Here is a 333,925-nt window from a genome sequence, read left to right as displayed (position 1 = left end):
CTTGTAGCTCGGCGGGATTGGTCTGCTCATGCAGGCCAGCTACCACGCTGGATTCACAAGATGAATCCCTCACCTCGCCTTTGCGCAACAAAGCCCTCTTGAGCCGGAAACGAAGGCCACTGACCCGATCGACATTTTCGGCGACCTCGGCCTGACTGGCCAAGGCGACCTCGAGCGCGGAATGGTCCCTGACGTCATGTTCGACTTCGCGCAAGACGCGTCCGGGCGGATCGGCCTCAACCCCGGATCCATCGCCATCCCCATGATCTCGACCGCGGCGGTGTCCATTCGCCACGGGTGGAAGGTCCAGCCGAAGCTGAAGGACTACACCTGGAAAGAGAAGCCCGCTGTTTGGCTCGGTATCACTGGCCCCTCGGGGGTCAACAAGTCCGCCGCGCTCGATGTCGGCCTCGAGCCGCTTCAGGCAGAGGAGGACAGATGGGCGAAGGCGAACGCAGAACTCATGGAAGAGCATATTCTCCAGAAGGAAGAGCATAAGATCATCATGAAGGCGTGGCGAGACGCCCTCAAGGATGGCGGCCGAGACAATGCCGGGCCGATGCCCCGCGCACCGAAGATCCCGAAACGCAAACGGTCGATCGTCGAGAACTCAACCATGGAGCAGCTCATCCAGATCGCGGCCGAGAACCCCGACGGTCTCCTGCAATACAAGGACGAGCTGGTTGGTTGGATCGCTTCGTTTGATGCTTACAGCGGGGGCGGTAAGGGGGGCGCATCACAAGACCGCGCCGCGGCCCTAAGCGGATACAACTCCTCTCCCGCATCCAAGGATCGCGTCGGCGCCCAAGGCTCCGGCGGCACGCACGTCCGGGCCGAGTGCTTCTCGCTCAACCTCGTCGGGGGCAAGGCCCTCAAGGGCGACCACGTCGCGATCAGGCGCGCCATGGAGAGCCTGGAGCTTCTCGCGTGGAGGCAGCGCCGGCCCGGTTTCCTGGTCAGGCTTGCGATGTGGCGATTGCGCAGGATCGTCCCGCGGAATCCTGCTCTGCGATCTGCATCAGTTACAGCCCAAGACTATCGTTTTTTGCATCAGTTAACTTACTGATGCAATGTCCAGTTCAGGGAATGTTCTGTCCAGTTCACCCTGCGTTCCAGAGCAAAGGCCGGTGCAATTTCTCGCACCGACCTCGCATTCCCCCAACAAAATATGGCTCTATCCAACCCGGTAGTTCGGCGACTCCCGCGTGATGACCACGTCGTGGACGTGGCTTTCCTTCAGCCCGGCATTGGTGATCTTCACGAAGCGGCACCCGCTGCGCATCTCGTCCACGGTGGCGCAGCCGGTATAGCCCATTGCCGCGCGCAGGCCGCCGACCAGTTGGTGCAGCACCGCGGTGGCCGATCCCTTGTAGGGCACCTGCCCCTCGATCCCCTCGGGGACCAGCTTGTCGCTGGCGGCATCCTTCTGGAAATACCGGTCTGCCGAGCCCTGCGCCATGGCGGCCATGCTGCCCATGCCGCGATACGCCTTGAAGCTGCGGCCCTGGTACAGGATGACCTCGCCGGGGGATTCGTCCGTGCCGGCGATCATGCTGCCCACCATGGCGCAGGATGCGCCCGCCGCGATGGCCTTGGCGAAATCGCCCGAGAACTTGATGCCCCCGTCCGCGATCACCGGCACGTCGCCGGCGGCCTGCGCGCAATCCATGATCGCGGTCAACTGCGGCACGCCCACGCCGGCGACCATGCGGGTGGTGCAGATGCTGCCCGGGCCGATGCCCACCTTGATCGCGTCGGCGCCCGCGTCGATGAGCGCGCGCGTGGCCTCGGCCGTGGCCACGTTGCCGGCGATCACCTGCACCTCGTTCGACAGCGCCTTGAGCCGGCGGACGGCCTCGCCCACGCCCTTGGAATGGCCGTGCGCGGTGTCGATCACCACCAGGTCGACGCCCGCGTCGACCAGCGCCTCGGACCGGGCAAAGCCCGCGTCGCCCACGGTCGAGGCGGCGGCGACCCGCAGCCGGCCCAGATCGTCCTTGCACGCGGTCGGGTTGACCACGGCCTTCTCGGTGTCCTTCAGCGTCAGCAGGCCGGTCAGCTTGCCCTCGGCGTCGGTTACCAGCAGCTTCTCGATCCGGCGCGAGCGCATCAGGTCGATCGCCTCGTCCCGGTCGGCGGGTTCGCGCAGCAGGGCGAGGTTGTCGGAGGTCATCATCACGTGGACCGGCGTGTCGTCGCGCTGGGCGAAGCGCATGTCGCGGTTGGTGACGATGCCGACCACGCGGCGCTTTTCGTCGACCACGGGAAAACCGGTGAAACCGTAGCGTTCGGTGAGCGCCTTGGCGTCGGCCAGCGTCTGGTTCGGGGTCAGCGTGACCGGGTTGTAGACGATGCCGGATTCGAACCTCTTCACGCGGCGCACCTCGCGTGCCTGGGTCTCGATGTCGAGGTTGCGGTGGATCACGCCGATGCCGCCGGCCTGCGCCATGGTGATCGCCATGCGGGATTCGGTGACCGTGTCCATGGCCGAGCTCAGCAGCGGGATGTTGAGCGCGATGGATCGCGTCACCCGGGTGCGCGTGTCGGCGGTGCCCGGCAGCACGTCGGATGCCGCGGGAACCAGAAGGACGTCGTCGAAGGTGAGCGCCTCGCGAATCTCCATGGGGGTCTCCTTGGGAGGGTTCGGTTGGCGCGTCCCTATCGCACGGGTCGGACGCGGGGGAAAGCCCGGAAAACGCCGCCGCGGCGCGCGGTCGCGTGTCCCACGATGGGACACGGGGGCGGCTTAATGAAATCAATGGCTTCCAGAGACGAATTTACCTTTCGTTGACGAACGGGCGCATTCGGGGGGGCGTGCCCAAGGCGCTCTGCCCACATCGGGCTGGCGCGTGACCCCCGGGGAATTCCGGGCCCGAAGAAGCGCCGGACGCGGGCTTGTCGTCACTGCGCGGTCGCCGGGGCGAGAGAGGCGCGTGCGCGCAGCACGGGTTGGTCCGGGGCGGCCTTCCGGGTAAGCCGCGGGGGGCGCGGCTGGAAAGACGCATTTTCGGGAACTTAAGGGTTAAGTTTCGCGCGCCTGTCCGGCAGGCCTTGCCCATCTCCTCGCGGTTACGTTGTAATGGAGGCGATCTTTTCTATCGGGAATTCCATATGACCGCTCCGCTTGCCGGATACGTGATCCTGGATCTCAGCCATGTGCTGGCGGGACCCTACTGTACCATGACGCTGGCCGACCTCGGCGCGAAGGTGATCAAGGTCGAACGCCCGGGACTGGGCGACGACACTCGCGCCTTCCCGCCCTTCAAGGACGGCAAGTCGGCCTATTTCGCCGCGCTGAACCACGGCAAGAGCTCGATCGCGCTGGACCTGAAGGAGGATGCCGACAGGACGATCTTCGACGAGTTGCTGTCGCGCGCCGACGTGCTGGTCGAGAACTTCCGCCCCGGCGTGCTCGAGCGGCTGGGCTATGGGTGGGAGGCGCTGCACGCGGCCTTCCCCGAGCTGATCCTTGCCGCGGTGTCAGGCTTCGGCCAGACCGGACCGGACGCGAAGCGACCGGCCTACGACATGGTCGTTCAGGCGCGCGGCGGCGTGATGTCGATCACCGGCGAGACGGGGCGCGAGCCGGTGCGCGTGGGGGCCTCGATCGGGGACATCGTGGCGGGGATGTTCCTGTCGCAGGGGATCCTCGCGGCGCTGGTGGACCGGGCGCGGGGCGGCGGCGGGCGGCGCGTCGACGTTTCGATGCTGGACAGCCAGCTGGCGATCCTGGAACACGCCATCGCGCTGACCACCGTGACCGGCAAGGCGCCCGGCCCCTCGGGCGCGCGCCACCCGCTGATCGCGCCGTTCGAGACGTTCCATGCCAGCGACGGGCTGTTCGTGATCGCCGCCGGCAACGACACGCTGTTCGAAAAGCTGTGCATCGCGCTGGCCCTGCCGCTGGACGGCGACGACCGGTTCGCAAGCAATCCCGCGCGGGTGCAGAACGCGCGGCTGCTGAAGCGGCTGATCGAGGCGGTGACGATCGAGCATACCCGCGCCCACTGGATCGCCAAGCTGACCGCCGCCGGCGTGCCCACCGGCGCGATCCAGACCATCGACCAGGTGCTGAAGGACCCGCAGATCCAGGCGCGCAACATGGTGGTCGACGTGCTGGACCGCAACGGGCGCCCGGCCTTCAAGGCCGCCGGGAACCCGATCAAGATGAGCGACGTGACCGACCCCACCACGCGCCCGCCCGCCCCGGAACTGGACGGCAACCGCGGCGAGATCCTGCGCTGGCTGCGCGGCGGCTGAAGGCGGGCACGGCGGGCGGGTCAGGCGCCCGGAAACCGCGACGGTTTCCGGGGCCCGGCCTCGGGCGTCGCGAATAGGGCCGCGGCGGCGGCCCCTGCCGTTCCTCAGGCCGCATTCGCGGCCTCTGTCCGGATGCGCTCGATCATCGCGCGCAGCCCGTTCGAGCGCTGCGCCGACAGCGCCTCGGTCAGGCCCAGGCGGGCAAGTTCGGCGCGGGCGTCGACCCTCGGCACCTCGGAGACCGGCAGGCCGTCGTAGAGGCGCAGCAGAACCGCTATCAGCCCCCGCACGATCAGCGCGTCGCTGTCGCCTTCGAAGTGAAAGGTGCCGTCCGCGATCCTGGGATGCAGCCAGACCTGGCTGGCGCAGCCCTCGACCTTCGTGGCGGGCACCTTGAGCGCGTCGGGCAGCGGCTCCATCGCCTTGCCCATCTCGATCACCATGCGGTAGCGGTCTTCCCAATCGTCGAGGAACTCGAAATCCTCGACCACGTCCTCGAACGCTTGCTGAGCCATGACCCGTCCCCTTTGTTTTGCGCGCAGGCGCGCGCGGGTCGCACCGCGCCGCGCGCCACGCGGCGCCTGGGCGCTTTTCAAGCGACGGGATATGCGCTAGGCGAGTGACAGTCAAAGGGGCGTTGGACATGGGCAGAACGGTTGCGGGGCTGGTGGTTGCGGCGATGGTGCTGGGCGGCTGCGCCAGCCTGCGCGAAAGCCGCGTCAACCCGTTCAACTGGTTCGGCCGCGCCGAGCCCGTCGCGGTCACGACCGACGCGACCGGAGCGGCGAACCCGCTGATCCCGCGCCGTCGCGCGTCTTTCTTCCGACGCGACGAGCCGGTGGCATTCGCGGGCCAGCCGGTGATGCGGATCAGCGACCTCGCGGTGGAACGGCGCCCCGGCGGCGCCATCATCCGCGCCACCGGCGTGGCCGAGCGGCTGGGACCGTGGGACGTGCGGCTCGTCCCGCTCGACCAGCCCGTTCCCGCGGGAGAGTTGGCCTTCGTGCTGCGCGCGCAGTTGCAGCCCAATCCGGTGGGCACCGAACTTGCCCGCACGCTGACGGCGGCGGTCACGCTGTCCGACCAGCAGCTGTCCGGCGTCTCGCAGATCCGCGTCGTGGGCGCCACAAACGCGCTGGCGGTGCGCCGCTAGCCGACAGCGCTTGCACCCGGCGGGGCGCGACCCTACTTTTCACCCGTAGCCAAGCGGAGACGTTGGATGCCGATGCATGCCCATGAAATCGAGGACCTGCTGCGCGAAAGCTTTCCCGACGCGACGATCGTCGTGGAAGGGAATGACGGCGTGCACATGTCCGCGATGGTGATCGACGAATCCTTTCGCGGCAAGAACCGCGTCCAGCAGCAGCGGGCGGTCTATGCCGCGCTGAAGGGCCGGATGGACGGTCCCGACGGGGCGCTGCACGCGCTGGCGCTGACGACAAAGGCGCCGGAGTGACCTTCGCGGGCGCGATCATCGCCGTGCTTTGCGCGCTGATCGTGCTGGTGGCGGCTATGCGCGCGCGGCAGGCCGTGCGACACGATCCGCATGCACGCCGCGGAAGCGCCCCCGGACGGGGCTACCACGTGATCGACGCCTCCTATCACTCGGGCGGGGGCGGCGGGGGGCAATCCGGCCAGTTCCGGGTGCCGCGCGACCCGCAGGAATACGCCCGCCTGTTCATTCCGAAGGACAAGAAGACATGACCGAAGCGACCTCCGACGCCAAGACCCGCATCGACGAGACGGTGAAGAACAACGACGTGGTGCTGTTCATGAAGGGCACCAAGACCATGCCGCAATGTGGCTTTTCCAGCCGCGTGGCCGGCGTGCTGAACTACATGGGCGTCGAATACGCGGACGTGAACGTGCTGACCGACGACGCGATCCGGCAGGGGGTCAAGGATTACTCCGACTGGCCGACGATCCCGCAGCTCTACGTCAAGGGCGAGTTCGTGGGCGGCTGCGACATCATCACCGAGATGACGCTGTCGGGCGAGCTGGACCAGCTGTTCGAGCAGAACGGCGTGACGTACGACAAGGACGCTGCCGAGAAGATCCGCGAAGCCAACGGCTGATTGCGCGGCCGGAGCGCCCCTGCGCCACGGGCGAAGGGGCGATTCCCCCGCGCCTGCGGAGCGGCTCCGGGATACACGAAAGCGATGTTGCCCGGGAACGGGCGGGAAAGGCCGGGGCGACCCGGCCTTTTACGTTGCGGATCGGAGCCGGATTCGAATGGGCGGAGCGATGGCTGCGCCTGCGTTCCGCGGCGTCCGCGCGGCCCGCGTTCAGGAGGACGCGCGGGCCTTTTCCTCGAGCGCGTCGGCCAGCGCCTCGGCCCGGGCGGTGAGTTCGGCGAAAGCCTCGGTCACGGAGTCCGGGATCACCGGGACCTCGACGCGCTCGGGCTCGGGCGGCGGGGCGTCGCGCAGCTCGGTCAATTCTGTGCTCAACGTCTCGATGCGGTCCTCGGCCTCGCGCAGGCGTTCCTCGAGGCCGACGGTGCGGTCGGCCAGCATCAGGCCCGCCATCAGCAGCATGCGGCTTTCGGGGATGCGGCCGATCTGGTCGATCAGCACGCTGGCCTCGTTGTCGAGCATGCGCGCGGCGGCGTGGAGATACTGCTCCTCGCCTTCCTGGCAGGCGACCTCGAAGCTGCGGCCGCCGATGGTGATCTCGATCTCGGTCTGTGCCATCAGCCCTGCCCTCCGGCGCTGTCCAGGAGCGGCGCCAGCGTCGCCATGACGGCCCGCGTCTCGGCCGCGTCGGCGGCGCGGGCGGCGCGCAGCGCGTCGAGTTCGGCCGCCATCGCCTGGTTGATCGCCTCCGGGTCGCCAAGACCCTTGGCGTTGGCCTCGCGCAGCGCCTCGGAGGTGCGCGAGAGCATGTCGTTCGTGCGCCGCATGCGCTGTAGCTCGGCGTCGATCTGGGCCATCCCCTCTCGCTGGGCGGCAAGCTGTTCGCGCAGCGTGGCGTCGCCGGGCCCGGCCTGCGCCGCCTTGTCGCGCAGTTCGGCCACGCGTTCCTCTAGTTGCGCGTTCGTCGCGCGCGCCTGCTCGAGCGCGGTGCGCAGCTCGGCCAGTTCGGCGGGATCGGCCTGCACGGGCTCGGGCGTTTCGGGGATGGCGGCACGCGCCTCGTCCAGCGCGGCCTGCGCGGCGTGCAGCGCGCCGGGGTCCCAGGCGTCGGCCGCGCCGGCGATGCGTTCCAGCGCATTGCCCAGACGCCCCTGCAAATCTTCCATTCGGCTCATCATGGTCCTCGTCGAAGCGCCCCGGCTTGTGGACATGCGCACAGAATCACACAGGCGGGTTCGGGGTCAAGTTCATCGCGGTTTTCAGCCGACGGGCCGGGATTTGCGCCGCCAGTGCCGACAAGGCCTTAGCCGACGAGATTGACGTGGTGCAAGTGCATGCGCGGCCCGCCGCGCTTGCACTTGGGGCCGGTGCTGCTATTGAGCCGCAAACCCTGTCTGCAAAGGACCGCGCCCCGTGGATATCGACCAGCTCCGCCAAGCCCACCCCGATCACTGGATGCGCGCCACCGCGCTGCGCGCGCTTGCGCTCGATGCCGTGGCCAACGCCAATTCCGGGCATTCCGGCATGCCGATCGGCATGGCGGACGTGGCGACGGTGCTGTTCTCGCGCCACATGAAGTTCGACGCCAAGGCGCCCGACTGGGCCGACCGCGACCGGTTCATCCTGTCGGCGGGGCACGGCTCGATGCTGCTGTATGGCCTGCTGGCGCTGTGCGGCGACGACGAGATCACGCTGGACGAGGTGAAGAAGTTCCGCCAGCTGCACGCGCGCACCGCCGGCCACCCGGAAAACTTCATGGCCCGCGCCATCGAGGTGACGACCGGCCCGCTGGGCCAGGGCATCGCCAACTCGGTGGGCTTCGCCATCGCTGAAGAGGCGCTGCGCGCGCGGTTCGGCAACAAGCTGGTGGATCACCACACGTACGTGATCGCCGGCGACGGCTGCCTGATGGAGGGCGTCAGCCACGAAGCGATCGGTCTGGCCGGGCGGCAGGGGCTGGGCCGGCTGGTGGTGTTCTGGGACGACAACGGCATCACCATCGACGGCAAGGTCTCGATCGCGGACAAGACCGATCAGCTCAAGCGCTTCGAGGCGGCGGGCTGGCACGTGCAGGCCATCGACGGTCACGACCCCGAGGCGATCGACAAGGCCATCGCGGCGGCCAAGGCCGAAACCGCCCGCCCGTCGATGATCGCGTGCAAGACGCATATCGCACTGGGTCACGCGGCGCAGGACACCGCGAAGGGCCACGGCGCGCTGACCGACGGCGACCAGAACAAGGCCGCGAAGGCGGCCTGGGGCTGGGAGGCGGCACCGTTCGAGATCCCCTCCGACATCCTGTCGTGGTGGCGCGACGTGGGCAGCCGTGGTGCTGCCGAGCGTGAGGCATGGGAAGGCCGGCTGGCCGAGGCCAGCGGCGCGCGTCAGGCAGAATTCGCGCGCACGATGGGGGGCGAGGCCCCGAAGAAGCTGTCGGCGACGATCAAGGCGCTGAAGAAGCAAGCCTCGGAAGAGGCGCCCAAGCACGCGACGCGCAAGTCGTCCGAGATCGTGTTGTCGGCGATCAACCCGATCATGCCGGAAACCATCGGCGGCTCGGCCGACCTGACGGGCAGCAACAACACGCTGACCAAGGATCTGGGCACGTTCGACACGGACAACCGCAAGGGCCGGCACATCTTCTACGGCATCCGCGAGCACGGCATGGCCGCGGCGATGAACGGCATGGCGCTGCATGGCGGCGTGCGCCCCTATGGCGGCACGTTCATGGCCTTCACCGACTACGCGCGCCCGTCGATGCGGCTGGCGGCGCTGTCGCGCATCCCCACCGTGTTCGTCATGACCCATGACAGCATCGGCCTGGGCGAGGACGGTCCGACGCACCAGCCGGTCGAGCACCTGGCGATTTCGCGCGCCACGCCCAACACGCTGGTCTTCCGCCCCGCCGACACGGTCGAGACCGCCGAGGCGTGGGAGATCGCGCTGCGCCAGACCAGCCGCCCGTCGGTGCTGTCGCTGACCCGGCAAGGCCTGCCCACCGTGCGGACCGAGCACAAGACCGCGAACCTGACCGAGAAGGGCGCCTATGTCCTCGCCGATGCCGAGGGTAAGCGGCAGGCGATCCTGATGGCAACCGGCTCCGAGGTGTCGGTCGCGATGGCCGCGCGCGACATCCTGCAGGCCGAGGCGATCGGCACGCGGGTCGTGTCGATGCCGTCCTGGGAGCTGTTCGAGGAGCAGGACGAGAAGTACCGCCGCCGCGTGCTGCCGGGCGGACCGGTGCGCGTCGCGGTCGAGGCCGCGGTGCGCATGGGCTGGGACCGCTGGCTGTTCGGCGAGCGCGGCAAGCGCGAGAAGTCGGGCTTCGTCGGCATGCACGGCTTCGGCGCCTCGGCGCCGGCCGAGCGGCTGTTCGAGCATTTCGGCATCACGCCCGAGGCGGTGGCGCAGAAGGTGCGCGACCTGCTCGAGGGTCGCTGGGCGCCCGATCCGCGCACCTGACCACGGCCGCACGGCGGCCCGCAGTACCTGACACGAGACGAGGGCGCGGTTGCTTATGGCCGCGCCCTCTTTCGTTGGCGCGGGTCGCCGCCGATCTATCTGTAGCGCACGCGTGTCACGCTTCGTTGAACGTCCGGAACGAGGCCCCGGCACATCCGTTCCCCAGTCCAAGCGAACAAAGGAGACCGATCCATGATCCGCAAGACATTGATGATCACCGCAAGCGCCCTTCTGGCGGCGCCCGTGGCCGCACAGGAATTCGAGCGCGGCGAGCGCAACACCAGCTTCGAGCCCGCCTTCGACGCGCAGTTCCGCGCGCCGCTCGAGCCGTCGGGCTTCGACCTGACACAGACCAAGATCGCCGGCGGCCTGGTTCACCCCTGGGGTCTGGCCGTGCTTCCCGGCGACCAAGGCTACCTGGTGACCGAGCGCCCCGGCCGGCTGCGCCACATCGCCTCCGACGGCACCGTCTCCGATCCGATCGAAGGCCTGCCCGAGATCTTCGCTGAGGAACAGGGCGGCTTGCTGGACGTGAAGCTGGGGCCGAACTTCGCCGACAGCCGCCGCGTCTACTTCACCTATTCCAAGCCCGTCGAGGGCGGCTCGGTCACCGCGGCGGCGTACGGCGTGCTGAACGAGGACATGACCGCGCTGTCGAACGTGACCGACATCTTCGTGCAAGAGCCGGCGGTGACCGACCCGATGCACTACGGCTCGCGCATCGTGTTCGACGGCGAAGGCCATGCCTTCGTCACAACGGGCGAACGCTTCACGATGGAGAACCGCGACCTGGCGCAGGAGCTGGATACCACATTCGGCAAGGTCGTGCGCGTGACGCTGGACGGAGAGACGCCGCAGGACAACCCGTTCGTCGGCCAGGAGGGCGCGATCGATACGATCTGGTCCTACGGCCACCGCAACGTGCAGGGCGCGCTGTACAACGACGGCCAGCTGTGGACGATCGAGCACGGCCCGCAGGGTGGTGACGAGTTGAACCTGACCGAGGCCGGCAAGAACTACGGCTGGCCGGTCGTCTCCTACGGCGAGCAGTACGGCGGCGGCGAAATCGGCAGCGGCCAGGCCAGCATGGAGGGCATGGAGCAGCCCGACTACTTCTGGGATCCGGTCATCGCGCCGGGTGACATGATCGTCTATGACGGCGAGATGTTCCCGGACTGGCAGGGCGATGTCTTCATCGCAGCGCTGGTGCGTCACGGCCTCGTCCGGCTGGAGCTCGAAGACGGCACCGTGCAGGCCGAGGAAAGCCTGGCCCGCGACTTGGGACGCGTGCGTGACGTGGACGTGGCAGACGACGGGTCGCTTCTGGTGCTGACGGATCTCGACGACGGGGCGCTGGTGCGCCTGTCGGCCTCCGGCAGTTGATGAAAACGGCCGCCTAGGCCGCCTTGCTCGACTTGAAGATCGCGCCCCAGGCGGGCGCGATCACCTTCGCCCCGAGGGGCACCAGAAGCAGCCCCAGCGCAAGACCGAACACGCCGTCGATGGCGGCGGTGAGCGTCCAGCGCACGGCGCCGATCTCGGACGCGCCGTAGGCGATGTCGTGAACCCAGTCCTCGGGTCCGTGCCAGCCCATCTGCCCGACCGAGTGCAGGATGATCGATCCGCCGACCCACAGCATCGCAACCGTGCCCACGAAAGCCAGAAGCTTCAGGAAGTAGGGCATCACCTTGACGATGCCGCGCCCCAGCGAGCGCCCTGCCCCGGTGCTGGCATTCTTGCCCAGCCATAGCCCCACGTCGTCCATCTTCACGATGACCGCCACGGCGCCGTAGACGATCGCCGTGATCGCCACCCCCACCACCGCCAGGATCACCGCCTGCAGCAGGATGCTGTCGCTTTCGATCGTCGCGAGCGAGATGGTCATGATCTCAGCCGAGAGGATGAAGTCGGTCTTTATCGCGCCCTTGACCTTCTGCTCTTCCAGCTTGCCGGGGTCCTTGACTGCGTGGCTGCCATCGGGCCCGCCGTGATCCTTTCCGACCCCCAGCGCATGAACCGCCTTCTCCGCGCCTTCGTAGCACAGATAGGCCCCGCCCAGGATCAGCAGCGGCGGCAGCGCCCAGGGCGCGAAGGCCGACAGCAGCAGCGCAATGGGCAGCAGTATCACCAGCTTGTTGACCAGCGAGCCGCGCGCGATGCGCCAGATGATGGGGAGTTCGCGGGCGGGTTCGAACCCGGTCACGTATTTAGGCGTCACGGCGGCGTCGTCGATCACCACGCCAGCGGCCTTCGAGCCGGCCTTGGCGGCGTGGGCCGTGATGTCGTCGACCGAGGCGGCGGCGATCTTGGCGATGCCGGCCACGTCGTCCAGAAGCGCCAGAAGTCCGCTCATGCCGCGATTCCCCGATGTTGCGTGACGCGCAGGCGACCACGCGCGCGGCCCCGGCGCAAGCCCGGAAGCGGGAAAGGCGGCGCCGGGCGCCCGGGCGCCCGGTCCGGGTTCTACAGGTAATCCGCGCGCTGCAGCCCGTACTTGGCCATCTTTTCGTTCAGCGTCCGGCGCGGCAGGCAAAGCTCGTCCATCACCGCCGCGACCGAGCCCTTGTGCCGGCGCATCGTGTTGTCGATCAGCATCCGCTCGAACGCCTCGACGTATTCCTTGAGCGGCTTGCCCTCGGTCGTCATCACGGGCTGCATCGTGTCGTGATCGCTCATCAGCAGCGAGGCGATGGTCCCCTGCCCGCGCCGCGATTGCAGCACCGCGCGTTCCGCGAGGTTGATCAGCTGGCGCACGTTGCCCGGCCAAGGCGCCTGCAGCAGCTGCGCGGCCTCCTGCGCCGAGACCTTGGGCGCATCGCAGCCGTATTCGTCGGCGAACTGTTCCGACAGACGAGTGAAAAGCGTCAGGATGTCCTCTCCGCGCGCGCGCAGCGGCGGCACGGTGATGTTGAGCGCGGCAAGGCGGTAGAACAGGTCGGCGCGCAGCGCGCTTTCACAGGTGCGCCCCTCGTCCTGAAGGTTGCAGATGGCGACGATGCGCGTCTCGGGCGGGGTGCCCTGGTCGTTGATCGCCGACAGCAGGCGCGCCTGCGCCGCGTCCGACAGCGCCTCGATGTCTTCAAGCACCAGCGTGCCGCCGCGGGCCTCCTCGACCGCCGGAAGCCAGGTCTCGTCGGGCTGGGCGGGGCCGAAGAGTCGCCGCATCAGCGCCGCCTCGTCCAGCGCGCCGCAGGACAGCAGGACGAACTTCTTGCCCGCCCGCGAGCCCACCGCGTGCAGGGCGTGCGCCACCAGCGTCTTGCCGGTCCCGGTCTCGCCCTCGATCAGGACGTGGCCGTCGGCCTGGCCGAGGTCGAGGATATCCTCGCGCAGGCGCTGCATGACGGGGCTGTTGCCGATCAGCTTCTGCATGATCTGCCCGCCCTCGCCCAGCTCGCGCCGCAGCGCGCGGGTGTCCAGCGTCAGGCGGCGGGCGTTCGTGGCCTTCTTGGCCAGCTCGGACATGCGGTCGGGATTGAACGGCTTCTCGAGGAAGTCGAACGCGCCGACGCGCATCGCCTCGACCGCCATCGGGACGTCGCCGTGGCCGGTGATCATGATGACGGGCAGCGTCGAGTCGTTGCCCATCAGCTTTTTCAGGAACTGGATCCCGTCCATGCCGGGCATCTTGATGTCGGAAATCACGATGCCGGGATAGTCGGGGCCCAGCGCGCCGAGCGCCTCTTCGGCGCTGGCATAGCTTTCGGTGTCGTAGCCCGACAGCGCCAGCCACTGGCTGATCGACTGGCGCATGTCCTTTTCGTCGTCAACGATTGCGATCTTCATGGCATTGGCCATCAGCCTACTCCGCCGCTTGCGATTGCTGGGTCAGCACGGGCAGCTGCATCTCGAACACCGCCCCGCCGTTCTCTCCGTTGCGGGCCGTCAGCCGCCCGCCAAGCTCGTTCACGATCCCCGACGAGATCGCGAGGCCGAGCCCCACCCCGTCGCCGGGCGCCTTCGTGGTGTAGAAGGGCTCGAACAGCGCCTCCATCTCCTCGATCCCGTGGCCGTTGTCGCGCACCGACAGGGTCGCCGTCTCGCCGGCGGCCAGCAGGATCTCGATCTGGGGCTCCGATACCGACTTGGTGGCGTCGAGCGCGTTGCGCAACAGGTTGACCAGAACCTGCTCGATCCGCATCCGGTCGCCGAGCACGCGCACGGGCTCGTCGGGCAGGATCTTGGTGATCTTGACGCGCCGCGCCTTCAGCTGCGGCTCCATCATCGACAGCGAGGCGGCGAGCGCGTCGGCCATGTCCACCGGCGTCAGGTCCTGCTGGCCCTTGCGGGCGTAGGACTTGAGCTGGCGGGTGATGGCGCCCATGCGCTCGATCAGGTCGTCGATGCGATGGAAGGCCGACAGCGCCTCGTCGGGGCGGTTGCGGTTCAGCAGCAGCCGCGCGCCGGCAAGATAGGTCTTCATCGCCGCCAGCGGCTGGTTCAGCTCGTGGCTGACGGCGGCCGACATCTCGCCCAGGGCGGCGAGCTTGGAGCTTTGCGCAAGGCTTTGCTCCACCACGGCCAGGTTCTTCTGCACGCGCTCGCGCTCGGCGATCTCGCGCGAGAGGCGGGCGTTCAGCTTGCGCAACTCGTCGGATTCGCGCTGGAACAGCGCCATGCGCAGCGCGGTGCGGCGCGACAGGGCGTAGAAGGCCAGCGCGGCCAGCAGGGCGAAGACCATGATTTCCAGCGCCAGCACCGCGTTCACGCGCTCGCGCACGCTGGCATAGGTGGTGAAGGTGGTCAGCGTCCAGCCGCGGAACGGGATACGGCCGTTGATGCGCATCACCGCCTCGCCGCGCAGGTAGGCGTCGGCGTCCTGCGCGGTCCAGTCCGCGGTGGCCTGGATCGCGCGTTCGATGGCGCCCGTCGGCGGCTGGCGCTCCAGCGCCTCTTCGGGGCGCAACCCGCGCCAGCGCGGTTCGGTCGCCAGGATGATGACGTCGTCGCTGTCGGTGACCATCACCGCGTCGGAAATGCCGGCCCAGGCACGCTCGAACTTGGCGAGGTCGACCTCGACCACGATCACGCCGACGGTCGAGGCCTGGCTTTCCACGCGGCGCGAATAGGTGAACTGGAAGCCGCCGGCTTCGCGCGGGATCGCGGTGAAGACCGTCGAGGGCGATTGCACGGCATCGGTGAAATAGGCGGCCTCGGCGTGGCGTTCGCCCAGGCGGTTGCGGTCGGTGGCGGCGACGGTGCGCCCCTCGTCGTCCAGCAGCATCAGCGAGGCGGCGCCGATCTCGTCGACGTAGGAGATGAGCCGCTGCGAGCTTTGCGAATACTCGTCCGAGTTCAGCGCCCCGATCAGCGACGGGTCGCGCGCCAGAAGTTGCGGCACGATTGCGTTCCGGCGCAGCTCGGACACCAGGTTGCCGGAATAGAGTGCCAGTCGAAGCTCGGCGCGGTTGCGGGTGGTTTCGGTGAAGCGGTCGGTCAGCAGAAGGTTGGTGACCCAGATCGTCGTAATCGCCACGCCCAGCAAAACCGCCAGCGCGACGCGTACCCGCCAGGACAGCGGGTTCGAGCGTCGAAAGCGCCCTTTTGGCTCGGTCGTGTCAGACATGGCGGGCAGGATACGCGCGGCGGCGCGCAGCCTCAAGTCAAGCCGCCGTCAGCGCACCGGCCAGATGGGCGAAAAGGCGCGCACCGTCGGTGTTGCCCTGCGCCGGATCGCAGGCGCGTTCGGGATGCGGCATCATCCCCAGCACGCGGCGGTTTTCCGACAGGATGCCCGCGATGTCGCGCTGCGAGCCGTTGGGCGTCTCGGTATAGCGGAAGGCGACGCGGCCCTCGCCCTCGAGCCGGTCGAGCGTGTCGGCGTCGGCGTAGTAGTTGCCGTCATGATGCGCGATGGGCAGCGCGATCTCGGTTCCCGTGCCGTAGGCGTGGGTGAAGAGGCTTTCGCCCTCGACCCGCAGGCCGACGGTGCGGCAGATGTATTTCAGCCGCGCGTTGCGCAGCAGGGCGCCGGGGAGCAGGCCGGTTTCGGTCAGCACCTGAAAGCCGTTGCAGATGCCCAGCACGTAGCCGCCACGCGCCGCATGGTCGCGCAGCGCGCCGATCACCGGCGCGTTGGCCGCGATCGCGCCGCAGCGCAGGTAGTCGCCGAAGGAAAAGCCGCCCGGCACGCCGACGATGTCGGTGCCCGCGGGAAGCGCGGTGTCCTTGTGCCAGACCATCGTCACGTCGCAGCCGGCGGCGCGGAAGGCCGTGGCAAGGTCGCGATCGCAGTTGGAGCCGGGGAAGACGAGGATGGCGGCTTTCATGGCGGGAATCCTTGGTGCGGGGACGTGAGCCGGATCGATGCGGGACCGCGGCCGGTCACGCCATCTCGATCCGGTAGCTTTCGATCACCGTATTGGCGAGCAGCTTCTCGCACATGTCGGCCACGGTCGCCTCGGTCGTGCCGTCGGGCAGTTCGAGTTCGATCACCTTGCCCTGCCGCACGCCGCCGACGCCGTCGAACCCCAGCGCGCCAAGGGCGTGGCGCACCGCCTCACCCTGCGGGTCCAGAACCCCGGTCTTGAGCATGATCTCGACCCTTGCCTTCATGCGTGCGGCTCCTTCGTCAATCGTGTCGCGAGGTGTGTTGCGGCCTTCCGGCCCGGCGCGGCCGGGCCGGAACGTTCAGTTGATCAGGCGCGGCTTGCCCATCTGCGTGGCCTGCTTGGGCATCACGCCCAGGCGCTGCGCCACTTCGGTATAGGCATCCGCCAGGTTGCCCAGGTCACGGCGGAACACGTCCTTGTCCAGCTTCTTGCCGGTCTCCATGTCCCACAGGCGGCAGCTGTCGGGGCTGATCTCGTCGGCGACGATGAGGCGCTGGAAATCGCCGTCGTAGACGCGGCCGACCTCGATCTTGAAGTCCACCAGCTTGATGCCGACGCCGTACATCAGGCCCGACAGGTAATCGTTCACCCGCAGCGCGAGCGCGACCATGTCGTCCATGTCCGCCTGGCTGGCCCAGCCGAAGGCGGCGATGTGTTCCTCGGTGACCAGCGGGTCGCCCAGCTTGTCGTCCTTGTAGTAGTATTCGACGATCGGCCGCGGCAGGTCGGCGCCTTCCTCCATGCCCAAGCGCTTGGCCAGCGAGCCGGCGGCGACGTTGCGCACGACGATCTCGAGCGGGATGATCTCGACCGCGCGGACGAGCTGTTCGCGCATGTTGAGCCGCTTGATGAAGTGCGTGGGCACGCCGATGGCGTTCAGGCCGGTCATGAAGAATTCCGACAGGCGGTTGTTGAGCACGCCCTTGCCTTCGATCACCTGGCGCTTTTCGGCGTTGAAGGCGGTGGCGTCGTCCTTGAAGTACTGCACGATGGTTCCGGGCTCGGGTCCTTCGTAGAGGATCTTCGCCTTGCCTTCGTAAATCTTCTTGCGGCGTGCCATGAAGGGCCTTTCCATGAAAGAGAGCCGCGTTGCCCGGAGGGGACACGCGGTAGATCGTGACATACTGTATGGCCCCCTTTCCCGCAAGCGGCGCGCCACGCGCTTTTTCTTGCGCAGCGCGCGGCGGCGCGTCATACCCGGGGCCGGATCAGACCACACGACCGGAGCCAGACAGATGAGCACCTTCGACGACCGCGAAAGCGCCTTCGAGAACAAGTTCGCCCATGACGAGGAAATGAAGTTCCGCGCCGAGGCCCGCTGCAACCGTCTGCTGGGCCTCTGGGCCGCCGAGAAACTGGGCAAGTCCGGCAACGACGCCGACGCCTACGCCAAGGAGGTCATCCGCGCCGACTTCGAGGAAGCCGGCCACGACGACGTGATCCGCAAGCTTGTCGCCGATCTGGGCGACAAGGCGACCGAGGCCGAGATCCGCGCCAAGCGCGAGGAGATGCTGGTCAAGGCCAAGGCACAGCTGGTCGAGGAATCCTGACGCCACCGCGCGCCGCAGCCCAAGCCCAAGGCCCCCGATGAACGAGACCCTGCGCGCCGCCGCCTGGATGCTGGGCGCGATCCTGTCCTTCACGACCATGGCCGTGGCCGGCCGCGCGGTCAGCCTCGATCTCGATACGTTCGAGATCATGATGTACCGGTCGTTCATCGGGATCGCGCTGGTGATCGTGGTGGCGCGAGCGGCCGGCACGCTGCGCGAGGTCAGCGGGCGCAAGCTGGGCCTGCACACGCTGCGCAACGTGTTCCACTTCACCGGGCAGAACCTGTGGTTCTACGCGATCACGGTCATTCCGCTGGCGCAGGTCTTCGCGCTGGAATTCACCTCGCCGCTATGGGTGATGCTGCTGTCGGTGGTGATCCTCGGCGAGCGGCTGACCGCGAACCGGGTGCTGGCGGCCGCAGCGGGGTTCATCGGCATCCTGATCGTCACCCGCCCGTCGATCGACACGATTCAGGCGGGGCAGATCGCCGCCGCGCTGGCTGCCATCGGCTTTGCCGGTTCGGCCGTGTTCACCCGCCGCCTGACCCGGACCGAGACGATCACCGCGATCCTGTTCTGGCTGACGGTCATGCAGGCGGTGTTCGGGCTGGTCTGCGCCGGCATCGACGGCGACATCGCGCTGCCCGCCGCCAGCAGCTGGCCCTGGGTCGGGCTGATCGCCTGTGCCGGGCTGGTGGCGCATTTCTGCCTGACCACGGCGCTGCGCTTCGCGCCTGCGACGGTGGTCATGCCGCTCGACTTCGCGCGCCTGCCGGTCATCGCCATCGTCGGCATGGCCGTCTACGGCGAGGTGCTGGACCCGTTCGTGGGTCTGGGCGCGATCGTGATCTTCGGCGCGAACTACGCCAACATCGTCGTCGAAAGCCGCCGCTCGGCCCGGCCCGTGTCAAAAACGTGACGGTTTCCACGCCGGCTGGGCGGCGGGAAAAACTGACGTGGCGTAAAAATTGACGGAAAATTATTGGCTAATCATTCCTTGTGAACAGGAACGTGCGCTGGCGCCTTTGCGTGCACGAGGGATGAGGACACCATGAAGAAGACACTGACAGGAGCCGCGATCGCGGCCTTGGCCGCAACCGGCGCGCAGGCCGGCGGGCTCGACCGGTCGGGACAAAGCGTCTCGGCGATCTTCGACGAGGCGGGCACTGCCAAGTTGAACTTCGGCTACGTGATCCCGTCGATCACCGGCGAGGATATCGGCTCGGGCGGCGGCGACTACGATGTGGGCGAAGCCTACATCCAGCCGGGGATCACCTATACCAACGCGCTGAAGGGCGGCTTCAACTACGCCATCATCCTCGACAAGCCCTACGGCGCCGACGTGTCCTACGACGACGACCCGACCACGTCGAACCTGGGCGGCACGATGGCCGACCTCAACAGCCAGGCTCTGACTTTCGTGGGCCGCTACGCCCTGAACGAACGCTTCAGCGTCTTCGCCGGGCTCGGGGTGCAGAGCGTCGACGCCGAGGTTGCGCTGAACGGCAATGCCTATGCCAACGCGATCACTACGGCCGGGGTAGCGCGCGGGTTCAACGCCCTCACCCCGAGTGCCTTTCCGGATCTGGACCCTGCCTTGCTTGGGCGGGCACTTAACGGAGACGGTACTGCCGTCACCGAGATCAACAGCACATACACCGCCGTTAACTCGGACGTATTCAACAACATCCTGCTGCCCAATTTCGGTACCGCGCGCGGCGACTTCGTCGCCGGCGACGGCTACAACTTCGAGATGGAGAAGACGAACCGCCCGACCTACCTGCTGGGCGCCGCCTACGAGATTCCGTCGATCGCCATGCGCATCGCCGGCACCTATCGCTTCGAGACGGAGCACACGGCCGACACCACCGAAACGGTCGCGGGGACGGTTACCGACGGCGAAGTTGAATACGTCACGCCGCAAAGCTTCAACCTCGAGGCGCAGACCGGCGTCGCGCCGGGCACGCTGGTGACGCTGGGCTATCGCTGGACTGAATTCTCGGCGGTGGACCTGGTCCCCGAACGGCTTGGTTCGGACCTCGTCGACCTCGACGACAGCCACCGCTACACGCTGGGCATCGGCCGCCAGTTCAACGAGCAACTCGCAGGCTCGGCCTCGATCAGCTACGAGCCGACCAACGATCGCGACACCGTCTCTCCGCTTGGGCCGACCGACGGCCTGTTCGGCGTGTCGCTGGGCGCGCGCTACAACAGCGGCGCGCTGTCGCTGTCGGGCGGTGTCAACTACACGTGGCTGGGCGACGCCGATGCGGGCGTGGCGGACCGGGCCGTTGCCTCGTTCGAGGACAACCACGCGGTCGGCATCGGCCTGCAGGCGGCCCTCACCTTCTGATCTGCCGGGTCTCCGGTCTTGATGCCCGGGCCGAAAGGTCCGGGCATTTGCGTTTGCGCCGGGTGCAACCGGAAAGGCATGCTGACGCCATGAACCCGCACGCCATCCTGATTCCCGCCGCCGGCGCAAGCCACCGCATGGCGCCCCGCGACAAACTGCTCGAGCTGGTGGATGGCATTCCCCTGCTGCGGCGCCAGGCATTGCGGGCTCTGGAGACGGGCGCGGCGGTTCTGGTCACCCTACCCGCGCTGGACCATCCGCGCGCCGCCGCCGTGGAGGGTCTGTCGGCGCGGCTGGTGCCGGTGCCGGATGCCGCCACCGGCATGGCCGCCTCGATCCGGCGCGGCGTGGCGTGCGTGCCGCCGGGGGTGCGCGGACTGGTGATCCTGCCCGCCGACATGCCCGATATCGCGGCGCGCGATATTGCCGCCTTGCTCGACCATTTCGAGGCCGAGGATGCAAGGGTCCTGGTACAAGCGACGGGCGACGACGGCACGCCCGGTCATCCGGTGATCTTTCCGGCGGATTGCTTCGCCGCGCTGGCGCAGGTCGCCGGTGACGCGGGCGGGCGGGCGGTGGTGCAGGCAAACCGCCATCGTCTTGTCCGGGTGCCGCTGGCGGGCCCCCGGGCGCTGACCGACCTGGACACGCCCGCGGCCTGGTCTTCCTGGCGCGCCGCCAATCCCGGTTCCTGAACGGGACGAGGCGCACGGCGCTGGGCAGCCCCCGGACGCGAACGGGGCGGCCCGAAGGCCGCCCCCGCTTTTCGTTGTCCGTCCCGCCGGCACAGCGGCTGGCGCCGCTGGTCCGGGCGATCACTCGGTCAGCAACAGCGCCTCGTGCCGCTTCAGCGAGCGGCGGGCTGCGCCGTAGCTTTCCAAGCCCGTGGCGTGCGCCAGTTCCGGGAACAGGGCCAGGATCTCTTCGCGCTGCGCCTCGTCGATGCCGCGCAGGGAATAATCGCCCGGCTGGAAGCTTTCGGTCCAAGCGCCGTTCGACAGGATGACCTCGTGCCGCTCGAACATGACGTGGATGTAGGACACGGCCGCCGCCTCGACGGTGTCTATGCCCCCAATCCCGGTCAGGTGCTTGGCGGCGACCAGCACCTCGCGCTCTTCGAAGTAGAGTGCTGCGCGGTCGCTGGCGACCAGCACGCGATGGTTGGGCGACACCAGCATGTCCTGCTCGGGCAGGCCCTTGCCCAGCGCACCCTGCCGGATCAGCACCGGGTTCATGTGCGGCGCGCGGGCGAGATCGCGCCCGGTCAGGTCCTTGCGGCCGACCCAGGCGATCTGCTGGATGCCATTGTCGCGGGTGATCACCCGATCACCGGGCTTCAGATCCTCGACCGGACGCTCGCCCTGCGGGGTCGCGATCAGTGTGCCGGGGGTGAAGCAGGGCACCACTTCCTCGATGTTGACGAAGTCGAACCGCCCGGTCGCGTTGCCGTCGCCGTCGAGGAATTCGACCGTACCGTCGAGCCCGTTGCCGTCGCTGTCCGTCGTGGTGTTCACCAGACGCCAGTCGACGTCACGCTCGCCGATCGCATTCAGGTCGAGACGGTCGAAATCGTCGCCCTCCGAGCCACCGTCGACGGTCTCGAACGTCAGGGGGTCGACGTAGACGTCGGACTGGCTGTCGACCACGATCACGTCGCGATCCGCGCCGCCGTCGATCTGGTCCATGCCGGCCCCGCCGTTCAGCGTGTCGCCGCCCTGCCCGCCGATCAACGTATCGTCGCCCTCGCCGCCCAACAGGCTGTCCTCGTCGATGCCGCCGTCCAGGCTGTCATTGCCCGAGCCACCGATCAGCGTGTCGTCGTCGTCCCCGCCGATCAGCGTGTCGTTGCCGAGCGCGCCCATGATCAGGTCGCGGTCGTTCTCCGGCACCGGATCGACGTCGTCGGTCAGTTCCAGCGCCGGCAGGTTCGAGCCGTCGATGTAGTCGTCGTCCTGGCCGCCATCCAGCGTGTCCGAACCGTGGCCGCCGAAGATGACGTCGTCGCCCTGGTTGCCGGTGACGCTGTCGTCGTCGATTCCGGCGTCGATCGTGTCGTTGCCGCCGCCGCCGTCGATCGTGTCGGCATCGTCGCCGGTCATGATCGAGTCGTTGCCGAGGTTGCCCTCGACGAAATCGCGGCCGTCATCGGTGTTGGGGTCGGAGGTGAAGCCGAGGTCGTTCAGCAGCGTGCCCGGTCCGAAGGCCGGATCGTCGCCCGTGTAGTCGCTGAACGTGTCGGTGCCGACGATGATCGTGTCGTTGCCCTGTCCGCCCGAGACGGTGTCCGCCCCTTGGATGTCGGTGATCAGGTCGTCGCCGCCGCCGCCGTCGATCACGTCGTCGTCGATGCCGCCTTCGATCGTGTCGCTGCCGGCGTCGCCGATGATAGTGTCGGCGTCGTCACCGCCATCGAACACGTCGTCCGATGCGTCGCCGGTCAGCAGTTCTCGGTCGTCATCGGGGTCGGGATCCTCGTCCAGGCCGTTCAGCGGGTCGCGCGGCTGATCGCCCGGGGCGACCGGGAAGACATCGGTGTCGATCCGGGGCGTTCCGTTCTCCGCGACCGTGACGGTTACGACCGCGACCGAGCTTGCGCCGTCGGGATCCTCGATCACGTATTCGAAGGAATCCGAGCCGAAGAATCCGGCGTTCGGCGTGTAGGTGATGGTGCCGTCGGCGTTGATCGTGGCCGAGCCGTTCGCCGGCGCAAGCAAGCCAAGGCCGGTCACAGTCACCGGATCGCCGTCGGGATCGGAGTCGTTGGCGAGCACGTCGATGACGACGGCCGCGTTCTCGTTCGTGGTGGCCACGTCGTCGGCGGCCACGGGCGGCGCGTTCGGCCCCTCGGTCACGGCCACGGTCACGGTGGCCGTGCTGGTCGCGCCGTCGGGATCCTGGATCGTGTAGTCGAACGTGTCGGTTCCGGTGAACCCGCTGTCGGGCGTGTAGTCGACCGTCCCGTCCGGGTTCAGCGTGACCGTGCCGTTCGCGGGATCGGTCACCCCGGTCACCGTCAGCGGGTCGCCGTCGGGATCGGAGTCGTTGCCCAGCGGGTCGATGGTGATGGTGGTGTCTTCCTCGGTCGTGACCGGATCGTCGATCGCGACGGGCGGATCGTTCAGCGGGTTGACCGTAATCGCCACGTCGGCTGTGTCGGTGTTCCCGTCGGGATCGGTGACCGTGTAGGTGATCGTCGCCGGGCCGTTGTAATCGGCGTCGGGCGTGAAGGTCAGCGTGTTGTCGGCGTTGATGATCACCGTGCCGTTGGTCGAAGTGGCCGATGTCACCGTCAGAAGCTGCCCGTTGGAATCGACGTCGTTGCCCAGCACGTCGATGACGACCGCCACGTCCTCATCCGTCTCGGCGGTGTCGTCGACCGCCGTCAGCGCGTCGGGTGCGGGAAGCGTGGTGAAATGCACGTCCGAGACCAGGATGGCCTGCTGGGACGAGTCGCCGTTGTCGTAGTCGATCTCGATCCTCGAGACCGGACCCGCGATGTTGACCAGCAGCGACCCCTCCTGCGAGGTGAAGTCGGTGACAGAGTTGCCGGTGGCCGTGTCGCCCGAGGTGCTCATCGCGCTGCCGGGGGTGAGCGTCACGGAAACGGGATCGCCGTTCGCGTCGAAGGCCCGGATGGACACGATGTCCTGCCACCCGCTGCCGCCGGTGTGGAGGTCGCCGCAGGTCGCGCGGCCGTCGATGTCGTTGACCCGGAACGACACGTTCTGCACCTCGTCGGAAAAATGCGCGTCGGTCGATGCGAAGCTCAGCGTCGTGGTCGAGGTGTCGGGCTGGCCGTCGTCATTGAAGGAGTCGCGCAGCTTGAGATACGAGTCCGGGTCGAACGGCTCCCCCGGAGCGGTGTAGCCCGGCGTTTCGAAGGTAAAGGCCTGCGCGTATTCGTCGTCCGCGTCGAAGCCGACCGTAACCGCCACGCCCCCGGTGTCGACCGACGTGACGGTGCCGTCGGGAAGGTTCTGGTTGTAGGACGCAACCGCGCCCCAGCTCAGGAAAAGATCAGGCATATCTCAAGCCTTTCGTTTTCAAAACGCGGTCGATCGTGACACTTGTCCGTGGCGGCCAATCCGCCCCGGCTTTTGTTCCAATGCGCGAAGTGGCGGAACGGCCCCGACATCCCGCCCTGCCTACGGCGTGGACATTCGGGACGAGGGCGTTTTCTCGCCCTGTGGCGGTCGACACAGCACGCGCAATGCACATTCAGCGATGCGGCCGCCCCCGTGGCCAGCAGTAACGGAATATTGTCGAAAGTCGGCTTGAAGAAAAACAAATTATTAGCAAATCCCGGAAACGCCTGGTCGGCAGAGCCGAAACGGTCGCTTTCCTGTTCGCACGACCGAATGGCGAAATCGTGGCAGTGGTGGTCAATTCTCCACGCTTCATGATCAATGCTAGATTTTCCACTGGTATTTCGGAACGATTTGAGAATGATTTCGCCCTAGGCGTGAATGCATTCTAAAGAATTCCCGGCTGAGCATTGGCGCCGCGCGCCACAGAGTGCGGCGCCGGGAAAACGATCATTCTCTCGCGGCGCGCGAACAATCCTGTCGAGATACGTCGACTATCCACATGGAAGACGGCCAAGCGCGAATCGGCCACGGGACGAAACGGTTCATTAAGGAATATCCGGCAGGCTCGGTCACGTCTCAAACCCGGGAAACCTTGGATGTCGCACACCCTCGCCGTCGCAAAGCCGCCGGTCTTCGCCAGCTTCAGGGCGAAAGGCGGCAGATCACCGGCCTTGATGCCCGAGGCCGAGGGCACGCCGGTCGAGCATCGGCTGGACCTGCTGCTAGACCGGCTGGACCAGCTCGAATTCACCGTTTCGCGGCTGTTCGACACCGATACCGATGGTCACGAAGACGATCGCCTGGCGCAGATCGAAGCCCGGCTGCACGCCCTGCAAGAACAGATCGGCCTGCTGGCAGATCATCGTCGGGCGACAACGGCGCTCGACACACGTCTGGACGCGATGCAGGATTCGCTCGCCTCGCTGACCGTTGACGATGCCGCGATCGATGCGCTTGCCCAAGACATGGGCAGCCGCCATGACGCGTTGCTGGACACCCTGTCATCGCTGGCCACCACGGACGAGGCGAAGACGTCTCTGCTCGCGCAGTCGGCGGAGGAACAACAAAGGCAGCTCGACGCACTGCACGCGATGATCGCAGCGCTGGCCGAGCGTCCGGCGGAAGGCCAGCAATCCCACGCGGGCGACGCGACGATCCTGATGGCGATCGAGGAACTGGCCGACCGCCAGCGTGCCGCGCAGGCACAGATGACCGCCCGCTTCGCCGCCCTTGAGAATGGCTTGGCCGACGACGCCTACGCCGCTTTGTCATTCCGTGTCTCGCGCCTTGTCGATGCACGCATGGCCGCCGGGTTCGCCAATCTCGCCGACGTGGTCGAGCGCGCAGTCGAGACCATCGGCCTCGCCGTCCAGGGCGCGCCCAAGCCTATCGATCCGCGTTCGCACGATGCCGGTGATGCAGCCTCGCCGATCGGCGAACGGCTGCACGCGGCGATCGACGAGGCAACCCGCGCGTGCCGAAACAGCGCCGTCCGACCGGACGGCACCGACTGAAGGCGCATCATCTCGCGCTTTGTGCCCCAGACCGTTCCGCAAGATGCCGGGTAGTTGCTGGCGCTCACGGCGTCCAGAGAACCGGAGTTTCCGCGACCCCGAGCCCGCCGGTGCCGGTAGGGGCGCGGCACCGGCGGGAGAGCCGCGCCATCTGGCGGATCAGCAGGCCGCGGCCACCGCGCGCCGGGTCATGACGCCCACGAGATGCGCCCGATAGGCTGCCGATCCGTGCAGGTCGGCGATCATGCCGTCGGCGGGCAGCGACAGGTCTGACACCGCCCCTTCGGAAAAATCGTCCGACAGCGCCTTCTCGGCCTCGGCCCAGCGGAACACGCCGCCCTCGGACGCACCGGTGATCGCCACGCGGACGCCATCCGCGTACTTGGCCACGAACGCCGCCACGAGCGCGAAGCGCGACGCTGGCTGTTCGAATTTCAAATAGGCGGACTTCTCCGGGATCGGGAAGCGGACCTCGGTGATGATCTCGGCCTCGTCCAGCGCCGTGGCGAACATGCCCTGGAAATAGTCGTCGGCCGCGATCTCGCGCTTGTCCGTCACAATCGTCGCCCCCGACGCCAGCGCCGCCGCCGGATAGCAGGCCGATGGATCGTTGTTCGCCAGGCTTCCGCCGATCGTGCCGCGGTTGCGCACCGCCGGGTCGCCGATCTTCGCGGCGAGTGCTGCCAGGCCCGGGTAATGCTGCGCCGCCTCGCGCGCCACCACGCCATGCGTGGTGCCGCCGCCGATGGACAGCTTGCCGTCGTCGGTCAGGCACACGCCCTTGATCTCGTCGATCGCCGACAGGCTGACCAGGACGCTGGGCATGGCCAGCCTCTGCTTGAGCGTCGGGATCAGCGTCTGGCCGCCGCCGAGCGGCTGAGCCTCGTCCTGCCCCAGCGCCTCGACCGCCTCTGCGACCGATCTGGGTCGCGCCATATCGAATGAATACATCGTTGCTCTCCGTCCGTTGGACCGGCGCCGCGCGCGGCTTGCCTGATCCGAAAATATCTCGCGGGCCGGGAGCGTAGCCCCCGGCGCCGCCACCAAGATCAGCCGTGCATCGCCTGCCAGACCCGCCCCGGCGTCGCCGGCATGTCTATGTGGTCGACCTTGTGACCGCCCGACTGCAATGCATCCACCACTGCGTTGATCACCGCCGGCGGGGAGCCGATCGCCCCGGCCTCGCCGCAACCCTTCACGCCCAGCGGGTTGTGGGTGCAGGGCGTCTGGCACGAGTGATCCACCGCGTAGAACGGCAGGTCGTCGGCGCGCGGCATGGCGTAATCCATGTAGGACGCGCTGAGCAACTGGCCGTTCTCGTCGTAGGCGCAGTTCTCGAGCAACGCCTGGCCGATCCCCTGCGCGATGCCGCCGTGGACTTGGCCCGTGACGATCATCGGGTTTACCACGTTGCCGAAGTCGTCGGCCGCGCTGAACCGTTCGATGGTCACCTTGCCGGTCTCGGGGTCGACCTCGACCTCGCAGGCATAGGCGCCCGAGGGGTAGGTGAAGTTCGACGGGTCGTAGAAGGCTGTCTCCTCCAGCCCCGGCTCCATCTCTTCCAGCGGGTAGTTGTGCGGCACGTAGGCGGCCAGCGTCACGTCGCCCCAGGCGACCGACTTGTCGGTGCCCGCGACAGTGAAGGCGCCGTCCTTCAGCTTGATATCCGCCTCGGAGGCCTCGAGCAGGTGCGACGCGATCATCTTGGCCTTGTTGATGATCTTCTCGGTCGCGCGCACGATGGCCGAGCCGCCCACCGCCAAGCTACGCGACCCGTAGGTGCCCATCCCCATCGGGGTTCGCGCGGTGTCGCCGTGCACGATGTCGATCATCGACTCGTCGATGCCCAGCATCTCGGCCACCACCTGCGGGAACGAGGTTTCGTGCCCCTGCCCATGGCTGTGGCTGCCGGTCATCACGCTGATCGAGCCGGTGGCGTTCACGCGCACCGTGGCGGATTCGTAAAGCCCCGCGCGCGCCCCAAGCTGGCCCACCAGGTTCGACGGCGCGATGCCGCAGGCCTCGATGTAGCAGTTGACGCCCAGGCCGCGCAGCTTGCCGTTGGCCTCGGAATCCTTTCGGCGGGCGGCGAACCCGGCAAGGTCGGCGATCTCTTCGAGCTTGTTCATCGTGGCCACGTAGTCGCCCGTGTCGTAGACCACCGCGACCGGCGTCTGGTACGGGAACTCGGTAACGAAGTTCTGCCGGCGCAGGGCGATCGGGTCCACGCCCAGTTCGCGCGCTGCCTTGTCGATCACACGTTCGAGCTGGAAGGTCGCCTCGGGGCGGCCGGCGCCGCGATAGGCATCGACGGGCACGGTGTTGGTGAACACCGCCTTCACGTTCACGTAGATCAGCGGCGTCTTGTAATTGCCGGCCATCAGCGTGCCGTGCAGCCATGTCGGCACCGAAGGCGCGAAGGTCGACAGGTACGCGCCCATGTTGGCGTAGGTCTCGGTCCGCAGCGCTGTGAAGTTGTTGTCGGCGTCCAGAGCCAGCTCGATCTTCGTCACGTGATCGCGGCCGTGGGCGTCGGACATGAATGCCTCGGAGCGCGAGGACGTCCACTTGACCGGGCGGTTGATGGCCTTCGCGGCGAAGGTGCAGAAGGCTTCCTCGGCGTAGTGGAAGATCTTGGTGCCGAAGCCGCCGCCCACGTCCGGCGCCACCACCCGCAGCTTGTGTTCCGGGATGCCGAGGACGAAGGCGCCCATCAGCAGCCGGATCACGTGCGGGTTTTGCGACGTGGTATAGAGCGTCGATTCCTGGTTCGCGCGGTTGTAGTCGCCTACCGCCACGCGCGGCTCCATCGGGTTGGCGACGAGGCGGTTGTTCACCAGTTCAAGCGTGGTGACGTGCGCGGCCTTCGAGAACGCCTCGTCCACGGCGGCCTTGTTCTCTTCGACGAAGCCCCAGTCGTAGCACAGGTTGTCGTCAAGATCGTCGTGCACCTTTGGCGCGCCGGGCTGCAGCGCGGCCTTCATGTTCACCGCCGCAGGCAACTCCTCGATATCCAGCACGATGGCCTCGGCGGCGTCGCGCGCCTCCTCGAGCGTATCGGCGACGATCGCGGCGATCGGGTCGCCAACGTGCCGCACCTTGCCCTGCGCCAGCACCGGGTGCGCGGGCTCCTTCATCGGCTGGCCTTGCCTGTCGGTGATCTGCCAGCCGCAGGGAATACCGCCCACGCCCTCGAAATCCTTGCCGGTGAAGATGCGCACCACGCCGGGCATCTTTTCCGCCTCGGTGGTGTCGATCCCGTTGATCTTTCCGTGCGCCACGTCCGAGCGCAGGAAATGCACGTAGGCCTGACCGGCCACGTTGATGTCGTCGGTGTATTGGCCGGTCCCGGTCAGAAAGCGAACGTCCTCGCGCCGCTTGTGACTCGCGCCGATCCCGTGATCCTTCGGCATTGTCTGTCTCCTCCCTGTGGGCGGGACTGCGCCCTGCCCGAAACCCGTGTCCGCCTCCCCGACGGCGCCTTCCCGAACGCGGCTACTCGGCCGCGATCCGGCTCACGTCCTGTCCCGAGGCCGCCATGATCGCCTTCACGATGTTGTGGTAGCCGGTGCAGCGGCAGATGTTGCCCTCGAGGTAGTCGCGCACCTCGGCCTCGGACGGCTTGGGGTTGTCCTTGAGCAGCGCCGCCGCCGACATCACCATGCCCGGCGTGCAGAACCCGCATTGCAGCCCGTGGTGATCCTGGAACGCCTGTTGGATCGTGCCCAGCGACCCATCCGCGTTGGCCATCGCCTCGATTGTCGTGACCTCGGCGCCCTCGGCCTCGAGCGCGAACATCGTGCAGGCCTTCACCGCCTCGCCGTTGACGTGGATCACGCAGGCACCGCATTGCGACGTGTCGCAGCCCACGTGCGTGCCGGTCAGGCGCAGCGTCTCGCGCAGGAACTCGGTCATCAGGGTGTTGCCCTTGACCGGTTTTTTGACGGTCTTGCCGTTCACCGTCATCGTCACGTCTGTCATGTCTCTCCTCCGGGACGTCTCAACTGTCGCGCCGCCGGACCCCGTCCGCGGCAGGTTTGATTTCGTGCGGTGCGCCGGGTCAGGACACCATCCGCTTGAACCAGCCCTTCTTCCTGCCCTCCTGGCTTTCGGCTTCGGGGGCCACGTCGGGATCGGCGGGACCTTCCACCGCGTCCTGGAGGTTCTGGAAGAACTGGTCGGCCATCTTCTTGGCGAAGCCGTCGATGATCCGGCTGCCGAGCTGCGCCAGCTTGCCGCCCACCTTGGCCTCGACGTCGTAGGTGAGCATCGTGCCGTCGCCGTCGGGCGCCAGCGTCACCTTGGCGTCGCCCTTGGCGAAACCCGCCGCCCCGCCCTTGCCTTCGCCCGAGAGGGTCACGGCGTTGGGCGCGTCCATGTCCAGCGCCTTCACGATGCCCTTGAAGGTTGCCTTCACCGGGCCGACCTTCTGGACGACGGTCGCCTGGTAGCCGTCCTCGGCGCTGCCGGTCATCTCGGTGCAGCCGGGCACGCATTGCCTGAGCACCTCCGGATCAAGGATGGCCGCCCAGACCACGTCCTGGGGGGCCTCGATCCTGCGGGTATCGCTCATCTGCATCGTCGTCGTCCTTCCTGTCGGCCTTGGCGCCGGTGCGACGCGGCGGACCGGCGATGCGGGTAACGCTGCGTCGGCCGCGCCATTGAACCGTGATACCGCGTATTCGCGCCGTCAAGTCCGCGATCGAGGGTGCGCCTGCCGAAACAATTGGCCCGGACCGTTTCGATCGCGCGGTGAACACCCTTTGTTAACCTCCTTGTGCCAACCTGATGGTGTTCAAGACGTCATGTCCTCTCCTGTCTTGAACAACTTCCTCCCTGTCAGACTGGCCGCGCCCCATGGCGCGGCCTTTTTACCGGCCGGGAAACGCGCCATCCGCGCGCTCCTACCTCCGCATTGTTCTTTGCGGTCCAATGCTTGCGCTGCACCCTTACACAAACCCTGTTGACCGACGCCTACGACTTTCGTAGCGTTCCCCCAATTACAAAGTCGGCCGGTCCGACAGGGAGAAACAGGAAAGGGGCCATCGGCCCCTTTTCGCGTTGAAGCGTTAAGGCTCTAGCGATCCGTCTCCGGCACAACGGCGTGGGCGGCGCGCCGCCGGCTATCGGGAAAATCGGCCTGACAGCGCGCCGCCCCCGTGGTAGGCGCCTGTGGACAACTGAAAAACGCAGGGGGAGTTAATGAAACATCCGCTCATCACGATGTCGCTTATGGCGGCGCTCGCCGGCGTGCCGGCACTCGCGCAAGAGACCGAGTCGCCGGACCAGCAGCCGCAAGCGCCCGCATCCGAGACGCCCACAGGCCAGGCACCCGCAACCGAGGCACCCGGGACGCAGACGCCCGCGGCTGAGCGCCCCATCGTGGGCGGCGCGCTCGATCTCGGCGAGGAGAACGCCTCGTCTCAGCCCCAAAGCTACATCAAGGCCACCTTCGACGACTGGTCGCTGCAATGCATCAAGGTGCAGGACGGCGAGGAAATCTGCCAGATGTACCAGCTGCTCGAGGATCAAGCCGGCGCGAGCGTGGCCGAGGCCAGCATCTTCAAGCTCGAGAATGGCGGCCAGGCCGTGGCCGGCGGTACCTTCGTGGTCCCGCTCGAGACGCTGCTGACGGAGAAGCTGACGATCGCGGTCGATGGCGGAGAGGCGCGTCGCTACGATTACTCGTTCTGCAACCCGATCGGCTGTTACGCCCGCGTCGGCTTTACGCAGGCGGATATCGACCGCTTCCGCGCCGGCGCGGTGGCACGCGTGCGGATCGTCCCGGCGCTGGCGCCCGACCAGGAAGTCGTGGTCGAAATGTCGCTTGCCGGTTTCACCGCCGCCTACGACGCCGCGTCCTCGCTGCAACGGTAAACGCGCGGACCGACCGCCCCGGCCCGCGCGGCCGGGGCATTCTTACATGCCGGCGGTCACTTGGGCATCCTGTCCAGCACCGCGCGCGCCGCGCGGTCGCCCGGCGGCGGCCCGCCCCGACCCAGCCGCTCCATGGTCAGTGCCATTGCGTCGTGCTGCGCGTCCGGGTTGTCGAGGACCGACAGCACGGCTTCGGCGATCGGCGCGGGCCGGCAATGCCTGCCGATGAACTCCGGCACAGCGCGGGTTTCGGACACCAGGTTCACCAGCGTCACCGTGTCGACCCTCAGCATCCGCCCGATGATCTGCCGCGACAGCCAGCCCATGTCGTAGGCCACGACCATCGGCGTGTCGGCCGCCGCCAGCTCCAGCGAGACGGTGCCCGACGCCGCCAGCGCCACGTCGGCCGCGCGGAACGCGGCGCGCTTCCGCCCGCCGCCGGAGTCAGTCGCCGGGTCGATCACAAGCGGCGCGCCGGGCAGATCCGCGGCAAGCCCCGCGACACGATCCGTCACCGAGGCCGCGGCTGGCAGCACCAGCCTCAGGTCGGGGCGCGCGTCGTGCAGGCGGACGGCCACATCGCGGAACACCGGCGCCAGGCGCGCCAGCTCGGACCGGCGCGAGCCGGGAAGCAACAGCGCCATCGGCCCGTGGATGCCGTGTGCCGTGCGAAAGGCGCGGGCCTCGGCCTCGGTCGCCTGCGGATCGGTGACCACCGGGTGCCCGACGAAGTCGCACGGCACGCCCGCGGCCTCCATGTAGGGCGGCTCGAACGGCAGCAGGGCCAGCACCTGGTCGACCAGCGGCGCCATCTTCGCCGCCCGGCCCGGCCGCCAGGCCCAGACCGTGGGGGCGACGTAATGCACGATGCGGATATCCGGCGCGCGCGCCTTGACCAGCTTCGCCACGCGCAGGCTGAATTCCGGCAGGTCGATGGTGACGAACACGTCGGGCCGCTCGGCGATCACGGCCTCGGCGGTTTCGCGGATGCGGCCCTTGAGGGCGCGGTATTCGCGCAGGATCTCGGCCACGCCCATGATCGAGATCTCGTCCATCGGGAACAGGCTTTGCAGCCCCTGCTCGGCCATGCGCGGGCCGCCGATGCCACGGAAGGCCACGTCGGGAACCATGCGGTGCAGGCCGGACATCAACGCCGCACCGAGCTTGTCGCCGGACGCCTCGCCCGCAGTGACGAAAACGCGCATCAGGCCGGCCTCTCGCGGACCCAGAGGAACTGGCCCGCCGCGTCGAAATCGGCGATGGTGCGCGCGCGGTCCAGCACCATGACCCCGCCCGCCTCGATCACCGCGCCCGAAAGGCCGGTCCGTACCAGCGCGGCGGCGGTGCCGGGGCCGATCACCGGCAGGTCGGCGCGCTGGTCTTGGCCGGGCTTGGGCGCCTTGAACAGGAAGGCCGGCGCGCGCAATCCAGCCGCGGCGAGCCCGGCCAGCATGGCGTCGGTTCCTTCGGGCCCCTCGGAGGCGATCACCCGCCCGTCGCGGATGACGCAGGCCTGCCCCTGATCGGCGGCGGCGAGGCGCGCGATCTCGGCATCGCCGGCGCGCGCGGCCTCGGCCACGCCCTCGGGAATTGCCGCGCGCGTGGGCACGCCCGCGGGCGGCAGAAGGTCCGGCGCGGCCTCGTGCGCGGCGAGGATGTCGAACCCGGCTTCCGAGAACAGCGCCAGCACCACCCGCAGCGCGCCGTCGTCGCCCATGGCCATCGCGTCTTTCAGGCGGGGAACCAGCGGCACAGTCGCGGCGTCGATCGCGGCGGTGTCGATGTCGGGACGGCGGATGTGGCCGCACAGGCAGACCGCCGTCACGCCGCGGGCCTTCAACCAGGCGATCAGGCTGCCCAGCGTCTCTATGCGGAAGGTGATCCGGGGCGCCAGCCCCTCGGGCGCGAAACCGTCCAGCGCACAGACCAAGGGGCGCACGTCCAGCGCCCGCACGACATGGCCGGGCAAGGCGCCGGCCCCGCAGATCAGCGCCAGCACGGGCTCAACCGGGGGTCAGGAACGACCGGTCGCTGTCGCCCATGATGAAGGCGACGATCTCGCGCACGTGATCGCTCTGGGTTTCCTCGCCCAAGCGTCGGGCGCGGTCCTGGAACGCACCCTCGCCCTGGCTGAGCATCTGGTAGGCGGCGCGCAGCGCGGTGATGTCGGCGCGCGGCACGCCACGGCGCTTGAGCCCCACGAGGTTCAGCCCGTCGAGCTTGCCGCGCGGCCCCTGCACCAGCCCGTGCGGGATCACGTCGTTCGTGACCATCGTGACCGCGCCGATGATCGCGCCGCGGCCGATCCGCACCCACTGGTGCACGCCGGACAGGCCGCCGACGATGACCTCGTCCTCGAGCACGCAATGCCCGGCGACGGCCGAGTTGTTGACCAGGATCACGCGGTTGCCGATGCGCGCGTCGTGCGCCACGTGACAGCCGGCCATGAACAGCCCGTCATCGCCCACGATCGTGACGCCGCCGCCGCCCTCGGTGCCGGTGTTCATGGTGACATGCTCGCGGATGCGGTTGCGCTTGCCGATCACCAGCCGAGTGGATTCGCCCTTGAACTTCAGGTCCTGCGGAATCTCGCCGATCACAGCGAAGGGGAAGACCACCGTGTCCTCGCCGATCTCGGTGCGGCCGGTAACGACCACGTGGCTTTTCAGCTCGACGCCCCTGGCCAGCGCCACCTCCGGGCCCACGTGGCAGAAGGGACCGACCACGCAGCCGGGCGCAAGCTGTGCGCCCGCCTCGACGACGGCGCTGGGGTGGACAGAGGCGGCTTCGCTCACGCAGGCACATCCATCATTGCCGTGAACTCGGCCTCGGCGGCCATCTGGCCGTCGACCGTGGCGGTGCCCCCGAACTTCCAGACCTTTCCGCCGGGCTTACCACGCAGGGTGCGCAGCTCCATCCGCAACTGGTCTCCGGGGATCACCTTGCGGCGGAACTTGCAGTTGTCGATCGCCATGAAGTAGATCAGCATGTTCTTGTCGAGCATGTCGAGCGCGGTGCCCACCATCACGGCCGAGGTTTGCGCCATCGCCTCGACGATGGTCACGCCAGGCATGATCGGCAGTCCGGGAAAATGCCCTTGGAAATGCGGCTCGTTCATCGTGACGTTCTTGATCCCCACGGCGGATTGCCACGCGTCGATCTGTTCGACCCGGTCCACCAGGAGGAACGGGTAACGGTGCGGCAAAAGCCGCTGGATCGTCTGGATGTCGGCGCTGCGCAGGGTTTCGGACATGGGGCTGATCTCCGGTTCGGCGGTTGCCGCTTGGGTATCAACGCGCGGCCCGGGGGGCAAGTCGCAGGCTCAGGGTTCGGGATTCGGCGCGATGGGAGCGACGGGGGGGTCGCCCACCGGCGGCGCGGCTTGCGACGGCACCGGCACGTCCGGCTCCGGCGGGCTTTCGGGCGGAGCCTCGGGCAGGCCTTCGCCCTCGCCGATCGCGGCGTCGATGCGCGCGATAGCCTCGTCCGTCACCTCGATCGCGTCGGCGGACATGAACACCATCCGGCGCTCGACGACCACCTGTGCGCCGGTTTCGCGCATCAGGGCTCCCAGCACCGGCTGCGCGGCCTCGAGGAATTCGCGCCGCGCGGCGTCGCCCCGCTCGCCCAGACCGCGGGCCTTCGCGTCCTGTTCCGAGCGCAAGCGCTGCACCTTCTCGTCGAAGGCTTGGGCCAGTTCGCGGAAATCCGCTGGCGCCATGTCGTCGCGCTGCCGGGTGAGGCGGCGCTCTTCCTCGATCAACTCGGCCTCGATCCGGCGGTTTTCCTGCGCGATGGCGGCACCGGCAGTCTCCATCTCGCGGGCGATCCGCCGGCCATAGGCGCTGTCCGCAAACAGGCGCTCGAAGTCCAGGACGAGGATGTCGCTGCGCACGACGGCAGCGTCGCCTTCCGACTGCGCCGGCAAAGCGGCCGGCCACAGCAACAGCGCTAGCAGGCTCAGCGCGCGCAGCATCGGATCAGAACTGGGTCGACAGCGTCAGGTTGAAGTTCAGCGGCTCGTCGAAGTCCTCCTTGACCAGCGCCTCGGAGAAGTTCAGCCGGAGCGGCCCCAGCGCGCTGTCCCAGAACACCGAGAACCCGACCACGTGGCGCGCGAAGAAATCCTCGCCCACGATGTCGGCGCTCGGGGTCGACGTCGTCTCGTCGGACAGGCCCCAGACCGAGCCGACGTCGTAGAAAAGCCCGGCGCTCAGGCCATATTCCTCGGGCAGGCCCAGCGGGAACTCGGCCTCGAACCGGGCGACGGCGAAATACTCGCCCCCGATCGGGTCGTCCGCGTCGTTGCTGAGGTCGCGCGGGCCGATGCCGCCATATTCGAAGCCGCGCATGGTGTTGGGGCCCAGAAGGTACCGGTCGGTGGTTCGGCTCTGGCCCTCGCTGTAGTTCAGCGCGCCGGCCTCGAACGTGGCCCGCAGGGTCACCTCCTCGGAGAAGGCAAGGCGCTGCGCCACGGCACGCAGGCTGGACTTCACGAACTGGGTGTCGCCGCCGACGCCACCGAAATCCTGCCCAAACTCGACGAGGAACCCGGCATCCGGATTGAGGCCGATGCGGCGGCTGTCGAAGCTGTAGGTGTAGCCCAGCGCGCTGTCATAGCGTTCGTCCAGCGCAGCCTCGGCCTTGATCACCTCGCTGACATCGGTCAGGTCGTCCGTCGCCGTCAGGTCGGAATAGTTCAGCTCGTAGCGCAGCTGAAGGCGGCTGCTCTCGGAAAGCGGAAACTCGATATAGGGGCGGAAGAGGCCGCGCGCGGTGTTGTAGTCCGAATTCAGCCCCTCGGTCTCGCGGTAGCTGAGCGCGATGCCGAAGGTCATGTCGCGACCCAGGAAGGCAGGCTCGGCGAAGTTGAACGCATAGTTGCGCGAACTCGATGCAGTGTTGATCGTGAAACCCAGCCGCTGGCCGCGCCCCAGGAAGTTGCGCTCGGAGAACGAGATCGACGCGCCCAGGCCGTCGGTCGTGGAATAGGACCCGCCGAGGCTGAGCGAGCCCGTCGGCTGCTCCTCGACGTCGACGTCGATCACCACCTGCTGCGGGGTCGAGCCTTCGCGCGCGTTCACTTCGGCGGTCGAGAAGAAGCCCAGCGCGCGGATGCGCTCGGCGGCCTGGCGGATGGCGCGCGGGTTGAATGGATCGCCCTCGACCGTATTGAACTGGCGCCGGATCACGCGGTCCAGCGTGGTGGTGTTGCCCTCGATGTCGATGCGCTCGACGAAAATGCGCTCGCCGCGGGTCAGCAGGAACTCGACGTCCAGCGTCAGGTCGCGGTCGTTCCGCGTGATCCGCGGCTCGATCCGCACGAAATTGAGCCCTTCACGCACGGCGACGCGCTCGAGCCGGGCGATCTGGTTGTCGATCCGGTTCGGGGAATAGACCGCCCCCTCGCGCAGGTTCAGGCCGGCGCGGAAGATATCGGGTTCGACCTCGGGCAGGTCCGAGGTGACGCTGATGTCGCCCACTCTGAATTGCTGGCCCTCTTCGACGTTGAAGGTGACGAAATAGGCGTCGCGCTCCTGCGCCAGCTCGGCATTGACGCCGGTGATGCGGAAATCGACGTAGCCGCGGGATGCGTAGAAATCCTGCAGCAGCTGGCGGTCGAACGCGATCCGGTCCTCGATGAAGGTGTCGGACTGGATGATCCAGCGCAGCAGGCCGGCCTGCTTGGTCTGCAACACGCGGCGCAGGCGGCTGTCGGAATAGGCGTCGTTGCCGACGAAGGCGATGCGCTCGATCTCGGTCGCACCGCCTTCGAGCACCTCGAACACCAGGTCGACGCGGTTGTCGCCGCGGCGGATGATCCGGGGCGACACGGTCGCGGCCAGCCGGCCCTGCTGCGCGTAGGCGTCCGCAATCCGCTGGGCGTCGGCCTCGGCCGTGGCGGGCGAGAAGACGCGCCGCGCCTGCGACTGGACGATGGCGGAAAGCTCCTCGTCGCCGATGCGGCGATTGCCCTCGAAGGTGATGCGGCTGATCGTGGGAAATTCCACCACGCGGATCGTCAAAGTCCCGCCCTGCGGCACGATCTCGACCGTCTCGAACAGACCCGTGGCGACAATGTTCTGGTAGGCGTCGTTCAACTCGGCCGCGGTGACCGTCTCGCCGCGCGCGATGCCGGCGTAGCTGAGGATCGTCCCGGCCTCGATCCGGGCGTTCCCCTCGATCGATACGGCGTTGAAGGTATAGCTTTGCGCGGCCGCTTTTCCGGGGACCGAAACCGCTGCAATGCCCGCGCCCAACGCGATGGCCGAGGCCACGATGCGCGCCGCCCGTGCCAATCGCGCGGCGTGAAGCTTTTCGAACCGCGCTTCACGCGCGCCAGTGACTGCGGCCATTTCGCCTACCCAAATCTGAAAACCCTGCGGTTTCAGTATCGGGATTGCCCGGCCTTGTCAAAACGCCGTGAGGACGGAACCCGGGTCGAAGTCACCCGGCGAGGGTGCCGAATTGCGCACCAAGCCACAGCGCCCCGGCGAGGCCGGTCATGAACAACGCCCGGTCCCAGTTCAGCGTCATGATCAGGCTGACGCTGCGATATCCCTGTTCGAACGTGCGCATTGATCCGGCTCCCAAGCTTCCTTTCACAGGGTAGGCGCGGAATTGGGCGCAAAGATGGCACGACCGGGGCGAACATTTGCCGCCCTGCCCGGGATATGGTCAGGGGCAGAAGATGTCGTTGGTCAGCGCGAACAGCATCATCCCCAGCACCAGCGTCAGGCCGATCGACATCAGAACCTGCAGGGCGCGGTCGCTCGGCGGGCGGCCGGTGACGGCCTCGTAGGCGTGGAACACCAGGTGTCCCCCGTCGAGGACCGGCACCGGGAACAGGTTCAGCAGCCCGACCGCCGTCGACAGCACGGCGATGAACCAGATGAAGCTTTGCGTGCCTTGGCTCGCCATGTCGCCAGACACTTCGGCGATGCCGATCGGCCCGGACAGGTTGCAGGTCGAGATCGCGCCGGTGACCATGTGCCACAGCCCCGAAAGCGAGCCTTCGATCACCGCGCCGACCTGGGCTACGCCCTGCCCCAGCGCGGCCACCGGACCGACCGATTCGGTGGCCGGCTCGAACGCCATGCCGCCGACCACGCCGATCCGGTAGACCGAGCGGAAGCTGTTGTCGGGCTGTGGCTCGTCCGTTCGGCGGGGCGTCATCGTCAGCTCGAGCGTTTCGCCGTCGCGCCACACGTCCAGCACCAGCGGCGCGCCGTCCGAGTTTTCGACCACGTCCTGGATCTGCGAGAAGGCGAAGATCGGCGTACCATTCACCGCCTGGATGACGTCGCCCTGCCGCAATCCCGCATCCGCCGCGGCCGAGCGTGGCACGATCTGCGTGGCCAGCGGCGGATAGACGTAGGGCCCCTCGACGACGATGCTCTCGCCGTCGCGGCGCACGGTGTAATCAAGCTGCGCCTGCTTCGGCAGCGCGGCCAGGAACGCCTCGTAGTCGCCCGCGCCGCGCGCCGGTGGCGCCAACCCCGCGATCTCGAGGATCTTGTCGCCCTCCTGCAGCGCCTGCACGGCGGGCAGCGGGCGCAGGTCGCCCACCGTAAGCGGGTCGGCTACCTCGCCGCGCGCCATGAAGATGCCCGCGAAGATCAGCGCCGACAGGATGAAGTTGAACAGGGGTCCCGCCGCCACCGTCAGGCTGCGCGCCCAGAGCGGTGCGCCGTTCATCGTGGTGCGCCGCTCGGCCTCTGTCATGGTGGAAAGCGCCGCCTCGTCCTTGCCGCCCGAGGCGTTGGAATCGCCGCGGAAGCGGACGTAACCGCCCAACGGCAGCGCCGCCACCTGCCACAGCGTCCCGTAGCCGTCGCGCCGCGAGAACAGCACCGGCCCGAAGCCGAGCGAGAAGACCTCGGGATAGATGCCCGTCTTCTTGCCGACGATGTAATGGCCGTATTCGTGAATCGCGACGATCACCGACAGGGCGACGACGAAGGCGAGAAGCGTCCAGATCAGCCCCCCGAACTGGGGAATCAAACTCGTCGGGTCCAAGGATCGCTCCGTTCTTGTTCTTCGGCGTTGAGGGAACCGGGCCGCGCCCGGATCATCCCGCGCGGGCCGCGATCACGTCGCCGGCCGCCCTGCGTGCCATTTGGTCCGCGTGCAGCACCGTATCAAGGGAAATTGCGGCATCTGCGGCATCCAGTTGCGGCACCGCGCGGTCGAGCACCTCCTCGACCACCTCGGCCATCTGAGTGAAGCCGATGCGGCGGGCGAGGAACGCGTCGAGCGCGGCTTCCTTCGCGGCGTTGAACACCGCGCCGGACAGCCCGCCCCGGCGCATGACCTCGCGCGCGAGGCGCAGGGCCGGCCAGCGCTTTTCGCAAGCGGGGCGGAAGCTTAGGAAGCCGAGTTGAACCAGGTCCAGCCGCTCGACCGGCAGCGTGCGGCGCGCCGGGTGGTGCAGCGCGAAGCCGATCGCGTGACGCATGTCGGGCGGTCCCACATGCGCCATCAGCGCACCGTCGACGAAGCCCACCAGCGCATGGATCATCGATTCCGGGTGCACCACCGTCTCGATGCGATCCGGGTCTATGCCGAAAAACTCTTTCGTCTCTATCAACTCCAGCGCCTTGTTGAACATCGAGGCCGAGTCGATCGTGATCCTCTGGCCCATGTCCCAATTCGGGTGCGTCGCCGCCTGTTCGGGCGTCGCCCGCGCGAGGTCAGCCAGCGGCCAGTCGCGGAACGCGCCCCCGCTGGCGGTGATGATGACGCGCTCGACCGCCGCCAGGTCTTCGCCGATCAAGGCCTGGAAGACGGCCGAGTGCTCGCTGTCGACCGGCAGGATCGCGGCGCCGTGGACGCGCGCGGTCTCGAGCATCAGCGGCCCCGCGCAGACCATGCTTTCCTTGTTGGCCAGCGCCAGCGTCGCGCCCGCCTGCAGCGCGTGCAGCCCCGGCTCCAGCCCTGCGGCGCCGACGATCGCCGACATGACCCAGTCCGCCGGCCGCGCGGCCGCCTCGATCAGTGCCGTGCGCCCGGCCGCGGCGGAGACGCCCGTCCCGGCAAGCCCGTCGTGCAGCGCGGCAAAGCCGCCCTCGTCCGACAGCACGGCGACCACGGGGCGGAATTCGCGCGCCAACTTGACCAGTTGGGCGACGTTGTTTCCACCGCTCAGCGCGACGATCTCGTAGGCCTCGCGGTCGCGGCGGATCAGGTCCAGCGTGTTCAGCCCGATCGATCCGGTGGCGCCGAAGACCGAGATGCGCCTCATGAAACGCCCGGCGGGAAGTTCACGATCTGGCCCGCGATGACGATGAACAGCGCCGCGCCCAGCATGCCGTCGAACCGGTCGAGAAGCCCGCCGTGACCCGGCAGCAGGTTCGAGCTGTCCTTGACGCCCGCGCGGCGCTTTATCGCGCTTTCGGTGATGTCGCCGATCTGGCTAGCCATGCTGACGGCGATCGAGATTCCGATCAGGCCCAGCCCCGCGCCGTCGGTGCCGGAGAAGAGCAGCCCGACGACCGCTGCGCCCAGCCAGCCGGCGATGGCACCGGACCATGTCTTCTTGGGGCTCACGCGTGGCCACAGCTTCGGGCCTCCGAACGTGCGCCCGGCGAAGTAACCGCCCACGTCGGTGACCACGACCACCAGCACCAGCCACAGCATCCACCACAGGCCGAAATCGTCGCGCAGCGCCATCATGCCGTAGCCGGCCATCAGGATCGTCGCGGTGAAGACCGCGTAGGTCACGCCCCCGGTCTGCATCCGGCCCAGCCCCAGCATCGACGGCGCCAGCAGCAGCGGCAGCGCGAAGGCCGGCGGCAGTTCGATGGCGATCATGGCAGCGGCCGCGGTGACGCCGGCCAGAAGGTACTGGCTGCGCTGGCGGCCGGCATCCAGCATGACGACCAGCTCCCATACCATGACGCCGCAGATCGCGGCGATCAGCGCGTGGAACCACAGTCCGCCCAGCCAGACTGCGCCGAGGCCCAGCACGACCAGCGCCGCGCCCGAACCCAGCCGCACGGCCAGGTCGTCCCAGCGCGACCCGCTCATGCCTTCACCGCGCCGTAGCGGCGGTCACGCTCGGCGAAGGCAGCCAGCAGGCGGCCAAGCTCGTCGGCGCCGAAATCGGGCCAGAGCGTGTCGACGAAGATGTATTCGGAATAGGCCGACTGCCACAGAAGGAAGTTCGAGACGCGCGCCTCGCCGCTGGTTCGGATCACCAGGTCGGGGTCGGGCAATACGTGGGTATCCAGATAGCGCGGCAAGGTTTCCTCGTTCACGTCCTCGGGTTGCAGGCGGCCGGCGCGTACGTCCTCGGCCAAGCGGCGGGTGGCGCGCGCGACCTCGTCGCGGCCGCCGTAGTTCAGCGCGATGGTCAGGTTCGTGCCGGTGCAATGGGCGGTCATGGCCTCGGCCTCGTCCATCAGGGCGCGCAGCTTGGCGTCGAGCCGGGGCCGGTCGCCGATGAAACGGACGCGCACGTTCTCCTTCACGAAGGCCTGCATTTCCTTGGTGATGTAGCGGCGGAACAGGCTCATGAGACCGGCGACCTCGACCTGCGTGCGGCGCCAGTTCTCGGTCGAGAAGGCGAAGATCGTGAGGTACTTCACCCCGAATTCGGGGCAGGCCTCGACCACCTCGCGGACCCGCTTGGCGCCGGCATGGTGCCCGAACAGGCGCGGGCGGTGGCGCATGGTGGCCCAGCGCCCGTTGCCGTCCATGATGATGGCCACGTGGCGCGGCCCACCGGTTTCACGGAAGGAATCGGGCATCATGCATCCTTGCTCTGGGCACGCCTTCGACAGTAACGCCGCGCCGCCCCTGCTGCCACCGGGCAATGCGCCGAAATCGGCCGATCGTGGCCGGGCGGCCAGAGCGGCGGGAGGCGGTGGAGTCGGTGTCCCACGGTGGGACATCATGTCACCTGAATGAATCCAAAGGCTTACCGGGACGAATTCATGTTTCGTTAGGGAACGGCACCCCTCGAGCGCGGAACGCGGGCGGTTCGGCGCCCCCGCGCGGGCCGTCTCAGACCTGCATGATCTCGGCCTGCTTGGTCTCGAGCGCCTCGTCGATCTTCTTGATGTAGGCATCGGTCAGCTGCTGCACCTCGGTCTCCCAGAATTTCTGGTCGTCCTCGGACATGCCGTCGGCCTTGGCCTTCTTGATCTGGTCCATGCCGTCGCGGCGGATGTTGCGGATCGAGACGCGGCCATGCTCGGCGTACTGGCCGGCGACCTTGGTCAGCTCGCGGCGGCGTTCCTCGTTCAGCTCGGGGATCGGCAGCATGATGATCGTGCCGTTCATCTGCGGGTTGATCCCGAGGCCGCTTTCGCGGATCGCCTTCTCGACCTTGTTGACCATCGACTTGTCCCAGACGTTGATCGTGACCATGCGCGGCTCGGGCACGTTGACGGTGCCGACCTGGTTGATCGGGGTCATCTGGCCGTAGGCCTCGACCTGCACGGGCTCGAGCATCGAGGCCGAGGCCCGCCCGGTGCGCAGGCTGGCGAACTCGGTGCGCAGGTTTGCCATGGCGCCATCCATGCGCCGTTTCAGATCGTCGGTATCCAGTTCGAACTCTTCGGACATTGTGTTCCCGCCTGTTGGTTCACGCCTTTCCGCGCCTATTAGCGCAGGTGACGCGGGCTTGACCAGAGGCGGAGCCGTTTCCCCACCGCTCCCTTGTGTGCGGTCGGCTCGCGACCGTGCGCGAAACGCCCGGTTGCGCACCCGTGTTTACCGCCGGTTCACCGGCCTGGGCCATGGTGGCCGGCGACAGACACGCCGCCTGCGAACGAAGGAGCGGACATGCAGATCGCGATGATCCTGTGCGAGGGATTCCCGATGCTGGACCATGCGCTGACGGCCGCGCTGGTGCGCAGCGTCAACCGTGCGGCGGGCGACGGGGCGCTTGCATTGTCGACCACAACGGTGACGGCCGCGCCGGTGACGTCGCGCGAAGGGATCGCGGTCACGCCCGATGACGGCGCGGATTGGACCCAGGCCGACCTGCTGCTGGTCGCAGGCGGGCGCGAGGCGGCGCGCTATCTGCCGATGCGCCTGCGCGACGCGCTGCGGCTGGGCGCGCAGAGGGGTGCCACGCTGGGCGGGCTGGGCCACGGTGCGCACGTGCTGTCGGCGCTGGGATACCTAGACGGGCACCGCGCGGTCCTGCCGCCCGCGCCGGAGCCTGCCGGGCCGTTCACGCACGAGGATGCGGATTTCGTGCACGATGGCGCCCGGCTGACCTGCCGCGGCGGGCTGGCCACCGGCGCGGCGTTGCTGGACTGGCTGGCCGGGCACACGACGCCCGCGCTGGCGCAGGCCGCCGCGCGGGGGCTGCATGCCCGGGGCCTGCTGGTGATGCCGGATGGCGGAGCGTCGGATGCTGCCGCAACGATGCCTTCCGATCCGGCGATCGGCCGGATGAAGGCGATCATGGGCGCGCATATCTCGACCCCGCTGAGCCTGACCGAGATCGCCCGGCGCGTGGGGCTGAGCCCGAAACAGCTGCGCACGCGCTGCCAGCGGTTGGAGGGCGCCTCGCCCGCGCGGGTCTACGTGGCGCTGCGGCTGGAGCGCGCACGCCTGCTGGTCGAGCGGACGGCGCGGCCGGTGGCCGAGATCGCCTCGGCGGCCGGGTTCGATTCGGCGTCGTCCTTCACCCGCAGCTTCCGTGAGCATTTCGACGTCTCGCCGCGCGATTTGCGCATGGGCGCCGGGCCCTGCGACGCGCAACCGGCGGCCTGAGGGGCCTTGGGCCGGAACGAAGAGGCCCGCGCGATGCACGGGCCGGCGTGGCGGGTCATCCTGGACGCGATCGTGCGCGAACCGCCCTAGTTGTGCACCCGCGTATAAGTGCCGCGACCTGCGAGGATCCCCTTGAAGCCGCCCGGCTCGTCCAGCGAGAAGACGATGATCGGCAGGCTGTTGTCGCGCGCCAGCGCGATCGCCGACGCGTCCATCACCTTGAGGTTCTTCTGCAGGCAGTCGTCGTAGGTGACCGTGTCGTAGCGCACCGCGTCGGCGTGCTTCATCGGGTCCTTGTCGTAGATCCCGTCCACCTTGGTGCCCTTGAAGATCGCCTCGCAGGCCATCTCGTTGGCGCGCAGGGTCGCGGCGGTGTCGGTGGTGAAATACGGGTTGCCGGTGCCGGCCGCGAAGATGCAGACGCGCTTCTTCTCGAGGTGGCGCACGGCGCGGCGGCGGATGTAAGGCTCGGCCACCTCGTCCATGCGGATGGCGCTGATCACGCGGGTGAAAACGCCCAGACCCTCGAGCGCGGATTGCATCGCCAGCGCGTTCATCACGGTGGCCAGCATGCCCATGTAGTCGGCGGTCGTGCGCTCCATCCCCTGGGCCGATCCGGCGAGGCCGCGGAAGATGTTGCCGCCGCCGATCACCATGCAGATCTCGACGCCGAGTTCGTGCACGCTCTGGACCTCGCGCGCGATGCGCTGGACGGTCGGCGGGTGCAGGCCGAAGCCCCCCTGGTCGCCCATCAGCGCCTCGCCGGAAATCTTGAGAAGGACGCGCTTGTAGGTCGTCTCCTTCTGGGGTTCTTCGGGGGGCTGGTCGCTGGGCTGGGCGGTCATGCCGTCACTCCGTGTCTGGGCGGGCTGGGATCGCGGCCCTGTTTGTCGTAAATCCCGGCGCGCTGCAATGGCGGGATGACCGCCCGAACCCCGGAGGGCGGATGGCGCCGACAGAGTACGTGAAACGCCTTGTGGACGGGCTGGATCCGGACCGGCCGGTGCTGATCGCGGGGCCGACGGCCAGCGGCAAGTCGGCGCTGGCGCTGGCGATCGCCGAGGCGCAGGGCGGCACGGTGGTCAACGCGGACGCGATCCAGGTCTACGACGACTGGCGGGTGCTGACGGCGCGACCGTCCAGGGCGGACGAATCGCGCGCGCCGCACGCGCTTTACGGCCACGTGCCGGGCGACGTGCCGTATTCCGTGGGCGACTGGCTGCGCGCGCTGCCGCCGCTGCTGGACGGGGGCCGCGTGATTGTCGTCGGCGGCACGGGGCTGTATTTCCGCGCGCTGACCGAAGGGCTGGCCGAGATCGCCGAGACACCGCCCGCGATCCGCGCCGAGGCCGAGGCGCGGCTGGCGCGTGACGGGCTGGCGGCGCTGGCGGGCGCACTGGACGAGGTCACGCGCGCCGGGATCGACCTGCACAATCCCCGCCGCGTGATGCGCGCGTGGGAGGTGCTGCATGCCACGGGCCGCGGTCTGGCCGAGTGGCAGGCGGACACGCCGCCGCCGCTGCTGCCGCTGGCGCATGCGCAGCCCCTGCTGGTCGAGGCGCCGCCTGACTGGCTGAACGCGCGCATTGCGGGTCGTTTCCGCACGATGGTCGAGACCGGCGCGCTGGACGAGGCGCTCGCCAACCGCCCCGGTTGGTCGCCTGCGCGCCCATCGGCCAAGGCGATAGGCGCGGCCGAGCTGATGGCATATCTGGACGGCGCAGTGACGCTGGAGCAAGCGGTCGAGCGCGGAACGATCCTGACGCGGCAATTCGCCAAGCGGCAGCGCACGTGGTTTCGCGCGAGGATGGGCGATTGGAGCAAGGTGGATGCGCGGGCCCTGTGAGCGTTGCCTCATCCTTTCGTGAATGGAAACGGCCATTCTTCGCACGATCGTGGTGATCCGCCCGTTGACGCTCCGCTTGGAACGGCGTTGCATGGCCCCCCGATCGCCGGAGAGAGCATGAGACTTCGCCGCACAGTGTATCGAGCCGGGCGCACTACCGTGCATCCCGCAGCGCGCGCGTGCGCCGCCGATCTGGCGGCCGGGCGACTGACGCGGCGCGAGTTCCTGTCGCAGGCCACTGCGCTGGGGCTGACGACCGCCGCGGCCTGCGCTTTGGCGGGCCTGCCTGCGCCCGCGCGAGCGCAGCCGGCCGGCCCTGCCGGTGGCACGATCCGGCTGCAATGCGACGTGCGCGCCCACCGCGACCCGCGCACCTACGACTGGCCGCAGATGGCCTATGTCACCCACGGCACGCTGGAATACCTGGTCGAGTACAATTCCGACGGCAGCTTCCACGGCATGCTGCTGGACCATTGGGAGGCCTCGGACGACGCGACCGAATATACCCTGCACGTCCGGCCCGGCGTGACTTGGTCGAACGGGGACGCGTTCACCGCCGCCGACGTCGCGCGCAACATCGCGCGCTGGTGCGACCGGTCGGTGCCGGGCAACTCGATGGCGGCGCGCATGGTGTCGTTGATCGACGACGCGACCGGGCGCGCGGCCGAGGGCGCGATCGCGGTGCTGGACGACGCGACCGTGCGGCTGCGCCCGACGCGGTCGGACATCACGCTGATTCCCGGCATGGCGGATTATCCCGCCGCGATCGTCCATGCGGATTACGACCCCGACGGTGCGCTTCCCACCCTGGTCGGCACCGGGCCGATGCGCATCACCGACCACGCCCCGGGCCAGCGCGCCGTGCTGGAGAAGACCGCTCACCCGTGGTGGGGCTACGACGCGCTGCCCGGCGGCGGCTGGCGTATCGACCGGCTGGAGCTGGTCGACCTGGGCACCGACCCGCGCAGCTGGATCGCCGCCGCGGAAGCCGGAGAGGTCGACGTGCTCTACGAAACGATCGGCGGATATGTCGACGCGATGGACGCCTTGGGCTGGCGCAAGTCCGAGATCGACAGCGGCTCGACCGTGGTGGTGCGGCCGAACCAGACCGCGCCGGACGGCAGCGGCCGCCTGCCCTACGCCGATGTCCGCGTGCGCCGGGCGCTGACCATGGCGGTCGACAACGCGATCTGCCTCGAACTGGGCGTGCATGGCCGCGGCATCACGGCCGAGAATTGCCACGTCGGGCCGATGCATCCCGAATACGACGCATCCGTCACCCGCCTGCCCTACGATCCGCGCCAGGCGCGCGCGATCATGGTGCAGGCGGGCATGTCGGATTACGACCATATACTGGTCTCGGTCGACGACGACCTGCGCCGGCCCACGGCCGACGCGGTCGCGGTGCAGCTGCGCGACGCCGGGCTGATCGTGACGCGCCGCATCCTGCCGCGCGCGCTGTACTGGGAGGGCTGGACGCAGTTCCCGTTCAGCGCCACCGACTGGAACCACCGCCCCCTGGGCACGCAGGTGCTGTCGCTGGCCTACCGATCGGGCGCGGCGTGGAACGAGACCGGCTTCGCCGACCCCGCCTTCGACGCGCTTCTGGACGAGGCGAACGGCATCCTGACGGCCGATGCGCGGCGCGCGCTGATGGGCCGCCTGCAGGCCATCCTGATCGACGAGGGGGTGGTGATCCAGCCGTTCTGGCGCGCGCTCTACCGCCACTCGGCGCCGCACGTCCTTGAGGCCGACCAGCACATCGCCTACCTGCCGCGGGCCTACAAATGGCGCGTGGCCGGCTGAGGATTTAGCTGCCCCAGATCGCCTTCACGTAGCCCAGAGTCTCGCGGTAGGGCGGCACGCCGCCGTGCTTCTCGACCGCGCCGGGGCCAGCATTGTAGGCCGCCAGCGCCAGCTGCCACGAACCGAACCTGTCGTGCATCATCCGCAGGTAGCGCGCGCCGCCGTCGAGGTTGTCGTGCGGGTCGTGCGGATCGACCCCCAGCAGCCGCGCGGTGCCCGGCATCAGCTGCGCCAGCCCGATCGCGCCCTTGTGCGACAGCGCCTTGGGATCGAACCGCGATTCCTGGTTGACGAGGCGCAGGAACAGGTCCTCGGGGATGCCGTGGCGGCGGGCCGCGTCGCGCGCGAGCGTCGCGTATTCGCCATTGTAGTGCCCGCGGTATTTCGGGACCGTGCCCTCCAGCGTGCCGTACTTGGTCGGCGTCACCACGCTGGGCGGCTGCAGCCGGATCGAGCCCTTGTATTGCTGCGCCGCGCGCTGGTCGAGCACCGACGTCTGGCTGGCGAAGACGCCCTTGCGCGACTTGGTCGATATGATGTCCGCCGAGGCGTGCGTGGCGGTGAGGGCCATGGCCAGCGCCACGAGCGGCACGGCGCGCGAGAGCGGCGCCAATGGATTGGTTGCACGCGAAATGGCTGCGTTCGGTCGCATATCGGTCCCCCCGGTCCGTTTTGAGCGTCTTTTGCCGCGCATCCTACGCATTTTTCGCGATCGGGCGAGTCCCGTGAACGCCGGTGGCGCCTGTGGGCGGGCTGCCGCCGCGTTCGGGCCCCATCCTCTTATCGCGGCCGCGCGGCTGCGCTAGGGTGCGCCGACCAAGTCAGGACAGAGATTCGCAGGGGGACCAAATGGCCGGATCCGTGAACAAGGTGATCATCGTGGGCAACCTGGGGCGCGACCCCGAGGTGCGGACGTTCCAGGACGGCGGCAAGCTGTGCAACCTGCGGATCGCGACCTCGGAGCAGTGGAAGGACCGCAACACCGGCGAGCGCCGCGAGCGCACCGAGTGGCACAACGTCGTGCTGCGCGGCGACGGGCTGGTCCGGGTGGCCGAGCAGTACCTGAAGAAGGGCTCGAAGGTCTATGTCGAGGGCACGCTGCAGACCCGCAAGTGGCAGGACCAGTCCGGCCAGGACCGGTACTCGACCGATATCGTGGTGGCAGGCGTCGGCGGCACGCTGACCATGCTGGACGGCCGCGGTGAAGGCGGCGGCGGCGGCGGCCAAGGGGGCTATGGCGGCGGCGGCGATTTCGGCGGCGGCGGCTACGACGATCCCGGCTATGGCGGCAGCAGCGGTGGTGGCGGTGGGTCGCGCGCCCCGTCGCGCGACCTGGACGACGAGATCCCGTTCTGACGCAGGCGGTCGATTCCGCACGATCCTAGGCGTGCCGGTACGATCACGGACATTCACGCACGAACAAGGGCCGTCCGCGCATGCCGGGCGGCCCTTCCTTTTGGCGGTGGCGAAGCGGGTGCGCTCAGGCACGCAGGGCGTCGGCCAGCACGGCACGCACCGTGTCGCGCGGCACGTCGGACGCCACGAAAGCCCGCCCGATGCCCCGGGCAAGGACGAAACGGAGCTTGCCGTCGACAACCTTCTTGTCCTGCCCCATCAGGTCCAGCAGCGCATCGGCATCCGGCAGGTCGCCGGGGATGTCCGACAGGCGCGCCTTCATTCCCATCGCCCGCAGATGCGCCGCCAGCCGCGACGGGTCCTCCTGCGGGCAGAGGCCGAGGCGCGAGGACAGGTCGAACGCCAGCCCGCAGCCGATCGCCACGCCCTCGCCGTGCAGCAGCCGGTCGGAATAGCCGGTCGCCGCCTCGAGCGCGTGGCCGAAGGTGTGGCCGAGGTTCAGCAGCGCGCGGTCGCCCTGCTCGGTCTCGTCGCGCAGGACGATCTCGGCCTTCATCTCGACCGAGCGGCGCACCGCGTGGGCGCGGGCGGCGGCGTCGCCCCTGGCCAGGAGGGGGCCGTTTTCCTCGAGCCAGTCGAAGAAGTCCGCGTCGCCCAGAAGGCCGTATTTCACCACCTCGCCATAGCCGGCCAGCAGGTCGCGCGGGGGCAGCGTGTCCAGCACCGAGGTGTCGGCCAGCACGAGCGAGGGCTGGTGGAAGGCGCCGACGAGGTTCTTTCCGTGGCGCGTGTTGATTCCGGTCTTGCCGCCGACCGAGCTGTCGACCTGCGCGAGCAGCGAGGTCGGCACCTGCACGAAGCGCACCCCGCGCCGCAGGATCGCCGCGGCGAAGCCCGCGAGGTCGCCGATCACCCCGCCGCCCAGCGCGATCACCACGTCGCGCCGCTCGATGCGCTGGTCCAGCAGCCATTCGGTGCAGGCCTGAAGCTGCGCCCAGCTTTTGGTGGCCTCGCCCGGCGGCAGGGTCAGCGCCTCGCACTCGATGCCCTCGACCGCCAGGGCCTCGCGCAGCGCGTCAAGGTGGGCGGCGGCGACGGTCGCGTCGCTGATCACCGCCACGCGGGGGCGCGCCAGCAGCGGCGCGATCTCGGCGCCGGCGCGGGCGATCAGGCCGGGGCCGATGCGCACGTCGTAGGCGCGCCCGGGCAGCGGAACGGGAACGGTGTGGATCATGCGCGCTCTTTCAATACGTCGGGGCGGTGCGCCAGCAGCGCCTGCGTCACCCGCGCGGCCATCTTGTCCAGCGACAGGTTCGGCTCGGACTTCACGGTGATGTCGGCCAGCGCGTAGACCGGCACCCGGTCACGGTAGAGGGCCGCCAGCGTGCCGCGCGGATCGGCGGTGCGCAGCAGCGGGCGCGTCTCGCGGTGGCGCACGCGTGCCCACAGAAGGTCCAGCTCCGCATCCAGCCAGACCGACACGCCGCGGGCCGAGATCATGGCGCGGTTCTCGGCCGACAGGAAGGCGCCGCCGCCGGTCGACAGGATCGACGGCTCGGCCTCCAGAAGCCGCCCGATGACCTGGCTTTCCTTGCGGCGAAAGAACGGCTCTCCGTCGCGGGCGAATATCTCGGCGATGCTGCGGTCGGCGGCCTGCTCGATCTCGGCATCCGAATCGCGGAAGGGCACGTCGAGCGAGGCGGCGATCGTGCGTCCGACGGCGGTCTTGCCCGCCCCCATCATGCCCACCAGCACCACGGTCTTGAGCAGGATCGGTCCCTCGCGCGTGCCCGTGTCGCCCATCGCCGGTCGGCTGTCCTTCGCCCATTCGTCATTTAAGTTGCGTGAATGCCGTGTAAGGAACAAAAAGGCCAGTTATAAGAGGGAAAAATCAGGGCAGGAAACCGCAACGCATGGGTCGCATCATCAAATGGCTGTTCTATCTGCTGATCCTCTGCCTGGTCGTGCTCGTCGCCTACGCCTATCTCGGCCCGTGGTTCGGCGCCGATTTCAGCCCGCCGCAATCCGAGATCCGCGTGCCTGTCGAGCTCGATGACCGCTAGGCCCCTTGCCCGCCTGCTGCTGGCGCTTCTGACGGCCGCCGCGCCGGTCGTGGCGCAGGACGACCCGACGGGCGCGCCCGCGGGAGAGCCCGTCGTCGCCGACGGGGTCACGGTGCCGCATGTCGACAGCGCGCCGCTGGGCGCGCAGGGCGTGGGCGCCGCCGGGCTGCTGCCGCCCTCGGTCACTGGTCTGCCGAACACCCTGTGGGAAGGCTCCGACGCGTCCCGCCTGGCGCGCCTGATTGCCGAGACCGACCCGGCCGTGCCGGCGCTTCGGGCGCTGATGCGCACGCTGATGCTGGCCGAGGCCGCGCCACCGTCGCCCGACTCGGGCGTGGCGCATCTGGGCGCGCGGCTGGACTGGCTGTTCGAGGCCGGCGCGGTCGACGAGGCGCTGGCCGTGCTCGAGATCGTCGGCACGAACGAGCCGCAGCTGTTCGCACGGTGGGCCGACCTGACGCTGCTGCTGGGCCGGATCGAGGCGCCCTGCCGCACGCTGGCCGCGCGCCCGGCGCTGAGCGACGACCTTGGCCTGCGGGTGTTCTGCATCGCGCGCGGCGGCGACTGGAGCCGCGCTGCCCTGATCCTGGGCAGCGCCGGCCAGATCGGTGCCCTGCCCGCCCGCCGGGTCGACCTGCTGGAGCGATATCTCGACCCCGAGATCCACGAGGCACGCGGCCCGCTGCAGCCGCCGGTGCGGCCGACGCCGCTGGAATTCCGCCTGTTCGAGTCCGTCGGAGAACCGTTGCCCACGGCACCGCTGCCGCTGCCCTTCGCGGTGCTGGACCTGACCGGCGACATGGGCTGGCGCGCGCAGATCGTCGCCGCCGAACGGCTCGCGCGCGTCGGCGCGCTGCCGGCGAACCGCCTGCTGGGGGTCTACACCGCGCGGCAGCCGGCCGCGTCGGGCGGCGTCTGGGACCGGGTCGCGGCCTTCCAGGCGCTGGAAGGCGCGCTGGCCAGCGACGTGCCCGGCGCGGTCGGCCCGGCGCTGGAAAAGGCCTGGCCGCAGATGGCGAGCGCCGGGCTGCTCGTACCGTTCTCGACGCTCTTCGCGCGCCAACTGGCCGACCTGCCGCTCGAAGGCCGCGCCGCCCGCATGGCCGAACGCGCGGCGCTGCTGTCGCCCGACTATCGCGGCCTGGCGGGAGACCTGGCGGCGGGCGACGACGCGACCGCCTTCCTGCGCGCGATCGCCGGCGTAGCACCCGAGGATTACGACCTGGCCGAGGCGCCGGTCCCCGACCTGCCCCACGCCGCGGCCGTCGCCGCCGCCTTCGCCCCGGGCGCCCTGCCGCCGGACGGGCTGGCGGACGCGCTGGTCGAGACCTCGCTGGGCGAGACCCTGCTGCGCGCGATCGGGCTGTTCTCTGACGGGATGGCCGGCAATCCGCACAGCCTGACCGAGGCGCTGGCGACGCTGCGGGCGGTGGGGCTCGAGGATACCGCACGGCAGGCGGCGCTGCAGGCGATGCTGCTGGATGCCGAAAGGGCGCGGCGATGAGCACGCGGTGGATCGAGCCCTTCCTCGAGGCGATCGCCGCCGAACGGGGTGCGGCGGCCAACACGCTCGCCGCCTATGCGCGCGACCTGCGGCTGACGGCGGAATGGCTTGCGGATCGGGGCGAAAGTTTCGCCACCGCCTCGCGCGACACGATCGAATCCTACCTGATCGCCTGCGACGCCGAGGGGCTGTCGCGTGCAACGCGGGCCCGGCGGCTGTCGGCGATCAAGCAGCTTTACCGCTTCGCCTTCGAGGAGGGCCTGCGCGAGGACAACCCGGCGGTGCAGATCGCCGGTCCGGGGCGCGACAAGCGACTGCCGCGCAGCCTGCCGGTGCGCGACGTGGACCGCCTGCTGGAGGCCGCCGCCAGCCACGGCCGGAACGCGCTCGAACGCGCCCGCAACGCCTGCCTGATGCAGGTGCTTTACGCGACGGGGATGCGCGTGTCGGAACTGGTGTCGCTGCCGGCCTCGGCCGCGCGGGGCGATCCGCGCATGCTGCTGGTGCGCGGCAAGGGCGGCAAGGAACGCATGGTCCCGCTGTCGCCGCCCGCCCGCGCCGCGCTGGCCGAGTGGCTGGCGCTGCGCGACGCGGAACAGGACGTGGCGCGCATTGCGGGCCGGCCGACCTCGGCCTGGCTGTTCCCCTCGCACGGCCGGTCCGGGCACCTGACGCGGCACGGATTCTACCTGCTGATCAAGGCCTTCGCGGTCGAGGCCGGGGTGTCGCCAGAGGCCGTGACGCCGCACACGCTGCGCCACGCCTTCGCCACCCACCTTCTGGAGAACGGCGCCGACCTGCGCTCGATCCAGACGCTGCTGGGGCATGCCGACCTCGCCACGACCGAGATCTACACCCACGTGCTCGAGGCACGGCTGCGCGAACTGGTGCTGCAGCACCATCCGCTGGCGCGCGCCGAGGCGGACCTTGATTGATGCGGTCCGGCGGCCGATAACCGGGCCGGTAACGAACGGACCGGGATGACATGGACGCCGCCTTCTGGATCACCATCGCAGCCATCCTTGGCCTGCTGACGCTGTCGGGCTTCTTCTCGGGGTCCGAGACCGCGCTGACGGCCGCGTCGCGCGGCAAGCTGCGCGCCGCGCAGGACAAGGGATCGACGGGCGCCGCGCGGGCGCTGAAGATCACCGAGGACAACGAGCGCCTGATCGGCTCGGTCCTGCTGGGCAACAACCTGGTCAACATCCTGGCCACCTCGCTGGCGACGGCGCTGTTCACGCGGCTGTTCGGCGAATCCGGCGTGGCGCTGGCGACGCTGGTGATGACGCTGCTGGTGCTGATCTTCGCCGAGGTGCTGCCCAAGACCTACGCCATCACCAACCCGGAACTGGCCGCCGCGCGCGTGGCCACGCCGATCGGCGTCATCGTCAAGGTGTTCTCGCCCATGGTCAGCGCGGTGCGCCTGCTGGTGCGCGGCGTGCTGCGCGTCTTCGGCGTTCGGACCGACCCCGACAGCCAGATCCTCGCCGTGCGCGAGGAGATCGCCGGCGCGCTGCAGCTGGGCCATTCCGAGGGCGTGGTCGAGAAGGAGGACCGCGACCGCATCCTGGGCGCGCTCGACCTCGGCGACCGCACGGTCGAGGAGATCATGCTCCACCGCTCGAAGATCGAGATGCTGGACGCGGACACGCCGCCGCAGGACATCCTGCAGCAATGCCTCGAGAGCAGCTTCACGCGCCTGCCGGTGTTCCGCGACGACCCCGAGAACATCATCGGCCTGATCCATGCCAAGGACCTGCTGCGCGCGATGTACAAGCTGATCGACGGCTCGGAATCCTCGGCCGAGGCGCTGAAGGGGTTCAACGTCACCGACGTGATGATGAAGCCGTATTTCGTCCCCGACACCACGTCGCTGGACGACCAGATGCGGCAGTTCCTGCGACGAAGGACGCATTTCGCGCTGGTGGTGGACGAGTACGGCAGCCTGCAGGGTCTGATCACGCTCGAGGACATCCTCGAGGAGATCGTGGGCGAGATCACCGACGAGTTCGACCCGCAGGGCGACCACCCGATCCGCCGCGCCGAGGACGGACATTACTGGATCGACGGCGCTATGACGATCCGCGACTTCAACCGCGCCACCGACTGGACGCTGCCCGACGACGAGGCCAACACCGTCGCGGGGCTGGTCATCCACGAAGCGCAGATGATCCCCGTCGTGGGGCAGGTTTTTTCCTTCCACGGCTTCCGGTTCGAGGTCATGGCGCGCGAGAACAACCGCATCACGCGGCTGAAGGTGCGTCCGCTGGACACGGTGGCCGAGTGATGGTCGGCGTGGTGAACCTCAACCGTGTGCGGAAAGCCCGCGATCGTGCGGAGAAGCGCCGCAAGGCCGATGCGAACGCCGCCTTCCACGGGCTGAGCAAGGCGCAGAAGGAGCTGGCGCGCGCGCGGGCCGAGAAGGCCGGGCGCGAGCATTCGGGCAAGAGGCGCGACGACAAGAACGGCGACGATCCGCCGGACGAGCCCGGCGGCAGCGCATGAGCGGCCCGCCGGTCAAGCACTCGCTCACCCTGCGCGGGCACCGCACCTCGGTCTCGCTGGAGGACGAGTTCTGGGCCGAGTTCCGCGCCATCGCCCGCGCCGAGGCCAAGCCGATCGAGGCTCTGGCCGCCGAGATCGACGCCGCGCGCGAACCCGGCACCGGCCTTGCCTCGGCCATGCGGGTCTTCGTGCTGCGGCGCCTGAAGGCGCGGCTGGACACGGCGGAACGGGACGCGCGGGAAACCGGTCCGCGCGGCTAGGTTAGGCCGGGAAGACGAAGCAGCGGTCGCGGCGGACGCTCAGCCAGAGCGGCGTGCCCGGCTTGGGCAGGAACACGTTCGGCACCGTGGCGCGCAGGATCTGGCCGTCGTGATCCATGCGGAACTCGACCAGGCTTTCGGATCCCATGAACCGCGCGCGCCGCACCACGCCGCGGGCCGGCGTGCCTGCGATCTCGGTCGGGTTCGGGCCGCGGCCGTTGCGGTCGAAGTCGATGGTCACGTGCTGCGGGCGGAACACGATCTCGACCGTCTCCCCATCGGGCACGCCGGGGGCGAGGAACTGCCCGAAGGGCGTGTCGACCAGTGCCCCCTGCACGCGCCCGCTCAGGACGTTCACGTCCGAGAAGAACGCCACCGCGGCCTTGTCGGCGGGCGAGTTGTAGATGTTGTAGGGCGCGCCCAGCTGCACGATCCGGCCGTCGCGCATCAGCGCGATCTCGTCGGCCATGCGCATCGCCTCTTCGGGTTCGTGGGTGACCAGCAGCACGCCGGTGCCCTCTTCCTTCAGCAGGTCCAGCGTGTCGTCGCGGATGCCGTCACGCAGCCGGTTGTCGAGCCCCGAGAACGGCTCGTCCATCAGCATGACCTTGGGCTTGGGCGCGATGGCGCGGGCCAGCGCCACGCGCTGCTGCTCGCCACCCGAAAGCTGGTGGGGATAGCCGTCGAAGTGGTGCGACAGCCCGACGCGTTCCAGCAACTCGCCCGCGCGCTTGCGCCGCGCCGCCTTCGGCCCCTTCAGTCCGAAGGCCACGTTGTCGGCCACGCTGAGATGCGGGAACAGCGCGAAATCCTGGAACATCAGCCCGACCGACCGCTTTTCCGGCGGCACCCGCGTAACGGTGTCGCAGACAAGCCTGCCGTCGACGTAGATCTCGCCCGCGTCCTGCTGCTCGACGCCGGCGATCATGCGCAGGGTGGTGGATTTGCCGCAGCCCGACGGCCCCAGCAGGCAGGTGACGTTGCCCGGCAGGATCGACAGCGACACGTGGTCGACCACGGCCTTGCCGTCGAAGCGGCGCACAAGGTCGCGGGTTTCAAGCCTAGGCGAGGTCATGCATGCCCTTCCGCGCGGATATCCGATCAAATCGGTCGGTCAGAGCGGCAGATAGCCTCCATGGGCGAAACCCGCAAGCCGGCGCGCCCAAGAACGGCCAGACGCCGGGCGCCAAGTGTCGGGAACACTTCGTTAATCAACGCGTTCTAGAGTCGCTGATGCGCGGGCCCGCTCTTCGGGGCATCTGACGCGCGCATCGGCTTCGCCCGACAAAAAGAAGGAGCAGGACATGGGCCTCAAGATTTTCTCGCTGAACGACGATGCGGTGGAGGGCGTCCTCGACGATATCAAGCCGTTCGCCATGCGCCGCTCGGGCGACGTGCTGACCGCGCGCGTGGGCGAGCATCGCTTCGTCCTGCCGGGGCGCGAATACCGGGGCGTCAGCGAGATGCGCGCCTGCGTCTACAGCGTCATCGCGCGCTATCGCGCGGCGACCAAGCGCGGCGCCGAGGGCGGCCAGCCCGCGCTGGCCTGAGGCGGGTCAGGCCGGGGGCTGGTCCAGCGCCTTGGCCAGCCGCGGCAGCCGCGCCTTCTTCAGCAGCGGGCGCATTTCCCACGGATCGGACGACAGGGCGCGCGCCTTGTCCAGCACCGCCGCGCAGGCGGTGCGCAGCGCGTTCGGGTCGGCCTTGAACAGCCCCAGAAGGAAGGCGTCGGGATCGGCGCGGCTCAGTCCCTCCTCGGCCAGCAGGCCACGGGGAAAGTCCTTGGCGTTGACGGTCACGATCATGTCGGCCGAGCCCGCGATCGCTGCGGCGAGGACATGCGCGTCGTTCGCGTCCGGCAGCCACAGGCGATCCTCCAGCGAGGGCGGCCAACTGACCGCGGAACCGGGCCAAGCGGCGCCCATGAACGCGATCTCGCCGCGCGCCTGTGCTTCGGCCTCGGGGCCCAGTTTCCGCGTCGCCCGCGCCCATTCCTCGAGGATGCGCGCGGACCAGATCGGACGGTAGAGTCCCTGCTCGGCCGCGCCCAGCAGCACCTCGCGCATTACCGTGGGATACAGCACGCAGGCGTCCAGCAGGACCTTCACAGCCGGAAGACCAGCGCCTTCAGGTAGCCCGATTCCGCCAGCTGCGGGAGCAGCGGATGGTCCGGCCCGGCACCGCCGGTGTGGAGCAGCTGCGCCCAGCGGTGTGCGCGCCCGATGCCGCGCAGGCAGGCGCCGGTGAAGGCCGACAGGTCCGCCGCGTGCGAGCACGAGCAGAGCACCAGCGTGCCACCCTCGGCCACCAGCGGCGCCGCTAGCCGTGCGACGCGTTCGTAGGCACGCAGGCCCTTTTCCAGCGCCGGCTTGCCCGGCGCGAAGGCGGGCGGGTCGCAGATCACCAAGTCGAAGGTCGCGCCTTCCTCGGCCAGCGCCTCCATCGTGGCGAAGGCGTCGCCCTGCCGCGTCTCGAACCGATCGGCAAAGCCGCTGGCCTCGGCGCCGCGCGTGGCGAGGTCGAGCGCCGGGGCGGAGCCGTCGACCGCCAGCGCGCGGCTCGCACCCCCAGCCAGCGCCGCCAGCGCAAATCCGCCCACGTGGGAAAACACGTCCAGCACCCGCGCGTCGCCGGCCAGCCGCGCGGCAAAGGCGTGGTTGTCGCGCTGGTCGTAGAACAGGCCGGTTTTCTGCCCGCCCATCAGGTCCGCCATGTAGGTGGCGCCGTTCATCGCCACCGGCACGGGCGCATCCGGCGCGGTCCCGCGCAGCACCGCGTCGGCGTCGTCCAACCCTTCCAGCGCGCGACCGCGCCCGCCTGAATTCTTCAGCACATTGGTCACGCCGGTCACCGCAACCAGCGCGTCGGTCAGCGGCTCGAGCAGAACCTCGGCCCAGGCGGCGTTGGGCTGGATCACGGCCGTGTCGCCGAAGCGGTCGATCACCACGCCGGGCATCCCGTCGCCCTCGGCATGGACGAGGCGGTAGAACGGCGCGTCGTACAGCCGCTCGCGCAGCGCCAGCGCGCGGGACAGCCGGCCCTGCAGCCATGCACCGTCGATCACGGCCTCGGCGTCGCGGTCCAGCATCCGCCCGGTGATGCGCGAGGCGGTGTTCACCGCGACCGTGCCCAGCGGCGTGCGCTCGGCATCCTCCAGCCGGGCGATGCTGCCCGGCGCCAGCGCCTTGGTGCGCCGGTCCAGGACCAGTTCGTTGTCGAACACCCAGGGTGCGCCGCGGCGGATGGCGCGGGCGTTGGCCTTGGGCTTGAGGCGAAGGACGGGGCGGTCGGGCATGTCTGTCATGCCTCGCCATAGCGCGCCGCGCGGCGCAAGGAAAGCGGCCGCGACTTACGAACCGCGCCCGGCGAACCCGAAGCCGGGCCGCCGCGTTGTCGCTGCGACGATGCCACGCGCGGACCGGCGCCGCGCGGCTTTACTGATACCGCTAACGCGCATACATAGGCGGCAAGCCGCCACCGCGCCCGGCCCGTCCGGGATCTAGCACACCGGAGGATTCCCATGCCGCTCAACGACACCGTCGCCCGCGTCACCCAGCGGATCGAGGAGCGTTCCGCCGAGAGGCGCGCCATCTACCTCGACCGCATGCGCCGCGCCGCCGAGGAAGGGCCACGACGCGCGCACCTGACCTGCGGCAACCAGGCCCACGCCTATGCCGCGATGGGAGAGGACAAGGACAGCCTCGCCGCGCACCGCGCGCCAAACCTTGGCATCGTGACCGCCTACAACGACATGCTGTCGGCGCATCAGCCGTTCGAGACCTACCCCGAGGTGATCCGCAAGGCGGCGCGCGAGGCCGGCGGCACCGCGCAGGTCGCGGGCGGCGTGCCGGCGATGTGCGACGGCGTCACGCAAGGCCAGGTCGGGATGGAGCTGAGCCTGTTCTCGCGCGACGTGATCGCCCTGGCCGCAGGCGTCGCGCTGTCGCACAACACCTTCGACGCCGCCGCGTATCTGGGCGTGTGCGACAAGATCGTGCCGGGTCTGGTGATCGCGGCGGCGACCTTCGGCTACATCCCCGGCATCTTCATGCCTGCCGGCCCCATGACCAGCGGCCTTCCAAATGACGAGAAGGCCCGCGTGCGCCAGCGCTACGCCGCCGGAGAGATCGGCCGCGACGAATTGATGAAGGCCGAGATGGAATCCTACCACGGCCCGGGCACCTGCACCTTCTACGGCACCGCGAATTCCAACCAGATGCTGATGGAGTTCATGGGCCTGCACCTGCCCGGCGCCAGCTTCGTCAATCCCGGCACCGACATGCGCGAGGCGCTGACCCGCGCCGGCACCGCGCGCGCTCTGGAGATCACCGCGCTCGGCAACGATTACCGCCCGGTCTGCGACATCCTCGACGCCAAGGCCTTCGTCAACGGTATCGTCGGGCTCATGGCCACGGGCGGTTCGACCAACCTGGTGATCCACCTGCCGGCGATGGCCCGCGCCGCGGGCATCGAGCTGGATCTCGAGGATTTCGACGCGCTGAGTTCGGTCACGCCGCTGATGGCCAAGGTCTATCCCAACGGGCTGGCGGACGTGAACCATTTCCACGCGGCGGGCGGGTTGCAATACATGATCGGCCAGTTGCTGGATGCGGGCCTTCTGCACGACGACGTGCAGACCGTCGCCGGCGACGGTTTGACGCGCTACCGGCAGGAGCCGAAGCTGAAGGACGGCCGCCTGACGTGGGAGGACGCGCCGACCGAGACGCAGAACGACAAGATCCTGCGCCCGGCCTCGGACCCGTTCCAGGCCACCGGCGGGATGCGCCAGCTGGCCGGCAATCTCGGCCGCGGCATGATCAAGACCTCGGCCGTGGCGCCCGAACGCCGCGTGATAGAGGCGCCGGTGCGCATCTTCACCGAGCAGGAGGACGTGAAGGTTGCCTTCCGCGCGGGCGAGTTGAACCGGGACACAGTGGTCGTGGTGCGCTTCCAGGGGCCGAAGTCGAACGGCATGCCGGAACTGCATGGCCTCGTGCCCACGCTGGCGGTGATGCAGGACCGCGGCCACAAGGTCGCGCTGCTGACCGACGGGCGCATGTCGGGCGCGTCGGGCAAGGTGCCGGCGGCGATCCACGTCTCGCCCGAGGCGGCGGATGGCGGCCCGCTGGCCAGGCTGCGCGACGGCGACATCGTGCGCGTGGACGCGGAAGCCGGCACGATCGACTGCCTCGCACCCGATTTCGACGCGCGCGAGCCGGTGAAGGCCGACCTGTCGGCCAACGGCCACGGCGTCGGGCGCGAACTTTTCGCCGCCTTCCGCGCCAATGTGGGCGAAGCCGCCTACGGCGCGGGCGTTGTCGTATAGCCGCGACTTCTTTCAGATACATCTATTCTCGTCGGGGCACCCGCCCCGGCCACAGCACGTAAGGGCCCGACCATGACTCCGCAGGACGCAAGCACCGAGACCGAAAGACTTTGCCGTATGGCGCCGGTGATCCCGGTGCTGGTGATCGACGATGTGGCGCACGCGCTGCCGCTGGCGCGCGCATTGGTCAGCGGCGGCCTGCCGGTGCTCGAGGTGACGCTGCGCACGCCCGCGGCGCTTGCCGCGATCGGCGAGATGGCCACGGTCGAGGGCGGCGTCGTCGGCGCGGGCACGCTGCTGACGCCGGCCGACGTGCAGGCAGCGAAGAACGCCGGCGCGCGGTTCGGCGTGTCGCCGGGCGCCACCGACCGGCTGCTGGACGCCTGCGAGGAGGCCGATCTGCCGCTGCTGCCGGGGGCGGCCACGGCGACCGAGGCGATGGCGCTGCTGGAGCGTGGCTATTCCGTGCAGAAGTTCTTTCCGGCCGAGGCCAATGGCGGCGCCAAGGCGCTGAAGGCGATCGGCGCGCCGATCCCGCAAGTGCGGTTCTGCCCCACCGGCGGCGTCTCGCTGGGCAACGCGGGCGATCACCTAGGCCTGTCGAACGTGCTCTGCGTCGGCGGCAGCTGGGTCGCACCGAAGGACATGATGGAAGCCGGCGACTGGGCGGGCATCACCGCGCTCGCCGCCGAGGCGGCCGGGCTGCGCTAGCCGATTTCCGCACGATGACGGTCACTGGCCGCACGTAATGGGAGCCGGCCGCGCGAAAACGGGGACTTCGGGCACGATTGCGGTCACTTAACGCCGGGTTGCGGGTTCAGCCCCGCGGCCGCGCGCGGTGGCCGCCACGCCGGCGGGGGGTCACCGGCCCGTCCAGCCCGGCGCGCAGCACGGTCGTCATCGGATGCCCCTCCACACCGTGCCGCTCCAGGAGCGCCGCGATCTGGGGGCCCAGATCGCCCTCTCCCATCGACAGCGCCCAGTCCAGGAAGATCACGCGGCATTCCGCCTCGGTGATGCCTTCGATGCGATAGGCGTCCTGGATCAGCCCCTTGGGGTCCAGCGCGTCGCCTTTCATGCGCCCTCCTCCGGATCGGGCAGCACGCGGGTCAGGATCGCACCCGCCCGCGCGGCATGGTCGTCCAGCGCGCGCTTCAGCTCGCTCATCGTCTCGACCCCGGCGATGCGGGTGAGGAAGGCGCAGCCCTGCGCGCCCAGCGTCTCGGGGTCGAGCGCCTTGTCGCTGACCAGCCGGGCGCCGATCTGCACCGCCCAATGCAATTCATAGGCCCGGATCAGCGCGGCGCGATCCTCGTCGTCCAGCCAGTCGGCGCGGCGCAGCGCGCGGTTCACCTGCCGCGCGGACGGCCCCGGCACCAGCGCCGCGGCCTGCGCCAGCAACTCGATGTCCTGCATCCGTCCCGGTCCGATCTTGAGATCCCACGGATCGCCCCGCCCCTTCGCGCGGCCGATTCGCGCGCGCATATCCGCGACCGCGCGCAGCACCGTGTCGCGGTCGCGCGGCGCTGACAGAAGCTCGCGCCGCAGCGCCTCGATCTCTTCGCCAAGGTCCGCGGGGCCCGCCAGCACGCGGGCCCGGGTCAGCGCGAGGTGCTCCCAGGTCCAGGCCTCTTCGGCCTGATAGCTGCGGAACGCCGGCAGCGCGGTCGCCACCGGCCCCTGCTTGCCCGAGGGGCGCAGGCGCATGTCCACCTCGTAAAGCCGCCCTTCGGCGGTCTGCGCGGTCAGCGCGGTGATCAGCGCCTGCGTCAGCCGGGCGTAATACGGCCGCGCCGAGAGCGGCCGCGGCCCGTCCGAGGCCGCGTCGCCTGTGGCGTCGTAGATCACGATCAGGTCCAGGTCGGATCGCGCGTGCAGCCGCCCGGCGCCGAGGCTGCCCATGCCCAGCACCGCCGCCCCGCGCCCCGGCGGGGGCCCGTGCTTGCGCGAGAACTGCGCCTGCACCACGGGCCACAGCGCCGCCACCGTCGCATCGGCAAGGTCGGCATAGGCGCGGCCGGCCTCCTCGGGGCCCATCAGCCCGCGCAGCAGGTGCACGCCGACGCGGAAATGCCATTCGCGCCACCAGCGCCGCGCCATGTCGAGTTGCCGCTCGTAGTCCTCCTCCTGCCCCAGCCGGCCGGCCAGGCCCTGGTGCAGCGCCGCGCGGCCCGGCCACGCGTCAAAGAAATCGCCGCCGATCACCGCGTCGAGCACCTCGGCGTTGCGCGCAAGGTAGTGCCCGAGATCGGCCGAGGTGCCGACGATGTCGACCAGCAGGTCGATCAACTGCGGGTTCGCCTCGAACAGGGAAAAAAGCTGCACGCCCGCGGGCAGGCCGCGCAGGAAGCCGTCGAAATGGTCCAGCGCCTCCTCGGGGCGGGCCGTGGCGGCGAGGCGGCGCAGGATCTCGGGCTCGAGCCGGGCGAAGATCTCGGTCGCGCGGCTAGAGCGCAGGGCCGGATAGCTGGGCCAGCGCGCGGGCAGATCGCTGTCGCGCAGCGCCTCGGGCAGGTCTTCATCGCCGGCGTCGCCCCCCGCGTCCGGGGCGAAGAAGCCCTCGGTCAGGTCGTGGACCTCGGTCAGGCGGCGCTTGAGGTCGGCGCGCATCTCGGCCTCGTCCACGCCCATCAGGCAGGCGAGCCGAGCAAAGCCGTCGTCGTCGCGGGGCAGCATGTGGGTCTGCGCGTCGGCGATCATCTGCAGGCGATGCTCGACCGTGCGGTGCGCGCGGTAATGGTCGGCCAGCGTGTCGGCCACGTCGCGCGGAAGCCAGCCCTTGTCTGCCAGCACCGACAGACCCGGCACCGTCCCGCGCGTGCGCAGGTCCGGGTCGCGCCCGCCCGCGATCAATTGCCGCGTCTGGGTGAAGAACTCGATCTCGCGGATGCCGCCGCGGCCCAGCTTCATGTCGTGCTCCGGCAGCGTGATCGGCCCGCCCAGCCCCTTGTGCGCGCGGATGCGCAGCCGCATGTCGTGCGCGTCCTGGATCGCGGCGAAATCGAGGTGTTTGCGCCAGACGAACGGGGTGAGCGTTTCCAGGAACCGGTTTCCCGCCGGCATGTCGCCGGCGCAGGGCCGCGCCTTGATGTAGGCGGCGCGCTCCCACGTGCGGCCCAGGCTTTCGTAATAGCGCTCGGCTGCCTCCATCGACATGCAGACGGGCGTGACCGCCGGGTCGGGGCGCAGGCGCAGGTCGGTGCGCAGCACGTAGCCGGCGCCGGTCATGTCCGACAGCATCGCCGTCATCTTTCGCGTCGCCCGCACCAGCGAGGCGCGCGCCTCGTGGTAGTCGTCCGCGCCGAAGCGGGTTTCGTCGAAGAGGCAGATCAGGTCGATGTCGGACGAGTAGTTGAGCTCGAACGCGCCCATCTTGCCCATCGCCAGCACGACCATGCCGCCGGCCTGGGCGATGTCCGCCTCGGTCTGGCCGGGCAGCTTGCCGCGGGCGATCTCGCGCCCGACGCAGGCGCGCAGGGCAAGGTCCACGGCCATGTCGGCGAAGCGGGTCAGCGCCTCGGTCACGCGTTCCAGCGGCCAGGCGCCGGCGAGGTCGCACAGCCCGACCAGCAGCGCCATGCGCCGCTTGGCCTGCCGCAGCGCGTCCGGCAGCGCGTCATGCGCCGTGCCCGACAGCGCCGCGGCCTGCGCGGCCAGCGCGGCGTCGGGATCGTCGAGCGCGGGGCCCAGCCACTCGGCCTCCTTCTCGACCAGGGACTTGAGATAGGGGCTGGACCCGCCCGCGCCCTCGATCAGCGCGGCGACATCACCCGACGCCCAAGGCGCGGCGGCGCGGGCCTCGGCGCCGCGGTCGGGGTCGAAGGGGCGCGGCAGGTGGGTGATGGCGATCGCGGACATGGCCTCAGATGGACACGGGCCGCGGGCGGTTGCAACAGGCACGCTGCATGGCGCCCGGCCGGGATGGGAAATGCCGCGCGCGCAAAATGTAAAAAACCTTCACATCGCGCCTTGAAAGAATCGCGGCGAAGGGCAATCTAGTGTGATGTGAAGGGCATTCACATAGCCCGGACGCACACAGCAACGGAGAGCGACAATGACCACCGCCACATACGACGCCCGCCCGTCCGCCAAGGCGGGGTGGTTCACCAGGGCCGAGGCCTGGCTAGACAGCAAGGGCAAGGGCGCCTGGATCGCCCTGATGGTCCTCGGATTCGTCTTCTTCTGGCCGGTCGGACTGGCCGTCCTCGCCTACATGATCTGGAGCAAGCGCATGTTCAACGGTTCCTGCGGCCGCCGCCGCACCGGCACGCACCGCCACGCGATGGCGGCGATGAAACCCTCGGGCAACAGCGCCTTCGACGCCTACAAGGAAGAGACTCTGCGCCGCCTGCAGGACGAGCAGGCCGCCTTCGAATCCTTCCTCGAGCGTCTGCGCGACGCCAAGGACAAGGCCGAATTCGACCAGTTCATGGAAGATCGCGCCCGCCGGAGCGACGCGACCGAGCAGACCTCGGACAAGGCGGCCGACTGAGCCGTCCCGCACCACACGAGCCGGCCCGCGCGGGCCGGCCCGGACCTTTTCCGACAGCACCGAGATACCGCCGAGACAGGGGCACATCCATGTTCATAGACACCAGTTCCGCCCTCCCCGACCCCGTGGCACAGCCCGAATTCTACGACGGCGTCGCCGTCAAGCGCGGCATCGCCTGGGCGATCGACGTCACGGTGATCGCCCTGATGGTGGTCCCCGCGGTGGTTCTGACCGCCTTCGTCGGTCTGTTCTTCCTGCCGTTCCTCTACGCCGCGATCAGCTTCGTCTACCGCGTCCTGACCATCGCCGGAGGCTCGGCCACCTGGGGCATGCGCCTGATGGCGATCGAGCTGCGCGACACCGCCGGCCGGCGCCTGGACCTGGGCCAGGCCTTCCTGCACACGCTGGGCTACACCGTCTCCTGGGCCTTCGCCCCGCTCCAGCTGATCTCGGTCATCCTGATGCTGGCGACCGAGCGCGGCCAGGGCCTGAGCGACCATGTCATGGGCACCGCCGCGCTGAACCGTCGCGCGATCTGACGCGCCGCCGCGCGGCGGCGTTAACCCCGTAAAAGGATAGGCGCCGACATCACGTCGGCGCCTTTCTATTAGGGTTGGCGGAACGCCGTTTGGTTGTTACCGTTTTGTCGAAAATCCGGGATATTCGCCCATGCGCCACTCGCTTCCGCTTGCCCCGCAGTTCTACGTGACCGCGCCGCAGCCGTGCCCGTACCTGCCGGGCCGGATGGAGCGCAAGCTGTTCACCGCGCTGCAGGGCGACAACGCGCCGAAGCTCAACGACTCGCTGTCCAAGCAGGGCTTCCGCCGGTCGCAGAACGTGCTTTACCGGCCATCCTGCTCGGAATGCGCCGCCTGCCTGTCGGCGCGGATCGACGTGCGCAGCTTCCAGCCCCGCCGCAGCCAGCGCCGCACGCTGAAGCGCAACGCCCGTCTCGAACGCCGCGTCGCCAGCCCCTGGGCCACCGAGGAACAATACGACCTTTTTCGCCGCTATCTCGACGACCGGCACGCCGATGGCGGCATGGCCGACATGGACGTGTTCGAGTTCGCGGCGATGATCGAGGAGACGCCGATCCGCAGCCGCGTGATCGAATACATCGACCGCGACACCGGCGCGCTGACCGCCGTGTGCCTGACCGACATGCTCGATGACGGGCTGTCGATGGTCTACAGCTTCTACGAGCCCGACCTGCACAAGGCGAGCCTGGGCACCTGGATGATCCTCGACCACATCGACATCGCGCGCGAGGCGGGGCTTCCTTACGTCTACCTGGGCTACTGGGTGCCCGGCAGTCCCAAGATGGGCTACAAGGCGCAGTTCAACTCGCTCGAGATCTACCTGCGCGGCCAGTGGCAGCGCCTGAAGGAGCCCGCGGGCTTCGAGGCCGACATGCACCCGCTGTCGAACGATCCGATCGCAGAGCAGGTGGCCAACATCAGCCTGCCCGACACGCGGGGCTGACCGCGCAGCGACCCTTTACCCTAATGCAAAGGCCGCGCCCCGGACAGGACGCGGCCTTTGCCGTCTCGAGAGGTGCGCGCTCAGCCCGCCATCAGGTCGGGCAGGATCGTCACCACCCACGGGAAGAAGAACAGCAGCAGCAGGCCCATCACCTGGATCAGCACGAAGGGAAAGACCCCGCGATAGATGTGCCCCGTCGTGACCTCGGCCGGGGCGACGCCGCGCAGGTAGAACAGCGCGAAGCCGAAGGGCGGCGTCAGGAACGACGTCTGCAGGTTCACCGCGATCATGATGGTCACCCATTTCGGATCGAAGCTGCCCCCGTAGATCACCGGGCCGACGATCGGCACCACGATGTAGATGATCTCGAGGAAATCCAGGACGAAACCCAGGATGAACAGCACCAGCATGACGATGAGGAAGACCTTCACCTCGTTGTCGAAGCTGCGCAGGAAGTCCTGGATGTAGTGCTCGCCCCCGAACGAGATCACGACGAGGTTCAGCAGTTGCGACGCGATCAGGATGGTGAATACCATGCTGGTCACCTTCGCCGTCTCGCGCACCGCCGAGGTCAGCACGCCCGACCGGAACAGCACCCAGCAGGCGAACAGCAGCCCGAACAGCGCGTACAGGTACGCCGCATAGGCGAAGACGAAGGCCACCCAGCTCTCGAAGCCCGTCTCTTCCGAGTTGACCCTCAGGTCGAAGTTCACGCCGATCAGGATCATCACGACGACGGCCAGCGTCGACCAGATGATGATCTTCGGGCTGCGGTCCTGGTCGCGCAGCTTGCGGTAGGCGGCCAGCATGATGGCGCCCGCCGCCCCCAGCGCCGCGGCGGGCGTGGGGTTGGTGATGCCGCCCAGGATCGAGCCCAGCACCGCGACGATCAGCACCAGCGGCGGGAAGACCACGCGCAGCAGCTCGTTGCGGGCCAGCCGGCGGAAGGCATGCGTGCAGCCATAGACCGCCAGCGCCCATGGAATCGCCAGCAGCAGCACCGTGGCGCCAGACGAGGTCAGCGGCCCGATCGCCACGATGTCGACCAGCAGGCCCAGCAGCAACCCGGCCGCGCCGATCATCAGCGGCCGCGGGTCCGACGACGGCGACACGCCGCGCGCCATGGCCAGCACCAGGCCCAGCAGAACGGTCAGGATCGCCACGCCGGTGCCGATGGGCGCGGCATTCGCGATCATCTCCAGCCGCGCGGTCTCGATCTCCTCGGCGGTGCGGCGCACCGATTGCGTGCTTTCGCCCGAGGCGGCCAGCGCCTCGTTCTCGGCGACCGCCCGGTCCCAGGCCTCCTGGCCGTGCAACTCGATCATCGACTCCTGGCATTGCGGCGACACGTTCGTGCGCAGGCTGGCGGCCTCGGCGCCCTCGGTGTAGCTGCTGGTGGCGATCGACTGGCTGCCCACCAGGCCGACCTGCGCCAGCAGCATCGTGCCCGCGATCAGCGCGATCGGCACACCGAGATACCAGGTGAAGGCCTCGCCGCGGGTCACGGGCTCGCCCGGCGCGCGGCCCAGCGCGACGGCCGGGGCCTTCGACGGGTTCAGCAGCGCAAAGCCGAAGGCGTAGACGCCGTACAGCACCGCCAGCAGGATGCCGGGCAACAGTGCTGCCTGGAACAGCGTGCCCACCGACACCACCGCGGGCTCGCCCAGGAAGGTCAGCGCGTCGGTGCAGCCGGCGGCGACCGCGCGGGCATCCTGCGCGGTGGAATAAAGCTCGCCCGCCAGGGTGCCCAGCAGGACGATCACGATCGACGGCGGGATGATCTGGCCCAGCGTGCCCGACGCCGCGATGACGCCCGTTGCCAGCTCCGGCGAATAGCCGTTGCGCAGCATCGTCGGCAGCGCCAGCAGGCCCATCGTGACCACCGTCGCGCCGACGATCCCCGTCGACGCGGCCAGGAACGCGCCCACCACCACGATCGACACGGCAAGGCCCCCGGGCAGCGGGCCGAAGACCCGCGCCATCGTGGTCAGCAGGTCGTTGGCGATGTTGGACCGCTCCAGCACGATGCCCATCAGCACGAACATCAGCACCGCCAGCAGCGTCTCGATGCTTTGCCCCGCGATGACGCGCTCGTTGATGCGGTTGACGATGAAGCTGACGTTGCGGTCGAGCGCGGTCTCCCACCCCATCGGGAAGACCGGCTCGCCCACGCGGGGCAGTTCCGGGAAGCGGAAGATCGAGATCGAATCCGGCGCGACCCCGGACGCCACCAGCGCGTTGTAGGCTTGCGACGACGTGTCGATCGCCTGGTGGATCAGCAGCCCCGCGCTGTCGAGCGCGGCGATGATGCCGAAAGAGATGACGCCGGCCCCGCCGATGGCGAAGGCCACCGGAAAGCCCGACAGGATCGCCGAAAAGAGCGTGAGAAAGACGATGATCAGGCCGATCTCGACGCCGTCCAGTCCGAATAGCATTTACAGCAATCCCTCAGAATTCTTTGTTTTCGAAGGCTTCTTCGCCGGGCTCGACGGTGTCGAGATCCAGGTACTTGCCTTCCGATGCCGGGCCTTCCTTCCATTCCAGGAACGACCGGAAGAAGAAGGCGAAGGCATGGATGAAGATCATCCCCACCATGATCACGATCAGCACCTTGAACAGGAAGTAGGCCGTGAAGCCGTTCGGGCTGAAGCCGATGGTCTCGACGTTCCAGCGCAGCGCGCGGGCCTTGTTCAGCAGCCGGTCCAGGTCTTCCGAGGCAGACGGGTTCGGCACGATCAGGTGCCGCCACATGAAGAACCACGAATACAGCCAGATCACCACCGCCATCGGCAGCATGAAGAACAGCGATCCGAACATGTCGATGACGCGCTTGGTGCCGAAGCTTGCCGGCGAGTAGAGCAGGTCCACCCGCACGTGGCCGCGCTGCACGAAGGTGTAGGTCAGGCACAGCGCCACGACCATCGCGTTGTAAAGCTTCAGCTCCTCGGACCACCAGCTGATGTCGAAGGTGATCGGCAGGCCGAAGCCGATCGACAGGTCGGGCCGTGCGAAGATGCGCTGGATGAAGATGATGATCACCTGCTGCAGCACCATGATCAGGCCCGCCCAGGCAACCACGCGACCGACCGAGTTGGCGAAGCCTTCGAGCACGCGCACCGTGCCCCACAGGAAGGCGTTGCGCCACAGCCCGACCAGGAAGATCACCAGGAAGAAGGTGAACGCCACGAAGAACAGTTCGACCGACGCGCCATAGTAGACAAAGCGCATGATCGCTTCGGAATTGCTCCAGTCCAGCCACAGCGTCGGATGCGTCAGCGCGTATCCCAGGTTCCAGAACGCCATCGCGATGTTCTGGACGACCCACCAGATCCCGGACAGCGCGCCCGACAGGATGTCGATCACGCCCGCGGAAGACTCCGCTTGTTCCATGCTTCCGCCTCGTCCCTTTCAGATTTCCCGGTTCCGGCCGGTGCGGATGCACGGCCCCCGCCACGCGTCCGCGATAGGTTCATGCCCGGTCGCCCGCAGCCGGTCGGACGAAGGCAAAGAAGGCCCCGGTGTCCGGGGCCTTCCGATTGGCATCCGAGATTCTCAGAAACCCAGGACGCGGTTCCGCTGGGCCGCGAAGGCGCCCTCCGACCGCTCGATCCACTGTGCCGACGAGCGCAGCGATTCCATGTAGCTGTCGTGGATGCGGCGGTACAGCTCGTCGCCCATCGGTTCGGCGATGACTTCCTGCGCGGCGGCGCCGAAGGCATCCCAGACCTCGTCGGGGAATTCCTGCAGCTGCACGCCGCCCTGCTGCAGACGCTGCAGCGCGGCCGAGTTGTTCGCCATGAACAGCGACATGGTCCAGAGGTTGTCCGCCCGGGCCACCTGCTCGACGATCTTCTGGTGCTGCGGCGACAGGCTATCCCAGACGTCCTGGCTCAGCACGACGTTCAGGTTCGGCCCCGGCTCGTGGAAACCGGCGGTGTAGTAGATGTTGGTGATCTCCTGGAAACCGGCGGTCTCGTCGGCCCAGGGACCGATCCACTCGGTGCCCTCGATGGCACCCGACGACAGCGCCTGGTACACTTCCGAGCCCGGCAGGTTCTGCACCGACGCGCCCAGCTTGCCCAGAACCTGGCCGCCCTGGCCCGGCATCCGGAAGCGCAGGCCCTGGAAGTCCTCGGGGCTGTTGATCTCCTTCGAGAACCAGCCGCCCGACTGCGGGCCGGTGTTGCCCGCCGGGAAGGCCTTCAGGCCGAAGATCGAGTACAGGTCATCCGCCAGTTCCCGGCCACCGTCGTGGTAGAACCAGTTGGAATATTCCTGGAAGTTCATGCCGAAGGGCACCTGGCTGAAGAAGCTCAGCGCCGGATGCTGGCCGAGGAAGTAGTAGTCGACGCCGTGATACATGTCCGCCTGCCCGGCCGAGACCGCGTCGAACACCTCGAAGGCGCCCACAAGTTCGCCGCCGGCGCGCAGGTCGACGGTCAGCTGCCCATCGGTCGCGGCGGTCAGGTTGTCGGCGAAATACTGCGCGCTGTCATGCACACCGGCAAGGCCGCGTCCCCAGGTCGTCACCAGCGTCAGCGTGCGGTTGCCCTGCGCGATCGCCGGCGCGGCCAGCGTCGTTGCGGCCGCGGCGCCCGCGCCGACAGTCGATGTCCTGAGAAAAGAACGACGGTCCATGTAGTATCCTCCCGTGGATTATTGTGCGCGTTGCCCCCGGCGCCGCGCAGATCGTTTCGTGACGCGACCCTAGACAAGGCGCCTGCGCAAGAAAATAGCGAATGGCACGTTTCACGCAATACTGGTTTGCACGCCACGCATGGCTTCCATGGCCTGAGGCTTCCCGATCACGCGCGGCGCTTCGCCGCCCGCGCGTACAGGGTCATCCCTGCCGTTGCCGTCACCCCGTGCGCCAGCACCGAGGCCGCGATCGCCAGCGAGGTGGCGTGCCAGTAGACCGGGTCGCCCGTCCGCTCCATCGCGTGCAGCGCGTAGTACAGCGCCGCCACCCCCACCGGCGCGAACCATCCCAGGAACACCGCGTCGCGCCGGACCAGGCCGCCGCCCAGCACCGGGCCCAGCAGCGCGATCACCACCGGCCGGCGCAGGACCAGCAGCGCCGCCGCGAAGGCCAGCCCGGCCGCGCCCATCTCCGCCCAGCCTGACCAGGGCAGCATGACCCCCAGCAGCACGAATACCGGCAGGTTGAACAGCTTCGAGATCGCCTCCTGCACGTTCTCCTCGGCGAAACCGTCCGACCGGTCCAGCGTCAGGCTGAAGGCCAGCGCGGCGGCGAAGGCTGCCAGGATCCCGTCGCTGCCCGCCAGCGCCGCCGCCGCCAGCGACAGCAGCGACAGCGCCACCGAGATCGACAGGAAGGAATGATACTCGATCAGCCCGGCGGCGCGCGACCGGCGCAGCGCCCAGCCGGTGATCGCCCCGATCGCCGCGCCCAGCACAACGGCCAGCACGACGCCGACCAGCAACGTCTGCACCAGCCAGCGCGCCGCCACGTCCGCCTCGGGCGGCAGGGTCAGCGCCAGCAGCGGCAACATCACGATCAGGTAGCCCAGCCCGTCATTCGCGCCGCTCTCCAGCGAGAGGGCCGAGCGCAACCGCGACGGCAGCTTCTCCTCCGCCGCCCTGCCCGTGACGATGGCCGACGCCACCACCGGGTCCGTGGGCGTCACCGCCGCGCCCAGCAGCAGCGCCGTCAGCGGGGCGAGCCCCAGCAGCCACCACGACACCGCGGCCGAAACCGCCCACATCCCCAGCATCCCGAACACCAGCAGCAGGCCGACCGGTCTCAGCAGCCGGCGCAGGTCCTCGATCGGGGTGCGCAACGCGATGCCCGTGACGCTGACCGCGACCGTGAAGCGCGCGGCCTGCTTCAGCAGCCGGTGTGCCTCGGCCCATTGCTCGGGCACCAGCCAGCCCAGCCCCGCCGGGCCGGTCGCGATCCCGAGCGCCAGCGCCAGCAGCGGCACCGACAGCGGCGACCGCTTGATGTCGCCGGACAGCAGGCCGAGCGCGATCACGGTGACGGCGCAGACGGCGATGGCTGCGTGAAGCTGGTGCATTCTGTCCCCTGCGGACCTCTGCGGCTCGGCCGTCGGGCGGCACCGCGGACCGGTGTTTCCGGCTGAAACCCCCGCCCGGACACGGAAGTTCCGAACACGATCGCGTCAACCGGACCGGATTTGCGCAACTTTCGGAAAGATTTCTGGCCTCCACGGCACGATTACGCTGCGAATCGCGGTTGACGGGCCTGCGCGGGCTGCATAGTTTGCGGCCACGCGGCAAGGAAGACCGGTATGCTTTCCCTAGTGGTAATTGCAGGACACAGGCGCATGGCCCGGTAACGGCGACCAGACCGGTTCCCCATGCGCCCCCGGACAAAACCGGGGGCTTTTTTATGCGCGGTTCCGCAAGGACGCGGCGCGCAGGCGACCATGACAGACACGACGTCGTAGAAGGAACACACGCGATGACACGTCAGATGACCGGAGCGAAGATGGTGGTTCAGGCCCTGAAGGAACAGGGCGTGGACGTCGTATTCGGCTATCCCGGCGGCGCCGTGCTACCCATCTACGACGAGATCTTCCAGCAGAACGACATCCGGCACATCCTGGTGCGCCACGAACAGGGCGCGGTCCACGCGGCCGAGGGCTACGCGCGCTCGACCGGCAAGCCGGGCGTCGTTCTTGTCACGTCCGGTCCGGGCGCGACCAACGCCGTCACCGGCCTGACCGACGCGCTGATGGATTCGATCCCGCTGGTCGTGCTGACCGGCCAGGTGCCCACCTTCATGATCGGCTCGGATGCCTTCCAGGAGGCCGACACCGTCGGCATCACCCGGCCCTGCACCAAGCACAACTGGCTGGTGAAAGAGACCGACCGCCTGTCCGCCACCATCCACGAGGCGTTCCACGTCGCCACCTCGGGCCGTCCCGGCCCGGTGCTGATCGACATCCCGAAGGACGTGCAGTTCGCCTCGGCCGCCTACCAGCCGAAGCCCAAGGCCGGCTCGCGGCACTACCAGCCGCAGGTCAAGGGCAACATGGAGATGATCGAGGCGCTGGTCGAGGCGATCGAGACCGCCGAGAAGCCGGTGCTCTATACCGGCGGCGGGGTGATCAACTCGGGCCCCGGCGCCAGCCAGCTGCTGCGCGAATTGGCCGAGGCGACGGGCATCCCCGTCACCTCGACCCTGATGGGCCTCGGCGCCTATCCCGCCTCGGGCAGGAACTGGCTGGGGATGCTCGGGATGCACGGGCTCTACGAGGCCAACCTGGCGATGCACGGCTGCGACCTGCTGATCAACGTGGGCGCGCGCTTCGACGACCGGATCACCGGCCGCATCGACGCGTTCAGCCCGCATTCGCGCAAGGCGCATATCGACATCGACCCCTCGTCGATCAACAAGGTGGTCAAGACCGACTACCCGATCGTCGGCGACGTCGGCCACGTGCTCGAGGACCTGCTGAAGGTCTGGAAGGCCCGCGGGCGCAAGGCCAACCGCGAAGCCCTGACCAAGTGGTGGAAGCAGATCGACAAGTGGCGCGCGGTCGACTGCCTGAAGTTCAAGCAGGACGGCCCGGTGATCCGCCCGCAGCACGCCATCGCGCGGCTCGAGGCGCTCACCAAGGGACGCGACCGCTACATCTGCACCGAGGTCGGCCAGCACCAGATGTGGGCCGCGCAGTATCTGGGCTTCGAGGACCCCAACCGCTGGATGACCTCGGGCGGCCTCGGGACGATGGGCTACGGCTTTCCGGCGTCGATCGGCGTGCAGGTCGCGCATCCCGACGCCTTGGTCATCAACGTCGCGGGCGAGGCGTCGTGGCTGATGAACATGCAGGAGATGGGAACCGCGGTGCAGTACCGCCTGCCGGTCAAGCAGTTCATTCTAAACAACGAGCGCCTCGGCATGGTCCGCCAGTGGCAGGAGCTTCTGCACGGTGAGCGGTATTCGCACAGCTGGTCGGAATCCCTGCCCGACTTCGTCAAGCTGGCCGAGGCCTTCGGCGCCAAGGGCATCAAGTGCGACGATCCCGCCGACCTGGACGACGCGATCATGGAGATGCTCGATCACGACGGCCCGGTGATCTTCGACTGCCTCGTCGAGAAGCACGAGAACTGCTTCCCGATGATCCCGAGCGGCGAGCCGCACAACAAGATGCTGCTGGGCGAGGCCTCGACCAAGGACGCCATCGGCACAAAGGGCGCCGTGCTGGTCTGACCTGTCGGCGGGGGCCGCGCGCCCCCGCCCCTTGCGCAAGAACGAATTCAGGACCCGCCCGCGCGGCGGAAAAGGAGCAACCCGATGTCGGCGCTGAAGATCAAGAAGGGCTCGTCCAAGCACTCGGCCTACAACCTGCGGCCGCAATTCTCGGACGTGCAGGAGACCCACACGCTGGCCGTGCTGGTCGAGAACGAGCCCGGCGTGCTGGCCCGCGTCATCGGGCTCTTTTCCGGGCGGGGCTACAACATCGACAGCCTGACCGTGGCCGAGGTCGACCACCAGGGGCATCTCAGCCGCATCACCATCGTCACCACGGGTACCCCGCAGGTGATCGAGCAGATCAAGGCGCAGCTCGGCCGGATCGTGCCCGTCCACGACGTGCACGACCTGACGGTCGAGGGCCGCTCGGTCGAGCGGGAACTGGCGCTGCTGAAGGTGGCGGGCTTGGGCGACAAGCGGGTCGAGGCGCTGCGGCTGGCGGACATCTTCCGCGCGCAGGTGGTTGATTCGACGCTGGAAAGCTTCGTCTTCCAGCTGACCGGCACGCCCGACAAGATCGACGCCTTCGCCGACCTGATGCGCCCGCTGGGCCTGATCGAGATCGCGCGCACGGGCGTCGCCGCGCTGGCCCGCGGCACCTGACCCCGAGCCTGCCCGCCACCGGTCAACCGCCGGCCTCCGGAAGCAGAAACGGCGCACCGCAAGACGGCGCGCCGATCACTCCATGTGCCCGCACCCGCGTGCGGTGCCAGGCCTATTGCTTGCGCTGCGGAAAGCTGATGACGTTCGACGCCGGCTGGCGCGTGTCGCCGCGCAGCCGGGCGGGCAGCGCCGGCGCGTGCTGCGGGTCGACGCGGCGCAGGTTGCGGGCGCGGCGGCACTCGCTTTCCTCGCGCAGGTCGAACTGGATCAGGTCGCCCGCGTCCAGCGGCTCGCCGCAGTCGAACGAGACTTCGGGTTCGGAATAATACGCAAGATTTCCATGGTCTTCGCACCAGATGACAGCCTTGCTTTCGCTGGCATCCGCCCAAAGAACGACTCCGTACATCCGATCTTCCATGATGCGATCCGTCCAAATTGCCCCTGCGTTTCCGCTACGATCACGATGCCGGAATCCAGGGCCAGACAACATGACTATAGGGGCGTCGACCGCTTGCACTTTGTACCAGAAACGGGTCATTCTGGCGCTAAAGCGCACCAGGGGTGACGCGGGTTGGCGTCACCCCCTGACACACCCGCAAGCAAGCGAGGAAGCGCATGAAACTGCTGCGAGAATTTGCGTTGGACAAACAACCACAACACGATCACCAGCCGAATCCGGCCGCGCTCCGCGACATGCTTGGCGCGAATCTGCGCAAGCTGACCGCGCGCTCCGAATCGATCTCGGCGCTGTGCCGCGAGATCGGAATCAACCGCACGCAGTTCAACCGCTACCTGGCCGGCGAAAGCTTTCCGCGGCCCGACCTGCTGCACCGGATCTGCCGCCATTTCGGCGTCGATGCGCGCATCCTGCTCGAGCCCCTGGAATCCGTCGCAGCGCCGGTGAAGGGGCCGATGGTCCACCCGGCGGTGGCCGACTTCCTGGGCCGAAGCGCCCAGCCGGTTCGCGAGGAGGACTTTCCCAGCGGCTTCTACCGCTTCGTGCGCCGCAGCTTTCTCGATTCGAACCGCTTCGTGATGGGGCTGGTCTACGTGTTCCGCGCCGACGGTCTGTGCTTCCTGCGCGGCTTCGAGGCGCGCGAGGCGATGCGCAGCCAGGGCCTGCCGGCCGACCCCTGCACGCGCGAATTCCGCGGCGCCGTGCTGCCGCAGGAGGATGGCGTGTCGGCGCTGGTCAGCCGCAGGGGCGCGACCACGGCGACCTACAATTTCCTGTCGCGCGTGCCCACGTTCGAGAACAATTACTGGGTCGGCTACACCAGCCGTCCGCTGCGCGAGAACGTCGCCGGCCGCCGGTTCGAACGGCAGGTCTACGAGCATCTCGGCCGCAAGACTGGCAAGGTCCTGGCCGCCGCGCGCGCCTCCGGTCTGGTCAGTGCCGACAGTCTGATGCCCTATCACCGCCAGCTGCTGGAGCCGGACAAACCGATCTCGTGACGCCCCGCGCCGCGCACCGGCCCGAGGCACCCGGCAATGCGAGGATCGAACGCGGCGCGCGGATCAGTCCTGCGCGCCCGCCTCGGCGCGGGACTTGCCCGACACCTGCATCGCCAGGGTTGACGCCATGAACGGGTCCAGGTCGCCGTCCAGCACGCCCTGCGTGTCGGCGGTCTCGTGCTGGGTGCGCAGGTCCTTCACCATCTGGTAGGGCTGCAGCACGTAGGACCGGATCTGGTTGCCCCAGCCCGCATCGCCCTTGGCCTCGTGCAACGCGTTGACCTGGGCGTTGCGGCGGTCGAGTTCCAGCTGGTACAGCCGCGATTTCAGCGCCTTCATGGCGATGTCGCGGTTCTGGTGCTGCGACTTCTCGGACGACGTCACCACGATCCCGGTCGGCGCGTGGGTGATCCGCACGGCCGAATCCGTCGTGTTCACGTGCTGCCCGCCCGCGCCCGACGACCGGTAGGTGTCGATGCGGATGTCGGCGGGGTTCACCTCGATCTCGATGTTGTCGTCGATCACCGGGTAGGCGCCCACGGCGGCGAAGGACGTCTCGCGCGTGCCCTTGCCGAAGGGCGAGATGCGCACCAGCCGGTGCGTGCCGGATTCCGATTTCAGCCAGCCGTAGGCGTTCTTGCCCTTGATCTGGTAGGTGGCAGACTTGATGCCGGCCTCGGTGCCCGGCGTCTCTTCCTGCAACTCGACCTCGAAGCCGCGCTTCTCGGCCCAGCGGACATACATCCGCGCCAGCATCTGCGCCCAGTCGCAGGCCTCGGTGCCCCCTGCCCCGGACTTGATCTCGAGGAAGGCGTCGTTGCCGTCGGTCTCGCCATCCAGCAGCGCCTCGAGCTCCTTCTTGGCGGCGCGATCCACCAGCCCGCGCAGTGCGGTCTCTGCCTCGGCCACGACCTCTTCGTCGTCCTCGGCCTCACCCAGCTCGATCAGCTCGACCTGGTCCTCCAGCTCCTGCTTGAGCGAGTTGTAGGCCTCCATCGCGTCGACCAGCCCCTGCCGGTCACGCATCAGCTTCTGCGCGGCAGCGGGATCGTTCCACAGGTCGGGATCCTCGACGCGCGCGTTGAACTCCTCCAGCCGGTGCTGGGCGGTCTCGTGGCCCAGCCGCTGGGCCAGCAGGTCGAGCGACTTGCGGATCTTCTCGACGTTGTTCTGGGCTTCGGCGCGCATGGTCGGGTCCGGTCGGGTTGATTGGATGTCGGCCGCTGATAGCAGGCCGGCGCGGCGCGGGCAAGCCGCCGGCCGGCGGGGGCCTTCGTTGACGAAAGGTTAAAGCGTCTCTGCAAGCCCTTGGAATCGTTCAGGCGCCGGGATGTCCCACCGTGGGACACCCGGTATCGCCGTCAGTATAGCCCGCCCGAGCTGAGCGTGCCGAACCCGGCCCGCGGCCCCACCACGCCCTGCTCTCCGGTCGAGGTGGTCACGTTGCGGGCCTGGCCCTCTTCCTCGCCGGGGGCGATCCGGTCGAAATCGCCCGAGACCGCGAAGCCGCCGTCGAACTGGATGCCGAAGATCGGAACCTCGCCCTCGCGGAAGCACTCGGCCACCACGTTCGGCCCGCTCGCGTCGTCCGACAGCCGCGAACCGCTGAACCGGTCGATCTTGATGAACTGGCACTCGTCCGGGACGTCGAAGGGCCCGCCGCCATACTTGGCCACCGCCTCCTCCATGAACTCGTCGAACACCGGGCCGCACATCGCGCCGCCCGACGCCGATGCACCCAGCGGCTGCGGCTGGTCGTAGCCGATGTAGCAGCCCGCCACGATGTTCGAGGTGAAGCCGACGAACCACACGTCCTTGGCGTCGTTCGTGGTGCCCGTCTTGCCCGCGGTGGGCACCGGCAGGTTCACCGTTGCGGCCGCGGTGCCGCGCTCGACCACGCCCTGCATCATCGAGGTCAGCTGGTAGGCCGTGACCGCGTTCATCACCCGCTCGCGCTGGTTGATGATGCGCGGCGCGCGGCCCTCGGGCAGCGCGGCGTCGTCGCAATCGATGCAGACCCGCGCATTGCCGGCCGCCGTCTCGTGGCTGTAGATCGTCTTGCCATAGCGGTCTTGCACGCGGTCGATCAGCGTGGGCTCGACCCGCTCGCCGCCGTTGGCGAACATCGCGTAGGCCGCGACCATGCGATACAGCGTCGTCTCGTCCGCACCCAGCGAGTTGGCGATGTTCCGGCCCATGTCGTCGTAGACGCCGAACCGCTCAGCATAGGTGGCGACCGTGTCCATGCCCACCTCTTGCGCCAGGCGGATGGTCATCAGGTTGCGCGACCTCTCGATGCCCGTCCGCAGGGGCGTCGGTCCGTAGAACCGGTTGGACGCGTTGCGCGGCCGCCAGACGCCCTGCGCGGTGTCCACCTCGATAGGGGCGTCGACCACGATCGTCGCGGGGGTGTAGCCCGAATCCAGCGCCGAGGCGTAGACGAAGGGCTTGAAGCTCGACCCCGGCTGGCGCTGCGCCTGGGTGGCGCGGTTGAACACCGAGTCCTGGTAGGAAAAACCGCCCTGCATGGCGATCACGCGGCCGGTGTTGGCGTCCATCGCCATGAAGCCGCCCTGAACCTCGGGGATCTGGCGCAGGCTCCAATGCGCGAAGCCGCCCTCCTCCGTCATCTCCTCGCGGACATAGACCACGGCGCCGGCACCGAAATTGGCGTCCAGGTCTCCGCTGAACCACGATGTGTCCGACCGCGGCACCACGGGCGCGCGCGGATCATCGGCGGGCACGTCCTCGATTCCCAGCACCAGCTCGTCGGCACGCACCTCGCGCACCACAGCCACGTGCCATTTTCCGTCCAGCGTGATGTCGCGGGCGACGTTCAGATCGACCAGTGCCGCGCGCCAGGCCGCCTCGTCCTCCAGCGTCTCGACCGGGATCGTGACGCCGGTGCCGCGCCAGGTGCCCAGGCCGCGGTCGTAGCGTTCCAGTGCCCGGCGCAGCGCCTCGGCGGCCTCTTCCTGCATCTCGGGGTCGAGCGTGGCCCGCACGTTGTAGCCGCCCGAGAAGAACTGCTCTTCGCCGAAATCGCGGCTCAGCTGGCGGCGGATCTCGTCGGTAAAGTAGTCGCGCGGGGGCATGGCACGTTGGTACGGTTCGAAGTCGTCGTTCTGGACCGAGCGTAGCGGCTGCGCCTCTTCCACCAGATAGGTTCCGCGGTCGATATAGCCGTTTTCGTACATCTCGCGCAGCACGAAGTTGCGCCGGTCCAGCAGCCGGTCGGCATTGCGCACGGGATGGTAGTTCGACGGCGCCTTGGGCATCGAGGCAAGCGTCGCGGCCTCGTGCGGTGCGAGCTGGGACAGGGTCTTGTTGAAGTAGACCTGCGCCGCGGCGGTGACGCCGTAGGCGTTCTGGCCCAGGAAGATCTCGTTGAGATAGAGTTCGAGGATCTTCTCCTTGCTCAGCGCGGATTCCACGCGGCTGGCCAGGATGATCTCCTTGATCTTGCGCTCGGCCCGCCGGTCGCCCGACAGCAGGAAGTTCTTCATCACCTGCTGGGTGATCGTGGACGCGCCGCGCACGTCCTGCCCGCGCGAGCGCACCGCGTCGACGAAGGCCGCCGCGATGCCACGCGGGTCATAGCCCTGGTGGCTGTAGAAGTTCTTGTCCTCGGCCGAGATGAAAGCCTGCTTGACCAGATCCGGGATCTGGTCGGCGGGGGTGAACAGCCGGCGTTCCTGCGCGAATTCGTCGATCACGCGCCCCTCGGCCGAGTAGATCCGGCTGATCGTCGGCGGCGTGTACTGTGCTAGGCTTTCGTGGCTCGGCAGGTCGCGGCCGTACATCCAGAAGACCGCGCCGATGGTGAGCGCGACCATCAGCAGCCCCAGCGTGATCACGCTGAAGATGCCGCCGAAAAAGGACAGGATGAATCGGGTCACGCGCGGCCTCGTCATGGGAATGCGGCGTCACTATACGCGCTTGGCGTCGCGGTCAAAACACGAAGCCGCAAGGCTCGGCCGAAACCGGCCGGGCCGTCAATGCCGGCGCAGCCCCTTAAGCGCCTCATCCTCGAGCGCCCAGGCATCGATCCCGTCGCGGATGCCCGCGGCCATGCCCGCACGCCAGACCGGGTCCCGCAGGTTCTTCAGGTCCTGGCCGGTCGAGAGGAATCCCAGCTCGACCAGGACCGACGGGATGTCGGCCGCCTTCAGCACCGAGAAACCTGCATGGCGCAGCGGGCGCTTGTGCACTTCGCCGACGGCGTTGCGGATGCCGTCCACCACGTGCCGGGCCAGCGCGCGCGACCGTGGCGTGCTGTCGAGCCGCGCGATGTCCATCAGAACCTGCGCCACCCGGTCGTCGGTGCCGGTCAGGTCCAGCCCGGACAGCAGGTCATCGCGCTCATGGCGTTCCGCCAGCGCGGCCGAGGCTTCGTCGCTGGCGTCGCGCGACAGGGTGTAGACCGACGCGCCGCGGGCCACGCCTTCCTCGATCGCGTCCGCGTGGAGCGACACGAACAGGTCGGCGCCCGCGTCCTGCGCCGCGGCGACCCGCGCCTCGAGCGACACGAACACGTCGTCGTCGCGGGTCATCGTGACGGCATAGCGGCCGGTGCGGCGCAGCACGTCTCGCAGCTCACGCGCGAATTGCAGCATCAGGTCTGCTTCGCTGGCGCCGTCGCGCTGCGCGCCCGGATCGATTCCGCCATGTCCGGGATCGAGCATGACCACCAAGCGGCCATCGGCATCCTTCGGTGCGCGTGGAGCAACCGCGCGCGGCCGCCCCCAATCGGGGTCGGCCGGCAGGCCCGCCGACACGGCGAAGCTTTGTGCGTCGGTGCGCTCCAGCGTCAGGGCCAGCGTGGCGGCGCCGCTTTCGCGGTCGATCCGCAGCCCGGCCTGCGCCACGGCCAAGGGTTCGGACAAACCCAGCACGATCCGCGACCATCCGGGACGGTAGGCGCCCATGCGGATGTCGCGCACGCGGTCGGATCGGTCCAGCGCCGCGGCCGCGTCATCGTCCAGCGCGATCTCGCGGAAATCCAGCACCACGCGCCACGGGTTGTCCAAGGTGAAGACGCGCCACGGTACGCCTTGGCTGAGTTCGAGCGAGGCCATGACGCCGCGGCGGCTGTCCTCGATCACGCCGCCGGTCAGGCGCGCCAGCCCCGACGCGTCCTGCGCGCCGGCCACGCCCGTCATGCCCAGAAGAAGCCCTGCCGCGATCGCGGTGCGAAACCCGCCCATAAACCTGCCCATGCGAGCGCCCTGCCCGTTTCGCGCGAAGCGTATCACCGGCCGGCCGGCCTTGCCCAGCCTTGCTCTCGGCGGCGCTGCGTCACGTTTCGCGGCGCGCCTGCATGAACCGTGCCAGGCGCGCCAGCCCCTCCTCGATGTCGGCGCTGGCGCGGGCGTAGGAAAAGCGCAACGTGCCGGCGCCCCGGTCGGGATCGAAGTCCAGCCCCGGCGTCACCGCGACGCCGGCCTCGTCCAGGATCTGCCTCGCGAAGGCGCGGCTGTCGTCGGTCAGGTGGCTGACATCGGCGTAGACGTAGAAGGCACCGTCCGGCGGCGCGATGCGGTCGAAGCCGGCCCTGGGAAGCCCGTCGATCATCAGCGCACGATTGCAGGCATATACCGCACGATTGGCCTCCAGCTCGTCGGTGGCGTCCATCGCCGCCAATGCCGCGACCTGCGCGGCATGCGGCGCGCAGATGAACAAGTTCTGCGCCAGCCGTTCGACCTGCCGCAGGTTGGCCTCGGGGACGACAAGCCAGCCGACGCGCCAGCCGGTCATCGAGAAGTACTTCGAGAACGAGTTGATCACGCAGACGTCGTCCGAGATCTCCAGCGCCGAGACCGCGCGGCGGTCGTATTCTAGCCCGTGATAGATCTCGTCCGACAGGAACGACGCGCCGCGCCGCTGCGCATGGCCGATCAGCGCGGCCAGCGCGTCGCGGTCCAACATGGTGCCGGTCGGGTTGCCGGGGCTGGCCATCAGCAAACCGTCGTAATCGACGCCCTCCAGGTCATCGGGCGTCAGCTGCAGGCGGTTTTCGGCGCGCGCGGCGATCTCGACCGGCTGCAGGTCGAGCGCGCGCAGGATCTGCCGGTAGGACGGGTAGCCCGGACGCCCCAGCGCGACCTTCTGGCCCGCGTCGAACAGCGCCGAGAACGCCAGGATGAACCCGCCGGAACTGCCCGGCGTCACCACCACGCGCGCCGGGTCAAGATCGACTTCGTACCACTCGCCGTAAAGCCGCGCGATCCGCTTGCGCAATGCCGGCAGACCGAGCGCCACGGTATAGCCCAGCGGGTCGTCGCGCATCGCGCGCGCCAGCGCGTCGCGCGCGGCGGCGGGTGCTGCGGTGCCAGGCTGGCCGACCTCCATGTGGATCACCGACCGGCCGGCCTCCTCGGCCTGGCGCGCGGCCTCCATCACGTCCATCACGATGAAGGGATCGACTGCGCCGCGTCTTGAATTCTTCATGGGGTGCCTCTCTACTCGCGGCCGAGGCTTACGGGCGGGATGGGGTTATCGTCAATGCGGCGCGCGGCTTTGTGGATGATGGCGCTGACGCTCGCACTGGCGGTCGCGGCGCCGGCCCGGGCGGGCCTGTCGCTGCTGCGCGACGCGGATATCGAACACGCGCTGCGCCAGCTTGCCGCGCCCGTTCTGGGCGCCGCGGGACTCAGCCCGACGCAGACGCGGATCCTTCTCGTCGACGACGGCTCGCTCAACGCCTTCGTGGCCGACACGCGCCACATCTTCATCCATTCCGGGCTGATCTCGCGGCTCGAGACAGCGGCGCAGCTGCAGGCGGTGATCGCGCACGAGGCGGCGCATATCGCGAACGGTCACATTTCGCAGCGCCTCGGGAACATGCGCAGCGCGCGCACCGCCGCCGGCCTGGGCCTTGTGCTGGCGGCCGCCGCTGCCGCCGCAACGGGCGAAGGCCAGCTTGGTGCCGCAGTCGCGCTGGGGACGCAGAACAGCGCGATGCGCACGCTTCTGTCCCACACGCGGGCCGAGGAATCCTCGGCCGACATCGAATCCGTTCGCTTGTTGATGCGCGCTGGCATAAACCCGCGCGCCGCGCTCGAGGTGCAGGAGATGTTCAGCGGGCAGGAGGCGCTGTCACTCGGCCGGCAGGATCCCTACACGCGCAGCCACCCGCTGACCCGCGACCGGTTGCGCGCATTGCAGGGGCTGGTCGCCGGCCAGCCCGAGACCGCACCGGATGGGACCGCGAACTACTGGTTCGCCCGCGCCAAGGGCAAGCTGACCGCCTTCCAGCGCGCACCCAGCTGGACCTTGAGGCGCGCGGCCGACAGCCCTAGTGCGGATATCCGCCTGATGCGCGAGGCGGTGGCACATCATCGCAACGCCGACACGCGCCGCGCGCTGGCCGCCATTGACGAGGCGCTACGCCTGCGCGGCGACGACCCGCTGCTGCTGGATCTGAAGGGCCAGATCCTGCTGGAATCGCGCAACTTCGCCGCCGCCGTGCAGGTCTACCAGACCGCCGCGCAGCGCGCAGGCTCCGAGCCGCTGATCCTCGGCGGGCTCGGGCGCGCGCTGCTGGCGGCGGGCCACCCGGCCGAGGCATTGCGGGCGCTCGAAGCCGCACAGGGGCGCGACAGCACCGACGCACGGCTGTTGCGCGACCTTGCGCTGGCCTATGCGCAGACCGGCCAAGGAGGCATGGCCTCGGTCGTGACTGCCGAACGCTACGCGCTTCAGGGCCGGATGGCGGATGCCGGCCTGCACGCAACGCGCGCCTCGGGACTGGTTCCGCGCCGATCGGGGCCGTGGCAACGCGCGCAGGATGTGTTATCCGCCGCCGAACAGGCGCAGCGGCGCTAGACTTATCACAGACAGGAGCCTTCGATGCCTTATTCCAATGCCCGCCCCCTTGCCGCGGCCGCGCTATCGCTTGCGCTTCTGTCCGGTCACGGCGCATCCGCGCAAGACGTCTTCGACCCCGCGACCATGTCCGACAGCCAGCGCGAAGCCTTCGGCGAAGCGGTGCGCGACTACCTGATGAGCAATCCGCAGGTCATCATGGAGGCCGTCTCGGTACTCGAGCAGCGCGAAGCCGACATGCAGGTCCAGGCGGACGAGGCGCTGGTTTCGAACAACGCCGAGGCGATCTTCGACGACGGATACTCATGGGTGGGTGGCAACCCGGACGGCGACATCACGGTCGTAGAATTCATGGACTACCGCTGCGGCTATTGCCGGCGCGCCTCGCCAGAGGTCGCGCAGCTGATCGAGACCGACGGCGATATCCGGTTGATCGTGAAGGAATTCCCGATCCTGGGCGAGGCGTCGATGATCTCGTCGCAATTCGCGATCGCCACGCAGATCGTCGCCGGCGACGAGGCCTACAAGGCGGTGCACGACGCGCTGATGGCGCTGGAAGGCGAGCCCAACGATGCGGTGCTGTCCCGGCTGGCGGACACGCTGGGTCTGGATGCCGACGCGATCATGGCCGAGATGGACAGCGACGAGGTCACGCGCCGGATCGCCGAGACCCGCGCGCTGGCGCAGCAGCTTCAGATCAACGGCACGCCGACCTTCGTGTTCGGTGACCAGCTCATCCGAGGCTACGCCCCGCTGAACGCGATGCAGCAGATCGTGGCGCAGGAACGCGCCGAGGGATGAGGCGAGGCGTGCCCCGAACAAGGCCTGTCGCCTTTCGCATCTTCGCCTTCGCGGCCTTGGGTCCGGCGCTTGGCGCCGGACCGGTCGCGGCGCAAGAACCGCTGTCCCTTCGCGAACGGATCGACGCGCTGCGCGCGCCCGAGATCGTCATCGAAGAGCCCTACGCGGACGAGATCGCCGACGACCTCGCGATGATCGCCGCCGAAGGCGATGCGTTGTTCGGCGGCGAGGCCGACATCGCGCTTTTCGTCGGATCCGATTGTGCGGAATGTGCCGCGGCGCAAGCGGAACTCGCCGCGCTTGCCGAACGGATCGGGGTCGACGTCGCCGTGCATCACACCGACCAGGCCGACAGCGCCGCGCTGATGAAGCGGCTGACGCTGGACATGGTGCCGTCCTACGTCATGCCGGACCGGCTTATCCGCGGTGCCATGCCCGCCTTCGTGCTGGAACGTTACCTGACGCGCTAGGCTCAAGGCCGCTACTCGGCGGCCTCGGCCGCTGCCTGTTCGGCCTCGATCGCAGCGGCCTTCTTCTCGACCTCTTCGACGATGTGGTCGATCATCTGCTCGTTCGACATCTTGTGACTGGCCTTGCCGGCCAAGTAGACCATGCCGGACCCTGCCCCGCCGCCCGTGAAACCCACGTCGGTCATCAGCGCCTCGCCCGGGCCGTTCACGACGCAGCCGATTATCGACAGGCTCATCGGCGTCTTGATGTGTTCAAGTCGGTCTTCGAGCGTTTCGACCGTCTTGATGACGTCGAAACCCTGCCGCGCGCAGGATGGGCAGGAAATGATGTTCACGCCGCGATGCCGCAGGCCAAGCGCCTTGAGGATCTCGTAGCCGACCTTCACCTCTTCCACGGGGTCGGCGGAGAGGCTGACGCGGATCGTGTCGCCGATGCCCATCCACAGCAGGTTGCCGAGGCCGATCGCCGACTTGATCGTGCCGGTGGTCAGGCCTCCGGCCTCGGTGATGCCCAGGTGGATCGGCTTGTCGGTCGCCTCGGCCAGACCCTGATATGCGGCGGCGGCCAGGAACACGTCCGACGCCTTCACGCTGATCTTGAACTCGTGGAAGTCGTTGTCTTCCAACAGCTTGATGTGGTCGAGGCCGGATTCGACCATCGCCTCGGGGCATGGTTCGCCGTACTTCTCGAGCAGGTCCCGTTCCAAGCTGCCGGCGTTGACGCCGATGCGCATTGAGCAATTGTTGTCTCGCGCCGCGCGAATGACTTCGCGCACGCGGGATTCGTCGCCGATATTGCCTGGATTGATCCGCAGGCAGGCCGCACCCGCCTCGGCCGCCTCGATCCCGCGCTTGTAGTGGAAGTGGATGTCGGCGACGATCGGCACGGGGCTTTCGCGCACGATTTCCTTCAGGGCACGGCTGCTGTCCTGATCCGGCACCGAGACGCGCACGATGTCGGCGCCCGCATCCGCGGCGGCCTGCACCTGCGCGATGGTCGCGCGAATGTCGGTGGTCGCGGTGTTGGTCATGGTCTGCACGCTGATGGGCGCATCTCCGCCCACCGGCACCGAGCCGACCATGATCTGGCGCGACTTGCGGCGATAGATGTTGCGCCACGGGCGAACGTGGTTGACGTTCATGGCATCGGTCCTGTCGATCTGGGAACTTCAGCGCAGATATAGACCGCGCGGCATCGCGTGACCAGCGCCGGTCGGGACATCCCGCCGCGTCAGCGATCCGTCGAGGCCAATTCCGCTACAATCCGGGCAAGCCGGCTGTCCGTGGCAGGATCCGCCTGCGCCATCTCGGTCGAGATCGTGTCCTCCGCGAGCGCGAGATTGTCCGCCACCGCGCCCGCCTTGCCATAGGGCCCGTATGTCTGGCCGTTGACGGCAAAGTAGATCGCGCCGGCATTGCCGGCCCGGATCGTGGGGGGCGTCTCGGTCGTCGGCACCTGATAGGTCTCGCCGGCCTTCATCACCGTCTCGAACAGCGTGGTGCCGTTGGCCGTGCGCACGCGCACCCAGGCATCGGCGGTTGCGACCACGGTCACGCCGGCCGGCGCATCGGCAAGAATCTTGGGTGTCGCCGGCTCGGCCCCGCCAAGCGCCGCAGCCACCGCGGATTGCACCGCGTCCGCCTCCAACGAGGCGACCAGCGGCTCGAGGTCGCGATCTGCGACCGGATCGGCCGGTTCGTAGCGCGCGGTCAGGGCGGCAGCGGCGAGTTCGATACCTGACGTGACGGCGCCAGTGGGTCCCGCCGGACCATAGGCCTGGCCCGCCACGGCGAAATAGACCGAACCGGACTCGCCAACCTCGATCCGGGGAGCGACGGCACTGGCCGGCACGCTGAACCGTTCGCCGCCGTTCAGGATACCCGAGAATAGCGTGGCCCCCGAAGCGTCGTCGATCCGCACCCAAGCCGGGCGCACCGCAACCACGGCGACGTTGCTCGGGCCTGCGTCCGGCAGGCCCTGGCCTTCGACGGCTATGAGCGAATCATCGACCTGCGGCAGACTGCGCGGACCGTAGCCGGCATATACGCCGCCCCTGTCCGGATCAAGCGTCGAGATCGGTCCGTCGCGCGCCACCAGGATCGGTGTATCCAGCGCCTCGGGCCGTTGCATCCGGTCGTACCAGTCGCGGCTGGGCGGCGCGTAGACCCCCGCCATGTCGCCGCCCTGCGCCTCGGGCACGGCCGAAGGGGACATGGCAGAGTTGAGAGGATCAAGCTCACTGAGGACGAGCGGCGTCTGGTCAACCGGGGAGAGCTGGACGCGCTGCACCTCTTGCAGGACGGACCAGGCGCCGTAGCCGATGCCGCCGACGAGCGCGAGCAAGACGAGGCTCGAGCCGATCGCCGCGGGCTGGATGCCGGTGAAGAAGCCGTCGTCGCGCGCGACGAACGGCGTCCTGGGGTTCATCAGCGGATCGCGCGCACGCGGTAGCGCGACCGGAGCCTCGGAGGACGGCTTGCGGATCGTCGAGGCCTTGTTGGACATGCCGTGCGCGACCGAAAAGCCGCTTTCGGCACAGAAATGCGAGAATGCCTCTTCGGGGTCCATGCCGAGATAGCGCGCGTAGGAGCGCACGTAGCCGGCGATGAAGCCCGGCGTGTCGAAGGCCGAGGGATCGCAATTCTCGATCGCCGCGATGTAGCCGGCCTTGATCCGCAGCTCGCGCTGAACATCGAGCAGCGACTTGCCCAGCGTGGCGCGCTCGCCGCGCATCATGTCGCCGAGTTTCAGGTCGAAAGCGTCGAAACCTTGCGGGGCGGCCGCATTTTCCGGTTCCGCGGTATCGCGGTTCTTGCGCCCCATCATGTCGCCTGCCCCACTGTCTTCATTGGTCGCCTCGTGCCTGCCCAATGCGCGATCTTCGCGATTCGCGTGATCACCTTATAGGGAGGAACCTTATCAAACCTTCGTGCGTTTGATAGGATTTGAGGACGTTAAGCGCTCAATTCGGCACGATTTAGCGCACAGTGGCTCCACAATTCATCCATCGCGCGGACCAGACGGTCCATCTCGCCGGGCCCGTGCACCGGCGCGGGCGTGAAGCGAAGCCGCTCGGTGCCGCGCGGGACCGTCGGGAAGTTGATGGGCTGGACGTAGATGCCGTAACCTTCCAGAAGCATGTCCGACAGACGCTTGGTGTGGACGGGATCGCCGACAATGACCGGCACGATATGGCTGCCGTGGTCGATGATCGGCAGGCCCATCGCCTTCAGCCGCGTCTTCAGGATGCTTGCCCGCTCCTGGTGGAGATCGCGCAGCGTCGTGTCGCGCTTGAGATGCGCGACCGAGGCTGCGGCACCCGCGGCGACAGCGGGTGGCAGGGACGTCGTGAAGATGAATCCGGGCGCGTAGGACCGTATCGCGTCGCACATCTTGGCACTTGCGGCGATGTATCCGCCCATCACGCCGTAAGCCTTGGCGAGAGTGCCGTTGATGATGTCCAGCCGGTGCATCAGGCGGTCACGCTCGGCCACGCCGGCGCCGCGCGGGCCGTACATGCCGACAGCGTGCACCTCGTCGATATAAGTCAGCGCATCGAATTCGTCGGCCAGATCGCAAATCGCCTCGATCGGGCCGAAATCTCCGTCCATCGAGTAGATCGATTCGAAGGCGATCAGCTTCGGAGCGGCGGGATCGTCGGCCTCGATGAGCTCGCGCAGATGCGCCACGTCGTTGTGGCGGAAGATGCGTTTGGCCCCGCCGTTGCGGCGCACGCCCTCGATCATCGAGGCGTGGTTGAGCGTGTCTGAATAAATGATGAGGCCGGGAAACAGCTTCGGCAGGGTACTCAGCGTCGCGTCGTTGGCGATATAGGCCGACGTGAATAGCAGAGCCGCCTCCTTGCCGTGCAGGTCGGCCAGCTCGGCTTCGAGCCGCTTGTGGTACAGCGTGGTACCGCTGATGTTGCGCGTCCCGCCCGAGCCGGCGCCGGTGGCATCGATCGCTTCGTGCATCGCGGTCATCACCGACGGATGCTGCCCCATTCCCAGGTAATCGTTGCCGCACCACACCGTGATCGGAGATTCCGACCCGTCCGCGCGCCGCCACGTGGCGTGCGGGAAATGGCCCTGCTTGCGCTCGATATCAATGAAGGTCCGGTAGCGGCCTTCCTCGTGCAGACGGTTCAGGGCTTGGTCGAGTCTCGCGGTGTACGTCACCGGCGCCTCCTTCGGCATTCTGTCCGCAAAGCGGGCGGACGTAACGGACAGGTCCGTATTCAGGTTCGTGAATAGATATAGGCAATAGGCCTATGTGTCCATGCGCTAGGTCAATGACAGGCGGTCGCACCCCTCGGTTCGCGTCATCCACGTCGACCTCCGGTGCGTCAACGCGGAAATAATGGAGCCGATCGGAAACGTCGCGGCGCGGCGTCACGTGGTGCGCTGGACACTGGTCCGGCCTCTGGTAGGCTCGCGCCGAAACGCCCGCAAGGAGCCTGCGCATGAGCCTGGATACCGTTTTGTCCCGCATCGACGACGACCTGCCGCAGGCGATCGAGCGGCTGTGCGCGCTGCTGTCGATCCCGTCGATCTCGACCGATCCGACGTACAAGCCACAGTGCGGAAAGGCCGCGGACTGGCTGGTGGAGGACCTGCGTTCCATGGGCGTCAAGGCCGAGAAACGCCCCACCCCCGGCCACCCGATGGTGGTGGGCCACGTGCCCGGCGACGGCCCGCACATTCTGTTCTACGGTCATTACGACGTGCAGCCCGTCGATCCGCTGGAATTGTGGAACCGCGATCCCTTCGACCCGGCCGTCGAGGTGACCGAGAAGGGCCGCGTGATCCGCGGTCGCGGCGCGTCGGATGACAAGGGTCAGCTGATGACCTTCGTCGAGGCCTGCCGCGCCTGGCAACAGGTGAATGGATCGCTGCCCTGCCGCATCACCTTCTTCTTCGAGGGCGAGGAGGAGTCGGGCTCGCCGTCGCTGATCCCCTTCCTGAAGGAAAACGCCGACGAACTCCGCGCCGACCTGGCGCTGATCTGCGACACTGGGCTGTTCCAGTCTCGCACGCCCTCGATCATGACCCAGCTGCGCGGCCTGCTGGGCGAAGAGATCGTCATTACCGGCCCCGGCAAGGACCTGCACTCGGGCATGTATGGTGGCCCGTCGATGAACCCGATCCGGGTGCTGACGCGCATCCTCGCCGGGCTGCACGACGACAACGGGCGCGTACAGGTTCCGCATTTCTACGACGACGTGCCTGAACTGCCGCAGGAGATGGCCGAGCAATGGAAGGCGCTCGGCTTCGACCACGAAAGGTTTTTGGGCGAGGTCGGGCTGAAGACTCCAGCGGGCGAATCCGACCGCACCGCGCTTGAGATGATCTGGTCGCGCCCCACCGCCGAGATCAACGGCATCAAGGGCGGCTATACCGGCGAGGGCTTCAAAACGGTGCTGCCGTCACGCGCGTCGGCCAAGGTCAGCTTTCGCCTGGTGGGCCAGCAGGACCCACACGCCCTGCGCGAGCATTTCCGCGACTGGGTGCGCGCGCAGGTGCCGTCGGATTGCAAGGTCGCATTCCATGGCCACGGCGCCTCGCCCGCCAGCCAGATGTCGACAGTGCATCCGGCGTTCGAGGCTGCTCGCGCCGTGCTTGGCGCCGAATGGGGTGACGAGGCCGCGTTCACCGGCTGCGGCGGGTCGATTCCGGTGGCGGGCTACTTCAAGGCGATACTCGGCATGGACGCGATGCTTCTGGGCTGGGCCAAGGACGACGACCAGATCCATTCCCCGAACGAGAAGTACGACGTGGAAAGTTTCCACAAAGGTATCCGCAGCTGGGCGCGTGTGCTGGACGCGATCACGCGCTAGAGTGGACCCGCGGTCGTGTCAGCTGTCGCCTGCGGCCCCCGGTCCAGCAGGTCGGCCAGAATCGTGATCGCGTGGACGAAGCAGTCGAAAGCAATCTGCGCATCGATGGCGATGCGCACTGCGCGGGGCGCATGGGCGTCGGGAAGGGCAAAGTCGGTGGCCGGGCTCACCGTAACGCCGGCGGCCGACGCGGCAGCAACGAAGCCGCTGGCCGTCCATCCGCGCGGCAGCGGCAGCCATAGGTGGGCGGCGTCCCGACGCCAGACCGGGCGGTGCGCCTTGAGCGCCTCGCCGGCCGCAGACAGGTATCGGTTGAGTTCGTCGCGGGCACGATCGTGGACGTCGCGCATCTCGACCTTGTCCAGCAACGCCGCCTGTGCGTCCGCGAACGGCGCACGCAGCGACGTCCCTGCGTCATCTGCCACCTGCTTCAGCCGGGCGGCCTGTCCGACGGGCGCGACGACTAATCCTGCTTCCAGCCAGGGAGACAGGGACGCCGCCACCATCCCGACATGCCAGCCGCGCTCGGGCAGCAGCGCGCGATATCCCGGGCCGTCGGCGGCGCCCGTCCTGGTACAATCGTAGTCGAGCACGTGAAGATCATGACGGCGCGCAACCGCGGCGATCGCTTCGCGTCGGGCGCGGGGCGTGCTCAATGTCGTGGGATCGTGCGCCTCGGACGCGGTACATAGCAGTTGCGCCCCCGTGCCGGATACGACGTCATCAAGCGCGCGGGGAAGAACGCCCTCCCGATCCATGGGAACGGCCACGACCTCGGCCCGAAGCAACCCCGCCACCCGCGCGAAGACTGGCGCCGACAACTCGTCCACCAGGACCACCGGCCGCGCGCCGCGAAGCACCGCGTGCATGACAGTCTGCACCGCGGCCTGGGCCCCGTGCGTGAGCTGGATGTCTTCGATGCGGATGGTTCCCGTTCGCTCGGTGTCCAACCAACCGAGCATCGCCCGCGGCGCCGCGTCGTCGTCGGAACCCGGCGGGTACACTGCGTGCCGAAGCGCCGCGTATTCGCCTCCGGTCGCGCGTGCCAAGGCGGCGCGGATCAAGGCGCTCTGCCCCATATCCGGCCACCGCCAAGCCGTCAGGTCGAACCGGCGCGGGCTCAGGCGGATGGCCGGCTCTGCAGATATGCCTTCCCCCGCGACGAACGTACCGCGCCCGACCGTGGCCTGCAGGACGCCCTCGTCGCACAGCAGGCTGTAGGTCCGGGCCACGGTGCCCGGCGTGACGCCGATCCGGCCGGCCAAGCCGCGCACAGGCGGCAAGCGGTCGCCCGGAGCAAGTGCGGCGTTCCGAACCGCGCCGCGGATCGCGCGGGCCAGTGCCATGTATTTCGGCCCCCCCGTCTGCTTCGCGTATAGAACTTCAATCGGATACATCGCCTGATCCTGTCGTCTCGCATTGCCGTCGCGCCTCACTGTCCTGGACCTCACCACCTAATCGTGTCGATACAATTAACGTCGCCATCGTTTTGAGCTTCAGGCAGATGAACGACACGCACCCGAACCGGGAAACTCGACCGGTCGAGTTTCGCTGCATGAACAAAACTCCACTTGAAGGAGCAGGCTCCACTCACTGATTCGGCCGGACTTTTGGATCCGATGATCCCAACCCAAGGACTTCCTGGGGGGCTAAGGGCCGACTGGAACGAACTGCTGGAACGAAGGGGCAGGCCGTTAAGGAATTGGACCTCTTCCAACTGGGCTGGGGATCGGTCTGGAGACAGGCGCCCAAGAGAAAGACACCGCGCGAGGTCTCGCACCCGCATGCGATCGAAACATCCTTGATACGTCGCACGACGATCATTTCATCCGGGACGGGCTGACCGTCTATGCCGGCACGCATTTCATTTCCGAGGTAGTCAACGGCACCGGGCTGGATGACGAGGCGCGCATCGCGCAGGCGTTCCGCGGTTGTGCCGACACCTGCGGGGTGAAGCTGCTGCACATTCACAAGCACAAGTTCTCGCCCCAGGGCGTGGCCGTGCTGGCCGAAAGCAGCATCTCGATGCACAAGTGGCCGGAGATCGGCTACGGCGCCTTCGACGTGTTCATGTGCGGCGATGCGTGCTTCTGGCCGGCAGTCGACGTGCTGGCGGCGGCGTTCGAGACCGGCGACGTGCACGTGCGCTAACAAGCAGGGTGCAGGAGTGGTCGCCGAGGCCGGCATCGCCGCATGAGCGAGTGGGAGCGCGACGCCCTGCTCGCCGATCATGCGCAATCGCTTCGGATCAAGCGTCTGCACTATGACAGCGCGACCGACCATCAGCGACTGCGCGTCGGGCGACGCGCGCGGCACGCCTCTTGACGTCCTGCAATGGCGCTTTGACGCGTCCGGCATCGCAACGGGTTACACCAATCCGCAGGTCCACCAAGCATCCTTCGCGCTGCCGAACTACGTCGCCTGCTGCCCTAGGTGTCGCGTCGCCGCGGGATGGCGTAGGTCAGACTGGCATGTGCGACCGGCTCGTCCATGCCTTCCGAATAGAGCAGCACGTCGGTTACGCTCAGCGTGCGGCCCAGCTTGAGCAGTCGCGCCTCGGCCAGAAGATCGCGACCCGCCGCCGGCTTGCGCATGAAGTCGATCGAGCAATGCGTCGTCACGGTCAGCGCCTCGCGCCCGATCCGCGCCATGGTCGCCACGTAGGCGGCCACGTCCGCCAGCGAGAACATCGCCGGACCCGACACTGTGCCCCCCGGACGCAGGTGACGGTCGTCGGCGTGCAGCCGCATGACGACGCGGTCGCCGTCCATTCTATCGATCGCGAACATGCCCCGCACCTGCGGGAACACCTCGTCCAGAAACGCTGTCATCTCTTCGGCGCTGAAGTGCGGCACGCTTTCCTCCCTATCGTTGCGTCGTTACACTCGCGGCACAATGTGAGGAGGACAAGATGGAACTGCTCGTTCGCAAAGACGAGGGCCGCGTCGCCCATCTGCACATGAACGCGCCCGAGCGGCTCAATGCCCTTTCGGACGAGATGCTGGTCGCGCTGCAGGACCAGATCGACGCGTTGGCGGATGATCGCGATATCCGCGTGGTCATCCTGTCGGGCGCGGGTAAGGCGTTCTGCGCCGGCCACGACCTGAAGCAGATGCAGGCGGGACGGCAGGCCGAGGACGGCGGCAAGGCGTATTTCGCCGACCTCTTCGCGCGGTGCGCCAAGGTGATGACGGGTCTGACCCGCCTGCCCCAACCCGTCATCGCGCAGGCCCACGGCATTGCCACCGCGGCGGGCTGCCAACTGGTGGCAAGCTGCGACATGGTGGTCGCCGCAGAAGGCACGCGGTTCGGCGTCAACGGGGTCAATATCGGATTGTTCTGCTCGACGCCGATGGTCGCGTTGTCTCGGAATATTCCGCGCAAGAAGGCTTTCGAAATGCTGACCACCGGCCAGTTCATCGACGCCGCCGAGGCAGAGCGACTGGGCCTCGTGAACCGGGTGGTGCCGGCTGACCGTCTTCAGAGCGAGACCCGCGCGCTGGCGGAAACCGTCGCGGGCAAGCTGTCGGCCGCAGTGAAGATCGGCAAGCGCGCCTTCTACGACCAGATCGAGCAGGACCTCGACGAAGCCTATGACAGGACCGCCGCGGTGATGGTCGAGAACATGCTGTGGCGCGACACCGAAGAAGGCATCGCCGCCTTTCTCGATAAGCGCGCGCCCGACTGGTCCTGACCCTTGGCACGGGCCGACGGCACCGCTATCTACGGCCCATGAAAACAGAGCTTCACATCGTCGGCGGCGGCATGGCCGGGTCCGAGGCAGCATGGCAGGCGGCCTCGATGGGCGTACCGGTTGTCATTCACGAAATGCGCCCCAAGGTCGGTACATTCGCCCACCGGACCGGAAACCTGGGCGAGATGGTGTGCTCGAACTCGTTCCGCTCGGACGACGACGAACAGAACGCCGTGGGCCTGCTGCATTGGGAAATGATGCATGCCGGCGGCCTGATCATGCGCACGGCTCACGCGCATCGCCTCCCTGCGGGCGGCGCGCTGGCCGTCGATCGCGATCCCTTCGCGCAGGCGGTGACCGACGCGCTGACGGCGCATCCGAATGTACGCGTTTCGCACGAGGAAGTGACCGAGCTTCCGACCGACGGGCATTGGATCTTTGCCACCGGGCCGTTGACCAGCACCGCTTTGGGCGCGGCCATACAGGCCGAGACCGGCGCGGAAAGGCTTGCCTTCTTCGACGCGATCGCGCCCATCGTCTATGCCGATACGATCGACATGGACATCGCATGGCGGCAGTCTCGCTACGACAAGGGCGAAACCGAGGCGGAGCGGACCGCCTATATCAACTGTCCGATGACGCGCGAGCAGTACGATGCCTTCATCGACGCGCTGCTGGCCGCCGACAAGACCGAGTTCCACGAAGGCGAGACCGCCGGATATTTCGACGGGTGCCTGCCCATCGAGGTCATGGCCGAACGCGGGCGCGAGACGCTGCGCCACGGGCCCATGAAACCCGTGGGCCTGACGAACCCGCACGACCCTGAGCACAAGCCTTGGGCCGTGGTCCAGCTGCGCCGCGACAATGCGCTTGGCACCCTGTACAACATCGTCGGCTTCCAGACGAAAATGAAATACGGCGCGCAAAAGGACGTCTTCCGCATGATCCCCGGCTTGGGCGAGGCGAATTTCGCCCGGCTCGGCGGCATTCATCGCAACACGTTCCTGAACTCGCCCACGCTGCTCGACGAGCGCATGCGCCTGCGTACCCGCCCGAACATCCGTTTTGCCGGACAGGTGACCGGGGTCGAAGGCTACGTCGAATCCGCCGCAATGGGGCTGATTGCCGGACGCATGGCCGCGTCGGAAATCTTAGACCAGGATCTACCGGTCGTGCCGCAGGATACGGCGCATGGAGCATTGATGCACCACATCAGCGGCGGCGCAGAGGCGAAGACGTTCCAGCCGATGAACGTCAATTTCGGACTGTTCCGGCCTCTCGACGGCATACGCGGCGGGCGTCGCGGTCGTCGCGACCGGTACAAAGCATATACCGATCGGGCCAAGGCGGCATGGACTGAGTGGCTGCACGCTCAACGGGCCTCCCGGGCGGCTGAGTGACCGAAGCAGGCAAAGAAGCCGCGCCTGAAAGCCTGCGTGCCGCGGAAGACATGACCCTCGTCACTCGGTTCGCCCCGTCGCCGACCGGGCCCCTGCATCTGGGGCACGCCTTTTCAGCTTGGATGGCGCACGACCTCGCGCGCTCCGCGGGCGGCCACTTCCTGCTGCGGATCGAGGATATCGACCGGACGCGGTCGCGCGAGTCATGGGAACGCGCTATCTACGAGGATCTGGCTTGGCTCGGCATCCGATGGGACGCGCCGCCGATGCGCCAGTCGGACCGGCTTGGGGTTTACGACGACGCTTTGCGGTGGCTCTGGGCCGAGGGGCTGATCTATGCCTGCTCGTGCAGCAGGCGAGACATCGTCGCGGCCGCCAGCGCGCCTCAGGAAGGGGCGGAGCCTCAGCGCGGGCCGGACGGAATCGTCTATCCTGGTACCTGCCGTGCCTTTGCCCGGACGCCCGCGAGTCCGATGCCCCAACACACCGCCTTGCGACTCGACATGCGCGCCGCGCTCGAGCGCATTGGCGCCGATACAATCAGCTTCGACGAGATCGGCCGAGGTCAGCCTCAAAGGCGTCGGCGCCCGGCGAAGGACATGCTCGAACAGGTAGGCGACGTGGTTCTTTCGCGGCGCGACTTTCCCGGCAGCTACCATCTTTCAGTCGTTCTGGACGACGGCGCCCAAGGGATCACCCATATCGTCCGCGGCGAGGATCTGGGCGAAGCCACCTGGATTCACAGGGTGTTGCAGGACCTGTTCAGCTTACCCCGCCCGGTCTACCACCACCATCGCCTGATCCGCGATCCCGAAGGCCGGCGGCTTGCGAAGCGCGACGACGCCCGCGCCATTTCGGCATACAGGAACGATGGTCTGTCGCCGGACGACCTGCGAAAGCTTGTCGGTCTCGGCGGGAGTCCCGCCGTCCCCTGATCCCTCGGGCTTGGAGGGACGTATTCTTCAGACGGGATCCGGCCCCATCAGTTCCGTTTCCTCCCCGTCCCTGACCGCCGTAAAGAAGCACGTCTTGCGGTTCGTGTGACAAGCCGGCCCGGTCTGCTGGACGATCGCGAGAAGACAGTCGCGGTCGCAGTCGATCCGCAGGTCGACGAGCTCCTGCACGTGGCCGGAGCTTTCCCCCTTGATCCAGAGAGCGCTTCGGGACCTCGACCAGTAGGTGATCCGGCCCGTGCTCAGCGTGCGTTCGACGGCTTCGGCATTCATCCACGCCATCATCAGAACGTCGCCGGTCCCCTCTTCCTGCGCGATGCAGGGGACAAGGCCGGCCGCGTCGTAGCGGAGTGTCGAAGGGTCGAATATCTGCTGCACGCGCATGTTAAAAACCATTTTGCTCTGACGCCCGAAACCCTATCTAAGGGTCACGCTGCCGAAGGGAAAGCCATGTCCGGGGAATCCGATCTCATCAAGCTCTACTCGGGCCGAATCCTTGAGCTTGCGGCCGACATTCCCCACTTGGGCCGTCTGGACGAGCCTCAGGCGACGGTGAAGAAACGCTCGCCCCTCTGCGGTTCGACGGTGACCGTCGACGTCCAGCTGGCCGACGGCCGTGTTTCCGCGTTCGGGCAGGACGTCAAGGCCTGCGCGTTGGGTCAGGCTGCCGCGTCGGTCGTCGGGTCGGCCGTCATCGGGCGCAGCCCCGGCGAACTGGCCGAGGCGCGGGATGCGCTTCGCGCGGTCCTCAAGGAAGATGGCCCCACGCCCCCCGCTCCGTTCGACGGATTCGAGGTGCTGCGCCCGGCCGCGGCGTTCAAGAACCGTCACGCCTCGATCATGTTGTCGATCGAGGCGGCGGCAGAGGCAGCCAAGGAAGCAGAAAGCGCCAGTCAGAGCGCCTGAAGGCAAAAAAACGCCGCCTCCGGGACAGGAAGCGGCGTCAGGGACGTGTCGCAGAAGACGGCAATTCGACGTCAGGCAGACTGGACGAACCGAAGGAACGCGCATCGGGACAGGATGTGCGAACGGTGCGACACGCAGGCAAACTCAGAGAATAACGGGAATGTGCAGCGCACCATAGAAGAGGAGCGCGAGCGAAAGGCCGCCCGCCACGTCATTCCAGAATCCGGTATCGCGACGGACCAGCGCGGACTTGATGGTGTGATACATGGCGAACCTCCCTTTCAGTTTCTCATTTGTTTCACTTTGTTCACCGTCTGTAAAGAACTTTATGAGAACACTTGAGAACATATCATGTTCTCCCCAGGAACGTGACTATGCGGAAAGGGCGGCGCGCCGTGGTCAGCCGACAGAGATCAGCCTGATGGCTTCGTCCTGTCGCATCAGCCAAAGCAGCGTGCGCGCCGCCTGCCCCCTCTCGGTGACAAGGCCGGGATCGGCCTCAAGCAGGCGGCGCGCGTCGCTTTGCGCGATCGCCATCAGACCGGCCTGACGCTCGAGATCCGCTATCCTGAAACGCGGCACGCCTGACTGGGCAACGCCGATGACGTCGCCGGCCCCGCGCATCTCCAGGTCAACCTCGGCGATGCGGAAGCCGTCCTCGGTCTCGCGCAGGGTCGTCAATCTGCGCATGCCGGCCTCGCCCAGAGGTGGACGATAGAGCAGGACGCAGGTCGAGGCTGCGGTGCCGCGCCCGACCCGCCCGCGCAACTGGTGCAGCTGAGCCAGGCCAAAGGCCTCTGCTCGCTCGATGACCATGATCGACGCCTTCGGCACGTTCACTCCGACCTCGATCACCGTGGTCGCGACGAGCACCGCGGTCTTTCCCGCACTGAATCGGGCCATTGCCGCATCTTTATCCGCTGGAGGCAACTGACCATGCACCAAGCCCACCGCTCCCTCTCCCAAGGCCCCGCGCAGGTGCGCGAAGCGCGCTTCGGCAGCGGCAAGGTCCGAATTCTCGCTTTCCTCGACCAGCGGGCAGACCCAGTAAGCCTGCCTTCCCTCCGAGATCGCACCGCGCAAATGGTCCACGATCTCGGCCATCCGCTCCTCGGAAATCAGCGCCGTGCGCACGGGCTGCCGACCGGGCGGCTTTTCGTCCAGAACCGAGACATCCATGTCGCCGTATTGCGCCAGGGCCAGACTGCGCGGAATCGGCGTCGCCGTCATGACCAGCACGTCCGCCGCCTCGCCCTTACGACCCAGCTCCATCCTCTGACGCACGCCGAACCGGTGCTGTTCGTCGACGATGGCCAATCTCAGGTCGGCGAATGCCACGTCGTCCTGAAAGACCGCATGCGTGCCGACCAGTATGTCGATTTCACCGGATGCGAGTTCCGCGAGTTTCCGTGCCCTATCGCCCCCCTTGTCGCGCCCTGTCAGCAGGTCCAGCGTCACGCCGGCCGTACGCGCCATCGGTGCGAGGCCGTCGAAGTGCTGGCGGGCGAGGATCTCGGTTGGCGCCATCATGACACCCTGGCCGCCGGCCTCGACCGCGATGAGCAGCGCGAGAAGCGCGACCAGCGTTTTGCCGGATCCCACGTCGCCCTGGAGCAGGCGGTTCATGCGCTCCGGCCGCGCCATGTCGGCGCTGATCTCCTCCAGCGCGCGAAGCTGCGCGCCGGTCGGAGCAAACGGCAGCGAGGCACGGACGATTGCGCGCAAGTGACCATCACCATGCGTGATCTTCCCCGGACGGGCACGGCGGGCACGGCGCGCCAAGGCAAGCGTCAATTGATGCGCCAGCAGCTCGTCATAGGCCAGGCGCGCACGACTGATTGCACTTGCCGCAAGATCGGCGGCATTCCCGGGCGCGTGCGCGGCGACCAGCGCATCCTTCCATGCGGGCCATCCCTCGCGCGCGACGAGCGCCTGATCGATCCATTCGGCCAGTTCGGGCGTCTTGGCCAATGCGTTGGCGACGGACCTGGTCATGATCTTCTGCGTGACGCCGGCGGTCAGGGGGTAGACAGGTTCGTATTCCGGTATCGTCCCACTCTCGGACGGCTCGACCACGTGGTCAGGATGCGTCATCTGCGGCACCCCGTCGAACAACTCGACCCGCCCCGAGACCAGCCGGCGGCTGCCCGGAGGCAGGAGCCGCATCAGGTATTCCGGTCGCGCGTGGAAATACGTGATCTGGAAGCGCATCGCGGCATCGTCCACTTCGATGCGATAAGCACCGCCGCGCTTGCGCGGTGGACGATGCTGACCCACCACCACCGGGACCGTCAACGTGGCGGGCATGTCGGCTCCCCGGATCGTATCACGCACGCGGCGGTCGATGCCAGAATGCGGCAGCGTGAACAACAGGTCGCGGATCGCGTCAATTCCGACCTGGCCCAGCGCCTGCGCCGTTTTCGGGCCGACGCCGTCCAAGGTCTGTATTTCCGCGAAAAGCGGCCAAAGCCGTTCGGGTCGTCCGCTCATCTGCCGACGAGTTCCAGCCAGCCATCCTCGTCGAGCACCTCCAGCCCCAAGTCGCGCGCCTTCTTTTCCTTGCTGCCCGCGCCAGGACCCGCAACGACGATGTCCGTCTTTGCAGAGACCGAGCCGGACACCTTTGCCCCCAGCGCCTCGGCCCGGGCCTTGGCCTCGGCTCGGGTCATCCGTTCCAGCGTGCCGGTGAACACGATGGTCTTATTCGCAACGGGTGAGGCCGCAACATCCGGCGCGGCGGCATCCTCGACCTCCAGCATCGCCACGAGCCGGTCGATCGAGGCGCGCTCGGCGTCCTGGTTCATCGTCGAGACCAGTGACCGCGCCAGAACGGGTCCGACACCGTCGATCGACAGGAGCGCGTCCCAAGCTGGCCCCTCCATCGGGGCGGCGTCGACCATCGCGGACTCGAACGCGCGCCACGATCCGTAGGACCGCGCCAGCAGAAGCGAGGCCTGCTCACCCACATGGCGCATGCCAAGCGCGAATATCAACCGGCCCAGCGGGATCCGGCGCCGTTCGCGGATCGAGCGGAACAGGTTCTCGGCCGATTTCTCGCCCCACCCCTCCCGGTTCTTCAGCTGTTGCATGCCGCTCGAGAAGCGCTCCTCGAGCGTAAAGATGTCGGCAGGCTCGGAAATCCACCCGTCGGTATAGAATTGTTCAACCTGCTTGGCGCCCAGGCCGTCGATGTCGAAGGCGGCACGCGAAACGAAATGCTTCAGGCGCTCGACCGCCTGGGCCGGGCAGATCAGACCGCCCGAGCAGCGGCGTACGGAATCGCCCGGCTCGCGAATCGCATCAGAGCCGCATTGCGGGCACGCGCGCGGAAAATCGAATGACTGTGTGCCCTTCGGTCGGCGTTCGAGATCCACGTCCGCGATCTTGGGGATGACGTCGCCGGCGCGGTAGACCTGCACCCAATCGCCGACGCGGATATCCTTGCCGTCGCGAATCGGGTCTCCCTTGGCGTCGCGGCCGGCGATGTAGTCCTCATTGTGAAGCGTCGCGTTCGAGACGACGACCCCGCCGACGGTCACCGGCCGCAGTCGCGCGACCGGGGACAGTGCGCCGGTGCGCCCGACCTGGATGTCGATCCCGTCCAGCCACGTCCAGGCAAGCTCGGCCGGAAACTTGTGCGCGATCGCCCAGCGCGGGGTGGTGGAGCGGAAACCCAGACGCTCCTGCAGGTCGAGCGCGTCGACCTTGTACACAACGCCGTCTATGTCGTAGCCGAGCGTCGCCCGTCGCTTCTCGATCTGCTCGTACAGCCGCAGCATCTCGTCGACGTCCTCCGCGACCGATGTCAGCGGATTGGTGCGGAAGCCCAGCTGCGCCAGGCGCTCGATCGCATGCTTCTGCGTATCGGCAAGGCGCTCGGACACCGCGCCCCAGCCATAGGCGAAGTACTTCAGCGGGCGGCCACGCGTGACCTCGGGATCGAGCTGGCGCAGGCTTCCCGCAGCCGCGTTGCGCGGATTGGCGAAGGTCCGCCCCGCTTTTTCAGCCTCGCGACGGTTGAGCGCCTGGAAGTCCGCGTGGCTCATATAGACCTCGCCCCGGATCTCCAGCAGATCGGGCGCCCCTTCGATCCGCGTGGGGATATCGTCGATTGTAAGGGCGTTTGCGGTCACGTCCTCGCCAACGGTTCCGTCCCCACGCGTGGCCGCGCGGATCAATCGACCGCTTTCATAGCGCAGCGACAGCGAAAGGCCGTCGATCTTGGGCTCGACCGTGTAGGCCAGCGCATCATCCGCGCCCAGGCCGAGATAGCGGCGCACGCCCTTGTCGAAATCCAGCAGATCGTCGGCCGTAAACGCATTCGACAGCGACATCATGCGCACCGCATGGCGCACCTTGGAGAAGCCTTCGGAAGGCGCGGTGCCGATCCGATCGCTGGGGCTGTCCGGATGTCTGAGGGCAGGAAAGCGCGCCTCGATCGCGGCATTGCGCCGCTTCAGCCGATCGTATTCGGCATCCGAAAGCTCGGGAGCATCATCACCGTGATACACCTGATCGGCACGCGCCAGTTCCCTGGCGAGCACGGCAAGTTCTTCGCTGGCCTCGTCTTCGGTCAGCGCAGCGATCGGCTTTTCCGCCATGAACGCGTCCTCTCTCGATCATCGACCGAGTGATAGGTCCCGCCCCTTCGGAAATCCAGCGCCGAGATCAGCCGTTGGCGGCCAGACGCGCGGGATCGTCCGCGGGCTCAGGGTCACGCAGGACGTAGCCGCGGCCCCAGACGGTCTCGATGTAGTTGCTGTCGCCGGTCGCCTCGGACAGCTTCTTGCGCAACTTGCAGATGAAGACGTCGATGATCTTCAACTCGGGCTCGTCCATGCCGCCGTAGAGATGATTGAGGAACATCTCCTTGGTCAGGGTCGTCCCCTTGCGCAGACTCAGAAGCTCGAGCATCTGGTATTCCTTGCCAGTCAGGTGCACGGCCTTGCCGCTGACCTCGACGGTCTTGGCGTCCAGATTCACCGCGACCTTGCCGGTCCGGATAATCGACTGGGAATGCCCCTTCGAACGCCGGATGATCGCATGGATGCGCGCGATCAGCTCGTCCCGGTGGAAGGGTTTGGTCAGGTAATCGTCGGCGCCGAACCCGAAGCCCTTGATCTTGCTTTCGGTCTCGTCCTCGCCCGAAAGGATCAGGATCGGCGTCTCGATCCGCGCGACGCGCAGCTGGCGCAACACCTCGTATCCGTTGAGGTCCGGCAGGTTGAGGTCCAGCAGGATCAGGTCGTAATCGTACAACTTGGCGAGATCGACGCCCTCTTCTCCGAGGTCGGTCGTGTAGACGTTCAGGTTGGCGTGGCCAAGCATCAGTTCGATGCTTTTCGCCGTCGTGGGATCATCCTCGACCAACAGGATGCGCATGGGCTGTCTCCAGTCATTAACTTACGAGCTGCGACGAACCTGTCGGAAAATAGTTAACACCACCTTACCCTAACTCTCACTGCCGCAATTCCAACCTATGGTTGACGGAATTTCTGCGTCCGCGTGGTTTTTAGCGCCTCTTCCCCGTGCTGAATCGCGGCCCGAAGCCAGTGCGACAGTTCCTCCTCGCTCAGCGCATATCGCTCCATCGCCTGTTCGACCGACAGAAGCCCGTATTGCACGGCCTTCACGACCGTTGCCTTGCGCGAGGCGACCCAGCGTTTCGTGTCGGCGGCCGGAAGATCGGCGCGAGTCATGAAGGTTCCGTCGGGCAGCTTGACCGCACGAGGACCATCGACCTTCTTGAGAAACATCACAAAAACCCCGCTCCGTTGCCGGGGTCCTTGATTTCACAACGCACTTAACGGTGCCTGAACCCGCACCTTGAGAAAGCTTTGGATTTTCTTATATTCCCGGCAACTTCCGGAGAATGCCCATGCCCCTCGACGCAAGCCCGCTCAATTCGCTTGGCCTGCCCAAAGCGCCTTCCGAAACCCGCGTGGTCGTCGCCATGTCCGGCGGCGTCGACAGTTCCGTCGTGGCCGCCATGCTGAAGGAAGAAGGATATGACGTCGTCGGCGTCACGCTGCAACTGTACGATCACGGCGCGGCGCTGGCCAAGAAAGGCGCTTGCTGCGCGGGCCTCGACATTCACGACGCGCGACGCGTGGCGGACGAGATGGGTTTCCCCCATTACGTTCTGGACTACGAGAACATCTTCCGCGAGGCGGTGATCGACGAATTCGCCGACAGCTATCTGGGCGGCGCGACCCCGGTGCCCTGCATCCGCTGCAACGAGCGGGTGAAGTTCAAGGACCTGCTGCAGACCGCGCGCGATCTCGATGCGGATTGCATGGCGACGGGCCATTACATCCAGCGCAAGACCGGTGCCGCGGGGGCCGAACTGCACCGCGCAGCGGATGCAAACCGCGACCAGAGCTATTTCCTGTTCTCAACGACGCAAGAGCAGCTGGATTTCCTGCGCTTCCCGCTGGGCCACCTGCCGTCGAAGGACGACACGCGCCGCCTGGCCGCGCGCTACGGGCTGAGCGTGGCGGACAAGCCCGACAGCCAGGACATCTGCTTCGTGCCCAACGGGGACTACGCCAGCGTGATCGAGAAGCTGCGCCCGGGCGCGGCCGAGCCGGGCGAGATCGTCGATCCGGCAGGTCGCGTCCTTGGCCAGCATCGCGGCGTGATCCACTACACGATCGGCCAGCGCCGGGGTCTGGGGATCGGCGGGCTGTCCGACCCGCTCTACGTGGTGAAGCTGGACGTCGAGAACCGCCGCGTCGTGGTTGGCCCGAAGTCGATGCTGGCGACGCGGACCATTCCGGTGCGCGAAATCAACTGGCTGGGCGATGAGTCCTTCACGTCGCGAAAAGAATGGCCGCTGTCGGTCAAGGTCCGCTCGACCCGCCCCCCGCGCGAGGCGGTGCTGCGGCCGATCTCGGACACCGAGGCGGAGGTGGAGCTGCTGACCCCCGAGGAAGGCGTGAGCGCGGGTCAAGCCTGCGTGTTCTACGACCCCGAGGGCACGCGCATCTTCGGCGGCGGCTGGATCTGGCGCGGCGCCTGATCCGGCCGTCGCGGCCTAGCTGCCGGGCGCGGGTTCCTGATAGACGCCCTGCTCCTTGAGGGCGTCGACCACTTCCTTGGGCATGTAGGTCTCGTCGTGGCGGGCGAGAATCTCGGACGCCTCGAAGACTCCGTCCACGTAGCGGCCGGTGCCGACCATGCCCTGGTTCTCGGCGAAGAGGTCGGGTAGCACGCCCGAGAAGACCACCGGGACCGAGGCGCCGCCATCGGTGACGTTGAAGCGGATCCTTTCGCCGTCGCCGCGGACCAAGCTGCCTTCCTCGACCAGGCCGCCGATGCGGAAGGTTTCGGCCGCGGTGGGCGGCTCGGCCATCACCTGGCTGGGCGAGCGGAAGAAATTGATCCCGTCCTGCATGGCGTAGCCGATCAGGGCGGTCGAGCCCATCAGGGCCACGGCGGCCAGCGCCACGATCTGGATCCGGCGCTTCTTCTTGAGGGATGTGAGGGCCATGGGCTTCTCCGGGATCGTTCTGAGACGAATATAAGGGCTGGGGCCGCGACCGGAAGCCCTGCCCGCCCCGGCGGTCAATTTGCCGCTCCCTTCCGGCGGCCTTTCCCGCCAGCGCAGGTGTCCCACGGTGGGACACGAGGGCGCCTCAGAAAAATCAATGACTTGCAGGGACGGATTAACCTTTCGGCAATTTTTGGCCCTGTTTTGGTGCCCGCGGCCGGCCGCCCGCGACCGGCCGCGGGCCGCGCGTCAGGGGAAGCAGGGCGCCAGCATCAGGCCGGCCGTCTCGTCGCAGCCGAGCATCAGGTTGGCGTTCTGAACCGCCTGCCCCGACGAGCCCTTGCACAGGTTGTCGAGCGCGGCGAGCACGTTGCACTTCCCCGAAATCCGGTCGGCCACCACCCCGATATGGCAGAAGTTCGAGCCGCGCACGTGATGCGTGGACGGAGTCTCGCCCATCGGCAGGACGGTGATGAACGGCTCGTCCGCGTAGGCGGTGGCCAGCGCGTAGCGCACGGCCTCGGCCTCGCCCTTCAGGTAGGCGGTGGCAAGGATGCCGCGGTTGAACGGGGCGAGGTGCGGGGTGAACCGGATGCGCACGTCGCGGCCCGCGAGCGCGCTGAACTCCTGGTCGAACTCGCCCAGATGGCGGTGCGCGCCGCCGACCGAATAGGCGTTGGTGCCCTCGGACAACTCGGCATGCAGCAGGTTTTCCTTTAGGCTGCGGCCCGCGCCCGACACGCCGCAGGCGAGGTCGAGGATGATGTCGTCGAGGTCGACCACACCGGCCGCGATCAGCGGGCGCAATATGTACTGTCCCGTCGCGGCATTGCAGCCGGTGCCGGCGACCAGCCGCGCGGCGGTGATCTCGTCGCGGTAGAACTCGGTCAGGCCGTAGACGGCCTCGGCCTGCAGGTCGGGGGCGGCGTGGTCGTTGCCGTACCATTTCCTGTATGCCTCGGGGTCGCGCAGCCGGAAATCGGCCGACAGGTCGACGATCTTCAGGCCCTTGGGCAGCTTCGCGATGACTTCCTGGCTGGTCTTGTGCGGCAGGGCGCAGAAGCACAGGTCGATGCCGGAAAAGTCTATCTCTTCCCAGGTCACGAGGTCGGGCAGGTCGAGATGGCGCAGGTGCGGAAAGACCGCCCCAAGCGGCTGCCCCGCCTTGGAATTGGCGGCGAGCGCCGCGATGCGCATGTCGGGATGCGTGGCGATCAGGCGGATCAGCTCGGCACCCGTATAGCCCGAGGCGCCGATGATGGCGATTGTATGGGTCATTGTCTCTCCGTCTTTCGGCGGTGTGTCGCGGTTGTATCAGGCGGCGGCGAAGTCGATCCTTCGTCGCAGGAACCGCGTGGCGTGCTGCGACACCTTGAGCGGATTGCCGGTGGTCAGGAAGCCGGATTCGCGCCCCTGCCCCAGCATGCCGGGGTGGCGCGACAGGTAGTCGGCCAGCGATTCGGCCACCAGATCGGCCTGGCTGTAGACCGAGACGTCGGGCCCCAGAGCGTCCTGGAAGACCTCCTGCATCAGCGGGTAATGCGTGCAGCCCAGGATCGCGGCCTGGGGCTGGGGCATCTTGCGCTTGAGCGCATCCACGTGGGAGCGCACCAGCGCCTCGGCCAGGATCATGTCGCCCTCCTCTATCGCGTCAACGAGGCCGCCGCAGGCCTGCGCCTCGACGTCGACGCCGATGGCGCGAAAGGCCAGTTCCCGCTGAAAGGCGCGGCTGCGCACGGTGGCGGGCGTGGCGAACAGCGCCACGTGCTTCACGGCGACCTCGCGCGGGGGGGAATTGTCGCCCCATTGCCGTTCGGTCAGCGCCTCGATCAGCGGCACGAAGACGCCCAGCACGCGCTTGTCGCGCGGCACCCAGGTCTCCTGCATCCGGCGCAGGGCGGCGGCGCTGGCGGTGTTGCAGGCCAGAATCACCAGGTCGCAGCCGGCGGCGAACAGACGCTCGGTGGCGGCCACGGTCAGGGTGTGGATATCGTCGGCCTCGCGCACGCCGTAGGGCGCGTTCCGGCTGTCGGCGAAGTAGACGAAGGGCACGTCCGGCAGGCGGCGCGCCACCGCGTCCAGCACGGTCAGGCCGCCCAGCCCCGAATCGAATACGCCTACCGCCATTGTATCCCTCGCGCGCTGACCGGCGCCGCATGTCGCGGCGCCGGGTTCAGCGCATAGGCGGTTTCGCGGGGAAAATCCATCGCCTCGCGTATCGGTCGCGCGTCACTCGGCGGCCTTGGCCATGCCCGCCCCGCCCTGCCGCAGCACGGCGAGGATCTCCTCGCGGCGCTTCTCGGCCTGGGCGGCGTTCTTTTCCTTGACGGGCCCGAAGCCGCGGATCGACAGCGGCAGTTCGGTTAGCGCGATCAGCGCGTCGCGGGTCTCGGGGCGGGCCTTGGGCAGCCATTCGGCCATGTCGGCTTCGTACTGCGCGATCAGGGCACGCTCCATCCGGCGCTCGGCGCTGCGGCCGAACGGGTCGAGCGGCGTGCCGCGCAGCACCTTCATCGGCGCGAGCAACCGGAAGGCGGTCAGCATGCGCGGGCCGAAGGTCTTCTTGACCGGCCGGCCGTCCGAGCCCGTCTTCGACATGACCGGCGGGGCGAGGTGGAAGGTCATTCTGAAGTCGCCGTCGAACTGGGCGCGCGCCTTCTCACGGCTGTCGAGATGCAGGCGCGCAACCTCGTATTCGTCCTTGTAGGCCAGGAGCTTGTGATAGCCCTTGGCGACCGCCTCGCGCAGGGCCGGATCGTCGATGCCGTCGACCATCGCGCGGTAGCGTTTCGCGAGGCGACGGCCCTGGTATTTCGTCAGGTGGTCGGCGCGGAAGGCGATGCGCTCCTCGGTGGTCTTGGGCTTCTCGACCACGTTCGGCGTCAATACGCGAGCGGCGTCCTCGGGGCACAAAGCCGCCCAGCGGCCCAGTTCGAAGGCGCGCAGGTTGCCCTCGACCGCGGCGCCGTTGAGGCGGATCGCCTCGGCGATGGCGTCGTAGGTCAGCGGGACGAGGCCGCGCTGCCAGGCCGCGCCGAGGATCATCATGTTCGAGAAGATCGAGTCGCCCAGCGTGGCGCGGGCGAGATCCGAGGCGTCGAACAGCGTCAGGCGGTCCCTGACCTTCGCCTCGATCGACAGCTTCAGGCGGTCGGTGGGAATGGTGAATTCCGTGTCGCGGGTGAAGTCGCCGGTGATGATCTCGTGGCTGTTGACCACCGCGCCGCCGGTGCCGGGACGCATCAGGCCCAGCGTCTTCGCGCCGGCGCTGACCACGAGGTCACCGCCGATCAGCGCGTCGCCCTCGCCGGTGGCGACGCGCACGGCGCTGATGTCCGAGGGTTGATTTGCCAGGCGCAGGTGGATGTGCACCGCGCCGCCCTTCTGGGCGAGGCCGGCCATCTCCATCATCGCGGCGCCCTTGCCGTCGATCTGCGCAGCCTGCGCCAGCACGGCGCCGATGGTCACGACGCCGGTGCCGCCGACGCCGGTGACGATCATGTTCCAGGTCGATTGTATCGCCGGCAGCGTGGGCAGCGGCATGTCGGGCAGGGTGACATCGGTGGTGGCGGACTTCTTGGGTTTCGCGCCCTCGAGTGTCAGGAACGAGGGGCAGAAGCCCTTGAGGCAGGAATAGTCCTTGTTGCAGCTCGACTGGTCGATGGCGCGTTTGCGACCAAGCTCGGTCTCGACCGGAACGATCGAGACACAATTCGATTGTACGCCGCAATCGCCGCACCCTTCGCAGACGTCGGTGTTGATGAACACGCGCTTGTCGGGATCGGGGAACTGCTTGCGCTTGCGGCGGCGGCGCTTCTCGGCGGCGCAGGTCTGGATGTAGACGATGGCCGACACGCCCTCGATCTGGGTGCAGCGCTTCTGCACGGACTCCATCTCCGAGCGTTCGAGGATCTCGACCTCGCGCGGGTAATCGGCGCGTTCGACCGGCTCTTTCTCGTCGTGCACGACGAAGACGGTCTCGACGCCCATGGCGCGCAGCTCGGCCACGATGCGCTGCGGGGTGAGCCCGCCTTCGTTCGGCTGGCCGCCGGTCATGGCGACGGCGTCGTTGTAGAGGATCTTGTAGGTGATGTTGGTGTTCTGGGCGAGTGCCGCGCGGATCGCCAGCGAGCCCGAGTGATTGTATGTCCCGTCGCCCAGGTTCTGGAACACGTGGTCGCGCTTCGAGAACGGCGCCTCGCCGACCCAGTTGACGCCCTCGCCGCCCATATGGGTGAAGCCGGTCGTCTCGCGGTCCATCCATTGTACCATGTAGTGGCAACCGATGCCGGCATAGGCGCGCGAGCCGTCGGGCACCTTGGTCGAGGTGTTGTGCGGGCAGCCCGAGCAGAAGTACGGCAGCCGGGCGGCCAGTTCCTCGGAATTGTCGGCCTTCTGCGCGTCGTCGATCGCCTGCAGGCCGGCCTTGACGCGGTCGGTGCCGCGGCCCTCCTCGATCAGGATGTCGCCTAGCTTGCGCGCGATCCAGACCGGGTCGAGCGCACCGCGCGTGGGGAACAATTCCTCGCGGTGCATGCCGCCGGCGCCGCCCTTGTACCAACCGTAGACGCGGTAGCGGTTGTCGTCGAACAGCGCCTCCTTGATCTGGATCTCGATCAGCTTGCGCTTTTCCTCGACCACCACGATCAGGTCGAGCCCCTCGGCCCAGTCGTGGAAGCCCTGCATGTCCAGCGGGAAGGTCTGGCCGACCTTGTAGGTGGTGATGCCCAGCCGCTCGCACGCTTCGTCGTCGAGACCCAGCAGCGACATGGCGTGGACCAGGTCCAGCCAGTTCTTGCCGGCCGAGACGAAGCCGATCTTGGCACCCGGCTTGCCGTGCATGCGCTTGTCCATGCCGTTGGCGCGGCTGAACGCCTCGGCCGCGTAGCGCTTGTAGTCGATCATCCGCGCCTCTTGCGCGTGGGGCGTGTCGCCCAGGCGGATGTTCAGCCCGCCCTGCGGCATGTCGAAGTCGGGCGTCACGATCTGCATTCGGTCGGGGCGGCCGTCGACCACGGCCGTCGCCTCGATCGTGTCCTTCATGGTCTTGAGACCGACCCACAGCCCCGAGAACCGGGACAATGCGTATCCATACACGCCGTAATCCAGGATCTCCTGCACGCCGGCGGGCGATACGATCGGCATGTAAGCGTCGATCAGCGCCCACTCGGATTGGTGCAGCACGGTCGAGCTTTCGCCGGTGTGGTCGTCACCCATCGCCACCAGCACGCCGCCGTGTTTCGACGAACCGGCCATGTTGGCATGCTTGAAGACGTCGCCCGACCGGTCGACGCCCGGGCCCTTGCCGTACCACAGGCCGAAGACGCCATCGTGCTTGCCCTCGCCGCGCAGCTCGGCCTGCTGGCTGCCCCAGAGCGCAGTGGCGGCGAGATCCTCGTTCAGCCCCTCGCGGAACAGGACGTCGGCGGCCTCGAGGTGCTTCTTCGCGCGGGTCATCTGCAGGTCGACTGCGCCAAGGGGCGAGCCGCGGTACCCGGTGACGTAGCCCGCGGTGTCGAGGCTTGCGGCCACGTCGCGCGCCTTCTGCATCAGCATGAGGCGCACCAGCGCCTGCGTGCCGTTCAGCAGGACCGTGTCCTTGCTCAGGTCGAACCGGTCGTTCAGCGAAATCTGCGGTTTGCTCATCTGCGTCTCCCTGCGCCCTGAGGGGCGCCAATGTACGGATTTTAGCATGAAATTTAGGTCATAATATCTGACCTGCATAGAATTATCTGGTGCATTCACGGCATTGTTGCGTAAACGGGGCCACACATCGCCCGCGTTTCGTACCGGCGGGCTCAGCATGAAAAAAGTTGTGCATATGGACTGGGACAAGCTTCGAATCTTTCACGCGGTCGCCGACGCCGGCAGCCTGACCCATGCGGGGGACACGCTGCACCTGTCGCAATCGGCGGTGTCGCGGCAGATTCGCGCGCTGGAAGAGATGCTCAACACGACCCTGTTCCACCGCCACGCGCGCGGACTGATTCTGACCGAGCAGGGCGAGCTGCTGTTCGAGGCCACGCAGGCGATGATGAAGCGCGTCGAGGCCGCCACCGCGCGCATCCGCGACAGCGAGGAAGAGGTCTTCGGCGAGCTGAAGGTGACGACCACGCACGGCTTCGGCGTGCTGTGGCTGGCGCCGCGCCTGGCCAAGCTCTACGAGAAGTTCCCCGACCTGAAGATCGACCTGATGCTCGAGGAACGCGTGCTGGACCTGCCCATGCGCGAGGCCGACGTGGCCATCCGCATGAAGGAGCCGAGCCAGGCCGACCTGATCCGCAAGCGGCTGATGAGCATCCGGATGCGGCTTTACGCGACGCCCGAATACCTGGCCGAGCGCGGCGAGCCGCGCATGCCCGCCGACCTGACGAACCACCGGCTGATCTGCCAGAACCCGCGCTCGGCGCAGGTGACGGCGGGCCTGAACCTGGTGCAGCAGCTGCTGACCTTCGACATCCAGTCGATGCTGACGGTGAACAACTACTTCGGCGTGCTGCAGGCGGTGCTGTCGAATCTCGGGATCGGCGTGCTGCCCGACTACATCATCGAGGACTTCCCCTCGGTGGTGCGCGTGCTGCCGGATGTCGAGTCGGTCGAGGTTCCCGTCTTCCTCGCCTACCCCGAGGAGCTGCGCCAGTCCAAGCGCGTGTCCGCCTTCCGCGATTTCGTGCAGGAGGAGATCATCGCCCACCGGAAATCGCGCAAGGCGATGGGCGCGGATTGATCCGATTCTGCACGTTATGGGCGAACGAATTGTGTGGTATGCACAACACGCATGGCGGCCATGCCACACTGTCAGGCCGATTTGCCTTGATCGTGCGTGGATCGATGGCATATCCGGCACATGAACGATGAAGCGCTGAATTGCGCGTCATCTTCATACCTCCCTGTTGGACTTCGGCCGAGCTTTGTGCTCGGCCTTTTTTTTCGCCCGTGGGTTGCACGGGCCCGCCGGGCGGCCGCGTCCCCGGAGGCGGTGCGGCAAGGTGCGCGACAGGCGGGCTTTTCTCGACGGCGGGCTTGGCATAGAGAACGCGCGACACGGACCCGAGGATTGTGCCCGCATGACCGAACCGGCCATCACCGAAACGCTGATCGACGCGCACGGGATCAGACCCGAGGAATACCAGCGAATCGTGGACCTGCTCGGCCGCGCGCCCAGCTTCACCGAGCTGGGCATCTTCTCGGCCATGTGGAACGAGCATTGCTCCTACAAGTCGTCCAAGATCCACCTGCGCAAGCTGCCCACGACCGGTCCACAGGTGATCTGCGGCCCCGGCGAGAACGCGGGCGTGGTGGATATCGGCGACGGGCAGGCGGTGGTCTTCAAGATGGAGAGCCACAACCACCCCAGCTACATCGAGCCCCACCAGGGAGCGGCGACGGGCATGGGCGGCATCCTGCGCGACGTCTTCACCATGGGCGCGCGGCCCGTGGCGGCGATGAACGCGCTGAGCTTCGGCCTGCCCGAGCATCCCCGGACCCGCCGGCTGGTGCATGGCGTGGTGGAAGGCATCGGCGGCTACGGCAACGCCTTCGGCGTGCCCACGGTGGGCGGCGAGGTGCGCTTCGACGCGGCCTACAACGGCAACTGCCTGGTCAACGCCTTCGCAGCCGGGATCGCGGACACGGACAAGATCTTCTACTCGGCGGCGTCAGGCGTCGGACGGCCGGTCGTGTACCTTGGCGCGCGCACGGGCCGCGACGGCGTCGGCGGCGCGACCATGGCCAGCGCCGAGTTCGACGACTCGATCGAGGAAAAGCGACCCACCGTGCAGGTGGGCGACCCGTTCACCGAAAAGCGCCTGATGGAGGCGTGCCTGGAGCTGATGGCCACGGGCGCGGTGATCTCGATCCAGGACATGGGCGCGGCGGGGTTGACCTGCTCGGCCGTCGAGATGGGCGACAAGGGCGGCTTGGGCGTGCGGCTCGACCTCGACCGCGTGCCCTGCCGCGAGGACGGCATGACCGCCTACGAGATGATGCTGTCGGAAAGCCAGGAGCGCATGCTCATGGTGCTCGACCCCGCGAAGGAGGCCGAGGCGCGGGCGGTCTTCGACAAGTGGGACCTGGACTTCGCCATCGTGGGCGAGACCATCGCCGAGGACCGCTTCGTCGTCATGCATGGCGGCAAGGTGATGGCGGACCTGCCGCTGAAGGCGCTGTCGGGCACGGCACCCGAATACGACCGCCCGTGGGAACCGACGCCGCCGGCCGCGCCCCTGGGCGAGGTGCCGCAGGTCGACGCGCTCGACGCGCTGAAGGCGCTGCTGTCCAGCGCCAACCATTGTTCGCGCGCGTGGATCTACGAGCAATACGACAGCCAGGTGATGGCCGACACGGTGCGCGGACCGGGCTACGGCGCGGGCGTGATCCGGGTGCACGGCACCGATAAGATGCTGGCCTTCACCTCGGACGTGACGCCGCGCTACGTGGCGGCGAACCCGGTCGAGGGCGGCAAGCAGGCGGTGGCCGAGGCGTTCCGCAACCTGGTCGCCGTGGGGGCGAAGCCGCTGGCGACCACCGACAACCTGAACTTCGGCAACCCCGAGAAGCCCGCGATCATGGGCCAGTTCGTGGGTGCGCTGGACGGGGTCGGGCAGGCCTGCGTCGCGCTCGACATGCCGATCGTGTCGGGGAACGTGTCGCTGTACAACGAGACCGGCGGCAGCGCAATCCTGCCGACGCCGACCATCGGTGCCGTGGGCCTGATCGCCGCCGGCGAGACGCCGATCCTGGGCCTGCCGCGCGAGGGCGACGTGGCGCTGCTGCTGGGCGAGAGTGCCGGCCACCTGGGGCAATCCGCGCTGCTGGCCGACGTGCTCGGCCGGGCCGAGGGCGACGCCCCCCCGGTCGACCTGCAGGCCGAGCGCCGCAACGGCGACTTCGTGCTGGCGCACCGCGACTGGATCCAGGCCTGCACCGACCTGTCGGATGGCGGGCTGGCGATGGCGGCGTTCGAGATGGCCGCCGCCGCGGGGCTGGGCGTTCGCATCGACATCGACGACACCGCGCAGCTGTTCGGCGAGGACCAGGCGCGCTACCTGATCGCCTGCAGCTTCGACGCGGCCGAGGCGCTGATGGTCAAGGCCGGACAAGATGGCGTGCCCCTGGTCACCGTGGGCCGCTTCGGCGGAGACGCCGTGCGGCTGGGCGGGGCCGAGGCACCGCTGGCCGAACTGGCGGGCCTGCACCGCGACGCGCTCGAGCGGCTTTTCGACTGACAATCATCGCTCCACGGGGTCGGGCGCCGGCCTGACCGCGTGGGGCCGGTACGAACGGATCGGTACGCATCGCCGGGCACATTGAGTCGTTGCATTTCGGCGCATCACGGCACCGTGCGGCTTCGCCGCGCTTGGCGCGGGCGCGCAGGCACCCCATATTCAGGCCATGCTGAAGTTCACCCCGATCCTTCTGGCGATCCTGTACGGCTACGCGATGTACCGCTTCTCGGCCTGGCGCACCGCGCGCGAACTCGACGAACGGTCGACTGAACTGGCCGATCCGCGGCTGAAGAAGCTGACGGACCGCATGGCCGCCGCGCTGGACCTGCAGCGCATCCGCGTGAACGTCTACGAGATCGATCCGGTCAACGGGCTGGCCGCACCCGACGGACGGATCTTCATCACGCGCGGCTTCTTCCGGAAGTACCAGAACGGCGAGGTCTCGGCCGAAGAGATGGCGAGCGTCATCGCGCACGAGCTGGGCCACGTGGCCCTGGGCCACTCGCGGCGGCGCATGATCGATTTCTCCGGCCAGAACGCCCTGCGCACGGCGCTGGCGATGGTGCTGTCGCGGTTCCTGCCGGGCATCGGCATCTGGATCGCCAACGGGCTGATGTCGCTGCTGGCCGCGCGGCTTTCACGCTCGGACGAATACGAGGCGGACGAATACGCCGCCGCCCTGCTGACCAAGGCGGGCATCGGCGTCGAGCCGCAGAAATCGCTGTTCCGCAAGCTCGAGGCGCTGACCAATTCGCGCAGCGGAGCCGTACCCGCCTGGCTGATGTCGCACCCGAAGACCGAAGAGCGCATCGCCGCGCTGGAAAAGCACCAGCACCGCTGGCGGGTGGATTGAAGCCGGACCGCAGGCGTTAGCCGCACGATCGAAGCGCGACCCGCATGATCGCGGGCCCTTCGCGCACGGTCGAACAGGGTGTTCCTTGGCTGTCTCGGCCCGGGCTACAGCGTCGCGTTGATGCCGCCGCCGTCCAGCAGCACGTTCTGCCCGACCATGAAGCCCACGCGCTGCGAGCACAGGAAGGCGCACATGGCGCCGAAATCCTTCGGGTCGCCGTAGCGGCGCGCGGGCAGCGTTTCGCGGCGCTTCGCGCGCGCCTCGTCGAGCGTGATCCCCTCGCGCTCGGCCACACCGCGGTCGAGCTGATCGGCGCGGTCGGTGGCATGGATGCCCGGCAGCAGGTTGTTCACGATCACCCCGTGCGGCGCGACCTGCCGCGCGGTGCCCGCCACGTAGCCCGTCAGCCCGGCGCGGGCGGAATTCGACAGGCCCAGCTGCGGGATCGGCGCCTTGACCGACTGGCTGGTGATGTTGACCACCCGGCCCCAGCCGCGCTCCATCATCGGTGGCATCAGCGCGGTCATCAGCGCGATCGGCGCCAGCATGTTGGCGTCGAGCGCGGCGATGAAATCGTCGCGCGTCCAGTCCTGCCACAGGCCCGGCGGCGGGCCGCCCGCGTTGGTCACGAGGATGTCGATGGCGCCCGCCTGCTCCAGCACGCGCGCGCGGCCGTCCTCGGTCGTGATGTCGGCGACGATCGCGGTGACCTGCACCTGGTATCGGTCGCGGATCGCTTCGGCGGTGGCGGTCAGCGCGTCCTCGCCGCGGGCGTTCAGCACCAGGTCGACGCCGGCCTCGGCCAGCGCCTCGGCACAGCCGCGGCCCAGCCCCCTCGACGACGCGCAGACCAGCGCCCGTTTTCCGCGAATGCCCAGATCCATGCCGCTCTCCCCATGCGTCCCGGTGCCGGCGAATGGCCGGATGTGCGGCCATAAGAAGCCACATTCCAATGACATGCAAACGGCGATACGCTGCGGCAGAGGGAGCATGGGAATGATCGGGGCGAAGGGTGCTGCGCGGACTCTGATGGCACAGACGCTGATGGTCCTCCCGGGTGCCGCGCTGTTCGTGGTCGACGGTGCGAACCTCGGCGACACGCTGGCCCCCGCAGACGAGATGCAGCCCTGCGACATCTACCGGCTGGACCCGCGCCAGGCCACGCCGCGCGCGCTGCGGGTTCTTGGCGCAAAGCCGTTCGTCATCGCCGAATACAGCCCCGCGGGCCGGCCCGGCGGCCTGCTGCACTTGGATTGCTGCGCCACGCTGATGGCCGCCGACGGCTCCACCGCCGAAATCCTGGTCCTGGTCGAGACCGACCCGGAGGGCCTGCTGGTCGCGGTCTACGCCCTGCCGCTGGCGCCGCTGCAGCCGGGGCGCGACTACGCGCTGATCGGCACCGACGGCGACGCGCTGGCGCGCTACGCACGGGCGGCCTGCGTGTCCTTCACGCGCGGCACGCGGATCACGCTTGCCGGCGGCGCGCAGGTCCCGGTCGAGGCGCTGAGCGCCGGCAGCCCCATCCTGACCCGCGACGACGGGCCCCAGCCGCTGCGCTGGATCGGCCACCACACCGTGCGCGCCACGGGCCCCTTCGCGCCGATCCGCATCCGCGCCGGCACCCTGAACAACGAGGGCGACCTGATCGTCAGCCCCGACCATCGCCTGCTGGTCTACCAGCGCCGCGACGCGATCGGCGCCGGCCGGGCCGAGGTCATGGTGCGCGCGCGCCAGCTGGTCAACGGCGACAGCGTGGCGCGGATCGAAGGCGGCTTCGTCGACTATTTCCGGATGCTGTTCGACCGCCACCAGATCGTCTACGCCGAGGGGATCGCGGCCGAGTCCATGCTGGTGGACGAGCGCACCAGCGCAGCCCTGCCCGATGCCGCCGAGCCGGGCCTGCTGCTGCCTGCGCATCGCCATAGCGCGGCCGGCGGGTTCGAGTTGGGCGAGGGGCCGCTCGACCCCGACGCGGCCGACCGGCTGCGCCGCGCCTCGCTGGGCTGAGGAGCCGGGCTGGCCGTACGGAATGGCCTCGAACGGGCAGGAATGACGCAGCGGGCGTGATGCTCCCGCCGTCGGCGCCCGCTTGCCAAGCCACCCGGGCGGGCCTATCAGGCGGCCATGCTCGACACGCCCCAGAACCGCCCTTCCCTGCCGGCCGAGATCGCCCGGCGCCGGACCTTTGCCATCATCTCGCATCCCGATGCGGGCAAGACGACGCTGACCGAAAAGTTCCTGCTGTATGGCGGCGCGATCCAGATGGCGGGACAGGTGCGCGCCAAGGGCGAGGCGCGGCGCACGCGCTCGGACTTCATGCAGATGGAGAAGGACCGCGGGATCTCGGTTTCGGCCTCGGCCATGTCGTTCGATTTCCGGCAGTTCCGGTTCAACCTGGTGGACACGCCGGGGCACAGCGACTTCTCCGAGGACACGTATCGCACGCTGACGGCGGTCGACGCGGCGATCATGGTGATCGACGGCGCCAAGGGCGTCGAATCCCAGACCCGCAAGCTGTTCGAGGTCTGCCGCCTGCGCGACCTGCCGATCCTGACCTTCTGCAACAAGATGGACCGCGAGGCCCGCGACACGTTCGAGATCATCGACGAGATCCAAGAGAACCTGGCCATCGACGTCACGCCCGCAAGCTGGCCAATCGGCATGGGTCGCGACTTCCTGGGCTGCTACGACATGCTCAACGACCGGCTGGAGCTGATGGACCGCGCCGACCGCAACAAGGTCGCGGAAACGATCCGGCTGGAAGGCCTCGACGACCCGAAGATGGCCGAGCACGTGCCCGCCCATCTGCTCGAGCAGCTGCGCGAGGAGGTCGAGATGGCGCGCGCCCTGCTGCCCGCGCTCGACCCGCAATCGGTTCTCGAAGGGCACATGACGCCGATCTGGTTCGGTAGCGCGATCAACAGCTTCGGCGTTCAGGAGCTGATGAACGGCATAGCCACCTATGGCCCCGAGCCGCAGCCGCAGGCCGCGACCCCGCGCCAGATCGCGCCCGAAGAGGACAAGGTCACCGGCTTCGTGTTCAAGGTGCAGGCCAACATGGACCCCAAGCACCGCGACCGGGTGGCCTTCGTGCGGCTTGCCTCGGGGCATTTCAACCGGGGCATGAAGCTGACGCATGTGCGCTCGAAGAAGCCCATGACGGTGTCCGCGCCGGTGCTGTTCCTGGCCTCGGACCGCGAACTGGCCGAGGAAGCCTGGGCCGGCGACATCATCGGCATCCCGAACCACGGCCAGCTGCGCATCGGCGACACGCTGACGGAAGGCGAGGCGCTGAAGGTCACGGGCATCCCCAGCTTCGCGCCGGAACTGCTGCAGAATTGCCGCGCAGGCGACCCGATGAAGGCCAAGCACCTGGAAAAGGCGCTGATGCAATTCGCCGAGGAAGGGGCCGCCAAGGTGTTCAAGCCCGCCTTCGGATCCGGCTTCATCGTGGGGGTCGTGGGCGCGCTGCAATTCGAGGTTCTGGGCAGCCGGATCGAGATGGAATACGGCCTGCCGGTGCGCTTCGAGCCGTCGCAGTTCACCAGCGCGCGCTGGGTGCATGGCCCCAAGGCGGCGGTCGAGAAGCTGATCGCCGCCAACAAGCAGCATATCGGCCACGACAACGACGGCGACGTGGTCTACCTGACGCGCCTGCAATGGGACATCGACCGGATCGAGCGCGACTATCCCGACGTTACGCTGTCGGCGACGAAGGAAATGTTGGTCTGAGGCAAGCGGCGTGCCGCTCGGGTCCCGGCCCTTCGCGCCCGAGGCGCGTGGGCCGGGACCGCGCCTATTCGCAGAAGCGGATCCGGTTGCCGAAGGGATCGGTCACCTCGACCTGAAGTCCCCAGGGCATCCGGTCGAGACCGGGGCGATTGTTTCGATTGGGCCGCGCGAGGATCTCGTCGTGGAAATCCTCGATCCCGGTCATCCTGACGAAGGCGGTGCTGCCGGGCGTGGCGTCGCCGTGATGCTCCGACAGGTGCAGCACGAAGCCCGCGCGCTGCACGCCCATGTAGAGCGGCAGCTCCGGCGCGAAGCGGTGCTCGAAGCTGACCTCGAAGCCCAGCCAGTCGATGTAGAAATCCCGGGCCTTCGCCTCGTCGTAGCTGCGGAAGATCGGGGCGGTTTCGAGAAACGAGATCGGCGCCACGTGGTCGCTCCTGTGCCGTGCCCGCGCGGATATTGCGAAGCCCGCGCGACCTGTCAACACCGCAGGGGGATCGATCCGCCCTGCGCGGGAGACGCGAGGCGCATCCGCGGAACCACCAGGACGGACCCGAGAGGCGCCCCCCGAACGAAAACCGCCCCGCCCTAGAGGGCGAGGCGGAAGGCCTTAGCGACGCGTCGCGCGGTTACTGGCGCAGCAGCGGCGTGATGCGGCGGACGGCGGCGCGGCGGTTGCGCACTTCGGGGCCCGTCGTCTCGACCAGCAGGTCGGATTCGCCGTAGCCCTGAAGGACCATGTTCGACGGCGGCACGTCGAAGTACTCGGTCAGCGCCAGCGCCACCGATTCCGCGCGCCGGTCGGACAGAGCGAGGTTGTAGGCGGCGCTGCCCACCGCGTCGGTGTGGCCCTCGATCAGGAACACCTCGTCGGGGTCGCGCTCGATGATGCGCCGCATTGCGTTGCCCAGCGCGGCCAGCTCCTGCGCCTCGGACGGAGGGATCGCCGCCGAGCCGGTCGGGAAGTTGATCGTGTCCACGGCAATCTCCGGCGCCAGCTCGCGCACGGCGTCGATGTTGCGGATCTGATTGAGCGAGAAGGTGCGGTTCACCCCCTGCGGCGCGTTGGCGGCGAGCGCGGCCATCAGGTCGTCCTCGGTGACTTCCCGGAAGTTGTAACGCGGGCCGTCATCGACCTGCGGCAGGGTTGCGACGTCCACGCTCTGATACTGCTGCGTGTCGTCGAAGAGAACGACTTCGGTGCCGTCGGGAAGGGTCCGGGTGCGGCGCAGCACGCGGCCGTCCGCGGCGCGCACGGTCTCGACGGTGGTGCCGTCGTCATAGGTGATGACCTGGCGGGTCGAGCCGTCGTCGTACCGGTAGGTCTGGACCTCGGCGCCGGGGCGGCGCAGCAGGACGTCGTCGTTGCGCAGCACGCGCAGCTGGCCCTCGTCCTCGATCACGATGCGGTCGCCGGTGTTGGACACCACCCGCTCGTTGCCGCGCAGGATCTCGCTCAGCGCGACCGCGCCGAGGCCCAGCAGAGCGGCGTTGCGCAGGGTGTTGTCGTTGTCGTCGTCATCGTCGTCGTCCGCGCGGGCGCTTGCCCGTTCATCGTCCGAGGAGGTGGTTTGGAAATCCTCGGAGGATTGGCGCACGTCCTCTTCGCCGACGACCTCTTCGGAAACTTCGGCCTCGGCCGACGTGTCCTCGGCCGCGGCGGCCGCGGCGGCGGCGGTTGCAGCTTCGTCTTCGGCCAGCGCGTCGGCCTGTTCCTGCGCATCGACCGGTGCCACGTCGGCGGGGCCTTCCGTGGTTTCGGGCGCGTCCTCGTCCGTCGCGGTGTCGGCTTCGGCTTCTGCCTCGGCCTCGCCTTGCGCTTCGGCACCGGTCCCGGCTTCGGCGCCGGTCGCGGCATCCGTCTCTTCTTCGACGGTCTCGTCGGTTGTTGCCTCGGCCCCTTCCTCGAGCGCGCGCCGCAGGTCGTCCTCGGACACGTCCGCGTCGGTCGCTGCATCGGCCTCGGCTTCCGCCTGCGCATCGGCCTCCGCCTGCGCCTCGGTTTCAGCGTCGGTCTGCACCTCTGCTTCAGCGCCCGTCTCCGCTTGGGTTTCAGCGTCAGTTTGCGAATCGGCCTCGCCGCCTTCCTGCGGGGCGGCCTCGGCCTCACCGGCGGCCGCCTCTGCTTCAATCGCGCCCTCTGCCGGAGCCTGCGTGTCCTCTTGGGCCGCTTCGTCCGCCGGAGTCTCGGTGGCCTGTTCGGCCGCTTGATCGGCCGGAGCCTGCGTGGCCTGGTCGGCTGCTTGGTCTGCCGGAGCCTGCGTGGCTTGGCCCGCAGCGTCGGCCCCGCCGGCCGCAGCACCCTCGGCTGCCTCGCCGGCCGAGCCTTCCTCGGCCGGGGCCCCGGTTTCGGCTTCGCCTTCCGCATCGGAAGCCTCGGCCGCGCCGGACTCGGCCAGCCGCTGGACCGTGTCGCAATCGAGTTCGCCGGCGAGGCCTCCGAGGTCGAGCGACCCCGCCAGGTTCTCGGGGATGGTACCGGTTTCCTCGCACGCAGCCAGCAATTCGTCGATCCGGGACTGCGCGCCTTCGGGCAGACCGACTTCGCCGAACGTGGATTGCTGCGCCGAAAGCGGACCCGACAGGGCCAGCGACAGGGCAAGGGTGGATGCGATTGTGCGGTCGGCGCGCGGCATGGCGGACTCCTCTGGCTTGTACCTTTTCGCAGCAACAACGCCCGGACCCGAACTTGGTTTCCATGCGGATGCTGCCCGAGGATAAACGCGGCGCCTCCCGGTTATGGAATTGCGATCACCGGTTATAGAACTTCCATCAGCCGTGTCTTCTCGCCAGGATCGTCGCGGCGCGAGATCGCCTCGGCCAGCGCCTCGAGCGTGGCGATGTTGTGTCCTGCCCGGAAGCTGTCGACATGCGGCAGCATCGCCCGGATGCCGGCGGCCTTGGGCGCGAAGCCGTCCCAGCGCAGCAGCGGGTTTAGCCAGATGAGATGCCGTGAAGACAGGTGCAGGCGCTCCATCTCGCGGCCCAGCGCGCCGGCATCGTCGCGGTCCAGCCCGTCGGTGATCAGCAGCACGACAGCGCCCTGCCCCATCACCCGGCGCGACCAATCGCGGTTGAAGTCGTGCAGGCATTGGCCGATGCGGGTGCCGCCCTCCCAATCCTGGGCCTGCGCGCCGGCGGCCTTCAGCGCCGCATCGACGTCGCGGGTGGCAAGGTGGCGGGTGATGTTGGTCAGGCGCGTGCCGAAGGTGAAGGCATGCACCTTGGCCCAGCCCGCGCCCTTCTCGTTCGCCACGGCGTGCAGGAAGTGCAGCACCATGCGCGAGTATTGCGACATCGACCCCGAGATGTCGCAAAGCACCACGAGGTTCGGCCAGCGCGGATGCGGGCGGGCGCGCGCCAGCGTGCGAAACTCGCCCCCCGTGCGCAGCGCCGCGCGGATCGTGCGCGCGTGGTCGATCCGTCGGCCGCGGGTGGAGGCCTGCGCGCGGCGGCTCTCGATCGGCTTCACCGGAAGGCGCAGGCGCGACAGCATCCGCTTGGCCTGCGCGATCTCGTCGGTGGACATCTGCTCGAAATCCAGGTTTCGCAGCCGCTCGTCGGCCGACATGGTCATCGAGGCGTCGACCTCGACCCTGGTCTCTTCCTCGCCCTCGTCCTCGCGTTCGGGCTCATCCGAGGCATGGTCGCCCAGCAGGGCCTGCGCGGCGCGCCTTTCCGCCGCCTGGGCGAGGCGTTCCTCCTGCACGCCGCGCACCGCCGGCAGCAGCATCGCCATCATGTGTTCCAGGAAGCGGGGATCGCGCCAGTAGAGGCGAAAGACCTGCGCGAAGACCACCCGGTGCTCGGGGCGGCTGACGAAGCAGGCGTGCAGCGTCCAGTAGAAATCGGTCCGGTCGGTGAAGCCCGCCGCCTCGACCGCGCGGATCGCGTCGAGCACGCGGCCGGTGCCGACCGGCAGGCCGGCGCGGCGCAGCGCGCGGGCGAAATGCACGATGTTCTGCGCCAGGCGCGGCGTCTCGGGCAGGTCGAGCGGGGCGTATTCAGGCATGGCGGTGCTCCGGCCGGCGGACCCTGGCTCAGGCCGCCGCGATGCTTGCTTTCGCCTCGTCGAGGAGGCGCTTGGCTTCCGAGCCCTGCAGCTTCTGGATGTCGTCCTGGTACTTGAGGACCGCGCCCAGCGTGTCCGCGATCACCTCGGGCGACAGTTCGACCACGTCGAGCGCCAGCAGGCATTTCGCCCAGTCGATGGTTTCGGCCACGCCTGGCTTCTTGAAGATGTCCTCGGTGCGCAGGCGCTGCACGAAGGCCACGACCTGTCGCGACAGGGTGGCGGGTAGTTCGGGCGCACGGGCCTGCAGGATCTCGACCTCGCGGTCGAAGGACGGATAGTCGACCCAGTGGTAGAGGCAACGGCGCTTGAGCGCGTCGTGCACCTCGCGCGTGCGGTTCGAGGTGACGATGACGATGGGTGGCTCGGCCGCCTTGATGGTGCCCAGTTCGGGGATCGTCACCTGGAAGTCCGACAGCGCTTCCAGCAGGAAGGCCTCGAACGGCTCGTCGGTGCGGTCGAGTTCGTCGATCAGCAGGATCGGCGCACCGCGATCCGAGCCGCGCATCGCCTGCAGCAGCGGGCGCTCGATCAGGAAGTCTGGACCGAACAGTTCCTCCTGAAGCGCCGCGCGGTCGGCGCCACCGCCGGCCTCGGCGGTGCGGATGGCGATCATCTGCGCGGCGAAGTTCCATTCGTAGACGGCGCTGGCGGCATCCAGCCCCTCGTAGCATTGCAGCCGGATCAGCGGGCGGTCGAGGCAGGCGGCGAGCGCCTTGGCGATCTCGGTCTTGCCGGTGCCGGCCTCGCCCTCCAGGAACAGCGGCCGGCCGAGGCGCAGCGACAGGAAGACCACGGTGGCCAGCGGCCGCGAGCAGACGTAGCCTGCCGTCGAAAGCCGGTCCTGCACCGCGTCGATGGAGTCGGGTATGGTCATGGCGCTTCTCCCTTCCCTCGGGATGCCCGTCCGCCGCGGACCGGTCAATAGCGACGACGGGCGCCCCCGCGCCACACCCCTGCCCGAATCTTCGGCTAACAGGGCGCCGGCCCGCTGCGCGGGACGACCTGACGACGGACCAGCCGGGGCAAGGCATGAGCATTGAGCGGGCGGCGCCGCGCGTGACCGCGGTGACCTGCATGAAGAACGAGGGGCCGTTCATCCTCGAATGGGTCGCGCATCACCGGGTGCTGGGCGTGACCGACTTCCTGGTCTACTCCAACGATTGCGACGACGGCACGGACCTGTTGCTTGACGCGCTGGCCGCGCAGGGCTGGCTGGTGCATCTGCCCAACCCCGCGCAGGGGCGCAACTACCAGATGGAGGCGCTGCGCGACGCGGCCCGGCAACCGGTCGTGACGCGCGCCGACTGGGTCTGGGTCGCGGACGTGGACGAGTTCCTGAACGTCCACGCGGGCGACCACAGCATCGCCGCGCTGGTCGCGGCCTGCCGCGACCCGCAGGCGATCTCGATCCCGTTCCAATTCTTCGCCAATGGCGGCGTGGTCGGGTTCGAGGACCGGCCCGTGACCGAACAGTTCGACCGCTGCCACAACCCCGACATCTGGTGCGACCAGACCGCGATCGAGGTCAAGACGCTGGTGCGCGCGGACTTCCCGCTGCAGTATTTCGGCGCGCATCGACCCTATTTCCGCAAGGGACAAGGCGCGCCGTCGGGTTGGACAGATGCCTCGGGTCGGGCGGTGCCGACGGCGTTCCGCGACGGGTCCGACAAGCGCCTGGCGCGCAAGCTTCCCGCGCGGGGGGCACGCCGCTTCGCCACGCTGAACCATTACCCACTGCGCTCGGCCGAGAGCTTCCTGGTCAAGATCGCGCGGGGCGACGTGAACCGCGCGGGCCGCGCCTTCGACGAGGGCTATTGGCGCGACCGTAACGACGAAGCCTGGGCCGACCGCTCGATCCTGCGCCACCGCGCGGCGACGGCCGCGATGGTCGACGACTTGCGCCGCGACGCCGCGGTGGCGCGCGCGCACGCGGCCTGCGTCGCCGCGCATCGCGACCGGATTGCGGCGCTGCTCGCCGATCCCGACACGGCCGCTTTCGCGCGCAACCTCGCCACCCTGCCGACGATCCCCGAGGCCGAGGCCGCGCTGGCCGCCGAGCTGGGGCTGGGATGACCGTCCGCCTCGTCAACCTGGGCCTTCCCAAGTCGGGCACCACCACGCTGGCGACCGCATTGGAAGCGGCCGGCTGGCGCGTGGCCGACCACAAGCTGCGGCACGGCGCCGGCCATCCCGCCCGGCTCGCCGGCACGTTCGTCGGCCGCCAGATCTACGACGGGTATTTCGAGACTGGCGATCCGCTGGCACGGCTCGACGGCTTCGACGCGCTGAGCGAGATCAGCGGGTTGAAGGGCGGGCGGTCGTTCTGGCCGCAATGCGACTACGCCGTGCTCAAGGCGATGCGGCTGGCGCGGCCCGGGCTGCTGTTCGTGGCCACGACGCGCCCGGCGGCCGACATCTCGGACAGCATGCGCCGCTGGCAGGGCCTGGGCGAGGAACGCCTTCCCGTCGGCGCGGTGCCCGGCCTTCCCGCGGGCTACGGCGCCACCCAGGCGCAACGCGTGCGCTGGATCGAGGGGCACTACGACATGCTGCGCGACATCTTCGGCGGCGATCCGCGGTTCGTCGAACTCGACGTGGCGGCGCCGGACGCGGCCGACCGGCTGTCCGCGCATCTCGGCATCGATCTGCCGTGGTGGGGCCGCGCCAACGTGAACCCGGTGCGGTCGTGACGCGCATCACACTCCATATCGGCCCAGACGCGGCGCTGGCCGCCCGGCTGGCGCAGGCGCTCGAGGCGCGGCGGGACGCGCTGGCCGCCCGGCACGTGCTGGTGCCGCGCAGCCTTGCCTCGATCGGGCCGAACGCGCTGGCGCTGGCCGCTGGCGACACCGGCGATCCCGAAACCGCGTCGCTGGAGCTGGACGACGCGGCCCGATCGCGGCTGCGGCGCCAGATCGCGGGCGCCCTGCGCGACGAGATCGCCGCCGCACGCCCGGACCGCGTGGTGATCTGCGCGGCGCGGCTGGCCGACCTGCTCCACCCGGGCGACATAGCCGCGCTGCGCGACATGCTGGCCCCGCTGGCCGATGCGGTCGAGATCGTGGCGCATGTGGACGACCCCGCCCGCCTATTCGCTGCGCGGTACGCGGCACAGGTGATGGCCGGGCGACAGGCCGATCCGCGGCAGGAACTTTCGCTTCTGTCGACGCCGGACCTGCGCGCGGCGCTGATCGCGGCCCGCCCCGTGGGTGACCCGCGCACCGGTGTCGTGCCGGTGATCGAGGGCGCGCCGGTGTGGCTGGACCTGCCCGGCCTCGCCCGTGTCTGGGCCGAGGTCTTCGGCGCGGTCCGCCTGCGCAGCGCTTCGGATGCCCCGATCTGGGGCGACGGGCTGGCCGAGGAGGTTCGCGCCACCTTCGCGCTGGACGCGGCCCCCGACCCCCTGCCGGCGGCGCGCCCGCCCGTCCTGCCCTCCGCCGCGTGGCTGTCGCGCGCGCGGCGGTTCAACGTGGCGCTGGCGCGGCTGTGTGCGCGCGAAGGCTATGCAGTGCCGATGGACCTGCGCCGGCGCCTTCTTGCCGAAATGTCGATCCCCGGCCCGCCCGTCGACTCCGGCAGCCTGCATGCCATGAGCGACCGTCTCGCACCGGACATGGCCGCGCTGAACCGCGCGCATGAGGGCATCGAGCCCGCGCACCTGGCGCCCGACCCACCCGCGCCCGGCTGGATCGAGGCCGACCCCGAACGCGGCTTTCGCGCGACGCAATACCTGCTGGCCTTCCGCCCGCTGATCGAGAAGGTCGCAAGCACGAGCGGGCCGCTGAACCTGTCGCCCGCGGCGCGGGCCGCCATGCCGATCACCGCGCGGCACAAGCTGGCCGCCCTGCGCGGCAGCGCCTTCGCCCCGCATGACGCCCTGCCGCCCCGCCCCGGCGCCACGCCCGTCTTTCCGCCCGCGCCGGCGCAAGGGACCGGCCGGACCATCGTCGCCTGCATGAAGAACGAGGCGCCGTACCTGCTGGAATGGCTGGCCTTCCACCGCGCGCTGGGGTTCGACGGCTTCCTGATCTACTCGAACGATTGCGAGGACGGCACCGACGCGATGCTCGACCGGCTGGACGCGATGGGCTTCGTGCAGCACCGCGACAATTCGGCCTGGCGCGGCAATTCTCCGCAGCAGCACGCGCTGGACCGCGCGATGGACGAACCGCTGGTGCGCGAGGCAGGCTGGGTCGCGCATATCGACGTGGACGAGTTCGTCAACATCCAGACCGGCGACGGCACGCTCGACGCGCTGATCCAGGCCGTGGGCGACGCCACGCACGTCGCCATGACCTGGCGCCTGTTCGGCCATGACGGGCAGCAGGCGATCGAGGCCGGCTTCGTCACCGACCGCTTCCTGCGCGCAGCACCGCGCCATCTGCCCAAGCCGCACACCGCCTGGGGCTTCAAGACCCTGGGGCGCAACACCGGCGCCTACGAGAAACTGTCGTGCCACCGGCCGAACAAGCTGCGCGCCGGCCACGAGGACCGCGTGCGCTGGGTCAACGGGTCGGGCGCGGCGCTGCCCGACCGTTTCGCCAGGCGCGGCTGGCGCAACGGGCGCGGCGAGGTCGGCTATGACCTGGTGCAGCTCAACCACTACGCGCTGCGCTCGGTGGATGCGTTCCTGGTCAAGCGCGCGCGCGGACGGGCGCTGCACGTGGATCGCAAGATCGGGCTGAACTACTGGCTGCGGATGGACTGGTCGGACGTGACGGACCGCTCGATCCTGCGCCACCGGCCGCGGCTGGCGGTGGAACATGCGCGCCTGATGGCAGATGCCGCGCTGTCCGCGCTGCACCGGGCCGGCCTAGACTGGCACCGCGCCAAGGCCGCGGCCTTGCGCGCCCACGCCGATTTCGCCGCGCTGCGCGAACAGGCGCTGGCGCTGACCCTCGCCCCGGACGAGCGCGCGGCCTGGGCGCTCGTGCTCGACACCGAGAGCTGAGCGATGACCCGCCGACGCGCGCCCCCTGCCCCCGTTCCCGTGGCCCCTTCGCCAAAGCGCCGCGCACCTCGCGCCTGGACGCCGCGAAACTCCACGGCTTTTACACAATTTGGCCCGATTGCGCGGCTAGAGTGGATGAACGGCCGGCCTCCGCGCGCCGGTGAAGGCAAGGAATTCGCGCATGCACGGCACCCTTGACGGCTTCCCGCCCGATCTGTCGCAGATGGCGCAGGCGGATTGGTGGAACGCCATGCGCGGGCTGGGCCGACGCTACGGGTTCGACGAGCCGCTGGGCCAGGACCATGCCGGGATCTTCGTCGAGCAGGGCGACACGCTGCTGGTCAGCTTCGAGACCGTGCCCGGCATCCGCGCCCTGTCGCCGACGCACACGCCGCTGGGCCTCGACATGCTGCGGCGCGCCGGATGGTCGTCGCTGGTCGCGCTGGCCTCGGCCGATACGTGGTTCCGCGACCAGCCGGTCTACGACTTCTTCGACCAGCTCACCGACGACGGGTTCTTCGACGATTTCGAGCGCGTGATCTTCTACGGCGCGGGGCCCTGCGGCTATGCCGCGGGGGCGTATTCGGTCGCCGCACCGGGCGCGCGGGTGCTGCTGCTGCAGCCGCAGGCCTCGCTCGACCCGCGCGTCGCCGACTGGGACGACCGCTTCGTCGAGCAGCGGCGGCGCGATTTCACCAGCCGCTACGGGTTCGCCCCCGACATGATCGACGGGACAATGGCGACGCACCTGCTGTTCGACCCGCGCGAGCGGCTGGACGCGATGCACGCGGCGCTGTTCGAGCGCCCCGGCGTGACCCGCCACCGGCTGCCGTTCATGGGCGGCGCGCTGCAGAGCGACCTGGCCGCGCTCGACCTGATCGCGCCCCTGCTCGAGGCGGTGGCCGAGGACCGGCTGGACACAGCGACCATGGCGCGGCTGTGGCGCGCGCGGCGCGATCACCCGCCCTACCTGCGCCGCCTTCTGGCGCGGCTCGACTCCGACGGCCGCGACGGGCTGACGCGCCTGCTGTGCCGCAACGTGACCCAGCGGATGCATGCGCCGCGGTTCCAGCGCCGGCTGGCGCAACTCGACGACGCCGGTGACGGATCCGACGGCCTGTGACGTCTGGCGCGGGCTGCGCGCGCATGCTACGGCCGCGCGCATGACACGCCTCACGATCCGCCGCCCCGACGACTGGCACCTGCATCTGCGCGACGGCGCCATGCTGCGGGCCGTCGCCCCCGAAAGCGCGCGCCATTTCGGCCGCGCCATCGTCATGCCCAATCTCGTCCCGCCGGTGGTGACCGGGGCGCAGGCCGCGGCCTACCGTGACCGCATTCGCGCCGCGCTGCCCGAGGGTGCGGATTTCACGCCGCTGATGACGCTCTACCTGACCGAGGACAGCGACCCGGCCGACGTGGTCGCCGCGCACCGCGACGATATCGTCACGGCGGTCAAGCTGTACCCGGCGGGGGCCACCACGAACTCGGCCTCGGGCGTGCGCGACTTCGACCGCGTGCGCGGCGTGCTCGAGGCGATGGCCGAGGCCGGCATACCGCTGTGCGTGCACGGCGAGGTAACCGATTCCGACATCGACATCTTCGACCGCGAGGCAGTGTTCATCGACCGCGTGCTGGACCCGATCCGCCGCGCCACGCCCGGCCTGCGCGTGGTGATGGAGCATATCACCACCTCGGACGCGGTGGCCTACGCGCGCGAGCAGGGCGACGATCTCGGCGCGACGATCACCACGCATCACCTGATCATCAACCGCAACGCGATCCTCGCGGGCGGCATCCGGCCGCATTACTACTGCCTGCCCGTGGCCAAGCGCGAATCCCACCGACTGGCCCTGCGCGAGGCCGCCACCAGCGGCGAGACGCGCTTTTTCCTGGGCACCGACAGCGCACCGCACGTCGACGCGGCCAAGGAAACCGGCTGCGGCTGCGCGGGCATCTTCACAGCGCCCAACACGATGTCGATCCTGGCCGAGGTTTTCGAGCAGGAAGACGCGCTCGACCGGCTGGAAGGCTTCGCCTCGCTCAACGGCCCGGGCTTCTACCGCCTGCCGCCGAACGAATCGACCATCACGCTGGAGCGCGGTGAGCCCGTCGCCTATCCTGCCCGGATCGAGACCGGGGACGGTCCGCTGACCGTTTTCGACCCGATGATGCCCCTGCACTGGCGCGTCTCGGCCGGCTAGGACCCGCGCGTCGGCGGGTTGTGGCCGATGCCCGACCCGAGCCGCCGTCCGCGGCCGCCGCGCGGCGTTGCGTTGTGCCCGGCGGGCCACGCGACTCGGCCCGACGGGCGCCGCGAACCACCAGATGTTGACGCGCTTGTGCCGTGCAGCGCAACATGGCGGCAGTCTGGCCGTCCACAGGGATATCCACAGACTTATCAGGGCTTGCCGGTTCCCGGTGCCCCGTCCTAGACCCTGACGCCTGATCCGGGGGCATGACATGAACGAGATCGCTACGATCAATCCGACCGGCGCGCAGATCGACGCGCCCGAGACGATGCCGCACTCCATCGAGGCCGAACAGCAGCTTCTGGGGGCGATCCTGACCAACAACGACATCTACGACCGGGTGTCGTCGATCATCGGGCCGCATCACTTCTACGACCCCGTGCACGCGCGCATCTACGAGATCGCCGCCGCGCGCATCGCCAAGAACAACCTCGCCTCGCCGGTGACGCTCAAGGCGTTCATGGAGGACGACGAGGGCCTGAAGGAACTGGGCGGCGCCGCCTACCTCGCCCGCCTTGCCGGCGCGGCGGTCAGCAGCTTCGCGGTGCGCGACTACGCGCAGATGATCTACGACCTCGCCGTGCGGCGCGACCTGATCCGGTTGGGGCGCGACATCTCGGCCAAGGCGGCGAAGGTCGCGGTCGATTCCGAACCGCGCGAGCAGATCGTCGAGGCGGAACAGGCGCTCTACAAGATCGCCGAGCAGGGCCAGGCGGAGTCGGGCTTCGTATCCTTCCTCAAGGCGGTTACGGACGCGGTGAACGTGGCCAACGCCGCCTACCAGCGCGAGGGCGGGCTTGCCGGCATCTCGACGGGCCTCATCGACATGGACCGCAAGCTGGGCGGGCTGCACAAGTCCGACCTTCTGATCCTCGCGGGCCGGCCCTCGATGGGCAAGACGTCGCTGGCCACCAACGTGGCGTTCAACATCGCCAAGGCCTACAAGCGCGGCATCCGCCACGACGGCACCGAAGGCACGATCGAGGGCGGTGTCGTGGGCTTCTACAGCCTCGAGATGAGCGCCGAGCAGCTGGCCGCGCGGATCCTGTCCGAGGCCGCCGAGGTGCCGTCCGAGCAGATCCGCAAGGGCGACATGACCGAGGCCGAGTTCCGTCGTTTCGTCGAAGCCGCGAAGTCGCTCGAGGCCTGCCCGCTCTACATCGACGACACGCCCGCGCTGCCGATCAGCCAGCTTGCCGCCCGCGCGCGGCGGCTGAAGCGGACGCATGGCCTCGACGTGCTGATGGTCGACTACCTGCAACTGGTCCGCCCCGCGACGGCCAAGGACAGCCGGGTGAATGAGGTCTCCGAGATCACGCAAGGCTTGAAGGCAATCGCCAAGGAACTGGACATCCCCGTGATCGCCCTGTCGCAGCTGTCGCGCCAGGTCGAAAGCCGCGAGGACAAACGCCCGCAGCTGTCGGACCTGCGGGAATCCGGCTCGATCGAGCAGGACGCCGACGTGGTGATGTTCGTGTACCGCGAGGAATACTACAAGGAACGCGAGAAGCCGGGCGAGCACGACCTCGAGAAGATGGCGATCTGGCAGGAGGAGATGGAGCGCCTGCACGGCAAGGCCGAGGTTGTCATCGGCAAGCAGCGCCACGGCCCGATCGGCACCGTCGAGTTGAGCTTCGAGGGCCGTTTCACGCGCTTCGGCAACCTCGTAAAACCCTGGCAGCAGGGCGGCGAGGACTTCTGAGTTTCCGGGCTGCGGGTCGGGGCGACGATGGATAGCGGCGCCCCGTACCGCGCAACTCTCCCGGGATAATCTTCGACAGAAGAAGAACGGGCGGCGCGAGTCAGGCCGCTGGCGCGTCCGGCAGCCGGATCGCCTCGCCGAATGCGGGTTTCGTGTCCCAGCCGTCGCGCGTGTCGCGGATCGCGCAGGCGGCCTTGATGCAGCCCGCATGGGTGACGATCAGCGCGCCCTCGGGCGATGCGGCCAGCGCCTCGCGGATGCGCGCTTCCAGCTGCGCCACGCTTTCGCCGCCATGGCCGGAATAGTTGCGGAAATCCTCGGCCCAGGCATCCAGCCCCGCGCGCGGGATCCTGTCCCAGGCCCTGCCCTCCCAGCCGCCGAAATCCATCTCGCGCCAGCGGGGATCGACCTGCGCGGGCAGGTCGAACAGCGCGCCCAGGTGTTCGGCCAGCAGGCGGCAGCGCGACAGCGGCGACGTCAGAATGCGCGCGGGACGGGGCAGATCGCGCACGATGGCCGCGGCCTCTTCGGCGAATGTGGCGGCCAGCGCCAGTTCGGTCATCCCGTAGCAGACTCCACGCGCCACGTCCGGCTTGGTGTGGCGCAGCAGAGTCAGAGCCATGCGACGAGCCCGAGGTAGAAGCCGATCTCGGCCAGTTGCTGAATGCCGCCGAGGCAATCGCCGGTATGGCCACCCAGCTTCGCACGACAGAGCCGACGGAACGCCCAGGCTGGAGCCGCGGCACAGACGAGCCCCGCCAGCACCGCCGGTCCGAGGCCGGCGGCCGTCGCCAGCAGCACGGCGCCGAGCGTGATCATCGCGATCGCCTGCTCGCCGGGCGACACGCCGGGCGCGGGAAACTTCGCGGCGGCCTCGCCGGTCCGGGCATAGGTCGTCGTCGCGATGACCCACACCGCGGCGCCGCGCCCCAGCGCATGGGCGGCGACCAGCGCCAGGCACGCCGCCCCCAAAGGCAGCGCCGCCAGCGCCGCGACCTTGAGCGCCAGCGCCACGCCCAGCGCCAACGCGCCGTAGGTGCCGATGCGCGAATCCCGCATGATCTCGAGCGCGCGCTCGCGCGTGGCGCCGCCCACCAGCCCGTCGGCGGCGTCGGCCAAGCCGTCCTCGTGCATGGCGCCGGTGGCGATCAGGGTCGCCGCCAGCGACATCAGCACCGCCAGCGGCGTCGGCCAGGCTTGCGCCGAAAGCGCCAGCACCGCAGCGCCGAGGATGCCGACCACCACGCCCACCGCCGGGTAGTAGCGCACGGCCCGCCTCTGCGCGTCGGCGCACCAGTCGAGGTCTCGCGGCACCGGAAGCCGTGTCAGGAACTGCAGCGCGAGCAGGAACAGCCGCCATTGCGCGGCGATGCGCCTCGTTCTTCCGCCGCCCGCCTCGCTCTTGTCCACCTGCCGCCCCCCGGGTGCCGCGATCGGATGCGGTCTAGCCGCAGGCCCGCGCGCGTTCAAGCGCCGGACCCTGCGCGGATTTCACCTTGACCCGCATGTGCAGCATGGCAAAGAGGCGGCATGGCTCAGGCACGACTTTCCATCGACCTCGACGCGCTCTGCGCCAACTGGCAGGCGCTTGCGGCCCAAAGCACGGCCGAGGCCGCCGCCGTGGTCAAGGCCGACGCCTACGGGCTGGGCGTCGACCGCGTGGCGCCGGCGCTTGCCAGGCACGGCGCGCGGCATTTCTTCGTCGCCCTGGCCGAGGAGGGCGCGCAGCTGCGCCGCATCCTGGGCGACGGCCCCGAGATCCACGTCTTCGGCGGCCACATGGCGGGCGACGCGGGACTGATCCGCGACGCGGCGCTGGTGCCGATGCTCAACTCGCTCGACCAGATGCTGCGCCATGCCGAGGCGCTTCCGGGCGCGCCCTTCGGCATCCAGCTCGACAGCGGCATGAACCGGCTGGGAATGGAGCCTGCCGAATGGGCCGCGCTGCGCGAGGTCGCGCTGCCGCTGGGGCCGCGGCTGATCATGAGCCACCTCGCCTGCGCGGACGAACCACGTCACCCGATGAACGCGCAGCAACTGCGCGCCTTCGCCGAGATGACGCAAGGCGTGGACGCGCCGCGCTCGCTGGCGGCGACCGGCGGCATCCTGCTGGGGCCGGACTATCATTTCGAGCTGACGCGTCCGGGGATCGGGCTCTATGGCGGCCTGCCCTTTGTCGACGCCCTCCCGGTCGTCACGCTGGACATCCCGGTGATCCAGGTGCGCGACGTCGCCCCGGGCGAAACCGTGGGCTACGGCAACACCTGGACGGCATCCCGGCCCTCGCGGATCGCGACGATCTCGGGCGGCTATGCGGACGGCATCCACCGCATCATGGGCCCGCAGGCCAGCGTCCGCGCCGGCGAGACGCCCTGCCCCGTGGTCGGCCGCGTCTCGATGGATCTGATCGGCATCGACGTGACCGATGTGCCCGAAGAGCCCGACACGGTCGAGTTGCTGGGCCTGCACCAATCGGTCGACACGCTGGCGGGCTGGGCCGGCACCATCGGCTACGAGATCCTGACCTCGCTGGGCCGGCGCTACGACCGGCAGTATATCGGCGGATGAGCGAGCGGGACTCCTTGACGCGCGCGCTGTCGCCGCTGGGCGCGCTGGGCCGCCCCGTGCTGGGCGCGCTGGCGGCGGTGGGGCGCGTGACGCTGTTCGCGCTGAACGCCCTGTGGCGCGCGCTGCGGCCGCCCTTCTACCCGCGCGAATACGCGCTGGCGATGCTGCATGTCGGCTGGCTGTCGCTGCCGGTGGTGGGCCTGACCGCGCTGTTCACCGGCGGGGCGCTGGCGCTACAGATCTATTCGGGCGGTGCGCGCTTCAACGCGGAATCCGTGGTGCCGCAGATCGTCGCCATCGGCATGGTGCGCGAACTGGGCCCGGTCCTGGTGGGCCTGATGATCGCCGCGCGGGTGACCTCGAGCATCGCGGCCGAGATCGCCACCATGAAGGTGACCGAGCAGATCGACGCGCTGACCACCCTGTCCACCGACCCGATGCGTTACCTCGTGGCGCCGCGCGTGGTCTCGGCGCTGGTCGCGGTGCCGCTGCTGGTGGCAGTGGGCGACGTGATCGGCATCGCCGGAGGATACGCCGTCGCGACCGGCAATCTGGACTTCAACCCGGCGACATACCTCAACAACACCGCCGATTTCCTGCAATGGCGCGACGTGGTGTCGTCGCTGGCCAAGGGCTGCGCCTTCGGCGGGCTGGCGGCGCTGATGGGGTGCTATTTCGGCATGAACTCGGGCCGCGGCGCGCAGGGCGTTGGCCGCGCCACCAAGGGCTCGGTCGAAGCGGCGGCAGTGCTGATCCTGGCCGCGAACTTTCTGCTGACGGGGGCGTTCTTCTCGGTATGAGACGGAGTGACATCTGGTCTTTCGAACGGAATCCGTACGGTTCAGCCCCGACCCTGGGCCGCCGTGACACAGGCGTTTCTCGCATGAATGGGGCACTTTGCGCATGATCGCTTTGTCCGGCGTCACGAAGGCCTTCGACGACAACCGCGTTCTTCAGGGCGTCGATCTGGCGGTGGAGACCGGCCGCTCGATGGTGATCATCGGCGGTTCGGGTACCGGAAAGTCGGTTCTGCTCAAATGCATCCTCGGGCTGGTCAGGCCCGACGGGGGCACCATCGCGCTTGACGGTCAGGACGTGGCCCGCGCCGACCGCGACGCGTTTCTGGCGCGTTTCGGCATGCTGTTCCAGGGCGCTGCGCTGTTCGACAGCCTGCCGGTCTGGCAGAACGTCGCGTTCCGCCTGTTGCGCGGCAGCCTTGCCCGCCCGCGCGACGAGGCGCGCGCCATCGCCATCGAGAAGCTGCGGCGCGTGGGCCTTGGCGCCGACGTGGCCGACAAGTTCCCGGCCGAGCTCTCGGGCGGCATGCAGAAGCGCGTGGGCCTGGCCCGCGCCATCGCCGCCGAGCCCGAGATCATCTTCTTCGACGAACCGACCACCGGGCTCGACCCGATCATGGCCGGCGTCATCAACGACCTGATCCGCGAGATCGTCACCGAGATGGGTGCCACAGCCATGACCATCACCCACGACATGAGCAGCGTGCGCGCCATCGCCGACGAGGTCGCCATGCTGCATGCCGGCCGCATCCAGTGGACCGGACCGGTCGCCGATCTGGACCACAGCGGCGATCCTTACGTCGACCAGTTCGTCACCGGGCGCGCCACCGGCCCGATCGAGGCGGTACGATGAACTTCCTGCCCGATCCCGATCCGGTGGTGCTGGCGTTCTTCTTCATCCGGAAGTTCGTCTATCTCGAGGTGCTGGCGGTGCTGGCGCTGCTGCGCGTCGTCGTTGGCAGCGGTCTGTCGCGCTGGCCGGCGGTGGTGGCGCTGGCCCTGTGCCTGGGCGGGATCCTCACGACCTTCGCGCCGGCGCTGGGGCTGACCGAGTCGCCGCTCTACACCTGGTCGGCGCGGGCGATGGCCGGAGGCGGCGGAATGGCGGTGCTGCTGCTGCCCTCGGTGCTGATGGCGATCTCGGCGCTGCTGCCGGGCGCGCGGTGGAGATGGATCGACCTCGTGCATGCCGCGATGCTGGCGGGGCTGCTGGGCCTGTGGTGGTGGACGTCCTGAGCGCGCGCGCGTAACGAGGGCCATCATGGCGAAACCCGTTCTCAACTTCATCTGCCAATCCTGCGGTGCGGCCTATTCCAAGTGGTCCGGCCGCTGCGACGCCTGCGGCCAGTGGAACACCATCCACGAGGAAAAGCTGCTGAGCCAGGGTCCCGGCGCCAAGGCGCTGAAGACCCGCGGCCGCGCGGTGCCCCTGTCCGACCTGTCTTCGAAAGAGCCGCCGCCGCCGCGCACCGCGTCCGGCATGGCCGAGCTCGACCGCGTGCTGGGCGGCGGGCTGGTGCCGGCCTCGGCCATCCTGGTGGGCGGCGATCCGGGCATCGGCAAGTCGACGCTGTTGCTGCAGGCGGCGGCCAGCTTCGCCAATGCCGGGCTCAAGGTCATCTACGTCTCGGGCGAGGAAGCATCCGCGCAGGTGCGCCTGCGCGCGCAGCGGTTGGGGCTGGAACAGGCGGCGGTAAAGCTTGCCGCCGAGACGGCCCTGCGCGACATCCTGACGACGCTGGACGAGGAACGCCCCGACCTGGTGATCGTGGATTCGATCCAGACCATGTGGGCCGACACCGTGGACAGCGCGCCCGGCAGCGTGGGCCAGGTCCGCGCCGCCGCGCACGAGCTGACGCGCTTCGCCAAGACGCGCGGCGCGGCCGTCGTCATGGTCGGCCACGTCACCAAGGACGGCCAGATCGCCGGCCCCCGCGTGGTCGAACACATGGTCGACACGGTGCTTTATTTCGAGGGCGAGCGCGGCCACCAGTTCCGCATCCTGCGCAGCGTCAAGAACCGCTTCGGCCCCGCCGACGAGATCGGCGTCTTCGAGATGACCGGCGCGGGCCTCGCGCAGGTCGCCAACCCCTCGGCGCTGTTCCTGTCCGAGCGCGGCAGCCCCGCCCCCGGCTCGGCCGTCTTCGCCGGGATCGAGGGCACGCGCCCGGTGCTGATCGAGTTCCAGGCGCTGGTCGCCCCCGCCCCCGCCGGACAGGCCCGCCGGTCGGTCGTGGGCTGGGACGGTGGGCGGCTGGCGATGATCCTCGCCGTGCTCGAATCGCGCTGCGGCATCCCTTTCGCCGGGCTCGACGTCTATCTCAATGTCGCGGGCGGCATGAAGATCAGCGAACCGGCGGCGGACCTCGCCGTGGCCGCCGCGCTGCTTTCTGCGCGCGAGGACGCGGCGCTTCCGGCGGAAACGGTGGTTTTCGGCGAAATCAGCCTGTCCGGCGCGCTGCGCCCCGTCGGCCAGATGGAAAATCGGTTGAAAGAGGCGGGAAAACTTGGTTTCTCCTCGGCGATCCTGCCGCGCGGCGGCAAGGCGGGCGATGCCGGGGGGCTGGCGTTGCAGCCGATGGGCGACCTGACGACCTTCGTCGGCGACGTCTTCGGCGCGGGTTAGCGGACACGGGTATCGGGCAAGACGGAAAGGTTCGGGGCGTATGGAAGGTTTCACGATCATCGACGGCGTGGTCGCGCTGATCATCGTCGTCTCGGCGCTGCTGGCCTATTCGCGCGGCGTCGTGCGCGAGATCATGGCCATCGCCGGCTGGATCGTCGCGGCGATCGTCGCCTTCCTGTTCGCCGCCCAAGTCCAGCCCCTGATGGCCGAGATCCCGGTGATCGGAGGCTTTCTCGCCGACAGTTGCGAATTGTCGGTGATCGCCGCCTTCGCGGCGGTCTTCACGCTGGCGCTGGTGATCGTGTCGCTGTTCACGCCGCTGTTCTCGTCGCTGGTGCAGCGCTCGGCGCTGAGCGGCGTCGACCAGGGGCTGGGCTTCCTGTTCGGCGTGGCGCGCGGCGTGCTGCTGATCACGGTCGGCTTCTTCGTCTACGCCACGGTGGTCACCTCGCAGGGCATCGCGATGGTCAACGATTCCCGCTCGGCGGCGATCTTCTCGCAGCTCAACGACCAGGTCGAGAACCAGAACCCCGAACGCGCGCTGGGCTGGATCACCGCCCAGTACGAGGATCTCGTCGGCGTCTGCGACGCCGGCTGAGCGGGCAGCGATCGGGCACTGGCCGACCGGGGCGAGCAGCGTCGCGCAAACACGTTATAGTTTCGTGACACATGGCGCCCGAGTCTCTATGAGGGCCGCACGCACCCTTCTGGAATCGGAGCCGCTGCCCTTGGCCGATTGTCCCCTGCCCCCCGCCCATCCCTTCGACTACGATGCGATCCTCGACGACGGCGACACGCTGCACGAGGAATGCGGCGTCTTCGGCGTCGTGGGCGTTGCGGATGCCGCGAACTTCGTCGCCCTCGGCCTGCACGCGCTTCAGCATCGCGGGCAGGAAGCCGGCGGCATCGTCACCCACGATGACGAGCTGGGCTTCAACTCGGCCCGCCGCTTCGGCTACGTGCGCGACAACTTCACCTCGTCCGCGGTGATGGAGACGCTGCCCGGCCCGATCGGCATCGGCCACGTGCGCTACTCCACCGCCGGCTCGAAGGGTCCGACGCAGATCCGCGACGTGCAGCCTTTCTTCGGCGAATTCAGCATGGGCGGCGCCGCGATCGCGCATAACGGCAACATCACCAACGCCGACGCCCTGCGCCGCGAGCTGATCGAGCGCGGCTCGATCTTCCAGTCCAGCAGCGACAGCGAATGCATCATCCACCTGATGGCCCGCAGCCTTCAGCGCGACATCCCCGCGCGGATGGAAGACGCCCTGCGCCGCGTCGAGGGCGCGTTTTCGGTCGTCGCCATGACCCGCACCAAGCTGATCGGCGTGCGCGACCCACTGGGCGTGCGCCCGCTGGTGCTGGGCAAGCTGGGCGACGGCTGGGTGCTGTCGTCCGAAACCTGCGCGCTGGACATCATCGGCGCCGACTACGTCCGCGAGGTCGAGCCGGGCGAGATGGTGGTGATCACCGCCGACGGCGGTCTCGAAAGCCAGCGGCCCTTCCGTCCGCAATCCTCGCGCTTCTGCATCTTCGAGCACGTCTATTTCTCGCGCCCCGACAGCATCATCGGCGGCCGCTCGGTCTATGAGACCCGCCGCCAGATCGGCGTGGAGCTGGCGCGCGAGGCCCCGGTCGAGGCCGACCTCGTCTGCCCGGTGCCCGACAGCGGCACGCCGGCGGCAATCGGCTACGCGCACGAATCCGGCATTCCCTACGGCATGGGAATCATCCGCAACCAGTATGTCGGCCGCACCTTCATCGAACCGACCGAGCAGATCCGCAACATGGGCGTGCGGCTGAAGCTGAACGTCAACCGTGCACTGATCCGCGGCAAGCGCGTGATCCTGGTCGACGATTCGGTGGTGCGGGGCACCACCTCACGCAAGATCAAGGAGATGATCCTCGATGCCGGCGCGGCCGAGGTGCATTTCCGCATCGCGTCTCCCCCCACCGCCTGGCCGTGCTTCTACGGCGTCGACACGCCCAAGCGCGAGAAGCTGCTGGCCGCGACCATGTCCGAGGAAGAGATGCGCCAGCACCTAGGCGTCGATTCCCTGCGTTTCGTGTCGCTGGATGGGCTTTACCGCGCCGTGGGCGAGGCATCGGGCCGCAGCGCGTCCTGCCCGCAATATTGCGACGCCTGCTTCTCGGGCGAGTACCCGGTCGAGCCGGCCGACATGATCGAGAAGGGCTTCCGGCTGAAGGCTGCCGAATAGGCGGTCCGGCGCCGATGACGCGGGGTCATGAGAAGCCCCGCTTCCCATGCGTCGCCTCATTGGTTAGCTCACGTGGCGATCCGCGGGCCAGGGCCCGCGACTCACGGGATCGGCGGGCTTTGCCCCGCCCGTCTCCAAAGCGGCGGATCTAATTCCGCCCCTTTCAAGACCGGCCACCAAGGCCCGCCCTGCCAGAGCACCGCGGCGATGATCGCCGCGCGCCCGTCCATACAAGGCTTGTGAGACTGCCATGCTCGAGCGTTCGCTCCGCCCGTTCCTGCGCCCCGACACCCTGTCGCGCCGCGCCGAATACCGCTCCGAACCCACCGTCAACGATACCGTCGGCCGGAATGCCACGACGCAGGTGGAGATCGACACCAAGGGCCCGATCCTGCTGGGCCTCGTCGGCACCGAAGAGGCGCTGAGCGCCCTGATCCGCCTGCCCGACGGCACCATCGAGCGCGTCGGCGCCGGCGACACGCTGGGCGAGCGCGACACCGTGGTCGGCATCGACTCCGACGGCGTCGTGGTGACCCGCGGGCCCTTCACGAACCGCCTGCGGCTGCTCTGACCGCGCGGCGAGTTCGCGCGCCGGCTTGACCTTTCATCGCGCGCCCCGCATGACGCGGGCATGACGCAGATTGCCCTCATCACCGGCGCCTCGCGCGGCCTTGGTTTCGCCTTGGCCGAGGCGCTTTCCCCCGCCTGGCACGTGATGGCCGTGGGCCGCACGGTCGGCGCGCTGGAAGAGCTCGACGACCGCATCAAGGCGAAAGGCGGCGCCGCCACGCTGGCGCCGCTGGACATCACCGATCCGGGCGCGATGGCGCATATGTGCCGCTCCATCCACGACCGCTGGGGCGCGCTGGGGCTTTGGATCCACACGGCCGTGCACGCCTCGCCGATGACGCCGACGCCGCAGATCGACGCCAAGGACTGGGAAAAGGCGCGCAAGACCAACATCGACGCGGTGGCGGTGCTGATCCCCTACGTGGCGCCGCTGTTGGGCACGTCGGGCCGCGCGGTGTTCTTCGACGATCCCCGCGGCGGCGAGAAGTTCATGGGCCCCTACGGCGCTACCAAGGCCGCACAGGTCGCACTGGCGCGGTCCTGGCAGGCCGAGAGCGTGAAGACCGGCCCGCGCGTCGACGTCGTTCAGCCGCAGCCGATGGCCACCGCCACCCGCGCTCGGTTCTTCCCCGGCGAGGATCGCGCGACCCTCGCCGCGGCCCCGGACGAGGCTCGGCGCATCCTGGGCGAACTCGGCCTCGGCTGACCCGAACGCGCGGTTGATCCCCTCGCGCCACGTGCGGGCCCGACCCCGGTCGCTGCGGGACTCCTCGCGGATATTCTCGGACCGAAGAAACTGCCCGTGGGCCGCCTTGCCCGGCGCGCATCCTTGGCCTATGCACACCGCAACCGACAGGGGGTTCCATGCGCATTCTCGTCACCAATGACGACGGCATCAACGCGCCCGGCCTGCGCGTTCTCGAGGCCATCGCGGCCGAGCTGGCGGGCGAGGACGGCACGGTTTGGACCGTCGCGCCCGCCTTCGAGCAGTCGGGCGTGGGGCACAAGATTTCCTACACCCACCCGACGATGATCGCGCAGATGGGCCCGCGCCGCTGGGCGGCCGAGGGCAGCCCGGCCGATTGCGTGCTGGCCGGCGTGCACGAGATGATGAAGGACACGACCCCCGACCTGGTGCTGTCGGGCGTGAACCGGGGCAACAACTCGGCCGAGAACGCGCTGTATTCCGGCACGCTGGGCGGCGCCATGGAAGGCGCCCTGCAGGGCCTGCCGGCGATCGCGCTGTCGCAGTATTACGGCCCCGGGAACAGGCAGGCCGACGATCCGTTCGAGGCCGCGGCGGTGCATGGCGCCGCCACGATCCGCCGCATCCTGGCCGCCGATCCGCCGGCGCAGGAGGGCTACCGCCTGTTCTACAACGTGAATTTCCCGCCCGTCCCGGCCGCCGAAGTGCGCGGCGTGCGCGCGGTGGCGCAGGGCGTCCGCCCCGGCACGGGCTTCTCGGTCGAACCGCACCTGTCACCGGCCGGGCGCACCTTCCTGTGGGTGCGCGGCGGCGACCAGAGCATCCCCACCGCGCCCGACACCGACGCGGCGGCCAACCTCGACGGCTGGATCTCGGTCACGCCGATGCGCGCCGACCTGACCTGCCACGACGCGCTGTCGCGGATGAAAGACGCCTTCGCATGAGCTTCGACGCCCAGGCCAAGATGCAGCTTCTGTTCGCGCTGCGCTCGAAGGGCGTGACCGATCGCGCGGTGCTGCAGGCGATGGAGAAGACCGACCGCGGCGCCTACGTGCAGGGTTATTTCGCCGACCGCGCCTACGAGGACATGCCGCTGCCCATCGCCTGCGGGCAGACGATCAGCCAGCCTTCGGTGGTGGGGCTGATGACCCAGGCGCTGCAGATCGCGCCGCGCCACAAGGTGCTCGAGGTGGGGACCGGCTCGGGCTATCAGGCGGCGATCCTGTCGCACCTCGCGCGGCGGGTCTACACGATCGACCGCCATGCCCGGCTGGTGCGCGCCGCCCGCGCCACCTTCGAGGCGCAGGGCCTGGCCAACATCACCGCCTTCGCCGCCGACGGCAGCCACGGATTGCCGGAGCAGGCGCCGTTCGACCGCATCCTCGTGACCGCCGCGGCCGAGGATCCGCCAGGCCCGCTCTTGGCGCAGTTGAAGATTGGCGGTATCATGGTGCTGCCCGTGGGCCAGTCGGACACGGTGCAAAGCCTGATCCGTGTCACCCGAGACGAGTCCGGGTTTCATTACGAGGAAATGCGTCCCGTGCGCTTCGTGCCGCTGGTCGAGGGGCTGGGACAGGAATGAGGGACCGTTCGCGCGGGACCGCCACACGACGCCCCGGCACAAGGGGCGCGCAACGAGGACGAGACAGCGCATGAGCCAACCGATCTTCCTTCGCCCGCTCGCCGCCTGCGCCGTGCTGGCGCTTCTGGGCGCCTGCTCGGACCCGCTTGACCTCGACGTGCGGGGCGAGATGGGCGGCACGGTCGACACCACCGACGCCACCCGGAGCGCCGCCGCGTCCAGGCCTGCCGCGGATGACCGCGGGATCGTGTCGTACCCGACCTACCAGGTGGCCATCGCGCGCCGCGGCGACACGCTGGCCTCGCTGGCCGAGCGGGTTGGCGTGCCCGCCGACGAACTGGGCCGCTACAACGGCATCCGGCCCGTCGACCCGCTCCGCCAGGGCGAGATCGTCGCCCTGCCGCGCCGCGTGGGCACGACCGGAGGCACCGCCACCGGGCCGATCGCCGCGCCCGGCGCCGTCGACGTCACCACGCTGGCCGCGGGCGCGATCGAAAGCGCGCCGGCGTCGACCGGTGCACCGCGCCCCGCGCAGTCCACCGGAACCGAGCCGATCCGCCATCGCGTGCAGCGCGGCGAGACCGCCTTCACCGTGGCGCGGCTCTACGGCATCACGCCCCGCGCGCTGGCCGAGATGAACGCGCTCGACGAGCAGTACACCCTGCGCGAGGGACAGGTCCTTCTGGTGCCGGCGACGAACCGCGCCACGCAGACCGCCGCGATAGCGCCCGCGACCACCGCGCCCGGCACGGGCTCTCCGACGCCTGTGCCGCCGTCGGCCAGCAAGCCGCTGCCGCCCGCCGACCCCAAGCCCGCCGCGGCGCCCGCCCCGAAACCCAGCGAACCTGTCGCCGATATCGGCCAGGCCGAGGCCAGCTCGGGCAATGCCCGGATGCGCATGCCGGTCGAGGGCAGCATCATCCGCGAATACGCCAAGGGCCGGAACGAGGGCATCGACATCGGCGTGCCCGCCGGAACCCCGGTCCGCGCCGCCGCGTCGGGCCAGGTCGCCGCGATCACACGCAACACCGAAGACGTGACGATCGTCGTGATCCGCCACCCCGACGAGGTGCTGTCGATCTACACCCATATCGAGGACCTGAAGGTGGTGAAGGGCGACGCGGTCAGCGCCGGGCAGACGATCGGCCAGGTGAAGGCCGGGGATCCGTCCTTCCTGCATTTCGAGGTGCGCAAGGGCTTCGACAGCGTCGATCCGATGACGTATCTGCGCTGACGCGCGGGCCATACGCAGACAGGCTCCGGCGCGAGCTACGGCGCCGCCGGAGCAGATTGCGCTTCGGTCCGGCGATTGCTGCCTAGCCCATGCGACGCGTGGCACCTGACGCCCGCCTCTGCTGCGCGCAAGGCGGCTCTATCCCGGCTACGTGGAAGCCTCCCAAAGGCACTTCCGGATAGAAAGAACAGGATGGCTCCGGTTGCCGCGGGGCCGGAAAGGCCGCCCCCTGCGCCGCGTCAGGAATCCGCGATCTCGAGCCCCTTGCGGCCGGCGATGTCGGTGAAGAACTGCCACGCCACACGGCCCGACCGGCCGCCGCGGGTGGCCTGCCACTCGATCGCCTCGGCGCGCAGGGTGTCGGGGTCGACCGACAGCCCGAAGGCCGCGCAGTAGGACCGCACCATCGCCAGGTATTCGTCCTGCGAGCACGGGTGGAACCCTAGCCAAAGCCCGAACCGGTCCGAAAGCGAGATCTTCTCCTCGGCGGCCTCGCTCGGGCTGATGGCCGAGGATTTCTCGTTCTCGATCATGTCGCGCGGCATCAGGTGGCGGCGGTTCGACGTCGCGTAGAAGATCACGTTGTCGGGCCGCCCCTCGATCCCGCCGTCCAGCACCGCCTTGAGGCTCTTGTAATGCTCGTCGTCGTGGCCGAAGGACAGGTCGTCGCACAGCAGCAGGAAGCGCGCCGCCTCCGCCCGGCGCAGCTGCGCCAGCAGGCGACCGACGCTGGGCAGGTCCTCGCGCAGCAGCTCGACCAGGACCAGATCGTGCCCCTCGTCGCGGACGGTCGCGTGCACCGCCTTGACCAGGCTCGACTTGCCCATGCCCCGCGCGCCCCACAGCAGCGCGTTGTTCGCCGGCAGGCCGCGCGCGAACTGCCGCGTGTTGGTCAGCAGCGTCTCACGCGTGCGGTCGATGCCGATCAGCAGCTCCAGGTCGACGCGGTTCACCTTCTCGACCGGGTCCAGCCGGTCCGGCTCGACGTGCCAGACGAAAGCCTCGGCCGCGCCGAAATCGGGTGCCCTTACCGGCGGCGGCGCCATGCGTTCCAGCGCCGCCGCGATGCGGGCAAGCTCATCGCCCATCGGGGTTTGCGGAACCGTCGTCGAGCGGATCGTCTTCGTCATCGTCATCCTCGAACCAAAGCCCTTGGGCGCGCAGATCGGCCTCGCGCTTGGCATCCACCCGTGCCACGAGGAAGATGGATACTTCGTAAAGCCCGTAGACCACCACGAACAGGATCAGCTGCGTGGTGACGTCCGGCGGGGTGACCAGTGCGGCCAGCACCAGGATGCCGACCATCGCGTACTTGCGCACCTTGCGCAGCCCCGCGGCCGAGACCAGCCCCGCCTTGCCCATCAGCGTCAGCAGAACCGGAAGCTGGAAGCACAGCCCGAAGGCCATGATGAACTTCAGCGTGATGTCGAGGCTTTCGTTCACCTTGCCGAAGAAGGTGATCTGCACGCCCTCGCGCGTCTCGGGCACCACGGCCACGCCGGCCTCGTCCACCGGAACGTCGACGCCGGTCAGGTCGCCCGCGCGCGCCAGCAGGTCGGTCATCAACGACGGGAAATCCGCGAAGCCCAGGAAGAACGCCATCGCCAGCGGCGTCACGATGAAATGCGCGAAGGCCGCGCCGGCGAAGAACATGAACGGCGAGGCGATCAGGAAGGGCAGGAATGCGCCCTTCTCCGACCGGTAAAGCCCCGGCGCCACGAAGCGCCACAGCTGGTGCGAGATCACCGGGAAGGCCAGCGCGAAGCCGAACACCATCGAGATGCGGAACAGCGTGAACAGGTATTCCTGCGGACTGGTATACTGCATCGTGGGCGACGGATCGCCCAGCGCGCGCAGCGTGTCCTCGATCGGGCCCAGCAGGAACTGCAGGATCGGCTGCGCCACGGTGAAGGCCACCACGATGCCGATGATGAAGGCGATCACGCAGCGGATCAGCCGCGTGCGCAACTCGGCCAGGTGCTCGATCAGCGGGGCTGCGCTGTCCTCGAGATCGTCGGGTGACGCGCTCATGTCTCGTCCTTCTTGGGCGCGGCTTCGGCCGCGGCGTCACTGCCGCCGCGCGACGCGGTCTCGAGCTCTTCCGCCTTGCGCATCGCCTCGTCGGCCTCGCGCTTCTTGCGCTCGGCGGCCGCGCGGGCCGAGCTTGCCTCGATCTTGCGCTTGGCGGCCTCGCGTTCGGCCGACAGCGGCTCCTTCTTTTTCCCGGACTTCGACTCTGGGTCGAACGAACTCAGGTCGCGCGCGGCGTCCTTGACGCCGTCCATCGCGCTGCCCACCGGGTTGGTCGCGCTCTTGAACGTCTTGGCCACGTCGCGCACGCCGCTTTCGTCGGCCGCGTCGTTCATCGCGCGGCTGAATTCGCGGGCCATGCCGCGCGCCTTGCCCATGAACCGTCCGACGTTGCGGAACAGGTGGGGCAGGTCCTTGGGTCCGACCACGATCAGCGCGACGACGCCGATGACCAGCATTTCGGACCAGCCGAGGTCGAGCATGATTTAGACCTTACCCTTGTGCGCCTCCGGCGCGGCGTCCTTCGCGGTGTCGTCGCGCGTGGTGCGAACGGGCTCGCGTTCCGATTCCGGCGTCACGTCGCGCGCGCTCTCGGCGTCGCGATCGTCCTCGATCTCCTTGCCGCCCTCGCTCACGCCCTTCTTGAAGGCGGTGATGCCCTTGCCGACCTCGCCCATCAGGCTCGAGATCTTGCCGCGGCCGAACAGCACGAGCACGACGACGGCGATAAGCAGAAGACCGGGAAGTCCGATGTTGTTGAGCATGGGCTCATCTCCTGTTCCGGGCCCGCCGCAGCGCGCCCCTATTGATCTGGTTCCCGTGATCTATGCGCTGTGCGGACCCATGAAAAGCGCGAATGATGCCGGTTTCGGGACCATGTGTGTCACCACTTTGTCAGTTGACGGTTTCGTGTCAGTATCGCGGACGATGAACCGCAAGAAACGCCTCTACGCCCTGATGGACCGCCTGCGCGACGGGCAGCTGCACACGGCCGAATCGATGGCGCAGGACCTCGGCGTGTCGATCCGCACGATCTACCGCGACATGGAGGTTCTGGCCGCCTCGGGCGTGCCGGTCGAGGGCGCGCGCGGCTACGGCTACTCGGTCGCCGCCGCCGTCACCCTGCCCCCGCTCAACCTGACCGAGGCGGAGCTGGACGCCCTGCACGTGGCGCTGGCGGCCCTCGGCGCCTCGACGCTCGAGGACCACGCGGCCGCGGCGCGCAGCCTTGCCGCCAAGATCGACGCCGTCCTGCCCGAGGATGCGGGCGTGCGCGCGGCGCCCTTCGGCTTCGCCACCGACGCCTTCGCCGAGGCCGCCCGCGGCTTCGCGCACATGCCCGCGCTGCGCGCCGCGATCCGCGCGCGCCAGAAGCTGCGCGTCTCGCTCGACGACCGCGACCACGTGATCCGGCCCCTGCACATCGACTACTGGGGCCGCGTCTGGCGCGCCGTGGCCTGGTCCGAGACCGCCGCCGACTTCCTCGCCTTCCCGCTCGAGCGGATCGCGGCCCTGCAACCGCTGCCGGGCCTGTTCGTCGACCAGCCCGGCAAGACGCTGGCCGACTGGCAGGCCCGCGGCCGCAACGCAGCACACTGACTGCGCAGGCATCGCTCGCCCGCCGCTTCTTTGGCCCGTAGTTTCTCGAAGCTGCGGGGCGCCGCACGCGCCAGAGGGAGCAGCGCCCTGCACCATCCCGGACAGGGGCACCGTGCCTACGGTGCCCCGGAAGGCATCTGCCCTGCGTCGGATCAGCCGGCCACCGACGCCGCGTGGATCTTGTCGATGTTCGCGCCCAGCGCGGCGTTGAACTCGTCGTCGCTCTGCTGCTTGGACAGGCCCTCGGTCAGCGCGCGACTGAACGACGCGATCATCTTGCCCTGACGCGCCAGCTTCTCGCAGGCTTCGTCGGTCGAATAGCCGCCAGACAGCGCCACCACGCGCAGCACGCGCGGATGGTCCGCCAGCCCGTCATACAGGCCCTCGATATTGGGTATGGTCAGCTTGAGCATCACGGTCTGGTCGTCCGACAGCGTGTCGAGGTGGCGCGAGATTGCCTCGCGCAGCATCTCCTCGGCCTCCGCCTTGGTCTCGGAATGGATGTCCACCTCGGGCTCGAGGATCGGCACCAGACCGGCCGCCACCACCGCGCGGCCGACCTCGAACTGCTGCGCCACGACCGCCTCGATCCCCGCCTCGTTCGCCTCGTGGATGACCGAGCGTTCCTTCGTCCCGAAGATGCCGAAGCCCTTCGCGTCGGCCAGAAGCTGCTCCAGCCCGCCGATGGGCTTCATCAGCTGCACGCCGTTTTCCTTGTCGGCCAGCCCCTTGTCGATCTTGAGGAACGGCACGATGCCGCGATCCTCCCACAGCAGCTGCGCCACCGGCTTGCCCTCGATCTTGCCGCGCATCGTGCGCTCGAACAGGATCGCGCCGATGACCTTGTCGCTGGTGAAATCCGGGGCCGTGATGATCCGCGACCGCATGGCGTGGATCTCTGCGAACATCGCCTCCTCGCCGTCATACTGGTCCTCGGTCACGCCATAAAGCCGCAGCGCCTTCGGGGTCGAGCCGCCGGACTGGTCGAGCGCCGCGATGAACCCCTTGCCCGTGCGCATCTGTTGCAACTGCTTGTCGAAATCGTTCGAAGCCATGCCGTCCCTCTTGCCCAAATGTCACTATCAACGCCCTGATAAACCAAGCCGATCCATCGTCCCAGCGCTTTTGGGAGACCGTTTGCGCTAAACCTTTGCTGCGCCCCTACGCGTCGTCACCCGCAGCCAGATTCCGTCGCGCGCCCGCACCGTCAGATGCGCCTGCGGCACCGGATCGCGCCCCGCCACCGGCTCCACGCGCAGGTCGCGCAGCAGCCGCGCCAGCAGCAGCACCCCCTCGGCCATGGCGAAGCCCGCCCCGGTGCAGACGCGCGGCCCGGCCGAGAACGGCATGTAGGCGCAGCGCGCGCTGGCTTTCCCGGCTTCCGTCAACCAGCGGCCGGGATCGAAGGCGTCCGGCCCCTCCCACAGCCGCTCGTGCCGGTGCAGGTGCCACGGGCTCAGCACGATCTGCGCGCCGCGCGGCACGGCGCGGTCGCGGAACACCTCGTCGCGCGCCGCCGCGCGCACCATCATCGGCACCGGCGGATACAGCCGCAGCGTCTCGCGGAACACGTCGCGCGTGGCGCGCAGGCGCGACAGTCCGGCGAAGCTGCCGTCGAAGGCCCGCGCCTCGGCTGCCACGCGCTCCTGCCACTCGGGCGCGCGCGCCAGCAGGTACAGCGCCCAGCCCAAGGCGCTGGCGCTGGTCTCGTGCCCGGCCAGGAAGAAGATCGCCACCTGGTCCACCATCTCGGACTGCGAGAACTCCTTGCCCGTCTCGGGGTCGCGCGTGGTCATGATCTTGGTCGCCAGGTCGTCGGGCGCGCCTCCTTCGTCGATCTGCGCCTGCCGCCGCGCCGTCATCTCGGTGATCAGCGCCCGGATGCGCGCGGCCGAGGCCCGCGTCGCCCGCCGGTGCGGGCGCGGCAGCCAGCGCGGCCAGGGCACGAAGGCCGCCGCGTTCAGGATGGGCTGGCTGCGCTGGTAGGCGCGGAACTCGTGGAACACCGCCTGCGCCACCGTATCCTCGATCGGGATCGAGAACAGCGTGCGAAAGATCACGTCGGCGGCGGCGTGGCTGGCGATCTCCTCGACCTCGACCTCGGCGCCCTGCCCGGCCACGTCCGCCAGCCGCCACGCCGCCGCATCGGCCGCTTCCCGCATCGCCGGAAAGGTCTCGCGCAGCCGCCCGCCCTCGAAGGCCGGGTCGATGATCCGGCGCTGCCGCTTCCACGTCTCGCCGTTGGTGACGAAGACCGACTGTCCCAGCAGCGGCCGCAGCCCTTCCGAAACCCGGTCCGACTTGGGGAAGTCACCGGGGCGTTCCTTCAGAACGAGATCGACCAGCGCCGGCTGGTTCACGAGGTACGACCGGAAGAACGGCGTTCGGAACTCGGCCATCCAGGCGCGGTAGAGCCGCGCGGGCTGGGCCGACAGGATGTCCGCGCGGAACAGACGCGCATGCCGCCACAGCGACACGCGGTCGGGCCGGGCGGCGGGCTTGGGCGGGATCACGCGGCGACCGAGACGTGTTTCGACACCGCCCGCTCGATCCGGCTGGGCGACGGCGCGCGCCCGGCATAGCGCGCGCGCAAGGACAGCGGACCGGCGGTGATGGCGAAGTAGTCGTAATCCAGCACCCGGTCGAAGGCGCAGAGATACTGGAAATGCAGCCGGAAGAAGCGCCAGCGCAGGTCCCGCCAGCGCTCGGGGCTCAGCGCCTGCGTGAACCGTGCGGAAATGACCAGCGGCCAGCGCTTGTCGGGCGGCGCGACGCCCGACACCGCCACCGGGTCGCACAGCGCGAAGGCGCAGCCGTCGCCTGGCGCGGTCACGTCGACCCACGTGATCTCGTCCCGCGCCGACAGGAACCGCAGGTCGGCCCGCAGCCGGTGCGCGCCCTTCAGGAAGGACACCATCGGCACCACCTGCCCCAGGCTCAGGAACGCAAGCGCGGGCCCGTTCGCCGGCACGCGCCCGCCGCGGATCAGGTCGGCCAGCACCGACACCGCCAGGTGCGCCCCGGACGAATGCCCGACCACCAGCACCTCGTCCACGTCGCCCTTCAGCGCCTGCGCGACCATGTCGGCGAACCGTGCCATACGCGCCTCCAGCGCGGGCGGGTTGGCGCCCTTGTGGCGCGCCGCATAGGCGTAGTCGTGCATCAGGTAATAGGCGAACAGGTGGTTGTCGTGCGCCTTGAACCAGTGCAGCACGGCGGTCGCGACGATTGCCCCGGCCACGAGCCCGGGCGCCGCCGCCGCCCAGCCGCTCAGCAGCAGCCCCGCCAGCGTCAGCGCGGTCAGCGCGTAGGCGGCCCAACCCAGCGCCAGCGCCACCGCAAGCTGGCCCAGCAGCATGCCCACCGGGTAGAGCGCGGCGATCACCGGCCCCTTGCGCAGCCTCATCAGCCGGAACAGCGCGCCGGAGGCGACGTATTCCCACGCGGTGCGCACAAGCTGCGCATAGGTCGCGGGGATTGAGCCCGCCATGCTGTCGCGCACGATGTCGGACCAGACCAGCACGTCCACGTCCGCCGCGACCCGGGCCCCGTCCATCTCGGCCGTCACGTGCCAGCCATAGGCGCCGCCGCCGCGCTTGGGCGCCAGCGCCAGCGCGTAGCCGCAGATCGCCGCCTGCGCCGCGCCCTCCTTGCGGTAAAGCTCGCGGTAGCGGCGCGGATGGATGGGGTCGTAGCCCGGGATGTAGAACACCGTGCGGCGCCGCACCGGGCCGGTGGCGGGGCCGGTCACGGGGCTGGTCGTGTCGGGCGGCTTTTCCATGCGCGAGACCCTTCCTGTGGTCTCAGGCTAGACCCGCTTTCGGGCGCGCGTAAGGCCGGGTCGTGTCGGGCCCGGGACGGCGCTAACATGGCGCAAAGGTTGACGAAGGATGAATCCGTCCCCGCAAGCCATTGATTTCGCTAAGGCGCGATGATGTCCCACCGTGGGACACGCGGTCAGCCCAGCATCCCCAGCGCCGGAAAGGTCTCGAGCAGCCAGAACGAGAAGCTGGTGAACGCCCCCGTGACCAAGGCCAGCCCGACCGCGACCAGAAGCAGGCCCATCGCCCGCTCGATCGTCTTCATGTGCCGCTTGATCCGGTTCATCAGCCCCATCGCCCGGGTCAGGAACAGCGCCGCCAGGACGAAGGGAATGCCCAGCCCCCCGGCATAGACCGCCAGCAGGAGCGAACCGCGCGCCACCGACGCCTCCTGCGCCGCGAGGCTCAGGATCGCGCCAAGCTGCGGCCCGATGCAGGGCGTCCACCCGAAGGCGAAGGCGAGCCCGAGGATATAGGCCCCGAAGGCCGACCCGCCAGCGTCGCCCCCCTCGAACCGCGCCTCGCGGTCGAGGAACGGGATGCGGAACACACCGAGGAAGTGCAGCCCGAACACGATCACCACCACGCCCGATATCCGTGCCAGAAGCAGCTGGTTCTGCAGGAACAGCCCCCCCAGCCAGCTGGCCGTGAATCCCAGCAGCACGAAGACCGTGGACAGGCCCAGCACGAAGAACGCCGCTGCCAGCCCCACGCGCGCCCGCGCCTGACCGCCGCCCTCGATCTCGGAGACGGTCATGCCGGACATGAAGGCCAGGTAGGGCGGCACGATCGGCAGCACGCAGGGGCTGAGGAACGAGATGACACCCGCCAGCAGCGCCACGAACATGGCGGGCAGAAGCGACGCGTCGAGGATCTCGATTCCGAACATGCGCGAAGCCTTACGGGATCATCCGGGCGGCGTCACGCGACCAATGGTCACGATCCCGCGGCACGGCGTTAGGCGGCGCGTGAACGAAAAAGGCCGGGCGCAACCGCCCGGCCCTTCCCTGTCGAGTTCGCGACGGCCTAGCGTCCGATGGACCACCAGCCGCGGCGGCGCGGCTTCTCGCCGCTATCCTCGTCGGTTGCCGAGCTGTCGTCCTCGGTGCCGTTGTCGCCGGTGACCGTGCCCACGACCTCGGCGATCACCTCGGCGGCCTTGCGCCGGGTCCGACGCGGCCGCGACTCGGGCTCTGCCCGCGCGGTCTCGGCCTCGGGGACGGGCTCTTCGGCGGGCTTGCCCGCCTCGGGCACGGCTTCGGTCGCGGCGGGCCGTTCGGCCGCCTCGGGCGCTTCCTGTACGTCGGCCTCCGGTTTCGCGTCGACCTGCGAGGCGCCGGCACCGGTGGCCTCGGTCTCTGCCGCTTCGGACGCTGCCTCTTCCGGCGCTTTCGGCTCGGGTTTCTTCCGGGTGCGGGTGCGCTTGCGCTTGGGCTTCTCGGCCGCGTCGGGCGAGGCTTCCTCGGCCGTCACCACGTCGGGCACCGACGGCGCGCCGTCCTCGTCCCCGGCCAGCGTCTCGGGCTGGGCGGGCTCAAACGGCACCGGGGTGTCGGCCTTGTCAGCGCTCACCGCGGGCTCATCTTCCCGAACCTGACCGCCGCGGCCATCCCCATCGTCGCCGTTGCCGGTCTCGCCGTTCTCGGATTGCCCGTTCTCGCCGTTGCCGTTTTTCGAGCGGCGACGCCGGCGGCGGCGCTTCTTCTTGGGCTTGCCGTCGTCGTCCGATGCCTTCTCGGAACGCTTGTCGGACGGCTCGGCGGCCTGCTCGACCTCGGACGTTTCGCCCGCGGGTGCGGGCGCCTCGTCGGGATCGGGTTCGGCCAGCGCGGCGTCCTCGTCTATCTGGTCCATCAGCGCGGCATCGGCCGACACGAAGGGCGCGGCCTCCGAGACCGGGCGCGTCGCGGTCTTGAACTTCTCGATCGTGAAGTCGGGCGCCACCAGCTTTGGGTCGCCCTCGATGCGCACGGACATGCCGTACCGCGCCTCGATCATGGCGACGTGCTCGCGCTTGAGGTTCATCAGGTAGTTCGAGATGCCCACCGGGCACTTCACCAGCACCTCGCGCGAGCGACGGCGCGTGCCCTCCTCCTCGATCTGCCGCAGGACCTGCAGCGCCATGCTGTCGTCCGAGCGGATCAGACCGGTGCCATGGCACGCGGTGCAGGGCTGGGTCGTCGCCTCGATCATGCCGGGACGCAAGCGCTGGCGCGACATCTCGAGCAGGCCGAAACCGCTGATGCGGCCGACCTGGATGCGCGCGCGGTCGGTCTTGAGCTTGTCCTTGAGCTTCTTCTCGACGGCGGCGTTGTTCTTACGCTCGTCCATGTCGATGAAGTCGATGACGATCAGCCCCGCGAGGTCGCGCAGACGCAGCTGGCGGGCGACCTCCTCGGCGGCCTCCAGGTTGGTCTTGAGCGCGGTTTCCTCGATCGAGCCCTCCTTCGTGGCCCTCCCCGAGTTCACGTCGATCGCGACCAGCGCCTCGGTCACGCCGATGACGATATAGCCACCGGATTTCAGCTGGACCGTCGGGTTGAACATGCCACCCAGATACGACTCTACCTGATGGCGCGCGAAAAGCGGCATCGGGTCGGCGTAATGCTTCACGTTCTTCGCGTGGGACGGCATGATCATCTTCATGAAGTCCTTGGCGATGCGGTAGCCCGCCTCGCCCTCGACCAGAACCTCGTCGATGTCGCGGTTGTACAGGTCGCGGATGGACCGCTTGATCAGGTCGCCTTCCTCGTAGATCTTCGTGGGCGCGATGGACCTCAGCGTGAGCTCGCGGATCTGTTCCCACAGGCGCTGGAGGTACTCGTAGTCGCGCCTGATCTCGGTCTTGGTCCGCTGCGCGCCGGCGGTGCGGATGATCAGGCCCGCGCCCTTGGGCACGTCGATCTCGTTCGCGATCGCCTTGAGCTTCTGGCGGTCGGCGGCATTGGTGATCTTGCGGCTGATGCCGCCCCCGCGCGCGGTGTTGGGCATCAGGACGCAGTAGCGCCCGGCCAGCGACAGGTAGGTGGTCAGCGCGGCGCCCTTGTTGCCGCGCTCTTCCTTGACCACCTGCACCAGCATGATCTGGCGGACCTTGACGACTTCCTGAATCTTGTAGCGCCGGGCGCGCGGTTTGCGGGCCGGGCGGAAATCGTCCTGCGTATCGTCGTCGGCGACCGACTCGATGGCCTCGTCGCGGGCCGCTGCCTTGCCGTGTTCGCCGCTGTTGTCCTCAGGCTCCTCGACCGGGGTCTCGGTGACCCTCTCCATCGGCGACAGGCCCTCGTCCGGATCTCCGGATTGGTCTTCGCCCAGGTCGATGGTTTCCATGCCACGCGCCTCGCGCGGTTCGGCCGCGGGGGCATCCTCGGGCGCATCGGCGGTCGTGGTCTTGTCGTCCGAGCGTGTGGACTCGGCCTTGGCGCCGCGGCGGGCGCGCGTGCGGCGTGGCTTGGTCTCTTCCTCTTCCTCGGCGGCGGCAAGTGCTGCCTCCTCCTCCATCAGCGCGCGACGGTCGGCTATGGGGATCTGGTAGTAATCCGGGTGGATTTCCGAGAAGGCGAGAAAGCCGTGGCGATTACCGCCGTAATCGACGAAAGCCGCCTGAAGCGAGGGTTCGACCCGGGTGACTTTCGCCAGGTAGATGTTGCCGGCTAGCTGCCGCTTGTTTTCCGATTCAAAGTCGAATTCCTCGACCTTGTTTCCGTCCACCACCACGACGCGGGTCTCTTCCGCGTGGGTGGCGTCGATGAGCATCTTCTTTGCCATTGTATCCAATTGCACGCGCGCGAAACCCCGGCCCCGGGCGGGGCAGAGGATCGGGCGGCGTGACTTGTCAGGGCGAGGGTCGGCGCGCGGGCAGGACGGGCGGTTGCGCCCCTGTCATCCTGCCTGTGATTTCTCGCGAGCCTCATCGCATTTGTCTCCGACGCCGGCAGCTTGGCCGCGGCGCCAACTCGTGGCCCGTCGCTTGCGCGGTCCGGGCGGGTGCGGGTGGCCCTTGCGGGGCCCGATCGGTCTGTCCGCGCGCCCGTTTCGGGCGCCGCCGGTCAGCGAAACTTTTGTAGCCGTCCAGTGGACGGTCAGATCTTCAGCATAACGGTAGCGCCACCGGAAACACAATGGGCAATCGTGCTGACGTGTTTAGCGCGGGGCGGGCGCATGCAACTCCGCCCCGCGAAATTGTACCGGGATCGCCGGCACCTACTCGCCGACGGCGTTCAGCCGCTTGATCAGGCTCGACGTGTCCCAGCGCCCGCCGCCCAGCTTCTGGACGTCCTTGTAGAACTGGTCGACCAGCGCGGTCACAGGGAGCGAGGCGCCGACCTCGTCCGCGGTCTTGAGGCAGATGCCAAGGTCCTTGCGCATCCAGTTCACTGCGAAGCCATGCTCGAACTTGTCGTCCAGCATCGTCTCGAAGCGGTTGACCATCTGCCAGGATCCGGCGGCGCCGCCGCCAATCACCTCGACCACCGCGCGGCCGTCGAGCCCCGCCTTCTGCGCGAAATGCAGCCCCTCGGACAGGCCCTGGACCAGACCGGCGATGCAGATCTGGTTGACCATCTTGCACAGCTGGCCGGCGCCGCTTTCGCCCAGCCGCTTGCACAGCTTCGCGTAGGTATCGATCATCGGCGCGGCCCGATCGTAGGCCTCGGCCTCGCCGCCGCACATGACCACGAGCTGGCCGTTCTCGGCCCCCGCCTGCCCGCCCGAGACCGGCGCGTCGACGAAGGCGATGCCCTTCTCGGCGGCGGCGGCGTGCAGTTCGCGCGTGACCTCGGCCGACACGGTGGTGTGATCGACGAAGACCGACCCCGCCTCCATGCCGGCAAAGGCGCCGTCCTCGCCCAGGCAGACCTGTCGCAGGTCGTCGTCGTTGCCGACGCAGGCCATGACGAACTCGGCGCCCCGGGCAGCCTCGCGCGGGGTGGACGCGGCCCGGCCTTCGTTGGCGTCGACCCAGGCCTGCGCCTTGGACGCGGTGCGGTTATAGACCGTCACCTCGTGGCCCGCCTTCGCCAGGTAGCCCGCCATCGGCGCGCCCATCACGCCCAGTCCCAGGAATGCCGTCTTGGCCATGTCGCCCCTTCCTTCTCCGCAAGTTCGCCAGGTATCCCGCGTCGCTCTTGGCACGGGCCGTCCCGCGTAATAAGCCCTTCACGAGGCCCATAGGCAAGCAAGAGACGACGATGGCAACTTTGTTCCGGTGGCTGTTCCGGCTGGTGACCGCAGCCCTGGTGCTTGCGCTGATCGGCGTCGGGCTGGTCTATTACCTCGCATCTCGCTCCTTGCCGGAGTACGACAAGACGGTGCCGGTGACCGGCGCCACGTCAGAGGTCGAGATCGTGCGCGACAATGCCGCCGTGCCGCACATCTTTGCGGAAAACGACGCGGACGTCTATTTCGGGCTGGGCTACGCCCATGCGCAGGACCGGCTGTGGCAGATGATGCTGCTGCGCCGCACCGCGCAGGGCCGGCTGTCCGAGCTGTTCGGCCGCCGCACGGTCGAGACGGACACGCTGCTGCGCCGGCTCGACCTCTACGGGCTGGCGCGCCAGTCCGTGGCGGTACAGACGCCCGAGACGACCGAGGCACTGCGCGCCTATTCCGCCGGCGTCAACGCGCGCCTGGCCGAGATCAACGCCGACAGCCTAGGTCGCGGCGCGCCCGAGTTCTTCGTCTTCGACACCTCCATCGCGCCGTGGCAACCTGCGGATTCCATCGCGGTGGTCAAGCTGATGGCCCTGCAACTGGCCGGACACCTGTCCGAGGAAGTGCTGCGCGCCCGCGTCTCGATGACGCTGGAGGACGACGCGCGGCTGGCCGACATCCTGCCCGACATCCCCGGCGACGGCATCGCCGCGCTGCCGGAATACGCGTCGCTGGCGCCCGGGCTGCGGCCGGGCCTGCAGGAGACCGCGACCGAGCATGCCTTCCTGTCGCCGGTGGCGAAACGGGGGCTGGCCGGCGCGTCGAACGCCTGGGCGGCCGCGGCATCGCGCAGCGCGGGGGGCGGCACGCTGCTGGCCAACGACCCGCACCTGGGGTTCACCGCCCCGTCGACCTGGTACCTCGCGCGGCTGGATCTGTCATCGGGCGGCGCGATTGGAGCCACCGTGCCGGGCGTGCCGGCAATCATGATCGGCCGGACCGAGCGGCTCGGCTGGGGCCTGACCTCGTCCTACCTGGACGACCAGGACCTGTTCCTGGAACAGCTCGACCCGGATAATCCGAGCCGCTACCGCACGCCTGAGGGCTGGGCCGAGTTCGAGACGCGCCGCTCGATCATCGAGATCGCCGACGAGGCGCCCGTCACCGTCACCCTCCGCTGGACCGAGAATGGCCCCGTGCTGCCACGCTCGTCCTACGACCTAGGCGCGGTGACGCCGGCGGGGCACGTGATGGCACTCGGCTGGACGGCGCTTTCGCCCGAGGACACGTCGATGAGCGCGGCCATAGAATTGATGGGGGTCCGATCGGTCGACGAGGCAATCGACGTGGCCGGGATGTACGTCGCGCCCAGCCAGAACCTGACGTTGATCGACCAGGACACCATCGCCATGAAGATGATCGGCGCGATGCCGGCGCGCGACCCGGGCCACCAGACCAAGGGCCGCATGCCCGCGCCGGGCTGGAACGCCGAGAACCGCTGGCAGGGCATCCTGCCCTACGAGGACAACCCCGAATTCGTCGCGCCCGAGGGCGGCATCGTCGGCAACACCAACAACAAGATCATCGATCGACCTTTCCCGCAGCACGTCAGCTTCGAATGGGGCGACAGCCAGCGCGTGCTGCGCTGGCGCGACATGATGATGGGCCGCGCGGTCCACACGCGCGACAGCTTCATCGAGGCGCAGCTGGACACGGTCAGTCACGCGGCTCGCACGCTGCTGCCGTTGATCGGCCGCGACCTGTGGTTCACGGGCGAATCCGCGCCCGAGGGCACGCCCGAGCGTCAACGCCAGCGCGCGCTGGACCTGCTGGCCGATTGGAACGGCGAGATGAACGAGCACCTGCCCGAGCCTCTGCTCTACGCCGCATGGCTGCGCGCCCTGCAGGACCGACTGATCCGCGACGAACTGGGCCCGCTCGCCGACGAGTTCAATCATGTCGAGCCGCTGTTCATCGAGCGCGTCTACCGCGACGTGGATGGCGCCGCCTCGTGGTGCGACGTACTGCGCTCGGCCCGCGAGGAGTCCTGCACCGACATCGCGCGGATGGCGCTGGACGACGCGCTGATCACCATCGGCGAACGCTGGGGCACCGCGCTGGAAAGCCTGCGCTGGGGCGACGTCCACCAGGCAACGCACGACCACCCGGTGCTGGGCGAGGTGCCGCTGCTGCGGCACTTCGTCAACATCCGGCAAAGCACCAGCGGCGGCGATCACACGCTGATGCGCGGTCGCATGTCGGGCGAAGAACCCGAACCGTTCCTCAACGTGCACGGGGCCGGCTATCGCGGCGTCTACGATTTCGACGATCCGGATTCATCGGTCTTCGTCATCGCCACCGGCCAGTCCGGGCATTTCCTGTCGCGGCACTACGACGACCTCGGCCAGCTTTGGCGCCGCGGCGAGTACATCCCGATGTCACTGGACGCGGATCTTGCGCGCGCGGCCTCGGCAGGGGTGACGCGGCTGGTGCCGTGACGGCTGGCCGTCGGCGCGCTCTCCAGGGCCCCCTGCCCCCGTCCCTGCGAGTCCCCGGGATACTTGTGGACAGAAGAAACCGGAGGCCTTCTATGTTCGCGCGGCGCCCCGCGCGGATCAGAGCGAGTCGAAGCGCGCCCGGTCGGTGGCGGACCAGAGCACCGTCAGGCGGTAGCCCTCATCGGATTGCTCCTCGGCCTCGACGAGCCCCTTCTGGAACAGCCATGCGCGGCGGCGTCCATCATCGAAGGCGAGCGTGATCGTGTCGCGGCGCTTGGCCTCGCCCAAGGCGGTGGTCACCGCGTCCAGCAGGCCATAGAGCCCTTCGCCGGTGATCGCCGAACCGAGATGCACCGCCTCCTCGCGCGCGGCGCGGGCGCGCACGGCCTCGAGATCGGGCCCGTCGAGCCGGTCGATCTTGTTCCACAGCTCGATCTGCGGGGTGGCTTCGCTGACCCCGAGATTGTCGAGGATGGCGTCCACGTCGCGCGCCTGTGCATCGGTCTCGGGGTGCGAGATGTCGCGCACATGCACGATCACGTCGGCCTCGAGCACCTCTTCGAGCGTGGCGCGGAAGGCCGCGACCAGTTCGGTCGGCAGATCCGAGATGAAACCCACCGTGTCGGAAAGGATGATGTCGGCGCCGGTGGGCAGGTGAACCTGCCGCATCGTCGGGTCGAGCGTCGCGAAGAGCATGTCCTCGGCCATGACTTCGGCGCCGGTAAGGCGGTTGAACAGCGTCGACTTGCCCGCGTTGGTATAACCCACCAGCGCCACGATCGGGAACGGCACCTTGGCGCGCGCGGCACGGTGCAGCGCCCGCGTCTTGACCACCTTGTCGAGCTGCCGGCGCAGGCGCACCAGCTGTTCGTCGATGGCGCGGCGGTCCGCCTCGATCTGTGTTTCGCCGGGGCCGCCGACGAAGCCAAGCCCGCCGCGCTGACGTTCGAGGTGGGTCCAGGCGCGCACGAGGCGGGTGCGCTGGTAGTTCAGGTGTGCCATCTCGACCTGCAGCACGCCTTCGCGGGTGGCGGCGCGGTCGGAGAAGATTTCGAGGATCAGACCGGTGCGGTCCAGGACCTTGCAGTTCCAGGCCTTTTCCAGGTTGCGCTGCTGGACCGGTGTGACCGGGCCATCGACCAGAACAAGCTCGACCTCGGCCGCCTTCAGGCGCTGGCCAAGCTCGTCGATCTTGCCGGTGCCGAACAACGCGCGAGGCTGCGGCTTCGGCAGGGGCACCACCTCCTCGCCGGCGACCTCGAGGCCCGGCAGCGCGTGGGCCAGCGACACGGCCTCGGCCAGCGCAAGCCGCGCGTCGCGGCGGTCGCGATCGGATTTGATGTCGGGATGCAGCACCCAGGCGCGGGTGATCGGCGCGGCGTGCTCCTTCAAGATGCGTCGTCGCCGTCGTAGAGGTTGATCGGCTGGCTGGGCATGATGGTCGAGATCGCGTGCTTGTAGACCAGCTGCGACTGCCCGTCGCGGCGCAGCAGCACGCAGAAATTGTCGAACCAGGTGATGACGCCCTGCAGTTTCACGCCGTTGATCAGGAAGACCGTCACCGGAACCTTCGTCTTGCGCACGTGATTGAGGAATGCGTCCTGGAGGTTCTGTCTGTCCGAAGCCATTGACTTGCCTTTGTTCTTGCCATGCGCCCCTTTTTCGGGGCGCCCCCTCGTCACCCATCAGTATGTAGGGCGAAACGCCGAGATTCCAGCGCAAAAAGCCCGTGCCGCGCCGCACGCGGATGATGGTGCGGGCACGAAGCGTCGCAAGGTCAGTCGCGCCAGATGTCCGGGCTGAGCATGACGATGATCGCGAGAAGCTCCAGCCGGCCCAGCACCATGCCGGCGCAAAGCAGCAGCTTGACCGGAGCCGCGAGTCCCAGCAGGTCGACCGCTTCGGTGATCCCGGCGGTCACCAACGGACCGGTGTTCGTCAGAACCGAGACCGTCAGGATCAGAGCGGGCTCGAAGCTGAGCCCGAACAGGGACAGCGTCACGGAAAACGCCGCCAGCATGATCGCGAACAGCATGAAGAAGACCCACGCGATGAAGGCCCCTTCGCGGCGGATACGGCGGTTGACCAGCGGTGAGCGGCCGACCGAGCTGGGGTGAACCAGCCGCTCGATCTCGCGCGCGCCGTTGAGGTAGAGCGCGTAGACCCGCAGAAGCTTGACCCCGCCGGCGGTGGTCGCGACTCCGCCGCCCATCAGCGCAAGACCTCCCAGGATGATGCCCGGCGTCGACAGGCCGGACCAGCCTTGCGCGGTGCTCCAATCGGCGCTGACATAGCCGGCCGTGACCAGGAAGGAGAGCGAGGTGAACAGCGCGCCCCACAGCGCCCGCAGTCCGGCGAACACGTCCTCGTAGCCGCCGGCGTCGAAGGCGGCGATCCAGTGGCGCAGGAACAGCGTCAACGGGACCGCGGCGACGATCACTAGGCCCAGACGGAATTCCGGGTCGCGCCACAGACCCGGCCCCCGGGTCTGTGTCGTGTCTCCCGAGAAGGTCAGCCGGGACAGCCCGAAGAACAGGAAGCAGAACAGGATCATCTCGCCGGCCAGCCCCGACGCGCTGGATTCGGACAGCGCAAGCGGCGTGATGCCTGACGTGGCCATCACGCCCATCGCATGGCTGACCGCGACCAGCGGCGGGTCGCCCGCCACCAGCAGCATGACGCACAGCGCGGCCGTCAGCCCGGCATAGATCGGCGTCAGGACTCGAATGCTGCGCAGCAGGCGATCGACCGGGTGTTTGAACCCACCAGCGGCCGACCCTTCCGCCAGCGACTGCCCCGGCTCGCCGCTGGCCGTGACCTCGAACCCGCCCAGCGTCAGCGGCGCCAGAATGGCAGCGGCGGCGATCCACATGATCAGCCCTCCAAACCAGCCCACCTGAGCGCGCCACAGGTGTTCGGCATCCGACAGCCGCGCGGCATCATAGAGCGTGGCGCCTGTCGTGGTCAGGCACGACACCATCTCGAAATAGGCCGACAGGAAGGCCGTGTTGAGCACCGCTTCGTAGAAGGGAACGGCCAGAAGCGCCGGCAGCGCGACGAAGGCTGCGAGAAGCGCCAGAAGCTGATGCAGAGGATCCCGCTGATGCGGGCGGTTCGCCAGCGCCAGCGCGACGAACGCCGTCAGGACGAGCCCCAGGATGCCGGAATAGAAGAAGGTCCGCGCGTCGTGATGATCACCCGCCCGAAGGGCAACGCCAGCCGGCACAATCGCCGAGACCGAGAAGGTTCCCATGAGCAGCAGGAACAGCGGCAGGCGGCTCAGGCGCTCCATTGTCTAGAAGAAGTCGATGGAGACCTGCAGCAGGCGCTCCACCTCGGGCACGTCGCCCGCCAGCGCGAAGATGACGATCTGGTCACCCTCGTCGATGCGCATGCTGCCGGTCGGACGCACCACGCGGTCGCCCTTGCGTACGGCGCCGACCAGCACGCCCTCGGGGAAGTCGACATCTCGGATGCGGTTGCCGGCGATCGGCGAGGTCGACAGGACCTCGGCCTCGATCACCTCGGCCTCCGCATCGCCGATGGAATAGACGCTGCGCACGCGGCCGTGGCGAATATGGCGCAGGATGCTGCTGACGGTTGTGGCGCGCGGGTTGATGTAGGCGTCGATGCCCAGCGGCTCCATCAGCGGAACCAGCGTGGGATCGTTGACCAGCGCGATGGCCATCGGACAGCCCGCGGCCTTGGCGCGCACGGCGGCCAGCAGGTTGACCTTGTCGTCGTCGGTCACGCACAGCACCGCATCGGCGCGCTCGATCCCGGCCTCGGACAGCAGGCTGACATCCAGCCCGTCGCCGTGCAGCACGATGGTGCGCTCCAGCGCCTCGGCCGCGTGCTCGGCGGACTTTCGGTTGCGCTCGATCATCTTGACGCGGATGCGCTGTGCTGCGCCTTCCAGCGCGTGCGCAACCGCGAGGCCGACGTTACCGCCGCCGACCAGCACGACACGCTCTTGCTTGCGGATGGACTTGCCGAAGATCTCGAGCGTGCGGCGCACGTCGTCGCGGTGCGCCACCACGTAGGCGCTGTCGCCGACGAACATCTGGTCTCCAGCCTCGGGGGCGAACAGCGTGCCCTCGCGGCGCACCCCCACCACGGTCGAGCGCAGGGTCGAGAACAGGTCGGTCAGCTGGCGCAGCGGCGTGTTGACCACCGGGCATTCCTGCTCGATCGCGATGCCCAGAAGCTGTGCATCCCCGTTCAGGAAGATCTCGGTATCGAAGGCGGCGGGCGCCGAGAGGCGCCGCAGCGCGGCCCGCGCGACTTCCTGCTCGGGGCTGATGACCACGTCGATGGGCATGTGGTCGCGGCGGTAGAGATCCGAGTAGATCGCCGTCAGGTAGCTTTGCGCGCGCAGCCGGGCGATCTTGCGCGGCACGGTGAAGACGGAATGCGCGACCTGGCAGGTGACCATGTTCACTTCGTCGGAATGGGTCGCGGCGATGATCATGTCGGCGTCGCGCGCGCCGGCGCGGTCCAGTACATCGGGATAGGACGCGAAGCCGGCGATCCCCTGCACGTCCAGCGCGTCGGTCGCACGGCGGATCAGGTCAGGATTGCTGTCGACCACGGTGACGTCGTTGCGCTCGCCCGAGAGGTGACGCGCGATCTGCCAGCCGACCTGTCCCGCACCGCAAATGATGACCTTCATGGCGCCTTCCCGAAAGGCCGGCCCGCGGCCCGGCAATCTGCGCCAACGGGATGGCACGGGCGCGCGCGGCGGTCAACGTCCGCCACGCGATGCGTTCGTCGGCGTGCCGTGACGGCAGTCGCCCGACCTAGTAGGACGGTCGCGCCGCTGCGGATCACGATACCCGGCGTACGCCCACGTCGTCGTCGTCATCCTGCATCAACCGCGAGCCGGTCTTCTGGCCCGTGACGACGCCCAGCGACTTGAGCTTGCGGTGCAGGGCCGAGCGCTCCATCCCGACGAAGTTCGCCGTGCGCGAAATATTCCCCCCGAAGCGGTTGATCTGGGTCAGCAGGTACTCGCGCTCGAAGGCCTCGCGCGCCTCGCGCAGAGGCATGGTGGCCAGCGTGCCCGACAGCACGACGCGATCCTCGGCGTCGCCCCCCGCGGGGCCGGTATCCTGCGGCAGTTCACGCGCCTCGATAGGGTCCGTGCCGTCGCCGAGGATCAGCACGCGCTCGACCAGGTTCTTCAGCTGACGCACATTGCCGGGCCAGGTGATGGTCTGCAGCAGCGCGATCGCGTCGTCGGTGATCTCGCGCAGGGGCAGGCCCTGGCTCCGGTTGCACTCGGCGATGAAATGGCGCGCCAGGACAGGGATGTCCTCGCGGCGCTCGGCCAGCGAGGGCACGGCGATCGGCACCACGTTCAGCCGGTGATACAGTTCTTCGCGGAACTGCCCCGCGGCGATCGCATCCTTGAGATTGCGCCCGGTGGACGAGATCACGCGCAGGTCGACGCGCACCTTGTCGGACCCGCCCTGCCGCGTGAAGGACTGATCCACCAGCACGCGCAGGATCTTCGACTGCGTTCCCAGCGGCATATCGGCGACCTCGTCGAAGTAGATCACGCCGCCATGCGCCTGCTCCAGAAGCCCCGGTTCGACGCCGCGGGCCGAGGTTTCGCGGCCAAACAGCATCGCCTCGACCATGTCGGGCTCGACGCCTGCGCAGTTAACCGTGACGAAGGGCGCATCCGCCCGGGACGAGCGGTTGTGGATGTAGCGCGCGGCGACCTCCTTGCCCGAGCCGGCTGGCCCGGTCAGCATGACCCGGCCATTGGACCTGGTCACCTTGTCGAGCTGGCCCAGCAGGCCTCGGAACGCGGCGCTTTCGCCGATCATCTGCGCCGCCTTTGCCTCGCCGCGCTTCAGCGTCGCGTTCTCGCGGCGCAGGCGCGAGGTCTCCATCGCGCGGCGGATCACAACCAGAAGCTGGTCGATGTTGAACGGCTTCTCGATGAAGTCGTAGGCGCCCTGCTTGATCGCGGCGACGGCGATCTCGATATTGCCGTGGCCCGAGATGATGACGACGGGAATGTCGGGATTGTCGCGCTTGACGGTCTTGAGGATGTCGATCCCGTCCATCTTGCTGTCCTTCAGCCAGATATCCAGGACCAGCAGGGCCGGCGGCTCGGCGTTGATGGCGGCCATCGCCTCCTGGCTGTTGCCGGCCAGCCGCGTGCCATAGCCCTCGTCCTCGAGGATGTCGCCGATCAGTTCGCGGATGTCGCGCTCGTCGTCGACGATGAGAATGTCGCTCATGATGTCGCCTCTGTTTCCGTTCTTGGGTCCTGTTCGGCCTGCGCCGGTCCTGTGTCTTCTGCCTCAGGCGCCGCGTGCCCCACGGGCAGCCGCACCATAGCCATCGCGCCGCTTGGCACGCCGGCTTCTGCACCGGCCTCGGCCGGCGCATCCTCGAGCGCCAGCGTTCCGCCGTGCTCCTCGATGATCTTCTTGACGATGGGCAGGCCGAGGCCGGTGCCCTTCTCGCGCGTGGTCACGTAGGGCTCGAACAGCCGCGAGCGGTCCTCGGGCAGGCCGATGCCGTTGTCGGTGATGCGGATCTCGGCCATGCCGCCGTCGATCGTGGCGCTGACGCGGATACGCGGCGCGTAGCCCTCGGGCGCGCCGGCCTCGATCAGGCTTTCGGTCGCCTCGCCCGCGTTCTTGACCAGGTTGGTCAGCGCCTGGCCTACCATTGCCGCGTCCAGTTCGGCCGGGATCGGCATCTCGGGCAGATCGATGTCGAAGATCACGCTCGGCTGGCCAGCCTCCTGAAGCAGGATCGCGCCGCGCAGGATCTCGGCCAAGTCCTCGGGCTTGCGCTGCGGCTCGGGCATGCGTGCAAATTTCGAGAATTCGTCCACGATGCGGCGCAAATCGTCCGTCTGCCGCACGATGCGGTCGGTCAGGTTGCCCACTTTCTCGGCCTGCGAGCCGTCGAGCTGGCCCGCGAAGCTGCGCTTGATGCGCTCGGCCGACAGCCGGATCGGAGTCAGCGGGTTCTTGATCTCGTGGGCGATGCGGCGGGCGACGTCGCCCCAGGCGGCCATGCGCTGCGCGCTGACCAGGTCGGTCACGTCGTCGAAGGCGACCACGTAGCCCTCGAGCCCGCCATCGCCGCGACGGCGCGTGGCCATGCGCACCAGCAGGTGCTCCAGCCGGCCGTCGCGGCTGACCTTGATCTCTTCCTGCAGGCGCTCGCGGCCCTCGTTGCGCAGCCGGTCGAACAGGGGGCCGAATTCCGGCACGGCGACCCAGATCGGATCGCTGCGATGCGGCTCCTGCCAGCCCAGCAGGCGCTCGGCCGAGCGGTTGACGAAGGTGACCTTGCCGCTGGCGCCCAGCCCGACCACACCCGAGGTAACGGACGTCAGCACGCTGTCGAACAGCCGCTGGCGCCGTTCGATCTGGCGGGTGTTTTCAAGCAGCCGGTCGCGCTGGCCCTTCAGCTGGCGCGTCATCTGGTTAAAGTAGCGACCCAGCGTGGCGATCTCGTCGTCGCCCTCCTCCTCCTGGACCTGCACGTCGAGATCGTTCGCGCCGACGCGCTGCGCCGCATCTGCCAGCCGGCCCACCGGGCGCGAGAGACGCTCGGCGAACCACAGGCCCGCCCATACCGCGGCAAGGATCAGCAGCAGCGCGAAGCCGAGATACAGCAGCGCGAAATCGAACAGCTGGCGTCCGCGCTCGCTTTCCTGCTGCTGGTAGAAACGCGCGGTCTCCTCGGTCTCGTCCAGCAGCGCCAGCAGCCGTCCGTCGACCTCACGCGAGACATACAGGTAGCGATCGACGAAGGCCCGCAGCGGCACCAGCGCGCGGAACTCGTTGTTGCTCCAGTCCGGGATGACAGCGACGCCCTGCTCCTCGCCGCGCAGGAAATCCGCGCGCGAGGGGCGTTCGTAGTCGAACAGGTAGGACCGGTCGCCACGGGCGCGGATCTCGCCGGTCGAGTCGATCACGTAGGCTTCGCGCAGGCCGCGCTGGATCTGGCTCTGCCCCTGGGCCAGGACCTGGCGCAACTCGCCCTCGTCCAGCACGAAGGTCGCGCGCCGCGACGCGTCGAGGAACCGCGCCAGCGCGCGGGCATCCTGGACCAGCCCTTCGCGGGTTTCCTCGTCATAGGCCTCGGCCGCGGCCAGAGAGGCACCGACCACGTTCTGCACCCGGCTGGAGAACCAGGTCTCGAGCCCGATGTTGATGGTCAGCACCGCGAAGACGGCCACCGTGATCGTCGGCAGCAGCGCCATCATCGCGAAGGCGCCGGTCAGGCGCAGGTGAAGCCGCGAGCCCGCCGATTGCGCCCGGCGCGCGGCGATCATGCGCGCGACCCGCGCCAGCACCAGTGCCGCCAGCAGCAGCACGTAGACGAGGTCGGCCAGCAGAACCAGCCGCAGGCTGAGCGCGCCCGTGCCGCTGCCCATCGGGCCCAGAACCCAGAACGTCGCGGCCGCCAGTAGCGGTCCAAGAGCAACCAGCGTAAGCGCGATGACGTTCTGCACCCACCGCGCCCGGCGCAGCCGGTCGAACCGCGCCCAAGCGCCCTGCCAGGTCGATCTGCTTGCCCGCGTGGTCAAGACGCCCCCGCCGTGATGCGCCGGGTGTTTCCCGGCATCCGCCCTTGCCGTGGTCTGCCTCGCCGCGAAGGACCGACGCGACGGCGCCACAGGCCTGTTGCGGTTTTACATCAACTTGCGGCGTCGTGTCACGCGTATATCGAGATCGGTGATCTTTTTGCGGAGCGTATTCCGGTTGATTCCCAACAGGTCGGCGCATTTCGCCTGGTTGCCCCCGGTGGCATCCAGCGCGATCTCGATCAGCGGCGCCTCGACTTCGCGGACGATGCGCGCGTGCAACCCCGGCGGTGGCAGCATCTGCCCGTGCAGGTCGAAATAGCGCCGCAGGTGGCGCGCCACGCTTTCTCCCAGCTTCTCGGCCGATCCGCCACGCAGGACGGGGCCGGTCTCGGGCTGGTTGCCCAGCACGACCTCGACCTCGGCACGGGTGATCTCGTCCGAGCGGCTGGTCAGGCTGAGCCTGCGGATCGCGTTCTCGAGCTGGCGGACATTGCCCGGCCACGAGTAGACGCGGAACAGTTCGGCCGCCTCCTTGCCCAGCCACCGTTTGGGCGCGCCCTCGCGCTCGGCGCGCGCCAGGAAATGATCGCACAGCAGGGCGATGTCCTCGACCCGTTCGCGCAAACCCGGAACCGTGATCTGCGCGCCCGACAGGCGGTAGAACAGGTCCTGGCGCACCTTGTCGCCGTTGGTCAGCGCGGCTTCGCCCTCCTGCGACGTCGCCATGAATCGCGGGCTGTGGTCGCCGGGGCTGTCCATCATGCGAACGATGCGGGCCTGCACCTCGTCGCTTACATCGGCGATCTCGTCGATCAGCAGCGTACCGCTCTTGACCCGCGCCAGCACGCGCGCCGGACCCTCGAGGTCGGACAGGTCCGCGCCGGTCACCGTCACGAAGGGCAGCGTGCGCCGGTCGGAAAAGTCGTGGATGGCCTTCGCGATCAGGCTCTTTCCGGTGCCGCTCTCGCCGGTGATGAGCACCGGCAGATCGGTATTCATCACCCGCGCCACGAGGCGATACAGCGCCTGCATCGCGGGCGTCCGACCGACCAAAGGCAGTTCCTCGGGTTCGTCCGCGCCGACCACGGGATCGTCCCGGCGGGGCACCCTGTTGCGGTTCTCCAGCGCCTTCGCGGTGCGCTTCATCAGGTCGGGCAGGTCGAAAGGCTTGGGCAGATAATCGTAGGCCTCGGCCTCGGCCGCCTGGATCGCGGTCATGATGGTGTTCTGCGCGCTGATCACGATGACCGGCAGGTCGGGCCGGTCATGCCGGATCTTCGGCAGCATCTCGAGCCCGTTTCCGTCGGGCATCATCACGTCGCTGATCACCACGTCGCCCTTGCCCTCGCCCACCCAACGCATGAGCGTGGTCAACGACGAGGTCGCGTGCACCTTGCAGCCCGCGCGGGTCAGCGCCTGGGTCAGGACCGTCCGGATCGTGCGGTCGTCATCGGCGACCAGGACCGTGCCATCCATCAACTCTTCTCCTTCTTGGCGCGCGGCTGCGCGGCGGCGTGCTGCGCCGGCGCGCCGGGGGCGCGCGGCAGGGACATGCGGAACACGGTGCGCCCGGGCACGCTGTCGACCGAGATCCAGCCGCCGTGGTCGGACAGAATCTTGCTGACCAGCGCGAGGCCGAGGCCCGTGCCGTTCTCGCGGCCCGACACGAACGGGTCGAAGATGTCGCCGCGGATGTCGTCGGGCAGGCCCGGGCCGTCGTCGATGATCTCGATCTGCAGCGGCAGCGACTGGCCCGAGCCGTCGGCGCGCCGCAGCCGGAAGCTGTGCTCGTAGAAGCTGTGCAGCCGGATCGTACCGCCGGTCTTCGGATCGGCCGCCTGGCTGGCGTTCTTCAGCAGGTTCAGCACCACCTGCAGCAACTGGTCGGGATCGCCCAGTGCCAGCGGCAGCGAGGGGTCGTAATCCTCGATGATCCTCATGTGTGCGCCGAAGCCGAGCGCCGCAGAGCGGCGCGCGCGGTCCAGCACGTCGTGCAGGTTCACCGGCTGCAGCTCGGGCGGCGACAGGTTGCCGAACTGCTCGACCTGCTCCAGCAGCTTCACGATGCGGCGAGTCTCGGCCACGATCAGGTCGGTCAGCTCGAGGTCGTCCTTCGACAGGTTCATCGACAGCAGTTGCGCGGCCCCGGCGATTCCCGCGAGCGGGTTCTTGATCTCGTGCGCCAGCATCTCGGCCATGCCGATCGCGGATTTCGCGGCCGATTTGACGGAATTGCTTTGCGTCATGCGGCCCGCCAGTTCACGCGGGCTGATCAGCATCACCATCCAGCCGGGACGCCCCTGCAGCGGCGCGATCTGCAGGTTGCAGATCACCGGCGCGCGGCTGCCGGTGCCGACGTCGACGTCGTTGACGAACAGCGGCGTGCCATGTTCGCGCGCCCGCGACAGGCTTTCCTCCAGCGGCGCGTCGACGGCCAGACGGTCCCAGATGGGCTGGCCGCGCAGCCACTTGGCCGAGTTGTTGAGGAACCCTTCGGCAGCGGGGTTCAACTCGCCGATGCACTCGTTCTCGTCTATCAGAACGGCGGGAACCGGCAGCGACGACCAGATCATCAGGTCTGGCTCGCCGCTCATGCTGCAAGCCTTTCCGGCCCGTCAATCGGGGGACGGTCAAGGGCATCTGACAGCAGGCTTCGCACGGCGTCCGGAGCGGGAGCGGTGAGAATGCATCTGCGTAGATCCGACGGCGTGGCGACGCGGTCCATGTACCAGCCCAGATGCTTTCGCGCGACGCGGGTGCCGAGTGCCGTCCCGTAGAAGGACAGCATCACCTCGTGGTGGTCAGCCACAAGCCGCACGAAATCGGGCCCTTCCGGCACGATCGGCGCGCTGCCGCCATAGAGTTCCGCCGCGACCTGCGCCAGCCGCCAGGGGGCGCCCTGCGCGCCGCGGCCAATCATCACGCCCGCGGCGCCCGACAGGTCCAGCGCCGTTCGCGCGCTGGCAGGGCTGGTGATGTCACCGTTGGCGACGACAGGAATCGTGACCGCATCGCGCACGGCCCGAATCGCGGCCCAGTCGGCCTCGCCCTTGTAGAACTGGCAGCGCGTGCGTCCGTGGATCACGACCATGCGCACGCCGGCGCCTTCGGCCATTCGCGCAAGGTCCGGGGCGTTTCGCGCATCGTCGTCCCAGCCCAGCCGGGTCTTCAGCGTCACCGGCAGGTCGACCGCGCCGGCCACGGCCTCGATCAGGCGCAGGGCGTGATCCGGCGTGCGCATCAGAGCGCTGCCGGAGTAGCCGCCGGTCACCTTCTTCGCCGGGCAACCCATGTTGATGTCGATCACCCGCGCACCCATGTCGGCCACCATGCGCGCGGCCTCGGCCATCGGCTCGGGCTCGCGTCCCGCGATCTGGACCGACGTGTTCTCGATTGCGGCGCCAAGTTCGGCCTTCTCACGCGTGCCGGGGCGGGCGGTCAGAAATTCGCCGCTGGCGATCATCTCGGACACAACCAGCCCGGCGCCAAAGCGGCTGACCAGCGTGCGGAACGGCAGGTCGGTAATGCCGGCAAGCGGTGCCAGCAAGACCGGCGAAGCGATATGTCTGTCCCCGAGATCGAAGCCCACGCGCCCGTTCCTTGTGCATCCGACTTTCAGCTAACCCCGCTCTGGCGAGGGTTCAATCGTCGTGGCGGTGGCAGGCGCCTTCAAATCCGGCAATGGCTGTTTTTTGGGCATTCATTCTCTGCGGATTGCGCAACCACGCGGCAGCCCCTAACACCCACCGCACAGGAGCCGCCATGGATCAAGCCATCGTCATCGTCGCCGCCGGGCGCGGGCAACGCGCCGGAGGACCGCGTCCCAAGCAGTGGCGCGAGGTTGCGGGCAAGCCCGTCGCGCGGTGGACTCTCGAGGCCTTTGCGCAGCGCGGGCGCCTGGTGATGGTGATCCATCCCGACGACCGCGCCGTTGCCGAACAGGTCTGCGCCGGGCTGGACGTGGCGCTGGTCAACGGGGCCGCAAGCCGGACCGGGTCGGTACGCGCGGGGCTCGAGTCGCTGGCGGAAGCGGCTCCGGAAACCGTTTTGATCCACGACGTCGCCCGCCCCTGCACGCCGCCTACGGTCATCGATGCGGTCGAACGGGCCCTGCGCGACGCGCCGGCCGCGGCACCTGCCCTTCCGGTGACCGATGCGCTTTGGACCGGCACAGGTGGCAAGGTCACCGGAACCCGCGACCGCGTCGGACTCTTTCGCGCGCAGACGCCGCAGGGCTTCCGCTTCGGCTCGATCCTTGCCGCGCACCGAGCCCATGCGGGCGACGCCGCCGACGACGTTGCCGTGGCGCGCGCCGCGGGCCTCGACGTCGCAATCGTTCCAGGCGACGAACGCAACCTGAAGATCACCGGGCCGGAGGATTTCCCCCGCGCCGCCCGCCTGCTGGAGACGCGCATGGATGTGAGACTGGGCAATGGCTACGACGTGCACCGCTTCGGGCCGGGCGACCGCGTGATCCTTTGCGGTGTCGAGGTGCCGCACGACCGGGGGCTGCTGGGGCATTCCGATGCCGATGTAGGCATGCACGCCGTCACCGACGCCTTGTACGGCGCGCTGGCCGAAGGCGATATCGGGCGCCACTTTCCGCCTTCTGACCCGCAGTGGAAGGGCGCGGACAGCGCGATCTTCCTGCGTCACGCCAGCGAACTTGCCAACGCGCGTGGCTTCGTTATCTCGAACGTGGATGTCACGCTGGTCTGCGAGAGGCCGAAGATCGGCCCGCATGCGGAGAAGATGATGCGAAGAATGTCCGAAATCATGCGCATTGCGCCCCACCGCGTGTCGATCAAGGCCACCACGTCCGAGCAGCTTGGCTTTACCGGACGCGAGGAAGGCATTGCCGCGCTGGCCACTGCAAGCCTGGTGAAGCCATGAAGTGGGTGGCATCCGTTCTCGGCATCGGCTTTCTGAAGCCGGGTCCAGGCACCTGGGGTTCGGCGGCGGCGCTGCCGCTGGCCTGGGCCATTCACCAGGTTGGCGGCTTCTGGCTTTTGCTGGGCGTCACGGTCTTCGTGTTCCTGATAGGCTACGTCGTGGTGAAGCGACTGACCGTTGGCCAGGAACACTACGACCCGGGCTGGATCGTCATCGATGAGGTTGCCGGCCAGTGGGTGGCGCTTTTCCCCGTGAGCTACGGCGCGATGCTGGCGAGCGTCGACGTGCTTCGGCTATGGCCCGGCTGGATCGTCGCTTTCGTGCTGTTCCGGCTGTTCGACATCCGCAAGCCCTGGCTGGTCGGGCGGACAGACCGCATGGGTGGCCCATGGGGCGTGATGCTGGATGACATCGTCGCCGGCGTGTTCGCCGCGATCTGCGTGTTCGTGCTTGGCGCGCTGTTCCACGTGGTGCTGGTTTGACCCGTGCCGTGGTCCCGCAGATCCTAAAAGCCGCCACAGGCCGCGGCTGGACGATCACCACGGCAGAAAGCTGCACCGGCGGGATGGTCGCCGCAGCGCTGACCGACGTGAGCGGTGCGTCGGAGATGTTCCAGCGCGGTTTCGTCACTTACTCAAACGCCGCGAAATCCGACATGCTGGGGGTTCGGCCGGCTACGCTGGAAACCTATGGCGCAGTGTCCGAGCCGGTCGTGCACGAGATGGCCGAAGGCGCCCGCAGGGCCGCCGGGGCTGACATCGCGGTGGCGATCAGCGGCATCGCCGGACCGGGCGGCAGCGACACGAAACCCGAAGGCCGCGTCTGCTATGCGATTGCCACCGCCGCCGGCGTCAGCACGCAGACGATCGATCACGGCGCGCTTGGCCGCGATGCCGTGCGCCGCGCGGCGCGGGATTACGCGCTGGACATGATCCTCGCCGTACTGCGCTGACGCGCATCCTGACGGGGATCACGCGAGATGATCGACGGACGCCGCTTCCTCGGGAATGAGCGTCACCAATCCGGCGAAGCGGTAATTGTTCGCCACCGCCTCGGGCAGCCCCGCAGTGCCGGCGCGCTCGTCGGCGCGTTCGTCGTGCTCCGTTCCGCCGTCATCGAGCGCGGCGGCGGACGCATCGTCATCCCGATCATCCTCCATGTCACCGAACGCAGGGTCGGGCACTGACGGGGGCGGCAACTGGGAAAAATCGCTGAACTCGGACACGGACCACACACGCGAAACAGGGCTTCGAAAACATCGTCATGTTCGTCGCGGAAAAAGGCGCCTTCTGGGCACCCGCACCGGGAAGTAAACGCGATTTTAAGAAAGTGCCGGCGGGATCACTGCCCGTAGAGCGCCTGGGCACGCCGCTCGAACGCCCGCACGATCCGCTGCATCGCCTCGTAGAAGAACATGCCGGCGGCGCCTTGAAGGATGCGGTTGCGGAACTCGAAGTCCACGAAGAACGCCACCTCGCAGCCGCCGTCCACGTCGGTGAACTTCCATTTCGATTCCATGTGACGGAACGGGCCGTCGAGATACTCGGTATCGATGCGCCGCTCGTCCGGCCACAGCACCACCTTCGAGCCGAAGCGTTCGCGGAAAACCTTGAAGCTGATGACCAGATCGGCGTGGAGCACCGTGTGATCGCCGCGGTCTTCGCGCGAGTTGATCCGCGCCGCCGCAGTCCAGGGCAGGAACGCCGGATAGCTCTCGACATCGGCGACAAGGTCGTACATCTGCGCGGCGGTATAGGGCAGCGTGCGGGTTTCCGAGTGGGTCGGCATGTCGCCTCTTTGCGTTCGTGACTCCGCTGCGGCATGTCGTATGCTGCGCGCCAAATTGCAAGGGATCCGAACAGGTGCAGCGTCCATATGTCGTAGACGAGATGATCTCGGCCAAGTCCATCGCGGCCCGGATCGAGACATTGTGCCGCGAGATACAAGCCGAATTCGGGGGCACCGAGAAGCTTGTCGTGGTCGGCCTGCTGCGCGGGTCGTTCATCTTCATCGCCGATCTGGTGCGCGAACTGGACCTTCCGGTCGAGGTCGATTTCCTCGAAGCGTCCTCCTATGGCAACAGCATGAAATCGAGCCGAGAGGTACGCATCCTGAAGGACCTGCGATCGGGAATCGAGGGGCGCGACGTGCTGGTGGTGGAAGACATCGTCGATACCGGACACACGCTGCACCACGTCACCGCCTTGCTGCGCAGCCGCAACCCGGTGCGACTGAAGTCGATCGCGCTGCTGGACAAGCCGACGCGTCGCGAGGTCGATTTCCGCGCCGACTGGATCGGCTTCGAGATCCCTGATGAATTCGTAGTCGGCTACGGAATCGATTACGCGCAACGCAACCGCAACCTGCCCTACATTGGCAAGGTCCGCTTCGTCGACGATGTCACGGCGACGTGAACCCCAATCCTCGGCAAATTTTGTATCTTTGCACCGACATGGCAGGACATTTTTCTTCGCTATCGTCCGAAACAAACGGAACTTTGGGACAGGAGCTTTTTCATGAAGACCATCATCGCTGCGCTCAGCGTGGCCGGAGCATTGGCCGTGACGGCGACCGCGTCTTTCGCGCAGGACGTGCCCGACGCCGTGAAGGCGCGCCAGGGCCAGTTCCGCATCATGGCGATCAACTTGGGAATTCTGGGCGACATGGCGCGCGGCAAGGCCGAGTACGACGCCGAAGCGGCGCAGAATGCGGCGGACACGCTAGTCGCGATCTCGGGCGTGCACCAGCCGACGCTTTGGCCCGAAGGGACCGACACCATGTCGATCGACGGCACTCGGGCCGAGCCCGCGCTCTGGGACAACCTGGACGAGGTCCTGTCGAAATGGTCGGATTTCGGTGAGGCGGCAGCCCAGCTTCAGACCGTCGCGGCCGATGGACAGGAGGCGATCGGTCCTGCCATTGGGCGGGTCGGCGACGCCTGCAAGGCCTGCCACGACGAATACCGCGCCCCCGAGTGAGGCTTTGGCTTACGCTCCTGCCGGTCGCGATTGCCGCGACCGGCATCGCCTGGTGGCTGACCGCCCCCGCCACCGTGGACGCGTCGCAGATCGTCGCACTCGATGGGGACGCCACCCAAGGCGAAGCGGTGTTCCACGCCTCCGGCTGTGCGTCATGCCATCATGCAGAGAACGCCGAGAATGACACGGTCTTGTCCGGTGGACAGGGTTTCGCCTCGGGGTTCGGCACCTTCTACGCGCCGAATATCTCGCCCCATCCCGAGGCCGGGATCGGAGACTGGAGCGTCGCCGATTTCGCCGGCGCCGTACGGTTGGGCGTGTCACCGGACGGCGCTCATCTCTACCCCGCCTTCCCGTACGCCGCCTATGGCCGGATGACCGACCAGGATCTGGTGGACCTTTGGGCCTTCATGCAGACCCTGCCGCCCGACGAGACGGTGAACCGGCCGCACGAGGTCGGGTTTCCCTTCAACATCCGCGCCGGCCTCGGCGTCTGGAAGGTGCTATACGCCGATCGCGGTTGGGTGCTCGACGTGCCCCCCGAACTGGAGCGCGGTCGCTACCTGGTCGAGGCGCTGGGCCATTGCGGCGAATGCCACACTCCGCGAAACGCCTTAGGTGCGCTCGACCGCTCCGCCTGGATGCAAGGTGCTCCCAATCCGTCCGGCAGCGGTCGGATTCCCGCGCTGACGCCGAATTCGCTGACATGGTCGGTTGAAGACATCGCCTATTACCTCGAAACCGGCTTCACGCCCGATTATGACAGCGTCGGCGGCCATATGGCCGAAGTGGTCGAGAACTTCTCAAAACTGCCGGCCGAAGATCGCCAAGCCGTCGCCGCCTACATCAAGGCGCTGCCTGCCCCCTAGGCGCCCAGCCGTGCCTCGCGCGCCGCGCGCAGGCGGGCGAAATCGTCTCCCGCGTGGTAGCTCGACCGCGTCAGCGGCGTCGCCGACACCATCAGAAAGCCCTTGCCCCAAGCCGATTTCTCGTAGCCCGCGAATTCCTCGGGCGTCACGAAGCGGCGGACGGCGTGGTGCTTGGGCGTCGGTTGCAGATACTGGCCGATGGTCAGGAAATCGACGTCGGCCGCGCGCATGTCGTCCATCACCTGAAGCACCTGCGCCCGCTCTTCGCCGAGGCCTACCATGATGCCGGACTTGGTGAAGATCGACGGATCGCGCTCCTTCACGCGTTGCAGCAGGCGCAGGGAATGGAAATACCGCGCCCCGGGCCGGACCGACGGGTAAAGCCCCGGCACGGTTTCGAGGTTGTGGTTGAAGACGTCCGGCTTCGCCGCCAGCACGATGTCCAGCACGGACGGATCGCATTTCAGGAAATCCGGCGTCAGGATCTCGATTGTGGTGCCGGGCGAGCGGTGCCGCACCGCGCGGATCGTCTGGGCGAAATGCTCGGCCCCGCCATCCTCGAGGTCGTCGCGGTCGACCGAGGTGATCACCACGTGGTTCAGTCCCAGCTTTTGCACCGCGTCGGCGACGCGACCGGGTTCGAACACGTCCAGCGCGTCGGGCCGGCCGGTGGCCACGTTGCAGAAGGTGCAGCCACGGGTGCAGATCTCGCCCATGATCATCATGGTGGCATGGCCCTGGTTCCAGCATTCGCCGGCATTCGGGCAACCTGCCTCTTCGCAGACCGTGACCAGCTTGTGCTCGCGCATGATGCGCCGGGTCTGGTTGTAGCCCTCGCCGCCCGGCGCCTTGACGCGGATCCAGTCCGGCTTTTTCGGCTGGGCATTGTCCGACCGATGGGCCTTTTCAGGATGGCGCTGGTTCGGAAGCTTCAGATCTCGCACGTCGCGTTCCCCCTGGAACAATGGATCCATTCCTGGGGGATATGCAATCCCTTGCGGCTTTTCCAGCCTTGCAAACGAGGAAAGCGATGTATGCCGGCATTCAAATCGCTTCCGACGCGCGGTAGATCACCGTGATTTCAATCAGTTGATGCGACGTCTGCCGGCCTGAACAGTCAACCGCACAACGCAGCCATGCGCCGTGCGGATGGCTGCGTTCGTCTATCAGCCGATCAGATCGCCCCCGTGGCGCCTGGCCTCGTCGTAGTGCAGACGCAAGCGCTGCAATGCGATCCGCAGTACGATCTTGCCGGACCGAGCCGACCAGCCCAGCCGCTTTTCCGTCGTCTCGAGGCCTTCCAGATAACAGCAGCAGCGAAGCGCGACATCGCCTAGGCCCGGCCCCAGGTCGCGCAGCGCCGCGGCCAGTCGCGCATGCGCCGCCTCGGCGCCACGCGCGGGTTGCGCGCCGGCATCAGGCGCGGCCCCCGTTACGAACTGGTCCCAGTTCTGCACGCTGCGCTGGCCCATCTGCGCCAGCTCGAAATCCTCGCGCAACCGTTCGCCGGCAGCGACCAACGCTTCGGGCAGGAAAGCTTCGCCGCCCTTGTCGCGTCGCCGGGAAAGTGCCGTCAGTGGACTTTCGGCCAGCATGTAGCGTCCTTTGCGCGCGCGCGGGTCGCGGTCGATCTCGTCCAGAGCGGCCTCGGCCTCGGCGCCTGTCTCGAATCCCGCCTGCGCCTCCGAAAAGCCGCGCAAGCGGTTTTCCTGGTCGGCGACCAATTGGCTGAGCGCCGCACGCCCCGCCGGCGTGACCCTGTACCGCGAGATGCGGCCGGGATTGTCGCACGCGATCCAGTCTTTCAGCGCCATCGCCTGCGCCACGGCAGAATCGACCACCGCGGTACGGGTGTTGCCGCCCTCCCCTGTGTCGCGCACGACGACCGCCTTGTCCATTTCGGCTGCAACGGCCAGAACCGCGCCGCTTTCGCAAAGCCGGCGCAGGACGCGACGCGCTTCGCGCGCCAACGTCGATTCATCGGGAGTGTCGAGAAGATTGTACATGGCCGTCATGGCGTCATGTTCCTTGGCTGGTTCAGAGGCTACCGTGGCGCCGCGCCTCGCGCCCAGTCGGCGCAGCGCTGCATCCACAAGCGGATCGTCGCGGCGCGTCTCGATCCGACGCACCTGGCGCAATACGGTCGACGCGTGGCAGCCCGCCTCCCGTGCCAGCTCGCGTATCGGACGACCATTCTCCGTATGCGCGATATAGACGCGCGCCGCCTGTGGTACCCAGCCCGGAAGTCTTCCCGTCCCTCCTTTTGCATTAACCTCGATCATTTCACGTTTCCCCAGGATTCTGGCCGTTTGTGCACAGAGTTATCCACAAACGCCGAGTCGCAACCTAAACGTGTGCCCGTTACTTGAACGTTAATTCACGGACGCAAGTACAAGACTTGGCTTACTTTAATAAACACCGATGAATTCGGCGCACGGTGCTGGATGCGGCTGCGCAACGCCCATCACGCGTGTGTCAGAGTGGCTGACAGAATCGCAAAACAAGAGGCGCCGCCATGAAAGACATCCTGAGCCTGGTTTCCGATCTTCGCAGGCCGCGCCTGCTGATCCGTGCCGCCCGCATCGGCGCGCAGGAATACCAGCGCGACCCGCACCTGCACCGCATCCTCGGATACGGCAACCTGCCCCGCCCGGGCGAGGCGCTGATGCGCTTGCTGTCGATCGAAGGCGATCTGGACGAGATGCGTCACGGCGGAGACGCCGGCTATTCGGTCAGCCGCCACGTCGAGGTGCTGAGCGCGATGATGGGAGAAGCGCGGCTGCTACGGACGGCACCCCGCCCGACCTCATGAGCGCGGCTGCCCCGCCGCCGGTCAGCTGAACGCGTCGGGCGCGGCGTCCTTCTTGCGCGCGACGTAATCGTTCAGCGCTCCGTGGATGGCCGGATCTAGCTCCGGCTGGCGGTATTGTTCCAGCAGCTTGCGCACCCGGGCGTTGGCCAAGGTCAGCGTATCGCGCATGCCGTCCTCGGCCCAAGCCTCGAAGGGCTTGTAGTCCAGCAGATCGGACCGCCAGAAGGCGGTCTTGAAATGCGCCTGCGTATGCGCGCATCCGAGGTAGTGACCGCCAGGCCCGACCTCGCGCACGGCGTCCAGAGCCATGCTTTCCTCGGTCACCTCGACGCCTTGCGCCAGCTTGTGCAGCGCCCCGAGCTGGTCCGCATCCATCACGAACTTCTCGAAGCTCGAAACCAAGCCACCTTCCAGCCAGCCACAGGCGTGCAGCATGAAGTTGACGCCGGACAGCAGCCCCATGTTGAGGCTGTTCGACGTCTCGTAGGCGGCCTGCGCGTCGGGCAGCTTCGAGCCGGTGAAAGCCCCGGCCGAGCGGTACGGAAGCCCCAGCCGCCGTGCCAGCTGGCCCGCGCCGTAGGTGATCTGCGCGGCCTCGGGCGTCCCGAAGGTGGGCGCACCGGAATTCATGTCGATGGACGTCACGAAGGCGCCGAAGATGACCGGCGCGCCCGGCCGGATCAGCTGCGAATAGGCGATGCCGGCCATGACCTCGGCCAGTACCTGCGTCAGAGTACCCGCGACTGAGACAGGCGCCATCGCGCCGCCGACGATGAAGGGCGAGACGATGCACGCCTGGTTCGCCGCCGCGTATACTTCGAGCGCGCCCATCATGGTGTCGTCGAACGTCAGGGGCGAGTTGATGTTGATCAACGAGGTCATCACCGTGTTCTCGGCCACGAAGTCGCGGCCGAACAGGATCTCGCACATCTCGACGCTGTCGCGGGCGCGCGACGGCTCGGTCACCGAACCCATGAACGGCTTGTCCGACAGGGTCATATGCGCCAGCAGCATGTCCAGGTGGCGCTTGTTCACCGGGATGTCGGTCGGCTCGCACACGGTGCCGCCGGAATGGTGCAGCCACTTGGACATGTAGCCCAGGCGCACGAAATTGCGAAAATCCTCGATCGTGGCGTAGCGCCGCCCGCCGTTCATGTCGTGCACGAAAGGCGGGCCGTAGACCGGCGCCAGCACCAGCGAGCGGCCGCCGATCTCGACGCTGCGCTCGCGGTTGCGGGCGGCCTGGGTGAACCGCGACGGCGCAGTCGCCATCAACTGGCGTGCAAGGCCCCGTGGCATGCGCACGCGCTCTCCGCTGACATCGGCGCCGGCGTCGCGCCAACGCTGAAGCGCTGCGGGATTGTTCACGAAGTTGACGCCGATCTCATGCAGGATCGTCTCGGCGCCATTTTCTATTAGGCTCAGCGCCTCGTCGTTCAGGATTTCCAGATCGGGGATGTTGCGCTCGATGTAGCGGGCGGTCTCGACCGACACGGCGGTGCGTTCGGCGCGCCGTGCGGCGCCGCCCCCGGTGCCGCGCGAACGCCTGCGTACGGTTGCCGCGTCTGCCATTCCGTCATCTCCGTCTTCGCGAACGCCCGATGCGCCCGTTCCGACCCTTCTACAGCGCACGACAGGAGGGCCATCTTCGTTTTCCGGCACCTGCGTGGCAAAACCGACATCGCCATCACGGGCCGCTCAGACCCCGTTGCCATTTTCCGACACGCTGCCTACAGGAAGGCATGACCGACACGCGCCACGACACCCTTCTGATCATCGACTTCGGCAGCCAGGTAACGCAGCTTATCGCGCGCCGCCTGCGCGAGCTGAACGTCTTCTCGCAGATCATGCCTTATCAGGCCGTCACGATGGCCGAGATCGAGCGCATCGCTCCAAAAGCGATCATCTTCTCGGGCGGCCCCGACAGCGTGACGCGTGACGGCAGCCCCCGCGCACCCGATGGCGTGTTCGACTACGGCGTGCCGATACTGGGCATCTGCTACGGTCAGCAGGTGATGATGACGCAGTTGGGCGGCCGCGTGGTTTCGGGCGAAGGCACGTCCGAGTTCGGTCGAGCCTGGGTCACGCCAGCGGCCGAGTTGGACCTTCTGGAAGGCTGGTTCTCCGACGGCCCCGAGCAGGTGTGGATGAGCCACGGCGACCACGTCGCCGAACTGGCGCCGGGCTTTTCCGTCTACGGCACCTCGCCGGGCGCACCCTTCGCGATCACCGCGGACGCCGCGCGCCACTTCTACGCGGTACAATTCCACCCCGAGGTGCACCACACCCCCCGCGGCGCCAGATTGTACGAAAACTTCGTACGCCTCGCCGGGTTCAAGGGCGACTGGACGATGGCCAGCTATCGCGACGAGGCGATTGCCAACATCCGCGAGACGGTGGGCGACGCCAAGGTCATCTGCGGCCTGTCAGGCGGGGTCGACAGTTCCGTCGCGGCCGTCCTGATCCACGAGGCGATCGGCGACCAGCTGACCTGCGTCTTCGTCGATCACGGCCTGCTGCGCCTGAACGAGGCCGAGGAAGTCACCCGGATGTTCGGCGATCACTACAATATCCCGCTGATCCACGCGGATGAGTCGGAGTTGTTCCTTGGCGCGCTCGAGGGCGTCTCCGATCCCGAGGAAAAGCGCAAGACGATCGGACGGCTGTTCATCGACGTGTTCCAGAAACACGCCGACACAATCGAGGGCGCACAGTTCCTGGCGCAGGGGACATTGTACCCGGACGTGATCGAAAGCGTATCGTTCTCGGGCGGCCCGAGCGTGACGATCAAGTCGCACCACAACGTGGGCGGCCTGCCCGAGAAGATGGGCCTGAAGCTGGTCGAGCCGTTGCGCGCTCTGTTCAAGGACGAGGTCCGCGCGCTGGGGCACGAGCTTGGCCTGCCCGACAGCTTCATCGGCCGTCACCCCTTCCCCGGCCCCGGCCTTGCCATCCGATGCCCCGGAGAGATCACGCGCGAGAAGCTCGAGATCCTGCGCAAGGCGGACGCGGTGTACATCGACCAGATCCGCAAGCACGGGCTCTACGACGAGATCTGGCAGGCCTTCGTAGCGATCCTGCCGGTCCGCACCGTCGGCGTCATGGGCGACGGCCGGACGTACGACTTTGCCTGCGCCCTGCGCGCGGTCACCAGCGTCGACGGCATGACCGCCGACTACTACCAGTTCAGCCACGATTTCCTGGGCGAGACCGCGACGCGGATCATCAACGAGGTCAGGGGCATCAATCGCGTGACCTACGACATCACCAGCAAACCTCCGGGCACCATCGAGTGGGAGTGAGGCCGCGGTTCCCGGTGCCTCGGCTGTCTTGAGCTGCCTGCGCGGCTGGCTCATCATTATCATGCGGATTATGGGTTTGCCTCGAGCAGGTCGCTGTGAAAGACGACTCGCAAAGAGACGAGAGGCGATAGCCGCATGAGCGATGCACTGACCAAGGCCCTGTCCGAGCGTGACTGGCTGCTGGCCGACGGCGCGACCGGAACGAACCTGTTCAACATGGGCTTGCAATCCGGCGACGCGCCCGAGTTCTGGAACGAGACAGAGCCGGACAAGATCCGGGCCTTGTACCGGGGCGCCGTCGACGCCGGCTCGGATCTGTTCCTGACGAACTCCTTCGGCGCCAACGCCTCCCGACTGAAGCTGCACGACGCCGGGCATCGCGCGCACGAATTGTCACGACTGGCCGCCGAGATCGGCCGCGAGATCGCGGATAGCGCAGGGCGCACCCTGATCGTCGCGGGCTCGGTCGGGCCGACCGGCGAGATCATGGGCGCGGCCGGAACGCTGAAGCACGACACCGCGGTGCAGATGTTTGAGGAAACGGCGGCCGGGCTCAAGGCGGGCGGTGCGGACGTGCTTTGGGTCGAGACGATCTCGGCTCCCGAAGAATTCAAGGCCGCGGCCGAGGCCTTCGCCAACGTCGGCATGCCCTGGTGCGGAACGATGAGCTTCGACACGGCCGGGCGCACGATGATGGGCCTGACTTCGTCGGGTATGGTCGAGATGGTCGATTCCCTGCCCAATCCGCCTATCGCTTTCGGCGCGAACTGCGGCGTCGGCGCGTCGGACTTGTTGCGCACCGTGCTGGGCTTCGCGGCGCAGGGGGCCGAGCGGCCGATCATTGCCAAGGGCAATGCGGGCATTCCGCGCTTCGAGGACGGGCATATCCATTACGACGGCACGCCCGACCTGATGGCCGAATACGCCCGCCTCGCCCGCGATGCCGGCGCGCGCATCATCGGCGGGTGCTGCGGCACGATGCCCGAACACCTGCGTTCCATGCGGATCGCACTGGAAAGCCACACGCCCCGCGCCCGCCCGACGCTGGATCACATCGCCGAGGTTCTGGGCGGATATTCGTCGCCCAACGACGGAACCGGCGACGACGACGGCAGCGTGCCGCGGCGTGTGCGGCGCGGGCGGCGGCGGGTCTGACCCGCGTTCGCCAATGTCAGAACAGCGACATCTGATCACCTGCGCGGAGCGGTGGCGCGAACAGGTCGCACCGCAGAGGCGCCGTGGCGCGATTCATGGCAAGCGCCCGCACCGCGCGATCGAAGCGCTGCTTGATGATCTCTGCATAGGCGCCCTCGCCCCGCATGCGCCTGTGCCATTGAGGCGAATAATCCTGTCCGCCGTGCATGGCGCGCAGGTGCCCCATGATCCGTGCGGCACGATCGGGATAATGCTCGGCCAGCCAGTCCTGCCAAAGCTGCGAGACTTCGAGCGGCAGGCGCAACATGATCAAGCTTGCGGCTTCGGCGCCGGCCTCGCGGCCGGCGTCCAGGATGCGCTCGACCTCGGGGTCGGTAAGACCGGGCACGACGGGCGAGATCATCACCCGCACCGGAATGCCGGCGGCCGTCAAGGCGCGGATCGTCGCCAGACGCCGCTCGGGCCGCGGCGCGCGCGGCTCCATCCGGCGAGACAGGCCGGCGTCCAGCGTAGTGATCGAAATGCCGACCCGCGCCAGTCCGTGCCGCGCCATCTCGGCCAGAATGTCGACGTCACGCTCGACCAGCGCGCCCTTGGTGGTGACGGCGACCGGGTGCCGGAAATCGCGCAGAACCTCGAGGCAGGCGCGCATGATGCCGTGGTCGCGCTCGATCGGTTGGTAAGGATCTGTGTTCGTACCGATCGCGATGGGCGCCGCGCGGTAGCCCGGCCGGCGCAGTTCCGCCTCGAGCACGGCGGGCGCGTCGGGGCGGGCGATCAGCCGGGTCTCGAAATCCAGACCTGGCGACAGGCCCAGCCATGCGTGCGTGGGCCGCGCGAAGCAGTAAATGCACCCATGCTCGCACCCTCGATAGGGATTGAGTGTCCGGTCGAAGGGCAGGTCCGGGGACCGGATGTAATTGATGACCGAGCGCGGGCGCTCCAACGATACCTCGGTGCGCACGGGCAGCGCTTCCTCGGGGATATCCCAGCCATCGGGTTCGGCGACCGGGCACAGACGTTCGAAGCGTCCGGTAAGGCGCGTGGTGGCGCCTCGTCCCTTGCGACGGGCCGGATCGATCTGCTGCGGATCGACGGGCCTGACCCGCTCCGGGTCGCCGGGAGTGACGGTGGTTGCCATGCCGGAAGGATGGAACACAATGAGAACATTTGCAATGCGGCGAATTTCGGGAACTCTGACGTCGGTCCGGCAACCGCGTATGTCGCAATTTGCCAAGTGAGCGGTGCGTGAAACGCACAACTGTCCCAGTCAGCGCAGGCGCGCGTCGCGCGTGACCCGAAAGGAAGCATCGAATGGCCGAAGAAGACGACCTGATCCTCTCAGAACTCGACGACGACGAGCTTGTCCAGCAGATGTTCGACGATCTCTACGACGGGCTCAAGCCCGAGATCGAGGAGGCCGTGAACATCCTGCTCGAACGCGGATGGGAGCCTTACGATATCCTGACGAAGGCGCTGGTCGGGGGCATGACCATCGTCGGCAACGACTTCCGCGACGGAATCCTTTTCGTTCCCGAGGTTCTGCTGGCGGCAAACGCCATGAAGGGCGGAATGGCCATCCTCAAGCCGCTGCTGGTCGAAACCGGCGCGCCGAAGATGGGCAAGATGGTGATTGGCACGGTCAAGGGCGACATCCACGACATCGGCAAGAATCTTGTCTCGATGATGATGGAGGGAGCGGGCTTCGAAGTGGTCGACTTGGGCATCAACAATCCGGTCGAGAACTACATAGACACCGCGAAGGCCGAAGAGGCAGACATCGTCGGCATGTCGGCGCTTCTGACCACAACGATGCCGTACATGAAGGTCGTGATCGATACGATGATCGAGCAGGGCATTCGCGACGATTATATTGTTCTGGTCGGCGGAGCGCCGCTGAACGAGGAATTCGGTAAAGCCATCGGTGCGGACGCCTATTGTCGCGATGCCGCTGTGGCGGTGGAAACCGCGAAGCTTCTTGTCGCGCGCAAGCACAACAGGATGAGCGCCGGGTAACCGGCAGCCATCGGCGACGACGGGCGCCGACGCACGGCATTGTGTCGGTCCGCTGAGACAGTCAGGCCGCTGCACCTTTTTCTTTACCCGAAACTGACCCATATTGAGAGCGGAAGGAGGGTCGCATGCCTGTCACATCAATCGCGCTTCTGATCCTTGCCGCGCTCGTCGCGGTTGCCCTGACGATCTGGGCCCTGTCCACTTGGGGCGTCGCGGCGGTCGTCGCGGTGCTGCTATGCTTGGCTTTGGCAGCCCGTTGGGCGATGGCGCCCGTCGGGCATGACGACAGCCATCCCTGATCCGGACCGCGCAGACGTCGTGACCCCTGACGCGGATGGCGTGAGTCCACTCGAGGGCGGCGGCCGCGTCCTGCTGGTCGCCTGCGGTGCCTTGGCGCACGAGATCCTGCACCTGAAGCGCATCAATGGGTGGGATCATCTCGATCTCGCGTGCCTTCCTGCCATCCTGCACAATCGCCCGGACCGTATCCCTGACGCCGTGCACGCCGTGGTGACAAGGAACAGCTCCGAATACGACAGGGTTTGCGTCGTCTACGCGGATTGCGGCACAGGCGGTGCGCTACAGCGGCTGTGCGACAGGCTGGGCGTCGAGATGATACGGGCCCCGCATTGTTACGCGTTTTTTGAAGGAGTCGACAGCTTCATCGAACGCGACGAAATGACAGCCTTCTACCTCACCGATTTCCTCGTTCGCCAGTTCGATGCCTTCGTCTGGCGCCCGCTTGGGCTGGACCGTCATCCGGAGTTGCATGATGCCTATTTCGGGCATTACGAGGCGCTCGTCTACCTCGCCCAGAGCGAGGATCCCGCTCTCACGCAGCAGGCAGCGGACCACGCGCAACGTCTCGGCCTGCGGTTCGAGCGACGAAAGACCGGCTATGGTGAGCTCGCGACTACGCTGGAACAGTGGGCGTCGCAGGACTAGTCACCGCGCCGTTTGCGCTTCCTGAAGCACCACCGAAACCGGCACGAGTGCCACGGATTGTGCCCGATCCTGCAACCCCCAGAGGACCAGCGCAGAAATTGTATCGGCACGCAACCGTCCCAGCATGACCACGGCCCCCTCTTGCCGGGCGCGAAACGCGCCTTGGTCCAGAAAGCGCCGGATCACCCGGGCATCCTGCCCTTCGCTGTCGAAATCGCGAAACAAGGTCGCCGACGGCACTCCGTCGCGTGTGGCAATCTGCTGCGCGGTGTTTAGCCCGTTCGGTACCGCGATCAAGCCATGCCCGCTCGCCGACAGGAAGCTCGCAACCTGTTGCGCCACCTCGGAGCCGCCTTGCAGGCCACCGCCGGGTGCCTCTAGGACCGCGACGGCCTGCGGCACGGCGTCGAGAGCCCCGGCCAAGCTTACCTCCACATCCCGGGGTGACGCGTCGGCTGGCAATGCGGCGATCGTCAGAACCTCATAGCCGAGCTTGCGATACTCCTGCGCCGCCTGCGCTGCATCTGGGTGCGACGGATCGATGGCGAAGCTGACAGGGAAAGGAAAGGCCTGCAACGCGTCGGGACCCAGCGGTCCGCGTCCGTCGTCGATCAGCACCACCGCCAGTCGTGGCAGATCGTCGGCGACATCGACATCCGCGGCATAATCTTGCAGAGGCGATTCATCGTCGCTTGTGGCGGCTTCGGCTGGTTTCACATCGATCCCGAAAAGCCGCGATTCCGCTGTCGACCCATCCCGGTCGGCCAGCACCTTGGCCGGCTCGCCGATCGTCGGCCTGTCATCCGCCGGTGGCGAGACGGTTTCGCCCTCGGCGAGTTGGGGCGGCACCGCGGTGTCGTCCCGCAGTTCAGTCGCGGCATCTTCGTTCGATGGTTCCTGCCGCAAGGGTTCCGCCTGCTCCGTCAATGGGCTTCCGACCGCGGGAAGCGGTGGCGACGGCGGCTGGGCGGGAGCCGTGTCCGGCTCGACCGTCATGAAACCGGGGACCTCTGCCTGAGCGCGGGGCATCTCGGGTCCGTCATCCGTCGCCACGCTCGTCGGTGGTGCCAGTGATGCGTCTGCCGGGGCTTTCGGCAATATCGAGGGAGCGGTATCGGCCCGCGGCATGGCCGGCGGCCGCGTCTCGGTCGCTGCATCCCGATTGCCCAGGTCAGGTGCGGAGAGCGCAGCGTTCGGCGGGGCCAGCGGCCCGACTCTGGTATCCGCTGGCGGTTTGCGCCCCGGCCGGTCGGGATCGCGGCGCGAGGCCCGCGCAGTTTCGTTCTCGCCGCTGCCCTCTAATCCGGAGGCATCGTCGCTGGAAGCGCCGCCACCCGCAGCCGCCCCTCCAGAGGGCGCGGGCGTATCGCCGGCATCGGGGCCATCGGCCGGGCGACGCTCGGCCTGCGGCGCGATCCGGGCAGGTTCGGGATTTGTGGCATCGTCCTGCGCGACAGATTGCACGAATCCGTCAGCGTCGCTCTCTGGAAGCCGGAGCATTGCGTGCTCCGGCATGCCCACCGCCAGCGACACCGCGCCCGCCGCCAGCACTGCGGTTGCCCCTCCACCAATCAAGCCTGCGATGACTCCGCGTGCCATTCTGCCCCCGTATCGATGGCCTGCATTTGCGTCATGGCCGAATTGTACCACATTGGCGCCAGCCAGCCGCCGGGGCACGTTCAGCGTCCGAGGCCCCGGCCTTGACGTGTCTGCGCCCGCCTGCGCATGTATACCTCGGCGGAACGAACCACCGCCAGCCCTGAGACAGCGGTTTTTGCATGCTTCTTCTGATCGATAACTACGACAGCTTCACGTACAATCTGGTGCACCTGATCGGATCGGCAGGTACCGAGGTCGTCGTGCGCCGCAACGACGCGATCTCGGTCGACGATGCCATGGCGATGCGCCCGGCGGGCATCGTGCTCAGCCCCGGCCCCTGCGACCCTGACCGCGCCGGGATATGCCTGGATCTGGTCCGTGCCGCGGCCGAAACGGGCACACCCCTCATGGGCGTGTGCCTTGGGCACCAGACGATCGGGCAGGCGTTCGGTGGAACGGTGGTGCGCCACGACGAGATCGTGCATGGCAAGGCGGGCGCTATTCACCACGACGGCACGGGCGTGTTCGCCGGCCTGCCTTCGCCGTTTTCGGCCACGCGCTATCACAGCCTGGTGGTGCGACGCGACGACCTGCCCGCTTGTCTCGACGTGACCGCAACGCTCGAAGATGGCACGATCATGGGGCTGCAGCACCGCGATCTGCCGATACACGGGGTACAATTCCACCCCGAGTCGATCGCGACCGACCATGGCCGAAGGCTGGTCGGCAATTTCCTGTCGCTCGCCGGCCTGCTGACAGACGCCGCGGCATGAGCGACGACTTGAGGCCGCTGATCGGGCTTGCCGCCGATCGCCCGCTGACCCGCACCGAGGCCGAAACCGCCTTCACCGTCCTTTTCGAGGGGCGCGCGACACCCGCTCAGATCGGCGGCCTGCTGATGGCCTTGCGCACGCGCGGCGAAACGGTCGACGAATACGCCGCCGCCGCGGCCGTGATGCGCGCCAAGTGCAACCGCGTGCGCGGCCCGATCGGGGCAATTGACATCGTCGGCACCGGCGGCGACGGCAAGGGCACGCTCAACATCTCGACCGCGACGGCCTTCGTCGTGGCGGGCGCGGGCGTGCCGGTCGCCAAGCACGGCAACCGCAACCTGTCGTCCAGATCGGGCGCGGCCGACGCCTTGGCGCAGATGGGCCTAGACGTGATGATCGGTGCTGCGCAGGTCGAAAGGGCGCTGGCCGCCTGCGGCATCGCCTTCATGATGGCGCCGATGCACCACCCGGCGATGGCCCATGTCGGGCCCGTCCGGAGCGAGCTTGGCACTCGGACGATCTTCAACATCCTGGGGCCATTGACCAACCCGGCGGGCGTCAAGCGCCAGTTGACCGGTGCCTTCAGCCGCGACCTGATCCGTCCGATGGCCGAGGTTCTGCTGGCGCTGGGGTCCGAGCGCGCCTGGCTGGTGCACGGCTCGGACGGCACCGACGAACTGACGATCACCGGCACAAGCTGGGTCGCCGCGCTCGAGGAAGACGGCGTGATCCGCGAGGCCGAGATCCACCCCGAGGATGCCGGCCTGCCCGTCCACCCGTTCGAGGCGATCCTGGGGGGCACCCCGGAACAGAACGCCGCCGCCTTCCGCGCCTTGCTCGAAGGCGAGGACTCGGCCTACCGCGACGCGGTTCTTCTGAACGCGGCCGCTGCCCTGGTGGTCGCGGACAAGGTCGACGTTCTGGCCCACGGCGTGGCGCTGGCCCGGGAAAGCATCGACAGCGGCGCGGCGAAGGCCAAGGTCGAGGCGCTGGCGCAGGCGACGCGCACCTCCTGATGGCCGGACCATCGGACGATCCGGCTGAGGCCGGCCCCATACCGCCCGACGCATGGCGGCACCTGTCCTTCTTCGAGCGGGATTGGTACAAAGTGTGCCGCCTGCTGAAGGCCGAGACCCGCCCCGTCCTCCCGCCCGCGCACCAGGTCTTCGATGCGCTGGCGCGCAATGCGCCGGATAGCGTTCGGGTCGTGATCCTTGGGCAAGATCCCTACCCCACGCCGGGCCACGCCCACGGGCACGCCTTCTCAGTCGAGCCCAGCGTGGCTCCGCCCCGCTCGCTCGTCAACGTGTTCACGGAAATGGAGAACGATCTTGGCTCGCGGCCGCGAAATGGGGACCTGCGGCACTGGGCCGACCAGGGCGTGCTGCTGCTGAACACCGCGTTGACGGTCCCGGCGGGCATGGCAGGAGGACACGCGCGGCTGGGCTGGGAGCCGCTGACGGCCGAAATCCTGCGAACATTGTCGGACCGGCCGCGCGCCTTCGTGCTGTGGGGCCGGCCCGCGCAGGCCCACGGCCGCCACATCTCCGGCCAAGACCACCTCATCCTGCAAAGCGCGCACCCCTCACCGCTCTCGGCGCGTCGGGGGTTTTTCGGGTCTCGCCCCTTTTCCCGCGTCAATGACTGGCTTAAAGCCAGAGGAGAGACGCCAATCGACTGGACGGGGCAATGACAGCGACCATCCTCGAGAAGATCAAGGCCTACAAGCTGGACGAAATCGCCGCCGCGAAAGCCGAGCGCCCGCTGGCCGAGGTCGAGGCCGAGGCGAAGCGGACAGGGCCGGTTCGCGGCTTTGCCCAGGCGCTGCGCGAGGCAACCCGCACGGGCTACGGTCTGATCGCCGAGATCAAGAAGGCGTCGCCGTCCAAGGGGCTGATCCGTGCCGATTTCGACCCTACCACCCTCGCCCGCGCGTACGAGACCGGCGGCGCCGCATGCCTCTCCGTGCTCACCGATGGCCCATCCTTCCAGGGCGACAAGGCATTCCTGCGCGCCGCCCGCGACGCCACCTCGTTGCCCGCGCTGCGCAAAGATTTCATGTACGACCCCTACCAGGTGCCGGAGGCGCGCGCGCTCGGAGCCGATTGTATCCTTATCATCATGGCCAGTGTATCGGACGGCCAGGCGGCCGAACTCGAGTCCTGTGCGCAGGACTGGGGCATGGATGCGCTAATCGAGGTCCACGACCGGGCGGAACTTGATCGGGCGCTACGCCTCCGCTCGCCCCTGATCGGGATAAACAACCGTGATCTCAACACCTTCGAGACAACTCTTGATGTCACGAGGGACTTGGCCAAGGGCGTGACCGACGATCGCCTCCTGGTGTCAGAATCCGGCCTGCGCACGCCGGAAGACCTGGCGGACATGGCGCGCCACGGCGCCCGCGCGTTCCTGATCGGCGAAAGCCTGATGCGCCAGGCCGACGTCGAACAGGCGACCCGCAGGCTGCTGCACAATCCGGTGCCGGCATGAGCGGATTGACACATTTCGACGAAACCGGTGCCGCGCACATGGTCGACGTGTCCGACAAGGACATCACCGCCCGGATCGCGCGCGCCGAGGGCCGGATCGTCATGCGGCTCGACACCTTGAATCTGATCACCGAAGGGACCGCCAAGAAGGGTGACGTGATCGGCGTGGCGCGGCTGGCTGGCATCATGGGGTGCAAGAAAACCGCCGAGCTGATCCCTCTGTGCCACCCGCTGCCGCTCAGCAAGGTAGGCCTCGAACTGCAGGCCGATCCAGAGCTGCCGGGCGTCCGCATCGTCGCGACCGTCAAGACGACCGGCCAGACCGGGGTCGAGATGGAGGCCCTGACGGCCGTGTCCATCGCGGCGCTGACGGTCTACGACATGGTCAAGGCGGTCGACAAGGACATGCAGATCGAAGGCATTCGCGTCATTCTGAAGGATGGCGGCAAGTCGGGCCGGTACGAGGCCGGGACCGGCGGCGCGGAATGATCTCGGTCTCGGAGGCGCTGGACGCGCTGTTCGCGCTGCTTCCCGCGCACCGGATCGAGACGGTGCCCCTGCTTGAGGCGCATGGCCGTGTACTGGCCGGCCCCGTCGCCGCCACGCGTGACCAGCCGCCCTTCGCCGCATCGGCAATGGACGGCTACGCGGTGGTCGACGCCAAACCGGGCGTGCCGCTGACCGTCATCGGCGAAAGCGCTGCCGGCAGGGGTTTTGCCGACCACGTCGGAGAGGGTCAGGCGGTGCGCATCTTCACCGGCGCTCCGATTCCGACCGGCGCGACACGCGTCATCCTGCAAGAGGACGTCACGCGCCAGGGCGACCGGATCACGCCGGGCGACAGGATGGATCCCGGCGACAATATCCGCGCGGCCGGCAACGATTTCCGCGCAGGCAGCGGAATGCCCTTCCCCCGCGTGCTGAGCAGTTCCGACATCGCGCAGCTTGCCGCCATGAACGTCGCCCGTGTGCCGGTCTCGCGGCGCCCGCGCGTGGCGCTGGTCGCCACCGGGGACGAACTCGTCATGCCAGGCGAGACGCCCGGCCCCGACCAGATCGTCGCCTCCAACACATTCGGGCTGCACGCCCTGCTGCGCGATCTCGGGGCGGAGCCGCGCATGCTACCGATCGCGCGTGACACGGTCGTGTCGCTGAAGACCGTGCTGGGCATGATCGACGACGCCGACCTGGTGATCACCGTCGGTGGCGCGTCGAAGGGCGACCACGACTTGGTGGCGCCCGTGGCGGCGGAACTGGGCATGGAGCGCGCGTTTCACATGGTCGCCATGCGACCGGGCAAACCCCTCATGAGCGGCAGGCTGGGCAGCGCCGTGATGATCGGGCTGCCCGGCAACCCGGTGTCGGCCATGGTCTGCGGCCATGTCTTCGTGGGCCCGGTCGTGCGCGCCATGCAGGGCCTGCCGGCGCAAGCCGTTCCACGTCTATCCGGAGAGCTGGCGCACGATCTGGCCGCCAACGGCCCGCGCGAGCATTACATGCGCGCGCGACATGCGCCCGACGGGTTGCACGTCTTCGAGCGCCAGGATTCCAGCCTGCTCCACGTGCTGGGCGCGGCCGACGCGCTTGTCGTGCGCCCCGTGCTCGATCCTGTCCGCAAGGCCGGCGACCTCGTTGATTACATTCCGCTTTGACCGGTCATGGGTGTGTTGACACAAACCGAGAACATCGGTAGAACAAAATAAAACTGCCGGAGGGGCACAGATGTTGACCAGGAAGCAGCTCGACCTGCTGGATTTCATCAACCGGCGCGTCGCGCGCGATGGCGTCCCCCCTAGTTTCGACGAGATGAAGGATGCGCTGGACCTGCGCTCCAAATCCGGCATTCACCGCCTGATCACGGCGCTGGAAGAACGCGGCTTCATCCGGCGGCTGGCGCACCGTGCCCGCGCCATCGAAATCGTCAAGCTTCCCGAAAGCCTCGGCGGCGCGCCTGCCGGCTATTCCCCCCGTGTGATCGACGGCGGCGTGTCGAAGGGCGAACCTGAAGCTGCCGCGACCGCGGGCGTTCAAGAACTGCCGCTTCTGGGCCGCATCGCCGCCGGCCGCCCCATCGAGGCGATCGACGACGCGCCCGCTGGCATCGGCGTGCCGGGGCACATGATCTCGACCCGCGCGCGGCACTACGCGCTGGAGGTGCGCGGTGATTCGATGATCGACGCGGGCATCAACGACGGCGACGTGGTGATCATCCGGGAAACCGCGCATGCCGATGACGGCGAGATCGTTGTCGCGCAGGTCGACGGCTATGAAGCCACGCTGAAGCGCATCCGCCATTCGGGCGACGTGGTGATCCTTGAGGCCGCCAATCCCGCTTACGAGCCGCGTGTGCTGCCAGCCGGATCGGTCAGCGTTCAGGGTCGGCTGGTGGGCTTGATTCGGACGTACTGAGCCAGGCGACCAGCCCTGTCGCGTCGTCGGGCCTTGCCCCGTGCCACAAGCGCAGGCCGGTGCGCTGGCGGTCGGTGACCACGCGAATTCCGTCCTCTGCCAGCCAGACTGCAACCGAACCTGTCTGCTTCAGCGTTTCAGGATGAAACAGCTGGCAATCCCCCGGCACCGGGTCCCCGTCGCTTTGCACAACAATCTGACCGGGCGCGCAGCGCCCGAACGCTTCGACCGCGCGCTTGCCCTGCAGATGCACGAATTCCACCGATCCCAAAGCCTGGCGCGCGATTCGGCCCTCGATCGGCCCGCTCCAACGAAGCGCCGACGCCTCCTGCCCGGCCAAGTCGCCGTCGTTTTCCAGCCAGACATCGGCGACGAATCCGCCTCCGCTGCCGCGCGACAGCGCCCGTCCATTCGGCCCCAGGATTCCCACGAGCCCGCCATCGTCGGCGATCAGCACGTGCGGTCGATCGGCGGAACTCCACAGCCCGGCGGCCAGCATCAGTGGCAGCGCGCCGCTCAGCCGGGCGGTTCCCCGCAATAGGCACAGCATGAGGCCGCCCAGCGCGATCAGCGGCAGCACCCAGAATCCCGGCGTCACGACTGGCCGGACGGCGGCGTCCCACGATGCGATGCTGCGTGCGACCCACAGGATCCAGTCCAGGCCCATCCCCATGACGTACAGCGCCATCCAGTCTAGGCCGAGCGGCATCAGCAGCGCCGAGGCGACCGCCGCCGGCACCACCACAAGGCCCATTACCGGCACGCTGACGAGGTTGGCGATCAGGCCAAACTGCGCAATCGTGTTGAAATGCGCCATGCCGATCGGTGCCGTCGCCAACCCGGCCACCGCCGAAGAAACGAGCAGCGACAGCACCGGCGCCATCCACCGTGGCAAGGGGCGCTCTCTCCTAGTGTTGAAGCGGCTGACCTGCTCGAACGTCGCCACCAGCGCGGTCGTGGCAGCGAAAGACATCTGGAAGCCCGGTCCCGTCAGCGCCTCGGGGCGCAGGATCAGGACGATCAAGGCGGCGAGCGCCACGCTGCGCAGGCTCAGCGCCCGGCGATCGCAGACGACTGCGAGCAGGGCGACCGCAGCCATGACATAAGCTCGTTCCGTGGCAACGTTGCCGCCCGACAATGCAAGGTATCCGGTCGCGGCCGCCAACGCGCCCAGCGCGGCGATGCGTTTGATCGGCGCACGGTGACGCGTCCAAGGCAGCGCGACGAGACCGAGGCGCAAGACTCCGAAGACGAAGCCGGCCAGCAGCCCCATGTGAAGTCCCGAGATGGCCAGAAGATGCGCGAGATTTGTGTCGCGCAGATCCTGCAGCGTCGCCTGCCCCATCGCGCTGCGATCGCCCGTGGTGACTGCTGCGGCAAAGGCGCCGGTCTCTCCGGGCAGAACGGCGCGCATGCGTTCGGACAGCCACATCCTCGCCTTGAAGATGCGCTGCCCTTCAGCGGGCGGCGCCAGAAGCAGCACCGGCGTGCGCGTGTAGCCCACCGCGCCGAGCTGCAGGAACCAGCCGTGCCGGCGGAAATCGAAACCTCCGGGTTCCACCGCGCCACCGGGCGGGCCCAGGTGACCGGTCAGGATCACTGTCGCGCCGGGCGCCGCCGCGGCAAATCCCTGGTCCCCGTGAAGGGAAACCCGCACCCGCGTCGGCGTTTCGTCCGGCGCCATCGGCGCCAGGACCACGCGGTCCAGTGTCAGGCGCACCGCGTCCGAAGCCGAGCGGTCGATGTCGACCACGCGGCCTTCCACCGGGCCGTAATACCGGAAGTCGACGAGCGGCCCAGCCACGTTGTGACTGCGCGCCCCGGCCAAGCCGAAGCCAAGCGCCACCAGCCCCGCCGCGATCACCGGCGCACGCACGCCATCGGGCGTCGGGCTGCGCGCCAGAGCGCCGAAGATCAGGGCGCACAGCCCCAGGCCAAGCATCATCCAGAGCATGGCCTGGCCCGGCTCGATCACCAGCGCGAAGTACAGGCCGATCCCGCAGGCGAGGCACACCGGCACCCACGGGAACAGGTGGCCGCGCTGCGCCGCAATGGCGGCGGCGAACAGGCCTGACGGACGTGCCATTGCTTGCCCCTGCGCCCTCGCGTGGTAAAGGAACCGGCAACATATGCCACAAATCTTCTTTCCATAGGGTTAACCATGTCCTCAGGTCCGGTCGTCACGCGCTTCGCCCCCTCGCCCACCGGCTATCTGCATATCGGCGGCGCGCGCACGGCCCTGTTCAACTGGCTGTTCGCCCGTGGCCGCGGCGGGCGCTTCCTGCTGCGGATCGAGGATACAGACCACACGCGCTCGACTCCGCAGGCGACGCAGGCGATCCTCGACGGACTTGCATGGCTTGGGCTGGAGCATGACGGCGACGTGGTCAGCCAAGCATCGCGGGCCGAGCGTCACGCCGAAGTGGCGCAGGCACTCCTAGAACGCGGTGCGGCCTACAAGTGCTTCTCGACGCAGGAAGAAATAGAGACATTCCGCGAGTCCGCGCGCGCCGAGGGCCGCTCGACCCTGTTCACCAGCCCGTGGCGCGACGCGGATCCCGCGGCGCATCCCGACGCGCCCTATGTGATCCGGCTGAAGACGCCGACCGAGGGCGAGACGGTGATCCGCGACCAGGTGCAGGGCGACGTGCGCATCGGCAACGATCAGCTCGACGACATGGTTCTGCTGCGTTCGGACGGGACGCCGGTCTACATGCTCGCCGTGGTGGTCGACGATCACGACATGGGCGTGACGCACGTGGTTCGCGGGGACGACCACCTGAACAACGCGGCGCGCCAGATGGGCATCTACCAGGCAATGGGCTGGGAAGTGCCGGTCTGGGCGCATATCCCGCTGATCCACGGCCCCGACGGCAAGAAGCTGTCCAAGCGCCACGGCGCGCTTGGCGTCGACGAGTACCAGAAGATGGGCTACCCCTCGCCCGGCATGCGCAACTACCTCGCGCGGCTCGGCTGGAGCCATGGCGACGACGAGTTCTTCTCGGACGCGCAGGCGCAGGAATGGTTCGACCTGAGCGGGATCGGCCGCAGCCCGGCGCGCTTCGACTTCAAGAAGCTCGACAACCTTTCGGGGCAGCACATCGCCGTCATGGACGATGCTGCGCTGCTGCATGAAATCGAGGCTTTCCTTGCGGCAACCGGGCAGTTGCCGCTGACCGACGCACAGAAGGACGGTCTGTCGCGGGCCATGTATTGCCTTAAGGATCGTGCGAAAACTTACCCGGAACTGCTGGAAAAGGCCCATTTCGTGCTGGAATCGTCGCCGGTCGAGCCGGACGAGAAGGCCGCGAAGGCACTGGACGCAGTATCCCGTGGTATACTGGAAGCGTTGACGCCGCAGTTGCAAAATGCTAGCTGGACCCGAGACGATCTGGAGGCGGTGATGAACCGGTTCGCTGAGGATCGGGGGACGAAATTCGGCAAGCTGGCCGGCCCGCTCAGGGCTGCGCTCGCGGGTCGCATGGTGACCCCTAGCGTCTTCGACATGATGCTCGTTCTGGGCCGGGACGAGAGCCTTGCCCGGCTCTCCCGCGCCGCGACCGGCGCCGAGGCTTGATCCGGCAGACGGTCTGTTGATATTTCACTCGCGCGGGCCCCGGCGGCCCCGCCCCACCGCAAAAAAAGGGACGCCCCGCATGGCCGAAAGCTCCAAGACCGCAACGCTGACCATCGACGGGCAGTCCTATGAACTGCCGGTCCACTCGCCCAGTGCCGGCCCGGACGTCATCGACATCCGCAAGCTCTATGCCCAAGCCGGCGTGTTCACCTACGATCCAGGCTTCACCTCGACGGCAAGCTGCGACAGCACGATCACCTTCATCGACGGTGACAAGGGCGAGCTGCTGCACCGCGGCTACCCGATCGACCAGCTGGCGGCCAAATCGCATTACCTCGAGGTCTGCTACCTGCTGCTCTACGGCTCGCTTCCTTCGGCTGCCGAACTCGAGCATTTCGAGAACACGATCACGCGCCACACCATGATCCACGAGCAGATGCACAACTTCTTCCGTGGCTTCCGCCGCGATGCGCATCCGATGGCGATCATGGTCGGTGCCGTGGGTGCGATGGCCGCATTCTACCACGACAGCACCGACATCAGCAGCCCGCGCGAGCGCGAGATCGCCAGCCACCGCCTGATCGCCAAAGTCCCGACCATCGCGGCGATGGCCTACAAGTACTCGATCGGACAGCCTTTCGTGTATCCGCGCAACGACCTCGATTACGCGGCGAACTTCCTGCACATGTGCTTTGCCGTCCCGGCCGAGGAATACAACGTCGACCCGATCCTCGCCCGCGCGATGGACCGGATCTTCACCCTGCACGCGGACCACGAGCAGAACGCCTCGACCTCGACGGTGCGGCTGGCGTCGTCCTCGGGCGCGAACCCCTTCGCCTGCATCGCGGCCGGCATCGCCTGCCTTTGGGGTCCCGCGCATGGCGGCGCGAACCAGGCGTGCCTGGAGATGCTGAAGGAGATCGGCACGCCCGATCGGATCCCCGAGTTCATCGCCCGCGCGAAGGACAAGAACGACCCGTTCCGCCTGATGGGCTTCGGCCACCGGGTCTACAAGAATTTCGATCCGCGCGCGACGGTGATGAAGCAGTCGGCGGACGAGGTGCTGGACCTTCTGGGCGTCGAGAACAACCCGATCCTCGCGACCGCGAAGGAGCTCGAGAAGGCCGCGTTGGCCGATGACTACTTCGCCGAGAAGAAGCTTTTCCCGAACGTCGACTTCTACTCGGGCGTCATCCTCGAGGCGATGGGTTTCCCGACCTCGATGTTCACGCCCATCTTCGCGCTGTCGCGCACGGTCGGCTGGATCAGCCAGTGGAAGGAGCAGCTGGGCGACCCGCAGATGAAGATCGGCCGCCCGCGCCAGCTGTACCTGGGCGAAACGGTGCGTGATTACGTCGACATCGAGAAGCGCTGACCGCGCTTGCCACATGAAACGAAAAGTAGGCCCGGGCAACTGCCCGGGCCTTTTTGATATGCAGGTTGCGGGACGGCAGGCGGGGCGATACGGCGCAGCCGCGAGCGTCGTCCGACGGCCCCTGCCCCGCGCCGCCGCTCAGCGCCCTTCGTAGACCGCCGGACGCTTTTCCATGAAGGCGACCACGCCCTCCTTGAAGTCGCGGGTCTGGCCGCACTGCCCCTGCAGCTGCGCCTCGAGCGCCAGTTGCCCGTCCAGATCGTTGCCGAACGAAGCCTGCATCGCCTGCTTGACCCGCGCGTAGGCTGCGGTCGGTCCCTTTGCCAGTTGCGCCGCGCGCGCGCGCCAATGCGCGTCGAATTCCTCGTCGCCGACCCACTCCCAGATCATACCCCAGTCGCTGGCCTGCCTCGCGGTGATCCTGTCGGCGAACAGTGCCGCCCCCATCGCCTTGGCCATGCCGATCTGGCGCGGCAGGAACCAGGTCCCGCCCGCATCGGGGATCAGGCCGATCCGGGTAAAGGCCTGCATGAAAAACGCGCTTTCCGCTGCGATCACGACGTCCGCCGCCAGCGCAAGGTTCGCGCCCGCGCCCGCCGCCGCACCGTTCACGGCGCTGATCGTCGGCACGGGGCAATCGTAGATCGCGCGCAGCATCGGCACGTACTCGTCGCGCAGCGTGCGCTCCATGTCCAGGTTCGCCGCATTCGCCCGGTCGCCCAGATCCTGCCCGGAGCAGAAGGCGCGGCCAGTGCCGGTCAGCACCACCACGCGCGCATCGCGACCGCCTCGCTTCATGGCGTCTGTGATTTCGGCGCGCATCTGCGTATTGAGCGCGTTCATCACGTCGGCGCGGTCCAGCCGCACCGTGGCGATGTCGTTCTGCAACGTATAGTCGATGGTGTCGTAGATCACGCCGGGCCTCCTGTCGGTTCGCCGGCATCAAACATGGCCGCTGCACGGATGGCAAAGCGAAACGCGGCGTCACTCGTCGAGGATGCGGCGCAGACGCGCATGCTCTTCGTCACTCAGCGCTGCTTCGGTCGGGGCGGCGGCCTTCGAGCGGCCGCGGACATAGACGATACCCGTACCCAAGGCGATGAGGAACAGCAGCGGCCCTGCGGCCCAAAGCAGCACGTTCCAGCCGCCCGCTGTGGGCCGCAGCAGGACGAATTCGCCGTAGCGGTCCACGATGTAGTCCACCGCCTCGGCGTCCGTATCGCCCGCGACAAGGCGTTCGCGCACCAGCAGCCGCAGGTCGCGCGCCAGTGAAGCGTTGGATTCGTCGATACTCTCGTTTTGGCAGACGAGACAGCGCAGACCTGCGGATATCTCCCGCGCACGGGCTTCCAGCGCCGGGTCGTCCAGCACCTCGTCGGGCTGCACCGCATGCCCGGGCGCAGGCATCGTCGCCAGCGCCAGCAACAGAGCCGCCATGCAAGCGAGAAAGGCTATCCGGACGATCATTCCGCCGGAACCCCTGTTTTCGCCGCGGGTGTCTTGCGGGCCCCCGCCGCCACGCGGAAGCGACGGTCCGAGAGGCTCAGCAGTCCGCCCAACGCCATGATGATGCAACCGGCCCAGATCCAGTTGGCGAGCGGCTTGATGTAGGTCCGGATCACCCAGCCTCCATCAGCCTGCTCGTCTCCGATCACGACATAGATGTCACGCAGGAAACGGTAGTCGATCGCGGCTTCGGTCGTCGGCATCTGCGCCACCGGGTAGTTGCGCTTTTCCGGATAGAGATGCGCGACCTCCTCGCCGTCGACGCGCACGCTGACCTCGCCGCGGGTGGCGAAGTAGTTCGGACCGCGCAGTTGGGTGACGTCCTGCAGTTCAAGTTCGAATTGGCCCACGTCGTAAGGCTGCCCGATCTGAGCGACGCGGATGTCCTCCTGCTCCCACGCGAGCAGGCCCGCGATGCCGATCATCGTCACGCCCAACCCCGAATGCGCGACCGTCTTGCCCCAGTCGGCGCGCGGCAGGCGCGTCAGGCGCGACCAGTCGCGGGTCTTGCCCAGCCGGCCGACGATGTCGGTCACGGCCCCGGCGATGATCCACGCGCCCAGAAACACGCCGATAGGTCCCATCAGGCTGCGCCCGGTCTGCATGGCCCAGACCAGCCCCGCCAGCGCGACCGCCAGACCGAAGGCCGGCAGCAGCGCGCGCGTCGTCCGCCCCAACTTGCCGCGTTTCCACGCCAGCGTCGAACCGATCGGCAACAGCAGACCGAGAGCGATCATGAACGGCGTGAAGGCCGCGTCGAAGAAGGGCGGGCCGACCGACAGCTTCCGGTCGAAGAACATCTCGGCGAGCATCGGCCACATCGTGCCAACGAAGACCACGAAGGACGACACCGCCAGCAGGATGTTGTTGGCCACCAGTGCGGATTCCCTGCTGACCACGCTGAACACCCCCTTGGCCTGCATCGCGTTCGCCCGCGCGGCGAACAGCGTCAGCGCACCGCCGGTGAAGAAGATCAGGATGTAGAGGATGAACATCCCCCGCTCCGGATCGTTGGCGAAGGCGTGCACCGACGTCAGCAGTCCCGAGCGTACGATGAACGTCCCGATCAGCGAAAACCCGAAGGCCAGGATCGCCAGCAGGATCGTCCAGCTTTTTAGCGCCTCGCGCTTTTCCACGACGATGGCGGAATGGAGCAACGCGGCGGCGAAGAGCCAGGGCATGAACGACGCGTTCTCGACCGGATCCCAGAACCAGAACCCACCCCAGCCCAGTTCGTAATAGGCCCACCAGGACCCCAGCGCGATGCCGATCGTCAGGAAAACCCACGCCGCCAGCGTCCAGGGCCGCACCCATCGGCCCCACGCAGCGTCAACGCGCCCTTCGATCAGGGCGGCGACCGCGAAGCTGAAGCAGATGCTCAGCCCGACATAGCCCAGGTAAAGGAACGGCGGGTGAAAAGCGAGACCGGGGTCCTGCAGCAGCGGGTTCAGGTCCTGCCCATCGAAGGGCGCGACGGCCATGCGCTCGAACGGATTCGAGGTGAACAGGATGAAGGCGTAGAACGCTGCCGAGACCGACGCCTGCACCGCCAGCACGCGGGCTCGCAACGTGGCGGGAAGATTGCCGCCGAACCAGGCCGCCATCGCGCCGAACAGCGTGAGGATCAGCACCCAGAGCAGCATCGAGCCCTCGTGGTTCCCCCAGACGCCGCTGATCTTGTAGATCAGCGGCTTGGCGGAATGGCTGTTGAGATAGACCAGCCGGAGCGAGAAGTCCGAGGTCACGAAGGCCCAGGTCAGCGCGGCGAAGGAAAAGCCGACCAGCAACAGCTGCGTCGTCGCCGCGGGCTCGGCCGCCGCCATCCAGCCGGGCCATCGCTTGTGCGCGCCGACCAGCGGCACGCTCAACTGCACCAACGAGACGAGAAAGGCTAGGATCAGGGCAAAGTGGCCGAGTTCTGTAATCATGCACCCGTTATAGGAGCATGCCGTTGCCGGGCCAATGGTCGTCTGGGATCATTGGCCCGGCCTTGCTCATTTGTCGCGGGCACCGGCCCCACCAGCGTGCCTAGCCGCGCGTTGCCAACCAGTCGCGCAACGCGGCATTGGGCTCGTCCGCGGTGGAAAACGCAACTGGACCGGCCGGTTCCGACGCGGCCTCTGGCCGGGCCGGCGTTACGTCCCGCAACGCCTCGACCTCACGCACGGTCTGCACCACCTGCGGGACCCGCGCGATGGTCTGCGCCAGGTCGCGCTGGAACTGCTGGCCCTTGGCCTGATGGCGCGCTCCGAAATAGAAGCTGACGATGGCCGCCAGCAGCCACCACAGCGGCTCGGGCACCAGCGCGATGCCGGCCATGCGCGCCGCAAACCACACGGGGTCGACCATCGCCGACACGAACAGCGCCAGCGTGCCTAGGGCCATCGCCGGCCGGGGGACACGGTTCAGCGCGTCTATCACCTCGTCGAACCGCGACCGGTCCGCCAGGCGGAACTCCTTGCCGAACTGCTCCAGCACCTGGCCCTGCAGGCTCAGCTCTCGGCCTGCCTCGTTTTCGGCGTTGACGCGGAAGACCTCCGCCGTCTCCTTCACGACGTTTCGGCTGCCGCCGAACAGCACCGCCAGGATTCCGTCGATCAGCCCCATGATGCCACCCGCGCGCCGAACTCCGCGCTTGTCATGTGGTAGCGCGGCGCGATGAACTCCTCGGCCCGCTTGATCCAGCCGCCCTTGTCGCCCGCGCGGCTGCGGGCGTATTTTCGGCTGGCCGGGCGACGGTCCGCGATCGCGAAGTAGTAATTGCGCCGGGCAATACCGTAGGCGTCGGCGATGTGGTCGGGTGCGGCCGCGGCCGCGCGCTCTGCGGCGGCGACGGTCTGCGGCCCGATGGCGCCGTCCACGGCCACGCGTTCACCCATGCGGTTCAGCAGGCGCTGCAGGACCTTGACGGCGTTGGCGCCGGCGTTGACGTACATGTCGAACACCGTCTCGTGCAGCACCTCGGGAAGCTGCGCGATATTCGGACGGACGAAATAGTGATCGACGAAGATGTCGACAGCCTGCTCTCGGGTCAGGCGCCGGACATCGGCGGCGTCCACGTCGCCATCGCCGTCGAGATCGAGACCAAGGCGCCGCATCGTGTGGATGGTGACGCCGTGATTCGTCGCTCCACCGGGATCGTCCGGATCGTTGACATAGCCACCCTCGCGGGCGACGATTTCCCCGGCCATGCGCCGGATCTGCGTGAATTGCATCGGTGCCTCCTGCTCGAAGCGGTTCTGCGGAGCCCGGAGCGTGCGATGCCGCGGTTAACCGGCGCCTAGACCAGCGTACGGCGGAAGGAGGCGTTAACCATGACAGCCGACGAGGTGATCGCGCTCCTGAAACTCGGGCCGCATACCGAGGGCGGGCATTATCGCCAAACATGGGAAGCCACGCCCGACGGCGCACGACCCGCTGGCACCTGCATCTATTACCTGCTCAAAGCATCCGAGCGGAGCCACTGGCATCGTGTCGACGCGGCAGAGATCTGGCACTTCTATGCCGGCGCGCCGCTGACCCTTTCTGTGGCCGCGGACGAGGCCGGCCCGCGCCAGGATATCATCCTGGGTCCGGATCTGAGCGCCGGGGCGCGTCCGCAACATGTGGTTCCCGCCGGTCACTGGCAATCCGCGCAAGGGACCGGCGACTGGACGCTGGTCGGCTGCACCGTGTCGCCGGCTTTCCGCTTCGAGGGCTTCGAGATGGCGCCGCCAGCGTTCGACATTCCCTGACCCGAGCGCGCGGGTCCAACGGGCCGCATCGCGGGCGTCGTCTCTTGGCTCTCCCCGGATGGGGTCACCGGATCGCAGCCAATCTCAGATCCGGCCGCTCCGGTGGACATAGTTCAGCAATTGCGTGGTCGAACCGTCCTTGCCCTCGATCGGCGCCTCTCCCGTGACCATCGGGCCCAATGCGGTGGCCAGTTCCTTGCCCAGCTCAACCCCCCACTGGTCAAAGCTGTTGATTCCCAGCACCACGCCCTCGACAAAGACACGGTGCTCGTAAAGCGCGATGATGCGCCCCAGCGTTTCCGGGTCCAGAAGCGGGTAGATCAGCGTGGTCGACGGCCGGTTTCCCGGGAAGACGCGATGCCGCGCCTGGCGCTCCAGTTCGTCTCCGCTGAACTTGCCCGCCACCTTCTCGCGCGCCTGCTCCAGCGTGCGGCCGCGCATCAGCGCCTCGGACTGCGCCAGGCAGTTGGCCACGAGAAGCGCGTGGTGGTGCTGTAGCTCAGGCTCGTGCCCGCGCGCGGCGAGCATGAACTCGCATGGCACGATCCGGGTGCCCTGATGGATCAACTGGAAGAACGCGTGCTGACCGTTGGTGCCCGGCTCGCCCCACACGATCGGACCCGAGTCCACTTGCAGCGCGCTGCCGTCCATCGCCACCGATTTGCCGTTGCTCTCCATCTCGAGCTGCTGGAGATAGGCTGGCAGCCGCGCCAGCCGGTCGTCGTAGGGCAGAACGGCGCGCGTCGCGTATCCCAAGACCTGCGCGTGCCAAAGCCCGACCAGCGCCAGCATGACGGGCATGTTCGCCTGCGGCTCGGCGCTGCGGAAGTGCTGGTCCATCGCGCGGCCGCCACGCAGGAAGGCGCGGAAATTCTCGGGCCCGATGGCGATCATCAGACTCAGCCCGATCGGCCCCCACATCGAGTAGCGCCCGCCGACCCAGTCGCCAAAGCCCAGCACGCGATCCTCGGGGACGCCGAAATCCTTGGCCTTTTCCAGGTCGGACGACAAAGCGACCAAGCGCGCTTCCGGATCGACGCCGGTCTTCTTCATCCACGCCTTCGCGGTGCGCGCGTTGGTCATGGTCTCGATCGTGGTAAAGGTCTTCGACGCCACGATGAACAGCGTGGTTTCCGGATCGCAAAGCGCAAGTGTGTCCGCGATGTCGGCCCCGTCCACGTTGGACACGAAATGGCAGCGCGGTCCGTTGTGGTAGGGCGCCAGCGCGCGCACCGCCATCGCGGGGCCAAGATCCGAGCCGCCAATCCCGATGTTGACCACGTCGCGCACGTCCGACCCCCGGATCTCCCACGCGAGCGTCTCCATCCGCGCAAGCCCTTCGCGCACGCCAGGCATGACGTCCTGCCCGTCGACCAGCACCGGTCCGCCTTCGGGATTGCGCAACGCGGTGTGCAGAACGGCACGGCCTTCGGTCTCGTTGATCGGGTGCCCCTCGAACATCCTGTCGCGCCGCGTTGCTAGGTCCGCATCCCGCACCAGCGCACAGAGCGCGCCGCGGCTCTGCTCGTCGATCGATGTCTTCGAATAGTCGAACAGCATGTCGTCGACCGTGACGCTGAAGTCCGCCGCCCGGCGCGGATCGGCCTCGAACAAAGCCGCGATCGATAGGCCCTGAACCCTCGCGGCGTGCGTCTTCAGATCATCCCACATGCGAAGCGTCTCCGGCTCTTTCTGTTTGTCATTCGGCCCAGTGGACCGTCGCGCCGTCGAGCACGGCGTTGATCGGGGCATCGGTCGACTTCAGTCCGCGAGCACCTTCCAGCGCCTCGCGCTTGTCGCGCCCGAAGATCAGCACGTGCTTGCACAGCGCCCCGTTCAGGACCTGCGCGCTCAGCGTCACGCGCGGCTCGTCGGCGCCGGGTGCGCGCATCGGTACCAGCGTCGGCGCGCGCGGCGACAGCGCCTCGTCCAAGCGGTCGGCTCCCGGGAAGATCGAGGCGGTGTGCCGGTCCGTGCCCATGCCCATAAGCACCACGCCCAGCGGCAAGACCGGCTCGATCCGGTCCGCCAGCGCCTCGGCGGCGGCGTCGCAATCCATGTCGTCGCGGTACAGCGGCAACAGGTGCGCCGCGGCCGCCTTGTCGACCATCAGCCGCTCGCGCAGCAGGCGCGTGTTCGACCGCGGGCTGTCCTCGCTCACCCAGCGTTCGTCGGTCAGCAGCACGTCGACCCTGTCCCAGGCCAGATCGACGCCGCACAGGTCGTCGAAGACCGGCCCCGGCGACGTCCCGCCCGGAAGCGCCAGCGCGACGCGATCCTGCCGCGACAGCTGTCCGCGCAGGTCGCTGGCCAGCCGGCCGGCCAAGGCGATGACCAAGGCTTCGCGGTCAGAATACGCTATGAATTCATGGGTCATCCCCGAATCTCCCGCCATTTGCGTCCGTCGCGATGCATCAGCATCAGCGCGTCCTCGGGACCGGCCGCGCCTATGTCGTAGGGCTGGGGCACGTCGCCGCGCGCCTCCCATTCGTCGATCAGCGGATCGGTCCAGGCCCAGGCGGCCTCGACCTCGTCGCCACGCATGAACAGGGTCTGGTTGCCCCGGATCACGTCCATGATGAGGCGTTCATAGGCATCGGGCACTTCGTCGGCGTCGGGCGACATCGCATCCGCGAAAGTCAGGTCCAGCGGGGCATCCATGAGACGCATCCCTCCCGGCCCCGGTTCCTTGATGGTCACGTCCAGCGTCATCCCTTCGTTCGGCTGCAGCCGGATCACGAGCACGTTGCGGTGCCGTCCCGCATCGGCGCCGAAGATCGAATGCGGCGCGTCCTTGAACACCACCGCGATCTCGGAGGTGCGGGCGCGCAGCCGCTTGCCGGTGCGGATGTAGAAAGGTGTTCCCGCCCAGCGCCAGTTCGACACGTGCGCACGCAGCGCCACGAAGCTTTCCGTGCGCGAGCGCGGGTCCTCGACATCGTCGCAATAGGACGGGTGCGTCCCGTTGCCGCTGTACTGCCCGCGGACGAGGTGGTGCGCCGGCACCGGGTCGAGCGCGCGGATCACCTTGAGCTTCTCGTCGCGAACCGCGTCGGGTTCGAACCGCGCAGGCGGCTCCATCGCGATCAGGCAAAGCAGCTGCATTATGTGGTTCTGGACCATGTCGCGCATCGCGCCGGACTTGTCATAGTAGCTGCCGCGCCCGCCCACGCCGACCGTCTCGGCCACGGTGATCTGGATGTGGTCCACGTATTGCGCGTTCCACAGCGGCTCGAACAGCATGTTGCCGAAGCGGACCGCCATCAGGTTCTGGACCGTCTCTTTTCCCAGGTAATGATCGATGCGATAGATCTCGTCTTCCGCGAAATACTCTTCGAGCACGCGGTTGAGCGCGCGGGCGCTGTGCAGATCGTGCCCGAATGGCTTCTCGACCACGATCCGGCTGGCGGCGTCGGCCAGCCCGAAATGCCGCAGCCGTTCGGCCAGCGCGCCGAAAAGCGACGGCGCGACCGAAAAGTAGAAGGCGCGCACGCGGCCCGGCGGCAGCTTTTCGGCCAGTTTGGCCCAGCCTTCGTCGCCCATCGCATCGACGGTGGTGAAATGCACCCGCTCGAGGAAGCGCGCCACCGCGTCGTCGGACACCTTGCGGCCACCGAATTCGCGAATCGCATCTTCGGTCATCGCGCGATACTCGGAATCGTCCATATCCCCGCGCGCCGCACCGATGATCTGCGCGTCGTCCGGCATCTGGCCCGCCACAAAACGCCGGAACAGGCCCGGCAGGATCTTGCGTCGCGCGAGATCGCCGGTGCCGCCGAAGATCACCAGATCGAACGGATCGACCGGAATGACGCGTGAGACCATGAGTTCATGCCTTCTCTTGCCGCCCTGCCTCAGGCGGGTTAGCGCTAACCAGCGCGGTCGCGGCCACGGTTAAGGCAAACGCGTGGCGGAGTCTAACACCGACGGATATGGCGACAAGGCACCGGGTTGGATTTCGCCGCACCGCCCGACCGCGGCGCCCCTTCGGACCGCTTGACGCGCAGCTTCCCGCCGCCTGTGGGCCAGCCGCTTGCACCGGCGCAAGCCGCGTGCGACCACCGCGCCGGAAGTGGTACGGGAACGCGACGGGCATGCCGGCACGCAAGATCATCATCGACACCGATCCCGGGCAGGATGATGCCGTCGCCATCCTGCTGGCCCTCGCCTCGCCGGACGAGATCGACGTGCTGGGCATCACGGCAGTCGCGGGCAACGTGCCGCTGGACCTGACGGCCCGGAATGCGCGCGTGGTGTGCGAACTGGCCGGGCGCTCCGATGTGAAGGTCTTCGCCGGATGCGACGCCCCGCTCGAACGCCCCTTGGTCACGGCCGAACACGTGCATGGCCGCACAGGTCTGGACGGACCGACGCTGCCCGATCCCGTGATGCCGCTGCAGGACGCGCACGCCGTCGACTTCATCATCGACACGCTGCGCGCCGAGCCCACGGGTACAGTGACGCTGTGCCCGCTCGGCCCGCTGACCAACATCGCCACGGCGCTTCGGCGCGCCCCAGACATCGCCCCGCGCATCGCCGGGATCGTGCTGATGGGCGGGGCCTATTTCGAAGTCGGCAACATCACCCCGGCAGCCGAGTTCAACATCTACGTCGATCCGCACGCCGCGGCCGAGGTCTTCGCCTGCGGCGCGCCGATCACCGTCCTGCCGCTGGACGCCACGCACAAGGCCCTGGTCACCACGGCCCGCAACGACGCCTTCCGTGCGCTCGGCACGCCAGTGGGTGTCGCGGTGGCCGAGATGACCGACTTCTTCGAGCGCTTCGACAAGGAGAAGTACGGGTCGGACGGCGCGCCCCTGCACGACCCCTGCGTGATCGGCTGGCTGCTGCGGCCCGACATGTTCTCCGGCCGGCACGTCAACGTCGAGATCGAGACGCAGTCCGAGCTGACGCTTGGCATGACCGTCGCCGATTGGTGGGGCGTGACCGACCGCGCGCCCAACGCGACCTTCATCGGCGACGTCGATGCCGACGGCTTCTTCGAATTGCTCACCGAAAGGCTGGCCCGGCTATGAAATCGGTACACCTGGCCTCGGAAGACGATGCCGACCGCGTCCTTCCGCTGGTCGCCGCCTTCCACGCCGAGCGAGGCTTGGACAGCGACGGCGACGCACGGCTCGAGGCGGTCGCCCCGCTGCTGGCGGGGTCGCAACTGGGCGCGATATGGCTGATCGGCCCGCGCCGCGCGCCGGTGGGCTACATCGCCGTCACCTTCGGCTGGTCCATCTCTAGGGGCGGCATGACCGGCACCATCGACGAGATCTACGTGCGACCCGCCGTGCGCCGACGCGGCATGGGATCCGAGGCGCTCGACTCGATCTGCCGGGCGATGCGCGAGGCAGGACTGGTGTCGCTGTCCTTCGACAGTGGCGCCGACGAGGACCGCCTGCATGCCTTCGCCCGCCGCGCGCGGTTCGCGCCCGGCACGGACAGGCTGACCCTGCGCCGCGCTCTGTAGGCACGCGCCCCCTGTCGGCATTCTATGGCCGGGGCGGTTCCCTCGGGCCGATGCCGGCCCTATATGCGCTGCATGAGCCTCAGCATACCCTTCGACAACACCTATGCCCGCCTGCCCGATGGCTTCTACGCCAGACAGGCGCCCGTTCCGGTGGCCGAGCCGACGCTGATCGCGTTCAACGCGCCGCTGGCGCGCGATCTAAACATCGCTGGCGCGGACGATCCCGATCTGGCACCGATCTTCGCCGGCAATCAGGTGCCCGAAGGTGCCGAGCCGCTGGCGCAACTGTATGCCGGGCACCAGTTCGGCCAGTTCAACCCGCAGCTGGGTGACGGCCGCGCCGTCCTGCTGGGCGAGGTGACGGACCGCCAAGGCACCCGCCGCGACATCCAACTCAAGGGCTCGGGCCGCACGCCGTTCTCGCGCATGGGCGACGGGCGCGCCTGGCTGGGTCCGGTGCTGCGCGAATATGTTCTCTCGGAGGCGATGCACGCGCTCGGCGTGCCCACCACGCGCGCGCTGGCTGCCGTGCGCACCGGCGAAAGTGTCCTGCGCGAGGTGCCGCTTCCCGGTGCGGTGCTGACCCGCGTGGCCACCAGCCACATCCGCGTCGGCACGTTCCAGGTCTTTGCCGCGCGCCGCGACGCCGGTGCACTACGCGCGCTGTTCGACTACACCGTGGCGCGGCACTATCCCGGCGCGCGCGACCCCTCCGACCTTCTGGGCGCGGTGGTCGAGCGGCAGGCGAAGCTTGTGGCGCAATGGATGGCGCTGGGGTTCATCCACGGGGTGATGAACACCGACAATTGCACCTTGTCGGGCGAGACGATCGATTACGGACCCTGCGCCTTCATGGACGCCTATGCGCCGGATACGGTCTTCTCGTCCATCGACCGGTACGGCCGCTACGGCTATGCCGCGCAGGCCGACATCATCGTATGGAACATGGCGCAACTTGCCACGGCGCTGGTGCCGCTGATGCCCGACGAAACCGAGGCCATCGACACCTTCACGCGACAGATCCACGCCATGCCCGACCTGATCCGCGCCGAATGGCTGTCGCGTTTCGCAGCCAAGCTCGGCATCACTGCACCGCACGCCGACGACGCCCGCCTGATCGCGGACCTGCTGGACCTGATGCATGCAGGCGGGTCGGACTTCACCAACACGTTCCGCGGACTGGCGGATGGCACCGCGCGGGACCAGATCGCAGATCGCGGCGGCTTCGACGCCTGGCAGGCGCGCTGGCGCCCCCGTTTGAAGGACGAGGCCGACCCCGAGGCGGTGATGCGCACAGCAAACCCGGCCTTCATCCCGCGCAACCACCGGATCGAGGAGATGATCGCCGCCGCCGTCGAAGGTGACGACGCCCCGTTCCACAGACTGAACGCGGTGCTGGCCGATCCCTATTCCGACCAGCCCGACGCCGCCGACCTGCGCCGCCCGCCCAGCCGAGACGAGGTCGTCACCGCCACCTTCTGCGGCACGTAGGGCCTAGGCGGCGCCGGCCGGCGTCTTTCGGCGCAGGTTGATCAGCACGATCCCGACCGCGACCAGCGTCAGGGCGCCGGCAAAGCCCGGCCCCACCGGCTCGTCCAGCAGCAGCCAGCCCATGCCGACCGCCAGCACAGGCGACAGGAACGAGAACGCCGCGATATCCGAAGCCGGGTAGATCGCCATCAGCCCGAGCCAGAACAGAAAACCCAGCGACGCGACGAAGGTGGCCTGGAACCCCAGCCCGGCCCAGTGCAGCCAGGTCGGATCTCGCAGCAGCGGGCCGAACAGCGGAGCGACGGCGATCAGCGCCAGGGCCGAGACCGCCAGCTGGAAGAACAATTGCGTCTCGGCCGTCAGCTTCGACACCCGTGTCAGCCGCACGGCCAGCGCGATTCCCATCCAGGCAAACGCCGCGCCCAGCGCCAGCAGGTCGCCGCGCAGGTCACCCGCGCCCAGGCTTTGCGGATCGGCCAGCGCCCAGGTCACGCCCGCCATCGCCAGCCCCAGCCCGACCACCCGCCGCGCCGACAGACGCTCGTTCGGAAGGGCGAAATGCGCAACCACGGCAAGCCAGACAGGCATCGAGTAGAACAGGATCGACGCGCGCGACACGGTCGTCAGGTCCAGCGCCAGGAACAGCATCACGAACTCGATCGTGAAGAAGCCGCCCAGCATCAGCCCCGGCCAGAACGCGGCCCGCAACCCGGTGATGCGCCGGCCCGCGAACCAGACCCACAACCCGAGGACGCATAGCGCCAAGACCGAGCGCAGCCCGGCGCCGAAGATCGGGCCGATGCCGCCATTGGTCAGCTTGATCACCACCTGGTTGGCCGCCAGCAGCGTGCTGAAGACCACCAGGCCCGATGCGCCGACCAGATCGATTGCATCCCTGCGCGCCATGCGCCACATCGACCCCAGCGCGCCGGCAAGGTCAATGGTCGACCTGCCCCGCCCGCAAGGAGAGTCATGAGCGAATACGCCGCCGCCAGCGCCGCCCGCTTCCGCCTGCGCTCGGGCGTGGGTCTTGCGCTGGTGGGCGCGCTGATCCTAACGCCCGACGCTCTGTTCATGCGTCTGTCGGGCATGGGCGGCCTGCAGATGCTGGGCTGGCGCGGGCTGTGCATGGGCACAGTCTTCCTGGTGGCCTGGACGCTTACCAGCGCCGATCGCCGCAGCGACATTGCCCGGATGGGAGGCGGTGCCGCGATCCTCATCGTCGTCTGCCAGGCGGTCAACGCGCTGCTCTTTCCGGCAGGCATTGCCGCGGCCCCCGTGGCGCCGGTTCTGATCGGCCTGGCGACCGCGCCGATCTGGTCCTCGATCCTGGCCCGCCTGTTGCACGGCGAACCGACGTCGCGCGCCACCTGGGTGACCATCGCGGTCGTGCTGGCCGGGCTGCTTTACGCCGTCACCGACAAGGGCGAGACCGGCCTCGAAGCCAAGGCGCTGACCGGGCTCGCCTGCGGGCTGGGCGTCGCAGTGGCGCTGGCGCTGAACTTCGTCACGCTGCGCCACAACCCCGACCTCCCGCTGCTGCTCGCGATCGGCCTCGGCGCCCTGGGCGCGGGCACCTTCGGCTGGGCAGTCACTGGCCCCTCGCACATGACCGACGGCGCGGTGTGGGCGATTCTGATCTGCGGCATCGCGATCCTGCCGCTGTCTTTCTTCGCGCTGTCCCAGGCCTCACGGCACACCTCGGCGGCGAATGTCGGCTTGCTGTTGCTGCTCGAGACGGTGCTGGCCCCGCTCTGGGTCTGGCTGGCGCTGGGTGAAGCACCCGGCGCGCGGATGCTGACCGGCGGCGCCGTGGTGGTGGGGGCGCTCGCAATTTATCTTCTGCACGGACACAGGCGGCGCGCGTGAAGGCTTGGCCTCGGCGCGGAGCTTTGGCAGAAAAGGCCATGCCCGGGAGATCACGATGACCGATACGATCGCCAAGCGCTGTGAGGAGAGCGGGCTGCGCATGACCGGGCAGCGCCGCACCATTGCGGATGTGCTGGACCAGTGCCGAGACCACCCCGATGTGGAGGAGTTGCACGCGCGCGCGGCTGCCCGAGATCCGCGGATCTCGATCGCCACGGTCTACCGCACGGTGAAACTGTTCGAGGAGGAAGGCATCCTCGAGAAGGTCGATTTCGGCGACGGCCGCGCCCGCTACGAGGACGCCGAGCGCGCGCACCACGACCACCTGATCGACATGACCACCGGCCGCGTGATCGAATTTGTCGACCCCGAGATCGAGGCGCTGCAGGAGAAGATCGCGGAAAAGCTGGGCTACACGCTTAAGGGGCACCGGATGGAACTGTACGGTATCCCGAGGAAAACCCACGAGTCCCGCGGCGATTGAGCGGATATTCCCGACGCGCGTGACCATCCACACGTTCGGCACCACCCCGACACGTAGCGCGCCGTGCGCTCGGCCCCTTCGGCTGGCCGCGTCGGGCGGCGGGATGGGCAGGCAGAGGGCCGGCGCCGGCGGCGCGCCCGCAGGGCGCCCCGCCGGATCAGCCCTAGCCCAGCGAGATGCTCACCCGGCGGTTCTGCTTGCCCTTGTTGGCGATCTTGCCCAGCACGATGGTGCCGATCTCGCCGGTGCGGGCCACGTGGGTTCCGCCGCAAGGCTGCAGGTCGACCTGCGCCGGACCCTCGCCGATCCGCACCAGCCGGATGCGTCCCGCCCCGCGCGGCGGCTGCACGGACATCGTCTTGACCAGGCCAGGGTTGGCGTCCAGCTCCGCCTCGTCGATCCAGCTTTCGGTGACCGGCAGGTCGCGATCGACCAGGTCGTTGAGCGCCTGCTCGATCGCGTCGCGATCCTCGGGCGGCTCGGGCATCGCGAAATCCAGCCGCCCGGTTCCGGCGGCGATGGCGCCGCCCGTCACCGGCAGCGGAATGACCACGCTCAGCAGATGCAGCGCCGTGTGCATGCGCATGTGCTTGTGCCGCCGCTCCCAGTCGAGGCGCTGGGTCACGATCGCGCCCTCCGGCGGCAGGGCCATCGGCTCGGCCGGGACAAGGATTGAACCGCCACCCGGTGCCTTTATCGCGGTCGCGATGGCGATGCTATTGCCGTCCCAGTCCAGCCAGCCGCTATCGCCCGGCTGCCCCCCGCCCGTCGGATAGAACAGGGGTGGTTCCACGATCAGCCCGCCTTCGGCCGTCACGGAACGCACGGTTCCCGCGGCGTCGCGTTCGTAGGGGGCGGTGCGGTACAACGGGTCGTTCATTCCGGGTCCTCCTGTCTTCCGTTCTCGGGCCTGTCGCCGCGCGGTCGCGCGCGCCGGGCGCGCGCTTCGGCAGGGCTATCTGCCGCCTCGCGGCGGTCCACACCCCTATCCGGCATCCGCGCGTTGCGGAGCGTTTCCGGATTGCGCAGCCACAGGTCTCGCTGCGGGAAGGGAATCTCTATGCCCTCTTCGGCGAAGCGTGCGACCACCGCGTGGTTCATGTCGGTGATCACGTCTAGGATGACGTTGACGTCGCGCAGGATCGCGCGGATCTCGAACTCCAGAACGCCCTCTGCGAAACCCTTGAAATAGATGTAGGGTTCGGGGTTCATGAGCACCATGTCGTGGGTTCGCACGATGTTCAGCAGGATGCTTTCCACCTTCCGCGTTTCCGTGCCATAGGCCACCTTGACCGGCACCACGATGCGCCCCAGCACGTTGCCGCGCGTGTAGTTGCGCACCACCCCGGAGATCAGGTCGGCGTTGGGCACGATCACGTCGAACCGATCGAAGGTCTCGATCCGCGTCGCGCGCACCGCGATGTCCTTGACGATGCCATGCGTGCCGCCGACCTCGATCCAGTCGCCCTCCGAGATCGGGCGCTCGATCAGCAGCAGGATGCCCGAGACGAAGTTCTCGACCACCGTGCGCAGACCGAAACCGATGCCGACCGACAGCGCCCCCGCGACGATGGCCAGAGAGCTGAGGTCCAGGCCACCGGCCGTGATGGCCGCGACCCCCGCGATCGCGATGCCGACATAGCCCAGGCCCGACACGATCGCCGTCTGGCCGCCCGGGTCGATCCGGGTGCGCGGCAGGACCGAACTGCGCAGCGCCCCCTGCACCAGCCGGGTGATGATGAAGCCCAGCATGAAGACCAGGATCACGGCGACGAAATCGCCTGGCCGGATGCGGGCCTCGCCCAGCATCAGCCCTGCCTGAAAGCGGGCCCAGATCTCTGTCAGGTCCGAGGGACGCGCGCCCCAGACCAGTGCCAGCGCCGGCACCGCGGCAAGCGTCAGCGCAAAGCCCACCATCACTGGGACAAGACTGTCGGACTCGGCGGCGGACTTGCCGGTCATAAGCTTGAAAAGCGAATTGAAGAAGCCCTGCAGCACCACCACGATGCCGAACAGCGCCAGCGTCGCCACCGCCGGATAGACCAAAGCCTCGCCTATGTTGCGGTAGCCGACGGCCGCCAACGCGGGCCCGGCGACGCCCGCAAAGATCGCCCCGCGCGAGATCAGCGTCGCGACCCGTTGACGGAACAACGTCGTCTCCCCTGCCTCGACCGATGCCTCGGCGGTTTCCGAGCGTGTCCGGATCCGGCCCAACTGGATCAGCGCGATGCCGGTCAGAAGCAGCAGCGGAAAGCCCGCCACCGCCGCAGTGGCCGGGCCGTAGCCGTCGATCTCGGTCAGCGTGGCAAGGATGCTGCGCAGCACCACAAGCACCGACAGCGCCCGGGCAAACGTCCGCGCCTCGCGCCGGTCGCCCGGATCGAGCGGCACCGCCGCCACGTCGTCGTCTTCGTTGAAGGCCTGGTCCGCCAGCCACTGCGTGCCCAGCAGGATGACCGCCCAGATCGGGATCCGTTCCAGCAGAAGCGTCAGGCGCGTGCCGAAGAGCCCCGTCATCTCCAGCGCCTCGGCCAGCGCAAAGATGCCCAGCAGCGGAAGGACGATGTATCCCAACGAAAGCAGGAACCGGAAGACGCCCGAGCCGCGGCTGCGGTCGCCGCGCAGCATATCGACGCCCCGCTGCGTCCATCGGCGCCCGCGAACCATCAACAGCAGCGCGAATGTGCAAAGCCCCAGAATCGGCAGCAGATTCACGCGCGCCTCGGCCCGCAGGGCGGGTTCTGCGACGCGGTCGCGCAGCTCGGTCACCGACCGCGCGAAGGAGCCGGCCAAGTCGAACAGCGCGGGCCGCCAAAGCGTCGGGTTCAGCGGGCTCGGCCCCAGTTCGAGCAGTTCCTCGGTCTGGCGGTCGCGGATGATGGCGTCGATCTCGGCCACGATCCCGTCGGCCAGCGTGAACGCTTCTTCGGCCCTGCGCACCGGGACCAGCAGTTCCTGCATCTGATCGCGAAGCTGTTGCCGGCGTTCGGCGATCTCGGGTGGCTCTCCGGCACCGTCCGGCGGCGGCTCTCCCAGCGCGTCGATCTGCGCCTGCAAGGTGGCGATGCGGGCCGCGTTGACGTTCTGCGCGGCCAGGAACCGTTCGCGCCAGGTCGCGATGTCGGCGCGCAGCACCTCGAGCGCCTGGTTCGACGCCTCGGCATCTTCGACGACTTCCTGGGCTTCGGCCGCGCGATCGGACCACAGCGCGTAATCGACCGGCTCGCCGACGTCCTGCGCGAACGCCGCCGCGCACGACAGAAGAAGCGCCAGAAGCGCCGCGCGAAGCCAACCGAAGGTCATGACCTAGACCGGCTCGAACACGCCGGGAATGGAGGCCGGCGCACGATCGAGCCAGGACGGCACGGGCAGGCTCTTGCTGCGCAGGAAGTCGATGTTGAACAGCTTCGACTGGTAGCGGTTGCCGTAGTCGCACAGGATCGTGACGATCGTGTGCCCCGGGCCCAGTTCGCGTGCCATGCGCATCGCACCGGCCACGTTCACGCCGGTCGATCCACCCATGCACAGACCTTCCTCGGACAGCAGGTCGAAGACCACCGGCAACGCCTCGGCGTCCGGGATCCGGCAGGTGAAATCGGGCCTGAAGCCTTCGAGGTTCGCGGTGATGCGCCCCTGCCCGATGCCTTCGGTGATGGAATCGCCGGGATTGTCCTCGCCGGTGTAGATCTTGAACAGGCCAGCGCCCTCGGGATCGGCAAGCCCGACCTTGACACCCTTCGGCTGCAGAACTTCCGCCACGCCGGCTACGGTGCCGCCCGAGCCGGCCGCGCAGATGAAGCCATCCACCTTGCCGCCGGTCTGCTCCCAGATCTCGGGGCCGGTGGTCTCGACATGGGCTCGACGGTTCGCCACGTTGTCGAACTGGTTCGCCCAGATCGCACCATGCGGTTCGGTCTTCGCCAGCTGTTCGGCAAGCCGCCCCGAGTAGCGCACGTAGTTGTTGGGGTTCTTGTAGGGTGCCGCCGGCACCTCGACCAGCTGCGCGCCGGCAAGCCGCAGCATGTCCTTCTTTTCCTGGCTCTGCGTCTCGGGGATGACGATGACCGTCCTGAAGCCCAGCGACGCACCGACCAGCGCCAGCCCGATCCCGGTGTTGCCCGCGGTGCCCTCGACGATGGTGCCGCCGGGTTCCAGCAGGCCCTTCTCGACCGCATCGCGGATGATGTAGAGCGCGGCGCGATCCTTGACCGACTGGCCGGGATTCATGAACTCGGCCTTGCCGAGGATCTCGCACCCGGTGGCCTCGGACGCCTTGCGCAGGCGGATGAGCGGCGTGTTCCCGACGGCGTCGGGCAGATCGCTGGCGATACGCATGGGGCACGTCCTTCCTTTTGGCGCGGACCCTAGAGGCGCGGCCGGCGGAACTCAAGCCGACGCGCGCAGCCCCTCACGGTGCCGTGCAAGCCACAGCAGCATCATGGCAAGCGGGGCGGCATTGACCTCGCCGCTGTCCATCAGCGCCATCGCGTCGTCGAAGGGGATGACGTGGCTGCGGATATCCTCGTTCTCCTCGACCAGACCGCCCAGGGCGCGGTCGCGGCCCTTCAGGTCGCACAGACCCAGGAAGAAATGAAAGAATTCGGTCGAGTAACCGGGCGAGGAATAGGTCCGCACCATCGGGATCAGCTCGGCCAGGTCCAGGCCGGCCTCTTCGCGGGTCTCGCGCCGGGCGGCGACCTCGGGCAGTTCGCCCGCGTCGACGAAGCCGGCGACGGGTTCGAGCACCCACGGCGCGGGATCGCCGCGCATCAGCGGGCCATAGCGCACCTGCTCGACCAACAGAACGGTGTCTGTGGCCGGGTCGTAAGGCAGCACCAGAGCGACGTCGAAGCTGACCAGCGTCTCGCGCGTCAGCGTCTCGGACCAGTTGCCGTCGAAGGTGCGGTGGCGCAGGTCGAAGCGCCTCAGCCGCATGAAGCCGTCATAGCCGTCGTCGCGCAGCCGCAGGTCGAGATCGCCTTCGCCGGGCGCGCGTCGCAGAGTCGACGGCGCGCCCGCCTGCGCCAACCGCCGCGACCAGGCGCGCGCGCGGAACATCGGCAGCAGGGCCTGCACCTGCTCGACCGGCTGGCGGCCGTAGCGGTCCATGACCTCGGCGGCCGCGTCCATCGTGATGGCACCCCAGTCGTGCAGCCATTCGTCCAGCGCCCAGCTCGGCCCGGGCGTCCAGTGCCCCTCGCGCGGCATGTAGACCACCGCCCGCGTAGCAGCCCCGTGGGTCTCGACCTCGACCTCGACCTCGCGCAGGTCGTAGGCGAACCCGCCCTCGTAGAAATCCAGCCGCGCGACGTCTTCGTCCGTGGCGCCGCGCAACAGCAGCGCCTCTGCCGCGGTTCCCGGCGCGGTCCGGATCATCGGGAACGGCTGATCAGCCACCCAGTGCACCGCGTGATCGGGGATGCGCGCGGGCAACAGGCCGGTTGGCGCGCGGCCCAGAACGCGCTCCAGAAGCGGCGGGTGGCGCAGCGTGCCGTAGAAGACGACATCCGTCATCAGCGCCACCGTCGCGCCGCGACCTCGGCGAGAAGGCCGACGATCACGCCGCCCACGCCCAGGGTGATCAGGATCTCGAGCGTCGCGATGCGCAGGAACAAGTCCATCCCGATCTCGAGCACGGCCACCACCGCCTCGAGCGGGTCGCCGTAACGGCGGGACATCGCCCGGCTCACCATCTCGTTCACGGCCTGCACGAACAGCGCGCAGAACAGCAGCACGACCGTGCCCGTGATCCCGTTCGTGAGACCCACCGCAACGCCTTGACCGGCCCGCGGGCCAATGGTCATCCAGCCGACGGCGAGGCCGAGCGCGACATTGACGACGGTGAACCAGCCGAAATTCGTGCCCTCGGAGTAGAGCATGATCACCTGCCCCGAGACCACGAACCCCAGGATCGCCATGCCCAGCGCGGCGACCAGCCTTGCTCCGGTCGGCACGCCTCAGGCCCGCCGCGAGACGGTGATCTGAGTCACGTCGCAGTTCTCGACCGCGAAGCTCGCGGCGCAGGACGTCAGGTAGAAGTTCCACATCCGCCGGAAGCGCTCGTCGAAGCCCAGGCGCGCGATCTCGTCCCACTTCTCGTTGAACGTCTGGTGCCAGCGGCGCAGCGTCTGGTCATAGCTCTTGCCGAACTCGACCGAGCGTTCGACCGACAGCCCGGCCCGTTCGACCTGCTGGCGCAGGATCACCGGGCTCGGCAGCATGCCGCCGGGAAAGATATATCGCTGGATGAAGTCCACGCCGCGCTTGTAGACCGCCCAGCGCCGATGCGCCACCGTGATGATCTGCAGCGTGGCGTTCGCGCCCGGCTTGAGTCGTTCGCGCACGGTTTCGAAATAGACCGGCCAGTATCTTTCGCCCACCGCTTCGAACATCTCGATCGACGCGATGCCGTCGTAGGTGCCCCGCTCGTCCCGGTAATCCTGAAGCTTCAGCGTGACCCGGTCCTGCAGGCCCGCCGCATTGATACGGTCTTGGGCAAAGCGGAACTGCTCCTCCGAGATCGTCAACCCGGTGACGCGCAGCCCGCGCTCCTTCGCGGCGTATTCGGCGAATCCGCCCCAGCCGCAGCCGATCTCCAGCACGTGGTCGCCCGGTTTGGCGCCCATCTGGTCGACCATCGAGGCATATTTCGCGATCTGCGCCTTCTCCATGCTTTCCTGCCCGGTCTCGAACCGGGCCGAGGAATAGGTCATCGTCTCGTCCAGCCAAAGACGATAGAATTCGTTGCCCAGGTCGTAATGATACGAGATGTTGCGCCGCGCCTGCCGCTTAGAGTTGCGCCGCAGCAAGAAGCGCAACTGTTCGTAGGCCCGCACGAGACGCTGGCCCGGAAAGCCGTCGTAGATGTGGTCGTTGTCGGTATGGACCAGGTCCATGAAGGCCATCAGGTCGGGCGTCGACCACCAGCCGTCCATGTAGGCCTCGCAGAAGCCAAGGTCGCCTTCGCGGATAAGCCGCGCGAACAGGTCGTCGTTGTGGATGTGGATTTCCGCCACCGGCCCCGGCCGCGCGCCCTCGGCGCGGAAACGGCGGCCGTCGGGGAGCACGAAATCAGCCCGGCCTGCCTGCATCTCCTGCGCCATTGCGAAAACGCGCGCGAAGTATCGGGGCAGGTTCGTCTGGTTCTCGGTCGTGGTCAGGATCATGCTCGGCCCAATGCGATTTCGCAGGTATCTTAGAGGCGGATCGGGGGCGGGCAAGCGCCGAAGCCGGATTATCGCGCCCGTCCACGCACTTGTGCGACGGCAGAACCAGGCACGACTCAGGCTTGTCAGAACGCGCGGTTCTCGTAGGCGGCCAGCGCGCGGGCACGCCCCTCGCCCGGCTCCACCACCGGATCGGGATAGGCATCGTCGGGATCGAGGCCCCACCGCCGCGGCACGGCCTCGAAGTAGGACAGCGCTTCGGGCGGCGGATTTGCCTGCCCCTCTGCGATCCAGCGGTCGACGTAGGCGCGATCGCGGTCGAACCGGTCCAGCTGCGTGACCGGGTTGAACACGCGGAAATAGGGTGTCGCGTCCGGGCCGGAGCCGGCCGCCCACTGCCAGCCCAGCGCATTGTTGGCCGGGTCCCAGTCGATCAGGTGATCCTCGAACCATTTCTGGCCGATGCGCCAGTGCGTCATCAGGTGCTTGGTCAGGTAGCTGGCCACGATCATCCGCGCGCGGTTGTGCATGCGGCCCGTCACGTACATCTCGCGCTGCCCGGCGTCGACAAAGGCGATACCGGTGCGGCCCTGCTTCCAGGCGCGAACCTCGTCCGTGTCCGCTTCCTCGCGCCAGCCGAAGGCGTCCCATTCCGTGCGCCAGTTTCGTGTCAGCAGATGCGGCGTGTGCCATGTCAGGTGATATGCGAAGTCGCGCCAGACCAGCTCCTTCAGGAAGGTCTCGGCGCCGGCCCTGCCCTCGTGCCGCGCACGCTGGCCGGCATGCCAGCACTGGGCGACGCTGATCTCGCCCAGGGCGAGGTTCTCGGACAGGTTGGACGTGCCGACAACGCCCGGCAGGTCGCGCGTCTGGTGATAGCCGTCGATCCCGTCGTCCAGGAAGGCCTCCAGCCTGTCCTGCGCCGCGCGTTCGCCCACATTGGCCCAGCGCGCGACGATGTCCGCACCCCGGTCCATGGCGCGACCCATCCGCCAGTCCTCCAGGCGTTCGCTTCCGGGCCAGGCGTCCGGCGCGGGAAGGCGTGAGGGAGCGGGCAACGGCGCTACGACGCCGCGACCGCGCACCGCTTTCCAGAACGGGGTGTAGACCTTGTAGAACCCGCCGGTCCCCGTCTCGACGGTCCATGGTTCGAACAGCACATGGCCGGCGCAGGACATCGCCGTCACGCCGCGCGCCTCCAGCCCGGCCTTGACGATCTTGTCACGCGCCACGCTGTCAGGATCGTAGGCGCGCATCCACCACACATCGCGCGCGCCGGTTTCCTCGGCCAGACGCTGCAGCACGTCCAGTGCGTCTCCCGTGCGCAGGATCAGGCGCGAGCCGGCAGCGCGCAGCGCATCACCGAAGACCCTCAGCCCCTCGCCCAGCCGCCATTTCGGGGCAGCGCCGAGCGCATCCACCAGCGGGTCCCGGATCGCGACGGCAATGACCGGCCGTCCGGTTCTTGCGGCGGCATGCAGCGCGGCATGATCGCTCAGCCGCAGGTCGCGGCGGAACCACACGATGATGGGTGAACGCTCGGGCAAGGGCGGCTCCGGTGTTGCGACGCGCGACGGCACGCGGCCCTCGCGCATCGTGACCTAGCCCGCCGCGGCGTGGTTCAAGGGCCTACAGAACGGCGTCGAGCGCGCTCATCGCCTGCGCGACCTCCTCGCGGCTGGTGTAATGCACGAAGGACAGCCGCAGCACGCCGCGATCGGGATCGACACCCATGCCCTGCAAGGCGCGCACCGCATAGAAGTCGCCGCCCCCGGCGCAGACGCCATGCCCCGAAAGCGCCGCGGCCACATCATGCGCCGGCCGGTCCAGCGCAAGCGCCACGGTCGGCGCGCGCCGCTCGGCCCGGTCCGGGCCAAGCAGCCGGACGTCGTTGCGCCCGGCCACCATGTCGAGCAGCGGTTGCAGCAATGTTACCTCGTGCGCGCGCATCAGGTCATGCACGCCGGCCGCGTCGGTGCCATGATGGGCCGCAAGCGTATCGACGTAATCGGCCATGCCGGCGCAGGCGGCGACCTGCGCGTGATCCGGTCCCGCGGGCGTGAACCGCTTGTAGAGCGTGTCTCCGTTGAACCAGTGCGCCTGGTTGGGCAGCGCCTCGCCCGGCGCGCGGCGGACCACCATGATCCCCTGATGCGGACCGTATGTCTTGTAGCTGGAGAACAGGTAGATGTCGGCACCCAGCGCGTCGACGTTCGGAAAGCCGTGCGGCGCGTAGCTCACGCCGTCGACGCAGACAAACGCACCGGCGGCATGGGCCAGCGCGGTGATCTCGGCCACCGAGTTGATCTCGCCCACCACGTTCGAGCAGTGCGGGAAACAGACCAGGCGAACCTTTTCGTCCAGCAGTTGCTCGAGACGCTCGGGATCGAGATGCCCCGTGATCGGGTCGATTTCCCATTCGCGCACCTCGATGCCGCGGTCGGCCAGCCTCCGCCAGGGGCCGGAATTCGCCTCGTGGTCCTGATTGGTGACGACGATCGCCTCTCCCGGCTCGAGGAACTCGGCAAAGGCCTGTGCGAGGACGTAGGTGTTCTGCGTCGTCGAGGGGCCAAAGGCGACCTCGTCGGTCTCGACACCCAGCAGGGCGGCCAGGCGCGTCCGCGCCTCGTCCATCTCGGCACCGGCCCGCTGAGAGGCGGGATAGGGCGCGTAGGGCTGCACCTTGCGATCGTGGTAGAAGCGCGTCAGCCGGTCGATCACCGCGCCGCAGGTATAGGATCCGCCGGCATTCTCGAAGAAAGCCTGCCCCTGCAGGGAGGGTTCGCGGAACGCGGGAAACTGCGCCCGCACGAAATCGATGTCCAGCATGTCTGCCTCACTGTTGCGTGTCGCGGACAAGACTGCGGCACGGCGGCGGGGTCAAGCCGGTCGCGTCGTCGCATCGGGCGCCTGCCCCGCGACGGCGCCGCGGATGCCGGCCATGCCGCGCGGTCCGTCAGCCGTTGACGTCGACCACCACGCGGCCGCGGACCTTGCCCTGCAGGATCTCGCGGCCCAACCGCGGCAAGTCGGAAAGCGTCGCGGGCTGCACCATCGCGTCCAGCTTGTCCATCGGCATGTCGCGGGCGATCCGCTGCCACGCCCGTTGACGAGCCTCGAAGGGCTGCAAGACGCTGTCGATGCCCAGCAGGTTGATGCCGCGCAGCAGGAAGGGAATGACAGAGGCAGGCAGGTCCGACCCTCCGGCCAGGCCGACCGCCGCGACGGATGCGCCGTATTTCATCTGGCCCAGAACGCGGGCGAGCATGCTGCCGCCAACCGCGTCGACACAACCCGCCCAGGTCTCGGATTCCAGCGGGCGTTTGATCGTCTCGGCCAGTTCGCTGCGCGGGATGATCCTTTTCGCTCCCAACTGTTTCAGGTAATCCGCCTGATCGGGTCGGCCGGTGACAGCGGCCACCTCGTATCCCGCCTTGGCGAGCATTGCCGTCGCGACCGAACCAACGCCCCCGGCCGCGCCGGTGACCAGCACCGGCCCATTTGCGGGCGTCAGCCCGTGATCCTCAAGCGCGATGATGGCGAGCGTGGCGGTCAAACCCGCCGTGCCGACCGCCATGGCCTGGCGGGTGGTGAAGCCGGCTGGCAGCGGCACCAGCCAGTCGGCCTTCACGCGGGCCTTTTGCGCATAGCCGCCCCAATGCGCTTCGCCGACCCGCCACCCGGTCAGCACCACCGGATCGCCGGGTGCATAGCGCGGGTCTTCCGAGCGCTCGACGCGGCCGGCGAAATCGATGCCGGGAACATGGGGATAGCTGCGAACGAGCCCCCCTCCGGGACCGATGCAAAGACCGTCCTTGTAGTTCACGGTCGAGAATTCCACCACGACGGTCACGTCGCCATCCGGCAGATCGCCCTCGTCGATCGTGTCGACCCTGGCTCGCGTTTCGCCCGAGCTTGGATCCTTCTCGACGACCAGAGCCTTGAACATGGTCCTCTCCCTGCTGCGCGCGGCGCGGGGGCCGCGGATCGGCAACCTGTTGCCAACATCCCGCTCCGTCTAGCACAGGAGGCACGCATCGTCGATATGACAGGGTAGCGGCATGAGCCGTTCAGAAAGGGCGAAAAGGCTTTGAGGCTCCAAGCCGCGCTTCGGGCGGCGCTTGAGGACGGAGCCGCTGGACCGCACTCCTTGCCCTTGCCGCGCGGCCAGCACCGCGAGTGTATCCTTTTCGCACGAGCCGCGCGGCTGACAGTCCAGCCAGCCGCGCGGAAACGGTCACATTTTTGCAGTTGCCTCTCGGCACTGGCGGACCTGCGCCATCAACGATGGATTAGAAGTCCTTCCAGATCGCCTCCTGCGAAGCGCCACCGCCCGCGGCGGCGCGCTTTTCCGATGCACGCTCTGGCGATCGCGCGTGGTTGTCCTGAGAAACGGACTTGGCCTGCACTGCCTCGGATGCCTCTGCCACTTCCCGGTCCCACGACCCCGCGGCGCCCTGATCGTCCCCGTCCGCCCAGTCCGAATTTGCGGCGAAATCCGCCCCAAGCGGGTCCGCCATCGGCACGGCCGCGTCCTCGCCACCGAGGAACTCGACGAGGATGCGCGACACGTGGCTTGCCTCGTTGCTGAGTTCCTGGCTGGCGCTGCTGGTTTCGCCCACGAGCGCGGCGTTCTGCTGGGTGACCTTGTCCAGTTCTCCCACGCCCACGGTGATCTCCTGCACCGCCGAAGCCTGCTCTTTCGCCGAACTCGCGATGTCCGAGACGAGGTCCGAGACTTCGGTCACGCTTTGGACGATGTGCTGCAGCGTCGCGCTGGTTTCCTCGACCAGCCGCTCGCCATCCTCGACCTGACGCGAACTGGTCGAGACCAGATCCTTGATCTCCTTGGCCGATTCCGACGCGCGCTGGGCAAGCGACCGCACTTCGGACGCCACGACGGAGAACCCCTTGCCGGATTCTCCGGCTCGCGCGGCCTCGACCCCCGCGTTCAGGGCCAGAAGGTTGGTCTGAAAGGCGATGTCGTCGATCACGCCGATGATCTGGCTGATCTGCTCAGACGACTTGGTGATCGAGCTCATCGCGTTCATCGCCCGGGCCATCACTTCTCCTCCGCGCTCGGCGCGACGGCGGCCTTCGATCACCTTCTCGTCGGCCTCCTGGGCACGCCGGGCGGCCGAGCGAACGCTTTCGGAAAGCTCTTCCAGCGCGGCGGCGGATTCCTCGAGCGTGGCGGCCTGGACCTCGGCGCGCTTGGACATCTTCATGGACATGTCGGCCAGGTCGGTGGCGTTCGTCTCGACGGTGGTGACGCTGTTGCGGACCGAAGTCACCAGCCGGTTCAGCGCGGCGGCAAGGCCGTTGAAATCCTTGCAGAGTCGCACATAGCTCTCGCCCAGATCATTCCATTCGCCAGGGGGAATCGTTTCGTCGACGCTGCCGTTCTTCAGCGCGTTCATGGCCTCTCCCAAGCGGGTGAATAGCGCTACGCGGCGGTCATTCTCGTGCCGCTCGGTCGCGCTTTTCGTTTCGGTGGCGGCCAGGCGTTCGCGCAGGTCTTCAAGCCGCCGCGCGATGCGGCCGATCTCGTCCTGCCGCTCTTCCTCGGGAAGTTCGAAGTCGAAGTCGTTTTCGGACATCCGCTCGACATAGCCGACGATCGCCTTGATGGGCCGCGACAGGATGCGCCCGAAGAGGAAAGACATGCCGAGCGCCAGCACAAGCATCGCGCCGGTGATCGCCATCAACACCAGCTGGTTGGACCGAAGCGAATCGGCGGCTGTCTGGAGCGCGGACTGGCTCACCGCGTTCACGCGGGCCCGAACGACGTCCGCGGCAGCGATGCACTCCTCCAGCAACGGGATGATGCGGTCGCGCAAGTCGCGCGCCAATTGGAACGACAAAGTCGATTGCAAGTCCGGCACCTCGGCCGACAATTGTTCAGCGGCGGTGAAGATGCCTTCTATGGCTTCGCGCGTTTCCGGGTCGGCATCGGCGAAGACCTCGTTGACCTGCGACCGCTTCTCCAGAACGCCGGCAAGTTCGGCGGCAAAGTCTTCCCACGCGCCTTCAGCCTGACGGTCGATCATCAGGGTGGCAAGGAGCGCGTGGTCCAGACCCTCGGAAAGGTCTCCGGCAAGCTGGCCTTGCCGCTGATTCTGCGCGCCCTGTTCGACGTCACCCACGATCTGCATAAAAAACACTATCGTCACGGCGACGGTGATCAACAGAAGCGCCGTGAAGGCCCCTCCGAGGGCCATGATCTGGGCGCGTATAGACAATCTGCTCATGCGACTTCCCAACAACTACTTCGAACCAACGGTGATTGAAGCTGGTTTTGGGCCGCAAACGTAACCATCCGTTTAAGGCGCGCCGCCCGCTGCGATGGCGCCACGACGAAAAGCCTGGCTTGGCTCCGCGTCGCGCAGAAGTTAAAAGCGATATTTCAATGCCTTGCATCGCAGGGTTACCGAGCGCAAGAAGTCTGTTCAATTGAGGGAATTGGCGCTCGCGACAGGATTCGAACCTGTGACCTTCGGCTTCGGAGGCCGACACTCTATCCAGCTGAGCTACGCGAGCGCATGGGGCCGCAAGACGGCCGCTGCGGGCTGTTTAGGGCAATCGCAAGCCGCCCGCAACGGGAAATCCGGCGCCCCCCTTCAGCCGAAAAGATCGTGCGCCAGTTCGAGCGCATCGACCAGGCTGTCCACCTCGGCCTCCGTGTTGTACAGGCCGAACGAGGCCCGGCAGGTGGCGGTCAGGCCCATGTGCTCCATCAGCGGCCCGGTGCAATGCTGCCCCGCGCGCACCGCGACGCCCTTCTTGTCGAGGATCGTGGACAGGTCGTGGGCATGCGCGGCACCATCCATCGTGAACGAGAAGATCGCCGCCTTGTCCGGTGTCGTGCCCTGCACGCTGATCCAGTTCAGGCCGTCCAGGCGCGCGCGCGCGTAATCGCGCAGGCGGGTTTCGTGCGCGGCGATATTCTCCATCCCCAGGCCCATCATGTAGTCGAGCGCAACGCCCAGCCCGATCTGCTGGACGATGCCGGGGGTGCCGGCCTCGAACTTCATCGGCGGGTCGTTCCAGGTGATGCTGTCCTTGTGGACCTCGCGGATCATGTCGCCGCCACCCATGAAGGGCTGCATCTGGTCCATGCGCTCGCGCCGGATGTAGATCGCTCCCGAGGCGGAAGGACCGTAAAGCTTGTGCCCGGTGATGGCATAGAAATCGCAGCCGATATCGGCCACGTCCACGGGCATGTGCACGGCGCCCTGGCTGCCGTCGACGAGCGTGGCGACGCCCCGCTCGCGGGCGGCGTGGCAGATCGTCTTCACGTCCACCACGGTGCCGAGCACGTTCGACAGGTGCGTGATCGCGATCAGCCGGGTCTTCGGCCCGATCGCGTCGATCACCTTCTGCGGGTTGAGATAGCCCGTCGAATCCACGTCGACCCACTTGATCGTCACGCCCATCCGCTCGCGCAGGAAATGCCACGGCACGATGTTGGCGTGATGCTCCATCACCGACAGCACGATCTCGTCGCCGGCCTGCAGGTTCGGCATCGCCCAGCCATAGGCCACCAGGTTGATGCCCATCGTGGTGCCGGTGGTATATACGATCTCCTGCGGATCGGGGGCGCCGAGGAAGCGCGCGATCACGTCGCGCACGCCTTCGTACTTCTCGGTGGCCAGGTTCGACAGGTAATGCAGGCCGCGATGCACGTTGGCGTATTCCTCGGCATAGCCGCGGGTGATCGCGTCGATCACCACCTGCGGTTTCTGCGCGCTTGCGCCGTTGTCGAGATAGACCAGCGGCTTGCCGTTCACCTCGCGCGACAGGATCGGGAAATCGCGGCGGATCTGGGCTACGTCATACATATCCGGTCACTCCGTCCGGTGTGATCCCGATCACCGACAGCACGATGGACAGCGCGATCGCCATGCCCACGATGCCGACGATCAGGACGAGAATTGCCTTGAGGACGCTGTGCAACGCATGCGCCTCGTCGATGAAATGAACCGCGATCCAGACCCCCAGCGCCGAAGCCGCCATGACCAGCACGGCGCCCAGAAACGCCGAGATCGGCATGACCACCAAGACCACGGCCTGCGCCAGCACACGCAGCGCCTGAAGCCAGATCATCAAGACCGCGAGGTCGGCGAAGCCGCCGGTCCCGCCAAGACCGCGGCCCGCCCATGTCAGCGCCGCGATCGTCGCGACCAGCGTCGCGGCCTGCAGCACCATGAAGGCGAAGGGACTGTCGAGGATCACGGCCCCGGCCATGCCGCCGTCGGGCAGCAGCAGGCGCGACAGCCCGAAAACCAGCGCGTTGAGCACCACGACCAGCGCGAAGCCCGTGACCAAGGCCTCGGTACCCGGCCGGATCGACAGCAACAGGCGCGCCACGTCGCGCGGGGCGGTGACGCTTTGTACCGCGAGGCGCAGGAACGAATCGACCATCATCGCGCGTCCCGGTCGATCCGCGCCGCGCGCAGGCCGCTGATCCAGAACCACGCGAAGATCGTCAGCGCGAGGAACTCGACCACCGACAGGCCCGGCCCGGGCCCGACGAAGCCTTCGATCAACCCGATCAGCAGGAAAAGCGGCGACGCGGCAAGAAGCGCCCAGAACAGCGCAAAGCGTGCGCCGTATCCCGTCACCGGGCGGCGCGCCAGCCGCGCGAACGCCTGGGTCAGCGCCGCGAGTCCGTAGAGCAGCAGGGGCAGCAGCAGGACGATGGCGAAGAGCGAGCCCATCATCAGCGCCTGCAGATCCGCCTGCTGCAGATGCGCCTGGCGCGCAAGGCCGGGCCATTGCGCGATGAACAGCACCAGACAGGCGCCCATCAGGATCGCCAGCGCGCGCGGCTCGGAGGCCCCGCGCGCCAGTTGCCCCTGCACCACCGCGCCGGGGCGGCGGTAGCTGGCCGCGATGTCGGTCGTGACGGGCATGCAGCCGTCAGGTCCGCCGCCGGGCAAGCCAGGCGGCGACGCGGTCGTTGATGTCGGATTGCAGGTCCTCGTCCTCGATCTCGAGCACGGCCTCGGCGATGAAGGCGATGGTCATCAGGTCCTCGGCCTCGCCACGCGGCACGCCGCGCGCGCGCAGGTAGAACAGGCTGTCCTCGTCGATGGCACCGCTGGTCGATCCGTGCGAGCAAGCCACGTCGTCGGCGTAGATCTCCAACTCGGGCTTGGCGAGGAACTGGCTGTCCTCGTCCAGCAGCAGCGCCTGGCTGATCTGGTAGCCGTCGGTCTTCTGCGCGCCGGGCTGGACCAGGATCTTGCCCTGGAACACGCCCACCGCGCCGTTGCGCAGTACCTTCTTGAACACCTGCCGGCTTTCGCAGTTCACCGCGTCATGGGTGACGAAGACCGTGTCGTCGTGGTGGAAATCGCCGTCGCCCATGCAGGCGCCCGCCACGTGGGCCACCGCGTCGTCGCCGGTCAACTCGATCACGCATTCGTTGCGTGTCAGCGTGCCGTTGGCGGTCAGCGTGAAGCTCTTGAACACCGACTCGCGGCCCAAGCGGGCAAACACATGCGTCGCCGCACGCCGCTCGTGATCGCGGCCCTGCGCGCGCACGTGGTGCAGCGTGCCGGTATCGGCTATCTCGACCTCCATCCCGCTGTTGAGCCGCGCGGCGGCCGGACCCGTTTCCAGAATCGTCGCGCAGGCGCCCGCGTCGACCTTGACCACGTGATGCAGCACCGCGTCCGCGGCATTGCCGCTGCGGCGGTAGATCAGGTGGATCGGCCGCGACGGCCGACCGGTGACGTGGATGAGAACGCCGTCGGTGGCGAACGCGGTGTTGAACGCCGCGAGCGGGCGCTGAACCGGCGCCTGGCCGCGCGCCTCGAGCACGCCGTAGACGTCCCTGGCCCAGTGGATGTCGGACGTCTCGGCCAGCCGGTCGATCCGCACGCCGTCCAACTCCAGCGCGTCGGATGCGCCCTCGTCGAACACGCCGTCGGTGAAGACGATCTTCAGCCCGTTCCGCTCGGAGAACAGCTGCGGCTCGTCGCTGTCGTCGAAAACCTCCGCGGCCTCGGGCTCGGGCGCGGTCAGCGTGTCGGGGCGGGTGTACTTCCAGTACTCGTCGCGCCGCGTGGACAGGCCCATCGCGCGCAGGCGCGCCAGCGCATCCCGGCGCGCGGGTTCGGCCCAGCCGCCCTCGGGAACCGAAAGCCCCGACAGGCGCGTCTCGGTCAGCGTCTGTTTCTGCTCGGGCAGTGCCATCAGGCTTCCTCCGCTTTCAGGTGCTCGTAACCCTGGTTCTCGACCTCGAGCGCCAGCTCGGGCCCGCCGGTCTTGATGATGCGGCCGTTCGACATGATGTGCACCACGTCCGGCTTGATGTGGTCCAGAAGCCGCTGGTAGTGCGTGATCACCAGGAACCCGCGGCCTTCGCTGCGCAGCGCGTTCACGCCGTCGGCCACCAGCTTCATCGCGTCCACGTCGAGGCCCGAGTCGGTCTCGTCCAGGATGCACATACGCGGTTCCAGCATGGCCATCTGCAGGATCTCGTTGCGCTTCTTCTCGCCGCCCGAGAACCCCACGTTGACCGGACGCTTCAGCATGTCCTGATCGATCTTCAGATCCTTCGCGCGGGCGCGGATGGTCTTGAGGAACTCGGTCGAGCTCATCTCCTCTTCGCCGCGCGCCTTGCGCTGCGCGTTCACGGCGGTGCGCAGGAAGGTCATGTTGCCGACGCCGGGAATCTCGACCGGGTACTGGAACGCCAGGAAGAGGCCTGCGGCGGCGCGCTCCTCGGGATCCATGTCCAGGATATCCACGCCGTCCAGCGTCGCGGTCCCCTCGGTCACCTCGTAGCCGTCACGGCCCGAGAGGACGTAGGACAGCGTCGACTTGCCCGACCCGTTCGGCCCCATGATCGCGTGCACCTTGCCCGCCTCGACGGTCAGGTTCACGCCCTTGAGGATCTGCTTGTCCTCTTCTTCAAGCTTCACGTGCAGGTTCTTGATCTCGAGCATCGTTCGTCCTCGCTATTGTCTGCGGCCCCGGGGGCCGCGATTTCCGGTGCCCCCTCAGGGGCGGTGCATGAATTGGACCACCTGCAGCAGGCGGTCGGGCGAAATCGGCGTCGGCTCGACATGGAACACCGCCATGCGACCGATCATCGAAGGCGGGCCAAGCCAGTCCTCGACACGGGCGTAGCGCGGCCGGTCGGCGTAGTCGTCGAACAGCAGCGTCAGCGGCGCCTGCGTCAGGAAGGCCGACGCCAAGGCGCAGCCGACGCGGAAGCGGCCGTCGACCAGCACCACGTCAGGCTGGCGGAAGCCCTTGTCGCGCCAGATGCCCAGCGGATAGCGCGACCAGCGGCGCCATTCGCTGTCGTCCCGCGGCTGGCCCCACTCCTTCGTGAGGCCGATGTCGGACCAGACCACGTGAACCTCTGTGCCTTCGGCCGGCGGGTTCGCGTCGAACCAGGCGCGCATGTCCTCGGCCCAGGCCTTGTCGGATTCAACCGCAAAGACCGTCTTGCCCGGCAGTTCCGCTGCCATAACGGTCGAGCCGCCCGATCCGTATTCCAGGATCACCGCCGCGTCTTCATAAGCCGTGCGCAGCGCGTGTGCCTCGGCCTCGGGCAGCGTCAGCTCGGGCCGCTGGGTGGCGGCGGCCTGGCTCACCCGAGCACCACCGCCGTACCCGACGCCGACACCATCAGCATCGATTCCCCGACGACTTCGTAGTCGAGGTCGATACCGATGACCGCGTTCGCGCCGAGGGCCCGGGCACGCTGTTCAAGCTCGCGCATGGCGGTGTCGCGGGCGTCCTGAAGCTTGGATTCGTAGGCGCCCGAACGTCCGCCCACTACGTCGGTGATCTGCGCGAAGAAATCACGAAATACGTTTGCGCCCATAATCGCCTCGCCCACGACGATGCCGCGGTAGTCGGTCACGCGCTGGCCTTCGACCGAGTTGGTGGTGGTCAGGATCATCTGTCTTCCCCTTGAAGCCTGTCAGAAACCGATGACGAGGCGGAGCGCGGCAAAGCACACCCAAGCGACCATCCCGGCCACCAAAGCGGTGAACAGGACCGACTCCTTCAGCATGAAGGTCCCGCCCCGCCCGGCCCGCTTGTGGACCGTCAGCCCCAGCAACGAGCCGAGGAACACCCCGACGCCGACGCCAGCGCTCTGGTTGATGGCTTCCGCAAGCATCGTGCGGCCTCCTGCGTAGCGGCGGGCCGTGCCCGCCGCCGGCTGCCTTATCCGACCGAGCCTTCGAGGCTGATCGCGACCAGCTGCTGGGCTTCCATCGCGAACTCCATCGGCAGCGCCTGCAGAACTTCGCGTGCGAAGCCGTTGACGATCAGCGCGACGGCCTCTTCCTCGTTCATGCCGCGCTGGCGGCAGTAGAACATCTGGTCGTCGTCCACCTTCGACGTCGTCGCCTCGTGCTCGACCCGGCTGCTGTTGTTGCGGACCTCGATGTAGGGGACGGTGTGCGCCCCGCACTTGTCGCCGATCAGCAGGCTGTCGCACTGGGTGTAGTTGCGGCTGTTCTTGGCCTTCGGGTGCATCGAGACCAGCCCCCGATAGGTGTTCTGCGCCACGCCCGCGCTGATGCCCTTGGACACGATGCGCGACCGGGTGTTCTTGCCCAGGTGCACCATCTTCGTGCCGGTGTCGGCCTGCTGGTGGTTGTTGGTGATCGCGATCGAGTAGAACTCACCTTGGCTGTCGTCGCCGCGCAGGATGCAGGACGGGTACTTCCACGTCACGGCGCTGCCGGTTTCCACCTGCGTCCACATCACCTTGGACCGGTCGCCGCGACAATCGGCGCGCTTGGTGACGAAGTTGTAGATGCCCCCCTTGCCGTTCTCGTCGCCGGGATACCAGTTCTGGACGGTCGAGTACTTCACCTCGGCGTCTTCCTCGGCGATGATTTCGACCACCGCGGCGTGCAGTTGCGCGACGTCGCGCTGCGGCGCGGTGCAGCCTTCGAGGTAGCTGACGTAGCTGCCCTTGTCGGCGATGATCAGCGTCCGCTCGAATTGACCGGTATTCTCGGCGTTGATCCGGAAGTACGTCGACAGCTCCATCGGGCAGCGCACGCCCGGCGGGATGTAGACGAAGGACCCGTCGCTGAACACGGCGCTGTTGAGCGTCGCGTAAAAGTTGTCCTGCACCGGCACGACCGAACCGAGGTACTTCTTCACCAGCTCGGGATGCTCGCGAATCGCCTCTGAGATCGAGCAGAAGATCACGCCCGCCTTCTTCAGTTCCTTCTGGAAGGTCGTGCCTACCGAGACGGAATCGAACACCGCGTCCACGGCCACGCGACGCTCTTCGCCACCGCCCGTGCGGGCCTCGGCGGCCGCGTCACCCGCACCTTCGACACCCGCCAGGATCATCTGCTCCTTCAGCGGGATGCCGAGCTTGGCGTAGGTTTCCAGCAACTTCGGATCGACGTCGTCGAGGCTTTTGGGCTTCTCGGCCATCGATTTCGGCCGGGCATAGTAATACTGCTGCTGGAAGTCGATCTGCGGATACTCGACCATCGCCCAGTCGGGTTCCTTCATCTTCAGCCAGCGCTGATAGGCGCCCAGGCGCCACTCGGTCATCCACTCGGGCTCGCCGTTCTTGTCCGAGATCAGGCGCACGATGTCCTCGGTCAGCCCCTTGGGGGCGTATTCCATCTCGATCTCGGTGTTCCAGCCGTGCTTGTACGTGCCGACCGACTTGACGGCATCGACGGTTTCCTGGTCGACGCCTTCCTTGACGGTGACCTCATCATAAGCAGTCATGCGCGTTTCCTCCTGATCACGCGGCCCGCGCGCGGTGCCGTGCGTGTGTCTTGAGCCACGCTTCGGCGAAGCGCAGCACGTCGTCTTGTGTCGTCGCGGGGCCGATGCTGACCCGGATGGCCGAGCCCGCGACGTCCGCATCGTATCCCATCACCCGCAGAACACGGCTTTCGCGGACCTTGCCCGACGAACATGCGCTGCCGGCACTGACCGCGAAGCCCGCGAGATCCATCTGCATGACCTGCGTCTCGCCCTTCCAGCCGGGCGTGGCGAAGCATGACGTGTTGGGCAGGCGGGCCGCGTCTTTCCCGATAAAAATAGTCGTTTTCGCGCCCGCCTCAACCGCTTTCTCTAGAATATTTCTAATCTCGGCGACTTGGTCCCAGATGCCGGCGTCCAGATCGCGTGCCGCCGCCTCGGCCGCGGCGCCGAAACCGGCGATGCCGATCAGGTTCTCGGTGCCCGAACGGCGACCCATCTCCTGACCGCCGCCGCGGATCTGCGCCGCAAGATCGGTGCCGCGCTTCATCACCAGCGCGCCCACGCCCTTGGGACCGCCCAGCTTGTGCGCCGAGATCAGCGCCATCGCAGCACCCGTCCAGTTGAACGCGAAGGGCAGCTTGCCGAAAGCCTGCGTCGCATCGACGACGGCAAGGCCCTGCGGCAGGTCCTGCACCACGCCGGTTTCCGAGTTCGCGGCTTGAAGAACGCTCCGCGCCGGGTCGTCCACGGTGACCTGCCCGGCACTGTCCACCGGCAGGACGGGGTCGATCCACGCCGCCACGGCGTCATGCTCGATATCCGCGCCCAGCAGCCCCTGCCCCGCGCAGGCCAGCGCCGCCGCCTCTGTCGCGCCCGAGGTGAACACGATGTCGGCCCCGTCCGCGCCGAAGGCCGACGCCACCTGCGCCCTCGCACGTTCGAGCAGCGCCTTGGCCGCACGTCCCTCGCCATGCACCGACGACGCGTTTCCGACCACGTCCATCGCCTCGACCATCGCCGCGCGCGCCTCGGCGCGCAGCGGCGCAGTGGCGTTCCAGTCCAGATAGACGCGGCTCATGTGGCAGGATCCTTCGTCCCGGCGCTCACTCCCACATCGGCATGTGGGACACTTGGCCTCTGCTCACGCCTTCTCATCGTCGACCACCGCGAACAGGGCCGGCACCGCCGGACAGGGGGCGAGCGTGTTCTCCACCACGTCCGACAGCCGCGCCTGGTGCAGGAAGACGTAGACCTGCGCCGAAAGGCTCTGCCACAGCCGGTTGGTCAGCGATTGCGCGCGCGATCCCGACAGCCCGCCGGACGCGCCCGCGCCCTTGTGCATGGCGTCCACCGTCTCGTCGACCGCGGACAGCACGTCGACCACGCGGATTTCCGTCGGCGGCTTGCCCAGCCGGTAGCCGCCGCCGGGTCCGCGCACCGATTCGACCAGCCCGGCGCGGCGCAGCTTCACGAACAACTGCTCGAGATACGGCAGCGAAAGATCCTGTCGCTGGGCGATGTCGGACAGGGTGACAAGCCGGCCGCCCGGCTGGATCGCGATGTCGACAAGCGCGACCATCGCGTAACGTCCCTTGGTGCTGAGCTTCACGCGTCGCCCCTCCCTCTGCCCGGTCCACGGAAGCCTTCCGGCCCTCGACCGCCTTGACTCGTTCCCCCCGGACGTTGCGCAACGACACCAGGCATCCAAGGCCGCGGCGATTGACGCCGCGAGACCAGTTGCCTATTTGCCTTCTGTCCGGGTGCGGCGCAAGCACCCGCTCATTTAGAACTTTTCTAAGCTGTCGCGGCCAACCCGTCAACCACGACCGGCGCCCAAGAAGGAGCCCCGAACGCCCCATGCCCGAGGTCATATTTCCCGGACCCGAAGGCCGCCTCGAAGGCCGCTATCACCCGCAGAAGGACCGCGACGCCCCCATCGCCATCGTGCTGCATCCGCACCCGCAATTCGGCGGGACGATGAACAACAAGGTCGTCTACAACCTTCATTACGCCTTTCACCGCATGGGCTTCACCGTCCTGCGCTTCAACTTCCGCGGCGTGGGCCGCAGCCAGGGCGAATACGACCAGGGCGTGGGAGAGCTGTCCGACGCCGCTTCGGCGCTCGACTACCTGCAGTCGATGAACCAGAACTCGAAGCATTGCTGGGTCGCCGGCTTCTCGTTCGGGGCCTGGATCGGCATGCAGCTTCTGATGCGCCGCCCCGAGATCACCGGCTTCGTGTCGGTGTCGCCGCCGGCGAACATGTACGACTTCTCGTTCCTGGCGCCCTGCCCGTCCTCGGGACTCGTGATCAACGGCACGGGCGACCGCGTGGCCCCGCCGCAGGACACCCGCACGCTTGTGTCCAAGCTGCACGAGCAGAAGGGCATCACCGTCACCCACCAGGAGATCGAGGGCTCGGGCCACTTCTTCGAAGAGCCGTACATGGAGCCGATGATCGACAGCGTGTCGGGCTACGTGAAGCGACGCCTGACCGAGACCTCGCGCTAGGCCATGTCCGACAAGGTCCTGACCGAACTCGCCGACGCCCTGGCCGCCGACACGATCAAGGCGATGGACACGCTGGGCGACGACCGGCTGTTCGAGGAGGTCGCCAAGGTTCTCGGCGCCTCCTCGCAGACGTCGGAAGAGGCGTTCATGACCTCGATCCGCATCCGGCTGGCCGAGCGGCGCGCGCGCAGGTTTCTCGAGGATCACGTGAGGACTACACTCGAGTCCCGCGGCCAGACCGGCGACGGGGCGAGCAGAGGCGAAGCGTTACCGGAAGGTTAAAGCGCCTCTGCAAGCCATTGATTTTGCTAGACCGCCCTCGTGTCCCACCGTGGGACACCGCCGGGCGGCCCGGAACGGCCGGCGATGTCAGGCCGCCTCGGCCTTCTCCTGCAGACTCCGCAGCACGGCGCCGTAGCCGCCGCTCTTCATGAACTCGGCCTCGGCGGGCGAAGTGGTGCGGCCCAGCGCCTCGTTGCGGTACGGGAAGCGGCCGAAGCGTCGGATGATCTCGCGGTGCGCGCAAGCGTGCACCAGGTTGTCGGCGCCGCCAGGCAGCCGCTCCTTCATCAGGCGCACGCACCGGTCCTGATCGCACAGGTTCTCGGCATGCATCAGCGGCAGGTAGAAGAACTGCCGCGCGGGCTCGTCCACGCGCAGGTCCCAACCGCGATGGATCGCCTGCTTGGCCGCCGCCAGCGCGATCTGGTCCGAGCGGAACGCCGCCGCCTGACCGCGGAACATGTTGCGCGGGAACTGGTCGAACAGGATGACGTAGGCCAGCACACCGTTCGGATAGGTCAGCCACAGGCCGAAGCGACCCTCCATGCCGGCCGCGTAGGTCTCGCCGAAGCGGTCGCGGATCGCGGCATCCAGCGTGTCGTCCTGCTTGTACCAGCCTTCGGGTCCGACCTCGTCGATCCAGAATGCCAGTATGTCCTGCGGCGTCCTCATCGTGCGGCTCCTGTACTGCCTGCCTTTCAGGGAAACTAGACCTGCCCGGCCGAGCGGGGCCAATCACGAACTGTGTCAACAGATGACGGTTCCGCGCCGGACGCCTCCGTGCCTGCGGAATGCTCGGCACCTTCGGCGGCGCTCTCGAGCGCGGTTTCGTAGGCGTATTCCTGCGCCGTCTCCAGCGTGTAAGCCGACAGCGCCGGGCTGAGCGCCGTGTAGGCCACCGTCTCGTCCGGCGCGGCGCGGCGGGTCATCCGCCAAGCGGCATAGCCCGACAGCGCGCACAGCAGGGTGGCGATCAGCAAGAAGAATCCTTCGGGGCCGATGGATTGCATCGACCAGCCGATCACCAACGGCCCGGCCACGGCGCCCACACCGTTGATGAAGTACAGACCGGCCGAGGCCGAGGCCATGTCCTCAACTTCGAGGAAGTCGTTCGTATAGGCGATCAGCAGCGAATAGAGCGGGTTGGCTGCCCCGCCGATCAGGAAGGCGACCAGCAGCAGCACGTCGTAGACCTGGCCGTACATCACGCCCACGATGGCTGCAGTGGCTCCCATGATCGCGATTCCCAGGATCAGCGCCCGGCGGTCGGTTCGGTCCGACAGCCAGCCGAACGGGTATTGCAGCACCAGCGCTCCCACGTAGAACGACGCGATGAAGGCCGATATCTGCGGCAGGCTGAGGCCGATCGCCTTGCCGTAGACCGCCGCCATGCCGTACTGCGCAGCGAAGACGCCTCCCAGCAGGAAGATGCCCACGCATCCCAGCGGCGAGGCGCGGTAAACCTGCGCCAGCGTCATAGGCTTCGAAGTCTCGAAGGCCGGGGTCGGCTGGATCGACAGCAGGATCGGCGCGAAGCTGAGCGAGACCAGCATGGACGGGATCACGAACAGCAGGAAGCCCGTCGGGTCGGGGACGACCAGCAGGCCCTGTGCGGTGATGATGCCGACGGTCTGCACGATCATGTAGGCCGACAGCGTCTGGCCGCGCGTCTCGTTCGTGGCGGCATTGTTCAGCCAGCTTTCGGCGGTCACGTAGACGCCGCAGAAGCAGAAGCCCAGAACGATGCGGCTGGCGGTCCAGACGATCGGGTCCGTCACCGCCGGAAACACCAGCAGAACGGCCGAGGTCAGCGAGCCGAGGAAGGCGAAGACGCGCACGTGTCCGACCCGGCGGATCAGCGTGGGCACCGTGCGCGACGCCACGAGGAAGCCCGCGAAATAGCCCGACATGATGACCGACATCGCCAGCGGCGAGAATCCCGCATCGGGGCCGCGCACGCCGAGCAACGAGCCCTGCAACCCGTTGCCCAGCAGCAGCAGAAACACCCCGAGCAGAAGCGCCCATGAATTCTTCAGCACGTCGATCATGACCGCTCCGACCCTTGAGGTCCCCGCCTAAACCCGTGCCGAAGGATCGGTCTGGTTCGGAAACGACATCTTTTGGCGTCAAAGGTCGGTGGCGGCGAATTTCCGCGGCGTCGTCCGTGCCGCTGCCGTGCCTCAGTCCGGGATCAGCAGCGACGCGTCGCCGTAGGAAAAGAAGCGATATCGGTCCTCGACCGCGTGCTCGTAGACCCGCATCATCCGCGCCCGCCCCATCAGCGCCGAGACGAGCATCATCAGCGTCGAGCGCGGCAGGTGGAAGTTCGTCATCAGCGCGTCGGTCACGCGGAAGGTGAAGCCGGGATAGATGAAGATGTCGGTCACGCCCCGGAAGGGCGCGATGGCGCCGCCCTGCGCGGCCGTCTCGATCAGGCGCAGAGCGGTGGTGCCCACCGGGACCACGCGGCCGCCCGCCGCCTTCGTCGCGGCGATCTCGGCGGCGGCCGTTTCGGTCACCTCGCCCCATTCGCCGTGCATCTTGTGTTCGGTGACGTCGTCGACCTTGACCGGCAGGAACGTGCCGGCGCCCACGTGCAGGGTCACGTGGGTGAAGTCGACGCCGCGCGCGGCCAGCGCCGCCAGCAGCGGCTCGTCGAAATGAAGCGAGGCGGTCGGCGCGGCCACGGCGCCCGAGCGACGCGCCCAGACGGTCTGGTAATCCTCGCGGTCACGGGCGTCGGCTTTGCGCTTCGCCTCGATGTAGGGCGGCAGGGGCATGGCGCCGGCCTCGTTCAGGGCGGCGTCGAAATCCTCGCCCGAAAGGTTGAAGCGCAGCCGCGCCTGGCCGTCTTCCTTGCTTTCGCAAGTGGCGCTCAGCGTATCCGAGAAGACCACGACCTCGCCCTCGCGCAGCTTGCGCAGCGGCCTGACCAGCGCCGCCCAGCTTCCATCCGCCTGCGGCTCCAGCAGCGTGACCTCGATCCGGGCCGTGCCCTCGCCCGCGGCGCCGGGGCGCGTGCGCGTGCCGCTCAGTCGGGCGGGAATCACGCGGGTGTCGTTCAGCACCAGCCGGTCGCCCGGGCGCAGCCAGTCCGGCAGGTCGCGCACCACCGCGTCGGTGATCGCATCGCCCTGCGCCACCAGAAGCCGGGCCGATGATCGTGGCTGTGCTGGCCGCGTTGCGATCAGCTCGTCGGGCAGGTCGAAGTCGAAATCGGACAGCTTCATGCGGGTCTTTCGGGGCAGATGTTCTGGACGCGGGCGCGCTTGGCAGCCCGTCACGGTCAGCGTGTAAGGGTTGGCGGAGGCCGCCGGAAAATGTCACGGAACATGCCCGGGGTGAAGACCGAAAGCGGGTTAACCGACACCTGCGGCGCGTCGCGCGTGCCGCGCAGGTTGAAGTTGAAGCCTATCAGCCCCTCTCCCTTGCGCGCGATCAGCCGGCCGATGCCGTTCAGTATGTATACCGGCGACAGCACGCCCTGCAGGTCCATCCGGCCGTCCGCCAGATTGTAGTAGCCGTCCAAAGACACGCCCATGGACGGCCCGACCGCGCTGCCACGCGACAGGGTGATCCCGCCCGGCGTCAGGCGGAACCGCGCCTCGACTTCGGAGAAGAAGATGCCAGGACCGTTGAGCTGATCGATCAGCCCCACCACGCTGATCGCATCCAGCAGGGCAGCGGCGGCTGGCGTGTCCTGAAGCCGCGCACCTTCGATCTTCAACAGACCATCATACTGGCCCGTCGCCCCCGCGACCGGCGCCAGGTCCAGCCGGAAGCTGCCGTCCTGCACGTTGGCCAGCAGGCCCGCCGCCTCCAGGATGTCGCCGGCATCCTCGCCCGCCAGACGCAGGGCCACGCCGCCGTTCTGCGGCAGCAACTCGCCCGCGACGGGCTCTTTGCCGCCCACGCGCGCGGTGAAGCCCCCGCGCAGCCCGCCGCCGGCAACCGCCTCGGCCCGCCCGGTGAAGCGGTCGAGCGTGATCGTGTCAGTCACCTGCAACCTGTCGATCGCCAGGTCGAACCGACCGCCCGCGCCGCCCGAACCGCCCCCGCCGGCACCGCCCCCCTGACCGAAGGGCGCGCGGCGCAGGTCCAGCATGCCGCCCCGCAGAGCCACGTCCATCGCGCCGCCGCGGGGGACCAGCGTCGCCTCGGTATCCAGCCAGCCCCCGACCGCGAGCCGCGACAGTGCAAGCGACTCCAGCCCGCCCCCCGCTGCCAGTGTCAGGGTGCCCTCGGCGGTCAGGCCCGGTCCGCGCAGCGCGAGCGCGTCGATCGTCGGGGTTGCGCCGGCGGCGCCCGAGATCGTGAAGCGCCCGGTCGTGCCGGGCCGCAGCGACCAGCCCAGTTGCGGCAGGTCCAGCCCCAGCCCCGCAAGGTCGCTGTCCAGCGTGAAGGAGGGCGGTGCATCGGCCCGCAGCGCAACCGAAAGGCGCGCCTGCCCCGATCCGCTCAGCATGCCGTCGGGCAGCGCGATGCCGAAGGCGTCCAGCGCGGCCGGTGACAGTGTGACGTCGGCCTCGACCTCCGAGCCGCCACCGCCCATCGGCTGGCGCCAGCGCGCATCCGCCGCGACGCCGCTCAGGGTCACCGGGCCTTCCACCGTGATGGCCTCGTCGTCGACGGCGATAGCCAGTGCCCGCGCCGTCAGCGCCCGACCATCGACCAGCGCGTCGCTTTCCACGTCGCGCAGCGTGCCCGCCAGGTCCAGCGCGACGTCCTCGCGTTTCACGCCCTTGCGCAACGGCAGCGTGATCGTGCCGCCGATCTCGGCCACGCCCTGCGCCATGTCCGGGCTGCGCCCCACCTTTTCCAGCAGACGCCATTCCCGGTTGTCCAGGTAGGCCAGTGCCGCCGTCGCGCTGCCTGCGGCCGCCAGGGTCACGATGCCCGGCCCGCCGCGGTCGCCCAGCTCGGGGATCACGAACGTCGAGCCCGCCACGTCGATCGGTCCCCCGCCGGCGTCGACCTTGCCTTCGTCAACCCGTAGCGCCAGGCGCCGGCCGTCGATGGTCAACCGGCCCGCCCCCCCCGTAATCGGTGGCAGATCACGGCTGTAGGCGACATCGGCGTCGGCGAACCGCATGTCGAAATAGGTCTTGGGGTTGCCTCCGGGCGCGGCACGAAGGGCAAAGCTCGTGTCGCGCAGGCGCGCCGCGCGGACATGCTCGGAAACCCAGTCGCGTGTGCGGGGCTTCAGCGAGCGGGGCCACAGCGACAGCACCTGCTCTGCACCGGTGCGCGCCACGTGCGCATCAAGCGCAAGGTCCCAGCCCTCGGGCTTGGCGGCCAGCGTGCCCGACGCGCGCAGTGGGAAGGCCGGATCGGTGACCCTCAGGCTGCCCAGCGTAACCCTGAACGGGTCGAGCGACAGCTCGAACGACGCCTGCGCACCGTCGACCGTCACATCCCGGTCCACCACCGTGCCCTCGGCCATGGTGATCCGCGACAGCCGCATCTGCGCCCAGAGCCCGCCAGGCAAGCCGCGCTCGGCGGCGTCGAGGCGCGCCTGCCCCTCGGCCAGAACCTCGCCCAGCGGCGATTGCACGGCGATCTCGTCGAAGCGCAGCAGCCGCTCGTCCGGGAGATAGCTGAAATAGGTGCGCGCGCCGTCGAACGCGATCGGGCGCGTCGCCGGGTTCGGCGCCAGCGCGCCGGCTCCGATCTGCAGGGTGGCGTCCATGCGCCGCAGCGTACCGTCCGCCTCGACGCCCGAGCGCAGCGCGCCCGAGATCGGCGCGTCCAGCGCCTCGAGCCAGGCCAGCGCGGGCGATTGCGTGGCGATGTCGCGCGCCGGCAGGTTTTCCAGCAGCACGCCGAAGCCGATCGTGTCGCTGCCGATCACGCTTTCGGCCGTCACCTCGACGGTCGAGACACCGTCGCCGCCTCCGAGAAGCGCCAGGTCGGCAAAAAGCTCGAGCCGGCCGCGTTCGCGCGCGATCCGCAGCCGGCCGCCATCGAGCGTCCAGCCGCGTCCGGCGCGGCGGTCCTCGTAGCGGAGGGTCAATCCCTCCGCCCCGATCCGGCGCAGGCCCGAAAGCTGCGCGCCCGCCAGCGCCCGGTCGACAGACGCGATGATTCCGGTCAGCGACGGGACCGGCCCGCCGCCGAAGGCCGAGCCGAGCGAGAGGCCCAGCCGGCCGTCCGGCTGGCGCACGAGCGTGACCAAGGCGCCGGTGACCTGCACGTCGTCCAGCGCCAGCTGTCCGCGTGCCAGCGCGCGCGGTGCGAGACCAAGGCTCACGTCGGAAAGCTCGGCGACCGGCACACCGCCATCGGTGACTAGGCGCACGCCCCGCAGACCGACCCGCGCACGGCCGGGAAACGCGACCTGCAGGCGCATCTGGTCGAAGCTGGCGTCCAGGCCGGGCAGCGCCTCGTTCAGGCGGGCTTCAATTCTGGCGCGAACCCAGTCGGGGGAGGTGATCCCGCGGGCAAGCACGGCCATGACCAGCCCTGCAGCCAGCACCAGCAGGCCGGCGCCGACCAGCGCAGCCATGCCGAGGCGCCTTGCGCGCGGCGCCGTCGGTTTGCGGGCCGGTGGTGTTCGATCTGATGTCATGCTGTGTGGAAGAGGCGCCCCATCGCGTTATTCTATGCGCTGCCCGCGGGCGGCACCAGCGCCGCTGAGCGCCGCGCGCGGCGCTTTGCCGATGGGCGCGGAAAACGAGAATCGAATAGGAGACAGCATGAGCGACATGGCCCCGGATTTCACCCTGCCCGGCACGACCGGTTCTTCCGAGACCGGCGAGGAGGTCAGCATCACGCTGTCCGACCTGCGCGGGAAGGCGGTCGTGCTGTTCTTCTATCCGCGCGACGACACCTCGGGCTGCAACAAGGAGAACGAGGCTTTCAGCGCCATGCGGGGCGAGTTCGCCGCGGCGGGTGCCGTGGTCTACGGGATCTCGAAGGACACGCTGGAGAGCCACGCCAGGTTCATGGCGAAGAAGGCGCTGAGCGTGCCGCTGCTGTCGGACGCCGAGGGGGACGTCTGCGAGCGGTTCGGCGTGTGGAAGGAAAAGTCGATGTACGGCAAGACCTTCATGGGGATCGAGCGGTCGACCTTCCTGATCGACGCCGAGGGGCGGATCGCGCGGGAATGGCGCAAGGTGAAGGTGCCCGGCCATGCCGAGGAGGTGCTGGAGGCGGTGCGTGCACTGCAGACCTGAGGGATGTCCCACGGTGGGACATGGGGGCGCCCTAGTAAAATCAAGGGCTTGCAGAGGCGAATTTACCTTTCGGTAATGCTTTTCCGCTGACGGGGTCGCGGCGACGCCTAGCGATGCGCGGGCGCTGCCCGCACATGAGCGGGATCGTCTTGACCCAAAGGGCCATGTCCGCGCGGCCCCGGCGAACGGACGCGCGGGCGCGCATGGTGCGGTCGCCGCGCCGGAGATGACCTGTTCCGAGGCACTGGGCGACGTCGCCTGTGGCTGGGCACCGGTCCACGTGCGGCGCCGTTTTTGCGGCGCGCCGAAGCCCCCCGTCGATGCCGAGGCGCGCGCCGAGGCCGCGGAGCTGCGCGGCCTTTGCCGGCCGCTGACCGGAAACCTGAGGAACAGGCCGCGAACAACCGGCAGGACCCGACTGCGAATCGGCGGATTTCTGCCGAATCAGCGGGCATACGCCGCCAGCCCGGAACCATCGGTCTAAATTTGTTGCGAATTTAACACCTTCTGGCTACGCCCTTCGCAAGGCCCGGGTTCGGGGGAGCCACAGGCCGGGATTGGGACAGGACAAGGGACGCTGAGGTGAGAACACGTCTGGCGATCAGAACACACGCGCTGCTTGAGCGCTTCCTTCCTGAGAGACGGCTGTTCCTGCGCAGCGAAGCCGACACCCGGTTCATCCGGCTTAGGTCGGGCACACAGCTGGCCGCGCTGGTCGGCACCACCGCCTTCGTCGGCTGGACGGCCGTCGCGACGGCGATCCTGCTGATGGACAGCATCGGCGCCGGCAGCATCCGCGAGCAGGCCGCGCGCGAACAGACCACCTACGAACAACGCCTCAACGCCCTGTCGGACGAGCGCGACGCCCGCGCCGCCGAGGCGAAGGCCGCGCAGGACCGCTTCAACACCGCGCTGCGGCAGATTTCGGTCATGCAGAGCGAATTGCTGGACAAGGAAGCCCAGCGGATGGAGCTCGAGACCGGGATCGAGGTGATCCAGGCGACGCTGCGCGACGCGATGTCGGCGCGCGAGGCTCTGGGCCAGCGGCTGGCGGCACTGGAGACCCGGATCGAGACCGGCGAGACCGTGCTGGCGGGCGCCGAGGGCGCCGGCGAGTCCGGGACGCTGGACATGCTGGTCGAGGCGCTGTCGAAGACCGCCGAGGAGCGCGACCAGATCGTCGTCGACGCGCAGGCCGCCCTGGTCCGCGCCGCCGAGATGGAAGCCGCCATCGAGCAGATGGAGGAAGAGAACGACCGCATCTTCAGCCAGCTCGAAGAAGCGATGACCGTGTCCGTGAAGCCGCTGGACAAGATGTTCGAGCAGGCCGGCATGGACCCCGACCGCATCATCAACCAGGTGCGCAAGGGGTATTCCGGTCAGGGCGGCCCGCTGACGCCGCTGAGCCTGTCCACGCGCGGCGCGCTGTCGGACGACACCGCGCGCGCCAACCGGTTGCTGGGCCAGATGGACCGGCTGAACCTCTACCGCATCGCCGCCGAGAAGGCGCCCTTCGCCTCGCCCACCAAGACCGCCGTCCGCTTCACCAGCGGTTTCGGCCGGCGCTGGGGCCGGATGCACAACGGCGCCGATTTCGCCGGCCCCCACGGCACGCCGATCCACGCCACCGCCGACGGCGTCGTGACCTTCGCGGGCTGGCAGTCGGGCTATGGCCGGCTGGTCAAGATCCAGCACGAATTCGGCATCGAGACGCGCTATGCGCACAACTCGAAACTGCACGTGAACGTGGGCGATAGGGTCTCGCGCGGAGAGCGGATTGCTGATATGGGGAACACCGGACGGTCCACCGGCACCCACCTGCACTACGAGGTCCGCGTCGGCGGCGAAGCCGTCAATCCCATGATCTACATCAAGGCTGCGAACGATGTTTTCTAAGAGCAAGATCAACGAGCCCGGTCCGCGGTCCGACGAGTCCGCCAAGCAGGCCGCGCCGGCATCGCCCAGCCCGGCGTCGCAGGATTACAAGCCCGCCGCGCCCAAGGCCAAGCCGCCGGCCTCGGTGCTGTCGAGCGATCTGCACATCACCGGCAACATCAAGACCACCGGCGACATCCAGGTCGAGGGCACGATCGAGGGCGACATCCGCGCGCATCTTCTGACCATCGGCGAGAGCGCCACGATCAAGGGCGAGGTGATCGCCGACGACGTGGTGGTGAACGGCCGCATCGTGGGCCGCGTTCGCGGCCTGAAGGTCCGCCTGACCGCCACCGCGCGGGTCGAGGGCGACATCATCCACAAGACCATCGCGATCGAGAGCGGCGCGCATTTCGAAGGCTCGGTGCAGCGCCAGGACGATCCGCTGAACGGCAACAAGGCCCGCCCGCAGGCCGCCGCCGGCCAGGCCGCGCCGCAGGCCGCCACGCCGCAGCAGGCCACCGCGCAGAAGCACGCGCAGCGGCCCGAGACCGCCGGCAACAACGGCTGAGTTTCCCGCCAGACGCATGAAAACGGGCGCCCGGGTTTCCGCGGCGCCCTTTTTCGTGGCACAGGCTTCGTGGCATAGGCCCGGTGGTGTGGGCCTCACTCCTGCAGTTCGGCGTCCCAGTAGAGGAAGTCCATCCAGCTTTCATGCAGGTGGTTGGGCGGGAACTTGCGCCCGAGATTCAGCAGTTCCTGCGCGCCGGGGCGGCGCGGCGGCTTGCGCAGCGACATGCCCGCGCGCGCGAGGCTCTTCGAGCCCTTGCGCAGGTTGCACGGGGCGCAGGCGGCGACGACGTTCTCCCAGCTGGTGCGGCCGCCGCTGGCGCGCGGCACGACGTGGTCGAAGGTCAGCTCGGTCCGGGCGCCGCAATACTGGCAGTGGAATTCGTCCCTCAGAAAAAGATTGAAGCGCGTGAAGGCCACGCGCTTCCTGGGTTGGACGTAATCTTTCAGCACGACGACGCTGGGTATTCGCAGCGTCATGGTGGGGCTTCGCACCACCTCGTCGTATTCGGCGACGATGTCGACGCGGTCGAGGAAGGCCGCCTTGACCGCCTCCTGCCAGGGCCACAGCGACAGCGGGTAGTAGGACAGCGGCCGGTAATCCGCGTTGAGCACGAGCGCGGGATGATGTTTCAGCGCCCCCGCGGCCCGGGTGAAAGTGGTTCTGAAATCACGCTCCATGCCGCGACTCGGCCTCCGCCCCGTCTGCTGTGTCTCAAGCACCAGAGCGGGACACCCCGCCCCAGCATGGATCACTATATCTCGCGGGAGGAACCTGGCAAGTCCCGCTAGATGGAGTGTCCGCAGCCGGGATAGCCAATGGGTGTGACAGGGGCATGACGGCCCGCGGGTCCGCGGGCCTGCGAGGGCGCGGCCGTCAGAACCCGCACTTGTCGCGCAGGAAGGCCAGCGCGACCGACAGCCCGTCCGGCGCGATGCCGTGGGCGGTGCCCTTCATGACGTGGGCGTAGACCTCGCGCCAGCCGGCCTTCTGCAGCGCCTCGGCGGCCTCGGGCAGCGATTGCGGCGGGACCACGTCGTCCTGGTCACCGTGGACCAGCAGCACCGGGGGCCGGCTGACCACCTCGTCGGTCAGCAGTTCGGGCGCCAGCAACCGGCCCGAGAAGCCGACGATCCCGGCAAGGCTGTCCTCGCGGCGGGGGGCGACGTGCAGGGCCATCATCGTGCCCTGCGAGAAGCCCACCAGCGCCACCTGCTCGGGCATCAGGTCCTCGTCCACCATCAACGCGTCGAGGAAGGCGTCAAGGTCGGCGACCGCGCGGGCCATGCCGTCCATCGCTTCTTCCTCGGACGAGCCGTCGATCCACGGGATCGGGAACCACTGAAAGCCCATGGGCGAGCCGGCGCAGGTCTCGGGCGCGTCGGGGGCGACGAACAGAGTGTCGGGCAGGTGTTCGGCCAGCGGATCGGCGAGGCCCAGCAGGTCGGCGCCGTTCGCGCCATAGCCGTGCAGGAACACCACGCAGGAGCGCATCTCGCCCGAGGCGGGTTCCTTCCGGCCGGTTTGCAGAACGCGGGTCACACGATGCCCTCCCTTTGCTTGGCCACGTGGTAGTAGGCCCACAGCGCGCGCGCCGCAACCGCCCGCCAAGGGCGCCACGGTTCGGCCATCGCGCGGAACGCCCGTTCCTTCGGGCGTTCGTCGAGGCCGAACAGGAGGCGCGCGCCTTCCTGGAGCGCGAGGTCGCCGGGGGCGAAGACGTCGGCGCGGCCCAGGGAGAACATGGCGTAGATCTCGGCCGTCCAGACGCCGATGCCCTTCACAGCCGTCAGGGTCTTGACCACGTCCTCGGTCGGCACATGGCGCAGCGCGTCGAAGTCGATGCCGGCGCCGGCCAGCGCATGGGCGTAGGTCGCCTTCTGCCGCGACAGGCCGAGCGCGCGCAGGCTCTCGATGTCGGTGGCAAGGATTGCCTCGGGCGTGGTCATGCCCGCGGTCTGGAGCCGACCCCAGATCGCGCGCGCCGACGCGACCGAGACCTGCTGCGACACGATCGCCTGCAGAAGCTGGTCGAACCCCTCGGGCCGTCGCCGCAGCGGGACCGTGCCGGTCAGTTCCAGCGCGCGGGCAAAGCGCGGCTCGGCCCGCGCCAGCCACGCGCAGCCCTCGGCGATGCAGGCGTCGGTCTGAATCAGCCGTTCAGTCAGCGGGATCGGGTGGGTCATGTGTGCCTCCGCCCGCCACCCTAGAGCGGCCGCGCGGCAGGTGAAACCACAAGCGGCCCACCCGGTCAGGCGCGGGTGCTTTCACTCTTGCCCTGCCCCGTCCCGCCCCCTAGCAATTTCGCCATGACACACTCCCTTCCCCGCGCGCAGCGCAACGTGGTCGTCCTGGTGGCGGCGCAGGCCCTCCTGGGCGCGCAGATGCCGATGATCTTCACCATCGGCGGGCTGGCCGGGCAATCGCTGGCCAGCAACATCTGCTTCGCCACGCTGCCGATCTCGCTGATCGTGCTGGGCTCGATGCTGTCGGCGACGCCGCTGTCGTGGTTCATGCAGCGCTACGGCCGCCGCGCGGGCTTCGTCGTCGGCGCGATGGGCGGTGCGGCGGGCGGCGCCGTGGGCGCGGTGGGCCTGTTCCTTGCGTCCTTCCCGATCTTCCTGCTGGGCAGCTTCATGACCGGCATCTACATGAGCGCGCAGGGCTTCTACCGCTTCGCCGCCGCCGACACCGCGGACGAATCGTTCCGGCCCAAGGCGATTTCGTACGTGCTGGCGGGCGGGCTTGCCTCGGCCATCATCGGGCCGCAACTGGTCAAGCTAACGGCCGATGCCTACGTGATCCCGTTCCTCGGCACCTATGCCGCGGTGATCGGCGTGAACCTGGTGGGCGCGCTGCTGTTCATCTTCCTCGACATCCCCAAGCCGCCCGTCCCGGCGCATGACGCGCCCAAGGGCCGGTCGCGGCGGGAATTGCTGGCCACGCCGCGCATCGCGGTCGCGGTGATCTGCGCGATGGTGTCCTACGCGCTGATGAACCTGGTGATGACCTCGACGCCGCTGGCGGTGGTGGGCTGCGGCTACGACACGGGCGACGCGGCCGACGTGGTGACCGCGCACGTGCTGGCGATGTTCGCGCCCAGCTTCTTCACCGGCCACCTGATCGCGCGCTTCGGGGTCGAGCGGATCGTGGGCCTTGGCATGGCCATCCTCGGGGCCGCGGGTATCGTGGCGCTGTCGGGTGTCGAGTTGGGGAACTTCTTCGTGGCGCTGATCCTGCTGGGGCTGGGCTGGAACTTCGGCTTCATCGGCGCAACCACGATGCTGGCGGGCGCACATGCGGCGCACGAGCGAGGCCGGATGCAGGGGCTGAACGACCTGATCGTGTTCGGCGGCGTGACGGTGGCCTCGCTGGCGTCGGGCGGGTTGATGAACTGCTCGGGCGGGTCGGCCGAGCAGGGCTGGGTCGCGGTCAACCTCGCGATGCTGCCGCTGCTGGTGCTGGCAGGCGGTTCGCTGATCTGGCTGGTGCTGAGGCCGCGCGACGAGGAACGCACGGCCCAGAACCGGTCGGCCTAGAAGCGTCCCGTCGCGGCGACCCAGGCAAGGCGCGCGCGCACGCGCGCCTCGGCCGGGCGCAGGGTGCCTTCGGCCACGCGGGCGGGCTCGGCGGCGGCACGTTTCAGCACCGGCCCGGCCAGCCAGCCGGCGGTCAGCGCGGGCCTTGAGACGCGCGGCACCGCGGCGCGGGCGGCGCGCGCCTCCTCCAGCCATTGCAGGCCCTTGCGGGCCAGGGCCGCGACGCCCTCGGGGCGGCCATCGACCAGCGGGATGCGGTTCTTGGCCTGCAGCTCGGGCACCGCGCGCAGGTAGGCGGCCAGCCCCGCCGCGCGCCCCAGCGCCTGCGCCGCGCGGCCGTCGGTGTCGCCCAGGGCGTGGGCCGCGACGCGCAGCAGCGTGCCGCCGGTAGCGTTCAGGTAGGCGTCCAGCGCCGCGTCGTCGTCATGCGCCTGCGGAGAGATGTCCCAGCGCCGCGCCTCGATCAGCCCGTCGAGGGCGCGCGCCGCCTCGGGGTCGAGCACGCGCGACAGGGGTGTGGCGACCTCGTGCCGGCGGACGCCCTTCCCCTCGGCGATCTCGTCCAGCACGTCACGCCACCATTGCAGGCGCATCTCGGCGATCATCGGCTCGGCCGTCACCCAGGGCGCGCGGGTGACCTCGACGTTGAAGGCATAGAGCGGGAAGAGCACGGCGCGCACCGGCACCGGCGCGGCCATCGTCGCGGCGAAGCGGTCGGGGTCGCCGCGCTCAACCAGCCCGGCGCAGGCCACGAGGTCGGGATCGGCGAAGGGGTCGGGATCATGGGCCATGGTTGGCATCGGTCATCGCAGGGCCTCGAGGCCGATTGGGTCGAAGCCGATCTCGGGGCGCAGGGTCACGCCTTCCTTGCTCATCCGCACACTCACATTTGCGGCGGCAAGGTCCTGCTTCAGGCGGTCGACCTCCGAGAAATCCTTCGACTGGATCGCCGCCTCGCGCAGAGCCTGCAGGCGATCGGCCAGATCCGATAGAAGCTCGACGGCGGAACGGTAGCCTTCCACCTTGCCGCGCAGGGTCTGCCCGTCGAAAAGCCCCAGGAACACCAGGTTGCGCGCCAGATTGTCGGCGTCCGCTGCGCCGTTCATCTTCCCAAGGCATTCGAGCGCCGCGTGCGTGTTCAGATCGTCACTCAGCGCGTCGACGATGGCCTGCTCGGGCGGCAAGGCCATGGCGGCGTCGATGTCGCCGTATTGCGCGATGTGTTCGATGAACCCGAACAGCCGGGCCTCGGCGTCCACGCTCTTCTCCACCGTCCAGTCCATCGGCTTGCGGTAATGCGTCGACAGCATCACGAAGCGGATCACCTCGCCCGGCACGCCCTGGTCGAGCAGGTCGCGGACGGTGAAGAAGTTGCCCAGGGACTTGGACATCTTCTTGCCCTCGACCTGCAGCATCTCGTTGTGCAGCCAGACGTTGGCCATCGTCTCGGTGTCGTTGGCGCAGCAGCTCTGGGCGATCTCGTTCTCGTGGTGCGGGAACATCAGGTCGTTGCCGCCGCCGTGGATGTCGAACGTGTCGCCCAGCAGCGCCTTGGCCATGGCCGAGCACTCGATGTGCCAGCCGGGGCGGCCGCGGCCCCAAGGCGAGTCCCAGCCCGGCGTGCCTTCGTCCGACGGCTTCCACAGCACGAAATCCATCGGGTTGCGCTTGTAGGGCGCGACCTCGACCCGCGCGCCGGCGATCATGTCGTCGACCGAGCGACCCGAGAGCCTGCCATAGGCGTCGCGCCAGCTGTCGACGGCGAAGAGCACGTGGCCCTCGGCCTCGTAGGCGTGACCGCGGACGATCAGCACCTCGATCATGGCGATCATCTGGTCGATGTAGCCGGTGGCGCGGGGCATCGCCTCGGGGGTGGCACGGCCGCGGATGAAGGGTTGTGCCACGCCGATGGCGGCCATGTCGTCGAGATACCATTGCGTGGTCTCGGCGGTGATCTCGGCGATGTCGCGGCCGGTCTCGGCGGCGCGGGCGTTGATCTTGTCGTCGACGTCGGTGAAGTTGCGCACGTAGGTGACGTGGTCGTCGCCGTAGACGTGGCGCAGCAGTCGCGCCAGCACGTCGAAGACGATCGCCGGGCGCGCGTTGCCCAGATGCGCGCGGTCGTAGACCGTGGGGCCGCAGACATACATCCGCACATGGTCGGGGTCGATCGGGGCGAAGACCTCCTTTCGGCGGGTGCGGGAGTTCGTCAGCTGGATAGTCGTCGTGGGCTTGTTCATGCGGGCCAGTCCTTCGCGGCGGTCGCGGCGGGCTTAGCAAGTTCGCCGGCCGGAGGGAACCGCCCGGCGCGCTTCGTCGCGCGGCCCTGCCCCGCCCCGCCGGGCGGACCGGCGCGCGCCTATTGCGAGGCGCGTTCCAGCCGGCGGTAGGCCGCGACGTTCTCGTTATGCTCGGCCAGCGTTTCGGCGAAGACATGCCCGTCGGCGGGATCGAGGCTGCGCGCCACGAAATAGAGCTCGTCGGTATCGGCCGGGTTCACCGCCGCCTCGATCGAGGCGCGGCCGGGATTGGCGATCGGCGTCGGCGGCAAGCCGTCGATGCGGTAGGTGTTGTAGGGCGTCTCGCGGTCGAGTTCCGACCGGCGCAGGCCGCGGCCCAGCACGCCCTTCCCGTCGGTCACGCCGTAGATCACCGTGGGGTCCGTCTGCAGCCGCACGCCCTGTTCGAGGCGGTTGACGAAGACGCTGGCGACGCGCTGGCGCTCCTCGGGGACCGCGGTTTCCTTCTCGATGATCGAGGCGAGGATCATCGCCTCTTCGGGCGTGTCGATGGGCAGGTCGTCGGCGCGGTTGGCCCAGGCCTCGGCCAGGATCGCCTGCTGTGCGGCCTGCATGCGGCCGATCAGTTCGGCACGTTCGGCGCCGGGAGAGATCTCGTAGCTGTCGGGGGCGAGCGTGCCCTCGGCGGGCACCTCGACCTCGCCGGTCAGCACGTCGAGCTGGCCAAGCTCCTGGACCACCTGCCAGCTTGTCACGCCCTCGGCCAGCGCCACGCGGAAGCGCGTATCGGCCTGCTGCTTGACTTCGGCATAGACCTCGGGCGTCTCCTCGCCTGCGGGGTCGAAGCTGGCGCGCTCTTCGTAACGGCCGGTGGCGGGGTCAAGTTCACGCACCACGACCGAGGCATTGGCCACGCCGATGCGGTAGATCACCTCGGTCCCGCAGGTCGACGCACCGCCACGGGTGACGATGTCGACGATCTCGCGCATCGAGGCGCCTTCGGGCACCAGGTAGCTGCCGGCCTTGAGCTGGTCGGTCTTGTCGGCGTAGTCGGCGCCCAGGCGCAGCAGCACCGGGTGGCTGACCGCCCCCTGCTCGCCCAGGTCGCGCGACACGCGGGCGATGTTGGTGCCGCGCGGCACTTCGAGGCAGATCGCCTCGGCCAGGGGACCGGGGCCGGAATACTGGTTCTGCGCCCAGATCAGCGCGCCGCCGGCCAGGAAGACCGCGACGACAAGGAATGTCAGCGCGTTGGACGCGATGTGCCGCCACATGACTTAAGCCTTTCAGCTAGCCTGACCGAAGATCACGCTGGCATTGGTTCCGCCGAAGCCGAAGCTGTTGGACAGCGCGTAGCGCACCTCGCGCTCGCGCTTGGCATTGGGCGCGAGATCGAGCTTCGTCTCGCAGGCCGGGTTGTCGAGGTTGATCGTCGGCGGCGCAACCTGGTCGCGGATGGCGAGGATCGAGAACACCGCCTCAATCGCGCCGGCGGCGCCCAGCAGGTGGCCCGTCGCGGACTTCGTCGACGACATCGTCGCCTTCGCGGCCGCGTCGCCAAGCAGGCGCTCGACCGCGGCCAGTTCGATCGTGTCGGCCATGGTCGAGGTGCCGTGCGCGTTGATGTAGTCGATGTCGGCGGGCTGAAGCCCGGCATCCTTCAGCGCCGCGCGCATGGCGCGCTCGGCACCGTCGCCGGTTTCGGACGGGGCGGTGATGTGGTAGGCATCGCCCGACAGGCCGTAGCCGCAAACCTCGGCGTAGATCTTCGCGCCGCGGGCCCTGGCGTGCTCGTATTCCTCCAGTACGAGGACACCCGCGCCCTCGCCCATGACAAAACCGTCGCGGTCGGCATCGTAAGGCCGGCTGGCGGCCTTCGGATCGTCGCCGCGCTTGGTCGACAGCGCCTTGCAGGCGTTGAAACCCGCGATGCCGATCTCGGAGATCGCGGCCTCGGCGCCACCGGCGATCATCACGTCGGCGTCGCCGTACTTGATCAGCCGCGCCGCGTCGCCGATGGCATGCGCGCCGGTGGAACACGCGGTCACGACCGAGTGGTTCGGGCCCTTGAAGCCGTAGCGGATCGACACGTTGCCCGAGATCAGGTTGATCAGCGCACCGGGGATGAAGAACGGCGACACGCGGCGCGGGCCCTTATCGCGGATCAGCAGCGCGGTCTCGGCGATCGAGTTCAGCCCGCCGATGCCCGAGCCCAGCATGACGCCGGTGCGCTCGCGGGATTCCTCGTCCTCGGGCTTCCAGCCCGCGTCGCGGACGGCCTGCTCGGCGGCGGCGATGCCGAACAGGATGAACTCGTCGACCTTGCGCCGCTCCTTCTTGTCCATCCAGTCCTCGGGGTTGAACGTGCCGTCCGACCCGTCGCCGTAGGGGACTTCGCAGGCATAGGTGGTGGCCAGGTGGCCGGCGTCGAACTTGGTGATGGTGCCGGCCCCGGACTTGCCGTCCAGGATGCGGCTCCAGCTTTCCTCGACCCCGCAGGCCAGGGGCGTGACGAGCCCCAGACCGGTCACCACGACGCGCCGCTTTTCCATCGCTCTGCCCTTCCTCAACGTTGTCCGCTCGCTCTTAGCGCGACTGCCGGGGACGGGGCAAGGGCGCGGGTGCCGCGCCTCGCGGCGATCCGCCGCCGATGGCCGGAGGCTTCGCCTAGGCCCAGTCCGGCCCCAGATCCGCGCGCGCGCGGTCGATCCAGTGGTCGCGCAGCCAGTCGCAGGGCTTCGAGCGGCGGATGATCGACCCGGTGTAGCCCTCGACCGCCTGCGGCATCTTCGGCCGGCCGTGGAAGCACACGACGCGGGCGCCCTCGGGCAGGCGCGGCGAGCGCAGATAGTTCATCGGGAACGGGTTGCAATCGTACTTGAAGGACACGACCCATTCGCCGGGGATGTAGGTGAAGACGCCGCGGTCCATCGCCTTGTGCGAGGTGTATCGCTGTTCCGAGCCGCGCGCGGCCTCGACCTCGGCATAGGGGTTGGCGGCGACCTCGTCGTAGAGGAAGCCGTGCAGCGCCGGGTCGAACCGGAAGACCGAGCCGTGCCCGGTGGGCCGGCCCTTGCGCGCCTCGGTCCAGTCGTGGCGCATGGCGACGGTGCCGGTGGCAAGGTCGTGGATCGGATCGAGCGCGCCGGTGATCACGACGTCGAGATCGAAACCAAGAACGGGTCCTTCCAGATCGGGCACCAGCTCGGGGCGAAACAGCGAGACCTTGCGCATCGCGCCCTGCCGGTTGGCGACGGCCAGCGCCCGCGCCATCGGCTCGGCGAAGGGCTCGACCGGCAGCGGCAGGATCTCGATGTCCGGGTGCAGGCCCTCGGCATGCTCGGTCATGCACAGGAAGCGCACCGGGCGCGCCATGTTGCGCCGCACGCCGGAATAGAGCCGGTTGACGTATTCGGGGCCGAAGGCGGTGCCCCACTTGATGCACATGATGTTGGCGGGCGCGATCATGGGGTCGGCTTATGCCCTGCGCACCGTCGCGGCAAGAGGGGCCCCTGCCCCCGTTCTTCGGGCCCCGGTGATGTTTGCGGGCAGAAGTAGTCCCGAGGGGCTGCGGGACGGCGGGCGGGGCGATGATCCGGCGCAGCCGGGTCGAGCGGAGGCCGCAGGCCCTATTCGGCGTAGATCATCTTGCGCGTCATCCCGCCGTCGACCGTCAGCACCTGACCGGTGGTGAAGCCGGCGCGGGCAAGGTGATGCACCGCCTCGGCGATGTCCCGAGGCGTGCCGGCGCGGCCGACGGGATGCTGGGCGTGGTCGGTCTCGCTCAGTTCGGACGGGTCGCCCTTCCAGATCCAGCCGGGAGCCACCGCATTCACCCGCACCTCGGGGCCCAGCGACACGGCCAGCGCGTGGGTCAGGGCGCTGATGCCGCCCTTGCTGGCGGCGTAGGCCTCGCTGTCGGGCTCGCTCATCATCGCGCGGGTCGAGGAGATGTTCACGATCGCGCCGCGCGCGGCGCGCAGGTGCGGCACGGCGTGCTTGGCCATCAGGAACGGTCCCGTCAGGTTCACCGCCAGCCGGCGGTTCCACTCTTCCAGCGCAAGTTCCTCGACCGGGCCGGTTTCCGGATCGGCGATCCCGGCATTGTTGACCAGCAGGTCCAGCCCGCCTTCCAGCATGTCAGCGAGCGCGCCGAAGGCCGCCCGCACCGCCGATTCGTCGGACACGTCGCAGCGCACCTGCCGACCCGGACCGTCATCGTCGAAATGCAGGTCGAGCGCCGCGACGCGCCAGCCCTGCGCCTCGAGATGCTGGACGATGCCGCGCCCGATCCCGCGCGCGGCGCCCGTCACGATTACGGTGGGAAGCCTGTCGGCCATGAGGATCCTCCGGGATGCGTGCTTTCGCGGCACCAACCCCGCAGGACCCCTCGCGTTCCGGGCGCGGCCGGACGCCGCGCTCTGCCCGACCGACCCGGCTCAGCCGGCGAGCGGCATCCGGCGCTCGACGACCTCGGCCCACCACGAACAGCCCGCCGGGATCGCCTCGTCGGAGAAGTCGTATTCCGGGTGGTGCACCGCGGCCGTGTCGCCGTTGCCCACCAGGATGTAGGCGCCCGGGCGTTCCTCGAGCATGAAGGCGAAATCCTCGCCGCCCATGACCAGCGGCGCCTCGTCGCAGTCGCCCGAAACGGCGCGGGCCACGTCGCGGGCGAACTCGGTCTGCTCGGGGTGGTTGGCCATCACCGGGTAGCCGCGGTGGTACAGCACCTCGGCGGTGCCGCCGAAGGCGGTGGTGATGCCGGCGGCCAGTTCCTTGATCCGACGCTCGGCCAGGTCGCGCATTTCGCGGCTCATGGTGCGCACGGTGCCGCGCAGGTGCACCCGCTGCGGGATCACGTTGAAGGCCTTGGACGAGGTCTCGAACGCTGTCACCGACACCACCACCTGGTCCACCGGGTCGGCGTTGCGCGAGGCGATGGTCTGCATCGCCAGCACCAGCTGGCTGGCCATGACGGTCGTGTCCACGGTCTCCTGCGGCTTGGCGGCGTGGCCGCCCTTGCCGGTCAGGTGGATGTCGAACTGGTCGGTCGCGGCGAAGAACGCGCCCTCGCGGATGGCGAAACTGCCGACCGGGCGGCCAGGCCAGTTGTGCATGCCGTAGACTTCCTGAATGCCCCAGCGGCCCATGAGGTCGTCGTCGCACATCTCCTTGCCGCCGCCGCCGCCTTCCTCGGCGGGCTGGAAGATCACCACCACCGTGCCGTCGAAATTGCGCGTCTCGGACAGGTAGCGCGCGGCGCCCAGCAGCATGGCGGTGTGGCCGTCATGGCCGCAGGCATGCATCGCGCCGTCGGTCTTGGAAGCATGCGGAACGCCCGTCGCCTCGTGGATGGGCAGCGCGTCCATGTCGGCGCGCAGTCCGATCACCTTGCCCGAAGCGCTTTCGCGCCCCTTGATGACGCCCACCACGCCGGTGCGGCCGATGCCGGTTACCACCTCGTCGCAGCCGAATTCTTGCAGCTTTTCCGCCACCAGGGCCGAGGTCCGGTGCGTCTCGAACAGGATCTCTGGGTGCTGGTGAAGATCCCGCCGCCAGGCGGTGATCTCGTCGTGCAGTTCGGCGAAGCGGTTCTTGACCGGCATGGATACTCTCCCGTGGAATGATTGCGTCAGTGATACACCGGCGCGGCGCGTCTGCAAGGCGGTGCGGGACGGTCTGCCCGCGCCCGCATCCGGAGGTCCGGGCCCGGCATCGGCCGCGCCCGCCGGAGGACCGGCGGGTTCCGGCGTCGCTCAGCCGGCGGGGCGGCTACTTGAGCCGCTCCAGCAGCGATTCCATGAAGCGGCGGCCTTCCTCGAACTGCGCGACGGTGATGTACTCGTCGGGCTGGTGCGCGACGGCGATGTCGCCCGGTCCGCAGACCACGGAGTCGTAGCCGGCGGCCTGGAAATGGCTGGCCTCCGAGCCGTAGCTGACATGGTTGTCGGAATTGTCGCCCGTCAGCTGACGCGCCAGCGCCTCGGCGCCGTTGTTCTCGGTCGGGGCGAGCGGCGGAAGCGCGAACTTCTCGGTCATCTCTATGCGCGCCTCGGGGCGGATCGCCTGCATCGCCTGCGTCAGCTCGTCGGCCTTGGCCGTGGCGCGCTGGCGCCACTGGTCCAGCGTCTCGCCGGGGACGACGCGGAAGCCCAGCCCGAATTCGCAATCCTTGGCGGTGATGTTGTGCGCCGTGCCGCCGTGGATCTGGCCCACATGCGCGTTGGTGTAGGGCGGATCGAACAGGCCCGCCATGCCGACAGGGTCGGCCGCGGCCTGTTCGTCGTTCACCTGGTTGGCCCAGTCGATCAGCTTCGCGCCCCACATGATCGCCGACACGCCGCGGTCGAGGATCGAGGAATGCACCTCGAACCCGTGGACATGCACCCACCAGGTGACGCCGCCCTTGTGGCCGGTGACGACGCGCATCGACGTCGGCTCTCCGACCAGCACGTCCGAAGCGCGCGGCAGCGCGGCCATCGATTCGATCAGCGGCGGCGCGCCGGTGCAGCCGACTTCCTCGTCGTAGGACAGCGCGATCTGCAGCGGGCGCGAGACGCCGCAGTGCCGCGCCTCGACCATCGCCCAGATCGCCAGCGCATCGAAGCCCTTCATGTCGGTCGTGCCGCGGCCGAACAGTTTGCCGTCACGCTCGGTCACGGTGAAGGGCTCGGTCGTCCAGGCCTGGCCGTCGACCGGCACCACGTCGGTGTGGCCCGACAGCACGACGCCGCCCTCGACCTCGGGGCCCACATGGGCGAACAGCGCCGCCTTGTCGCGCGCCTCGTTCCAGTGGCGGTGGCAGACGATGCCGTGGTCGGTCAGGTAATCCTCGACCCAGTTGATCAGGCCCAGGTTGCTGTCGCGCGAGACGGTGGGAAACTCGACCAGCCGGTCGAGGATGTCGCGCGGGGAAAGCCGTCTGGCCATGGGGAACTCCTGCCGGTATGGGTCTGGTCGGCGGCACCTTAGGCGCCCCACCCCGCCCGGCACAAGGTCAGCGTAGCGCGATGTCGACCACCACCGGGTGATGGTCCGACGGCCAGACTCCGTCGTAGCGGCGCTGCATCACGAAGGGGCCGCCCAGCAGGTCGATGCCGGGCGACAGGCCGATATGGTCGATCGCGCCGAACAGATGCAGGCCGCGGTCGAAATGCATCGTGGCGCCCGGCACGCGCGGAAAGGTGACGCCGGCCTCGGCGATGCGGCGCATCGTCGGCGCGCCGTGCAGCGCGTTGAAGTCGCCCAGCACGATCACCGGCATCCCATCCGCGATCATCGGCGCGATGCGATCCCGCACCAGCGCGGCCGAGCGCAGGCGGTTGCCGCCGCTCGCCCAGTCGGTGTGCAGGTTGTAGACGCGGAAGACGCGCCCGTCGGCATCTGCGAACTCGGCCCAGGACGTGAACGCCGGGTAGGACCCGTCGAAGGTGGGCGAGTAGATGACGTCGGGCGTCTCGGAAAAGAAGAACCAGCCCTGGTCGCGCAGGCTCAGCCGGTCGGCGCGGTAGAGGATCGGCTGGGTCGAGGGGAAGGCCCGCCAGTCGCCGCTTGCCGCGGCGCGCCAGCCGGGATTGCGTTCCAGCAGCCAGTCGCGCGCCAGGTTCACCGCGCCGTCCGAGCCGCGCCGGAAGCTCTCCATCTCCTGGAAGGCGACGATGTCGGCCTTCAGATCCTTGAACGCGGCGTCCAGCGCGATCTTGCGCCGCTCCCAGTCGCCGCGCGACCACGGCCCGGCCTCCTGCCCCAGCAGGATGTAATGCACGTTGTGGCTGGTCACCCGCAGCGCGCCGGGCGCGGGCGGCGGCAGGTCGCCGGGGCGCGAGAACCACAGCTGCGCGGCGCAGCCGGCCAGCACCAGCACAACGACCAGCGCGCCCAGGGCCTTGGCTATCCGCCCGATCCAGCGCCGCATCGCCGTGCCCTTCTTTGATTCAGAAGTAGACCGCGTGACCTGCCCCGCAGGAGAACGAGGGGCAGCGCGTCAGGTCGCCCTGCCGGGCCGGTCTCAGTACCCGCTGTCGGTGGTCAGGACGAAATGACCCGGGCTGACCTCGGCATAGTCGGACGGCGCCGCCTGATAGTCCACCGGGTGGATCGGCGACGGGATCGGCTTGAAGTTCAGGTCCTTCTCGGTCTTGCGCCGGCGCGGATCGGCGATTGGCACGGCCTTCATCAGCGCCTGCGTGTAGGCGTGCTGCGGGTCCTCGAACACGGCGCGGCGCGGGCCGATCTCGACGATCCGGCCCAGGTACATCACGCCCACGTTGTGGCTGACCCGCTCGACCACGGCCATGTCGTGGCTGATGAAAACGTAGGACAGTTCAAGCTCGGCCTGCAGCTCCATCATCAGGTTCAGAACCTGCGCCTGTACGCTGACGTCGAGTGCCGAGACGGCCTCGTCCGCGACGATCAACTTGGGGTTGAGCGCGAGCGCGCGGGCGATGGCGATTCGCTGGCGCTGGCCGCCGGACAATTCGTGCGGGAAGCGGCGCATGAAGCTGCGCGGCAGCTCGACCCGGTCGAACAGGCCCGCGACGCGGTCCATGACCTCGGACCCGCGCGCGGTGCGGTAGTTGTGGATCGGCTCGGCCACCTGGTCGGCCAGCTGCATCTGCGGGTTGAGCGAGGCGAACGGGTCCTGGAAGATCATCTGCATCTCGCGCCGCGCATCGCGCAACCCGCGCGGCGACAGCGCCATGACGTCGGTGCCGTCGAGGTCGATCGTCCCGGAGGTCGGCTCCACCAGCCGCAGCAGCGACCGGCCGGCGCTGGACTTGCCGCAGCCCGATTCGCCCACGAGGCTGAGCGTCTGGCCCTTGTTGAGCGTGAAGGACACGTCCTCGACCGCGTGCACGTTGGCGATGTGGCGCCGGAAGAAGCCGCCGCGCACCGGGAAGCGTGTGGTCAGGTTCTTGACGGTCAGCAGCGGCTCGTTCCGGCCGGGGATCGGCTCGATCTTCTGGTCCGTGCGGCCGAACAGCTTCATCGGCTCGGGATAATCCTTGCCGGTCATCTCGCCCAGCTTCGGGACCGCCGCCAGAAGCGCCTGCGTGTAGGGATGCTGCGGCGCCTCGAAGATCTGCTCGACGGGGCCTTCCTCGACCTTCTTGCCGCGGAACATGACCACCACGCGGTCGGCCATCTGCGCGACCACCGCCATGTCGTGGGTGATGAACATCACGGCGGTGCCGGTCTCGCGCTTGAGGCGGTCCATCAGGGCCAGGATCTCGGCCTGGATGGTGACGTCCAGCGCGGTGGTCGGCTCGTCCGCGATCAGCAGCCGCGGCTTGCACGCCATCGCCATGGCGATCACCACGCGCTGGCGCATGCCGCCCGACAATTCGTGCGGGTATTGCTGCAAGCGGCGCTCGGGCTCGGGGATGCGCACCTCGCGCAGCAACTCCAGCGCGCGCGCCTCGGCCTGCTTGCGCGACAGGCCGCGATGCACGCGCAGCCCCTCGGTCAGCTGCTTGCCGACCGTGAAGGTCGGGTTGAGCGCGGTCATCGGCTCCTGAAAGATCATGCCGATCTCGTTGCCGCGGATGGTGCGCATCAGCGACTGGTCGGCCGTGGTCAGGTCCAGCTCTTCGCCGGTCTTGCGGTCGAACAGCATACGGCCGCCGGCGATGTCGCCGCCGCCGTATTCGATCAGCCGCATCAGCGACAGCGAGGACACGGATTTGCCGGACCCGGATTCGCCCACCACGCAGACGGTCTCTCCGGCGTTGATGTCGAACGACACGTCCTCGACGCCGACGACGCGGCCGTCCTTGGTCTCGAACTCGACGCGCAGGCGGTCGATCTGGGCAATGGGGCCTCGCGGCGCGGCATCGAGCATGTGGCTGTATCCCTGTGGTCGCCGCCGACGCTAGCCGCAGCGGATCGGGGGTGTCAAACATCCGGGCGGGCGACGCAAGGCAAGGCTTGCAATTTCGCTCTGCGGTGGTTTCGATGACGGCAGGACCGCCGGTCCGGGCCGGGATCGGCGCGACGCGGGCGAGTCCGACAACACCAAGAGGCGGCCGGATGCCCGACTACCGGGCCGCGCCCAAGCAAGAGGGCCGGATGTCAAACCGGCCCGTCCAACATGGAGAGCGACATGAGATTGAGAACCCTGATGCTCGGCGCCGCGGCGGCCGTGGCGCTGGCGCCGATGGCCCAGGCGCAGCGTGCCAGCGACGGCGAGGTGCGCATCATCTACTGGCAGGCCCCGTCGATCATGAACCCGTTCCTGTCGGGCGGCACCAAGGACATCGAGGCCGCGTCGATGGTGATCGAGCCGCTGGCGCGCTACGACGAGACCGGCACCCTGGTCCCGTGGCTGGTCGAGGAGATCCCCACCGTCGACAACGGCGGCGTGTCCGAGGACATGACCCAGATCACCTGGAACATCACGCCCGGCATCACCTGGTCGGACGGCACGCCCTTCACGTCGGAAGACGTGCGGTTCACCTACGAGTACTGCACCGACCCCAAGGGCGGCTGCGCACAGCTGACCAAGTTCGAGACCGTCAAGTCGGTCGAGACGCCGGACGAGCACACGGTCGTGGTCACCTTCAACGAACCCACGCCGAACCCCTACGGGCCCTTCGTCGGCGGTGAAAGCCCGATCCTGCAGGCGGCGCAGTTCGCCGAGTGCCTCGGCGCCGCGGCCTCGACCTGCACCGAAGCGAACTTCAACCCGATCGGCACCGGGCCCTTCGTCGTCACCGAGTTCCGGCCCAACGACGTGATCTCGCTGAAGGCCAACGAGAATTTCCGCGACCCGAACAAGCCCGCCTTCGCGACCGCGACCCTGAAGGGTGGCGGCGACGCCGCGGCCGCCGGCACCGCCGTGATGGAGACGGGCGAGTTCGACTACGCCTGGAACCTGCAGCTTGCGCCCGACGTGATCGCGCGCATGGAAGAGGGCGGCCAGGGCGAGGCCGTCGCGGGCTTCGGGCCGCTGATGGAGCGCATCATGCTCAACAACACCAACCCGGACCCGAGCCTTGGGCCGGACGAGCGTTCGGTCATCCGCCCGCACCCGTTCCTGCAGGAACCGGCGGTCTACAAGGCCATGTCCATGGCCATCGACCGGCCGCTTCTGGTCGAGATCGGCTATGGCCAGGCCGGCCGCGTGACCTGTTCCTGGGTTCCCGCGCCCGAACCCTACGCCATCGACGTCGAGGGCTGCGACACGCAGGACATCGAGGGCGCCAAGGCGCTGCTGGATGAGGCCGGCATCGTCGACACCGACGGCGACGGCGTCCGCGAACACGAAGGCACGCCGCTGTCGATCGTTTACCAGACCTCGACCAACGCGGTGCGCCAGGACTTCCAGGCGCTGATCAAGGATTGGTGGGAGCAGATCGGCATGGAAGTCGAGCTGCGCAACATCGATTCCTCGGTGTTCTTCGGCGGCGACCCGGGCAGCCCGGACACGTTCCAGAAGTTCTACGCCGACGTCGAGATGTACGCCAACACGTACAACGGCACCGACCCGCAGGTCTATTTCGGCAACGCGCTGTGCGACAAGGCTCCGCGCCCCGAGACCCAGTGGCAGGGCGAGAACATCAGCCGCTTCTGCAGCGAGGAATACGACGCGCTGCATGAAGAGCTGACCCAGACCGCCGACCTGGAAGAGCGCTACCGGATCGGCCGCGAGCTCAACCGCATGGTGTACGAGCAAGGCGGGATGATCCCGCTGGTGCACCGCGGCCGCCTGTCGGCGAAATCCAACACGCTGGGCGGCGTCGTCCTGAACGTGTGGGATTCCGAGCTGTGGAACGTCGCGGACTGGTACCGCGAGGAGTGATCCACAGGCAGCGGCGGGCAATCCCGCCGCGTTTCGTGCGCCTTTCGCGAGGGGCGGGTTGATCCCCGCCCCTCGTTGCATAAAGGTCGCTTGAACCACCACGCAAGAACCGGGGCGTGCGATGCTGACTTACGCGACACGACGTCTGATCCTGTCGATTCCGACGCTGCTGTTCATCAGCTTCGTCATCTTCATGCTGCTGCAGCTCGCCCCCGGCGACCCGATGGCGCAGGTCCCCCTGACCGTGCCCCCGGAAGTGAAGCAGAAAATGCGCGAGGCGCTTGGCCTCGGCCAGCCTCCGCTGGTCCAGTACTGGAAGTGGCTGGTCCAGATCCTGTGGATCGAGCCGCAGGTCCTGATCGACTGGCTGACCCGCGAAAGCTGGCTTCTGGGCTGGCTGCCAGACACGAACCTCTACGACGGCCAGCTGCGCGTGATCTCGTGGCAGACCCGCAGCCCGGTGATGGACATCATCATCCAGCGCATCCCGCAGACGCTCACCGTGGTCGGCATCGCCTACATCGTGGGTATCCTGATCGCGCTACCGATCGGGATCTACTCGGCCTACCGGCAATACTCCGTCTTCGACCAGGCCGGCACCTTCGTGACGATGATCGGCTTCTCAGTGCCGCCGTTCTTCACCGGCCCGCTGCTGATCGTGATCTTCTCGGTCCAGCTGGGCTGGTTCCCGTCGATCTACGACACGACCCACGTCGTGACCGACTGGGCAAGCTTCAAGGTGCAGCTTCAGCAGATGATCATGCCGGTGATGGTGCTGGCGCTGCAGATCACCGCTCAGCTGTCGCGCTACATGCGCGCCTCGATGCTGGACAACCTCAACCAGGACTACGTCCGCACCGCCCGCGCCAAGGGCCTGTCCGAGATCGTCACCGTGATGGTCCACGTGCTGCGCAACTCGATGATCCCGGTGGTGACCGTGATCGCGCTGGGCGTTCCCGCGATCTTCGGCGGCGCGATCATCACCGAGCAGGTCTTCAAGGTGAACGGGATCGGCCAGCTGCTGATCACCGCGCTCTTCGCCAACGACCTGCCGATGGTCATGACCGTCACCTTCTTCTTCGCCGTGCTGATCGTGCTGTTCAACCTGATCGCCGACATCCTCTACGGCGTGCTCGACCCGAGGATCCGCTATGACTGAACCCGTCGTCGCGTCCCCCGCCACCGACGAAGTCGCCATCGAGGCCCTGCGCGACCGCGAGCCCTCGCGCCCCCCGCGCAGCCAGTGGCGCGACGTCTGGGACCAGCTGCGCAAGCACAAGGGCGCCATGTTCGGCGCGGGATTCCTGCTGTTCATCACGCTCGCCGTGCTGATCGGCCCGTTCATCTGGACGGCCGACCCGCAGCAGATCGACATCCGCAACAAGGACATGCGCCCGATCTACACCGCGCTGTGGGATTCCGGCGCCAAGGTCAGCTGGGCCAAGCCGCTGGGGTCGGACCAGCTGGGCCGCGACCAACTGGCGCAGATGATCGCCGGCGGGCGGGCCTCGATGGCCGTCGGTTGGGCGGCGATGATCCTCAGCCTGGTGATCGGCACCGCGATCGGCGTCATCGCGGGCTACTTCAAGCGTCTCGACGGCCCGCTGATGCGGATGACCGACCTGTTCCTGTCGCTGCCGATCCTGCCGCTGCTGCTCGTCGCCGTGACCCTGTTCCGCCAGCCGCTTCGCGCGGGCTTCGGCCCCGAGGGCGGCATGTTCATCCTGATCGTGACGGTGATCGCGGTGACATCGTGGATGCCCACCGCGCGCATCGTGCGCGGCGACATCCTGGCCATCAAGGAGCGCGAATTCGTGCTGGCCGCGCGATCCATCGGCACCACCAGCCGCCGGATCATCTCGCGCCACCTGCTGCCGAACGTGCTGTCGCCGATCATGGTCTCGGCGGCGCTGGGGCTGGCCACGGCGATCATCACCGAAAGCGCGCTGTCCTTCCTGGGCGTGGGCTTTCCGTCCGACTTCCCCACCTGGGGCAAGATGCTGGCCGACGCCGTCACCCGGATGGAGCAGTTCCCCGAGCGCGTGCTCCTGCCCGGCATCGCGATCTCGCTGACCGTGCTGAGCGTCAACTACCTGGGCGACGGCCTGCGCGACGCCCTCGACCCGAGGATCCGCGGGCGCTAGCCGCCCAGCGCGCGAGGCACACATCCCATCGGCAGGGCCGCGCCGGCGCGAAAAAGGACGTGCGTCGTCCTTCCCGGCCCTGCCCGAACAGCCGGCCCTCCGGTTCGCGAACCCGCGAAACGGGCGTTTTCGCCCCCGCTGCTGCGGCGGAACCCTGTTTCGCGCCCGCACGGCCGCCCTGCCCCTGCCGGCCTTGCCCCAACGGCAACGCCGCGCCATGTCACAGCGGTAATCGAATGCGGGAGCACCAGTAATGTATGAATCCCTCGGCATCACCAGCCTGACCGCGCCGCAGGCGGCGGTCGTCTTCGCCGCGCTGCTGGGCCTCGCCTTCGGCGTCCTGGCCGAGCGCACAGGCTTCTGCTTTCGCCGCTCGCTGGTCGGCACGGACCGGCGGCAGGCGCTGGGCGTCTGGATGACCGCGCTGGCCACCGCCGTGCTGGGCACGCAGGCCGCGGCCATCGCCGGCTGGATCGACTTCGCCGACCACCGCTTCATGGCCTCGGGCCTTCCCGTCGTGGCGATTGCGGCGGGCGGCCTGCTGTTCGGCGCCGGCATGGTGCTGGCGCGTGGCTGCGCGTCGCGCCTGACGATCCTGACCGGCACCGGCAACCTGCGTGCGCTGGCCGTGCTTCTGGTCTTCGCCATCGCCGCGCATGCCACGCTCAAGGGCGTGCTCGCGCCGCTGCGCACCAACCTGGGCGCCTGGACCCTGCCGATGGGCGACGGCGTCTCGCTGGCGTCGCTGCCCGGCGGCGCGCCGGTCTGGGCCGCGCTGATCGCGCTGGGCGCGCTGGCGCTGGCGCTTCGGTCGGGCAACCGCGTCCGCGCGCTGCTGGGCGGTGCCGCGATCGGCGCGCTGGTGCCGCTGGCCTGGGTCGGCACCGGGCTGGTCCTCTACGACGACTTCGACCCGATCGCGCTGGAAAGCCTCAGCTTCACCTCGCCCTGGGCGGACACGCTGTTCTGGACGGTCGCCTCGTCCTCGATCCCGGCCGGTTTCGGCGTCGGTCTCATCGGCGGCGCGCTGGCGGGCAGCCTGCTGTCGTCACTGGTCTTCCGCAGCTTCGCCTGGCAGAGCTTCTCCGAGCCGCGCGAAACCGGCCGCTACCTGACCGGCGGCGCGCTGATGGGCGTGGGCGGCGTGCTGGCGGGCGGCTGCACCGTGGGCGCGGGCCTAGCGGGCGTCCCCACCCTGTCGCTCGCCGCGATCCTGGCGCTGGGCGCGATCGCCGTGGGCGCACTGCTGACCCATGCGGCGCTGGGGCGGGCATCCGGTGCGCGCCTCTTCGCCCAGCCTGCCGAGTGACCGCGCGCCTTCCCGGGATGTGCAAGCCCTGGCTTCGAGCAAATGACTGACCGGCGGGCGCCGCAGCCGCGGCCGCCGGTCAAATATCCGGCCCGGCCTTCTCCATCGCGTGCCGGATGCGGCGGATCATGAACCACACCAGCGCGACGACCGGCAGCGTCACCGCCGCGATCAGCGCTCCCTTCGAGACACCGACGACATCCGCCAGCGGATAAAGCAGGTATCCAGCCAGCGACACGGCGTAATAGCTGATCGCCACCACCGAGAGCCCCTCGACCGTCTTCTGCAACTGCAACTGCAACTCGGCGCGCCGGTTCATGCTTTCCAGCAATTGCTGGTTCTGCGCCGCGCGCCCGACCTCGACCCGCGTGCGCAGCAGGTCGGCGGCGCGCGTGGCGCGTTCGGCCATCGTCTCCAGCCGCGCCCGCGCCGATTTCACCGTTCGCATCGCCGGATCGAAGCGGCGCATCATGAACTCGGCGAAGATCTGCCGGCCCTCGAACCGCTCCTCGCGCAGGACCGAGATCCGCTGCCCGACGATCGCCTCGTAGGCGCCGGTCGCCCCCATGCGGAAGGACACCTGCGCCGAAAGGCTCTCAAGCTCGGCCGACACGCTCAGCAGCGCCTTCAGCGTCTCCTCCTCGGGGCCCTCGCGCTGGGTCATCGCCTCCATCAGGCGGGTCAGTTCGGCGTCGATCTCGCCCATCCGGGGGCCGATCTGCCTGACGCGGGAAAAGCCGAGCATCGACATCGCCTTGTAGGTCTCGATCTCGCACAGGCGCTGGACGATGCGCCCCACGCGCCGCGCGCCGATGCCCGCGCTGGCGAAGACGGCGAAGCGCTGGTGCCCCGCCGGGTCTATGCGGAAATCGCCCGCCACCACGGCGTCGTCGTCGATGACCCGGCTGACCGCCACGCTCTCGGGCACGAACCAGTCCTGCACCGCCTCGCCGATCGCCGCGTCATCCGGGCGCGGGATCACCCGCAGCAGCGCCGAGGTCACGCGCACGCCGGGCGCCTCGTCCAGCCACGCGTCGGGAAAGACGTCGAAGTCCTTTGGATCGAAGGCGCGCTCGCCCGAGCCCTGCAGGAAAACCGTGTAGGTCACGAACTCGGTGTGCTGCTCCCATTTCAACAGGTGCTTGCCGATCCGCCCCGAGTAATGCGTGGCTCCGGGCTGCGGATGCGCAGCGCCGTAGCGGTCCAGCAGGTCGGTCAGGTGGCGCAGGTCCAGCGCCCGGTCCCGCGCCGCCGCGGCCCGCGCCTTCTTGATCGCGAGGTAGACCGCGCGGCACGGCACCTGCAGCGACGGAAAGGGCCTTGCGTGCAGCTCGTTCGCCAACTGGTAGCGCAGCGGGTGGTCCTGGATCGGCGGCATCGCGTCCCTTTCCTTTGCCGCCAACGTAAAGACGGCCGCGCCAAAGTAAAGACGATTTATCAAGCACTATCAGTCTGTTACGCGAATACATCGGTATACCGCGCCGTGCGCCCCGAATCCGCCATGCTTTCCGGCCGCTTACCCTTCGGGCGCGTAGAGCCCGTGCATCGCGTAATCCTTGCGCGGCCCCCGCACCCGCCAGGTGCAGCGCCAGCGCGGCCATTCGGCGAAATCGTAGGTCGCCTCGTAGCGGTCTGGCGGGCAGTCGTGCGCGACCCGGCCGCCCAGCGGCGGCACCGCGTGGAAGAACCGCCCGTCCTGGAACCGCACCTGCAGGGCCTCGTCCCAGAGATACCGCCGCTCGGCCTGCACCGCGACGCCGTCGGGCAGCGTCAACGTGCCGGTCTCGAGGCAGAGCGCGCCACCGCCTTCGGCGCGCCACTCGGCGCGGCCATCGAAGCGCGCCACCGACCCGTCGCCGTGACGGATCTGACGCTCCAGCCGCCATGATCCGATGAAATCGGCCAGCCGCCTGCCCTGCCCGGTGTCGCTCATGGCGCGGTGATGCCACGCCCCGCCGGGCCCCGCAATCGCTTGTCCGCACGCGCCGCGCGCCCTATGAGGCAGGCGACCCTTGACGCTGCGAAAAGGCCCCGCCGATGATCCCCCGCTATTCCCGCCCCGAGATGACCGCCATCTGGAGCCCCGAGACCAAGTTCCGCATCTGGTTCGAGATCGAGGCCCATGCCTGCGACGCGCAGGCCGCCCTGGGCGTCATCCCGAAAGCGAACGCCGAGGCCGTCTGGAAGGCCAGGGACGTGGAATTCGACGTCGCCCGCATCGACGAGATCGAGGCCGAGACCCGCCACGACGTGATCGCCTTCCTCACCCACCTGGCCGAGATCGTGGGCGCCGACGAGGCGCGCTTCGTCCACCAGGGCATGACCTCGTCGGACGTGCTGGACACCACGTTCAACGTGCAGCTGGTGCGCGCCGCCGACATCCTGATCGCCGACCTCGAGGGCCTGCTGGCCGCGCTCAAGCGCCGCGCGTATGAGCACAAGGACACCATCCGCATCGGCCGCAGCCACGGCATCCACGCCGAGCCCACGACGATGGGCCTGACCTTCGCGCGCTTCTATGCCGAGATGGACCGCAACCTGTCGCGCATGCGCGATGCGCGGTCCGAGATCGCCACCGGCGCCATCAGCGGCGCAGTCGGCACCTTCGCCAACATCGACCCCGCAGTCGAGGAGCACGTCTGCGACAAGCTGGGCCTCGTCCCCGAGCCGATCAGCACGCAGGTCATCCCGCGCGACCGCCACGCCGCCTTCTTCGCCACGCTGGGCGTGATCGCGTCGAGCGTCGAGAACGTCGCGACCGAGATCCGCCACATGCAGCGCACCGAGGTGCTGGAAGCGGCCGAGTTCTTCTCGATGGGGCAGAAGGGTTCCAGCGCGATGCCGCACAAGAAGAACCCCGTGCTCACCGAGAACCTGACCGGCCTCGCGCGGCTGGTGCGCATGGCGGTGATCCCGGCGATGGAAAACGTGCCGCTCTGGCACGAGCGCGACATCTCGCACAGCTCGGTCGAGCGCAACATCGGCCCCGACACCACGATCACGCTGGATTTCGCGCTGCATCGCCTCACTGGCGTGATCGACAAGCTGCTGGTCTACCCGCAGAACATGCTGGACAACATGAACAAGTTCCCCGGCCTCGTCATGTCGCAGCGCGTGCTACTGGCGCTGACGCAGGCCGGTGTCAGCCGCGAGGACGCCTACCGCCTGGTGCAGCGCAACGCGATGAAGGTCTGGGACCACCGCACCGACTTCCGCGAGGAGCTGCTGGCCGACCCCGAGGTCCGCGCCGCCCTGTCCGAGGACGAGATCAACGAGAAGTTCGACCTCGGCTATCACACCAAGCACGTGGACACGATCTTCGCCCGCGTCTTCGGAGAGTCGTGACGCGCGCAGCAAAGACGTTTTGACGCAAGGTAAACCGGTGCTACCATTCCCGCATCCGGAAAAAGGATGACAGACGATGCTCAGAACGCTTTTCGCAGCCGCGGCCCTGACGCTTGTGCCCGCCCTGGCCAGCGCCGCGTGCGACGCCCATGACCGGCAGGCCATGTCCTGCACCGACGGCATGATCTACGACGCCGCGACCAATACCTGCAAGGTGGTGTCCGGCTGATCCTGCGCCACGGACGATCGATCGGGGGCGGCCTAGGGGCCGCCCCCTTTCGTTCGAGCGTCCTTCCCGCGACGGCCTTCCCCTGACCATGCCGCGCGTTTTTCCAAGCGATCCACGTCACTTGCCACCCGACTTTCCCGGGCGGGTTTAACCGTGCGGAAACCAGTTGGCCCTATCGCTGACGGGGGCGCGGGATGCCGGCCGCGCCGCCCACCGACGGAGCTGCCCGCACCATGACCCGCCTGCCTGCCCTCACCGCCGCCGCGGCCGCGGCCTCCCTGCCGGCCCCCGGCGTCGTCCGCGACGCAAGCCTGCTGTCGCGCAAGGCCAAGGCCGCGATCATCGTCCAGGTGATGCTGAACGAGGGCGCGGACATCCCGCTGTCCTCGCTGCCCGACGAACACCAGACCGAACTGACCGTGCTGCTGGGCAAGATGCGCTACATCGACCGCGTCACCCTGAACGCGGTGATCGAGGAATTCGTCGAGGAACTGGATGGCGTCGGCCTGTCCTTCCCGGGCCATATCGGCGGGGCGCTCGACGCGCTCGAAGGCAAGATCAGCGCGCAGACCGCCATCCGCCTGCGCAAGGAGGCCGGCGTGCGCCAGATCGGCGACCCCTGGAAGCGGATAAACGCGCTCGACGTCGCGAAGCTGGTCCACCTCGTCAGCAACGAATCGATCCAGGTGGCGGCGGTGATGATGTCGAAGATCGACGTCGCGCGCGCCGCCGAGGTTCTGGCCAAGCTGCCCGGCGACCGCGCCCGCCAGATCAGCTACGCCGTGTCTATGACCACCGGCGTCACCCCCGACGCCGTCGACCGCATCGGGTTGTCGATCGCCACGCAGCTCGATGCCGAGCCGCCGCGCGCCTTCAAGGCCATGCCCGACGAACGGCTGGGCGAGATCCTGAACTTCTCGACCTCGGCGGCGCGCGAGACGCTGCTGGGCGCGCTGGAACAGGACGACGCGCAATTCGCGGAACGCGTGCGCAAGGCGATCTTCACCTTCGCCACCATCCCCAACAGGATCAAGCCCGCAGACGTGCCCAAGATCACCCGCGACGTGCCCGCCGACGTTCTGTCCACCGCCTTCGCCGCCGCCGAAAGCGACGAGGACCGTGCCGCCGTGGACTTCATCAAGGCCAACATCTCGAAACGCATGGGCGCCACCCTGCAGGAAGACGCCGACGCGCTGGGCAAGGTCGGCACGAAGACGGGCGAACGCGCGATGACCGACGTCATCGCCGTCATCCGGCAGCTGATCGACAGCGGAGAGATCACCCTGCGCCGCCCGGACGAAGAAGACGCCGAGGACTGACACTGGCCCCGACCGGCAAGGATCGGCCCGGCGCAGGCCGCCGGCTTGTCGATCCGTGGCACGGCGTCTAGGAACGGCGCAGCCTTGTGGGTGGATGCGTGTCACGACCAGACGAAAAGAAACGGCCCGCCGCGCGCCGCAGCCCCGCGCGTGACCGCGCCAGCGATCTCGCGATCCGGGGGCTGATCCGCGCGGCCTTGGCGCTGCCGCTGCGCCCGCGGCTCGCGCTGATGGGCCGCACGATGCGCGCGCTCTCCCCCGCGCTGGGCTGGCAGGACCGCGCGATGGCGAACCTCGCCCATGTCTGGCCCGACATGGCGCCGGACGACCAGCGCCGCATCGCCCGCGCGGTGGCCGACAATGCCGGCCGCACCATGATCGAGAATTACGATCCCGCCGGACTGGTGACCCGCATGCGCGACGCCCCCGTCCGGGGCGACGGCCTTCCGGCGGTCGAGGCCGCCCGCGCCGAAGGCCGCCCCGTCCTGTTCGTCACCGGCCATTACGGCAATTTCGAAGCCCCCCGCGCGGCCCTCGTCGCGCGCGGCTACCGGATCGGCGGGCTCTACCGGCCGATGGCCAACCCGTTCTTCAACGCGCATTACGCCGCCAACATGCACGCCCTGTCCGACCCGGTCTTCGAGCAGGGCCGGCGCGGGACGATGGGCCTGCTGCGCCATATCCGCGACGGCGGCATGGGTGTGCTGCTGTTCGACGTCTACGACAGCGCGGGCGTTCCGATCGACTTCCTGGGCCAGCCCGCACCCACGCTGCTGTCGGCGGCCGAGATCGCGCTGCGGACCGACGCTCTGATGGTGCCGTTCTTCGGCATCCGCCGGCCCGACGGCATGTCCTTCGACGCGGTGTTCGAGGCGCCGATCCCCCACGGCGAGCCGCGCGCCATGATGGAAGACGCGACGCGCCGGCTCGAGGCCCGGATCGAGGCCGATCCCGGCCAGTGGTTCTGGATTCACCGCCGCTGGAAACCCGGCCGCCAGGCGAGGCGTCAGCGCAAGCGGACAGCGGCCAGTATGGGGCCGTAATCGGCCTTCTGGACCAGCACCACCACGCCCGAAGGCCCCGCCACCGGCACGGACGCGTCGAATGCGCCGGTTCCGTCCCAGCGTGCCGCGACGTCCCATTCCTCGACGATATGCGTATAGGTCAGCCGCTTGCCGGCGTTCTCGCCGCTTGAGATCTCCATCTCGACGCTGTCGGCGTAGCGCACGACATGCACGTCCACCGGCCCCACCGGCCCGGCCGCGGCCGAGGCCCGGATCGCCAGCGTGCCGCCCTCGCGCGCGATCTCCAGCTCCACCGGCGCCGGCGTGGCGGCGTGGCGCGCGACCAGCGCGGCAACCTGGTCGGGGGCCGAACCCACGGCGTGATGCTGCCCGTCGACCACCACCTGCGGCGTGTAGATGGTCTTCCACCCGCCTGCGCGGGCATAGCCCTTCTGCCGCTTGGTGAAGGCCGATTGCGCGAAGCGGTCCGGCCAGCCGATGTAGTCCCAGTAATCCACGTGCAGCGCCAGCGCGATCACCTCGTCGTGCTGTTCCGCCAGCCGCGCGAGGTTGGCATCCGCCGGCGGACAGGACGCGCATCCCTGCGAGGTGAAGAGCTCGACCACCACCGGGTCCTGCTGCGCCCGCGCGGCTGGCGGCAGCAGCGAAACGCCAAGGCAGAGAACGAAAATGGCGGCAAACGGCGTTCGCATCTGGCAAGGCACCCCTGATGGTGGACGCCCCCATGTAACCGGCGATGCTGCGAATGAACAATCAACCAATTGCGAGACGCCGTGACGCGTGCGCCCGCGGCAGAAATTGTGTGCGACGGTATACAAATTCGCTGCACCCCCTTGATCGGTCCCATGGCATGATGCAGATAGCAGGCAGCCATCACACGCATCAGCCACACGGAGAGATCCATGCCCATCACGGTCGGACACGACAGCGCGGGCACGCGCAGAACGCTTTCGGCGGGCGGCTCGACCCTCGCCTATTATTCCATTCCCGCCGCGCAGGAGGCGGGGCTTGGCGATTTCTCGCGGCTTCCGGCGGCGTTGAAGGTCGTGCTGGAAAACATGCTGCGGTTCGAGGACGGCAAGACCGTCACCATCGACGACATCAAGGCCTTCGCCGCCTGGGCCAAGAACGGCGGCAAGGGCGACCGGGAACTCGCCTACCGCCCGGCCCGCGTGCTGATGCAGGATTTCACCGGCGTGCCGGCGGTGGTCGACCTGGCCGCGATGCGCGACGGCATCAAGGCCCTGGGCGGCGACGCGCAGAAGATCAACCCGCTGAACCCGGTCGACCTGGTCATCGACCACAGCGTGATGATCGACGAGTTCGGCAACCCGCGCGCCTTCCAGATGAACGTCGACCGCGAATACGAGCGCAACTTCGAGCGCTACCAGTTCCTCAAGTGGGGCCAGGGCGCGTTCAACAACTTCCGCGTGGTGCCGCCGGGCACCGGCATCTGCCACCAGGTGAACCTCGAATACCTCGCCCAGACCGTCTGGAGCGACGTGGACCAGAACGGCGAGGAAGTCGCCTACCCGGACACGCTGGTGGGCACCGACAGCCACACCACCATGGTCAACGGCGCGGCCGTGCTCGGCTGGGGCGTCGGCGGGATCGAGGCCGAGGCCGCGATGCTGGGCCAGCCGATCTCGATGCTGATCCCCGAAGTGGTCGGCTTCGAGCTGACCGGCCGCATGATGGAAGGCACCACCGGCACCGACCTCGTGCTCAAGGTCGTCGAGATGCTGCGCGAGAAGGGCGTCGTCGGCAAGTTCGTCGAGTTCTTCGGCGAAGGCCTCGACCACCTGCCGCTGGCCGACCGCGCGACGATCGCCAACATGGCGCCGGAATACGGCGCCACCTGCGGCTTCTTCCCGATCGATGACGAGACGCTGCGCTACCTCACGCAGACCGGCCGCGACAAGGATCGCGTGGCGCTGGTCGAGGCCTACGCCAAGGCCAACGGCATGTGGCGCGACGCGGACTACGCGCCGGTCTACACCGACACGCTCAAGCTGGACATGAACACGATCGTCCCGGCGATCTCCGGCCCCAAGCGCCCGCAAGACTACATCGCGCTCGACCGCGCGGCGCAGGCCTTCGGCCAGTACGTCAAGGGCATCCGCGACAAGAAGGACGTCAACGTCGTGGCCGAGGGCCGCTGGGAGGGCGAGGGCGGCGCGCCCGAGCCGGTCGACATCCCCGGCGACGAGGGCCACCACAACCGCGGCTTCGTCAAGACCAAGGACGGCCATTACCAGCTGCATGACGGCTCGATCGTGATCGCCTCGATCACGTCGTGCACCAACACGTCGAACCCCTACGTGATGATCGGCGCCGGCCTCGTCGCCCGCAAGGCGCGCGAGAAGGGCCTGAACCGCAAGCCGTGGGTCAAGACCTCGCTCGCGCCCGGCAGCCAGGTCGTGTCGCACTACCTGGAAGCCGCCGGCCTGCAGGAGGATCTGGACGCCATCGGCTTCAACCTCGTGGGCTACGGCTGCACCACCTGCATCGGCAACTCGGGCCCGCTGGCCGAGGAGATCAGCCAGTGCATCGCCGACAACGACCTGATCGGCACCTCGGTCCTGTCGGGCAACCGCAACTTCGAGGGGCGCATCTCGCCCGACGTGCGCGCCAACTACCTGGCCTCGCCGCCGCTGGTGGTGGCCTATGCGCTGGCCGGCGACATGAACGTCGACATCTCGAAGGACCCGCTGGGCACCGACAAGGACGGCAATCCCGTGTACCTCAAGGACATCTGGCCCACCCAGAAGGAAATCGCCGATCTGGTCGAGCGCACCGTCACCCGCGAGGCCTTCCAGGAGAAGTACGCCGACGTCTTCAAGGGCGACGAGAAGTGGCAGTCGGTCGAGACCACCGACGCCGAGACCTACGACTGGCCGGCGACCTCGACCTACGTGCAGAACCCGCCCTACTTCCAGGACATGGACCCCGAGCCGGGCACGATCGACAACGTGCAGGGCGCGCGCATCCTGGCGCTTCTGGGCGACATGATCACCACCGACCACATCAGCCCGGCGGGCAGCTTCAAGTCGGAGACGCCGGCCGGCAAGTACCTGACCGAGCGCCAGGTCTCCCCGCGCGAGTTCAACTCGTACGGCTCGCGCCGCGGCAACCACGAGGTGATGATGCGCGGCACCTTCGCCAACATCCGCATCCGCAACGAGATGCTGGACAATGTCGAGGGCGGCTACACCAAGGGCCCCGACGGCAGCCAGATGTCGATCTACGACGCGGCGATGGCCTACCAGGAGCAGGGCACCCCGCTGGTGGTCTTCGGCGGCGAGCAGTACGGCGCCGGCTCCAGCCGGGACTGGGCGGCCAAGGGCACCGCGCTGCTGGGCGTCAAGGCGGTCATCGCCGAGTCGTTCGAGCGCATCCACCGCAGCAACCTCGTCGGCATGGGCGTCATCCCGTTCGAGTTCACCGGCGGCGACACCCGCAAGACGCTGGGCCTGACCGGGGAGGAAACGGTCGACATCACCGGCCTCGAGGACGTGAAGCCCGGGCAGGACACGCCCTGCACGATCACCTACGCCGACGGCACGACTAAGGAGATCACCCTCAAGTGCCGGATCGACACCGCGATCGAGCGTGAATATGTCGAGCACGGCGGCGTGCTGCACTACGTGCTGCGCGACCTCGCAAAGCGGCCCGTCGCCGCCGAGTGACCGGCCGCCCGCCGAAGGAACGACGAAAGGCCCCCTGCTCAGGCAGGGGGCCTTTTTTCCCGGGCGATTGCTTTCCCGGGCAACGATCCGCCGCCGGCCACGGCAAAGCCGTGCACGCGGCCGATCCCCCGCCCTGCCCTTCAGGCACGGGCGAGTGGCTCGACGCTACAAGGCGATCAGTTCTGCCAGGCGATCAGGAGGCCGGCGCCTCGGCCTCCAGCGCCTCGGTCAGCGCGGGCAGGAAGCGGCGCTCGTAATCCGTGCCCACCAGCGGGCCGGCGAAGCGGAACAGCACCGTGCCGTCACCATCGACGATGAAGGTCTCGGGCGGGGCGGTCACGCCCCAGTCGATCGCCGTGCGTCCCTGCGGGTCGAAGGGTACGCCTACGAACGGGTTGCCGTCCTCGGTCAGGTAGGCGCGGGCGTTGGCCTCGGAATCCTTGAAGTTCACGCCGACGATGGGAATGCCCTCGGCGGCCATCTCCAGCAGGCGCGGATGCTCGGCCCGGCAGGGCGGGCACCAGCTGGCCCAGAAGTTCACCAGCGTCACCTCGCCGTCGCGCAGCACGCCCGGCGCGACGGCGGAAAAACCCGGCAGCGACGCCTCGGGCAGCGCGGGCGCGGGCTGCCCCTTCAGCATCGAGGGCAGGTCGTCCTTGCCCTCGCGCCCCAACCCGAAGAACGCCACCAGCGCGAATGCGGCGAAGAGCGCGGGCGGCAGGATCATCAGTGGCGAAATCCTAGCCATGGCGCGGCCTCCTCTCGACCTCTTCCAGCTGCGCGCGGACCTTGCGCGCGCGCGCCACGCTGGCCCAGACCAGCGCGCCGATCAGGCCCAACGACACCGCGTAGGCGCCGATCACGTAGACCGCGTATGACCCGAGGTCGGGCATCAGGCCATCCTCTCGCGCAGGCGCAGCGCGCGCGTGCGCCGCGCGCGGATCTCGGTCTGGGTGCGCAGGAAGACCAGCGCGACGAACAACGCCACGAAGCCGGCGATGCAGACCAGCAGCGGATACCAGAACACGTCAGCCACATTCTCCTCGGCGTCCATGGACAGCGACGCGCCCTGGTGCAGGCCCTGGTTCCAGAACAGCACCGCGTAGCGGCTCAGCAGCGCAAAGACCGACCCCACCAGGCACAGGATCGAGGTCAGGTCGGCCGCGGTGTCGTCGTTCTCGATCGCCTCCCACAGGGCCATGTAGCCCAGGTAGAACAGGAACAGGATCAGGAAGGACGTCAGCCGCGGGTCCCAGGCCCACCACGTGCCCCACATGGGCTGGCCCCAGATCGCGCCCGTGGCCAGCGCGATCACCGTCATGACGGCGCCCACCGGCGCCGCGGCGCGGGCGGCCAGCGCGCTGACATGGTGGCGCCGCACGATCCAGATCAGCGACGCGACCAGCATCATCAGCCAGGCGTTGATCGCCATCAGCGCCGCCGGCACGTGCAGGTAGATGATCTTGACCGTCGATCCCTGCCGGAAATCGTCCGGCGTGAAAAAGAAACCCCAGATCAGGCCCGCGCCAAGGCACGCGATCGCCACCCCCCACAGCCACGGCAGCAACCGGTCGGTGGTGCGGATGAACTTCACCGGATTGGCGTATTCCCAGATCGACATGCGTGAATGCGTCCCCTTACCGCTCCGTTACACTCGACTTTTCCGGCCCGCGCAACAGCCCTTCACCGCAGATTGATCCGCAGCACCGCGGCCGAGGCGAAGGGCAGCAGCGCGACCGCCCCCAGGCTGATCCCCGCCAGCATCAGCAGCGGCGTCTGCACCGGCAGCCCCTCGGCGCCGCGGCGCGCGACCTCGGCGCCGAAGATCAGCGTCGGCACGTAAAGCGGCAGCACCAGCAGCGACAGCAGCAGCCCGCCGCGCTTGATCCCCACGGTCAGCGCCGCGCCGAAGGTGCCGATCACCGACAGCGCCGGCGTCCCCAGCGCGAGGCTGACCAGCAGCCAGCCATAGCCCGCCTGCGGCAGGTGCAGCAGCACCCCCAGCGCGGGGGCGGCCATCACCAGCGGCAGCCCGGTGGTCAGCCAGTGCGCCGCCGCCTTGACGAAGGCGACCCCCTCCATCGGCAACGGCGCCGTGGCCAGCAGGTCGAGCGAGCCGTCCTCGTGGTCCAGCGCAAAGATTCGGTCCAGCGACAGCAGGCACGCCAGCAGCGCGCTGACCCACAGGATGCCGGGGGCGATGGCGCGCAGGATCGCCGCCTCCGGCCCCACGCCGAAGGGCACCAGCACCGTCACGATCAGGAAGAAGGCAAGGCCAAGGCCGAACCCCCCGCCGGCGCGCACCGCCAGCCGCAGGTCGCGTGCCAGCAGCGCGATCACAGGAATGCCTCGTCGCTGGCCGACAGGCGCGCCGTGGCGCGGAAGGGCGTCACGTCCAGCACGTCCGCGTCGAGGCCAAGGTCGATATGCGTGGCGATCAGCGCAGCACCGCCCTGGCCCAGATGCGCCCGCACCGCGTCCGCGAACAGCGCGACCGACGCGGCGTCCAGCGACACCGTCGGCTCGTCCAGCACCCAGACCGGGCGGCCGGTGACCATCAGCCGCGCCAGTCCCAGCCGGCGCTTCTGTCCCGCCGACAGGCTGCCCGCCGGCCGGTCGCGCAGTTCGTCCAGCGCAAAGGCGGCGCGGGCGCGGGCGATGTCGTCCCGGCCGAAGACGCGCGCCCAGAAGGCCAGGTTCTCGTCCACGCTCAGCGTGGCCTTCAGCCCGTCCGCGTGCGCCGCGTAGGCGATCCGCTCGCCCGCGCCGGTGATTTCGCCCGCCAGCGGCGGCTGCAATCCGGCGACCGTGCGCAGCAGTGTCGTCTTGCCCGACCCGTTCGGCCCGCGCAGCACCAGCGTGCGCCCCGGCGCCAGCGCGAAATCCACGCCCTGAAGCACCGGCACGCCGCCGCGTGCCACCGCGAGGTCCCGCGCCCTCAGCTCCATCGGCCGCCCGCCGCCTTCACTTTGGTCAAGGTTCCCAGGGGCGCATCGCCCCGCAGGAGCAAGAGGGGCAGCGCCCCTGCCCCGCCCGCAACGCTCACACCGGCAGCGCGGCAAGGGCCACGCGCCGGCCCTCGCTCAGCAGCACGTTGTAGGTCCGGCACGCCGCCGGAGAGCTCATGACCTCGACGCCGAGGCCCGCGCCCTCCAGCGTCCCGCGCAGGGACCGCGCGATGTGGGCGACGTCGCCGCCCATGCCTACGAACAGCACGTCCACCTGCCCCGCCAGGTCCAGCAGCGCCGCGTCGTCCTCCAGCCCCGCCCAAGGCCTCGGCGCGCCGCCGGCGACCAGCAGCGGGCCGTCGTGAAGCTCTCCGCCCACACGGAAGAAGCCCGGCCCGTAGCCGTCGATCGGCCGGGCGTCGTCGAAGGTGATCTCGTTGATGCGCACGATGGCCTCCTCGGCTGTCACGCCCAAGACTTAAGGCCGGGGCCGGCGCGGGACCAGCCCCCGCGCCGCCTCAGGCGTCTACGTCGCCGAACTGGTTGCCAGTCTGGTCGCCGCTGGGCTTGGTCCAGTCGCGCTTGACCCCCAGCCGCAGCAGGATCGCCGAGGCGACGAACACCGTGGAATACGTGCCCACGAGCACGCCCCAGATCATCGCGAAGACGAAGCCGCGGATCACGTCGCCGCCCAGCACGATCAGCGCGATCAGCGCCAGCAGCGTGGTGGCCGAGGTCATGAAGGTCCGGCTCAGCGTCTCGTTGATCGACAGGTTCAACAGGTCCTTCAGGTCCCGCGTCTTGAACTTGATCAGGTTCTCGCGCACCCGGTCGAAGATCACCACCGTGTCGTTGATCGAATAGCCCACGATGGTCAGCAGCGCCGCGATGATCGCCAGGTCGAACCGGATCTGCAGCAAAGAGAAGATGCCAAGCGTCACCAGCACGTCATGCGCCAGCGCCACCACCGCGCCCAGGGCGAACTGCCATTCGAAGCGCAGCCAGATGTAGACAAGCACCGCCGCGATCGCCAGCGCCACGGCGATGAACGCGGTCTGGATCAGCTCGCCCGACACCTTCGGCCCCACCGATTCGACCGAGGTGAAGCGGATGTCCTCGGCCACCTCCGTCAGCGCGCCGCGCGCCTGCTCGATCACGTCGGCGGTGACCGCCTCCTGCCCCTCCTGGGCCTGGATGCGCACCATGGCGACGTTCTGGTCCGGCCCGAAGGACGGGTCGAACACCTCCGAGATCACCACGTCGCCCAGCCCGAGACCGTCGAGCGCCGCGCGATAGGCCGCCACGTCCACCGGCTGCGCCGATTGCGTCCGGATCGTCGTGCCGCCCTGGAAGTCGATGCCGTAGTTCAGCCCGCGCACCGCGAAGCTGGCCACCGACAGCAGCACCAGCAGGGCCGAGATGCCCAGCCACAGCGCCGGCCTCGAGAAGAAATTCCAGTTCGTGTGCTGGGGAACCAGTTTCAGGCGCATCTCAGACCTCTATCGTCTTGGGGCGGCGGCGTTCGAACCACATCACGATCAGCAGCCGCGTGACGAAGATCGCCGTGAAGACCGAGGTCAGGATGCCGAAGCCCAGCGTCACCGCGAAGCCCCGCACCGGCCCCGAGCCCATCACGTAGAGGATCAGCGCCGTGATGAACGTCGTCAGGTTGGCGTCGACGATGGCGCTCAGCGCCTTCTCGTAGCCAAGCTCGATCGCGCGGGCGGGCTTGCGCCCCTCGGCCACTTCCTCGCGGATGCGCTCGAAGATCAGCACGTTGGCGTCCACCGCCATGCCGACGGTCAGCACGATGCCGGCGATGCCGGGCAATGTCAGCGTGGCCCCGATCAGCGACAGCAGGCCGAAAATCAGCGCGATGTTGAGGATCAGCGCGACGTTGGCGAACAGCCCGAACAGACCGTAGGACAACCCCATGAAGACCAGCACGGCGACGAACGCCACGACCGTGGCCACCTGCCCCGCGTCGATGCTGTCCTGCCCCAGCTCGGGGCCGATGGTGCGCTCCTCGAGGAAGGTCAGCTCCGCCGGCAGCGCGCCCGCGCGCAGCAGGATCGCCAGGTTGGTCGATTCCTCGACCGTGAAATCGCCGGTGATGATGCCCGAGCCGCCGGGAATGTGGCTCTGGATGACCGGGGCGCTGATGACTTCCTCGTCCAGAACGATGGCGAAGGGGTTGCCGATGTTCTCGGCCGTGTAGTCGCCGAAGGCGCGCGCGCCACTGGGGTTGAAGCGGAAGTTCACCGCAGGGCGGCCGTTCTGGTCGAAGCTGGGCTGCGCGTCGACCAGGTCCTCGCCGGTGACGACCGGCGCGGTCTCCAGCACGTAGTACACACCCTCCTGGTCGAGCGAGGGCAGGATCTCGTTGCCCACCCCTGCGGACTGGTCGGGATCGGACGTGCGCGACACGACCGGCTGGAAGGTCAGCTGCGCCGTGGTGCCGATGATCGCCTTCAACTCGGCGGCCGAGCCGATGCCCGGCACCTGGATCAGGATGCGGTCGGCGCCCTGGCGCTGGATCGTCGGTTCGCGGGTGCCGACCTCGTCGATGCGGCGGCGCACGATCTCCAGCGTCTGCTGCATGGTGCGGTCGTCGCTGGCGCGGCGCTCGGCCTCGGACAGGGTGACGACCAACTCGTCGCCCTCGGCCGAGACGTCCAGGCTCTGCGCGCCCGCCGCGGTCACCGACGCCACCGGCTGCGACAGCCCGCGCACCAGTTCCACCGCGCGCGGCATGCCTTCGGGTTGCGAGATGCGCACCCGCAGCACGCCCGGCTCGGACGGCTGCAGGCGGATCGTGCCGATCTCGTCGCGCGCCTCGCGCAGCGTGTCGCGCACCTGCGGCCACAGCGACTCCATCCGCGTCTCGTAGACGTCCTGAAGCTCGACTTCGGCCAGCAGATGCGCGCCGCCCCGCAGATCGAGCCCCAGGTTCACCAGCCCCGAAGGCAGAAAATCGAGCCAGGCTTCCGCCGCGGCCCGGTTTTCCGGGGTGTCGGCGCCCAGTTCGATCGCGGCCTCGGCGTCGTTGTAACGCTCGACGCGTTCGTAGAACAGGTTCGGCAGCGCCAGGATCACCCCAAGCGCCACGACCGCCCAGACGAGGACGCGTTTCCAGGTTTCGATCTGCAGCATGGGGGGCTCAGCCCTTGGCCGGTTCGGTCTTCGACAGGACCTGCGCGACGGTGGACTTGATGACGGTGACGCGGACCTCGGGGGCGACCTCGATCTCGAGCTCGTTGTCTTCCTTGACCTTGGTGACCTTGCCGATCATCCCGCCCTGCGTGACCACGCGGTCGCCGCGGCGCAGGTTCTCGACCATCTTCTGGTGGTCCTTCATCTTCTTCTGCTGCGGCCGGATCAGCAGAAAGTACATGATCGCGAAGATGAGGATCAGCGGGATGAACTGCGCGATTGTACTGCTGTCCATGGGATGCTCCTGACATGAATGGCTGGCGGGGCACCCCCCGCGCTGGATTTCGCGGAACCTATGCGGCGCCCCCTGCGGATGCAAGCGGCCCCGGTGCGCCCGATCGGCGCGGACCGGCGTTGCGGGCGGCGGCGCGGCGGGCCCGGCCGCCCGTATCCTAAGAAAAGGTAAATTCGTCCCTGCAAGTAATTGAAATCGTTACGGCGGAAACATGTCCCACCGTGGGACATCACGTGGTGCCCCGTCCGGACGACCCGCGCCAGCCAATCCCCGGCGCCCGAAGCCCTACACCTCGACCGCCCGATAGGGCATAACCGACCCGACTCAAACGGGAGCCCGTCATGCACGACATCCGCGCCATTCGCGACAACCCCGAAGCCTTCGACGCCGGCCTCGCCCGCCGCGGGGCCGAGGCCATGTCGGCGCGGCTGCTCCAGATCGACGCTGATCGCCGCGCCGCGATTCACGCCGCCGAGACCGCGCAGGCCGCCCAGAAGGCCGCCGCCAAGGACGTGGGCGCCGCCAAGGCCGCCGGTGACGAGGCCGAGTTCGAGCGCCTGCGGGCGCTGGTGGGCCAGAAGAAGGCCGAGGTCGCCGAGATGCAGGACCGCGCCAAGGCGCTGGATGTCGAGCTGACCGAGATGCTCATGGGCATCCCCAACCTGCCCTACGACGACACCCCCGACGGCGCCGACGAATCCGATAACGTCGAGATCCACCGCTGGGGCGCGCCGCCGAAGTTCGACTTCGCCCCGCGCGAACATTTCGAGCTGGCCGCCGTCCAGTCCGGCATGGACTTCGAGACCGCGGCCAAGCTCTCCGGCTCGCGCTTCGTGGTGCTGTCCGGCGCGGTGGCGCGGGTCCACCGGGCGCTGGCGCAGTTCATGCTGGACGTGCACACGACCGAGAACGGCCTGACCGAGACCTGGACGCCGGTGCTGGTCCGAGACGAGATGATGCGCGGCACCGGACAGTTGCCCAAGTTCGGCGAGGACAGCTACCAGACCACCAACGGCTGGTGGTTGGTGCCCACCGCCGAGGTGACGCTGACCAACATCGTCAACGGCCTGACCGTCGAGGAAAGCTACCTGCCCCGCCGCTACGTCGCGCACACCCAGTGCTTCCGCTCCGAGGCCGGCAGCGCCGGGCGCGACACCGCCGGAATGCTGCGCCAGCACCAGTTCGAGAAGGTCGAGATGGTCTCGGTCACCCACCCTGATCGCAGCCGGGACGAGCTTGACCGCATGACCGCCTGCGCGCAGGGCATACTCGAGCGGCTGGGCCTGGCCTACCGGACCGTGGTCCTGTGCACCGGCGACATGGGCTTCGGCGCGCGGCGCACCCACGACATCGAGGTCTGGCTGCCGGGGCAGCAGACCTACCGCGAGATCAGCTCGGTCTCGGTCTGCGGCGATTTCCAGGCGCGGCGGATGAACGCCCGGTTCAAGCCCGTCGGCGGCGGCAAGCCGGAATACCTGCACACGCTGAACGGCTCGGGCCTCGCGGTGGGGCGCTGCCTGATCGCGGTGCTCGAGAACGGTCAGCAGGCGGACGGATCGGTCGCGCTTCCGCAGGCGTTGCACCCGTGGTTGGGCGGCAAGACCCGCATCACGGCTGAAGGCACGCTGGAATGAACCGAATCTGGGCGATCCTGCTGGCGCTTGCGGCGATCGCGTTCGCCGTCGCGCCGATCCTGACCTCGGGGTTCAACGGGTTTGATCCCTCGGACTTCCCGATCCCGCAGGAGGACCCGCCGGTTCAGCCTGCGGGCTACGCCTTTTCGATCTGGGGGCTGATCTACGTCTGGCTGATCGCCAGCGCGCTGTTCGGACTGTTCCGCCGCATGGACGATCCCGACTGGGCGCCGATGCGCGCGCCGCTGGTCGTGTCGCTGGTGATCGGGTCGGTCTGGCTGTGGGTCGCGCAAATGTCACCCGTCGCGGCGACGGTGCTGATCTGGGTCATGCTGGCGGGCGCGCTGCTGTCGCTGTTCCGCGTGGGCGACACCGATCGCTGGCTGCAACAGGCGCCGGTGGCGATCTATGCCGGCTGGCTGACGGCCGCGTCCTGCGTGTCGTTGGGCCTTTTGCTGGCGGGCTACGGCTGGCTTGGAGAGACACCGGCGGCGCTGGTGGCGCTGGGGCTTGCATTGGTCCTCGCCATCGCGACGCAATACGCCCTGCACCGTGCCCCGGAATACGGGGTCACGGTAATCTGGGCGCTGGTCGGGGTGATCGTTGCGAATTCGCAGCCGTTCAACGCCGCCGTGGTCGGGCTTGCCGTGCTGGGGATCCTTGCGATCCTCGGGCTGCGCGGAACCGATACCGAGTAGAGCGGCATCGGCGTCGCATTGGGTCGCTGCCCCACGGCCCTGCGAGCCTCCCCGGGGGCTTCCTGAACAGGAGAAGCGAAACCGCCCGCCGCGATCGTGGCGCTGCCGCGCGCGCCTACTCAGTCCGAGCGTTTCCCCAGGTGCTTCTTCAGCGCGCCGGCATTCCTTTTCTTGCGGCCCTTGTAGGGGTTCTTGTTCCCCTGTCCACGCATGAACAGGCGGATCGGCGTGCCGGGCATGTCGAAATCCTCGCGCAGGCCGTTCACCAGGTAGCGCGAATAGCTTTCGGGGATCTTGTCGGGGTGGCTGCACATCACCACGAAGCCGGGCGGCCGGGTCTTGGCCTGCGTCATGTAGCGCAGCTTGATCCGGCGGCCCTGCGGCGCGGGGGGCGGATGGCGGCTGATCATGCCCTCGAGCCAGCGGTTCAGCTGCCCGGTGGATACCCGACGGTTCCAGACCGCGTGCGCCTGCATCACCGCCTGCTGCAGTTTGTCCAGCCCCTTGCCCGTGCGGGCCGAGATCGTGACCAGAGGCGCGCCGCGCAACTGCGGCAGCACGTGCTCGAACTGCTCGCGCAGCCAGCGCATCTTGTCCTGCTTCTCGTCCTCGATGTCCCACTTGTTGACGGCGACGACGACGGCGCGGCCCTCGCGCTCGGCCAGGTCGGCGATCTTGAGGTCCTGCGTCTCGAACGGGATCGCGGCGTCCAGAAGGACGACCACAACCTCGGCGAACTTGATGGCGCGGATGCCGTCGGCGACCGACAGCTTTTCCAGCTTCTCCTGCACGCGGGCGCGCTTGCGCATACCGGCCGTGTCGAAGATGCGCATGGGCACGCCCTCCCACGCGACCTTGACCGAGATCGCGTCGCGGGTGATCCCGGCCTCGGGGCCGGTCAGCATGCGTTCCTCGCCCAGGATGGTGTTGACCAGCGTCGACTTGCCCGCGTTGGGCCGGCCCACGATGGCGATCTGCAGGGGCTTCGCGTCCGTGGGCACGGGCACCGCGTCGGCGCCTTCCTCGGCCTCTTCCTCGGTCAGCGAAACCTCGACCTCCGGGGCTTCCTCCTCGGCGCGGGCCTCGAAGGCGTCCGACAGCGGCAGCAGGGCGGAATAGATCTCGTCCATGCCCACGCCGTGCTCGGCCGAGATGCGCAGCGGCTCGCCGAGGCCGAGGGAATAGGATTCCAGCACGCCCGGCTCGGCGGCCGAGCCTTCGGCCTTGTTGACGGCCAGGATCACGTGCTTGGCGCGCTTGCGCAGGATCTCGGCGAAGACCTCGTCGGCGGGCATCACGCCGGCGCGGCCGTCGATGACGAACAGGCAGACGTCGGCCATGTCCACCGCGCGTTCGGTCAGGCGGCGCATCCGCGCGGGCAGGCTGTCGCCGGTCTCTTCCTCGAGGCCGGCGGTGTCGATCACGGTGAATCGCAGGTCGCCCAGCTTCGCCTCGCCCTCGCGCAGGTCGCGGGTGACGCCGGGCTGGTCGTCGACCAGCGCAAGACGCCGCCCGACGAGGCGGTTGAACAGCGTCGACTTGCCCACGTTGGGCCGTCCGACGATGGCAAGGGAAAAGCTCATGGTGCCGCGCGCTCCGGTCCGGTCAGGCGGGCCACATACCGCAATCGCCGCGCGGGGGAAAGCGCCGTCGCGCGGTCTCTAGCGGTAGGCGAGCAACTGGCCGCGCCGGTTGACCACGTAGAGCGTACCGCCCGCCACCACAGGACGCGTCGTCGCGCCGTCGGGAATAGCGGTCCGGCCGACCAGCGCGCCGCTAACCGGGTCGAAGGCCCGGAGCACGCCGTCCGATCCAGCCACCATCAGGCGCCCACCGGCGAGCACGGGGCCGTGGTTCACATAGGCGCTTTCGCGTCGCCGGCTGGGGTCGCGCACGACCTTGTAACCCGGCAACTCGCGCTGCCACAGGATGGCGCCGGTCGACGCGTCGGCGCGGATCAGCTCGTTGCGGTCGGAGACGAAGAAGACCGAATCCCCGGCCGGCCAGACCGGACCCAGCGCGCCCTCGCGCAGCGTCCAGAGGCGTTCACCGTCGAAAAGGTTGAACGCCACCAGCCGCCCCGAATGGTTTCCGGCATAGACCGTGTCGCCCGCGATCAGCGGATCGCCCGTCACGTCGTCGACGGTGGCGCGCGCCACGCCGTTGCGCCGCCCCAGCAGGTCGGCGCTCCAGCGCCGGAGGCCGCCCTGGCGGAACGCTGCGCGCAGGCCGCCGTCGCCGAAGGCGAAGACCACCACGTCGTCGCCCAATGCGGGTGCGGGCGCGCCGGCCACGTTGTTCACGTCGCCGACCTCGTCCATCTGCCAGCGAACGCGGCCGGTCCCGGTCTCGACCGCCCAGCCGGTGCGGTCTCCGCTGGTGACGTAGACCAGCCCGTCCGCGACGCTGGGCGCGCCGGTGGCGGTGTTGTCCAGATCCTGCTGCCAGCGCCGCGCGCCGGTGGCGGCGTCGAGCGCGGTCAGCGTGCCGAACCCGGTCGAGGCGTAGAGCGTGCCGTCCGCGAAGGCGAGACCACCCCCCTGGCCCTGCCGCGGGCCGTCGCGCGGCGGGATCAGCGTCGCCTGCCACAGCGGCACCCCGGCGGTCGAGGTGGCGCGCACGGTATGGTCGGCATCCATGGTGAAGATGCGGCCGCCGGCCACGACCGGATCGGCGCCTAGGCGCTTGCGGCGGGAATCGCCCGCGCCGATATCGACGGACCAGGCCAGCGACAGCGTGCCGTCCAGGGCCGGGTGCGCGGGGCGGAAGGCCGGCGTCACCGGGCTTTGTGCCCAGGCTGCGTTCGCGACGGGCGCGGGCAAGGCGATCGGGCGCGGGCCAAGCGGTGCGGGCTGCGCGGCCGGATCGCCCTCGGCCGAAAGCGCGCGCACGTCCAGCCGGTCGCCGGGCAGGATCGGCTCGCGCTCGGTGCAGGCCGCCAGCAGTGCAAACATGCCGAGCGTGCCGAGAATTGCCGTGCGCGCCATGATGATCCCTTCCCTGTCGCACCGCCACCGGCGGCGCCTGTCTGCCCCGCGGCCCTTAGCGGCCGCCTTCTCTGCCTCGCCGTCCGTCCGCCGCGCTGGCGTTGCCGCGGCATGAGCGGCCGGACCGGATCAGCCGCCTTGTGTCAGGCTTCCGCCCAGCGCAACAATCAACTGAGCCGCCCGACGGCGCAAGCCTGCCGTCGCCTCGGAATCCTCGATCGCGCGGCGCAACCGTTCGATCGCGGCGTCGGTGTCGCCCTGCTCGATCTCGATCAGGGCTAGCTGCTCTTCGGCCAGCAGGCGCAGCGGCTGGCCGGGTGCGGCCAGCGCCTCGAGGCCGGCGCGACGCTCGTCCGGGGGCAGCACGTCCGCGCCGCGCGACAGCGCCTTGTACTGCGCGATCTGGCGATAGATCAGCGGGATCTCGGAGCTGTCGGCCACCGTCTGAAGGCGCGCGACCGCCGCGGCGTCATCATCAGCACGGCCCGCCTCGGCCGCGAGCAGAAGACCCAGCACCGCTGCGCCGCCCGGCCCCGGAGGCGCGATGGCGTCGAGCGCCTCGGCGCGCTCGGCGGGTTCCTCGGCCTCGAGCGCGGCCAGGATGGCGTCGCCGAAGGCCTGCGCCTGCGCCGCCTCGCGCGCCTTGGACCATTCGTTCCAGGCCGCGCCCGCGACGATCAGCACGACGATCAGGATCGCGATCCAGCCGTAGCGCCGCATATAGCCGAACAGGCGGTCGCGGCGGACCTCTTCGGTCACCTCGTCGATGAAACTCTCGGGATTGCTCACCCTGGCCCCCTGCCCTTGCGTTCCGGGCCCTTCTAGCGTGGGCCAGACCCGGTGCCAAGGCGCGTCTGGCACCACAGAAACGGTGCGTCGCGCTCTCTTGCCGCTTGCGATGGCGCGTAACCTCGCGTAATCTGAACCGAACAGTTCAGAATTTCTTCCGGCGGTGACGATTGCCCCGCCGGACGTGCGTATTTCCCCCGCGCGATGTGCGGCGACATCGAATATGGAATGACAGGATGCGGATCTTTCCGATCGTGACGGCAGTGGCCGTTGGTGCGGCGCTTTACGGGCTGGTGCTGGAGCGCGAGCGCCTGATGCAGGTTGCCGGCCTGACCGCGCCCATTCCCGCCGCAGAAGACACCGTCGCGGACGCAGTGATCGACACCGGCCCCACCGACGAGGCCGCGCCGTACGACGGCGCGGTACGGGTGATGGCCATGCGCTCGGTCGCGCGCGAGGTCGACAGCCGCATCGTGCTGCGCGGCCAGACCGAGGCTCTGCGCCAGGTCGAGGTGCGTGCCGAGACCAGCGGCAAGATCGTTTCGCCACCGCTGCGCAAGGGGGCCTTCGTCGACGAAGGCCAACTTCTGTGCGAGATTGACCCCGGCACGTCGCAGGTGTCGCTGCTCGAGGCGCAGGCCCGGCTGGCCGAGGCGCAGTCGCGTCTGCCGGCGTCGCGCGCGCAGATGTTGCAGGCGCAGGCGCAACGTCCCGCAGCCCGTGCCGCCATAGCCCAGGCCGAGGCCGGAATCCCCGCCGCCGAAGCCGCGCTGGCCGAGGCCCGCGCAGGCATTCCCGCCGCCGAGGCCCGCCTGGTCGAAGCCCGTGCCCGCGTTCCCGAGGCCGAGGCCCGCCTGCGCGAGGCGGAAACCCGCGTGCCGGCCTCCGAAGCGGCGCGGCGCGAGGCCGAGGCGCGGGTGCCCGCCTCCGAGGCCGCGCTTGCCGAGGCCGAGGCGCGCCGCCCGGAAGCCGAGGCGCGGTTGGCCGAGGCCGAAGCGCGCCTGCGCGAGGCCGAGATCAACCTCAATGCCGCCCAGCGCCTGTCCGAAGACGGGTTCTCTTCGCAGGTGCGGCTTGCCGGGGCCGAGGCCGCCTTCGAGGCCGCCAAGGCGCAGGTGCAGACCGCCAAGGCGGGCGTGAAAGGCGCCGAGGCCGCGATAGAGGCCGCGAAGGGCCAGATCGAAGCCGCCCGCGCCGCCGTGGAATCGGCCAACAGCCAGATCGAATCGGCGCGCGCCGGCGTGCAGGCCGCGCGCAGCCAGCTCGAGAATGCCCGCGCAGGCATCGAGACCGCGACCAGTCAGATCGAGGGTGCTAAGGCCGGCGAGCAATCCGCGCTCAGCCGGATCGAGGGTGCGCGCGCCGAAGTCGAAACGGCCCGCGCGCAGCTGCAGTCCGCCGAGGCCGCCATCGAATCCGCGCGCTCGGCCGAGGAGAACGCGCTGGCCGGCATCGAATCGGCCAGGGCCGCCGTCGCATCCGCCGAACGCCAGATCGAGCGGCTGTCCATCGTGGCCCCCTTCGCCGGTCTGCTGGAAAGCGACACCGCCGAGATGGGCGCGCTGATGCAGCCGGGCGCCGCCTGCGCCACGGTGCTTCAGCTGGACCCGATCAAGATCGTCGGCTTCGTGCCCGAACAGGACGTGGCGCGGCTGGATCGCGGCGCGCCTGCAACCGCCCGCCTGACCGGCGGCGCAAGCGTGAGCGGCGAGGTCACCTTCGTGTCGCGCAGCGCCGATCCGGTCACGCGCACGTTCCGGCTCGAGCTGACTGTGGACAATCCCGACCTCGCGATCCGCGACGGCCAGACCGCTGAGATCGGCATCGAGGCAGACGGCGCGCTGGCGCACCTGCTGCCGCAATCGACGCTGACGCTTGACGACGACGGCACGCTGGGCGTGCGCACCGTGGCCGAGAACGACACCGCGCTTTTCCAGCCCGTGACGCTGCTGCGCGACACCCAGACGGGCGTGCTGGTCGCGGGCTTGCCCGCGCAGGTCGACGTGATCACGCTGGGCCAGGAATACGTCACGGACGGCGTTCCCGTCGCACCCAGCTTCGAGGAGGTCATCCAGTGACCGGCATCGTCGACTGGGCCGCCGCGCGGGCGCGGATGATCCTGGCCTTCATCGTGCTGTCGCTGGTCGCCGGCGGCTATTCCTACGTCTCGCTGCCCAAGGAGGGCGAGCCCGACATCGAGATCCCGGCGCTGTTCGTGTCGGTGCCCTTCCCCGGCATCTCGGCCGCCGATGCCGAGACGCTGCTGATCAAGCCCATGGAGGCCGAGCTTTCCGATCTCGACGGGCTGAAGAGCATGTCCGCCACCGCGGCCGAGGGCTACGCGGGTCTGGCGCTGGAATTCGAGTTCGGCTGGAACAAGAGCCAGGTCATGGCCGACGTCCGCCAGGGCATGAGCGATGCCGAGGCGCGGTTTCCCGAGGGGGCCGAGGACTACTCGATCGACGAGCTGAACTTCTCGGAGTTTCCCATCGTCATCGTGAACCTGACCGGTCCGCTGCCCGAGCGCACGCTGGCGCGCGTCGCCAAGGACCTGCAGGACCGCGTCGAGGCGCTGGACGCGGTGCTCGAGGCCGGGATCGCGGGCAACCGCAACGAGATGCTCGAGGTGGTGATCGACCCGCTGAAGCTGGAGTCCTACAACGTTACCGCCGACGAACTCATCAGCGTCGTTCAGAACAACAACCAGCTGATCGCCGCCGGCGAGGTCGAGACCGAGACCGGCGCCTTCTCGGTCAAGATTCCCAGCAGCTTCGACGACGCCCGCGACGTCCACGACCTGCCCGTGAAGATCAATGGCGACCGGGTGGTCACGCTGGGCGATCTGGCGACGATCAACGTGACGTTCGAGGATCGAGAGGGCACGGCTCGGTTCAACGGCGAGCGCACGGTCGCGCTGCAGGTGGTCAAGCGCAAGGGCTTCAACATCATCGACACGGTGGCGCAGGTCCGCGCGGTGGTCGACGAGGCCGAGGCCGGGTTTCCGGCGGGCCTGCGCGCGGTGCTGGACGTGGGCACCTCGAACGACCAGAGCCGGCAGGTCGAAAGCATGGTCACGCAGCTCGAGGGTTCGGTGCTGACCGCCATCGCGCTGGTGATGATCGTGGTTCTGGCAGCGTTGGGACCGCGACCGGCGCTGCTGGTCGGATTCGCGATCCCGACATCGTTCCTGCTGTGCTTCGTGCTGCTGGCGGTGATGGGCATCACCGTGTCCAACATCGTCATGTTCGGCCTTATCCTGGCGGTGGGCATGCTGGTCGACGGCGCGATCGTGGTGGTCGAATACGCCGACAAGCGGATATCCGAGGGCTCGGGCCCGATGACCGCTTATGTCGAGGCCGCCAAGCGGATGTTCTGGCCGGTCGTCTCGTCCACCGCGACGACGCTGTGCGCGTTCCTGCCGATGCTGTTCTGGCCCGGGGTGCCGGGCGAGTTCATGGGCATGCTCCCGGTCACGCTGATCTTCGTGCTGTCGGCATCGCTGGTGGTGGCGCTGGTCTACCTGCCGGTCATGGGCGGCGTGACCGGGCGGTTCTCGCGCATGATCGGGCGGGCGTCCGATGGGTTGCGCGGCACGACGCCGTGGTGGCTGCGCGCGGCGCTGGTGCCGGCGGTGCTGCTGGGATTGTTCATGGGCGCGATGATGGTGCTGAACCCGGCCTACCTGTTCGCGCCGCTGGCCGAGGGCTGGCTGGGCCGGTTGCCCGGCGCGCTGGTCTTCGCGCTGTTCGCGGTGCTGGCGTCGATCGCCTTCGACGCGGCAGCGATCCGGCGCGCCCCCCGGCGCATCGACGGCCGGTACCGCCGTACGCCCTTCGGAAGGGTGATCGGTGCAATCGCCGGCAACCCGATCATGCCGCTGATGACGATCGCCGCCGTGGTCGCCTTCGTCATCGCGACGTTCGGCTACTTCGCCGAGAACAACAACGGCGTCGAGTTCTTCGTCGACAGCGAACCCGAGCAGGCCATCGTCTACGTCCGCGCCCGGGGCAACCTGTCGCTGGCCGAAAAGGACGCGCTGGTGCGCCGGGCGGAGGCGATCGTGCTGGCGCATCCCGGCGTAAGCTCGGCGTTCGCCTTCGCCGGCGAGGGCGGCCTCGACGCCAACACCGGCGGAGCGCAGGCGCCCAAGGACACGATCGGCCAGATCCAGCTGGAGACCGTTCCGTGGGAGGATCGGGCGGCCTATGCCGCGATCCACGACGTGCCGCTCGACCGGCTGGACGGCGACGCGATCATCGACGAGTTGACCGCGCGCCTGAGCCGCATCCCCGGCGTGGAGATCGAGATCCTCGCCCAGACGATGGGTCCGGGCAGCGGCAAGCCGATCCATCTGCGCCTGAAGGGCGACGATCGCGACGCGCTGCTGCAGGGGGTCGCGCAAGTCCACGATCATTTCAGGGCGACGCCGGGCCTGACGCTGATCGAGGACACGCGCCCCCTGCCCGGGATCGACTGGCAGATCGACGTCGACGTGGTAAAGGCCGGCCGCTTCGGTGCGAACGTGGCCACCGTCGGCGCGATGGTGCAGCTGGTCACCCGCGGCGTGCTGCTGGACAGCTACACCCCCGCCAATGCCGAAGACGAGATCGAGATCCGTGTCCGCCTGCCCGAGGAATACCGCCTGCTGTCGACCCTCGACACGCTCCGCGTGCGCACCGAGAACGGGCTGGTGCCGCTGTCGAACTTCATCACCCGCACGCCTGTGCCCAAGCTCGACGAGATCACCCGGATCGACCAGAAGCGGTATTTCGACGTCAAGGCGGATGTCACGCCGGGACTCGTCGTCCTCTCGACCGCCGACGCGGATGCCTCGGAGGCAAGCGCCGTGCTACGCGTTCTGGATGCGGGCGTGACCGGCGAAGAAGGCAGGAATTTGAGCGCCCCCGACGGCACGCGCTATCGGGTTGTCGCGCTGACCGGAGAAGCCACGGCGGACACGGTCGCGCAGGCGTTGTCGGACCGCACGGCGCAGCTGACGCCGGTCACGGCGAACGAACGGATCGCGCAGCTGACGGAGTGGCTTGAAACCCGGCCCCTGCCCGCGGGCGTCAACTGGGAATGGACCGGCGACCAGGAGGACCAGGCGGAATCGCAGGCGTTCCTTCAGTCGGCCTTTGCCGCGGCACTTGGGCTGATGTTCATAATCCTGCTGGCGCAGTTCAACAGTTTCTACAACGCGGTGCTGGTGCTGCTGGCGGTGGTGCTGTCCACCACGGGCGTGCTGATCGGGATGCTGGTGATGGACCAGTATTTCAGCATCATCATGACCGGCACCGGCATCGTCGCGCTGGCGGGCATTGTGGTGAACAACAACATCGTCCTGATCGACACATACCAGGATTACGAACGCTACATGCCGAGGATAGAAGCGATCATTCGAACCGCCGAGGATCGCATCCGCCCGGTGCTGCTGACCACGATCACCACGATGGCCGGCCTTGCACCGATGATGTTCGGGCTAAGCCTCGACTTCTTCGCGGGCGGCTACTCGATCGACAGCCCGACCGCTCTTTGGTGGAAGAACCTGGCGACGGCGGTGGTTTTCGGGCTGGGGGTGGCGACGGTGCTGACGCTGGTCTTCACCCCGTCGATGCTGGCGCTGCGGGTCTGGTTCTGGACCTACGTGCGGGCTTTCGCCCGGCTGTTGGCGCGGATGTCGCTGGGCCGCTCGTCGCGGCTGGCGCGCGACTGGGCGCTGGAGCGCGAGGCGCGCCGCCTTCGCGGGGTCGAGATCGTGTGGGCCGACGATGAGACGTCCAGTCGGACAAAAGTGCCGCTTCGCGCCGCCGAATAGCAGGTTCCAAATCCGGCGGCGGGCCGGCCGGCCACGCGCGTCCCGTGACCGGTACACGGCGGGCGCGGTCACTCGCTCGGCACGATTTCGGTATCGACGCCTGGCTGAATCTGCGTTTCGGCGCCTTCTGGCTCCTCACCACTGACGATTTCGTAGACGACGTAGCCGATGAACAGCAACGCGACGAAGGCGAGGCCCAGCCACATCCCGCCCAGCGCGGGCTTGTGCCGCTTCGCCTGCTTCTCGGTGTTGGTGTCGGGAGGGGACATGTTCGCTCCTGTGGTGGTTCCAGCGGCCGCCCATTGCGACCGCCCTGTCGTCGGCATAACACTCTAGGACCACGAACCGTTCCGTCAAACGCCCCGGGAGACGATATGAAGGACGCCGCGCCGCAGACCGTGTACCTCAGCGATTACAAGCCCTTCGGCTGGCGGGTCGAGGACGTCTCGCTGACCTTCCGATTGGCGCCCGAAGCAACGCGCATACTCTCGCGCATCCGCTTCGCCCCCGATCCCGCGGCACCTGCGCAGGACTTCTTCCTGCATGGCGAGGACGTGAGCCTGATCCGCGCCACGATCGACGGCGCCGAGGTCACGCCCGAGATCACGCCGCAGGGCCTGCGCTGTGCGGTGCCCGAGGGCGCCTTCACCTGGGAGGCCGAGGTCGAGATCGCGCCGGCGTCGAACACGGCGCTGGAAGGGCTCTACATGTCGGGCGGCATGTATTGCACGCAATGCGAGGCCGAGGGTTTCCGCAAGATCACCTACTACCCCGACAGGCCCGACGTGATGGCCACCTTCTCGGTGCGCATCGAGTCCGACCTGCCCGTGCTGCTGTCGAACGGCAACCCGACCGGGTCCGGCGACGGCTGGGCCGAATGGCACGACCCCTGGCCGAAGCCCGCCTACCTCTTCGCCCTGGTGACCGGCGACCTGCGCAACCATCCGGACACGTTCACCACCCGATCGGGCAAGGAGGTCGCGCTGAACATCTGGGTGCGGCCGGGCGACGAGGGCAAGTGCGCCTGGGGGATGGAGGCGCTGAAAAAGTCCATGACCTGGGACGAGGAGGTCCACGGCCGCGAATACGACCTCGACGTGTTCAACATCGTCGCGGTGGACGATTTCAACATGGGCGCGATGGAGAACAAGGGGCTGAACATCTTCAACTCGGCCGCCGTTCTCGCCAGCCCCGAGACCGCGACGGACGCGAATTTCGAGCGGATCGAGTCGATCATCGCACACGAGTATTTCCACAACTGGACCGGCAACCGGATCACCTGCCGCGACTGGTTCCAGCTGTGCCTCAAGGAGGGGCTGACCGTCTTCCGCGACCAGCAGTTCACGTCGGACCTGCGCAGCGCGGCGGTGAAGCGGATCGAGGACGTGGCCCAGCTGCGCGCGCGCCAGTTCCCCGAGGACCAGGGCCCGCTGGCGCACCCGGTGCGGCCGGAAAGCTTCCAGGAGATCAACAACTTCTACACTGCGACGGTCTACGAGAAGGGCGCCGAGGTGATCGGCATGCTCAAGCGGCTGGTGGGCGACGAGGCCTATGCCAAGGCGCTGGATCTCTATTTCGACCGCCACGACGGCGACGCCGCCACGATCGAGGATTGGCTGCGCGTCTTCGAGGACGCCACCGGCCGCGACCTATCGCAGTTCAAGCGCTGGTATTCGCAGGCCGGCACCCCGCGCCTGTCGGTCGAGGAAGCCTGGGACGACGGCACCTACACGCTGACCTTCACCCAGGTCACTCCGCCCACGCCCGGGCAGCCCGACAAGGCGCCGCAGGTGATCCCGATCGCCGTTGGCCTGCTGTCGCCCAACGGCGACGAGGCGGTGCCGACCCGGATGCTCGAAATGACAGAAGGCAAGCAGAGCTTTGCCTTCGAGGGGCTTTCCGCCCGTCCCGTCCCCTCGATCCTGCGCGGGTTCTCGGCGCCGGTCGTGCTGGAGCGCGACGTGCCGGCTGAGGAGCGCGCCTTTCTGCTGGCGCACGACGCCGACCCTTTCAACCGCTGGGACTCGTCCCGCAGCCTCGCGCGCGAGGCGCTGATCGCGATGATCCGCGACGGCGCCGAGCCCGACGCGACCTGGATCGACGCGCTGGGACGGGTGCTGCGGGACGAAACGCTCGACCCCGCGTTCCGGGCGCTGATGCTGGGGCTGCCCACGCAGGCGGAACTGGCGCAGGTGCTGCACGAGAAGGGCGTCACTCCCGACCCGGATGCGATCTGCAACTCGACCGAGGCGATGGCCGACGCCATGGCGAAGCGGTTCGAGCCGATGCTCGACGACCTTGCCGCGCAGGCGCAGGTCGATGCGCCCTATGCGCCCGATGCCGAGCAATCCGGCAAGCGGTCGCTGGGCGGCGCGGTGCTGGCCTTGCGCACGCGACTGGACGGCGGCGCCGCGGCGCGCGCGCAGTTCGCGGCGGCCGACAACATGACGCTGCAACTCTCGGCGCTGACGTGCCTGATCCGCGCGGGCGAGGCGCGGGCCGAACTGGACGCCTTCCATGACCAGTGGCAGGGCGACCGGCTGGTGATGGACAAGTGGTTCGGCCTTCAGATCGCCGCCGCCGACCCGGCCGAGGCCCCCGACCGGGCCAAGGCGCTCACGCAGCACCCCGCCTTCGACTGGAAGAACCCCAACCGCTTCCGCGCCGTGCTGGGCGCGCTGGCGATGAACCATGCCGGTTTCCACCACAAGACCGGCGCGGGCTACAGGTTGCTCGCCGACTGGCTGCTCCGCCTCGACCCGCTGAACCCGCAGACCACGGCGCGCATGTGCAGCGCGTTCCAGACCTGGCGGCGCTACGATACCGGGCGGCAGGCAATGATGAAGGAGCAGCTGGAGCGCATCGCGGCGAAGGACGGGCTCTCGCGCGATACGTCCGAGATGGTCGGCCGCATCCTGTCGTGAGGGCGCTGCCCGGGCCGACGCCGCCGCGGACCGGAACCGCGGAGAAACACGCCGAGGCGATCCTGTGGCTTTTGTCGGACCGGTCGTCCTACGTGACGCGGACGCTTCTGGGACGTGGCGGGCGGGCGCTGAATGCCGGCTGCCACAGATCGGCGGGCGTACGCCCGGCAGCCGCATCGCGCCGGGGGCGCTGGACCCCGCCGTCCAGCGTGTTAAGCTGGAACCGGAACCGTCACGCACGCGTTTCTAAGTGATGTTCAGGGTGACCGAATGAAAGATCGCATCGACCCGCTTATCGCAGAACGCGCGCCATGGCTATTCTCGAACAGGGCCGGCGTCGGCGTCGCGCGGTCGATCCTCAACCGGACGCTGGGCTACGAGAAGACGCTGGCCATCGGGCAGGCGGTTCGCGACATGCCCGCCCCCGAGATCATGCGCACCATGGGCGACATGCTGGCCGGCGATGTCGAAATATCTGGACTGCACCACCTTCCAAGGCGCGGCGCGGCACTGGTGGTCGCGAACCACCCAAGCGGCATCGCCGACGGCATCATCCTGCACCACCTGCTGCGCCAGGTGCGGCCCGAGGCCTACTATTTCGCGAACCACGACATCCTGCGCGTCCTGCCGCAGATGGGAACGATGATCGCGCCGGTCGAATGGCGCCCCGAAAAGCGCACCCACGCCAAGACGCGCGAGACGATGGCCTATACCCGCCGCGCCGTCGAGGAAGGCCGCCTGGGCGTGATCTTCCCCGCCGGCCGCCTGGCCAAGCGCGAGGGGCTGAGCCTGCACGAACGGCCCTGGATGCCCTCGGCCGCGATGATCGCGCGCAAGTTCGACCTGCCGGTGATCCCGATCCACATCCGGGCGCGCAACTCGGTCCTGTTCTACCTGTTCGACCTGATCCACCCGACGTTGCGCGACATCACCCTGTTCCACGAGACGCTGAACAAGGCACGCCAGCCCTACCGGGTGACGGTCGGCGAACCGATCTCGCCCTCGGCCCTGCCCGCGCGGTCCGAGGACGGGATCGAGATCCTGCGCCGCGCGACGCTGGCGCTTGGCGGCGACAAGGCGCCGGCGGTCTCGCTGGTGGATGCGACGCGGCGGCCCAGCTGGCTGAAGGCGTACTAGGCGAGCCGGACGCCTCCCGGCGCGCATCGGACCTGTTTCCAGTCCCGCCAAGTAAGGAGACCCTTGCTCAGGGCTGCGCCGGAGGGGTCCGAACCTCCATCGTCTCCACCATCGGTGCCTGAGGCTCGAACGGTCGCAATTGCGGACGCAGCGAACGCGCCAGCCCGCGACAATAGGGCTGCCGGCGCAGCCAGTCGCGCATGTCGTCGCGCTTGCGCGAGGAATGGAACGGACCCCAATCCGCCGCGACGCCCCGCATGCCGGCGCTGACGACGCCGTCACGGGGAACCGTGCGCGCCATGATCCGCAGCGCGCAGGACAGGTTGCGCTCGGGGTCCTTCAGCGCCTCGCCGCTCTGGGCGCGGCAATCGTAAAGCCGCGCGGTCGGCGGGAAGATCTGCACCAGCCCGAACCACTGCCCGCCCCCGCCCACGGCGTTCGGGCGGTGCGTGCTTTCGTGCCAGGCGAGCGAAGAGATCAGCCCGACCCAGAACGCCTCGCGCCCCGCAAGCCCGGCGCTGCGATAGCCGGGGCACCAGGCGTTGATGTCCGCGGGCACCATGGCCGGCAGCGCGCGCGCATGGCCGCGCAACGCCTGCAGGGCGGCCATCGTCCAGCTGTGCGGCGCGCCGGTTTCGTCCCATCGCGCAGGCGGTATGACGAAGGGCCGCGGCACCGGTCGAAGCGACTCGGCCACTGCGGCCGTGGACGTCGTGACCGCGCCCTCGACCTGATCGGCCACCGACAGGGTCTCCGGCGTGACCGGCGGGGCCGGCTGGGCTGTCGAGGCGCCGCCGGCGACGCACAGCGACAGGACGACCGGCAGGGAAAGGATCGAACGCGGGATCATGACGGCGCAGCGTCGCCCAAAGCCGAAGCCTGTGCAAGCCGACACTTCGGCCACTTGCCCGGCCCCCGCCGCTGGCCTAGAACCCCCGAAAACGACCGCCCGAGGAGCGCACCATGCTGGACCTGACCTTCGAGACGCCCAAGCCCAAGGTGATCGCCGGGGCAAAGCACGACTGGGAACTGGTGATCGGCATGGAAGTCCACGCCCAGGTCGCCAGCAAGGCCAAGCTGTTCTCGGGCGCGTCCACGCAATTTGGGGCCGAGCCGAACTCGAACGTCTCGTTCGTGGATTCGGCAATGCCCGGCATGCTGCCCGTCATCAACGAATTCTGCATTGAGCAGGCGGTGCGCACCGGGCTGGGGCTGAAGGCGAAGATCAACCTGGTCAGCGCCTTCGACCGCAAGAACTATTTCTACCCCGACCTGCCGCAGGGCTACCAGATCAGCCAACTCTACCACCCGCTCGTGGGCGAGGGCGAGATCGTCGTCGACATGGAGCCCGGCATCGCCCGCGTGGTGCGGATCGAGCGGATCCACGTCGAGCAGGACGCCGGCAAGTCGATCCACGACATGGACCCGAACATGTCCTTCGTCGACCTCAACCGCACCGGCGTCGCGCTGATGGAGATCGTCAGCCGGCCAGACATCCGCGGTCCCGAAGAGGCCGCAGCCTATGTCGCCAAGATGCGCCAGATCCTTCGCTATCTCGGCACCTGCGACGGCAACATGCAGAACGGCAATCTGCGCGCGGACGTGAACGTGTCGGTCTGCCGTCCGGGGCAGTACGAGAAGTACCAGGAGACGCAGGATTTCAGCCATCTCGGCACGCGCTGCGAGATCAAGAACATGAACTCGATGCGGTTCATCCAGCAGGCGATCGAGTACGAGGCGCGCCGCCAGATCGCGCTGCTGGAAGCGGGCGAAAACGTGGTCCAGGAAACCCGCCTGTATGATCCCGACAAGGGCGAGACACGGTCCATGCGCTCGAAGGAAGAGGCGCACGATTACCGCTATTTTCCCGATCCCGACCTTCTGCCGCTCGAGATCGAGCAGGCCTGGGTCGACGACATCGCGGCGAACCTGCCCGAGCTTCCCGACGAGAAGAAGGCGCGCTTCGTGAAGGCGTTCGGCCTGTCGGAATACGACGCCTCGGTCCTGACGGCCGAGTTGGGCAGCGCCGCGTGGTTCGAGCGCGCCGTGGCCGAAGGCGGCGACGGCAAGCTGGTGGCCAACTGGGTGATCAACGAGCTGTTCGGCCGCCTGAAAAAGGACGACCGGAGCATTGAGGACAGCCCGGTCAGCCCGGCGCAGCTGGGCGCCATCGTGCGGCTGATCAAGTCCGACGCGATCAGCGGCAAGATCGCCAAGGACCTGTTCGAGATCGTCTACACCGAGGGCGGCGATCCCGAGGCGATCGTGGAAGAGCGCGGCATGAAGCAGGTCACCGACACCGGCGCGATCGAGTCCGCGGTGGACGAGATCGTCGCGGCCAACCCCGACCAGGTGGAGAAGGCGAAGCAGAATCCGAAGCTGGCAGGCTGGTTCGTGGGCCAGGTGATGAAGGCCACGGGCGGCAAGGCCAACCCCAAGGCGGTGAACGAGATCGTCACCGCGAAGCTGGGGCTGTAACCCGTGTCCCACGGTGGGACACCGGGGCGCCCCAGCAAGATCAATGGGTTGCAGAGACAGTTTTACCTTTCGTTGATTTTTGCGCCGGGCGCTGGCCGATGAGCCGGCTGCGAGACGACATCGTCGTCCACAACGAGCGGGTGAAACTGTTCTCGGGGTTCCTGAACGCGATCGGGCTGGGGCTGATCGGTTTCGCTGTGCTTCGGCCGTTGACCGCCGACGCGGTGTCGATGGGCGTATCGACGCTGTGGTGGGGTCTGACGGGACTGGTATTGCACGCGGTCGCGCACTATATTCTCGGCATGATGAGAAAGGCCGAAACATGAGCTTGTTCGAATTCGCCGTCCCCCTGATCGCGCTGGCCGTCGCGGGCGCCGGTGTCGTCCTGCTGCGGGCCGAGGCGCGCGCCATCGACAAGCGCATCGCGCATCGCCGGTCCGACCCGCTCAACCGGCGCCGCTGAGGGCGCTCTTCCCTGACTTTCCGCCTGTTCCGCAGTCGCGGTACCCATCGCCGCACCGGTACGGCCCGACGCCACGGCGTCGCACGGGCCGACCGTGACAGGCTTGCCACCCACCGGTCCCCCCGCATCATGACGGGGGAGAGGATTCCATGAGCTACGAATACAAGATCGTCCCCGCGCCGGAACGTGGCGAGAAGGAGCGCGGACTGAAGACGCCGGAGGCCCGCTTTGCCGCGGCGGTGGAACGGGTGATCAACGAGATGGCGGCGAAGGGCTGGGAGTACCAGCGCACCGACGCCCTGCCCTCGGAAGAACGGGCGGGCCTGACGCATACGCAGACGGTGTGGCGGCACTTGCTGGTGTTCCGCCGCAGCACGGGCGCCGAGCAGGCGGTCCGGCCCGCGGCTCCGGTAACGCCGTTGGTGCAGGCGCAGCCGGCCGCCGCGCATGCGGCCCACCCGGTGCCGGCCGAGCAGTTTGCGGACGAACCGCAAGAGGACGTGCAGGTAGAGCCCATTGAGGGCAGCGATACGGGTCGGGACGAAGGCCACGGGGATGCGGATCGCGACGCATCCGGAGCCGAGGCCGAGTCGCGCCCGAAGGCCAGGCTGACGGCCACGCGCGACGGTCCGCGCCGCAAGCCGCGCTTCGCCCCCCCGCGCGAGGATCCGGCGATCGCCGCCCCGGTACGCAAGCTGTTCGCCGGTCCGCCGCAGGGCCACGCGCTCGAGACGCACCCGAACGACCCCCGGCTGACGCGCGACCGCCGCGAGCGCCGGCGCGAAGACGACTGAAACGCCGCGGCGGACGCGGCGGCGCCCCGACCGGCGCATGTTCGCCGACGCCGTGGCGGGACGCCCCCGCTCCCGCGCGGCCGGCCTCAGGTCCCGAGGTCGAGCGACAGCGCGTGGATGCTGGCAACGAGATCGGCGCCCAGCGCCGAATGCACCGCGCGGTGTCGCGCGATGCGGCTTTGACCGTCGAACCGGTCCGACCGGATGACGACGTGGTAATGGCTTTCGCCGCCTTCCTGGTAGCCCGCGTGGCCGCGATGGCGTTCGCTGTCGTCCCGCACTTCCAGCTCGCGCGGGTCGAAGGCCTCGCGCAGGCGGGTCTCGATCGTCTCAAGCTTCGACATTTTTCCCACTGCCCCCTGTAAAACCCGGACCCATAGTCTAAACTCCGGCGTCCGAGTCGAAAAGAGGTGAGCCCATGAGCAGACCAGACCCCTTCGGTTTCGACATGTCCATCAAGTCGGCCAAGAAGAAGAATCCGCGTGGCCGGCGCGGCATGTCCGGGGAACAGGAGACGTCGACGCGCGTCTGCGACCATGAGGGCTGTCAGGAGCCCGGCAAGTTCCGAGCGCCCAAGGCGCCGGACGTGCTGGATGACTTCTTCTGGTTCTGCAAGGACCACGTGCGCGAATACAACTCGCAGTGGAGCTTCTTCGACGGCAAGACCGAGGCCGAGATGAACGCGCAGGCGACCGCCGACAAGGTCTGGGACCGGCGCACCAAGGACTGGCGCGACCCCGAGGCGAAGGCCTGGGCGCGGCTGGGGATCGAGGACCCGCACCAGGTGCTGGGCGACAACGCGACGCGCAACCCGGGCCGCAAGAAGGCCGGCGGCCGCCGCCTGCCCCCGACCGAGCGCAAGGCGCTGGAGATCCTCGAGGCCGAGGACGATTGGAGCAAGGCCGAGATCCGCCGGTCCTACAAGGCGCTGATCAAGGTCCTGCACCCGGACATCAACGGCGGCGACCGCAGCCAGGAGGACCAGCTGCAGCAGGTGGTCTGGGCCTGGGACCAGCTGAAGGACAGCCGCAGCTTCAAGTGAGGGCCTGCGCCCCGGGCAGGACAAGGCCGCGCCGTCGGGCGCGGCCTTTCGCGTTCCGGAGGGGCTGCGCGGCGCGCGCGCTTCAGGGGGCCATGAAGCGCCGGCGGGCTTCGACCGCGATGTTGTGGCGCTGCTCGAGATCGGCGATCAGCGCCATCGCGAGGCGCCTTTCCTCGGGGCCTTCCGCCTGCTGGAAGCGGTGGCGCGCGGCCTCGAGCAGCTTCTTGATCTTGAACTCTTCGGGCAGCGCCCCGGCCTCGGCCATGATGCGCGTGACGACGGCGGTCGCCATGTCGAGATGCGCCTCGCCCGAGCGGTCGGGCAGCGGCTTGCCCTCGCCCGCAAGACCGCTCAGGCGGCCCTCGGCAAGGGCCTTCTGGATCTGACGCTCGACGAGGCGGTCGAAGGAGAGGCTCATGCGGCCATTCTAGGCCCGACATCCGCCAGCGCCAAGCACGTCGATGCGGGGTACGGGGCGCACGAAAAGGGCCGCGCCCTGCGGCGCGGCCCTGCCCGATCGAAGTGTCGCGGCATCAGGCCTCGCGGAAGACCAGGCTGACGCCGTTGATGCAGTGGCGCAAGCCGGTGGGCTCGGGTCCGTCCTCGAAGATGTGGCCCAGGTGCGAGCCGCAGTTCGAACAGTGGCACTCGGTCCGGGTCATGAACAGCGTGCGGTCGGGCTTGGTCTCGACGGCCTTGTCGTCGATGGCCTGCCAGAAGCTGGGCCAGCCGGTGCCGCTGTCGAACTTGTGCTCGGAGGAATAGAGCGCCTGGTCGCAGCCCCGGCAGACATAGGTGCCGGGCGTCTTGAGGTCGTGCAGCGGCGAGGAGAAGGCGCGCTCGGTACCTTCCTGGCGCATGACCTTGTATTCGAGGTCGGACAGCATGGACTTCCACTCGTCCTCGGTCCGGGTGACGGGAAAGTCGCCCTCGGCGGCCTCGGCCGCGCCCCAGCGGCCCAGGCCGAACGGCGCGAAGGCCGCAAGCGACAGGGCGGCCGTCGAGAAAAGGAAGTGTCGGCGGTTCATGGCGTGCTCCTTCGTTTGCGGAAAGATGCGCCCCCGGCCCCTCCGCGACAAGGCCGCGGGGTTACACGATCACGCGAAGACGCGTGTGATCGGGAAAGCGGCGCGGCCCGGGGTTCCGGCCACGCCGCCGGGGGGTTACTGCCTGGGCAGCAGGACGCGGTCGATCACGTGGATGACGCCGTTGGACTGGCGCACGTCGGCGATGGTGACCTCGGCCTCGCGGCCGTTCTCGTCGACCAGCACGATGGCGTTGCCGACCATCTTGGCCTGAAGCGTGCAGCCGCCGACGGTGGGGATCGCGTGCATGCCGCCGTCATCGGCGATCATGCCGGCGATGGCGTCGGACATCGCGCTGGTGGCGACCACGTGGCAGGTCAGGATCTGCGCCAGTTGCGCCTTGTTGCGGTCCATCATCAGCGCGGCGAGGCTGTCGTCCGAGATGTTGTCGAACGCCGCGTCGGTGGGCGCGAAGACGGTGAAAGGCCCCTCGCCGTTCAGCGTGTCGACGAGGCCGGCCTGCTGCACGGCGGCGACCAGCGTCTCGTGGTCGGCCGAGTTCACGGCGTTCTCGACGATCGTGCGGTCGGCGAACATCTCGGCGCCGCCGACCAAGGGGTTCTGCATCTGCGCATGGGCTGCACCGGCGACGATCATGGCGGTCGCGGCGAGGAGTGTCTTGGTCCGGGTCACGGTGTCTCCTGATTTTGCCCCGCCACCAGCGGCGGGATCACGGGCAGACACGCAGGTTTCGCGCGGGCAGTTTCGGCGGGCGCGCTTTTTTCGATCACGCGTGCGTGAGGCGGGTCTATGCCCGCCTCAGGTCGCTATCAGCTGGCCCGCCGCGCGCACCGGGCCGGTCGGCGCGCCGGTGGGCGAGCCGCCGGGCGGCTCCTCGGACACGGCGAGCGTGGCGCCGGGCACGCGCTCGGCCAGCAGGGGCCGCAGGCTGCGCACCGCACCGCCCGAGGCGTCGAGCAGCCCCAGCGAGACCGGGGCCACGCCCTCGCCGGCGATCAGCCACAGCTCCAGCGCGCGATCCGCGGGCACGTCGCCCTGGGCGAGGTCGACCGCCAGCACGCCGCTTTGCGCATCGAACCGCGCGGTCAGCGCCAGCGTGCCCTCGACCGGTTCCAGCGCGGCGCGGAAATCGACCTCCTGCGGCACCAGAACGCCGCTGACGAACACCGCCCAGGCCAGCGTGGCCCCTAATACGGCGCCGACGCCGTAGGGCAGAAGCTGGCGCCATATCGGCTTGCGCGCGGGCTTGAAAAGATCGGATTCGATCCGCCCCCAGACCCGCGGCGGCGGCGCCTGCGCGGCGACCGGATCGGTCAGCGTGGCGAAGTGGTCGCGCCAGGCGGCGACGTCCTGTTCCAGGTCCGGGTCCTCGCGCATCCGCGCCTCGAAGCCCTGCGCCTCGTCCTCGGACAGCAGGCCCAGCACGTATTCGGCGGCCGCGGCTTCCCAGCCGCCCGGCAAGTCGGTGTCGTCGTCGGCGCTCATCGGCTCAGACACTCCCTCAGCTGCATCAGGCTGCGGCGCAGCCAGGTCCGCACGGTGTTCAGCTTGACGCCCGAGACACGGGCGATGTCGGCATAGGTCAGCCCATCGAGATACGCGCCGCGCACCATCGCCGCGCGCGTGGCGGGCAGTTCGGCAAGGCAGGCATCCAGCGCGCGCGTCTCGTCGCGGGCGACGGCCAGCGCCTCGGGGTCGGGGCCGGGGTCGAACAGGTCGTCCGCCTCGGACACCGGGGCGTGGTCGCCCGAGGCGCGGGCCCGGCGCAGGCGGTCCACGGCCGCGTTGCGCGCGATGGTGATCAGCCAGGTCATCGGCGAATATCCGTTGGAGCGGTAGCGGCCGGCATTGTCCCAGACCTTCAGGAACACCTCCTGCAGGACTTCCTCGGCCGCCGCCTCGTTGCCGGACACACGCAGCGCGACGCCGAAAAGTTTCACCGACGTCCGGTCGTAGAGCGCGCGGAATGCCCGTCGGTCGCCCATGGCGACGCGGGCGATCATGGCCTCGATCTCGTCCAGCGGCGTCATGCGGGCCCCACGCGCTTCCCCTTGCCCCTGCCGGCGATATGTTGCACCAGAGGTGCCAAACCGAGGACGCGACGAAGGACACGATGACCATGGCGAACGGTGCGATCGACATCAACGCGAAACCGACCGAGGAACTCTCTGTCCGCGAAGTCTTCGGCGTCGACACCGACATGATCGTGCACGGCTTCCCCGATCGCACCGACCGCGTGCCCGATATCGACAGCACCTACAAGTTCGACCCCGACACGACGCTGGCGATCCTCGCGGGCTTCCGCAACAACCGCCGCGTGATGATCCAGGGGTATCACGGCACCGGCAAGTCGACCCATATCGAGCAGGTCGCGGCCCGGCTGAACTGGCCCACCGTGCGCGTGAACCTCGACAGCCACATCAGCCGGATCGACCTGATCGGCAAGGACGCGATCAAGCTGCGCAAGGGCGTGCAGGTCACCGAGTTCCAGGAAGGCATCCTGCCCTGGGCGCTGCGCAACCCGGCAGCGATCGTGTTCGACGAATACGATGCCGGCCGCGCCGACGTGATGTTCGTGATCCAGCGCGTGCTGGAGACCGACGGCAAGCTGACGCTGCTGGACCAGAACGAGGTGCTGACCCCGCACCCGTACTTCCGCATCTTCGCCACCGCCAACACGGTCGGCCTGGGCGATACGACGGGGCTTTATCACGGCACGCAGCAGATCAACCAGGGCCAGATGGACCGCTGGTCACTGGTCGCCACGCTGAACTACCTGTCGATCGACGCCGAGACCTCGATCGTGCTGTCGAAGGCGCCGCACTACAACACCGAGAAGGGCCGCCGCACGGTGCGCCAGATGGTGACCGTGGCCGATTTCAGCCGCCGCGCCTTCATGAACGGCGAGTTGTCGACCGTGATGTCGCCGCGCACGGTGATCGCTTGGGCGCAGAACGCCGAGATCTTCCGCGACGTGGGCTATGCCTTCCGGGTGTCGTTCCTCAACAAGTGCGACGAACTCGAGCGCCAGACCGTGGCGGAGTTCTACCAGCGCTGCTTCGACGAGGAACTGCCCGAAAGCGCCGCGCGCCTGTCGATGGCCTGAGCGCCCGAGATGTGGGCGGCGGCAGGGGCTCACATACCACACGTGCCATTCCGTTAACGGCTGCGCGCTCGGGCTTTAACCATTTCTAAGCGGTTCTGCGGAATGCTCGGCCGCATGAAACCGCTTCGTTCCTCTCTCCTCGTTCTCGCGGTGCTCTGCGCCGCCCCGGCCCTTGCCATGCCGCTCGACACGGGCGAACGGGCTAAGGCCTTCGCCACCTGCCTCGGCCGCTACGCGGCGGCCGCGGAACACGCGGTCCGCACCGGCGGCGATGCCGAGACGTCCGCCGCGCGGCGTGAGATGTTCGCCGACCTGCTGGACGCGGTGACGCCGGGCAGCGGGGTTGCGCCCTCGCGGCTGTCGAGCTACCGGCTGGGCGCGAAGAACGCCCAGGCGCGGCTGTTCCGGATGTCGTATTCCACCCAGGACGTCGTCCGCGCGCGCATGGCGGCCTCGGTCGCGCGGCGCGAGATCACCATGTGCGACCAGCTGATCCTGGGGTGAACCCGGTCGGCCAGGGTTGACGGTCTGGGGCTGAACGGCCCCCGCCCCCACTGGCGTTCGCCCGCGCGAGGGTCTAGGTTCGGTCCAACCCTAGGAATGGACCGACCATGGCGCAGAATTCCGACAACCCCGCCGATCCGTTCAAGAAGGCGCTGGCCGAAGCCACCAAGGTCATGGCCGACGACCCCGAGCTTTCGGTCAGCTACACCGTCGACCCGTCGGGTGTGTCCGGCGACGCCATGCGCCTGCCGCAGGTGTCGCGCCGGATGACCCGCGACGAGGTGCTGCTGGCGCGCGGCACCGCCGACGCGCTGGCGCTGCACCGCCGCTACCACGACGCGAACACCCATGCCCGCTATGCCCCGCCGGGCGACATAGCGCGCGAGCTCTACGAAGCGATGGAAACCGCCCGCTGCGAGGCGATGGGCGCGCGCGACATGCCCGGCACCGCCGGCAACATCGACGCCAAGATCGGGCACGACGCGGCGCGCAAGGGCTATGGCCAGATCCGCGACGTGGCCGAGGCGCCGCTGCCCGCCGCCGCCGCCTACCTGATCCGCAACCTCGCCACCGGGCGCGACCTGCCGCCAGACGCGGCCAACGTGCTGAACCTGTGGCGCGACCGGCTGGAAGGCCAGGCCGGGCAGACGCTGGCCGGGCTCGAGGACACGCTGAGCGACCAGGCCGCCTTTGCCAGGTTCGCACGGCGGATGATCACCGATCTCGGCTATGGCGACCAGCTGGGCGACGATCCCGACGAACTCGACGACGAATCCGACGACGAGGGCAGCGAGGAGAGCCAGCAGGACGAGGAGCAGCCCGACAGCACCGGCGACGACGACGAGACGTCCGAGGATGCCGAGGCCAGCGCCGAGCAGAGCCAGGAGGACACGCAGGACGCGTCCCAGGCCCAGGTCGACATGGACGAGATGGCCGACCAGGAAGAGGGCCAGGAAACCGAGATGCCCGAGGGCGAGGCCCCGCACGAACCGCCCGCGCCCGCCCCGGTTTCCGAGGCCGATCCCGCCTACACGGTCTATACCACCGAGTTCGACGAGGAGGTCGCCGCCGAGGACCTGGCCGAGCCGGTCGAGCTGGAGCGCCTGCGGGCGTATCTCGACCAGCAGCTGGAACCGCTGAAGGGCGCGGTGGGCCGGCTGGCAAACAAGCTGCAGCGCCGCCTGCAGGCGCAGCAGAACCGGTCCTGGGAGTTCGACAAGGAAGAGGGCGTGCTGGACGCGGGACGGCTGGCGCGCGTCGTGGCCAACCCGACCACGCCGCTGTCCTTCAAGGTCGAGAAGGACATGGAGTTCCGCGACACGGTGGTGACGCTGCTGCTGGACAATTCCGGCTCGATGCGCGGGCGGCCGATCAGCATCGCGGCGATCTGCGCCGACGTGCTGGCGCGCACGCTCGAGCGGTGCAGCGTCAAGGTCGAGATCCTGGGCTTCACCACCCGCGCGTGGAAGGGTGGGCAGGCGCGCGAGGCGTGGCTCAATGCCGGGCGCGAACAGCAGCCCGGTCGCCTCAACGACCTGCGCCACATCGTCTACAAGCAGGCCGACGCGCCCTGGCGGCGCACGCGCGACAACCTGGGCCTGATGATGAAAGAGGGCCTGCTGAAGGAGAACATCGACGGCGAGGCGCTGGAATGGGCGCACCGCCGCATGGTCGGACGCCCCGAGGCGCGGCGCATCCTGATGGTGATCTCGGACGGCGCGCCGGTGGACGATTCGACGCTGTCGGTGAACCCGGCGAATTACCTGGAAAAGCACCTGCGCGACGTGATCGCCATGGTCGAGCGCAAGAAGCAGGTGGAATTGCTGGCCATCGGCATCGGCCACGACGTGACGCGCTACTACAACCGCGCGGTGACGATCACCGATGTCGAGCAGTTGGCCGGTGCGATGACCGAGCAGCTGGCGTCGCTCTTCGACAGCGACCCGCGGGCGCGGGCGCGGTTCGCGGGGATCAAGCGGGCGTCTTAGCGGGCGGGGTTCATGCCCCTGCTTTCACGACAGAGAATCCAGAAGACCGGGCCAGCGTGCCCGGCCGGCAGGCGAGGGACGGAATGTTTCAGGATTTCGCAGTCAAGTCGTCACCCGAGCAGGGCGTCGAGCGGCTTGCCGCGTTGCGCGTGGCGCTGGCGGCCGAGGGGCTGGACGGCTTCATCGTGCCCCGCGCCGATGCGCACCAGGGCGAGTACGTCGCCCCGCGCGACGACCGGCTGGCGTGGCTGACCGGGTTCACCGGCTCGGCCGGCTGGTGCGTGGCGCTGCGCGAGCGCGCGGCGATCTTCGTCGACGGGCGCTACACCGTGCAGGCCCGCGCGCAGGTGGCCGAGGTGTTCGAGCGCGTCGACTGGCCCGCCACCGGGCTGGCCGAATGGATCCGCGGCGCGCTTGGCGCGGGCCGCGTGGGATTCGATCCCTGGCTGCTCACCCTCGACCAGAAGCGCGCGCTGGAAACCGGCGCGGGCGACGCGACACTGGTGCCCTGCGCCAACCTGGTCGACCGGGTCTGGCAAGACCAGCCGGCGCCGCCCTGCGGTCCGGTCATGGCGCAGCCCGTCGAGCTTGCGGGAGAGCCGCACGCGGACAAGATCGCGCGCGTTGCCGCCGCCATCGCGCCCGCGAGGGCCTGCGTCATCACCCTGCCCGATTCCATCGCCTGGCTGCTGAACATCCGGGGCAGCGACATCGTGCGAAACCCGGTGCCGCATGCCTTCGCGGTGCTCCACGCCGATGCGCGCGTGTCGCTGTTCATCGACGAAGCCAAGCTGTCGGGGCTGGGCGACGATCCGACGGCACATCTCGGCCCCCGCGTCACGGTGCGCCCGGTGGGCGAGTTCCTGCCCGCGCTGGCCGCGCTGGACGCCCCGGTGCGGATCGACCCGGCCTCGTGCCCCGTGGCAGTGGCCGAAGCGCTGACCGCGACGCCGGTCGAGGCGCCGGATCCCTGCCTGCTGCCGAAGGCGCGCAAGAACGCCGCGGAACTCGACGGCGCGCGCGCCGCGCATCGGCGCGATGGGGCGGCGATGGCGCGCTTTCTGGCCTGGCTCGACGCCGAGGCGCCGGGCGATCTGACCGAGATTGCCGTGGTGAAGCGGCTGGAGGCCGAGCGCGTGGCGACCGGCTGCCTCGAAGACATCTCGTTCGAAACGATCTCGGGCAGCGGGCCCAACGCCGCGATCGTGCATTACCGCGTCAGCGAGGCGACCGACCGCCCGCTGCGCGCGGGCGAGCTGCTGTTGGTGGACAGCGGCGGGCAGTACCGCGACGGCACCACCGACATCACCCGCACGATGGCCGTGGGCGAACCGGGGGCCGAGGAGATCGACGCCTTCACCCGCGTGCTGAAGGGCATGATCGCGGTGTCGCGTCTGCGCTTTCCCGTGGGCCTCGCCGGGCGCGACATCGATCCCTTTGCCCGCGCAACGCTGTGGCAGGCGGGCCTCGATTTCGGCCACGGCACCGGCCACGGCGTGGGATCCTACCTGTCGGTGCATGAAGGCCCGCAGCGCATCGCGCGCACCGGGACGGTGCCGCTCGAACCCGGGATGATCGTGTCGAACGAGCCGGGCTTCTACCGCGAGGGCGCCTTCGGCATCCGGATCGAGAACCTCGTCGCCGTCGAGGCCGCGCCCGCCCTACCCGGTCAGACCGTGCCCGCGATGCTGCAATTCGAGACGCTGACGCTGGTGCCGATCGACCGGCGGCTCATCGACGCGGACGCGCTGACCGCCGAGGAGCGCAACTGGCTGAACGCCTACCACGCCCGCGTCGCCGCCGAGATCGGCCCGCTGCTGGACGGTCCCGCGCAAGACTGGCTAAAGCGGGCCTGCCGGGCTATCTGAGGGACATTCAGACTCCCGGCCATTCCGTGCGGGACAGACCATTTGGAGCAGCCATGAGCATCATCTCGATCAAACCCGCCCAGGGCACCTGGGTGGTCCGCGCCGGCGGCGCCGTGATCGCCGAATCCGCCCGCGCGATGGAGTTGCGCGAGGACGGGCACGAGCCGGTGATCTACTTCCCGCGCGAGGACGTGGCGATGGCGTTCCTGGACCGCACGGACCACAGCACTCATTGCCCGTTCAAGGGCGACGCAAGCTACTTCTCGATCATGTCGAAGTCGCGGACCTACCCGAACGCGGTGTGGAGCTACGAACGGCCCAAGGACGACGCGGCGAGCATCGGCGACCACCTGGCCTTCTACCAGCAGGACGGCGTGACGGTCGAACAGGTCTGAGGCTCTCGCCTCAGCTGTGTTCTTCCTTGGCGGTGGCGGCCAGCGCGCGGTTGTAGGCCTTCAGCGCGTCCACGTGGAACAGCGCGCCCTGCAGCACCGGCGCGCCGTCCTCGCCGTCCAGCGTGACGACCGGCATGTATGCCACGCCCGACTTCTCGAAGCGCGGCAGCGCGGTTTCCAGCGTCGCCTCGGCTTGGATGTAAAGCCCCTGCTCGATCATCCGGTGCAGCGCCTCCTCGTCGGCGGCGTTCGGATGGTCGGGCCGCCGCATGACGCCCTGAACCCGGAACATCGCAAGCAGATAGGCCTGCGGCCCCGCCGCCAGGTGCACATTGCGCCGCATCAACTGGGTCAGGAAGAAGCTGCGGTTCACCAGCCGCGAGGCCAGCGCCGTCGACATCGACACCGACACCATGACCGCCAAACCCGTCTGCCAGTCGCCGGTCAGTTCAAACACGATCAGCGTGGTCGAGATCGGCGCGCCCAGCACGGCGGCGGCCACCGCGCCCATGCCCGCCAGCGCGTAGAGGGTGAAGACCGAAGACACCTCGGGGAAAACGCCGGTGGCGATGTGCCCGAAGGCCAGCCCCGTCAGCGCCCCGATCATCAGCGAGGGCGAGAACACGCCGCCGCCCATCCGGCCGGCCATGGTGATGGCCACAGCGGCAACCTTGACGATGGTGAAGACGATCGCCTCGTGCAGCAGAAGGTCGCCGGTCAGCGCGCGCGACGTGGTCTCGTAGCCGACGCCCATTATGTGCGGAAAGGCGATGGCGATGGCGCCGAGGATCAGCCCCGCCAGCGCCGGGCGCAGCCAGTAGGGCATCGACAGGCGGCGCTGGACCACGGTGCCGGTGTCGTCGGCCCAGAAGATCGCGCGCATGGTGACCACCGCGACCAGTCCGCAGACCAGCCCCAGCAGGAAGAAGGCCGGCAGTTCGAGGTAGAACTCGACCGTGGTGGTGCCGGGCAGCACGAACTCGGTCACGTCGCCGTAGGTCAGGCGGTTGATGACCGTGCCGGCCGCGCTCGCCACCACGATCGGCGCGAAGGCGTGCAGCGCGAAATGCCGCAGGATGACCTCGAGCGCGAAGAGCGCGCCGGCGATCGGCGCATTGAAGCTGGCCGAGACCGCCGCCGCCACCGCGCATCCCAGCAGGTCGCGCCCGGTCACGCCGTCGACGCGCAGCGTGTTGGCCACCCAGGTCGATATCATCGCGGCGATGTGCACCACCGGCCCCTCGCGCCCCGTGGACCCGCCCGTCGACAGCGTGATCCAGGAACACGCGGCCGAGGCCAGCCCGGCGCGGTTGTCGACACGCCCGTCGTTCAGCGCGGCACCCTCGACCACGTCGGCGACCGCCCGCACCCGCCCGTCGGGGGTGAAGAAGTGCACGATCAGCCCCACCGCGATGCCTCCCAGCGCCGGCACCGCCAGGATCCAGTACCACGGCAGCGTCGCGGCATAGCTGTGCAGCGTGCCCACGTCGGGGGTGCCATAGACGGTGGTCTGGAGCAGCTCGATCGCGCCGCGGAACAGGATCGCGGCGAAACCCGCCGCGATGCCCACCAGCAATGCGATGAACCAGAACTGGATCTGTCCCGGCCCTTCCGTGCGCAGCAATTGCCAGCCGCGGCCGCATTGCTCGGCCGCCTGCCGCACCTGGTGGCCGAGAAGACTCAGCATCCCGCCCTAGCCGTTTTGCGTGACTTTGCACCCCAGCCCGCACCGGGTAAGCTGACGCGAAGTACCACCGGAGTCATGACATGCTAGTTCCTCACGCGGCCCGGGCGCTCGGCCAAGTCCTAGGCGAACGGCTGAGCCGAGCCAAGTCCGATCTGGAACAGCACGGCCGCTCCGAATCCCATTTCCCCACCTGCCCGCCCGAAGCGGTCGCCTACCCCGAAACGGCCGAGGAAGTCGCCCGGATCATGCAGATCTGCGCCGATCACCGCTGCCCCGTGATCGGCTGGGGCGCCGGCACCTCGCTCGAAGGGCACGGGCTGGCGGTGTCTGGCGGTATCGTCGTTGACTTCTCGCGCATGAACAAGGTGCTGGAAATCCGCCCCGCCGACATGGACGTGACCGTGCAGCCCGGCGTCACGCGCCAGGCCCTGAACGAGGAACTGCGCGCCACCGGCCTGTTCTTCCCCGTCGATCCCGGCGCCAATGCCTCGCTGGGCGGGATGGCGATGACACGCGCGTCGGGGACCACGACGGTGCGCTACGGCTCGATGCGCGACAACGTGCTGGGCATGCAGGTGGTGCTGGCCGACGGCCGCACGATCCGCACCGGGTCGCGCGCGCGCAAGACCGCCGCAGGCTACGACCTGACCGCGCTGATGATCGGCTCGGAGGGCACGCTGGGGCTGGTGACGGAACTGACGCTGAAGCTGCACGGCATCCCCGAGGCGACCAGCGCCGGCATCTGCGCTTTCCCCCGGATCGAGGACGCGGTGAACGCGGTGATCGACACGATCCAGATGGGCCTGCCGATGGCGCGGATCGAGTTCGTCGACGCCGCCACCGCGCGCGCCTTCAACGCCTATGCCGGCATGGACATGGCCGAGGCGCCGCACCTGCTGGTCGAATTCCACGGCAGTCCCGACGGCGTGGCGCAGGACGCCGCCCGCTTCGCCGAGATCGTCGCCGACCACGGCGGATCGGCTTTCGAGTGGTCCTCGCGCCCCGAGGAACGCAATGCCCTGTGGGCGATGCGGCACAACGCATACTACGCGGTGCTGGCCCTGCGGCCCGGCGCGCGCGCGGTGGTCACCGACATCTGCGTGCCGATCTCGCGGCTGGCCACGGCGGTCGAGGAGACGCAGGCCGACATCGCCGCCAGCCCGATCCCCGGCCCGATCTTGGGCCACGTCGGCGACGGCAACTTCCACGCGATCCTGCTGATCGACCCCGACCAGCCGGCCGAGCGCGACGCGGCACTCGCCCTGTCGCACCGTATGGCCGAACGCGCCCTGCGGCTGGGCGGCACCTGCACGGGCGAGCACGGCGTGGGGATCGGCAAGCGGCGCTACATGCAGGCCGAGCACGGGCACGGCTGGACCATCATGGGCAGCTTGAAGCAGGCGCTCGACCCGATGAACCTGCTCAACCCCGGCAAGCTGGTGCCGGACGCCTGACGCCGCCCGCGCAGCCCCGCTTCTTCTGTTCGGAAACATACCCGCCGGAGGCGCGGCACCTGCCCGAAGGGTTTACCCAGCCAGCAGCTTGCGCGCCGCGGCGCGGGCCTCGTCGGTGACGGTGTCGCCCGACAGCATGCGCGCGATCTCGCCCTCGCGGTCGGGGGTTCCCAGCGGCACCACGGTCGAGGTCGTAACCTCTCCGTCGACCCGCTTCTCGACCCGCCAGTGATGCGCCCCAAGCGCGGCCACCTGCGGCGAATGCGTGACCACCAGCACCTGCCCGTCGCCGGCCAGCGCCTGCAGCCGGCGCCCCACCGCGTCGGCGGTCGCACCACCCACGCCGCGGTCGATCTCGTCGAAGATCATCGTAACCCCGGCGTCGCGTTCCTGGCTCAGGCACACCTTCAGCGCTAGGAGGAAGCGCGACAGCTCGCCCCCCGACGCGATCTTGTTCAGCGGCCCGGCCGGCGCGCCGGGGTTGGTCGCCACCGTGAAGGTGACGCTCTCGCGCCCCTCGGGGCCCGGCGTGGCGGGTTCCAGCCGCGTGGTGAAGACCGCGCGGTCCATCTTCAGCGGCGCCAGTTCCGCCGACACGGCGCGGTCCAGCCGCGTCGCGGCGGCGGCGCGCGCCTCTCCCAGCGCTTCGGCCGCGGCGTCGTAGGCGGCGTCCGCCTCGCTCACGCCCCGGCGCAGCGCGCCCAGCCGCGCCTCGCCCGCGTCGAGCGCGGCGAGGCGTTCCGACAGGGTCGTCGCCAGCTCGGGCAGCTCGTCGGCCAGAACGTGGTGCTTGCGCGCCAGCCCGCGGATCGCGAACAGCCGCTCCTCGGTGTCCTCCAGCTCGGAGGGATCGAATTCCAGCGCGTCGAGGCAATCGGCGACGCCGCGCGCGGCCTCGTCCAGTTCCGACATCGCGCGGGCCAGCGCCGCGACGGGCTCGTCCAGCCGGCCGTCGGCGCGGTCGGCGGCCCCGTCCAGCCAGCGTAGCGCGTCTGCCATCGCGCCCTCGGCCCCGTCGGGGCCAAGCGCCTGACCGGCGCGGGCGATGTCCTCGCGGATCTTCTCGGCGGCCTGCATGGCGCGGCGGCGGGCGTCCAGCGCGTCCTCCTCGCCGGCCTCGGGGGCGAGCTTTTCCAGCTCGGCCACCGCGTGGCGCAGGAAATCCTCTTCCTCGCGCACGGCGGCCAGTTGCGCCTCGGCCTCGTCCAGCGCGCGCCGCGCATCCGAGCGCGCGCGCCACGCCGCGCGGGTAGCCCGCAGCGCGTCGTCGAGATCGCCGTAAAGGTCGAGGATCGCGCGGTGGCCGCGCGGGTCCAGCAGGCCCCGGTCGTCGTGCTGGCCGTGCAATTCGACCAAAGTGTCCGACAGCCGTCGCAGCACCTCGCCCGAGGCGCGGCGGTCGTTGACCCAGCCGGTCTTGCGTCCGTCGGCGGTGTTGACGCGGCGCAGGATCAGCTCGTCGGCCTCGGGCAGGCCGGCATCCGCCAGCACGGCGCGCGCGGCGTGGCCGGGGGAAAGGTCGAAGACCGCCGTCACCTCGCCCTGATCGGCGCCCTGGCGCACCAGGTCGGCGCGACCGCGCCAGCCCAGCACGAAGCCCAGGGAGTCGAGCAGGATCGACTTGCCCGCGCCCGTCTCGCCGGTCAGCACGTTGAGACCGGGCCGGAAGGCAAGCTCCAGCCGGTCAATGATCAGCATGTCCCGGATTTCAAGCGCGCGCAGCATGTCCCGATGCCGGCCGGGCCGCCAGGCCCCGCCGCCCAAGGTTCACGCAATGCACGATCCCGCGCCTCACAGCCATTCGCCCCGGATCGTCTGCCGGTAGATCGCGCCCAGCCACGAGCCTTCGAAAACCCGCGGCTCGAGCCCCTGCCCCGTCAACAGGGCATAGCTGGCCTCGTACCACTCGCTCGACTGGTAGTTGTAGCCGAGGATCGCACCAGCCGTCTGCGCCTCTTCGACGAGGCCCAGCGACAGGTAGCCTTCCACCAGCCGGTGCAGCGCCTCGGGGGTGTGGGTGGTGGTCTGGAAATCCTCGACCACGGTGCGGAAGCGGTTGATCGCCGCGCCGTAGTGCTTGCCCTTGAGGTAGTAGCGCCCGACCTCCATCTCCTTGCCCGCCAGGTGGTCGAAGGCGAGGTCGAATTTCAGCATCGCCGAGCGTGCGTATTCGCTGTCGGGATAGCGCTCGATCACCGCGCGCAGCGATTGCAGCGCCTGGAAGGTCAGCCCCTGGTCGCGGCCCACCTCCTCGATCTGGTCGTAGTAGCTGAGCGCCAGCAGGTACTGCGCATAGGCGGCGTCGTCATCGGCGGGATAGAAATCGATGTAGCGCTGCGCGGCCGAACGGCTTTCCTCGTAGGCGCGGTCCTCGTGATGGGCATAGGCCTGCATGATCAGCGCGCGCTTGGCCAGTTCGGAATACGGGTAAAGCCGCTCGACTTCCGAGAAGTAGAACGCGGCGTCCTCCTCGTCCTTCTGCGCAAGCTCGTACTCGCCGCGCTCGAAGATCTGTTGCGCGGTGAAGGTCTCGAGCGGCGCGCCACCGGGCCCGGTCTCACGATCCTGAAGTTCGTCGCACCCCGCGACGGCGAGCGTCGCAAGGGCTGCCACGATCCACGTGCTGCGCGATCTGCCCGCTGCCATGCCTGTCCGTCCCGCTGTTACCCTGCCGGCCGCAAGGCGGCCCTCGGCTCTGGCTCTAGCACAGAAAAATCCGGTGCAAAACGCCTTTGGAGGGATTTCGCCGCGCGCCTCAGGCGACGGCGGGGATCGCGTCCTGACCGACGCCCGCGCCGGGCAGCCGGGCCGCGGTCGCCGCGTCGCAGGGACGCATCCGCCAGGCACGCGGCGTGTCGAACAGCCGGCGCAGCAGCGCGTTGGTCATCGCGTGGCCGGCCTTGTGGCCGTCGTAATGCCCCAGGATCGGCGCGCCGGCCAGCGACAGGTCGCCCAGCGCGTCCAGCATCTTGTGGCGCACCGGCTCGTCCGCGTGGCGCAGGCCCGCGCCGCTTTCCACCTGCGCGCCGTCGAAGACCACCGCGTTCTCTCCCGCGATGCCGCCGAGCGCCAGGCCATTGGCCTGCATCGCCTCGACCTCGGCGCGGCGGCAGAAGGTGCGGCTGTCGCACAGCTCGCGCACGAAGGCCCCGTTGGCGAGGTCGATCCGGCGGGTCTGCCGGCCGATCGCCACGTCGGCGAAATCGATGTGGAAGGCCATGGTCATGCCCTCGGACGGCGACAGCCGCGCCCAGCCCGACGCGGTCTCGACCGTCACCGGGGACAGGATCTCGATCACGTCGATCGGCTGCGCGAGGCGACGGACGCCGCTCGCCAGGATGCCGCGCACGAAGGGCGCGCTCGACCCGTCGAGGATGGGGACCTCGGGGCCGTCGATCTCGACGAGGGCGTTGTGGACGCCGCAGCCGGCCAGCGCGGCCATCAGGTGCTCGATCGTCGAGACCGAGACGCCGGCGCGGTTGACGATGCGCGTGCACAGCGGCGACTGGTCCACCAAGTCCCAGCACGCCGGAACCCGCGTGTCGCCCAGCGCGATGTCGGTGCGGCGGAAGACGATTCCGTGGCCGGCGGGGGCCGCACGCAGCACGACCGATGCGGGCCGCCCCGAATGGAGGCCCGTGCCCGTGAAGGTCGCGGCGGATCGGATCGTCGTCTGCATCGTCTGTCCTCGGTTTCTTCCCCCGGAACACGCCGGCGCGCACTGTCGGCGCGATCCCTAGCATGACCTGTGCCGGAGATACGGAAGCGGCGGCCGGGGCTCAAATCAAACATTGCAACCAAGTGAAACATCCCGACGCGGCGATGGGCGCCGCCCTGCCGATCCCCGTCCTCCGGCGCGCAAGCCCCTGAAAACAAAGAAAAATGCGCCCTTCCGAAGAAGGGCGCCGATCCATCAAGCGTGAGCCGGGTCAGTTGGCCTGGCGTCGCAGGAAGGCCGGGATGTCGATCTTTTCCTGCTCGGGATCGTGTTCCTGCCGGGGCGCCGGGGCGGGTGCTGCGGCCGGCCGCTGGGCCTGGACCGGCGGCTGGCTGCGGCGCGCCGGCTGCGGCGGGACGTCGCCGTGGCCGTGGCCGTGCTGCTGAGCATGGCCGTGCTGCGCGTGACCCTGACCGTTGCCGTGCCCGGTCATCCGGCCGATCAGCGAGTTGACGCTGAAGCGCGAACCGCGCTCGGCGGGCTCGGGCTGTTCGGTCTGATGCGCCCCGATGCGGCGCACGGGCTGCGGGCGCGCCGCATCGGGGCGCGGCGAGGCCTCGGGACGGCCGCGCTGGGTCGCTTCGCGCAGGCGCGCCATCGTCTCGGGCGACGGCGTTCCGGGCGCGGCGGCGCGGGGCGCCACGAAGTTCTCGGGCTCGGGCTCCATCGCGGGCGCGGGGGCGGACTGGCGGCGCGGCTGGTAGACCGGCTCGGGCAGCGCGTCCTCGTCCGAGGCGTGGCCGGCGTGGGTTTCCTCGCCGAAGGAGTCGAAATCGGGCTGCGCGCTGGCGGCCTCGGGCTCGAAGCCCTCGAACAGCGACGGCTCCTCGTCCTCGAAGCGGGCGGCGGGCTTGTAGGCGGGGGCGGGCTCGGCCGCCGCTGCGGGGGCGGGTTGCTCCTCCACCGTCGCGCCGGGCAGCGGCTGCGCCATGCGGCGGCGCGGCACCGGGGTCTCGCCCACGTCTTCCGACGCGTCGATGCCCGTGGCCACGACCGAGACGCGCATCATGCCCTGCATGCTGTCGTCGAGCGTGCTGCCCACGATGATGTTGGCGTCGGGATCGACCTCGTCGCGGATGCGGTTGGCCGCCTCGTCCAGCTCGAACAGCGTCAGATCGCTGCCGCCGGTGATGTTGATGAGAACGCCCTTGGCGCCGCGTAGGCTGATCTCGTCCAGCAGCGGGTTGGCGATGGCCTTCTCGGCGGCCTGAACCGCGCGCTCTTCGCCCTCGGCCTCGCCGGTGCCCATCATCGCCTTGCCCATCTCGTCCATCACCGCGCGCACGTCGGCGAAGTCGAGGTTGATCAGGCCCGGACGGACCATCAGGTCGGTCACGCCCTTGACGCCCTGGTACAGCACGTCGTCGGCCATGCTGAACGCCTCGGTGAAGGTGGTGCGCTCGTTCGCCAGCCGGAACAGGTTCTGGTTGGGGATGATGATCAGCGTGTCGACCACCTTCTGCAGCGCCTCGATGCCGGCCTCGGCCTGCTTCATGCGCTTGGCGCCCTCGAACTGGAAGGGCTTGGTCACCACGCCCACGGTCAGCACGCCCAGCTCGCGCGCGGCCTGCGCGATGATCGGGGCCGCCCCCGTGCCGGTGCCACCGCCCATGCCGGCGGTGATGAAGCACATGTGCGCGCCGGCCAGGTGATCGACGATCTGCTCGATGCTTTCCTCGGCCGCCGCGGCGCCGACGGTGGGACGCGCGCCCGCGCCCAGCCCCTCGGTCACCTTGACGCCAAGCTGGATGCGCGACTGGCTCTGGCTGTTGCTCAGCGCCTGCGCGTCGGTGTTGGCCACCACGAAATCGACGCCGTCGAGAAGCTTCTCGATCATGTTGTCGACGGCGTTGCCACCCGCTCCGCCCACGCCGAACACGGTGATCCGTGGCTTGAGCTCTTCGTTGCCGGGCATGGAAAGGTTCAGTGTCATGGATCCGTCCGCCTGTGTCTTGGCCGGCCCTTGGTTCGGCCGATCCCTTTGCCTTTAAGGGCCATCCTTACAGCCCGAAGCGCCGATAGTCACTCAAAAAACACAAAACTTATACCAAATCTGGCCGAAAAGTGGCCCGAATACGCGTTCTTTTGCCGAGTTGTGTACATCTTGCGGTCACCAGTTCTCGCGGAACCACTTCACCGCCCGGCGCAGCGACCGCGCGGGGTAGCGGTCGGCGGGCAATTCGAAGTCCCACCATTCGTCCTGCGGATGCGCCGCGAACAGGCACAGACCCACGGCGCTGGCGAAACCGGGCCCGGTGGCGGCCTGCGGCAACCCGTGCACCCGCAGCGGCCGGCCCAGGCGCACCTGCTGGCCCAGGATCTTGGCCGCCAGCCCGTCGAGGCCGGGGATCTGGCTTGCCCCGCCCGTCAGCACGATCTGGCGCGCCGGCAGGTGGTCGAAATCCGCCGCATCGAGGCGCGAGCGGACCTCCTCGAGGATCTCCTCGACCCGCGGGCGCATGATGCCGATCAGCTCGGTCCGGCTCACGGTGCGGCGGTCGTGCTCCCAGTCGCCGGTCTCGCCGCCGGTCTCGATCATCTCGCGGTCGTCCATGCCGGTGGCGACGACGCCGCCGTAGAATGTCTTGATCCGCTCGGCGGTGGCCATCGGCACCTGCAGGCCCATGGAAATGTCGCTGGTCACGTGGTCGCCGCCCATGCGCACGCTATCGGCGTAGATCATGTGCTTCTTGATGAAGATCGACACGCCCGTGGCCCCGCCGCCCATGTCGATGCAGGCCGAGCCCAGCTCCTGCTCGTCCTCGACCAGCGCCGAGATGCCGGAGGCGTAAGCCGACGAGGCGACGCCGGCCAGTTCCAGGTCGCAGCGCTTGACGCAATGCGCGAGGTTCTGGATCGTCTGCGCCTCGACCGTCAGCATGTGCATGTCGCAGCTGAGGCGGTTGCCGATCTGCCCGCGCGGGTCGGAAAGCCCGCTGCGGTGGTCCAGTGCGAAGTTCACCGGCTGGGCGTGCAGCACCTCGCGGCCGTGCCCGAAATCGGGCATGTCGCAGGCCGACAGCACGCGCGCCACGTCCTGCTCGTCCACCGTCGATGCCGCCACGTCGACCTCGCCCGCCAGTCCGTAGCTGCGCGGCTCGGCGCCCGAGAAGCAGGCGATCACGTGATCGACCCGGATGCCGGCCATCTTCTGCGCCGCCTGCACCGCGGTGCGGATCGCGCGCTCGGTCTCGGCCATGGTCCTGATCTCGCCGAAGCGCACCCCGCGCGACCGCGTGGTTGCCGCCCCGATCACCCGGAAGCCGCTCTGCCCCGCCAGCGAGCCGATCCCGTCGTCGCTGATCGGTTCCGACCCGTCGAAGCGCAGCACCAGGCACGCGATCTTGGAAGAGCCCACGTCGAGGATCGCCACCACCCCCCGCTGCATCGCCGCGCGCCGCATGTTGCGCATGGCGCGCTGGGATTCGTAGAGCTCGATCATTCCTGTGCCCCTTTTTCGGCTTGTTCTTGTTTCACCTGCCACAGCGTCAGCGCCGCCGGCGGCGTCAGCCGCAGCGTCGGGCGGCGGCCCAGCCGCAGGTCGATGGCGACGACCTCCTGCGCGAGAACGCGCTCGGCCTGGTCCATGGCGATGGCGCGTTCCAGCGCGCGCTGCGCGCCGCTGTCCGGCAGCAGGATGCGCTGCCCGCGATCCAGCACCACGTCCCAGCGCCGGTCGCCCATCCGCTCGAACCCGCGCAGGCGCGGCTTGAGCGGGCCGATCGTGGCGTACAGATCCAGCGCCTCGGCGACGTGCGCCTTGGCGCCCTCGCCCGCGATCACCGGAAGGTCGGGATAAAGATGGCGCGGCCCGGCGGGGCCGACGCGCGCGCCGCCCACGTCCAGCAGCTCCAGCTTGTCCTCGCTGCGCCACAGGATCGCCGGCACCCGCTCGACGATGTCGACCTGCAGCACGCCGCCCTGGCGGATGCGCAGCTCGGCCTTCTGGACAGGGTCCATCGCCTCGACCATCGCGTGCAGGCGCGCCATGTCCATCTCGAGCGAACTGACCGGCAGGTCCAGCGACAGCGTGGCGCGGATCTCCTCGGCCACGGCATCGGTGGCGCCGTCGATCGCCATCAGCTTGACCTGCAATTCCGGCCGGCTTTCGATCTGGGCGCGCAGGTCGGCCACCATCAGCGAGACGGCCGCGCGGTTCTCGGGGACCGAGACCCACAGGCTGGCCGCGCTGAAGACCAGCGCGAAGGGCAGCCCCACCCGCAGCGTGACCCGGAACAGCGGCGTCAGCATCAGCCGTTCCAGCCGGTAGCGCCACACCGTCGGCGCCGGGTCGAACCGGTCGCGCCTCAGCGATCGCATGACGCGTCCCTCACCATCCAGTCGCAGAACGCGGAAAACGACAGCCCGGCGTGCCGCGCCTGTTCCGGCGACAGCGAGGTCGGAGTCATCCCCGGCTGGGTGTTCGTCTCCAGCAGCACCAGGCCCTCGCGCCCGCGCGTCTCGTCCCAGCGGAAATCGGTGCGCGTCACGCCGCGGCAGCCCAGGGCTTCGTGGGCGGCGATGGCATGCGCCTCGCACAGGGCGGCGATGTCGGCGGGAATCTCGGCCGGACAGACATGGCGCGAGCCGCCCTCGGCATACTTGGCGTCGTAATCGTACCAGCCGTCGGTCAGGATGTCCGTGACCCCCAGCGCGCGTGCGGGCTGGCCGTCCGAGGCGCCCATCACCGTGGTCGTCAGCTCGCGGCCGGGCACGAAGGCCTCGACCATGACGGTGTCGGGCATCGTGTCGGCCAGCGCGGGCGGCCCGTCGGACGCCTCGCGCACCAGGTAGACGCCGACGGACGAACCTTCGTTGTTGGGCTTCACCACGTAGGGCGGGTCCATCACGTGGCCCTCGCGCACCGCGTCGCGCGCGGCGATCACGTGATCGACCACCGGCAGGCCGGCGGCGCGGTAGATGTCCTTGGTGCGCGCCTTGTCCATCGCCAGCGCCGAGGCGAGCACGCCCGAATGCGTGTAGGGGATGCGCAGCCATTCCAGCAGACCCTGGACCACGCCATCCTCGCCCCGCCGGCCGTGCAGCGCGTTGAACGCCACGTCGGGGCGCAGCTCGGCCAGCCGCGCGGCTAGGTCCGGGCCCGCGTCGATCTCGGTCACGTCATGGCCGGCCTCGCGCAGCGCCTTGGCGCATTCGCGCCCCGACGACAGCGACACCTCGCGCTCGGCCGAGGGCCCGCCCTTGAGAACCGCCACCTTGAGGGATGTCCTGCCCGACATGCCCACGCCTTTTTGCCTCGGGCCATCCTGCAGGGACAGCCACGGTTAGCGGGGTCTACGCCCCGTCATTATCGGCGAATCATGTCCGCCTTGTCTTGTTCGGTGCAACCTGCTCGTTGCGGCCTGTTTTTATCGTTCAGCGCGTGGTTGTGCGTTTACGCCTTCGCCGCGCCGTTTGTATTTGGTGTCTCCGGACCGGGATCACCGATGCGGATCACTTCCCACTCTAGCGTCAATCCGCTGTGCTGGAAAACCTTTTTTCGCACCTCCTCGCCCAGTCCTTCCAAGTCGGCGGCGCTCGCGCCACCCATGTTCACCAGGAAGTTCGGGTGCTTGGGGCTCATCTGCGCCGCGCCGCGCGTGGCACCGCGCAGGCCCGCGTCGTCGATGACCTTCCACGCCTTCAACTCGTGCGTGTCGTCCGCCCTGCCGGTCGAGGAAAACCCGGCCGGGTTCCGGAAGGTCGAGCCGGCGGTGCGCTCCTTCGTCGGCTGCGACTCGTCGCGCCTCGCGACCTGCTCGTCCATCTTCGCCCGAAGCGCGTCCGGCTCGCCCGCCTCGGCGCGAAAGGTGGCCTGCGTGATCACCCAGCCCTCGGGCAGCGTGCTGTGGCGATAGGCGAATTGCAGGTCGTCGGGCGTCAGCGTCACTTGCTCGCCCGCCCGCGTGACCGCCTGCGCCTCGACCAGGTGATCGGCCACGTAGGAGCCATAGCAGCCCGCGTTCATCCGCACCGCGCCGCCGATGGCGCCCGGGATCGTGCGCAGGAAGGTCAGATCCAGCCCGGCATCGGCCGCCTTGCGCGCCACGTGCGCGTCCAGTGCCGCCGCGCCGGCCGTGACGGTGCCCCGCCCCTGCTCATCCTGCCCGATCTCGATCGCGTTGAAGCCGCGCCCCATGCGGATCACCACGCCCCGGATGCCGCCGTCGCGGACGATCAGGTTCGACCCGACCCCCATCGGAAAGACCGGGATCGCGGGGTCGAGGTCGCGCAGGAAACCGGCCAGATCGTCCGCGTCCTCGGGCTTGAACAGCCATTCGGCCGGCCCGCCGACACGAAGCCATGTCAGGTCCGAGAGGGGCTGGTCGGCCTTCAGGCGGCCGCGGGGTGTGGGAAGGTCGCTCATGCCGGGGTGCTACGCGGCGCGCGGCCCAAGGGCAAGCGCGGCGCCGGGATCCGGGCCAATCGTTGACGATTCATGAATCCGTCTCTGCAAGCCGTTGACTTCGTTAGGGCGGCGAGATGTCCCACCGTGGGACACCCCGCCGACGCCCGTCATGCGCGCAGCTTTTCGGGCAGGGCATTGGCCCAGGCGCTGATCGTGCCCGCGCCCAGGCAGACCACCATGTCGCCCGGCCGGGCGACCTCTCGAACCAGCGCGGTCAGGTCGTCCTCCCCCCGCAGGGCCCGCGCCTGCCGGTGGCCGTGCCGCACCAGGCCCGCCACCAGGTCGTCACGCGTGGCCCCGTCGATCGGGTCCTCTCCGGCGGCGTAGACGTCCGAGATGGCCACCACGTCCGCCTCGTTGAAACACGAGCAGAATTCCTCGAAATGGTGGTGCAGCCGGGTGAATCGGTGGGGCTGGTGAACCGCGATGACGCGGCCTTCGGTGGCCTGCCGCGCGGCCTTGAGCACGGCCGCGATCTCGACGGGGTGATGCCCGTAATCGTCGATGATGACCACGCCGTCCACCTCGCCCACCTTCGTGAAGCGCCGGTTGACGCCCGCGAACGCGGCCAGCGCCTCGCGGATCTCCTCGGCGCTCATGCCCAGGTGCCGCGCGATCGCGATCGCCGACAGCGCATTGCTGACGTTGTGATCCCCAGGCATCGGCAGGCGGAACCCGGTCGCGGTCTCGCCGGTGTCGCGGAAGGCCACGTCGAACAGTGCCGAGCCCGCCTCGTACCGCAGGTTCACCGCCCGCACGTCGGCCTGCGCGTTGAATCCGTAGGTCACCACGCGGCGGTCGGTCACGCGCCCCACCAGCGCCTGCACCTCGGCGTGATCGGTGCAGCACACGGCCAGGCCGTAGAACGGGATGTTCGACACGAACTCGTAGAAGCCCTGCCGCAGCCTTTCGATGCTGCCCCAGTGATCCATGTGCTCGGGGTCGATGTTGGTCACGATGGCGATGGTGGCGGGAAGGCGGTTGAAGGTGCCGTCGGACTCGTCAGCCTCGACCACCATCCACTCGCCCTGCCCCATCCGCGCGTTGCTGCCGTAGGCGTGGATGATGCCGCCGTTGATCACCGTCGGATCGAAGCCGCCGCGCTCCAGCAGTGTGGCCACCATCGTCGTGGTGGTCGTCTTGCCGTGCGTGCCGGCGACCGCGACGTTCGATTTGAGGCGCATCAGCTCGGCCAGCATCTCGGCGCGGCGCACCACCGGCAGGCCGCGGGCGCGGGCCTCGTCCAGCTCGGGGTTGCCGGGCTTGATCGCGGACGAGATCACCACGACCTGCGCGCCGGCGAGGTTTTCGGCGCGCTGGCCCTCGAACACGGTCGCGCCCAGATCGACCAGGCGCTGCGTGATCTTGCTGGCCTTCAGGTCCGAACCTTGGACCGTGTAGCCGTGGTTCAGCAGCACTTCCGCGATGCCGGACATGCCGATGCCGCCGATGCCCACAAAATGGATCGGCCCGGCATTCACCGGAAGCTTGGTCGCCCCCGTCATGCAGATCGCCCGCTCATTGACCAGGTCCTTCATTGCCTGCCCCTTTCTTCAGTTTTTCTATCAGGTCGGCAAGATGCGCGGCCGCGTCGGGACGCCCGACACCAAGCGCTGCCCGCGCCATCTGTTCCGCGCCCCGCGGATTGTCGAACACCGCAAGGATCGCATCGGCGAGGGTCTCGGGCGAAAGCTGGCTTTCGGGAATCCGGATCGCGCCCCCCGCATCGACCAGCCCCTGGGCGTTCACGCTCTGCTCGTCGCGGAGGGCGGCGGCATAGGGGATCAGCACCGAGGGCCGGCCGATCACCGACAGGTCGGCCACGGTCGACGCGCCGGATCGCGCGATTACAAGCTGCGCCTCGCTCATCCGGGCGGGCACGTCGTCGAAGAAGGTGCGGATGTCGGCCTCGATGCCGCGGGCCTCGTAGAAGTCGCGGACCCGGTCCACGTCCTCCTCGCGCGCCTGCTGGGACACGCGCAGGTGCTGCAGCAGCGCCGGCGGCAGCGCCGCGACAGCCGGCGGCACCATGTCCGACAGGATGCGCGCGCCCTGGCTGCCGCCGATGACGAGGATCTGCATCGGGTAATCGCCCGGCGGGATGTAGGGTGCGGCGGCGCGCTCCAGCACGGCTGCACGCACCGGGTTTCCCACGTGCTCGGCCGAGACGCCCGGGGGCAGCTCGGTCGGCCAGGTGCCGCAGGCGACGCGGGTGACGCGCGGCGCGAAAATCCTGTTCACGCGGCCGAGCACTCCGTTCTGTTCGTGGATCATGCTCGGCAGCTTCATCAGCGTGGCGGCCGACAATGCCGGGATCGACGGATAGCCACCGAAGCCTACCACCACCGCCGGTCTGTCGCGCCGGAATCCGCGCATGGCCGACAGCGCCCCGCCCGCGATGCGCAGCGGCACCAGCGCGCGGGCGGCGGCCCCGCCGCGCGCGAAGGTGGCCGAGGCCACGGTCTCGATCTCGACCGCGTCGGGAAAGCCGCCGGTGTAGCGCGCACCGCGCGCATCGGTCGACAGCTTCACCCGCCACCCGCGGTCGAGCATGACCTCGGCCAGGGCCTGGGCGGGAAACATGTGCCCGCCGGTGCCGCCGGCAGCCATCACGAGCAAGGGCCTGCCCTGCGCCATCACTCTTCTCCGTATCCTGCGATGCGCGCCGCCCTAACGCAGCGCGCCCGGAGCGGCAATCGACGCAAGGATGACCGGCAGGTCGCCGCCCGAATTGTCCCGAATGACGGGCAAGCGCCCGATCGCGCCGCGATCACCGCACGCGTCCGCGCAGGATGTCGCCGATCTCGCCCTGCGGGCGGTTGCGCGTGAAGGCCAGCAGCATGCCGACCGCGATGCCTCCCGCGATCAGGGACGAGCCGCCGTAGCTGACGAAGGGCAGCGTCATGCCCTTGGCGGGCAGCAGCCGCACGGCGACGCCCATGTTGATCAGCGCCTGCACCGCGAACATGCAGGCGAGCCCCGTGCCCGCCAGCCGGATGAAGGGATCGCGCTCGCGCATCAGCCGCACCAGCGACCGGATCGCGACGGTGGCGTAAAGCGCGATGATCACGCCGACCATCACGAGGCCGTACTCCTCGGCCGCGACCGCGATGATGAAGTCGGTATGCGCGTCGGGCAGCGACCATTTCACCTGCCCCTCGCCCACACCGACGCCGAAGAAACCGCCCTCGCGGATGGCGTTGGTGGCGAAACCCAACTGCGTGGTCGGATCGACGTCGGGCGACAGGAAGCCGTCGATGCGGCGGGCGAAGTGTTCCGAATTGTTGTAGGCCAGGGTGCCCGCCAGCACGACCATAAGCGCCAGCACGATCAGCAGCAGCATCGACGCACCGCCGACGAACCACATGACCGACCAGCCGAACAGCACCAGCGCAGCCTGCCCGAAATCGGGCTGCATCGCCAGCATCGCGACGATCAGCACCATGATGATGAACGAGTAAAGCCGCCCCGGAGGCCCGCCCAGATCCTGCGCCGCGGCCATCAGCCAGGCGGCCATGATGACGAAGGCGGGCTTGAGAAATTCCGACGGCTGCACCGAGGCGAAGCCCATCCCGTACCAGCGCACCGCACCCTTGCCGAAATCTGTGCCGAAGAACGGCAGCAGCGCCAGCGCGATGAACGCGGCGCCGAAGCCGATCACTGCCAGCCGGCGCACCAGTTGCGGCCGCATCATCGACGTGACCAGCATCGCCACCAGAGCCGCGCCGCCGAACACAGCTTGCCGCTGCACGTAGTAGAAAGGATCCAGACCGTTGCGCTCGGCCAGCGGCGGCGAGGCCGCCAGCCCCAGCAGCAGCCCGATGCTGAACAGCATCAGGACGCACGACAGGCTCCACCGGTCGACCGTGCGCCACCATTTCGGCAGCACGGGTTCGACATCGCGCGCGGGAACCGCGCCATAGACCATTTCCGTCATGGTGATCTGCTCACTGCCTCGATCGCCCGTTCTCCGGGTCTGCGGACAAGGTAGACGAGTTGACTTCGCGGAGCCAGAAAAAAGGGATTAATGTCGACTTTGCGCGGACCCTTGCCTTTCGCTGCGCGCGGAGGCATCTGCCCGGCATGCAGGTCAGAACGCTCATACTGGGGGCCGGCGCGGCTGGACTGATGTGCGCGGCACATGCGGGACCGGACACGCTGGTGGTCGACCACGCCCGTGCCCCGGGCGAGAAGATCCGCATATCGGGCGGCGGGCGGTGCAACTTCACCAACCTCTACACCGATGCCGACCGCTTCCTGGGCGGCAATCCGCATTTCCACAAGTCTGCGCTGGCGCGCTACACGCAGTGGGATTTCATCGAACTGGTCGACCGGTACGGCATCGCCTGGCACGAGAAGACGCTGGGCCAGCTGTTCTGCGATGGCAAGGCCACGCAGATCGTGGCGATGCTTCTGTCCGAGGCCGAGAAGGCCGGCGCGCGCCTGTGGCTCGAGACGGAAGTCGGCGCCGTCAGCCATGCCGACGGACGGTTTACCTGCCGCGTGACGCGCGGCGGGAAGGTTCACCACATCGCCGCCGAGAACCTGATCCTCGCAACGGGCGGCAAATCGATCCCGAAGATGGGGGCGAGCGGCCTTGCCTTCGACCTCGCGCGGCTGTTCGGCCTGTCACTGACCGAGACGCGCCCGGCGTTGGTGCCCTTCACCTTTGACGCGGGCCGCTTCGCCGACCTGTCGGGAACGGCTGTCCCGGCGCGCGTCGGCAATGATCGCCAGAGCTTCGAGGAGGCGATGCTGTTCACGCATCGCGGGCTGTCCGGCCCGGCCGTGTTGCAGATGTCCAGCTACTGGCGCGAGGGCGAGGACGTGGTGATCGACCTTTTGCCCGGCCAGGACGCGACACAGGACCTGCGCGAGGCGCGGGCGCAGTCGGGCCGCCGCGCCGTCACCACCGCGCTGTCGCAGCACCTGCCCGCGCGGCTGGTCGCGCACCTCGGGGGCCAGATCGACCTGACGGGCAACCTGGCCGACCTTTCGGATGCTCGTATCGATACAATCGCCGAGAACCTGCACCACTGGCGGCTGCGCCCCACCGGGACCGAAGGGTATCGCACCGCCGAGGTGACGCTGGGCGGAATCGATACAAAGGGGCTGGATTCCCGCACAATGATGACACGCCACCTGCGTGGATTGTACGCGATCGGCGAGGCGGTCGACGTGACCGGCTGGCTTGGCGGGTACAATTTCCAGTGGGCCTGGAGCTCGGGCGTGGCGGCCGGCCGTGCCATCTCGGGCCCGAGCGCCTAGCCCAGCACCGCACGCACCTGCGCGATGAAGTCCGCGCCGCGCGCCTCGAAATTGTCATACTGATCGAAGCTGGCTGCGGCGGGCGCCAGCAGCACCACGTCGCCCGGCTCGGCCTCGGCCGCGGCCTGCGCGACGGCCGTGGCCATGTCGCCGCAGAGCACGGCTTCGGTGCCCGGAAGATCGCGGGCGAAGACCTCGGGCTCGCGACCGATGACATAGGCCTTTGCCACGTGATCCAGCGCGGGATGCAGGCCGGCCAGCCCGCCATCCTTCATCAGCCCGCCGCAGACCCAGCGGATG

The 333,925-nt window shown here is 68.5% G+C and carries 305 protein-coding genes, 1 tRNA gene and 2 pseudogenes (1 of these 308 cut by a window edge); 129 read left to right on the top strand and 179 right to left on the bottom strand.

The features are described from left to right. Positions 1 to 214 (bottom strand): hypothetical protein (locus tag BLW27_RS21415; protein WP_218141082.1); only part of this gene is annotated, 214 nt, incomplete at its 3' end. On the opposite strand from BLW27_RS21415, the gene BLW27_RS04235 reads away from it, so the two are divergent. Then, complete coding sequence (locus BLW27_RS04235) at positions 197 to 1,066, top strand: DUF3987 domain-containing protein (RefSeq protein ID WP_177177812.1); 870 nt, start codon at positions 197 to 199, stop codon at positions 1,064 to 1,066. The genes BLW27_RS21415 and BLW27_RS04235 overlap by 18 nt on opposite strands. 108 nt (positions 1,067 to 1,174) lie before the next feature. On the opposite strand, the gene guaB is transcribed toward BLW27_RS04235, so the two are convergent. Beyond that, positions 1,175 to 2,623 (bottom strand): IMP dehydrogenase, encoded by a 1,449-nt coding sequence (gene guaB, locus BLW27_RS04230; protein WP_089879674.1) that lies wholly within the window; start codon positions 2,621 to 2,623, stop codon positions 1,175 to 1,177. 488 nt (positions 2,624 to 3,111) lie between these two features. On the opposite strand from guaB, the gene BLW27_RS04225 reads away from it, so the two are divergent. Beyond that, the gene (locus BLW27_RS04225) at positions 3,112 to 4,260 is read left to right on the top strand and encodes a CaiB/BaiF CoA transferase family protein (protein WP_089879672.1); all 1,149 of its coding nucleotides are present in this window, start codon (positions 3,112 to 3,114) and stop codon (positions 4,258 to 4,260) included. 104 nt (positions 4,261 to 4,364) lie between these two features. Here the strand turns inward: BLW27_RS04225 and BLW27_RS04220 are convergent, their stop codons facing one another. Then, on the bottom strand, positions 4,365 to 4,775 hold the full coding sequence (locus tag BLW27_RS04220) for a SufE family protein (RefSeq protein WP_089879669.1): 411 nt from the start codon (positions 4,773 to 4,775) through the stop codon (positions 4,365 to 4,367). 128 nt (positions 4,776 to 4,903) lie between these two features. On the opposite strand from BLW27_RS04220, the gene BLW27_RS04215 reads away from it, so the two are divergent. The 4 genes from BLW27_RS04215 to grxD all read left to right on the top strand — a co-directional run bounded on the left by BLW27_RS04215 (position 4,904) and on the right by grxD (position 6,335). After that, positions 4,904 to 5,413, top strand: a complete 510-nt coding sequence (locus BLW27_RS04215) for a hypothetical protein (RefSeq protein WP_089879666.1) — start codon at positions 4,904 to 4,906, stop codon at positions 5,411 to 5,413. Between the two features lie 66 nt (positions 5,414 to 5,479). Next, a complete protein-coding gene (locus BLW27_RS04210) occupies positions 5,480 to 5,716 on the top strand; it encodes a BolA/IbaG family iron-sulfur metabolism protein (protein WP_089879663.1) in 237 nt (78 codons plus the stop codon). Continuing rightward, on the top strand, positions 5,713 to 5,964 hold the full coding sequence (locus tag BLW27_RS04205) for a hypothetical protein (RefSeq protein WP_245710767.1): 252 nt from the start codon (positions 5,713 to 5,715) through the stop codon (positions 5,962 to 5,964). The genes BLW27_RS04210 and BLW27_RS04205 overlap by 4 nt, the downstream gene beginning before the upstream one ends. Continuing rightward, positions 5,961 to 6,335 (top strand): Grx4 family monothiol glutaredoxin, encoded by a 375-nt coding sequence (gene grxD / locus BLW27_RS04200; protein WP_089879660.1) that lies wholly within the window; start codon positions 5,961 to 5,963, stop codon positions 6,333 to 6,335. The genes BLW27_RS04205 and grxD overlap by 4 nt, the downstream gene beginning before the upstream one ends. A gap of 210 nt (positions 6,336 to 6,545) precedes the next feature. Here the strand turns inward: grxD and BLW27_RS04195 are convergent, their stop codons facing one another. Beyond that, complete coding sequence (locus tag BLW27_RS04195) at positions 6,546 to 6,953, bottom strand: cell division protein ZapA (RefSeq protein ID WP_089879657.1); 408 nt, start codon at positions 6,951 to 6,953, stop codon at positions 6,546 to 6,548. Further along, positions 6,953 to 7,510 (bottom strand): hypothetical protein, encoded by a 558-nt coding sequence (locus BLW27_RS04190; RefSeq protein ID WP_143042202.1) that lies wholly within the window; start codon positions 7,508 to 7,510, stop codon positions 6,953 to 6,955. The genes BLW27_RS04195 and BLW27_RS04190 overlap by 1 nt, the downstream gene beginning before the upstream one ends. 238 nt (positions 7,511 to 7,748) lie before the next feature. Between BLW27_RS04190 and tkt the strand changes: the two genes are divergently transcribed. Both tkt and BLW27_RS04180 read left to right on the top strand, forming a co-directional pair. Next, the gene (gene tkt / locus BLW27_RS04185; protein WP_089879650.1) at positions 7,749 to 9,797 is read left to right on the top strand and encodes a transketolase; all 2,049 of its coding nucleotides are present in this window, start codon (positions 7,749 to 7,751) and stop codon (positions 9,795 to 9,797) included. 192 nt (positions 9,798 to 9,989) lie between these two features. Then, positions 9,990 to 11,180, top strand: coding sequence for a PQQ-dependent sugar dehydrogenase (locus tag BLW27_RS04180; RefSeq protein ID WP_089879649.1), 1,191 nt, complete (start codon positions 9,990 to 9,992; stop codon positions 11,178 to 11,180). Between the two features lie 13 nt (positions 11,181 to 11,193). On the opposite strand, the gene BLW27_RS04175 is transcribed toward BLW27_RS04180, so the two are convergent. From BLW27_RS04175 to purC, 6 genes are all read right to left on the bottom strand, one after another. Continuing rightward, entirely contained in the window at positions 11,194 to 12,150 is a 957-nt protein-coding gene (locus tag BLW27_RS04175; RefSeq protein ID WP_089879646.1) for a DUF808 domain-containing protein, read from the bottom strand. A 110-nt stretch (positions 12,151 to 12,260) separates the two neighbouring features. After that, positions 12,261 to 13,583 (bottom strand): sigma-54-dependent transcriptional regulator, encoded by a 1,323-nt coding sequence (locus BLW27_RS04170; RefSeq protein ID WP_089879801.1) that lies wholly within the window; start codon positions 13,581 to 13,583, stop codon positions 12,261 to 12,263. Positions 13,584 to 13,599: 16 nt separating this feature from the next. Next, the gene (locus BLW27_RS04165; RefSeq protein WP_089879799.1) at positions 13,600 to 15,363 is read right to left on the bottom strand and encodes a sensor histidine kinase; all 1,764 of its coding nucleotides are present in this window, start codon (positions 15,361 to 15,363) and stop codon (positions 13,600 to 13,602) included. A 37-nt stretch (positions 15,364 to 15,400) separates the two neighbouring features. Then, on the bottom strand, positions 15,401 to 16,066 hold the full coding sequence (purQ, locus tag BLW27_RS04160) for a phosphoribosylformylglycinamidine synthase subunit PurQ (protein WP_089879643.1): 666 nt from the start codon (positions 16,064 to 16,066) through the stop codon (positions 15,401 to 15,403). Positions 16,067 to 16,121: 55 nt separating this feature from the next. Further along, a complete protein-coding gene (gene purS / locus BLW27_RS04155) occupies positions 16,122 to 16,352 on the bottom strand; it encodes a phosphoribosylformylglycinamidine synthase subunit PurS (protein WP_089879640.1) in 231 nt (76 codons plus the stop codon). Positions 16,353 to 16,427: 75 nt separating this feature from the next. Further along, positions 16,428 to 17,189: a phosphoribosylaminoimidazolesuccinocarboxamide synthase gene (purC, locus tag BLW27_RS04150; protein WP_089879637.1), complete on the bottom strand. Its 762-nt coding sequence runs from the start codon at positions 17,187 to 17,189 to the stop codon at positions 16,428 to 16,430. Between the two features lie 175 nt (positions 17,190 to 17,364). Between purC and BLW27_RS04145 the strand changes: the two genes are divergently transcribed. The 4 genes from BLW27_RS04145 (at position 17,365) to BLW27_RS04130 (ending at position 20,727) form a co-directional block, all read left to right on the top strand. Further along, positions 17,365 to 17,679: a DUF1476 domain-containing protein gene (locus BLW27_RS04145; RefSeq protein ID WP_089879632.1), complete on the top strand. Its 315-nt coding sequence runs from the start codon at positions 17,365 to 17,367 to the stop codon at positions 17,677 to 17,679. Between the two features lie 37 nt (positions 17,680 to 17,716). Beyond that, on the top strand, positions 17,717 to 18,598 hold the full coding sequence (locus BLW27_RS04140; protein WP_089879627.1) for a DMT family transporter: 882 nt from the start codon (positions 17,717 to 17,719) through the stop codon (positions 18,596 to 18,598). 132 nt (positions 18,599 to 18,730) lie between these two features. Further along, positions 18,731 to 20,032 carry an outer membrane protein transport protein gene (locus BLW27_RS04135; RefSeq protein ID WP_089879623.1) on the top strand — a complete coding sequence of 434 codons (1,302 nt, stop codon included), beginning with the start codon at positions 18,731 to 18,733 and terminating at the stop codon, positions 20,030 to 20,032. An 89-nt stretch (positions 20,033 to 20,121) separates the two neighbouring features. After that, entirely contained in the window at positions 20,122 to 20,727 is a 606-nt protein-coding gene (locus BLW27_RS04130; protein ID WP_089879620.1) for a nucleotidyltransferase family protein, read from the top strand. 120 nt (positions 20,728 to 20,847) lie between these two features. Here the strand turns inward: BLW27_RS04130 and BLW27_RS21635 are convergent, their stop codons facing one another. Beyond that, the gene (locus tag BLW27_RS21635; RefSeq protein ID WP_089879618.1) at positions 20,848 to 24,057 is read right to left on the bottom strand and encodes an Ig-like domain-containing protein; all 3,210 of its coding nucleotides are present in this window, start codon (positions 24,055 to 24,057) and stop codon (positions 20,848 to 20,850) included. Positions 24,058 to 24,794: 737 nt separating this feature from the next. On the opposite strand from BLW27_RS21635, the gene BLW27_RS04120 reads away from it, so the two are divergent. Further along, positions 24,795 to 25,634 carry a hypothetical protein gene (locus tag BLW27_RS04120; RefSeq protein ID WP_089879614.1) on the top strand — a complete coding sequence of 280 codons (840 nt, stop codon included), beginning with the start codon at positions 24,795 to 24,797 and terminating at the stop codon, positions 25,632 to 25,634. Positions 25,635 to 25,793: 159 nt separating this feature from the next. On the opposite strand, the gene BLW27_RS04115 is transcribed toward BLW27_RS04120, so the two are convergent. The 4 genes from BLW27_RS04115 to BLW27_RS04100 form a co-directional block, all read right to left on the bottom strand. Next, positions 25,794 to 26,585, bottom strand: a complete 792-nt coding sequence (locus BLW27_RS04115; protein WP_089879610.1) for an FAD binding domain-containing protein — start codon at positions 26,583 to 26,585, stop codon at positions 25,794 to 25,796. Positions 26,586 to 26,683: 98 nt separating this feature from the next. After that, positions 26,684 to 29,047, bottom strand: coding sequence for a xanthine dehydrogenase family protein molybdopterin-binding subunit (locus BLW27_RS04110; RefSeq protein WP_089879607.1), 2,364 nt, complete (start codon positions 29,045 to 29,047; stop codon positions 26,684 to 26,686). Positions 29,048 to 29,129: 82 nt separating this feature from the next. Beyond that, on the bottom strand, positions 29,130 to 29,615 hold the full coding sequence (locus BLW27_RS04105; RefSeq protein ID WP_089879603.1) for a (2Fe-2S)-binding protein: 486 nt from the start codon (positions 29,613 to 29,615) through the stop codon (positions 29,130 to 29,132). Between the two features lie 79 nt (positions 29,616 to 29,694). After that, the gene (locus BLW27_RS04100) at positions 29,695 to 30,213 is read right to left on the bottom strand and encodes an SRPBCC family protein (RefSeq protein ID WP_089879599.1); all 519 of its coding nucleotides are present in this window, start codon (positions 30,211 to 30,213) and stop codon (positions 29,695 to 29,697) included. Between the two features lie 623 nt (positions 30,214 to 30,836). On the opposite strand from BLW27_RS04100, the gene BLW27_RS04095 reads away from it, so the two are divergent. After that, on the top strand, positions 30,837 to 31,511 hold the full coding sequence (locus tag BLW27_RS04095) for an invasion associated locus B family protein (protein ID WP_089879596.1): 675 nt from the start codon (positions 30,837 to 30,839) through the stop codon (positions 31,509 to 31,511). Between the two features lie 56 nt (positions 31,512 to 31,567). Here the strand turns inward: BLW27_RS04095 and lpxB are convergent, their stop codons facing one another. The 12 genes from lpxB to frr all read right to left on the bottom strand — a co-directional run bounded on the left by lpxB (position 31,568) and on the right by frr (position 43,082). Further along, positions 31,568 to 32,716: a lipid-A-disaccharide synthase gene (lpxB, locus tag BLW27_RS04090; RefSeq protein ID WP_089879593.1), complete on the bottom strand. Its 1,149-nt coding sequence runs from the start codon at positions 32,714 to 32,716 to the stop codon at positions 31,568 to 31,570. Further along, positions 32,716 to 33,510, bottom strand: coding sequence for an LpxI family protein (locus BLW27_RS04085; protein ID WP_089879590.1), 795 nt, complete (start codon positions 33,508 to 33,510; stop codon positions 32,716 to 32,718). The genes lpxB and BLW27_RS04085 overlap by 1 nt, the downstream gene beginning before the upstream one ends. A gap of 4 nt (positions 33,511 to 33,514) precedes the next feature. Beyond that, positions 33,515 to 34,306: an acyl-ACP--UDP-N-acetylglucosamine O-acyltransferase gene (gene lpxA / locus BLW27_RS04080; RefSeq protein WP_089879588.1), complete on the bottom strand. Its 792-nt coding sequence runs from the start codon at positions 34,304 to 34,306 to the stop codon at positions 33,515 to 33,517. Continuing rightward, positions 34,303 to 34,764 carry a 3-hydroxyacyl-ACP dehydratase FabZ gene (gene fabZ / locus BLW27_RS04075; RefSeq protein WP_089879585.1) on the bottom strand — a complete coding sequence of 154 codons (462 nt, stop codon included), beginning with the start codon at positions 34,762 to 34,764 and terminating at the stop codon, positions 34,303 to 34,305. The genes lpxA and fabZ overlap by 4 nt, the downstream gene beginning before the upstream one ends. 69 nt (positions 34,765 to 34,833) lie before the next feature. Next, the gene (locus BLW27_RS04070) at positions 34,834 to 35,487 is read right to left on the bottom strand and encodes an OmpH family outer membrane protein (protein ID WP_089879582.1); all 654 of its coding nucleotides are present in this window, start codon (positions 35,485 to 35,487) and stop codon (positions 34,834 to 34,836) included. 4 nt (positions 35,488 to 35,491) lie between these two features. Beyond that, the gene (gene bamA, locus BLW27_RS04065; protein WP_089879579.1) at positions 35,492 to 37,867 is read right to left on the bottom strand and encodes an outer membrane protein assembly factor BamA; all 2,376 of its coding nucleotides are present in this window, start codon (positions 37,865 to 37,867) and stop codon (positions 35,492 to 35,494) included. Positions 37,868 to 37,958: 91 nt separating this feature from the next. Continuing rightward, a complete protein-coding gene (locus tag BLW27_RS21925; protein ID WP_281242712.1) occupies positions 37,959 to 38,090 on the bottom strand; it encodes a hypothetical protein in 132 nt (43 codons plus the stop codon). 99 nt (positions 38,091 to 38,189) lie between these two features. After that, positions 38,190 to 39,530, bottom strand: a complete 1,341-nt coding sequence (gene rseP / locus BLW27_RS04060; RefSeq protein WP_089879576.1) for an RIP metalloprotease RseP — start codon at positions 39,528 to 39,530, stop codon at positions 38,190 to 38,192. A gap of 52 nt (positions 39,531 to 39,582) precedes the next feature. Beyond that, positions 39,583 to 40,755, bottom strand: a complete 1,173-nt coding sequence (gene dxr / locus BLW27_RS04055) for a 1-deoxy-D-xylulose-5-phosphate reductoisomerase (RefSeq protein WP_089879573.1) — start codon at positions 40,753 to 40,755, stop codon at positions 39,583 to 39,585. Next, entirely contained in the window at positions 40,752 to 41,540 is a 789-nt protein-coding gene (locus BLW27_RS04050) for a phosphatidate cytidylyltransferase (protein ID WP_089879570.1), read from the bottom strand. Before BLW27_RS04050 ends, dxr begins: the two co-directional genes overlap by 4 nt. Beyond that, a complete protein-coding gene (locus BLW27_RS04045; protein WP_089879568.1) occupies positions 41,537 to 42,265 on the bottom strand; it encodes an undecaprenyl pyrophosphate synthase in 729 nt (242 codons plus the stop codon). Before BLW27_RS04045 ends, BLW27_RS04050 begins: the two co-directional genes overlap by 4 nt. Before the next feature lie 253 nt (positions 42,266 to 42,518). After that, positions 42,519 to 43,082 (bottom strand): ribosome recycling factor, encoded by a 564-nt coding sequence (gene frr / locus BLW27_RS04040; RefSeq protein ID WP_089879566.1) that lies wholly within the window; start codon positions 43,080 to 43,082, stop codon positions 42,519 to 42,521. 219 nt (positions 43,083 to 43,301) lie between these two features. Here frr and BLW27_RS04035 point away from each other — a divergent pair, with 219 nt between their 5' ends. Continuing rightward, complete coding sequence (locus BLW27_RS04035) at positions 43,302 to 44,243, top strand: GlxA family transcriptional regulator (protein WP_089879563.1); 942 nt, start codon at positions 43,302 to 43,304, stop codon at positions 44,241 to 44,243. Between the two features lie 86 nt (positions 44,244 to 44,329). Here BLW27_RS04035 and pyrH read toward each other — a convergent pair whose 3' ends face one another. Next, complete coding sequence (gene pyrH, locus BLW27_RS04030) at positions 44,330 to 45,088, bottom strand: UMP kinase (RefSeq protein WP_089879560.1); 759 nt, start codon at positions 45,086 to 45,088, stop codon at positions 44,330 to 44,332. 101 nt (positions 45,089 to 45,189) lie between these two features. On the opposite strand from pyrH, the gene miaA reads away from it, so the two are divergent. After that, positions 45,190 to 46,089 (top strand): tRNA (adenosine(37)-N6)-dimethylallyltransferase MiaA, encoded by a 900-nt coding sequence (miaA, locus tag BLW27_RS04025; protein ID WP_089879557.1) that lies wholly within the window; start codon positions 45,190 to 45,192, stop codon positions 46,087 to 46,089. Between the two features lie 117 nt (positions 46,090 to 46,206). Next, positions 46,207 to 47,895, top strand: coding sequence for an ABC transporter substrate-binding protein (locus tag BLW27_RS04020; RefSeq protein WP_089879554.1), 1,689 nt, complete (start codon positions 46,207 to 46,209; stop codon positions 47,893 to 47,895). A 4-nt stretch (positions 47,896 to 47,899) separates the two neighbouring features. On the opposite strand, the gene BLW27_RS04015 is transcribed toward BLW27_RS04020, so the two are convergent. After that, positions 47,900 to 48,466, bottom strand: a complete 567-nt coding sequence (locus BLW27_RS04015; RefSeq protein ID WP_089879797.1) for a lytic transglycosylase domain-containing protein — start codon at positions 48,464 to 48,466, stop codon at positions 47,900 to 47,902. Between the two features lie 278 nt (positions 48,467 to 48,744). Here BLW27_RS04015 and ssb point away from each other — a divergent pair, with 278 nt between their 5' ends. After that, complete coding sequence (ssb, locus tag BLW27_RS04010) at positions 48,745 to 49,251, top strand: single-stranded DNA-binding protein (protein WP_089879551.1); 507 nt, start codon at positions 48,745 to 48,747, stop codon at positions 49,249 to 49,251. A gap of 124 nt (positions 49,252 to 49,375) precedes the next feature. On the opposite strand, the gene aroB is transcribed toward ssb, so the two are convergent. Both aroB and BLW27_RS04000 read right to left on the bottom strand, forming a co-directional pair. Next, positions 49,376 to 50,485 (bottom strand): 3-dehydroquinate synthase, encoded by a 1,110-nt coding sequence (gene aroB, locus BLW27_RS04005; protein ID WP_089879548.1) that lies wholly within the window; start codon positions 50,483 to 50,485, stop codon positions 49,376 to 49,378. Next, positions 50,482 to 51,054, bottom strand: a complete 573-nt coding sequence (locus BLW27_RS04000; RefSeq protein WP_089879545.1) for a shikimate kinase — start codon at positions 51,052 to 51,054, stop codon at positions 50,482 to 50,484. Before BLW27_RS04000 ends, aroB begins: the two co-directional genes overlap by 4 nt. Positions 51,055 to 51,164: 110 nt before the next feature. On the opposite strand from BLW27_RS04000, the gene BLW27_RS21120 reads away from it, so the two are divergent. From BLW27_RS21120 to BLW27_RS03975, 6 genes are read left to right on the top strand one after another with little or no spacing between them, the layout of a single operon-like run. After that, the gene (locus BLW27_RS21120) at positions 51,165 to 51,314 is read left to right on the top strand and encodes a hypothetical protein (RefSeq protein WP_177177810.1); all 150 of its coding nucleotides are present in this window, start codon (positions 51,165 to 51,167) and stop codon (positions 51,312 to 51,314) included. After that, the gene (locus tag BLW27_RS03995; protein ID WP_089879542.1) at positions 51,304 to 52,818 is read left to right on the top strand and encodes a hypothetical protein; all 1,515 of its coding nucleotides are present in this window, start codon (positions 51,304 to 51,306) and stop codon (positions 52,816 to 52,818) included. Before BLW27_RS21120 ends, BLW27_RS03995 begins: the two co-directional genes overlap by 11 nt. After that, the gene (locus BLW27_RS03990; protein ID WP_089879539.1) at positions 52,815 to 53,753 is read left to right on the top strand and encodes a tyrosine recombinase; all 939 of its coding nucleotides are present in this window, start codon (positions 52,815 to 52,817) and stop codon (positions 53,751 to 53,753) included. The genes BLW27_RS03995 and BLW27_RS03990 overlap by 4 nt, the downstream gene beginning before the upstream one ends. 50 nt (positions 53,754 to 53,803) lie before the next feature. After that, positions 53,804 to 55,105 (top strand): HlyC/CorC family transporter, encoded by a 1,302-nt coding sequence (locus BLW27_RS03985; protein ID WP_089879536.1) that lies wholly within the window; start codon positions 53,804 to 53,806, stop codon positions 55,103 to 55,105. Then, positions 55,105 to 55,323 carry a DUF4169 family protein gene (locus tag BLW27_RS03980; protein WP_089879533.1) on the top strand — a complete coding sequence of 73 codons (219 nt, stop codon included), beginning with the start codon at positions 55,105 to 55,107 and terminating at the stop codon, positions 55,321 to 55,323. Before BLW27_RS03985 ends, BLW27_RS03980 begins: the two co-directional genes overlap by 1 nt. Beyond that, positions 55,320 to 55,583 carry a ribbon-helix-helix domain-containing protein gene (locus BLW27_RS03975; RefSeq protein ID WP_089879531.1) on the top strand — a complete coding sequence of 88 codons (264 nt, stop codon included), beginning with the start codon at positions 55,320 to 55,322 and terminating at the stop codon, positions 55,581 to 55,583. The genes BLW27_RS03980 and BLW27_RS03975 overlap by 4 nt, the downstream gene beginning before the upstream one ends. 1 nt (position 55,584) lies before the next feature. Here BLW27_RS03975 and BLW27_RS03970 read toward each other — a convergent pair whose 3' ends face one another. Then, a complete protein-coding gene (locus BLW27_RS03970; RefSeq protein ID WP_143042201.1) occupies positions 55,585 to 56,658 on the bottom strand; it encodes an ABC transporter ATP-binding protein in 1,074 nt (357 codons plus the stop codon). A 229-nt stretch (positions 56,659 to 56,887) separates the two neighbouring features. Here BLW27_RS03970 and BLW27_RS03965 point away from each other — a divergent pair, with 229 nt between their 5' ends. After that, the gene (locus BLW27_RS03965) at positions 56,888 to 57,133 is read left to right on the top strand and encodes a hypothetical protein (protein ID WP_089879526.1); all 246 of its coding nucleotides are present in this window, start codon (positions 56,888 to 56,890) and stop codon (positions 57,131 to 57,133) included. 6 nt (positions 57,134 to 57,139) lie between these two features. Here BLW27_RS03965 and BLW27_RS03960 read toward each other — a convergent pair whose 3' ends face one another. Together BLW27_RS03960 and BLW27_RS03955 are read right to left on the bottom strand one after the other, a co-directional pair. Further along, positions 57,140 to 57,691, bottom strand: coding sequence for an RSP_2648 family PIN domain-containing protein (locus BLW27_RS03960; protein ID WP_089879523.1), 552 nt, complete (start codon positions 57,689 to 57,691; stop codon positions 57,140 to 57,142). Further along, the gene (locus BLW27_RS03955) at positions 57,688 to 58,887 is read right to left on the bottom strand and encodes an RSP_2647 family RNA methyltransferase (protein ID WP_089879519.1); all 1,200 of its coding nucleotides are present in this window, start codon (positions 58,885 to 58,887) and stop codon (positions 57,688 to 57,690) included. Before BLW27_RS03955 ends, BLW27_RS03960 begins: the two co-directional genes overlap by 4 nt. A gap of 216 nt (positions 58,888 to 59,103) precedes the next feature. Here BLW27_RS03955 and edd point away from each other — a divergent pair, with 216 nt between their 5' ends. Continuing rightward, a complete protein-coding gene (gene edd / locus BLW27_RS03950; protein ID WP_089879515.1) occupies positions 59,104 to 60,909 on the top strand; it encodes a phosphogluconate dehydratase in 1,806 nt (601 codons plus the stop codon). Between the two features lie 72 nt (positions 60,910 to 60,981). Beyond that, positions 60,982 to 61,620, top strand: coding sequence for a bifunctional 4-hydroxy-2-oxoglutarate aldolase/2-dehydro-3-deoxy-phosphogluconate aldolase (eda, locus tag BLW27_RS03945; protein ID WP_089879511.1), 639 nt, complete (start codon positions 60,982 to 60,984; stop codon positions 61,618 to 61,620). A 106-nt stretch (positions 61,621 to 61,726) separates the two neighbouring features. On the opposite strand, the gene BLW27_RS03940 is transcribed toward eda, so the two are convergent. Next, positions 61,727 to 61,987: a hypothetical protein gene (locus BLW27_RS03940; RefSeq protein WP_089879508.1), complete on the bottom strand. Its 261-nt coding sequence runs from the start codon at positions 61,985 to 61,987 to the stop codon at positions 61,727 to 61,729. Further along, a complete protein-coding gene (locus tag BLW27_RS03935; protein WP_089879505.1) occupies positions 61,984 to 64,767 on the bottom strand; it encodes a bifunctional [glutamate--ammonia ligase]-adenylyl-L-tyrosine phosphorylase/[glutamate--ammonia-ligase] adenylyltransferase in 2,784 nt (927 codons plus the stop codon). The genes BLW27_RS03940 and BLW27_RS03935 overlap by 4 nt, the downstream gene beginning before the upstream one ends. Before the next feature lie 196 nt (positions 64,768 to 64,963). On the opposite strand from BLW27_RS03935, the gene BLW27_RS03930 reads away from it, so the two are divergent. From BLW27_RS03930 to BLW27_RS03920, 3 genes are all read left to right on the top strand, one after another. Then, positions 64,964 to 65,401 (top strand): DUF2852 domain-containing protein, encoded by a 438-nt coding sequence (locus tag BLW27_RS03930; RefSeq protein ID WP_089879501.1) that lies wholly within the window; start codon positions 64,964 to 64,966, stop codon positions 65,399 to 65,401. A gap of 89 nt (positions 65,402 to 65,490) precedes the next feature. Next, on the top strand, positions 65,491 to 65,940 hold the full coding sequence (locus BLW27_RS03925) for an RDD family protein (RefSeq protein ID WP_089879499.1): 450 nt from the start codon (positions 65,491 to 65,493) through the stop codon (positions 65,938 to 65,940). Between the two features lie 130 nt (positions 65,941 to 66,070). Beyond that, on the top strand, positions 66,071 to 66,883 hold the full coding sequence (locus BLW27_RS03920) for an arginyltransferase (protein WP_089879495.1): 813 nt from the start codon (positions 66,071 to 66,073) through the stop codon (positions 66,881 to 66,883). 80 nt (positions 66,884 to 66,963) lie between these two features. On the opposite strand, the gene BLW27_RS03915 is transcribed toward BLW27_RS03920, so the two are convergent. The 4 genes from BLW27_RS03915 to BLW27_RS03900 all read right to left on the bottom strand — a co-directional run bounded on the left by BLW27_RS03915 (position 66,964) and on the right by BLW27_RS03900 (position 72,921). Further along, a complete protein-coding gene (locus tag BLW27_RS03915) occupies positions 66,964 to 69,318 on the bottom strand; it encodes a TRAP transporter large permease (RefSeq protein WP_089879491.1) in 2,355 nt (784 codons plus the stop codon). A 13-nt stretch (positions 69,319 to 69,331) separates the two neighbouring features. Further along, the gene (locus tag BLW27_RS03910) at positions 69,332 to 70,273 is read right to left on the bottom strand and encodes a TRAP transporter small permease subunit (protein WP_089879488.1); all 942 of its coding nucleotides are present in this window, start codon (positions 70,271 to 70,273) and stop codon (positions 69,332 to 69,334) included. Positions 70,274 to 70,435: 162 nt separating this feature from the next. Beyond that, entirely contained in the window at positions 70,436 to 71,521 is a 1,086-nt protein-coding gene (locus BLW27_RS03905; RefSeq protein WP_089879485.1) for a TRAP transporter substrate-binding protein, read from the bottom strand. 167 nt (positions 71,522 to 71,688) lie between these two features. Then, the gene (locus BLW27_RS03900) at positions 71,689 to 72,921 is read right to left on the bottom strand and encodes a cation:proton antiporter domain-containing protein (RefSeq protein ID WP_089879481.1); all 1,233 of its coding nucleotides are present in this window, start codon (positions 72,919 to 72,921) and stop codon (positions 71,689 to 71,691) included. Between the two features lie 407 nt (positions 72,922 to 73,328). Between BLW27_RS03900 and BLW27_RS03895 the strand changes: the two genes are divergently transcribed. Beyond that, a complete protein-coding gene (locus BLW27_RS03895) occupies positions 73,329 to 75,083 on the top strand; it encodes an acetolactate synthase 3 large subunit (RefSeq protein ID WP_089879478.1) in 1,755 nt (584 codons plus the stop codon). An 84-nt stretch (positions 75,084 to 75,167) separates the two neighbouring features. Beyond that, positions 75,168 to 75,728, top strand: coding sequence for an acetolactate synthase small subunit (gene ilvN, locus BLW27_RS03890; RefSeq protein ID WP_089879475.1), 561 nt, complete (start codon positions 75,168 to 75,170; stop codon positions 75,726 to 75,728). A 112-nt stretch (positions 75,729 to 75,840) separates the two neighbouring features. Here ilvN and BLW27_RS03885 read toward each other — a convergent pair whose 3' ends face one another. After that, a complete protein-coding gene (locus BLW27_RS03885) occupies positions 75,841 to 76,146 on the bottom strand; it encodes a hypothetical protein (protein ID WP_245710766.1) in 306 nt (101 codons plus the stop codon). A 197-nt stretch (positions 76,147 to 76,343) separates the two neighbouring features. Here BLW27_RS03885 and BLW27_RS03880 point away from each other — a divergent pair, with 197 nt between their 5' ends. Next, positions 76,344 to 77,183, top strand: coding sequence for a helix-turn-helix domain-containing protein (locus BLW27_RS03880; protein WP_245710765.1), 840 nt, complete (start codon positions 76,344 to 76,346; stop codon positions 77,181 to 77,183). 63 nt (positions 77,184 to 77,246) lie between these two features. Here BLW27_RS03880 and prfB read toward each other — a convergent pair whose 3' ends face one another. The 4 genes from prfB to BLW27_RS03860 all read right to left on the bottom strand — a co-directional run bounded on the left by prfB (position 77,247) and on the right by BLW27_RS03860 (position 83,633). Beyond that, positions 77,247 to 78,371: a peptide chain release factor 2 gene (gene prfB / locus BLW27_RS03875; protein ID WP_089879472.1), complete on the bottom strand. Its 1,125-nt coding sequence runs from the start codon at positions 78,369 to 78,371 to the stop codon at positions 77,247 to 77,249. Between the two features lie 173 nt (positions 78,372 to 78,544). Beyond that, positions 78,545 to 81,082 (bottom strand): penicillin-binding protein 1A, encoded by a 2,538-nt coding sequence (locus BLW27_RS03870; protein ID WP_089879468.1) that lies wholly within the window; start codon positions 81,080 to 81,082, stop codon positions 78,545 to 78,547. A gap of 96 nt (positions 81,083 to 81,178) precedes the next feature. Then, the gene (locus BLW27_RS03865; protein ID WP_245710764.1) at positions 81,179 to 82,402 is read right to left on the bottom strand and encodes an N-acetylmuramoyl-L-alanine amidase; all 1,224 of its coding nucleotides are present in this window, start codon (positions 82,400 to 82,402) and stop codon (positions 81,179 to 81,181) included. Positions 82,403 to 82,481: 79 nt separating this feature from the next. Then, the gene (locus BLW27_RS03860) at positions 82,482 to 83,633 is read right to left on the bottom strand and encodes an aminotransferase class I/II-fold pyridoxal phosphate-dependent enzyme (protein ID WP_089879465.1); all 1,152 of its coding nucleotides are present in this window, start codon (positions 83,631 to 83,633) and stop codon (positions 82,482 to 82,484) included. Positions 83,634 to 83,708: 75 nt separating this feature from the next. Here BLW27_RS03860 and BLW27_RS03855 point away from each other — a divergent pair, with 75 nt between their 5' ends. From BLW27_RS03855 to BLW27_RS03845, 3 genes are read left to right on the top strand one after another with little or no spacing between them, the layout of a single operon-like run. After that, a complete protein-coding gene (locus BLW27_RS03855; RefSeq protein WP_483862379.1) occupies positions 83,709 to 85,010 on the top strand; it encodes a M48 family metalloprotease in 1,302 nt (433 codons plus the stop codon). 24 nt (positions 85,011 to 85,034) lie between these two features. Then, positions 85,035 to 85,811, top strand: a complete 777-nt coding sequence (locus BLW27_RS03850) for a DsbA family protein (protein ID WP_089879462.1) — start codon at positions 85,035 to 85,037, stop codon at positions 85,809 to 85,811. 8 nt (positions 85,812 to 85,819) lie between these two features. Further along, on the top strand, positions 85,820 to 86,281 hold the full coding sequence (locus BLW27_RS03845; RefSeq protein ID WP_143042200.1) for a hypothetical protein: 462 nt from the start codon (positions 85,820 to 85,822) through the stop codon (positions 86,279 to 86,281). Positions 86,282 to 86,292: 11 nt separating this feature from the next. Here BLW27_RS03845 and ispG read toward each other — a convergent pair whose 3' ends face one another. The 3 genes from ispG to hemA all read right to left on the bottom strand — a co-directional run bounded on the left by ispG (position 86,293) and on the right by hemA (position 90,460). Next, positions 86,293 to 87,423, bottom strand: coding sequence for a flavodoxin-dependent (E)-4-hydroxy-3-methylbut-2-enyl-diphosphate synthase (gene ispG / locus BLW27_RS03840; protein ID WP_089879459.1), 1,131 nt, complete (start codon positions 87,421 to 87,423; stop codon positions 86,293 to 86,295). 89 nt (positions 87,424 to 87,512) lie between these two features. Then, the gene (locus tag BLW27_RS03835) at positions 87,513 to 89,105 is read right to left on the bottom strand and encodes a RodZ domain-containing protein (protein ID WP_245710763.1); all 1,593 of its coding nucleotides are present in this window, start codon (positions 89,103 to 89,105) and stop codon (positions 87,513 to 87,515) included. A 131-nt stretch (positions 89,106 to 89,236) separates the two neighbouring features. After that, positions 89,237 to 90,460 (bottom strand): 5-aminolevulinate synthase, encoded by a 1,224-nt coding sequence (gene hemA, locus BLW27_RS03830; RefSeq protein WP_089879775.1) that lies wholly within the window; start codon positions 90,458 to 90,460, stop codon positions 89,237 to 89,239. 284 nt (positions 90,461 to 90,744) lie between these two features. Here hemA and BLW27_RS03825 point away from each other — a divergent pair, with 284 nt between their 5' ends. Further along, positions 90,745 to 92,118: a M20/M25/M40 family metallo-hydrolase gene (locus BLW27_RS03825; protein ID WP_089879455.1), complete on the top strand. Its 1,374-nt coding sequence runs from the start codon at positions 90,745 to 90,747 to the stop codon at positions 92,116 to 92,118. Here the strand turns inward: BLW27_RS03825 and BLW27_RS03820 are convergent. Beyond that, on the bottom strand, positions 92,115 to 93,515 hold the full coding sequence (locus BLW27_RS03820) for a GntR family transcriptional regulator (protein ID WP_089879453.1): 1,401 nt from the start codon (positions 93,513 to 93,515) through the stop codon (positions 92,115 to 92,117). The two genes, BLW27_RS03825 and BLW27_RS03820, sit on opposite strands and share 4 nt — an antisense overlap. A 304-nt stretch (positions 93,516 to 93,819) precedes the next feature. On the opposite strand from BLW27_RS03820, the gene speD reads away from it, so the two are divergent. Then, on the top strand, positions 93,820 to 94,269 hold the full coding sequence (gene speD / locus BLW27_RS21995; RefSeq protein WP_342708040.1) for an adenosylmethionine decarboxylase: 450 nt from the start codon (positions 93,820 to 93,822) through the stop codon (positions 94,267 to 94,269). A 42-nt stretch (positions 94,270 to 94,311) separates the two neighbouring features. Further along, the gene (locus BLW27_RS21920) at positions 94,312 to 94,443 is read left to right on the top strand and encodes a hypothetical protein (protein ID WP_281242711.1); all 132 of its coding nucleotides are present in this window, start codon (positions 94,312 to 94,314) and stop codon (positions 94,441 to 94,443) included. A 104-nt stretch (positions 94,444 to 94,547) separates the two neighbouring features. Here the strand turns inward: BLW27_RS21920 and BLW27_RS03810 are convergent, their stop codons facing one another. Next, the gene (locus BLW27_RS03810) at positions 94,548 to 94,949 is read right to left on the bottom strand and encodes a PaaI family thioesterase (RefSeq protein ID WP_089879772.1); all 402 of its coding nucleotides are present in this window, start codon (positions 94,947 to 94,949) and stop codon (positions 94,548 to 94,550) included. Between the two features lie 71 nt (positions 94,950 to 95,020). Here BLW27_RS03810 and BLW27_RS03805 point away from each other — a divergent pair. From BLW27_RS03805 to gluQRS, 3 genes and pseudogenes are all read left to right on the top strand, one after another. Beyond that, a pseudogene (locus BLW27_RS03805) lies at positions 95,021 to 95,812 on the top strand (enoyl-CoA hydratase); the annotation flags it as partial. Between the two features lie 38 nt (positions 95,813 to 95,850). After that, on the top strand, positions 95,851 to 97,212 hold the full coding sequence (trmFO, locus tag BLW27_RS03800; protein ID WP_089879443.1) for a methylenetetrahydrofolate--tRNA-(uracil(54)-C(5))-methyltransferase (FADH(2)-oxidizing) TrmFO: 1,362 nt from the start codon (positions 95,851 to 95,853) through the stop codon (positions 97,210 to 97,212). A gap of 50 nt (positions 97,213 to 97,262) precedes the next feature. After that, positions 97,263 to 98,147 carry a tRNA glutamyl-Q(34) synthetase GluQRS gene (gluQRS, locus tag BLW27_RS03795; RefSeq protein ID WP_089879440.1) on the top strand — a complete coding sequence of 295 codons (885 nt, stop codon included), beginning with the start codon at positions 97,263 to 97,265 and terminating at the stop codon, positions 98,145 to 98,147. Between the two features lie 27 nt (positions 98,148 to 98,174). Here gluQRS and hisI read toward each other — a convergent pair whose 3' ends face one another. After that, positions 98,175 to 98,549 (bottom strand): phosphoribosyl-AMP cyclohydrolase, encoded by a 375-nt coding sequence (hisI, locus tag BLW27_RS03790; protein WP_089879437.1) that lies wholly within the window; start codon positions 98,547 to 98,549, stop codon positions 98,175 to 98,177. 66 nt (positions 98,550 to 98,615) lie between these two features. Between hisI and BLW27_RS03785 the strand changes: the two genes are divergently transcribed. Beyond that, the gene (locus BLW27_RS03785; RefSeq protein ID WP_089879433.1) at positions 98,616 to 99,071 is read left to right on the top strand and encodes an iron-sulfur cluster assembly scaffold protein; all 456 of its coding nucleotides are present in this window, start codon (positions 98,616 to 98,618) and stop codon (positions 99,069 to 99,071) included. 144 nt (positions 99,072 to 99,215) lie between these two features. On the opposite strand, the gene BLW27_RS21915 is transcribed toward BLW27_RS03785, so the two are convergent. The 5 genes from BLW27_RS21915 to sciP form a co-directional block, all read right to left on the bottom strand. Further along, a complete protein-coding gene (locus BLW27_RS21915) occupies positions 99,216 to 99,338 on the bottom strand; it encodes a hypothetical protein (RefSeq protein ID WP_281242710.1) in 123 nt (40 codons plus the stop codon). 132 nt (positions 99,339 to 99,470) lie between these two features. Next, complete coding sequence (gene recG / locus BLW27_RS03780) at positions 99,471 to 101,561, bottom strand: ATP-dependent DNA helicase RecG (RefSeq protein WP_089879430.1); 2,091 nt, start codon at positions 101,559 to 101,561, stop codon at positions 99,471 to 99,473. Beyond that, the gene (ligA, locus tag BLW27_RS03775) at positions 101,558 to 103,672 is read right to left on the bottom strand and encodes an NAD-dependent DNA ligase LigA (RefSeq protein WP_089879426.1); all 2,115 of its coding nucleotides are present in this window, start codon (positions 103,670 to 103,672) and stop codon (positions 101,558 to 101,560) included. The genes recG and ligA overlap by 4 nt, the downstream gene beginning before the upstream one ends. Before the next feature lie 67 nt (positions 103,673 to 103,739). Further along, positions 103,740 to 104,453 carry a response regulator transcription factor CtrA gene (gene ctrA / locus BLW27_RS03770; protein ID WP_089879424.1) on the bottom strand — a complete coding sequence of 238 codons (714 nt, stop codon included), beginning with the start codon at positions 104,451 to 104,453 and terminating at the stop codon, positions 103,740 to 103,742. A 95-nt stretch (positions 104,454 to 104,548) separates the two neighbouring features. Beyond that, the gene (gene sciP, locus BLW27_RS03765; protein ID WP_089879421.1) at positions 104,549 to 104,827 is read right to left on the bottom strand and encodes a CtrA inhibitor SciP; all 279 of its coding nucleotides are present in this window, start codon (positions 104,825 to 104,827) and stop codon (positions 104,549 to 104,551) included. A gap of 122 nt (positions 104,828 to 104,949) precedes the next feature. On the opposite strand from sciP, the gene mnmA reads away from it, so the two are divergent. Then, positions 104,950 to 106,092: a tRNA 2-thiouridine(34) synthase MnmA gene (mnmA, locus tag BLW27_RS03760; RefSeq protein WP_089879417.1), complete on the top strand. Its 1,143-nt coding sequence runs from the start codon at positions 104,950 to 104,952 to the stop codon at positions 106,090 to 106,092. Between the two features lie 15 nt (positions 106,093 to 106,107). Here mnmA and ccmE read toward each other — a convergent pair whose 3' ends face one another. The 4 genes from ccmE to BLW27_RS03740 all read right to left on the bottom strand — a co-directional run bounded on the left by ccmE (position 106,108) and on the right by BLW27_RS03740 (position 112,209). Further along, positions 106,108 to 106,563, bottom strand: coding sequence for a cytochrome c maturation protein CcmE (gene ccmE / locus BLW27_RS03755; protein ID WP_089879414.1), 456 nt, complete (start codon positions 106,561 to 106,563; stop codon positions 106,108 to 106,110). Between the two features lie 249 nt (positions 106,564 to 106,812). Next, positions 106,813 to 107,841, bottom strand: coding sequence for an N-acetyl-gamma-glutamyl-phosphate reductase (gene argC, locus BLW27_RS03750; RefSeq protein WP_089879411.1), 1,029 nt, complete (start codon positions 107,839 to 107,841; stop codon positions 106,813 to 106,815). 36 nt (positions 107,842 to 107,877) lie between these two features. Further along, on the bottom strand, positions 107,878 to 108,690 hold the full coding sequence (gene murI / locus BLW27_RS03745) for a glutamate racemase (RefSeq protein ID WP_089879408.1): 813 nt from the start codon (positions 108,688 to 108,690) through the stop codon (positions 107,878 to 107,880). Between the two features lie 102 nt (positions 108,691 to 108,792). Further along, the gene (locus tag BLW27_RS03740; protein ID WP_089879406.1) at positions 108,793 to 112,209 is read right to left on the bottom strand and encodes an indolepyruvate ferredoxin oxidoreductase family protein; all 3,417 of its coding nucleotides are present in this window, start codon (positions 112,207 to 112,209) and stop codon (positions 108,793 to 108,795) included. 175 nt (positions 112,210 to 112,384) lie between these two features. On the opposite strand from BLW27_RS03740, the gene BLW27_RS03735 reads away from it, so the two are divergent. The 3 genes from BLW27_RS03735 (at position 112,385) to BLW27_RS03725 (ending at position 116,643) form a co-directional block, all read left to right on the top strand. Next, positions 112,385 to 113,290 carry a LysR family transcriptional regulator gene (locus BLW27_RS03735; protein ID WP_089879403.1) on the top strand — a complete coding sequence of 302 codons (906 nt, stop codon included), beginning with the start codon at positions 112,385 to 112,387 and terminating at the stop codon, positions 113,288 to 113,290. A gap of 340 nt (positions 113,291 to 113,630) precedes the next feature. Then, the gene (gene purL, locus BLW27_RS03730) at positions 113,631 to 115,790 is read left to right on the top strand and encodes a phosphoribosylformylglycinamidine synthase subunit PurL (RefSeq protein WP_089879400.1); all 2,160 of its coding nucleotides are present in this window, start codon (positions 113,631 to 113,633) and stop codon (positions 115,788 to 115,790) included. Positions 115,791 to 115,956: 166 nt separating this feature from the next. Continuing rightward, positions 115,957 to 116,643, top strand: a complete 687-nt coding sequence (locus tag BLW27_RS03725; RefSeq protein WP_089879397.1) for a M48 family metallopeptidase — start codon at positions 115,957 to 115,959, stop codon at positions 116,641 to 116,643. Between the two features lie 104 nt (positions 116,644 to 116,747). On the opposite strand, the gene BLW27_RS03720 is transcribed toward BLW27_RS03725, so the two are convergent. Next, positions 116,748 to 117,527 carry an SDR family oxidoreductase gene (locus BLW27_RS03720; RefSeq protein ID WP_089879393.1) on the bottom strand — a complete coding sequence of 260 codons (780 nt, stop codon included), beginning with the start codon at positions 117,525 to 117,527 and terminating at the stop codon, positions 116,748 to 116,750. 112 nt (positions 117,528 to 117,639) lie between these two features. Between BLW27_RS03720 and BLW27_RS03715 the strand changes: the two genes are divergently transcribed. Both BLW27_RS03715 and BLW27_RS03710 read left to right on the top strand, forming a co-directional pair. Further along, on the top strand, positions 117,640 to 118,650 hold the full coding sequence (locus tag BLW27_RS03715) for a Hint domain-containing protein (RefSeq protein WP_245710762.1): 1,011 nt from the start codon (positions 117,640 to 117,642) through the stop codon (positions 118,648 to 118,650). A 117-nt stretch (positions 118,651 to 118,767) separates the two neighbouring features. Beyond that, on the top strand, positions 118,768 to 120,375 hold the full coding sequence (locus tag BLW27_RS03710) for a peptide chain release factor 3 (protein ID WP_089879390.1): 1,608 nt from the start codon (positions 118,768 to 118,770) through the stop codon (positions 120,373 to 120,375). Between the two features lie 64 nt (positions 120,376 to 120,439). On the opposite strand, the gene BLW27_RS03705 is transcribed toward BLW27_RS03710, so the two are convergent. The 4 genes from BLW27_RS03705 to BLW27_RS03690 all read right to left on the bottom strand — a co-directional run bounded on the left by BLW27_RS03705 (position 120,440) and on the right by BLW27_RS03690 (position 125,324). After that, the gene (locus BLW27_RS03705) at positions 120,440 to 120,802 is read right to left on the bottom strand and encodes a glyoxalase superfamily protein (protein WP_089879387.1); all 363 of its coding nucleotides are present in this window, start codon (positions 120,800 to 120,802) and stop codon (positions 120,440 to 120,442) included. 202 nt (positions 120,803 to 121,004) lie between these two features. Beyond that, positions 121,005 to 123,011: an OmpA family protein gene (locus BLW27_RS21910; RefSeq protein WP_089879384.1), complete on the bottom strand. Its 2,007-nt coding sequence runs from the start codon at positions 123,009 to 123,011 to the stop codon at positions 121,005 to 121,007. A gap of 122 nt (positions 123,012 to 123,133) precedes the next feature. Beyond that, positions 123,134 to 124,387 carry a vWA domain-containing protein gene (locus BLW27_RS03695; protein ID WP_089879380.1) on the bottom strand — a complete coding sequence of 418 codons (1,254 nt, stop codon included), beginning with the start codon at positions 124,385 to 124,387 and terminating at the stop codon, positions 123,134 to 123,136. A 28-nt stretch (positions 124,388 to 124,415) separates the two neighbouring features. Continuing rightward, positions 124,416 to 125,324 carry an AAA family ATPase gene (locus tag BLW27_RS03690; protein ID WP_089879377.1) on the bottom strand — a complete coding sequence of 303 codons (909 nt, stop codon included), beginning with the start codon at positions 125,322 to 125,324 and terminating at the stop codon, positions 124,416 to 124,418. Positions 125,325 to 125,479: 155 nt separating this feature from the next. Between BLW27_RS03690 and BLW27_RS03685 the strand changes: the two genes are divergently transcribed. From BLW27_RS03685 to BLW27_RS03660, 6 genes are all read left to right on the top strand, one after another. Continuing rightward, the gene (locus BLW27_RS03685; RefSeq protein WP_245710761.1) at positions 125,480 to 126,523 is read left to right on the top strand and encodes a glycosyltransferase family 2 protein; all 1,044 of its coding nucleotides are present in this window, start codon (positions 125,480 to 125,482) and stop codon (positions 126,521 to 126,523) included. Beyond that, a complete protein-coding gene (locus BLW27_RS03680; RefSeq protein WP_089879372.1) occupies positions 126,520 to 127,140 on the top strand; it encodes a sulfotransferase family protein in 621 nt (206 codons plus the stop codon). Before BLW27_RS03685 ends, BLW27_RS03680 begins: the two co-directional genes overlap by 4 nt. Next, positions 127,137 to 129,401, top strand: a complete 2,265-nt coding sequence (locus tag BLW27_RS03675) for a glycosyltransferase family 2 protein (protein ID WP_089879370.1) — start codon at positions 127,137 to 127,139, stop codon at positions 129,399 to 129,401. The genes BLW27_RS03680 and BLW27_RS03675 overlap by 4 nt, the downstream gene beginning before the upstream one ends. Before the next feature lie 181 nt (positions 129,402 to 129,582). Then, complete coding sequence (locus tag BLW27_RS03670) at positions 129,583 to 130,524, top strand: phosphoadenosine phosphosulfate reductase (protein ID WP_245710760.1); 942 nt, start codon at positions 129,583 to 129,585, stop codon at positions 130,522 to 130,524. A 40-nt stretch (positions 130,525 to 130,564) separates the two neighbouring features. Beyond that, complete coding sequence (gene pyrC / locus BLW27_RS03665) at positions 130,565 to 131,605, top strand: dihydroorotase (protein ID WP_089879760.1); 1,041 nt, start codon at positions 130,565 to 130,567, stop codon at positions 131,603 to 131,605. A gap of 259 nt (positions 131,606 to 131,864) precedes the next feature. Then, positions 131,865 to 133,355 (top strand): replicative DNA helicase, encoded by a 1,491-nt coding sequence (locus tag BLW27_RS03660; protein WP_089879366.1) that lies wholly within the window; start codon positions 131,865 to 131,867, stop codon positions 133,353 to 133,355. Positions 133,356 to 133,455: 100 nt separating this feature from the next. On the opposite strand, the gene BLW27_RS03655 is transcribed toward BLW27_RS03660, so the two are convergent. Both BLW27_RS03655 and cobS (BLW27_RS03650) read right to left on the bottom strand, forming a co-directional pair. Continuing rightward, positions 133,456 to 133,977: a histidine phosphatase family protein gene (locus tag BLW27_RS03655; RefSeq protein ID WP_089879363.1), complete on the bottom strand. Its 522-nt coding sequence runs from the start codon at positions 133,975 to 133,977 to the stop codon at positions 133,456 to 133,458. After that, entirely contained in the window at positions 133,968 to 134,765 is a 798-nt protein-coding gene (cobS, locus tag BLW27_RS03650; protein WP_218141081.1) for an adenosylcobinamide-GDP ribazoletransferase, read from the bottom strand. Before cobS (BLW27_RS03650) ends, BLW27_RS03655 begins: the two co-directional genes overlap by 10 nt. 120 nt (positions 134,766 to 134,885) lie before the next feature. Here cobS (BLW27_RS03650) and alr point away from each other — a divergent pair, with 120 nt between their 5' ends. From alr to BLW27_RS03590, 12 genes are all read left to right on the top strand, one after another. Then, positions 134,886 to 135,923: an alanine racemase gene (gene alr / locus BLW27_RS03645; protein WP_089879360.1), complete on the top strand. Its 1,038-nt coding sequence runs from the start codon at positions 134,886 to 134,888 to the stop codon at positions 135,921 to 135,923. Then, entirely contained in the window at positions 135,920 to 136,723 is an 804-nt protein-coding gene (locus tag BLW27_RS03640; RefSeq protein ID WP_089879358.1) for an MlaE family ABC transporter permease, read from the top strand. Before alr ends, BLW27_RS03640 begins: the two co-directional genes overlap by 4 nt. Positions 136,724 to 136,826: 103 nt before the next feature. Beyond that, the gene (locus BLW27_RS03635) at positions 136,827 to 137,573 is read left to right on the top strand and encodes an ABC transporter ATP-binding protein (protein ID WP_089879355.1); all 747 of its coding nucleotides are present in this window, start codon (positions 136,827 to 136,829) and stop codon (positions 137,571 to 137,573) included. Further along, positions 137,570 to 137,956: a hypothetical protein gene (locus tag BLW27_RS03630; protein ID WP_089879353.1), complete on the top strand. Its 387-nt coding sequence runs from the start codon at positions 137,570 to 137,572 to the stop codon at positions 137,954 to 137,956. The genes BLW27_RS03635 and BLW27_RS03630 overlap by 4 nt, the downstream gene beginning before the upstream one ends. A gap of 25 nt (positions 137,957 to 137,981) precedes the next feature. Beyond that, positions 137,982 to 139,346, top strand: a complete 1,365-nt coding sequence (gene radA, locus BLW27_RS03625; RefSeq protein WP_089879350.1) for a DNA repair protein RadA — start codon at positions 137,982 to 137,984, stop codon at positions 139,344 to 139,346. A gap of 40 nt (positions 139,347 to 139,386) precedes the next feature. Then, a complete protein-coding gene (locus tag BLW27_RS03620; protein ID WP_089879347.1) occupies positions 139,387 to 139,944 on the top strand; it encodes a CvpA family protein in 558 nt (185 codons plus the stop codon). A gap of 88 nt (positions 139,945 to 140,032) precedes the next feature. Next, positions 140,033 to 141,568 carry an amidophosphoribosyltransferase gene (gene purF / locus BLW27_RS03615; protein ID WP_245710759.1) on the top strand — a complete coding sequence of 512 codons (1,536 nt, stop codon included), beginning with the start codon at positions 140,033 to 140,035 and terminating at the stop codon, positions 141,566 to 141,568. A gap of 250 nt (positions 141,569 to 141,818) precedes the next feature. Then, positions 141,819 to 142,139: a hypothetical protein gene (locus BLW27_RS03610; RefSeq protein WP_089879344.1), complete on the top strand. Its 321-nt coding sequence runs from the start codon at positions 141,819 to 141,821 to the stop codon at positions 142,137 to 142,139. 60 nt (positions 142,140 to 142,199) lie between these two features. Further along, positions 142,200 to 142,844, top strand: a complete 645-nt coding sequence (locus tag BLW27_RS03605) for an SDR family NAD(P)-dependent oxidoreductase (protein ID WP_089879341.1) — start codon at positions 142,200 to 142,202, stop codon at positions 142,842 to 142,844. A 158-nt stretch (positions 142,845 to 143,002) separates the two neighbouring features. Beyond that, positions 143,003 to 143,788: a 5'/3'-nucleotidase SurE gene (surE, locus tag BLW27_RS03600; RefSeq protein ID WP_089879339.1), complete on the top strand. Its 786-nt coding sequence runs from the start codon at positions 143,003 to 143,005 to the stop codon at positions 143,786 to 143,788. Continuing rightward, positions 143,785 to 144,426: a protein-L-isoaspartate(D-aspartate) O-methyltransferase gene (locus tag BLW27_RS03595; protein WP_089879336.1), complete on the top strand. Its 642-nt coding sequence runs from the start codon at positions 143,785 to 143,787 to the stop codon at positions 144,424 to 144,426. Before surE ends, BLW27_RS03595 begins: the two co-directional genes overlap by 4 nt. Positions 144,427 to 144,496: 70 nt before the next feature. Then, positions 144,497 to 145,660, top strand: coding sequence for a LysM peptidoglycan-binding domain-containing M23 family metallopeptidase (locus tag BLW27_RS03590; protein ID WP_089879333.1), 1,164 nt, complete (start codon positions 144,497 to 144,499; stop codon positions 145,658 to 145,660). 239 nt (positions 145,661 to 145,899) lie between these two features. Here the strand turns inward: BLW27_RS03590 and BLW27_RS03585 are convergent, their stop codons facing one another. The 4 genes and pseudogenes from BLW27_RS03585 to BLW27_RS03570 all read right to left on the bottom strand — a co-directional run. Beyond that, positions 145,900 to 146,748 carry an ATP-binding protein gene (locus tag BLW27_RS03585; protein ID WP_089879330.1) on the bottom strand — a complete coding sequence of 283 codons (849 nt, stop codon included), beginning with the start codon at positions 146,746 to 146,748 and terminating at the stop codon, positions 145,900 to 145,902. Then, positions 146,738 to 147,691: a twin-arginine translocase subunit TatC gene (tatC, locus tag BLW27_RS03580; protein WP_089879328.1), complete on the bottom strand. Its 954-nt coding sequence runs from the start codon at positions 147,689 to 147,691 to the stop codon at positions 146,738 to 146,740. Before tatC ends, BLW27_RS03585 begins: the two co-directional genes overlap by 11 nt. Continuing rightward, positions 147,688 to 148,173: a Sec-independent protein translocase protein TatB gene (gene tatB, locus BLW27_RS03575; protein ID WP_089879327.1), complete on the bottom strand. Its 486-nt coding sequence runs from the start codon at positions 148,171 to 148,173 to the stop codon at positions 147,688 to 147,690. The genes tatC and tatB overlap by 4 nt, the downstream gene beginning before the upstream one ends. Before the next feature lie 66 nt (positions 148,174 to 148,239). Next, a pseudogene (locus tag BLW27_RS03570) lies at positions 148,240 to 148,455 on the bottom strand (twin-arginine translocase TatA/TatE family subunit); the annotation flags it as partial. A gap of 163 nt (positions 148,456 to 148,618) precedes the next feature. On the opposite strand from BLW27_RS03570, the gene BLW27_RS03565 reads away from it, so the two are divergent. Beyond that, the gene (locus BLW27_RS03565) at positions 148,619 to 149,290 is read left to right on the top strand and encodes a helix-turn-helix transcriptional regulator (protein WP_089879322.1); all 672 of its coding nucleotides are present in this window, start codon (positions 148,619 to 148,621) and stop codon (positions 149,288 to 149,290) included. Positions 149,291 to 149,442: 152 nt separating this feature from the next. Here BLW27_RS03565 and BLW27_RS03560 read toward each other — a convergent pair whose 3' ends face one another. From BLW27_RS03560 to BLW27_RS03535, 6 genes are all read right to left on the bottom strand, one after another. Then, positions 149,443 to 150,345: a fructose bisphosphate aldolase gene (locus BLW27_RS03560; RefSeq protein WP_089879320.1), complete on the bottom strand. Its 903-nt coding sequence runs from the start codon at positions 150,343 to 150,345 to the stop codon at positions 149,443 to 149,445. An 87-nt stretch (positions 150,346 to 150,432) separates the two neighbouring features. Further along, entirely contained in the window at positions 150,433 to 151,803 is a 1,371-nt protein-coding gene (locus BLW27_RS03555; protein WP_089879319.1) for a cytochrome P450, read from the bottom strand. Next, positions 151,800 to 153,071 carry a hypothetical protein gene (locus BLW27_RS03550; protein ID WP_089879316.1) on the bottom strand — a complete coding sequence of 424 codons (1,272 nt, stop codon included), beginning with the start codon at positions 153,069 to 153,071 and terminating at the stop codon, positions 151,800 to 151,802. Before BLW27_RS03550 ends, BLW27_RS03555 begins: the two co-directional genes overlap by 4 nt. A 176-nt stretch (positions 153,072 to 153,247) precedes the next feature. Continuing rightward, positions 153,248 to 154,000, bottom strand: a complete 753-nt coding sequence (locus tag BLW27_RS03545; protein WP_089879313.1) for a cytochrome c biogenesis CcdA family protein — start codon at positions 153,998 to 154,000, stop codon at positions 153,248 to 153,250. Positions 154,001 to 154,137: 137 nt separating this feature from the next. Next, complete coding sequence (locus tag BLW27_RS03540) at positions 154,138 to 156,879, bottom strand: Rne/Rng family ribonuclease (protein WP_089879309.1); 2,742 nt, start codon at positions 156,877 to 156,879, stop codon at positions 154,138 to 154,140. Positions 156,880 to 157,314: 435 nt separating this feature from the next. Then, positions 157,315 to 158,190: an NAD(P)-dependent oxidoreductase gene (locus tag BLW27_RS03535; protein WP_089879306.1), complete on the bottom strand. Its 876-nt coding sequence runs from the start codon at positions 158,188 to 158,190 to the stop codon at positions 157,315 to 157,317. 110 nt (positions 158,191 to 158,300) lie between these two features. On the opposite strand from BLW27_RS03535, the gene BLW27_RS03530 reads away from it, so the two are divergent. After that, positions 158,301 to 160,760 (top strand): penicillin acylase family protein, encoded by a 2,460-nt coding sequence (locus BLW27_RS03530; protein ID WP_089879303.1) that lies wholly within the window; start codon positions 158,301 to 158,303, stop codon positions 160,758 to 160,760. 117 nt (positions 160,761 to 160,877) lie between these two features. Here the strand turns inward: BLW27_RS03530 and hflX are convergent, their stop codons facing one another. The 9 genes from hflX to dusB all read right to left on the bottom strand — a co-directional run bounded on the left by hflX (position 160,878) and on the right by dusB (position 172,918). Then, on the bottom strand, positions 160,878 to 162,152 hold the full coding sequence (gene hflX, locus BLW27_RS03525; RefSeq protein WP_425429271.1) for a GTPase HflX: 1,275 nt from the start codon (positions 162,150 to 162,152) through the stop codon (positions 160,878 to 160,880). Next, complete coding sequence (hfq, locus tag BLW27_RS03520; protein WP_089848576.1) at positions 162,149 to 162,388, bottom strand: RNA chaperone Hfq; 240 nt, start codon at positions 162,386 to 162,388, stop codon at positions 162,149 to 162,151. The genes hflX and hfq overlap by 4 nt, the downstream gene beginning before the upstream one ends. A gap of 149 nt (positions 162,389 to 162,537) precedes the next feature. Continuing rightward, positions 162,538 to 164,052 (bottom strand): TrkH family potassium uptake protein, encoded by a 1,515-nt coding sequence (locus BLW27_RS03515; RefSeq protein ID WP_089879302.1) that lies wholly within the window; start codon positions 164,050 to 164,052, stop codon positions 162,538 to 162,540. Between the two features lie 3 nt (positions 164,053 to 164,055). Next, positions 164,056 to 165,432, bottom strand: coding sequence for a Trk system potassium transporter TrkA (trkA, locus tag BLW27_RS03510; protein ID WP_089879299.1), 1,377 nt, complete (start codon positions 165,430 to 165,432; stop codon positions 164,056 to 164,058). Between the two features lie 154 nt (positions 165,433 to 165,586). Then, positions 165,587 to 167,014 carry a nitrogen assimilation response regulator NtrX gene (ntrX, locus tag BLW27_RS03505; RefSeq protein WP_089879297.1) on the bottom strand — a complete coding sequence of 476 codons (1,428 nt, stop codon included), beginning with the start codon at positions 167,012 to 167,014 and terminating at the stop codon, positions 165,587 to 165,589. Beyond that, positions 167,011 to 169,329, bottom strand: a complete 2,319-nt coding sequence (locus tag BLW27_RS03500; protein WP_425429270.1) for a sensor histidine kinase NtrY-like — start codon at positions 169,327 to 169,329, stop codon at positions 167,011 to 167,013. The genes ntrX and BLW27_RS03500 overlap by 4 nt, the downstream gene beginning before the upstream one ends. A 105-nt stretch (positions 169,330 to 169,434) precedes the next feature. Then, a complete protein-coding gene (locus BLW27_RS03495; RefSeq protein WP_089879294.1) occupies positions 169,435 to 170,805 on the bottom strand; it encodes a response regulator in 1,371 nt (456 codons plus the stop codon). Further along, entirely contained in the window at positions 170,805 to 171,923 is a 1,119-nt protein-coding gene (locus BLW27_RS03490; RefSeq protein WP_089879291.1) for a two-component system sensor histidine kinase NtrB, read from the bottom strand. Before BLW27_RS03490 ends, BLW27_RS03495 begins: the two co-directional genes overlap by 1 nt. Next, positions 171,920 to 172,918: a tRNA dihydrouridine synthase DusB gene (dusB, locus tag BLW27_RS03485; protein ID WP_089879288.1), complete on the bottom strand. Its 999-nt coding sequence runs from the start codon at positions 172,916 to 172,918 to the stop codon at positions 171,920 to 171,922. Before dusB ends, BLW27_RS03490 begins: the two co-directional genes overlap by 4 nt. Before the next feature lie 173 nt (positions 172,919 to 173,091). Between dusB and BLW27_RS03480 the strand changes: the two genes are divergently transcribed. From BLW27_RS03480 to BLW27_RS03470, 3 genes are read left to right on the top strand one after another with little or no spacing between them, the layout of a single operon-like run. Then, on the top strand, positions 173,092 to 174,222 hold the full coding sequence (locus BLW27_RS03480; protein WP_089879286.1) for a bifunctional 2-C-methyl-D-erythritol 4-phosphate cytidylyltransferase/2-C-methyl-D-erythritol 2,4-cyclodiphosphate synthase: 1,131 nt from the start codon (positions 173,092 to 173,094) through the stop codon (positions 174,220 to 174,222). Beyond that, positions 174,219 to 174,704, top strand: a complete 486-nt coding sequence (locus BLW27_RS03475) for a phosphatidylglycerophosphatase A family protein (protein WP_089879283.1) — start codon at positions 174,219 to 174,221, stop codon at positions 174,702 to 174,704. The genes BLW27_RS03480 and BLW27_RS03475 overlap by 4 nt, the downstream gene beginning before the upstream one ends. Positions 174,705 to 174,712: 8 nt before the next feature. Beyond that, entirely contained in the window at positions 174,713 to 175,174 is a 462-nt protein-coding gene (locus BLW27_RS03470; protein WP_089879740.1) for a CinA family protein, read from the top strand. Positions 175,175 to 175,192: 18 nt separating this feature from the next. Here the strand turns inward: BLW27_RS03470 and BLW27_RS03465 are convergent, their stop codons facing one another. Both BLW27_RS03465 and BLW27_RS03460 read right to left on the bottom strand, forming a co-directional pair. Further along, complete coding sequence (locus BLW27_RS03465) at positions 175,193 to 175,447, bottom strand: hypothetical protein (protein WP_143042199.1); 255 nt, start codon at positions 175,445 to 175,447, stop codon at positions 175,193 to 175,195. A gap of 116 nt (positions 175,448 to 175,563) precedes the next feature. Further along, complete coding sequence (locus BLW27_RS03460; RefSeq protein ID WP_089879277.1) at positions 175,564 to 176,010, bottom strand: type II toxin-antitoxin system RatA family toxin; 447 nt, start codon at positions 176,008 to 176,010, stop codon at positions 175,564 to 175,566. A 101-nt stretch (positions 176,011 to 176,111) separates the two neighbouring features. Between BLW27_RS03460 and hpt the strand changes: the two genes are divergently transcribed. The 3 genes from hpt to BLW27_RS03445 all read left to right on the top strand — a co-directional run bounded on the left by hpt (position 176,112) and on the right by BLW27_RS03445 (position 178,069). Then, on the top strand, positions 176,112 to 176,636 hold the full coding sequence (gene hpt, locus BLW27_RS03455; RefSeq protein WP_089879275.1) for a hypoxanthine phosphoribosyltransferase: 525 nt from the start codon (positions 176,112 to 176,114) through the stop codon (positions 176,634 to 176,636). 102 nt (positions 176,637 to 176,738) lie between these two features. Continuing rightward, complete coding sequence (locus BLW27_RS03450) at positions 176,739 to 177,200, top strand: c-type cytochrome (RefSeq protein ID WP_089879272.1); 462 nt, start codon at positions 176,739 to 176,741, stop codon at positions 177,198 to 177,200. Continuing rightward, positions 177,197 to 178,069, top strand: a complete 873-nt coding sequence (locus BLW27_RS03445; protein WP_089879269.1) for a cytochrome c — start codon at positions 177,197 to 177,199, stop codon at positions 178,067 to 178,069. Before BLW27_RS03450 ends, BLW27_RS03445 begins: the two co-directional genes overlap by 4 nt. Here BLW27_RS03445 and lipA read toward each other — a convergent pair. Together lipA and BLW27_RS03435 are read right to left on the bottom strand one after the other, a co-directional pair. Next, positions 178,066 to 179,013: a lipoyl synthase gene (gene lipA / locus BLW27_RS03440; protein WP_245710758.1), complete on the bottom strand. Its 948-nt coding sequence runs from the start codon at positions 179,011 to 179,013 to the stop codon at positions 178,066 to 178,068. The genes BLW27_RS03445 and lipA overlap by 4 nt on opposite strands. A gap of 222 nt (positions 179,014 to 179,235) precedes the next feature. Further along, positions 179,236 to 180,084, bottom strand: coding sequence for a DUF6456 domain-containing protein (locus tag BLW27_RS03435; protein ID WP_342708036.1), 849 nt, complete (start codon positions 180,082 to 180,084; stop codon positions 179,236 to 179,238). Between the two features lie 500 nt (positions 180,085 to 180,584). Here BLW27_RS03435 and BLW27_RS03430 point away from each other — a divergent pair, with 500 nt between their 5' ends. Further along, positions 180,585 to 180,881, top strand: coding sequence for a DUF6477 family protein (locus tag BLW27_RS03430; protein WP_089879260.1), 297 nt, complete (start codon positions 180,585 to 180,587; stop codon positions 180,879 to 180,881). Between the two features lie 21 nt (positions 180,882 to 180,902). Here BLW27_RS03430 and BLW27_RS03425 read toward each other — a convergent pair whose 3' ends face one another. Continuing rightward, positions 180,903 to 182,453: a trimethylamine methyltransferase family protein gene (locus tag BLW27_RS03425; RefSeq protein ID WP_089879258.1), complete on the bottom strand. Its 1,551-nt coding sequence runs from the start codon at positions 182,451 to 182,453 to the stop codon at positions 180,903 to 180,905. 170 nt (positions 182,454 to 182,623) lie between these two features. On the opposite strand from BLW27_RS03425, the gene guaA reads away from it, so the two are divergent. Together guaA and bmt are read left to right on the top strand one after the other, a co-directional pair. After that, positions 182,624 to 184,183, top strand: coding sequence for a glutamine-hydrolyzing GMP synthase (gene guaA / locus BLW27_RS03420; protein ID WP_089879256.1), 1,560 nt, complete (start codon positions 182,624 to 182,626; stop codon positions 184,181 to 184,183). Between the two features lie 135 nt (positions 184,184 to 184,318). Continuing rightward, positions 184,319 to 185,338, top strand: coding sequence for a betaine--homocysteine S-methyltransferase (bmt, locus tag BLW27_RS03415; RefSeq protein WP_089879253.1), 1,020 nt, complete (start codon positions 184,319 to 184,321; stop codon positions 185,336 to 185,338). Positions 185,339 to 185,354: 16 nt separating this feature from the next. Here bmt and BLW27_RS03410 read toward each other — a convergent pair whose 3' ends face one another. Further along, positions 185,355 to 186,479, bottom strand: a complete 1,125-nt coding sequence (locus BLW27_RS03410) for a PA0069 family radical SAM protein (RefSeq protein WP_177177809.1) — start codon at positions 186,477 to 186,479, stop codon at positions 185,355 to 185,357. A 173-nt stretch (positions 186,480 to 186,652) separates the two neighbouring features. On the opposite strand from BLW27_RS03410, the gene BLW27_RS03405 reads away from it, so the two are divergent. From BLW27_RS03405 to BLW27_RS03400, 3 genes are all read left to right on the top strand, one after another. Further along, on the top strand, positions 186,653 to 187,354 hold the full coding sequence (locus BLW27_RS03405) for a corrinoid protein (RefSeq protein ID WP_089879250.1): 702 nt from the start codon (positions 186,653 to 186,655) through the stop codon (positions 187,352 to 187,354). Between the two features lie 125 nt (positions 187,355 to 187,479). Beyond that, positions 187,480 to 187,653 carry a hypothetical protein gene (locus BLW27_RS21115; protein ID WP_177177808.1) on the top strand — a complete coding sequence of 58 codons (174 nt, stop codon included), beginning with the start codon at positions 187,480 to 187,482 and terminating at the stop codon, positions 187,651 to 187,653. Further along, positions 187,634 to 188,299, top strand: a complete 666-nt coding sequence (locus BLW27_RS03400) for a DUF1638 domain-containing protein (RefSeq protein WP_089879248.1) — start codon at positions 187,634 to 187,636, stop codon at positions 188,297 to 188,299. Before BLW27_RS21115 ends, BLW27_RS03400 begins: the two co-directional genes overlap by 20 nt. Here BLW27_RS03400 and BLW27_RS03395 read toward each other — a convergent pair whose 3' ends face one another. Then, complete coding sequence (locus BLW27_RS03395; protein ID WP_089879246.1) at positions 188,300 to 189,898, bottom strand: divergent polysaccharide deacetylase family protein; 1,599 nt, start codon at positions 189,896 to 189,898, stop codon at positions 188,300 to 188,302. A gap of 179 nt (positions 189,899 to 190,077) precedes the next feature. Here BLW27_RS03395 and BLW27_RS03390 point away from each other — a divergent pair, with 179 nt between their 5' ends. The 7 genes from BLW27_RS03390 (at position 190,078) to lexA (ending at position 195,572) form a co-directional block, all read left to right on the top strand. Next, positions 190,078 to 190,671, top strand: coding sequence for an anthranilate synthase component II (locus tag BLW27_RS03390; RefSeq protein ID WP_089879242.1), 594 nt, complete (start codon positions 190,078 to 190,080; stop codon positions 190,669 to 190,671). Continuing rightward, a complete protein-coding gene (gene trpD, locus BLW27_RS03385) occupies positions 190,668 to 191,687 on the top strand; it encodes an anthranilate phosphoribosyltransferase (protein ID WP_089879239.1) in 1,020 nt (339 codons plus the stop codon). The genes BLW27_RS03390 and trpD overlap by 4 nt, the downstream gene beginning before the upstream one ends. Continuing rightward, complete coding sequence (locus BLW27_RS03380; RefSeq protein ID WP_089879236.1) at positions 191,687 to 192,364, top strand: uracil-DNA glycosylase; 678 nt, start codon at positions 191,687 to 191,689, stop codon at positions 192,362 to 192,364. The genes trpD and BLW27_RS03380 overlap by 1 nt, the downstream gene beginning before the upstream one ends. Next, positions 192,361 to 193,164, top strand: coding sequence for an indole-3-glycerol phosphate synthase TrpC (gene trpC, locus BLW27_RS03375; RefSeq protein ID WP_089879233.1), 804 nt, complete (start codon positions 192,361 to 192,363; stop codon positions 193,162 to 193,164). Before BLW27_RS03380 ends, trpC begins: the two co-directional genes overlap by 4 nt. Then, positions 193,161 to 193,652 (top strand): cyclic pyranopterin monophosphate synthase MoaC, encoded by a 492-nt coding sequence (gene moaC, locus BLW27_RS03370; RefSeq protein ID WP_089879231.1) that lies wholly within the window; start codon positions 193,161 to 193,163, stop codon positions 193,650 to 193,652. The genes trpC and moaC overlap by 4 nt, the downstream gene beginning before the upstream one ends. Further along, positions 193,649 to 194,815: a molybdopterin molybdotransferase MoeA gene (locus BLW27_RS03365; protein WP_089879228.1), complete on the top strand. Its 1,167-nt coding sequence runs from the start codon at positions 193,649 to 193,651 to the stop codon at positions 194,813 to 194,815. The genes moaC and BLW27_RS03365 overlap by 4 nt, the downstream gene beginning before the upstream one ends. A gap of 70 nt (positions 194,816 to 194,885) precedes the next feature. Then, positions 194,886 to 195,572 (top strand): transcriptional repressor LexA, encoded by a 687-nt coding sequence (gene lexA / locus BLW27_RS03360; RefSeq protein WP_089879225.1) that lies wholly within the window; start codon positions 194,886 to 194,888, stop codon positions 195,570 to 195,572. Here the strand turns inward: lexA and BLW27_RS03355 are convergent. Next, positions 195,529 to 197,658 carry a ComEC/Rec2 family competence protein gene (locus BLW27_RS03355; RefSeq protein ID WP_089879222.1) on the bottom strand — a complete coding sequence of 710 codons (2,130 nt, stop codon included), beginning with the start codon at positions 197,656 to 197,658 and terminating at the stop codon, positions 195,529 to 195,531. The genes lexA and BLW27_RS03355 overlap by 44 nt on opposite strands. A gap of 75 nt (positions 197,659 to 197,733) precedes the next feature. On the opposite strand from BLW27_RS03355, the gene gltX reads away from it, so the two are divergent. Next, a complete protein-coding gene (gene gltX, locus BLW27_RS03350; protein WP_089879219.1) occupies positions 197,734 to 199,149 on the top strand; it encodes a glutamate--tRNA ligase in 1,416 nt (471 codons plus the stop codon). 79 nt (positions 199,150 to 199,228) lie between these two features. Further along, entirely contained in the window at positions 199,229 to 200,524 is a 1,296-nt protein-coding gene (gene gltA, locus BLW27_RS03345; RefSeq protein WP_089879217.1) for a citrate synthase, read from the top strand. 138 nt (positions 200,525 to 200,662) lie between these two features. Here the strand turns inward: gltA and BLW27_RS03340 are convergent, their stop codons facing one another. The 5 genes from BLW27_RS03340 to BLW27_RS03320 form a co-directional block, all read right to left on the bottom strand. Next, complete coding sequence (locus BLW27_RS03340; RefSeq protein ID WP_089879214.1) at positions 200,663 to 201,439, bottom strand: enoyl-CoA hydratase-related protein; 777 nt, start codon at positions 201,437 to 201,439, stop codon at positions 200,663 to 200,665. 69 nt (positions 201,440 to 201,508) lie between these two features. After that, positions 201,509 to 201,961, bottom strand: coding sequence for a cytochrome c-type biogenesis protein (locus tag BLW27_RS03335; RefSeq protein ID WP_089879211.1), 453 nt, complete (start codon positions 201,959 to 201,961; stop codon positions 201,509 to 201,511). A 26-nt stretch (positions 201,962 to 201,987) separates the two neighbouring features. Further along, positions 201,988 to 203,958, bottom strand: coding sequence for a heme lyase CcmF/NrfE family subunit (locus BLW27_RS03330; protein ID WP_089879208.1), 1,971 nt, complete (start codon positions 203,956 to 203,958; stop codon positions 201,988 to 201,990). A gap of 100 nt (positions 203,959 to 204,058) precedes the next feature. Beyond that, complete coding sequence (locus BLW27_RS03325; RefSeq protein WP_089879205.1) at positions 204,059 to 204,637, bottom strand: holin family protein; 579 nt, start codon at positions 204,635 to 204,637, stop codon at positions 204,059 to 204,061. Further along, on the bottom strand, positions 204,628 to 205,245 hold the full coding sequence (locus tag BLW27_RS03320) for a holin-associated N-acetylmuramidase (protein ID WP_245710757.1): 618 nt from the start codon (positions 205,243 to 205,245) through the stop codon (positions 204,628 to 204,630). The genes BLW27_RS03325 and BLW27_RS03320 overlap by 10 nt, the downstream gene beginning before the upstream one ends. A 99-nt stretch (positions 205,246 to 205,344) precedes the next feature. On the opposite strand from BLW27_RS03320, the gene BLW27_RS03315 reads away from it, so the two are divergent. Then, positions 205,345 to 205,764, top strand: coding sequence for a cupin domain-containing protein (locus BLW27_RS03315; RefSeq protein WP_089879203.1), 420 nt, complete (start codon positions 205,345 to 205,347; stop codon positions 205,762 to 205,764). A gap of 84 nt (positions 205,765 to 205,848) precedes the next feature. On the opposite strand, the gene pgi is transcribed toward BLW27_RS03315, so the two are convergent. From pgi to zwf, 3 genes are read right to left on the bottom strand one after another with little or no spacing between them, the layout of a single operon-like run. Further along, positions 205,849 to 207,516, bottom strand: a complete 1,668-nt coding sequence (gene pgi / locus BLW27_RS03310) for a glucose-6-phosphate isomerase (RefSeq protein WP_089879200.1) — start codon at positions 207,514 to 207,516, stop codon at positions 205,849 to 205,851. Beyond that, entirely contained in the window at positions 207,464 to 208,141 is a 678-nt protein-coding gene (pgl, locus tag BLW27_RS03305; RefSeq protein ID WP_089879729.1) for a 6-phosphogluconolactonase, read from the bottom strand. Before pgl ends, pgi begins: the two co-directional genes overlap by 53 nt. After that, positions 208,138 to 209,589, bottom strand: a complete 1,452-nt coding sequence (gene zwf, locus BLW27_RS03300; protein ID WP_089879198.1) for a glucose-6-phosphate dehydrogenase — start codon at positions 209,587 to 209,589, stop codon at positions 208,138 to 208,140. Before zwf ends, pgl begins: the two co-directional genes overlap by 4 nt. A 269-nt stretch (positions 209,590 to 209,858) precedes the next feature. On the opposite strand from zwf, the gene BLW27_RS03295 reads away from it, so the two are divergent. The 3 genes from BLW27_RS03295 to BLW27_RS03285 all read left to right on the top strand — a co-directional run bounded on the left by BLW27_RS03295 (position 209,859) and on the right by BLW27_RS03285 (position 212,734). Next, a complete protein-coding gene (locus BLW27_RS03295; RefSeq protein ID WP_089879195.1) occupies positions 209,859 to 210,800 on the top strand; it encodes a nucleoside hydrolase in 942 nt (313 codons plus the stop codon). Then, positions 210,797 to 211,243 carry a GNAT family N-acetyltransferase gene (locus BLW27_RS03290; protein WP_089879192.1) on the top strand — a complete coding sequence of 149 codons (447 nt, stop codon included), beginning with the start codon at positions 210,797 to 210,799 and terminating at the stop codon, positions 211,241 to 211,243. The genes BLW27_RS03295 and BLW27_RS03290 overlap by 4 nt, the downstream gene beginning before the upstream one ends. 72 nt (positions 211,244 to 211,315) lie before the next feature. Continuing rightward, positions 211,316 to 212,734 (top strand): protein adenylyltransferase SelO, encoded by a 1,419-nt coding sequence (locus BLW27_RS03285; RefSeq protein ID WP_089879726.1) that lies wholly within the window; start codon positions 211,316 to 211,318, stop codon positions 212,732 to 212,734. A 3-nt stretch (positions 212,735 to 212,737) separates the two neighbouring features. Here BLW27_RS03285 and BLW27_RS03280 read toward each other — a convergent pair whose 3' ends face one another. After that, the gene (locus BLW27_RS03280; RefSeq protein WP_089879723.1) at positions 212,738 to 213,640 is read right to left on the bottom strand and encodes a DMT family transporter; all 903 of its coding nucleotides are present in this window, start codon (positions 213,638 to 213,640) and stop codon (positions 212,738 to 212,740) included. 66 nt (positions 213,641 to 213,706) lie between these two features. Here BLW27_RS03280 and BLW27_RS03275 point away from each other — a divergent pair, with 66 nt between their 5' ends. Continuing rightward, positions 213,707 to 214,603: a DMT family transporter gene (locus BLW27_RS03275; RefSeq protein WP_089879190.1), complete on the top strand. Its 897-nt coding sequence runs from the start codon at positions 213,707 to 213,709 to the stop codon at positions 214,601 to 214,603. Between the two features lie 55 nt (positions 214,604 to 214,658). Beyond that, positions 214,659 to 215,087 (top strand): Fur family transcriptional regulator, encoded by a 429-nt coding sequence (locus tag BLW27_RS03270; RefSeq protein WP_089879187.1) that lies wholly within the window; start codon positions 214,659 to 214,661, stop codon positions 215,085 to 215,087. Between the two features lie 163 nt (positions 215,088 to 215,250). Here BLW27_RS03270 and BLW27_RS03265 read toward each other — a convergent pair whose 3' ends face one another. The 22 genes from BLW27_RS03265 to iscR form a co-directional block, all read right to left on the bottom strand. Then, positions 215,251 to 215,967, bottom strand: a complete 717-nt coding sequence (locus BLW27_RS03265) for an alanyl-tRNA editing protein (protein WP_089879184.1) — start codon at positions 215,965 to 215,967, stop codon at positions 215,251 to 215,253. After that, positions 215,964 to 218,390 (bottom strand): DUF3772 domain-containing protein, encoded by a 2,427-nt coding sequence (locus BLW27_RS03260; RefSeq protein WP_089879183.1) that lies wholly within the window; start codon positions 218,388 to 218,390, stop codon positions 215,964 to 215,966. Before BLW27_RS03260 ends, BLW27_RS03265 begins: the two co-directional genes overlap by 4 nt. 3 nt (positions 218,391 to 218,393) lie before the next feature. After that, positions 218,394 to 219,422, bottom strand: coding sequence for a cysteine synthase A (locus tag BLW27_RS03255; protein WP_089879180.1), 1,029 nt, complete (start codon positions 219,420 to 219,422; stop codon positions 218,394 to 218,396). Between the two features lie 51 nt (positions 219,423 to 219,473). Next, on the bottom strand, positions 219,474 to 220,601 hold the full coding sequence (locus tag BLW27_RS03250; protein WP_089879720.1) for an NUDIX domain-containing protein: 1,128 nt from the start codon (positions 220,599 to 220,601) through the stop codon (positions 219,474 to 219,476). Next, entirely contained in the window at positions 220,601 to 221,041 is a 441-nt protein-coding gene (locus BLW27_RS03245; protein ID WP_089879179.1) for a TrgA family protein, read from the bottom strand. Before BLW27_RS03245 ends, BLW27_RS03250 begins: the two co-directional genes overlap by 1 nt. 3 nt (positions 221,042 to 221,044) lie before the next feature. Next, a complete protein-coding gene (locus tag BLW27_RS03240; RefSeq protein WP_089879174.1) occupies positions 221,045 to 222,253 on the bottom strand; it encodes an SAM-dependent methyltransferase in 1,209 nt (402 codons plus the stop codon). 125 nt (positions 222,254 to 222,378) lie between these two features. Next, complete coding sequence (locus tag BLW27_RS03235; protein ID WP_177177807.1) at positions 222,379 to 223,800, bottom strand: cryptochrome/photolyase family protein; 1,422 nt, start codon at positions 223,798 to 223,800, stop codon at positions 222,379 to 222,381. 82 nt (positions 223,801 to 223,882) lie between these two features. After that, complete coding sequence (locus BLW27_RS03230; RefSeq protein ID WP_089879169.1) at positions 223,883 to 225,082, bottom strand: aminotransferase class V-fold PLP-dependent enzyme; 1,200 nt, start codon at positions 225,080 to 225,082, stop codon at positions 223,883 to 223,885. Positions 225,083 to 225,209: 127 nt separating this feature from the next. Further along, entirely contained in the window at positions 225,210 to 226,202 is a 993-nt protein-coding gene (locus tag BLW27_RS03225; protein ID WP_089879167.1) for an MDR family oxidoreductase, read from the bottom strand. A 343-nt stretch (positions 226,203 to 226,545) separates the two neighbouring features. Then, positions 226,546 to 228,504, bottom strand: coding sequence for a methyl-accepting chemotaxis protein (locus BLW27_RS03220; RefSeq protein ID WP_245710755.1), 1,959 nt, complete (start codon positions 228,502 to 228,504; stop codon positions 226,546 to 226,548). Between the two features lie 212 nt (positions 228,505 to 228,716). Then, positions 228,717 to 228,793, bottom strand: a tRNA-Arg gene (locus tag BLW27_RS03215). Between the two features lie 80 nt (positions 228,794 to 228,873). Further along, on the bottom strand, positions 228,874 to 230,094 hold the full coding sequence (locus BLW27_RS03210) for a cysteine desulfurase (RefSeq protein WP_089879162.1): 1,221 nt from the start codon (positions 230,092 to 230,094) through the stop codon (positions 228,874 to 228,876). After that, complete coding sequence (locus tag BLW27_RS03205; protein WP_089879159.1) at positions 230,087 to 230,680, bottom strand: YIP1 family protein; 594 nt, start codon at positions 230,678 to 230,680, stop codon at positions 230,087 to 230,089. The genes BLW27_RS03210 and BLW27_RS03205 overlap by 8 nt, the downstream gene beginning before the upstream one ends. Then, on the bottom strand, positions 230,677 to 231,168 hold the full coding sequence (locus tag BLW27_RS03200) for a YIP1 family protein (RefSeq protein ID WP_089879156.1): 492 nt from the start codon (positions 231,166 to 231,168) through the stop codon (positions 230,677 to 230,679). Before BLW27_RS03200 ends, BLW27_RS03205 begins: the two co-directional genes overlap by 4 nt. Before the next feature lie 7 nt (positions 231,169 to 231,175). Further along, positions 231,176 to 232,456, bottom strand: coding sequence for a SufB/SufD family protein (locus tag BLW27_RS03195; RefSeq protein WP_089879153.1), 1,281 nt, complete (start codon positions 232,454 to 232,456; stop codon positions 231,176 to 231,178). Next, positions 232,456 to 233,211, bottom strand: a complete 756-nt coding sequence (gene sufC / locus BLW27_RS03190) for a Fe-S cluster assembly ATPase SufC (protein ID WP_089879151.1) — start codon at positions 233,209 to 233,211, stop codon at positions 232,456 to 232,458. The genes BLW27_RS03195 and sufC overlap by 1 nt, the downstream gene beginning before the upstream one ends. A 54-nt stretch (positions 233,212 to 233,265) precedes the next feature. Continuing rightward, positions 233,266 to 233,868 (bottom strand): hypothetical protein, encoded by a 603-nt coding sequence (locus BLW27_RS03185; RefSeq protein WP_089879148.1) that lies wholly within the window; start codon positions 233,866 to 233,868, stop codon positions 233,266 to 233,268. Next, positions 233,865 to 234,179 (bottom strand): heavy metal-binding domain-containing protein, encoded by a 315-nt coding sequence (locus tag BLW27_RS03180; protein WP_089879145.1) that lies wholly within the window; start codon positions 234,177 to 234,179, stop codon positions 233,865 to 233,867. The genes BLW27_RS03185 and BLW27_RS03180 overlap by 4 nt, the downstream gene beginning before the upstream one ends. Before the next feature lie 21 nt (positions 234,180 to 234,200). Continuing rightward, positions 234,201 to 234,401, bottom strand: coding sequence for a hypothetical protein (locus tag BLW27_RS03175; RefSeq protein WP_089879142.1), 201 nt, complete (start codon positions 234,399 to 234,401; stop codon positions 234,201 to 234,203). 47 nt (positions 234,402 to 234,448) lie between these two features. Beyond that, positions 234,449 to 235,990 carry a Fe-S cluster assembly protein SufB gene (gene sufB / locus BLW27_RS03170; RefSeq protein WP_089879139.1) on the bottom strand — a complete coding sequence of 514 codons (1,542 nt, stop codon included), beginning with the start codon at positions 235,988 to 235,990 and terminating at the stop codon, positions 234,449 to 234,451. A gap of 16 nt (positions 235,991 to 236,006) precedes the next feature. Continuing rightward, positions 236,007 to 237,050 carry a cysteine desulfurase family protein gene (locus tag BLW27_RS03165; RefSeq protein ID WP_089879137.1) on the bottom strand — a complete coding sequence of 348 codons (1,044 nt, stop codon included), beginning with the start codon at positions 237,048 to 237,050 and terminating at the stop codon, positions 236,007 to 236,009. Positions 237,051 to 237,113: 63 nt separating this feature from the next. Then, positions 237,114 to 237,581 (bottom strand): Fe-S cluster assembly transcriptional regulator IscR, encoded by a 468-nt coding sequence (gene iscR / locus BLW27_RS03160; RefSeq protein WP_089879135.1) that lies wholly within the window; start codon positions 237,579 to 237,581, stop codon positions 237,114 to 237,116. A gap of 248 nt (positions 237,582 to 237,829) precedes the next feature. Here iscR and BLW27_RS03155 point away from each other — a divergent pair, with 248 nt between their 5' ends. Further along, complete coding sequence (locus BLW27_RS03155; RefSeq protein ID WP_089879132.1) at positions 237,830 to 238,483, top strand: alpha/beta hydrolase; 654 nt, start codon at positions 237,830 to 237,832, stop codon at positions 238,481 to 238,483. A 3-nt stretch (positions 238,484 to 238,486) separates the two neighbouring features. Next, the gene (locus tag BLW27_RS03150; RefSeq protein WP_089879129.1) at positions 238,487 to 238,765 is read left to right on the top strand and encodes a hypothetical protein; all 279 of its coding nucleotides are present in this window, start codon (positions 238,487 to 238,489) and stop codon (positions 238,763 to 238,765) included. An 87-nt stretch (positions 238,766 to 238,852) separates the two neighbouring features. On the opposite strand, the gene BLW27_RS03145 is transcribed toward BLW27_RS03150, so the two are convergent. The 4 genes from BLW27_RS03145 to BLW27_RS03130 form a co-directional block, all read right to left on the bottom strand. Beyond that, positions 238,853 to 239,437: a DUF924 family protein gene (locus BLW27_RS03145; protein ID WP_089879126.1), complete on the bottom strand. Its 585-nt coding sequence runs from the start codon at positions 239,435 to 239,437 to the stop codon at positions 238,853 to 238,855. A gap of 35 nt (positions 239,438 to 239,472) precedes the next feature. Next, the gene (locus BLW27_RS03140; protein ID WP_089879123.1) at positions 239,473 to 240,813 is read right to left on the bottom strand and encodes an MFS transporter; all 1,341 of its coding nucleotides are present in this window, start codon (positions 240,811 to 240,813) and stop codon (positions 239,473 to 239,475) included. A gap of 132 nt (positions 240,814 to 240,945) precedes the next feature. After that, on the bottom strand, positions 240,946 to 241,995 hold the full coding sequence (gene queA / locus BLW27_RS03135; RefSeq protein ID WP_089879120.1) for a tRNA preQ1(34) S-adenosylmethionine ribosyltransferase-isomerase QueA: 1,050 nt from the start codon (positions 241,993 to 241,995) through the stop codon (positions 240,946 to 240,948). 56 nt (positions 241,996 to 242,051) lie between these two features. Then, on the bottom strand, positions 242,052 to 245,270 hold the full coding sequence (locus BLW27_RS03130) for a YhdP family protein (RefSeq protein ID WP_245710754.1): 3,219 nt from the start codon (positions 245,268 to 245,270) through the stop codon (positions 242,052 to 242,054). A 190-nt stretch (positions 245,271 to 245,460) separates the two neighbouring features. Here BLW27_RS03130 and BLW27_RS03125 point away from each other — a divergent pair, with 190 nt between their 5' ends. The 3 genes from BLW27_RS03125 (at position 245,461) to BLW27_RS03115 (ending at position 248,386) form a co-directional block, all read left to right on the top strand. Continuing rightward, positions 245,461 to 245,940: a peroxiredoxin gene (locus tag BLW27_RS03125; protein WP_089879114.1), complete on the top strand. Its 480-nt coding sequence runs from the start codon at positions 245,461 to 245,463 to the stop codon at positions 245,938 to 245,940. Between the two features lie 582 nt (positions 245,941 to 246,522). Then, positions 246,523 to 247,836 (top strand): M23 family metallopeptidase, encoded by a 1,314-nt coding sequence (locus BLW27_RS03120; RefSeq protein ID WP_089879111.1) that lies wholly within the window; start codon positions 246,523 to 246,525, stop codon positions 247,834 to 247,836. Continuing rightward, entirely contained in the window at positions 247,826 to 248,386 is a 561-nt protein-coding gene (locus BLW27_RS03115) for a bactofilin family protein (RefSeq protein WP_089879108.1), read from the top strand. The genes BLW27_RS03120 and BLW27_RS03115 overlap by 11 nt, the downstream gene beginning before the upstream one ends. A 95-nt stretch (positions 248,387 to 248,481) precedes the next feature. Here BLW27_RS03115 and BLW27_RS03110 read toward each other — a convergent pair whose 3' ends face one another. The 3 genes from BLW27_RS03110 to BLW27_RS03100 form a co-directional block, all read right to left on the bottom strand. Then, positions 248,482 to 249,066 carry an HNH endonuclease gene (locus BLW27_RS03110; RefSeq protein ID WP_089879105.1) on the bottom strand — a complete coding sequence of 195 codons (585 nt, stop codon included), beginning with the start codon at positions 249,064 to 249,066 and terminating at the stop codon, positions 248,482 to 248,484. Positions 249,067 to 249,262: 196 nt separating this feature from the next. Beyond that, entirely contained in the window at positions 249,263 to 249,928 is a 666-nt protein-coding gene (locus tag BLW27_RS03105) for an alpha/beta hydrolase (RefSeq protein ID WP_089879103.1), read from the bottom strand. Next, positions 249,925 to 250,572: a DNA-3-methyladenine glycosylase family protein gene (locus BLW27_RS03100; protein WP_089879100.1), complete on the bottom strand. Its 648-nt coding sequence runs from the start codon at positions 250,570 to 250,572 to the stop codon at positions 249,925 to 249,927. Before BLW27_RS03100 ends, BLW27_RS03105 begins: the two co-directional genes overlap by 4 nt. Before the next feature lie 123 nt (positions 250,573 to 250,695). Between BLW27_RS03100 and BLW27_RS03095 the strand changes: the two genes are divergently transcribed. Next, positions 250,696 to 251,925 carry an MFS transporter gene (locus BLW27_RS03095; RefSeq protein WP_089879097.1) on the top strand — a complete coding sequence of 410 codons (1,230 nt, stop codon included), beginning with the start codon at positions 250,696 to 250,698 and terminating at the stop codon, positions 251,923 to 251,925. Here the strand turns inward: BLW27_RS03095 and BLW27_RS03090 are convergent. From BLW27_RS03090 to BLW27_RS03045, 10 genes are all read right to left on the bottom strand, one after another. Then, positions 251,922 to 252,716 carry a squalene/phytoene synthase family protein gene (locus BLW27_RS03090; protein ID WP_089879094.1) on the bottom strand — a complete coding sequence of 265 codons (795 nt, stop codon included), beginning with the start codon at positions 252,714 to 252,716 and terminating at the stop codon, positions 251,922 to 251,924. The two genes, BLW27_RS03095 and BLW27_RS03090, sit on opposite strands and share 4 nt — an antisense overlap. A 12-nt stretch (positions 252,717 to 252,728) precedes the next feature. Further along, complete coding sequence (gene cysS / locus BLW27_RS03085) at positions 252,729 to 254,165, bottom strand: cysteine--tRNA ligase (RefSeq protein ID WP_089879091.1); 1,437 nt, start codon at positions 254,163 to 254,165, stop codon at positions 252,729 to 252,731. 119 nt (positions 254,166 to 254,284) lie between these two features. Next, positions 254,285 to 255,439: an endolytic transglycosylase MltG gene (gene mltG / locus BLW27_RS03080; protein WP_089879088.1), complete on the bottom strand. Its 1,155-nt coding sequence runs from the start codon at positions 255,437 to 255,439 to the stop codon at positions 254,285 to 254,287. Positions 255,440 to 255,451: 12 nt separating this feature from the next. After that, positions 255,452 to 256,717: a beta-ketoacyl-ACP synthase II gene (gene fabF, locus BLW27_RS03075; protein WP_089879086.1), complete on the bottom strand. Its 1,266-nt coding sequence runs from the start codon at positions 256,715 to 256,717 to the stop codon at positions 255,452 to 255,454. A gap of 115 nt (positions 256,718 to 256,832) precedes the next feature. Next, entirely contained in the window at positions 256,833 to 257,633 is an 801-nt protein-coding gene (locus tag BLW27_RS03070; RefSeq protein ID WP_089879083.1) for a glycosyl transferase, read from the bottom strand. 161 nt (positions 257,634 to 257,794) lie between these two features. Then, positions 257,795 to 258,505, bottom strand: coding sequence for an SDR family oxidoreductase (locus BLW27_RS03065; RefSeq protein ID WP_089879080.1), 711 nt, complete (start codon positions 258,503 to 258,505; stop codon positions 257,795 to 257,797). 99 nt (positions 258,506 to 258,604) lie between these two features. Beyond that, positions 258,605 to 259,771, bottom strand: a complete 1,167-nt coding sequence (locus tag BLW27_RS03060; protein WP_089879077.1) for a M20 aminoacylase family protein — start codon at positions 259,769 to 259,771, stop codon at positions 258,605 to 258,607. Positions 259,772 to 259,937: 166 nt separating this feature from the next. Further along, positions 259,938 to 261,095, bottom strand: coding sequence for an acetylornithine deacetylase (gene argE, locus BLW27_RS03055; protein ID WP_089879075.1), 1,158 nt, complete (start codon positions 261,093 to 261,095; stop codon positions 259,938 to 259,940). A gap of 67 nt (positions 261,096 to 261,162) precedes the next feature. Next, positions 261,163 to 262,080, bottom strand: a complete 918-nt coding sequence (locus tag BLW27_RS03050; protein WP_089879072.1) for an endonuclease/exonuclease/phosphatase family protein — start codon at positions 262,078 to 262,080, stop codon at positions 261,163 to 261,165. Between the two features lie 93 nt (positions 262,081 to 262,173). Next, on the bottom strand, positions 262,174 to 264,006 hold the full coding sequence (locus BLW27_RS03045; protein ID WP_089879069.1) for an ABC transporter ATP-binding protein: 1,833 nt from the start codon (positions 264,004 to 264,006) through the stop codon (positions 262,174 to 262,176). A 261-nt stretch (positions 264,007 to 264,267) separates the two neighbouring features. Here BLW27_RS03045 and BLW27_RS03040 point away from each other — a divergent pair, with 261 nt between their 5' ends. From BLW27_RS03040 to BLW27_RS03025, 4 genes are all read left to right on the top strand, one after another. After that, positions 264,268 to 265,965, top strand: a complete 1,698-nt coding sequence (locus BLW27_RS03040; protein WP_089879717.1) for a peptide ABC transporter substrate-binding protein — start codon at positions 264,268 to 264,270, stop codon at positions 265,963 to 265,965. Between the two features lie 121 nt (positions 265,966 to 266,086). Further along, the gene (locus tag BLW27_RS03035; RefSeq protein ID WP_089879066.1) at positions 266,087 to 267,124 is read left to right on the top strand and encodes an ABC transporter permease; all 1,038 of its coding nucleotides are present in this window, start codon (positions 266,087 to 266,089) and stop codon (positions 267,122 to 267,124) included. Further along, positions 267,117 to 268,109, top strand: coding sequence for an ABC transporter permease (locus BLW27_RS03030; RefSeq protein WP_089879063.1), 993 nt, complete (start codon positions 267,117 to 267,119; stop codon positions 268,107 to 268,109). The genes BLW27_RS03035 and BLW27_RS03030 overlap by 8 nt, the downstream gene beginning before the upstream one ends. Positions 268,110 to 268,362: 253 nt before the next feature. Further along, a complete protein-coding gene (locus BLW27_RS03025) occupies positions 268,363 to 269,418 on the top strand; it encodes a YeeE/YedE family protein (protein ID WP_089879060.1) in 1,056 nt (351 codons plus the stop codon). A 79-nt stretch (positions 269,419 to 269,497) separates the two neighbouring features. On the opposite strand, the gene BLW27_RS03020 is transcribed toward BLW27_RS03025, so the two are convergent. Then, a complete protein-coding gene (locus BLW27_RS03020) occupies positions 269,498 to 270,796 on the bottom strand; it encodes a DUF3422 family protein (RefSeq protein WP_089879057.1) in 1,299 nt (432 codons plus the stop codon). A gap of 138 nt (positions 270,797 to 270,934) precedes the next feature. Continuing rightward, positions 270,935 to 271,351 (bottom strand): DUF6314 family protein, encoded by a 417-nt coding sequence (locus BLW27_RS03015; protein ID WP_089879055.1) that lies wholly within the window; start codon positions 271,349 to 271,351, stop codon positions 270,935 to 270,937. 104 nt (positions 271,352 to 271,455) lie between these two features. On the opposite strand from BLW27_RS03015, the gene purB reads away from it, so the two are divergent. The 4 genes from purB to BLW27_RS02995 all read left to right on the top strand — a co-directional run bounded on the left by purB (position 271,456) and on the right by BLW27_RS02995 (position 275,354). Continuing rightward, entirely contained in the window at positions 271,456 to 272,763 is a 1,308-nt protein-coding gene (gene purB, locus BLW27_RS03010; protein WP_089879052.1) for an adenylosuccinate lyase, read from the top strand. Between the two features lie 76 nt (positions 272,764 to 272,839). Further along, entirely contained in the window at positions 272,840 to 272,992 is a 153-nt protein-coding gene (locus BLW27_RS03005) for an adenylosuccinate lyase (RefSeq protein ID WP_089879049.1), read from the top strand. Between the two features lie 233 nt (positions 272,993 to 273,225). Further along, entirely contained in the window at positions 273,226 to 274,311 is a 1,086-nt protein-coding gene (locus tag BLW27_RS03000; protein ID WP_089879046.1) for a flagellar motor switch protein FliG, read from the top strand. 98 nt (positions 274,312 to 274,409) lie between these two features. Then, complete coding sequence (locus tag BLW27_RS02995; protein ID WP_089879042.1) at positions 274,410 to 275,354, top strand: lysophospholipid acyltransferase family protein; 945 nt, start codon at positions 274,410 to 274,412, stop codon at positions 275,352 to 275,354. On the opposite strand, the gene BLW27_RS02990 is transcribed toward BLW27_RS02995, so the two are convergent. Continuing rightward, positions 275,318 to 276,028 (bottom strand): DUF1223 domain-containing protein, encoded by a 711-nt coding sequence (locus BLW27_RS02990; RefSeq protein WP_089879039.1) that lies wholly within the window; start codon positions 276,026 to 276,028, stop codon positions 275,318 to 275,320. The two genes, BLW27_RS02995 and BLW27_RS02990, sit on opposite strands and share 37 nt — an antisense overlap. 210 nt (positions 276,029 to 276,238) lie before the next feature. Here BLW27_RS02990 and acnA point away from each other — a divergent pair, with 210 nt between their 5' ends. Further along, entirely contained in the window at positions 276,239 to 279,025 is a 2,787-nt protein-coding gene (acnA, locus tag BLW27_RS02985; protein WP_089879036.1) for an aconitate hydratase AcnA, read from the top strand. Positions 279,026 to 279,218: 193 nt separating this feature from the next. On the opposite strand, the gene BLW27_RS02980 is transcribed toward acnA, so the two are convergent. From BLW27_RS02980 to yajC, 9 genes are all read right to left on the bottom strand, one after another. Next, complete coding sequence (locus BLW27_RS02980) at positions 279,219 to 279,773, bottom strand: DsbE family thiol:disulfide interchange protein (protein WP_089879033.1); 555 nt, start codon at positions 279,771 to 279,773, stop codon at positions 279,219 to 279,221. Further along, positions 279,766 to 279,918 (bottom strand): heme exporter protein CcmD, encoded by a 153-nt coding sequence (gene ccmD, locus BLW27_RS02975; RefSeq protein ID WP_342708035.1) that lies wholly within the window; start codon positions 279,916 to 279,918, stop codon positions 279,766 to 279,768. The genes BLW27_RS02980 and ccmD overlap by 8 nt, the downstream gene beginning before the upstream one ends. Then, positions 279,918 to 280,646, bottom strand: a complete 729-nt coding sequence (locus BLW27_RS02970; protein WP_089879027.1) for a heme ABC transporter permease — start codon at positions 280,644 to 280,646, stop codon at positions 279,918 to 279,920. Before BLW27_RS02970 ends, ccmD begins: the two co-directional genes overlap by 1 nt. 62 nt (positions 280,647 to 280,708) lie before the next feature. Beyond that, positions 280,709 to 281,365, bottom strand: coding sequence for a heme exporter protein CcmB (gene ccmB, locus BLW27_RS02965; RefSeq protein ID WP_089879024.1), 657 nt, complete (start codon positions 281,363 to 281,365; stop codon positions 280,709 to 280,711). Then, entirely contained in the window at positions 281,362 to 281,973 is a 612-nt protein-coding gene (gene ccmA, locus BLW27_RS02960; RefSeq protein WP_089879021.1) for a heme ABC exporter ATP-binding protein CcmA, read from the bottom strand. The genes ccmB and ccmA overlap by 4 nt, the downstream gene beginning before the upstream one ends. 94 nt (positions 281,974 to 282,067) lie before the next feature. Further along, positions 282,068 to 282,421: an Mth938-like domain-containing protein gene (locus BLW27_RS02955; RefSeq protein ID WP_089879713.1), complete on the bottom strand. Its 354-nt coding sequence runs from the start codon at positions 282,419 to 282,421 to the stop codon at positions 282,068 to 282,070. Positions 282,422 to 282,491: 70 nt separating this feature from the next. Next, the gene (gene secF / locus BLW27_RS02950) at positions 282,492 to 283,463 is read right to left on the bottom strand and encodes a protein translocase subunit SecF (RefSeq protein WP_089879018.1); all 972 of its coding nucleotides are present in this window, start codon (positions 283,461 to 283,463) and stop codon (positions 282,492 to 282,494) included. A 1-nt stretch (position 283,464) separates the two neighbouring features. Then, positions 283,465 to 285,126 carry a protein translocase subunit SecD gene (gene secD, locus BLW27_RS02945; RefSeq protein WP_089879016.1) on the bottom strand — a complete coding sequence of 554 codons (1,662 nt, stop codon included), beginning with the start codon at positions 285,124 to 285,126 and terminating at the stop codon, positions 283,465 to 283,467. A 7-nt stretch (positions 285,127 to 285,133) separates the two neighbouring features. Beyond that, on the bottom strand, positions 285,134 to 285,421 hold the full coding sequence (gene yajC, locus BLW27_RS02940) for a preprotein translocase subunit YajC (protein WP_089879013.1): 288 nt from the start codon (positions 285,419 to 285,421) through the stop codon (positions 285,134 to 285,136). Between the two features lie 341 nt (positions 285,422 to 285,762). Between yajC and serS the strand changes: the two genes are divergently transcribed. Together serS and BLW27_RS02930 are read left to right on the top strand one after the other, a co-directional pair. Continuing rightward, positions 285,763 to 287,055: a serine--tRNA ligase gene (gene serS / locus BLW27_RS02935; RefSeq protein WP_089879009.1), complete on the top strand. Its 1,293-nt coding sequence runs from the start codon at positions 285,763 to 285,765 to the stop codon at positions 287,053 to 287,055. After that, positions 287,052 to 287,753, top strand: a complete 702-nt coding sequence (locus tag BLW27_RS02930; protein ID WP_089879006.1) for a hypothetical protein — start codon at positions 287,052 to 287,054, stop codon at positions 287,751 to 287,753. The genes serS and BLW27_RS02930 overlap by 4 nt, the downstream gene beginning before the upstream one ends. A 119-nt stretch (positions 287,754 to 287,872) precedes the next feature. On the opposite strand, the gene der is transcribed toward BLW27_RS02930, so the two are convergent. From der to BLW27_RS02915, 3 genes are all read right to left on the bottom strand, one after another. Next, entirely contained in the window at positions 287,873 to 289,336 is a 1,464-nt protein-coding gene (der, locus tag BLW27_RS02925) for a ribosome biogenesis GTPase Der (protein ID WP_089879004.1), read from the bottom strand. Between the two features lie 78 nt (positions 289,337 to 289,414). After that, the gene (locus BLW27_RS02920; protein WP_089879001.1) at positions 289,415 to 290,740 is read right to left on the bottom strand and encodes a PQQ-like beta-propeller repeat protein; all 1,326 of its coding nucleotides are present in this window, start codon (positions 290,738 to 290,740) and stop codon (positions 289,415 to 289,417) included. A 129-nt stretch (positions 290,741 to 290,869) separates the two neighbouring features. Then, entirely contained in the window at positions 290,870 to 291,529 is a 660-nt protein-coding gene (locus BLW27_RS02915) for a tetratricopeptide repeat protein (RefSeq protein WP_089878998.1), read from the bottom strand. A 236-nt stretch (positions 291,530 to 291,765) separates the two neighbouring features. Between BLW27_RS02915 and BLW27_RS02910 the strand changes: the two genes are divergently transcribed. Both BLW27_RS02910 and BLW27_RS02905 read left to right on the top strand, forming a co-directional pair. Continuing rightward, positions 291,766 to 293,607: an efflux RND transporter periplasmic adaptor subunit gene (locus tag BLW27_RS02910; RefSeq protein WP_089878995.1), complete on the top strand. Its 1,842-nt coding sequence runs from the start codon at positions 291,766 to 291,768 to the stop codon at positions 293,605 to 293,607. Then, positions 293,604 to 297,344: an efflux RND transporter permease subunit gene (locus BLW27_RS02905; RefSeq protein WP_089878993.1), complete on the top strand. Its 3,741-nt coding sequence runs from the start codon at positions 293,604 to 293,606 to the stop codon at positions 297,342 to 297,344. The genes BLW27_RS02910 and BLW27_RS02905 overlap by 4 nt, the downstream gene beginning before the upstream one ends. A 68-nt stretch (positions 297,345 to 297,412) precedes the next feature. Here the strand turns inward: BLW27_RS02905 and BLW27_RS02900 are convergent, their stop codons facing one another. After that, positions 297,413 to 297,613: a hypothetical protein gene (locus tag BLW27_RS02900; RefSeq protein WP_089878990.1), complete on the bottom strand. Its 201-nt coding sequence runs from the start codon at positions 297,611 to 297,613 to the stop codon at positions 297,413 to 297,415. 105 nt (positions 297,614 to 297,718) lie between these two features. Here BLW27_RS02900 and pepN point away from each other — a divergent pair, with 105 nt between their 5' ends. Together pepN and BLW27_RS02885 are read left to right on the top strand one after the other, a co-directional pair. After that, entirely contained in the window at positions 297,719 to 300,268 is a 2,550-nt protein-coding gene (gene pepN / locus BLW27_RS02895; RefSeq protein ID WP_089878987.1) for an aminopeptidase N, read from the top strand. 270 nt (positions 300,269 to 300,538) lie between these two features. Then, entirely contained in the window at positions 300,539 to 301,405 is an 867-nt protein-coding gene (locus BLW27_RS02885) for a lysophospholipid acyltransferase family protein (RefSeq protein ID WP_089878982.1), read from the top strand. 67 nt (positions 301,406 to 301,472) lie between these two features. Here BLW27_RS02885 and BLW27_RS02880 read toward each other — a convergent pair whose 3' ends face one another. Next, positions 301,473 to 302,255, bottom strand: coding sequence for a transglycosylase SLT domain-containing protein (locus BLW27_RS02880; protein WP_177177806.1), 783 nt, complete (start codon positions 302,253 to 302,255; stop codon positions 301,473 to 301,475). A 113-nt stretch (positions 302,256 to 302,368) separates the two neighbouring features. On the opposite strand from BLW27_RS02880, the gene gatB reads away from it, so the two are divergent. From gatB to BLW27_RS02865, 4 genes are all read left to right on the top strand, one after another. Continuing rightward, entirely contained in the window at positions 302,369 to 303,883 is a 1,515-nt protein-coding gene (gatB, locus tag BLW27_RS02875; protein WP_089878979.1) for an Asp-tRNA(Asn)/Glu-tRNA(Gln) amidotransferase subunit GatB, read from the top strand. A 98-nt stretch (positions 303,884 to 303,981) separates the two neighbouring features. Next, the gene (locus BLW27_RS02870) at positions 303,982 to 304,209 is read left to right on the top strand and encodes a hypothetical protein (protein ID WP_089878976.1); all 228 of its coding nucleotides are present in this window, start codon (positions 303,982 to 303,984) and stop codon (positions 304,207 to 304,209) included. Continuing rightward, positions 304,206 to 304,346, top strand: coding sequence for a hypothetical protein (locus tag BLW27_RS21110; RefSeq protein ID WP_177177805.1), 141 nt, complete (start codon positions 304,206 to 304,208; stop codon positions 304,344 to 304,346). The genes BLW27_RS02870 and BLW27_RS21110 overlap by 4 nt, the downstream gene beginning before the upstream one ends. 149 nt (positions 304,347 to 304,495) lie before the next feature. Further along, positions 304,496 to 305,140 carry a DUF4177 domain-containing protein gene (locus tag BLW27_RS02865; RefSeq protein ID WP_089878973.1) on the top strand — a complete coding sequence of 215 codons (645 nt, stop codon included), beginning with the start codon at positions 304,496 to 304,498 and terminating at the stop codon, positions 305,138 to 305,140. An 86-nt stretch (positions 305,141 to 305,226) separates the two neighbouring features. Here BLW27_RS02865 and BLW27_RS02860 read toward each other — a convergent pair whose 3' ends face one another. Continuing rightward, the gene (locus BLW27_RS02860; RefSeq protein ID WP_089878970.1) at positions 305,227 to 305,484 is read right to left on the bottom strand and encodes a BolA family protein; all 258 of its coding nucleotides are present in this window, start codon (positions 305,482 to 305,484) and stop codon (positions 305,227 to 305,229) included. A gap of 74 nt (positions 305,485 to 305,558) precedes the next feature. Between BLW27_RS02860 and BLW27_RS02855 the strand changes: the two genes are divergently transcribed. After that, complete coding sequence (locus BLW27_RS02855; protein ID WP_089878967.1) at positions 305,559 to 306,182, top strand: J domain-containing protein; 624 nt, start codon at positions 305,559 to 305,561, stop codon at positions 306,180 to 306,182. Positions 306,183 to 306,264: 82 nt separating this feature from the next. Here the strand turns inward: BLW27_RS02855 and BLW27_RS02850 are convergent, their stop codons facing one another. From BLW27_RS02850 to BLW27_RS02830, 5 genes are all read right to left on the bottom strand, one after another. Next, entirely contained in the window at positions 306,265 to 306,600 is a 336-nt protein-coding gene (locus tag BLW27_RS02850) for a DnaJ family domain-containing protein (RefSeq protein WP_089878965.1), read from the bottom strand. Between the two features lie 115 nt (positions 306,601 to 306,715). Continuing rightward, entirely contained in the window at positions 306,716 to 307,210 is a 495-nt protein-coding gene (msrB, locus tag BLW27_RS02845; RefSeq protein WP_089878962.1) for a peptide-methionine (R)-S-oxide reductase MsrB, read from the bottom strand. Between the two features lie 135 nt (positions 307,211 to 307,345). Then, positions 307,346 to 307,864: a fasciclin domain-containing protein gene (locus BLW27_RS02840; RefSeq protein ID WP_089879707.1), complete on the bottom strand. Its 519-nt coding sequence runs from the start codon at positions 307,862 to 307,864 to the stop codon at positions 307,346 to 307,348. A 162-nt stretch (positions 307,865 to 308,026) separates the two neighbouring features. Beyond that, positions 308,027 to 308,713, bottom strand: a complete 687-nt coding sequence (locus BLW27_RS02835) for an anti-sigma factor (RefSeq protein WP_089878959.1) — start codon at positions 308,711 to 308,713, stop codon at positions 308,027 to 308,029. Beyond that, on the bottom strand, positions 308,710 to 309,258 hold the full coding sequence (locus BLW27_RS02830) for a sigma-70 family RNA polymerase sigma factor (RefSeq protein ID WP_089878956.1): 549 nt from the start codon (positions 309,256 to 309,258) through the stop codon (positions 308,710 to 308,712). Before BLW27_RS02830 ends, BLW27_RS02835 begins: the two co-directional genes overlap by 4 nt. Before the next feature lie 89 nt (positions 309,259 to 309,347). Here BLW27_RS02830 and cobS (BLW27_RS02825) point away from each other — a divergent pair, with 89 nt between their 5' ends. The 5 genes from cobS (BLW27_RS02825) to BLW27_RS02805 all read left to right on the top strand — a co-directional run bounded on the left by cobS (BLW27_RS02825) (position 309,348) and on the right by BLW27_RS02805 (position 315,089). Further along, positions 309,348 to 310,334, top strand: a complete 987-nt coding sequence (cobS, locus tag BLW27_RS02825; RefSeq protein ID WP_089879704.1) for a cobaltochelatase subunit CobS — start codon at positions 309,348 to 309,350, stop codon at positions 310,332 to 310,334. A 114-nt stretch (positions 310,335 to 310,448) separates the two neighbouring features. Then, positions 310,449 to 310,838, top strand: a complete 390-nt coding sequence (locus BLW27_RS02820; protein ID WP_143042198.1) for a hypothetical protein — start codon at positions 310,449 to 310,451, stop codon at positions 310,836 to 310,838. Positions 310,839 to 310,945: 107 nt separating this feature from the next. After that, complete coding sequence (cobT, locus tag BLW27_RS02815) at positions 310,946 to 312,826, top strand: cobaltochelatase subunit CobT (RefSeq protein WP_089878951.1); 1,881 nt, start codon at positions 310,946 to 310,948, stop codon at positions 312,824 to 312,826. An 83-nt stretch (positions 312,827 to 312,909) separates the two neighbouring features. Further along, positions 312,910 to 314,694: an aminopeptidase P family protein gene (locus BLW27_RS02810; RefSeq protein ID WP_089878948.1), complete on the top strand. Its 1,785-nt coding sequence runs from the start codon at positions 312,910 to 312,912 to the stop codon at positions 314,692 to 314,694. 53 nt (positions 314,695 to 314,747) lie between these two features. After that, positions 314,748 to 315,089, top strand: coding sequence for a DUF427 domain-containing protein (locus tag BLW27_RS02805; protein ID WP_089878945.1), 342 nt, complete (start codon positions 314,748 to 314,750; stop codon positions 315,087 to 315,089). Between the two features lie 10 nt (positions 315,090 to 315,099). Here the strand turns inward: BLW27_RS02805 and BLW27_RS02800 are convergent, their stop codons facing one another. Then, positions 315,100 to 316,776 (bottom strand): chloride channel protein, encoded by a 1,677-nt coding sequence (locus tag BLW27_RS02800; protein WP_089878942.1) that lies wholly within the window; start codon positions 316,774 to 316,776, stop codon positions 315,100 to 315,102. Between the two features lie 80 nt (positions 316,777 to 316,856). On the opposite strand from BLW27_RS02800, the gene BLW27_RS02795 reads away from it, so the two are divergent. Then, positions 316,857 to 318,230, top strand: coding sequence for an FAD-binding oxidoreductase (locus BLW27_RS02795; protein WP_089878939.1), 1,374 nt, complete (start codon positions 316,857 to 316,859; stop codon positions 318,228 to 318,230). A gap of 72 nt (positions 318,231 to 318,302) precedes the next feature. On the opposite strand, the gene recN is transcribed toward BLW27_RS02795, so the two are convergent. The 11 genes from recN to ftsW all read right to left on the bottom strand — a co-directional run bounded on the left by recN (position 318,303) and on the right by ftsW (position 332,294). Further along, positions 318,303 to 319,955, bottom strand: coding sequence for a DNA repair protein RecN (recN, locus tag BLW27_RS02790; RefSeq protein ID WP_089878936.1), 1,653 nt, complete (start codon positions 319,953 to 319,955; stop codon positions 318,303 to 318,305). Between the two features lie 66 nt (positions 319,956 to 320,021). After that, positions 320,022 to 320,876, bottom strand: a complete 855-nt coding sequence (locus BLW27_RS02785; RefSeq protein WP_089878934.1) for an outer membrane protein assembly factor BamD — start codon at positions 320,874 to 320,876, stop codon at positions 320,022 to 320,024. Between the two features lie 109 nt (positions 320,877 to 320,985). After that, positions 320,986 to 321,909, bottom strand: a complete 924-nt coding sequence (lpxC, locus tag BLW27_RS02780) for a UDP-3-O-acyl-N-acetylglucosamine deacetylase (protein WP_089878931.1) — start codon at positions 321,907 to 321,909, stop codon at positions 320,986 to 320,988. 250 nt (positions 321,910 to 322,159) lie between these two features. Then, positions 322,160 to 323,881 (bottom strand): cell division protein FtsZ, encoded by a 1,722-nt coding sequence (gene ftsZ, locus BLW27_RS02775; protein ID WP_089878928.1) that lies wholly within the window; start codon positions 323,879 to 323,881, stop codon positions 322,160 to 322,162. A 177-nt stretch (positions 323,882 to 324,058) separates the two neighbouring features. Next, entirely contained in the window at positions 324,059 to 325,390 is a 1,332-nt protein-coding gene (ftsA, locus tag BLW27_RS02770; protein ID WP_089878925.1) for a cell division protein FtsA, read from the bottom strand. After that, positions 325,387 to 326,268: a cell division protein FtsQ/DivIB gene (locus BLW27_RS02765; RefSeq protein ID WP_089878922.1), complete on the bottom strand. Its 882-nt coding sequence runs from the start codon at positions 326,266 to 326,268 to the stop codon at positions 325,387 to 325,389. Before BLW27_RS02765 ends, ftsA begins: the two co-directional genes overlap by 4 nt. Continuing rightward, positions 326,256 to 327,188, bottom strand: a complete 933-nt coding sequence (locus BLW27_RS02760; protein ID WP_089878920.1) for a D-alanine--D-alanine ligase — start codon at positions 327,186 to 327,188, stop codon at positions 326,256 to 326,258. Before BLW27_RS02760 ends, BLW27_RS02765 begins: the two co-directional genes overlap by 13 nt. 155 nt (positions 327,189 to 327,343) lie before the next feature. After that, the gene (gene murB, locus BLW27_RS02755) at positions 327,344 to 328,315 is read right to left on the bottom strand and encodes a UDP-N-acetylmuramate dehydrogenase (protein ID WP_089878917.1); all 972 of its coding nucleotides are present in this window, start codon (positions 328,313 to 328,315) and stop codon (positions 327,344 to 327,346) included. Between the two features lie 149 nt (positions 328,316 to 328,464). Further along, positions 328,465 to 329,862 (bottom strand): UDP-N-acetylmuramate--L-alanine ligase, encoded by a 1,398-nt coding sequence (gene murC / locus BLW27_RS02750; RefSeq protein ID WP_089879702.1) that lies wholly within the window; start codon positions 329,860 to 329,862, stop codon positions 328,465 to 328,467. A 13-nt stretch (positions 329,863 to 329,875) separates the two neighbouring features. Further along, positions 329,876 to 330,994 (bottom strand): UDP-N-acetylglucosamine--N-acetylmuramyl-(pentapeptide) pyrophosphoryl-undecaprenol N-acetylglucosamine transferase, encoded by a 1,119-nt coding sequence (locus BLW27_RS02745; RefSeq protein ID WP_089878914.1) that lies wholly within the window; start codon positions 330,992 to 330,994, stop codon positions 329,876 to 329,878. A 133-nt stretch (positions 330,995 to 331,127) separates the two neighbouring features. Further along, the gene (ftsW, locus tag BLW27_RS02740; RefSeq protein ID WP_089878911.1) at positions 331,128 to 332,294 is read right to left on the bottom strand and encodes a putative lipid II flippase FtsW; all 1,167 of its coding nucleotides are present in this window, start codon (positions 332,292 to 332,294) and stop codon (positions 331,128 to 331,130) included. A 146-nt stretch (positions 332,295 to 332,440) separates the two neighbouring features. Here ftsW and BLW27_RS02735 point away from each other — a divergent pair, with 146 nt between their 5' ends. Then, on the top strand, positions 332,441 to 333,625 hold the full coding sequence (locus tag BLW27_RS02735; protein WP_089878908.1) for a BaiN/RdsA family NAD(P)/FAD-dependent oxidoreductase: 1,185 nt from the start codon (positions 332,441 to 332,443) through the stop codon (positions 333,623 to 333,625). Here BLW27_RS02735 and murD read toward each other — a convergent pair. Beyond that, positions 333,622 to 333,925: the 3' end of a UDP-N-acetylmuramoyl-L-alanine--D-glutamate ligase gene (gene murD, locus BLW27_RS02730; RefSeq protein WP_089878905.1), read on the bottom strand. It continues 1,142 nt past the right edge of the window; only the last 304 of its 1,446 coding nucleotides appear in the window; its start codon lies off the right edge, out of view; its stop codon occupies positions 333,622 to 333,624. The two genes, BLW27_RS02735 and murD, sit on opposite strands and share 4 nt — an antisense overlap.

It is taken from the genome of Citreimonas salinaria (assembly GCF_900107235.1).
Classification (GTDB): Bacteria; Pseudomonadota; Alphaproteobacteria; order Rhodobacterales; family Rhodobacteraceae; genus Citreimonas; species Citreimonas salinaria.
Note: the sequence above shows the minus strand (reverse complement) of the source record. Positions and strands in the feature narration are given on the sequence as shown.

Coding starts and splice junctions, on each gene's coding strand:
- BLW27_RS04235 (WP_177177812.1), top strand. CDS start 197: ATGTTCGACTTCGCGCAAGACGCGTCCGGGCGGATCGGCCTCAACCCC.
- guaB (WP_089879674.1), bottom strand. CDS start 2,623: ATGGAGATTCGCGAGGCGCTCACCTTCGACGACGTCCTTCTGGTTCCC.
- BLW27_RS04225 (WP_089879672.1), top strand. CDS start 3,112: ATGACCGCTCCGCTTGCCGGATACGTGATCCTGGATCTCAGCCATGTG.
- BLW27_RS04220 (WP_089879669.1), bottom strand. CDS start 4,775: ATGGCTCAGCAAGCGTTCGAGGACGTGGTCGAGGATTTCGAGTTCCTC.
- BLW27_RS04215 (WP_089879666.1), top strand. CDS start 4,904: ATGGGCAGAACGGTTGCGGGGCTGGTGGTTGCGGCGATGGTGCTGGGC.
- BLW27_RS04210 (WP_089879663.1), top strand. CDS start 5,480: ATGCCGATGCATGCCCATGAAATCGAGGACCTGCTGCGCGAAAGCTTT.
- grxD (WP_089879660.1), top strand. CDS start 5,961: ATGACCGAAGCGACCTCCGACGCCAAGACCCGCATCGACGAGACGGTG.
- BLW27_RS04195 (WP_089879657.1), bottom strand. CDS start 6,953: ATGGCACAGACCGAGATCGAGATCACCATCGGCGGCCGCAGCTTCGAG.
- BLW27_RS04190 (WP_143042202.1), bottom strand. CDS start 7,510: ATGAGCCGAATGGAAGATTTGCAGGGGCGTCTGGGCAATGCGCTGGAA.
- BLW27_RS04180 (WP_089879649.1), top strand. CDS start 9,990: ATGATCCGCAAGACATTGATGATCACCGCAAGCGCCCTTCTGGCGGCG.
- BLW27_RS04175 (WP_089879646.1), bottom strand. CDS start 12,150: ATGAGCGGACTTCTGGCGCTTCTGGACGACGTGGCCGGCATCGCCAAG.
- BLW27_RS04170 (WP_089879801.1), bottom strand. CDS start 13,583: ATGAAGATCGCAATCGTTGACGACGAAAAGGACATGCGCCAGTCGATC.
- BLW27_RS04165 (WP_089879799.1), bottom strand. CDS start 15,363: ATGTCTGACACGACCGAGCCAAAAGGGCGCTTTCGACGCTCGAACCCG.
- purQ (WP_089879643.1), bottom strand. CDS start 16,066: ATGAAAGCCGCCATCCTCGTCTTCCCCGGCTCCAACTGCGATCGCGAC.
- purS (WP_089879640.1), bottom strand. CDS start 16,352: ATGAAGGCAAGGGTCGAGATCATGCTCAAGACCGGGGTTCTGGACCCG.
- purC (WP_089879637.1), bottom strand. CDS start 17,189: ATGGCACGCCGCAAGAAGATTTACGAAGGCAAGGCGAAGATCCTCTAC.
- BLW27_RS04145 (WP_089879632.1), top strand. CDS start 17,365: ATGAGCACCTTCGACGACCGCGAAAGCGCCTTCGAGAACAAGTTCGCC.
- BLW27_RS04140 (WP_089879627.1), top strand. CDS start 17,717: ATGAACGAGACCCTGCGCGCCGCCGCCTGGATGCTGGGCGCGATCCTG.
- BLW27_RS04135 (WP_089879623.1), top strand. CDS start 18,731: ATGAAGAAGACACTGACAGGAGCCGCGATCGCGGCCTTGGCCGCAACC.
- BLW27_RS04130 (WP_089879620.1), top strand. CDS start 20,122: ATGAACCCGCACGCCATCCTGATTCCCGCCGCCGGCGCAAGCCACCGC.
- BLW27_RS21635 (WP_089879618.1), bottom strand. CDS start 24,057: ATGCCTGATCTTTTCCTGAGCTGGGGCGCGGTTGCGTCCTACAACCAG.
- BLW27_RS04120 (WP_089879614.1), top strand. CDS start 24,795: ATGCCCGAGGCCGAGGGCACGCCGGTCGAGCATCGGCTGGACCTGCTG.
- BLW27_RS04115 (WP_089879610.1), bottom strand. CDS start 26,585: ATGTATTCATTCGATATGGCGCGACCCAGATCGGTCGCAGAGGCGGTC.
- BLW27_RS04110 (WP_089879607.1), bottom strand. CDS start 29,047: ATGCCGAAGGATCACGGGATCGGCGCGAGTCACAAGCGGCGCGAGGAC.
- BLW27_RS04105 (WP_089879603.1), bottom strand. CDS start 29,615: ATGACAGACGTGACGATGACGGTGAACGGCAAGACCGTCAAAAAACCG.
- BLW27_RS04100 (WP_089879599.1), bottom strand. CDS start 30,213: ATGCAGATGAGCGATACCCGCAGGATCGAGGCCCCCCAGGACGTGGTC.
- BLW27_RS04095 (WP_089879596.1), top strand. CDS start 30,837: ATGAAACATCCGCTCATCACGATGTCGCTTATGGCGGCGCTCGCCGGC.
- lpxB (WP_089879593.1), bottom strand. CDS start 32,716: ATGCGCGTTTTCGTCACTGCGGGCGAGGCGTCCGGCGACAAGCTCGGT.
- fabZ (WP_089879585.1), bottom strand. CDS start 34,764: ATGTCCGAAACCCTGCGCAGCGCCGACATCCAGACGATCCAGCGGCTT.
- BLW27_RS04070 (WP_089879582.1), bottom strand. CDS start 35,487: ATGCTGCGCGCGCTGAGCCTGCTAGCGCTGTTGCTGTGGCCGGCCGCT.
- bamA (WP_089879579.1), bottom strand. CDS start 37,867: ATGGCCGCAGTCACTGGCGCGCGTGAAGCGCGGTTCGAAAAGCTTCAC.
- BLW27_RS21925 (WP_281242712.1), bottom strand. CDS start 38,090: ATGCGCACGTTCGAACAGGGATATCGCAGCGTCAGCCTGATCATGACG.
- dxr (WP_089879573.1), bottom strand. CDS start 40,755: ATGAGGCGCATCTCGGTCTTCGGCGCCACCGGATCGATCGGGCTGAAC.
- BLW27_RS04050 (WP_089879570.1), bottom strand. CDS start 41,540: ATGAGCGGGTCGCGCTGGGACGACCTGGCCGTGCGGCTGGGTTCGGGC.
- BLW27_RS04045 (WP_089879568.1), bottom strand. CDS start 42,265: ATGATGCCCGATTCCTTCCGTGAAACCGGTGGGCCGCGCCACGTGGCC.
- frr (WP_089879566.1), bottom strand. CDS start 43,082: ATGTCCGAAGAGTTCGAACTGGATACCGACGATCTGAAACGGCGCATG.
- BLW27_RS04035 (WP_089879563.1), top strand. CDS start 43,302: ATGCAGATCGCGATGATCCTGTGCGAGGGATTCCCGATGCTGGACCAT.
- pyrH (WP_089879560.1), bottom strand. CDS start 45,088: ATGACCGCCCAGCCCAGCGACCAGCCCCCCGAAGAACCCCAGAAGGAG.
- miaA (WP_089879557.1), top strand. CDS start 45,190: ATGGCGCCGACAGAGTACGTGAAACGCCTTGTGGACGGGCTGGATCCG.
- BLW27_RS04020 (WP_089879554.1), top strand. CDS start 46,207: ATGAGACTTCGCCGCACAGTGTATCGAGCCGGGCGCACTACCGTGCAT.
- BLW27_RS04015 (WP_089879797.1), bottom strand. CDS start 48,466: ATGGCCCTCACCGCCACGCACGCCTCGGCGGACATCATATCGACCAAG.
- ssb (WP_089879551.1), top strand. CDS start 48,745: ATGGCCGGATCCGTGAACAAGGTGATCATCGTGGGCAACCTGGGGCGC.
- aroB (WP_089879548.1), bottom strand. CDS start 50,485: ATGATCCACACCGTTCCCGTTCCGCTGCCCGGGCGCGCCTACGACGTG.
- BLW27_RS04000 (WP_089879545.1), bottom strand. CDS start 51,054: ATGGGCGACACGGGCACGCGCGAGGGACCGATCCTGCTCAAGACCGTG.
- BLW27_RS21120 (WP_177177810.1), top strand. CDS start 51,165: ATGGGTCGCATCATCAAATGGCTGTTCTATCTGCTGATCCTCTGCCTG.
- BLW27_RS03995 (WP_089879542.1), top strand. CDS start 51,304: ATGACCGCTAGGCCCCTTGCCCGCCTGCTGCTGGCGCTTCTGACGGCC.
- BLW27_RS03990 (WP_089879539.1), top strand. CDS start 52,815: ATGAGCACGCGGTGGATCGAGCCCTTCCTCGAGGCGATCGCCGCCGAA.
- BLW27_RS03985 (WP_089879536.1), top strand. CDS start 53,804: ATGGACGCCGCCTTCTGGATCACCATCGCAGCCATCCTTGGCCTGCTG.
- BLW27_RS03980 (WP_089879533.1), top strand. CDS start 55,105: ATGGTCGGCGTGGTGAACCTCAACCGTGTGCGGAAAGCCCGCGATCGT.
- BLW27_RS03975 (WP_089879531.1), top strand. CDS start 55,320: ATGAGCGGCCCGCCGGTCAAGCACTCGCTCACCCTGCGCGGGCACCGC.
- BLW27_RS03970 (WP_143042201.1), bottom strand. CDS start 56,658: ATGACCTCGCCTAGGCTTGAAACCCGCGACCTTGTGCGCCGCTTCGAC.
- BLW27_RS03965 (WP_089879526.1), top strand. CDS start 56,888: ATGGGCCTCAAGATTTTCTCGCTGAACGACGATGCGGTGGAGGGCGTC.
- BLW27_RS03955 (WP_089879519.1), bottom strand. CDS start 58,887: ATGACAGACATGCCCGACCGCCCCGTCCTTCGCCTCAAGCCCAAGGCC.
- edd (WP_089879515.1), top strand. CDS start 59,104: ATGCCGCTCAACGACACCGTCGCCCGCGTCACCCAGCGGATCGAGGAG.
- eda (WP_089879511.1), top strand. CDS start 60,982: ATGACTCCGCAGGACGCAAGCACCGAGACCGAAAGACTTTGCCGTATG.
- BLW27_RS03940 (WP_089879508.1), bottom strand. CDS start 61,987: ATGAAAGGCGACGCGCTGGACCCCAAGGGGCTGATCCAGGACGCCTAT.
- BLW27_RS03935 (WP_089879505.1), bottom strand. CDS start 64,767: ATGTCCGCGATCGCCATCACCCACCTGCCGCGCCCCTTCGACCCCGAC.
- BLW27_RS03930 (WP_089879501.1), top strand. CDS start 64,964: ATGACCACCGCCACATACGACGCCCGCCCGTCCGCCAAGGCGGGGTGG.
- BLW27_RS03925 (WP_089879499.1), top strand. CDS start 65,491: ATGTTCATAGACACCAGTTCCGCCCTCCCCGACCCCGTGGCACAGCCC.
- BLW27_RS03920 (WP_089879495.1), top strand. CDS start 66,071: ATGCGCCACTCGCTTCCGCTTGCCCCGCAGTTCTACGTGACCGCGCCG.
- BLW27_RS03915 (WP_089879491.1), bottom strand. CDS start 69,318: ATGCTATTCGGACTGGACGGCGTCGAGATCGGCCTGATCATCGTCTTT.
- BLW27_RS03910 (WP_089879488.1), bottom strand. CDS start 70,273: ATGGAACAAGCGGAGTCTTCCGCGGGCGTGATCGACATCCTGTCGGGC.
- BLW27_RS03905 (WP_089879485.1), bottom strand. CDS start 71,521: ATGGACCGTCGTTCTTTTCTCAGGACATCGACTGTCGGCGCGGGCGCC.
- BLW27_RS03900 (WP_089879481.1), bottom strand. CDS start 72,921: ATGCACCAGCTTCACGCAGCCATCGCCGTCTGCGCCGTCACCGTGATC.
- BLW27_RS03895 (WP_089879478.1), top strand. CDS start 73,329: ATGACACGTCAGATGACCGGAGCGAAGATGGTGGTTCAGGCCCTGAAG.
- ilvN (WP_089879475.1), top strand. CDS start 75,168: ATGTCGGCGCTGAAGATCAAGAAGGGCTCGTCCAAGCACTCGGCCTAC.
- BLW27_RS03885 (WP_245710766.1), bottom strand. CDS start 76,146: ATGGAAGATCGGATGTACGGAGTCGTTCTTTGGGCGGATGCCAGCGAA.
- BLW27_RS03880 (WP_245710765.1), top strand. CDS start 76,344: ATGAAACTGCTGCGAGAATTTGCGTTGGACAAACAACCACAACACGAT.
- prfB (WP_089879472.1), bottom strand. CDS start 78,371: ATGCGCGCCGAAGCCCAGAACAACGTCGAGAAGATCCGCAAGTCGCTC.
- BLW27_RS03865 (WP_245710764.1), bottom strand. CDS start 82,402: ATGGGCAGGTTTATGGGCGGGTTTCGCACCGCGATCGCGGCAGGGCTT.
- BLW27_RS03860 (WP_089879465.1), bottom strand. CDS start 83,633: ATGAAGAATTCAAGACGCGGCGCAGTCGATCCCTTCATCGTGATGGAC.
- BLW27_RS03855 (WP_483862379.1), top strand. CDS start 83,709: ATGATGGCGCTGACGCTCGCACTGGCGGTCGCGGCGCCGGCCCGGGCG.
- BLW27_RS03850 (WP_089879462.1), top strand. CDS start 85,035: ATGCCTTATTCCAATGCCCGCCCCCTTGCCGCGGCCGCGCTATCGCTT.
- ispG (WP_089879459.1), bottom strand. CDS start 87,423: ATGAACGTCAACCACGTTCGCCCGTGGCGCAACATCTATCGCCGCAAG.
- BLW27_RS03835 (WP_245710763.1), bottom strand. CDS start 89,105: ATGGGGCGCAAGAACCGCGATACCGCGGAACCGGAAAATGCGGCCGCC.
- BLW27_RS03825 (WP_089879455.1), top strand. CDS start 90,745: ATGAGCCTGGATACCGTTTTGTCCCGCATCGACGACGACCTGCCGCAG.
- BLW27_RS03820 (WP_089879453.1), bottom strand. CDS start 93,515: ATGTATCCGATTGAAGTTCTATACGCGAAGCAGACGGGGGGGCCGAAA.
- BLW27_RS21920 (WP_281242711.1), top strand. CDS start 94,312: ATGAGCGAGTGGGAGCGCGACGCCCTGCTCGCCGATCATGCGCAATCG.
- BLW27_RS03810 (WP_089879772.1), bottom strand. CDS start 94,949: ATGACAGCGTTTCTGGACGAGGTGTTCCCGCAGGTGCGGGGCATGTTC.
- trmFO (WP_089879443.1), top strand. CDS start 95,851: ATGAAAACAGAGCTTCACATCGTCGGCGGCGGCATGGCCGGGTCCGAG.
- gluQRS (WP_089879440.1), top strand. CDS start 97,263: ATGACCCTCGTCACTCGGTTCGCCCCGTCGCCGACCGGGCCCCTGCAT.
- hisI (WP_089879437.1), bottom strand. CDS start 98,549: ATGCGCGTGCAGCAGATATTCGACCCTTCGACACTCCGCTACGACGCG.
- BLW27_RS03785 (WP_089879433.1), top strand. CDS start 98,616: ATGTCCGGGGAATCCGATCTCATCAAGCTCTACTCGGGCCGAATCCTT.
- BLW27_RS21915 (WP_281242710.1), bottom strand. CDS start 99,338: ATGTATCACACCATCAAGTCCGCGCTGGTCCGTCGCGATACCGGATTC.
- recG (WP_089879430.1), bottom strand. CDS start 101,561: ATGAGCGGACGACCCGAACGGCTTTGGCCGCTTTTCGCGGAAATACAG.
- ligA (WP_089879426.1), bottom strand. CDS start 103,672: ATGGCGGAAAAGCCGATCGCTGCGCTGACCGAAGACGAGGCCAGCGAA.
- ctrA (WP_089879424.1), bottom strand. CDS start 104,453: ATGCGCATCCTGTTGGTCGAGGATGATCCCACGACGGCGAAAAGCATC.
- sciP (WP_089879421.1), bottom strand. CDS start 104,827: ATGTTTCTCAAGAAGGTCGATGGTCCTCGTGCGGTCAAGCTGCCCGAC.
- mnmA (WP_089879417.1), top strand. CDS start 104,950: ATGCCCCTCGACGCAAGCCCGCTCAATTCGCTTGGCCTGCCCAAAGCG.
- ccmE (WP_089879414.1), bottom strand. CDS start 106,563: ATGGCCCTCACATCCCTCAAGAAGAAGCGCCGGATCCAGATCGTGGCG.
- argC (WP_089879411.1), bottom strand. CDS start 107,841: ATGACCCATACAATCGCCATCATCGGCGCCTCGGGCTATACGGGTGCC.
- murI (WP_089879408.1), bottom strand. CDS start 108,690: ATGGCGGTAGGCGTATTCGATTCGGGGCTGGGCGGCCTGACCGTGCTG.
- BLW27_RS03740 (WP_089879406.1), bottom strand. CDS start 112,209: ATGAGCAAACCGCAGATTTCGCTGAACGACCGGTTCGACCTGAGCAAG.
- BLW27_RS03735 (WP_089879403.1), top strand. CDS start 112,385: ATGGACTGGGACAAGCTTCGAATCTTTCACGCGGTCGCCGACGCCGGC.
- purL (WP_089879400.1), top strand. CDS start 113,631: ATGACCGAACCGGCCATCACCGAAACGCTGATCGACGCGCACGGGATC.
- BLW27_RS03725 (WP_089879397.1), top strand. CDS start 115,957: ATGCTGAAGTTCACCCCGATCCTTCTGGCGATCCTGTACGGCTACGCG.
- BLW27_RS03720 (WP_089879393.1), bottom strand. CDS start 117,527: ATGGATCTGGGCATTCGCGGAAAACGGGCGCTGGTCTGCGCGTCGTCG.
- BLW27_RS03715 (WP_245710762.1), top strand. CDS start 117,640: ATGATCGGGGCGAAGGGTGCTGCGCGGACTCTGATGGCACAGACGCTG.
- BLW27_RS03710 (WP_089879390.1), top strand. CDS start 118,768: ATGCTCGACACGCCCCAGAACCGCCCTTCCCTGCCGGCCGAGATCGCC.
- BLW27_RS21910 (WP_089879384.1), bottom strand. CDS start 123,011: ATGCCGCGCGCCGACCGCACAATCGCATCCACCCTTGCCCTGTCGCTG.
- BLW27_RS03695 (WP_089879380.1), bottom strand. CDS start 124,387: ATGCCTGAATACGCCCCGCTCGACCTGCCCGAGACGCCGCGCCTGGCG.
- BLW27_RS03690 (WP_089879377.1), bottom strand. CDS start 125,324: ATGACCATACCCGACTCCATCGACGCGGTGCAGGACCGGCTTTCGACG.
- BLW27_RS03685 (WP_245710761.1), top strand. CDS start 125,480: ATGAGCATTGAGCGGGCGGCGCCGCGCGTGACCGCGGTGACCTGCATG.
- BLW27_RS03680 (WP_089879372.1), top strand. CDS start 126,520: ATGACCGTCCGCCTCGTCAACCTGGGCCTTCCCAAGTCGGGCACCACC.
- BLW27_RS03670 (WP_245710760.1), top strand. CDS start 129,583: ATGCACGGCACCCTTGACGGCTTCCCGCCCGATCTGTCGCAGATGGCG.
- pyrC (WP_089879760.1), top strand. CDS start 130,565: ATGACACGCCTCACGATCCGCCGCCCCGACGACTGGCACCTGCATCTG.
- BLW27_RS03660 (WP_089879366.1), top strand. CDS start 131,865: ATGAACGAGATCGCTACGATCAATCCGACCGGCGCGCAGATCGACGCG.
- BLW27_RS03655 (WP_089879363.1), bottom strand. CDS start 133,977: ATGGCTCTGACTCTGCTGCGCCACACCAAGCCGGACGTGGCGCGTGGA.
- alr (WP_089879360.1), top strand. CDS start 134,886: ATGGCTCAGGCACGACTTTCCATCGACCTCGACGCGCTCTGCGCCAAC.
- BLW27_RS03640 (WP_089879358.1), top strand. CDS start 135,920: ATGAGCGAGCGGGACTCCTTGACGCGCGCGCTGTCGCCGCTGGGCGCG.
- BLW27_RS03635 (WP_089879355.1), top strand. CDS start 136,827: ATGATCGCTTTGTCCGGCGTCACGAAGGCCTTCGACGACAACCGCGTT.
- BLW27_RS03630 (WP_089879353.1), top strand. CDS start 137,570: ATGAACTTCCTGCCCGATCCCGATCCGGTGGTGCTGGCGTTCTTCTTC.
- radA (WP_089879350.1), top strand. CDS start 137,982: ATGGCGAAACCCGTTCTCAACTTCATCTGCCAATCCTGCGGTGCGGCC.
- BLW27_RS03620 (WP_089879347.1), top strand. CDS start 139,387: ATGGAAGGTTTCACGATCATCGACGGCGTGGTCGCGCTGATCATCGTC.
- purF (WP_245710759.1), top strand. CDS start 140,033: ATGAGGGCCGCACGCACCCTTCTGGAATCGGAGCCGCTGCCCTTGGCC.
- BLW27_RS03610 (WP_089879344.1), top strand. CDS start 141,819: ATGCTCGAGCGTTCGCTCCGCCCGTTCCTGCGCCCCGACACCCTGTCG.
- BLW27_RS03605 (WP_089879341.1), top strand. CDS start 142,200: ATGACGCAGATTGCCCTCATCACCGGCGCCTCGCGCGGCCTTGGTTTC.
- surE (WP_089879339.1), top strand. CDS start 143,003: ATGCGCATTCTCGTCACCAATGACGACGGCATCAACGCGCCCGGCCTG.
- BLW27_RS03595 (WP_089879336.1), top strand. CDS start 143,785: ATGAGCTTCGACGCCCAGGCCAAGATGCAGCTTCTGTTCGCGCTGCGC.
- BLW27_RS03590 (WP_089879333.1), top strand. CDS start 144,497: ATGAGCCAACCGATCTTCCTTCGCCCGCTCGCCGCCTGCGCCGTGCTG.
- BLW27_RS03585 (WP_089879330.1), bottom strand. CDS start 146,748: ATGGGCGATGAGCTTGCCCGCATCGCGGCGGCGCTGGAACGCATGGCG.
- tatC (WP_089879328.1), bottom strand. CDS start 147,691: ATGAGCGCGTCACCCGACGATCTCGAGGACAGCGCAGCCCCGCTGATC.
- tatB (WP_089879327.1), bottom strand. CDS start 148,173: ATGCTCGACCTCGGCTGGTCCGAAATGCTGGTCATCGGCGTCGTCGCG.
- BLW27_RS03565 (WP_089879322.1), top strand. CDS start 148,619: ATGAACCGCAAGAAACGCCTCTACGCCCTGATGGACCGCCTGCGCGAC.
- BLW27_RS03560 (WP_089879320.1), bottom strand. CDS start 150,345: ATGGCTTCGAACGATTTCGACAAGCAGTTGCAACAGATGCGCACGGGC.
- BLW27_RS03550 (WP_089879316.1), bottom strand. CDS start 153,071: ATGGAAAAGCCGCCCGACACGACCAGCCCCGTGACCGGCCCCGCCACC.
- BLW27_RS03545 (WP_089879313.1), bottom strand. CDS start 154,000: ATGTTCGGAATCGAGATCCTCGACGCGTCGCTTCTGCCCGCCATGTTC.
- BLW27_RS03540 (WP_089879309.1), bottom strand. CDS start 156,879: ATGGCAAAGAAGATGCTCATCGACGCCACCCACGCGGAAGAGACCCGC.
- BLW27_RS03535 (WP_089879306.1), bottom strand. CDS start 158,190: ATGGCCAAGACGGCATTCCTGGGACTGGGCGTGATGGGCGCGCCGATG.
- BLW27_RS03530 (WP_089879303.1), top strand. CDS start 158,301: ATGGCAACTTTGTTCCGGTGGCTGTTCCGGCTGGTGACCGCAGCCCTG.
- hfq (WP_089848576.1), bottom strand. CDS start 162,388: ATGGCTTCGGACAGACAGAACCTCCAGGACGCATTCCTCAATCACGTG.
- BLW27_RS03515 (WP_089879302.1), bottom strand. CDS start 164,052: ATGGAGCGCCTGAGCCGCCTGCCGCTGTTCCTGCTGCTCATGGGAACC.
- trkA (WP_089879299.1), bottom strand. CDS start 165,432: ATGAAGGTCATCATTTGCGGTGCGGGACAGGTCGGCTGGCAGATCGCG.
- ntrX (WP_089879297.1), bottom strand. CDS start 167,014: ATGAGCGACATTCTCATCGTCGACGACGAGCGCGACATCCGCGAACTG.
- BLW27_RS03495 (WP_089879294.1), bottom strand. CDS start 170,805: ATGGATGGCACGGTCCTGGTCGCCGATGACGACCGCACGATCCGGACG.
- BLW27_RS03490 (WP_089879291.1), bottom strand. CDS start 171,923: ATGAGCGGCGAGCCAGACCTGATGATCTGGTCGTCGCTGCCGGTTCCC.
- BLW27_RS03480 (WP_089879286.1), top strand. CDS start 173,092: ATGGATCAAGCCATCGTCATCGTCGCCGCCGGGCGCGGGCAACGCGCC.
- BLW27_RS03475 (WP_089879283.1), top strand. CDS start 174,219: ATGAAGTGGGTGGCATCCGTTCTCGGCATCGGCTTTCTGAAGCCGGGT.
- BLW27_RS03460 (WP_089879277.1), bottom strand. CDS start 176,010: ATGCCGACCCACTCGGAAACCCGCACGCTGCCCTATACCGCCGCGCAG.
- hpt (WP_089879275.1), top strand. CDS start 176,112: ATGATCTCGGCCAAGTCCATCGCGGCCCGGATCGAGACATTGTGCCGC.
- BLW27_RS03450 (WP_089879272.1), top strand. CDS start 176,739: ATGAAGACCATCATCGCTGCGCTCAGCGTGGCCGGAGCATTGGCCGTG.
- BLW27_RS03435 (WP_342708036.1), bottom strand. CDS start 180,084: ATGACGGCCATGTACAATCTTCTCGACACTCCCGATGAATCGACGTTG.
- BLW27_RS03430 (WP_089879260.1), top strand. CDS start 180,585: ATGAAAGACATCCTGAGCCTGGTTTCCGATCTTCGCAGGCCGCGCCTG.
- BLW27_RS03425 (WP_089879258.1), bottom strand. CDS start 182,453: ATGGCAGACGCGGCAACCGTACGCAGGCGTTCGCGCGGCACCGGGGGC.
- guaA (WP_089879256.1), top strand. CDS start 182,624: ATGACCGACACGCGCCACGACACCCTTCTGATCATCGACTTCGGCAGC.
- bmt (WP_089879253.1), top strand. CDS start 184,319: ATGAGCGATGCACTGACCAAGGCCCTGTCCGAGCGTGACTGGCTGCTG.
- BLW27_RS03410 (WP_177177809.1), bottom strand. CDS start 186,479: ATGGCAACCACCGTCACTCCCGGCGACCCGGAGCGGGTCAGGCCCGTC.
- BLW27_RS03405 (WP_089879250.1), top strand. CDS start 186,653: ATGGCCGAAGAAGACGACCTGATCCTCTCAGAACTCGACGACGACGAG.
- BLW27_RS21115 (WP_177177808.1), top strand. CDS start 187,480: ATGCCTGTCACATCAATCGCGCTTCTGATCCTTGCCGCGCTCGTCGCG.
- BLW27_RS03400 (WP_089879248.1), top strand. CDS start 187,634: ATGACGACAGCCATCCCTGATCCGGACCGCGCAGACGTCGTGACCCCT.
- BLW27_RS03395 (WP_089879246.1), bottom strand. CDS start 189,898: ATGGCACGCGGAGTCATCGCAGGCTTGATTGGTGGAGGGGCAACCGCA.
- BLW27_RS03390 (WP_089879242.1), top strand. CDS start 190,078: ATGCTTCTTCTGATCGATAACTACGACAGCTTCACGTACAATCTGGTG.
- trpD (WP_089879239.1), top strand. CDS start 190,668: ATGAGCGACGACTTGAGGCCGCTGATCGGGCTTGCCGCCGATCGCCCG.
- BLW27_RS03380 (WP_089879236.1), top strand. CDS start 191,687: ATGGCCGGACCATCGGACGATCCGGCTGAGGCCGGCCCCATACCGCCC.
- trpC (WP_089879233.1), top strand. CDS start 192,361: ATGACAGCGACCATCCTCGAGAAGATCAAGGCCTACAAGCTGGACGAA.
- moaC (WP_089879231.1), top strand. CDS start 193,161: ATGAGCGGATTGACACATTTCGACGAAACCGGTGCCGCGCACATGGTC.
- BLW27_RS03365 (WP_089879228.1), top strand. CDS start 193,649: ATGATCTCGGTCTCGGAGGCGCTGGACGCGCTGTTCGCGCTGCTTCCC.
- lexA (WP_089879225.1), top strand. CDS start 194,886: ATGTTGACCAGGAAGCAGCTCGACCTGCTGGATTTCATCAACCGGCGC.
- BLW27_RS03355 (WP_089879222.1), bottom strand. CDS start 197,658: ATGGCACGTCCGTCAGGCCTGTTCGCCGCCGCCATTGCGGCGCAGCGC.
- gltX (WP_089879219.1), top strand. CDS start 197,734: ATGTCCTCAGGTCCGGTCGTCACGCGCTTCGCCCCCTCGCCCACCGGC.
- gltA (WP_089879217.1), top strand. CDS start 199,229: ATGGCCGAAAGCTCCAAGACCGCAACGCTGACCATCGACGGGCAGTCC.
- BLW27_RS03335 (WP_089879211.1), bottom strand. CDS start 201,961: ATGGCGGCTCTGTTGCTGGCGCTGGCGACGATGCCTGCGCCCGGGCAT.
- BLW27_RS03330 (WP_089879208.1), bottom strand. CDS start 203,958: ATGATTACAGAACTCGGCCACTTTGCCCTGATCCTAGCCTTTCTCGTC.
- BLW27_RS03325 (WP_089879205.1), bottom strand. CDS start 204,637: ATGGGGCTGATCGACGGAATCCTGGCGGTGCTGTTCGGCGGCAGCCGA.
- BLW27_RS03320 (WP_245710757.1), bottom strand. CDS start 205,245: ATGCAATTCACGCAGATCCGGCGCATGGCCGGGGAAATCGTCGCCCGC.
- BLW27_RS03315 (WP_089879203.1), top strand. CDS start 205,345: ATGACAGCCGACGAGGTGATCGCGCTCCTGAAACTCGGGCCGCATACC.
- pgi (WP_089879200.1), bottom strand. CDS start 207,516: ATGCCCCGATCAACGCCGTGCTCGACGGCGCGACGGTCCACTGGGCCG.
- pgl (WP_089879729.1), bottom strand. CDS start 208,141: ATGACCCATGAATTCATAGCGTATTCTGACCGCGAAGCCTTGGTCATC.
- zwf (WP_089879198.1), bottom strand. CDS start 209,589: ATGGTCTCACGCGTCATTCCGGTCGATCCGTTCGATCTGGTGATCTTC.
- BLW27_RS03295 (WP_089879195.1), top strand. CDS start 209,859: ATGCCGGCACGCAAGATCATCATCGACACCGATCCCGGGCAGGATGAT.
- BLW27_RS03290 (WP_089879192.1), top strand. CDS start 210,797: ATGAAATCGGTACACCTGGCCTCGGAAGACGATGCCGACCGCGTCCTT.
- BLW27_RS03285 (WP_089879726.1), top strand. CDS start 211,316: ATGAGCCTCAGCATACCCTTCGACAACACCTATGCCCGCCTGCCCGAT.
- BLW27_RS03280 (WP_089879723.1), bottom strand. CDS start 213,640: ATGGCGCGCAGGGATGCAATCGATCTGGTCGGCGCATCGGGCCTGGTG.
- BLW27_RS03275 (WP_089879190.1), top strand. CDS start 213,707: ATGAGCGAATACGCCGCCGCCAGCGCCGCCCGCTTCCGCCTGCGCTCG.
- BLW27_RS03270 (WP_089879187.1), top strand. CDS start 214,659: ATGACCGATACGATCGCCAAGCGCTGTGAGGAGAGCGGGCTGCGCATG.
- BLW27_RS03265 (WP_089879184.1), bottom strand. CDS start 215,967: ATGAACGACCCGTTGTACCGCACCGCCCCCTACGAACGCGACGCCGCG.
- BLW27_RS03260 (WP_089879183.1), bottom strand. CDS start 218,390: ATGACCTTCGGTTGGCTTCGCGCGGCGCTTCTGGCGCTTCTTCTGTCG.
- BLW27_RS03255 (WP_089879180.1), bottom strand. CDS start 219,422: ATGCGTATCGCCAGCGATCTGCCCGACGCCGTCGGGAACACGCCGCTC.
- BLW27_RS03250 (WP_089879720.1), bottom strand. CDS start 220,601: ATGACGGATGTCGTCTTCTACGGCACGCTGCGCCACCCGCCGCTTCTG.
- BLW27_RS03240 (WP_089879174.1), bottom strand. CDS start 222,253: ATGATCCTGACCACGACCGAGAACCAGACGAACCTGCCCCGATACTTC.
- BLW27_RS03230 (WP_089879169.1), bottom strand. CDS start 225,082: ATGCTGGACATCGATTTCGTGCGGGCGCAGTTTCCCGCGTTCCGCGAA.
- BLW27_RS03225 (WP_089879167.1), bottom strand. CDS start 226,202: ATGTTCAAGGCTCTGGTCGTCGAGAAGGATCCAAGCTCGGGCGAAACG.
- BLW27_RS03220 (WP_245710755.1), bottom strand. CDS start 228,504: ATGAGCAGATTGTCTATACGCGCCCAGATCATGGCCCTCGGAGGGGCC.
- BLW27_RS03210 (WP_089879162.1), bottom strand. CDS start 230,094: ATGTATGACGTAGCCCAGATCCGCCGCGATTTCCCGATCCTGTCGCGC.
- BLW27_RS03205 (WP_089879159.1), bottom strand. CDS start 230,680: ATGATGGTCGATTCGTTCCTGCGCCTCGCGGTACAAAGCGTCACCGCC.
- BLW27_RS03200 (WP_089879156.1), bottom strand. CDS start 231,168: ATGCCCGTCACGACCGACATCGCGGCCAGCTACCGCCGCCCCGGCGCG.
- BLW27_RS03195 (WP_089879153.1), bottom strand. CDS start 232,456: ATGGCACTGCCCGAGCAGAAACAGACGCTGACCGAGACGCGCCTGTCG.
- sufC (WP_089879151.1), bottom strand. CDS start 233,211: ATGCTCGAGATCAAGAACCTGCACGTGAAGCTTGAAGAAGAGGACAAG.
- BLW27_RS03180 (WP_089879145.1), bottom strand. CDS start 234,179: ATGATCCTGACCACCACCAACTCGGTCGAAGGCCAGCGCGTGACCGAC.
- BLW27_RS03175 (WP_089879142.1), bottom strand. CDS start 234,401: ATGCTTGCGGAAGCCATCAACCAGAGCGCTGGCGTCGGCGTCGGGGTG.
- sufB (WP_089879139.1), bottom strand. CDS start 235,990: ATGACTGCTTATGATGAGGTCACCGTCAAGGAAGGCGTCGACCAGGAA.
- BLW27_RS03165 (WP_089879137.1), bottom strand. CDS start 237,050: ATGAGCCGCGTCTATCTGGACTGGAACGCCACTGCGCCGCTGCGCGCC.
- BLW27_RS03155 (WP_089879132.1), top strand. CDS start 237,830: ATGCCCGAGGTCATATTTCCCGGACCCGAAGGCCGCCTCGAAGGCCGC.
- BLW27_RS03150 (WP_089879129.1), top strand. CDS start 238,487: ATGTCCGACAAGGTCCTGACCGAACTCGCCGACGCCCTGGCCGCCGAC.
- BLW27_RS03145 (WP_089879126.1), bottom strand. CDS start 239,437: ATGAGGACGCCGCAGGACATACTGGCATTCTGGATCGACGAGGTCGGA.
- BLW27_RS03140 (WP_089879123.1), bottom strand. CDS start 240,813: ATGATCGACGTGCTGAAGAATTCATGGGCGCTTCTGCTCGGGGTGTTT.
- queA (WP_089879120.1), bottom strand. CDS start 241,995: ATGAAGCTGTCCGATTTCGACTTCGACCTGCCCGACGAGCTGATCGCA.
- BLW27_RS03130 (WP_245710754.1), bottom strand. CDS start 245,270: ATGGCTGCGCTGGTCGGCGCCGGCCTGCTGGTGCTGGCTGCAGGGCTG.
- BLW27_RS03125 (WP_089879114.1), top strand. CDS start 245,461: ATGAGCGACATGGCCCCGGATTTCACCCTGCCCGGCACGACCGGTTCT.
- BLW27_RS03115 (WP_089879108.1), top strand. CDS start 247,826: ATGTTTTCTAAGAGCAAGATCAACGAGCCCGGTCCGCGGTCCGACGAG.
- BLW27_RS03110 (WP_089879105.1), bottom strand. CDS start 249,066: ATGGAGCGTGATTTCAGAACCACTTTCACCCGGGCCGCGGGGGCGCTG.
- BLW27_RS03100 (WP_089879100.1), bottom strand. CDS start 250,572: ATGACCCACCCGATCCCGCTGACTGAACGGCTGATTCAGACCGACGCC.
- BLW27_RS03095 (WP_089879097.1), top strand. CDS start 250,696: ATGACACACTCCCTTCCCCGCGCGCAGCGCAACGTGGTCGTCCTGGTG.
- BLW27_RS03090 (WP_089879094.1), bottom strand. CDS start 252,716: ATGGCCCATGATCCCGACCCCTTCGCCGATCCCGACCTCGTGGCCTGC.
- cysS (WP_089879091.1), bottom strand. CDS start 254,165: ATGAACAAGCCCACGACGACTATCCAGCTGACGAACTCCCGCACCCGC.
- mltG (WP_089879088.1), bottom strand. CDS start 255,439: ATGTGGCGGCACATCGCGTCCAACGCGCTGACATTCCTTGTCGTCGCG.
- fabF (WP_089879086.1), bottom strand. CDS start 256,717: ATGGAAAAGCGGCGCGTCGTGGTGACCGGTCTGGGGCTCGTCACGCCC.
- BLW27_RS03070 (WP_089879083.1), bottom strand. CDS start 257,633: ATGATCGCGCCCGCCAACATCATGTGCATCAAGTGGGGCACCGCCTTC.
- BLW27_RS03065 (WP_089879080.1), bottom strand. CDS start 258,505: ATGGCCGACAGGCTTCCCACCGTAATCGTGACGGGCGCCGCGCGCGGG.
- BLW27_RS03060 (WP_089879077.1), bottom strand. CDS start 259,771: ATGCCGGTCAAGAACCGCTTCGCCGAACTGCACGACGAGATCACCGCC.
- argE (WP_089879075.1), bottom strand. CDS start 261,095: ATGGCCAGACGGCTTTCCCCGCGCGACATCCTCGACCGGCTGGTCGAG.
- BLW27_RS03050 (WP_089879072.1), bottom strand. CDS start 262,080: ATGCGGCGCTGGATCGGGCGGATAGCCAAGGCCCTGGGCGCGCTGGTC.
- BLW27_RS03045 (WP_089879069.1), bottom strand. CDS start 264,006: ATGCTCGATGCCGCGCCGCGAGGCCCCATTGCCCAGATCGACCGCCTG.
- BLW27_RS03040 (WP_089879717.1), top strand. CDS start 264,268: ATGAGATTGAGAACCCTGATGCTCGGCGCCGCGGCGGCCGTGGCGCTG.
- BLW27_RS03035 (WP_089879066.1), top strand. CDS start 266,087: ATGCTGACTTACGCGACACGACGTCTGATCCTGTCGATTCCGACGCTG.
- BLW27_RS03030 (WP_089879063.1), top strand. CDS start 267,117: ATGACTGAACCCGTCGTCGCGTCCCCCGCCACCGACGAAGTCGCCATC.
- BLW27_RS03025 (WP_089879060.1), top strand. CDS start 268,363: ATGTATGAATCCCTCGGCATCACCAGCCTGACCGCGCCGCAGGCGGCG.
- BLW27_RS03020 (WP_089879057.1), bottom strand. CDS start 270,796: ATGCCGCCGATCCAGGACCACCCGCTGCGCTACCAGTTGGCGAACGAG.
- BLW27_RS03015 (WP_089879055.1), bottom strand. CDS start 271,351: ATGAGCGACACCGGGCAGGGCAGGCGGCTGGCCGATTTCATCGGATCA.
- purB (WP_089879052.1), top strand. CDS start 271,456: ATGATCCCCCGCTATTCCCGCCCCGAGATGACCGCCATCTGGAGCCCC.
- BLW27_RS03005 (WP_089879049.1), top strand. CDS start 272,840: ATGCTCAGAACGCTTTTCGCAGCCGCGGCCCTGACGCTTGTGCCCGCC.
- BLW27_RS03000 (WP_089879046.1), top strand. CDS start 273,226: ATGACCCGCCTGCCTGCCCTCACCGCCGCCGCGGCCGCGGCCTCCCTG.
- BLW27_RS02990 (WP_089879039.1), bottom strand. CDS start 276,028: ATGCGAACGCCGTTTGCCGCCATTTTCGTTCTCTGCCTTGGCGTTTCG.
- acnA (WP_089879036.1), top strand. CDS start 276,239: ATGCCCATCACGGTCGGACACGACAGCGCGGGCACGCGCAGAACGCTT.
- BLW27_RS02980 (WP_089879033.1), bottom strand. CDS start 279,773: ATGGCTAGGATTTCGCCACTGATGATCCTGCCGCCCGCGCTCTTCGCC.
- ccmD (WP_342708035.1), bottom strand. CDS start 279,918: ATGCCCGACCTCGGGTCATACGCGGTCTACGTGATCGGCGCCTACGCG.
- BLW27_RS02970 (WP_089879027.1), bottom strand. CDS start 280,646: ATGTCGATCTGGGAATACGCCAATCCGGTGAAGTTCATCCGCACCACC.
- ccmA (WP_089879021.1), bottom strand. CDS start 281,973: ATGGAGCTGAGGGCGCGGGACCTCGCGGTGGCACGCGGCGGCGTGCCG.
- secF (WP_089879018.1), bottom strand. CDS start 283,463: ATGCGCCTGAAACTGGTTCCCCAGCACACGAACTGGAATTTCTTCTCG.
- secD (WP_089879016.1), bottom strand. CDS start 285,126: ATGCTGCAGATCGAAACCTGGAAACGCGTCCTCGTCTGGGCGGTCGTG.
- yajC (WP_089879013.1), bottom strand. CDS start 285,421: ATGGACAGCAGTACAATCGCGCAGTTCATCCCGCTGATCCTCATCTTC.
- serS (WP_089879009.1), top strand. CDS start 285,763: ATGCACGACATCCGCGCCATTCGCGACAACCCCGAAGCCTTCGACGCC.
- BLW27_RS02930 (WP_089879006.1), top strand. CDS start 287,052: ATGAACCGAATCTGGGCGATCCTGCTGGCGCTTGCGGCGATCGCGTTC.
- der (WP_089879004.1), bottom strand. CDS start 289,336: ATGAGCTTTTCCCTTGCCATCGTCGGACGGCCCAACGTGGGCAAGTCG.
- BLW27_RS02920 (WP_089879001.1), bottom strand. CDS start 290,740: ATGGCGCGCACGGCAATTCTCGGCACGCTCGGCATGTTTGCACTGCTG.
- BLW27_RS02910 (WP_089878995.1), top strand. CDS start 291,766: ATGCGGATCTTTCCGATCGTGACGGCAGTGGCCGTTGGTGCGGCGCTT.
- BLW27_RS02900 (WP_089878990.1), bottom strand. CDS start 297,613: ATGTCCCCTCCCGACACCAACACCGAGAAGCAGGCGAAGCGGCACAAG.
- pepN (WP_089878987.1), top strand. CDS start 297,719: ATGAAGGACGCCGCGCCGCAGACCGTGTACCTCAGCGATTACAAGCCC.
- BLW27_RS02885 (WP_089878982.1), top strand. CDS start 300,539: ATGAAAGATCGCATCGACCCGCTTATCGCAGAACGCGCGCCATGGCTA.
- BLW27_RS02880 (WP_177177806.1), bottom strand. CDS start 302,255: ATGATCCCGCGTTCGATCCTTTCCCTGCCGGTCGTCCTGTCGCTGTGC.
- gatB (WP_089878979.1), top strand. CDS start 302,369: ATGCTGGACCTGACCTTCGAGACGCCCAAGCCCAAGGTGATCGCCGGG.
- BLW27_RS02870 (WP_089878976.1), top strand. CDS start 303,982: ATGAGCCGGCTGCGAGACGACATCGTCGTCCACAACGAGCGGGTGAAA.
- BLW27_RS21110 (WP_177177805.1), top strand. CDS start 304,206: ATGAGCTTGTTCGAATTCGCCGTCCCCCTGATCGCGCTGGCCGTCGCG.
- BLW27_RS02865 (WP_089878973.1), top strand. CDS start 304,496: ATGAGCTACGAATACAAGATCGTCCCCGCGCCGGAACGTGGCGAGAAG.
- BLW27_RS02860 (WP_089878970.1), bottom strand. CDS start 305,484: ATGTCGAAGCTTGAGACGATCGAGACCCGCCTGCGCGAGGCCTTCGAC.
- BLW27_RS02855 (WP_089878967.1), top strand. CDS start 305,559: ATGAGCAGACCAGACCCCTTCGGTTTCGACATGTCCATCAAGTCGGCC.
- BLW27_RS02850 (WP_089878965.1), bottom strand. CDS start 306,600: ATGAGCCTCTCCTTCGACCGCCTCGTCGAGCGTCAGATCCAGAAGGCC.
- msrB (WP_089878962.1), bottom strand. CDS start 307,210: ATGAACCGCCGACACTTCCTTTTCTCGACGGCCGCCCTGTCGCTTGCG.
- BLW27_RS02840 (WP_089879707.1), bottom strand. CDS start 307,864: ATGATCGTCGCCGGTGCAGCCCATGCGCAGATGCAGAACCCCTTGGTC.
- BLW27_RS02835 (WP_089878959.1), bottom strand. CDS start 308,713: ATGAGCGCCGACGACGACACCGACTTGCCGGGCGGCTGGGAAGCCGCG.
- BLW27_RS02830 (WP_089878956.1), bottom strand. CDS start 309,258: ATGACGCCGCTGGACGAGATCGAGGCCATGATCGCCCGCGTCGCCATG.
- cobS (WP_089879704.1), top strand. CDS start 309,348: ATGGCGAACGGTGCGATCGACATCAACGCGAAACCGACCGAGGAACTC.
- BLW27_RS02820 (WP_143042198.1), top strand. CDS start 310,449: ATGAAACCGCTTCGTTCCTCTCTCCTCGTTCTCGCGGTGCTCTGCGCC.
- cobT (WP_089878951.1), top strand. CDS start 310,946: ATGGCGCAGAATTCCGACAACCCCGCCGATCCGTTCAAGAAGGCGCTG.
- BLW27_RS02810 (WP_089878948.1), top strand. CDS start 312,910: ATGTTTCAGGATTTCGCAGTCAAGTCGTCACCCGAGCAGGGCGTCGAG.
- BLW27_RS02805 (WP_089878945.1), top strand. CDS start 314,748: ATGAGCATCATCTCGATCAAACCCGCCCAGGGCACCTGGGTGGTCCGC.
- BLW27_RS02800 (WP_089878942.1), bottom strand. CDS start 316,776: ATGCTGAGTCTTCTCGGCCACCAGGTGCGGCAGGCGGCCGAGCAATGC.
- BLW27_RS02795 (WP_089878939.1), top strand. CDS start 316,857: ATGCTAGTTCCTCACGCGGCCCGGGCGCTCGGCCAAGTCCTAGGCGAA.
- recN (WP_089878936.1), bottom strand. CDS start 319,955: ATGCTGCGCGCGCTTGAAATCCGGGACATGCTGATCATTGACCGGCTG.
- BLW27_RS02785 (WP_089878934.1), bottom strand. CDS start 320,876: ATGGCAGCGGGCAGATCGCGCAGCACGTGGATCGTGGCAGCCCTTGCG.
- lpxC (WP_089878931.1), bottom strand. CDS start 321,909: ATGCAGACGACGATCCGATCCGCCGCGACCTTCACGGGCACGGGCCTC.
- ftsZ (WP_089878928.1), bottom strand. CDS start 323,881: ATGACACTGAACCTTTCCATGCCCGGCAACGAAGAGCTCAAGCCACGG.
- ftsA (WP_089878925.1), bottom strand. CDS start 325,390: ATGATCGAGCTCTACGAATCCCAGCGCGCCATGCGCAACATGCGGCGC.
- BLW27_RS02765 (WP_089878922.1), bottom strand. CDS start 326,268: ATGCGATCGCTGAGGCGCGACCGGTTCGACCCGGCGCCGACGGTGTGG.
- BLW27_RS02760 (WP_089878920.1), bottom strand. CDS start 327,188: ATGTCGGGCAGGACATCCCTCAAGGTGGCGGTTCTCAAGGGCGGGCCC.
- murB (WP_089878917.1), bottom strand. CDS start 328,315: ATGAGCGACCTTCCCACACCCCGCGGCCGCCTGAAGGCCGACCAGCCC.
- murC (WP_089879702.1), bottom strand. CDS start 329,862: ATGACGGGGGCGACCAAGCTTCCGGTGAATGCCGGGCCGATCCATTTT.
- BLW27_RS02745 (WP_089878914.1), bottom strand. CDS start 330,994: ATGGCGCAGGGCAGGCCCTTGCTCGTGATGGCTGCCGGCGGCACCGGC.
- ftsW (WP_089878911.1), bottom strand. CDS start 332,294: ATGACGGAAATGGTCTATGGCGCGGTTCCCGCGCGCGATGTCGAACCC.
- BLW27_RS02735 (WP_089878908.1), top strand. CDS start 332,441: ATGCAGGTCAGAACGCTCATACTGGGGGCCGGCGCGGCTGGACTGATG.